Source organism: Enterobacter cloacae complex sp. FDA-CDC-AR_0132, from assembly GCF_003010695.1.
Taxonomy (GTDB): Bacteria; Pseudomonadota; Gammaproteobacteria; order Enterobacterales; family Enterobacteriaceae; genus Enterobacter; species Enterobacter ludwigii.
Genome location: NZ_CP027618.1, coordinates 749097 through 1207443, shown reverse-complemented (window position 1 = coordinate 1207443; position 458347 = coordinate 749097). Strand labels below are relative to the sequence as shown.

At 54.7% G+C, this 458347-nt stretch carries 460 protein-coding genes, 7 tRNA genes, 4 rRNA genes, 2 other RNA genes, 1 pseudogene and 1 riboswitch (2 of these 475 only partly in view); of the genes and pseudogenes, 279 read left to right on the top strand and 195 right to left on the bottom strand.

Annotated features, from left to right (window positions below):
- The 4 genes from kefG to slyD form a co-directional block, all read left to right on the top strand.
- Positions 1-54, top strand: partial view of a glutathione-regulated potassium-efflux system ancillary protein KefG gene (gene kefG, locus AM379_RS05950; RefSeq protein WP_020884601.1) — the 3' portion only. It extends 498 nt beyond the left edge of the window; the window shows 54 of its 552 coding nt (coding positions 499-552); its start codon lies off the left edge, out of view; its stop codon occupies positions 52-54.
- Positions 54-1859 (top strand): glutathione-regulated potassium-efflux system protein KefB, encoded by a 1806-nt coding sequence (kefB, locus tag AM379_RS05945; RefSeq protein ID WP_020884602.1) that lies wholly within the window; start codon positions 54-56, stop codon positions 1857-1859. Before kefG ends, kefB begins: the two co-directional genes overlap by 1 nt.
- Before the next feature lie 13 nt (positions 1860-1872).
- Positions 1873-2073: a YheV family putative zinc ribbon protein gene (locus AM379_RS05940; RefSeq protein WP_013099038.1), complete on the top strand. Its 201-nt coding sequence runs from the start codon at positions 1873-1875 to the stop codon at positions 2071-2073.
- Positions 2074-2167: 94 nt separating this feature from the next.
- Positions 2168-2758: a peptidylprolyl isomerase gene (slyD, locus tag AM379_RS05935; protein WP_014171912.1), complete on the top strand. Its 591-nt coding sequence runs from the start codon at positions 2168-2170 to the stop codon at positions 2756-2758.
- Positions 2759-2812: 54 nt separating this feature from the next.
- On the opposite strand, the gene AM379_RS05930 is transcribed toward slyD, so the two are convergent.
- Positions 2813-3031, bottom strand: coding sequence for a protein SlyX (locus AM379_RS05930; RefSeq protein ID WP_106503532.1), 219 nt, complete (start codon positions 3029-3031; stop codon positions 2813-2815).
- 237 nt (positions 3032-3268) lie between these two features.
- Here AM379_RS05930 and fkpA point away from each other — a divergent pair, with 237 nt between their 5' ends.
- From fkpA to bfr, 11 genes are all read left to right on the top strand, one after another.
- The gene (fkpA, locus tag AM379_RS05925; RefSeq protein ID WP_014171910.1) at positions 3269-4090 is read left to right on the top strand and encodes an FKBP-type peptidyl-prolyl cis-trans isomerase; all 822 of its coding nucleotides are present in this window, start codon (positions 3269-3271) and stop codon (positions 4088-4090) included.
- 166 nt (positions 4091-4256) lie between these two features.
- Positions 4257-4979: a helix-turn-helix transcriptional regulator gene (locus tag AM379_RS05920; protein WP_014171909.1), complete on the top strand. Its 723-nt coding sequence runs from the start codon at positions 4257-4259 to the stop codon at positions 4977-4979.
- Positions 4979-5365 (top strand): sulfurtransferase complex subunit TusD, encoded by a 387-nt coding sequence (gene tusD, locus AM379_RS05915; protein WP_014171908.1) that lies wholly within the window; start codon positions 4979-4981, stop codon positions 5363-5365. Before AM379_RS05920 ends, tusD begins: the two co-directional genes overlap by 1 nt.
- On the top strand, positions 5365-5724 hold the full coding sequence (tusC, locus tag AM379_RS05910) for a sulfurtransferase complex subunit TusC (RefSeq protein ID WP_014171907.1): 360 nt from the start codon (positions 5365-5367) through the stop codon (positions 5722-5724). Before tusD ends, tusC begins: the two co-directional genes overlap by 1 nt.
- Before the next feature lie 7 nt (positions 5725-5731).
- On the top strand, positions 5732-6019 hold the full coding sequence (gene tusB / locus AM379_RS05905) for a sulfurtransferase complex subunit TusB (RefSeq protein ID WP_014171906.1): 288 nt from the start codon (positions 5732-5734) through the stop codon (positions 6017-6019).
- Between the two features lie 124 nt (positions 6020-6143).
- Complete coding sequence (gene rpsL, locus AM379_RS05900) at positions 6144-6518, top strand: 30S ribosomal protein S12 (protein WP_000246815.1); 375 nt, start codon at positions 6144-6146, stop codon at positions 6516-6518.
- Positions 6519-6614: 96 nt separating this feature from the next.
- Complete coding sequence (rpsG, locus tag AM379_RS05895) at positions 6615-7085, top strand: 30S ribosomal protein S7 (RefSeq protein WP_003861706.1); 471 nt, start codon at positions 6615-6617, stop codon at positions 7083-7085.
- Between the two features lie 96 nt (positions 7086-7181).
- A complete protein-coding gene (gene fusA / locus AM379_RS05890) occupies positions 7182-9296 on the top strand; it encodes an elongation factor G (RefSeq protein WP_014171904.1) in 2115 nt (704 codons plus the stop codon).
- 69 nt (positions 9297-9365) lie between these two features.
- Positions 9366-10550, top strand: coding sequence for an elongation factor Tu (tuf, locus tag AM379_RS05885; protein WP_014171903.1), 1185 nt, complete (start codon positions 9366-9368; stop codon positions 10548-10550).
- 179 nt (positions 10551-10729) lie between these two features.
- On the top strand, positions 10730-10924 hold the full coding sequence (bfd, locus tag AM379_RS05880; protein WP_008503493.1) for a bacterioferritin-associated ferredoxin: 195 nt from the start codon (positions 10730-10732) through the stop codon (positions 10922-10924).
- A 72-nt stretch (positions 10925-10996) separates the two neighbouring features.
- Positions 10997-11473, top strand: a complete 477-nt coding sequence (bfr, locus tag AM379_RS05875; protein WP_014171902.1) for a bacterioferritin — start codon at positions 10997-10999, stop codon at positions 11471-11473.
- On the opposite strand, the gene AM379_RS05870 is transcribed toward bfr, so the two are convergent.
- Positions 11457-11930: a prepilin peptidase gene (locus tag AM379_RS05870; protein ID WP_073397828.1), complete on the bottom strand. Its 474-nt coding sequence runs from the start codon at positions 11928-11930 to the stop codon at positions 11457-11459. The genes bfr and AM379_RS05870 overlap by 17 nt on opposite strands.
- A gap of 379 nt (positions 11931-12309) precedes the next feature.
- On the opposite strand from AM379_RS05870, the gene rpsJ reads away from it, so the two are divergent.
- From rpsJ to AM379_RS05715, 31 genes are all read left to right on the top strand, one after another.
- Positions 12310-12621: a 30S ribosomal protein S10 gene (rpsJ, locus tag AM379_RS05865; protein WP_001181005.1), complete on the top strand. Its 312-nt coding sequence runs from the start codon at positions 12310-12312 to the stop codon at positions 12619-12621.
- A gap of 32 nt (positions 12622-12653) precedes the next feature.
- The gene (gene rplC / locus AM379_RS05860) at positions 12654-13283 is read left to right on the top strand and encodes a 50S ribosomal protein L3 (RefSeq protein ID WP_006178923.1); all 630 of its coding nucleotides are present in this window, start codon (positions 12654-12656) and stop codon (positions 13281-13283) included.
- Positions 13284-13293: 10 nt separating this feature from the next.
- Positions 13294-13899, top strand: coding sequence for a 50S ribosomal protein L4 (gene rplD, locus AM379_RS05855; protein WP_000424395.1), 606 nt, complete (start codon positions 13294-13296; stop codon positions 13897-13899).
- On the top strand, positions 13896-14198 hold the full coding sequence (gene rplW, locus AM379_RS05850; RefSeq protein WP_000617546.1) for a 50S ribosomal protein L23: 303 nt from the start codon (positions 13896-13898) through the stop codon (positions 14196-14198). Before rplD ends, rplW begins: the two co-directional genes overlap by 4 nt.
- A gap of 17 nt (positions 14199-14215) precedes the next feature.
- The gene (gene rplB, locus AM379_RS05845) at positions 14216-15037 is read left to right on the top strand and encodes a 50S ribosomal protein L2 (protein ID WP_000301859.1); all 822 of its coding nucleotides are present in this window, start codon (positions 14216-14218) and stop codon (positions 15035-15037) included.
- A 16-nt stretch (positions 15038-15053) separates the two neighbouring features.
- Entirely contained in the window at positions 15054-15332 is a 279-nt protein-coding gene (gene rpsS / locus AM379_RS05840) for a 30S ribosomal protein S19 (RefSeq protein WP_001138117.1), read from the top strand.
- Positions 15333-15346: 14 nt separating this feature from the next.
- A complete protein-coding gene (gene rplV / locus AM379_RS05835; protein WP_002919773.1) occupies positions 15347-15679 on the top strand; it encodes a 50S ribosomal protein L22 in 333 nt (110 codons plus the stop codon).
- Positions 15680-15696: 17 nt separating this feature from the next.
- Entirely contained in the window at positions 15697-16398 is a 702-nt protein-coding gene (gene rpsC / locus AM379_RS05830) for a 30S ribosomal protein S3 (protein ID WP_000529945.1), read from the top strand.
- Positions 16399-16410: 12 nt separating this feature from the next.
- On the top strand, positions 16411-16821 hold the full coding sequence (rplP, locus tag AM379_RS05825) for a 50S ribosomal protein L16 (RefSeq protein ID WP_002919759.1): 411 nt from the start codon (positions 16411-16413) through the stop codon (positions 16819-16821).
- A complete protein-coding gene (rpmC, locus tag AM379_RS05820) occupies positions 16821-17012 on the top strand; it encodes a 50S ribosomal protein L29 (protein WP_003863282.1) in 192 nt (63 codons plus the stop codon). Before rplP ends, rpmC begins: the two co-directional genes overlap by 1 nt.
- A complete protein-coding gene (gene rpsQ, locus AM379_RS05815) occupies positions 17012-17266 on the top strand; it encodes a 30S ribosomal protein S17 (protein WP_008503489.1) in 255 nt (84 codons plus the stop codon). The genes rpmC and rpsQ overlap by 1 nt, the downstream gene beginning before the upstream one ends.
- Before the next feature lie 166 nt (positions 17267-17432).
- Positions 17433-17804, top strand: a complete 372-nt coding sequence (rplN, locus tag AM379_RS05810; RefSeq protein WP_002919748.1) for a 50S ribosomal protein L14 — start codon at positions 17433-17435, stop codon at positions 17802-17804.
- Positions 17805-17814: 10 nt separating this feature from the next.
- Positions 17815-18129, top strand: a complete 315-nt coding sequence (gene rplX, locus AM379_RS05805; protein WP_000729185.1) for a 50S ribosomal protein L24 — start codon at positions 17815-17817, stop codon at positions 18127-18129.
- Positions 18130-18143: 14 nt separating this feature from the next.
- Entirely contained in the window at positions 18144-18683 is a 540-nt protein-coding gene (gene rplE, locus AM379_RS05800) for a 50S ribosomal protein L5 (RefSeq protein ID WP_001096206.1), read from the top strand.
- A 14-nt stretch (positions 18684-18697) separates the two neighbouring features.
- Complete coding sequence (rpsN, locus tag AM379_RS05795; protein WP_003863291.1) at positions 18698-19003, top strand: 30S ribosomal protein S14; 306 nt, start codon at positions 18698-18700, stop codon at positions 19001-19003.
- A 30-nt stretch (positions 19004-19033) separates the two neighbouring features.
- Complete coding sequence (rpsH, locus tag AM379_RS05790; protein WP_006178918.1) at positions 19034-19426, top strand: 30S ribosomal protein S8; 393 nt, start codon at positions 19034-19036, stop codon at positions 19424-19426.
- 12 nt (positions 19427-19438) lie between these two features.
- The gene (rplF, locus tag AM379_RS05785; RefSeq protein ID WP_003863296.1) at positions 19439-19972 is read left to right on the top strand and encodes a 50S ribosomal protein L6; all 534 of its coding nucleotides are present in this window, start codon (positions 19439-19441) and stop codon (positions 19970-19972) included.
- A 9-nt stretch (positions 19973-19981) separates the two neighbouring features.
- Positions 19982-20335, top strand: coding sequence for a 50S ribosomal protein L18 (gene rplR / locus AM379_RS05780; protein WP_013099023.1), 354 nt, complete (start codon positions 19982-19984; stop codon positions 20333-20335).
- A gap of 14 nt (positions 20336-20349) precedes the next feature.
- Positions 20350-20850, top strand: coding sequence for a 30S ribosomal protein S5 (gene rpsE, locus AM379_RS05775; RefSeq protein WP_003863299.1), 501 nt, complete (start codon positions 20350-20352; stop codon positions 20848-20850).
- Positions 20851-20856: 6 nt separating this feature from the next.
- Positions 20857-21036 (top strand): 50S ribosomal protein L30, encoded by a 180-nt coding sequence (rpmD, locus tag AM379_RS05770; RefSeq protein ID WP_003863301.1) that lies wholly within the window; start codon positions 20857-20859, stop codon positions 21034-21036.
- 3 nt (positions 21037-21039) lie between these two features.
- On the top strand, positions 21040-21474 hold the full coding sequence (gene rplO / locus AM379_RS05765) for a 50S ribosomal protein L15 (protein ID WP_003863304.1): 435 nt from the start codon (positions 21040-21042) through the stop codon (positions 21472-21474).
- Positions 21475-21481: 7 nt separating this feature from the next.
- Entirely contained in the window at positions 21482-22813 is a 1332-nt protein-coding gene (gene secY / locus AM379_RS05760) for a preprotein translocase subunit SecY (protein ID WP_014171896.1), read from the top strand.
- 31 nt (positions 22814-22844) lie between these two features.
- A complete protein-coding gene (gene rpmJ, locus AM379_RS05755) occupies positions 22845-22961 on the top strand; it encodes a 50S ribosomal protein L36 (protein ID WP_000868187.1) in 117 nt (38 codons plus the stop codon).
- Positions 22962-23107: 146 nt separating this feature from the next.
- On the top strand, positions 23108-23464 hold the full coding sequence (gene rpsM, locus AM379_RS05750; RefSeq protein ID WP_003863308.1) for a 30S ribosomal protein S13: 357 nt from the start codon (positions 23108-23110) through the stop codon (positions 23462-23464).
- 16 nt (positions 23465-23480) lie between these two features.
- A complete protein-coding gene (gene rpsK, locus AM379_RS05745; protein ID WP_003863312.1) occupies positions 23481-23870 on the top strand; it encodes a 30S ribosomal protein S11 in 390 nt (129 codons plus the stop codon).
- Positions 23871-23902: 32 nt separating this feature from the next.
- The gene (rpsD, locus tag AM379_RS05740) at positions 23903-24523 is read left to right on the top strand and encodes a 30S ribosomal protein S4 (RefSeq protein ID WP_004868345.1); all 621 of its coding nucleotides are present in this window, start codon (positions 23903-23905) and stop codon (positions 24521-24523) included.
- Between the two features lie 25 nt (positions 24524-24548).
- Entirely contained in the window at positions 24549-25538 is a 990-nt protein-coding gene (locus AM379_RS05735) for a DNA-directed RNA polymerase subunit alpha (RefSeq protein WP_002919219.1), read from the top strand.
- A gap of 40 nt (positions 25539-25578) precedes the next feature.
- Positions 25579-25965 carry a 50S ribosomal protein L17 gene (gene rplQ / locus AM379_RS05730; protein WP_001216372.1) on the top strand — a complete coding sequence of 129 codons (387 nt, stop codon included), beginning with the start codon at positions 25579-25581 and terminating at the stop codon, positions 25963-25965.
- A 107-nt stretch (positions 25966-26072) separates the two neighbouring features.
- Positions 26073-26441 (top strand): DUF1992 domain-containing protein, encoded by a 369-nt coding sequence (locus tag AM379_RS05725; protein ID WP_014171895.1) that lies wholly within the window; start codon positions 26073-26075, stop codon positions 26439-26441.
- A gap of 2 nt (positions 26442-26443) precedes the next feature.
- Positions 26444-26866: a Zn(2+)-responsive transcriptional regulator gene (zntR, locus tag AM379_RS05720; protein WP_014171894.1), complete on the top strand. Its 423-nt coding sequence runs from the start codon at positions 26444-26446 to the stop codon at positions 26864-26866.
- A gap of 57 nt (positions 26867-26923) precedes the next feature.
- Positions 26924-27139 (top strand): alternative ribosome-rescue factor A, encoded by a 216-nt coding sequence (locus AM379_RS05715; protein WP_032679088.1) that lies wholly within the window; start codon positions 26924-26926, stop codon positions 27137-27139.
- Here AM379_RS05715 and mscL read toward each other — a convergent pair whose 3' ends face one another.
- The 5 genes from mscL to def all read right to left on the bottom strand — a co-directional run bounded on the left by mscL (position 27140) and on the right by def (position 31920).
- A complete protein-coding gene (gene mscL, locus AM379_RS05710) occupies positions 27140-27553 on the bottom strand; it encodes a large-conductance mechanosensitive channel protein MscL (RefSeq protein ID WP_014171892.1) in 414 nt (137 codons plus the stop codon).
- 146 nt (positions 27554-27699) lie between these two features.
- Positions 27700-29076, bottom strand: coding sequence for a Trk system potassium transporter TrkA (gene trkA / locus AM379_RS05705; protein WP_014171891.1), 1377 nt, complete (start codon positions 29074-29076; stop codon positions 27700-27702).
- A 22-nt stretch (positions 29077-29098) separates the two neighbouring features.
- A complete protein-coding gene (rsmB, locus tag AM379_RS05700) occupies positions 29099-30385 on the bottom strand; it encodes a 16S rRNA (cytosine(967)-C(5))-methyltransferase RsmB (RefSeq protein ID WP_032679086.1) in 1287 nt (428 codons plus the stop codon).
- A gap of 52 nt (positions 30386-30437) precedes the next feature.
- Positions 30438-31385 carry a methionyl-tRNA formyltransferase gene (gene fmt, locus AM379_RS05695; protein ID WP_106503531.1) on the bottom strand — a complete coding sequence of 316 codons (948 nt, stop codon included), beginning with the start codon at positions 31383-31385 and terminating at the stop codon, positions 30438-30440.
- Positions 31386-31410: 25 nt separating this feature from the next.
- Positions 31411-31920, bottom strand: a complete 510-nt coding sequence (gene def / locus AM379_RS05690; RefSeq protein WP_008503479.1) for a peptide deformylase — start codon at positions 31918-31920, stop codon at positions 31411-31413.
- A 128-nt stretch (positions 31921-32048) separates the two neighbouring features.
- Here def and dprA point away from each other — a divergent pair, with 128 nt between their 5' ends.
- Genes dprA through AM379_RS05660 form a run of 6 tightly spaced genes read left to right on the top strand, consistent with a single transcriptional unit; the run spans position 32049 to position 35832 of the window.
- Positions 32049-33173 carry a DNA-protecting protein DprA gene (dprA, locus tag AM379_RS05685; RefSeq protein WP_106503530.1) on the top strand — a complete coding sequence of 375 codons (1125 nt, stop codon included), beginning with the start codon at positions 32049-32051 and terminating at the stop codon, positions 33171-33173.
- A complete protein-coding gene (gene smg, locus AM379_RS05680; protein WP_014171887.1) occupies positions 33145-33618 on the top strand; it encodes a DUF494 family protein Smg in 474 nt (157 codons plus the stop codon). Before dprA ends, smg begins: the two co-directional genes overlap by 29 nt.
- A gap of 26 nt (positions 33619-33644) precedes the next feature.
- Positions 33645-34202: a DNA topoisomerase family protein gene (locus AM379_RS05675; protein WP_014171886.1), complete on the top strand. Its 558-nt coding sequence runs from the start codon at positions 33645-33647 to the stop codon at positions 34200-34202.
- Positions 34192-34764 carry an L-threonylcarbamoyladenylate synthase type 1 TsaC gene (gene tsaC, locus AM379_RS05670; RefSeq protein WP_020882978.1) on the top strand — a complete coding sequence of 191 codons (573 nt, stop codon included), beginning with the start codon at positions 34192-34194 and terminating at the stop codon, positions 34762-34764. Before AM379_RS05675 ends, tsaC begins: the two co-directional genes overlap by 11 nt.
- A 4-nt stretch (positions 34765-34768) precedes the next feature.
- Positions 34769-35587, top strand: a complete 819-nt coding sequence (gene aroE / locus AM379_RS05665) for a shikimate dehydrogenase (protein ID WP_032679083.1) — start codon at positions 34769-34771, stop codon at positions 35585-35587.
- The gene (locus AM379_RS05660; protein ID WP_014171883.1) at positions 35584-35832 is read left to right on the top strand and encodes a DUF1488 domain-containing protein; all 249 of its coding nucleotides are present in this window, start codon (positions 35584-35586) and stop codon (positions 35830-35832) included. The genes aroE and AM379_RS05660 overlap by 4 nt, the downstream gene beginning before the upstream one ends.
- Here the strand turns inward: AM379_RS05660 and AM379_RS05655 are convergent.
- Positions 35808-36362, bottom strand: a complete 555-nt coding sequence (locus AM379_RS05655) for a gamma carbonic anhydrase family protein (protein ID WP_032679081.1) — start codon at positions 36360-36362, stop codon at positions 35808-35810. The genes AM379_RS05660 and AM379_RS05655 overlap by 25 nt on opposite strands.
- A 472-nt stretch (positions 36363-36834) precedes the next feature.
- Here AM379_RS05655 and AM379_RS05650 point away from each other — a divergent pair.
- The 6 genes from AM379_RS05650 to rrf (AM379_RS05625) all read left to right on the top strand — a co-directional run bounded on the left by AM379_RS05650 (position 36835) and on the right by rrf (AM379_RS05625) (position 42064).
- A 16S ribosomal RNA gene (locus AM379_RS05650) occupies positions 36835-38374 on the top strand.
- 85 nt (positions 38375-38459) lie between these two features.
- Positions 38460-38535 (top strand) — tRNA-Glu (locus tag AM379_RS05645).
- A 192-nt stretch (positions 38536-38727) separates the two neighbouring features.
- Positions 38728-41634 (top strand): 23S ribosomal RNA (locus AM379_RS05640).
- Positions 41635-41699: 65 nt separating this feature from the next.
- Positions 41700-41815 (top strand): 5S ribosomal RNA (gene rrf, locus AM379_RS05635).
- Between the two features lie 14 nt (positions 41816-41829).
- Positions 41830-41905, top strand: a tRNA-Thr gene (locus tag AM379_RS05630).
- A gap of 43 nt (positions 41906-41948) precedes the next feature.
- Positions 41949-42064 (top strand): 5S ribosomal RNA (gene rrf / locus AM379_RS05625).
- Together the 16S, 23S and 5S rRNA genes with 2 tRNA genes alongside form the textbook arrangement of a ribosomal RNA operon.
- Before the next feature lie 103 nt (positions 42065-42167).
- Here rrf (AM379_RS05625) and AM379_RS05620 read toward each other — a convergent pair.
- From AM379_RS05620 to AM379_RS05590, 7 genes are all read right to left on the bottom strand, one after another.
- A complete protein-coding gene (locus AM379_RS05620; RefSeq protein WP_014171880.1) occupies positions 42168-42926 on the bottom strand; it encodes an amino acid ABC transporter ATP-binding protein in 759 nt (252 codons plus the stop codon).
- A gap of 7 nt (positions 42927-42933) precedes the next feature.
- Positions 42934-44037 carry an amino acid ABC transporter permease gene (locus AM379_RS05615; protein ID WP_032679078.1) on the bottom strand — a complete coding sequence of 368 codons (1104 nt, stop codon included), beginning with the start codon at positions 44035-44037 and terminating at the stop codon, positions 42934-42936.
- 9 nt (positions 44038-44046) lie between these two features.
- Positions 44047-45228, bottom strand: a complete 1182-nt coding sequence (locus tag AM379_RS05610; RefSeq protein ID WP_032679077.1) for an amino acid ABC transporter permease — start codon at positions 45226-45228, stop codon at positions 44047-44049.
- A 67-nt stretch (positions 45229-45295) separates the two neighbouring features.
- A complete protein-coding gene (locus AM379_RS05605) occupies positions 45296-46321 on the bottom strand; it encodes an amino acid ABC transporter substrate-binding protein (RefSeq protein ID WP_014171877.1) in 1026 nt (341 codons plus the stop codon).
- A 487-nt stretch (positions 46322-46808) separates the two neighbouring features.
- Positions 46809-47030 (bottom strand): lipoprotein, encoded by a 222-nt coding sequence (locus AM379_RS05600; protein WP_008502867.1) that lies wholly within the window; start codon positions 47028-47030, stop codon positions 46809-46811.
- Positions 47031-47333: 303 nt separating this feature from the next.
- Positions 47334-50447, bottom strand: coding sequence for an efflux RND transporter permease subunit (locus tag AM379_RS05595; RefSeq protein WP_032679075.1), 3114 nt, complete (start codon positions 50445-50447; stop codon positions 47334-47336).
- 11 nt (positions 50448-50458) lie between these two features.
- The gene (locus AM379_RS05590) at positions 50459-51598 is read right to left on the bottom strand and encodes an efflux RND transporter periplasmic adaptor subunit (protein WP_032679074.1); all 1140 of its coding nucleotides are present in this window, start codon (positions 51596-51598) and stop codon (positions 50459-50461) included.
- A 383-nt stretch (positions 51599-51981) separates the two neighbouring features.
- Between AM379_RS05590 and envR the strand changes: the two genes are divergently transcribed.
- Entirely contained in the window at positions 51982-52674 is a 693-nt protein-coding gene (gene envR, locus AM379_RS05585) for an acrEF/envCD operon transcriptional regulator (RefSeq protein WP_072031459.1), read from the top strand.
- On the opposite strand, the gene AM379_RS05580 is transcribed toward envR, so the two are convergent.
- The 14 genes from AM379_RS05580 to acuI all read right to left on the bottom strand — a co-directional run bounded on the left by AM379_RS05580 (position 52605) and on the right by acuI (position 65547).
- On the bottom strand, positions 52605-54698 hold the full coding sequence (locus tag AM379_RS05580) for a putative bifunctional diguanylate cyclase/phosphodiesterase (RefSeq protein WP_106503529.1): 2094 nt from the start codon (positions 54696-54698) through the stop codon (positions 52605-52607). The two genes, envR and AM379_RS05580, sit on opposite strands and share 70 nt — an antisense overlap.
- A gap of 139 nt (positions 54699-54837) precedes the next feature.
- Positions 54838-55002 (bottom strand): DUF2556 family protein, encoded by a 165-nt coding sequence (locus tag AM379_RS05575; RefSeq protein ID WP_020883498.1) that lies wholly within the window; start codon positions 55000-55002, stop codon positions 54838-54840.
- Between the two features lie 180 nt (positions 55003-55182).
- The gene (gene fis, locus AM379_RS05570) at positions 55183-55479 is read right to left on the bottom strand and encodes a DNA-binding transcriptional regulator Fis (protein ID WP_000462905.1); all 297 of its coding nucleotides are present in this window, start codon (positions 55477-55479) and stop codon (positions 55183-55185) included.
- Positions 55480-55502: 23 nt separating this feature from the next.
- The gene (gene dusB / locus AM379_RS05565) at positions 55503-56468 is read right to left on the bottom strand and encodes a tRNA dihydrouridine synthase DusB (protein ID WP_014171871.1); all 966 of its coding nucleotides are present in this window, start codon (positions 56466-56468) and stop codon (positions 55503-55505) included.
- 330 nt (positions 56469-56798) lie between these two features.
- Positions 56799-57539: a carbonic anhydrase gene (locus AM379_RS05560; RefSeq protein WP_032679073.1), complete on the bottom strand. Its 741-nt coding sequence runs from the start codon at positions 57537-57539 to the stop codon at positions 56799-56801.
- Between the two features lie 137 nt (positions 57540-57676).
- The gene (prmA, locus tag AM379_RS05555; RefSeq protein ID WP_014171869.1) at positions 57677-58558 is read right to left on the bottom strand and encodes a 50S ribosomal protein L11 methyltransferase; all 882 of its coding nucleotides are present in this window, start codon (positions 58556-58558) and stop codon (positions 57677-57679) included.
- Between the two features lie 11 nt (positions 58559-58569).
- Positions 58570-60021, bottom strand: coding sequence for a sodium/pantothenate symporter (panF, locus tag AM379_RS05550; protein ID WP_020883501.1), 1452 nt, complete (start codon positions 60019-60021; stop codon positions 58570-58572).
- Complete coding sequence (locus AM379_RS05545; RefSeq protein ID WP_006178860.1) at positions 60011-60253, bottom strand: YhdT family protein; 243 nt, start codon at positions 60251-60253, stop codon at positions 60011-60013. Before AM379_RS05545 ends, panF begins: the two co-directional genes overlap by 11 nt.
- Positions 60254-60363: 110 nt before the next feature.
- A complete protein-coding gene (accC, locus tag AM379_RS05540; RefSeq protein WP_020883502.1) occupies positions 60364-61713 on the bottom strand; it encodes an acetyl-CoA carboxylase biotin carboxylase subunit in 1350 nt (449 codons plus the stop codon).
- 10 nt (positions 61714-61723) lie between these two features.
- Positions 61724-62185 (bottom strand): acetyl-CoA carboxylase biotin carboxyl carrier protein, encoded by a 462-nt coding sequence (gene accB, locus AM379_RS05535; RefSeq protein WP_014171866.1) that lies wholly within the window; start codon positions 62183-62185, stop codon positions 61724-61726.
- 21 nt (positions 62186-62206) lie between these two features.
- Positions 62207-62659, bottom strand: coding sequence for a type II 3-dehydroquinate dehydratase (gene aroQ / locus AM379_RS05525; RefSeq protein ID WP_014171865.1), 453 nt, complete (start codon positions 62657-62659; stop codon positions 62207-62209).
- Positions 62660-62893: 234 nt separating this feature from the next.
- Positions 62894-63493, bottom strand: coding sequence for a protein-methionine-sulfoxide reductase heme-binding subunit MsrQ (gene msrQ, locus AM379_RS05520; RefSeq protein WP_014171864.1), 600 nt, complete (start codon positions 63491-63493; stop codon positions 62894-62896).
- Positions 63494-64495, bottom strand: a complete 1002-nt coding sequence (gene msrP, locus AM379_RS05515) for a protein-methionine-sulfoxide reductase catalytic subunit MsrP (RefSeq protein WP_020883504.1) — start codon at positions 64493-64495, stop codon at positions 63494-63496.
- A gap of 77 nt (positions 64496-64572) precedes the next feature.
- The gene (acuI, locus tag AM379_RS05510; protein WP_020883505.1) at positions 64573-65547 is read right to left on the bottom strand and encodes an acrylyl-CoA reductase (NADPH); all 975 of its coding nucleotides are present in this window, start codon (positions 65545-65547) and stop codon (positions 64573-64575) included.
- Between the two features lie 182 nt (positions 65548-65729).
- Here acuI and csrD point away from each other — a divergent pair, with 182 nt between their 5' ends.
- The 8 genes from csrD to tldD all read left to right on the top strand — a co-directional run bounded on the left by csrD (position 65730) and on the right by tldD (position 77996).
- Positions 65730-67670 carry an RNase E specificity factor CsrD gene (csrD, locus tag AM379_RS05505; RefSeq protein WP_014171861.1) on the top strand — a complete coding sequence of 647 codons (1941 nt, stop codon included), beginning with the start codon at positions 65730-65732 and terminating at the stop codon, positions 67668-67670.
- Between the two features lie 281 nt (positions 67671-67951).
- Positions 67952-68995: a rod shape-determining protein MreB gene (gene mreB, locus AM379_RS05500; protein WP_000913396.1), complete on the top strand. Its 1044-nt coding sequence runs from the start codon at positions 67952-67954 to the stop codon at positions 68993-68995.
- Positions 68996-69056: 61 nt separating this feature from the next.
- Positions 69057-70073 carry a rod shape-determining protein MreC gene (mreC, locus tag AM379_RS05495; protein ID WP_014171860.1) on the top strand — a complete coding sequence of 339 codons (1017 nt, stop codon included), beginning with the start codon at positions 69057-69059 and terminating at the stop codon, positions 70071-70073.
- Positions 70073-70561 carry a rod shape-determining protein MreD gene (mreD, locus tag AM379_RS05490; protein ID WP_032679070.1) on the top strand — a complete coding sequence of 163 codons (489 nt, stop codon included), beginning with the start codon at positions 70073-70075 and terminating at the stop codon, positions 70559-70561. Before mreC ends, mreD begins: the two co-directional genes overlap by 1 nt.
- A gap of 9 nt (positions 70562-70570) precedes the next feature.
- The gene (locus tag AM379_RS05485) at positions 70571-71164 is read left to right on the top strand and encodes a Maf family protein (protein ID WP_014171859.1); all 594 of its coding nucleotides are present in this window, start codon (positions 70571-70573) and stop codon (positions 71162-71164) included.
- Positions 71154-72623: a ribonuclease G gene (gene rng, locus AM379_RS05480; protein ID WP_014885432.1), complete on the top strand. Its 1470-nt coding sequence runs from the start codon at positions 71154-71156 to the stop codon at positions 72621-72623. The genes AM379_RS05485 and rng overlap by 11 nt, the downstream gene beginning before the upstream one ends.
- A 42-nt stretch (positions 72624-72665) precedes the next feature.
- On the top strand, positions 72666-76466 hold the full coding sequence (yhdP, locus tag AM379_RS05475) for an AsmA2 domain-containing protein YhdP (protein ID WP_032679069.1): 3801 nt from the start codon (positions 72666-72668) through the stop codon (positions 76464-76466).
- 84 nt (positions 76467-76550) lie between these two features.
- Positions 76551-77996, top strand: coding sequence for a metalloprotease TldD (gene tldD / locus AM379_RS05470; RefSeq protein WP_014171856.1), 1446 nt, complete (start codon positions 76551-76553; stop codon positions 77994-77996).
- Between the two features lie 50 nt (positions 77997-78046).
- Here tldD and AM379_RS05465 read toward each other — a convergent pair whose 3' ends face one another.
- Positions 78047-78661, bottom strand: a complete 615-nt coding sequence (locus AM379_RS05465; protein WP_020883508.1) for a YagU family protein — start codon at positions 78659-78661, stop codon at positions 78047-78049.
- 218 nt (positions 78662-78879) lie between these two features.
- On the bottom strand, positions 78880-79806 hold the full coding sequence (gene aaeR / locus AM379_RS05460) for an HTH-type transcriptional activator AaeR (protein ID WP_014171854.1): 927 nt from the start codon (positions 79804-79806) through the stop codon (positions 78880-78882).
- A gap of 179 nt (positions 79807-79985) precedes the next feature.
- Here aaeR and aaeX point away from each other — a divergent pair, with 179 nt between their 5' ends.
- The 5 genes from aaeX (at position 79986) to AM379_RS05435 (ending at position 84964) form a co-directional block, all read left to right on the top strand.
- On the top strand, positions 79986-80189 hold the full coding sequence (gene aaeX, locus AM379_RS05455; RefSeq protein ID WP_003860416.1) for a p-hydroxybenzoic acid efflux pump operon protein AaeX: 204 nt from the start codon (positions 79986-79988) through the stop codon (positions 80187-80189).
- 7 nt (positions 80190-80196) lie between these two features.
- Positions 80197-81129, top strand: coding sequence for a p-hydroxybenzoic acid efflux pump subunit AaeA (gene aaeA / locus AM379_RS05450; RefSeq protein WP_020883509.1), 933 nt, complete (start codon positions 80197-80199; stop codon positions 81127-81129).
- A gap of 5 nt (positions 81130-81134) precedes the next feature.
- Positions 81135-83102, top strand: a complete 1968-nt coding sequence (gene aaeB, locus AM379_RS05445; RefSeq protein ID WP_014171852.1) for a p-hydroxybenzoic acid efflux pump subunit AaeB — start codon at positions 81135-81137, stop codon at positions 83100-83102.
- A gap of 89 nt (positions 83103-83191) precedes the next feature.
- Complete coding sequence (locus tag AM379_RS05440; protein ID WP_032679068.1) at positions 83192-84646, top strand: NAD-dependent succinate-semialdehyde dehydrogenase; 1455 nt, start codon at positions 83192-83194, stop codon at positions 84644-84646.
- A 45-nt stretch (positions 84647-84691) separates the two neighbouring features.
- Complete coding sequence (locus AM379_RS05435; RefSeq protein WP_014171850.1) at positions 84692-84964, top strand: barstar family protein; 273 nt, start codon at positions 84692-84694, stop codon at positions 84962-84964.
- 67 nt (positions 84965-85031) lie between these two features.
- Here the strand turns inward: AM379_RS05435 and yhcN (AM379_RS05430) are convergent, their stop codons facing one another.
- The 3 genes from yhcN (AM379_RS05430) to argR form a co-directional block, all read right to left on the bottom strand.
- On the bottom strand, positions 85032-85298 hold the full coding sequence (gene yhcN / locus AM379_RS05430; RefSeq protein WP_014171849.1) for a peroxide/acid stress response protein YhcN: 267 nt from the start codon (positions 85296-85298) through the stop codon (positions 85032-85034).
- A gap of 110 nt (positions 85299-85408) precedes the next feature.
- The gene (gene yhcN, locus AM379_RS05425) at positions 85409-85672 is read right to left on the bottom strand and encodes a peroxide/acid stress response protein YhcN (protein ID WP_014171848.1); all 264 of its coding nucleotides are present in this window, start codon (positions 85670-85672) and stop codon (positions 85409-85411) included.
- Positions 85673-86050: 378 nt separating this feature from the next.
- Positions 86051-86521, bottom strand: a complete 471-nt coding sequence (gene argR, locus AM379_RS05420; RefSeq protein WP_014171847.1) for a transcriptional regulator ArgR — start codon at positions 86519-86521, stop codon at positions 86051-86053.
- 397 nt (positions 86522-86918) lie between these two features.
- On the opposite strand from argR, the gene mdh reads away from it, so the two are divergent.
- Complete coding sequence (gene mdh / locus AM379_RS05415; protein ID WP_032679066.1) at positions 86919-87857, top strand: malate dehydrogenase; 939 nt, start codon at positions 86919-86921, stop codon at positions 87855-87857.
- 83 nt (positions 87858-87940) lie between these two features.
- On the opposite strand, the gene degS is transcribed toward mdh, so the two are convergent.
- From degS to zapG, 3 genes are all read right to left on the bottom strand, one after another.
- The gene (gene degS, locus AM379_RS05410) at positions 87941-89008 is read right to left on the bottom strand and encodes an outer membrane-stress sensor serine endopeptidase DegS (protein ID WP_020883511.1); all 1068 of its coding nucleotides are present in this window, start codon (positions 89006-89008) and stop codon (positions 87941-87943) included.
- Between the two features lie 92 nt (positions 89009-89100).
- Entirely contained in the window at positions 89101-90468 is a 1368-nt protein-coding gene (gene degQ, locus AM379_RS05405; RefSeq protein ID WP_106503528.1) for a serine endoprotease DegQ, read from the bottom strand.
- A gap of 169 nt (positions 90469-90637) precedes the next feature.
- The gene (gene zapG / locus AM379_RS05400) at positions 90638-91036 is read right to left on the bottom strand and encodes a Z-ring associated protein ZapG (RefSeq protein WP_014171843.1); all 399 of its coding nucleotides are present in this window, start codon (positions 91034-91036) and stop codon (positions 90638-90640) included.
- Positions 91037-91225: 189 nt separating this feature from the next.
- Here zapG and zapE point away from each other — a divergent pair, with 189 nt between their 5' ends.
- The 3 genes from zapE to rpsI all read left to right on the top strand — a co-directional run bounded on the left by zapE (position 91226) and on the right by rpsI (position 93476).
- Complete coding sequence (zapE, locus tag AM379_RS05395; protein ID WP_106503527.1) at positions 91226-92350, top strand: cell division protein ZapE; 1125 nt, start codon at positions 91226-91228, stop codon at positions 92348-92350.
- 289 nt (positions 92351-92639) lie between these two features.
- Positions 92640-93068, top strand: a complete 429-nt coding sequence (gene rplM / locus AM379_RS05390) for a 50S ribosomal protein L13 (RefSeq protein WP_003860434.1) — start codon at positions 92640-92642, stop codon at positions 93066-93068.
- A 15-nt stretch (positions 93069-93083) separates the two neighbouring features.
- Complete coding sequence (rpsI, locus tag AM379_RS05385) at positions 93084-93476, top strand: 30S ribosomal protein S9 (RefSeq protein ID WP_003860436.1); 393 nt, start codon at positions 93084-93086, stop codon at positions 93474-93476.
- Between the two features lie 11 nt (positions 93477-93487).
- On the opposite strand, the gene AM379_RS24080 is transcribed toward rpsI, so the two are convergent.
- Positions 93488-93790 (bottom strand): hypothetical protein, encoded by a 303-nt coding sequence (locus AM379_RS24080; protein WP_148296959.1) that lies wholly within the window; start codon positions 93788-93790, stop codon positions 93488-93490.
- Here AM379_RS24080 and sspA point away from each other — a divergent pair.
- The 6 genes from sspA (at position 93789) to AM379_RS05350 (ending at position 99799) form a co-directional block, all read left to right on the top strand.
- Entirely contained in the window at positions 93789-94427 is a 639-nt protein-coding gene (gene sspA / locus AM379_RS05375; protein WP_025202909.1) for a stringent starvation protein SspA, read from the top strand. The two genes, AM379_RS24080 and sspA, sit on opposite strands and share 2 nt — an antisense overlap.
- A gap of 5 nt (positions 94428-94432) precedes the next feature.
- On the top strand, positions 94433-94924 hold the full coding sequence (sspB, locus tag AM379_RS05370; protein WP_025202910.1) for a ClpXP protease specificity-enhancing factor: 492 nt from the start codon (positions 94433-94435) through the stop codon (positions 94922-94924).
- 379 nt (positions 94925-95303) lie between these two features.
- Entirely contained in the window at positions 95304-95987 is a 684-nt protein-coding gene (locus AM379_RS05365; protein WP_020883513.1) for a DUF1120 domain-containing protein, read from the top strand.
- Positions 95988-96107: 120 nt separating this feature from the next.
- Positions 96108-96812, top strand: coding sequence for a fimbria/pilus chaperone family protein (locus AM379_RS05360; protein WP_106503526.1), 705 nt, complete (start codon positions 96108-96110; stop codon positions 96810-96812).
- A 9-nt stretch (positions 96813-96821) separates the two neighbouring features.
- Entirely contained in the window at positions 96822-99242 is a 2421-nt protein-coding gene (locus AM379_RS05355; RefSeq protein ID WP_106503525.1) for a fimbrial biogenesis usher protein, read from the top strand.
- A complete protein-coding gene (locus AM379_RS05350; RefSeq protein WP_014171836.1) occupies positions 99239-99799 on the top strand; it encodes a membrane protein in 561 nt (186 codons plus the stop codon). Before AM379_RS05355 ends, AM379_RS05350 begins: the two co-directional genes overlap by 4 nt.
- A 105-nt stretch (positions 99800-99904) precedes the next feature.
- Here the strand turns inward: AM379_RS05350 and AM379_RS05345 are convergent, their stop codons facing one another.
- Together AM379_RS05345 and gltB are read right to left on the bottom strand one after the other, a co-directional pair.
- On the bottom strand, positions 99905-101323 hold the full coding sequence (locus tag AM379_RS05345) for a glutamate synthase small subunit (protein ID WP_014171835.1): 1419 nt from the start codon (positions 101321-101323) through the stop codon (positions 99905-99907).
- Between the two features lie 9 nt (positions 101324-101332).
- Entirely contained in the window at positions 101333-105793 is a 4461-nt protein-coding gene (gene gltB, locus AM379_RS05340; RefSeq protein WP_032679060.1) for a glutamate synthase large subunit, read from the bottom strand.
- Between the two features lie 682 nt (positions 105794-106475).
- On the opposite strand from gltB, the gene AM379_RS05335 reads away from it, so the two are divergent.
- Positions 106476-107417, top strand: a complete 942-nt coding sequence (locus AM379_RS05335) for a TIGR01212 family radical SAM protein (protein ID WP_106504349.1) — start codon at positions 106476-106478, stop codon at positions 107415-107417.
- Here AM379_RS05335 and AM379_RS05330 read toward each other — a convergent pair.
- Positions 107397-108899, bottom strand: a complete 1503-nt coding sequence (locus AM379_RS05330) for a helicase HerA-like C-terminal domain-containing protein (protein WP_032679058.1) — start codon at positions 108897-108899, stop codon at positions 107397-107399. The genes AM379_RS05335 and AM379_RS05330 overlap by 21 nt on opposite strands.
- A 137-nt stretch (positions 108900-109036) precedes the next feature.
- On the opposite strand from AM379_RS05330, the gene AM379_RS05325 reads away from it, so the two are divergent.
- On the top strand, positions 109037-110683 hold the full coding sequence (locus tag AM379_RS05325) for a glycerone kinase (protein WP_032679056.1): 1647 nt from the start codon (positions 109037-109039) through the stop codon (positions 110681-110683).
- Between the two features lie 81 nt (positions 110684-110764).
- Here AM379_RS05325 and ahr read toward each other — a convergent pair whose 3' ends face one another.
- The 5 genes from ahr to pepA all read right to left on the bottom strand — a co-directional run bounded on the left by ahr (position 110765) and on the right by pepA (position 117416).
- Entirely contained in the window at positions 110765-111784 is a 1020-nt protein-coding gene (gene ahr / locus AM379_RS05320; protein ID WP_020883520.1) for an NADPH-dependent aldehyde reductase Ahr, read from the bottom strand.
- Positions 111785-111867: 83 nt separating this feature from the next.
- Entirely contained in the window at positions 111868-112371 is a 504-nt protein-coding gene (locus AM379_RS05315; RefSeq protein ID WP_106503524.1) for a GNAT family N-acetyltransferase, read from the bottom strand.
- Between the two features lie 123 nt (positions 112372-112494).
- Positions 112495-115350, bottom strand: a complete 2856-nt coding sequence (locus tag AM379_RS05310; protein WP_032679054.1) for a valine--tRNA ligase — start codon at positions 115348-115350, stop codon at positions 112495-112497.
- The gene (holC, locus tag AM379_RS05305; RefSeq protein ID WP_008502815.1) at positions 115350-115793 is read right to left on the bottom strand and encodes a DNA polymerase III subunit chi; all 444 of its coding nucleotides are present in this window, start codon (positions 115791-115793) and stop codon (positions 115350-115352) included. The genes AM379_RS05310 and holC overlap by 1 nt, the downstream gene beginning before the upstream one ends.
- 111 nt (positions 115794-115904) lie before the next feature.
- A complete protein-coding gene (pepA, locus tag AM379_RS05300) occupies positions 115905-117416 on the bottom strand; it encodes a leucyl aminopeptidase (RefSeq protein WP_014171826.1) in 1512 nt (503 codons plus the stop codon).
- 266 nt (positions 117417-117682) lie between these two features.
- Between pepA and lptF the strand changes: the two genes are divergently transcribed.
- The 5 genes from lptF (at position 117683) to mtgA (ending at position 123940) form a co-directional block, all read left to right on the top strand.
- Entirely contained in the window at positions 117683-118783 is a 1101-nt protein-coding gene (gene lptF, locus AM379_RS05290) for an LPS export ABC transporter permease LptF (protein WP_014171825.1), read from the top strand.
- A complete protein-coding gene (lptG, locus tag AM379_RS05285) occupies positions 118783-119865 on the top strand; it encodes an LPS export ABC transporter permease LptG (RefSeq protein WP_020883523.1) in 1083 nt (360 codons plus the stop codon). Before lptF ends, lptG begins: the two co-directional genes overlap by 1 nt.
- 135 nt (positions 119866-120000) lie before the next feature.
- Positions 120001-122334, top strand: a complete 2334-nt coding sequence (arcB, locus tag AM379_RS05280; protein WP_032679053.1) for an aerobic respiration two-component sensor histidine kinase ArcB — start codon at positions 120001-120003, stop codon at positions 122332-122334.
- A 230-nt stretch (positions 122335-122564) separates the two neighbouring features.
- On the top strand, positions 122565-123218 hold the full coding sequence (elbB, locus tag AM379_RS05275) for an isoprenoid biosynthesis glyoxalase ElbB (protein WP_032679052.1): 654 nt from the start codon (positions 122565-122567) through the stop codon (positions 123216-123218).
- A complete protein-coding gene (gene mtgA, locus AM379_RS05270) occupies positions 123215-123940 on the top strand; it encodes a monofunctional biosynthetic peptidoglycan transglycosylase (protein WP_032679051.1) in 726 nt (241 codons plus the stop codon). The genes elbB and mtgA overlap by 4 nt, the downstream gene beginning before the upstream one ends.
- 38 nt (positions 123941-123978) lie before the next feature.
- Here the strand turns inward: mtgA and npr are convergent, their stop codons facing one another.
- From npr to AM379_RS05215, 11 genes are all read right to left on the bottom strand, one after another.
- Positions 123979-124251 (bottom strand): PTS phosphocarrier protein NPr, encoded by a 273-nt coding sequence (npr, locus tag AM379_RS05265; protein ID WP_003861872.1) that lies wholly within the window; start codon positions 124249-124251, stop codon positions 123979-123981.
- On the bottom strand, positions 124248-125102 hold the full coding sequence (rapZ, locus tag AM379_RS05260) for an RNase adapter RapZ (protein ID WP_014171820.1): 855 nt from the start codon (positions 125100-125102) through the stop codon (positions 124248-124250). The genes npr and rapZ overlap by 4 nt, the downstream gene beginning before the upstream one ends.
- 45 nt (positions 125103-125147) lie before the next feature.
- A complete protein-coding gene (gene ptsN / locus AM379_RS05255; protein ID WP_014171819.1) occupies positions 125148-125639 on the bottom strand; it encodes a PTS IIA-like nitrogen regulatory protein PtsN in 492 nt (163 codons plus the stop codon).
- 82 nt (positions 125640-125721) lie between these two features.
- Positions 125722-126009, bottom strand: coding sequence for a ribosome hibernation promoting factor (gene hpf, locus AM379_RS05250; protein WP_014171818.1), 288 nt, complete (start codon positions 126007-126009; stop codon positions 125722-125724).
- Positions 126010-126031: 22 nt separating this feature from the next.
- On the bottom strand, positions 126032-127465 hold the full coding sequence (gene rpoN, locus AM379_RS05245; protein ID WP_014171817.1) for an RNA polymerase factor sigma-54: 1434 nt from the start codon (positions 127463-127465) through the stop codon (positions 126032-126034).
- A 47-nt stretch (positions 127466-127512) separates the two neighbouring features.
- Positions 127513-128238 (bottom strand): LPS export ABC transporter ATP-binding protein, encoded by a 726-nt coding sequence (gene lptB, locus AM379_RS05240; protein ID WP_014171816.1) that lies wholly within the window; start codon positions 128236-128238, stop codon positions 127513-127515.
- Positions 128239-128244: 6 nt separating this feature from the next.
- Complete coding sequence (lptA, locus tag AM379_RS05235; RefSeq protein ID WP_020883526.1) at positions 128245-128799, bottom strand: lipopolysaccharide ABC transporter substrate-binding protein LptA; 555 nt, start codon at positions 128797-128799, stop codon at positions 128245-128247.
- Positions 128768-129343 carry an LPS export ABC transporter periplasmic protein LptC gene (gene lptC / locus AM379_RS05230; protein WP_014171814.1) on the bottom strand — a complete coding sequence of 192 codons (576 nt, stop codon included), beginning with the start codon at positions 129341-129343 and terminating at the stop codon, positions 128768-128770. The genes lptA and lptC overlap by 32 nt, the downstream gene beginning before the upstream one ends.
- Positions 129340-129906, bottom strand: coding sequence for a 3-deoxy-manno-octulosonate-8-phosphatase KdsC (kdsC, locus tag AM379_RS05225; protein WP_014171813.1), 567 nt, complete (start codon positions 129904-129906; stop codon positions 129340-129342). The genes lptC and kdsC overlap by 4 nt, the downstream gene beginning before the upstream one ends.
- 14 nt (positions 129907-129920) lie before the next feature.
- Positions 129921-130907: an arabinose-5-phosphate isomerase KdsD gene (kdsD, locus tag AM379_RS05220; RefSeq protein ID WP_020883527.1), complete on the bottom strand. Its 987-nt coding sequence runs from the start codon at positions 130905-130907 to the stop codon at positions 129921-129923.
- A 13-nt stretch (positions 130908-130920) separates the two neighbouring features.
- Entirely contained in the window at positions 130921-131898 is a 978-nt protein-coding gene (locus AM379_RS05215) for a calcium/sodium antiporter (RefSeq protein ID WP_020883528.1), read from the bottom strand.
- 231 nt (positions 131899-132129) lie between these two features.
- On the opposite strand from AM379_RS05215, the gene mlaF reads away from it, so the two are divergent.
- The 7 genes from mlaF (at position 132130) to murA (ending at position 136923) form a co-directional block, all read left to right on the top strand.
- A complete protein-coding gene (mlaF, locus tag AM379_RS05210; protein WP_014171809.1) occupies positions 132130-132942 on the top strand; it encodes a phospholipid ABC transporter ATP-binding protein MlaF in 813 nt (270 codons plus the stop codon).
- A gap of 7 nt (positions 132943-132949) precedes the next feature.
- Positions 132950-133732: a lipid asymmetry maintenance ABC transporter permease subunit MlaE gene (mlaE, locus tag AM379_RS05205; RefSeq protein ID WP_010436044.1), complete on the top strand. Its 783-nt coding sequence runs from the start codon at positions 132950-132952 to the stop codon at positions 133730-133732.
- Positions 133733-133736: 4 nt separating this feature from the next.
- Positions 133737-134285: an outer membrane lipid asymmetry maintenance protein MlaD gene (mlaD, locus tag AM379_RS05200; protein ID WP_106504348.1), complete on the top strand. Its 549-nt coding sequence runs from the start codon at positions 133737-133739 to the stop codon at positions 134283-134285.
- 18 nt (positions 134286-134303) lie between these two features.
- Complete coding sequence (gene mlaC, locus AM379_RS05195) at positions 134304-134939, top strand: phospholipid-binding protein MlaC (protein WP_014171807.1); 636 nt, start codon at positions 134304-134306, stop codon at positions 134937-134939.
- On the top strand, positions 134939-135232 hold the full coding sequence (mlaB, locus tag AM379_RS05190) for a lipid asymmetry maintenance protein MlaB (RefSeq protein ID WP_014171806.1): 294 nt from the start codon (positions 134939-134941) through the stop codon (positions 135230-135232). The genes mlaC and mlaB overlap by 1 nt, the downstream gene beginning before the upstream one ends.
- A gap of 126 nt (positions 135233-135358) precedes the next feature.
- The gene (ibaG, locus tag AM379_RS05185; RefSeq protein ID WP_008501458.1) at positions 135359-135613 is read left to right on the top strand and encodes a BolA family iron metabolism protein IbaG; all 255 of its coding nucleotides are present in this window, start codon (positions 135359-135361) and stop codon (positions 135611-135613) included.
- A gap of 50 nt (positions 135614-135663) precedes the next feature.
- Complete coding sequence (gene murA, locus AM379_RS05180) at positions 135664-136923, top strand: UDP-N-acetylglucosamine 1-carboxyvinyltransferase (RefSeq protein WP_020883531.1); 1260 nt, start codon at positions 135664-135666, stop codon at positions 136921-136923.
- A gap of 61 nt (positions 136924-136984) precedes the next feature.
- Here the strand turns inward: murA and sfsB are convergent, their stop codons facing one another.
- Together sfsB and ispB are read right to left on the bottom strand one after the other, a co-directional pair.
- Complete coding sequence (gene sfsB, locus AM379_RS05175) at positions 136985-137272, bottom strand: DNA-binding transcriptional regulator SfsB (protein WP_014171802.1); 288 nt, start codon at positions 137270-137272, stop codon at positions 136985-136987.
- 231 nt (positions 137273-137503) lie between these two features.
- Positions 137504-138475, bottom strand: coding sequence for an octaprenyl diphosphate synthase (ispB, locus tag AM379_RS05170; RefSeq protein WP_106503523.1), 972 nt, complete (start codon positions 138473-138475; stop codon positions 137504-137506).
- A gap of 256 nt (positions 138476-138731) precedes the next feature.
- Between ispB and rplU the strand changes: the two genes are divergently transcribed.
- From rplU to cgtA, 4 genes are all read left to right on the top strand, one after another.
- The gene (rplU, locus tag AM379_RS05165) at positions 138732-139043 is read left to right on the top strand and encodes a 50S ribosomal protein L21 (protein ID WP_003025032.1); all 312 of its coding nucleotides are present in this window, start codon (positions 138732-138734) and stop codon (positions 139041-139043) included.
- Between the two features lie 19 nt (positions 139044-139062).
- Positions 139063-139320, top strand: a complete 258-nt coding sequence (gene rpmA / locus AM379_RS05160; RefSeq protein WP_004385076.1) for a 50S ribosomal protein L27 — start codon at positions 139063-139065, stop codon at positions 139318-139320.
- 96 nt (positions 139321-139416) lie between these two features.
- Positions 139417-140382 (top strand): DMT family transporter, encoded by a 966-nt coding sequence (locus AM379_RS05155; protein ID WP_014171799.1) that lies wholly within the window; start codon positions 139417-139419, stop codon positions 140380-140382.
- Positions 140383-140397: 15 nt separating this feature from the next.
- A complete protein-coding gene (gene cgtA, locus AM379_RS05150; protein WP_106503522.1) occupies positions 140398-141564 on the top strand; it encodes an Obg family GTPase CgtA in 1167 nt (388 codons plus the stop codon).
- A 32-nt stretch (positions 141565-141596) separates the two neighbouring features.
- Here cgtA and pmrB read toward each other — a convergent pair whose 3' ends face one another.
- Genes pmrB through dacB form a run of 3 tightly spaced genes read right to left on the bottom strand, consistent with a single transcriptional unit; the run spans position 141597 to position 144735 of the window.
- Positions 141597-142640, bottom strand: a complete 1044-nt coding sequence (pmrB, locus tag AM379_RS05145; RefSeq protein ID WP_020883533.1) for a two-component system sensor histidine kinase PmrB — start codon at positions 142638-142640, stop codon at positions 141597-141599.
- Complete coding sequence (gene pmrA, locus AM379_RS05140) at positions 142637-143299, bottom strand: two-component system response regulator PmrA (RefSeq protein WP_014171795.1); 663 nt, start codon at positions 143297-143299, stop codon at positions 142637-142639. The genes pmrB and pmrA overlap by 4 nt, the downstream gene beginning before the upstream one ends.
- Before the next feature lie 2 nt (positions 143300-143301).
- Positions 143302-144735, bottom strand: coding sequence for a serine-type D-Ala-D-Ala carboxypeptidase (gene dacB, locus AM379_RS05135; RefSeq protein WP_025202924.1), 1434 nt, complete (start codon positions 144733-144735; stop codon positions 143302-143304).
- Between the two features lie 227 nt (positions 144736-144962).
- On the opposite strand from dacB, the gene greA reads away from it, so the two are divergent.
- On the top strand, positions 144963-145439 hold the full coding sequence (gene greA, locus AM379_RS05130) for a transcription elongation factor GreA (RefSeq protein WP_014171793.1): 477 nt from the start codon (positions 144963-144965) through the stop codon (positions 145437-145439).
- Positions 145440-145590: 151 nt separating this feature from the next.
- Here the strand turns inward: greA and yhbY are convergent, their stop codons facing one another.
- Positions 145591-145884 (bottom strand): ribosome assembly RNA-binding protein YhbY, encoded by a 294-nt coding sequence (gene yhbY, locus AM379_RS05125; RefSeq protein ID WP_003861814.1) that lies wholly within the window; start codon positions 145882-145884, stop codon positions 145591-145593.
- Between the two features lie 127 nt (positions 145885-146011).
- Between yhbY and rlmE the strand changes: the two genes are divergently transcribed.
- The 6 genes from rlmE to AM379_RS05095 all read left to right on the top strand — a co-directional run bounded on the left by rlmE (position 146012) and on the right by AM379_RS05095 (position 151604).
- Positions 146012-146638, top strand: a complete 627-nt coding sequence (rlmE, locus tag AM379_RS05120; protein WP_014171792.1) for a 23S rRNA (uridine(2552)-2'-O)-methyltransferase RlmE — start codon at positions 146012-146014, stop codon at positions 146636-146638.
- A gap of 102 nt (positions 146639-146740) precedes the next feature.
- A complete protein-coding gene (gene ftsH / locus AM379_RS05115) occupies positions 146741-148675 on the top strand; it encodes an ATP-dependent zinc metalloprotease FtsH (protein WP_025202925.1) in 1935 nt (644 codons plus the stop codon).
- 98 nt (positions 148676-148773) lie between these two features.
- Entirely contained in the window at positions 148774-149622 is an 849-nt protein-coding gene (gene folP / locus AM379_RS05110; RefSeq protein ID WP_063925620.1) for a dihydropteroate synthase, read from the top strand.
- Positions 149615-150952, top strand: a complete 1338-nt coding sequence (gene glmM / locus AM379_RS05105; protein WP_014171789.1) for a phosphoglucosamine mutase — start codon at positions 149615-149617, stop codon at positions 150950-150952. Before folP ends, glmM begins: the two co-directional genes overlap by 8 nt.
- Positions 150953-151175: 223 nt before the next feature.
- Complete coding sequence (secG, locus tag AM379_RS05100; protein WP_020883537.1) at positions 151176-151508, top strand: preprotein translocase subunit SecG; 333 nt, start codon at positions 151176-151178, stop codon at positions 151506-151508.
- A 9-nt stretch (positions 151509-151517) separates the two neighbouring features.
- Positions 151518-151604 (top strand) — tRNA-Leu (locus AM379_RS05095).
- A 165-nt stretch (positions 151605-151769) separates the two neighbouring features.
- Here the strand turns inward: AM379_RS05095 and argG are convergent.
- A complete protein-coding gene (gene argG, locus AM379_RS05090) occupies positions 151770-153116 on the bottom strand; it encodes an argininosuccinate synthase (protein WP_020883538.1) in 1347 nt (448 codons plus the stop codon).
- A 287-nt stretch (positions 153117-153403) separates the two neighbouring features.
- Here argG and AM379_RS05085 point away from each other — a divergent pair.
- The 12 genes from AM379_RS05085 (at position 153404) to mtr (ending at position 167097) form a co-directional block, all read left to right on the top strand.
- A tRNA-Met gene (locus AM379_RS05085) sits at positions 153404-153480 on the top strand.
- A gap of 207 nt (positions 153481-153687) precedes the next feature.
- On the top strand, positions 153688-154140 hold the full coding sequence (gene rimP / locus AM379_RS05080) for a ribosome maturation factor RimP (protein ID WP_014833432.1): 453 nt from the start codon (positions 153688-153690) through the stop codon (positions 154138-154140).
- Positions 154141-154168: 28 nt separating this feature from the next.
- Complete coding sequence (gene nusA / locus AM379_RS05075; RefSeq protein WP_014171785.1) at positions 154169-155671, top strand: transcription termination factor NusA; 1503 nt, start codon at positions 154169-154171, stop codon at positions 155669-155671.
- Positions 155672-155695: 24 nt separating this feature from the next.
- Positions 155696-158383 (top strand): translation initiation factor IF-2, encoded by a 2688-nt coding sequence (gene infB, locus AM379_RS05070; protein WP_014171784.1) that lies wholly within the window; start codon positions 155696-155698, stop codon positions 158381-158383.
- 88 nt (positions 158384-158471) lie between these two features.
- On the top strand, positions 158472-158876 hold the full coding sequence (rbfA, locus tag AM379_RS05065) for a 30S ribosome-binding factor RbfA (protein ID WP_014171783.1): 405 nt from the start codon (positions 158472-158474) through the stop codon (positions 158874-158876).
- On the top strand, positions 158876-159826 hold the full coding sequence (gene truB, locus AM379_RS05060; protein WP_014171782.1) for a tRNA pseudouridine(55) synthase TruB: 951 nt from the start codon (positions 158876-158878) through the stop codon (positions 159824-159826). The genes rbfA and truB overlap by 1 nt, the downstream gene beginning before the upstream one ends.
- A gap of 155 nt (positions 159827-159981) precedes the next feature.
- Entirely contained in the window at positions 159982-160251 is a 270-nt protein-coding gene (gene rpsO / locus AM379_RS05055) for a 30S ribosomal protein S15 (RefSeq protein ID WP_013098914.1), read from the top strand.
- Positions 160252-160493: 242 nt separating this feature from the next.
- On the top strand, positions 160494-162632 hold the full coding sequence (gene pnp / locus AM379_RS05050) for a polyribonucleotide nucleotidyltransferase (protein WP_014171780.1): 2139 nt from the start codon (positions 160494-160496) through the stop codon (positions 162630-162632).
- A gap of 108 nt (positions 162633-162740) precedes the next feature.
- A complete protein-coding gene (gene nlpI, locus AM379_RS05045) occupies positions 162741-163625 on the top strand; it encodes a lipoprotein NlpI (RefSeq protein WP_013098912.1) in 885 nt (294 codons plus the stop codon).
- Positions 163626-163732: 107 nt separating this feature from the next.
- Entirely contained in the window at positions 163733-163813 is an 81-nt protein-coding gene (yrbN, locus tag AM379_RS24600; RefSeq protein WP_100122156.1) for a protein YrbN, read from the top strand.
- A complete protein-coding gene (locus AM379_RS05035; RefSeq protein ID WP_020883539.1) occupies positions 163806-165710 on the top strand; it encodes a DEAD/DEAH family ATP-dependent RNA helicase in 1905 nt (634 codons plus the stop codon). The genes yrbN and AM379_RS05035 overlap by 8 nt, the downstream gene beginning before the upstream one ends.
- A gap of 142 nt (positions 165711-165852) precedes the next feature.
- Positions 165853-167097, top strand: a complete 1245-nt coding sequence (gene mtr, locus AM379_RS05030) for a tryptophan permease (RefSeq protein WP_025202927.1) — start codon at positions 165853-165855, stop codon at positions 167095-167097.
- A 45-nt stretch (positions 167098-167142) separates the two neighbouring features.
- Here mtr and AM379_RS05025 read toward each other — a convergent pair whose 3' ends face one another.
- The 3 genes from AM379_RS05025 to ubiU form a co-directional block, all read right to left on the bottom strand.
- The gene (locus tag AM379_RS05025) at positions 167143-168150 is read right to left on the bottom strand and encodes a luciferase-like monooxygenase (RefSeq protein WP_032679044.1); all 1008 of its coding nucleotides are present in this window, start codon (positions 168148-168150) and stop codon (positions 167143-167145) included.
- A gap of 89 nt (positions 168151-168239) precedes the next feature.
- Complete coding sequence (locus AM379_RS05020; protein WP_068795050.1) at positions 168240-169118, bottom strand: U32 family peptidase; 879 nt, start codon at positions 169116-169118, stop codon at positions 168240-168242.
- Positions 169119-169125: 7 nt separating this feature from the next.
- Positions 169126-170121 carry a ubiquinone anaerobic biosynthesis protein UbiU gene (gene ubiU, locus AM379_RS05015; protein WP_020883543.1) on the bottom strand — a complete coding sequence of 332 codons (996 nt, stop codon included), beginning with the start codon at positions 170119-170121 and terminating at the stop codon, positions 169126-169128.
- Between the two features lie 211 nt (positions 170122-170332).
- Here ubiU and ubiT point away from each other — a divergent pair, with 211 nt between their 5' ends.
- Positions 170333-170857 carry a ubiquinone anaerobic biosynthesis accessory factor UbiT gene (ubiT, locus tag AM379_RS05010; RefSeq protein ID WP_106503521.1) on the top strand — a complete coding sequence of 175 codons (525 nt, stop codon included), beginning with the start codon at positions 170333-170335 and terminating at the stop codon, positions 170855-170857.
- Positions 170851-171354 (top strand): GNAT family N-acetyltransferase, encoded by a 504-nt coding sequence (locus AM379_RS05005; RefSeq protein ID WP_020883545.1) that lies wholly within the window; start codon positions 170851-170853, stop codon positions 171352-171354. The genes ubiT and AM379_RS05005 overlap by 7 nt, the downstream gene beginning before the upstream one ends.
- Here AM379_RS05005 and AM379_RS05000 read toward each other — a convergent pair.
- On the bottom strand, positions 171341-171670 hold the full coding sequence (locus AM379_RS05000) for a GIY-YIG nuclease family protein (protein ID WP_014171769.1): 330 nt from the start codon (positions 171668-171670) through the stop codon (positions 171341-171343). The two genes, AM379_RS05005 and AM379_RS05000, sit on opposite strands and share 14 nt — an antisense overlap.
- 14 nt (positions 171671-171684) lie before the next feature.
- Here AM379_RS05000 and AM379_RS04995 point away from each other — a divergent pair, with 14 nt between their 5' ends.
- Positions 171685-172119 carry a YhbP family protein gene (locus tag AM379_RS04995; protein ID WP_020883546.1) on the top strand — a complete coding sequence of 145 codons (435 nt, stop codon included), beginning with the start codon at positions 171685-171687 and terminating at the stop codon, positions 172117-172119.
- Here AM379_RS04995 and AM379_RS04990 read toward each other — a convergent pair.
- A complete protein-coding gene (locus AM379_RS04990) occupies positions 172099-172617 on the bottom strand; it encodes a type 1 glutamine amidotransferase domain-containing protein (RefSeq protein ID WP_014171767.1) in 519 nt (172 codons plus the stop codon). The two genes, AM379_RS04995 and AM379_RS04990, sit on opposite strands and share 21 nt — an antisense overlap.
- 130 nt (positions 172618-172747) lie before the next feature.
- Here AM379_RS04990 and AM379_RS04985 point away from each other — a divergent pair, with 130 nt between their 5' ends.
- Together AM379_RS04985 and AM379_RS04980 are read left to right on the top strand one after the other, a co-directional pair.
- Positions 172748-173392, top strand: a complete 645-nt coding sequence (locus AM379_RS04985) for an NAD(P)H-binding protein (RefSeq protein ID WP_020883547.1) — start codon at positions 172748-172750, stop codon at positions 173390-173392.
- Between the two features lie 40 nt (positions 173393-173432).
- Positions 173433-174470, top strand: a complete 1038-nt coding sequence (locus AM379_RS04980; RefSeq protein ID WP_032680201.1) for a permease — start codon at positions 173433-173435, stop codon at positions 174468-174470.
- Positions 174471-174521: 51 nt separating this feature from the next.
- Here AM379_RS04980 and dolP read toward each other — a convergent pair whose 3' ends face one another.
- The 4 genes from dolP to AM379_RS04960 are packed head-to-tail and all read right to left on the bottom strand — an operon-like array spanning position 174522 to position 178303.
- A complete protein-coding gene (dolP, locus tag AM379_RS04975) occupies positions 174522-175097 on the bottom strand; it encodes a division/outer membrane stress-associated lipid-binding lipoprotein (protein WP_014171764.1) in 576 nt (191 codons plus the stop codon).
- A 9-nt stretch (positions 175098-175106) separates the two neighbouring features.
- The gene (diaA, locus tag AM379_RS04970) at positions 175107-175697 is read right to left on the bottom strand and encodes a DnaA initiator-associating protein DiaA (protein WP_003861754.1); all 591 of its coding nucleotides are present in this window, start codon (positions 175695-175697) and stop codon (positions 175107-175109) included.
- Between the two features lie 21 nt (positions 175698-175718).
- The gene (locus tag AM379_RS04965) at positions 175719-176114 is read right to left on the bottom strand and encodes a YraN family protein (protein WP_040018755.1); all 396 of its coding nucleotides are present in this window, start codon (positions 176112-176114) and stop codon (positions 175719-175721) included.
- A complete protein-coding gene (locus tag AM379_RS04960) occupies positions 176072-178303 on the bottom strand; it encodes a penicillin-binding protein activator (protein ID WP_063934257.1) in 2232 nt (743 codons plus the stop codon). Before AM379_RS04960 ends, AM379_RS04965 begins: the two co-directional genes overlap by 43 nt.
- A gap of 61 nt (positions 178304-178364) precedes the next feature.
- Between AM379_RS04960 and rsmI the strand changes: the two genes are divergently transcribed.
- Complete coding sequence (gene rsmI, locus AM379_RS04955; RefSeq protein WP_014171761.1) at positions 178365-179225, top strand: 16S rRNA (cytidine(1402)-2'-O)-methyltransferase; 861 nt, start codon at positions 178365-178367, stop codon at positions 179223-179225.
- A 36-nt stretch (positions 179226-179261) separates the two neighbouring features.
- On the opposite strand, the gene AM379_RS04950 is transcribed toward rsmI, so the two are convergent.
- From AM379_RS04950 to kbaZ, 11 genes are all read right to left on the bottom strand, one after another.
- Complete coding sequence (locus tag AM379_RS04950; RefSeq protein ID WP_106503520.1) at positions 179262-181151, bottom strand: enterotoxin; 1890 nt, start codon at positions 181149-181151, stop codon at positions 179262-179264.
- Between the two features lie 16 nt (positions 181152-181167).
- Positions 181168-182340: a MalY/PatB family protein gene (locus AM379_RS04945; protein WP_106503519.1), complete on the bottom strand. Its 1173-nt coding sequence runs from the start codon at positions 182338-182340 to the stop codon at positions 181168-181170.
- 12 nt (positions 182341-182352) lie between these two features.
- Complete coding sequence (malX, locus tag AM379_RS04940) at positions 182353-183924, bottom strand: maltose/glucose-specific PTS transporter subunit IIBC (protein WP_020883553.1); 1572 nt, start codon at positions 183922-183924, stop codon at positions 182353-182355.
- A 118-nt stretch (positions 183925-184042) separates the two neighbouring features.
- Positions 184043-184915, bottom strand: a complete 873-nt coding sequence (gene kbaY / locus AM379_RS04935; protein WP_106503518.1) for a tagatose-bisphosphate aldolase subunit KbaY — start codon at positions 184913-184915, stop codon at positions 184043-184045.
- Between the two features lie 12 nt (positions 184916-184927).
- Positions 184928-186076, bottom strand: a complete 1149-nt coding sequence (locus AM379_RS04930; protein WP_032680208.1) for an SIS domain-containing protein — start codon at positions 186074-186076, stop codon at positions 184928-184930.
- Positions 186077-186322: 246 nt separating this feature from the next.
- A complete protein-coding gene (gene nagA, locus AM379_RS04925) occupies positions 186323-187456 on the bottom strand; it encodes an N-acetylglucosamine-6-phosphate deacetylase (protein ID WP_106503517.1) in 1134 nt (377 codons plus the stop codon).
- Positions 187453-187887: a PTS galactosamine/N-acetylgalactosamine transporter subunit IIA gene (agaF, locus tag AM379_RS04920; protein ID WP_106503516.1), complete on the bottom strand. Its 435-nt coding sequence runs from the start codon at positions 187885-187887 to the stop codon at positions 187453-187455. Before agaF ends, nagA begins: the two co-directional genes overlap by 4 nt.
- A 15-nt stretch (positions 187888-187902) precedes the next feature.
- Positions 187903-188781: a PTS N-acetylgalactosamine transporter subunit IID gene (agaE, locus tag AM379_RS04915; protein WP_025202940.1), complete on the bottom strand. Its 879-nt coding sequence runs from the start codon at positions 188779-188781 to the stop codon at positions 187903-187905.
- Positions 188771-189550, bottom strand: a complete 780-nt coding sequence (agaW, locus tag AM379_RS04910; RefSeq protein WP_020883559.1) for a PTS N-acetylgalactosamine transporter subunit IIC — start codon at positions 189548-189550, stop codon at positions 188771-188773. Before agaW ends, agaE begins: the two co-directional genes overlap by 11 nt.
- A gap of 10 nt (positions 189551-189560) precedes the next feature.
- Positions 189561-190034 (bottom strand): PTS N-acetylgalactosamine transporter subunit IIB, encoded by a 474-nt coding sequence (gene agaV, locus AM379_RS04905; RefSeq protein WP_014171751.1) that lies wholly within the window; start codon positions 190032-190034, stop codon positions 189561-189563.
- 19 nt (positions 190035-190053) lie between these two features.
- Positions 190054-191349, bottom strand: coding sequence for a tagatose-bisphosphate aldolase subunit KbaZ (kbaZ, locus tag AM379_RS04900; RefSeq protein ID WP_020883560.1), 1296 nt, complete (start codon positions 191347-191349; stop codon positions 190054-190056).
- 251 nt (positions 191350-191600) lie between these two features.
- Here kbaZ and AM379_RS04890 point away from each other — a divergent pair, with 251 nt between their 5' ends.
- Positions 191601-192410, top strand: coding sequence for a DeoR family transcriptional regulator (locus tag AM379_RS04890; RefSeq protein ID WP_020883561.1), 810 nt, complete (start codon positions 191601-191603; stop codon positions 192408-192410).
- Positions 192411-192445: 35 nt separating this feature from the next.
- Here the strand turns inward: AM379_RS04890 and garD are convergent, their stop codons facing one another.
- On the bottom strand, positions 192446-194017 hold the full coding sequence (gene garD / locus AM379_RS04885) for a galactarate dehydratase (RefSeq protein WP_106503515.1): 1572 nt from the start codon (positions 194015-194017) through the stop codon (positions 192446-192448).
- A 407-nt stretch (positions 194018-194424) separates the two neighbouring features.
- Between garD and garL the strand changes: the two genes are divergently transcribed.
- From garL to AM379_RS04825, 12 genes are all read left to right on the top strand, one after another.
- Entirely contained in the window at positions 194425-195195 is a 771-nt protein-coding gene (gene garL, locus AM379_RS04880) for a 2-dehydro-3-deoxyglucarate aldolase (RefSeq protein WP_040018767.1), read from the top strand.
- Between the two features lie 21 nt (positions 195196-195216).
- The gene (gene garR, locus AM379_RS04875; protein WP_047355544.1) at positions 195217-196107 is read left to right on the top strand and encodes a 2-hydroxy-3-oxopropionate reductase; all 891 of its coding nucleotides are present in this window, start codon (positions 195217-195219) and stop codon (positions 196105-196107) included.
- 60 nt (positions 196108-196167) lie between these two features.
- On the top strand, positions 196168-197313 hold the full coding sequence (gene garK, locus AM379_RS04870) for a glycerate 2-kinase (RefSeq protein ID WP_106503514.1): 1146 nt from the start codon (positions 196168-196170) through the stop codon (positions 197311-197313).
- A gap of 32 nt (positions 197314-197345) precedes the next feature.
- Positions 197346-197724, top strand: an RNA gene (gene rnpB, locus AM379_RS04865) — RNase P RNA component class A.
- A gap of 1126 nt (positions 197725-198850) precedes the next feature.
- Positions 198851-199771: a transcriptional regulator TdcA gene (gene tdcA / locus AM379_RS04860; RefSeq protein ID WP_014171743.1), complete on the top strand. Its 921-nt coding sequence runs from the start codon at positions 198851-198853 to the stop codon at positions 199769-199771.
- Between the two features lie 116 nt (positions 199772-199887).
- Complete coding sequence (gene tdcB, locus AM379_RS04855) at positions 199888-200877, top strand: bifunctional threonine ammonia-lyase/L-serine ammonia-lyase TdcB (RefSeq protein ID WP_106504347.1); 990 nt, start codon at positions 199888-199890, stop codon at positions 200875-200877.
- A 10-nt stretch (positions 200878-200887) separates the two neighbouring features.
- Complete coding sequence (gene tdcC / locus AM379_RS04850) at positions 200888-202219, top strand: threonine/serine transporter TdcC (protein WP_014171741.1); 1332 nt, start codon at positions 200888-200890, stop codon at positions 202217-202219.
- Between the two features lie 30 nt (positions 202220-202249).
- Complete coding sequence (gene tdcD, locus AM379_RS04845) at positions 202250-203458, top strand: propionate kinase (RefSeq protein WP_106503513.1); 1209 nt, start codon at positions 202250-202252, stop codon at positions 203456-203458.
- Positions 203459-203473: 15 nt separating this feature from the next.
- A complete protein-coding gene (gene pflB, locus AM379_RS04840) occupies positions 203474-205768 on the top strand; it encodes a formate C-acetyltransferase (RefSeq protein WP_106503512.1) in 2295 nt (764 codons plus the stop codon).
- 151 nt (positions 205769-205919) lie between these two features.
- On the top strand, positions 205920-206330 hold the full coding sequence (locus AM379_RS04835; RefSeq protein ID WP_014171738.1) for a Spy/CpxP family protein refolding chaperone: 411 nt from the start codon (positions 205920-205922) through the stop codon (positions 206328-206330).
- A 262-nt stretch (positions 206331-206592) separates the two neighbouring features.
- A complete protein-coding gene (locus AM379_RS04830; RefSeq protein WP_025202948.1) occupies positions 206593-207924 on the top strand; it encodes an amino acid permease in 1332 nt (443 codons plus the stop codon).
- 20 nt (positions 207925-207944) lie between these two features.
- The gene (locus tag AM379_RS04825; RefSeq protein WP_106503511.1) at positions 207945-209246 is read left to right on the top strand and encodes an L-cysteine desulfidase family protein; all 1302 of its coding nucleotides are present in this window, start codon (positions 207945-207947) and stop codon (positions 209244-209246) included.
- 42 nt (positions 209247-209288) lie between these two features.
- Here AM379_RS04825 and AM379_RS04820 read toward each other — a convergent pair whose 3' ends face one another.
- Positions 209289-209990, bottom strand: a complete 702-nt coding sequence (locus tag AM379_RS04820) for a pirin family protein (RefSeq protein WP_014171735.1) — start codon at positions 209988-209990, stop codon at positions 209289-209291.
- A gap of 103 nt (positions 209991-210093) precedes the next feature.
- Here AM379_RS04820 and AM379_RS04815 point away from each other — a divergent pair, with 103 nt between their 5' ends.
- The gene (locus AM379_RS04815) at positions 210094-210996 is read left to right on the top strand and encodes a LysR family transcriptional regulator (RefSeq protein ID WP_014171734.1); all 903 of its coding nucleotides are present in this window, start codon (positions 210094-210096) and stop codon (positions 210994-210996) included.
- Between the two features lie 40 nt (positions 210997-211036).
- Here AM379_RS04815 and AM379_RS04810 read toward each other — a convergent pair whose 3' ends face one another.
- The 11 genes from AM379_RS04810 to AM379_RS04760 all read right to left on the bottom strand — a co-directional run bounded on the left by AM379_RS04810 (position 211037) and on the right by AM379_RS04760 (position 218294).
- On the bottom strand, positions 211037-211402 hold the full coding sequence (locus tag AM379_RS04810; protein WP_014171733.1) for a DUF805 domain-containing protein: 366 nt from the start codon (positions 211400-211402) through the stop codon (positions 211037-211039).
- Positions 211403-211508: 106 nt separating this feature from the next.
- Entirely contained in the window at positions 211509-212495 is a 987-nt protein-coding gene (locus AM379_RS04805) for a glutathione S-transferase family protein (RefSeq protein WP_020883573.1), read from the bottom strand.
- A 72-nt stretch (positions 212496-212567) separates the two neighbouring features.
- Complete coding sequence (locus tag AM379_RS04800; RefSeq protein WP_006178691.1) at positions 212568-212960, bottom strand: DoxX family protein; 393 nt, start codon at positions 212958-212960, stop codon at positions 212568-212570.
- A 208-nt stretch (positions 212961-213168) separates the two neighbouring features.
- Positions 213169-213465 (bottom strand): YqjK-like family protein, encoded by a 297-nt coding sequence (locus AM379_RS04795; RefSeq protein WP_020883574.1) that lies wholly within the window; start codon positions 213463-213465, stop codon positions 213169-213171.
- Entirely contained in the window at positions 213462-213860 is a 399-nt protein-coding gene (locus tag AM379_RS04790) for a phage holin family protein (RefSeq protein ID WP_013098867.1), read from the bottom strand. The genes AM379_RS04795 and AM379_RS04790 overlap by 4 nt, the downstream gene beginning before the upstream one ends.
- Before the next feature lies 1 nt (position 213861).
- Complete coding sequence (locus AM379_RS04785) at positions 213862-214167, bottom strand: DUF883 family protein (protein WP_003862645.1); 306 nt, start codon at positions 214165-214167, stop codon at positions 213862-213864.
- A gap of 29 nt (positions 214168-214196) precedes the next feature.
- Entirely contained in the window at positions 214197-214565 is a 369-nt protein-coding gene (locus AM379_RS04780) for a DUF1090 domain-containing protein (protein WP_014171729.1), read from the bottom strand.
- 143 nt (positions 214566-214708) lie between these two features.
- The gene (gene mzrA / locus AM379_RS04775) at positions 214709-215092 is read right to left on the bottom strand and encodes an EnvZ/OmpR regulon moderator MzrA (protein WP_020883575.1); all 384 of its coding nucleotides are present in this window, start codon (positions 215090-215092) and stop codon (positions 214709-214711) included.
- A 2-nt stretch (positions 215093-215094) separates the two neighbouring features.
- A complete protein-coding gene (gene yqjA, locus AM379_RS04770) occupies positions 215095-215757 on the bottom strand; it encodes a DedA family general envelope maintenance protein YqjA (protein ID WP_014171727.1) in 663 nt (220 codons plus the stop codon).
- Between the two features lie 344 nt (positions 215758-216101).
- A complete protein-coding gene (gene exuR, locus AM379_RS04765) occupies positions 216102-216878 on the bottom strand; it encodes a transcriptional regulator ExuR (RefSeq protein WP_014171726.1) in 777 nt (258 codons plus the stop codon).
- Positions 216879-216995: 117 nt separating this feature from the next.
- Entirely contained in the window at positions 216996-218294 is a 1299-nt protein-coding gene (locus AM379_RS04760; RefSeq protein ID WP_014171725.1) for an MFS transporter, read from the bottom strand.
- 473 nt (positions 218295-218767) lie between these two features.
- Between AM379_RS04760 and uxaC the strand changes: the two genes are divergently transcribed.
- On the top strand, positions 218768-220180 hold the full coding sequence (gene uxaC, locus AM379_RS04755; protein ID WP_014171724.1) for a glucuronate isomerase: 1413 nt from the start codon (positions 218768-218770) through the stop codon (positions 220178-220180).
- A gap of 17 nt (positions 220181-220197) precedes the next feature.
- Positions 220198-221685 carry a UxaA family hydrolase gene (locus AM379_RS04750; protein WP_032679020.1) on the top strand — a complete coding sequence of 496 codons (1488 nt, stop codon included), beginning with the start codon at positions 220198-220200 and terminating at the stop codon, positions 221683-221685.
- Between the two features lie 102 nt (positions 221686-221787).
- On the opposite strand, the gene sstT is transcribed toward AM379_RS04750, so the two are convergent.
- From sstT to AM379_RS04730, 4 genes are all read right to left on the bottom strand, one after another.
- Positions 221788-223029, bottom strand: a complete 1242-nt coding sequence (sstT, locus tag AM379_RS04745) for a serine/threonine transporter SstT (RefSeq protein WP_014171722.1) — start codon at positions 223027-223029, stop codon at positions 221788-221790.
- A 235-nt stretch (positions 223030-223264) separates the two neighbouring features.
- Entirely contained in the window at positions 223265-224233 is a 969-nt protein-coding gene (locus AM379_RS04740; RefSeq protein WP_025202952.1) for a TerC family protein, read from the bottom strand.
- Between the two features lie 263 nt (positions 224234-224496).
- On the bottom strand, positions 224497-225495 hold the full coding sequence (locus AM379_RS04735; RefSeq protein ID WP_014171720.1) for a Gfo/Idh/MocA family protein: 999 nt from the start codon (positions 225493-225495) through the stop codon (positions 224497-224499).
- A gap of 70 nt (positions 225496-225565) precedes the next feature.
- The gene (locus AM379_RS04730; protein WP_025202954.1) at positions 225566-226069 is read right to left on the bottom strand and encodes a YgjP-like metallopeptidase domain-containing protein; all 504 of its coding nucleotides are present in this window, start codon (positions 226067-226069) and stop codon (positions 225566-225568) included.
- An 85-nt stretch (positions 226070-226154) separates the two neighbouring features.
- On the opposite strand from AM379_RS04730, the gene rlmG reads away from it, so the two are divergent.
- Positions 226155-227291 (top strand): 23S rRNA (guanine(1835)-N(2))-methyltransferase RlmG, encoded by a 1137-nt coding sequence (gene rlmG, locus AM379_RS04725; RefSeq protein WP_014171718.1) that lies wholly within the window; start codon positions 226155-226157, stop codon positions 227289-227291.
- Between the two features lie 61 nt (positions 227292-227352).
- Here the strand turns inward: rlmG and AM379_RS04720 are convergent, their stop codons facing one another.
- From AM379_RS04720 to lsrR, 3 genes are all read right to left on the bottom strand, one after another.
- Complete coding sequence (locus AM379_RS04720; RefSeq protein WP_106503510.1) at positions 227353-229374, bottom strand: NADPH-dependent 2,4-dienoyl-CoA reductase; 2022 nt, start codon at positions 229372-229374, stop codon at positions 227353-227355.
- Positions 229375-229534: 160 nt separating this feature from the next.
- Entirely contained in the window at positions 229535-231115 is a 1581-nt protein-coding gene (gene lsrK, locus AM379_RS04715; protein ID WP_020883580.1) for an autoinducer-2 kinase, read from the bottom strand.
- Positions 231116-231148: 33 nt separating this feature from the next.
- Positions 231149-232120 (bottom strand): transcriptional regulator LsrR, encoded by a 972-nt coding sequence (gene lsrR / locus AM379_RS04710; RefSeq protein WP_020883581.1) that lies wholly within the window; start codon positions 232118-232120, stop codon positions 231149-231151.
- Between the two features lie 215 nt (positions 232121-232335).
- Here lsrR and lsrA point away from each other — a divergent pair, with 215 nt between their 5' ends.
- Genes lsrA through lsrG form a run of 6 tightly spaced genes read left to right on the top strand, consistent with a single transcriptional unit; the run spans position 232336 to position 238022 of the window.
- Positions 232336-233823, top strand: a complete 1488-nt coding sequence (gene lsrA, locus AM379_RS04705; RefSeq protein WP_020883582.1) for an autoinducer 2 ABC transporter ATP-binding protein LsrA — start codon at positions 232336-232338, stop codon at positions 233821-233823.
- Positions 233820-234851: an autoinducer 2 ABC transporter permease LsrC gene (gene lsrC / locus AM379_RS04700; protein WP_020883583.1), complete on the top strand. Its 1032-nt coding sequence runs from the start codon at positions 233820-233822 to the stop codon at positions 234849-234851. The genes lsrA and lsrC overlap by 4 nt, the downstream gene beginning before the upstream one ends.
- Positions 234852-235835: an autoinducer 2 ABC transporter permease LsrD gene (gene lsrD / locus AM379_RS04695; RefSeq protein WP_014171712.1), complete on the top strand. Its 984-nt coding sequence runs from the start codon at positions 234852-234854 to the stop codon at positions 235833-235835.
- Positions 235832-236833, top strand: a complete 1002-nt coding sequence (gene lsrB, locus AM379_RS04690) for an autoinducer 2 ABC transporter substrate-binding protein LsrB (protein ID WP_032679011.1) — start codon at positions 235832-235834, stop codon at positions 236831-236833. Before lsrD ends, lsrB begins: the two co-directional genes overlap by 4 nt.
- A gap of 11 nt (positions 236834-236844) precedes the next feature.
- On the top strand, positions 236845-237732 hold the full coding sequence (gene lsrF, locus AM379_RS04685) for a 3-hydroxy-5-phosphonooxypentane-2,4-dione thiolase (protein WP_014171710.1): 888 nt from the start codon (positions 236845-236847) through the stop codon (positions 237730-237732).
- Positions 237729-238022, top strand: a complete 294-nt coding sequence (gene lsrG / locus AM379_RS04680) for a (4S)-4-hydroxy-5-phosphonooxypentane-2,3-dione isomerase (RefSeq protein WP_063214104.1) — start codon at positions 237729-237731, stop codon at positions 238020-238022. The genes lsrF and lsrG overlap by 4 nt, the downstream gene beginning before the upstream one ends.
- 38 nt (positions 238023-238060) lie before the next feature.
- On the opposite strand, the gene AM379_RS04675 is transcribed toward lsrG, so the two are convergent.
- Both AM379_RS04675 and AM379_RS04670 read right to left on the bottom strand, forming a co-directional pair.
- Positions 238061-238909, bottom strand: a complete 849-nt coding sequence (locus AM379_RS04675; RefSeq protein ID WP_106503509.1) for a dihydrodipicolinate synthase family protein — start codon at positions 238907-238909, stop codon at positions 238061-238063.
- A 12-nt stretch (positions 238910-238921) separates the two neighbouring features.
- On the bottom strand, positions 238922-239608 hold the full coding sequence (locus AM379_RS04670) for a B3/B4 domain-containing protein (protein WP_106503508.1): 687 nt from the start codon (positions 239606-239608) through the stop codon (positions 238922-238924).
- Positions 239609-239650: 42 nt separating this feature from the next.
- Here AM379_RS04670 and AM379_RS04665 point away from each other — a divergent pair, with 42 nt between their 5' ends.
- Positions 239651-240253: a helix-turn-helix domain-containing protein gene (locus AM379_RS04665; protein ID WP_032679008.1), complete on the top strand. Its 603-nt coding sequence runs from the start codon at positions 239651-239653 to the stop codon at positions 240251-240253.
- A gap of 33 nt (positions 240254-240286) precedes the next feature.
- On the opposite strand, the gene ygjG is transcribed toward AM379_RS04665, so the two are convergent.
- On the bottom strand, positions 240287-241666 hold the full coding sequence (ygjG, locus tag AM379_RS04660) for a putrescine aminotransferase (RefSeq protein WP_020883590.1): 1380 nt from the start codon (positions 241664-241666) through the stop codon (positions 240287-240289).
- Between the two features lie 436 nt (positions 241667-242102).
- On the opposite strand from ygjG, the gene AM379_RS04655 reads away from it, so the two are divergent.
- Both AM379_RS04655 and AM379_RS04650 read left to right on the top strand, forming a co-directional pair.
- The gene (locus AM379_RS04655) at positions 242103-243623 is read left to right on the top strand and encodes a methyl-accepting chemotaxis protein (RefSeq protein ID WP_106503507.1); all 1521 of its coding nucleotides are present in this window, start codon (positions 242103-242105) and stop codon (positions 243621-243623) included.
- A 335-nt stretch (positions 243624-243958) separates the two neighbouring features.
- Complete coding sequence (locus tag AM379_RS04650; protein ID WP_106503506.1) at positions 243959-245518, top strand: methyl-accepting chemotaxis protein; 1560 nt, start codon at positions 243959-243961, stop codon at positions 245516-245518.
- Here the strand turns inward: AM379_RS04650 and AM379_RS04645 are convergent.
- Positions 245515-246009, bottom strand: coding sequence for a PadR family transcriptional regulator (locus AM379_RS04645; RefSeq protein ID WP_047956132.1), 495 nt, complete (start codon positions 246007-246009; stop codon positions 245515-245517). The two genes, AM379_RS04650 and AM379_RS04645, sit on opposite strands and share 4 nt — an antisense overlap.
- 146 nt (positions 246010-246155) lie before the next feature.
- Between AM379_RS04645 and AM379_RS04640 the strand changes: the two genes are divergently transcribed.
- Positions 246156-246920: a siderophore-interacting protein gene (locus tag AM379_RS04640; protein WP_106503505.1), complete on the top strand. Its 765-nt coding sequence runs from the start codon at positions 246156-246158 to the stop codon at positions 246918-246920.
- Here the strand turns inward: AM379_RS04640 and AM379_RS04635 are convergent, their stop codons facing one another.
- Both AM379_RS04635 and AM379_RS04630 read right to left on the bottom strand, forming a co-directional pair.
- Positions 246921-248090 carry a DNA repair protein gene (locus AM379_RS04635; protein WP_106503504.1) on the bottom strand — a complete coding sequence of 390 codons (1170 nt, stop codon included), beginning with the start codon at positions 248088-248090 and terminating at the stop codon, positions 246921-246923. It lies immediately after the preceding gene.
- Positions 248091-248361: 271 nt separating this feature from the next.
- Positions 248362-248937, bottom strand: a complete 576-nt coding sequence (locus tag AM379_RS04630; RefSeq protein ID WP_106503503.1) for a phage repressor protein CI — start codon at positions 248935-248937, stop codon at positions 248362-248364.
- Between the two features lie 287 nt (positions 248938-249224).
- Here AM379_RS04630 and AM379_RS04625 point away from each other — a divergent pair, with 287 nt between their 5' ends.
- The 25 genes from AM379_RS04625 (at position 249225) to AM379_RS04505 (ending at position 266834) form a co-directional block, all read left to right on the top strand.
- Complete coding sequence (locus AM379_RS04625; protein WP_032679002.1) at positions 249225-249563, top strand: DUF5347 domain-containing protein; 339 nt, start codon at positions 249225-249227, stop codon at positions 249561-249563.
- Positions 249564-249630: 67 nt separating this feature from the next.
- Complete coding sequence (locus AM379_RS04620) at positions 249631-249858, top strand: DUF2732 family protein (RefSeq protein WP_106503502.1); 228 nt, start codon at positions 249631-249633, stop codon at positions 249856-249858.
- On the top strand, positions 249858-250079 hold the full coding sequence (locus AM379_RS04615; protein WP_020883597.1) for a TraR/DksA family transcriptional regulator: 222 nt from the start codon (positions 249858-249860) through the stop codon (positions 250077-250079). The genes AM379_RS04620 and AM379_RS04615 overlap by 1 nt, the downstream gene beginning before the upstream one ends.
- Before the next feature lie 7 nt (positions 250080-250086).
- Positions 250087-252282, top strand: a complete 2196-nt coding sequence (locus AM379_RS04610) for a replication endonuclease (RefSeq protein WP_106503501.1) — start codon at positions 250087-250089, stop codon at positions 252280-252282.
- Between the two features lie 109 nt (positions 252283-252391).
- Complete coding sequence (locus AM379_RS04605; protein WP_020883599.1) at positions 252392-252832, top strand: DinI-like family protein; 441 nt, start codon at positions 252392-252394, stop codon at positions 252830-252832.
- 123 nt (positions 252833-252955) lie between these two features.
- Positions 252956-253159, top strand: a complete 204-nt coding sequence (locus tag AM379_RS04600) for a tail protein X (RefSeq protein WP_020883600.1) — start codon at positions 252956-252958, stop codon at positions 253157-253159.
- The gene (locus tag AM379_RS04595) at positions 253150-253371 is read left to right on the top strand and encodes an HP1 family phage holin (protein WP_014171693.1); all 222 of its coding nucleotides are present in this window, start codon (positions 253150-253152) and stop codon (positions 253369-253371) included. The genes AM379_RS04600 and AM379_RS04595 overlap by 10 nt, the downstream gene beginning before the upstream one ends.
- Positions 253355-253864 (top strand): lysozyme, encoded by a 510-nt coding sequence (locus AM379_RS04590; RefSeq protein WP_020883601.1) that lies wholly within the window; start codon positions 253355-253357, stop codon positions 253862-253864. Before AM379_RS04595 ends, AM379_RS04590 begins: the two co-directional genes overlap by 17 nt.
- Entirely contained in the window at positions 253861-254274 is a 414-nt protein-coding gene (lysB, locus tag AM379_RS24315; protein ID WP_181010277.1) for an Rz-like lysis system protein LysB, read from the top strand. The genes AM379_RS04590 and lysB overlap by 4 nt, the downstream gene beginning before the upstream one ends.
- On the top strand, positions 254174-254419 hold the full coding sequence (gene lysC, locus AM379_RS04580) for an Rz1-like lysis system protein LysC (RefSeq protein WP_072126476.1): 246 nt from the start codon (positions 254174-254176) through the stop codon (positions 254417-254419). Before lysB ends, lysC begins: the two co-directional genes overlap by 101 nt.
- Positions 254382-254849, top strand: a complete 468-nt coding sequence (locus tag AM379_RS04575) for a phage tail protein (RefSeq protein WP_063156869.1) — start codon at positions 254382-254384, stop codon at positions 254847-254849. Before lysC ends, AM379_RS04575 begins: the two co-directional genes overlap by 38 nt.
- A 109-nt stretch (positions 254850-254958) precedes the next feature.
- Entirely contained in the window at positions 254959-255600 is a 642-nt protein-coding gene (locus tag AM379_RS04570) for a phage baseplate assembly protein V (RefSeq protein ID WP_020883605.1), read from the top strand.
- Positions 255597-255947: a GPW/gp25 family protein gene (locus AM379_RS04565; protein ID WP_014171687.1), complete on the top strand. Its 351-nt coding sequence runs from the start codon at positions 255597-255599 to the stop codon at positions 255945-255947. Before AM379_RS04570 ends, AM379_RS04565 begins: the two co-directional genes overlap by 4 nt.
- Positions 255948-255952: 5 nt before the next feature.
- Positions 255953-256861 carry a baseplate assembly protein gene (locus AM379_RS04560; RefSeq protein ID WP_044866165.1) on the top strand — a complete coding sequence of 303 codons (909 nt, stop codon included), beginning with the start codon at positions 255953-255955 and terminating at the stop codon, positions 256859-256861.
- Positions 256854-257384 carry a phage tail protein I gene (locus AM379_RS04555; RefSeq protein ID WP_032678995.1) on the top strand — a complete coding sequence of 177 codons (531 nt, stop codon included), beginning with the start codon at positions 256854-256856 and terminating at the stop codon, positions 257382-257384. The genes AM379_RS04560 and AM379_RS04555 overlap by 8 nt, the downstream gene beginning before the upstream one ends.
- Before the next feature lie 11 nt (positions 257385-257395).
- The gene (locus AM379_RS04550) at positions 257396-259588 is read left to right on the top strand and encodes a phage tail-collar fiber domain-containing protein (protein WP_106503499.1); all 2193 of its coding nucleotides are present in this window, start codon (positions 257396-257398) and stop codon (positions 259586-259588) included.
- Positions 259589-259599: 11 nt separating this feature from the next.
- The gene (locus AM379_RS04545) at positions 259600-260118 is read left to right on the top strand and encodes a tail fiber assembly protein (protein ID WP_236900324.1); all 519 of its coding nucleotides are present in this window, start codon (positions 259600-259602) and stop codon (positions 260116-260118) included.
- A gap of 146 nt (positions 260119-260264) precedes the next feature.
- Positions 260265-261452 carry a phage tail sheath protein gene (locus tag AM379_RS04540; protein WP_032678994.1) on the top strand — a complete coding sequence of 396 codons (1188 nt, stop codon included), beginning with the start codon at positions 260265-260267 and terminating at the stop codon, positions 261450-261452.
- Positions 261453-261463: 11 nt separating this feature from the next.
- Positions 261464-261982, top strand: a complete 519-nt coding sequence (locus AM379_RS04535; RefSeq protein ID WP_014171681.1) for a phage major tail tube protein — start codon at positions 261464-261466, stop codon at positions 261980-261982.
- A gap of 56 nt (positions 261983-262038) precedes the next feature.
- The gene (locus tag AM379_RS04530) at positions 262039-262347 is read left to right on the top strand and encodes a phage tail assembly protein (protein ID WP_014171680.1); all 309 of its coding nucleotides are present in this window, start codon (positions 262039-262041) and stop codon (positions 262345-262347) included.
- A 32-nt stretch (positions 262348-262379) separates the two neighbouring features.
- Positions 262380-262499, top strand: a complete 120-nt coding sequence (locus tag AM379_RS04525; RefSeq protein WP_014171679.1) for a GpE family phage tail protein — start codon at positions 262380-262382, stop codon at positions 262497-262499.
- Positions 262492-264939: a phage tail tape measure protein gene (locus tag AM379_RS04520; RefSeq protein ID WP_106503497.1), complete on the top strand. Its 2448-nt coding sequence runs from the start codon at positions 262492-262494 to the stop codon at positions 264937-264939. Before AM379_RS04525 ends, AM379_RS04520 begins: the two co-directional genes overlap by 8 nt.
- 11 nt (positions 264940-264950) lie before the next feature.
- On the top strand, positions 264951-265415 hold the full coding sequence (locus AM379_RS04515; protein ID WP_014171677.1) for a phage tail protein: 465 nt from the start codon (positions 264951-264953) through the stop codon (positions 265413-265415).
- Complete coding sequence (locus AM379_RS04510) at positions 265412-266566, top strand: phage late control D family protein (protein WP_032678991.1); 1155 nt, start codon at positions 265412-265414, stop codon at positions 266564-266566. The genes AM379_RS04515 and AM379_RS04510 overlap by 4 nt, the downstream gene beginning before the upstream one ends.
- A 67-nt stretch (positions 266567-266633) precedes the next feature.
- Positions 266634-266834: an ogr/Delta-like zinc finger family protein gene (locus tag AM379_RS04505; protein ID WP_032678990.1), complete on the top strand. Its 201-nt coding sequence runs from the start codon at positions 266634-266636 to the stop codon at positions 266832-266834.
- Positions 266835-266916: 82 nt separating this feature from the next.
- Here AM379_RS04505 and AM379_RS04500 read toward each other — a convergent pair.
- A tRNA-Ile gene (locus tag AM379_RS04500) sits at positions 266917-266992 on the bottom strand.
- 124 nt (positions 266993-267116) lie between these two features.
- On the opposite strand from AM379_RS04500, the gene mug reads away from it, so the two are divergent.
- Complete coding sequence (gene mug, locus AM379_RS04495) at positions 267117-267623, top strand: G/U mismatch-specific DNA glycosylase (RefSeq protein ID WP_025202984.1); 507 nt, start codon at positions 267117-267119, stop codon at positions 267621-267623.
- An 83-nt stretch (positions 267624-267706) separates the two neighbouring features.
- Here the strand turns inward: mug and rpoD are convergent, their stop codons facing one another.
- The 3 genes from rpoD to rpsU form a co-directional block, all read right to left on the bottom strand.
- Positions 267707-269554, bottom strand: coding sequence for an RNA polymerase sigma factor RpoD (rpoD, locus tag AM379_RS04490; protein WP_020883616.1), 1848 nt, complete (start codon positions 269552-269554; stop codon positions 267707-267709).
- 150 nt (positions 269555-269704) lie between these two features.
- Positions 269705-271450: a DNA primase gene (gene dnaG / locus AM379_RS04480; RefSeq protein WP_025202985.1), complete on the bottom strand. Its 1746-nt coding sequence runs from the start codon at positions 271448-271450 to the stop codon at positions 269705-269707.
- Between the two features lie 114 nt (positions 271451-271564).
- Positions 271565-271780, bottom strand: coding sequence for a 30S ribosomal protein S21 (gene rpsU / locus AM379_RS04475; protein WP_001144069.1), 216 nt, complete (start codon positions 271778-271780; stop codon positions 271565-271567).
- Positions 271781-272016: 236 nt separating this feature from the next.
- Here rpsU and tsaD point away from each other — a divergent pair, with 236 nt between their 5' ends.
- On the top strand, positions 272017-273030 hold the full coding sequence (tsaD, locus tag AM379_RS04465; protein ID WP_020883618.1) for a tRNA (adenosine(37)-N6)-threonylcarbamoyltransferase complex transferase subunit TsaD: 1014 nt from the start codon (positions 272017-272019) through the stop codon (positions 273028-273030).
- A gap of 40 nt (positions 273031-273070) precedes the next feature.
- Here tsaD and ureG read toward each other — a convergent pair whose 3' ends face one another.
- The 10 genes from ureG to plsY all read right to left on the bottom strand — a co-directional run bounded on the left by ureG (position 273071) and on the right by plsY (position 280852).
- Positions 273071-273688 (bottom strand): urease accessory protein UreG, encoded by a 618-nt coding sequence (gene ureG, locus AM379_RS04460; RefSeq protein WP_014171666.1) that lies wholly within the window; start codon positions 273686-273688, stop codon positions 273071-273073.
- Between the two features lie 9 nt (positions 273689-273697).
- Positions 273698-274372, bottom strand: coding sequence for an urease accessory protein UreF (locus tag AM379_RS04455; protein ID WP_106503496.1), 675 nt, complete (start codon positions 274370-274372; stop codon positions 273698-273700).
- Positions 274372-274911, bottom strand: a complete 540-nt coding sequence (locus AM379_RS04450) for a HupE/UreJ family protein (protein WP_032680263.1) — start codon at positions 274909-274911, stop codon at positions 274372-274374. The genes AM379_RS04455 and AM379_RS04450 overlap by 1 nt, the downstream gene beginning before the upstream one ends.
- Positions 274912-274920: 9 nt before the next feature.
- Entirely contained in the window at positions 274921-275391 is a 471-nt protein-coding gene (ureE, locus tag AM379_RS04445) for an urease accessory protein UreE (RefSeq protein WP_050737305.1), read from the bottom strand.
- A 9-nt stretch (positions 275392-275400) separates the two neighbouring features.
- Positions 275401-277104, bottom strand: coding sequence for an urease subunit alpha (gene ureC / locus AM379_RS04440; protein WP_106503495.1), 1704 nt, complete (start codon positions 277102-277104; stop codon positions 275401-275403).
- Positions 277097-277411: an urease subunit beta gene (locus AM379_RS04435; RefSeq protein WP_040018813.1), complete on the bottom strand. Its 315-nt coding sequence runs from the start codon at positions 277409-277411 to the stop codon at positions 277097-277099. Before AM379_RS04435 ends, ureC begins: the two co-directional genes overlap by 8 nt.
- Positions 277412-277421: 10 nt before the next feature.
- Positions 277422-277724: an urease subunit gamma gene (locus AM379_RS04430; RefSeq protein ID WP_003862556.1), complete on the bottom strand. Its 303-nt coding sequence runs from the start codon at positions 277722-277724 to the stop codon at positions 277422-277424.
- A 10-nt stretch (positions 277725-277734) separates the two neighbouring features.
- Complete coding sequence (locus AM379_RS04425) at positions 277735-278562, bottom strand: urease accessory protein UreD (RefSeq protein ID WP_014171660.1); 828 nt, start codon at positions 278560-278562, stop codon at positions 277735-277737.
- A gap of 116 nt (positions 278563-278678) precedes the next feature.
- On the bottom strand, positions 278679-280145 hold the full coding sequence (locus tag AM379_RS04420) for an MFS transporter (protein ID WP_032678984.1): 1467 nt from the start codon (positions 280143-280145) through the stop codon (positions 278679-278681).
- Between the two features lie 92 nt (positions 280146-280237).
- Complete coding sequence (plsY, locus tag AM379_RS04415; RefSeq protein ID WP_020883628.1) at positions 280238-280852, bottom strand: glycerol-3-phosphate 1-O-acyltransferase PlsY; 615 nt, start codon at positions 280850-280852, stop codon at positions 280238-280240.
- Positions 280853-280959: 107 nt separating this feature from the next.
- Between plsY and folB the strand changes: the two genes are divergently transcribed.
- On the top strand, positions 280960-281328 hold the full coding sequence (gene folB, locus AM379_RS04410) for a bifunctional dihydroneopterin aldolase/7,8-dihydroneopterin epimerase (protein WP_020883629.1): 369 nt from the start codon (positions 280960-280962) through the stop codon (positions 281326-281328).
- Positions 281329-281435: 107 nt separating this feature from the next.
- The gene (bacA, locus tag AM379_RS04405; RefSeq protein ID WP_014171656.1) at positions 281436-282257 is read left to right on the top strand and encodes an undecaprenyl-diphosphate phosphatase; all 822 of its coding nucleotides are present in this window, start codon (positions 281436-281438) and stop codon (positions 282255-282257) included.
- A gap of 10 nt (positions 282258-282267) precedes the next feature.
- Here the strand turns inward: bacA and AM379_RS04400 are convergent, their stop codons facing one another.
- Both AM379_RS04400 and AM379_RS04395 read right to left on the bottom strand, forming a co-directional pair.
- On the bottom strand, positions 282268-283509 hold the full coding sequence (locus AM379_RS04400; protein WP_106503494.1) for a multifunctional CCA addition/repair protein: 1242 nt from the start codon (positions 283507-283509) through the stop codon (positions 282268-282270).
- A 61-nt stretch (positions 283510-283570) separates the two neighbouring features.
- On the bottom strand, positions 283571-284191 hold the full coding sequence (locus AM379_RS04395; RefSeq protein WP_025203004.1) for a TIGR04211 family SH3 domain-containing protein: 621 nt from the start codon (positions 284189-284191) through the stop codon (positions 283571-283573).
- Positions 284192-284420: 229 nt separating this feature from the next.
- On the opposite strand from AM379_RS04395, the gene AM379_RS04390 reads away from it, so the two are divergent.
- The 3 genes from AM379_RS04390 to hldE are packed head-to-tail and all read left to right on the top strand — an operon-like array spanning position 284421 to position 290069.
- Positions 284421-285722 (top strand): CYTH domain-containing protein, encoded by a 1302-nt coding sequence (locus AM379_RS04390; RefSeq protein WP_040018816.1) that lies wholly within the window; start codon positions 284421-284423, stop codon positions 285720-285722.
- A 17-nt stretch (positions 285723-285739) separates the two neighbouring features.
- Complete coding sequence (glnE, locus tag AM379_RS04385) at positions 285740-288598, top strand: bifunctional [glutamate--ammonia ligase]-adenylyl-L-tyrosine phosphorylase/[glutamate--ammonia-ligase] adenylyltransferase (RefSeq protein WP_088202977.1); 2859 nt, start codon at positions 285740-285742, stop codon at positions 288596-288598.
- Between the two features lie 40 nt (positions 288599-288638).
- Complete coding sequence (gene hldE / locus AM379_RS04380) at positions 288639-290069, top strand: bifunctional D-glycero-beta-D-manno-heptose-7-phosphate kinase/D-glycero-beta-D-manno-heptose 1-phosphate adenylyltransferase HldE (protein ID WP_020883633.1); 1431 nt, start codon at positions 288639-288641, stop codon at positions 290067-290069.
- Between the two features lie 95 nt (positions 290070-290164).
- On the opposite strand, the gene ubiK is transcribed toward hldE, so the two are convergent.
- The gene (ubiK, locus tag AM379_RS04375) at positions 290165-290461 is read right to left on the bottom strand and encodes a ubiquinone biosynthesis accessory factor UbiK (protein WP_020883634.1); all 297 of its coding nucleotides are present in this window, start codon (positions 290459-290461) and stop codon (positions 290165-290167) included.
- Between the two features lie 117 nt (positions 290462-290578).
- A riboswitch (FMN riboswitch) is annotated at positions 290579-290729 on the top strand.
- A gap of 105 nt (positions 290730-290834) precedes the next feature.
- Here ubiK and ribB point away from each other — a divergent pair.
- The gene (ribB, locus tag AM379_RS04370) at positions 290835-291488 is read left to right on the top strand and encodes a 3,4-dihydroxy-2-butanone-4-phosphate synthase (protein ID WP_014171649.1); all 654 of its coding nucleotides are present in this window, start codon (positions 290835-290837) and stop codon (positions 291486-291488) included.
- Between the two features lie 67 nt (positions 291489-291555).
- Here ribB and zupT read toward each other — a convergent pair whose 3' ends face one another.
- Complete coding sequence (gene zupT / locus AM379_RS04365) at positions 291556-292329, bottom strand: zinc transporter ZupT (RefSeq protein WP_020883635.1); 774 nt, start codon at positions 292327-292329, stop codon at positions 291556-291558.
- A gap of 196 nt (positions 292330-292525) precedes the next feature.
- On the opposite strand from zupT, the gene ygiD reads away from it, so the two are divergent.
- On the top strand, positions 292526-293314 hold the full coding sequence (gene ygiD / locus AM379_RS04360; protein WP_106503493.1) for a 4,5-DOPA dioxygenase extradiol: 789 nt from the start codon (positions 292526-292528) through the stop codon (positions 293312-293314).
- Between the two features lie 69 nt (positions 293315-293383).
- Here ygiD and AM379_RS04355 read toward each other — a convergent pair whose 3' ends face one another.
- From AM379_RS04355 to tolC, 3 genes are all read right to left on the bottom strand, one after another.
- Positions 293384-294544, bottom strand: a complete 1161-nt coding sequence (locus AM379_RS04355) for a glutathionylspermidine synthase family protein (protein WP_014171646.1) — start codon at positions 294542-294544, stop codon at positions 293384-293386.
- A gap of 2 nt (positions 294545-294546) precedes the next feature.
- A complete protein-coding gene (locus AM379_RS04350; RefSeq protein WP_014171645.1) occupies positions 294547-295212 on the bottom strand; it encodes a DUF1190 family protein in 666 nt (221 codons plus the stop codon).
- A gap of 190 nt (positions 295213-295402) precedes the next feature.
- Entirely contained in the window at positions 295403-296881 is a 1479-nt protein-coding gene (tolC, locus tag AM379_RS04345) for an outer membrane channel protein TolC (RefSeq protein ID WP_020883637.1), read from the bottom strand.
- A 204-nt stretch (positions 296882-297085) separates the two neighbouring features.
- Between tolC and nudF the strand changes: the two genes are divergently transcribed.
- Genes nudF through parE form a run of 5 tightly spaced genes read left to right on the top strand, consistent with a single transcriptional unit; the run spans position 297086 to position 301494 of the window.
- The gene (nudF, locus tag AM379_RS04340; protein ID WP_014171643.1) at positions 297086-297718 is read left to right on the top strand and encodes an ADP-ribose diphosphatase; all 633 of its coding nucleotides are present in this window, start codon (positions 297086-297088) and stop codon (positions 297716-297718) included.
- Positions 297715-298137 (top strand): DUF1249 family protein, encoded by a 423-nt coding sequence (locus tag AM379_RS04335; protein ID WP_014833293.1) that lies wholly within the window; start codon positions 297715-297717, stop codon positions 298135-298137. Before nudF ends, AM379_RS04335 begins: the two co-directional genes overlap by 4 nt.
- Positions 298138-298164: 27 nt before the next feature.
- Complete coding sequence (gene cpdA, locus AM379_RS04330) at positions 298165-298992, top strand: 3',5'-cyclic-AMP phosphodiesterase (protein ID WP_014171641.1); 828 nt, start codon at positions 298165-298167, stop codon at positions 298990-298992.
- A complete protein-coding gene (gene yqiA / locus AM379_RS04325; protein WP_106503492.1) occupies positions 298992-299573 on the top strand; it encodes an esterase YqiA in 582 nt (193 codons plus the stop codon). Before cpdA ends, yqiA begins: the two co-directional genes overlap by 1 nt.
- A 28-nt stretch (positions 299574-299601) precedes the next feature.
- On the top strand, positions 299602-301494 hold the full coding sequence (parE, locus tag AM379_RS04320; RefSeq protein WP_020883640.1) for a DNA topoisomerase IV subunit B: 1893 nt from the start codon (positions 299602-299604) through the stop codon (positions 301492-301494).
- 83 nt (positions 301495-301577) lie between these two features.
- Here parE and AM379_RS04315 read toward each other — a convergent pair whose 3' ends face one another.
- A complete protein-coding gene (locus AM379_RS04315) occupies positions 301578-303719 on the bottom strand; it encodes a TonB-dependent siderophore receptor (RefSeq protein ID WP_032678979.1) in 2142 nt (713 codons plus the stop codon).
- Positions 303720-304103: 384 nt separating this feature from the next.
- Here AM379_RS04315 and AM379_RS04310 point away from each other — a divergent pair, with 384 nt between their 5' ends.
- The 5 genes from AM379_RS04310 to AM379_RS04290 are packed head-to-tail and all read left to right on the top strand — an operon-like array spanning position 304104 to position 308777.
- Entirely contained in the window at positions 304104-304916 is an 813-nt protein-coding gene (locus tag AM379_RS04310; protein WP_014171637.1) for an ABC transporter ATP-binding protein, read from the top strand.
- The gene (locus tag AM379_RS04305; protein ID WP_032678978.1) at positions 304913-305896 is read left to right on the top strand and encodes a FecCD family ABC transporter permease; all 984 of its coding nucleotides are present in this window, start codon (positions 304913-304915) and stop codon (positions 305894-305896) included. The genes AM379_RS04310 and AM379_RS04305 overlap by 4 nt, the downstream gene beginning before the upstream one ends.
- A complete protein-coding gene (locus tag AM379_RS04300; RefSeq protein ID WP_032678977.1) occupies positions 305893-306933 on the top strand; it encodes a FecCD family ABC transporter permease in 1041 nt (346 codons plus the stop codon). The genes AM379_RS04305 and AM379_RS04300 overlap by 4 nt, the downstream gene beginning before the upstream one ends.
- A 9-nt stretch (positions 306934-306942) precedes the next feature.
- Positions 306943-307893, top strand: a complete 951-nt coding sequence (locus tag AM379_RS04295; protein ID WP_032679733.1) for an iron-siderophore ABC transporter substrate-binding protein — start codon at positions 306943-306945, stop codon at positions 307891-307893.
- Complete coding sequence (locus tag AM379_RS04290) at positions 307890-308777, top strand: MurR/RpiR family transcriptional regulator (RefSeq protein WP_014171632.1); 888 nt, start codon at positions 307890-307892, stop codon at positions 308775-308777. Before AM379_RS04295 ends, AM379_RS04290 begins: the two co-directional genes overlap by 4 nt.
- A gap of 5 nt (positions 308778-308782) precedes the next feature.
- On the opposite strand, the gene AM379_RS04285 is transcribed toward AM379_RS04290, so the two are convergent.
- Complete coding sequence (locus AM379_RS04285) at positions 308783-309622, bottom strand: AraC family transcriptional regulator (RefSeq protein WP_020883647.1); 840 nt, start codon at positions 309620-309622, stop codon at positions 308783-308785.
- A 166-nt stretch (positions 309623-309788) separates the two neighbouring features.
- On the opposite strand from AM379_RS04285, the gene AM379_RS04280 reads away from it, so the two are divergent.
- From AM379_RS04280 to AM379_RS04270, 3 genes are read left to right on the top strand one after another with little or no spacing between them, the layout of a single operon-like run.
- Positions 309789-311603, top strand: a complete 1815-nt coding sequence (locus tag AM379_RS04280; RefSeq protein ID WP_032678975.1) for a DUF2264 domain-containing protein — start codon at positions 309789-309791, stop codon at positions 311601-311603.
- Between the two features lie 32 nt (positions 311604-311635).
- A complete protein-coding gene (locus AM379_RS04275; protein WP_025203155.1) occupies positions 311636-312901 on the top strand; it encodes an oligosaccharide MFS transporter in 1266 nt (421 codons plus the stop codon).
- A 27-nt stretch (positions 312902-312928) separates the two neighbouring features.
- The gene (locus AM379_RS04270) at positions 312929-314116 is read left to right on the top strand and encodes a glycoside hydrolase family 88 protein (protein WP_032678974.1); all 1188 of its coding nucleotides are present in this window, start codon (positions 312929-312931) and stop codon (positions 314114-314116) included.
- A 58-nt stretch (positions 314117-314174) separates the two neighbouring features.
- Here AM379_RS04270 and AM379_RS04265 read toward each other — a convergent pair whose 3' ends face one another.
- The 4 genes from AM379_RS04265 to qseB all read right to left on the bottom strand — a co-directional run bounded on the left by AM379_RS04265 (position 314175) and on the right by qseB (position 317212).
- Positions 314175-314489, bottom strand: a complete 315-nt coding sequence (locus AM379_RS04265; protein ID WP_014171627.1) for a putative quinol monooxygenase — start codon at positions 314487-314489, stop codon at positions 314175-314177.
- 30 nt (positions 314490-314519) lie between these two features.
- Positions 314520-315101 (bottom strand): NAD(P)H-dependent oxidoreductase, encoded by a 582-nt coding sequence (locus AM379_RS04260; RefSeq protein ID WP_014171626.1) that lies wholly within the window; start codon positions 315099-315101, stop codon positions 314520-314522.
- A 105-nt stretch (positions 315102-315206) separates the two neighbouring features.
- Positions 315207-316556 carry a quorum sensing histidine kinase QseC gene (gene qseC, locus AM379_RS04255; RefSeq protein ID WP_106503491.1) on the bottom strand — a complete coding sequence of 450 codons (1350 nt, stop codon included), beginning with the start codon at positions 316554-316556 and terminating at the stop codon, positions 315207-315209.
- Positions 316553-317212 (bottom strand): quorum sensing response regulator transcription factor QseB, encoded by a 660-nt coding sequence (gene qseB, locus AM379_RS04250; RefSeq protein WP_106503490.1) that lies wholly within the window; start codon positions 317210-317212, stop codon positions 316553-316555. The genes qseC and qseB overlap by 4 nt, the downstream gene beginning before the upstream one ends.
- Before the next feature lie 138 nt (positions 317213-317350).
- Between qseB and AM379_RS04245 the strand changes: the two genes are divergently transcribed.
- From AM379_RS04245 to ftsP, 4 genes are all read left to right on the top strand, one after another.
- Positions 317351-317752, top strand: a complete 402-nt coding sequence (locus tag AM379_RS04245; protein ID WP_020883653.1) for a YgiW/YdeI family stress tolerance OB fold protein — start codon at positions 317351-317353, stop codon at positions 317750-317752.
- Between the two features lie 118 nt (positions 317753-317870).
- Entirely contained in the window at positions 317871-320129 is a 2259-nt protein-coding gene (gene parC / locus AM379_RS04240; protein WP_014171622.1) for a DNA topoisomerase IV subunit A, read from the top strand.
- A 164-nt stretch (positions 320130-320293) separates the two neighbouring features.
- Entirely contained in the window at positions 320294-321031 is a 738-nt protein-coding gene (gene plsC / locus AM379_RS04235) for a 1-acylglycerol-3-phosphate O-acyltransferase (protein WP_020883654.1), read from the top strand.
- 59 nt (positions 321032-321090) lie between these two features.
- The gene (ftsP, locus tag AM379_RS04230) at positions 321091-322503 is read left to right on the top strand and encodes a cell division protein FtsP (RefSeq protein ID WP_020883655.1); all 1413 of its coding nucleotides are present in this window, start codon (positions 321091-321093) and stop codon (positions 322501-322503) included.
- Positions 322504-322536: 33 nt separating this feature from the next.
- Here ftsP and AM379_RS04225 read toward each other — a convergent pair whose 3' ends face one another.
- Positions 322537-324012 carry a TrkH family potassium uptake protein gene (locus AM379_RS04225; protein ID WP_014171619.1) on the bottom strand — a complete coding sequence of 492 codons (1476 nt, stop codon included), beginning with the start codon at positions 324010-324012 and terminating at the stop codon, positions 322537-322539.
- Between the two features lie 200 nt (positions 324013-324212).
- On the opposite strand from AM379_RS04225, the gene AM379_RS04220 reads away from it, so the two are divergent.
- Positions 324213-326384 (top strand): YgiQ family radical SAM protein, encoded by a 2172-nt coding sequence (locus tag AM379_RS04220; RefSeq protein WP_020883656.1) that lies wholly within the window; start codon positions 324213-324215, stop codon positions 326382-326384.
- A 35-nt stretch (positions 326385-326419) separates the two neighbouring features.
- Here AM379_RS04220 and dkgA read toward each other — a convergent pair whose 3' ends face one another.
- Both dkgA and yqhD read right to left on the bottom strand, forming a co-directional pair.
- Positions 326420-327247, bottom strand: coding sequence for a 2,5-didehydrogluconate reductase DkgA (gene dkgA, locus AM379_RS04215; protein WP_020883657.1), 828 nt, complete (start codon positions 327245-327247; stop codon positions 326420-326422).
- 105 nt (positions 327248-327352) lie between these two features.
- The gene (gene yqhD, locus AM379_RS04210; RefSeq protein ID WP_044857771.1) at positions 327353-328516 is read right to left on the bottom strand and encodes an alcohol dehydrogenase; all 1164 of its coding nucleotides are present in this window, start codon (positions 328514-328516) and stop codon (positions 327353-327355) included.
- A 195-nt stretch (positions 328517-328711) separates the two neighbouring features.
- Here yqhD and AM379_RS04205 point away from each other — a divergent pair, with 195 nt between their 5' ends.
- Positions 328712-329611: an AraC family transcriptional regulator gene (locus AM379_RS04205; protein ID WP_014171614.1), complete on the top strand. Its 900-nt coding sequence runs from the start codon at positions 328712-328714 to the stop codon at positions 329609-329611.
- Positions 329612-329658: 47 nt separating this feature from the next.
- Here the strand turns inward: AM379_RS04205 and yghB are convergent, their stop codons facing one another.
- The gene (gene yghB / locus AM379_RS04200) at positions 329659-330318 is read right to left on the bottom strand and encodes a DedA family general envelope maintenance protein YghB (protein WP_014171613.1); all 660 of its coding nucleotides are present in this window, start codon (positions 330316-330318) and stop codon (positions 329659-329661) included.
- A 149-nt stretch (positions 330319-330467) separates the two neighbouring features.
- On the bottom strand, positions 330468-331655 hold the full coding sequence (gene metC, locus AM379_RS04195) for a cystathionine beta-lyase (protein WP_106503489.1): 1188 nt from the start codon (positions 331653-331655) through the stop codon (positions 330468-330470).
- A gap of 251 nt (positions 331656-331906) precedes the next feature.
- Between metC and exbB the strand changes: the two genes are divergently transcribed.
- Together exbB and exbD are read left to right on the top strand one after the other, a co-directional pair.
- Positions 331907-332638: a tol-pal system-associated acyl-CoA thioesterase gene (gene exbB / locus AM379_RS04185; RefSeq protein WP_106503488.1), complete on the top strand. Its 732-nt coding sequence runs from the start codon at positions 331907-331909 to the stop codon at positions 332636-332638.
- A 4-nt stretch (positions 332639-332642) separates the two neighbouring features.
- Positions 332643-333068 carry a TonB system transport protein ExbD gene (gene exbD / locus AM379_RS04180; protein ID WP_014171610.1) on the top strand — a complete coding sequence of 142 codons (426 nt, stop codon included), beginning with the start codon at positions 332643-332645 and terminating at the stop codon, positions 333066-333068.
- A gap of 45 nt (positions 333069-333113) precedes the next feature.
- Here exbD and AM379_RS04175 read toward each other — a convergent pair whose 3' ends face one another.
- On the bottom strand, positions 333114-333566 hold the full coding sequence (locus tag AM379_RS04175) for a hypothetical protein (RefSeq protein WP_014171609.1): 453 nt from the start codon (positions 333564-333566) through the stop codon (positions 333114-333116).
- A gap of 1 nt (position 333567) precedes the next feature.
- On the bottom strand, positions 333568-333972 hold the full coding sequence (locus AM379_RS04170; RefSeq protein WP_032680298.1) for a hypothetical protein: 405 nt from the start codon (positions 333970-333972) through the stop codon (positions 333568-333570).
- Between the two features lie 102 nt (positions 333973-334074).
- Between AM379_RS04170 and AM379_RS04165 the strand changes: the two genes are divergently transcribed.
- On the top strand, positions 334075-334578 hold the full coding sequence (locus tag AM379_RS04165; RefSeq protein WP_020883663.1) for an ESA_00282 family adhesion-associated protein: 504 nt from the start codon (positions 334075-334077) through the stop codon (positions 334576-334578).
- 81 nt (positions 334579-334659) lie between these two features.
- On the top strand, positions 334660-335148 hold the full coding sequence (locus tag AM379_RS04160) for a TIGR00645 family protein (RefSeq protein ID WP_014171606.1): 489 nt from the start codon (positions 334660-334662) through the stop codon (positions 335146-335148).
- A gap of 51 nt (positions 335149-335199) precedes the next feature.
- Here AM379_RS04160 and AM379_RS04155 read toward each other — a convergent pair whose 3' ends face one another.
- A complete protein-coding gene (locus tag AM379_RS04155) occupies positions 335200-336240 on the bottom strand; it encodes an aldo/keto reductase (RefSeq protein ID WP_050737294.1) in 1041 nt (346 codons plus the stop codon).
- A 148-nt stretch (positions 336241-336388) separates the two neighbouring features.
- The gene (locus AM379_RS04150; RefSeq protein WP_106503487.1) at positions 336389-338980 is read right to left on the bottom strand and encodes an autotransporter outer membrane beta-barrel domain-containing protein; all 2592 of its coding nucleotides are present in this window, start codon (positions 338978-338980) and stop codon (positions 336389-336391) included.
- Positions 338981-339488: 508 nt separating this feature from the next.
- Here AM379_RS04150 and AM379_RS04145 point away from each other — a divergent pair.
- A complete protein-coding gene (locus AM379_RS04145; RefSeq protein ID WP_032678967.1) occupies positions 339489-341036 on the top strand; it encodes a methyl-accepting chemotaxis protein in 1548 nt (515 codons plus the stop codon).
- A gap of 80 nt (positions 341037-341116) precedes the next feature.
- On the opposite strand, the gene AM379_RS04140 is transcribed toward AM379_RS04145, so the two are convergent.
- Complete coding sequence (locus AM379_RS04140) at positions 341117-341449, bottom strand: glycine zipper domain-containing protein (protein ID WP_020883667.1); 333 nt, start codon at positions 341447-341449, stop codon at positions 341117-341119.
- A 160-nt stretch (positions 341450-341609) separates the two neighbouring features.
- Positions 341610-342479: a glutathione-dependent disulfide-bond oxidoreductase gene (gene yghU / locus AM379_RS04135; RefSeq protein ID WP_020883668.1), complete on the bottom strand. Its 870-nt coding sequence runs from the start codon at positions 342477-342479 to the stop codon at positions 341610-341612.
- Positions 342480-342692: 213 nt separating this feature from the next.
- Between yghU and gss the strand changes: the two genes are divergently transcribed.
- Complete coding sequence (gene gss, locus AM379_RS04130) at positions 342693-344555, top strand: bifunctional glutathionylspermidine amidase/synthase (RefSeq protein ID WP_106503486.1); 1863 nt, start codon at positions 342693-342695, stop codon at positions 344553-344555.
- Positions 344556-344620: 65 nt separating this feature from the next.
- Here gss and pgaD read toward each other — a convergent pair whose 3' ends face one another.
- Genes pgaD through pgaA form a run of 4 tightly spaced genes read right to left on the bottom strand, consistent with a single transcriptional unit; the run spans position 344621 to position 350823 of the window.
- On the bottom strand, positions 344621-345052 hold the full coding sequence (gene pgaD, locus AM379_RS04125) for a poly-beta-1,6-N-acetyl-D-glucosamine biosynthesis protein PgaD (RefSeq protein ID WP_014171599.1): 432 nt from the start codon (positions 345050-345052) through the stop codon (positions 344621-344623).
- Entirely contained in the window at positions 345049-346380 is a 1332-nt protein-coding gene (gene pgaC / locus AM379_RS04120) for a poly-beta-1,6-N-acetyl-D-glucosamine synthase (RefSeq protein WP_106503485.1), read from the bottom strand. The genes pgaD and pgaC overlap by 4 nt, the downstream gene beginning before the upstream one ends.
- Positions 346373-348376 (bottom strand): poly-beta-1,6-N-acetyl-D-glucosamine N-deacetylase PgaB, encoded by a 2004-nt coding sequence (gene pgaB, locus AM379_RS04115; protein WP_040018839.1) that lies wholly within the window; start codon positions 348374-348376, stop codon positions 346373-346375. The genes pgaC and pgaB overlap by 8 nt, the downstream gene beginning before the upstream one ends.
- An 8-nt stretch (positions 348377-348384) precedes the next feature.
- A complete protein-coding gene (gene pgaA, locus AM379_RS04110) occupies positions 348385-350823 on the bottom strand; it encodes a poly-beta-1,6 N-acetyl-D-glucosamine export porin PgaA (protein ID WP_106503484.1) in 2439 nt (812 codons plus the stop codon).
- Between the two features lie 671 nt (positions 350824-351494).
- On the opposite strand from pgaA, the gene AM379_RS04105 reads away from it, so the two are divergent.
- Both AM379_RS04105 and AM379_RS04100 read left to right on the top strand, forming a co-directional pair.
- Positions 351495-352022: a helix-turn-helix transcriptional regulator gene (locus AM379_RS04105; RefSeq protein ID WP_044857798.1), complete on the top strand. Its 528-nt coding sequence runs from the start codon at positions 351495-351497 to the stop codon at positions 352020-352022.
- Positions 352023-352478: 456 nt separating this feature from the next.
- Positions 352479-352784: a DUF7716 domain-containing protein gene (locus AM379_RS04100; protein WP_106503483.1), complete on the top strand. Its 306-nt coding sequence runs from the start codon at positions 352479-352481 to the stop codon at positions 352782-352784.
- A 364-nt stretch (positions 352785-353148) separates the two neighbouring features.
- Here the strand turns inward: AM379_RS04100 and AM379_RS04095 are convergent.
- Positions 353149-353224, bottom strand: a tRNA-Phe gene (locus AM379_RS04095).
- Between the two features lie 95 nt (positions 353225-353319).
- On the bottom strand, positions 353320-354033 hold the full coding sequence (locus tag AM379_RS04090) for a DUF554 domain-containing protein (protein ID WP_014171594.1): 714 nt from the start codon (positions 354031-354033) through the stop codon (positions 353320-353322).
- Positions 354034-354288: 255 nt separating this feature from the next.
- Between AM379_RS04090 and AM379_RS04085 the strand changes: the two genes are divergently transcribed.
- Positions 354289-356424, top strand: a complete 2136-nt coding sequence (locus AM379_RS04085; protein WP_106503482.1) for an ornithine decarboxylase — start codon at positions 354289-354291, stop codon at positions 356422-356424.
- A 50-nt stretch (positions 356425-356474) separates the two neighbouring features.
- Here the strand turns inward: AM379_RS04085 and AM379_RS04080 are convergent, their stop codons facing one another.
- Together AM379_RS04080 and AM379_RS04075 are read right to left on the bottom strand one after the other, a co-directional pair.
- Entirely contained in the window at positions 356475-357167 is a 693-nt protein-coding gene (locus tag AM379_RS04080) for a response regulator (protein WP_014171591.1), read from the bottom strand.
- Complete coding sequence (locus tag AM379_RS04075; protein WP_025203246.1) at positions 357157-358782, bottom strand: ATP-binding protein; 1626 nt, start codon at positions 358780-358782, stop codon at positions 357157-357159. The genes AM379_RS04080 and AM379_RS04075 overlap by 11 nt, the downstream gene beginning before the upstream one ends.
- 345 nt (positions 358783-359127) lie before the next feature.
- Between AM379_RS04075 and AM379_RS04070 the strand changes: the two genes are divergently transcribed.
- From AM379_RS04070 to citG, 8 genes are read left to right on the top strand one after another with little or no spacing between them, the layout of a single operon-like run.
- On the top strand, positions 359128-360489 hold the full coding sequence (locus AM379_RS04070) for a 2-hydroxycarboxylate transporter family protein (protein ID WP_014171589.1): 1362 nt from the start codon (positions 359128-359130) through the stop codon (positions 360487-360489).
- A 17-nt stretch (positions 360490-360506) separates the two neighbouring features.
- A complete protein-coding gene (locus AM379_RS04065; RefSeq protein ID WP_014171588.1) occupies positions 360507-361370 on the top strand; it encodes a fumarylacetoacetate hydrolase family protein in 864 nt (287 codons plus the stop codon).
- A 10-nt stretch (positions 361371-361380) separates the two neighbouring features.
- Complete coding sequence (gene citC / locus AM379_RS04060; RefSeq protein ID WP_014171587.1) at positions 361381-362406, top strand: [citrate (pro-3S)-lyase] ligase; 1026 nt, start codon at positions 361381-361383, stop codon at positions 362404-362406.
- A gap of 16 nt (positions 362407-362422) precedes the next feature.
- Entirely contained in the window at positions 362423-362716 is a 294-nt protein-coding gene (gene citD, locus AM379_RS04055) for a citrate lyase acyl carrier protein (protein ID WP_020883681.1), read from the top strand.
- Positions 362713-363588, top strand: coding sequence for a citrate (pro-3S)-lyase subunit beta (gene citE, locus AM379_RS04050; RefSeq protein ID WP_014171585.1), 876 nt, complete (start codon positions 362713-362715; stop codon positions 363586-363588). Before citD ends, citE begins: the two co-directional genes overlap by 4 nt.
- 10 nt (positions 363589-363598) lie before the next feature.
- Complete coding sequence (gene citF / locus AM379_RS04045) at positions 363599-365116, top strand: citrate lyase subunit alpha (RefSeq protein ID WP_106503481.1); 1518 nt, start codon at positions 363599-363601, stop codon at positions 365114-365116.
- 2 nt (positions 365117-365118) lie between these two features.
- Positions 365119-365658: a citrate lyase holo-[acyl-carrier protein] synthase gene (citX, locus tag AM379_RS04040; RefSeq protein WP_025203251.1), complete on the top strand. Its 540-nt coding sequence runs from the start codon at positions 365119-365121 to the stop codon at positions 365656-365658.
- Complete coding sequence (gene citG, locus AM379_RS04035) at positions 365636-366445, top strand: triphosphoribosyl-dephospho-CoA synthase CitG (RefSeq protein ID WP_032678954.1); 810 nt, start codon at positions 365636-365638, stop codon at positions 366443-366445. Before citX ends, citG begins: the two co-directional genes overlap by 23 nt.
- A 17-nt stretch (positions 366446-366462) precedes the next feature.
- On the opposite strand, the gene AM379_RS04030 is transcribed toward citG, so the two are convergent.
- The 4 genes from AM379_RS04030 to mutY all read right to left on the bottom strand — a co-directional run bounded on the left by AM379_RS04030 (position 366463) and on the right by mutY (position 370443).
- Positions 366463-367719, bottom strand: coding sequence for a nucleoside permease (locus AM379_RS04030; RefSeq protein WP_020883685.1), 1257 nt, complete (start codon positions 367717-367719; stop codon positions 366463-366465).
- A gap of 239 nt (positions 367720-367958) precedes the next feature.
- A complete protein-coding gene (gene mltC / locus AM379_RS04025) occupies positions 367959-369035 on the bottom strand; it encodes a membrane-bound lytic murein transglycosylase MltC (protein WP_025203253.1) in 1077 nt (358 codons plus the stop codon).
- 56 nt (positions 369036-369091) lie between these two features.
- A complete protein-coding gene (locus AM379_RS04020; RefSeq protein WP_013098674.1) occupies positions 369092-369364 on the bottom strand; it encodes an oxidative damage protection protein in 273 nt (90 codons plus the stop codon).
- 26 nt (positions 369365-369390) lie between these two features.
- Entirely contained in the window at positions 369391-370443 is a 1053-nt protein-coding gene (gene mutY, locus AM379_RS04015; protein ID WP_168769596.1) for an A/G-specific adenine glycosylase, read from the bottom strand.
- Between the two features lie 144 nt (positions 370444-370587).
- Here mutY and trmB point away from each other — a divergent pair, with 144 nt between their 5' ends.
- From trmB to AM379_RS04000, 3 genes are read left to right on the top strand one after another with little or no spacing between them, the layout of a single operon-like run.
- Positions 370588-371307, top strand: a complete 720-nt coding sequence (gene trmB, locus AM379_RS04010) for a tRNA (guanosine(46)-N7)-methyltransferase TrmB (RefSeq protein WP_020883687.1) — start codon at positions 370588-370590, stop codon at positions 371305-371307.
- Positions 371307-371633 (top strand): YggL family protein, encoded by a 327-nt coding sequence (locus tag AM379_RS04005; protein WP_020883688.1) that lies wholly within the window; start codon positions 371307-371309, stop codon positions 371631-371633. Before trmB ends, AM379_RS04005 begins: the two co-directional genes overlap by 1 nt.
- A 56-nt stretch (positions 371634-371689) precedes the next feature.
- A complete protein-coding gene (locus AM379_RS04000; protein WP_020883689.1) occupies positions 371690-372406 on the top strand; it encodes a DUF2884 domain-containing protein in 717 nt (238 codons plus the stop codon).
- A gap of 61 nt (positions 372407-372467) precedes the next feature.
- On the opposite strand, the gene AM379_RS03995 is transcribed toward AM379_RS04000, so the two are convergent.
- From AM379_RS03995 to AM379_RS03970, 6 genes are all read right to left on the bottom strand, one after another.
- A complete protein-coding gene (locus AM379_RS03995; protein WP_106503480.1) occupies positions 372468-372830 on the bottom strand; it encodes an endonuclease domain-containing protein in 363 nt (120 codons plus the stop codon).
- Positions 372831-372893: 63 nt separating this feature from the next.
- The gene (gene hemW, locus AM379_RS03990; protein ID WP_106503479.1) at positions 372894-374036 is read right to left on the bottom strand and encodes a radical SAM family heme chaperone HemW; all 1143 of its coding nucleotides are present in this window, start codon (positions 374034-374036) and stop codon (positions 372894-372896) included.
- On the bottom strand, positions 374029-374622 hold the full coding sequence (locus AM379_RS03985; RefSeq protein ID WP_014171572.1) for an XTP/dITP diphosphatase: 594 nt from the start codon (positions 374620-374622) through the stop codon (positions 374029-374031). The genes hemW and AM379_RS03985 overlap by 8 nt, the downstream gene beginning before the upstream one ends.
- Before the next feature lie 3 nt (positions 374623-374625).
- A complete protein-coding gene (gene yggU, locus AM379_RS03980; protein WP_014885193.1) occupies positions 374626-374922 on the bottom strand; it encodes a DUF167 family protein YggU in 297 nt (98 codons plus the stop codon).
- A complete protein-coding gene (locus tag AM379_RS03975; protein WP_014171570.1) occupies positions 374919-375485 on the bottom strand; it encodes a YggT family protein in 567 nt (188 codons plus the stop codon). The genes yggU and AM379_RS03975 overlap by 4 nt, the downstream gene beginning before the upstream one ends.
- Positions 375486-375506: 21 nt before the next feature.
- Entirely contained in the window at positions 375507-376208 is a 702-nt protein-coding gene (locus AM379_RS03970; RefSeq protein WP_014171569.1) for a YggS family pyridoxal phosphate-dependent enzyme, read from the bottom strand.
- A gap of 17 nt (positions 376209-376225) precedes the next feature.
- On the opposite strand from AM379_RS03970, the gene AM379_RS03965 reads away from it, so the two are divergent.
- Entirely contained in the window at positions 376226-377251 is a 1026-nt protein-coding gene (locus tag AM379_RS03965; RefSeq protein WP_044865461.1) for a type IV pilus twitching motility protein PilT, read from the top strand.
- Here the strand turns inward: AM379_RS03965 and ruvX are convergent.
- The 9 genes from ruvX to AM379_RS24075 form a co-directional block, all read right to left on the bottom strand.
- Positions 377217-377633: a Holliday junction resolvase RuvX gene (ruvX, locus tag AM379_RS03960; RefSeq protein WP_014171567.1), complete on the bottom strand. Its 417-nt coding sequence runs from the start codon at positions 377631-377633 to the stop codon at positions 377217-377219. The genes AM379_RS03965 and ruvX overlap by 35 nt on opposite strands.
- Complete coding sequence (locus AM379_RS03955) at positions 377633-378193, bottom strand: YqgE/AlgH family protein (RefSeq protein WP_020883695.1); 561 nt, start codon at positions 378191-378193, stop codon at positions 377633-377635. The genes ruvX and AM379_RS03955 overlap by 1 nt, the downstream gene beginning before the upstream one ends.
- 86 nt (positions 378194-378279) lie before the next feature.
- Positions 378280-379227: a glutathione synthase gene (gshB, locus tag AM379_RS03950; RefSeq protein ID WP_020883696.1), complete on the bottom strand. Its 948-nt coding sequence runs from the start codon at positions 379225-379227 to the stop codon at positions 378280-378282.
- A gap of 39 nt (positions 379228-379266) precedes the next feature.
- Positions 379267-379998 carry a 16S rRNA (uracil(1498)-N(3))-methyltransferase gene (gene rsmE, locus AM379_RS03945; protein WP_020883697.1) on the bottom strand — a complete coding sequence of 244 codons (732 nt, stop codon included), beginning with the start codon at positions 379996-379998 and terminating at the stop codon, positions 379267-379269.
- A gap of 52 nt (positions 379999-380050) precedes the next feature.
- The gene (gene endA, locus AM379_RS03940; RefSeq protein WP_106503478.1) at positions 380051-380758 is read right to left on the bottom strand and encodes a deoxyribonuclease I; all 708 of its coding nucleotides are present in this window, start codon (positions 380756-380758) and stop codon (positions 380051-380053) included.
- Between the two features lie 94 nt (positions 380759-380852).
- Entirely contained in the window at positions 380853-381350 is a 498-nt protein-coding gene (locus tag AM379_RS03935; protein WP_032670169.1) for a SprT family zinc-dependent metalloprotease, read from the bottom strand.
- Positions 381351-381408: 58 nt separating this feature from the next.
- A complete protein-coding gene (gene galP / locus AM379_RS03930; protein WP_014171560.1) occupies positions 381409-382806 on the bottom strand; it encodes a galactose/proton symporter in 1398 nt (465 codons plus the stop codon).
- A 367-nt stretch (positions 382807-383173) separates the two neighbouring features.
- The gene (gene metK, locus AM379_RS03925) at positions 383174-384328 is read right to left on the bottom strand and encodes a methionine adenosyltransferase (RefSeq protein WP_014171559.1); all 1155 of its coding nucleotides are present in this window, start codon (positions 384326-384328) and stop codon (positions 383174-383176) included.
- A 147-nt stretch (positions 384329-384475) separates the two neighbouring features.
- Positions 384476-384658, bottom strand: coding sequence for a hypothetical protein (locus tag AM379_RS24075; protein WP_025203262.1), 183 nt, complete (start codon positions 384656-384658; stop codon positions 384476-384478).
- 94 nt (positions 384659-384752) lie between these two features.
- Here AM379_RS24075 and AM379_RS24595 point away from each other — a divergent pair, with 94 nt between their 5' ends.
- The 4 genes from AM379_RS24595 to speB all read left to right on the top strand — a co-directional run bounded on the left by AM379_RS24595 (position 384753) and on the right by speB (position 388237).
- Complete coding sequence (locus tag AM379_RS24595; RefSeq protein ID WP_419763464.1) at positions 384753-384896, top strand: hypothetical protein; 144 nt, start codon at positions 384753-384755, stop codon at positions 384894-384896.
- Positions 384897-384990: 94 nt separating this feature from the next.
- The gene (gene yqgB / locus AM379_RS03915) at positions 384991-385122 is read left to right on the top strand and encodes an acid stress response protein YqgB (protein WP_071605459.1); all 132 of its coding nucleotides are present in this window, start codon (positions 384991-384993) and stop codon (positions 385120-385122) included.
- Positions 385123-385130: 8 nt separating this feature from the next.
- Positions 385131-387107, top strand: a complete 1977-nt coding sequence (gene speA / locus AM379_RS03910) for a biosynthetic arginine decarboxylase (RefSeq protein WP_020883700.1) — start codon at positions 385131-385133, stop codon at positions 387105-387107.
- A 209-nt stretch (positions 387108-387316) separates the two neighbouring features.
- Positions 387317-388237, top strand: coding sequence for an agmatinase (gene speB, locus AM379_RS03905; RefSeq protein ID WP_014071686.1), 921 nt, complete (start codon positions 387317-387319; stop codon positions 388235-388237).
- 3 nt (positions 388238-388240) lie between these two features.
- Here the strand turns inward: speB and AM379_RS03900 are convergent, their stop codons facing one another.
- Positions 388241-389452 carry an MFS transporter gene (locus AM379_RS03900; protein WP_047743614.1) on the bottom strand — a complete coding sequence of 404 codons (1212 nt, stop codon included), beginning with the start codon at positions 389450-389452 and terminating at the stop codon, positions 388241-388243.
- A gap of 417 nt (positions 389453-389869) precedes the next feature.
- Between AM379_RS03900 and AM379_RS03895 the strand changes: the two genes are divergently transcribed.
- The 14 genes from AM379_RS03895 (at position 389870) to AM379_RS03830 (ending at position 402564) form a co-directional block, all read left to right on the top strand.
- Positions 389870-390193, top strand: coding sequence for a Rieske (2Fe-2S) protein (locus AM379_RS03895; protein WP_106503477.1), 324 nt, complete (start codon positions 389870-389872; stop codon positions 390191-390193).
- On the top strand, positions 390190-390498 hold the full coding sequence (locus tag AM379_RS03890) for a recombinase-like helix-turn-helix domain-containing protein (RefSeq protein ID WP_014171555.1): 309 nt from the start codon (positions 390190-390192) through the stop codon (positions 390496-390498). The genes AM379_RS03895 and AM379_RS03890 overlap by 4 nt, the downstream gene beginning before the upstream one ends.
- Positions 390499-390508: 10 nt before the next feature.
- Entirely contained in the window at positions 390509-391531 is a 1023-nt protein-coding gene (locus AM379_RS03885; protein ID WP_106503476.1) for an aromatic ring-hydroxylating oxygenase subunit alpha, read from the top strand.
- On the top strand, positions 391531-392280 hold the full coding sequence (locus AM379_RS03880; protein ID WP_032678944.1) for an SDR family oxidoreductase: 750 nt from the start codon (positions 391531-391533) through the stop codon (positions 392278-392280). The genes AM379_RS03885 and AM379_RS03880 overlap by 1 nt, the downstream gene beginning before the upstream one ends.
- Before the next feature lie 12 nt (positions 392281-392292).
- Entirely contained in the window at positions 392293-393081 is a 789-nt protein-coding gene (locus tag AM379_RS03875; protein ID WP_020883705.1) for an IclR family transcriptional regulator, read from the top strand.
- Between the two features lie 78 nt (positions 393082-393159).
- On the top strand, positions 393160-394086 hold the full coding sequence (locus AM379_RS03870) for a VOC family protein (protein WP_032678943.1): 927 nt from the start codon (positions 393160-393162) through the stop codon (positions 394084-394086).
- Positions 394083-395270, top strand: a complete 1188-nt coding sequence (locus AM379_RS03865; protein ID WP_032678942.1) for an NAD(P)/FAD-dependent oxidoreductase — start codon at positions 394083-394085, stop codon at positions 395268-395270. The genes AM379_RS03870 and AM379_RS03865 overlap by 4 nt, the downstream gene beginning before the upstream one ends.
- A gap of 25 nt (positions 395271-395295) precedes the next feature.
- On the top strand, positions 395296-396552 hold the full coding sequence (locus AM379_RS03860) for an MFS transporter (protein ID WP_032678941.1): 1257 nt from the start codon (positions 395296-395298) through the stop codon (positions 396550-396552).
- 10 nt (positions 396553-396562) lie between these two features.
- Complete coding sequence (locus tag AM379_RS03855; RefSeq protein ID WP_020883709.1) at positions 396563-397093, top strand: cupin domain-containing protein; 531 nt, start codon at positions 396563-396565, stop codon at positions 397091-397093.
- 9 nt (positions 397094-397102) lie between these two features.
- Entirely contained in the window at positions 397103-397873 is a 771-nt protein-coding gene (locus tag AM379_RS03850) for an alpha/beta fold hydrolase (RefSeq protein ID WP_025203266.1), read from the top strand.
- Positions 397857-398651: an SDR family oxidoreductase gene (locus AM379_RS03845; protein WP_106503475.1), complete on the top strand. Its 795-nt coding sequence runs from the start codon at positions 397857-397859 to the stop codon at positions 398649-398651. Before AM379_RS03850 ends, AM379_RS03845 begins: the two co-directional genes overlap by 17 nt.
- A gap of 9 nt (positions 398652-398660) precedes the next feature.
- A complete protein-coding gene (locus AM379_RS03840; protein ID WP_106503474.1) occupies positions 398661-399431 on the top strand; it encodes an aspartate dehydrogenase in 771 nt (256 codons plus the stop codon).
- Between the two features lie 9 nt (positions 399432-399440).
- Positions 399441-400910: an aldehyde dehydrogenase gene (locus tag AM379_RS03835; RefSeq protein ID WP_106503473.1), complete on the top strand. Its 1470-nt coding sequence runs from the start codon at positions 399441-399443 to the stop codon at positions 400908-400910.
- Between the two features lie 13 nt (positions 400911-400923).
- On the top strand, positions 400924-402564 hold the full coding sequence (locus tag AM379_RS03830) for a thiamine pyrophosphate-binding protein (RefSeq protein ID WP_014171541.1): 1641 nt from the start codon (positions 400924-400926) through the stop codon (positions 402562-402564).
- A gap of 59 nt (positions 402565-402623) precedes the next feature.
- Here AM379_RS03830 and AM379_RS03825 read toward each other — a convergent pair whose 3' ends face one another.
- Positions 402624-403892, bottom strand: coding sequence for an OprD family outer membrane porin (locus AM379_RS03825; RefSeq protein WP_025203270.1), 1269 nt, complete (start codon positions 403890-403892; stop codon positions 402624-402626).
- 220 nt (positions 403893-404112) lie between these two features.
- On the bottom strand, positions 404113-404871 hold the full coding sequence (locus AM379_RS03820) for a M48 family metallopeptidase (RefSeq protein WP_032678933.1): 759 nt from the start codon (positions 404869-404871) through the stop codon (positions 404113-404115).
- A 272-nt stretch (positions 404872-405143) separates the two neighbouring features.
- Here AM379_RS03820 and tkt point away from each other — a divergent pair, with 272 nt between their 5' ends.
- The 7 genes from tkt (at position 405144) to AM379_RS03785 (ending at position 413577) form a co-directional block, all read left to right on the top strand.
- Positions 405144-407135 (top strand): transketolase, encoded by a 1992-nt coding sequence (tkt, locus tag AM379_RS03815; protein WP_020883715.1) that lies wholly within the window; start codon positions 405144-405146, stop codon positions 407133-407135.
- 382 nt (positions 407136-407517) lie between these two features.
- Positions 407518-408537: an erythrose-4-phosphate dehydrogenase gene (gene epd, locus AM379_RS03810; RefSeq protein WP_014171537.1), complete on the top strand. Its 1020-nt coding sequence runs from the start codon at positions 407518-407520 to the stop codon at positions 408535-408537.
- Positions 408538-408586: 49 nt separating this feature from the next.
- Positions 408587-409750 (top strand): phosphoglycerate kinase, encoded by a 1164-nt coding sequence (gene pgk, locus AM379_RS03805; RefSeq protein WP_020883716.1) that lies wholly within the window; start codon positions 408587-408589, stop codon positions 409748-409750.
- Positions 409751-409841: 91 nt separating this feature from the next.
- Complete coding sequence (fbaA, locus tag AM379_RS03800; protein WP_014171535.1) at positions 409842-410921, top strand: class II fructose-bisphosphate aldolase; 1080 nt, start codon at positions 409842-409844, stop codon at positions 410919-410921.
- 187 nt (positions 410922-411108) lie between these two features.
- A complete protein-coding gene (gene mscS / locus AM379_RS03795; protein WP_014171534.1) occupies positions 411109-411963 on the top strand; it encodes a small-conductance mechanosensitive channel MscS in 855 nt (284 codons plus the stop codon).
- A gap of 146 nt (positions 411964-412109) precedes the next feature.
- Positions 412110-412745 carry an arginine exporter ArgO gene (gene argO / locus AM379_RS03790; protein WP_014171533.1) on the top strand — a complete coding sequence of 212 codons (636 nt, stop codon included), beginning with the start codon at positions 412110-412112 and terminating at the stop codon, positions 412743-412745.
- Positions 412746-412836: 91 nt separating this feature from the next.
- Positions 412837-413577, top strand: coding sequence for an oxidative stress defense protein (locus AM379_RS03785; protein WP_025203272.1), 741 nt, complete (start codon positions 412837-412839; stop codon positions 413575-413577).
- 47 nt (positions 413578-413624) lie between these two features.
- Here the strand turns inward: AM379_RS03785 and argP are convergent, their stop codons facing one another.
- Positions 413625-414518, bottom strand: a complete 894-nt coding sequence (gene argP / locus AM379_RS03780; protein ID WP_008499727.1) for a DNA-binding transcriptional regulator ArgP — start codon at positions 414516-414518, stop codon at positions 413625-413627.
- Positions 414519-414645: 127 nt separating this feature from the next.
- Here argP and rpiA point away from each other — a divergent pair, with 127 nt between their 5' ends.
- Together rpiA and serA are read left to right on the top strand one after the other, a co-directional pair.
- Positions 414646-415305, top strand: coding sequence for a ribose-5-phosphate isomerase RpiA (gene rpiA, locus AM379_RS03775; protein WP_106503472.1), 660 nt, complete (start codon positions 414646-414648; stop codon positions 415303-415305).
- 272 nt (positions 415306-415577) lie between these two features.
- Positions 415578-416810 (top strand): phosphoglycerate dehydrogenase, encoded by a 1233-nt coding sequence (serA, locus tag AM379_RS03765; RefSeq protein ID WP_014171529.1) that lies wholly within the window; start codon positions 415578-415580, stop codon positions 416808-416810.
- 45 nt (positions 416811-416855) lie between these two features.
- On the opposite strand, the gene AM379_RS03760 is transcribed toward serA, so the two are convergent.
- The 3 genes from AM379_RS03760 to zapA form a co-directional block, all read right to left on the bottom strand.
- The gene (locus tag AM379_RS03760) at positions 416856-417452 is read right to left on the bottom strand and encodes a 5-formyltetrahydrofolate cyclo-ligase (protein ID WP_047356720.1); all 597 of its coding nucleotides are present in this window, start codon (positions 417450-417452) and stop codon (positions 416856-416858) included.
- A gap of 25 nt (positions 417453-417477) precedes the next feature.
- A non-coding RNA gene (ssrS, locus tag AM379_RS03755) (6S RNA) lies at positions 417478-417661 on the bottom strand.
- A gap of 41 nt (positions 417662-417702) precedes the next feature.
- Complete coding sequence (zapA, locus tag AM379_RS03750) at positions 417703-418032, bottom strand: cell division protein ZapA (protein WP_006811891.1); 330 nt, start codon at positions 418030-418032, stop codon at positions 417703-417705.
- A 168-nt stretch (positions 418033-418200) separates the two neighbouring features.
- Between zapA and AM379_RS03740 the strand changes: the two genes are divergently transcribed.
- From AM379_RS03740 to AM379_RS03700, 8 genes are all read left to right on the top strand, one after another.
- Positions 418201-418779, top strand: a complete 579-nt coding sequence (locus AM379_RS03740) for a YecA/YgfB family protein (RefSeq protein ID WP_025203274.1) — start codon at positions 418201-418203, stop codon at positions 418777-418779.
- 31 nt (positions 418780-418810) lie between these two features.
- Complete coding sequence (gene pepP, locus AM379_RS03735) at positions 418811-420124, top strand: Xaa-Pro aminopeptidase (RefSeq protein ID WP_106504346.1); 1314 nt, start codon at positions 418811-418813, stop codon at positions 420122-420124.
- Entirely contained in the window at positions 420121-421299 is a 1179-nt protein-coding gene (ubiH, locus tag AM379_RS03730) for a 2-octaprenyl-6-methoxyphenyl hydroxylase (RefSeq protein WP_049023380.1), read from the top strand. Before pepP ends, ubiH begins: the two co-directional genes overlap by 4 nt.
- A 12-nt stretch (positions 421300-421311) precedes the next feature.
- Positions 421312-422514, top strand: coding sequence for an FAD-dependent 2-octaprenylphenol hydroxylase (gene ubiI, locus AM379_RS03725; RefSeq protein ID WP_049023379.1), 1203 nt, complete (start codon positions 421312-421314; stop codon positions 422512-422514).
- A 430-nt stretch (positions 422515-422944) separates the two neighbouring features.
- Positions 422945-424039 carry a glycine cleavage system aminomethyltransferase GcvT gene (gene gcvT / locus AM379_RS03715; RefSeq protein WP_020883724.1) on the top strand — a complete coding sequence of 365 codons (1095 nt, stop codon included), beginning with the start codon at positions 422945-422947 and terminating at the stop codon, positions 424037-424039.
- A gap of 23 nt (positions 424040-424062) precedes the next feature.
- Positions 424063-424452, top strand: coding sequence for a glycine cleavage system protein GcvH (gene gcvH, locus AM379_RS03710; protein ID WP_020883725.1), 390 nt, complete (start codon positions 424063-424065; stop codon positions 424450-424452).
- A 124-nt stretch (positions 424453-424576) separates the two neighbouring features.
- Positions 424577-427450, top strand: coding sequence for an aminomethyl-transferring glycine dehydrogenase (gcvP, locus tag AM379_RS03705; RefSeq protein WP_032678926.1), 2874 nt, complete (start codon positions 424577-424579; stop codon positions 427448-427450).
- A 74-nt stretch (positions 427451-427524) separates the two neighbouring features.
- The gene (locus tag AM379_RS03700) at positions 427525-428268 is read left to right on the top strand and encodes an SDR family oxidoreductase (protein WP_025203278.1); all 744 of its coding nucleotides are present in this window, start codon (positions 427525-427527) and stop codon (positions 428266-428268) included.
- Between the two features lie 36 nt (positions 428269-428304).
- Here AM379_RS03700 and bglA read toward each other — a convergent pair whose 3' ends face one another.
- Together bglA and AM379_RS03690 are read right to left on the bottom strand one after the other, a co-directional pair.
- On the bottom strand, positions 428305-429738 hold the full coding sequence (gene bglA, locus AM379_RS03695) for a 6-phospho-beta-glucosidase BglA (RefSeq protein WP_032678925.1): 1434 nt from the start codon (positions 429736-429738) through the stop codon (positions 428305-428307).
- Between the two features lie 116 nt (positions 429739-429854).
- Positions 429855-430586: a MurR/RpiR family transcriptional regulator gene (locus tag AM379_RS03690; protein ID WP_020883729.1), complete on the bottom strand. Its 732-nt coding sequence runs from the start codon at positions 430584-430586 to the stop codon at positions 429855-429857.
- A gap of 266 nt (positions 430587-430852) precedes the next feature.
- On the opposite strand from AM379_RS03690, the gene trhA reads away from it, so the two are divergent.
- Complete coding sequence (trhA, locus tag AM379_RS03685) at positions 430853-431512, top strand: PAQR family membrane homeostasis protein TrhA (RefSeq protein ID WP_014171517.1); 660 nt, start codon at positions 430853-430855, stop codon at positions 431510-431512.
- 110 nt (positions 431513-431622) lie between these two features.
- Here trhA and ygfZ read toward each other — a convergent pair whose 3' ends face one another.
- Entirely contained in the window at positions 431623-432603 is a 981-nt protein-coding gene (gene ygfZ, locus AM379_RS03680; RefSeq protein WP_032678924.1) for a tRNA-modifying protein YgfZ, read from the bottom strand.
- A gap of 294 nt (positions 432604-432897) precedes the next feature.
- Between ygfZ and sdhE the strand changes: the two genes are divergently transcribed.
- Together sdhE and AM379_RS03670 are read left to right on the top strand one after the other, a co-directional pair.
- Entirely contained in the window at positions 432898-433164 is a 267-nt protein-coding gene (sdhE, locus tag AM379_RS03675) for an FAD assembly factor SdhE (protein ID WP_003863437.1), read from the top strand.
- A complete protein-coding gene (locus AM379_RS03670) occupies positions 433145-433555 on the top strand; it encodes a protein YgfX (protein WP_014171514.1) in 411 nt (136 codons plus the stop codon). The genes sdhE and AM379_RS03670 overlap by 20 nt, the downstream gene beginning before the upstream one ends.
- A 6-nt stretch (positions 433556-433561) precedes the next feature.
- Here AM379_RS03670 and fldB read toward each other — a convergent pair whose 3' ends face one another.
- Positions 433562-434083 carry a flavodoxin FldB gene (fldB, locus tag AM379_RS03665; protein WP_014171513.1) on the bottom strand — a complete coding sequence of 174 codons (522 nt, stop codon included), beginning with the start codon at positions 434081-434083 and terminating at the stop codon, positions 433562-433564.
- 101 nt (positions 434084-434184) lie between these two features.
- On the opposite strand from fldB, the gene xerD reads away from it, so the two are divergent.
- From xerD to lysS, 5 genes are all read left to right on the top strand, one after another.
- Entirely contained in the window at positions 434185-435081 is an 897-nt protein-coding gene (gene xerD / locus AM379_RS03660; RefSeq protein ID WP_032678923.1) for a site-specific tyrosine recombinase XerD, read from the top strand.
- 23 nt (positions 435082-435104) lie between these two features.
- Positions 435105-435818 carry a bifunctional protein-disulfide isomerase/oxidoreductase DsbC gene (gene dsbC, locus AM379_RS03655; RefSeq protein WP_020883731.1) on the top strand — a complete coding sequence of 238 codons (714 nt, stop codon included), beginning with the start codon at positions 435105-435107 and terminating at the stop codon, positions 435816-435818.
- A gap of 5 nt (positions 435819-435823) precedes the next feature.
- Complete coding sequence (gene recJ / locus AM379_RS03650; RefSeq protein WP_032678922.1) at positions 435824-437557, top strand: single-stranded-DNA-specific exonuclease RecJ; 1734 nt, start codon at positions 435824-435826, stop codon at positions 437555-437557.
- A gap of 90 nt (positions 437558-437647) precedes the next feature.
- A protein-coding gene (gene prfB, locus AM379_RS03645; RefSeq protein ID WP_104440355.1) for a peptide chain release factor 2 occupies positions 437648-438746 on the top strand; the annotation gives its coding sequence in 2 pieces (ribosomal slippage) (positions 437648-437722 and positions 437724-438746; 1098 coding nt in all).
- Positions 438747-438755: 9 nt separating this feature from the next.
- A complete protein-coding gene (gene lysS, locus AM379_RS03640; protein WP_020883733.1) occupies positions 438756-440273 on the top strand; it encodes a lysine--tRNA ligase in 1518 nt (505 codons plus the stop codon).
- Positions 440274-440312: 39 nt separating this feature from the next.
- Here lysS and idi read toward each other — a convergent pair whose 3' ends face one another.
- Complete coding sequence (gene idi, locus AM379_RS03635) at positions 440313-440855, bottom strand: isopentenyl-diphosphate Delta-isomerase (RefSeq protein WP_020883734.1); 543 nt, start codon at positions 440853-440855, stop codon at positions 440313-440315.
- 162 nt (positions 440856-441017) lie between these two features.
- Here idi and actS point away from each other — a divergent pair, with 162 nt between their 5' ends.
- From actS to AM379_RS03620, 3 genes are all read left to right on the top strand, one after another.
- A complete protein-coding gene (gene actS, locus AM379_RS03630) occupies positions 441018-441758 on the top strand; it encodes an amidase activator ActS (RefSeq protein WP_020883735.1) in 741 nt (246 codons plus the stop codon).
- An 80-nt stretch (positions 441759-441838) separates the two neighbouring features.
- Positions 441839-441912: transfer RNA gene (locus AM379_RS03625), tRNA-Gly, on the top strand.
- A 564-nt stretch (positions 441913-442476) separates the two neighbouring features.
- Positions 442477-442791, top strand: coding sequence for a hypothetical protein (locus tag AM379_RS03620; RefSeq protein ID WP_032678921.1), 315 nt, complete (start codon positions 442477-442479; stop codon positions 442789-442791).
- Here AM379_RS03620 and AM379_RS03615 read toward each other — a convergent pair.
- Positions 442788-443594, bottom strand: coding sequence for a DUF4225 domain-containing protein (locus AM379_RS03615; protein ID WP_032678920.1), 807 nt, complete (start codon positions 443592-443594; stop codon positions 442788-442790). The genes AM379_RS03620 and AM379_RS03615 overlap by 4 nt on opposite strands.
- Positions 443595-444872: 1278 nt before the next feature.
- Here AM379_RS03615 and AM379_RS03610 point away from each other — a divergent pair.
- On the top strand, positions 444873-445106 hold the full coding sequence (locus AM379_RS03610) for a hypothetical protein (RefSeq protein ID WP_081308099.1): 234 nt from the start codon (positions 444873-444875) through the stop codon (positions 445104-445106).
- Between the two features lie 917 nt (positions 445107-446023).
- On the opposite strand, the pseudogene AM379_RS24590 reads toward AM379_RS03610, so the two are convergent.
- A pseudogene (locus AM379_RS24590) lies at positions 446024-446135 on the bottom strand (SOS response-associated peptidase); the annotation flags it as partial.
- 373 nt (positions 446136-446508) lie between these two features.
- Here AM379_RS24590 and AM379_RS24545 point away from each other — a divergent pair.
- Together AM379_RS24545 and AM379_RS03595 are read left to right on the top strand one after the other, a co-directional pair.
- Positions 446509-446937 carry a hypothetical protein gene (locus tag AM379_RS24545; protein ID WP_139108123.1) on the top strand — a complete coding sequence of 143 codons (429 nt, stop codon included), beginning with the start codon at positions 446509-446511 and terminating at the stop codon, positions 446935-446937.
- Positions 446938-446970: 33 nt separating this feature from the next.
- Positions 446971-447534 carry a hypothetical protein gene (locus AM379_RS03595; RefSeq protein ID WP_106503469.1) on the top strand — a complete coding sequence of 188 codons (564 nt, stop codon included), beginning with the start codon at positions 446971-446973 and terminating at the stop codon, positions 447532-447534.
- Positions 447535-448070: 536 nt separating this feature from the next.
- Here AM379_RS03595 and AM379_RS03590 read toward each other — a convergent pair.
- The 6 genes from AM379_RS03590 to AM379_RS03565 all read right to left on the bottom strand — a co-directional run bounded on the left by AM379_RS03590 (position 448071) and on the right by AM379_RS03565 (position 452317).
- Positions 448071-448283: a hypothetical protein gene (locus tag AM379_RS03590; RefSeq protein ID WP_080765218.1), complete on the bottom strand. Its 213-nt coding sequence runs from the start codon at positions 448281-448283 to the stop codon at positions 448071-448073.
- A 69-nt stretch (positions 448284-448352) separates the two neighbouring features.
- Positions 448353-449312 carry a LacI family DNA-binding transcriptional regulator gene (locus tag AM379_RS03585; RefSeq protein WP_025203317.1) on the bottom strand — a complete coding sequence of 320 codons (960 nt, stop codon included), beginning with the start codon at positions 449310-449312 and terminating at the stop codon, positions 448353-448355.
- A gap of 77 nt (positions 449313-449389) precedes the next feature.
- Entirely contained in the window at positions 449390-450295 is a 906-nt protein-coding gene (locus tag AM379_RS03580; RefSeq protein WP_106503468.1) for an ROK family protein, read from the bottom strand.
- A gap of 41 nt (positions 450296-450336) precedes the next feature.
- On the bottom strand, positions 450337-450666 hold the full coding sequence (locus tag AM379_RS03575; RefSeq protein WP_072126471.1) for a PTS lactose/cellobiose transporter subunit IIA: 330 nt from the start codon (positions 450664-450666) through the stop codon (positions 450337-450339).
- A gap of 2 nt (positions 450667-450668) precedes the next feature.
- A complete protein-coding gene (locus tag AM379_RS03570; protein ID WP_014171498.1) occupies positions 450669-451991 on the bottom strand; it encodes a PTS sugar transporter subunit IIC in 1323 nt (440 codons plus the stop codon).
- Between the two features lie 14 nt (positions 451992-452005).
- On the bottom strand, positions 452006-452317 hold the full coding sequence (locus tag AM379_RS03565) for a PTS sugar transporter subunit IIB (RefSeq protein ID WP_014171497.1): 312 nt from the start codon (positions 452315-452317) through the stop codon (positions 452006-452008).
- Positions 452318-452486: 169 nt separating this feature from the next.
- On the opposite strand from AM379_RS03565, the gene AM379_RS03560 reads away from it, so the two are divergent.
- The 4 genes from AM379_RS03560 to AM379_RS03545 form a co-directional block, all read left to right on the top strand.
- Positions 452487-453758, top strand: coding sequence for a PTS sugar transporter subunit IIC (locus AM379_RS03560; protein ID WP_020883745.1), 1272 nt, complete (start codon positions 452487-452489; stop codon positions 453756-453758).
- Between the two features lie 208 nt (positions 453759-453966).
- A complete protein-coding gene (locus AM379_RS03555; protein ID WP_106503467.1) occupies positions 453967-455304 on the top strand; it encodes a maltoporin in 1338 nt (445 codons plus the stop codon).
- Between the two features lie 11 nt (positions 455305-455315).
- Positions 455316-457511 (top strand): CBM35 domain-containing protein, encoded by a 2196-nt coding sequence (locus AM379_RS03550; RefSeq protein WP_106503466.1) that lies wholly within the window; start codon positions 455316-455318, stop codon positions 457509-457511.
- Positions 457512-457562: 51 nt separating this feature from the next.
- Positions 457563-458347 carry the 5' portion of a glycoside hydrolase family 1 protein gene (locus AM379_RS03545; protein ID WP_032678911.1) on the top strand. 634 nt of this gene lie beyond the right edge of the window, so 785 of the gene's 1419 nt are visible here — the first part of the coding sequence; it begins with the start codon at positions 457563-457565; the stop codon falls past the right edge of the window.

Here is a 458347-nt window from a genome sequence, read left to right as displayed (position 1 = left end):
GCCAGAGCGTATGGCGATTGGCTGGCATCACCGATATCGGCGGGAGGTCGCTAATGGAAGGATCGAATTTACTCCTGGCCGGCGTGCTGTTTTTATTTGCCGCAGTGGTGGCGGTTCCGCTGGCCGCCCGGCTGGGCATTGGCGCGGTGCTGGGCTACCTGCTGGCCGGGATCGCCATTGGCCCCTGGGGGCTGGGATTCATCAGCGATGTGGATGAAATTCTCCACTTCTCTGAACTGGGCGTGGTGTTCCTGATGTTCATCATTGGCCTCGAACTGAACCCGTCAAAACTGTGGCAGCTCCGGCGATCGATATTTGGCGTGGGGGCGGCGCAGGTCTTGTTCAGTGCCGCGATCCTGGCCGGGCTGTTAATGCTGACCAATTTCTCGTGGCAGGCGGCGGTGATCGGCGGAATAGGTCTTGCGATGTCGTCGACAGCGATGGCGCTGCAGTTAATGCGTGACAAAGGGATGAACCGCAACGAGGCAGGACAGCTGGGCTTTTCGGTACTGCTGTTCCAGGACCTGGCCGTGATCCCGGCGCTGGCACTGGTGCCGTTACTGGCAGGCTCTGGTGACGATCATTTTGACTGGGTCAAAATCTCCATGAAGGTGCTGGCCTTCGCCGGCATGCTGATTGGCGGACGTTTCCTGCTGCGGCCGGTGTTTCGTTTTATTGCCGCCTCTGGCGTGCGCGAGGTGTTTACTGCCGCGACGCTGCTGCTGGTGCTTGGCTCGGCATTGTTTATGGACGCGCTGGGGCTGTCGATGGCGCTCGGTACGTTTATCGCCGGGGTGCTCCTTGCTGAAAGCGAATATCGTCACGAACTGGAAACGGCTATCGATCCGTTTAAAGGGCTGCTGTTAGGGTTGTTCTTTATTTCGGTGGGAATGGCGCTCAACCTGGGCGTGCTCTATACCCATCTGCTGTGGGTGGTGATGAGCGTTGTTGTGCTGGTGGCGGTAAAAACGCTGGTGCTGTACGTCATGGCACGGATATACGGGCTGCGCAGTTCCGAGCGCATGCAGTTTGCCAGCGTCTTAAGTCAGGGCGGAGAGTTCGCGTTCGTGCTGTTCTCCACCGCCTCCTCCCAGAAGCTGTTTAAAGACGATCAGATGGCGCTGCTGCTGGTAACGGTCACGCTGTCGATGATGACCACCCCGCTGCTCATCAGGCTGGTGGATAAGCTGCTCTCACGGCGCTTAAATCCGACAGAGGATGAAGATGAGATGCCGTGGGTGGAGGATGATAAGCCGCAGGTGATTGTGGTGGGCTTTGGCCGCTTTGGGCAGGTGATTGGACGTCTGCTGATGGCAAACAAAATGCGCATCACGGTGCTGGAGCGCGATATCAGCGCGGTGAACCTGATGCGTAAATACGGTTACAAGGTTTACTACGGCGACGCGACCCAGCTCGAACTGTTGCGTTCAGCGGGAGCAGAAGCGGCAGAATCCATCGTGATTACCTGCAACGATCCGGAAGATACGATGAAGCTGGTGGAACTGTGCCAGCAGCATTTCCCGCATCTGCATATTCTGGCGCGTGCGCGTGGACGTGTTGAAGCGCACGAACTGCTGCAGGCAGGTGTGAAACACTTCTCCCGTGAGACATTTTCCAGTGCGCTGGAGTTGGGGCGTAAAGCACTGATTTCGCTGGGCATGCATCCCCATCAGGCTCAGCGGGCCCAGATGCATTTTCGCCGGCTGGACATGCGAATGCTGCGCGAATTAATGCCTGTACACTCTGATACGGCGCAGATCTCCCGCGTGCGGGAAGCGCGTCGCGAGCTGGAAGAAATTTTCCAGCGAGAGATGCAACAGGAACGACGCCAGCTCGATGGCTGGGATGAATTTGAATAAAGGGTAACGAAAGATGGCTGTACGTAAACGCTTTATTGCGGGCGCAAAATGCCCGAGCTGCCAGGCGCAAGATACGCTGGCGATGTGGCGGGAAAATAATATTGATGTCGTAGAGTGTGTTAAGTGCGGTCATCAGATGCGCGAGGCGGATAAAGAAGCCCGCGATCATGTTCGCAAAGAAGAGCAAGTTATCGGGATTTTTCATCCGGACTAGCGATATGCCCTGAGTTTTTTTAAGCTAAAGGGTACACGGGTGCAGATTTCCGCTACAATCTGCGCCAGCAATTTTCCCTTGCTCAGGAGATATCATGAAAGTAGCAAAAGACCTGGTGGTCAGCCTGGCCTATCAGGTACGTACAGAAGACGGTGTGTTGGTTGATGAGTCTCCGGTGAGTGCGCCGCTTGACTACCTGCATGGTCACGGTTCCCTGATTTCCGGCCTGGAAAACGCGCTGGAAGGTCACGACGTTGGCGACAAATTCGACGTTGCTGTTGGCGCGAACGACGCTTACGGTCAGTACGACGACAACCTGGTGCAGCGCGTTCCTAAAGACGTGTTCATGGGCGTTGACGAACTGCAGGTTGGCATGCGCTTCCTGGCTGAAACTGACCAGGGTCCGGTTCCTGTTGAAATCACTGAAGTGGAAGACGACCACGTTGTGGTTGACGGCAACCACATGCTGGCTGGCCAGAACCTGAAATTCAACGTAGAAGTTGTTGCGATCCGTGAAGCGACCGAAGAAGAGCTGGCTCATGGCCACGTTCACGGTGCGCACGGTCACGACCATGACCACGATCACGGCCACGACGGCTGCTGTGGTGGTCACGGCCACGATCACGACCATGGTCACGACCACGGTAAAGGTGGTTGCGGTAACGGCGGCTGCGGTTGCCACTAATTCCGTTATGCGGAAAATAAAAAAGCGGGATAATAATCCCGCTTTTTTTACGCCTCAATAATGAGGTGGTGGCGTCTCTTCTGACTGAGAGGCAATATGTGACGGCTGTGTGGCCTTCAGTTTGTCCGTCAGCAGGCGCATGAGATCCCGCAGTTTCGCCATTTCCAGTTCATGTGCGGTCACGGTCTGGTTTAGCTCTTCGATGGTGATGTCCTGAAAAGCCAGGCGGCTTTCCAGCTCAGCCATTCTCGCTACTAACATTGTGTCCTTCATCATTCACCTCGTTGTATCTCATTAACCACAATCGGCCAGCGGCGGCGAAGTTTAACTGAGTTTATCCTTAAGTTCAGTATCTATCCCCTTGGCAAGAAACTTATTTAAACAAAAATAGTCTGAAAAGTGGCGAGAATCGGGAGAGTCTGTCTGTAGATTTCTTCCGCAACGTTTTATAGTACGTAACTCATTTACGTTTAACGCTGGGGTGAGAGTCCCCAGGCCCTGGAGATATGGATGAAATCACTGTTTAAAGTAACGCTGCTGGCGACGACGATGGCTGTTGCGCTGAACGCGCCGCTGTCCTTCGCTGCTGATACTGCTGCGAAGCCTGCTGCAACTGCAGACAGCAAAGCGGCGTTCAAAAATGACGACCAGAAATCCGCCTACGCACTTGGCGCATCTCTGGGTCGTTACATGGAAAACTCTCTGAAAGAACAAGAGAAACTGGGCATTAAACTGGACAAAGCTCAGCTGATCGCGGGCGTTCAGGACGCATTTGCAGATAAGAGCAAACTGTCTGACCAGGAAATTGAACAGACTCTGCAGGCGTTCGAAGCACGTGTGAAAGGTGCCGCTCAGACTAAGATGGAAGCGGATGCAAAAGACAACGAAGCGAAAGGCAAAGCCTACCGCGATACCTTTGCTAAAGAGAAGGGCGTGAAAACCTCCTCTACGGGTCTGGTGTATAAAGTTGAGAAAGAAGGTACCGGTGATGCGCCTAAAGACAGCGATACTGTCGTGGTTAACTACAAAGGTACGCTGATCGACGGTAAAGAGTTCGATAACTCTTACACCCGTGGTGAGCCTCTCTCCTTCCGTCTGGATGGTGTGATCCCAGGCTGGACTGAAGGTCTGAAAAACATCAAGAAAGGTGGCAAGATCAAACTGGTTATTCCACCGGATCTGGCATATGGCAAAACCGGCGTTCCAGGTATCCCTGCTAACTCTACCCTGGTCTTTGACGTAGAGCTGCTGGACATCAAGCCAGCGCCGAAAGCTGATGCGAAACCAGAAGCGCAGGCAGAACAGAAAGCTGCGACAGACGCGAAGAAGTAATGGAATGAAAACCGCCGCCTTTAAGGCGGCGGTTTTTTTTATTGTGGGGCAGATATAATTAACACTGGAAAGCGTTATGCACGCTGTATTAATTTAGTTGTCCGTGTAGATAATGAGCCTGCCCTGAAAACCTAACGACAGGCTCCTGAAAAGGAGTGTTTTTTTCATGTCCAGGTCGCTTTTAACCAACGAAACCAGTGAACTTGATTTACTGGATCAACGTCCTTTCGACCAGACCGACTTCGATATTCTGAAATCCTACGAGGCGGTAGTGGACGGGTTAGCGATGCTCATTGGGTCCCACTGCGAAATCGTATTGCACTCCCTGCAAGATCTTAAGTGTTCCGCCATCCGCATTGCTAATGGTGAGCATACTGGCCGTAAAATTGGTTCGCCAATCACCGACCTTGCATTGCGTATGCTGCATGACATGACCGGCGCGGACAGCAGCGTCTCCAAATGTTATTTCACCCGCGCCAAAAGCGGCGTACTGATGAAATCAGAAACCATCGCGATTCGAAATCGCGAGCATCGCGTGATCGGTCTGTTGTGCATCAACATGAACCTTGATGTGCCGTTCTCGCAAATCATGAGCACTTTCATACCGCCTGAAACACCGGACGTTGGCTCCTCAGTTAACTTTGCCTCCTCGGTTGAAGATCTGGTGACGCAGACGCTTGAGTTCACTATCGAAGAGGTGAATGCCGATCGCAACGTATCGAACAACGCCAAGAATCGTCAGATCGTGCTGAATCTCTATGAGAAAGGGATTTTTGACATCAAAGACGCCATTAACCAGGTGGCCGATCGCCTGAACATTTCCAAGCATACGGTCTACCTGTACATCCGCCAGTTCAAAAGCGGTGATTTCCAGGGGCAAGACAAGTAATGCGTTTTTCGCTGATGGTGACAGGCCCGGCGTATGGTACTCAGCAGGCCAGCAGCGCGCTGCAGTTTGCGCATGCGTTACTGGCTGCCGGACATGAGCTGGTGAGCGTCTTCTTTTATCGGGAAGGGGTGTATAACGCCAACCAGTTTACCTCACCGGCCAGCGATGAATTTGATCTGGTGCGCGCCTGGCAGACGCTGAACGAGACAAGGGGAGTTGCGCTGCATATCTGCGTGGCGGCAGCCCTGCGTCGCGGCGTGACCGATGCCACCGAAGCTGAACGTCTTGGCTTGCCAGGGGCCAACCTGCAGCCGGGGTTTTCGTTGAGCGGTCTGGGCGCACTGGCACAGGCTGCGTTAACCTGCGACAGAGTGGTGCAATTCTGATGAAACGCGTGGCGTTTGTTTTTTCATCTGCTCCGCACGGTAGTGCGTCCGGCAGAGAAGGGCTGGATGCGTTGCTCGCAACATCAGCGCTGACCGAAGACATCGGTGTCTTCTTTTTAGGGGATGGCGTGTTTCAGCTTCTGGCAGGCCAGCAGCCGCAGGCTATTCTGGCGCGGGATTACATCGCGACCTTTAAAGTGCTGCCGCTTTACGACATTGAAACCTTTTTTGTCTGCGCTGATTCTCTGGCTGCGCGCGGTCTGAGCGATAAGACGTCTTTCGTGCTGGATGTAACACTCCTCCCGGCCGACGCGCTGCGCGACCAACTTTCCCATTACGACACTGTTCTGAATTTCTGAGGCTGACATGCTCCATACCCTGAGCCGTTCACCGTGGCATTGTGATATCGACGCATTACTGAGCATGCTGCGCGAAGGTGATGACCTGCTGCTGATTCAGGATGGCGTACTGGCTGCGCTTGAAGGGAGTCGTTTCGTTGAAATTCTCAGCAATGCCCCCATATCCGTCTCTGCGCTGAAAGACGATCTTGAGGCGCGAGGTCTTTCTGGTCAAATTTCAGCCAAAATTGACGTGGTTGGCTATACTGATTTCGTCAATCTTACTGTGACGCACGCCAGTCAAATGAACTGGTGATCCGAGATCGCTGTATATTTCTTGACACCTTTTCGACGTAGCCCTAAAATTTCGCGTCCTCATATTGTATGAGGTCGTTTTATTACGTGTTTACGAAGCAAAAGCTAAAACCAGGAGCTATTTAATGGCAACAGTTAACCAGCTGGTACGCAAACCACGTGCGCGCAAAGTTGCAAAAAGCAACGTGCCTGCACTGGAAGCCTGCCCGCAGAAACGTGGCGTATGTACTCGTGTATATACCACCACTCCTAAAAAACCAAACTCCGCACTGCGTAAAGTATGCCGTGTGCGTTTGACTAACGGTTTCGAAGTGACTTCCTACATCGGTGGTGAAGGTCACAACCTGCAGGAGCACTCCGTGATCCTGATCCGTGGCGGTCGTGTTAAAGACCTTCCGGGTGTTCGTTACCACACCGTTCGTGGTGCGCTGGACTGCTCAGGTGTTAAAGACCGTAAGCAGGCTCGCTCCAAGTACGGCGTGAAGCGTCCTAAGGCTTAATGGTTCTCCGTTAAGTAAGGCCAAACTGATTTATCTTAATGTCAAACTAAACTCGTAGAGTTTTGGACAATCCTGAATTAACAACGGAGTATTCCCATGCCACGTCGTCGCGTCATTGGTCAGCGTAAAATTCTTCCAGATCCGAAATTCGGATCAGAACTGCTGGCAAAATTTGTAAATATCCTGATGGTAGATGGTAAAAAATCTACTGCAGAAGCAATCGTATACAGCGCGCTGGAGACCCTGGCTCAGCGCTCTGGTAAAAATGAACTGGAAGCTTTCGAAGTCGCTCTCGACAACGTGCGCCCGACTGTAGAAGTTAAGTCTCGCCGCGTTGGTGGTTCTACTTATCAGGTTCCAGTTGAAGTTCGTCCGGTTCGTCGTAATGCTCTGGCAATGCGTTGGATCGTTGAAGCTGCTCGTAAACGCGGTGATAAATCCATGGCTCTGCGTCTGGCGAACGAACTTTCTGATGCTGCAGAAAACAAAGGTACTGCAGTTAAGAAACGTGAAGACGTTCACCGTATGGCAGAAGCCAACAAGGCGTTCGCACACTACCGTTGGTAATCCCTTCGGAGTATTAGTCACCAGGCGGGCGCTTCAGCGAAGCTGCCCGTCCTGGGTTACTTAACTGAACGCCTAAAGAAACAAACGAGGAATCAAATGGCTCGTACAACACCCATCGCACGTTACCGTAACATTGGTATCAGTGCGCACATCGACGCCGGTAAGACCACTACTACCGAACGTATTCTGTTCTACACCGGTGTAAACCATAAAATCGGTGAAGTTCATGACGGCGCAGCCACCATGGACTGGATGGAACAGGAGCAGGAGCGTGGTATTACTATCACCTCCGCAGCGACTACTGCATTCTGGTCAGGTATGGCTAAGCAGTACGAACCGCATCGCGTTAACATCATCGACACCCCAGGGCACGTTGACTTCACCATCGAAGTAGAACGTTCCATGCGTGTTCTTGACGGCGCGGTAATGGTTTATTGCGCAGTTGGTGGTGTTCAGCCACAGTCTGAGACCGTATGGCGTCAGGCGAACAAATATAAAGTTCCACGCATCGCGTTCGTTAACAAAATGGACCGTATGGGTGCTAACTTCCTGAAAGTTGTCGGTCAGATCAAATCCCGTCTGGGCGCGAACCCTGTTCCGCTGCAGCTGGCAATTGGTGCTGAAGAAGGCTTCACCGGCGTTATCGACCTGGTGAAAATGAAAGCCATCAACTGGAACGATGCAGACCAGGGCGTTACCTTCGAATACGAAGATATCCCAGCTGAGATGCAGGACCTGGCTGACGAATGGCACCAGAACCTGATCGAATCCGCTGCTGAAGCTTCTGAAGAGCTGATGGAGAAATACCTGGGTGGTGAAGAACTGACTGAAGAAGAGATCAAAAAAGCTCTGCGTCAGCGTGTTCTGAACAACGAAATCATCCTGGTAACCTGTGGTTCTGCATTCAAGAACAAAGGTGTTCAGGCGATGCTGGATGCGGTAATTGATTACCTGCCATCCCCGGTTGACGTTCCTGCGATCAACGGCATCCTGGACGACGGTAAAGATACTCCGGCTGAACGTCACGCAAGCGACGAAGAGCCGTTCTCTGCACTGGCGTTCAAAATTGCTACCGACCCATTCGTGGGTAACCTGACCTTCTTCCGCGTTTACTCTGGTGTGGTTAACTCCGGTGACACCATCCTGAACTCCGTGAAAACGGCGCGTGAACGTTTTGGCCGTATCGTACAGATGCACGCTAACAAACGTGAAGAGATCAAAGAAGTTCGTGCGGGCGACATCGCTGCAGCAATCGGTCTGAAAGACGTGACTACTGGTGACACCCTGTGTGACCCGGATCACCCGATCATTCTGGAGCGTATGGAATTCCCTGAGCCGGTAATCTCCATCGCGGTTGAACCAAAAACCAAAGCTGACCAGGAAAAAATGGGTCTGGCTCTGGGCCGTCTGGCGAAAGAAGACCCATCATTCCGCGTATGGACTGATGAAGAATCTAACCAGACCATCATCGCTGGTATGGGTGAACTGCACCTGGACATCATCGTTGACCGTATGAAGCGTGAATTCAACGTTGAAGCGAACGTGGGTAAACCTCAGGTTGCTTACCGCGAAGCGATTCGTGCGAAAGTTACCGATGTTGAAGGTAAACACGCTAAGCAGTCTGGTGGTCGCGGTCAGTACGGTCACGTTGTGATCGACATGTACCCACTGGAGCCGGGCTCTAACCCTAAAGGTTACGAGTTCATCAACGACATCAAAGGTGGTGTAATTCCTGGCGAATACATCCCAGCCGTTGATAAAGGTATCCAGGAACAGCTGAAAGCGGGCCCTCTGGCTGGCTATCCGGTTGTTGACATGGGTGTCCGTCTGCACTTCGGTTCTTACCACGACGTTGACTCCTCTGAACTGGCGTTTAAACTGGCTGCGTCTATTGCCTTTAAAGAAGGCTTTAAGAAAGCAAAACCAGTTCTGCTTGAGCCAATCATGAAGGTTGAAGTAGAGACTCCTGAAGAGAACACCGGTGACGTTATCGGTGACTTGAGCCGTCGTCGCGGTATGCTGCGCGGTCAGGAATCCGAAGTAACTGGCGTTAAGATCCATGCTGAAGTTCCGCTGTCTGAAATGTTCGGATATGCAACTCAGCTGCGTTCTCTGACCAAAGGTCGTGCATCATACACCATGGAATTCCTGAAGTATGATGATGCGCCTAACAACGTTGCTCAGGCCGTTATCGAAGCCCGTGGTAAGTAATCCACAGGATTAAAACCTAAGTCCCGTGCTCTCTCCGAAGGGGAGAGCACTATAGTAAGGAATATAGCCGTGTCTAAAGAAAAATTTGAACGTACAAAACCGCACGTCAACGTTGGTACTATCGGCCACGTTGACCATGGTAAAACTACCCTGACCGCTGCAATCACTACCGTTCTGGCTAAAACCTACGGCGGTGCTGCTCGTGCATTCGACCAGATCGATAACGCACCAGAAGAAAAAGCGCGTGGTATCACCATCAACACTTCTCACGTTGAATATGACACCCCGACTCGCCACTACGCACACGTAGACTGCCCAGGCCACGCCGACTATGTTAAAAACATGATCACCGGTGCTGCGCAGATGGACGGCGCGATCCTGGTTGTTGCTGCGACTGACGGCCCAATGCCTCAGACTCGTGAGCACATCCTGCTGGGTCGTCAGGTAGGCGTTCCTTACATCATCGTGTTCCTGAACAAATGTGACATGGTTGATGACGAAGAGCTGCTGGAACTGGTAGAGATGGAAGTTCGTGAACTGCTGTCTCAGTACGATTTCCCAGGCGACGACACTCCAATCGTTCGTGGTTCCGCGCTGAAAGCGCTGGAAGGCGAAGCAGAGTGGGAAGAGAAAATCATCGAACTGGCTGGCTTCCTGGATTCTTACATCCCAGAACCAGAGCGTGCGATTGACAAGCCGTTCCTGCTGCCAATCGAAGACGTATTCTCCATCTCCGGTCGTGGTACCGTTGTTACCGGTCGTGTTGAGCGCGGTATCATCAAAGTTGGCGAAGAAGTTGAAATCGTTGGTATCAAAGAGACTGCTAAGTCTACCTGTACTGGCGTTGAAATGTTCCGCAAACTGCTGGACGAAGGCCGTGCTGGTGAGAACGTAGGTGTTCTGCTGCGTGGTATCAAACGTGAAGAAATCGAACGTGGTCAGGTACTGGCTAAGCCAGGCTCAATCAAGCCACACACCAAGTTCGAATCTGAAGTGTATATCCTGTCCAAAGACGAAGGCGGCCGTCATACTCCGTTCTTCAAAGGCTACCGTCCACAGTTCTACTTCCGTACAACTGACGTGACCGGTACCATCGAACTGCCAGAAGGCGTTGAGATGGTAATGCCAGGCGACAACATCAAGATGGTTGTGACTCTGATCCACCCAATCGCGATGGACGACGGTCTGCGTTTCGCAATCCGTGAAGGCGGCCGTACCGTTGGCGCGGGCGTTGTTGCTAAAGTTCTGGGCTAATTACTTATCCCTGAATTAAAAAAGGACGCTTCGGCGTCCTTTTTTGTTTTCTGCCGTTATGTGTCTGTCACAAATTTTCGCATTTTTCGTCCTCTCCCGCCCCGTATACGGGTGTTTGTGCTATTGTAATCATAACCATTCTCACTTACACTTTGCGCATATTTTGAACGGGAGTCTTTATGTACGTTTGTTTATGTAATGGTGTAAGTGACAAAAAAATACGTCAGGCCGTTCGCCAGTTTCAGCCACAGTCCTTCCAGCAGCTTCGCAAATTTGTTCCAGTGGGAAATCAATGCGGTAAATGTGTACGTGCTGCACGTGAGATCATGCAGGACGAATTGATGCAGATCCCGGAATACAAAGAGATTGCGTAAGCGCCCATCTTTTTTTTGACATCCCTGTAGCCCGATCTACGCTTCAATGAGTGGAAGCGGAGGGACTATATAATGAAAGGTGATGTTAAAATCATAAGTTATCTCAATAAATTATTGGGAAATGAGCTTGTCGCGATCAATCAGTATTTTCTCCATGCGAGAATGTTCAAAAACTGGGGCCTGATGCGCCTCAACGATGTTGAATACCACGAATCCATCGATGAGATGAAACATGCCGATAAATACATCGAGCGTATTTTATTCCTTGAAGGCATTCCTAACCTGCAGGATCTCGGCAAACTCGGCATCGGTGAAGATGTTGAAGAGATGCTACGGTCCGACCTCAGGCTGGAGCTTGAAGGCGCAAAAGATCTCCGCGAAGCCATTGCCTATGCGGACAGTGTTCATGACTACGTCAGCCGCGATATGATGATCCAGATTCTGGCCGATGAAGAAGGGCACATTGACTGGCTTGAAACTGAGCTGGATCTCATCAGTAAAATTGGTCTGCAGAATTATCTTCAATCCCAGATTAAAGTGGCTGACTAAACAGCGTCTGCCAGCCAACGCTTAAACCCGCTGCCGCCAGAAATGGCCCAAAAGGCAGTGGGTTTTTTAATGCCTGTTTATCAGGAGCCGGTAAAGCGAGAATCAGCTGGTAAAGAAGCGCCAACAATGCGGCGGTTAACACCAGTGCGGGCAATATGTGCCAACCGTGCCACGCCCCCAGTGCCGAAAGATATTTCACATCGCCATAGCCCATCCCTTCACGTCCAGTCAGAAGCCGGTAGCCCCAGTAGATAATCGCAAAGCTCACATACCCTGCCATCGCGCCAGCCACTGCGTTCGAAAGAAAGTCAGGATGAAGGCAACGCTGGAAGAGCAGGCCGGTCCATAAGAGGGGACAGAGGTATTTATCCGGGAGAAGGCCGGCACGAATATCTTCACGTACCAGTAAACCGGAGAGTGCGAAGTAAACGAGCAGAAAGGGGAGGGGAATCAGCATACGCAAAGCCTCAAAGATGTTTGGTGCATACTCTTCTCATGATGCAAGGCCAGCAACGTCCGTACACAGGAATTGCGTGAGGGGTTCATAAGAAGAGATGAAAGCAGACAGGTTGCTGCAAATAATGGAATGCCCTACGCATCGCATGTCTTTGGCGCTTAATTTCTAAACGGCACTTGCGTCTTGCTCAGATTTACGTATAATGCGCGGGCTTGTCGTAGTTGACGGCGGGTTCAATCTGAACCGGAGTAGCTAATTTTGTTACTCAACAATGCTCCCAATCGGGGAGCTACGTAAGAACGGTTACACTCTCCCATCAATCGTAATGGGTTTGAGGAGTAATCATTTTCGTTTATAAAATAATTGGAGCTCTGGTCTCATGCAGAACCAAAGAATCCGTATCCGCCTTAAAGCGTTTGATCATCGTCTGATCGATCAATCAACCGCGGAAATCGTCGAGACTGCTAAGCGCACTGGTGCGCAAGTCCGTGGTCCGATCCCGCTGCCGACCCGCAAAGAGCGCTTTACCGTTCTGATCTCTCCGCACGTTAACAAAGATGCGCGTGATCAGTACGAAATCCGCACTCACAAGCGTCTGGTTGACATCGTTGAGCCAACTGAGAAAACCGTTGATGCTCTGATGCGTCTGGATCTGGCTGCCGGTGTAGACGTGCAGATCAGCCTGGGTTAATCAGGTCATCGAGCGATTGAGAGGTTGAAACAATGATTGGTTTAGTCGGTAAAAAAGTGGGAATGACCCGCATCTTCACTGAAGATGGCGTTTCTATCCCAGTAACCGTAATCGAAGTTGAAGCAAACCGCGTTACTCAGGTTAAAGATCTGGCTAACGATGGCTACCGCGCTGTTCAGGTTACCACCGGTGCTAAAAAAGCTAACCGTGTAACCAAACCAGAAGCGGGTCACTTCGCTAAAGCTGGCGTTGAAGCTGGCCGTGGTCTGTGGGAATTCCGTCTTGCTGAAGGCGAAGAGTTCACCGTAGGTCAAGACATTAGCGTTGAGCTGTTTGCTGACGTTAAAAAAGTTGACGTAACCGGTACCTCTAAAGGTAAAGGTTTTGCTGGTACCGTTAAGCGCTGGAACTTCCGTACCCAGGACGCTACTCACGGTAACTCCTTGTCTCACCGCGTTCCGGGTTCTATCGGTCAGAACCAGACTCCGGGCAAAGTGTTCAAAGGCAAGAAAATGGCAGGTCAGCTGGGTAACGAACGTGTAACCGTTCAGAGCCTGGACGTAGTACGTGTTGACGCTGAGCGCAACCTGCTGCTGGTTAAGGGTGCTGTTCCGGGTGCTACCGGTAGCGACCTGATCGTTAAACCAGCTGTGAAGGCGTAAGGGGATAGCAATGGAATTAGTATTGAAAGACGCGCAGAGCGCGCTGACTGTTTCCGAAACTACCTTCGGTCGTGATTTCAACGAAGCGCTGGTTCACCAGGTTGTTGTTGCTTATGCAGCTGGTGCTCGTCAGGGTACTCGTGCTCAGAAGACTCGTGCTGAAGTAACTGGTTCTGGCAAAAAGCCATGGCGCCAGAAAGGTACCGGCCGTGCGCGTTCAGGTTCTATCAAGAGCCCGATCTGGCGTTCAGGTGGCGTGACCTTCGCTGCGCGTCCACAGGACCACAGTCAAAAAGTTAACAAAAAGATGTACCGCGGCGCGCTGAAAAGCATTCTGTCCGAACTGGTACGTCAGGATCGTCTGATCGTTGTCGAGAAGTTCTCTGTAGAAGCGCCTAAAACTAAGCTGCTGGCACAGAAACTGAAAGACATGGCTCTGGAAGATGTGCTGATCATCACCGGTGAGCTGGACGAGAACCTGTTCCTGGCCGCACGTAACCTGCACAAGGTTGACGTACGCGATGCGACTGGTATCGACCCGGTTAGCCTGATCGCCTTCGACAAAGTCGTAATGACTGCTGATGCTGTTAAGCAAGTTGAGGAGATGCTGGCATGATTCGTGAAGAACGTCTGCTGAAGGTGCTTCGCGCACCGCACGTTTCTGAAAAAGCGTCTACTGCGATGGAAAAAACAAACACCATCGTTCTCAAAGTTGCTAAAGACGCGACCAAAGCAGAGATCAAAGCTGCTGTGCAGAAACTGTTTGAAGTCGAAGTCGAAGTCGTTAACACCCTGGTTGTTAAAGGGAAAGTTAAACGTCACGGACAGCGTATCGGTCGTCGTAGCGACTGGAAAAAAGCTTACGTCACCCTTAAAGAAGGCCAGAACCTGGACTTCGTTGGCGGCGCTGAGTAAGTCGGAGGAGTAATACAATGGCAGTTGTTAAATGTAAACCGACATCTCCGGGTCGTCGCCACGTAGTTAAAGTGGTTAACCCTGAGCTGCACAAGGGCAAACCTTTTGCTCCGTTGCTGGAAAAAAACAGCAAATCCGGTGGTCGTAACAACAATGGCCGTATCACCACTCGTCACATCGGTGGTGGCCACAAGCAGGCTTATCGTATTGTTGACTTCAAACGCAACAAAGACGGTATCCCAGCAGTTGTTGAACGTCTTGAGTACGATCCGAACCGCTCCGCGAACATCGCGCTGGTTCTGTACAAAGACGGTGAACGCCGTTACATCCTGGCCCCTAAAGGCCTGAAAGCTGGCGACCAGATTCAGTCTGGCGTTGATGCTGCAATCAAAGCAGGCAACACCCTGCCGATGCGCAATATCCCGGTTGGTTCTACCGTTCATAACGTAGAAATGAAACCAGGTAAAGGCGGTCAGCTGGCGCGTTCCGCGGGTACTTACGTTCAGATCGTTGCTCGTGACGGTGCTTATGTCACCCTGCGTCTGCGTTCTGGTGAAATGCGTAAAGTCGAAGCAGATTGCCGCGCTACTCTGGGCGAAGTTGGCAATGCTGAGCATATGCTGCGCGTTCTGGGTAAAGCTGGTGCTGCACGCTGGCGTGGTGTTCGTCCTACCGTTCGCGGTACTGCGATGAACCCAGTAGACCACCCACATGGTGGTGGTGAAGGTCGTAACTTTGGTAAGCACCCGGTAACTCCGTGGGGCGTTCAGACCAAAGGTAAGAAGACCCGCAGCAACAAGCGTACTGATAAATTTATCGTACGTCGCCGTAGCAAATAATTTTAGAGGATAAGCCATGCCACGTTCTCTCAAGAAAGGTCCTTTTATTGACCTGCACTTGCTGAAGAAGGTAGAGAAAGCGGTGGAAAGCGGAGACAAGAAGCCCCTGCGCACTTGGTCCCGTCGTTCAACGATCTTTCCTAACATGATCGGTTTGACCATCGCTGTCCATAATGGTCGTCAGCACGTTCCAGTCTTTGTTACCGACGAAATGGTTGGTCACAAACTGGGTGAATTCGCACCGACTCGTACTTATCGCGGCCACGCTGCTGATAAAAAAGCGAAGAAGAAATAAGGTAGGAGGAAGAGATGGAAACTTTAGCTCAACATCGCCATGCTCGTTCTTCTGCTCAGAAGGTTCGCCTTGTTGCTGACCTGATTCGCGGTAAGAAAGTGTCGCAGGCCCTGGACATCCTGACCTATACCAACAAGAAAGCTGCGGTATTGGTCAAGAAAGTACTGGAATCTGCCATTGCTAACGCTGAACACAACGATGGCGCTGACATCGACGATCTGAAAGTCGCGAAAATTTTCGTAGATGAAGGCCCAAGCATGAAGCGCATTATGCCGCGTGCGAAAGGTCGTGCAGATCGCATCCTGAAGCGCACCAGCCACATTACTGTGGTTGTGTCCGATCGCTGAGACTCTGGAGACTAGCAATGGGTCAGAAAGTACATCCTAATGGTATTCGCCTGGGTATTGTAAAACCATGGAACTCTACCTGGTTTGCGAACACCAAAGAATTCGCTGACAACCTGGACAGCGATTTTAAAGTACGTCAGTACCTGACTAAGGAACTGGCTAAAGCGTCTGTATCTCGTATCGTTATCGAGCGTCCAGCTAAGAGCATTCGTGTAACCATTCACACTGCTCGTCCTGGCATCGTTATCGGTAAGAAAGGCGAAGACGTAGAAAAACTGCGCAAGGTCGTAGCGGATATCGCTGGCGTTCCTGCACAGATCAATATCGCTGAAGTTCGTAAGCCTGAACTGGACGCTAAATTGGTTGCTGACAGCATCACTTCACAGCTGGAACGTCGTGTTATGTTCCGTCGTGCTATGAAGCGTGCTGTACAGAACGCAATGCGTCTGGGCGCTAAGGGTATCAAAGTTGAAGTTAGCGGCCGTCTGGGCGGCGCGGAAATCGCACGTACCGAATGGTACCGCGAAGGTCGCGTACCGCTGCACACTCTGCGTGCTGACATCGACTACAACACCTCTGAAGCGCACACCACTTACGGTGTAATCGGCGTTAAGGTATGGATCTTCAAAGGTGAGATCCTGGGTGGTATGGCTGCTGTTGAACAACCGGAAAAACCGGCTGCTCAACCTAAAAAGCAGCAGCGTAAAGGCCGTAAATAAGGAGCGTCGCTGATGTTACAACCAAAGCGTACAAAATTCCGTAAAGTGCACAAAGGCCGCAACCGTGGTCTGGCGCAGGGTACGGATGTTAGCTTCGGCACTTTCGGTCTGAAAGCTGTTGGCCGTGGTCGTCTGACTGCACGTCAGATCGAAGCAGCACGTCGTGCAATGACCCGTGCAGTTAAGCGTCAAGGTAAGATCTGGATCCGTGTATTCCCGGACAAACCGATCACCGAGAAGCCGCTGGAAGTTCGTATGGGTAAAGGTAAAGGTAACGTGGAGTACTGGGTTGCCTTGATCCAACCGGGCAAAGTCCTTTATGAAATGGACGGCGTTCCGGAAGAGCTGGCCCGTGAAGCCTTCGGCCTGGCAGCAGCGAAACTGCCTATCAAAACCACCTTTGTAACTAAGACGGTGATGTAATGAAAGCAAAAGAGCTGCGTGAAAAAAGCGTTGAAGAGCTGAACGCTGAGCTGCTGAACCTGCTGCGTGAGCAGTTCAACCTGCGTATGCAGGCTGCAAGTGGCCAGCTGCAACAGACTCACCTGCTGAAGCAAGTGCGTCGCAATGTTGCGCGCGTTAAGACTTTACTGACTCAGAAGGCGGGTGCGTAATGACCGATAAAATCCGTACTCTGCAAGGTCGTGTTGTTAGCGACAAAATGGAGAAATCCATCGTTGTAGCTATCGAACGTATTGTGAAACACCCGATCTACGGTAAATTCATCAAACGTACGACCAAACTGCACGTACATGACGAGAACAACGAATGTGGTATCGGCGACAAGGTTGAAATCCGTGAATGCCGTCCACTGTCCAAGACTAAGTCCTGGACGCTGGTTCGCGTTGTAGAGAAAGCGGTTCTGTAATAGAGTACGCATTCTCAATACGAATAAACGGCTCAGCGATGAGCCGTTTATTTTTTCTACCCATATTGTAGAAGCGGTGTTATAATGCCGCGCCCTCGATATGGGGCTTTTTAACGGCTCTGATTTTAGAGTCTCAGGTAGTAGTTGACATTAGCGGAGCACTAAAATGATCCAAGAACAGACTATGCTGAACGTCGCCGACAACTCCGGTGCACGTCGCGTAATGTGTATCAAGGTTCTGGGTGGCTCGCACCGTCGCTACGCAGGCGTAGGCGACATCATCAAGATCACCATCAAAGAAGCAATTCCACGTGGTAAGGTCAAAAAAGGTGATGTGCTGAAAGCGGTAGTGGTGCGCACCAAGAAGGGTGTTCGTCGCCCTGACGGTTCTGTCATTCGCTTCGATGGTAATGCATGCGTTATTTTGAACAATAACAGTGAGCAGCCAATCGGCACGCGTATCTTTGGGCCGGTAACTCGTGAACTTCGTACTGAAAAGTTCATGAAAATTATCTCTCTGGCACCAGAAGTACTCTAAGGAGCGAATCATGGCAGCGAAAATCCGTCGTGATGACGAAGTTATCGTGTTAACCGGTAAAGATAAAGGTAAACGCGGTAAAGTAAAAAATGTCCTGTCTTCCGGCAAGGTCATTGTTGAAGGTATCAACCTGGTTAAGAAACATCAGAAGCCGGTTCCGGCACTGAACCAACCAGGCGGCATCGTTGAAAAAGAAGCTGCTATTCAGGTTTCTAACGTTGCAATCTTCAATGCGGCAACCGGCAAGGCTGACCGTGTAGGCTTTAGATTCGAAGACGGGAAAAAAGTCCGTTTCTTCAAGTCTAACAGCGAAACTATCAAGTAATTTGGAGTAGTACGATGGCGAAACTGCATGATTACTACAAAGACGAAGTAGTTAACAAACTCATGACTGAGTTTAACTACAATTCTGTCATGCAAGTCCCTCGGGTCGAGAAGATCACCCTGAACATGGGTGTTGGTGAAGCGATCGCTGACAAGAAACTGCTGGATAACGCAGCAGCTGACCTGACAGCAATCTCCGGTCAAAAACCGCTGATCACCAAAGCACGCAAATCTGTTGCAGGCTTCAAAATCCGTCAGGGCTATCCGATCGGCTGTAAAGTAACTCTGCGTGGCGAACGCATGTGGGAGTTCTTTGAGCGCCTGATCACTATTGCTGTACCACGTATCCGTGACTTCCGTGGCTTGTCCGCTAAGTCTTTCGACGGTCGTGGTAACTACAGCATGGGTGTCCGTGAGCAGATCATCTTCCCAGAGATCGACTACGATAAAGTCGACCGCGTGCGTGGTTTGGATATTACCATTACCACTACTGCGAAATCTGATGAAGAAGGCCGTGCTCTGCTGGCTGCCTTTGACTTCCCGTTCCGCAAGTAAGGTAGGGTTACTGAATGGCTAAGCAATCAATGAAAGCACGCGAAGTAAAACGCGTAGCTTTAGCTGATAAATTCTTCGCTAAACGCGCTGAACTGAAAGCGATCATTTCTGATGTGAACGCTTCCGACGAAGATCGTTGGAATGCGGTTCTCAAGCTGCAGTCTCTGCCGCGTGATTCCAGCCCGTCTCGTCAGCGTAACCGCTGTCGTCAAACAGGTCGTCCACATGGTTATGTGGGCAAGTTTGGGTTGAGCCGTATCAAACTGCGTGAAGCCGCCATGCGCGGTGAAGTACCAGGCTTGAAAAAGGCTAGCTGGTAATTACCAATTGAATCACGGGAGTAAAGACAGATGAGCATGCAAGATCCGATCGCGGATATGCTGACCCGTATCCGTAACGGTCAGGCCGCGAACAAAGTTGCGGTCACCATGCCTTCCGCCAAGCTGAAAGTGGCAATTGCCAACGTGCTGAAGGAAGAAGGTTTTATCGAAGATTTTAAAGTTGAAGGCGACACCAAGCCGGAACTGGAACTTACTCTCAAGTATTTCCAGGGTAAAGCTGTTGTAGAAAGCATTCAGCGTGTCAGCCGCCCAGGTCTGCGCATCTATAAGAAAAAAGATGAGCTGCCTAAAGTTATGGCTGGTCTTGGTATCGCAGTTGTTTCTACCTCTAAAGGTGTTATGACTGATCGTGCAGCGCGCCAGGCTGGTCTTGGTGGCGAAATTATCTGCTACGTAGCCTAATCGGAGGAAAGAATGTCTCGTGTTGCTAAAGCACCGGTCGTTATTCCTGCCGGCGTTGATGTAAAAATCGACGGTCAGGTTATTACGATCAAAGGTAAAAACGGCGAGCTGACTCGTACCCTCAACAAAGCTGTTGAAGTTAAACATGCAGATAATGCTCTGACCTTCGGTCCACGTGATGGTTTCGTGGATGGATGGGCTCAGGCTGGTACCGCGCGTGCCCTGCTGAACTCAATGGTTGTTGGTGTTACCGAAGGCTTCACTAAAAAGCTTCAACTGGTTGGTGTAGGTTATCGTGCAGCTATCAAAGGGAATGCAGTAGGCCTGTCTCTGGGCTTCTCACACCCTGTTGAGCATCCGCTGCCGGCCGGTATCACTGCAGAATGTCCGACCCAGACTGAAATCGTGCTGAAAGGCGCTGATAAACAGCTGATCGGTCAGGTTGCAGCAGATCTGCGCGCCTACCGTCGTCCTGAGCCTTATAAAGGCAAGGGTGTTCGTTACGCCGACGAAGTCGTGCGTACCAAAGAGGCTAAGAAGAAGTAAGGTAACACTATGGATAAGAAATCTGCTCGTATCCGTCGTGCGACCCGCGCACGCCGCAAGCTCAAAGAGCTGGGTGCAACTCGCCTGGTGGTACATCGTACCCCGCGTCATATTTACGCACAGGTCATTGCACCAAACGGTTCTGAAGTTCTGGTAGCTGCTTCTACTGTAGAAAAAGCTATTGCAGAGCAATTGAAGTACACCGGTAACAAAGACGCCGCTGCAGCTGTAGGTAAAGCTGTTGCAGAACGCGCTCTGGAAAAAGGCATCAGCAATGTTTCCTTTGACCGTTCCGGGTTCCAATATCATGGTCGTGTCCAGGCACTGGCAGATGCTGCCCGTGAAGCTGGCCTTCAGTTCTAAGGTAGAGGTGTAAGATGGCTCACATCGAAAAACAGGCTGGCGAACTGCAGGAAAAGCTGATCGCGGTTAACCGCGTATCTAAAACCGTTAAAGGTGGTCGTATTTTCTCCTTCACAGCTCTGACTGTAGTTGGCGATGGTAACGGTCGCGTTGGTTTTGGTTACGGTAAAGCGCGTGAAGTTCCAGCAGCGATCCAGAAAGCGATGGAAAAAGCCCGTCGCAATATGATTAACGTCGCGCTGAACAACGGTACCCTGCAGCACCCAGTTAAAGGTGTTCATACGGGTTCTCGTGTATTCATGCAGCCAGCTTCAGAAGGTACCGGTATCATCGCCGGTGGTGCAATGCGCGCCGTTCTGGAAGTTGCTGGGGTTCATAACGTTCTGGCTAAAGCATACGGTTCCACCAACCCGATTAACGTGGTTCGTGCAACTATTGATGGCCTGGAAAATATGAATTCTCCAGAAATGGTCGCTGCCAAGCGTGGTAAATCCGTTGAAGAAATTCTGGGGTAATTGACCATGGCAAAGACTATTAAAATCACTCAAACCCGCAGTGCAATCGGTCGTCTGCCGAAACACAAGGCAACGCTGCTTGGCCTGGGTCTGCGTCGTATTGGTCATACCGTTGAGCGTGAGGATACTCCCGCTGTTCGTGGTATGGTCAACGCGGTTTACTTCATGGTTAAAGTTGAGGAGTAAGAGATGCGTTTAAATACTCTGTCTCCGGCCGAAGGCTCTAAAAAGGCGGGTAAACGCCTGGGTCGTGGTATCGGTTCTGGCCTCGGCAAAACCGGTGGTCGTGGTCACAAAGGTCAGAACTCTCGTTCTGGCGGTGGCGTACGTCGCGGTTTCGAGGGTGGCCAGATGCCACTGTACCGTCGTCTGCCGAAGTTCGGCTTCACTTCTCGCAAAGCAGCGATTACAGCGGAAATCCGTCTGTCTGACCTGGCGAAAGTTGAAGGCGGCGTTGTAGACCTGAACACGCTGAAAGCGGCAAACATTATCGGTATCCAGATCGAGTTCGCGAAAGTGATCCTGGCTGGTGAAGTTTCTACTCCGGTAACTGTTCGTGGCCTGCGTGTTACTAAAGGTGCTCGTGCTGCTATCGAAGCCGCTGGCGGTAAAATTGAGGAATAAGTAGCAGATGGCTAAGCAACCGGGATTAGATTTTCAAAGTGCCAAAGGTGGATTTGGCGAGCTGAAACGCAGACTGCTGTTTGTTATCGGCGCGCTGATTGTGTTCCGTGTTGGCTCTTTTATTCCGATCCCTGGTATCGATGCCGCTGTACTTGCCAAACTGCTTGAGCAACAGCGAGGCACCATCATTGAAATGTTTAACATGTTCTCTGGTGGTGCTCTCAGCCGTGCTTCTATCTTCGCTCTGGGTATCATGCCGTATATTTCGGCATCGATTATTATCCAGCTGCTGACGGTCGTTCATCCGGCCCTGGCAGAACTGAAGAAAGAAGGGGAGTCTGGACGTCGTAAGATAAGCCAGTACACCCGTTACGGCACTCTGGTGCTGGCAATATTCCAGTCGATCGGTATTGCTACCGGTCTGCCGAATATGCCTGGTATGCAGGGCCTGGTATTAAACCCAGGCTTTGCATTCTATTTCACCGCTGTTGTAAGTCTGGTCACAGGAACAATGTTCCTGATGTGGCTCGGCGAACAGATTACTGAGCGTGGTATCGGTAACGGTATCTCAATCATTATCTTCGCTGGTATCGTTGCGGGTCTCCCGCCAGCCATTGCCCACACTATCGAGCAAGCGCGTCAAGGCGACCTGCACTTCCTCCTGTTGCTGTTGGTTGCAGTATTAGTATTTGCAGTGACGTTCTTTGTTGTCTTCGTTGAACGTGGTCAACGCCGCATTGTGGTGAACTACGCTAAGCGTCAACAAGGTCGTCGTGTCTATGCTGCACAGAGCACACATTTACCGCTGAAAGTGAACATGGCGGGGGTTATCCCGGCTATCTTCGCTTCCAGTATTATTCTGTTCCCGGCAACCATCGCGTCATGGTTCGGGGGCGGTACTGGTTGGAACTGGCTGACAACAATTTCGCTGTATTTGCAGCCTGGGCAACCACTTTATGTGTTACTCTATGCGTCTGCGATCATCTTCTTCTGTTTCTTCTACACGGCGTTGGTTTTCAACCCGCGTGAAACAGCAGATAACCTGAAGAAGTCCGGTGCATTTGTACCAGGAATTCGTCCGGGAGAGCAAACGGCGAAGTATATCGATAAAGTAATGACTCGCCTGACTTTGGTTGGTGCGCTTTATATTACTTTTATCTGCCTGATCCCGGAGTTCATGCGTGATGCAATGAAGGTACCGTTCTACTTCGGTGGGACCTCACTGCTTATCGTTGTTGTCGTGATTATGGACTTTATGGCTCAAGTGCAAACTCTGATGATGTCCAGTCAGTATGAGTCTGCATTGAAGAAGGCGAACCTGAAAGGCTACGGCCGCTAAATGGTCGCCTGAGAAGTTACGGAGAGTAAAAATGAAAGTTCGTGCTTCCGTCAAGAAATTATGCCGTAACTGCAAAATCGTTAAGCGTGATGGTGTCATCCGTGTGATTTGCAGTGCCGAGCCGAAGCATAAACAGCGCCAAGGCTGATTATTTCGCATATTTTTCTTGCAAAGTTGGGTTGAGCTGGCTAGATTAGCCAGCCAATCTTTTGTATGTCTGTACGTTTCCATTTGAGTATCCTGAAAACGGGCTTTTCAGCATGGTGCGTACATATTAAATAGTAGGAGTGCATAGTGGCCCGTATAGCAGGCATTAACATTCCTGATCAGAAACATGCTGTGATCGCATTAACTTCGATCTATGGCGTCGGCAAGACCCGTTCCAAAGCCATTCTGGCTGCAGCGGGTATCGCTGAAGATGTTAAGATCAGTGAGCTGTCTGAAGAACAAATCGACACGCTGCGTGACGAAGTTGCCAAATTTGTCGTTGAAGGTGATCTGCGCCGTGAAATCAGCATGAGCATCAAGCGCCTGATGGATCTTGGTTGCTATCGCGGTTTGCGTCATCGTCGTGGTCTGCCAGTGCGCGGTCAGCGTACTAAGACCAACGCACGTACCCGTAAGGGTCCGCGCAAACCGATCAAGAAATAATCGGGGTGATTGAATAATGGCAAAGGCACCAGTTCGTGCACGTAAACGTGTAAGAAAACAAGTCTCTGACGGCGTGGCTCATATCCATGCTTCTTTCAACAACACCATCGTTACTATTACTGATCGTCAGGGTAACGCTTTGGGTTGGGCAACAGCCGGTGGTTCCGGTTTCCGTGGTTCTCGCAAATCCACTCCGTTTGCAGCTCAGGTTGCAGCAGAGCGTTGCGCAGAAGCCGTAAAAGAATACGGCATCAAGAATCTGGAAGTTATGGTTAAAGGTCCGGGTCCGGGTCGTGAATCTACTGTTCGCGCTCTGAACGCCGCTGGTTTCCGCATCACGAATATTACTGATGTGACTCCGATCCCTCATAACGGTTGTCGTCCGCCGAAAAAACGTCGCGTATAACGCTCGTTTTTTAGGTTAGTTGGAGATAGAAAATGGCAAGATATTTGGGTCCTAAGCTCAAGCTGAGCCGTCGTGAGGGCACCGACTTATTCCTTAAGTCTGGCGTTCGCGCGATCGATACCAAGTGTAAAATTGAACAAGCTCCTGGCCAGCACGGTGCGCGTAAACCGCGTCTGTCTGACTATGGTGTGCAGTTGCGTGAAAAGCAAAAAGTTCGCCGTATGTACGGTGTGCTGGAGCGTCAGTTCCGTAACTACTATAAAGAAGCAGCACGTCTGAAAGGCAACACAGGTGAAAACCTGCTGGCTCTGCTGGAAGGTCGTCTGGACAACGTTGTTTACCGTATGGGCTTCGGCGCGACTCGTGCTGAATCACGCCAGTTGGTTAGCCATAAAGCAATCATGGTAAACGGTCGTGTTGTTAACATCGCTTCTTATCAGGTTAAAGCGAATGACGTTGTTAGCATTCGTGAGAAAGCGAAAAAGCAATCTCGCGTGAAAGCCGCTCTGGAGCTGGCTGAGCAGCGTGAAAAGCCAACCTGGCTGGAAGTTGATGCTGGCAAGATGGAAGGTACGTTCAAGCGTCAGCCAGAACGTTCTGATCTGTCTGCGGACATTAACGAACACCTGATCGTCGAGCTTTACTCCAAGTAAAGCTTAGTACCAAAGAGAGGACACAATGCAGGGTTCTGTGACAGAGTTTCTAAAACCGCGCCTGGTAGATATCGAGCAAGTGAGTTCGACGCACGCCAAGGTGACCCTTGAGCCTTTAGAGCGTGGCTTTGGCCATACTCTGGGTAACGCACTGCGCCGTATTCTGCTCTCATCGATGCCGGGTTGCGCGGTGACCGAGGTTGAGATTGATGGTGTACTTCATGAGTACAGCACCAAAGAAGGCGTTCAGGAAGATATCCTTGAAATCCTGCTCAACCTGAAAGGGCTGGCGGTGAGAGTTCAGGGTAAAGATGAAGTTATTCTTACTCTGAATAAATCTGGCATTGGCCCTGTGACTGCAGCCGACATCACCCACGACGGTGATGTTGAAATCGTCAAGCCGCAGCACGTGATCTGCCACCTGACCGATGAGAACGCAGCGATTAGCATGCGTATCAAAGTTCAGCGCGGTCGTGGTTATGTGCCGGCTTCTGCCCGAATTCATTCGGAAGAAGATGAGCGCCCAATCGGCCGTCTGCTGGTCGACGCATGCTACAGCCCTGTAGAGCGTATTGCCTACAATGTTGAAGCAGCGCGTGTAGAACAGCGTACCGACCTGGACAAGCTGGTCATCGAAATGGAAACCAACGGCACAATCGATCCTGAAGAGGCGATTCGTCGTGCGGCAACCATCCTGGCAGAACAACTGGAAGCTTTCGTTGACTTACGTGATGTTCGTCAGCCGGAAGTGAAAGAAGAGAAACCAGAATTCGATCCGATCCTGCTGCGCCCTGTTGACGATCTCGAATTGACTGTCCGCTCTGCTAACTGCCTCAAGGCAGAAGCTATCCACTATATCGGTGATCTGGTACAGCGTACCGAGGTTGAGTTGCTGAAAACGCCGAACCTGGGTAAAAAATCTCTTACCGAGATTAAAGACGTGCTGGCTTCACGTGGTCTGTCTCTGGGCATGCGCCTGGAAAACTGGCCACCAGCAAGCATTGCTGACGAGTAACCGGATCACAGGTTAAGGTTTTACTGAGAAGGATAAGGTCATGCGCCATCGTAAGAGTGGTCGTCAACTGAACCGCAACAGCAGCCATCGCCAGGCTATGTTCCGCAACATGGCAGGTTCACTGGTTCGTCATGAAATCATCAAGACGACCCTGCCTAAAGCGAAAGAGCTGCGTCGCGTAGTTGAGCCGCTGATTACTCTTGCCAAGACTGACAGCGTTGCAAATCGTCGTCTGGCATTCGCCCGTACTCGTGATAACGAGATCGTGGCAAAACTGTTTAACGAACTGGGTCCGCGTTTCGCGAGCCGTGCCGGTGGTTACACTCGTATTCTGAAGTGTGGCTTCCGTGCAGGCGACAACGCTCCGATGGCTTACATCGAGCTGGTTGATCGTTCAGAATCTAAAGCAGAAGCTGCTGCAGAGTAATCTGTAGTAACGTAAAAAAACCCGCTTCGGCGGGTTTTTTTATATCCGCTGAATCCCCACTTCTCTACAATATCTGTATCTTTTCTGTTCATCCTCTGGAGTTATTCATGTGGTTGCTCGACCAGTGGGCAGAACGCCATATCAGCGATGCTCAGCGAAAAGGCGAATTTGATAACCTTGCGGGACGCGGTGAGCCGTTAGTGCTTGATGATGATTCGCATGTTGCCCCTGAATTACGGGCCGGATATCGCTTACTCAAAAATGCCGGTTGTTTACCACCGGAACTGGAGCAGCGTAAAGAGGCCATGCAACTGGCTGACCTGCTGAAAGGGATTCGCAAGGATGATCCCAGCCACCGTGAAATTAGCCGTCGACTGGCTCTCATCGAACTCAAAATGCGTCAGGCCGGAATGAGCACAGACTTTTTGCACGGTGAGTACAGTGACAGGCTAATGCAGAAAATCAATGAGGAATAACCATGTACCGTATCGGTGAACTTGCCAGGCTTGCTAACGTAACGCCGGACACTATCCGCTATTACGAAAAGCAGCAGATGATTGATCACGAGGTTCGTACTGAAGGTGGATTTCGACTCTATACCGATCATGACCTGCAGCGCTTACGGTTTATCCGCTACGCTCGCCAGCTTGGTTTCACGCTGGACTCGATCCGCGAGTTACTTTCGATCCGCATCGATCCTGAACACCATACTTGCCAGGAGTCGAAGAGCATCGTACAGGCAAGGCTTGATGAAGTTGAAGCGCGTATACAGGAACTGCAGACCATGCAGCGTTCTCTGCAACGGTTGAATGACGCCTGCTGCGGTACAGCTCATAGCAGTATTTATTGTTCAATTCTTGAAGCCCTTGAACAGGGGGCCAGTGGAACCCAGGGCTGTTGATTTTTACTTCATGCGGGACTAGACTCCCGTCGACATACACCATGCTCAGGAGAAATTATGAGCCGCTATCAGCATACGAAAGGGAAAATTCAGGACAATGCCATTGAGGCCCTGCTCCACGACCCGCTTTTCAGGCAGCGTATTGAGAAGAATAAAAAAGGAAAAGGGAGTTATTTACGAAAAGGGAAACATGCAAAACGGGGTAACTGGGAGGCCAGTGGCAAGCAAGCGAATCGCTTTTTTACCACTGGCCTTCCTTTTTTCAACGTCTGATTAAGAGCGGTTATTTTGCTCTTTCAACAGATCGCGAATTTCAGTCAATAACACTTCTTCTTTTGTCGGAGCAGGCGGCGCAGCCGGTTCTTCAGCCTTTTTACGGTTAAGCTTATTGATAAGCTTGATAGCCATAAAAATGGCGAACGCCACGATCACGAAATCAAATATGTTCTGAATGAAAACGCCATAATGCATAACAACGGCAGGGACATCCCCCTGTGCATCCCGAAGCGTCACGGCAAACTGTTTAAAATCAATGCCCCCGATTAACAGTCCGAGGGGAGGCATAATAATGTCGGCTACCAGTGATGAAACGATCTTACCGAACGCTGCACCGATAATGACACCCACTGCCAGATCCACCACATTCCCGCGCATCGCAAATTCGCGAAATTCTTTAACTAAACTCATTTTCTTCTCCTTGAGCCAACTGACGATTATAAGTTTAACAAATGATTAGTTAATTTCCATTGGGGATAATTAATCGTTATGAAAAATAAAAGGCATGGGAATAAGAGGGTTAATAATCAGGTGCCCTTTTATAAGCACCTGATTGATTACAGGAAGAATGGACTTGGCTGGAATAAACGTTCGACGTCGGTAATAAATTTTTTATCGGTAAGGAACATAATGACGTGGTCGCCTTGCTCGATACGTAAATTATCATTCGCAATCATCACGTCGTTTCCACGCACCACGGCACCAATAATTGTTCCCGGTGGCAGTTTAATTTCATCGATAGCGCGGCCCACAACGCGTGATGTGGTTTCATCACCATGAGCAACGGCTTCAATGGCTTCAGCCACACCGCGGCGAAGGGAGGATACGCCAACAATATCCGCTTTACGAACATGGCTCAGCAGGGCTGAAATGGTTGCTTGCTGTGGTGATATCGCGATATCAATAACGCTTCCCTGCACGAGGTCAACGTAGGCGCGGCGTTGAATAAGCACCATGACCTTTTTTGCCCCCATACGTTTGGCGAGCATGGCGGACATAATGTTCGCCTCGTCGTCGTTAGTAACGGCAATAAACAGATCAACTTGATCAATATGCTCTTCTGCCAGCAGCTCTTGATCTGAGGCATCACCATAAAACACGATGGTGTTTTGCAGCTTTTCAGCCAGCTCAGCCGCGCGCTGTTGATCGCGCTCGATCAGCTTCACGCTGTAGTCTTTTTCCAGCCGGTGCGCCAGTCCCGCGCCGATATTACCACCGCCAACGAGCATAATGCGTTTATACGGTTTTTCGAGACGCTGCAGTTCGCTCATTACCGCGCGAATATGCTGAGATGCCGCGATGAAGAAGACTTCATCACCTGCCTCGACTATGGTTGAACCCTGTGGGCGAATTGGTCTGTCATGGCGAAAAATGGCTGCAACGCGGGTATCAATATGCGGCATATGCTCACGCATGGTGGAGAGCGCATTACCGATCAATGGGCCGCCGTAATAGGCCTTAACGACCGCCAGGCTCACTTTACCTTCGGCGAAGTTCACCACCTGCAGCGCACCAGGATATTCGATCAGGCGGTAGATATTGTCGATAACCAGCTGTTCTGGAGCGATAAGATGGTCGATAGGGACCGCTTCGGAATTAAACAGCTTCTCTGCATCCCGGACATAGTCCGGGGAGCGGATGCGCGCGATCCGGTTCGGCGTGTTGAACAGCGAATAGGCCACCTGACATGCCACCATGTTGGTTTCGTCAGAACTGGTTACCGCAACCAGCATGTCAGCATCGTCGGCGCCCGCTTCACGCAGGACACGCGGGTGCGAGCCATGACCTTGCACGACGCGAAGGTCAAATTTGTCCTGTAAAACACGCAGCCGATCGCCATTGGTATCGACAATCGTGATGTCATTATTTTCGCCAACAAGGTTTTCAGCCAGCGTCCCACCAACCTGTCCGGCACCCAGAATGATTATCTTCATATCTCGTGACCTGTTCTCAACATCACTCTTTGATTAGCTTAGCGTAAAAGAAGCCATCACCTTCTTCAGCGGCCGGCAGATTCTGCAGGCCTGGGCGTTCAGGCGTGCCCGTGTTGTGTAGCACTGCATCCGGGGTACGTTTAAGGAAGGCTGCAATCTGCTGACTGTTTTCTTCCGGAAGGACCGAACAGGTCGCATAGACCAGCGTGCCTCCTGGCTTCAGGTGTGGCCAAATGGCATCAAGAATGTCGGATTGCAGTTGGGTCAGTTCCTTGATATCGCGATCGCGACGCAACCACTTGATATCCGGGTGGCGACGAATAACGCCGGTTGCCGAGCAGGGAGCATCCAGCAAGATGCGATCGAATTGCGTTTCACCACACCATTCTGCGGGTTTGCGGCCATCGCCTTGCTTAACCTGCGCTTTCATTCCCAGGCGCTTAAGGTTGTCATAGACGCGTGAAAGACGCTGCTCATCGACATCCACGGCCATGACGTTTGCCTGAGGGGCCACTTCCAGAATATGCGTCGTCTTACCGCCTGGCGCGGCACAGAGATCGAGGATGTGCTCGCCGTTTTTAGGTTCCAGCCAGGCCATGCAGCCCTGCGCGGAAGCATCTTGTACGGTCACCCAGCCTTCATCAAAACCAGGTAAAGCATGTACCGGCGCAGGAGAGGCTAAACGCACAGCGTCAGGATATGCTTCATGTGTGAAGCCGCTCATTCCAGCCTCTTCCAGTAAAGCCAGCCAGGCGTCGCGCGTATGGTGATTACGGTTGACGCGTAACCACATCGGCGGACGCTGATTATTCGCGTCGGCAATTGCCTGCCACTGCTCTGGCCAGGCTTTTTTAAGGCGATTCAGGAGCCAGTCAGGATGCAGATAACGTGCTTCACTTTGCCCGAACTCAGCCAGAAGCTCTTCCTGCTGTCGCTGGAACTGGCGCAGAACGCCATTAATCAACCCTTTCAGCATAGGACGTTTAATCACAACGGCACCTTCCACTGTCTCAGCCAGTGCGGCATGAGGCGGGATACGCGTGTGAAGAAGCTGATAGAAGCCAACCATAATCAAATAATGCACGGTGCGCTGCTTGCCGGTCATTGGACGTGACATCAGCTTATTAACCAGCCACTCGAGCTGAGAAAGCGTGCGCAGGACGCCAAAACAGAGCTCCTGAAGCAGGGCTTTGTCTTTGTCGGACACTTTTTGCTGCAAAGCTGGCAGGATATTGCTCAATGACTGGCCCTGCTCGACAACCTGCTCAACGGCCTGAGCCGCCATACTGCGTAAATTTTGTTTTTTCATAACCGTAAAAATAAAAATGCCCGGAAACACCGGGCGCTAAAATTAAATGAGGTCAGGCAAGGCGATTGCCCGGGATAAACCATTCGCGACGAGAATTTAACAAATCCTGTGCGCTCATCGCCTTCTTACCCGCAGGTTGTAGCGATTCCAGATTCAGGATCCCTTGTGCGGTAGCTACCTGAATACCGTTCTTGCTGGCGTCGATAATCGTACCGGGCTCAGCCGTTGTGTGACCGTCAATAAGGGAGGCTTTCCAGACTTTCACCGGCTGCTCGTCGATAACCATCCAGCTCATCGGCCATGGATTAAAGGCGCGAATGCAGAGTTCAAGTTGAGCCGCTGACAGAGACCAGTCAATCCGGGCTTCTTCTTTACTCAGTTTTTCAGCGTAAGTGACCAGCGCTTCATCCTGAACTTCAGGTTTCGCCGTATTATTCGCAATCTGCAGGAGGGTTTCAATCAGCCCTTGCGGGCCAAGCTCTGCCAGCTTGTCATACAGGGTGGCACTGGTATCCTCGGCCGTAATGGGGCAGGCCAGTTTATAAAGCATGTCACCGGTGTCTAAACCTACATCCATCTTCATGATTGTGACGCCCGTTTCAGCATCACCCGCCCATAAAGAGCGCTGAATAGGTGCTGCCCCACGCCAGCGTGGAAGCAAAGAACCATGCACGTTAATGCAACCCAGGCGAGGCATATCAAGCACAGCTTTTGGCAGAATTAAACCGTAAGCCACCACCACCATTACATCGGCATTCAGGTCAGCGACAAGCTGCTGGTTTTCCTGAGGGCGCAAGGATGCTGGCTGGAAAACAGGTAACCCATGCTCTTCTGCCAGCACCTTAACAGGACCTGGCATCAGTTTTTTACCACGGCCAGCCGGGCGATCCGGTTGGGTAAACACGCCAACAACCTGGTGGCCAGAAGATAACAGCGCGTCAAGATGACGCGCTGCAAAATCAGGGGTTCCCGCGAAGATAATACGTAGTGATTTAGACACGATGATCCTTGTATCCGGGGGGACGTTATGCGCGAGAACGCAAACGATCCAGTTTCTCTACTTTCTGACGAATTCGTTGCTGCTTCAGCGGCGAGAGATAATCGATAAACAGTTTACCGACCAGATGATCCATCTCATGCTGAATACAGATCGCCAGCAGGTCGTCAGCTTCCAGTTCGAACGGATTGCCGTCACGATCCAGGGCGCGAATTTTCACTTTTTCGGCACGCGGCACTAAAGCACGCTGTTCCGGAATAGACAGACAACCTTCCTCAATACCTGTTTCGCCACTCTTCTCGAGCAGCTCAGGATTGATTAACACCAGGCGGCCATCGCGATTTTCAGATACGTCGATCACGATGATACGCTTGTGAATGTCGACCTGAGTGGCCGCAAGACCAATACCTTCTTCGGCGTACATGGTATCGAACATATCATCAACGATACGCTGAATTTCTGCATTCACTTCTTTTACCGGTTCAGCGACGATGCGAAGGCGCTCGTCCGGAATATGTAACACTTGCAAAACTGCCATAAATTTCCAGAGTCGTGTTCAGGAGTTGATAAGAATATTATCTCCTATTCTAGACAAAACCCCCATCGATTGACAGCATCAGTGACCAATCGCAATGATTGCGGAGGCCGCTTATGGCAGGGGAAAGGATGACGTCGACTGAGTTATGGCTACGGTTAATACACACCGGTTCTCTTTATGGCGATGTGATGCTGGAAGCGGCAGCACGATTGTACAACCAGACAACCATTGATGGTCCCGTTGTCAGAGACGCCGGTCTGTCTGTCAAACAGGCTGCACGGTTCTTTGCGCTTAGAGAAAGTGAGCTGGAAAGTAGCCTGCTCTGGCTTGAGCAGCCGGGTAACTATCTGATCACGGCGGATCACCCTCTTTATCCTCCTTTACTCCGGACGATCCCGGATTATCCAGGCGCAGTCTTTGTTAAAGGCAACCCTGATGTACTGAATGCAGTTCAGCTGGCGGTTGTTGGCAGCCGTGCACCGTCATGGTACGGCGAGCGATGGGGAAAAATTCTCTGTGAACAGCTTTCTCAAAGTGGTTTAACGATCACCAGCGGGCTGGCCTGCGGAATTGACGGTGTCGCCCACAACGCTGCGCTATCGGCAAAAGGGCGTAGCGTTGCGGTGCTGGGTAACGGTCTCTTTAGTATTTATCCTCGTCGGCATCAGGCGCTGGCTGCGCGGCTTATCGATTCTGGTGGCGCGATAGTGTCTGAGTTTCCGCTGTCAGCGCAGCCCCGGCCGGGACACTTCCCCCGGCGTAATCGAATTATCAGCGGGCTAAGTCAGGGGGTGTTCGTGGTTGAAGCAGCGGTACGCAGCGGTTCGCTTGTGACCGCACGGTGCGCGCTTGAGCAGGGGCGAGACGTGTTTGCCTTACCCGGCCCAATTGGAAACCCGGGATGCGAAGGGCCGCACTGGTTGATAAAGCAGGGTGCAACACCGGTAACGGAAGTCAGGGACATTCTTGAAAATTTGCAATATGGATTGCAATGGCTGCAGGAAGATCCCGAAAAGCGACATTATTCATCAGATCAGGGAAAGGTGGCATTGCCATTTCCCAAGCTCCTGGCTAACGTAGGAGATGAGGTAACACCTGTTGACGTTGTCGCTGAACGTGCCGGCCAACCTGTGCCAGTTACGGTAGCACAGCTACTCGAACTGGAGTTAGCAGGATGGATCGCAGCTGTACCCGGCGGCTATGTCCGATTAAGGAGGGCAAGCCATGTTCGACGTACTGATGTATTTGTTTGAGACTTACATCCATAACGAAGCAGAAATGCGAGTGGATCAGGACAAATTGACACAGGATCTTACCGATGCGGGGTTTGAGCGGGAAGATATCTATAATGCGTTGATGTGGCTGGAAAAACTGGCTGATTATCAGGAAGGCCTCGCCGAACCGATGCAGTTAGCTTCTGACCCATTGTCTGTGCGCATCTACACAGCTGAAGAGTGTGAAAGGCTGGACGCGAGCTGCCGGGGATTCATTTTATTCCTTGAGCAGATTCAGGTGCTAAACCTCGAAACGAGAGAGATGGTGATAGAGCGCGTTATGGCGCTGGATACGGCAGACTTCGAACTGGAAGACCTCAAGTGGGTCATCCTGATGGTTCTGTTTAATATTCCAGGCTGTGAAAATGCCTATCAGCAAATGGAAGAATTACTCTTTGAAGTGAATGAAGGTATGCTGCATTAATTCAATGTGCAGCACCAAGAGTTGTTATGGCCAAATCAGCACTATTCACGGTGCATAAAAATGAGCCCTGCCCGCAGTGCGGGGCTGAACTTGTTATTCGGTCCGGGAAACACGGCCCGTTTCTCGGTTGTTCCCACTATCCGGAATGTGATTATGTCCGTCCCCTGAAAAGCCAGGCGGATGGACATATCGTCAAAATTCTGGAGGGACAGCTTTGCCCTCTTTGCGGCGGCGAGTTAGCGCTACGTCAGGGTCGTTTCGGCATGTTTATTGGCTGTAGCCACTATCCTGAATGTGAACATACAGAACAAATTGATAAACCTGATGAAACGGCTATTGCCTGTCCTCAATGCCAGCGTGGACAGCTCGTGCAGCGCCGTTCTCGTTTTGGTAAGACCTTTCATTCCTGCGATCGCTATCCTGAATGTCAGTTTGTTATCAATTTCAAACCGGTAGCGGGTGTCTGCTCTCATTGCAATTATCCGCTACTTATAGAGAAAAAAACGGCGCAAGGTTTGAAACGCTTCTGCGCCAGTAAACAATGTGGAAAGCCGGTTCCGGCGGATCAAAATAGTGAAGAATAACCTGCCATCAGGCTCCATTGCTCATGCGGTGGATGTCCTGAAAAATGAAGAAGTCATCGCCTATCCAACTGAAGCTGTTTTTGGGGTCGGTTGCGATCCTGACAGCGAAACGGCCGTTGGCCGACTGCTCACACTTAAACAGAGGCCAGTCGAAAAAGGGCTTATTTTAATCGCTGCTAACTATGAGCAGCTTAAGCCTTATATCGATGATTCCATGCTAACGCCGGAGCAGCGGGAGACTATTTTCTCAGCATGGCCCGGCCCCGTGACCTTTGTTTTCCCGGCGAAGCCGACAACGCCGCGCTGGTTGACTGGGCGCTTTGATTCCCTCGCCGTGCGCGTAACGGACCATCCGCTGGTGGTCGAGCTTTGCCTGGCCTTTGGGAAACCACTGGTCTCAACCAGCGCGAATCTGACCGGGCAGCCACCTTGCCGCACAACCGACGAAGTACGGGCGCAGTTTGGGAATGATTTCCCGGTTGCCGTTGGTGAGACGGGAGGGCGCCTCAATCCGTCTGAAATCCGCGACGCCTTGACCGGCGAACGTTTTCGCCAGGGGTAATCCAATGGAAACCTATGCTGTTTTTGGTAATCCGATAGCGCACAGCAAGTCACCGTTAATCCATCAACTGTTTGCCGAGCAACTGCAAATAAATCATCCCTATGGCCGCGTGCTGGCACCCGTTGATGCATTTATTCCTGCGCTGGAGGGTTTCTTCAACGCGGGTGGCAAAGGTGTGAATGTAACGGTACCGTTTAAAGAGGAAGCCTTCGAACGTGCGGATGAACTCACCGAGCGTGCTTCCCTTGCGGGTGCAGTGAATACCTTAAAACGGCTTGAGGATGGACGCCTGCTGGGAGACAACACTGACGGAATTGGATTACTGAGCGATCTGGAAAGGCTCTCGTTTATTAAGCCTGGTTTCAGGGTTCTGCTGATTGGTGCGGGCGGAGCGTCGCGGGGAGTATTGCTGCCTCTGCTGTCACTGGATTGCGCGGTGACCATTACAAACAGGACCTTCTCGCGGGCAGAAGCGCTGGCTACGTTGTTCGCACATACCGGCAGCGTGAGCGCGGTCGCCCTGGATGAACTTGCCGATCGTGAGTTTGATCTGATCATCAACGCCACCTCCAGCGGTATCGGTGGTGACGTGCCGGCGATCCCTGCTTCGCTGGTAAGTGCCCATATTTACTTCTACGACATGTTCTATCAGAAAGGGAAGACACCTTTTTTGAACTGGTGTGAACAGCACGGCGGAAAACACGTAGCCGATGGGCTGGGAATGCTGGTAGGGCAGGCGGCACACGCGGTGTTGCTCTGGCACGGTGTATTGCCTTCGGTCGAACCGGTCATTGAAAAGCTGAAAAGGGAGCTCAGGGCGTGAATCAGGCAATTCATTTTCCGGACAGGGAAAGCTGGGACGAGAGTAAACAGGCGGTCTGTTTCCCGGTGCTGGTGCATGGAATGCAACTTACCTGCGCCATTCGTGGGGAAACGCTGTTGCGTCGCTTTGGTGGTTCAGACCCGTTAGAGGTGTTTTGTGAAAATCGCTGGGATCTTGAAGAGGAAGCCAGCGATTTAATCCGCGATCAGCAGGAAGACGATCAGGGCTGGGTCTGGGTATCCTGACTCAGATAGTCATTCTTCCATTTAACGTAGTTATTCGCCGAGTATTTTAATCCTTCGATCTCTGCCTCCTTCAGGGGGCGGATCTGTTTTACCGGGCTTCCCAAATAGAGATAGCCGCTCTCCAGTCTTTTGTTCTGGGGAACAAGGCTGCCTGCGCCAATCATCACGTCATCTTCTACAATGACGCCATCCAGCAAAATCGACCCCATGCCAACGAGAACTCGATTACCAATAGTGCAGCCGTGAAGCATCACTTTATGGCCGACGGTGACATCTTCTCCAATGATGAGTGGATTGCCCTGGGGGTTATAGGAGGATTTGTGGGTTACGTGCAGAACGCTACCGTCCTGAATATTGGTGCGTGCACCAATGGCCACATAGTTTACATCCCCCCGAATGGCGACGAGCGGCCAGATACTGACGTCATCGGCCATTCGAACATCGCCGATGACCACGCTGCTGGCATCGATCATCACGCGATCGCCTTTTTGGGGGAGAAGATCTTTATAAGGACGTAACACTGCGGACATATCTACCTCGAACGATGAGCACTATATAGAAGACTTGATCATATTAATGGATCGAGGCAAGGCAAAAAGCGTCAATATTTAAGCATATTGGGTGGGATTTCAGCGAAAAGCGCGGAAAATCGACAGTTGGAAAAAAAGATCCAAAAAGTACTTGTGCTAAAAATTGGGATCCCTATAATGCGCCTCCATCGACACGGCGGATGTGAATCACTTCACAGTTAACCCGGTTGGTTGAAGAGAAAAAATCCTGAACTTCAGGGTTGACTCTGAAAGAGGAAAGCGTAATATACGCCACCTCGCGACGGTGAGCTGTAAGCCGCGTCGCAACTGCTCTTTAACAATTTATCAGACAATCTGTGTGGGCACTCAAAGTGACATGGATTCTTAATGTCTTCGGACAAAAAATGAATACCAAGTCTCTGAGTGAACATACGTAATTCATTACGAAGTTTAATTCACGAGCATCAAACTTAAATTGAAGAGTTTGATCATGGCTCAGATTGAACGCTGGCGGCAGGCCTAACACATGCAAGTCGAACGGTAGCACAGAGAGCTTGCTCTCGGGTGACGAGTGGCGGACGGGTGAGTAATGTCTGGGAAACTGCCTGATGGAGGGGGATAACTACTGGAAACGGTAGCTAATACCGCATAACGTCGCAAGACCAAAGAGGGGGACCTTCGGGCCTCTTGCCATCAGATGTGCCCAGATGGGATTAGCTAGTAGGTGGGGTAACGGCTCACCTAGGCGACGATCCCTAGCTGGTCTGAGAGGATGACCAGCCACACTGGAACTGAGACACGGTCCAGACTCCTACGGGAGGCAGCAGTGGGGAATATTGCACAATGGGCGCAAGCCTGATGCAGCCATGCCGCGTGTATGAAGAAGGCCTTCGGGTTGTAAAGTACTTTCAGCGGGGAGGAAGGTGTTGTGGTTAATAACCACAGCAATTGACGTTACCCGCAGAAGAAGCACCGGCTAACTCCGTGCCAGCAGCCGCGGTAATACGGAGGGTGCAAGCGTTAATCGGAATTACTGGGCGTAAAGCGCACGCAGGCGGTCTGTCAAGTCGGATGTGAAATCCCCGGGCTCAACCTGGGAACTGCATTCGAAACTGGCAGGCTAGAGTCTTGTAGAGGGGGGTAGAATTCCAGGTGTAGCGGTGAAATGCGTAGAGATCTGGAGGAATACCGGTGGCGAAGGCGGCCCCCTGGACAAAGACTGACGCTCAGGTGCGAAAGCGTGGGGAGCAAACAGGATTAGATACCCTGGTAGTCCACGCCGTAAACGATGTCGACTTGGAGGTTGTGCCCTTGAGGCGTGGCTTCCGGAGCTAACGCGTTAAGTCGACCGCCTGGGGAGTACGGCCGCAAGGTTAAAACTCAAATGAATTGACGGGGGCCCGCACAAGCGGTGGAGCATGTGGTTTAATTCGATGCAACGCGAAGAACCTTACCTACTCTTGACATCCAGAGAACTTAGCAGAGATGCTTTGGTGCCTTCGGGAACTCTGAGACAGGTGCTGCATGGCTGTCGTCAGCTCGTGTTGTGAAATGTTGGGTTAAGTCCCGCAACGAGCGCAACCCTTATCCTTTGTTGCCAGCGGTCCGGCCGGGAACTCAAAGGAGACTGCCAGTGATAAACTGGAGGAAGGTGGGGATGACGTCAAGTCATCATGGCCCTTACGAGTAGGGCTACACACGTGCTACAATGGCGCATACAAAGAGAAGCGAACTCGCGAGAGCAAGCGGACCTCATAAAGTGCGTCGTAGTCCGGATTGGAGTCTGCAACTCGACTCCATGAAGTCGGAATCGCTAGTAATCGTAGATCAGAATGCTACGGTGAATACGTTCCCGGGCCTTGTACACACCGCCCGTCACACCATGGGAGTGGGTTGCAAAAGAAGTAGGTAGCTTAACCTTCGGGAGGGCGCTTACCACTTTGTGATTCATGACTGGGGTGAAGTCGTAACAAGGTAACCGTAGGGGAACCTGCGGTTGGATCACCTCCTTACCTTAAAGAACCTGCCTTTGTAGTGCTCACACAGATTGTCTGATGAAAAGTAAATAGCAAGGCGTCTTGCGATTGAGACTTCAGTGTCCCCTTCGTCTAGAGGCCCAGGACACCGCCCTTTCACGGCGGTAACAGGGGTTCGAATCCCCTAGGGGACGCCACTTGCTGGTTCGTGAGTGAAAGTCACCTGCCGACATATCTCAAAACTCATCTTCGGGTGACGTTTGAGATATTTGCTCTTTAAAAATCTGGATCAAGCTGAAAATTGAAACGACACACATGTTATGTGTGTTCGAGTCTCTCAAATTTTCGCAAGTCGATGATGAATCGAAAGAAACATCTTCGGGTTGTGAGGTTAAGCGACTAAGCGTACACGGTGGATGCCCTGGCAGTCAGAGGCGATGAAGGACGTGCTAATCTGCGAAAAGCGCCGGCGAGGTGATATGAACCTTTGACCCGGCGATGTCCGAATGGGGAAACCCAGTGTGATCCGTCACACTATCGTTAACTGAATACATAGGTTAACGAGGCGAACCGGGGGAACTGAAACATCTAAGTACCCCGAGGAAAAGAAATCAACCGAGATTCCCCCAGTAGCGGCGAGCGAACGGGGAGCAGCCCAGAGTCTGAATCAGCTTGTGTGTTAGTGGAAGCGTCTGGAAAGTCGCACGGTACAGGGTGAAAGTCCCGTACACGAAAGCACACAGGCTGTGAACTCGAAGAGTAGGGCGGGACACGTGGTATCCTGTCTGAATATGGGGGGACCATCCTCCAAGGCTAAATACTCCTGACTGACCGATAGTGAACCAGTACCGTGAGGGAAAGGCGAAAAGAACCCCGGCGAGGGGAGTGAAAAAGAACCTGAAACCGTGTACGTACAAGCAGTGGGAGCCTCTTTTATGGGGTGACTGCGTACCTTTTGTATAATGGGTCAGCGACTTATATTCTGTAGCAAGGTTAACCGTATAGGGGAGCCGAAGGGAAACCGAGTCTTAACTGGGCGTTAAGTTGCAGGGTATAGACCCGAAACCCGGTGATCTAGCCATGGGCAGGTTGAAGGTTGGGTAACACTAACTGGAGGACCGAACCGACTAATGTTGAAAAATTAGCGGATGACTTGTGGCTGGGGGTGAAAGGCCAATCAAACCGGGAGATAGCTGGTTCTCCCCGAAAGCTATTTAGGTAGCGCCTCGTGAACTCATCTTCGGGGGTAGAGCACTGTTTCGGCTAGGGGGCCATCCCGGCTTACCAACCCGATGCAAACTACGAATACCGAAGAATGTTATCACGGGAGACACACGGCGGGTGCTAACGTCCGTCGTGAAGAGGGAAACAACCCAGACCGCCAGCTAAGGTCCCAAAGTCATGGTTAAGTGGGAAACGATGTGGGAAGGCACAGACAGCCAGGATGTTGGCTTAGAAGCAGCCATCATTTAAAGAAAGCGTAATAGCTCACTGGTCGAGTCGGCCTGCGCGGAAGATGTAACGGGGCTAAACCATGCACCGAAGCTGCGGCAGCGACGCTTATGCGTTGTTGGGTAGGGGAGCGTTCTGTAAGCCGTTGAAGGTGTCCTGTGAGGGGTGCTGGAGGTATCAGAAGTGCGAATGCTGACATAAGTAACGATAAAGCGGGTGAAAAGCCCGCTCGCCGGAAGACCAAGGGTTCCTGTCCAACGTTAATCGGGGCAGGGTGAGTCGACCCCTAAGGCGAGGCCGAAAGGCGTAGTCGATGGGAAACAGGTTAATATTCCTGTACTTGGTGTTACTGCGAAGGGGGGACGGAGAAGGCTATGTTAGCCGGGCGACGGTTGTCCCGGTTTAAGCATGTAGGCGGAACGATTAGGTAAATCCGGTCGTTTATTAACGCTGAGGTGTGATGACGAGGCACTACGGTGCTGAAGTAACAAATGCCCTGCTTCCAGGAAAAGCCTCTAAGCATCAGGTAACATCAAATCGTACCCCAAACCGACACAGGTGGTCAGGTAGAGAATACCAAGGCGCTTGAGAGAACTCGGGTGAAGGAACTAGGCAAAATGGTGCCGTAACTTCGGGAGAAGGCACGCTGATATGTAGGTGAAGCCCCTGCGGGTGGAGCTGAAATCAGTCGAAGATACCAGCTGGCTGCAACTGTTTATTAAAAACACAGCACTGTGCAAACACGAAAGTGGACGTATACGGTGTGACGCCTGCCCGGTGCCGGAAGGTTAATTGATGGGGTTAGCGGTAACGCGAAGCTCTTGATCGAAGCCCCGGTAAACGGCGGCCGTAACTATAACGGTCCTAAGGTAGCGAAATTCCTTGTCGGGTAAGTTCCGACCTGCACGAATGGCGTAATGATGGCCAGGCTGTCTCCACCCGAGACTCAGTGAAATTGAACTCGCTGTGAAGATGCAGTGTACCCGCGGCAAGACGGAAAGACCCCGTGAACCTTTACTATAGCTTGACACTGAACACTGGTCCTTGATGTGTAGGATAGGTGGGAGGCTTTGAAGCGTGGACGCCAGTCTGCGTGGAGCCAACCTTGAAATACCACCCTTTAATGGCTGGTGTTCTAACGTAGACCCGTGATCCGGGTTGCGGACAGTGTCTGGTGGGTAGTTTGACTGGGGCGGTCTCCTCCCAAAGAGTAACGGAGGAGCACGAAGGTTAGCTAATCCTGGTCGGACATCAGGAGGTTAGTGCAATGGCATAAGCTAGCTTGACTGCGAGAGTGACGGCTCGAGCAGGTGCGAAAGCAGGTCATAGTGATCCGGTGGTTCTGAATGGAAGGGCCATCGCTCAACGGATAAAAGGTACTCCGGGGATAACAGGCTGATACCGCCCAAGAGTTCATATCGACGGCGGTGTTTGGCACCTCGATGTCGGCTCATCACATCCTGGGGCTGAAGTAGGTCCCAAGGGTATGGCTGTTCGCCATTTAAAGTGGTACGCGAGCTGGGTTTAGAACGTCGTGAGACAGTTCGGTCCCTATCTGCCGTGGGCGCTGGAGAATTGAGGGGGGCTGCTCCTAGTACGAGAGGACCGGAGTGGACGCATCACTGGTGTTCGGGTTGTCATGCCAATGGCACTGCCCGGTAGCTAAATGCGGAAGAGATAAGTGCTGAAAGCATCTAAGCACGAAACTTGCCCCGAGATGAGTTCTCCCTGAGACTTTAAGTCTCCTGAAGGAACGTTGAAGACTACGACGTTGATAGGTCGGGTGTGTAAGCGCAGCGATGCGTTGAGCTAACCGATACTAATGAACCGTGAGGCTTAACCTTACAACGCCGAAGGTGTTTTGGCGTGAGAGAGACGATTTTCAGCTGATACAGATTAACAGAATTTGCCTGGCGGCTTTAGCGCGGTGGTCCCACCTGACCCCATGCCGAACTCAGAAGTGAAACGCCGTAGCGCCGATGGTAGTGTGGGGTCTCCCCATGCGAGAGTAGGGAACTGCCAGGCATCAAATTTAGCGTGCTGATATGGCTCAGTTGGTAGAGCGCACCCTTGGTAAGGGTGAGGTCCCCAGTTCGACTCTGGGTATCAGCACCACTTTATACTTAGGTTAAAGTTCGGCAAGAAGTAAAAGAATTTGTCTGGCGGCTTTAGCGCGGTGGTCCCACCTGACCCCATGCCGAACTCAGAAGTGAAACGCCGTAGCGCCGATGGTAGTGTGGGGTCTCCCCATGTGAGAGTAGGGAACTGCCAGACATCAAACAAGTGAAGAGGCCATCCGAAAGGATGGCCTTTTTGCGTTATTTTTCCCGGAAAAAGTCAGACCCGGTAAGCGAAGCGCCACCGGGCTAAGACACGCTTAATGGATCACTTGTGACAGGAAAGCCCGTGTACGTTCAGATTTAGGATGTGCGAAGAACTCATCCGGCGGTGCCTGCTCAACGATTTCCCCACGATCCATAAAGATCACCCGATCGGCCACGGTTCTGGCAAACCCCATTTCATGCGTCACACACAGCATGGTCATCCCGGACTGCGCCAGTCCAATCATGGTATCCAGTACCTCTTTCACCATTTCCGGATCCAGGGCGGATGTCGGTTCATCAAAAAGCATAATTTTCGGTTTCATACAGAGCGAACGGGCGATAGCCACACGCTGTTGCTGACCGCCTGATATCTGGCCGGGAAATTTATTGGCGTGCTCTGCGATACGTACCCGTTCCAGGTAGTGCATCGCCAGTGCTTCAGCCTCCTTTTTAGGCATCTTTCGTACCCAAATTGGCGCAAGCGTACAGTTCTGCAGAACGGTCAGATGGGGAAACAAGTTAAAGTGCTGAAACACCATTCCCACTTCCTGGCGCACCCGTTCGATGTTACGAATATCTTCATTCAACTCGATGCCATCAACAACAATGCGCCCCTGCTGATGTTCTTCAAGGTGGTTAATACAGCGAATGGTCGTGGATTTTCCGGACCCGGAAGGGCCACAAAGAACGATCCGTTCTCCCTGCTTAACCTTGAGGTTAATGTCTTTCAAAACATGAAACTGCCCGTACCATTTATTCACGTTTTCCAGCGTAATCATCGCGTCGGCAGGTGTCATAGTAATCTGGCTCATAATTTCCTCAGTGCGGTGTACGCCCGGTGTTAAAGCGCTTTTCCAGATGCTGGCTATAGCGCGACATGCTAAAACAAAAGATCCAGTAGATCAGAGCAGCGAAGACATATCCCTCGGTGGACATACCCAGCCAGGCAGGGTCAACGGTCGCCTGTTGCACGCTGCTAAAGAGATCGAACAGCCCGATGATGATCACCAGGCTGGTATCTTTGAAGAGGGCAATGATGGTATTGACCAGGCCCGGGATAACCAGCTTGAGTGCTTGTGGCAATATCACCAGTCCCTGCGTTTTCCAGTAGCCAAGCGCCAGTGATTCCGCCGCTTCGTACTGACCTTTAGGCAGAGCCTGCAGGCCCCCACGCACCACTTCCGCAACGTAAGCGGACTGGAAAAGGATGACCCCGACCAGGGCACGGATCAGTTTGTCTATCGTTGTCCCTTCTGCCATAAACAGCGGCAACATGACCGAAGACATAAACAGAACGGTGATAAGCGGTACGCCACGCCAGAATTCAATGAAAATAACGGAAAGCACACGTACGACAGGCATTTTTGAGCGCCGCCCAAGCGCGAGCAAAATACCCCATGGCAGTGCGCCGGCTATCCCAACGGACGCGATAATCAGCGTCAGCGTTAACCCACCCCACTGACGTGTTTCAACACGTTCCAGCCCCAGGAAGCCGCCATACAACAGCCCCCAAACAATAATGGGATACACCACTGCCCAACAGGCAATATAACGGCCCCGATGAGGCAGTTTTTTCCAGAACATTACGGCGATGGAGAGCAGCCCGATGGCCAGTGCCAGATTAATCCGCCAGCGCTGTTCATGCGGATACAATCCATACATGAACTGGCCAAAGCGCTCATGGATAAACACCCAGCAGGCCCCTGCTTTTGTGCAGTCTGCGCGAGTGGATCCCGACCAGTTAGCCTGTAAAAAAGCCCAGTTCAGCAGCGGTGGAATTAATTCCCACATAAGCCACAAACATACAATTGTCAGCAGGCTGTTACTCCAGCTGGAGAACAGATTCTTACGCGCCCAGAGAATTAAACGTCCGCCTGTCGAACCGGCAGGGCGCGAGGAGTGCGACAGTATCGCTTTTGTCATCATAGATCCTTAGCGCTCGACCAGTGCTATACGACGGTTATAGAGGTTCATCAGCAACGAAATCACCAGGCTGATGATCAGATAGACAGACATTGTGATGGCGATAGTTTCAATGGCTTGTCCGGTCTGGTTAAGCACGGTTCCGGCAAACAGCGACACCATATCGGGGTAGCCAATGGCGGCCGCCAGCGATGAGTTTTTGACAATATTGAGGTATTGACTGGTCAGCGGCGGAATGATGACCCGTAACGCTTGCGGAATAATGACCTGACGAAGCGTCACCGTATGGGGTAATCCCAGCGAGCGTGCCGCCTCGTGTTGTCCGTAAGGAACGGCCTGGATCCCCGCACGAATAATCTCGGCGATAAATGCAGAGGTATAAATCGAAAGCGCCAGCGTCAGTGCTGCCAGCTCAGGAATTAAAACCATTCCGCCCTGGAAGTTAAAGCCACGCAGCTGCGGAATATCCCAGTGAAGGGCGGCCCCAAACAGCCAGTGTGTCAGGAGTGGCAGGCCAATGATAAGGATGGCGGCGGTTGGCCAGGTTTTACGAAGCTGCCCGGTTTTGAACTGATGCTTGCGGTTATAGCGGAATATGGCAGCTGAGAGAGCAAGCGCTATTACAAGGGCGGCAATGAAGGCATACAACCCTTCACCCGGCTGCGGAGAAGGAATATACAACCCGCGATTACTCAGGAAAAACAGATCAAGAGCATCAATAGCCTGACGTGGCCCCGGCAGGTTGCGCAGCACGGCAAAATACCAGAAAAAGATCTGCAGCAGCGGCGGGATATTACGGAACGTCTCAATATAAAAAGTAGACAGTTTGCGTAGCAGCCAGTTTTCGGACAAACGTGCCAGACCAATAAAGAAGCCCAGTATGGAGGCAAAAACAATACAAAGTGCAGAGACCAGCAGCGTATTCAGTAAACCGACCACGAACACGCGTCCATACGTGTCGCCTTCCTGATAATCAATAAGGTGTTGAACAATGCCAAACCCCGCGCTGCGATCCAGAAAAGCAAAGCCTGAGGTAATACCGCGATTATTCAGGTTGGTTATAGTGTTATGGATGAGATACACGGCGATAAGAACAACCGCAATAATCGCAATAACCTGGAATAGCCAGGCGCGGACCGCGGGATGAGAAAAGGATAGCGATCCTTTTACGGCTGAGCGGCGATGGGACATAAAGAAACCTCGGTAACCATGACTCTGGGGCGGGCACTGCCTTAACAGTGCCCGTTACAGCAATGACTTAACGTACTGGTGGCGCGTACTGAATACCGCCGTTGTTCCAGAGATTGTTCTGGCCGCGTTTGATCTTCAGAGGGCTTTCCGATCCCACGTTGCGCTCAAAGATCTCAGCGTAGTTACCCACCTGTTTGATGATGTTGTAAGCCCACTTGTTATCCAGCTTCAGATCCTTCCCGAAATCGCCCTCTGTTCCCAGCAGATGAGCCATATCCGGCGTGGACGGTTTAGCGGCTTTCTCGTCGACGTTTTTCGAGTTGATGCCCATCTCTTCGGCATTCAGCATGGCAAACAGCGTCCAGCGAACAATGGAGAACCAGTCTTCATCGCCACGACGCACAACCGGTCCAAGAGGCTCCTTGGAGATCACTTCGGGCAGGACAATCCACTCCGCCGGGTTGCTCAGCTTAATACGCAAGGCGTACAGCTGTGACTGGTCAGAAGCCAGCGTGTCGCAACGACCGGATTCCAGCGCTTTGGCCGATTCATCGGAGCGATCGAATGTCACAGGGGTATATTTCATGTTATTTGCTTTGAAATAATCCGCGACGTTCAGCTCGGTATCGGTACCGGCCTGGATACAAACGGTCGCGCCATCCAGCTCTTTGGCGCTTTTCAGCCCCGCTTTATTGTGGGTCAGGAAACCGATACCGTCATAATAGGTCACGCCAGTAAATGCCATTCCCATGCCTGCATCACGGGAGGAGGTCCAGGTGGTATTACGGGAAAGCATGTCAACTTCGCCAGACTGTAATGCAGTAAAACGTTCTTTCGCCGTCAGCGGGGTATATTTTACTTTACTGTCGTCACCGAAAACGGCGGCGGCAACACCGCGGCAGACATCAACATCAATACCGGTAAATTTGCCGTTTGCATCGGCATAAGAGAAGCCAGGTAAACCGTCACTGATCCCACATTGAACAAACCCTTTCTTTTTAACGGCATCCAGTGTCGTACCCGCATGGGCCTGACCGGCTACAGCAAACAACATGCCCGCGGCGGCCAGGCTGGCTATCATCGTCTTTTTCATAATGCATCCTGTGTGGCGAAATTTATCGTTATAGAGGCGTTTTAAACGCTTTACCTGTCTGTGGCTTTGGCCAACGTTTATAAAGCAAACGTAATGCCAGGTTTTGCGCTCAACAAAATAGGTGACCAATGAACGCATAATGCTGAGTGTAGACAGGGTTAAATAAAGAGAGCGCCCCGAAACGGTGCGAAATTACAACCTGTGCCACAAATCGGAGCAAAACTTTCAGCGGCTATACCTTAAAAAGAAGAGATAGTTTCTGGGGTGAATATTGGCAGGGTATTAAATGTAATTAATATGTGAAAATCATCACGATAGAATATGTAATTTAACGCTGTGCATTAAAAATATGTGACTGTCCGCAGAATGAAATAAACAGTCTGGGTAAAGACGGGGCTATTTTTTTACTTATCTGAAAACGCTGCACTCTTTAAAAGCAAAAGCGCGGACAGAGCCGCGCTTTCTACACACATGATACGTTCTGATGTTACTTCGTCAGAGCAACGATACCCAGCGTCAAACCTGCCACTGCGGCAGCACCACCGGCGATAGCACCTGCTGTTTCCCAGTTGTCCTGAGTGGTGCCTTTCATACAGGTATTGGTATGAACCAGTCGGCCTTGATCGTCGTATACCGGTACACATGGAGAGTCGTGCGCGCATCCAGCAAGCAGCGCAGCGAGTAGTGCAACGGAAATGAATCTTTTCATGATGTTACCTCAGTATTATTTCTCATTCGCTATACAGCCAGGAGGGCTATTAACGAACTGGAGACTATTTTACCACCGGGATAAGGCAACGTTGCACGGGGAATAATCTCAAATTATGTTGTTTGTAAAAATCGTGGAGAAAAGTCGCTGTCAGGATGAATTAATGGAGAAAATATGAAGACGTAACGCGGCATTTTTACTTAATGCAAATGGTTAACTATTAATGCTGTGAGTATGACATATCTAATTCATTGTTTATGCTAAAAATAAAAAAGGCACCTGAGGTGCCTTTTTTGAGAAACATTACTCTTTATGTTTCGTAAACCGGCGCCGGACAACCACAAAGAAGACGGGCACGAAGAAAATTGCCAGAAGCGTTGCGGAAAGCATCCCTCCCATAACACCTGTCCCGACAGCATTTTGCGCGCCGCTCCCGGCTCCTCTGCTGATGACCAGTGGCATCACGCCAAGGATAAAGGCCAGCGACGTCATCAGGATCGGTCGAAGGCGCATTCTGGATGCTTCCAGTGTGGCTTCAATGATCCCTTTACCTTCTTTATCCATCAGATCCTTAGCAAACTCGACGATCAGAATGGCGTTTTTCGCCGACAGACCAATCGTTGTCAGCAGGCCGACCTGGAAATAGACATCATTATTTAACCCGCGAATCGATGCGGCGAGAAGCGCGCCCGTGACACCCAGCGGCACAACCAGCATGACCGAGAAGGGAATAGACCAGCTTTCATAAAGCGCAGCCAGGCACAGGAACACCACAATCAATGAAATGGCGTACAGGGCAGGTGCCTGGTTACCAGAAAGTCGTTCCTGATAAGACATTCCCGTCCAGTCATGGCCGATACCGGAAGGCAGTTTTGCGGCGAGGTTCTCCATCAAGGCCATCGCCTCACCGGTACTTTTACCCGGCGCGGACTCACCGAGGATCTCCATCGAAGGCATTCCGTTGTAGCGCTCCAGGCGAGGCGAGCCATACACCCAGTGCGAGCTGCTAAAGGAGGAGAACGGCACCATTTCACCATTCGCGCTGCGCACGTAGAGGTTGTTGATGTCCCCTGGCAACATACGGAAGTGAGCGTCGGCCTGGACGTACACTTTTTTCACGCGTCCATGATCGATAAAGTCGTTCACATAGGTTCCCCCCAATGCCGTCGAGATCGTCTGGTTGACGTCAGAGAGGCTGACGCCCAACGCCTGTGCCTTCTCCTGGTCGACATCCAGTTTGAACTGTGGGGTATCTTCCAGACCGTTAGGACGAACGCGAACCAGCAGATCGGGGTGCGCTTTCACCATGCCGAGCAGTTGATTACGCGCCTGGGTCAGTTGGGTATGCCCCAGGTTAGCTTGATCAATCAACTCAAAGTCAAAGCCCGTTGCGGTACCCAGCTCGATAATCGCTGGCAGGTTAAACGGGAACACGAGGCCATCTTTAATCTGACTGAAGGCCTTCGTCGCACGCCTTACGATCGCCTCAACGCTATTTTCTGCTCCGGGACGCGCTTCCCAGGGCTTTAGGCTAACGAACGCAATACCGGAGTTCTGACCCTGACCACTAAAGCTAAAGCCGTTCACGGTAAACACCGATTCAACGTTAGCCTTCTCGTTGTTGAGATAATAGTTTTGAACCTGGTCAAGCACCTGCTGGGTTCGCATCTGGGTGGCACCGGCGGGGAGCTGGACCATGGTCATAAATACCCCCTGATCCTCTTCGGGCAGGAAGGAGGTGGGTAAGCGCAGGAACAGTACGGCCATGCCCCCGACGATGATGACGTATACCACCAGATAGCGCCCGGTCTTACGCAAAATGCCGCTTACGCTATTGCTGTAATGCTCCACGCTCCGGTCAAAGAGCGCATTAAACCAGCCGAAGAAGCCACCTTTCTTTTCGTGGCTATCGCTGGAGACGGGCTTAAGCAAGGTGGCGCACAGTGCCGGTGTCAGAATCAGAGCGACCAGCACTGACAGCGCCATAGCCGAGACAATGGTCAGCGAGAACTGACGATAGATGGCTCCCGTTGAACCGCCAAAAAAGGCCATGGGGATAAAGACCGCCGAGAGCACCATGGCGATACCCACCAGTGCGCCCTGTATCTGCCCCATCGACTTCTGCGTCGCCTCTTTTGGCGGCAGCTTGTCCTCAACCATGACGCGTTCGACGTTCTCAACCACCACGATGGCGTCATCAACCAGCAGGCCAATCGCCAGCACCATACCGAACATGGTCAGGGTGTTGATGGAGAAACCGAACGCCGCCAGGATCGCAAACGTACCCAACAGCACGACCGGCACCGCAATTGTCGGGATAAGCGTCGCCCGCAGGTTTTGCAGGAAAAGATACATCACCAGGAAGACGAGAATGATCGCTTCGAACAGCGTTTTCACCACTTCGTGGATAGAGATCTTCACAAAAGGCGTGGTGTCATAGGGGTAGACTACTTTCAGCCCCTGCGGGAAGAACTGCTGGAGCTGGGCCAGTTTGCTCTTGATGGCGGCGGCCGTGTCCAGTGCGTTTGCACCGGTAGCCAGCTTAATCCCCAGGCCGGTTGCCGCTTGCCCGTTGATTTTGGTGACCATATTGTAGTTTTCGCCACCCAGCTCAATGCGGGCCACATCTTTCAGATGAACCATGGAGCCGTCCTGGTTCACCTTGAGCGTCACGCGGCCAAACTCTTCCGGAGATTTCAGACGCGTTTGTGCAATGATCGAGGCGTTCAACTGCTGCCCCGGTACTGACGGCGTTCCGCCTAACTGGCCGGCCGCTATCTGGTCGTTCTGCGTTTTCAGCTGATTAATCACATCCAGTGGCGTCAGCTGGTATTTGTTCATCGCGTTGCTGTCGAGCCAGATGCGCATCGCATACTGGGCACCAAACAGCTGCACATCACCAACTCCCGTGGTGCGGCTAATGGCATCTTTCACGTTAGACGCGACATAGTCAGAGATGTCATCCTGCGTGAGGTCTTTGTTATCGGAAACAAAGCCTGCGACCAGCAGGAAGCTGCTGCTGGACTTCTCAACACCGATCCCTTGCTGCTGGACCTCTTGTGGTAGCAGCGGCATGGCGAGCTGCAGTTTGTTCTGCACCTGTACCTGCGCAATGTCCGGGTCTGTTCCAGACTGGAAGGTCAGCGTGATGGTGACATTACCTGCGGAATCGCTGGTGGATGACATATACATCAGGTTATCGATACCGTTCATGTTCTGTTCGATAACCTGCGTTACGGTATCCTGCACCGTTTGCGCATCAGCACCCGGATACGTTGCGGTGATAGCCACGGCGGGAGGGGCAATGGTCGGATACTGCGCTATGGGCAGTTTGAGAATAGCCAGCCCGCCTGCAATCATCAAAATGATGGCAAGCACCCAAGCGAAAACCGGCCGTTGGATAAAGAAATTAGCCATGTCGTCGTCCCTTAACCGGCTGGAGTCGTGGTGGTATCAGGCGTCGCGACGACGGTAGCGCCCGGTCTGACTTTTTGTAAGCCGCTGATAATGACGCGGTCGCCATTTTTCAGCCCTTCCGTCACCAGCCAGCGATCGCCAATCGCCTGAGGGGCAACGACGGTACGTGACTCAACCTGGTTTTTATCGTTAACCACCAGAACGGATGCATCACCGCGCGGCGTGCGGGTCACGCCTTGTTGTGGGACCAGAATCGCATCAGGCTGTGTGCCTTCATCAATGCGGGCCCGGACAAACATGCCAGGCAACAGCAGGTGCTGTGGGTTTGGGAAAATCGCGCGCAAGGTGATAGAGCCGGTACTTTCGTCGACCGTGACATCCGAGAACTGCAGCGTACCTTTCAACGGGTAGGGCTGACCATTCTCCATCACCAGCTCAACGGTGCTGGTGGCCTCTCCTTTTTGCAGGCTCGTCTGCTTCAGACGCATAAAATCACTGCTGGACTGGGTGACGTCGACATACATCGGATCAAGCTGCTGAACCGTTGCCAGGGCTGCGGCTTGCCCGTTCGTCACCAGTGCGCCTTCGGTGACGCTGGATTTACCGATGCGACCCTCGACGGGAGACGTCACTTTGGTATAGGCAAGATTAATGCGCGCGCTTTCAACGCCTGCCTGTGCGGCAACGACGCTGGCATCTGCTTGCTGCGCTGTCGCCACGGCCTGGTCGTATTCCTGCTTGCTGACATACTGCGTGCCAACCAGCGTGAGATAACGTTTTACCGTCAGGTGCGCAATGTTAGCCGCCGCCTGGGCCTTCGCGAGTTCACCTTTCGCGTTGTCATACGCGGCCTGATAGGTGGCAGGATCGATCTGATAAAGTGACTCGCCGGCTTTTACATCACTTCCCTCTGTGAAGTTACGACGCAATATGATGCCGCTTACCTGAGGACGAACCTCCGCAACGCGAAAGGCATCTGTTCTGCCCGGGAGTTCGGTGGTGACAGCCAGAGGGGCGCTTTTCACTATATGCACGCTGACCTGAGGCGCCTGCGGATGCGGTGGTTGGTTTTCCTGACCATCGCATCCAGTGAGCAGTACCGCGCAGACAATAAAACCGGATAAGGGCAAACGTCTGAAATAATTCGTCATTACTGTTCCTTTAAATACCCATGAACCGATATTTGCCGTGAATCGGTAGCAGGGCAGAGGGATAAAAATAAAATGTAGGGCGTATAATAATGAGGGTAATTAATGTTTTTTAATTTATAAGTGCGAATGAACAGGCCTTAAGGCAAAAATCAGAATCAAACCTGGTGTTAGCGAGGATATACTTCTGGCTGGTTAATCAGATAAATGGCATTTAACGTGGTTCAATTATTCGTCTCATGAATTTAATTATATCTATGCATTTGTCTAAATTATTAATTAAGCGATTTGACTTTTTTTGTGCAAAATTAAAACGCAAAGTAGTGAATACTTTCGTGTACCTGATCCGTGTAAATATAAACCTTGTGAGTAACGAGTAGTCGTCTATGGCGCGTAAAAAGAAAGAAGAGGCTCAACAGACCCGTCAGCAGCTGATTGAAGCGGCTATCGGGCAGTTTGCGACGCGGGGCGTGGCGAACACGACGCTGACGGATATCGCGGATGCAGCAAATGTTACACGGGGTGCCATCTATTGGCATTTTACCAGTAAATCAGAAATATTTAATGCCATCTGGGAACAGCAATTACCGTTTCGTGACATCATTCGTGACAGACTTTCTCTTTCTGCGGGCAGCGATCCTTTGTTAATGCTTCGTGAGCAATTTATTGCTGCGTTGCAATATATTGCACATGAGCCTCGGCAATGCGCTCTTTTGCAAATTTTGTATCATAAGTGTGAATTTAATAGCGATATGATTTCAGAGTGTGAAATCAGAAAACGTATTGGTTTTAATTATGAGTCTTTACGTACCACGTTGCAGGACTGTATTTCTCTGAACCTCATTTCGTCACAGGTAAATGTTGATCTGACCCTGATTGTTTTCCACGGTTTTTTCAGCGGAATCATTAAAAACTGGTTAATGAATAACAGCAGCTTTAATCTTTATCAGCAGGCTCCTGCGCTGGTTGATAGCATTCTGGCGACACTCCCTGTCGTGCGGGTGTCGCCTCATGAGGATGATTTTAGCTCAGCGCCAGGTAACATTTCCCCTTGCGCGCAGAGCGTTTCGATGGTCTGAGCACTGACCGGTTTGCCCAACAGATAGCCCTGAAGCGTGTTGCAGCCCAGCGCCGTCAAAAAGGTTTGCTGTGCTTCGGTTTCCACCCCTTCCGCTACGACTTTCAGATTTAGCGTTTTTGCCAGGGCCACGATCGCTGAGACAATGGTGGCGTCTTCGCTTTCACCGCTTAACTCTTTCACGAACGCTCTGTCGATTTTCAATTCACAGGCCGGCAGGCGCTTGAGATAAAGCAGGCTGGAGTAGCCGGTACCAAAATCATCAATGGACGCTTTCACGCCCGCGTCCGTCAGCTCTGTCAGCACGCGCACACTCTCATCCGGGTTGCTCATCGCCGTGGTTTCCGTCACTTCAAGGATCAGCATCTCCGGCGGTACGTTGTGACGTGTCAGGCAGTCGAGCACCGTTTTAACCAGTGAAGGTTGCTCAAACTGCAGTGTCGACAGGTTCACCGCCATCGACCAGTTTTGATGCCCCTGAAGGTGCCACTCCCGCAACTGACGGCAGGCCTCATTAAGCACCCAGTTACCAATCGGGATGATCAGCCCCGTTTTTTCCGCCAGCGGCAGGAACAGGTCTGGCGTCAGCAATCCCTGCTTCGGGTGTTGCCAGCGCAATAGCGCCTCGAACCCAAGGACAGGACCCGCCGGTGCGTGGAATTTTGGCTGATAAAGCAGGCGCAGTTCATTACGATCGATAGCCAGCCACAGATCGTTCATCAACTGGAGATGGGTCTGCGCCAGGGTGTTCATGGAGGGCTGGAAAAAGTGATAACCGTTTCGGCCCATGTGCTTCGTGTGGTACATCGCCGCATCGGCGTTAAACATCAGCTCGCGCTCGGTTTTACCGTCGTGGGGATAGAGCGCGATACCAATGCTAAGGGTTACCACCAGTTCATAGGGATCCAGATTGAACGGGCTATCGATAGCGCGAACCAGCGAGTTGGCCAGCGAGGCCGCATCATTCGGACCTTCTCCTTCTGCCAGCAGAACAAACTCATCACCACCGATACGGGCAAGGGTGAACTGACCCTTCAGGGGCGTGAGCAGGCGCTGCGTCACGGCGACAAGCAGTCTGTCACCGACATCATGGCCGTACGCATCGTTGATGGTTTTAAACCCGTCGAGATCCATGAACATCAGTGCAAAATGGGTGCCTTCACGGTCAGCTTTGCTGATGGCCTGATCGAGTCGGTCCTCCAGCAAAACACGGTTTGGCAGACGCGTCAGCGTATCCTGCAAAGCCAGTTGAGCGAGTTCGCGGTTCGCTTCTGCAAGGGATGAGGCCAGAAGGGAGGTTCGTGCCTGAAGGCGGGCATCCAGCATCGAGACCAGCAGCGTGATCCCCAGTATGGAGAGTGCGACGACGCTGACCAGTACTGCCAGCCAGCTGCCGTTAATACCTTCATGGTGTGTCATGGTCGACATGGGAAACTGAGCGGCTTTCATCCCGGCATAGTGCATACCGGCAATGGCGATCCCCATCGTAACGGCGGCGGCAAAACGCATCAGCGACACCTGAGACGCTTCATGCCGCAAGCGGAACGTCAGCCATAATGCGGCGAGCGAAGCCGCAAGCGCAATGACAACCGAAATGGCCACCCATGTTTTGTCCCAGATAATACCGGGAGAGACTTCCAGCGCCGCCATGCCGGTGTAATGCATCGCCACAATGCCGCAGCCCATCACTAACGCACCGGGCAGCAGACGGCGCAAACGTAACTGCTCACAGCTAACGAGCCACAGCGCAAACAGTGACGAGCCCACGGCGATAACCATGGATAGCACCGTCAGGGTCGCGTTGTAGCGCATGCTCATGGAGAGGTCCATCGCCAGCATGCCGATAAAATGCATGGCCCACACGCCAATCCCCATGGCAATACCGCCGCCGGCCAGCCAGACGCGCGCAGCCACGCCCTGACTCCCGGCAACACGAGCAGCCATATTCAGCGCGGTATAGGCAGCAAGGATAGCAACAACAAAGGAGAGGACGACGAGGATATGGTTGTATTGGCTAACCAGCATGATCGGTTCTACTCGAGTGTGAGGTTACGCAGGCGCGGTTGAGAAGGGCGAGACATTATCATTGTAAGGTAACGGCTCAAAGGGATTTAAATCCCCGTTTTTAGTGGGTCATAACAGTGAGTTTAGCGACGTCAGGCGGTTAGTCGAGTTCTGAGCAGTTCACTAATTTTAGCGGATTTACGGAATTCATATTGCGACACTTATCGGCTTCAGTGCTCATCAGTTCAATCCACTGCATCAGGAGCGCGTCGAAGAGGAAAACCGAGACAGCAAATACAACCAGCCACCAGTATTTACGAATCATGCGTATCGTTCCGGGCGAAGAGGTTCAGTGAGGTGGTGGAAATATACACGAAAAGTCGCGGTTTAAAAGGGGGATAAACGAAGGTTTACACAGCCTTGACGGTGACAGGCGCGGGCAATAAAAAAGGCGCATCCCCATGCCAGGTAGCGCCTTTTTAAACAAGCATTTCGCTAACCGAAATTAGTTCATGCCGTATTTTTTCAGTTTCTTACGCAGTGTACCACGGTTGATACCCATCATCAGGGCAGCGCGGGTTTGGTTACCGCGGGTGTATTGCATCACCATGTCCAACAGTGGCTGTTCAACTTCAGCCAGTACCAGCTCATACAGGTCATTAACATCCTGACCGTTCAGTTGAGCAAAATAGTTCTTCAGTGCCTGTTTAACCGAGTCACGCAGGGGCTTTTGAGTCACCTGATCCTGAGAGTTAACGGTAGAAACGGTCAGTACGTCAGAATTTACGCGTTGTTCGAACATAGTTCTGTCAGCTCTTTATTTCATTACGCAAGATTTTCGAAGTATGCCTCCAACGCCTCCAGCTGTACGCTGGCATCCTCTATGGCGTTGAATGTGCGCCGAAACTGGTCATTTGGAGCGTGCTCCTGGAGATACCAGGATACGTGTTTACGCGCAATTCGGTACCCTTTTGCCTGACCATAAAAGTCATGCAATTCCCGAACATGCGAACAAAGCAAGCGCTTTACCTCTGCCAGTGGCAGTGGGGCAAGCAACTCCCCAGTGTCCAGATAATGCTGGATTTCCCGAAAGATCCAGGGTCTTCCCTGAGCGGCACGTCCTATCATCAGAGCATCAGCTCCCGTATAGTCGAGCACAGCTCTGGCTTTAAGCGGGTCAGTAATGTCACCATTCGCGATAACCGGAATGGAAACTTTCTGCTTAACTGCCCGAATGCTGTCGTATTCAGCTTCACCATTGAACAAACAGGCGCGAGTGCGTCCATGGATGGTCAGGGCCTGAATGCCACAGTCTTCGGCCAGTTGGGCAATCTCTACACAGTTACGGTGTTCCGGCGACCAACCCGTGCGAATCTTCAACGTAACAGGAACGTCCACTGCGCTGACAACCGCGGTCAGGATAGACTTCACCTGGTCGGGGTATTGCAGAAGGGCTGAACCTGCAAGCTTGCGATTCACTTTCTTGGCCGGGCAACCCATATTGATATCAATAATCTGGGCGCCACTTTCCACGTTAATCCGCGCGGCATCTGCCATCTCTTCAGGCACGCTTCCGGCAATTTGCACGGTGCGAATACCTGGTTCATCAACGTGCACCATCCGAAGGCGGGACTTATCGCTTTCCCACACTTGTGGGTTAGACGACATCATCTCGGAAACGGTTAAACCTGCCCCCATCTCATAGCACAGCGTCCTGAACGGCCGGTCGGTAATACCTGCCATTGGGGCTGCGATCAGGCGATTTCTGAGCTGGTAGTGTCCGATGCGCATGAGTTAAGAAATGACCATACTGTGACTGCAAGGCGGCGTATATTACGCATTTTTTGCACGAGATGAAAGGCCAAACTTTGAACAATCCACTGTTGTAGATCAAGGAATCGCCGCTCTGTCCTTCAGGTGAAAATTATAAACCTGTTAAATCATAAAGTTATGATGGAATGATTATTTTATAGCCGCTTACAATTTCCCGTAACTTCTCATCATTTCTGAATAAATGCATCACTTGAGCGGGATAATCTGCTGTTTTTAGCAGCAGATTATCCCGCTTGTTTGCGATCTGAGTCGCATTTTAGAACATGATCTGCATGCGAAAAATGCGCATTATTCGACGACTACGCGACCATGAAGGGGTTGTACCGGGCGGTTATTTTCGTGGTGCATCATGTGGGAGAATTTCTCAAGCTGCTCTGTAGAGACGGTCTGCGGGTGCTTCAGTACAATCCAGGTTACCCCCTCTGAGCACGGCGGTGTGGTCAACGAGCCGCTAAAGCGCCAGTACGTTTTATCTTTTGGAATCAGCTTGTTCAGATTGAGATCCTGCTTAATGGAGACGTTCTGTTCGGCCTGCTCAGGCATGACGCTCCACAGCTTATTCAGTTCCGGGTTCGCGGCCCCTTTATCGAACATGACCGCCACCACCGCCAGCTCACCGGCCGCGTTTTTGTGCACCAGATGCATTTCCATCGCAAATTTCTTGCCATGCACGGTGTTTTCGCTCGGCGCGTGGAAATGGAACTGTTGCAGGGTCCAGGTTTGCTTATCGAGGGTAAGGGTATCGCGGGTTTCCGGCTTTTCACTTGCCTGAATGGTGTGGCCGTTGTTCGTCAGCGTCACAGGGCCATCAATGTAATGTGTTTGCAGCGGGGAGAGGTGCGCGTTAGCAGTGGATTCAATGTTGATGGGGGACTGGTTCATCCCGCTTTGACAGGTTTTATAGGCCTCGTCCAGTTCGCCCCAGTGTTCCGGTGCGCCTTCGCCTTCGTAGCTCCAGTGTGATGCGCAGGCTGAAGCCGAGATAATGCTCAGCGCGAAGAGCGCTGCCTTGCCAGTAAAGTGGGTCATAGTATTCTTCCGGTGAATTATTGTGGTTCAAACCATTTTTATCAATATGTTTTGTGTGGGTATTTTACCGGAGAAGGGCACGGGAAGAGAGGATTATCGGAGTAAGAGAGGCGTGGTCAGATGACCACGCCAATGGCTTACTTTTTACGGCCCGTAATACGACACCACTCTTCTTTTTCGACCACCGGGTCGAGGGCGAAAAGATCGGCGTAGGCTTCGCATACGCTGTCAGCCTGGCTTGCCAGGATCCCGGAAAGCCCCAGCAGACCGCCGTCAACGGGCAGCACGCTGATTAACGGGGCCAGTTCGCGTAATGGGCCGGCCAGAATGTTCGCCACCACCACATCGGCTTTCATGGCTTCTGGCTGCGCATCCGGCAGATACAGTTCAAGGCGGTCAGAAACGCCGTTGCGCTCAGCGTTATCACGGCTGGCCTGAATAGCCTGTGGATCGATATCGATCCCAATGGCTTTGGCCGCGCCCAGTTTCAGCGCCGCGATAGCGAGGATCCCGGATCCGCATCCGAAGTCGATCACCGTCTTGCCGTCCAGATCCAGACTGTCCAGCCACTGCAGGCACAGAGAAGTCGTCGGGTGAGTACCGGTCCCAAATGCCAGGCCCGGATCCAGCATCACGTTTACCGCGTTTTCATCCGGAACGTCACGCCAGCTCGGGCAGATCCACAGACGTTTACCGAACTGCATTGGGTGGAAGTTATCCATCCACTCGCGTTCCCAGTCTTTGTCTTCCAGCTGTTCGATTTTGTGTGCAAAACCCGCACCCAGCAGCGGATGATTTTCCAGGATCGCGACAACCTCTTTCATGTCAGTTTCTGCATCAAACAGGCCAATAACGTCGGTATCACCCCACAGGCGGGTTTCGCCCGGCAGTGGCTCAAACACCGGCGTGTCATGCGTGTCCTGGAAGGTGATGGAGACCGAACCGGCTTCCATCAGCGCATCGCTTAGCTCTTCGGCGTTAGCGCCGGTTGTATTCAGTTTTAGTTGGATCCACGGCATGGCAAAACTCTTTATTTATCAGTAGAAATCGTAGCGGGCTGTGGGACAGGCTGACCGAAACGGTTCCCGACCACAAACGCCAGTAAACTTAACAGTAACGAAGGCACAATAGGATGGAAGCCCAGGTACTGAATTTTAAATGTAGCTAGCACGGCATACAGCACACCGCCGACAATCATGCCGCTCAGGGCGCCGGCAGCGTTGGCGCGCTCCCAGTAGAGGCCCAATACCAGCGGCCACAGGAAGACGGCTTCAAGCCCGCCAAACGCCAGCAGGTTCAGCCAGATGATCATCTCCGGCGGACGCCATGCGGCTAACAGCAGCAGCGCGCCTAAAACGAGCGTAATCACCGCCGACATACGCTTCAGGCGTCGTTCATTTTGAACCTGCTCAGGACGCAGGTTCAGATAGAGATCTTTAATGATCGTAGCGGAACTCTGCAGTAGCTGGGCGTTAATGGTCGACATTATGGCGGCCATTGGCGCGGCGAGGAATATCCCCGCGGCAAAAGGCGGAAGCACTTTGACCATCAGGGTCGGGATCACCAAATCGGGAACCGTAAGGTCGGGGATCACCGCACGTCCTAACGCACCCGCCAGATGCATGCCGAACATCAGGATTGCAACAACGACCGTCCCGATAATAATACCCCGGTGAACGGCTTTGCTGTCTTTATACGAGATACAACGCACGGCGGTATGCGGCAGGCCAATAACACCAAAGCACACCAGCACCCAGAACGACGTCATAAATGTTGGCGAAAGGATATCATCCGCACCCTGCGGGGAAATCAGTTTCGGGTCAATCGCTTCCAGAGTTTCAACGGCATGGCTCAGACCACCTGCGGCGTGAACAATTCCCACCAGCAGAACGATTGTGCCAACGAGCATCACCATCCCCTGCAGCGTATCGTTCAGCACGCTGGCGCGAAATCCGCCAAACGCGGTATACAGCGCAATGCTCACCCCAAAGATGATAAGGCCCGTCTCATAGGGGATCCCTGCAGCGGTTTCCAGCAGACGTGCCCCGCCGATGAACTGCACCGTCATTGCACCAATAAACGCGACCAGCAGGCTCAAGCTTGCCAGCCACACCAGCAGACGGCTCTGGTAGCGCGCAAACAGCATATCGTTGAGCGTCACGGCGTTATAACGGCGTGCCAGAATGGCAAACTTTTTACCCAGTATACCCAGCGAGAGCCAGACGGCAGGCAGCTGAATCATTGCCAGCAGCACCCAACCTAACCCGTATTTATAGGCTGCACCGGGGCCACCGATAAACGAGCTGGCGCTGATATAGGTGGCGGTAAGCGTCATGGCCAGCACGACACCGCCCATCGAGCGACTGCCGAGGAAATACTCATTCAGGAAAGTGCCGGTTGTCCTCTTACGCATTGCATAAACGGACAAACCAAACACGACCACCAGGTACGCGACCAGCGGCAGAATGACTTCAAGCTGCATCATCATCCTCCAGCGGGATATCCCGGTAGATAAATTTCACCATTGCCCAGCACAGCAGGATAAAGACCAGCGGCACCAGCAGGCAGGCCATTTCGAACCAGTGAGGCAGGCCGGTAATGCCAATAGCCGAGTCAGGTAAGTAAGCGGTCACCAACCATGCGGCAAGATAGAGAAGGGTCAGCCACAGCGCCCATCGCGCTTCTTTATGGGCCTGAACAAAACGCTTGTCCATTTTTTGTCCCTTGTGGATGAATAAAGCGGGGATTGTACATGATGGGGCTTTCCGATCCCCAGAAATAAAAAAAGGCCGGATTATCCGGCCTTTTTGGCGTGACTGCGCGATTACTTCTCTTGCAGACCGAGTTTTTTCTCCAGATAGTGGATGTTAGTCCCACCATTCTGGAAGTGCTCGTCGCTCATGATACGCATCTGCAGTTCAACGTTGGTTTTGATACCATCGATGATCAGCTCCTGCAGGGCGTTCTTCATGCGGGCAATTGCCACGTCACGGTTTTCGCCGTAGCAGATAAGCTTACCGATCATGGAGTCATAGTACGGCGGTACGGTGTAACCCGCGTAGATATGAGACTCCCAACGCACACCAAAGCCACCCGGCGCGTGGAAACGCGTGATTTTACCCGGGCTTGGCAGGAAGGTATTCGGGTCTTCGGCGTTGATACGGCATTCCACCGCATGGCCTTTGACCACAACTTCTTCCTGTTTGATGGACAGTGGCTGACCCGCAGCGATACGCAGCTGTTCTTTAATCAGGTCAACGCCGGTAATCATTTCGGTAACCGGGTGTTCTACCTGAATACGGGTGTTCATCTCAATGAAGTAGAACTCGCCGTTTTCGAACAGGAACTCGAAAGTACCCGCACCGCGATAGCCGATATCGACACAGGCTTTCGCACAACGCTCGCCGATGTAGCGACGCAGTTCCGGCGTAATGCCCGGTGCTGGCGCTTCTTCAACCACTTTCTGGTGACGACGCTGCATGGAGCAGTCACGTTCTGCCAGATAGATAGCGTTACCCTGACCGTCAGCCAGCACCTGAATTTCGATGTGGCGTGGGTTTTCAAGGTATTTTTCCATGTACACCATGTCATTGCTGAAAGCTGCTTTCGCTTCCGCTTTGGTCATGGAGATGGACTGAGCCAGTTCAGCATCGCTACGCACAACGCGCATACCGCGACCGCCGCCGCCGCCGGACGCCTTGATGATAACCGGATAGCCAATGCGTTTCGCATGAGCACGGTTAGCATCCATGTCGTCGGTCAGAGGACCGTCAGAGCCCGGTACGGTTGGAACACCGGCTTTTTTCATCGCGGTGATTGCGGACACTTTGTCGCCCATCAGGCGGATAGTGTCAGCTTTCGGGCCGATGAAGATAAAGCCAGAGCGCTCAACCTGCTCAGCAAAGTTGGCGTTCTCAGAGAGGAAGCCATAACCCGGATGAATTGCCACCGCGCCGGTGATTTCAGCGGCGCTGATGATAGCCGGGATGTTCAGATAGCTTTTTACGGACGGAGCCGGGCCAATACAGACCGTCTCATCCGCCAGCAATACGTGTTTTAAATCGCGATCCGCGCTTGAGTGCACAGCGACGGTCTTGATGCCCAGTTCTTTACAGGCACGAAGAATACGCAGTGCAATCTCGCCGCGGTTGGCGATAACAATTTTATCCAGCATGTTCGCCTCGTTACTCGATGACGACCAGCGGCTCGTCAAATTCAACCGGCTGACCACTTTCGACCAGAATCGCTTTCACAGTGCCTGATTTGTCTGCTTCGATCTGGTTCATCATTTTCATCGCTTCAACGATGCACAGGGTATCGCCTGCGTTGACTTTCTGACCCACTTCGATGAACGCTTTCGCATCCGGGCTCGGGGTGCGGTAGAAAGTACCAACCATTGGGGAACGTACGATGTGACCACTGATTTCTGCTGCAGCGGCAGGTGCGGCTTCAGCTGCTGGTGCAACGGCTGCGGAAAGCGCAGGCTGCTGCACTGGCGCAGCATAAGCCTGCTGCATTACCGGGAAGCTAGCGGCTGGGGCTGCACGGCTGATGCGTACAGACTCTTCGCCTTCAGAAATTTCCAGTTCGGAGATGCCTGATTCTTCAACCAGCTCGATCAGTTTTTTAATCTTACGAATATCCATGAGTGGGTTCCGTACTCTTGTTTAGTGTGATTGTGACAAGCGTTTTACCGCTGTCTGTAAAGCGTATGAATAGCCGTCAGCGCCCAGTCCGCAAATAACGCCAGCGGCGATATCTGATAGATAGGAATGGTGGCGGAACGGCTCTCGGGCGTGCACATTGCTCAGGTGGATCTCGATAAACGGGATACTCACTGCGAGCAGTGCGTCGCGAATAGCAACACTGGTGTGCGTAAACGCGGCCGGATTGATCAGGATATAGTCCACAGTGTCTTTAGCCTGATGAATACGGTCGATGATTGCGTACTCCGCGTTCGACTGAAAATGATCCAAATCCACATTCAGCGACGTTGCTTCCGTGCTCAGACGGTTAACAATTTCACTCAATGTTAGCGAGCCGTACTTCTCTGGCTCGCGGGTGCCGAGCATGTTCAGGTTCGGTCCGTTTAAAACTAAGATATGGAACTTATCAGCCATTGTGCCGCTATCTCCTGCGATTCTCCGGTAAAAAACAAAATATACCTTCGAAGCACGATTGTCACCTTTTCAGAGGCCTAAAACCGCTGTCGGGTAAACCAAAGTCGCACATTATAACGATTTCGTAGCATTTGGCAGCTAAATACTGGTCTTATCAGGGAAGATTATCAACCGCTATCCGAAAAAGATTCGCGGTTGACAGGGATTCTGCGGGAAAACGCACAGTTTCGCGAATTATCGCAACCACTGACGGAACTTCTTGTAACGCCATGCTAAAAGCGCCACAGCCAGCAGCGCGTAGAGTATGGGCTGCGGGGAGAGGATCTTCACCGACCACAGATAATGGATGGGTGCGAGGATCGCGACAAGATAGACGAAGTTGTGCAGCAGTTGCCAGCGCCTGCCCAATGTACGTTGTGCATATTGCGTTGATGTCAGTGCTAATGCCAGTAACACCAGCCAGCTCACGATACCTAACGTCAGGTACGGACGGGTGACCAGTTCGCGGCCCAGCAGTGCCAGGTTGTTAATGCCCAGTTCCAGCAAGGCGTAGCTGGTCAAATGGAGCGTCGCCCAGGCAAAACACCATAGCCCCAAAAGCCGGCGGGTGCGTATCAATAATGGCTGTTTAGCGTAGCGCGCTAACGGTGACACCAGCAAGGTCGCCAGTAAAAATTTCAGAGCCATCCGACCGGTAAAGTGCTGGATATCCTTTGCCGGATCAGCGCTAAAAAGCCCCTGGCTGGCGGCCCAGAATAACCAGATAAAAGGAAGCAACCCGGCTAAGTGCAACAGCACTTTCAGCCAGGTTATCTGTTTTGCCGTTAAACGCACTCAGAAGTTCTCCCGTAAATTAAGGCCACGGTAAAGCGACGCCACTTCATCAGCGTAGCCGTTAAATAACAGCGTTGGCTGACGCTTCACATCCAGCGCGCCGCCGGAACCGATAAATCGCTCGGTGGCCTGTGACCAGCGGGGATGATCGACGTGCGGGTTCACATTGGCAAAAAAGCCATATTCGTCGGGTGCCGCCAGGTTCCAGGTCGTGGGGGGACGTTCGCGGGTGAGCTTAATGCTGACGATAGATTTAATCCCTTTAAAACCGTACTTCCACGGCACCGTTAAGCGAACAGGCGCGCCGTTCTGCGGCGGGAGTGCTTTGCCGTAAACACCGACGGTCAGCAGCGTAAGAGGATGCATCGCTTCGTCGAGCCGTAACCCTTCGACATACGGATACGCAAGCCCACCGCCGATAAACCGATCTTTCTGGCCCGGCATCTCGTCCGGGGCGTAGCGCGTCTGGAAAGAGACATATTTTGCGTTGCTGGTGGGTTCAACCATCGCCAGCAGTTTATGCAGCGGGAAGCCTACCCAGGGCACGACCATCGACCAGGCTTCCACGCAGCGCATGCGGTAGATACGCTCTTCCAGTGGAAAGCGGGTAGTGAGATCGTGATGGTCCAGCGTCAGCGGTTTTGCCACTTCACCGTCGATTTTCAGCGTCCACGGATCGGTTTTCATACTCCCCGCGTTGGCCGCAGGATCGGCCTTATCGAGACCAAATTCGTAGAAATTGTTATAGCCGGTCACTTTGTCTTCCGGCGTGAGCGTCAGTGTGTTTTGCCACTGCGCGGGCTTCGTAAAGGTGAGCGGGGCGCCAGAAGGGGCTTTCGGGCGATCGTTACCTTTAAACCAGTCGAGCAGGTCGGCATGAGCCGCAGGGGAAAGCGTCAGTGCGGTGGCGCTGATGCCAAGCATTTTCAGGATCTGGCGGCGCTGTAACATAAAGACAGATTCCGACGTTACGTCGGCTTCCGTCAGTTTTCGGGTTTTCATGGCATCCTCCGTCATGCGTTTTTCTAAGCATGACGGAGGAGAGGGATTAGCGCGAATATGTCACGAAAATTTGAAGATTAGGCAATTTTCACCAGCGCGCGGCCGTGGAACTGGTTGTCCATGATCTTGCTGGCATATTCAGGCGCCTGGCTAAGCGTGATTTCGGTTGCGCTCTGAGTAAAGAACGTGTCCGGCAAATCGCGCTGCAGACGTTCCCAGGCCGCAATGCGGCGCGCCGCCGGGGTCATTACGGAATCAACACCCTGCAGGCGAACGTTACGCAGAATAAAGGGCATCACGGTGGTGGGCAGGGCAAAACCGCCCGCCAAACCACAGGCTGCCACGCAGCCGCCGTAGTTCATCTGCGCCAGCACTTTTGCCAGCACTTTGTCACCGACGGTATCTACCGCACCTGCCCAGAGCTGTTTTTCCAGTGGACGGGTTTCGGCAAACTCGTCGCGGCTCAGGATGCGATTAGCGCCGAGCTGACGCAGGTACGCGTGGGTGCTCTCGCGCCCGGAAACTGCCGCAACCTGGTAACCCAGTTTGTGCAGCAATGTCACCGCCGTGCTGCCCACACCACCGCTGGCACCGGTCACGACGATCTCACCCGATTCAGGGCGAATACCGGCATCTTCCAGCGCCATCACGCACAGCATGGCGGTAAAGCCTGCGGTACCGATGATCATCGCTTTACGACCATCCAGGCCTTGTGGCATCGGCACCAGCCAGTCGCCTTTCACGCGCGCCTGTGTCGCCAGCCCACCCCAGTGATTTTCACCCACGCCCCAGCCCGTGAGCAGCACCTGCTGGCCGGCATGGAAGCGTGGATCTTCGCTCGCATGAACCCGGCCCGCAAAATCGATACCTGGCACCATAGGGAAATTTCGGATGATTTTACCCTTCCCGGTAATAGCCAGCGCATCTTTATAATTTAAACTGGACCAGTCGATGTCGACGGTCACTTCGCCTGCCGGCAGTCGGCTCTCTTCAACGGCCTGCACCGAGGCAAGCGTTTTGCCGTCCTGTTGTTCTAAGATCAAAGCCTGCATACAGGGTCCTCACGACTCAGATGATTGGAAAATAGCTCCTGAAGACTATACTCCCTCAGGGAAAAGCAATGCCGATTTAACGCAATAAATTGCCAGATACGCCAAGTTTGATAGTATGCCGCATTTGAAATGCAAGTTAGCGCTTACTCGCTACCCCCTCAACCCACGGAGTTATCTCAAGGATGCGATTAACGACGAAGTTCTCGGCTTTTATCACCTTACTGACGGGGCTAACCATTTTTGTCACGCTCCTTGGCTGTTCTCTGAGCTTTTATAACGCCATTCAGGACAAGCTGGTTAATCGGGTGCAGTCTGTCGCGTCGGTGATTGATAATCGTCTCCTCACCACCCCGCTGCCGGCGCTGTCCCGCGAGCTGGATGAGTTGATGGTACCTGTCGATATTGTCCAAATCGACATTCTGCAGGGAAAGCATAATGTTTTAAGCCATGCCCGGCAGGACAGCTATCGGCCTGCGGGCGTGGTAAGCCAGTACCGGGAAGTGACGGTGCACTCCCTTAAAAACCCGGGCATGACCATAAACATGGTCTACCTCGATCCAATGGCCAGCTACTTCCGCTCGATGATGACCACCGCGCCGCTCACCGTCGCCGTCGCGTTTATTGTCCTGCTGATTTTTCTCGCGGTTCGCTGGCTGCGCCGTCAGCTCTCTGGTCAGGAACTGCTGGAGATGCGTTCCGTGCGAATACTGAACGGTGAACGTGGCCCGCAGGTGCGTGGCTCGATCCATGAATGGCCTGCGCGTGCCAGCAGTGCGCTGGATACGCTGCTCTCAGAAATTCAGTTCGCCAGCGACCAGCGCAGCCGTATGGACACGCTGATCCGCTCTTACGCTGCGCAGGATAATAAAACCGGGCTGAACAACCGTCTTTTCTTTGATAATCAACTGGCCACGTTGCTGGACGATCCGGAAAAAGTCGGGACGCACGGTGTTGTCATGATGATTCGCCTGCCCGATTTCGATCTGCTGCGCGACACCTGGGGACAGCGCGTGGCGGAAGAGAATCTCTTTACGCTGATCAACCTGCTCTCCACCTTTATTATGCGTTATCCGGGTGCGCTGCTGGCCCGTTATCACCGCAGCGACTTTGCCGTGCTGCTGCCTCACCGTACGCTGAAAGAGTCAGAAAGCATCGCCAGCCAGCTGCTGAAAGCGGTGGATGCGCTGCCGCAGAGCAAAATGCTCGACAGGGACGATATGGTTCATATGGGCATCTGTGCCTGGCGCGGCGGCCAGTCGACGGAACAGGTGATGGAACATGCTGAAGCGGCAACCCGCAACGCCGTGTTGCAGGGCGCTAACGGCTGGGCTGTGTATGACGATTCGTTACCGGAAAAAGGGCGCGGCAATGTGCGCTGGCGAACGTTGATAGAGCAAATGCTCAGCCGCGGCGGGCCGCGCATTTATCAAAAACCGGCGGTGATGAAAAACGGGAACGTTCATCACCGTGAGCTGATGTGCCGTATTTTTGACGGTACGGAAGAGGTCATCTCCGCGGAATATTTACCGATGGTGCTGCAGTTTGGGCTTTCTGAAGAGTATGACCGCCAGCAGATCACCCGACTCATGCCGTTTTTATCCTTCTGGCCCGAAGAAAACCTGGCGCTACAGGTTACCGTGGAGTCGTTAATTCGCCCGCGTTTTCAGCGCTGGTTGCGTGATACATTAATGCAATGCGAAAAATCGCAACGCAAACACATTATTTTTGAACTTGCTGAGGCGGATGTGGGTCAACACATCAGCCGGTTACGTCCGGTAGTACGGTTGATTAATGCGCTAGGTGCCCGTGTCGCGGTCACGCAGGCGGGTTTAACGCTGGTCAGTACTAACTGGATTAAGGAACTGGATGTGGAGTTATTAAAGCTGCATCCGGGGCTGGTAAGGAACATTGAAAAGCGCACGGAAAACCAGCTGCTGGTACAGAGTCTGGTGGAAGCGTGCAAGGGAACGCGAACACAAGTCTTTGCCACGGGCGTGCGCTCCAGAAGCGAATGGCAGATGTTGACAGAGCGCGGTGTGACGGGCGGTCAGGGGGATTTTTTTGCCTCCTCTCAGCCGCTTGACACCAATGTGAAAAAATATTTGCAAAGATACTCTGTTTGACCTGCCGTTTAATCCGTTTTCACGTAGAATATCGCGCCTGTAGCTTTGAGTATGACGAGCAAAAAGCCAGTGAACGACCTTTAGCGGGTTACAAATGTCAGTGAGGGACGCTACTGTGTACTCAGCCCTGAGGGAATCAGGGAAAGATTTGTAACATCAGGATACGTACTGCACAAATTTTCACCGCTGCAGATGATTTTTGCGCCTTGTCGCTGCTGCGTGTGGTTGGTAAAGTAAGCGGATTTTGTTTTCCGCCCCAGCTTTCAGGATTATCCCTTAGTATGTTGAAAAAATTTCGTGGCATGTTTTCCAATGACCTGTCCATTGACCTGGGTACCGCGAATACCCTTATTTACGTTAAAGGACAAGGCATCGTATTGAATGAGCCTTCCGTTGTGGCCATTCGTCAGGATCGTGCCGGCTCGCCGAAAAGCGTAGCCGCTGTGGGTCATGACGCGAAGCAGATGCTGGGACGTACCCCTGGCAACATCGCCGCAATCCGCCCAATGAAAGACGGCGTTATCGCTGACTTCTTCGTGACTGAAAAAATGCTTCAGCACTTCATCAAGCAGGTTCACAGCAACAGCTTCATGCGCCCAAGCCCGCGTGTTCTGGTGTGTGTGCCGGTTGGCGCCACCCAGGTTGAACGTCGCGCAATCCGTGAATCAGCCCAGGGTGCAGGCGCGCGTGAAGTGTTCCTGATTGAAGAGCCAATGGCGGCGGCAATCGGTGCGGGTCTGCCTGTTTCTGAAGCGACCGGTTCTATGGTGGTGGATATCGGTGGTGGTACCACTGAAGTGGCCGTTATCTCCCTGAATGGCGTGGTGTACTCCTCTTCCGTACGTATCGGTGGCGATCGTTTCGACGAAGCCATCATTAATTATGTGCGTCGTAACTACGGTTCCCTGATCGGCGAAGCGACCGCTGAGCGTATCAAGCATGAAATCGGTTCCGCTTACCCGGGCGATGAAGTGCGTGAAATCGAAGTTCGCGGCCGTAACCTGGCTGAAGGTGTTCCACGCGGCTTTACCCTGAACTCCAACGAAATTCTGGAAGCGCTGCAGGAACCTCTGACCGGTATCGTGAGCGCAGTGATGGTTGCCCTGGAACAGTGCCCACCAGAACTGGCGTCTGACATCTCCGAGCGCGGTATGGTTCTGACCGGTGGTGGTGCGCTGCTGCGTAACCTCGACCGCCTGTTAATGGAAGAGACAGGTATTCCTGTCGTAGTTGCAGAAGATCCACTGACTTGCGTCGCCCGTGGTGGTGGCAAGGCGCTGGAAATGATCGACATGCACGGCGGCGACTTGTTCAGCGAAGAGTAGTCATTGTGAAAGGGTAGCGTATCGCTACCCTTTCTCTCTGACACGAGAATACGCATAGCCTATGAAGCCAATTTTTAGCCGTGGCCCATCGCTACAGTTTCGCCTCATTCTGGCGGTCCTGGTTGCGCTTGGGGTCATTATTGCCGATAGCCGCCTCGGTACGTTCAGTCAGATCAGAACGTACATGGATACCGCCGTCAGTCCTTTCTACTTTATTTCAAATGGTCCCCGTGAGTTGCTCGACTCCGTTTCTCAAACGTTGTCTTCACGTGACCAACTCGAACTCGAAAACCGGGCATTACGTCAGGAACTGCTGTTGAAAAACAGCGAGCTGCTGATGCTGGGACAATATAAGCAGGAAAACGCGCGTCTGCGTGAGCTGCTTGGCTCGCCGCTGCGTCAGGATGAGCAGAAGATGGTGACGCAGGTGATCTCCACCGTCAACGATCCCTACAGCGATCAGGTTGTGATCGACAAAGGAAGCGTGAACGGTGTGTATGAAGGTCAGCCTGTTATCAGTGATAAAGGCGTTGTAGGCCAGGTTGTTGCTGTGGCCAAACTGACCAGCCGCGTTCTGCTGATCTGCGATGCCACGCATGCGTTGCCGATTCAGGTACTGCGTAATGACATTCGCGTCATCGCGGCCGGTAACGGGTGTACCGACGATCTCCAGCTGGAACATCTGCCGGCTAACACGGACATTCGTGTGGGCGACGTTCTGGTGACGTCGGGTCTGGGTGGACGTTTCCCTGAAGGGTATCCGGTTGCGGTTGTCTCTTCGGTGAAGCTTGATACGCAGCGTGCCTATACCGTGATTCAGGCGCGTCCAACCGCGGGTTTACAGCGTCTTCGCTACCTGCTGCTGCTGTGGGGCGCCGACCGCAATGGTGCTAACCCCATGACGCCTGAAGATGTTCATCGCGTCGCGAATGAACGCCTGATGCAAATGATGCCGCAGGTTCTGCCGGCACCGGATGCCATGGGACCCCCTGCGCCAGTACCGGCCCCTGCTACGGGGCTAACGCAGCCGCTGCCGGATGCACCGCCACCGCCTAAACTCTCCTCGGGAGGGCAGTAGTGGCAAGTTATCGTAGCCAGGGACGCTGGGTTATCTGGCTCTCATTTCTCATTGCGCTGTTACTGCAAATCATGCCCTGGCCGGACGACATTCTCGTTTTCCGGCCAAACTGGGTATTGCTCATTTTGCTCTACTGGATCCTTGCCCTGCCGCACCGCGTAAATGTCGGCACAGGTTTTGTGATGGGTGCCATACTGGATCTCATTAGTGGCTCTACGCTTGGCGTGCGCGCCTTGTCCATGAGTATTGTTGCGTACCTCGTCGCACTTAAATTCCAGCTCTTTCGTAACCTCGCGCTCTGGCAACAGGCGTTGGTGGTGATGTTGTTGTCGCTTGCTGCGGATATCGTTGTTTTCTGGGCAGAGTTTTTAGTGATCAACGTCTCTTTCCGACCGGAAGTGTTCTGGAGTAGTGTAGTAAACGGTGTGCTCTGGCCGTGGCTGTTCCTGCTGATGCGTAAGGTTCGCCAGCAGTTTGCTGTGCAATAAAAGGTTTCTATGACGTCTCTATATCTTGCTTCTGGTTCTCCGCGTCGTCAGGAGTTGCTCACTCAGCTGGGCGTCTCCTTTGAACGCATCGTTACGGGCATCGAAGAGAAACGCGCCGAAGGCGAAAGTGCCCAGCAGTACGTTTCTCGACTGGCGCGTGAGAAAGCGCAGGCAGGCGTGGCGCAAACGCCGCGTGACTTGCCGGTGCTGGGGGCAGATACCATCGTTATTCTTAACGGTGAAGTGCTCGAGAAACCGCACGACGCTGAACATGCGGCGCGCATGCTGCGCAAAATGTCTGGACAAACACATCAGGTAATGACCGCCGTCGCGCTGGCGGACAGCCAGCACGTGCTGGATTGCCTGGTGGTGACGGACGTGACATTCAGAGTGCTTACCGACGACGAGATCGCCGCTTATATCACCAGCGGTGAACCGATGGATAAGGCAGGTGCATACGGTATTCAGGGGCTGGGTGGCTGTTTTGTCAGGAAGATTAATGGCAGCTATCACGCCGTAGTCGGCTTACCGCTGGTGGAAACGTATGAGTTGCTGAGCAATTTTAACTCACTGCGTGAGGGAAGGGATAATTATGACGGCTGAATTGTTGGTAAACGTAACGCCATCGGAAACCCGTGTGGCCTATATTGATGGTGGCATTCTTCAGGAAATTCATATTGAGCGTGAAGCGCGGCGCGGAATAGTAGGCAATATCTACAAAGGTCGTGTCAGTCGTGTACTACCGGGTATGCAGGCGGCTTTTGTAGATATTGGACTGGATAAGGCGGCATTTTTACATGCCTCCGACATTATGCCGCATACCGAGTGCGTCGCGGGCGAAGAGCAAAAGCAGTTTGCCGTGCGCGATATCTCCGAACTGGTGCGTCAGGGCCAGGATCTGATGGTGCAGGTCGTCAAAGATCCGCTGGGCACGAAAGGCGCCCGTCTGACGACCGACATTACATTGCCTTCCCGCTATCTGGTCTTTATGCCTGGCGCGTCGCACGTGGGCGTTTCGCAGCGCATTGAGAGCGAAAGCGAGCGCGAGCGTCTTAAAAAAGTGGTCAGCGCTTACTGCGATGAACAGGGCGGGTTTATCATCCGTACCGCCGCAGAAGGGATCAGTGAAGACGATCTGGCGTCTGATGCGGCTTATCTCAAGCGCGTCTGGACCAAAGTCATGGAGCGTAAAAAACGCAACCAGACCCGCTACCAGCTTTACGGCGAACTGGCGCTGGCTCAGCGCGTCCTGCGTGATTTTGCCGATGCACAGCTCGACAGAATTCGCGTGGATTCCCGCCTGACCTATGAAGCGTTGCTGGAATTTACCGCCGAATACATTCCCGAAATGCCTGGTCTGCTGGAGCATTACACGGGGCGTCAGCCTATCTTCGATCTCTATGACGTCGAAAATGAGATCCAGCGAGCGCTGGAACGCAAGGTTGAACTGAAGTCCGGCGGCTATCTGATCATCGATCAGACCGAAGCGATGACGACGGTGGATATCAACACCGGCGCGTTTGTCGGTCATCGCAACCTGGATGACACCATCTTTAATACCAACATCGAAGCCACGCAGGCCATCGCCCGCCAGCTTCGCCTGCGCAATCTGGGTGGCATTATCATCATCGACTTTATCGATATGAGTAATGAAGACCATCGCCGTCGTGTGCTGCACTCGCTGGAGCAGGCGCTGAGTAAAGATCGCGTGAAAACCAGCATCAACGGCTTCTCACAGCTGGGGCTGGTGGAAATGACGCGTAAGCGTACCCGCGAAAGCGTGGAGCATGTGCTGTGCAATGAATGCCCAACCTGCCACGGACGTGGCACAGTAAAGACGGTTGAGACCGTCTGCTACGAGATCATGCGTGAAATCGTTCGCGTTCATCATGCCTACGACTCCGATCGTTTTCTGGTCTATGCTTCCCCTGCGGTGGCTGAAGCGCTGAAAGGCGAAGAGTCGCACGCGCTGGCGGAAGTGGAAATCTTTGTCGGCAAACAGGTAAAAGTTCAAATCGAACCGCTCTATAACCAGGAGCAGTTTGACGTCGTGATGATGTAAGACGCGGTACGCCGCGTGACCAAAGCTGACAAGGAGAGATGAGTGAGGCGATTGCCGGGGATTTTATTGCTTACAGGGGCAACGCTGGTCGTGATTGTCGCGTTGCTCGTGAGCGGGCTGCGCCTCGTTTTACCGCATCTGGACAGCTGGCGTCCGCAGCTGCTGGCAAAAATCGAATCCACCACCGGTGTCCCGGTGGACGTGAGCCAGATAAGCGCCAGCTGGCAGAATTTTGGTCCGACGCTTGATGTCCGGGATATCAATGCCAGCCTGAAAGATGGCGGCTATCTGAAAATCAAACGCGTCACCCTGGCGCTGGATGTCTGGCAAAGCCTGCTCCATTTTCGCTGGCAGTTCCGCGATCTCACCTTTTATCAGCTTCAGTTTCTGACCAATACCCCGCTGTCCGGCGGCGATAGCAATCAGAGCCTTGAAACCAACCGCTTCAGCGATCTCTTCCTGCGTCAGTTCGATCATTTCGATCTGCGCGACAGCGAAGTGAGCTTTATTACCCTCTCCGGGCAGCGCGCTGAACTGGCGATCCCACAGCTGACCTGGCTCAACGGCAAAGAACGCCATCGCGCGGAAGGACAGGTGAATCTCTCCAGCCTGAACGGCCAGCACGGCGTGATGCAGGTTCGTATGGATCTGCGCGACGACGACGGTTTGTTAAATAACGGCAAGGTATGGCTGCAGGCCGACGACGTGGATGTTAAGCCGTGGCTCGGCGACTGGTTACAGCAAAATATGCAGCTGGAAACCGCCCGTTTTAGCCTTGAAGGCTGGATGACCCTGACGAAAGGGGTATTTGCCAGCGGCGATATCTGGCTTAAGCAGGGGGGCGCAAGCTGGAAGGGCGAAAAACAGCAGCATCAACTTTCGGTCGATAACCTCACCGCGCACGTGACGAAAGAGAGAGAGGGCTGGCAGTTTGCCATTCCGGACACACGCATCACCATGGATAACAAACCCTGGCCGCGCGGTGCTCTGACGCTGGCCTGGATGCCGGAACAGGATGTCGGTGGGGCGACCAGCAAACGCAGTGACGAGCTGCGTATTCGCGCCAGCAACCTTGATCTGGCCGCAATAGAAGGTCTGCGCTCGATGGCCGCCAAGCTCTCTCCGGACCTGGGGGAGATCTGGCTGGCAACGCAGCCAAGCGGAAAGATAGATTCACTGGCGCTGGATATCCCGCTTCAGGCCACGGAAAAGACCCGTTTTCAGGCCGCATGGAAAGGTCTGGCCTGGAAGCAGTGGAAGATGTTACCGGGGGCGGAAAACTTCAGCGGTAAGCTGGAAGGGAGCGTTGAGAACGGCAGGTTAACGGTCGATATGCATGACGCCAGAATGCCTTACGAAACGGTCTTCCGTGCGCCGCTGGAAATTGAACAAGGCAATGCGGTGCTCAACTGGCTGCGTAACGATAAAGGCTTCCAGCTGGATGGGCGCCATATCGATGTGAAAGCCAAAGCGGTGCATGCGCGTGGCGATTTCCGCTATCTGCAGCCTGAAGGTGAAGAGCCATGGCTGGGTATTCTGGCCGGGATCAGCACTAACGACGGTTCTCAGGCCTGGCGCTACTTCCCCGAGAACCTGATGGGCAAAGCGCTGGTGGACTATCTGAGCGGCGCGATCCAGGGCGGCCAGGCGGATAATGCCACCCTGGTCTATGGCGGTAATCCGCATCTTTTCCCGTACAAGCACAATGAAGGTCAATTCCAGGTGCTGGTGCCGCTGCACAATGCCACCTTTGCCTTCCAGCCGGGCTGGCCTGCGCTGAAAAATCTCGACATTGAACTTAATTTTATCAATGACGGATTATGGATGAAGGCAGACAATGTGGCGCTGGGCGGCGTAACGGCCAGTAACCTGACGGCAAACATTCCGGATTACTCAAAAGAGAAGCTTTTGATCGATGCCGACATTAACGGCCCCGGGAAAGCGGTCGGCCCCTATTTTGAAGACACGCCGCTGAAAGAGTCACTGGCAGCCACCCTTCAGCAGCTGCAGCTGGATGGCGATGTGAGTGCTCGCTTACATCTTGATATCCCGCTCGACGGTGAAATGACCACCGCCAAAGGCGATGTCCGTCTCAATAACAACAGCCTGTATATTAAGCCGCTTGAAAGCACCCTGAAGAACCTCAGCGGGCAGTTTAGCTTTGAGAACGGTAATCTGAAGAGCGAGCCGCTCACGGCCAGCTGGTTTAATCAGCCTGTGAATATTGATTTCTCGACCACCGAGGGCGAGAAAGCTTATCAGGTAGCCGTCAACCTGGACGGCAACTGGCAGCCATCGCGCATGGATGTTCTGCCGAAGCCGATTGAGGAGTCCGTTAACGGTGCAGTCTCCTGGAATGGCAAGGTGGCAATTGAACTGCCTTATCACGCCGGTGCGCGCTATAAAGTTGATATCACCGGCGATCTGAAAAACATTCAGAGCCAGTTGCCTGCACCGCTGGATAAATCGTCCGGTCAACCGCTGCCAATAAAGGTTAACGTCGATGGCAATCTTAACAGCTTCGCGCTGACCGGCAGTGCGGGTGAGAAAAACCATTTCAACAGCCGCTGGCTGCTTAATCGTAAGCTCACGCTCGACAGAGCCATCTGGACGACGGACAGCCGCACCACGCCGCCGCTGCCCGATCACACCGGCATTGAGCTTAATCTGCCGCCAATGGACGGGGCCGAGTGGCTGGCCCTGTTCCAGAAGGGCGTCGGCCAAAACGTTGATGAGGCTGCCCAGTTCCCGCAGAGCATTACTGTTCGTACGCCGTCGCTGATGCTGGGTGGACAGCAGTGGAATAACCTGAGCATTGTTTCACAGCCGACGGCGAACGGGTCAAAAGTCGAAGCCCAGGGCCGCGAGATCAATGGCACGCTGACCATGCGCGACAACGCGCCGTGGCAGGCGGCGATTCGCTATCTTTACTACAACCCGGCCACCGCGAGCGGAAAAGATCATCCGTCAAATACGGCGCCGTTGAATAACCCAACCCGTATCGACTTCAGCGGCTGGCCCGATCTCCAGCTACGCTGTGCTGAGTGCTGGCTTTGGGGTCAAAAGTATGGCCGTATTGACGGCGATTTCGCCATTAAGGGGAATACGCTGAGCCTTGCGGGCGGACTTATCGACACCGGCTTTGGCCGTCTGAGGGCCGCCGGGGAGTGGGTTAATAACCCGGGCGAGCAGCGAACCTCTTTGAAGGGCGACATCAAGGGCAATAAACTGGATTCCGTGGCTAACTTCTTTGGCATCAGCACGCCGCTGCGGGGGTCATCATTTGACGTGAATTACGATCTCCACTGGCGTGCGGCACCGTGGACGCCGGATGAAGCCTCACTGAACGGCATTCTGAAAACCCGCTTTGGCAAGGGTGAGATTGCCGATGTGAGTACCGGGCATGCGGGCCAGATACTGCGTCTGTTGAGCTTTGATGCCCTGCTGCGTAAGCTGCGTTTCGACTTTAGCGATACCTTCAGCGAAGGTTTCTATTACGACTCCATCCGCAGTACGGCATGGATCAAAGACGGGGTGCTGCATACCGACGATACGCTGGTGGACGGCCTGGAAGCGGATATTGCGATGAAAGGCTCGGTCAACCTCGTGCGCCGCGAACTGGATATGGAAGCGGTGGTGGCACCTGAAATTTCTGCCACCGTCGGCGTGGCGGCGGCTTTTGTGGTGAACCCGATTGTCGGTGCGGCGGTGTTTGCCGCCAGTAAAGTGCTGGGGCCGCTGTGGAGCAAAGTCTCTATTCTGCGCTATCGCATCACCGGGCCGGTGGATAAACCGCAGATTAATGAAGTGCTGCGCCAGCCGCGCAAAGATGCACAGCAATGATTTGACGTGGGCAGGTAATTGCCTCACTCTCAATAAATACGATTTATATACCGCCACGGGCGGCAACGAACGAGTAGCAATACGATGAGTCTGAACCTGGTAAGTGAACATTTGCTCGCAGCGAACGGCCTGAGCCATCAGGACCTGTTCTCCATTCTTGGTCAACTGACCGAACGCCGTCTCGACTACGGCGATCTCTATTTCCAGTCGAGCTATCACGAATCCTGGGTTTTAGAAGACAGCATCATTAAAGATGGCTCTTATAACATTGACCAGGGTGTCGGTGTACGTGCCGTCAGCGGCGAGAAAACCGGTTTTGCTTATGCCGACCAGATTAGCCTGGCCGCACTAGAGCAGAGCGCGCTGGCTGCGCGGACTATCGTGCGCGAAACCGGTGACGGTCGCGTGAAGACGCTGGGTGAAGTGCAGCACTCTGCGCTCTATACCAGTATCGATCCCCTGCAGAGCATGAGCCGTGAAGAGAAACTGGATATCCTGCGTCGCGTGGATAAAGTCGCACGCGCTGCGGATAAACGCGTGCAGGAAGTTTCTGCCAGCCTGAGCGGTGTCTATGAACTGATCCTGGTCGCGGCGACAGACGGCACGCTGGCAGCGGATGTGCGTCCGCTGGTACGTCTTTCTGTCAGCGTGCAGGTTGAAGACGACGGTAAACGTGAGCGCGGTTCAAGCGGTGGCGGCGGTCGTTTTGGTTATGACTGGTTCCTGGGCGATGTTGACGGTGAAGCACGCGCTGACGCGTGGGCAAAAGAAGCCGTGCGCATGGCGCTGGTGAACCTGTCTGCCGTGGCGGCACCCGCCGGTACATTGCCGGTGGTACTTGGCGCAGGCTGGCCTGGTGTGCTGCTGCACGAAGCGGTGGGCCACGGTCTGGAAGGCGATTTTAACCGTCGCGGCACCTCCGTATTCAGCGGCCAGATGGGACAACGCGTCTCATCTGAACTCTGTACCGTGGTTGATGACGGCACGATGCAGGATCGCCGTGGCTCGATTTCAATCGACGATGAAGGTACGCCCGGGCAGTACAACGTGCTGATCGAAAATGGCGTACTGAAAGGCTACATGCAGGACAAACTCAACGCGCGTCTGATGGGCGTTGCGCCAACGGGCAACGGCCGTCGTGAATCCTACGCGCATCTGCCGATGCCGCGTATGACGAACACTTACATGTTGCCGGGTAAATCCACACCGCAGGAGATCATCGAGTCCGTTGATTACGGCATCTTCGCGCCAAACTTTGGTGGCGGTCAGGTAGATATCACCTCCGGTAAGTTCGTCTTCTCCACTTCAGAAGCGTATCTGATTGAGAAAGGCAAAGTGACCAAAGCGGTGAAGGGGGCGACCCTGATTGGCTCCGGTATTGAAGCCATGCAGCAGATCTCCATGGTCGGTAACGATCTGAAACTGGATAACGGCGTTGGTGTCTGCGGTAAAGAGGGCCAGAGCCTGCCGGTTGGCGTCGGTCAGCCAACGCTGAAAGTGGATAACCTGACGGTGGGCGGCACCGCCTGACCTGAACCAATCTGAAAAATGGCGCGACTGTAAAAGTCGCGCCATTTTTTTTAACGTGCGTTACCCAGCGGGATTTCCGGGTCGGGCTCGTGCGTGATGCGGTTACGTAGGTCACGACGAATTATTTCAATCGACCAGAACCAGATCAAATGCCCCACGATCTCTGAGACGTGTTCGTACCAGGGCAGTTCGAACAGCGGGGGTGTCAGCCCCATCAGCGGGAAGGAGATCATGTGAACAAAAAGCTGTGCTAACGCACCCGCCAGTAAACCTTGCCAGAGTTTAATTTTTGGGAAGACTTCAGCAACTACACAATACCCTACAGCAAAGACGATAGAGAAAATAATATGTGTTACGCCGACCGCGTTAAATATATGTCCGGCAAAGGTATAAACCGCGGCGTTAGGGTCAGCAATGCCCAGCCAGTCGCGTAAAAATACATAAGGAGGATTTAAAAAATTGCGGGAACAATCAATCTGACCTGCGGCTCTTATTAATTGCTCCGGTCCGCATGCGCTGGTGAATAAATCGGTAGGGCTTCGCGGCGGAAGCGGCACCTCTGCTCCCCATTTTACGAAGGCGGAGACAATCCCTGCAATCAAACCAATGAACGCGGCGAGTCCATAGCGCCTGCGTGAAGGCGGTGTTTGTTCAAATATATTCATTTCTTTTCCTTGTTTAACGTCATCCTGAGAAATACATTTTATTATTCATATCGGTAACAAATTAATAACAGCCTGACTGTCAGACTGTTTATAAGGTAAGGCGCAGATGGCGGCAGTGTCAATTCGCTATTCCTGGCAGGGGTGAAGGAATATTCCTGAATGACGGTCTGTATCATCCTGGAATATTCATCACAAATATACATTTCGGAAATTAAAGGTTATTCCTTTCGTCTTTCGCGCATTCCCTGAAACAACTCCGCCACGTCCACAAAATACTCGGTCAGATAGTTTATGCACACCTGAACCTTGAGCGGCAGTTTGTCTTTCTCGGTGTACAACGCGTACACCGGACGCGGATCGGACTGATAGCGCGGGAAGAGGATCTCCAGTACACCGCTGTTGATCTCGTTGATCACCCACATTAACGGCACATACGCGATCCCGGCGCCGGCCACCAGCCAGCGCGAGATGGTCATCGGATCGTTGGTGACGAACCGTCCTTCCGGCAGCAGTCTGGTGGAAATCCCTTCCGGGGCAATCAGCTCAAATTCATTGTCGGGGCGAACGCTGTACTCCAGCCAGGAGTGGTTGGTGAGATCGGCGGGTTTCTCCGGCACCCCGTACTGAGCCAGATAGCTTTTCGAGGCGCAGACCACCATTGGCATACTGCCCAGCCGCCGGGAGAAGAGGCTGGAGTCCTGCAATGCCCCCACGCGGATCACCACGTCCAGCCCGTCGGCAATCAAGTCCGGGGCGGGAATGCCCGTGACCAGATTGACGGTTAATCCCGGGTACTCTTTCAGCATGTCAGCGGTCATGGCGGCGAGAACATTTTGTGCCATAGTTGAAGAACAACCGATGCGCAGCGTACCGATAGGCGTGTTGTTGAAGGCGTAAAGTTGTTCGTGCACATCCTGCACTTCGAGCAGCATGCGGCGACAACCCTGATAGTAAATCTTACCCGCTTCCGTCAGCCCAATGCTGCGGGTGCTACGGTTGAGTAGCTTGACCTGCAGCTCATCTTCCAGTTTGGACACGGTCTGGCTGATGGAAGAGACGCTCATCTGAAGCTGACGTGCAGCGGCGGTAAAAGAGCCAAGTTCAACCACTTTGGCAAAGACCGACATCCGTTTTAGACGTTCCATTGTTAACTCTGACTTAAAAGTGATTTAGATCACATATTATAGATAACAGCATAACAGTTACGTTAATATATTATTAATTACATAACGGCTGCGCCATTCTCGCCCGGCGTTTCTTGCTCTCCTGCGGTGGCGTGCGCTAAAAAAGTCTGAAGCCTGCACTCTCTCTAATCAAGGTCAACATGAGTCTGTTTCCCGTTATCGTGGTGTTCGGTTTGTCGTTCCCACCGATATTTTTCGAGCTTCTTTTATCACTGGCGATTTTCTGGCTGGTGCGCAAGGTGCTGGTCCCCACCGGGATCTACGATTTTGTCTGGCATCCTGCATTGTTCAATACCGCGCTGTATTGCTGCCTGTTTTACCTGATATCGCGCATGTTTGTCTGAGGTTGATGTGAAAACGCTAACAAGAAAAATCTCCCGCACTGCCATCACCATGGCGCTCGTTATCCTCGCGTTCATCGCTATTTTCCGCGCCTGGGTCTATTACACTGAATCACCGTGGACGCGTGATGCGCGCTTTAGCGCCGATGTCGTGGCAATCGCCCCCGACGTGGCGGGTCTCATCACTGCGGTCAATGTCCACGATAACCAGCTGGTGAAAAAAGATCAGGTACTGTTCACCATCGACCAGCCGCGTTATCAGAAAGCGTTAGAAGAAGCCGAAGCGGATGTGGCCTATTATCAGGCGCTGGCTTCCGAGAAACGCCGTGAGGCAGGTCGCCGTAACCAACTGGGTGTTCAGGCGATGTCCCGCGAAGAGATTGACCAGTCCAATAACGTCCTGCAAACCGTGCTGCATCAGCTGGCCAAAGCGCAAGCGACACGCGATCTTGCCCGGCTCGATCTTGAGCGCACCGTGATCCGTGCACCAGCCGATGGCTGGATCACCAACCTGAATGTTTATGCCGGGGAGTTTATCACCCGCGGCTCAACCGCCGTGGCGCTGGTTAAACAGAACTCCTTCTACGTGCTCGCTTATATGGAAGAGACCAAACTGGAAGGCGTGCGTCCGGGGTTCCGGGCTGAAATTACGCCGCTTGGCAGCAATCGTGTGCTGAAAGGCACCGTCGACAGCGTAGCCGCGGGGGTCACTAACTCCAGCAGCTCTAACGATACTAAAGGGATGGCGACGGTGGATTCCAACCTGGAATGGGTACGTCTGGCCCAGCGTGTGCCGGTGCGTATCCACCTGGATGAACAGCAGGGCAATCTGTGGCCTGCCGGGACCACAGCGACGGTGGTGATCACCGGTGAAAAAGACCGTGACGCCAGCCAGGACTCCATCTTCCGTAAAATTGCCCATCGCCTGCGCGAGTTTGGTTAATCGTTATGGGTATCTTTTCCATCGCCAGCCAGCACATTCGCTTCGCCGTTAAGCTGGCGTGTGCCATTGTGCTGGCGCTGTTTGTCGGCTTCCACTTTCAGCTGGAAACCCCCCGCTGGGCCGTACTGACGGCAGCGATTGTCGCGGCAGGGCCTGCCTTTGCTGCGGGCGGGGAACCTTACTCCGGAGCGATCCGCTACCGTGGGATGCTGCGCATCATTGGGACATTTATCGGTTGTTTCGCCGCACTGACCATCATCATATTGATGATCCGCACGCCGCTGCTGATGCTGATGGTGTGCTGTATCTGGGCGGGCTTCTGCACCTGGCTCTCGTCACTGGTGAAGGTGGAGAACTCCTACGCCTGGGGGCTGGCCGGTTATACCGCGCTGATTATTATCATCACCATTCAAAGCGAACCGCTGCTTGCCCCACAGTTTGCCGTAGAGCGCTGCAGTGAGATTGTCATCGGTATTGTCAGTGCCATTGTCGCTGACCTGCTTTTCTCTCCTCGCTCCATTAAGCAGGAAGTGGATCGTGAACTGGATGCGCTGATTGTTGCCCAGTATCAGTTGATGCAGCTCTGTATTAAGCATGGTGACAGCGAAGAGGTAGATAAAGCCTGGAGCGCTCTGGTGCGCCGCACCACGGCGCTGGAAGGGATGCGCAGCAACCTGAACATGGAGTCTTCGCGCTGGGCCCGTGCCAACCGCCGCCTTAAAGCCATCAACACCGTCTCCTTAACGCTGATTACCCAGGCGTGTGAAACCTATCTGATCCAAAACACCCGCCCGGACGCGGTAACCGATACCTTCCGCGAGCTGTTTGCTGAGCCGGTGGAAACCGTGCAGGACGTACACAAACAGCTTAAACGCATGCGCCGGGTCATTGCCTGGACCGGGGATCGTGATACGCCAGTGACGATCTATACCTGGGTCGGGGCCGCGACGCGCTACCTGTTGCTGAAACGCGGTGTGATCAGTAACACCAAAATCAGCGCGGTAGAAGAAGAGGTGCTGCAGGGTGAAGTGGTGATCAAGGCAGAATCCGCCGAACGCCATCACGCAATGGTTAACTTCTGGCGTACAACGCTTGCCTGTATGCTCGGCACGCTGTTCTGGCTGTGGACCGGCTGGACCTCCGGCAGCGGCGCGATGGTGATGATCGCCGTCGTTACCGCGTTGGCGATGCGTCTTCCGAATCCGCGCATGGTGGCCATTGATTTCCTGTTCGGCACAATTGCTGCACTGCCGATTGGCGCGTTCTATTTTCTGGTGATCATTCCCTCGACCCAGCAGAGCATGTTACTGCTCTGTATTAGCCTTGCGGTGATGGCGTTCTTTATCGGAATCGAAGTACAAAAACGTCGGCTGGGTTCATTGGGTGCCCTGGCCAGTACGATTAACATCATTGTGCTGGATAACCCGATGACCTTCCATTTCAGCCAGTTCTTAGACAGCGCCTTAGGTCAGCTGGTGGGCTGTTTCCTGGCGATGATGGTCATTCTGCTGGTGCGGGATAACTCTCAGGCACGGACGGGCCGCGTGCTGTTGAATCAGTTTGTCTCGGCTGCCGTGTCGTCCATGACCACCAATACCGCGCGTCGCAAAGAGAACCACCTGCCGGCGCTCTATCAGCAGCTGTTTTTACTGCTGAACAAGTTCCCGGGTGACATCGCCAAGTTCCGTCTGGCCTTGACCATGATTATCGCGCACCAGCGTTTGCGTAATGCCCCCGTGCCCATCAATGACGATCTGTCGGCTTTCCACCGCCAGCTGCGTCGGACGGCCGACCACGTGCTTTCTGCCTCCAGCGATGACAAACGACGTCGTTACTTTAAGCAACTGCTTGAAGAGCTGGATATCTACCAGGAGAAGCTGAAAGTCTGGGAAGCACCGCCTCAGGTGACAGAGCCGGTAGGACGGCTGGTGTTTATGCTGCATCGCTATCAGAACGCCCTTACGGATAACTGACTGAAGTAAAAAAGCCGACGCCAAAAGCGTCGGTTTTTTTGTGGCTATACTTATTCCAGCATGCTCTTACATTCAGGAAGGGAGGACACATGACAACCCAGGCGCTTCAGGATAATCACCTTTTTCAGACCGGTTATCTGGTCAACGGCATATGGAAAACGCTGGATACGACGTTTGATGTGCTGAACCCGGCTACCGGTGAGGTTATCGCCAGAGTAGCCAAAGCCGGCAAAGCAGAAACCGAAGACGCCATTGCCGCGGCGGCCAAAGCTTTCCCTGCATGGCGCGCCAAAACCGCGAAAGAGCGTTCGGCAATTCTCTACCGCTGGTACGAACTGATCATTGAGAACAAAAGCTGGCTCGGGCGTTTAATGACCACCGAACAGGGCAAGCCCCTGAAAGAAGCGGAAGGCGAGGTGGAATACGCCGCGAGTTTTATCCAGTGGTTCGCCGAAGAGGCCAAGCGCGCGAACGGCGAAATTATTCCACCGATCAAACCGGGTTCCCGCATCCTGGCGACCCGCGAGCCCATCGGCGTGGTTGCGGCGATTACGCCATGGAACTTCCCGATGGCCATGCTCACCCGTAAATTAGGTCCGGCGCTGGCAGCAGGGTGTACCGGGGTAATCAAACCGGCAAATAACACACCTCTCAGCGCCTTCGCGCTGCTTACGCTGGCAAAACAGGCCGGCGTACCGGATGGGGTACTCAACGCCGTAGCCGGGAATACGCATGAGATCAGTGACGCGATTATGGCGAGCCATGAGGTGCGGAAAATCTCCTTTACCGGCTCGACTTCCGTCGGCAAAACACTGGTGCGTAACGCCGCAGAAACCATGAAGAAAGTGTCGATGGAGCTGGGAGGCAATGCGCCGTATATCGTCTTTGAAGATGCGGATATTGAGGCTGCCGTTAAAGGGGCTATCGCCAATAAATTCCGCAATGCCGGCCAGGTCTGCGTCAGCGTTAACCGTTTCTATATCCAGGAAACCGTCTACGACAAATTTGTGAATAAGCTTGCCGATGCGGTGAAGGCCCTGAAGGTCGGGAATGGTCTGGAAGAGGGCGTCATCGTGGGGCCGCTGATCGAATCCTCCGCCGTCGATAAGGTGCGTGAACACGTTGAAGATGCCGTGGCCCGGGGTGCGACCGTTGTGGCGGGCGGTAAACCCCATTCGCTTGGCGGCAATTTCTGGATGCCGACTGTCCTGGGCGATTGCCATGAAGGCATGAAACTGGCTGAAGAAGAGACGTTTGGCCCGGTTGCGGCCTGCTTCCGTTTTACCTCGGAAGATGAGGTTATCCAGCGTGCCAACAACACGCCATATGGCCTGGCGGCTTACTTCTATACCCAAAATCTGGCACGTGTCTTCCGCGTGTCGCAGGCCATCGAAAGCGGGATGATAGGAATTAACGAATGTGCCGTCTCCACAGAGCTGGGGCCGTTTGGTGGGGTAAAAGAGTCTGGCCTTGGGCGTGAAGGGTCCGTGCTCGGGCTGGAAGAGTATCTGGAAGTCAAAACCCTGCATATTGGGGGATTATAATAATCAGGGCGGCGCAGGCCGCTCGCCTGGACTGGGTGACTGGCAATGAAAACCTATACCTTTGATTTTGACGAGATCGACAGTCAGGATGACTTCTATCGTGAATTTATCCGGGTGTTTGATCTTGAACGGGAAAGCGTCACCAATCTGGACACGCTGTGGGACGTGGTGACCGGCAGCCTGCTGCCGTTACCGCTGGAAATTGAGTTTATCCATCTGCCTGAAAAGTTGCGCAGACGGTTTGGCGCACTCATTTTGCTGTTTGATGAAGCGGAAGAAGAGCTGGAAGGGCAGCTACGTTTCAACGCGCGCCATTGATCAAGCCATAAAAAAGCCCCTGACCAGAAGGCCAGGGGCAAGTCGTATGATGAGATACGACGAGGGTTTATTTATACAGTTGAGCCGTTGCATGCCAGTGGTCACCCTGGTTCAGCTCGGTGACGCGATAGCTGCTGGCGCCTGCTTTTTCAGCTTTAGCGGCCAGTGCCTGACGGATATCCATTGGAGAGCCGGTAACGGACGTCACAGACACACTCCCCATAGACTGCAGATTCTGCGCCTGGTCAGCATTCACTTGCTGTACGGCGGCACTTGCGCCGAAAGAGAGAACGGATGCCAGACCGAGGGTTGCGATGATGAATTTGGTTTTCATAGTTTTTGCTCCTGAATAGGGTTTTTGCTCAACGGCGAGAAGGGTTGAACTGCTATTTTTATGCCTGGTGCCGTTGAGTAGAGATTTTGGTCTTCAGTTATTACTAAAACTTATTTGTACAGCTCAGCGGTTGCGTGCCAGTGGTCACCTGAACGCGCTTCAATGATGCGATAAGATGACGCACCTTGTTCTTCCGCTTTTTTGTTCAGCATCTCATGCATGTCCATTGGAGACGTGCCGATTGCGCCGACGGAAACCGTACCGATTGCCTGGCGGGATTGTGCCTGCTCGGCATTGATAGCGTCAGCGGCGAAAGCACCGAATGACAGGACAGACAGGACGCTGAGCGCCGCTACAGTAGTTTTGATTTTCATGATTCTTTACCTCGTCGAATTTTTAGTGGGGTCTTTGTTTCGTGACCCTCATCACAAAATCAAGTATACACTAATAACGGTAAAAATTAATACCAGACTAATTGTTTCTGTTGTTATTACGTATTAACTAACCTGTTTTTTATAACCTAATGGCATAAAATTGTACGTTTATTGTTCAGTGGGGTGGCTGTATATCTAAGAAAATCATATGGATATCAGATTTTGATTTTTTGTGCGATTTTTTGATTTATCATTCACCAAATGAATGTTAATGGGCGGTAAAAAGCACTATTTGTTAAAGTAAAGGGCGGGATAAAACAGGGGTAAACGCGGCAGAAGCAGAATGATCCCCGCAGCAGGACGCCACGGGGAGGGTAATCAGAGTTCCTGCTCGAACAGGTCCAGAATCGCTTCGTAGAGATCTTTCACTGAGAAGCCATTGGCGGGGGTAGTGAAGATGGTATCGTCACCCGCAATCGTCCCAAGGATGCCTTTGGGCTTACCCAGCGAGTCCAGCATACGTGCAATCAACTGTGCAGCGCCCGGGCTGGTATGGATCACGACAACGGCATCGTTGTAATCGATATCGAGAACCAGATTCTTCAACGGGCTGGAGGTGGTTGGCACGCCAAGTTCTGCAGGCAGGCAGTAGACCATCTCCATTTTGGCGTTACGCGTACGTACCGCACCAAATTTGGTTAACATGCGGGAGACTTTCGACTGGTTGATGTTATCGAAGCCTTGTTCCTGTAAAGCCTGAACAATTTCTCCCTGAGAACTGAATATCTCTTCTTTGAGTAGCGCTTTAAACGCCTTCACTAAATCTTCTTGCTTAGACGAGCTTCGCATAAGTCACCCGGAATATGACGAAAGAAACAACATTATTATGCACGTGGATGAATTTTTATGCAAATTATCTGCCAGCGGTTAGGCTGAAATAATGTTATGAAAGGGAGTGATTTTATCAGATTTCGTTATCAGAAAACATGCCTGGGTCACGGCAAGCAAATAAGCTTAAAAGTAAATTAAATGTTATCAAAATGATGTTGTTTTGGTGGCGTGGCAGGGTGTATTGTAACCCCCTCTTAATTCGTTGTCGTCTGTCGTCAGATAGCCTTCTGGTGAGAGATAAAGTCGCGCGACCTCAAATTATTTAGTGACGAAAATTGTAATTAATTACCTGCTGAATTATGGTCGCCGCAACGGAGTTACAGATACTTAAGTTAACCATAATAAGGAGTTTAGGATGAAAGTCGCAGTCCTCGGCGCTGCTGGTGGTATCGGCCAGGCGCTTGCCCTACTACTGAAAACCCAACTGCCTTCAGGCTCAGAACTCTCCCTGTACGATATTGCTCCGGTAACCCCAGGTGTGGCGGTTGACCTGAGCCACATCCCGACAGCTGTGAAAATCAAAGGCTTCTCCGGTGAAGATGCTCGTCCTGCCCTGCAGGGCGCGGACGTGGTGCTGATCTCCGCTGGCGTGGCGCGTAAGCCAGGCATGGATCGTTCAGACCTGTTCAACGTCAACGCGGGTATTGTGAAAAACCTGGTGCAGCAGATTGCTGAAACCTGCCCGAAAGCGTGCATTGGTATCATCACTAACCCGGTGAACACCACGGTCGCTATCGCGGCAGAAGTGCTGAAAAAAGCCGGTGTTTACGATAAGAACAAACTGTTCGGCGTGACCACGCTGGACATCATCCGTTCCAACACCTTCGTGGCTGAACTGAAAGGTAAACAGCCTTCAGAAGTTGAAGTGCCGGTTATCGGCGGTCACTCTGGTGTCACCATTCTGCCTCTGCTGTCGCAGATCCCTGGTGTTAGCTTCACCGAGCAGGAAGTGGCTGACCTGACCAAACGCATCCAGAACGCGGGCACCGAAGTGGTGGAAGCGAAGGCGGGTGGCGGTTCTGCAACCCTGTCTATGGGCCAGGCGGCGGCACGTTTTGGTCTGTCACTGGTTCGTGCACTGCAGGGCGAGAAAGGCGTTGTTGAATGCGCGTATGTTGAAGGCGACGGCGAACACGCTCGTTTCTTCTCTCAGCCGTTGCTGCTGGGTAAAAACGGTATCGAAGAACATCAGCCGATTGGCAAGCTGAGCGCGTTTGAAAAGAACGCGATGGAAGGCATGCTGGATACGCTGAAGAAAGATATCACTCTGGGCGAAGAGTTCGTTAACAAGTAAAACGGATATCCCCACAGGCCGGGTAAGCCGTCATGCCGCCCGGCAAAAAAAACGGAGCAATGCGCTCCGTTTTTTTATGCCTGTCAGTTGGTGGCCGGGTATTCCTGAATCGTCACCTGCAGCGTCAGCTTCTTATCGTTACGCATGACTTCAACCGGGATGATAGAGCCAGGACGGATCTCCGCAACCTGATCCATGGTCTCCAGCGCCGATACCGCTGGTGTGCCGTTGACCGACACGATGACATCATTAACCTGAATTCCCGCGTTAGCCGCCGGGCCGCCAGGCGACACTTCGTTGACCACGATGCCCTGAATCTGATCGATACCGCCGCCCTGCGAATGCATAGGCGCAATTTCACGACCGCCAATACCAATATAACCGCGGATCACACGGCCATCGCGGATCAGCTTATCCATGATCTTGGTCGCCAGCTGGAATGGAATGGCGAACCCAATCCCTTCCGGCGTCTCACCGTCATTGCTCTTATCGAACGAGAGGGTATTGATACCCATCAGTTCGCCCAGCGAGTTGACCAGCGCACCGCCGGAGTTACCGTGGTTGATGGACGCATCGGTTTGCAGGAAGTTCTGCCGTCCCGACGGGTTGAGGCCAATGCGACCGGTGGCGCTGATAATCCCCTGCGTGATCGTCTGGCCCAGGTTATAAGGGTTACCGATAGCCAGCACGACGTCGCCAATATGAGGGGTTCGTTTACGGTTGATAGGAATAACCGGTAAACCGCCCGTGGCGTTGATCTTCAAAACAGCCAGGTCAGTCAGGCTATCCGAGCCCACCAGCAGGGCCTCAAACACGCGGCCATCCTGCAGGGCAACGATGATCTGGTCGGCATCGTTAATCACGTGTTTGTTGGTAATGATGTAGCCGCGCTCGTCCATAATTACCCCGGAGCCGAGAGTGCGGATCTCCAGCTGGTTATGGGCTGAGCTATTGAGGCCACGGTTATAAACGTTAACCACGGCAGGCGCGGCACGGCGAACGGCCTGGTTGTAGGTCGCAGGCGTTTCATCCGCACTGTCGAACTGAGGCGCCGACAGCTTATTGAACTGGCGTAAAGACGGCATGACGACCAGCAGCAGGCCGGCAACAATCAAACCGATGACAATTGAACGAAAGAGCTTTAAAAGCATGATGCGCGTGTCGTTAATAAAGGAACGATTTGCAGCATAACATGAGTTATCCGGACATCACACGCAGCGGTGATGTCCGGAATCGCAAATGCTTAGCGCAACAGAATATAGATAGACTCGTTGCCGCGCATAACCTGCAGGGCAATGACCGCCGGTTTGCTTTCCAGCACCTTGCGCAGTTCTGCGATGGATTGCACGCGATTGCGGTTCACGCCGATGATCACATCATCCTGATGCAGTCCGGCCTGCGCGGCAGGGCTGCTCTTCTCGACGGTATCGACACTAATCCCTTTCGTCCCGTCTTTCAGCTGTCCATCGCTCAGCGTTGCCCCTTGCAGCGCCGGGGCGATAAGCTCCGCGCTGGCAGAGGATGAGGTGCTCTTATCAAGCGTCACTTCGACATCCAGCGGCTTACCATCACGAATCAGGCCTAACTTCACTTTGGCACCCGGTTCGGTGGTGGCAATACGCGAGCGCAGTTCCGCAAAGCTGCTCAGCGGTTTATCGTTCAGGCTGACAATCACATCGCCCGACTTCACGCCAGCTTTTGCCGAGCCGGAGTTTGGCAGCACTTCACTGACAAACGCACCGCGCTGCACATTGATGTTGAACGCTTTCGCGATGTCAGCGCTCATCTCCATCCCTTTGATGCCCAACAGCCCGCGTTTGACCTCACCGAACTGAATGAGCTGCTGCGCCAGCGTTTTGGCCATATTGCTGGGGATAGCAAAACCGATGCCGATACTGCCGCCGCCCGGCGCCAGGATAGCGGTGTTAATCCCAATCAGCTCGCCGTTGAGATTGAGCAATGCCCCTCCGGAGTTCCCGCGGTTAATTGAGGCGTCGGTCTGGATAAAGTTTTCCAGGCCTTCCAGATTCAGACCGCTGCGACCCAGCGCCGAGATTATCCCGGAGGTAGCGGTTTGCCCTAAACCAAACGGATTCCCCACGGCGACGGCAAAATCACCAACACGCAGTTTATCGGAGTCCGCAATGGCAATTTGAGTCAGATTGCTCGGGTTTTGCACCTGCAGCAGTGCGATGTCGCTCTGGTCATCGCCGCCAATCAGTTTGGCCTCAAACTCACGCCCATCGTTGAGCTGTACGCTGATTTTATCTGCCTGACTGATAACATGATTGTTGGTCAGAATATAACCTTTGGCCGCATCAATAATGACGCCAGAACCCAGACCTTCAAAAGGCTGCGCCTGCTGGTCGGGCGACTCATCGCCAAAATATTTTTTCAGTTCTTCAGGTACGCGTTGATTTTGTAATGCCGTGCCTTCTACCTTCACGCTCACTACCGCAGGCAGAACTTTTTCCAGCATTGGCGCAAGGCTTGGAATTGCCGCCTGGCCGGGTACCTGGGAAGGCAGGGCGGCAGATGCAGGGAAGGACGCCGAGAGAGATAACCCGACACTTAACGCTATAGCGCTCAACAGCTGGTTTTTTTTCTTCATCGATGCTGACTCTCGTAACCTGGAATAAAGGAAAAACGGCCCTAAAACACGTTGATGTTATTGAATTTTAAACCGCTGAACAATGAAGTGCTTAATCAATAATAGCTGGGGTCATGAAGAAAGGACGGGCGCAGTTGCAGCGCCCGTAAAATAAATTCAGGTTGTGCGATTAATCGCGTTTTGCACCGCCGCGCAGCAGGCCAGACGCGCCATCGGAATAGTCGCGTGGCATCTGAACAGGGGCCTGATCGTTACCGGCTTCAGAGTCGGCCAGACGGTTACGGAATGGATTGGATTCCGCGGTCATTTCTGGCAGCAGGCTGCTGGAGCTTTTTGCCATATGTTGATAGAGCTGACGATAGTCGGTCGCCATGTTGTCCAGCAGCTCGGCGCTACGGGCAAAGTGGCTGACCAGCTCTTCACGATACTCTTCCAGTTCGGCTTTGTTCTTTTCCAGTTCGTACTGCAGTGACTGCTGCTGACGCAATTTGCGATTACCGAAACGCATGGCCACAGCACCAATGACGATGCCGACGACTAAACCGATTAGCGCATATTCCCAGGTCATGAACTTCTCCCGTTGTCTTGTTGTTCCGTAGGGTGTTGGCTCGGCTCCTGCCTGTGCCTGATATTGCCACTATAACCGCTATTTCCGCAGAAGTGGAATCCTGACGTATCATCGCGTAGTGTAGAACGGCCTTTTTTTCATCAGTCACGTCTGCTGGTGAGTATTATTTGAAGGAATAACAATACGTTTATGCAAAACCTGTCCCCTGCATCGCGATACCAACTTGCCCTAAATGAGGGTACACATCAGCCGGATGACGTTCAGCGTGAAGCGGTGAATCGTCTGGATACGATTTATCAGGAGCTCACGGCAAAACCTGCAGAGGGTGAACAGACCGGTGGGTTGAAGGCGGCTCTGGGGCGGTTGCTCGGAAAAAAAGAGCCACAGACTCATGCGCCGGTGCGCGGTTTGTATATGTGGGGCGGCGTCGGGCGCGGGAAAACCTGGCTGATGGACCTCTTTTATCTGAGCCTGCCGGGTACCCGTAAGCAGCGTCTGCATTTCCACCGCTTTATGCTGCGGGTTCATGAAGAGCTGACGGCACTGCAGGGCAAAAGCGATCCGCTGGAGATTGTGGCCGACAGGTTCAAGGCGGAAACGGACATACTCTGTTTTGACGAGTTTTTTGTCTCCGATATTACCGACGCCATGCTGCTGGGTGGCCTGATGAAAGCGCTGTTCGCGCGCGGGATAACGCTGGTGGCGACCTCGAATATCCCGCCGGATGAGCTTTACCGCAATGGCCTGCAGCGCGCGCGTTTCCTGCCCGCTATTGATGCCATCAAACAGCACTGCGACATCATGAATGTTGATGCCGGGGTGGATTACCGCCTGCGTACCTTAACTCAGGCGCATCTGTGGCTCTCTCCCTTAAACGATGAGACCACGCAGCAGATGGATAAACTGTGGCTGGCGCTGGCGGGGGCAAAACGGGCTCATGCCCCTGAGCTCGAGATTAACCATCGCCCGCTGCAAACCCTGGGTGTCGAAAATCAAACCCTGGCCGTCTCCTTTGCAACGCTCTGTGTGGATGCCCGCAGCCAGCATGACTACATCGCGCTCTCGCGTTTGTTCCATACCGTGATGCTGCTCAACGTGCCGGTCATGACGCCGCTGATGGAAAGCGAAGCGCGCCGCTTCATTGCGCTGGTCGATGAGTTCTATGAGCGTCACGTGAAGCTTGTGGTCAGCGCCGAGGTACCTTTATATGAGGTGTATAAAGGCGAGCGGCTGAAGTTTGAGTTCCAGCGCTGTCTGTCGCGCCTGCAGGAGATGCAAAGCGAGGAGTATCTTAAGCTTCAGCATATGCCATAAATGCGACCTTCTCCCTGTGGAAGAGGGGCTGGGGGTGAGGGCGGCAGACCGCAAAAACCTTACCCCCGAAAAACCCGCCTCGAATCACATTTAAGGGTCGATCTTTGACCTCAACTTCTCTATAATCTTGCGACCCCACGTTACGAGAAGGTTTTTTTCCCGAAACTTTCTATGTGTCGGCATTAGCTATTCGAAGGGGTAGGTTTGCCGGACTTTGTCGTGTGAACCTCAACTGACTAAACGTTTGGGTGTTCACCAACGTGTAACTTATTATTTGGGTAAGCTTTTAATGAAAACTTTTACAGCTAAACCAGAAACCGTTCAGCGCGACTGGTATGTTGTTGACGCGACCGGTAAAACTCTGGGCCGTCTGGCTACTGAACTGGCTCGTCGCCTGCGCGGTAAGCATAAAGCGGAATACACTCCGCACGTTGATACGGGTGATTACATCATCGTTCTGAACGCAGATAAAGTTGCTGTAACCGGCAACAAGCGTACAGACAAAATGTACTACCATCACACTGGCCACATCGGTGGTATCAAAGAAGCGACCTTTGAAGAGATGATTGCTCGCCGTCCTGAGCGTGTGATTGAAATCGCGGTTAAAGGCATGCTGCCAAAAGGCCCGCTGGGTCGTGCTATGTTCCGTAAACTGAAAGTTTACGCAGGTAACGAGCACAACCACGCGGCACAGCAACCGCAAGTTCTTGACATCTAATCGGGATTATAGGCAATGGCTGAAAATCAATACTACGGCACTGGTCGCCGCAAAAGTTCCGCAGCTCGCGTGTTCATCAAACCGGGCAGTGGTAAAATCGTAATCAACCAACGTTCTCTGGAACAGTACTTCGGTCGTGAAACTGCCCGCATGGTAGTTCGCCAGCCGCTGGAACTGGTTGATATGGTAGAAAAACTGGATCTGTACATCACCGTTAAAGGTGGTGGTATCTCCGGTCAGGCAGGTGCGATCCGTCACGGTATCACCCGCGCTCTGATGGAGTACGACGAATCCCTGCGTTCTGAACTGCGTAAAGCTGGCTTCGTTACTCGTGACGCTCGTCAGGTTGAACGTAAGAAAGTGGGTCTGCGTAAAGCACGTCGTCGTCCACAGTTCTCCAAACGTTAATCCTTTTCTGCTTACGCAGAAACGATTGGCGAAAAACCCGCTTCGGCGGGTTTTTTTTTATGGATAATGTGCAGGTTATCCACAGCATCACTGCATATATCTTCTCTTTTTCCACATTTCCAGAATCCCCTCACCACAAAGCCATCAAAATCTGGTAAACTATCATCCAATTTTCTGCCCAAATATCGGTGAATACTCGTTTTTTGTTCGATTCTTGAACAATGTGTTTTCCCTGGGATGGGCGATACAACATCTGGCTGGCCCTGTTTGGGCTGGTAGCAGTAAAAATTCTGAATATACCTGGAGGTTTTCATGGCTGTCGCTGCCAACAAACGTTCGGTAATGACGCTGTTTTCTGGTCCTACTGACATTTATAGCCATCAGGTTCGTATCGTGCTGGCCGAGAAAGGTGTCAGTTTTGAGATCGAGCATGTGGAAAAGGATAACCCGCCTCAGGATCTGATCGATCTCAACCCGAGCCAAAGCGTACCGACGCTGGTGGATCGCGAGCTGACCCTGTGGGAATCCCGTATCATTATGGAATATCTGGATGAGCGTTTCCCGCATCCACCACTGATGCCTGTTTACCCTGTTGCACGTGGTGAAAGCCGCCTGTACATGCAGCGTATCGAAAAAGACTGGTACACGCTGATGAACGTTATCGTCAACGGTTCCTCTGCTGAAGCAGACGCTGCACGTAAGCAACTGCGTGAAGAGCTGCTGGCGATTGCTCCTGTGTTTGGTCAGAAACCATTCTTCCTGAGCGATGAGTTCAGCCTGGTAGATTGCTACCTGGCGCCGTTGCTGTGGCGTCTGCCAACCCTGGGCGTAGAGTTCAGCGGTCCGGGCGCGAAAGAGCTGAAGGGCTACATGACTCGCGTATTTGAACGCGATTCTTTCCTGGCATCTTTAACTGAACCGGAACGTGAAATGCGTCTCGGCCGAGGCTAATGACTGTGGAAATGTCACAACTTACCCCACGCCGTCCGTATCTGCTGCGCGCCTTCTATGAATGGCTGCTGGATAACCAGCTCACGCCGCACCTGGTTGTGGATGTGACGTTGCCGGGCGTGCAGGTTCCTATGGAATATGCACGTGACGGGCAGATCGTACTGAACATCGCGCCGCGCGCGGTGGGTAACCTTGAACTGGCCAACGACGAAGTGCGCTTTAACGCGCGTTTCGGCGGTGTGCCGCGTCAGGTTTCTGTACCGCTGGCTGCGGTGCTGGCGATTTATGCGCGTGAAAACGGTGCAGGCACCATGTTTGAGCCGGAAGCGGCTTATGACGAGGATGTTGTCGGCCTGAATGACGAAAACGGCGCTTCGGAAAACGAAAGCGAAACGCTGATGTCGGTCATTGAGGGTGACAAGCCCGATCACAATGACGATCCTGATGACGATCCGCCGCCGCGCGGAGGCCGTCCGGCACTGCGCGTTGTGAAGTAGTAAAAGCATTTTTATCGACTATCCAGTTAGTTATTCAGACTAGCTGGATTTTTTTATGTCTTTTTATGTCAAAACGTTTAATAAAGTAAATTATATACATCCCTTCTTTTTTGCTTGCCCCCACCGTTCGGATAATTTCAAGCTATATCTCCGCTGAATATAATATGTCGTTTTAAAGCTATATACACTCTTATAAATAAATATCACTTATTGATAACGTTATTCTAAATCCATAAATTAATTTTTCTAAATTGCTTGTATTTATAAAGATTATATTATCTACGCATGCTCTCAAGCATGACGATAAACAGTATGGGGTAAATTTATTTATCCCTGCTGTATTTAATATTGCAATTACTCATATGTTAAGGAATAACAAGTGAAAAAGGTTTTACTCGCTACTGCGCTCTCTCTGTGTGTGACATCCGCTTTTGCGGCTAACCCGACTGCCGTTCTGAAAGTCAAAGGTACGCTGACTAATTCAGCCTGTACGCCTCAGTTAAGCAACGGCGGAACGGTTGACTACGGCACAGTTAGTTTGGGTGGTTTAAGCTCAACGGCAGTTAACCAGCTGGGCCAGAAAGACATCGATCTGACTATTACCTGCACCGCAGCAACAAAAGTGTCCTGGAATATGATTGACGATCGCGCTGATTCTAACGCGAAACTCACCGTTGAGAATGGCATGTTTGGTGGTGGTTCTAATTCGTCTGAAAGCCAGACTTACGGTGTAGGTAAAACAACAGGTACAACACCAGTGAACATCGGAACATACTCGCTGTTCGTTAAAACTGACAGCGTAATGGCTGACGGCGCTAAAGTTGACCCAATTTACCAGCAGAATGCTACCGGTAACTGGTCAAAGAGCACCAACGGTACAACTCAGGGCGATAACTATCGTGATTTCACCGTTGCAACTGTTGGCACCCTGGCTCCACTGGCGTTCCAGACCGCAACCTTCCCACTGGTGACCTCTCTGGCGATCCAGGATACCACCACGCTGGCGATCACTGATGACACCCAGCTTGATGGTCAGGTGACTATCAGCCTGCGTTATCTGTAAGACTTTTAATCGAGTAAACGTAATTTAATTAACCGGAGAGTAAATGCGCTGCATTTACTCTCTTTTTAACGGCGCGATAAACATGGACTGTTCTGTTGTTGCTTTCAAGGAGATATTATTATGCATTGTTTAAAATCTACTTTATTTAACACGCTGATTACTGCCGCGTTATTATCTGCCAGTGTTGCTGTACATGCAGAAGGCATGGTGCCTGAAACCAGTCTGTTAATCATTGATGAAGCGACGCACAGTGGAACGATTAACGTCAAGAATACCGATTCGCATCCTTCACTTTTATATACAAATGTCGTTGACCTGCCGGACGATATCGGTCTTAAGCTTATTGCAACGCAGCCGGTGGTACGTCTTGAGCCAGGTCAGACGCAGCAGCTGCGCTTTATTCTTCAGAACAAACAGCCATTGGATGTAGAGCATTATAAACGCGTCACATTCGACGGTATTCCGCCTAAAAACGATGATAAAAAAATAAAGATTGGCATTAACATTCGCCAGGATATCCCCGTGCTTATTCGTCCGGCATCCCTGGGAGTGGTCACTGATGCCTGGAAGTTCCTGAAGTGGTCCTCAAACGGCACGTCCGTCACCGTGAACAATCCCAGCAAATATGTGGTCCGTCTTGGGCAGAACGTGATGCTGATGCCTTCAGGTGTGAGTGCCTCTCTGTCCAAAACCTACATTCTTCCTGGCGAAACGCTAACGGCTGATATGAGTAAGAAAGTCAGCGGTGACAGCAGCGTTAAGTTTTTCCCGGCCAGCCGCTATGGCGTTGAGGTACCGAGCTTTACGTCGGAATTAAATAAATAAAATAGGGATATGACGGTGAGTAAACAAAGCCGCCTTGCACTTTGTGTCCGCGCCATTCTTTGCGGCACATTACCTCTGGTGTTACTTGATTCAACATCCGTTCTGGCGAGGGAGGTCACCTTCGACACGGGGATAATGCAAACGCTGGGGTTGAATAAAGATCTCAACCATTACTTCGCAGAAGCACCACGCTTTTTACCCGGAACCCACTCCGTTTCGGTGAAGGTAAACGGGAAAGAGCGAGGAATGGCTGCAGTTCGTTTCAACAACGATGGCATGCTTTGCTTTGATAACGATCTCATGGAGTTTGCTGGGCTGATGCCTGTGTCAATAAAGTCCGGTGAGGAGTGTCATGATATTCGGGATAACTATCCTAAAGCCGTCATCAACGCCTTGCCTAACCAGGAGGCCGTTGAACTCTATCTGCCAGCTGAAGCGGTGAACAGTCTGTCGTCGGATATCAAAAACTTCCAGCATGGCGGAACGGCGGCGCTGCTGAACTATTCATTGTTCAGCACCCATAACGACTATGGTGACAATGACAGCAGCCGCTACTCTCAGGCCAGCCTGGAAGCCGGATTCAACACGATGGACTGGGCGCTGCGCAGCCGTTATATCCTGACGGATGACGACGGTAGCCGGAATGCCGAAAGCATTTACACCTATGCAGAGCATGTCTTTACCGCGCAAAAAATGACGATGCAGGTGGGTGAAATCAACGCCATGTCCAACGTGTTGAGCGGGGTGCCGATTACCGGCGTTCAGTTTATGCCGACCAGCGGTCTGGCGAGAGCAAGCTCTGGCGTGAGCGTTTCCGGTATTGCCCAGTCTTCCCAGGCACGTGTCGAAATCCGCCAGAACGGTCAACTGGTCTTCAGTACCCTTGTGCCAGCCGGCCCCTTCACGCTGGATGACGTGCCCGTGGTTCGCAACAATGTGGATCTGGACGTCTCGGTGGTGGAATCCGACGGCGCAACTAACCGTTTCATCGTCCCGGCGTCTCAGGTAAGGGCACGCAACCTTTCACGCCCGCAGGGTCTAACCCTTTCTGTAGGTCAGGTGCGCAGCATTGACAGCGATTATAACGATCCGCTGGTGATGAACATCTCTGACGGCTGGCGTGTCTCTCCGTGGATGAATCTCCTGGCTTCAGGTGCCGCTGCGGAAAACTATCAGGCGGCAGGCGGCAGGACAGAGTTCCTGGTAAGCGATGACTGGACCCTTTCAACGGGCGCGGCAGTCAGCAATGCGAGCTTTGGTGACAGCAGCAGCGGGGTAAAAACCGAGCTGCAAAGTGATTACATTCTGAACGAGTACGTCGGTCTTTCAGGCAGTGCGACGCATTACAGCGGAGAGTATCGCGAACTGGCTGATGCGATGGACGATGATTATCAGGGATATGACAACACCTATTCCGGCAACGTTCGTTTCTCCTCCCCTCTGGCGGGGGTGTTTAGCGCAGGGTTCAACTACAACCAGACCAGCGGTGACGGTGAAGATTCACGTTACCTCTTGCTGTCATGGGGCAAGACCTTTACGTACGCGTCAGTATCCATGAACTGGCAAAGTGCGGTCGGTAATGTCGATGACGATCAGGACAATGAGATGTTCTACGTCAACGTGAGCATCCCGCTCGGCGGCAGTCAGTCCATCAGTACCTATATGCGTAAACAGGGTGATAGCACCTCCTATGGCGCGTCTAACAGCGGCTCGCTGGGAGACAATACGAACTATTACATCTCAGCCGATCGCGATCAGGATTCGAAAGACAACAGCTTCAACGGCAACATCAACACTAACCTGCGCTATACGCAACTGAGCGTGGGGGGCGGAACCAGTGGGGATAATCAGCGGAACTACAATGCGACATTGTCGGGTGGCGTGGCCATGCATAAAGAGGGTGTGACTTTCTCGCCGTATACGATTCAGGACACCTTCGCGATTGCCAGACTGAGCGAGAAGAAGAGCGGCGTTGAAATCTCCACTCCGCAAGGTACCGTCTGGACCGATCCATGGGGCCAGGCCGTGGTACCTTCACTCAACGAATGGCATAACTCCCGCATAGAAATTGATGCTAATAAGCTGCCGCAGAGTATGACGCTGGCTAACGGCACGAAATATATTGCCGCAGGCCATGCCTCGGTCAGCGAGATTGATTTCAAAGTACTCAACAGCCGCCGCGTCATGCTAAGTGTTAAGCAGGCTGACGGTCAGCCCCTGAGTAAAGGGATCTCGATTGTTGATGAGAAAGGTAACTATATCGTGACCACGGTTGATGATGGCCACGTCTTTATTAACGATGCCGATCAGCTGAGTGCGCTCTACGCGCTAGACGGTGACAATAACCGACTGTGTAAGATTGATTACACCCTGGCTGATAAGCGTGACGAAAATGCCTTCTATGAAGAAGTGAACGGAGTCTGCCGATGAACAGTCGACACTTATCGGGCTTAGTGGCCTTGCTGATGCTCGGTGTGACAGGAATAACCCATGCTGAAGATTGCCAGCTCAGTCTCTCACAGCCGGTGGTGGATTATCATGAGATGCGCCGGGATACGATCGAAACGACGCAGCAGGACTGGCATAAAATGGCCGATCGTGACATCACGGTAAATGTTTTTTGCCCTCAGTCTCAGCAGATGGCGGTGATACTGCGCGGTACAGCGGGAGATAAGGGGCGGTTTCTTTTTGGACAGTCCGGCGGTGTCGCAGTCAAAATTGACAACATGACCGTCGATGGCAAAAGTTACACCGTGGGCAAAACGGTCGATCAGCTGAATTTTACGCCGGAAAACGGTACGCCGACGCCGTTCTATCTGCGTAATAACGAGGCGGTGATTGCGCTTGAGAATAACCAGGTCCCTTCCGGCCAGCAGATGAGTTTCAACGTAACGCTCTCTCCGGTACTCAACGAAAGCGCGTTCAGCCATCTGACAGATCAAACTACGCTGGAAAGTGATTTGACCTGGAGCTTATTGACGAAGTAACCCTTCTTTTTGCGGCACCACAGAAAAGCGGAGCTGCAGGGGGAAAATCAAAGGCGGTTAACCGCATAAAAAAAGCCGGATGGTATTTGCCATCCGGCTTATTTCTTACACTTCCAGGTAGTTCAGAATACCGTCAGCGGCTTTACGGCCTTCGGCAATCGCGGTAACGACCAGGTCGGAACCGCGAACGATATCACCGCCAGCAAAGATTTTCGGGTTGCTGGTCTGGAACGCGTTTTCGTTGCCTTCCGGCGCAATAACACGACCCTGAGAGTCCAGCTCTACGCTGTGCTTCGCCAGCCACTCCATGCTGTGAGGACGGAAACCGAACGCCATTACTACGGCATCGGCCGGGATCACATGCTCGGAACCTGCCACGATCTCTGCGCGACGACGACCTTTCGCATCCGGCGCACCCATCTCAGTGCGCGCCATTTTCACGCCGCTCACTTTGCCGTTGGCATTCACTTCAATACCCAGAGGCTGGATGTTGAACTGGAATTCCACGCCCTCTTCACGCGCGTTTTTCACTTCGCGTTTAGAGCCCGGCATGTTCTCTTCGTCACGACGATAGGCGCAGATCACGTGTGCCGCATTCTGGCGAATGGAGGTACGCACGCAGTCCATCGCGGTATCACCCCCGCCCAGCACCACCACGCGTTTGCCTTCCATGCTGACATACGGCTCATCGGCGGTTTCGCCATAGCCCATGATCTGTTTGGTATTGGCAATCAGGAACGGCAGTGCGTCGAATACGCCCGGCGCATCTTCGTTTTCCAGACCACCGCGCATGGACTGATAGGTTCCCACGCCCAGGAAGACGGCGTCGTAATCCTTCAGCAGGTCGTCGAGCTGCACGTCGCGACCGACTTCCACGTTCAGTTTGAACTCAATACCCATACCGGTGAAGATTTCACGGCGGCGGGTCATGACCTCTTTTTCCAGCTTGAAGGCCGGAATACCGAAGGTCAGCAGACCGCCGATTTCCGGATGGCGGTCAAAGACCACCGCCTTCACGCCGTTACGGGTCAGAACGTCCGCACAGGCCAGGCCCGCCGGGCCCGCACCGATGATCGCCACACGCTTGTCGGTTTGCTTAACGCCGGTCATATCCGGACGCCAGCCCATTTCGAAGGCTTTATCGTTGATATAGCGTTCGATATTACCGATGGTCACCGCGCCAAATTCGTCGTTCAGCGTACAGGAACCTTCACACAGACGGTCCTGAGGACACACGCGGCCGCAGACTTCCGGCAGGGTGTTTGTCTGGTGAGACAGCTCGGCAGCTTCAAAAATACGTCCTTCGTTGGCCAGTTTCAGCCAGTTCGGGATGTAGTTATGGACCGGACATTTCCATTCGCAGTAAGGGTTACCGCAGGACAGGCAGCGGTCTGCCTGTGCTTTGGCCTGGCCTTCTGAAAACGGCTCATAGATTTCTACAAATTCAATTTTACGGATCTTCAGCGGTTTCTTTGGCGGATCAACACGCTGCAGGTCGATAAACTGGTATACGTTCTGGCTCATCTGAATTCCTTACTGCGCCTGCACACGCAGCTCTGCTGCGCTACGACTACGGTGACCCAACAGGGCTTTAACATCGCTGGACTTCGGTTTAACCAGCGCGAATTTCGCAGAGAACGCCGGCCAGTTGGCCAGGATCTCTTCGCCGCGCGAAGAACCGGTATGCTGCACGTGTTCGGTAATCAAACCGCGCAGGTGTTCTTCGTGGATAGCCAGCGTTTCAACGTCCAGCACTTCCACCAGTTCAGGGTTCACGCGTTTGCGGAACTCACCGTCTTCATCCAGGACGTAAGCAAAACCGCCCGTCATGCCTGCGCCAAAGTTCACGCCGGTTTTACCCAGGACGCACACAATCCCGCCCGTCATGTATTCACAACCGTTATCACCGATACCTTCAACCACGGTGATGGCACCGGAGTTACGTACGGCGAAACGTTCACCTGCACGACCCGCTGCAAACAGACGACCACCGGTCGCGCCGTACAGACAGGTGTTACCGATGATGCTGGCATCGCAGCTACGGAAGGCAGAACCGACCGGCGGACGCACCGCCAGCAGACCACCCGCCATGCCTTTACCGACGTAGTCGTTGGCATCACCGGTCAGATACAGTTCAACGCCGCCGGCGTTCCACACGCCGAAGCTCTGACCCGCGGTACCGCTGAAGTGTGCGGTAATCGGGTCGGCCGCCAGGCCCTGGTCACCGTGCGTTTGCGCGATGTAACCGGAAAGCGATGCACCGACAGAACGGTCAGTGTTGCGAATATCAAACCAGAACGTTTTGCTCTGCTTGTCATCCACATACGGCTTCGCTTGCTGCAGCAGCTGCGCGTTCAGCACGCCATTGTCGAACGGCGGGTTATTCTCGGTGCAGTAGACCGCTTTGCCAGGATGTGGCTCGGCAGTTTCCAGCAACTTAGACAGCTCAAGCTTCTGCTGTTTGGCTGTGAAACCTTCCAGCTCTTTGAGCAGGTCGGTACGGCCAATCAGATCCACCAGGCGTTTCACGCCCAGCTGTGCCATCAGCTCACGGGTTTCGCGGGCGATGAAATCAAAGTAGTTCGTCACTTTGAACGGCAGGCCGTGGTAATGGTTCTTACGCAGCTTCTCGTCCTGGGTTGCAACACCGGTTGCACAGTTGTTCAGGTGGCAAATACGCAGGTATTTACAGCCGAGCGCGACCATAGGGCCCGTGCCGAAACCAAAGCTTTCCGCACCCAGAATCGCCGCCTTGATGATGTCGAGGCCGGTTTTCAGGCCGCCATCCACCTGCAGACGGATCTTATGACGCAGACCGTTAGCCACCAGCGCCTGCTGGGTTTCCACCAGGCCAAGCTCCCACGGACAGCCCGCGTATTTTACGGAGGAGAGTGGGCTTGCCCCGGTACCACCGTCATAACCGGCGATGGTGATCAGGTCCGCATAGGCTTTTGCCACACCGGTCGCGATGGTGCCAACGCCCGGTTCGGAAACCAGCTTCACGGAGATCATCGCTTTCGGGTTGACCTGTTTCAGGTCGAAAATCAGCTGCGCCAGATCCTCGATAGAATAAATATCGTGATGCGGTGGCGGAGAAATCAGCGTCACACCCGGTACGGAGTAGCGTAATTTGGCGATATACGGCGTGACTTTATCACCCGGTAACTGGCCGCCTTCGCCCGGTTTTGCACCCTGAGCGACTTTAATCTGAATCACGTCGGCGTTAACCAGATACGCTGGCGTGACGCCAAAGCGACCGGATGCAACCTGCTTGATACGTGAGACTTTGTTGGTGCCATAACGGGCAGGGTCTTCACCACCTTCACCGGAGTTTGAATTGCCGCCGATGCTGTTCATCGCTTCAGCCAGCGCTTCGTGAGCTTCCGGGCTGAGCGCACCGATGGACATTGCCGCGGTGTCAAAGCGTTTAAACAGTTCAGTGGCAGGCTCAACGTCGTCAATGCTGACGGCTTCATCACCCGGGTTCAGCGCCAGCAGGTCGCGCAGCGTCGCCGCCGGACGGCTGTTCACCAGTTCAGCATACTGCTGGTAATCGCTGTACTCGCCGCTCTGAACGGCCTGTTGCAGCGTACGCACCACGTCCGGGTTATAAGCGTGATATTCACCGCCGTGGACATACTTCAGCAGACCACCTTGATCCAGCGGCTTACGTGCCAGCCAGGCGCGTTTCGACAGGTTCATCAGATCCTGCTGGAAGTCAGCGAATCCGGCACCGCCGATACGGCTGATAACACCCTGGAAGCAAAGTGTCGCCACGTCGTCATGCAGACCGACCGCTTCAAACAGCTTCGAGCAGCGGTAGGAGGCGATGGTCGAGATGCCCATTTTGGACATGATTTTGTACAGGCCTTTGTTGATGCCGTTACGGTAGTTCAGCATCACCGTGCGGTAATCTTTGTCGATAGCACGGGTATCCACGAGACGCGCCAGCGTTTCGTAGGCCAGGTACGGGTAAATAGCCGTCGCACCAAAGCCTAACAGCACGGCAAAGTGGTGCGGATCGCGGGCGCTGGCGGTTTCAACAATGATGTTGGCGTCGCAGCGCAGGCTCTTATCGACCAGACGCGTCTGGATAGCACCTACCGCCATTGGGGCCGGTACCGGCAGACGGTTTTTCGCAATATTGCGGTCAGAGAGCACCAGCAGAACGGTACCGTTACGCACCATCTGTTCCGCTTTGTCACACAGCGCATTCACCGTCTCTTCGAGGGTCGCTTCGGTCACGTCGAAAGTGATATCGAGCGTGTCGGCGCGGTAGTGATCCTCTTTCAGGGTGGTGAGCTGTTTGAAATCAGAGTACAGCAGGATCGGCGATTTAAAGGTCAGGCGGTGCGCCTGGCCTTCAGCTTCGCAGAAGACGTTCATCTCGCGACCGATGCTGGTGGCCAGTGACATCACGTGTGCTTCACGCAGCGGATCGATTGGCGGGTTGGTCACCTGCGCAAACTGCTGACGGAAGTAATCATAAATGATGCGTGGCTGGCTGGAGAGCACGGCAAACGGGGTATCGTCACCCATGGAGCCGACCGCTTCCTGGCCATTTTCACCGAGTACGCGGATCACGGAATCCAGCTCTTCGGCGCTGTAGTTAAACTGTTTCTGGAAGCTGGCGAGCGTATCGTCGTCCAGCTCACGACTGCCCACTTCTTCATCCGGCAGATCTTCGAATGGCACCAGGCGACGAACGTTTTTCTCCATCCACTCTTTGTACGGATGGCGGCTCTTCAGATCGTTATCGGTTTCAGCAGAGTGCAGAATGCGCCCACCGCGGGTGTCGATAACCATCAGCTCGCCCGGGCCAACGCGGCCTTTCTCAACCACTTCGTCAGGCTGGTAATCCCAGATACCGACTTCAGAGGCGCAGGTGATGAGCTTATCTTTGGTGATGACGTAGCGTGCCGGACGCAGACCGTTACGGTCCAGGTTACAGGCAGCAAAGCGACCGTCGGACATAACGATGCCCGCCGGGCCATCCCACGGCTCCATGTGCATGGAGTTAAAGTCGAAGAACGCGCGCAGCTCTGGATCCATATCAGGGTTGTTCTGCCATGCCGGTGGCACGAGCAGACGCATGGCGCGCACGATATCCATACCGCCTGCCAGCAGCAGCTCCAGCATGTTATCCATGGAGCTGGAGTCAGAGCCGGTTTCGTTAACGAACGGCGCGGCATCGTGCAGGTCAGGGATCAGTGGCGTCTGGAACTTATAGGTACGAGCACGCGCCCACTGGCGGTTACCGGTAATGGTATTGATCTCGCCGTTGTGCGCCAGGTAGCGGAACGGCTGTGCCAGCGGCCAGCGAGGGACGGTGTTGGTGGAGAAGCGCTGGTGGAAGAGGCAGATGGCCGATTCCAGACGCAGGTCCGCCAGGTCCAGGTAGAAGCGCGGCAGGTCAGCCGGCATACACAGACCTTTATAGATGTTCACCAGGTTAGAGAGGCTACAGACGTAGAACTCTTTGTCGTCCTGGAGACGTTTTTCAATGCGACGACGGGCGATAAACAGACGGCGTTCCATATCACGCGGACGCCAGCCCGCAGGGGCATTAACAAAAATCTGTTCAATTCGAGGCAGCGAGGAGAGGGCGATTTCACCGAGTACCCCTTCGTTGGTTGGCACATCGCGCCAGCCAACAATAGACAGGGTTTCACGTTGAAGTTCTTCTTCGACGATGCGGCGTGAGGCGGCAGCTTTTTCAGGATCCTGATTCAGGAACAGCATACCGACAGCGTAGTTTTTGGCTAAACGCCAGCCGCGCTCTTCCGCAACGATACGGAAGAAACGATCCGGTTTTTGCAGCAGCAGACCGCAACCGTCGCCGGTTTTACCATCAGCAAGGATGGCACCACGGTGCTGCATGCGGGCCAGTGCGTGAATAGCAGTACGCACTACCTTGTGGCTAGGTTCGCCTTCTATGTGGGCGATCAGGCCGAAACCACAGTTATCCTTCTCAAGGGATTTATCGTACAACATATCAGTGAACCTCCCCAGGCTCGTCGGGCTTCCCACTGAACCGTGGCGCACAGGCACAGAAAGAGCATGGCGACGGGGTTTGCGTTTCATACGCGTACCTCGCATTCGCCCTCTTTTTCATCCTTTCGCGCAGGTAAACAAGTTTGAGGACTTGCTTCAGAGGGAATCTCAATTACTGCATAAATATGATGAGCAGGCTGCTCATCCAGAAAGCTTCCAGCGGATTTCCAACTTATCGGGAATTGGTACACAGGTCAAATGGCAATCTTATTTATACAAAAATGTGCTAAAGAGCTATTAACTATTTGTATATAAAAGAAATTCAACTCTATTTACAACGTTTGTAAGCTGTGGTGAGACGCAGCGGAGTGTGATCTGACTCACTATATGAAAGCGGTATTATCGATGTAGCGTGCTGAATAGCCGTTTTTTAGCAGAATAATTCTCTATGATGAAATGCAAACCCGCATAAAGTCACTGTTTTTCAGTGCTGGCGCTATAAGTGAAAAAAACAATCAGAACATAAGGAAAAGTAATCATAATCGGCATGAATGAAATTGCAGTAATCCTGAGTATTTATTCATAGAGATAAAGGCCGTCCAGGGCGATTGATCCAGGTCATCGCCGACAGAGGCTAAAAATGGCAGGCTTGTCCCCTTTCTTTGGGACGGTCTATCAGATTATGCAGTTACAGAAATTAGTCAACATGTTTGGTGGGGATCTTTTGCAGCGTTATGGGCAAAAGGTTCACAAGCTGACGCTGCATGGCGGTTTTAGCTGCCCGAACCGTGACGGGACGATCGGGCGCGGGGGCTGTACTTTCTGTAATGTGGCGTCTTTTGCTGACGAAGCGCAGCAGCATCGTTCCATCGTCGAACAGCTGTCCCATCAGGCGAGTCTGGTCAACCGTGCGAAACAGTATCTGGCCTATTTCCAGGCCTACACCAGCACATGGGCGGAAGTACAGGTCTTGCGCTCCATGTATCAGCAGGCGGTAAGTCAGGCCAGTATCGTAGGGCTGTGTGTGGGCACCCGCCCGGACTGCGTGCCGGAAGCGGTACTGGACCTGCTCAGCGAGTACAAGGAGCAGGGGTATGAGATCTGGCTGGAGCTGGGCCTGCAAAGTGCGCACGACAAAACTCTGCACCGCATCAACCGTGGACATGATTTCGCCTGTTACCAGCGCACCACACGTCTCGCGCGTGAGCGTGGGCTAAAGGTGTGCTCGCACCTGATTGTCGGCCTGCCAGGCGAAGGGCAGCAGCACGGTCTTGAGACGCTGGAAAAGGTGGTCGAGACCGGTGTAGACGGAATTAAGCTGCATCCACTGCACATCGTAAAGGGCAGTATCATGGCCAAAGCCTGGGAAGCCGGGCGCTTAACCGGTATTGAGCTTGACGCGTATACGATGACGGCGGGGGAGATGATTCGGCACACCCCGCCGGAGATTGTCTACCACCGCATCTCCGCCAGCGCCCGCCGTCCAACGCTTCTTGCACCGCTCTGGTGTGAGAACCGCTGGACGGGGATGGTGGAAATCGACCGTTATCTGCAAGAGCACGGCGTACAGGGATCGGCGCTTGGTCGCCCCTGGGTTCCCCGCTTACCGGCGGCGACCGCCTAACAGGCTCCCCAGCATGCCGCGTACAATCTGATTCGTGACCTGACGCGCTGCACTTTTCGCCATGGTCTGCACGACGCCATCGCGTTTGCCGCCGCGTGGTCCGGTTGTACCAAACAGGATATCCTTAAGCCCGCCCAGGATGCCGTCGTCCACGGCAACAGACTGGCCTTTGGCGGTAGGCGCGTCCTGGGATTCGGTGGTGGCCTGTACCCCTTTTTGCAGCATCTCGAATGCCGACTCGCGATCCACGTCGTCCTCATACTTACCATACAGCGGGGAGCGGTTAATCAGGCCGTTGCGTTCATCGTCCGTCACGGGTCCCATCCGGGAGCAAGGGGCAATCACCATTGCGCGTTCCACAACGGACGGGCTGCCTTTTGCATCCAGGAAAGAGATAAGCGCTTCACCGGTGCCCAACGCCTGGATGGCCGCTTCGGTATCAAATGCCGGGTTCGCTCGCATGGTTTGTGCGGCGGCTTTGACGGCCTTCTGATCTTTCGGTGTAAAGGCGCGCAGGGCATGCTGTACGCGGTTGCCGAGCTGTCCCAGCACGTTGTCAGGAATATCGGACGGGTTTTGCGAAACAAACCAGACGCCGACGCCTTTAGAGCGGATCAGGCGGATCACCTGTTCAATCTTATCCAGCAGAACCTGTGGCGCATCGTTAAACAGCAGGTGCGCCTCGTCGAAGAAGAAGACCAGCTTGGGTTTGTCGAGATCGCCGGCTTCAGGTAACTGCTCGTACAGTTCAGAGAGCATCCACAGCAGGCTGGCGGCGTAGAGCTTCGGCATCTGGTAGAGCTTCTCTGAGCTCAGAATATTGATGATGCCTTTCCCGTTGCTGTCGGTGCGCATCCAGTCCTTGATATCCAGCATCGGCTCGCCAAAGAAATGTTCGGCACCCTGTTGCTCCAGGGTCAGTAACCCGCGCTGGATGGCCCCGACTGAGGCGCTGCTGATATTACCGTACTGGTTCTGGAACGATTTGGCGTTATCACCGATGTACTGGGTAATGGCCCGCAGATCTTTGAAATCAAGCAGCAGCAGACCCTGGTCGTCGGCAATACGGAAGATGATGTTCAGCACACCGGACTGCACATCGTTGAGGTTGAGCAGACGAGCCAGCAGCAGCGGACCGAGATCGGAGACGGTTGCACGTACAGGGTGACCTTTCTCACCAAAAATATCCCATAACACGACCGGATTGTTGTGCGGTGTCCAGTCCGTGATGCCGATATTTTTGAGTCGGTCGAGCAGTTTTTCGGACGGAGTGCCTTCCTGAGCCACACCGGTTAAATCGCCTTTTACATCGGCCATAAAGACCGGTACGCCGATCTCTGAAAGCGACTCTGCCAGCTTCTGCAGGGTCACGGTTTTCCCCGTCCCGGTGGCCCCGGTGATGAGACCGTGGCGGTTGGCCATCGCGGACAGTAAAAACAGCTCTTTGTCCAGCGTGCGGGCAATTAACAATGGTGTACTCATAATGCGCTTCCTCTCTTAGTCCTCGGTCGAGTATAGGCAACCTGACGGCAAAATGGCTGAGTAAATTGCTGACTTTGCGGCGCATTATCCAGCGCGGACTATGCTTTTGCATACGGTTCACAAAATTTTGGAAAACTATGTCCAGATTCTTCTTTAACGATCGCAAACAGCTGGTCAACGACGCCATCGAAGGCATACTGATTTCGGCACCACACGCTAATCTCGTCAAACTTGATATCGATCCGGCCATTCGGGTGGTGGCGCGCAGCGACTGGGATAAAAGCCGGGTGGCGGTTATTTCAGGCGGTGGCTCTGGTCATGAACCTGCACACGCCGGGTTTGTCGGCAAAGGGATGCTCACAGCAGCGGTGTGCGGGGATCTTTTTGCTTCGCCGAGCGTTGATGCGGTGCTGAACGCCATTGTGGCGGTAACGGGCGATCGGGGTTGTCTGCTGATCGTGAAAAATTACACCGGCGACCGGCTTAATTTCGGCCTGGCGGCAGAAAAAGCCAAGCGCTATGGCCTGAAGGTCGAGATGGTCATTGTCGCCGATGATATTGCCCTGCCGGATAACAAGCAGCCGCGCGGTATCGCCGGTACGGCACTGGTTCATAAAATCGCGGGCTATGCGGCAGAGCACGGCAAATCACTGACCGAGGTGCGCGATATCGCGCAGCAGGCTTGCGATAATCTCTGGAGCCTGGGCGTGGCAATGCAAACCTGTAACCTGCCGGGCAGTGATGAAGAAGAGGGGCGGATCAAGCAGGGGCACGTGGAGCTGGGGCTTGGGATCCACGGGGAGCCTGGTGCCTCGGTTGTCGATACGCAAAACAGCAAAGCCATCATCGACACGCTGGTCGAGCCGCTCAAAGCGCAGGCCGGTAACGGGCGTTTTGCGGTGCTTATCAATAACCTCGGCGGCGTGTCGGCGCTGGAGATGGCGTTGCTCACCAAAGAGCTGGCCCACTCGGCGCTGAAAGAGAATATCGCTTATCTGATTGGTCCGGCACCGCTGGTGAGTGCCCTGGATATGAAAGGCTTTTCGCTGACGTTGCTGAAGCTTAACGATCTGTTCGAAAAAGCTCTCCATGAAGAGGTGGAGACGTTGGGCTGGCAGAAGCCGGTGGCGTTTGCGCCGCTGCGCGTGCAGGAACATAGCGCGATCCATGACCGCGTGGAATATACCGCCTCGGACAATCCACGGGTCGCAGAGATCGTCTCCACGGTCACGCAGACGCTGATCCAGCTGGAAAACCGCCTCAATGCGCTGGATGCCAAAGTGGGTGATGGCGATACGGGCTCTACCTTTGCGCAAGGGGCGCGGGATATTGCGCAGCGTCTGGAGAAGAAACAGCTTCCGCTAAATGATGTGTCGACGCTGTTGCTGCTGGTTGGCGAGCGACTGGCAACGGTTATGGGGGGCTCAAGCGGTGTGCTGATGTCGATCTTCTTTACCGCTGCCGGGCAGACGTTGCACGACGGTCAGCCGTTGCCGGAAGCGCTCTTAAGCGGGCTGGCGCAGATGAAGCAGTATGGTGGGGCAGATCTTGGCGATCGCACCTTGATCGATGCCCTGCAACCGGCGCTGGAGGCATTGCAGAAAGGCGACCTTCAGGCTGCTGCGCAGGCTGCGAACGCGGGCGCTGAGGCGACAGCGAATATGGTGAAAGCGGGTGCCGGACGTTCGTCGTATGTCAACAAAGAGAACCTGGAGGGGGTGACCGACCCGGGGGCCGTGGCGGTGGCAGAGGTGTTCAAGGCAATGACCGCAGCAAAACGGTAGCGTTTTGAGTATTCCACCCTCTCCCGACGGGAGAGGGTGGCGATGCGTGCAATCAGGCCGCACGCATCCCGCGCGTTCACATCAAAAATCCGCTTTCAACACCACGCGATAACGAGCTTTACCGTCACGCACATGCTGGATAGCTTCGTTGATCTTAGACATCGGATACAGTTCGGTGGTGGGCGCCACTTTAGTGCGCCCGGCAAACTTCATCAGTTTGCGCAATTCGAACGGCGTACCGGTTGCGGAACCGGAGACGCTGCGATCCCCCCCGATCAGCGTAAACGCAGGCACCGGCAGCGGCTTCATCACCGCACCGACGGTGTGGAAGTTACCGCCGTGGGCCAGCGCTTCAAAGTACGGTTGCCAGTCGAGATCGACGTTAACGGTATTGATGATCAGATCAAACTGACCTGCCAGCGATTTGAGCGCTTGCGGATCGCGGCTGTTGACTACCTTATCCGCACCCATCGCCAGCACTTCTTTCTCTTTGGCCGGGTTCGAGCTAAACGCCGTGACTTCACAGCCCATCGCATGCAGCAGTTTAATTGCGATATGGCCCAGACCACCAATCCCGATGACACCCACACGGCTGGTGGCGGTGACATGATGCATCAGCAGCGGTTTGAATACGGTGATACCGCCGCACAGAAGCGGACCGGCAGATTCGATATCAATGCTGTCCGGCAGGGGAATAACCCATTGCCAGTCGGCACGCAGTTTATCGGCGAAACCGCCTTTGTTCAGAATGGTAGGGACTGCGCCTTCGAGGCAGTTGATTTGGTTACCGCTGATACAGGCATCGCAGTGACCACAGCTGCGCGCCGTCCAGCCAATACCCACGCGCTGGCCGACCTTAAGACCTTTGTCCTGTGCGGCGCTACCGAGCGCCACAACGCGGCCAATGACTTCGTGGCCGGCAATCAGTGGATACTGTGAGAAGCCCCATTCATTGTCGATCATGGAGAGATCGGAGTGGCAGATCCCGCAGTAATCAACCTGCACTTCGACGTCTTCTGCTTTTAGGTCGCCCGCATCGTATTCGTACAGCTCAAGTTCTGCACCCGCCTGCGGTGCGGCGTAGCTTTTTATCTTCGACATCGTGTTTCCCCCGTTATGGTGTGAACTGAGAGTGTAGAGCATTCAGTTTACAGTCGCTTAACAGAAGAGGGCAGGAATGCCCTTTACAGAGTTTTCAGCATCCTGACTTCGCAATCGACGTGGCCGGTACAGCCCAGCGGCGCATCAATATGCGTAAAGCCCAGATGTTCATACAGGCCAATGGCCTCTTTGAGGAAGGCGGTTGTTTCCAGGTAACAGCGTTTAAAGCCCTGAGTACGCGCATGTTCAAGGGCGATAAGCGCCAGCTTTTTCGCCAGCCCTTGCCCGCGTACTGATGGCAGGAAATACATTTTTTGCAGTTCGCAGATATCCGGCTCGCTGCAGCTTAAAGGCGCCACGCCACCGCCGCCCACGACCTTGCCGTTCTGCTCAATAACCCAATAGGCGTAGCCCGGCTGGCTGTACAGCTGAAACAGCTCATCCAGATTCGAGTCGGCAACGGTATAACCTTTGTCGGCGGTCAGGCCATACTCAGCGGAAACCGTTCGGATAACGGCGGCAATAGCCGGGTTATCCTGCTCAGTGATCCGACGCATCGTCGTCGCGACGGGGGTAATCACGCTCATAGTCTTACTCATTACAAAAATTGACACACAACTGCTGTTAATAGCACCGCAGTAAAGGGAGCGCAAGCGAGGAGTTTTCAGGAAGGATACCCCTTACGCCCTGAAGCGTAAGGGGTAAAAGCATTACAGGGCTGCAATAACCGCCTGCTGCTCGATCAGTTTGGTCTTAGCATCGGCGAAGGCAACCAGACGCTCACGTTCTTTCGCGATAACCGCTTCCGGCGCGCGGGCAACAAAGCCTTCATTCGCCAGTTTGCTTTCGATTTTGCCAATTTCCACATCGACCTTAGCCACTTCTTTTGCCAGGCGAGCCAGCTCAGCGTCTTTGTCGATAAGACCTGCCATCGGGATCAGCAGCTCGGCGCCGTCGATGATTTTGGTCACGGATACCGGACCTTTGTCATCCGCAGGCAGCACGGTGATGCTTTCCAGACGCGCCATGGTTTTCAGGAAGGTGTTGTTCTCGGTGACACGGCGAACAGCAGCCTCACTGCAACCGCGCAGCAGCAGCTCCAGAGGTTTACCCGGGGCGATGTTCATTTCGGCACGGATATTACGTACCGCCACGATCGCCTGTTTCAGCCATTCGGTATCGGCTGACGCCGCTTCATCGGCCTTCGCTGCATCGAATTCCGGGAACGGCTGCAGCATGATGGTGTCGGCGTTGATGCCGGCAATCACTTTCACACGCTGCCAGATGGTTTCGGTGATGAATGGAATAATCGGGTGCGCCAGACGCAGCAGACCTTCCAGAACGGTAATCAGCGTGTTGCGCGTACCGCGCAGTTCCGCTTCAGAACCGCCGTTCATTACCGGTTTTGCCAGCTCAAGGTACCAGTCACAGAACTGGTTCCAGGTGAATTCATACAGAATGCCCGCCGCGATATCGAAGCGGTAGCTGTCCAGCGCTTCGCGGAAGGCTTTCACCGTCTGGTTGAACTCTGCCAGGATCCAGCGATCGGCCAGAGACAGGGTCATCTCGCCGCCGTTGAAGCCGCAATCCTGATCTTCGGTGTTCATCAGCACGAAGCGGCTGGCGTTCCACAGCTTGTTACAGAAGTTACGGTAACCTTCCAGGCGCTTCATGTCCCAGTTGATGTCACGACCGGTTGAAGCCAGTGCCGCCAGAGTGAAACGCAGGGCATCAGTACCGTGAGGTTCGATCCCATTCGGGAACTGTTTCTCAGTACGCTTGCGGATCTTCTCCGCCAGCTGCGGTTGCATCATGTTGCCGGTACGTTTTTCCAGCAGCTCTTCGAGGGAGATACCGTCAACCATGTCCAGCGGGTCGATAACGTTACCCTTGGACTTGGACATCTTCTGGCCTTCGTCGTCACGAATCAGACCGGTCATGTAGACGGTATGGAACGGAACCTGTGGCTTGCCGTTTTCATCTTTGATGAAGTGCATGGTCATCATGATCATGCGGGCGATCCAGAAGAAGATGATGTCGAAGCCGGACACCATCACGCTGGTTGGGTGGAACTGACGCAGCGCGTCGGTGTTCTCCGGCCAGCCCAGCGTGGAGAAGGTCCACAGTGCGGAGGAGAACCAGGTGTCCAGTACGTCTTCGTCCTGACGCAGGGCGACATCGGCACTCAGGTTGTTTTCCTGACGAACTTCATCTTCGCTGCGGCCAACATAGACGTTGCCTTCACTGTCGTACCAGGCCGGGATACGGTGGCCCCACCACAGCTGACGGGAGATACACCAGTCCTGAATATCACGCATCCAGGAGAAGTACATGTTTTCATACTGCTTCGGCACGAACTGGATGTCGCCGTTCTCGACCGCTTCAACAGCCGGTTTCGCCAGCACGTCGGCGCGCACGTACCACTGGTCGGTCAGCATTGGCTCGATAACAACACCACCACGGTCGCCGTACGGCACGGTCAGATCGTGAGGTTTGATCTCTTCCAGCAGGCCGAGTGCATCCACTGCAGCGACAATCGCTTTACGCGCGGCAAAACGTTCCATTTTCTGGAATTCAGCCGGAATGTCGCTGGAGTAAACGTCGGATTCGTTACCTTTGGTGTCATACACTTCCGCGCTTTCACGGATATCACCGTCGAACGTCAGAATGTTGATCATTGGCAGGGCGTGACGACGGCCCACTTCGTAGTCGTTGAAGTCGTGTGCCGGGGTGATTTTCACACAGCCGGTGCCTTTTTCCATGTCGGCGTGTTCATCGCCCACAACGGGAATGCGGCGGTTAACCAGCGGCAGCACCACGAATTTGCCAATCAGATCTTTATAACGCGGATCTTCCGGGTTAACGGCCACGCCGGTATCGCCCAGCAGGGTTTCCGGACGGGTGGTCGCTACCACCAGGTAATCTTTACCGTCTGCCGTTTTAGCACCGTCGGCCAGCGGATAGCGGATATGCCACATGGAGCCTTTAGACTCACGGTTTTCCACTTCCAGGTCGGAGATAGCGGTGCGCAGTTTAGGGTCCCAGTTTACCAGGCGCTTGCCACGGTAAATCAGGTCTTCTTTGTACAGACGGACAAACACTTCTTTAACGGCGTTGGAAAGGCCTTCGTCCATGGTGAAGCGCTCGCGCTCCCAGTCCACGGAGTTGCCAAGACGGCGCATCTGACGGGTGATGGTACCGCCGGACTCTGCTTTCCACTGCCAGATTTTATCGATGAACGCGTCGCGACCGTAGTCGTGGCGGGTTTTACCTTCTTCAGCGGCAATTTTACGCTCAACCACCATCTGGGTCGCGATACCCGCGTGGTCAGTCCCCGCCTGCCACAGGGTGTTTTTGCCCTGCATGCGCTGGTAGCGGATCATGGTATCCATGATGGTCTGCTGGAAGGCATGACCCATATGCAAACTGCCGGTGACGTTCGGCGGTGGGATCATGATGCAGAAGGACTCTTTGCTTTCATCGCCGTTAGGCTTGAAATAGCCCTGCTGTTCCCAGTGCTCGTAAAGCGGCTGTTCGATATCGCGTGGGTTATATGTCTTTTCCATTATTTCCAGGTTGCCGTATTCAGGTTAAAACCAGCCAGGCGGTACGCTTTATAGCGTTCGCGCGCCAGTTGTTTCAAAGATTCTTCGTAAGGGACAAAGTCTACCACTTCTGTGAAAGCGGTGGCAAAATCTGCAAAATCTATCCGCAGGCTAATCAGAATATCGCGCGCGCTGCTGTTGCGCTTTTGCGGCCAGGCAATCTCTACCGGTGCGCCGCCACGAGGGCCTTCGCCAGACAGATTATGCGGAACAAAACTCTCCGGCGGGCGTGCCCAGAGTGCTTCGTCAAGGCGGATGGCCTGCTGCTCATCTTCGCAGGCAATCAGAACGCGTTTACCTGCGCGCCAACGTTCTGCGGCAATTTCACACACCAGCTGTTCAACTGCGCTGAGGCCGTCCTGATGGGTGTCGTTGTCCAGAAGGTAGAACGTTGCATTCTTCATATATGGGGCTTCTTGTTGTGGATTTAAATGCAAGGCCGGGCTGACCCGGCCTACAAACGGCATCTTTCCGTAGGCCCGGTAAGCGTAGCGCTACCGGGCATCTGACGGCAATTACTCTTCGCCGTTAAAACCCGCACGATTGAGCAGGAACTGCGACAGTAACGCGACCGGACGACCGGTTGCGCCTTTGGCCTTACCGGAACGCCAGGCGGTACCTGCGATATCCAGATGCGCCCAGTTGTACTTACGGGTAAAGCGCGCCAGGAAGCAGCCCGCAGTAATTGCCCCGCCAGGACGACCGCCGATGTTCGCCATATCGGCGAAATTAGACTCCAGCTGTTCCTGGTACTCGTCACCCAGCGGCAGACGCCATGCGCGGTCACCGGCCTGTTCGGACGCGCCAATCAGCTCGTGCGCCAGAGGATTGTGGTTCGACATCAGCCCGGTGATGTGATGGCCCAGCGCAATCACACAGGCACCGGTCAGCGTGGCCACGTCGATGACCGCTTCAGGCTCGAAGCGCTCAACGTAGGTCAGCACGTCGCACAGCACCAGACGGCCTTCGGCGTCGGTGTTCAGCACTTCAACGGTCTGGCCGGACATGGTCGTCAGAACGTCACCCGGACGGTACGCACGACCGCCAGGCATGTTTTCACAGCCCGCCAGCACGCCAATGACGTTTATCGGCAGCTGAAGTTCCGCCACCATACGCATCACGCCATACACTGCTGCTGCACCACACATGTCGTACTTCATCTCGTCCATGCCTTCGGCAGGCTTGATGGAGATACCGCCGGAATCGAAGGTCAGACCCTTACCAACCAGCACAATCGGACGCGCATCTTCAGACGGGTTACCTTTGTATTCGATAACCGACATCAGCGACTCATTCTGGGAGCCGTTGCCGACTGCCAGATAGGAGTGCATTCCCAGCTCTTTCATCTGCTGTTCGCCGATGACGCGGGTGATGACATTCTTACTGTAGGCGTCAGCCAGCTGACGTGCCTGAGAGGCCAGATAGGCTGCGTTACAGATGTTAGGCGGCATATTGCCCAGATCTTTTGCGGCTTTAATCCCGGCAGCAATCGCCAGACCGTGCTGGATAGCGCGTTCACCGCTGGTCAGCTCGCGACGGGTCGGTACGTTAAAGACCATCTTACGCAGCGGGCGACGCGGCTCGCTTTTGTTGGTTTTAAGCTGATCGAAGCTGTACAGGCTCTCTTTTGCCGTTTCGACCGCCTGACGCACTTTCCAGTAGGTGTTACGGCCTTTGACGTGCAGTTCGGTCAGGAAGCAAACGGCTTCCATTGAGCCGGTATCATTCAGCGTATTAATCGTTTTCTGAATAACCTGCTTATACTGACGTTCATCCAGCTCGCGCTCTTTACCGCAGCCAATCAGCAGAATACGTTCGGACAGTACGTTTGGAACATGGTGCAGTAACAGCGTCTGCCCAGGTTTGCCTTCCAGTTCGCCACGGCGCAGCAGGGCGCTGATGTAGCCATCACTGATCTTATCGAGTTGCTCGGCGATCGGGGAGAGTCGGCGTGGTTCAAAGACGCCCACAACGATGCAGGCACTCCGCTGTTTCTCCGGGCTACCGCTTTTTACACTGAACTCCATGCACTACGCTCCTGAATCTTAAAGACAACAGCGGCTGCTACAGATAGAATTGAAACCTTTCGTAACTCATGTCCGCTGTTGTGGTGACTTCGTGTTAATCTTACGTTACTACGGTTTCGACACGTCAGAAAAAGTCCTGAAGCGTGAATCCGCCGGATGTTTTAATCTTAGCGATGATTTCGACGACTCAAGAGAATAAATGACGTTTAAGCCATGAAACAAGCGATTTTCCAGCAAAGAGACGGGTTTTTACGGGCGTATTTAAAGTGATAATCATAAGATATCTGGTGCGGGAGACGCTCAAAAGCCAGCTGGCGATCCTCTTCATCCTGCTGCTGATTTTTTTCTGTCAGAAGCTGGTCAGGATCCTCGGTGCGGCCGTTGACGGCGAAATTCCTACGAATCTGGTGCTTTCCCTGCTTGGTTTAGGGATCCCGGAAATGGCGCAGCTTATCCTGCCGCTAAGTCTTTTCCTCGGTCTGCTCATGACGCTCGGCAAGCTTTATACCGAGAGTGAAATCACCGTGATGCACGCCTGCGGCTTGAGTAAAGCCGTACTGGTGAAAGCCGCTATGGTTCTGGCGCTTTTCACAGGTATCGTTGCGGCGGTGAATGTGATGTGGGCGGGCCCAACGTCTTCCCGTCACCAGGATGAAGTGCTGGCAGAAGCCAAAGCAAACCCGGGTATGGCCGCACTGGCGCAGGGCCAGTTCCAGCAGGCGACGGACGGGAATTCTGTTCTCTTTATCGAAAGCGTGGATGGTAGCCGCTTTAACGATGTGTTCCTTGCTCAGCTCCGCACCAAAGGGAATGCCCGTCCTTCCGTCGTGGTGGCCGATTCGGGTCAACTGTCACAGCGTAAAGATGGCTCTCAGGTAGTGACGCTGAATAAAGGCACGCGCTTCGAAGGCACTGCGATGCTGCGCGATTTCCGCATCACCGATTTCCAGAACTACCAGGCCATTATTGGTCACCAGACCGTGGCGCTCGATCCAAGTGATACCGAGCAAATGGATATGCGTACCCTGTTCAATACGGACAACAACCGTGCGCGTGCCGAACTGCACTGGCGTATCACGCTAGTATTCGCCGTATTTATGATGGCTCTGATGGTCGTTCCGCTGAGTGTGGTTAACCCACGTCAGGGACGCGTGCTGTCAATGTTGCCAGCCATGCTGCTGTACCTGGTGTTCTTCCTGTTGCAGACCTCAATTAAGTCTAACGGTGGTAAGGGTAAAATTGACCCGTTCGTCTGGACCTGGGTGGTCAATGGTCTGTATCTGCTGCTGGCGGTGGGACTCAACCTGTGGGATACGGTGCCTGTGCGCCGCATTCGTGCCCGCTTCTCGCGTAAAGGAGCCCTCTAATGCAGGCGTTTGGCGTTCTTGACCGCTATATCGGTAAAACTATTTTTTCCACCATCATGATGACGTTGTTCATGCTGGTGTCGCTCTCCGGCATTATCAAATTTGTCGATCAGTTGAAAAAAGCCGGGCAGGGGAGCTATGACGCGCTGGGTGCGGGCATGTATACCCTGCTCAGCGTGCCAAAAGATGTGCAGATCTTCTTCCCGATGGCAGCCCTGCTGGGTGCGCTGTTGGGCTTAGGGATGCTGGCACAGCGCAGTGAACTGGTTGTTATGCAGGCTTCGGGCTTCACCCGTATGCAGGTTGCACTGTCGGTGATGAAAACCGCGATCCCGCTGGTGCTGTTGACCATGGCAATTGGCGAGTGGGTGGCACCGCAGGGTGAGCAGATGGCGCGTAACTATCGTGCGCAGGCGATGTACGGTGGCTCATTGCTCTCAACGCAGCAAGGGTTGTGGGCAAAAGATGGTGACAGCTTCGTCTATATCGAGCGTGTGAAGGGCGATGACGAACTGGGAGGCGTGAGTATTTACACCTTCAATGACGATCGTCGTTTGCTCTCCGTGCGTCACGCCTCTTCGGCCAAGTTTGACGCCGAGCATAAGCAGTGGCGGTTGTCGCAGGTGGATGAGTCAGACCTGACCGATCCAAAACAGATCTCCGGCTCTCAGACGGTGTCGGGCATGTGGAAAACCAAACTCACGCCGGACAAACTCGGCGTGGTGGCGCTGGATCCTGACGCTCTCTCCATCAGTGGTTTGCACAACTACGTGAAATACCTGAAGTCGAGCGGACAGGACGCCGGACGTTATCAGCTCAACATGTGGAGCAAAATCTTCCAGCCGTTGTCCGTGGCGGTGATGATGCTGATGGCACTGTCGTTTATCTTTGGCCCGTTGCGTAGCGTGCCGATGGGCGTGCGCGTGGTGACCGGGATCAGCTTCGGCTTTGTATTCTACGTTCTCGATCAGATCTTCGGCCCGCTGACGCTGGTTTATGGCATTCCGCCTGTTATCGGCGCGCTGCTGCCGAGCGCCAGCTTCTTCCTGATCAGCCTCTGGCTGATGCTGAAACGCTCCTGACAGACCTCTCCTCGCTTCCGGCGAACCGGAAGCGAGGCTAATCTCCTGTTTCACCCCGCACTTTTTCTCACAACCTTCAACGCCCCGCCGCGAATTTGAGTATTATTGAGCGATAAAGTCGTGAAGGGATCCTCTATGAAGCAAATTCGAATGCTGGCCCAGTACTACGTCGATCTGATGATGAAGCTTGGGCTGGTGCGTTTCTCCATGCTGCTGGCACTGGCGCTGGTCGTTCTGGCCATTGTCGTACAGATGGCCGTAACCATGGTTCTGCACGGTCAGGTCGAGAGTATCGACGTGATCCGCTCCATCTTCTTTGGCTTGCTGATTACACCCTGGGCGGTCTATTTCCTCTCTGTGGTAGTTGAACAACTGGAGGAGTCCCGTCAGCGCCTGTCAAAACTGGTCGATAAACTGGAAGAGATGCGCGATCGCGATCTGAAGCTCAACGTTCAGCTAAAGGATAATATCGCCCAACTGAACCAGGAGATTTCGGATCGTGAGAAGGCGGAGGCTGAACGCCAGGCGACGCTGGAGCAGCTGAAAATCGAAATGAAAGAGCGCGAGGTGACGCAGATCCAGCTTGAGCAGCAATCCTCTTTCCTGCGCTCGTTCCTTGATGCATCACCGGATCTGGTTTTCTACCGTAATGAAGATAAAGAGTTTTCCGGCTGTAACCGGGCGATGGAACTGCTGACCGGGAAGAGTGAGAAGCAGCTGATTCACCTGAAGCCGCAGGACGTATACTCCGAAGAGGCGGCCGCCAAAGTGATGGAGACGGACGAAAAAGTGTTCCGTCATAACGTTTCGCTGACCTATGAACAGTGGCTGGATTACCCCGACGGGCGCAAAGCCTGCTTTGAGATCCGTAAGGTGCCGTACTACGACCGCGTGGGGAAACGCCACGGTCTGATGGGGTTTGGCCGCGATATCACCGAGCGTAAGCGCTATCAGGATGCCCTTGAACGTGCCAGCCGCGATAAAACCACCTTCATCTCCACCATCAGCCATGAACTGCGTACGCCACTTAACGGAATTGTCGGCCTGAGCCGCATTCTGCTGGACACCGATCTCACCGCAGAACAGGAAAAATACCTTAAAACCATCCATGTCTCAGCGGTCACGCTGGGGAATATCTTCAACGATATTATCGATATGGATAAGATGGAACGCCGCAAAGTGCAGCTTGATAACCAGCCGGTTGATTTCACCGGTTTCCTTGCCGATCTGGAAAACCTGTCGGGTTTGCAGGCGCAACAGAAGGGGCTGAGCTTTGTCATGGATCCCACGCTGCCGCTGCCGCACAAGGTGGTTACCGACGGCACGCGTCTGCGCCAGATCCTGTGGAACCTTATCAGCAATGCGGTCAAATTTACCCAGAAAGGGCAGGTCTCGGTACGTATTCGCTATGACCAGGGCGACATGCTGCACTTTGAGGTGGAAGACTCCGGCATTGGGATTCCGCAGGAAGAGCAGGACAAAATCTTTGCGATGTACTATCAGGTGAAGGACAGCAACGGCGGCAAGCCCGCTACCGGCACGGGAATTGGTCTGGCGGTGTCTAAACGTCTTGCGAAGAGCATGGGCGGTGATATTACCGTCGCCAGCCATCCGGGCAAAGGCTCAACCTTCACGCTGACGGTGCACGCGCCGGCGGTGGCGGAAGAGGTGGAAGATACCTTCGAAAACGACGATATGCCGCTGCCCGCGCTGCATGTCCTTCTGGTGGAAGATATTGAGCTTAACGTGATTGTCGCACGCTCTGTCCTGGAAAAACTGGGCAACAGTGTGGATGTGGCGATGACCGGTAAAGCCGCGCTGGAGATGTTTAAGCCGGGTGAATATGATCTCGTTCTGCTGGATATTCAGTTGCCGGACATGACCGGGCTGGATATTTCCCGTGAACTGACGAGCCAGTACGCTGCCGACGAACTGCCGCCGCTGGTGGCGTTGACGGCGAACGTGCTGAAAGATAAAAAAGAGTACCTCGATGCCGGTATGGATGATGTACTTAGCAAGCCGCTGGCGGTGCCTGCCCTGACCGCCATGATCAAGAAGTTCTGGGATACCCATGATGAAGAGGAGAACACCATGACGTCTGTGGATAGCGCGAAAGCCCAAACGATACTCGATACCGCGATGCTGGAGCAGTACATCGATCTGGTTGGTCCAAAACTGATTACCGACGGTCTGGCGGTATTTGAAAAAATGATGCCGGGCTATCTGAGCGTGCTGGAGTCAAATCTGACAGCGCGGGATCAGAAAGGCATTGTGGAAGAAGGGCATAAAATCAAAGGTGCGGCCGGCTCGGTCGGCTTACGTCACCTGCAACAGCTGGGACAACAGATTCAGTCACCTGATTTACCTGCCTGGGAAGATAACGTAGGTGATTGGGTTGAAGAGATGAAACAAGAGTGGCAGAACGATGTGGCGGTGCTTAAAGCCTGGGTGGACGCCAGAAAAAAATGACCCCGGCTTAACCGGGGTGCGCGAATACTGCGCCAACACCAGGGAAATTGTGGCTGCGCCTGTTTTTTGTGTTGTTTTCGTATGGACGCCGCCTGAAAATTTAGGCCGCACGCAAATAAGATAGCAAATCTTAAATGGTTTGTTACAGGAATCAGTGAAATGTGTGAAGCATAGCGTTTTAATCAAAATTAATTATGTGCTTCAGCGAGTTGCAGAGAAGGATCGTCATGATGAAAAAGATTGGTGTCGTACTGAGCGGATGTGGCGTTTACGATGGTTCTGAGATACACGAAGCCGTCATCACATTGCTGGCCCTGGCAAGAGAGGGGGCTGAAGTCATTTGCTTCGCGCCAGACAAAAATCAGGCTGATGTCATTAATCATCTGACCGGGGAGCCGATGGCGGAAACCCGTAACGTCCTGATTGAAGCCGCGCGTATTGCGCGTGGCGAAATTCATCCTCTGGTTCAGGCGGACGCGGCAGAGCTTGATGCGTTAATTGTGCCGGGCGGGTTTGGGGCGGCTAAAAACCTCAGCACGTTTGCCACGCAAGGCGCCGGGTGTCAGGTTGATCCGCATTTAAAAGCATTATCACAGGCCATGCATGCGGCGGGTAAACCGCAGGGCTTTATCTGTATCGCTCCGGCCATGCTTCCGACAATTTTTGATTTCCCGCTGCGCCTGACCATCGGGACCGATATTGATACAGCGGAAATCATCGAGGAGATGGGAGGCGAGCACATCCCTTGTCCGGTGGATGACATTGTGGTGGATGAAGACAATAAAATCGTCACCACACCTGCGTATATGCTGGCGCAGACTATCGCGGAAGCCGCTTCAGGCATTGAAAAGCTGGTGGCCAGAGTGCTGGTGCTGACTGAATGAGGCGTCAATTCGCCGCAGGCGCCTGGGTAAAACGTATTCTTTGGCGTACCGTGCTGGTGCTGGCGGTGTTCTGGGGCGGCGGACTGGCATTATTCAGCATTCTGCCGGTTCCGTTTTCTGCCGTGATGGTTGAGCGTCAGCTGAGCGCGTGGTTCACCGGTGACTTCAGCTATGTTGCCCACTCTGACTGGGTGAGCACAGATGAAATCTCCCCGTGGATGGGGCTGGCGGTGATAGCGGCGGAGGATCAGAAATTCCCGGAGCACTGGGGGTTTGACGTGGCGGCAATCGAGAAAGCGCTTGCCCATAACGAACGCCATGAAAACCGCGTGCGCGGCGCATCGACGCTGTCACAACAGACGGCCAAAAACCTGTTTTTGTGGGATGGCCGTAGCTGGGTGCGAAAAGGGCTGGAAGCCGGATTGACCCTGGGGATGGAAACGGTCTGGAGCAAGAAACGTATTCTGACGGTCTATCTGAACATTGCCGAGTTTGGTGATGGCGTGTTTGGTGTCGAAGCCGCGTCGCAGCGATATTTCAATAAACCTGCCAGCCGGCTGAGCCTTTCTGAAGCTGCGCTGTTGGCCGCGGTCTTGCCTAACCCAATTCGCTTTAAAGCCGATGCACCCTCAGGCTATGTGCGAAACCGACAGGCGTGGATCATGCGCCAGATGCGGCAGCTGGGAGGGGAAGGGTTTATGGCGAGAAATAAATTGATGTAAGGCGGGTAAGCGTAGCGCTACCCGCCATGAAAGAGGCGTTAGTCTTCGTCAAACCCGGCGTTAAACAGCGCAATCACCGCCGCCAGCGCTTCCTCTTCCTGTGGACCGGTAGCTTCTACTTCAATCTGGCGGCCTTTGGCGGAGTCCAGCATTAGCAGCGCAATCACGCTGTTCGCTTCCGCCTCGGTACCTTCATCGTTACGCAGCAGAACTTCTGCATCGAAACCCTGCATCAGCTCAAACAGTTTCATCGCCGGACGTGCATGCATGCCCAGCTTATTGGTGATCTCAACGGTTTGTTTTACGGTCATGTTTTACGTTTTTCCAGCGTGCGATGACGGGACTGAACGTTCTTTCCGCGTGAGCGGAAATAGTCGGCCAGCTGTTCGGCGATATAGACCGAACGATGTTTACCGCCGGTACAGCCAATCGCCACGGTCAGGTAGCTACGATTGTTTGTCTCCAGCATAGGTAACCATAGCTCAAGGTAGCTTCGCGTCTGGTAGATAAAATTGTGAACTTCTGTGTGTCTGTCGAGGAAGGCCGCGACGGGCTTATCGAGACCGGTCATTGGACGCAGCTTCGGATCCCAGTGCGGGTTCGGCAGGAAGCGCACGTCGAAAACATAATCCGCATCGATAGGAATACCGTGCTTAAAGCCGAATGACTCGAACACCATCGTCAGTTCACGCTCGCGTTTGCCCAGTAAACGGGTACGCAGCATTTCCGCCAGTTCATGCACGGACATTTCGGACGTATCGACAATCAGGTCAGCACGGGAACGCAGCGGTTCCAGCAGATCGCTCTCTTCGTCGATAGCACTTTCCAGCGAGAGGTTCTTGCTGGAAAGCGGATGCAAACGACGGGTATCGCTGTAGCGACGGATCAGAGTATTGCGGTCTGCATCGAGGAACAGCAACTGAGGCGAGAATGAATCAGGCAGGTTGCTCATTGCCTGTTCAAAAATTTCTGGCGATTCAGGCATGTTACGAACGTCGATACTGACGGCGGCAGAGATTTGCCTCTCCGCAAGCGTGCGTGCCAGGTCGGGCAACAGCACGACCGGCAGGTTATCTACGCAGTAAAACCCCATGTCTTCCAGCGCGCGCAGGGCCACGGATTTCCCGGACCCTGAACGGCCACTGACAATCATCAGCACCATGTTCCGTTTCTCCTCAGGACAACAGATGTGAAGGCCATCTCCTGGTTATGCATCATCCTGATTGCCTTCTGCTTCAGTGATAATTTGATATAGCTCTTCATCACTTTGGGCTGCGCGCAGTCGACGGCAAATGGTTTTATCGGCCAGGCGTTTTGCGACCAGCGAAAGCGTATGCAAATGGGTTTTCGTCTGGTCGGCAGGCACCAGCAGCGCGAAGAGGAGATCGACGGGCTGATTATCGATGGCATCGAAGGCGATAGGCGTCTCCAGCTGCACAAACACACCGACGGCACGCAGGGTGTCCTCTTCCAGTTTGCCGTGCGGGATCGCGATGCCGTTGCCGATGCCGGTACTGCCCATTTTTTCACGGGTCAGGATCGCCTCGAACACGACCTGCGGCGGCAGGCCCAGCTGTTTTGCGGCCAGTTCACTGATGATCTCCAGCGCACGTTTTTTGCTCTGGCAGTGAACAGCACTGCGCGTACATTCCTGGTTAAGGACATTGCTCAGTTGAAGAGCGGAATCGTTGTTCATCATAATTTCACCTAAGCGCTAACTGTACAAACGGCCTGTTGTGTTTCACAACAGGCCTTCCTGCACCCGTTAACTGCCCGGACAATTAGTGTTGTTTCAGTTTGTCTTTATGTTTATTGAGCTGTCGTGCAAGCTTATCAATCAAGCCGTCGATAGCAGCGTACATGTCTTGCCCTTCCGCACTGGCATGGAGCTCACCCCCGTTGACATGCAGGGTCGCATCCGAGATATGAGTCACTTTCTCCACTTTCAATACAACATAGACCTGGTTGATCCTTTCGAAATACTGCTCGAGTTTCGCGAATTTAGCATTCACAAAATCACGTAAAGCCTCAGTAATCTCGACGTTATGTCCTGTGATATTGAGCTGCATAGTGTCTTCCTTATCGGTTGTGTCAGACCAGCTGTTTACGCTGGTTAGACGGCGGAATGGATAAAGACTCTCGATACTTCGCAACAGTTCGGCGTGCCACCATAATACCCTGGTCGGACAGTATGGTGGTTAACTTACTGTCGCTCAGTGGCTTCGCGGGGTTCTCCGCGGCGATCAACTTCTTCACCAGGGCGCGAATGGCCGTTGACGACGCTTCACCGCCGCCCTCGGTATTCACATGGCTGGAGAAGAAATACTTAAGCTCAAAAATACCGCGTGGACTGTGCAGATACTTCTGCGTGGTCACGCGGGAAATGGTTGATTCATGCATCTCGACGGCCTGGGCGATATCCGCCAGCACCATCGGTTTCATATACTCTTCGCCCTGCTCAAAGAACGCCTGCTGCTGTTCGACAATACAGCGGCTTACGCGGAGCAGCGTATCATTTCGGCTCTCCAGACTTTTGATCAACCATCGCGCTTCCTGCAAATTGCTACGAATGTATTGATTATCGGAGTCGTTACGCACGCTGGTGCACATGGAGGCATACTGCTGGTTGATTTGCAGGCGAGGGATGCTGTCTGAGTTCAGTTCAACGACCCAGCGGTCATTGTGTTTTCTGACCAGCACATCCGGGATGACGTACTCGGGTTCGCTGGTCTGAATGGACTGACCGGGGCGCGGATCGAGGGACTGAATCAGATTGACCGCCTCTTTCAGCACCTCTTCTTTCAGGCGCGTGACGCGCATCAGGCTGCGGAAATCGTGATTGGCCAGAAGATCCAGATGGTCGCTGATGATTAAGCGGGCTTCATCAAGCCATGGCGTCTCTTTGCTGAACTGAGAAAGTTGGATAAGCAGGCAGTCGCGCAGATCTTTTGCGGCCACCCCAACCGGATCGAAACGCTGAATGCGCTTCAGAACGGCTTCTATCTCCTCGAGTTCAATCTCTTCGTCACCCATGCTTTCCAGAATTTCGTCCAGCGTGACGGTCAGATAACCGGTGTCATCCACGGCATCGACAATGGATGTCGCTATCGCGCGGTCGGTATCGGAGAAGGGGGTAAGTTCCACCTGCCACATCAGGTAATCCTGCAGTGACTGGGTAGTTTCACCCTGATAAACCGGTAGCTCATCGTCCTGGTAGTCTGCACGCGTACCGGAAGGGGTTCCGGCGGTGTAGATTTCATCCCAGCTGGCATCCAGCGGAAGCTCGTCCGGCATCTCTTTTTGTTCGAGCGCATCGGCGGTGTCGAGTGCTTCAGTATCCTGCGACTGCTGGGTATCTACCTCTTCATGAAGATCGGCTTGCTCCAGCAACGGATTACTATCCAGCGCTTGCTGGAGCTCCTGCTGGAGTTCTAAGGTGGACAGTTGCAACAGGCGAATCGCCTGCTGTAGCTGCGGCGTCATCGCCAGTTGTTGGCTGAGCCGTAATTGCAAACCTTGCTTCATGTTCAGAGCATTTTTCTCCGGTTCGGCGTTACATTACCTCTACCCTATCAGAGTCTGAAGTCTTCCCCAAGGTAGACACGCTTAACATGATCATCTTCGAGGATCTGCTGCGGCGTACCGTGGGCGATCAGATTGCCCTGGCTCACGATGTATGCGCGTTCGCACACGGCCAGCGTTTCACGGACGTTATGGTCAGTGATCAGTACGCCAAGCCCGCTGTCGCGCAGATGCTCAATGATACGTTTAATGTCGATAACGGAGATGGGGTCAACGCCTGCAAACGGTTCATCCAGAAGGATAAATTTCGGGTTTGCAGCCAGCGCACGCGCAATCTCAACGCGACGGCGTTCACCGCCGGACAGCGCCTGACCGAGGCTGTCGCGCAGATGTTCGATATGGAACTCTTCCATCAGCTCGTTAGCCCGGTCCTGACGCTGTTCGCTGGTCAGATCGTCACGAATTTGCAGGACGGCCATCAGGTTATCAAAGACGCTCAGGCGGCGGAAAATGGAGGCTTCCTGCGGCAGATAGCCGATACCGCGACGCGCACGCGCATGCAGCGGCAGAAGACTGATATCTTCATCATCAATGACGATGTTGCCCGCATCGCGCGACACAATGCCAACGACCATGTAGAAGGTTGTGGTCTTGCCCGCACCGTTAGGGCCAAGCAGGCCTACAATTTCGCCGGAGTTGACGGTCAGACTGACATCTTCTACGACACGGCGGCCCTTATAGGCCTTCGCGAGATTTTTTGCAGTTAATGTTGCCATAACGAATTAGTTACTCTTCTTCTGTGCCGGGGCCTGACCCTTACCTTTGTCCTGCAGCTGCGACGGAACCAGCACGGTGGTTACGCGTTTGCCTTTCTCGCTGGAGGCCTGCATTTTTTGCTCTTTCACCAGATAGGTGATCTGGTCGCCGGTGATGTTGCTGTCCAGCTGTTCCAGATAAGCGTTACCGGTCAGGATGACCAGGTCCTTCGCCAGCTCATAGTGCATATGCGTGGCGCGACCTTTCACGGGTTTGCCGTTATCCTGCATCTGGTAGAAGGTTGCCGGGTTGCCATAGCCATCAATGATCTCTTTGCCTTGCTCGCCACCGGGACGGGTAACGACCACTTTATCGGCGTTGATTTTGATGGTGCCCTGGGTCATGACGACGTTACCGGTAAAGGTAACGACATTGCCTTGCATATCAAGCGACTGCGTGTCGGACTCGATATGGATAGGCTGGTCAGTATCGCCCGTTACAGCAAGCGCGGGAAGACTGGTCGCCAGCATCGCACTGGCGATAATTACTTTAAGGCTGAGTTTGTTTGTTTTGAATTTCATAGGAGGTTCTAACCTTTTCAATCAGCTCGGCGTTTTTGCTGCGTAAGTTCCCGCGCATTCTTAAACCGCTGGAATTAAATGTTGTGCCATACAGTGTGACCAGATCCTGCGACGTCACGTCCTGGGTCACGAGGTTGATCTGTGCATTATCCGTCGTGATTTTGCGCAGTTGTGAGTCAGCGGTCAGGGCGTTGACTTCAACGTGGCCATACAGATAAAGCATACGGTCATTCGTCAGTTTTGCCCGGTCAGATTTAATCGACCACGTCGGCACTTTGTCTTTATCAAACGTGGTCATGACGGGCTGGGTAAACCACGAAATACCGTCATCTGAAAAATATTCAACATGCTGGGCAATCAGGCGATAGTTCAGCGCACCTTCCGGGCTGTAGACCACGGTGTCACTGTGATCGCTTTTATAGGTTGGCTCGCTCGTATTGACCACTTCCGTCTGCGTATCGTCGCGATCGGCAAGGTTCACGCCAATCAATACCAGTGCGACAAGCGAAAGCAGAATGATAACCCAACGTCTGGTTTTACTCATATCGATTGCCCTTTGGCCTCATCAAGCTTGCCCTGCGCCAGCAAAAGCAGATCGCAGACTTCACGTACGGCACCACGGCCACCGTTGATATGGGTGACATAGTCAGCGCGCGGGATCAGCAGCGGATGCGCATCGGCCACGGCGATACTCAGACCGACTTCAGCCATCACCGGCCAGTCAATCAGATCGTCCCCGACATAGGCCACGTTTTCCGGCGCGACGGCCAGTTTACCCAGTAAATCGTTGAACGCCGCCATCTTATCGGACTGACCCTGATACAGATGGGTAATGCCTAACGTTTCACAACGGTCTTCAACCAGTTTAGCTTTCCGACCGGTGATGATGGCAACGTCGATGCCTGATGTGAGCGCACAACGAATACCGTAGCCATCGCGAACGTTAAACGCTTTCAGCTCTTCACCATTATTGCCCATGTAAATCAGGCCATCAGAGAGTACCCCATCCACATCCAGGATGAGCAGGCGAATATTTTCCGCCTTTGCCATCATATGGGTACTGACCGGACCATAACAGGTTGCAAGGGATGCACCCGCATTACTCATTGTCTTATCCTTCATTACACTACGCCTGCGCGCAGCAGATCATGCATATGTACCACACCCAGCAACTGGTCGCCATCGGCAACCATCACTGAGGTGATATGACGGGACTGCATCAGGTTCAGCACATCCACCGCCAGCGTGCCAGGACGAACACGGATACCGCCGGACGTCATCACATCAGCGATGCCCAGCGTGCGAACATCAACACCCATGTCGAACACGCGGCGCAGGTCGCCATCGGTGAAGATCCCCTGGATCTTCATCAGGTCGTCGCACACAACCGTCATACCCAGATTCTTGCGGGTGATCTCCAGCAGCGCATCGCGCAGGGAGGCCTCTTTACTGACGTGAGGGATCTCATCGCCAGTGTGCATAATATCGTTAACCCGAAGCAGAAGCTTACGCCCGAGCGCGCCACCTGGGTGGGAAAGCGCGAAATCTTCCGGGGTAAAACCGCGGGCTTCCAGCAACGCAACGGCAAGCGCATCGCCCATGACCAGCGCAGCGGTCGTGCTGGACGTTGGAGCAAGACCCAGCGGACAGGCTTCTTTAGGCACTTTCACGCACAGGTGAATATCCGCCGCGCGCGCCATGCTACTTTCCGGGCGGCTGGTCATGCAAATAAGCGGAACCCGCAGCCGCTTCAGCACGGGGATCAGCGCCAGGATCTCATTAGACTCACCGGAGTTCGACAGCGCGATGACGATATCCTGCGGCGTTACCATGCCCAGATCGCCGTGCGCGGCTTCCCCCGGGTGTACAAAGAAGGAAGAGGTTCCGGTGCTGGCAAACGTTGCCGCCATTTTGCGCCCAATGTGACCGGACTTGCCCATGCCCATCACCACGACTTTACCGGCACAGTAGAACATCTTCTCACATGCCAGACTAAAATCCTGATTAATGTACTGATCTAACTGCGCCAGACCTTCACGTTCAATCTCCAGAACCTCTTTGCCTGCTTTCTGAAAGTCAAAACCCGGCTGCAATTCTATTTGCGACATAATGCGTTTCCGTTTACCCAGAGAGAAGAGGCGAAAGCCAGTACAGCATCGCCATCCATACGATAAATCCACCCGTCAGCAGCGCCCCTGCGCCTTTGCCGATCTGTCGTTGCCGCCGCCAGCAGAGCAGGGCAAAAATGACGCTGACCAGCAACATCACCCCGTAATCGCGTGAGAATGCCAGGGGGTTAAAAGGCCCGGGCGTTATCAGGGCCGGCAGGCCCATCACGATGGCGATATTAAAAATGTTTGAACCGATAATATTGCCTATGGCAATGTCATCTTCACCTTTACGTGCCCCTGCGATAGCGGTGGCAAGTTCTGGCAGACTGGTGCCAATGGCAATGACCGTCAGGCCAATGGTGAGCTCACTCATGGCGAAATAGTTCGCCAGCACCGTGGCGTTATCGACGACCATGCGCGTGGCCATCGGCATGATGATCAGCGCGACGCCGAGCCACAGCAGCGCCACAGGCAGCGTGCCTTCACGCGGGAGTTCGGCGACCTGCTCTCGCGTCAGGCTGTCCTGGCCCTGTTTTTCTGCCAGACGGGCGATTTTAACACTATACAATAGCCAGATAACGGCCAGCGCCAGCAAGAAAATGCCGTCACCGTAGCTCAGTACGCCATCATAAAATACGCACCCTGCCAGCAGGCTTACGATTAACATTAGCGGCAATTCACGGCGCAGAACATCAGAATGCACGCGAAATGGATGGAGCAGGGCCGCCAGGCCAAGGATCAGTAAGATATTGACGATGTTGGAACCAATCGCGGTGCCGACGGCAAGGTCTAACTGACCATGCAGTGATGCCGTGACAGAGACGATGATTTCAGGAAGCGAGGTGCCGACACTGACCACGGTCATCCCGATGACGACAGGCGGTACGCCAGTCAGGCGGCACAGGATAGATGCAGCAAATACCAAACGGTCAGCACTGTAGACCACCAAAAGTAAACCAATTATTAACAGTGCTGTTGCTAAAAGCATCAAAAGTCCTTTCTTCAGGTATACTCGTCGGTCCATCGCGCAGGAATGGAATGGCAGGACTGCATACAGTCTGAGGCGTAACGAATTCCTAATTTTGACTTTATGCGCCGGAAAAGTAAAACAAATGCCAGCTTTCGCTAACCTCAACGGCTAATATTCTGTAAAAATGCTGAGTTTAGGGCTGATTCAGTCTGCATGCTTAACGTGAGCAGGGTAAGAAAGGAACCATAAATGAGCCAAACTATGGCGAATTTAGTTGATGTCCGGGGTGTGAGTTTTTCTCGCGCCAACAGATTGATATTCGATGATATTTCGTTGACCGTACCGCGTGGCAAGATCACTGCCATCATGGGGCCGTCCGGGATCGGTAAAACGACCCTGCTGCGCCTTATTGGTGGCCAGATCCCACCCGATAGCGGTGAAATCCTCTTTGACGGCGAAAACATCCCCGAGATGTCACGATCGCGCCTGTATACTGTTCGTAAACGCATGAGTATGCTTTTCCAGTCGGGAGCGTTGTTCACGGACATGAACGTCTTTGATAACGTGGCCTATCCGCTGCGCGAACACACCCGTCTGCCGCCAGAGCTGCTGAAAAGTACGGTGATGATGAAGCTTGAAGCCGTGGGACTGCGAGGGGCTGCAAAACTGATGCCCTCAGAGCTGTCCGGCGGTATGGCACGTCGTGCCGCGCTGGCACGCGCCATCGCCTTAGAACCCGATTTAATCATGTTCGACGAACCGTTCGTCGGGCAGGACCCTATCACGATGGGCGTGCTGGTGAAGCTCATCTCTGAACTGAACAGCGCGCTCGGCGTAACCTGCATTGTGGTTTCTCACGATGTACCGGAAGTGTTGAGCATCGCCGACTATGCCTACATTGTGGCAGACAAAAGGATCGTTGCGCATGGCAGCGCTCAGGCGTTGCAGGAAAACTGCGATCCGCGTGTACGGCAGTTCCTCGACGGCATTGCGGATGGGCCTGTGCCGTTCCGCTACCCGGCGGGCGACTATCGTGACGATTTACTGGGAATAGGGAGTTAAGCCACTGATGCTGTTAAATGCATTGGCCGCTCTTGGACACCGTGGCATAAAAACCATCAGGACGTTCGGGCGTGCCGGATTGATGTTGTTCAACGCGCTGGTCGGCAAGCCGGAATTTCGTAAGCATGCACCGCTACTGGTGCGGCAGCTCTATAATGTCGGCGTGCTGTCGATGCTCATCATCATTGTCTCCGGTCTGTTTATCGGCATGGTGCTGGGGCTGCAGGGCTACCTGGTTCTGACGACCTACAGCGCCGAAACCAGCCTCGGCATGCTGGTGGCGCTGTCGCTGCTGCGTGAACTGGGGCCGGTGGTGGCGGCGCTGTTGTTCGCCGGGCGTGCAGGGTCAGCATTGACCGCTGAAATTGGCCTGATGCGTGCGACCGAGCAGCTTTCCAGCATGGAGATGATGGCGGTCGACCCGCTGCGTCGCGTGATCTCGCCACGCTTCTGGGCGGGGGTGATTTCCTTACCGCTCCTGACGATCCTCTTTGTCGCCGTGGGTATCTGGGGCGGTTCGCTGGTTGGCGTTCACTGGAAGGGCATCGATGCTGGCTTCTTCTGGTCGGCCATGCAGGACGCCATCGATCTGCGAATGGATCTGGTTAACTGTCTGATTAAAAGCGTGGTATTTGCCATTACGGTCACCTGGATCGCCTTGTTCAATGGCTATGATGCGATCCCGACCTCGGCGGGCATCAGCCGTGCAACTACACGTACTGTCGTACATTCGTCGCTGGCCGTACTGGGTCTGGATTTTGTGCTCACCGCACTGATGTTTGGGAATTGAGTTCATGCAAACGAGAAAAAATGAAATTTGGGTCGGCGTGTTCCTGTTACTGGCGTTGCTGGCCGCGCTGTTTATCTGCCTGAGAGCGGCGGATATCACGTCTGTGCGCACCGAGCCGACTTATCGCATTTATGCGACCTTTGATAACATCGGCGGGCTGAAGGCGCGCTCGCCGGTACGTATAGGCGGGGTGGTCATCGGGCGCGTCTCTGACATTACGCTTGATGAGAAAACCTATCTGCCGCGCGTGTCGATGGATATTGAAGAGCGTTACAACCATATCCCGGACACCAGCTCGCTTTCTATCCGCACGTCCGGCCTCCTGGGTGAGCAATATCTGGCGCTTAACGTCGGTTTTGAAGACCCGGAGCTGGGAACGACTATCCTTAAAGACGGTAGCGTAATCCAGGATACGAAGTCCGCGATGGTACTGGAGGATATGATTGGTCAGTTCCTTTATAACAGTAAAGGAGATGATAAGAAGTCCAACGCTGCCCCTGCGCAGAGCGAAGATCCTGCCAGTGTCGCACCGACACCAGGCACGACGAATTAATTTCAGGAGAAGTCATTCATGTTTAAACGACTGTTAATGGTTGCCATGCTGGTCATTGCCCCTCTCACCGCGGCGCATGCTGCGGATCAGAGTAACCCGTACAAACTGATGGATGAGGCTGCGAAGAAGACCTTCGACCGGCTTAAAAACGAACAGCCGAAAATTCGTTCCAATCCTGATTATCTGCGCGACGTGGTTGATCAAGAGCTTCTGCCGTACGTGCAGATCAAATATGCGGGTGCGCTGGTTCTGGGCCGTTATTACAAAGACGCGACCCCGGCGCAGCGCGACGCCTATTTTGCCGCGTTCCGTGAATACCTGAAACAGGCTTACGGTCAGGCACTGGCGATGTATCACGGTCAGACCTATCAGATTGCGCCAGAGCAGCCGCTGGGCGACGCGACTATCATTCCTATCCGCGTCACGATTATCGATCCTAATGGCCGTCCGCCAGTACGCCTGGACTTCCAGTGGCGTAAAAACAGCCAGACCGGTCACTGGCAGGCCTATGACATGATTGCGGAAGGGGTGAGCATGATCACCACTAAACAGAACGAGTGGAGTGACCTGCTGCGCACCAAAGGCATTGATGGCCTGACCGCACAGCTGCAGTCTATCTCGCGTCAGAAAATCTCTCTGGACGAGAAGAAGTAATGTCGGATCAACTGAGCTGGTCGCGTGAGGGTGAGACGTTGAAGCTGACGGGTGAACTCGACCAGGATCTGCTGAACCCGCTCTGGGACAAACGTTTTGAAGCGATGCAGGGCGTGACGGTTATCGATCTGAGCGGCATTTCACGGGTGGACACGGCAGGCGTCGCGCTGCTGGCCCATCTTGTTGCCGTGGGGAAAAAGCAGGGGACAAGCGTTACGCTGCACGCGGCGAGCGATAATGTGGTCACCCTGGCCCAGCTCTATAATCTCCCTCAGGACGTACTGCCTCGTTAATATTTTCAGTGCGTTACTTCTGAAAGCCCTGACAGATTCATCGTCGGGGCTTTTTGCTTGTTTAAGACGACGCCACTTTGCTCTAAGATGTTGGGCTTGTTTTCACTATCAGATGATTAAGAACCCATGGAAAATCATGAAATCCAGACAGTGCTGATGAATGCACTCTCCCTTCAGGAAGCCCACGTCACTGGCGATGGCAGTCACTTCCAGGTTATTGCTGTGGGTGAGATGTTCGACGGTATGAGCCGTGTGAAGAAACAGCAGGCTGTATACGCGCCGCTGATGGAATACATTGCGGATAACCGCATCCACGCCCTGTCGATTAAAGCGTTCACCCCTCAAGAGTGGGCACGCGATCGCAAACTAAACGGTTTTTGAGTTGTGGGCGACACGCCCGCAGCACGGTTGAATTTATAAGAGAGCACACAATGGATAAATTTCGTGTACAGGGGCCAACGCGTCTCCAGGGCGAAGTCACAATTTCTGGCGCAAAAAATGCCGCGCTGCCCATCCTCTTTGCTGCGCTGCTCGCGGAAGAGCCGGTAGAAATTCAGAACGTACCGAAGCTGAAAGATATCGACACCACCATGAAGTTGCTCAGCCAACTGGGCACTAAAGTTGAGCGTAACGGTTCCGTCTGGATCGACGCCAGCAACGTAAACAACTTCTCTGCACCTTACGATCTGGTGAAAACCATGCGTGCATCCATCTGGGCGCTTGGCCCGCTGGTGGCACGTTTTGGTCAGGGTCAGGTTTCCCTGCCGGGTGGCTGCGCAATCGGTGCACGTCCGGTTGACCTGCACATCTTTGGCCTGGAGAAACTGGGCGCCGAGATCAAACTCGAAGAAGGTTATGTTAAAGCGTCTGTGAATGGCCGCCTGAAAGGTGCGCACATTGTCATGGACAAAGTTAGCGTTGGTGCCACCGTCACCATCATGTCTGCGGCAACGCTGGCAGAAGGTACTACCATCATCGAAAACGCCGCGCGTGAACCGGAGATTGTGGATACCGCGAACTTCCTCGTGGCGCTGGGTGCGAAGATTACTGGCCAGGGCACCGACCGTATCACCATCGAAGGCGTTGAGCGTCTGGGCGGCGGTGTGTACCGCGTCCTGCCAGACCGTATCGAAACCGGGACGTTCCTGGTTGCTGCCGCGATTTCAGGCGGGAAAATTACCTGCCGCAACGCGCAGCCAGATACCCTGGATGCGGTGCTGGCGAAACTGCGTGACGCAGGCGCTGATATCGAAATCGGTGAAGACTGGATCAGCCTGGACATGCACGGCAATCGTCCAAAAGCGGTAAACGTGCGTACAGCTCCGCATCCTGCTTTCCCGACCGATATGCAGGCGCAGTTCACCCTGTTAAACCTGGTGGCGGAAGGGACGGGGTTCATTACCGAGACCATCTTTGAAAACCGCTTTATGCACGTACCGGAACTGATCCGTATGGGCGCACATGCTGAGATCGAGAGTAATACCGTGATTTGCCATGGCGTTGAGAAACTGTCTGGTGCTCAGGTGATGGCAACCGATCTGCGTGCATCTGCAAGCCTGGTGCTGGCGGGGTGTATTGCGGAAGGGACGACGGTCGTTGATCGTATTTATCACATCGATCGTGGCTATGAACGTATCGAAGATAAACTGCGCGCGCTGGGTGCGAATATCGAGCGTGTGAAGGGCGAGTAATCGTTCCGGCAGCCCCCTGCCAGAAATGACCGGGGGGTTGCTGTTCCTGTCAAGAAAACCGCTATTCCTGCGGGTCTTTCTTCACTTTCCTCTGGCGGATCATGCGCGATCTGTCGATAAATTCATGGGTAATGGGATCGTGGTAACGCGAAGGCCAGATCACCCACGGATGCGTATCCAGCGCCGTCGCAATGATCAATTCTCCCTTCGGCCAGGGGCGCGTCAGGGCATTTGCCAGGGTTGAAGAACTCAGGCCATGGCGGCGAGATTCCGCAGCCAGTGATGTGCCTTTTTTGCGCAGTGCCGCAATGATATCTGCTGTGTGCCAGTCGATAAATTTCGTATCCATAACGCTGTCCTTAAGTTCGGATTCACTTACGCCATTTCGTCTGAAACGACAGGCCTTACTATACCCATTTCAATTTCTTGTTCTAAAAAGTTCGCGTTACTGGTAGGGATATTCAGAATAAGGCATGGCTTTATTCATGCGGTCTGTAAACCGGTGCGTTTACGTGAAAGAGGAATATACAGGTGTGTACTGGAATCTCCCCGCGAGGGCCGCGGGGAGGGGAGAGCAGGATTAACGGTCGCGCTGAACGGCGATATGGGCAAGGCCAATGAGCGCATCGCGCCATGGGCTGTCCGGGATGACCTGAAGTGCGGCGATGGCTTTATCCGCCTCTTCTTCGGCACGTTGACGTGTCCAGTCCAGCGATCCGCAAATGGCCATTGTTTCCAGCACAGGTTCCAGAAGATGACGACCATTTCCCTGCTCGATCGCTTCACGGATCATTTTCGCCTGGTCGGCTGACCCGTTGCGCATCGCGTGGAGTAGCGGCAGCGTCGGTTTGCCTTCGTTCAGGTCATCGCCCACGTTTTTGCCGAGCGTTTCGCCGTCTGCACTGTAATCCAGCAAATCATCAATCAGCTGGAATGCGGTACCCAGATAACGGCCATAGTCCTGCAGCCCTTTTTCCTGGGCTTCGCTACAGCCAGCCAGAATGCCGGAACACTGTGCAGCCGCTTCAAACAGGCGCGCGGTTTTACTGTAAATTACGCGCATGTAGTTTTCTTCGGTGATGTCAGGGTCGTTGACGTTCATCAGCTGAAGCACTTCGCCTTCAGCAATCACGTTAACGGCTTCAGACATGACCTCCAGCACTTTCAGCGAACCCAGGCTGGTCATCATCTGGAAGGCACGGGTATAGATAAAATCCCCCACCAGGACGCTGGCAGCATTGCCAAAGGCGGCGTTGGCGGTGGCTTTACCCCGGCGCATGTCTGATTCATCCACAACATCATCATGAAGAAGCGTCGCAGTGTGAATAAATTCGATCAGTGCCGCGATCGCGACGTGAGCATTTCCCTGATAGCCGACGGCTCGGGCAGCCAGGATGGCAATCATCGGGCGAATGCGTTTACCGCCGCCGCTGACGATGTAATAGCCCAACTGATTGATCAGCTGAACGTCAGAATTGAGTTGCTCCAGGATTGCTGCATTCACACCCGCCATATCTTGCGCGGTTAACTCGTTGATTTTTTCTAAATTCATCGCAAAAGCCGGGCTTTTTATCCTGTTTATCCCATCTTCAATGGGGTAACGAAGGGTTAGGTTTATCAATAGTAGTGCTGATTGTACTGAAAAAACGGCTCAGATAAACGTTACCTTACGCGTTGTGTTTTTTTTCTTCATGTATTGATGGTAGCACTTGTCAAAGGCTCGCGTTTTGCGTAATATTCGCGCCCTATTGTGAATATTTATAGCGCACTCTGATTCATACGAGGATGTGCGCGGAAGCGGAGTTTATATGTACGCGGTTTTCCAAAGTGGTGGTAAACAACACCGAGTAAGCGAAGGTCAGACCGTTCGCCTGGAAAAGCTGGACATCGCAACTGGCGAATCTGTTGAGTTCGCAGAAGTTCTGATGATCGCAAACGGTGAAGAAGTCAAAATCGGCGTTCCTTTCGTTGATGGCGGCGTTATCAAAGCTGAAGTTGTTGCTCACGGTCGTGGCGAGAAAGTTAAAATCGTTAAGTTTCGTCGTCGTAAACACTACCGTAAGCAGCAGGGCCACCGTCAGTGGTTCACTGATGTGAAAATTACTGGCATCAGCGCCTAAGACCTGAGGAGAGATTTAAATGGCACATAAAAAGGCTGGCGGCTCCACACGTAACGGTCGCGATTCAGAAGCTAAACGCCTGGGCGTTAAGCGTTTCGGTGGCGAATCCGTTCTGGCGGGTAGCATCATTGTTCGTCAACGTGGCACCAAATTCCACGCTGGCAACAACGTAGGTTGCGGTCGTGACCACACTCTGTTTGCTAAAGCAGACGGTAAAGTGAAATTTGAAGTTAAAGGCCCGAACAACCGTAAATACATCAGCATCGTTGCTGAGTAAGGTTTTCTCGGTCCGGTAACGGATTAAAGCCCCGCAACCTGTTGCGGGGCTTTTTACATTGGAAACCCGGTAATTTTTTCTGTAGGGAAAACGGGCATGAAGCAGCAGGCCGGCATTGGTATTCTTTTGGCGCTCACGACCGCAATGTGCTGGGGTGCGCTGCCAATTGCAATGAAGCAGGTACTGGAAGTGATGGAGCCGCCAACGGTGGTGTTTTATCGCTTTCTGATGGCAAGTATCGGCCTTGGGGCCATCCTCGCGATCAAAGGTAAGCTTCCGCCGTTGCGTATCTTCCGTAAACCGCGCTGGCTGGTGTTGCTGGCTATCGCGACGGGTGGCCTGTTCGGTAACTTCATACTGTTCAGTTCTTCCCTGCAGTATCTTAGCCCCACGGCGTCGCAGGTGATTGGTCAGCTTTCACCGGTCGGCATGATGGTCGCCAGCGTCTTTATCCTCAAGGAGAAGATGCGTGGCACGCAAATTATCGGGGCGAGCATGTTGCTCTGTGGTCTGGTGATGTTCTTCAACACCAGTCTGATAGAGATTTTTACCCGACTGACGGATTACACCTGGGGTGTGATCTTCGGAGTGGGAGCAGCAACGGTTTGGGTGAGTTATGGCGTCGCGCAAAAGGTGTTATTGCGTCGTTTGGCCTCACAGCAGATCCTCTTTTTGCTGTACACTTTGTGTACAATAGCATTATTGCCGTTAGCAAAACCGGGTGTGATTACCCAGCTTAGCGACTGGCAACTGGCGTGCCTCATTTTTTGTGGGCTGAACACGCTGGTCGGTTATGGCGCGCTGGCCGAAGCGATGGCGCGCTGGCAGGCAGCACAGGTGAGCGCACTCATTACGCTTACCCCGCTGTTTACGCTGTTATTTTCAGATTTGTTATCAATGGCCTGGCCCGATGTCTTCGTCAGACCGATGCTCAACATGTTGGGCTATCTCGGTGCGTTTGTCGTGGTTGCGGGCGCGATGTATTCCGCCATTGGTCATCGTCTTTGGGGGCGTTGGCGCAAAAATGAAGCGGTCGTAGTAGTCCCCCGCTCAGGCGAATGAGTTACGGAGAGTAAAATGAAGTTTGTTGATGAAGCGACAATCCTGGTCGTGGCAGGTGATGGCGGCAATGGTTGCGTGAGCTTCCGCCGTGAGAAATATATTCCACGTGGCGGTCCTGACGGCGGTGACGGTGGGGACGGCGGTGACGTGTGGCTGGAGGCGGATGAGAACCTCAACACGCTGATCGACTACCGTTTCGAAAAATCCTTCCGCGCTGAGCGTGGTCAGAACGGTCAAAGCCGTGACTGTACGGGCAAACGCGGTAAAGACGTGACCATTAAGGTTCCGGTCGGTACGCGTGTGATTGACCAGGGGACGGGCGAAACCATGGGCGATATGACCAAACACGGTCAGCGTCTGATGGTGGCGAAAGGCGGCTGGCACGGTCTGGGTAACAGCCGTTTCAAATCGTCCGTTAACCGTACCCCGCGTCAGAAAACGATGGGTACGCCGGGCGACAAGCGCGATCTGCAGCTGGAGCTGATGCTTCTGGCCGATGTCGGGATGCTGGGTATGCCAAACGCCGGTAAATCGACGTTTATTCGCGCGGTCTCTGCAGCCAAGCCAAAAGTGGCGGATTATCCGTTTACCACGCTGGTACCAAGCCTGGGCGTTGTCCGTATGGATAACGAGAAGAGCTTTGTGGTTGCTGATATCCCGGGTCTGATTGAAGGTGCTGCAGAAGGTGCCGGTCTGGGTATCCGCTTCCTGAAACACCTTGAGCGCTGCCGCGTACTGCTGCATCTCATCGATATCGATCCAATCGACGGTTCCGATCCGGTAGAAAATGCCCGCATCATTATCGGCGAGCTGGAAAAATACAGCGAAAAACTGGCGAACAAGCCGCGCTGGCTGGTCTTTAACAAGATCGATCTGATGGATAAAGCGGAAGAGAAAGCGAAAGCCATTGCTGAAGCGATGGGCTGGGAAGATAAATACTACCTGATCTCCGCGGCAAGCCAGGTTGGCGTGAAAGATCTGTGCTGGGATGTGATGACCTTTATCATCGAGAACCCGGTTGTTCAGGCTGAAGAAGCGAAACAGCCAGAAAAAGTCGAATTCATGTGGGATGACTACCACCGCCAACAGCTCGAAGAGCTGGAAGTGGAAGAGGAAGAAGACTGGGACGACGACTGGGATGAAGACGACGAAGAAGGTGTCGAGTTCATCTACAAGCACTAATCGCAGTTTAAAGCCCCCGGAAGGGGGCTTTTTTATTGCAGGCTGGACGGCAACCAGCAGCTGGCGATTAAGCCGCCCTCAGCACCATTCTCCAGCGTCAGCTTGCCGTGGTGGAGCTGCACGATACGTTGCACAATGCTCAGCCCCAGGCCGCTGCCACCGTAGCGCTGGTCAAGACGACGGAACGGTTCAGTAATCAACTGGCGGTGCGCTTCATCTATCCCCGGCCCCTGATCGATAACGCTGACCTGTGTCCCCCCGTCAACGTCGGCCAGAGTCACGCGAATCGTTGTGCCTGACGGACTGTAGCGCCCGGCGTTCTCAAGCAGATTGCGCAGCATCAAACGCAGAAGCACCGCATCACCCTGCACCGTGAGCGGGCTTTTGTCCGGCCATATCACCGTATGCTCTTTGGCTTCATGTCCAAGACCGAGCGGCATGATGATATCGTCTGTCCAGTTGACGGTTTCATAGTGACCGCTCGCCATCGCCTGTCCGGCACGGGACAACATCAGCAGTTGCTCAACCGTGTGCATCAGCTGATCGATACGGGTAATTAACGTCGTGGCCTGTGGAGAGCCAGACTGTGCCATCAGTTCCAGATGCAGTCTGATCCCCGCAAGCGGCGTTCGCAGCTCGTGAGCGGCGTCCGCGGTGAAGAGACGTTCCTGTTGAATGGTGTGATCCAAACGGGCGAGGAGCTGGTTGAGCGAGGTTGTGACGGCACCAATTTCTTCCATGTCGGAATAGACAGGGAGCGGGGTTAAGTTATCCGCCGAGCGGTTCGCCAGGCTGACGCGCAGTTGATTCAGCGGCCGGGTTATCCAGGTGACCGCCCAAAATGAGAAGCACAGCGTAAAACCGACCATCACCAGGGAGGGGACCAGCAGCGAGGCAATCGCTTCACGGATCTCTTTCTCGACATGATTATTGCGCGATTTCGCTGAGAGCGTTTCGTTGACCAGAAAACCAATCTGTTCACGGCTTTCATGCCAGAGCCAGATCACGCTTATCAGCTGGAAAAATAACAGAATGACCGCCAGCAGAACCATCAATCGCCGACGCATGCTGTTCATTTCTGGCTCTCCAGACGATAGCCTACGCCACGGACAGTTTTAATCCGGTCTTTACCCAGCTTGCGACGCAGATTGTGAATATGCACTTCGAGGGTATTTGAGCCGGGATCGTCCTGCCAGGAATAAATATCCTGCTGCAGGGTTTCGCGGTGTACCGTTTGTCCGCTGCGCATAATCAGGCGCGTCAGCAGCGCGAACTCTTTAGGGGTTACTTCAACTGGCAGGGACTGGCACAGCACCTGCTGGGTTTGCAGATTCAGCGTAATATCGCCGTCGGTCAGTAAGTTATCGCTGTGTCCCTGATAACGACGAATCAACGCCCGTACCCGCGCCTGAAGCTCCGCAAGGGCAAACGGTTTCACCAGGTAATCATCAGCGCCAGAATCGAGGCCATTGATACGATCTTCAATGGCATCCCGTGCCGTCAGGATCAATACTGGATTGGCGATACCCCGGCGGCGCCACTGGCTTAGCTGCGTAGCGCCGTCTTTATCCGGTAAGCCTAAATCGAGGATCACCAGACTGTACTCGCCGCTCTGGATCAGGGCATCCGCCTCAGCCGCCGTGGCGGCGCAGTCGAGGGCATATCCTTCATTGGCCAGCGCCAGAGCCAGCCCTTCCTGCAATAACAGATCGTCTTCAACTATGAGTAGTTTCATCGCTAGTTATTCTGGTAGATGTCCTTATAAAGCCTGCTTTCGAAGCGAACCAGTGGAATACGACGATTACGCTGGTCGGTCGGTTCGACGGCATAGCCGGAAAGATACTGCACGAATGCCATGCGTTGCCCGCTGGCGGTAGTGATGAAGCCTGCAAGGTTATAAACCCCCTGCAGTGAACCTGTCTTGGCTGAAACTTTTCCGTCCACCCCGGCCGCATGAAGGCCGGCACGGTACTGAAGCGAACCGTCATGCCCGGCAAGTGGCAGCATCGAAATAAAGTTTAGCTCAGTGTCATGTTGTGCAATGTACTGAAGTACTTGCATCATCGTTGCCGGGGAGATCAAATTATGCCGCGATAACCCGGATCCATCGACGGCAATGGTGTTGCCAAGATCGATCCCCGCCTGTTGGCGCAGGATCTGACGCACGGCGTCGGAACCCGCACGCCAGGTTCCTGGCACGCCGAAACGCGCGTGACCAATCATGCGGAATACCGTGTCAGCAATCATGTTGTCAGACTTTTTCAGCATAATCCGTAGTAAATCGTGCAGCGGCGCAGATTGTTTGCTGGCGATGACCGTACCGGGTTGATTAACCTGCGTCTGGCGCAGCAGGGTACCGGAATAGGTTATTCCCGCCTGCTTCAGTTCATCCTTGAGAATGGCACCCGCATAGCTTGCGCCATCCTGTATCGCAAAGGCCAGCGGCAATGGGTCGGCGCGCTGTGTCAGGCACCCGGTCAGCGTGAAGCGGTTAAGATCGCCTGGTACCACGTCCAGCTCGCAATACTGCGCATCCGGGGAGCCTTTTGCGAGGGTACGAACCTGGCTGAACATCGTCACCGGGTAGTAAGACGCCACGCGAATAAACGCTAAGTCATCCGGTTTTGGCGCGCTGTAAAGTGAAATGGAGAAGCAGTTACGATCCACAATCGCGGCGGCTGGCGGAGCGCTAAAGCACTGCGTCATGTCATTCCACGGCCATCCTGGCGCTTTATCGTGGCTGGCAAAAATAGAGGTGTCGATTAACACGTTGCCATCAATCTTCTGCACGCCAGATTTTTTCAGCGACGCGACCATGTTGCGGATATCCTGGCGTTTAAACGTAGGATCTCCCCCGAAACGAGCGATAAGATCGCCTTTCAGTTCGCCACCCTCGATGTTGCCTTTGGTCTCGAGCGTGGTGGTAAAACGGAAGTCAGGTCCAAGCTGAAGCAGGGCGGCGAGTGCGGTGATCACCTTCTGGGTACTGGCAGGCAGCGCCATCTGTTGACTGTGATAGTCAATCTCTGGCGACTGCGCCCCGACCTTCTGCACCATCAAGGCAAGGTTGGCACCTGCGGGTAGCTGATTAATGTACTCATCAACATTCGCGGCCTGAACGCTGAACGCTATACTGGTAGTCAATCCGATGATAAATCTGGAAAATCGCATAATCTCGCGCTAACAACCCGAAAACAAACCGTCATACTACGGTGCATAGCACTGCAAAGTAAACGATGACCCATAGTGAACTTCGCGGTAAAATGCGTATCAAATTGAAAATTGTTGCTGACCTGGGGCTTCGCTCCCGGGTCGGTTTTCTTTTTGCTTCTGGCCCGCTCATGGGGGCCGGGGCAGGGAACACTGCTCCCAACAGGAATGTTTAAGAGGTATAACAAATGCAAGCTATTCCGATGACCTTACGTGGTGCCGAAAAACTGCGCGAAGAGCTGGATTTTCTGAAATCCGTTCGTCGCCCTGAAATCATCGCCGCTATCGCGGATGCGCGTGAGCATGGCGACCTGAAAGAGAATGCTGAATACCACGCGGCGCGTGAGCAGCAGGGCTTCTGTGAAGGGCGTATTAAAGATATCGAAGCAAAACTGTCCAATGCGCAGGTTATCGATATCACCAAAATGCCTAACAATGGCCGCGTCATTTTTGGTTCAACGGTTACCGTGCTGAACCTGGACAATGACGAAGAGCAGACTTATCGCATCGTGGGTGATGATGAAGCGGACTTTAAACAGAATCTGATTTCGGTGAACTCCCCGATTGCTCGCGGCCTGATTGGCAAAGAGCAGGATGATGTTGTCACTATCCGCACCCCGGGTGGTGAAGTGGAATACGAAATTATTAAGGTTGAATACCTGTAATTCGCATCTCGACTAAGATGTTGATACATTGTAAAGAAAAGAAAAAGGCCGCATAGCGGCCTTTTATCAACTCAAGGAGCGTGGCATTTTGCTCACCTGCTGACAGAAATCCCTCGTTTTACACAGAAAATGTGTTCGATTCAGGATATCCTTAGCGTGGCAGCGAGATTTTACGCTCTTTAGATGGGCGATAGAGCACCAGCGTTTTACCGATGACCTGTACATTACAGGCACCCGTTTCACGCACGATGGCTTCCACGATCAGGTTTTTAGTGTCTCGGTCTTCAGAGGCGATTTTCACCTTGATCAGCTCGTGGTGTTCCAGCGCTTGTTCAATCTCGGCAAGCACCCCTTCGGTCAAACCATTGTTGCCAAGCATGACTACAGGCTTGAGCGGATGTGCCAGACCTTTAAGGTGCTGTTTTTGTTTAGTACTCAGATTCATCGTATATTTTTGCTTACGTTGGGATTGAAAACGGTTCATTCTACCGCCATCTCCCTTATATCGCCAAATAGCTGCGTAGAAATTTACGTCACAGGCAAGTAACGATGAACCAGGACGGAAATGTTAAATGACAGGTAAAAAGCGTTCTGCCAGCTCCAGTCGCTGGCTTCAGGAACACTTTAGCGATAAATATGTTCAACAGGCACAGAAAAAGGGGTTGCGTTCCCGTGCCTGGTTTAAACTTGATGAAATACAGCAAAGTGACAAACTTTTTAAGCCGGGAATGACGGTTGTCGATCTCGGTGCAGCACCTGGCGGATGGTCCCAGTATGCGGTTACGCAGATCGGCGGAACGGGCCGAATCATCGCATGCGACCTTTTACCAATGGATCCCATCGTCGGTGTCGACTTCCTTCAGGGCGACTTTCGTGATGAATTAGTGCTGAAAGCGCTACTTGAGCGTGTAGGTGATAGTAAGGTCCAGGTTGTCATGTCAGATATGGCACCAAATATGTGTGGAACACCGGCGGTGGATATCCCCCGCGCCATGTATTTGGTGGAGCTAGCGTTAGAAATGTGTCGTGATGTACTAGCGCCTGGTGGTAGTTTTGTTGTGAAGGTGTTTCAGGGCGAAGGTTTCGAGGAGTATCTTAAGGAAATTCGCTCCCTGTTTGCGAAGGTTAAAGTTCGTAAGCCGGACTCTTCCCGGGCCCGTTCCCGAGAAGTGTATATTGTAGCGACCGGGCGAAAATGATAACCCGCGTCTTTCAGACGAAAGTTTGAATGACACGGGATATAGAGTATCCTGACGCTGTTTTTAACACAGTTGTAATATGAGGTTAATCCCTTGAGTGACATGGCGAAAAACCTAATACTCTGGCTGGTCATTGCCGTTGTGCTGATGTCAGTATTCCAGAGCTTTGGGCCCAGCGAGTCGAATGGCCGCAAGGTGGATTATTCTACCTTCCTGCAGGAGGTCAATCAGGACCAGGTTCGCGAAGCGCGTATCAACGGACGTGAGATCAACGTTACCAAGAAAGATAGTAACCGTTACACGACTTACATCCCGGTGAACGATCCTAAGCTGCTTGATAACCTTCTGACCAAAAACGTCAAGGTGGTAGGTGAGCCGCCAGAAGAACCAAGCCTGCTGGCTTCTATCTTCATCTCCTGGTTCCCGATGCTGCTTCTTATTGGCGTCTGGATCTTCTTTATGCGCCAGATGCAGGGCGGCGGTGGCAAAGGTGCCATGTCGTTCGGTAAGAGCAAGGCGCGTATGCTAACGGAAGATCAGATCAAGACCACGTTTGCCGACGTTGCAGGTTGCGACGAAGCAAAAGAAGAAGTGGGCGAACTGGTTGAATACCTGCGCGAACCGAGCCGTTTCCAGAAACTGGGCGGTAAGATCCCGAAAGGCGTTCTGATGGTAGGGCCTCCGGGTACCGGTAAAACCCTGCTGGCGAAAGCCATCGCGGGTGAAGCGAAGGTGCCGTTCTTTACTATTTCAGGTTCTGACTTCGTTGAAATGTTTGTGGGTGTTGGTGCATCTCGTGTGCGTGACATGTTCGAGCAGGCCAAGAAGGCAGCACCGTGCATTATCTTCATCGATGAAATCGACGCCGTAGGCCGCCAGCGTGGCGCAGGCCTGGGCGGTGGTCACGATGAACGTGAACAGACGCTGAACCAGATGCTGGTTGAGATGGATGGCTTCGAAGGTAACGAAGGTATTATCGTTATCGCGGCGACTAACCGTCCGGACGTTCTTGACCCTGCGCTGCTGCGTCCAGGCCGTTTCGACCGTCAGGTTGTGGTTGGTCTGCCGGATGTACGTGGTCGTGAACAGATTCTGAAAGTTCACATGCGTCGCGTACCGCTGGCACCTGATGTCGACGCGGCAATCATCGCGCGTGGTACGCCGGGCTTCTCCGGTGCTGACCTGGCAAACCTGGTCAACGAAGCTGCACTGTTCGCTGCTCGCGGTAACAAACGCGTTGTGTCGATGGTGGAGTTCGAAAAAGCGAAAGACAAAATCATGATGGGTGCGGAACGTCGCTCCATGGTGATGACGGAAGCGCAAAAAGAGTCCACGGCTTACCACGAAGCCGGTCACGCGATTATCGGTCGCCTGGTGCCGGAACACGATCCGGTGCATAAAGTGACGATTATTCCGCGTGGTCGTGCGCTGGGTGTGACATTCTTCCTGCCGGAAGGCGATGCCATCAGCGCCAGTCGTCAGAAGCTGGAAAGTCAGATTTCAACCCTTTACGGCGGTCGTCTGGCTGAAGAGATTATTTACGGTGCGGAACATGTTTCGACCGGTGCGTCCAACGACATTAAAGTCGCGACCAACCTGGCACGTAACATGGTGACCCAATGGGGCTTCTCCGAGAAGCTGGGTCCCCTGCTGTATGCGGAAGAAGAAGGCGAAGTGTTCCTGGGCCGCTCCGTGGCGAAAGCGAAACACATGTCCGATGAAACCGCACGTATCATTGACCAGGAAGTGAAGCTGCTGATCGAGCGTAACTACAATCGCGCCCGTCAGATCCTGAACGATAACCTGGACATTCTGCATTCGATGAAAGATGCGCTCATGAAATATGAGACCATCGATGCTCCACAGATTGACGACTTGATGGCTCGCCGCGAAGTGCGTCCGCCAGCGGGTTGGGAAGACCCAGGCGCTTCCAACAATTCTGACAACAATGGCACACCGCGTGCGCCGCGTCCGGTCGATGAACCGCGTACGCCGAACCCGGGCAACACCATGTCAGAACAGTTGGGCGACAAGTAAGTCACTGCTGTTGAAGTCTATGTTTGCACCTCAAACCCTGGAGCTTGCTCCGGGGTTTTTCTTTTCTGTAAAACCATATTGATACCAGGGATTTGACCATGAAACTATTCGCCCAGGACTCGCATCTCGATCTCTCACATCCGCATGTGATGGGTATCCTGAATGTCACGCCTGACTCCTTCTCTGACGGCGGCACGCATAACACGCTTATCGAGGCTGTGAAGCACGCAAATTTGATGATTAACGCGGGCGCCACCATCATTGACGTAGGCGGGGAATCGACGCGCCCTGGGGCGGCAGACGTTTCGGTGGAAGAAGAACTGGCGCGCGTGGTGCCTGTGGTTGAAGCTATCGCACAGCGGTTCGAGGTGTGGATCTCCGTCGATACGTCTAAACCTGAAGTGATCCGTGAAGTCGCGAGAGTGGGTGCTCACATCATCAATGATATTCGCTCGCTGACGGAGCCTGGCGCACTGGAGGCAGCCGCGGATACCGGGCTACCGGTTTGCCTGATGCACATGCAAGGACAGCCGAAAACCATGCAGGAAGCGCCAAAGTATGACGATGTTTATGCCGACGTAAATCGCTTCTTTATTGAGCATATTGCACGTTGTGAACGTGCGGGTATCGCAAAAGAGAAATTGCTGCTCGACCCGGGGTTCGGTTTCGGTAAAAATCTCTCTCACAATTATGAGCTGCTTGCGCGCTTATCGGAATTCCATCATTTCGACCTGCCATTGCTGGTTGGTATGTCGAGAAAGTCGATGATTGGTCAGTTACTGAATGTAGGGCCGAGCGAACGTCTGAGCGGAAGTCTGGCCTGCGCTGTAATTGCGGCGATGCAGGGCGCGCACATTATTCGTGTCCATGACGTTAAAGAAACAGTAGAAGCCATGCGTGTAGTGGAAGCTACACTGGCAGCGAAGGAAAACAAACGCTATGAGTAATCGTAAATATTTTGGTACCGATGGTATTCGTGGGCGCGTGGGTGATGCGCCAATCACCCCTGATTTTGTACTGAAACTGGGCTGGGCGGCGGGTAAAGTCCTTGCACGTCATGGCTCTCGTAAAATCATCATTGGTAAAGATACCCGTATCTCCGGGTATATGCTGGAGTCAGCGCTGGAGGCCGGTCTGGCTGCCGCGGGGCTTTCCGCTTCCTTCACTGGCCCAATGCCAACGCCTGCTGTGGCATATCTGACGCGTACTTTCCGTGCTGAAGCAGGGATTGTAATTTCGGCCTCGCATAACCCGTTTTATGACAACGGCATTAAATTCTTCTCCATCGACGGCACTAAGCTGCCGGATGAAGTGGAAGAGGCGATCGAAGCGGAGATGGAAAAAGAGATTACCTGTGTCGACTCCGCCGAGCTGGGTAAAGCGAATCGCATTGTCGATGCTGCGGGTCGTTACATCGAATTCTGCAAAGGTACTTTCCCGAACGAACTGAGCCTGGCCCATCTTAAAATTGTGGTGGACTGCGCCAACGGTGCGACCTATCACATTGCGCCGAATGTTTTCCGCGAACTGGGTGCGAACGTGATTACCATCGGCTGTGAGCCTGATGGCCTGAATATTAACGAACAGGTGGGGGCGACTGACGTTCGTGCTCTGCAGGCGCGCGTTCTGGCGGAAAAAGCCGATCTGGGCATCGCACTGGATGGCGACGGCGATCGCGTGATCATGGTCGATCACGAAGGTAATAAGGTCGACGGCGACCAGATCCTCTATATCATTGCGCGTGAAGGTCTGCGTCAGGGCCAGCTGCGCGGCGGTGCAGTAGGCACGCTGATGAGCAACATGGGTCTGGAGCTGGCGCTGAAACAGCTGGGTATTCCGTTTGTCCGTGCAAAAGTGGGCGACCGCTATGTGCTGGAAAAACTGCAGGAAAAAGGCTGGCGCATCGGGGCTGAAAACTCAGGCCACGTGATCCTGCTGGATAAAACCACCACCGGAGACGGTATCGTCGCTGCGCTGCAGGTTGTTGCCGCCATGGCGCGCAACCATATGAGCCTGCACGATCTCTGCAGCGGCATGAAAATGTTCCCGCAGATCCTGGTGAATGTGCGTTTCACCGCCGGCAAAGGCGATCCGCTGGAAAATGAAAATGTGAAAGCGGTGATGGCTGACGTTGAAGCCGCCCTGGGCAACCGTGGGCGTGTTCTGCTGCGTAAATCTGGAACCGAACCGCTGATCCGCGTAATGGTGGAAGGCGAAGACGAGGCGCAGGTGAATGAATTTGCACACCGTATTGCGGATGCCGTAAAAGCTGCATAGTTTTTCACGTTAAGTGATTAAAAAGGCGGCGCTTGCCGCCTTTGTTTTGAGCAATTGATGGCTTTTTGCTGTTTTTTTCCGCAGTTGATACAATGCGTCAAAATTGCCCTTGCGAAGCACATTCGCTTTGGTTAGTATTCACACCCGCTTCAGTGGGAAACAAAAATCCTGCTAATTGGTCGAAGCATTGGTATGCGGCAAATCCGCAAGGAACAGGTTGATTATGTACGAAGCTCTTTTAGTTATTTTCCTTATTGTAGCCATCGCTCTCGTAGCGCTGATCATGCTGCAGCAAGGTAAAGGCGCTGATATGGGAGCCTCCTTCGGAGCAGGCGCTTCCGGTACGCTGTTCGGTTCAAGTGGTTCTGCGAACTTCATGACCCGCACAACGGCGATTCTGGCTACGCTGTTCTTCATCATCAGTCTGGCGCTTGGCAATATCAACAGCAACAAGACCAGCAAAGGAAGCGAGTGGGAAAATCTGAGCGCGCCAGCGAAAACTGAGCAGACTCAGCCAGCTGCACCGGCTAAGCCGACCAGCGATATCCCGCACTAAGTATTCAGTACCGAGGTGGTGGAATTGGTAGACACGCTACCTTGAGGTGGTAGTGCCCTAACGGGCTTGTGGGTTCGAGTCCCATCCTCGGTACCAATATTCCAGAAGAAAGACGTCGAAAGACGTCTTTTTTTTCGTCTGTAGATTTCGTCTGTAGAAGGAGCGTTTTCGTCGGCAGGTACGTTCGTGCCAGCGGGACCGGTTCTGCAGCGATCGTAAAAAAGGCGCCCACTGGGCGCCTTTTGCATTTCTGCGTAAGCCTTACTTCTTAACGCTGTGCTCCAGGTTTTCAACCTGCGGCAGGCCATTACCGGCGCTTGCGGAGAGCAGGCCATTCTCAACGTAGTTGAACAGCTTCTCACGGGTATCGGTGATGTCCAGGTTACGCATGGTCAGCTGGCCAATACGATCGTCCGGAGAGAACACGGATTCACCTTTCTCCATGGTCAGACGTTCTGCTTTATAAGTCAGGTTGTCGGACACGGTGTTCAGAATCGAGTAGTCATTCCCGCGACGCAGCTCCAGCGTCACTTCGCCGGTGATCGCGCTTGCCACCCAACGTTGCAGTGCATCGCGCAGCATCAGGGCCTGTGGGTCGAACCAACGGCCCTGGTACAGCAGTTTACCGAGCTGACGACCATGAGAGTGATACTGCTCGATGGTGTCTTCGTTGTGAATACCGGTCAGCAGACGCTCATAAGCGATGTGCAGCAGCGCCATCCCAGGGGCTTCATAGATGCCACGGCTTTTTGCTTCAATAATACGGTTCTCAATTTGATCGCTCATGCCCAGACCGTGACGGCCACCGATACGGTTAGCTTCCAGCATCAGTTCCACATCGTCAGAGAAGGTCTTGCCGTTCAGGGCAACCGGGTGGCCGCGCTCGAAACGAACGGTGACTTCTTCCGCCTGGATTTTGACGTTTTCGTCCCAGAACTTCACACCCATGATCGGGTTAACGATCTTCACGCTGGAGTTCAGGAATTCCAGGTCCTTCGCTTCGTGCGTCGCACCCAGCATATTGGAATCGGTAGAGTAGGCTTTCTCAACGGACATCTTATAGTCAAAGCCACAGGCGATCATAAACTCGGACATTTCATGACGGCCGCCCAGCTCGTCGATAAAGTCGGTATCGAGCCACGGTTTATAAATCTGCAGCTCGGCGTTGGTCAGCAGGCCATAACGATAGAAACGTTCGATATCGTTTCCTTTATACGTACTGCCATCACCCCAGATGTTTACGCCATCTTCTTTCATGGCGGCAACCAGCATGGTACCGGTCACTGCACGGCCCAGCGGGGTGGTATTGAAATAGGTCAGGCCGCCGGTAGTATTATGGAAAGCACCACACTGAATAGCAGCAATACCTTCAGCGACCAGTTGCTTACGGCAGTCAATCAGGCGCGCGTTCTCTGCGCCATACTCTTTAGCGCGACGAGGGATTGCATCATAATCGTCCTCATCCGGCTGACCCAGGTTCGCAGTATATGCATACGGAACCGCTCCCTTCTGGCGCATCCACAGCAGTGCAGCGCTGGTATCCAGGCCGCCTGAAAAAGCGATGCCAATACGTTGTCCTACCGGAAGATGCTTGAGAATCGTCGTCATAAAATAAAACCCTGCTTGATTGACTGATTAAGAGACCGCTTTCGCTCTCGATGCATGTTTATGCAAAATAAGTGAGTATTCATTTAATCATCTTTTGTCGATGACCGGAAGAGACTCGTGCGTTTTTTGTAAAATTTTCCCTTTGTTTGACCTGGCGGAAACTGGCTTGACAGGTGGGGTTCACTATCAATATACTAAACGCCGATTTTACGTCCCGTCTTCGGTACCAAATCCCAGCATTATTTGCAAATTCTCTCCAAAACGCGTAGAATTTGCCACGTTTCAGGCGCGGGGTGGAGCAGCCTGGTAGCTCGTCGGGCTCATAACCCGAAGGTCGTCGGTTCAAATCCGGCCCCCGCAACCACTTTCCCATAAAGTTCTTTTTCAAATATACTGTGAAGACTTAGAGCCTTCGTAGCTGGATTTGAAAAAATTCTTTCGGAGAGTGCTCCAGGCCGCAGTTGCGGCTATAGGGTTCAGTTATCTAAAGCCCCGATTTATCGGGGTTTTTTGTTATCTGACTACAGAATAACTGGGCTTTACGCCCTTTTTTTATGTCTTGGGGGTGGGCTTGTCCACATTAGAGCAAAAATTAACAGAGATGATTACTGCACCGGTCGAAGCACTGGGCTACGAACTGGTCGGCATCGAATTCGTTCGCGGCCGCACATCGACGCTGCGCATCTATATTGATAGTGAAGATGGCATCAATGTTGATGATTGTGCTGATGTTAGCCACCAGGTGAGTGCGGTTCTTGATGTTGAAGACCCGATTACCGTTGCGTACAACCTGGAAGTTTCCTCACCCGGCCTCGATCGCCCGATGTTCACGGCCGAGCACTATGTGCGCTTTACCGGTGAAGAAGTGGCTCTCGTTCTGCGTATGGCCGTACAGAACCGCCGTAAATGGCAGGGAATTATCAAAGCCGTTGATGGTGAAATGATCACGGTTACAGTCGAAGGCAAAGATGAAGTGTTCGCGCTGAGTAATATCCAGAAGGCGAACCTGGTTCCCCACTTTTAACAGTCTGGATTGAGGTGAAAAGCCCGCGATGAACAAAGAAATTTTGGCTGTTGTTGAAGCCGTCTCCAACGAGAAATCACTGCCGCGTGAGAAGATTTTCGAAGCGCTGGAAAGTGCACTGGCTACAGCAACCAAGAAAAAATACGAACAAGAGATCGATGTTCGCGTAGAAATCGATCGTAAAAGCGGTGACTTCGATACATTCCGTCGTTGGGTAATCGTTGAAGAGGTGACCCAGCCGACGAAAGAGATCACCCTGGAAGCGGCGCGTTTTGAAGACGAAAGCCTGAACGTGGGTGACTATGTTGAAGATCAGATTGAATCTGTCACCTTCGACCGTATCACCACGCAAACCGCAAAACAGGTTATCGTCCAGAAAGTCCGTGAAGCTGAGCGCGCGCTGGTTGTCGATCAGTTCCGCGATCAGGAAGGTGAGATCATTACCGGCGTGGTGAAGAAAGTAAACCGCGACAACATTTCTCTGGAAATCAAATCTGAAGGGCTGCCAGGTAACGCTGAAGCCGTTATCCTGCGTGAAGACATGCTGCCGCGTGAAAACTTCCGCCCGGGTGACCGTATTCGTGGCGTTCTGTATGCCGTACGCCCTGAAGCGCGTGGTGCACAGCTGTTTGTGACCCGTTCCAAGCCAGAGATGCTGATTGAACTGTTCCGTATCGAAGTACCGGAAATCGGCGAAGAAGTTATCGAGATTAAAGCGGCTGCCCGCGATCCGGGTTCACGCGCGAAAATTGCAGTGAAAACCAACGACAAGCGTATCGACCCGGTCGGTGCTTGCGTAGGTATGCGCGGTGCGCGTGTTCAGGCGGTTTCTACCGAACTGGGCGGCGAGCGTATCGATATCGTCCTGTGGGACGACAACCCGGCGCAATTCGTGATTAACGCAATGGCTCCGGCGGATGTGGCGTCTATCGTTGTTGACGAAGACAAACACACCATGGATATCGCTGTTGAAGCGGGCAACCTGGCGCAGGCAATCGGCCGTAACGGTCAGAACGTACGCCTGGCGTCACAGCTGAGCGGCTGGGAACTCAACGTAATGACCGTTGATGACCTGCAGGCTAAGCATCAGGCTGAAGCCCATGCGGCGATCGATACCTTCACGAAATACCTGGATATTGACGAAGATTTCGCCACTGTTCTGGTTGAAGAAGGTTTCTCTACCCTTGAAGAACTGGCCTATGTGCCAATGAAAGAGCTGCTGGAAATCGACGGTCTTGATGAAGCCACCGTTGAAGCCCTGCGTGAACGCGCTAAAAACGCACTGACCACCCTGGCACTGGCTCAGGAAGAAAGCCTTGGCGATAAGAAGCCGGCTGATGACCTGCTGAATCTGGAAGGTCTTGATCGTGCGATTGCGTTCAAGCTGGCTGCCCGTGGTGTTTGTACGCTGGAAGATCTCGCTGAGCAAGGCGTTGATGACCTGGCCGATATCGAAGGTTTAACCGACGAGAAAGCCGGCGAACTCATCATGGCCGCACGTAATATTTGCTGGTTCGGCGACGAAGCGTAATAAACTGTAGCAGGAAGGAACAGCATGACTGATGTAACTGTAAAATCGCTGGCTGCCGAGATTCAGACCTCCGTGGACCGCCTGGTACAGCAATTTGCTGATGCAGGGATCCCGAAGTCCGCTGATGACTCGGTGAACGCGCAAGAAAAACAAACCTTGTTAGCGCACCTGAACCGTGAACACGGTTCGACGCCTGACAAGCTGACGCTGCAGCGCAAAACGCGTAGCACGTTGAATATCCCTGGTACCGGTGGTAAAAGCAAATCGGTACAAATTGAAGTCCGCAAGACACGCACCTTTGTAAAACGTGATCCGCAAGAGGCAGAACGCCTTGCTGCGGAAGAGCAGGCACAGCGTGAAGCGGAAGAACAAGCTCAGCGTGAGGCAGAAGCGACTGCCAAACGTGAAGCAGAATTAAAAGCTGAACGTGAGGCCGCAGAAAAAGCGAAGCGCGACGCAAGTGATAAAGTGAAGCGTGAAGCTGCGGAAAAAGACAAAGTGAGCAATCAACAGACCGACGAAATGACAAAAACCGCCCAGGCTGAAAAAGCCCGCCGTGAAAATGAAGCTGCCGAGCTGAAGCGTAAAGCGGAAGAAGAAGCCCGCCGCAAGCTTGAAGAAGAAGCTCGCCGTGTAGCTGAAGAAGCGCGCCGTATGGCTGAAGAAAACGAGAAGAACGGTGTGAACCCTGCTGAAGCGTCTGAAGACACCAGCGATTATCACGTCACCACTTCTCAGCATGCGCGCCAGGCAGAAGACGATAACGACCGTGAAGTTGAAGGTGGTCGTGGCCGTACTCGCAGCACCAAAGCTGCTCGCCCAGCTAAAAAAGGCAACAAGCACGCTGAATCTAAAGCTGACCGTGAAGAAGCACGTGCAGCGATCCGCGGTGGTAAAGGCGGCAAGCGTAAAGGTTCCGCACTGCAGCAGGGCTTCCAGAAGCCAGCTCAGGCTGTTAACCGTGACGTAGTGATTGGTGAAACCATCACCGTTGGCGATCTGGCCAACAAAATGGCGGTTAAAGGCTCTCAGGTCATCAAAGCGATGATGAAACTGGGCGCAATGGCCACCATCAACCAGGTTATCGACCAGGAAACTGCGCAACTGGTAGCCGAAGAGATGGGCCACAAAGTTATCCTGCGTCGTGAAAACGAGCTGGAAGAAGCAGTAATGAGCGACCGTGACACCGGCGCAGCGGCAGAACCGCGCGCGCCTGTAGTGACCATTATGGGTCACGTTGACCACGGTAAAACCTCTCTGCTCGACTACATTCGTTCGACGAAAGTGGCCTCCGGTGAAGCGGGTGGTATTACCCAGCACATCGGTGCGTACCACGTAGAAACCGACAACGGCATGATCACCTTCCTGGATACCCCGGGTCACGCAGCGTTTACCTCTATGCGTGCTCGTGGTGCTCAGGCAACGGATATCGTTGTACTGGTTGTTGCTGCAGATGACGGCGTGATGCCGCAGACCATTGAAGCTATCCAGCACGCGAAAGCGGCGCAGGTGCCTCTGGTGGTTGCAGTGAACAAGATCGATAAGCCAGAAGCTGACATGGATCGCGTTAAAAACGAACTCTCCCAGTACGGTGTTATGCCGGAAGAGTGGGGCGGTGAAGCGCAGTTCATCCCAGTATCTGCGAAAGCCGGTACCGGTATCGACGACCTGCTGAACGCTATCCTGCTGCAGGCTGAAGTTCTGGAGCTGAAAGCGGTTCGTAAAGGTATGGCGAGCGGCGCGGTTATCGAATCCTTCCTGGATAAAGGTCGGGGTCCGGTTGCAACCGTTCTGGTTCGTGAAGGTACGCTGCATAAAGGCGATATCGTTCTGTGTGGTTTCGAATACGGTCGTGTTCGTGCGATGCGTAACGAACTGGGCCAGGAAGTTCTGGAAGCAGGTCCGTCCATTCCAGTGGAAATTCTGGGCCTGTCCGGTGTGCCGGCTGCGGGCGATGAAGTGACCGTCGTACGTGACGAGAAGAAAGCGCGTGAAGTTGCACTGTATCGTCAGGGCAAATTCCGTGAAGTTAAACTGGCTCGTCAGCAGAAATCTAAACTCGAGAACATGTTTGCGAACATGACCGAAGGCGAAGTTCACGAAGTGAACATCGTTCTGAAAGCCGACGTTCAGGGTTCTGTGGAAGCGATCTCCGACTCCTTGCTGAAACTGTCTACTGACGAAGTTAAAGTGAAGATCATCGGTTCTGGCGTAGGGGGTATCACCGAAACCGACGCCACCCTGGCTGCTGCATCCAATGCAATCCTGGTCGGCTTCAACGTACGTGCTGACGCGTCTGCACGTAAAGTGATTGATGCTGAAAGTCTGGATCTGCGTTACTACTCCGTCATCTATAACCTGATCGACGAAGTGAAAGCTGCGATGAGCGGCATGCTGTCTCCAGAGCTGAAACAGCAGATCATCGGTCTGGCTGAAGTGCGTGACGTGTTCAAATCACCGAAATTTGGTGCGATCGCGGGCTGTATGGTTACCGAAGGTATCATCAAACGTCACAACCCAATCCGCGTACTGCGTGACAACGTGGTTATCTACGAAGGCGAGCTGGAATCCCTGCGCCGCTTCAAAGATGACGTTAACGAAGTCCGTAACGGCATGGAATGTGGTATCGGCGTGAAGAACTACAACGACGTTCGCGTTGGCGACATGATCGAAGTGTTCGAGATCATCGAAATTCAGCGTACGATTGCTTAATCATCGATGCAGGCCGGGTAAGCAAAGCGCCACCCGGTAATAATTTTAAAAGGGGCTTTTTGCCCCTTTTTTGTCTGGAGAATTTATTATGGCGAAAGAATTTGGTCGCCCGCAGCGCGTAGCGCAAGAAATGCAGAAAGAGATCGCCCTCATCCTGCAACGTGAAATTAAAGATCCTCGCGTGGGTGTCATGACCACCGTGTCCGGCGTGGAAATGTCCCGCGACCTGGCGTATGCCAAAGTGTTCGTGACCTTCCTGAACGATCAGGACGAAGCCGCGGTAAAAAACGGCATTAAAGCGCTGCAGGAAGCCTCTGGCTACATCCGCTCTCTGCTCGGCAAAGCGATGCGTCTGCGTATCGTGCCTGAGCTGACCTTCTTCTACGACAACTCTCTGGTCGAAGGTATGCGCATGTCTAACCTGGTGACCAGCGTGGTGAAACATGACGACGAACGTCGTGTTAACCCAACGGACGACAGCAAGGAGGACTAATGAGTCGTCCTCGTCGTCGCGGTCGCGACGTGCATGGTGTGCTGCTGCTGGATAAACCCCAGGGCGCTTCCAGCAACGACGTGCTGCAAAAAGTTAAGCGTATTTTTAACGCCAACCGTGCGGGCCACACGGGCGCGCTCGATCCGCTGGCGACCGGCATGCTGCCGATCTGCCTGGGGGAAGCGACAAAGTTTTCCCAGTACCTGCTGGACTCCGATAAGCGCTATCGGGTCATCGCCCGACTAGGCCAGCGCACGGACACCTCCGATGCCGATGGTCAGGTGGTAGAAGAGCGTCCGGTGACCTTCAGCGCGGAGCAACTTGATGCTGCGCTGGAAAGTTTCCGTGGCGACACGCTGCAGGTACCGTCAATGTATTCGGCGCTGAAGTACCAGGGTAAAAAACTGTACGAATATGCGCGCCAGGGCATTGACGTTCCTCGCGAACCCCGTCCGATTACCGTGTACGAACTGCTCTTTATTCGTCACGAAGGCGATGAGCTGGAGCTGGAAGTTCACTGTTCGAAAGGCACCTATATTCGTACCATCATTGACGACCTGGGTGAAAAGCTGGGTTGCGGTGCGCACGTGATTTACCTGCGTCGCCTGGCTGTCAGCACGTACCCGGTTGAGCGAATGGTGACCCTTGAACATCTGCGCGAGTTGGTTGAGCAGGCGGAAGCGCAGGAGATTGCGCCGGCCGATTTGCTCGATCCGCTGCTGATGCCAATGGACAGCCCGGCGGCCGATTTCCCGGTTGTTAATCTTCCTTTAACATCCTCCGTTTACTTTAAGAACGGAAACCCGGTTCGTACCACCAGTGCTCCTTCTGAAGGTCTGGTGCGCGTGACCGAGGGGGATGAAGGTAAGTTTATCGGCATGGGTGAAATGGATGGCGAAGGGCGCGTCGCGCCGCGTCGCCTGGTCGTTGAGTATCCGGTTGAAGCCTGATAGCGATAACGGCTCGCCTTGCGATAAGCAGGGGAGACGAGTAGAATATCGCGGCTTAACGTTCGGCAAATTGTTTAACATATTGCGGGACGTATACTGGGATTGCTGAATTAGAGATCGGCATCCTTACATTCTTTATATTCTGGAGTTTGAAAATGTCTCTAAGCGTTGAAGCTAAAGCTAAAATCGTTTCTGAGTTTGGTCGTGGTACTAACGACAGCGGTTCTACCGAAGTTCAGGTTGCACTGCTGACTGCACAGATTAACCACCTGCAGGGTCACTTTGCAGAGCACAAAAAAGATCACCACAGCCGTCGTGGTCTGCTGCGTATGGTTTCTCAGCGTCGTAAACTGCTCGACTACCTGAAACGTAAAGATGTTGCACGTTACTCCGCGCTGATCGAGCGTCTGGGTCTGCGTCGCTAAGTCTTGCGAGTTTCAGAAAAGGGGGCCTGATGGCCCCTTTTTTCAACCAGACGGCAGCAATTCACTGGAAACTATTGTATTGTTGCTATAAATGATCTTCATTGCAGAGGTTCGCGCGGCTAATGAGAGGCTTCACCCATGGGGGTGTTGGTTGTCATTAGTCGCGAGGATGCGAAGAAGGTCGGGTTAAATCGTCAGCACACCGGTGGTGTGCTGTCATACATTTAAGAAAGGACAGAACTTTGCTGAATCCGATCGTTCGTAAATTCCAGTATGGTCAACACACCGTCACGCTGGAAACCGGCATGATGGCACGTCAGGCTACTGCTGCCGTTATGGTAAGCATGGATGACACTGCGGTATTCGTAACCGTAGTTGGCCAGAAAAAAGCAAAACCAGGTCAGGACTTCTTCCCACTGACCGTTAACTACCAGGAGCGTACCTACGCTGCCGGTAAAATTCCGGGTGGCTTCTTCCGTCGTGAAGGCCGTCCAAGCGAAGGCGAAACCCTGATTGCGCGTCTGATTGACCGCCCGGTTCGTCCGCTGTTCCCGGAAGGCTTCGTGAACGAAGTGCAGGTTATCGCGACCGTTGTTTCCGTTAACCCACAGGTTAACCCGGATATCGTTGCGATGATCGGTGCTTCCGCGGCCCTGTCACTGTCTGGTATTCCATTCAATGGCCCAATCGGTGCTGCACGCGTTGGTTACATCAACGACCAGTACGTGCTGAACCCAACGCAGGAAGAGCTGAAAGAAAGTAAGCTGGACCTGGTTGTTGCTGGTACTGAAGCGGCTGTGCTGATGGTTGAATCCGAAGCGGAACTGCTGAGCGAAGACCAGATGCTGGGCGCGGTGGTCTTTGGCCACGATCAGCAGCAGATCGTTATTCAGAACATCAACGATCTGGTTAAAGAAGCGGGCAAACCACGTTGGGACTGGCAGCCTGAAGCCGTCAACGACGCGCTGAATGCACGCGTTGCTGCGCTGGCTGAATCTCGTCTGAGCGATGCTTATCGCATCACCGACAAACAGGAGCGTTATGCTCAGGTTGACGTGATCAAAGACGAAACTATCGCAACGCTGATTGCTGAAGACGAAACGCTGGATGCTAACGAGCTGAGCGAAATTCTGCACGCTATCGAGAAAAACGTGGTTCGTAGCCGCGTCCTGGCGGGTGAGCCGCGTATCGATGGCCGCGAAAAAGACATGATCCGTGGTCTGGACGTGCGTACTGGCGTTCTGCCACGTACTCACGGTTCTGCACTGTTCACCCGTGGCGAAACGCAGGCGCTGGTTACCGCGACCCTGGGGACAGCACGTGACGCGCAGAACATCGACGAACTGATGGGCGAGCGTACTGACAGCTTCCTGTTCCACTACAATTTCCCTCCATACTCCGTAGGTGAAACCGGTATGGTGGGTTCGCCTAAGCGTCGTGAAATTGGTCACGGTCGTCTGGCGAAGCGTGGTGTGCTGGCAGTGATGCCGGATGCTGACAAATTCCCGTACACCGTTCGTGTGGTTTCTGAAATCACCGAATCTAACGGTTCTTCTTCCATGGCTTCCGTGTGTGGCGCATCTCTGGCGCTGATGGATGCAGGCGTGCCAATCAAAGCCGCCGTTGCGGGTATCGCAATGGGCCTGGTGAAAGAAGGCGAGAACTTTGTTGTTCTGTCTGACATTCTGGGCGACGAAGACCACCTGGGCGATATGGACTTCAAAGTTGCGGGTTCCCGCGACGGTATCTCTGCGCTGCAGATGGATATCAAAATTGAAGGTATCACCAAAGAGATCATGCAGGTTGCGCTGAACCAGGCTAAAGGTGCTCGTCTGCACATCCTGGGTGTGATGGAACAGGCGATCAACGCGCCACGCGGCGACATTTCTCAGTTCGCTCCGCGTATCCACACCATCAAGATCAATCCAGACAAGATCAAAGATGTTATCGGTAAGGGCGGTTCCGTTATCCGTGCTCTGACCGAAGAGACTGGCACCACTATCGAAATCGAAGATGACGGTACGGTGAAAATTGCAGCGACCGACGGCGAGAAAGCGAAATTCGCTATTCGTCGCATCGAAGAAATTACTGCAGAAATCGAAGTGGGCCGTATCTACAATGGTAAAGTGACCCGTATCGTTGACTTTGGCGCGTTCGTTGCCATCGGTGGCGGTAAAGAAGGTCTGGTTCACATCTCTCAAATCGCTGACAAGCGCGTTGAGAAAGTGACCGATTACCTGCAGATGGGTCAGGAAGTCCCGGTTAAAGTTCTGGAAGTTGACCGCCAGGGCCGTATCCGTCTGAGCATTAAAGAAGCAACCGAGCAGTCTCAGCCGGCTGCTGCGCCAGAAGCATCGGCAGCAGAACAGCAAGGCGAGTAAGTTGCATTTGCCCTCCGCTTCGGCGGAGGGCCTATTATCAGGCAGGACGCCTTGTTAAGCCGCCGGGGGACAGGACGTTCATCCAATAGTTGTCTTCGGGAGTGGGAAATGAAGCCTTTTTTGCGCTGGTGTTTCGTTGCGACAGCTTTAACGCTGGCAGGATGCAGCAACTCTGCCTGGCGTAAGAGCGAAGTCCTCGCAGTGCCATTGCAACCGACTTTGCAGCAGGAAGTGATTCTGGCACGCATGGAACAAATTCTTGCCAGTCGGGCTTTAACCGATGACGAACGCGCACAGCTTTTATATGAGCGCGGAGTGTTGTATGATAGTCTCGGTCTGAGGGCATTAGCGCGGAATGATTTCTCACAAGCGCTGGCAATCCGACCTGATATGCCTGAAGTATTCAATTACTTAGGCATTTATTTAACGCAGGCAGGCAATTTTGATGCTGCCTATGAAGCGTTTGATTCTGTACTTGAGCTTGATCCAACTTACAACTACGCGCACTTGAATCGCGGTATCGCCCTGTATTACGGCGGTCGTGATAAGTTAGCGCAAGATGATCTGCTGGCGTTTTATCAAGACGATCCTAATGATCCTTTCCGCAGTCTGTGGTTATACATCGTTGAGCAGAAGCTCGATGAGAAGCAGGCAAAAGAAGCACTGAAACAGCGCTTCGATAAATCGGACAAGGAACAGTGGGGATGGAACATTGTCGAGTTCTACCTGGGCAACATTAGCGAAGCAACGCTGATGGAACGCCTCAAGGCGGACGCAACGGATAACACCTCGCTCGCTGAGCATCTCAGTGAAACCAACTTCTATTTAGGTAAGTACTACCTAAGTCTGGGGGATAAGGACAGCGCTACGGCACTGTTCAAATTAGCGGTTGCTAACAACGTACACAACTTCGTTGAGCACCGTTATGCATTGTTGGAATTATCGCTCTTGGGCCAGGAGCAAGACGACCTGGCAGAATCGGACCAGCAATAGCTGACGACATAAACATCAGCCCGTAATCTTTTGATTGCCATCACCTTAACTGGTGAGGGCGTTGTTGTTCGTCAATACATCTACTTTGAGCCGGTTCACACTTTTCAATGAAAATTGCTAATCATTTTCACGATGAGCTAAGTAGACTGGCCGCCATTGACATTGAGGCACTCGTACTACATGGCTGAATTCGAAACCACTTTTGCAGATCTGGGCCTGAAGGCTCCTATCCTTGAAGCCCTTACCGATCTGGGTTACGAAAAACCATCTCCGATCCAGGCAGAATGTATCCCACATCTGTTGTCTGGTCGTGACGTGCTGGGCATGGCCCAGACTGGTAGCGGCAAAACCGCAGCGTTCTCGCTGCCGCTGCTGCACAACATCGATCCGGAACTGCGTGCACCGCAGATCCTCGTCCTGGCTCCAACCCGTGAACTGGCTGTTCAGGTTGCAGAAGCTATGACTGATTTCTCTAAACATATGCGCGGCGTAAACGTGGTGGCCCTTTACGGTGGTCAGCGTTATGACGTGCAGTTACGTGCCCTGCGCCAGGGTCCACAGATTGTTGTCGGTACGCCGGGCCGTCTGCTGGATCACCTGAAGCGCGGTACTCTTGACCTCTCTAAACTGAGCGGTCTGGTACTGGATGAAGCAGATGAAATGCTGCGTATGGGCTTCATCGAAGACGTAGAAACGATTATGGCGCAGATCCCGGAAGGTCATCAGACCGCTCTGTTCTCTGCAACCATGCCAGAAGCGATTCGTCGCATTACCCGCCGCTTCATGAAAGAGCCGCAGGAAGTGCGCATTCAGTCCAGCGTGACCACTCGCCCGGACATCAGCCAGAGCTACTGGTCTGTATACGGTATGCGTAAAAACGAAGCGCTGGTTCGTTTCCTGGAAGCGGAAGATTTTGATGCGGCGATTATCTTCGTTCGTACCAAAAACGCGACCCTGGAAGTGGCTGAAGCGCTGGAGCGTAGCGGCTACAACAGCGCAGCGCTGAACGGTGACATGAACCAGGCTCTGCGTGAGCAGACGCTGGAGCGCCTGAAAGATGGTCGTCTGGATATCCTGATTGCAACCGACGTGGCAGCACGTGGTCTGGACGTTGAGCGTATCAGCCTGGTTGTGAACTACGATATTCCAATGGACTCCGAGTCCTACGTTCACCGTATCGGTCGTACCGGTCGTGCGGGTCGTGCAGGTCGTGCGCTGCTGTTCGTTGAGAACCGCGAGCGTCGTCTGCTGCGTAACATTGAACGCACCATGAAGCTGACCATTCCAGAAGCGGAACTGCCAAATGCAGAACTGCTGGGCAAACGCCGTCTGGAAAAATTCGCCGCGAAAGTACAGCAGCAGCTGGAAAGCAGCGACCTGGACCAGTATCGTGCGCTGCTGGCACAGATTCAGCCTACCGCTGAAGGCGAAGAGCTGGATATGGAAACACTGGCCGCAGCACTGCTGAAAATGGCACAGGGCGAACGTACCCTGATCGTGCCACCAGATGCACCGATGCGTCCTAAGCGTGAGTTCCGTGACCGTGATGAGCGTTTCGAACGTCGTGGCGACCGTAACGATCGTGGTCCACGTGCTGACCGTCCAGAGCGCAGTGGCGAAGAGCGTCCACGTCGTGAGCGTCGTGACGCTGGCGAAATGGAACTGTACCGCATTGAAGTGGGCCGTGATGATGGTGTTGAAGTACGTCATATCGTTGGCGCGATCGCTAACGAAGGCGACATCAGCAGCCGTTACATCGGTAACATCAAGCTGTTCGCATCTCACTCTACCATCGAGCTGCCAAAAGGCATGCCGGGCGAAGTACTGCAGCACTTTACTCGCACCCGCATCCTGAACAAGCCGATGAACATGCAGCTGATGGGCGATGCCCAGCCACGTACTGACCGTGGTGGCGAACGTCGTGGCGGTGGTCGTGGTTTCGGTGGCGAACGTCGTGAAGGCGGTCGTAGCGAAGGCAACCGCGCTGGCGCAGGCGAAGGTCGTCGTTTCTCTGGCGAGCGTCGCGAAAGCCGTGGCCCACGTCGTGAAGAAGGTACCGCTCGTCGTCGTTTCGGTGACGCGTAAGCCTTTCGTTTCTGACGTAAAGTAATCTATACAGCCCCGATAAACACTGTCGGGGCTTTTTTTATTCCTTTTGTACTCTTGTACTGGTACAGTGCTGCACATTAACATGCATAACCGCATTATTGACTGGAGAAAAGGCTGTATGGCGACACTTACCACCACCCAAACGTCACCTTCGCTGCTTGGCGGCGTGGTGATCATCGGCGGAACCATCATTGGTGCCGGGATGTTCTCCCTGCCTGTGGTTATGTCCGGTGCGTGGTTCTTCTGGTCGCTGGCGGCACTGGTGTTTACCTGGTTCTGTATGCTTCATTCCGGGCTGATGATCCTCGAAGCCAACCTGAACTACCGCATTGGCTCCAGCTTCGACACCATCACTAAAGACCTGTTAGGCAAAGGCTGGAACCTGATAAACGGCCTCTCCATTGCCTTTGTGCTCTACATCCTGACTTACGCGTACATCTCAGCGAGCGGCTCCATTCTGCATCACACATTCTCGGAGTTGTCGCTGAACGTGCCGGCAAGAGTGGCGGGCTTGTGCTTCGCGCTGGGCGTCGCGTTTATCGTCTGGATGAGCACCAAAGCGGTGAGTCGCATGACGGCGATTGTGCTGGGCGCGAAGGTGATCACCTTCTTCCTGACCTTCGGCAGCCTGCTTGGGCACGTTACGCCGGCCACGCTGTTCAACGTGGCGGAGACGAATACCGCTTACACGCCGTACCTGCTGATGACCCTGCCGTTCTGTCTGGCATCATTTGGTTACCACGGTAATGTGCCGAGCCTGATGAAGTATTACGGTAAAGATCCACGCACGATTGTGAAGTGCCTGATCTACGGCACGCTGCTGGCACTGGCGCTGTACGTGATTTGGCTGCTGGGGACGATGGGCAATATCCCGCGTCCTGAATTTATCGGCATTGCGCAGAAGGGCGGTAACATTGATGTGCTGGTACAGGCGTTGAGCGGCGTACTGAACAGCCGCAGTCTGGATCTGTTGCTGGTGGTGTTCTCTAACTTTGCCGTCGCGAGCTCTTTCCTCGGCGTGACGCTGGGCCTGTTTGACTACCTGGCCGATCTGTTTGGTTTTGATGATTCTGCTATGGGGCGCTTTAAAACCGCGCTGCTGACTTTCCTGCCACCGATTGTTGGCGGTCTGCTGTGGCCGAATGGTTTCCTCTATGCCATCGGCTATGCCGGGCTGGCGGCGACCATCTGGGCGGCGATTGTGCCTGCGCTGCTGGCACGCAAATCACGTAAACGCTTCGGCAGCCCGAAATTCCGCGTCTGGGGCGGAAAGCCGATGATTGCGCTGATTCTGGTGTTCGGTATTGGCAACGCGCTGGTGCATGTCCTGTCGAGTTTTAACCTGCTGCCGGTGTATCAGTAACATCACCTGTTACCCTCTCCCGACGGAAGAGGGTAACAAACCGCGCTAACCTGACACTTCCTCTTTCACCTGCATCGCCAGGTCAAACGAATGCAAGCGTGCCTGATGATCGAAAATCTGGCCGTTAACCATAATTTCATCCGCCTGTGTCTCACGCAGCACCGCCTCCAGCCCGTGACGCACTTTTGCCTTATCCCCCACCAGCGACATGCTCAGCGCCTGCTGAACGCCATACTGTTCGGATGCCGACCACAGCTGATGCATATTCTCCACCGGCGGCGGCAGCTGGCCGGTCTCACCGCGACGCAGCTTCACAAAAGCCTGTTGCATGGAGGTGAACAGGAATTCCGCATCGCGATTGCTGTCGGCGGCAACGATGTTGATGCACACCATCGCATACGGTTTTTCCAGACGCTCTGAAGGTTTGAAGTTTGTGCGATAGAGGTGAAGCGCCTGGTGGAGCATATCTGGCGCGAAGTGTGAGGCAAAGGCGAACGGCAGCCCCAGCTGCGCGGCAAGCTGCGCGCTGTATAGGCTGGAGCCCAGCAGCCACACCGGTATCTTCTCACCGTAGCCTGGCACCGGGCGCACGTGCGGGTTAGGGTCACGCGCGTCAAACCAGTCCACCAGTTCAGCCACATCGCGCGGGAAGTTATCGATGTCGCCGCTCATATGGCGACGCAGGGCGCGCATGGTCGGCTGGTCGCTGCCCGGCGCACGGCCAAGACCCAGGTCGATACGGCCAGGATAGAGGGTATTCAGCGTACCAAACTGCTCGGCAATCACCAGCGGGGCATGGTTCGGCAACATCACGCCACCGGAGCCAAGATGCAGCGTGGTGGTGTTCGCCGCCAGGTAACCAATCAGCACGGAGGTCGCGGCACTGGCGATACCAACCATATTGTGGTGCTCAGCCAGCCAGTAACGGTGATAACCGCGTTTTTCTGCCAGGCGAGCGAGATCGAGAGAGTGGGTAAAGGCTTCTCGTGCTGAGGACCCTTGAGGGATCGGCGCCAGATCCAGCACCGAAAACGGAATGGTTTTATCAGTCATAACAGCTCACTTTGTCGACGGTGAATCTTTTAATAGTGCATTAAAATTTAATAACCGTTGTTAACAAAGTGAGCTTTTACATTTCTTCTTCAGCCCTGTAGCACCAGCCCGGGGAGGCGTTTCCAGTAGCCGTTACAGTCGCTGTTAGCGGTTAACGGCAGCGGAGCGTCACCGTTTTCATTGGCGCGGAAGGCATCCAGCATGGCGAATACGCCCGTATCCATCGGTGACAGGCGCACCATGTCGACCAGACCGTTCATCGACGCCAGTTCATTGCCGAGGTTATACACATAGCCGCTCATGGTCTGGATACCGTTCAGGACGAACACCTGCTGATTTTCCTGCGACAGCATGCTGCGCCCGTTCGGGTACTTGATGCAGCAGGTTTCACACTCGTCTTTCGGACGGTCTTCAGAGCGGGCGGTGAAGCAGCGGGCAGAATAGGCCAGCGGCAGATGACCATAGCTCAGTACTTCCACCTCAAACTGATTGCGAATGCCCAGCGTTTCGCACTGGTTGAGCAGGTTAGCCAGCCAGTCGCGCGAGAGTTCGACCGGCATGCACCAGCGCGTCATCCCCTGTTTAAGCAGCAGGCGCAGCGTCACGGCGTTATAGCAGTTCAGCGCATGGCCTGCGACAAACGGCAGCCTGCGTTCGGCGCACATGTTCACTACGCCCAGATCGCTGGCTTCCAGCAGGAATTCACCGTTCTCTACGTAGCGTTTGAGTTCACCCAGTTCGGAGGAGGCCTGGACGAGGGCGAGCGTTGAGAGCACCACCTGTTTACCGCTTCCGGCGAGGCTTTTCGCCATATCCAGCCAGTCGCCCGCTTTGGTGGCGCGGCGCTTGCTGCATACCGCTTCACCGAGGTAAATCACATCTGCGCTGCTGGTTGCGGCCTGGTGGTAAAAATCTTCCAGCGTCTCTTTTGGCCAGTAGTAGAGCACCGGCCCTAATGAATATTTCATGATTATCTCACTGCCATTTACGGTGATACGCGCCAAGCGTGGTTTGTGTACCCTCGGACATCGCACCGAGTGTCTCCATCCACGCCGGTTGCGGTGCGTAGTTCTGCGGGTCTGCCATGCAGCGATCGATAGCCTGGCGCCAGACTTTCGCCACCTGGCTTACGTACGCCGGGCTGCGCTGGCGGCCCTCAATTTTCACCGAGGCGATATTGGCGGCCAGCAGTTCTGGCAGCAGTTCCAGCGTATTAAGGCTGGTTGGCTCTTCCAGCGCGTGGTAACGCTCGCCGTCTACCAGATAGCGGCCTTTGCACAGCGTCGGGTAACCGGCATTTTCGCCATCCTGATAGCGGTCAATCAGCACGTCGTTCAGGCGCGATTCCAGCCCCTGCGGCGTTTGTTGCCAGCGAACAAAGCGGGCGGGCGAGCAGGCCCCAACGGTATTGGGGGATTCGCCGGTTAAATAGGAAGAGAGATAGCAACGGCCTTCGGCCATGATACACAGGCTGCCAAAGGCAAAAACTTCCAGTGGTACTGGCGTGACGCGCGCGAGTTGCTTAACCTGATGAATAGAGAGCACGCGTGGCAGCACCACGCGGGCAACATCAAAGTGACGATGATAAAAACGCACCGCCTCTTCGTTAGTGGCAGATGCCTGAACGGAGACGTGACGCTCAATATGGGGATAGCGTTCTGCCGCATACTCAAGCATAGCGAGGTCGGCGAGGATCAGCGCATCGGCGCCCAGCTGTGCTGCCATATCCACCGCGCGTTGCCAACGGGCGTAGCCATCAGGATGGGCGAAGGTATTGATGGCGATATGCAGTTTGCGGCGGTGCTGGTGGACGAAGGTAACGGCTTCCTGAAGCTTTTTCTCCGTAAAGTTGAGGCCAGCAAAATGGCGGGCGTTGGTATCATCTTTCAGCCCGATATAGACCGCATCGGCCCCATTTTCGATGGCCGCCTTAAGCGCCGGAAGATTTCCGGCTGGGCAGAGCAGCTCCATAATTTATCCTGAAGTAGTCGATCGCAAATTTGTTAACGAGCTGGGATTTTAATTAACCCATACGCGACAATTTTTGATTTAAGGCAGCTAATGGCGTATTGATGGCACCAATAATGAGGTACACCTGACGACAGTTTGTTGATTTACGCCGCTATGTTGTGCTTCGGATATGGCAAAATAGCAGGACTATAGCTATCAGGGAGTAAAGCTCGTGCTGGATAAACTGCGTTCACGTCTCGTACAATTTGGTCCATCAATGCTGAGCGTGCCGGTAAAACTGACCCCGTTCGCGCTTAAACGCCAGGTGCTGGAGCAGGTGCTGAGCTGGCAATTCCGCCAGGCACTGCAGGACGGTGAGCTGGCGTTCCTGGAAGGGCGCTGGTTAAGCATTGACGTCCACGATATCGGGCTGCGCTGGTTTACCTCTGTTGAGAATGACCAACTGATCGTCCGTGAGTCCGCCGAGGCGGATGTGAGCTTTAGCGCCAGCGCCAGCGATCTGCTGATGATCGCCGCGCGTAAGCAGGATCCGGACACACTCTTCTTCCAGCGCCGACTGGTTATCGAAGGCGATACGGAACTTGGTCTGTACGTAAAGAATTTAATGGATGCCATTGAGCTGGAGCAGATGCCGAAAGCGCTGCGTGTGATGTTGATGCAAATGGCAGATTTCGTTGAGGCGGGGCTGAAAACCCCGCCGGAAAGTAAACACACTTCAGTAGGTGAGCCATGCTGATTCGAGTCGAAATTGGGATTGATGCACCGGGAATCGATGCGTTGTTACGCCGCTCTTTTGCGCGGGATGACGAAGCGCAACTGGTCCACGATCTCCGCGAAGACGGCCTGATTACGCTGGGGCTGGTTGCCACCGATGACGAAGGTCAGGTGGTGGGCTACGTTGCCTTCAGCCCGGTTACCGTTCAGGGCGAAGAGCTACAGTGGGTAGGAATGGCACCGCTGGCGGTTGATGAGCACTACCGCGGCCAGGGGCTGGCGCGCCAGCTGGTTTACGAAGGGCTGGACTCGCTCAACGAATTTGGCTATGCCGCCGTGGTGACGTTGGGGGATGCTACGTTCTATGGCCGTTTAGGCTTTGAACCGGCAGCGCATTACGATCTCCGCTGCCGCTGGCCGGGAACGGAATCCGCCTTCCAGGTGCACCGTCTGGCGGATGACGCGCTTAATGGCGTGAACGGTCTGGTTGAGTACCACGACCATTTCAATCGCTTTTAATCAGGCTCTCGCGAAGCGCCTCAAAGGAGCCGTCTCCGGTGACGAGGCGCTCTTTCTGACGCTTCGTCAGTTGCTTAATGCGGTATTCCATTCTGAGCGCCAGCGATCTGTCGCCAACGGGCGCTGAAAAGGCGAGCTGTAATTCCCCTTTCCCCCGCAGCGCTTTGGCACCTTTCCCCGTTTGATGTTGCAGAAAACGCCGCGCCACATCGGTAGTGATCCCGGTGTACAGGGCGTTATCGGCGGTACGAACAAGATAGAGAAACCAGCACACGGTAAACAGATTCAGTATGTTAAGGTGAACGCACCTTAGCATGAGAGAGAGCGAAAATGGAAACTCTGACCACCATTAACCGCTGGCTGGCAAAACAGCATGTCGTCACCTGGTGCGTGTATGACGAAGGTGAAATGTGGTGTGCAAACGCGTTTTATTACTACGATCCAGAGCGCGTCGCCTTTTATGTTCTGAGCGAGGATAAAACCCGTCATGCGCAAATGTCGGGTCCGCAGGCGAAGGTGGCGGGCACGGTGAACGGCCAGCCTAAAACGGTCGCGCTGATTCGTGGCCTGCAGTTTAAAGGGGAGATCCGCCGCCTGGACGGAGAAGAGAGCGACGCGCAGCGAAAACGCTACACGCGCCGCTTTCCGGTTGCCATTGCGCTAAAAGCTCCGGTGTGGGAAATCCGCCTTGATGAGCTGAAATTTACCGACAACACCCTGGGCTTTGGCACAAAGCTTCACTGGCTACGCGCCGAGCAGGCGTAGCGCTTCACGGTTAAACGCGGGCAGATCGTCCGGGGTCCTGCTGGTGATCAGCTGGTCTTTGTCGTTCACAACCTCCTGATCGTAAAACTCAGCCCCCGCATTTTTCAGATCGATAACGATCGGTTTCACGGCCGTGAGTTTACGCCCGCGCACGACATCTGCGCTGATGAGCAGCTGCGGACCGTGGCAGATGGCAAAGACCGGTTTGCCCGTCGAGACAAAGTCTCGCGTGAAGGTCACGAACCGTTCATCCCCACGCAGGGAATCCGGTGAATGACCGCCGGGTAACAGCAGGGCATCGAAATCTGACGGGCTGACGTTATCGATGGTTTCATCGATGGTCACGCTGGCTTCGCCCTTATGGCCTTTCACCGTTTTACCCGCCTCTTTCTCAATGGTGATGACCTCATGTCCTGCCTTGCGAAATGCCTCGGCTGGCGAGGTGAATTCTGAATCTTCAAACTCGTCGGTGATCAAGACTGCGATTTTCTTGCCCATGCTTCCTCCGTTGTTTTGGCTTCAGACAGATTTTTCTCCGCTTGTGGTAAATACTTACCTGTAACAGACTTCTAAGTGTGGTCGACGACGCTGAGTTCGCAAACGGACAATTCTGTAAAGGGGAGATGAGATGAGTCAGGTACTGATTACCGGCGCGACCGGGCTGGTGGGCGGACATCTGCTGCGGCTGCTGCTTCAGGAGCACCGGGTTAACTATATTGCCGCCCCGACGCGTCGGCCTCTCGCGGATATCTCCGGCGTCTTTAACCCCCACGACCCGCAGCTTACCGACGCACTGGCGCAGGTACAGGATCCTGTTGATATCGCCTTTTGCTGCCTCGGTACAACGCTGCGTGAAGCGGGCAGTAAAGAGGCGTTTGTGCATGCGGACTACACGCTGGTGGTCGATACGGCGCTGACGGCTAAAAAGCTGGGGGCCACACATTTTGTGGTGATCAGTTCGCTCGGTGCCAATGCCGGGTCACCTTTTTTCTACAACAAGGTGAAGGGCAAAATGGAAGAGGCGCTGATTGCCCAGAAGTGGGAGCAACTGACCATTGTTCGCCCCTCCATGCTGCTCGGGCATCGGGATGAACGCCGTTTTAACGAATCGTTTTTCGCGCCTCTGTTCCGCATCCTGCCGGGTAACTGGAAATCCATTGAGGCAGCAGACGTGGCGCGGGCGATGCTAAAAGAAGGGCTCTCGCCATCGCAGGAGGGCGTGAATATCATCCCATCGGCAAAACTGCGTGAAATCGCACAGGGCGAGGCGTAAACTCCCCCGGCTAATAACCTACTACTCTCCGGGGAATGCTATGACTGGTCAGTCTTCATCTCAGGCGGCTTCACCTGTTCAATGGTGGAAGCCCGCGCTCTTCTTTCTCGTGGTCATCATCGGCCTCTGGTATGTGAAATGGCAGCCGTACTACGGTAAAGCCTTCACGGCCGCCGAAACGCACAGTATCGGAAAATCTATTCTCGCTCAGGCTGATTCCAGCCCGCTTCAGGCGGCGTGGGATTACGCCATGGTCTATTTCCTTGCCGTCTGGAAAGCCGCGGTACTGGGCGTCCTGCTGGGCTCGCTGATTCAGGTGCTTATCCCGCGTCACTGGCTGGTGAAAACCCTCGGTCAGCCCCGCTTTCAGGGTACGCTGCTGGGGACGATTTTCTCCCTGCCGGGCATGATGTGCTCGTGCTGTGCGGCGCCTGTGGCCGCCGGGATGCGTCGTCAGCGCGTCTCAATGGGCGGTGCGCTTGCTTTCTGGATGGGGAACCCGTTGTTAAACCCGGCGACGCTGGTGTTTATGGGCTTTGTGCTGGGCTGGCATTTCGCCTTTATTCGTCTGGTGGCCGGGCTGCTGACGGTGCTGGTCGTGGCGACCCTGGTGCAACATCTGGTGAAAGACAAAACCGTAGCACCTGCGTCAGTTGATGTGGATATCAGTGAACCACAGGGCGGCTTCTTCGCGCGCTGGGGCAGGGCGCTGTGGCAACTTTTCTGGAGCACCATCCCGGTCTATATCCTGGCGGTTCTGGTGCTGGGCGCGGCGCGCGTCTGGCTGTTCCCGCATGCGGACGGGGCTATCGACAACACGCTGCTGTGGGTCGTTGCAATGGCCGTTGCCGGTTGCCTGTTCGTGATCCCAACGGCCGCTGAAATTCCCATTGTTCAGACCATGATGCTGGCCGGGATGGGCACCGCGCCTGCACTGGCGCTGCTGATTACCCTGCCTGCAATCAGCCTGCCGTCGCTTGTCATGTTGCGTAAGTCATTCCCGGCGAAAGCGCTGTGGCTGACCGCGGGGCTGGTGGCGCTGAGCGGGGTGATGGTAGGAAGTATTGCACTGGTATAAAAAAAGCCCGGTAGCGTTACCGCTTACCGGGCTTTCTGTCAGACGTTCTGGTTACTTGATGTAGGTGAAGGCGGTGGTGACGTGTTTCACGCCGCTCACTCGGCTGGCGATATCGGCCGCCGCTTTCCCTTCACGGTCGGTGACCAGACCCAGCAGGAACACTTCGCCGTTTTCCGTTGTCACTTTTACGTTTGAGGATTTCACCTGGTCCGAGCCCAGCAGCTGGGAGCGTACTTTGGTGGTGATCCAGGTATCAGACGACGCGGTACCCAGGCTGATTGGCTGCCCCTGACGGATTTCATTGAAGACTTCCGTGGTGCCCTCAACGCCCATTGCGATCTGTTTTGCGCGGCTGGAGAGTTCGGTATTCGGCGACTGGCCCGTCAGCAACACTTTGCCCTGATAGGCCGTGACGTTGATACGCGCTTCTTTCTTGATTTGTTCGTCTTTCGACAGCGCACTGTTGACGCGCAGCTCCAGCGTACCGTCATCGACCTGTGTCCCTACGGAACGCGGGTCGGTTGCCGCTTTAGTACCAACCGCGGCGGTACCCACGACAGCCGCAGCGATACATCCCTGAAGCAGTAATGCAGACATAAGGACTGCGAGGGTCGATAAAGCCTTCATAAGAACTCCTTAATCATCCTGGTGAGGGAAAAGCGTGTTATCGATCAAATCGCATAAGCAGTTCACCGTGAGCATATGCATCTCCTGAATGCGCGCGCTACGGTGAGAGGGAATGCGGATTTCCACATCCTGCGGCCCAAGCAAACCCGCCAGCTCACCACCGTCATAGCCTGTTAAGGCAACGATAGTCATGTCGCGGGTGACGGCGGCTTCAACGGCTTTGACAATGTCCCGGCTGTTGCCGCGCGTGGAGATTGCCAGCAGAACATCTCCGGCATGACCCAGGGCTCGCACCTGCTTTGCGTAAATCTCATCATGCAGACGATCGTTAGCAATCGCTGTTAAGACCACATTATCGGTATTAAGTGCAATGGCGGGTAAACTCGGTCGTTCTGTTTCAAAACGATTGATCATGCTGGCAGCAAAATGCTGTGCGTTGGCGGCTGAAGTGCCATTGCCACAACAGAGGATTTTGTTGCCGTTGAGCAGGGATTGCACCAGCGTCATGGCGGCACGAGAGATAGCGTCCGGAAGGGCTTCCGCCGCTGCAATCTGAGTCTGGATGCTTTCAGTGAAGCACACTTTAATTCTTTCGAGCACGTTATCCCTTTTAAATCTTAATTATGCGTCTTCGCCAAAAGCGTTTTTCAGCCATTCGATCGCATTGCCGGTGAAGGCTACCACATCGAACCGGCAATCCACAGTATCAAAACTCCCATTATGGCGGGCAAGCCACAAGTGGGCAGTCTGTAATAATTTATGTTGTTTGGCGAGCGTCACGCTGGCGGCAGCGCCGCCAAAACGGGAAGACTGTCGGTAGCGAACTTCTACAAACACGATGACCTCACCGTCTTTCATGATGAGGTCGATTTCGCCGCCACGTCCGCGAACGTTAGCGGCGATAAAGTGCAGTCCTTTGCCTTCAAGCCAGCGACGCGCTTTTAATTCCCACGCGTCACCGGTCTCTTTACGGCTTAACTGGCCGGGACGATTTGCCCCTGCTGGTATTTGAGCCATGATAACTTCCTGTTAATCACACAATCCTGAGTGGCCGTCAGATCGCCGGTATTGCCGTTAAGCTCAAAGCCCGGCACCTGACGCATCTGGGTAAAGTGGTTCGCCAGCGCCCAGGCATCGACACCCATGGCATACAGACGTGCCAGAGAGTAGTCGTTGCGGACGGTGCTCAGCGCCTGCTGCATCAGTGCCGGGTTGCTGCCTGCGAGCATGGGAATTTCGCTGTACTGCAGGCCGTCCATCTCCAGACGGAAATCCGGGCCGGCGGTACCTTGCGCGCTGCGTGAACTGGCGTACAGCGTTGCGCCGCTCTGGCTGCCGTTACGCATTGCAATCATCGGTTTGATGAAGGCGATTTCCTGCGGGGTGGCAACGATATACGCTGCATCCACTTTACCGCCACCGCTGATCTGCGCGTCAGTGGGTGGCGCAGGGATCGACAGACCGCCAATGGTCACACTCTGCTGCTGCGGCAGGCTTGCGCTGACCGGGCTGCCGTTGAGGGCAATGCCCGCTCCACCATTGACGCCCGCGCGCAGTTCAGACGCGGAGCCGAATTTCTGCTGCAGCACAATGCCGCCGCCCAACTTCTGCCACTCATCGGCAAAAGCATTAGCAACGCGATCCCCCAGCGTACTGCGTGGGATGAGCAACAGCGGAGCCTGTTTACCCTGCTCGTGAATATGACGCGCCGCATCGCGGGCTTCATCTTCCGGCGACAGCGCGAAGTAGCAAATATTGGCACGGTTCTGAACCTGCTCTGGCTGGTTGAGTGCCAGCACGTTCAGCGTGGTATTGCTCTTCATCAACTCTTCGACATTGTTTTTCAGCAGCGGGCCGACAACGATGCTCGCACCATCCTGTTGAACCTGCGCCAGTACCTGGTCAAGCGGCTTCGAACTGGTGTCGTAGATTTTCAGCTCAGCCCCCGGGTTCGCGCTGGTGGTGGCCACCGACGGTGTTTGCGCGACAGGTTGTGCCGTTTGTTCTGCGGGCTGGGCAGGCTGAACGTTCTGTGGTTGAGGTTGTTCAGACGCGGTGTCAGCCGCCGGGGCTGCTTGAGTCTCAGCCGGCGTGGCGGGCGGTGCAGGCTGAACGTTCTGCGGTTGAGGTTGTTCAGAAGCGGTGTCAGTCGCCGGAGCTGCTTGCGTTTCAGCCGGCGCTGGCGTTGCCGTCGTAGGGGCCGTTACCGGGTTCTGCATCGTCCCCTGTGCTGGCGTCTGCGCGGTGGTCAGGTCACTGGTTTCAGCGGCGGAAGGGCTAACCACGTCATTCACGTTTGCCGCCTGTGCCGCCTGGGTCGGCACTGCGCTGCCCGTCACTGGCGTCGTGCCGTTTTTCGCGGCTTCAAAACCTTGTTGAATAGTGCGACCGAATACCGCCGCCTGACCGTTTAAGGGCAGAAGGAGTGCAATCTTGCTGGTCGAGGCCGGCTTAAAGTTCTGCACGTTTACCAGCTGCGTCGGCAGCATTTTCGCGCCCGGATTCTGCGGGTAGCGGGTCTGCCAGTCAGTGATACCGGCTTTCAGCATCTTCGGATCGTTGCGGTTGTTAAACCACATCTGCTGCAGATCCAGCCAGCCCTGCAGGACGTTTTCATCTGCATTGATCACCAGTGCACGCGCCTGTTCCTGCGTCATAGAGGCCAGCGCCTGCCACGTGGCATCGATATTTTTCTGCTTATCAGCTCCGCCGAGCAGAGGCTCCTGGGCGATCAGCGCACGGAGCAGCGTCAGGGAAGGGCGGCCCTGTTCAGCGGTAATGCCCGCCTGCCAGAAGCGAGCCTGCTGATTTTTGTCCAGTGCGCTCACGTCGATATCCCCGAGGATCTTTTTCGCGGCATCGTAATCTTTCAGCGCGACTTTCAGCTCGGCAGAGAGCAGGCTCTGCTCACGACGCTGAACATCATTCAGATCTTTTGGCAACTGGTTGAACAATTCGGCAGCCTGCTGGGTTTTACCCTCTTTCAGCAGTGCACGAATGGCGAGTAATTGCCAGTTGGTCTTGGTATCATTTGAGCTCTGCGACATTTGTTGCAGATAAAAGCCAGAGTCAGCCTGAGCAGAACCCTGCAAATGGGCGGTGCTCTGGTCGGGTGCCTGGGTGCCACAGCCTGCAAAGATCAGGGCTGCCAGCAGGAGCGGCACGCTGCGCGTGGCTTTTTTTCGAAGAAACGTTAACGGTACCATACTGTATCCAGTGATTTTTTTACGCAATGCTCAATATTAAATCGGCAATACGGACGAAACAATGAAACAACACGAAACGGCAGATAATTCTCAAGGCCAGCTCTATATTGTACCTACTCCTATCGGGAATTTATCTGATATTACCCAACGTGCGCTTACCGTATTGCAGGCTGTTGATTTAATTGCCGCTGAAGATACCCGACACACAGGATTACTGCTCCAGCACTTCGCCATTAGCGCGCGTTTGTTCGCGTTACACGATCACAATGAGCAACAAAAAGCCGAAACGCTGGTGGCGAAGCTGAAAGAGGGGCAGAACATTGCCCTGGTCTCCGATGCGGGTACGCCGCTGATTAACGACCCCGGCTACCATCTGGTGCGTACCTGCCGTGAAGCCGGGATCCGCGTGGTGCCGCTGCCTGGCCCATGTGCGGCTATCGCGGCGCTGAGCGCTGCGGGTCTGCCTTCCGACCGCTTCTGCTATGAAGGTTTCCTGCCTGCCAAATCCAAAGGCCGCCGCGACGTGTTAAAAGCGCTGGAAGCTGAACCGCGCACCCTGATTTTCTACGAATCTACGCATCGCCTGCTGGAAAGCCTGGAAGATATGGTGACCGTCTGGGGGGAAGCCCGCTACGTGGTGCTGGCACGCGAGCTGACCAAAACCTGGGAAACCATTCACGGCGCACCGGTAGGAGAACTGCTGGCGTGGGTGAAGGAAGACGAAAACCGCCGCAAGGGCGAGATGGTGCTGATTGTCGAAGGACATAAGGCGCAGGAGGACGCATTGCCTGCCGATGCGCTTCGTACACTTGCGCTGCTGCAGGCTGAACTGCCGCTCAAGAAAGCGGCTGCGCTGGCGGCAGAGATCCACGGCGTGAAGAAAAACGCACTGTATAAATATGCGCTGGAGCAGCAGGGGTAATATATCGGCCCGGCAATCACGCCGGGCCAGTTAATTTTACTTCGCGGGAATGGCCTCGTACACCAGCGTTTCCAGCGGCTGCAGCGTAATCACCACGGCCTTTTGATACTCTCCTGGTACGGTTGTGTTACTGCCGTACACGGCGTTCAGACTGAACTGCGCCATGTCCCCTGTCGGGATTTCAAAGTCTTTTGCCAAATCCAGATAATAGCTTTGCGGTTTATCCGACGGGTTTCGCAAGCCCAGAATGGCTTTGTCTTTGCTCCAGGAGGCCCACCCGTAAACCTCAAGCGCCGTCGGGTCGCCACCGATCCAATGCGTATCCACCAGCACGCTGGCGTTATTTCGCGCCCATTTTGCTGCCTGCGCCAGGGTGTCCCATTTCGTCTTATTCAGCATTGATGGCGTGATATATAACTCCTGCAGTTGCGTCCCTGTGGCGAAGTAGCTCCAGACCTGATCGGCAAAATCGCTGTCCGTTTGCACCTTCTCCAGTCCGTAATAGGCATTTTCCGCGCTGACTATCCCGTGGTACATCAGCGAGTTCAGCGGGAACAGTGGGCCTTTACGCACAATAGAGCGGTATGTTTCAGCATCGCGGTAGGTCATCCACTGCTGTACCGGCGTGCCGGGGCCGTAAAGGTTGATGTCATCCCCCTGACGCCAGATGGAGTCGGCATAGAACAGCCAGGACGGGCTGGCGTCGGTACCGGTTGTCAGGTTGATAAACAGATTGGGGTTTGCGCTGCGCATGTTATGCAGCAGGGCGATAGACGCATCAAAATCGGACGCGAACTGGCTGCCAGTAATATGCGAGTTGGCATTGCCCATCCCGTCGAGCTTAAACGAGGTGATATGTTCGTTTTTAATCAGCTTGATGATCTGCTCATTGAAGTTTTTGAAGTAGCGCGGTCCCGAGAGAGCCAGCTTCCCGTCTACCGTTTCGAAGCCGTACTCTTTGGCGTGGGAGACGCGAATATCGCGCGGCTTATTATAACCTCCCCACGGTGAGAGCCACAGCCCGACGGAGCTGTGCAGACTGTCCGCTTTTTCCCTGACCTTACCAAAGCCGTGGCTGAAGGCCGGGCCAAACAGCCAGCGTCCGGTACGATCGTCCCAGCCATCGTCCAGCAGGAACGCATCCAGCGCCACGCCGCGTCCGGTGATAAATTCTTTATTCCACTCATCCATCCGCCCCAGCACATCCTGTTCGGTGTAGGGGTTAAAGAAGCCGATATCCATCCAGCTGTTGTAGTGCAGATAGGGTTTGTACGCCCGTGGGCGCACGGCGTCGATAAACTGGTTTACGCTACGGCGCAGCTGGCTGGTTTCCGGGAACGTGCCAAAGTAGGTGGTAAAGCTGACCGGTGCGTCAGGCTGAACCGGCGTTTTCAGCTCCACGTTCAGATTGGTCGTCGCTTCATAGGCATACGTATTAACGATTGGCTTATCCGGCAGGATAAAGAACGAATCAGCAATAATGGGCGAGCTGTTGATGGCGCCATCAACGTACGGTGCCTGAGACTGTTTTTTCGTCGGGAAGAAGGTGATTTTCGCCACCTCTCGCGGCTGGCCGACGGCCGCAATGGTGTAATCAATACTGGCATATTTTCCCTTCACCAGATTCAGCTTCACCGTCACGTTAAAATCCGGACGGGTGAAATCAATGACAATCGCGTTGTCCTGTTTTTCTACATGCTTAATTGTAAAATCTGCGGTGTGAATTTTGGTCTCATCCGGCAGGGTCAGAAAGAACAGCTCCTGCGGCGTGAGCGGATGGTTAGCCGTTTTGTCTTTCACTACCACCGTTGAACTGGCGTCATCAAACGAGAGGGCAATGGAGTCGTTATCAAGCGCGTATTGCGCTGCCGCCGCGCCATGAGAAACACACAAGGCAAGCATCGAGAGTGTGAGCACTTTTTTCATCAGGGTAAGATCCTTATTAGTAATGCTTCAGCATTCGGGTGATGGACTGCTCCAGCCAGTAGCGCTGGGTGCCGAAATTAATGCGCAGGTAGTGTTCGCCGTTTTGGACGTAGTGGCTGCCATCTTCGAGGACGACGCCAGCCTGATGGGCGAAATGTCGGGTCAATTCAGTGGCGCTACGTTCATCTGCGCTGACGTCAACCCAGGCCAGATACGATGATTCCGGGTTCATCATTTTCCAGGCCGGGAAGTGGGTATGGATGGCCTCTGCCAGATAGCAAGCGTTACGGCGCAGATAGCCGTTCAGCGCGTCGAGCCACGGCAAACCATGCTGGTAGGCAAGAATAATTCCCCATATCCCGAATATATTGGGTGAGGTGATGGCGTTCTTCTCAAGCTGGTGGCGAAAGCGCTGGCGCAGGGTGGCATCCGGAATGATGGCGTAGGAGGTTTTCAGCCCGCCAAGGTTGAACGCTTTATTCGGGGAGGTCAGCAGGATCAGATTGTCCTGCGCCGCGCAGCCGGATGCCAGACAGCTGACGAAATGACCGTCCAGAATATGTTCGGCGTGGACCTCATCAACCACCAGAAGGGTGCCGTAGCGTTGACAGAGGTCTGACACCTGGCGTATCTCATCGGCGTGCCAGATCCTGCCGGAAGGGTTATGCGGCGAGCAGAAGAACCACAGTTTTGGACGGTGCGTTCTGAGCTGTTCTTCCACCAGATTAAAATCAAGCTGGTAGCGATTTTCCCTCACGCACAGTGGGTTTGCCAGTATCGCTACCCCCTGACGCTGGGCGGCCATGGCAAACGGATCGTACACCGGTGTGTTCATCATCACCGTGTCGCCAGGTTTACAAAACGCCTGAACCGTATAATGCAGCGTGGAGACAGTACCGTACGTCAGCGTGATCCACGATTTATCGACGTCAACCTGATGACGTTCGCGCTGGAAGGCGATAACCGCATCGTAAAATTCGTCAAAGCACCAGGTGTAGCCGAAGGTGCCATGCTCCACGATGCGCTGGAAACCTTCTGTCACGGCAGGTGGGGAGGTGAAATCCATATCGGCAATCCACAGCGGGATAAAACCTTCAGGCACATCACCAAAGCGCGAGCGGACAAAGGCGTGATCCCATTTTCGACACCGGTCGCTTTTACGCTCAATGATTTCGTCAAAATTAAACACCACAACCCCCTGTTAAATTAAGGCTTCAATGCCGGTTTTTACGCTTTGCACCTGCGGGCCGATGATCACCTGGACGCTGTGGGCATCCAGCACCACAACCGACAATGCACCGGCCTCTTTTAACGCCTGCTGGTCGATCAGACTCATGTCTTTCACCACCAGACGCAGCCGGGTAATGCAATTATCAAGCGACTCGATGTTCTCTTTACCGCCGAGCGCACGCAGGATAAGCCCATGATCGTATTTCGATTTTCCGCGTGCCCGGGTATTGGCCTCGACGGCCTGCTGTGCACCCTGGGTGTCCACTTCACGGCCCGGCGTTTTAATATCGTGTTTGAGGATGTACCAGCGGAAGACGAAGAAGTAGAGGGCAAACCAGGCAATGCCTACCGGGAATACCAGATACCATTTGGTCGACATCCCTTGCATGACCCCGAAGATAAGCAGGTCCAGAATGCCGCCGTCGGTGTTGCCGATGGTCACCCCCAGCAGAGCCATGACCATCAGCGCCAGGCCCGACATCACAATATGGAAGGCGTAAAGGGCAGGGGCGATAAACAAGAACAGGAATTCAATTGGCTCGGAGATCCCGGTGACGACGGAGACCAGCACGCCGGAGAGCAGCAGGCCTTTAATCACCGGGCGGTTTTCCGGGCGGGCCGTGCGATAGATGGCGTATGCCACTGCCGGTAAGCCGAAGATAAAGGTCGGCATAAAGCCCTGCGACAGGAACGCGGTAACGTGCGGGCTGAACGGCAGACCCGCTTTCAGTTCGGCGTAGAAAATGTTCAGCGCCCCGGCGACTTCATGACCATTGACCATCTCAATACCGCCCGCGGGCGTGAAGCGCACCATCGCCAGCAAAATATGGTGCAGGCCAAAGGGTTTGAGCAGTAGTACCCCTACGCCGTAGAGGAACGGACCGAACACGCTGGTGCTCTGGATAATATGGCCAATCCCGGTAATGCCCAGCGCAACATACTCCCACAGCAGGGGAATAAACAGCCCCACCAGTGAGAGGGTGAGGGCGGTGATAATCGGCACAAAACGAATGCCGCTAAAGAAGGCGAACGCGTCGTGTAAAACGGTGTCCTGAAAACGTTCGTGCAGGAAAAAGGTTATGACCCCAACCACGATACCGCCCAGCACACCCATCTCCAGGGTTTGAATGCCCAGCACCATCGATTGCCCGACTTGTCTCATGGAGGCGGCATCGGCAAGCTGGTGGGTCGCAATCAGGTAATAATTGATGCTCATGTTCATCAGCATATAGCCAACAAACCCGGCAAAAGCGCCCACTGCTTTGTTGCGTCTGGCCAGCCCCATTGGGATCGCCATGGCAAACATGAGGGGAAGATAGGTAAAGGCGAAGCCGCCAACCATGGCAATAAAGCCAAAGGTGAGCTGAGTTAATTCGCCGCCCAGAAAGGGGAAACTTTTGAGGGTGGAGGGGCTGGTAACAGAACTACCGATACCCAGCAATAACCCCATAAAGGCCAGAAGGGAGACCGGGAACATAAAGGTCTTTCCCAGGCTCTGAAAAAACTCCCACGCTTTCGATTTAAACGACTTTTCCTGTGTCATGTAGGGACTCCTCGGAATTATTTATCGTAATGGAAGGCGCTGTCTGGCTTAAGGACGCGCCTTCATATTTGCGAGGCTTATAGTTATTTTTGAGTTATTGATGTTCTATGCGATGAGATCAGGCTTCCGCCGGGAGCAGCAATCGGTTCGCCGAGCCGCACACGGTGATTTTGCTTCTGACCACGTCTTTCATGGCATCCATGCCAACCCGCATGTAGAAACGCGGATCGTTGCCCTGCGGGTTCTCGGCAAACCAGGCCTTAACGGCACCAGAGAACGCAATTTTTAGCTCGGTTGCCACGTTCACTTTGCAAACGCCCAGCTCTATGGTGCGGCGAACATCGTCATCCGGCACATCACTCGCCCCGTGCAGCACCAGCGGTACGCTCACCACGTCGCGGATTTCAGCCAGCCGCCGGAAGTCGATTTTTGGACGTTTGGTATAAAGACCGTGAACGGTTCCGATGGCCACGGCCAGGCTGTCGACGCCGGTCAGCGCAACGAAGCGTTTCGCTTCCTGCGGGTCGGTCAGAAACGCGCTTTCAGCGTCCACGCTCATGTCATCCTCCACGCCGCCCAGGCGGCCCAGTTCGGCTTCAACGCTGCAATCGTTGAGGTGGCAGAAGTCGACCACTGCTTTCACCAGCTTTACGTTTTGCTCAAACGGATAGTGGCTGCCGTCGATCATCGCGCTGCGCACACCCGCGTTAACTTTGCGACGAATGTCGTCGAGCGATTCGTGATGATCGAGGTGCAGCGCCAGCGGCATGTCGTAAGTGGTGGAGTACGCGCTGCACAGGGCGTAGATCTCTTCCAGTGCAATGTGCTTAAAGGTGCCCGGCGTGCCCGCGAGGATCACCGGCGATCGCATTTCACTACACACTTCGAGGATCGCCTGGATCGTCTCCGCGTTATGGATGTTGAACGCCGGTACGGCGTAGCCTTTCGCCTGGGCGTCCAGCAGAAGATATTTTGTCGAAATAATACTCATGATCGGATCCTCTTAAGCCTGCCACGGATGAATAACGACGCCCTGCACGACACGGTTAACCGTGCCGCTGGCGGACGGCGTATCCGGGGTATTGCCCACACGAAGTGACTGAGACAGGGCAAAGACCTGGGCGTACATCAGGAAGCAGAAGGCCTGCTCCATATCGATAAACGTGCGAGCAGGGGGCAGCAGGATATGCGGGCCTGCCTCAATGACCGGATCGGTTTCGGCGGCAATGGCCACCACGCGCATGGCCTGACGATCGCGGCGCAGCTCAGCAAGCAGATCCAGATCGTACTGCCGCGTATAGGGGTGGCTGGAGACAAACACCACCACCAGCGTTTCGCGATCCACCAGCGATTTAGGGCCATGACGGAAACCGGTTGGGGAATCGTAGAACGCCGCCAGCTTGCCTGCCGTCAGCTCCAGCACCTTCAGCGCCGATTCACGAGCGGCTCCCTGCAGCCCCCCGCTTCCCAGATAGACGATCCTTTTCCACGGATCGTTGCCAAAGACGCTCTGGCTGAAATCGCCCAGTGACGTGAGGATCGTCTGGCAGCGATCGGCCACATCGCGGAAGGTATGGCTGTTGATCGTCTCCGGGGCGAAGACTGCCAGGCAGCTTGCCATCATGGTGGTAATGCTGCTGGTCATCGCGAACCCGCGATCGTGTGTTTCGGCAGGCATCAGCAGCGCATACGCGTTATCGCTGTTTACCGCAGTCTGATAAAGGCTTCCCGCCTCATTACAGGTGATCGACAGGTGGTAGCACTCCGGCACACACTGGTTTGCCAGTTCAACGGCGGCTACGCTTTCCGGACTATTGCCGGAACGGGCAAACGACACCAGCAGCAGCGGGTGTGCGGCGCTCAGGTAGTCCATCGGATTCGTGACCAGATCGGTCGTCGGTACGGCGGTAATGTTTTTCCCGGTGTGGCTGGCGAGCCAGGGCGAAATGATGTCGCCGATAAAGGCCGAGGTGCCTGCCCCCGTCAACACGATCCGCAGCTCGCGCTTGCGCAGCAGCGGCGTCAGGAAGTTATCGATCGACGCGCGCAGGTTATCGATATTGTTGAGTGAGCGGATCCAGCTGGCGGGTTGCTGGCGGATCTCTTCTTCGGTCCATGTGCCGGTGGTGGCGGTAGTGTTGGTTTCTGACATAACTCAGTCCTTAGTCGTGTGAATTCCACATCAGACGCTGGCAAACGTGTCGCTATCTTTCGTTTCGTTTCACTTGTTCACTTAAGCAGTTAAATAAAATCTATAGAAAAGAAATCGAAAGTTCAATGAAAGAAAAGAAATAAAACGAAAATTGTGATCGGCAAAGAAAAGGCAATGATTAAGGAAAGGAAAAGAAAGACCTTGCGATCGCTTGCCGCAAGGCCCAATAACGAGATAATGAAAGGTCTAAAGGGGGAGAGCCAAACCCTGGATCCAGATCTGCTGAAGGTGGAAACCTTCATCCAGCGCAATCATATTGGCACGCTTGCCCGGTTTTAAGGAACCGAGCTGGCGATCAATACCCAGCAAGCGGGCAGGGTGCAGCGAGGCCATATGGATCGCATCCGCTGGCGTTATTCCCGCCTGCGCCACCATATTGCGCACGGCGGCATCGAGAGACAGCGTACTGCCTGCAAGCCCACCGGAAGCGGTGCGTACCACCCCACCGTGCATGTTGACCTCGTCGCCACACAGCCTGTAACGTCCGTCGGGCATCCCTGCGGCCTGCATGGCATCGGTAATCAGAACGATCCGCTCTTTGGCGCAGCAGGCGCACAGCCGCAAAGCGCCCGGGTGAACGTGATGCCCGTCGGCAATCAGTTCCAGCCATGCCCGCGTGTCCGTCAAGCCTGCACCGACCATACCGGGTTCACGATGATGGAGCCCGGTCATGCCGTTATAACAGTGCACCAGCCCATCAGCGCCCGCCTCAAAAGCGGCAAGCGTTTGATCGTACGTCGCGGCGCTGTGGCCGAGCATGACCCGTATCCCACGCTGCTTAAGGTGGCGGATGGCCTGCAACGCACCGGGTTTCTCCGGTGCCAGAGCGACAACCCTGAGAGTGTGTTGCGATACTTCAATCAGCGAGTCCAGTTCGCTGACATCCAGCTCACGAAACAGCGCAGGCGGATGTGCCCCTTTGTTCTGTGGCGTAAAGTAGGGTCCTTCAAGATAGCTGCCCAGTATCTGTGCGCCAGGACCCCCGGACATGCAGCGCCGGGCGATGCGTGCGAGCGCCCGGTGGACAGTCTCCAGCGGTGCGGTGACGGTCGTCGGTAAAAAAGCCCCTGTGCCTTCACGCGCTTTATGCATCGCCAGCGTGTCCAGCACCTCTGGGGCATCATCCATCACGTCCACACCCGCGCCACCGTGAACGTGGGTATCGATATACGCCGGGCAAAGCTGGTCGGCATCCCGGGCATGCACGCCAGCTGGGATCGGCTCGATGGCGGTGATAATTCCGCTCTCCATGCGTAGCTGGTGATCCTCCAGCCAGCCCTGCTCGGTCAGCAGACGACGCGCGCGCAGCACCTGACTCATATCCCTTCCTCAGCGGGGGCTTCCTCACGACAGCGCCCCAGCTCATCCACCAGGCTGGTCAGGCCGCGATGCCCGCATTCCAGGGCCTGCAGACGAAAGGCTTCGCTGCTTAACCCGTCGCGCTCCAGTACCATCTCAAGCAACAGTTGCAGGTTTGTACCGGTAATCACTTCGCTGCCGGGTCTTTTCATGGCGAGTGTTGATGCCACCCGGAACGGCGTCCCCCCGAGCAGATCGGTGAGAAACACAATATCGTGCTGCTCGTCCAGTTCACTGACTGCCTGTTCAAGCTGCGCGGTCAGCCGCGCGGTGGTGGAGCTTTCAGGAAAATCGATGGCGATAAACTGCGGCTGCTCGCCGAGGATTTGCTTCATCGCCTGTTCAAGCCCGCTGGCAAACCCGCCGTGACCCGTCAAAATAATGCCTAACATTGCGACCTCTTTGCTTTACAGGAAGTGACAGAACTTACCGACAACCCCCAGCACCACGGTGATACCGATCAGGCGCAGTGGGGTCCAGCCGCGACGAACCAGCCAGAACATGGTCAGGGTATAGACCAGCGGCAGGAAAGCGGGCATCAGTTTGTCGATAACATCGGCTTGCAGCTTGACCACCGCATCCCCGGCCTTGATTTCAAGCGTGGTGTTGAGACGTACGTAGGTTGCCACCAGCGCGCCAATGACCGTCATCCCCACGATGGAAGCCGCGTGGCCGACCTTTTTGGTATTGGCTTTAATCAGCGGGATGGCTGCCACACCCATCCGGTAGGCGTAATGTGCCAGGCCAAAACGCAGGCCAAGATGCACTACGTTAAACAGCACAATAAAGACCACCGCACCCAGTATGGAGCCTTGCAGGGCAAGGCTTGCGCCGATCCCGCCGCAAATTGGCAATAGCGTAAGCCAGAACATGGCATCGCCAATGCCGCCAAGCGGTGCCCCCACGGCGATCTTGGTGCTCTGGATACTGTTGACATCCTGCTTGGAGCGCTCCATCGCCAGGATGATGCCAATGACAAATGTCACCAGAAACGGATGCGTATTGAAGAAGCCCATATGGCCTTTCATGGCGCGGGCCAGATCCCGCTTGTTGGTATGGATCTTTTTCAGCGCGGGCAGCAAGCCATACAGCCAGCCGGAAGCCTGCATACGTTCATAGTTAAACGAGGCCTGCAGCAGCATCGAACGCCAGGCGACACGGTTAATATCCTTTTTCGTCAGCTCGGCACCAATATGTTGATCTTCATAGACGTTTTCATTCACGCCCGTGAGCAGCGTCTCTTCGTGGTCAGAAACGCCAGGCAGCGTAGTTTGATTAGATGCCATCTTCGAATTCCTCTTTCTGGGCTGCAGGTGTCGCCGGTTCAGGCGATTTACGCATCAGGTCAATCAGCGCCATTGCCAGCGCGGCCGCGGCAATCGCCAGCACCGGCAGTTTCAACCAGGCTGCGGCAACAAAGCCGATGATAAAGTAAGGGATATAGACGTTTTTCATCATGATTTTCAGCAATACGGCGAAGCCAATTGCGGGCATGATGCCGCCGGCGACGCCGAGGCCGTCAATCAGACGTTCCGGCAGCACATCAATGGCGGTTTTCGCGTGTTCAGCGCCAAAGTAGATCGGCAGGAAGGCACACAGAAAATAGAAGATACCGAGCGCCAGCAGTGCCAGATAGTTGACCCTTTCGATGCCGTTCGTGTCCGCATTGGCTGCCATGCGGTCACAGCGGGACATCACTCCGGACATGACGGAGAACAGGAAAGTGATCCCCATCTGTACCGCAACCGCAAACGGGACTGCGACCCCAACGGCGACATCCGGCTTCACACCGGTGCTGATCGCAAACGTGGTGCCGACAATCGTGCCGATAATGACGTTTGGCGGTTGCGCGCCGGCCAGCGGAGCCAGCCCCATCCAGACCAGCTCCAGCGTACCGCCCGTTAAAATACCGGTGTGCAGATCGCCCAGAATGAGGCCAACCAGCGGCCCGAGCACCACCGGGCGGTGCATGTGTGTTAACCCGTTAAACATATCCAGGCCCGCGATAAAGGCGAGAATGCCCAGCGCGAATGCCTGCAAGAGACTAATTTCCATTGTGAATCCCTCAGAGCAGTTTAAAGAGATCCAAAGCAGTCTCAGTCGGAACACCCTGAACGAAGCATTCCACTCCGGCGGCTTTCAGGCCGTTAAATGCGGCGATATCGTTCGCATCGACAGAGACCGTTTTGGCAATTTGTTTTTTGCCACTGGCGTAATGCAGGTTTCCTACGTTGATACGGGTGATGGGCACGCCGCCTTCGACCAGCGTCAGAAAATCCGCGGGTGATTTGCAGACCAGCAGAATTTTCTGGCGCTCGGCAGCGCGATGAATGTTGTCGATCACTTTTTGCAGCGACCAGAAACGCACGGCGATCCCTTCTGCGAGCACCATCTCCATCAGGTTTTGTTGAACCGGATCCTCAGCGACTTCATCATTAGCGACCAGCACCAGGTTGGCCCCCGCAAACCCAACCCATTGCACACCTACCTGACCGTGGATCAGGCGTTCATCGATGCGGCATAAGACAATGTTTGGCATAGCGCTTTCCTCTTTTTAATTATGCGTTTTGAGTCGTTACGCCTTCGCAGGCGGCATGGTACTGCTGGAGTATGTCCTGAATGTGGTCGAGGATGAGGTCCCGTGGTGTCGACTTGAGAGCACCCTCGCGAACTTTGCTGTACTGCAACGGCAGGTACTGGCTGATCAGCGGCAGCGGGATCGGTTCGTCTGCCAGGTTGCGTACCAGTCGCGCAAAGGCTTCGTCAATCTGGCTGTCCGGCCAGTAATAGCGCACCCGATCGGAGTAGCTATACCCGCGTGCCAGGCGTCGCGCATTGCCATCACCGTGATAATGGCTTTGCCAGTATTCGGGGCGATCGAGCATCACGTTTTCCAGGACATGACGCAGGCCCGAACAGGCTTTTGCAGGCAGCAACTCTTCTTCAATGGCGGCCAGCGAGAACAACGCTTCACGCAGGGCAAAGGTCAGTGCCGGGCCAACTTTGAGGATGGCGAAGTGATCTTTCACCAGCTGGCGCAGCGCCTGCGGTGTCTGGTAGTCGGTAGAGTGCGCTTCAAATATCAGCGTGTCGTAAGCTTCAACCATATGACTCAGGGCGACGGCGTTTTGCGGTTGATAGTCACACACGTGTGCGTGGTCAAACTCAACGCCAGGCTGAACCACCAGGCCAATAATGCGTGGCCAGATGTCGCTTAACCCTTCTTTCTCGAACGCGTGGCGGTGAGCTTCAAGGGTGGCACGCGCGGCTTCTGGGGTCGTGACGGCAAGCTCGGTGAGCGTTTCATGCGCGCCGCCCGGAACCGGCACTTCCGTACCGATGACATAGACCAGGTCAGCGACATCAGCGTGCGCCAGGCTGGTTTTCTCCGCAATTTTCGCCAGGCGTGCCGCGCGTTCGGCAACGATGGCGTCGGTTAACGGAACCGGATCGTCTTCACAGGACATGCTGCAGTCGAGGTGGATCTTTTTAAACCCGGCAGCGACATAGCTTCTGATCAGATCTTCGGCATTCGCCATCGCCTGCCGGGCAGGCAGGTTTTGCCAGCGGTTTGGCCCTAAATGATCGCCGCCGAGGATCAGTTGCGATGTCGGGAAACCAAGGGATTCCGCGAGCTTACAGACGAACCCGTGAAAATCGGCGGGCGTCATACCGGTGTAACCGCCAAATTGATCCACCTGATTAGAGGTGGCTTCAATCAGCAGCGGCGTGTGATGCAGTTGGGCGTAACGAATTGCGGCTTCAAGTACCAGTGGATGTGCGGAACAAACGGCATAAATCCCGTTCGCATTCCCCCGTTTATGTTGTTCCACCATTTCTGTCAGATGTTTCACTTTCCTCTCCATTTCGGATGGTGATGGTTTTCATCTTTCGTTTTGTTTCATTTAATCCTGCATCATGGTGGTATAAAAATAAAACGAAAGATAATAGTTTTCCGATCTGTTTCACAAAAGAAACATAATGAAAGGTTTCAGCGACGAGAGAGTGCGCTGACTGGAAGCAGGCAGGGCTTGCATTCCCATAAAAGAAAGGCGTTAATAGACAAAACGAAATGAAACGAAAGACCATTTATTAAGGAGCTCGCATGAGCAGCACCGATTCATCCGCGGAGAAGCGCGTCACCGGCACCAGTGAAAGGCGAGAGCAGATCATTCAGCGGTTGCGGGCACAGGGAAGCGTGCAGGTTAACGATCTTTCTCATTTATATGGCGTTTCCACGGTGACGATCCGTAACGACCTGGCGTTTCTTGAGAAGCAGGGCATTGCCGTTCGTGCTTATGGCGGAGCGCTGATTTGTGAAGGCAATGCGCCTGGTACTGAACCCTCCGTGGAGGACAAAAGTTCGCTCAATACTGCAGTTAAGCGCAGTATCGCGCAGGCGGCCGCCGCGCTGGTGAAGCCGGGTCATCGCATTATTCTGGATTCCGGAACCACGACGTTTGAAATCGCCCGTATGCTGCGTCAGCACACGGATGTGATTGCCATGACCAACGGAATGAACGTGGCGAATGCATTACTGGAAGCGGAAGGGGTGGAGCTGCTGATGACCGGTGGGCACTTGCGCCGCCAGTCGCAATCCTTTTACGGCGACCAGGCAGAGCAGTCCTTACAGAATTACCACTTTGATCTGCTTTTTCTGGGGGTCGATGCCATCGACCTCGATCGCGGCGTCAGTACCCACAATGAAGATGAAGCCCGACTGAACCGGCGGATGTGCGAGGTGGCAGAGCGTATTATCGTGGTCACTGACTCCAGCAAATTCAACCGTTCGAGCCTGCATAAAATCATCGATACCCAGAGAATCGACATGATTATCGTCGATGAAGGGATTCCGCCTGAGAGCCTGGAAGGGTTGCGTAAGAGCGGGATAGATGTGGTGTTGGTGAAGGGATAAGTTGCCCCCCTCTCTTTGGGAGAGGGGGAAAACGATCACGTCACCGGTGCCGGGTTAAACACCGCCAGCTGGTTATGTAACCCCCATTGATCGGAGAACGTCTTCTTACGGCCGCTTGCCACGTCCAGAATGAAGTGGAACAGCTTCCAGCCGACATCCTCAATACTCTCTTCGCCAGTGGCAATGGTGCCTGCGTTGATGTCCATTAGGTCATACCAGCGGTTTGCCAGCTCGGTACGGGTGGCCATTTTAATCACCGGTACCGCCATCAGCCCGTACGGCGTGCCGCGCCCGGTGGTAAAGACCTGCACCGTAATGCCGGATGCCACCTGCTGTGTGCCACAGACGAAGTCGCTGGCAGGGGTCGCGGCGTAAATCAGGCCGCGTCTGGTGGGGCGCTGGCCCGGGGAGAGCACTTCAACAATGGCGCTCTGGCCGGATTTGGCAATCGAGCCGAGGGCTTTTTCCACCACGTTCGCCAGACCGCCTTTTTTATTGCCCGGAGAGGGGTTGGCGCTGCGATCGGTTTGTCCCATGTCGAGATAGTTATCGTACCAGGCCATCTCCTCAAGCAGGCGTTTGCCCACCTCTTCATTGATGACGCGTGGGGTGAGCAGATGGATGGCATCACGCACTTCGGTCACTTCGGAGAACATCACCGTGGCGCCACAACGGACAAACAGATCCGAGGCATAGCCCACCGCCGGGTTCGCCGTGACGCCTGAAAACGCATCGCTGCCGCCGCACTGAGTGCCTATCACCAGCTCTGATGCCGGGCAGGTCTCGCGCTGGCGCTGGTTCAGTTTTTCCAGATGGCGCTCCGCCACCTGAAGGATATCGTCAACCATTGAACGGAATCCGACGTGATGCGCATCCTGCAAACGAACAATGCTGGCCTCGTCGACCGGAATGGCATTCACATCTTCGGTGCCCTGCAGCAGACGCTCTGGCTGCAGCTTTTCGCAACCGAGACCAATGACCATCACTTCGCCACCGAAATTCGGGTTCAGCGCGATGTTATGGATGGTACGAATCGGTACCACGGCCGCCGGAGCATTGATGGCCACACCGCAGCCGTACAGATGGTTCAGACCTACCACGCCGTCGACATTCGGGTATTTCGGCAGCAGGTCGCGCTCAATGATTTTCACCACGTAATCCACCACGCCTGCCACGCAGTGCACGCTGGTGGTGATACCGAGCAGATTCTTGGTGCCTACGCTGCCGTCCGCATTCCTGTACCCTTCGAATGTGTACCCTTCCAGCGGGGGCAGTGGCTCAGGAACTCGGGTGGCCAGGGGGAGCGTGTTCAGCGGCGGCGCTTCGGGTAGCTCAACCAGCGACTCCTCAATCCAGCTCCCCTGAGGAATAGCGCGAACCGCATACCCGATAACTTCGCCATACCGCACGATTTCACCGTGGGCCGGGATATCCACCAGAGCGACTTTATGCCCCTGCGGAATATGTTCAGTCAGCTCCAGCCCATCCGGGAAACGGGTGCCCGCTTTTAGACCGTTGTCGTTAACAATTATCGCCACATTATCCGTGTCGTGAACTTTGATATAGAACGCCGTCGGCGACGCTTGTCGAATTTCAATGTCGGCCATTGTTCAATATTCTCCAGCAAAATGTCTGATAGTAAATGCAGCCAGGGGATGTTTATTTTCTTATCGCAGAAATAAAGATGCGGCTTGAGTCAATAAAGAATGTCAGGAGACGAGATATCAAAATGTGATCCCGATCGCTCCTTAAACCCGGCGCAGATGCCACCCGGCCAGCAATGCCTGATTCTGTGCATCAGCGCCCATCACGTTGTGCATATGCTCAAAATATTATCAAAACACGCCGCAATGCTTGAGCATTAAAACAATGTGCTGTCATGACGTGAGGATTATACTGAATGACGATTTTATAACGCCTAAATTAAGTCAGGAAATAAATATAACGCTGACGCTGCGTCTGAAAATATAAATATGAACCTGAATAAGACTGCGGAATTAAAAAGGTAAACGTGATGAATAATGATATCTTCCCGAATAAGTTTAAAGCGGCCCTCGCGGCGCACCAGATCCAGATTGGTTGCTGGTCCGCGCTGGCAAGCCCCATCAGCACCGAAGTACTGGGCCTGGCCGGTTTCGACTGGCTGGTGCTGGACGGCGAACATGCGCCGAACGATATCAGCACCTTTATTCCGCAGTTAATGGCGCTCAAAGGGAGCCATAGCGCGCCGGTGGTTCGCGTCCCGACCAACGAGCCGGTAATCATCAAACGTCTGCTGGATATTGGGTTCTACAACTTCCTGATCCCGTTTGTGGAAACGGAAGAGCAGGCGGTGCAGGCCGTGGCGTCAACACGTTATCCGCCGGAAGGTATCCGCGGGGTCTCCGTTTCCCATCGTGCCAACATGTTTGGCACCGTCCCGGACTACTTCACACAGTCCAACAGCAACATCACCATCCTGGTACAGATTGAGAGCCAGCAGGGGGTCGATAACGTCGACGCTATCGCTGCCACCGACGGTGTGGATGGCATCTTCGTTGGCCCAAGCGATCTTGCTGCGGCATTCGGCCATCTGGGCAATGCGGGTCATCCGGAGGTGCAGCGCGCTATTCAGCACATCTTTGCCCGTGCCAACGCGCACGGCAAACCGTGCGGCATTCTGGCGCCGGTTGAGGCTGATGCCCGTCGCTATCTGGAGTGGGGAGCGACCTTCGTTGCCGTCGGTAGCGACCTCGGCGTATTCCGCTCGGCCACGCAGAAGTTAGCGGACGCCTTTAAAAAATAACCATCATTGAGGAAACGAATTATGACGCTGAAAGTGGGTTTTATTGGCCTTGGGATCATGGGTAAACCCATGAGTAAAAACCTCATCAAAGCAGGTTACTCCCTGGTGGTTGCAGACCATAATCCGCAAGCCGTGGCCGAGGTGATTGCCGCAGGCGCAGAAACCGCAGCACACGCCAAAGCGATTGCTGAGCAGTGCGATGTCATTATCACCATGCTGCCAAACTCCCCGCATGTGAAAGAGGTGGCCCTGGGGGAGAACGGCATCATTGACGGAGCCAAACCCGGCCTGGTGGTGATTGACATGAGTTCTATCGCGCCGCTGGCAAGCCGTGAAATCAGTGAGGCGCTAAACGCGCAGGGCGTCGATATGCTGGATGCCCCGGTCAGCGGCGGAGAGCCCAAAGCCATCGACGGCACCCTGTCGGTGATGGTTGGCGGCGACAAAGCTGTTTTCGACAAATACTACGACCTGATGAAAGCCATGGCGGGATCCGTGGTGCATACCGGCGATATCGGGGCGGGTAACGTCACTAAGCTGGCAAACCAGGTGATTGTGGCGCTGAACATTGCTGCAATGTCGGAAGCGCTGACGCTGGCCACCAAAGCGGGCGTTAACCCTGATCTGGTGTATCAGGCGATCCGTGGCGGCCTGGCGGGCAGCACCGTGCTGGATGCCAAAGCGCCCATGGTGATGGATCGTAACTTCAAGCCCGGTTTTAGAATCGACCTGCACATTAAAGATCTGGCGAATGCCCTGGATACCTCCCACGGCGTGGGCGCGCAGCTGCCGCTGACCGCCGCCGTCATGGAGATGATGCAGGCCCTGCGCGCGGATGGTCTGGGCACTGCCGACCACAGCGCGATTGCGTGCTACTACGAAAAACTGGCGAAGGTGGAAGTCTCTCGCTAATAAAAACGGACGCGGGAACGCGTCCGCTATTTTTGCCGAGTGCGGTAACAGGCGACAACTATGAAAATCGTAATCGCGCCAGATTCCTGGAAAGAAAGCCTTTCTGCCTCCGGGGTTGCTCAGGCGATTGAAAAAGGATTTCGGGAAATTTTCCCCGATGCACTTTATGTTTCGGTGCCGGTTGCTGACGGCGGGGAAGGTACGGTTGACGCGATGATCGCCGCCACCCAGGGCACAGAACAGCATGCCAGGGTCACGGGCCCGTTGGGTGAACAGGTTAACGCCTGCTGGGGCATGTCCGGCGATGGCAGCACGGCATTTATTGAGATGGCCGCCGCCAGCGGCCTGGCACTGGTCCCGGCCACCCAACGTAACCCGCTCGTCACCACGTCCCGGGGTACCGGGGAGCTTATTCTCAGCGCGCTGGATAAAGGTGCTCGACATATCATTATCGGCATTGGCGGCAGTGCCACCAACGACGGCGGCGCCGGAATGATGCAGGCGCTGGGGGCCACGCTCCGCGATGCCAACGGTACTGAAATGGGTTATGGCGGCGGCAGCCTGATGGCGCTCAACAGCGTCGATCTCTCCGGCCTCGACGCCAGGCTAAAAGATTGCACAATCCACGTCGCGTGCGACGTCACGAATCCGCTGGTTGGCGAGAGAGGCGCTTCCCGTATCTTTGGCCCGCAAAAAGGGGCGACAGAGGAGATGATCCTCACTCTCGACGCTAATCTCAGCCACTATGCCGATGTGATAAAAAAATCTCTGCGAATTGACGTGAAGCAGGTTCCCGGTGCGGGTGCCGCGGGAGGCATGGGGGCGGCCCTGATGGCCTTCCTCGGCGCGGAACTGAAGAGCGGTATTGAGATTGTCACCCAGGCACTTAACCTCGAAGAACATATTCACGACTGCACGCTGGTACTGACGGGCGAAGGGCGCATTGACAGCCAGAGCATTCAGGGCAAAGTGCCCGTCGGTATCGCCCGTATCGCCAAAAAATACCATAAGCCGGTGATCGGCATTGCCGGCAGTCTGACCCGGGATGTGGGGGTTGTGCATCAGTATGGCATCGACGCGGTATTCAGCGTGCTGAGCCGCGTCGAGTCGCTGGAAGAGGCTTACCGTGGGGCGTTTGACAATATTTACCGCGCCTCGCGCAATATCGCCGCCACTTTGCAGATAGGGATGCACGCCCAAGGGTGACAGCGGGGCACAAACCCTCTATACTGCGCGCCGAAGCTGACCAGACAGTCGCCGCTTCGTCGTCGTCCCCTTTCGGGGGGAGACGGGCGGAGGGGAGGAAAGTCCGGGCTCCATAGGGCAGGGTGCCAGGTAACGCCTGGGGGGGAAACCCACGACCAGTGCAACAGAGAGCAAACCGCCGATGGCCCGCGCAAGCGGGATCAGGTAAGGGTGAAAGGGTGCGGTAAGAGCGCACCGCGCGGCTGGCAACAGTCCGTGGCACGGTAAACTCCACCCGGAGCAAGGCCAAATAGGGGTTCACATGGTACGGCCCGTACTGAACCCGGGTAGGCTGCTTGAGCCAGTGAGCGATTGCTGGCCTAGATGAATGACTGTCCACGACAGAACCCGGCTTATCGGTCAGCTTCAACTTTTTACACAACCCCGCTACGGCGGGGTTTTTGCTATCTGCATTAAATGAGATGAATGACTGTCCACTCCGCTTTCTAAGAAAGAACGCGGCTTATCGGTCAGCTTCAACTTTTTACAAAACCCCGCTTCGGCGGGGTTTTTGCTGTCTGCGCTAAACGAGATGAATGACTGCCCACTCCGCTTTCTATGAAAGAACGCGGCTTATCGGTCAGCTTCAACTTTTTACAAAACCCCGCTTCGGCGGGGTTTTTGCTATCTGCACTAAATGAGATGAATGACTGTCCACTCCGCTTTCTATGAAAGAACGCGGCTTATCGGTCAGCTTCAACTTTTTACAAAACCCCGCTTCGGCGGGGTTTTTGCTATCTGCGCTAAACGAGATGAATGACTGTCCACTCCGCTTTCTATGAAAGAACGCGGCTTATCGGCCAGCTTCAACTTTTTACACAACCCCGCTTCGGCGGGTTTTTTCTTTTATCGGCCTTAGAAATTGCAAGCAAGTGCCACCTGATGCATCGCTCACACGACATCAATTATCATATTTGCGACATTAAGCACATTTCACTGCTTTTACCCCTTCAGTCTCTTTTTCGCATCTGTTGGCGATCGTAATCACAAAATTTCGCGCTAAATAATCCTGATTCTGCAGTATTGTTAATTTGTTATGAATGTTGCTTTTATGATCGTGAATGTTTTCTTATTTGATATATGTATATTGAATTCAAAAACATTTAGCTCATGAATGTGTGATGCATTCCACTGTTTCCCGAAAGTCAGCAAAATCACCCCAGACAAATTTGATAAATTGAAAGAATGTTTTAAAAGAATTACGGTTATTTATTAATCTTTAATTGCCTGAAAGATAGTCTTTATCGATTTTTTTAACGCCGAAAAATTTACCTGTGTTATCGCCATAAAATAAATTTATTACTGCTCTTTTTGTTGATCAATATCAGCGTTATGGTGTATTTATTTTAATATAAGTTATTGATAATAAAATGTTTTAATGGATTATCGTTATGCTGATTAAGGGTGTGAAAAAGCAAATTGTGAGTTACAGCACATACCCCCGTCAGCCATATTGAGTAGAATCCACCCCGTCATAGGGAAATAAGCGCAGAATATTATGAACACTATTATTCTACCGAAAACACAGCACCTCGTGGTATTTCAGGAAGTCATTAAAAGTGGCTCCATTGGTTCTGCTGCAAGACAACTGGGCCTGACGCAACCTGCCGTCAGCAAAATTATCAGCGATATCGAATCTTACTTTGGCGTTGAAGTCATGGTGCGCAAAAACACCGGCGTTAAACTGACTGCGGCAGGCCAGGTATTACTCTCGTATTCTGAGTCGATCACCCGTGAGATGAAAAACATGGTGAGCGAGATTAACAGCCTCAGTTTCAGTACCGTCATGGATGTCTCCTTTGGTTACCCGTCGCTCATTGGCTTCACCTTCCTGTCCGAAATGATCAAAAAATTCAAGGAAGTGTTCCCGAAAGCGCGCGTCTCGATGTACGAAGCTCAGCTGTCCTCTTTCCTGCCGGCCATTCGCGACGGTCGGCTGGATTTTGCCATCGGCACATTAAGTGATGAAATGCTGCTGCAGGATCTTCATGTCGAGCCGCTGTTTGAGTCTGAGTTTGTCCTGGTGGCCAACAAATCACGAACGTGCACCGGCTCGACTACCCTGGCATCACTCACGGATGAACAGTGGGTGATGCCGCAAACCGATATGGGCTACTACAAAGAACTTCTGACCACCCTGCAAGACAATCACATCAGCATTGAAAACATCGTCCAGACCGATTCCGTCGTGACCATTTACAACCTTGTCCTGAATGCCGATTACCTGACGGTTATTCCCCGCGACATGATTGCGCCATTCGGTTCCGACCAGTTTATTGTACTGCCGGTGGAAGATGAATTACCCATAGCGCGTTATGCCGCCGTGTGGTCAAAAAATTACAGAATTAAGAAATCGGCGTCAGTATTAGTCGAACTGGCAAAACAATACGCGTCACTGACCAGTGAAAGACGACGATGATTAAATAACCCTCTGATAACACGTTAACCTTTTTAAAAACACCCAGAGCTTATTTTATCCGTGCTCTGATACCCTGACTTTGCCTGAAGAAAATGAATTATTATAACGAGGATATTATGCATATTACCTACGATCTCCCGGTGACCATTGAAGATATTCAGGACGCCAGAAAACGACTGGCAGGCAAAATATATAAAACCGGCATGCCGCGCTCAAATTATCTCAGCGAACGCTGTAAAGGTGAGATATTCCTGAAGTTTGAAAATATGCAGCGTACTGGCTCCTTCAAGATCCGCGGTGCGTTTAATAAATTAAGTTCGCTGACCGAAGCTGAAAAACGTAAAGGCGTGGTCGCCTGTTCTGCAGGCAACCACGCGCAGGGCGTGTCGCTCTCCTGTGCAATGCTCGGTATCGACGGCAAAGTGGTCATGCCGATGGGCGCGCCGAAATCTAAAGTCGCCGCCACCCGTGACTACTCGGCTGAAGTGGTGCTGCACGGCGAAAACTTCAACGACACCATCGCCAAAGTCAGCGAAATCGTGGAGCTGGAAGGGCGCATTTTTATCCCGCCGTATGACGATCCGAAAGTGATTGCCGGCCAGGGCACCATTGGTCTGGAAATTCTCGAAGATTTGTATGATGTGGATAACGTGATTGTACCCATCGGCGGTGGCGGTTTAATTGCCGGAATTGCAACGGCCATTAAATCCATTAACCCGACCATTAATATTATCGGCGTGCAGTCTGAAAACGTACATGGAATGGCCGCATCGTATCAGGCAGGAGAAATCATTAACCACCGCGTTACCGGGACATTAGCCGACGGATGTGATGTGTCTCGCCCGGGTAAATTAACCTTCGACATTGTTCGTGAATTAGTCGATGACATTGTGCTGGTCAGCGAAGACGAAATTCGTAACAGCATGATTGCCCTCATTCAGCGAAATAAAGTGGTTACAGAAGGTGCTGGCGCACTGGCCTGTGCGGCGTTATTAAGCGGCAAGCTTGATCACTATATTCAGGGGCGTAAAACCGTTTGCATTATTTCCGGTGGCAATATCGATCTCTCCCGCGTATCCCAAATTACCGGCTTCGTTGACGCATAAAGGATGACCTATGAGCAACACAGAAAGCATTATCGTTGGCCAGACAAAAACGTCCTCCTGGCGTAAGTCTGATACCACCTGGACGCTTGGCCTGTTTGGAACCGCCATTGGCGCAGGTGTGCTGTTCTTCCCGATTCGCGCAGGCTTCGGCGGCTTGATTCCTATCCTGCTGATGCTGGTTCTCGCTTTCCCGATTGCGTTTTATTGCCACCGGGCGCTGGCACGCCTGTGTCTGTCCGGCAGTAACGTGTCTGGCAACATCACCGAAACGGTGGAAGAGCATTTTGGTAAGACCGGTGGGGTGGTGATTACGTTCCTCTACTTCTTCGCCATTTGCCCGCTGCTGTGGATTTACGGCGTCACCATTACGAACACCTTTATGACCTTCTGGGAAAACCAGCTCCAGCTGCCCGCGCTTAACCGCGGCGTGGTGGCGCTGTTCCTGCTGCTGCTGATGGCCTTTGTTATCTGGTTTGGTAAAGACCTGATGGTGAAGGTGATGAGCTTCCTGGTGTTCCCGTTTATCGCCAGCCTGGTGCTGATTTCCCTGTCGCTGATCCCTTACTGGAACTCGTCGGTGATTGACCAGGTCAATCTGAGTGATATTGCGTTTACCGGGCATGACGGCATTCTGGTGACGGTCTGGCTGGGGATCTCCATCATGGTCTTCTCCTTCAACTTCTCGCCCATCGTCTCCTCGTTTGTGGTCTCGAAACGTGAAGAGTATGAACCCGAGTTCGGTAAAGCGTTTACCGAGCAGAAATGTTCCAAAATCATCGGTCGCGCCAGCTTGCTGATGGTCGCGGTGGTGATGTTCTTCGCCTTTAGCTGCCTGTTCACGCTCTCGCCGCAGAACATGGCCGATGCCAAAGCGCAGAATATTCCCGTGCTCTCTTACCTGGCGAACCACTTTGCGACCATGTCAGGCACTAAATCAACGTTTGCCACGGTGCTGGAATACGGTGCCTCCATCATTGCTCTGGTCGCTATCTTCAAATCCTTCTTCGGCCACTATCTGGGCACGCTGGAAGGGCTGAACGGCCTGATCCTGAAGTTCGGTTATAAGGGCGATAAGAAGAAAGTCTCCGTAGGCAAACTGAACACCATCAGCATGGTATTCATCATGGGGTCGACCTGGGTCGTTGCCTATGCCAACCCGAACATTCTCGACCTTATCGAAGCCATGGGGGCGCCAATCATCGCCTCTCTGCTGTGCCTGTTGCCGATGTATGCCATTCGTAAAGCGCCGGCAATGGCGAAATATAAGGGCAGACCCGAAAACATCTTCGTCACGGTTGTGGGCCTGCTGACCATCCTGAACATCGTCTACAAACTGTTCTAAACCCTGGCTCAGGAAGAGCGGAGTAACACCATGATTGAGTTTCCGGTTGTATTGGTTATTAACTGCGGATCGTCCTCTGTTAAGTTTTCAGTACTCGATGCCAGCAGCTGTGATGCCCTGATGACGGGCATTGCAGACGGGATTAACACTGAAAAAGCCTTTATTTCTGTGAACGGGGGTGAGCCAGCCAGACTGGCTCACCATGACTACGAAGGGGCGCTGGCAGCCATCGCCCTGGAGCTGGAGAAGCGTGACCTGATGAGCAGCGTGGCCCTGATTGGCCATCGTATTGCGCACGGCGGCGACCTCTTCAGCGAGTCGACCCTTATCACGGAACAGGTTATTGAGCAGATCCGTCAGGTTTCCTCGCTGGCACCGCTGCATAACTACGCCAACTTAAGCGGCGTCGAGGCAGCCGAACGCCTGTTTCCGGGCATACAGCAGGTGGCGGTGTTTGACACCAGCTTCCACCAGACGCTAGCCCCGCAGGCCTATCTGTACGGGCTGCCGTACCGCTATTTTGAAGAGCTTGGCGTGCGGCGCTATGGCTTTCACGGGACGTCCCACCGCTACGTTGCCGGGCAGGCGCATGCCTTGCTCGGGATTTCGCCTGAGGACAGCGGGCTGGTGATTGCCCATCTCGGCAACGGGGCATCCATCTGCGCGGTACGCAATGGTGAGAGCGTGGATACCTCCATGGGCATGACGCCGCTGGAAGGGCTGATCATGGGGACCCGCTGTGGCGACGTTGATTTCGGCGCCATGGCCTGGATAGCCCAACAGACCGGACAGTCATTTGAGGATCTGGAACGCGTCGTCAATAAAGAGTCCGGTCTGCTGGGGATCTCGGGAATATCCTCCGATCTGCGAGCCCTCGAAAAGGCCTGGCATGAGGGACATCAGCGGGCACAGCTGGCGATCCAGACCTTTGTTCACCGTATCGCACGGCATATTGCCGGGCACGCGGCATCGTTACACCGCCTGGACGGTGTGGTGTTCACCGGCGGGATTGGTGAGAACTCCAGACTGATCCGCACGCTGGTGGCGGAACACCTGGCCGTCTTTGGCATCACCCTCGATGAAGCCAAAAATGCCCTGCCGGGCAGCGCAGGTGAGCGTGTGATCACCACCGATTCGTCCCGCGTGGCCTGCGCGGTGATCCCAACCAACGAAGAAAAAATGATCGCGCTGGATGCCCTCCGTCTTGGGGAGGTCACTCCGGCTGCGGCTTATGCCTGACAGAGCGAGAAATTCATGAAAGTAGCAATCGATACGCGCGTTGCCCCTTACAGCGACGCATGGGCCGGGTTTCGCGGTGAAGAATGGAAAGACACCGTCAACGTGCGCGATTTTATTCAGCATAACTATACCCCTTATGAAGGCGACGAAACTTTCCTCGCGCAGGCGACGCCAGCAACGACGGCGCTCTGGGAGAAGGTAATGGTGGGCATTCGTCAGGAGAATGCCACCCATGCGCCGGTGGATTTTGACACCAACATTGCCACCACCATCACGGCCCACGGACCGGGCTATATTGACCAGCAGCTGGAGACGATCGTCGGCCTGCAAACCGATAAGCCGCTCAAACGCGCGCTGCATCCGTACGGCGGGATCAATATGATCCGCAGTTCATTCGAAGCCTATGATCGTGAGATGGATCCGCAGTTCGAATATCTCTTTACCGAACTGCGCAAAACCCATAATCAGGGTGTCTTTGACGTTTACTCCCCCGAGATGATGCGCTGTCGTAAATCAGGCGTGCTGACCGGGCTACCGGACGGCTACGGACGCGGGCGCATCATCGGCGATTACCGCCGCGTGGCGCTGTACGGCATCCGCTATCTGGTGCACGAGCGTGAGCGCCAGTTCGCGGATCTGCAGGGCAAACTCGAACGGGGTGAAGATCTGGAGGCGACGATCCGCCTGCGTGAAGAGCTGGCGGAACACAAACGCGCACTGCTGCAGATCCAGCAGATGGCAGCGAACTATGGCTTCGATATTTCTCGCCCGGCGATGAATGCGCAGGAAGCGGTACAGTGGGTTTACTTTGCCTATCTGGCCGCGGTGAAATCCCAGAACGGCGGGGCGATGTCGCTGGGACGCACGGCCTCGTTCCTGGATATTTATATCGAACGCGATATGCAGGCGGGTCGCCTGAGTGAGATCCAGGCTCAGGAACTGATCGATCATTTCATCATGAAGATCCGCATGGTGCGCTTCCTGCGTACTCCGGAGTTCGACACGCTCTTCTCCGGCGATCCTGTCTGGGCCACCGAAGTGATTGGCGGAATGGGGCTGGATGGTCGCACGCTGGTCACCAAAAACAGCTTCCGTTACCTGCATACCCTGCACACGATGGGACCTGCACCGGAGCCAAACCTGACGATCCTGTGGTCCGAACAACTGCCCGTCGCATTCAAGAAGTACGCTGCACAGATGTCGATCGACACCTCGTCGCTGCAGTATGAGAACGACGACCTGATGCGCGTGGATTTCAACAGCGACGACTACGCCATTGCCTGCTGCGTCAGCCCGATGGTGATCGGCAAGCAAATGCAGTTCTTTGGCGCCCGCGCTAACCTGGCGAAAACGCTGCTGTATGCGATCAACGGCGGGGTGGATGAGAAGCTGAAGATCCAGGTCGGGCCGAAAACCGCGCCGCTGCTGGATGAGGTGCTGGATTACGACACCGTGATGGCGAGTCTGGATCACTTTATGGACTGGCTGGCGGTGCAGTACATTAGCGCGCTGAATCTCATTCATTACATGCACGATAAGTACAGCTACGAAGCCTCACTGATGGCGCTGCACGACCGGGACGTTTACCGCACCATGGCCTGCGGTATCGCCGGGTTGTCGGTGGCGGCGGACTCGCTGTCCGCCATCAAATACGCCACGGTAAAACCCGTACGCGACCATACCGGCCTGGCGGTCGATTTTGTGATTGAAGGGGACTACCCGCAGTACGGTAACAATGATGACCGCGTGGACTGCATTGCCTGTGACCTGGTGGAACGCTTTATGAAGAAAATTCAGGCGCTGCCGACCTACCGCAACGCGGTGCCGACCCAGTCGATCCTGACCATTACGTCGAATGTGGTCTACGGCCAGAAGACCGGCAATACGCCGGACGGACGCCGCGGCGGTACGCCATTCGCACCGGGCGCGAACCCGATGCATGGACGAGACAGGAAAGGGGCGGTGGCCTCGTTAACCTCTGTCGCTAAGCTGCCGTTCACCTATGCGAAAGACGGGATCTCTTACACCTTCTCCATCGTGCCTCAGGCGCTGGGCAAGGATGAGAGAGTGCGCAAAACCAACCTTGTCGGGCTGCTGGACGGGTATTTCCACCACGAAGCGGCCATCGAGGGGGGACAGCACCTCAACGTTAACGTCATGAACCGGGAGATGCTGATGGAGGCGATTGAGCACCCGGAGAACTATCCCAACCTGACCATTCGTGTCTCAGGGTATGCGGTGCGCTTTAATGCGCTGACGCGCGAGCAGCAGCAGGACGTGATCTCAAGGACGTTTACCCAGGCACTGTGATCGTCGTCTGAAACAGGCCCCCTTTGGATAAGGGGGCTTTTTTGTCCGCGGAACATACAAAAATGTTTATATAATTACTCACACATCTTCATCCGCTTCTGAAAAACAATGCGCCTGCTTTTCCCCTGAAACAGTATGTAAGGACAGTAAGATGATGAAAATGACCCGTATCACCCTGGTTGCTGCCTCGCTGGTGGCGTGCAGTTTTGCCGCACAGGCCGCTGACGTTGAAGCTGCCCCCTCTCCGGCGCAGGATCCGCTGGTGCAACACCTCAAGCTGAGCAACGATCAGATTAAGAAGATCGACGCGCTGCATCAGACGCTGGAACAAAATGTCAGCAAGATCCCGATGACCGGCGTGAAAGACGGTGCGCTGATCGAGATGTTCCAGACCGGGAAATGGGATGAAAGCACGGTGAAAAACCAGCTTGCCGCATTCAGTAAAATTGAAGAGCAGACCCGCTATTACCGCGTCAAATACTACTTTGATGTCAGCCAGGTTCTGACAGCGGAGCAGCGTAAACAGGTGAAAACCGATATGGCGAATGCGCTGGCTAACTGATGACACACCCGCGCATGTCGCGGGTTTTTTATTTCTTGATCGGCGTCACTTTTAGAAAATCACCTCCATTATTCCTCATCTAAGAGTGTTTTTTTCTCTCGCTTGCGAAAAGCCTTATAAATATTGTGACTTTTTTCTCCCGCTCTCCACGTATGATTTGTCCATTCCAATAACACACACCTGCAGCAGTCTGGCTCATTATCGCTGGTGGTCAGAATCCCATAAAAACAACTGGTTACCCTACAAAATAAGCGAGTGCCTTATGGATACGGCAACAAACAGCAGTGTGATTGTGAACGATTCACCCGCGGCAAAGCGGGCAGGGATGAGTGAAAGCGAGTGGCAGGAGGCCATTAAATTCGACAGCACCGATACGGGCTGGGTCATCATGAGTATCGGAATGGCCATCGGCGCGGGGATTGTTTTTCTCCCGGTACAGGTGGGGCTGATGGGACTGTGGGTGTTTCTGCTTTCGTCAGTGATTGGCTATCCGGCCATGTACCTGTTTCAGCGGCTGTTTATTAACACGCTGGCAGAATCGCCGGAGTGCAAAGATTATCCAAGCGTCATCAGCGGCTACCTCGGTAAGAACTGGGGCATCTTATTGGGTGCGCTCTATTTCGTGATGCTGGTTATCTGGATGTTCGTCTACTCCACCGCCATCACCAACGACAGCGCTTCCTATTTACACACCTTCGGCGTGACGGAGGGGCTGCTCTCTGAAAATCCGTTCTACGGTCTGTTCCTGATCTGCATCCTGGTGGCGATCTCCTCCCGTGGCGAGAAACTGCTGTTTAAAGTCTCCAGCCTGATGGTGCTGACCAAGTTATTTGTGGTGGCGGCGCTCGGGTTGTCGATGATTGGCCTCTGGCATTTAGCCAACGTGGGCATGCTGCCACCCGTGGGGCTACTCATTAAAAACGCGATTATCACGTTGCCGTTTACCTTAACGTCGATTCTGTTTATTCAGACATTAAGCCCGATGGTGATCTCCTATCGTTCACGCGAAAAATCGGTTGAAGTGGCGCGCCATAAAGCGCTGCGGGCGATGAACATCGCCTTCGCGATCCTCTTCGTGACGGTCTTTTTCTACGCGGTCTCGTTCACCCTGGCAATGGGGCATGATGAGGCGGTCAAAGCCTACGAACAGAATATTTCCGCACTGGCAATTGCCGCGCAGTTTATCAGTGGCGACGGTGCCGGCTGGGTCAAAATTGTCAGCGTTATCCTGAATATTTTTGCCGTCATGACCGCGTTCTTCGGCGTGTACCTGGGCTTTCGTGAAGCGACGCAGGGCATTGTGATGAACATTCTGCGCCGCAAAATGCCGGCAGAGAAAATCAACGAAAACACCGTACAGCGCGGCATCATGCTGTTTGCCATTCTGCTGGCATGGAGCGCGATTGTGTTAAACGCGCCGGTACTGAGCTTCACCTCTATTTGCAGCCCCATCTTCGGCATGGTGGGGTGTTTGATTCCGGCGTGGCTGGTCTACAAAGTGCCGGCGCTGCACAAATATAAAGGCGTGTCGCTGGTGATCATTATCATCACCGGTCTGCTGCTGTGTGTTTCTCCTTTCCTCGCGTTTTCTTAAGGGCAAACAAGGTCGTAACGATGTCAGAGCAAACTCAATCTTTATGGAATCAATTTATTCGGGCGGTGCAGGAGGAAGTTAAACCTGCACTGGGGTGTACCGAGCCGATCTCTCTTGCGCTGGCTTGTGCGATGGCCGCGGAGCTTCTGCCGGGTGACGTCACACAGATTGAGGCGTGGGTTTCACCGAATCTGATGAAAAATGGCCTTGGCGTGACGGTACCTGGCACCGGGATGGTCGGGTTGCCGATTGCGGCGGCACTGGGGGCCATTGGCGGCAACGCGCACGCCGGGCTGGAGGTACTGAAAGATGCCACTGCCGATGCGCTGGTGCGTGCCAAAGCGCTGCTGGACGCTGACCAGGTGCAGGTCAAGCTGCAGGAGCCGTGCGATGACATCCTCTACTCCCGCGCCTGCGTTCACGCCGGACAGGCCTCGGCGATGGTGACCATCGCCGGTGGGCATACGCGGGTGGTGGAGATTGTCTGTCAGGGCGAAACCCGCTTTACGCTTGATTCTCAACCCGACGAGAGGAATGACGATCCACTGGCGGTACTTTCAAACGCCACGCTATCGCAGATCCTTGAGTTTGTGGAGCAGGTGCCGTTTGACGCGATCCGCTTTATCCTGGCTGCCGGACAATTAAATGATGCGCTCTCCCGTGAAGGTTTAAGCGGAAAATGGGGGCTGCACATTGGCGCGACGCTCAATAAGCAGCGCGCTCGCGGATGGATAGCGCAGGACCTGGGCTCGGATATTGTCATTCGCACCAGCGCGGCCTCGGACGCCCGAATGGGCGGGGCGACGCTGCCGGCGATGAGCAATTCCGGATCGGGCAACCAGGGGATCACGGCCACCATGCCGGTTGTGGTGGTGGCGGAACATGTCCAGGCGGATGATGAACGTCTTGCCCGGGCGCTGATGCTTTCACACCTTTCGGCTATTTATATCCACGCCCAGCTTCCGCGCCTGTCGGCGCTGTGTGCGGCTACCACGGCGGCGATGGGGGCGGCGGCAGGCATGGCCTGGCTGATGGGCGGAAGCTATCAGACGCTCTCAATGGCAATCAGCAGCATGATTGGCGATGTCAGCGGGATGATCTGCGATGGCGCGTCCAACAGTTGTGCCATGAAGGTCTCAACCAGCGTCGGCAGTGCCTGGAAAGCGGTGATGATGGCGCTGGATGATTCGGCTGTAACGGGCAATGAAGGGATTGTGGCGCACGATGTGGAGCAGTCGATCGCGAACCTGTGTTCGCTGGCGTGCCGCGCCATGCAGGCGACGGACCGGCAGATTATTGAGATTATGGCACGTAAAGTGTAACGGTTTCCTCTCTCCCCGCCGGGGAGAGAGGATTATCGGGTGTTAAACCGGTAAATCAATTAACAGCGCGCGCAGCGGCGAATCAGCAACCAGCGTGATATTCGCTTCGTCGCGAATAAACGCCCCGTCACCGCAGGTGAGCGCTTCTTTCTCTTCCGTATGCGTCACCGCATGCACCGTACCGTGAATCGATTGCAGATAGGCGCGCGGACCATGAAGCTGGAAGCTCGCCTGTTCCCCTTTCTTCAGTTCGATATGGTGCAGCCACACCTGCTGGCGCAACTGCAGGCTGCCTTGACTGCCGTCCGGGGAGGCTATCAGCTGCTGCCTGTCGCCCGTCAAATCTAACTTCTGTACCAGCGGGTTTTCCCGCTCAGGGCAGGCATCCAGCCACAGCTGCATACGGGTCAGCGTTTTATCTTTGCTGAGGTTATGCTCGCTGTAACTGATGCCCGGCTGCGTGGAGATTAATAATGCTTCGCCGGCCTTCGCCTGGACATGATTGCCCTCGCTGTCGCGGTATTCTGCTTCGCCTTCCAGGATCAGGTTCAGGATATCGACTTTCGGGTACGTACGCGGCTGGAAGGACGCGCCTGGGGCGAGCACTTCCTGATTCAATACGCGCAGTGAAGCGTAACCGAGCAGTTTAGGGTCAAAGTAGTGTCCAAAGGAAAAGGTGTAGCGGGCCTGCAGCCAACCGAAATCGGCTTGTCCGCACTGTTTAGCTGTTCTTGTCGTAATCATAAACTTGACCTCTCTTTACACTAAACAATGGTAAAGGTATGGACGCTTCATTGTTAGCCAGATATTCTGCCCGGTATGTTCAAATTTCCTGAATGAGAACGAGATGGCTAAAGAGAGAGCATTGACGCTTGAGGCGCTTCGCGTCATGGACGCAATTGACCGGCGTGGCAGTTTTGCCGCGGCGGCAGATGAACTGGGGCGCGTTCCGTCTGCGCTCAGCTATACCATGCAGAAGCTGGAGGAAGAGCTGGACGTGGTGCTCTTTGACCGCTCCGGTCATCGAACAAAATTCACTAACGTCGGACGGATGCTGCTTGAGCGTGGTCGCGTCCTGCTGGAAGCGGCGGACAAGCTGACGACGGACGCCGAAGCGCTGGCGCGCGGCTGGGAAACCCATCTGACGCTGGTGACGGAAGCGCTGGTGCCCACCGAGGCGCTGTTCCCGCTGGTGAACCGGCTGGCCGACAAAGCAAACACCCAGTTATCGATCATCACCGAGGTGCTGGCCGGGGCCTGGGAGCGACTGGAGACGGGCAGGGCGGATATCGTCATTGCCCCGGATATGCACTTCCGTTCCTCATCTGAAATCAACTCCCGCAAGCTCTACAGCGTGATGAACGTCTATGTCGCCGCACCGGATCATCCGATTCACCAGGAGCCGGAGCCGCTCTCGGAAGTGACGCGGGTGAAATACCGCGGGGTTGCGGTCGCAGATACCGCACGCGAGCGTCCGGTGTTAACGGTGCAGTTGCTGGATAAACAACCGCGTCTGACCGTCACGTCGCTTGAAGACAAACGCCAGGCGTTGCTGGCAGGCCTGGGCGTGGCAACGATGCCGTATCCGTTTGTCGAAAAAGATATTGCAGAAGGGCGGCTACGCGTGGTCAGCCCGGAGTACACCAGCGAAGTGGACATCATTATGGCGTGGCGGCGCGACAGCATGGGTGAGGCCAAATCGTGGTGCCTGCGCGAAATACCCAAGCTCTTTGCCCATCACAACAAATAAAAAATCGAGCCCGGTACGCGAAACGCCACCGGGCTTTGTTTTATGCGTTGAGTTTTGGATCGGGCCCGAAGCGGTTTTCGCCCGGCGTGCCGGCCTGACAGTTGAAGACCAGAATGACCAGCCAGCCCACAATCGGGATCAGCAGCAGCAGTAACCACCAGGCTGAACGATCGGTATCGTGTAGCCGTCGGAACAGCACGGCCCATGAGGGAAGCAGGACCAGCAGGCCGTAAATCGTGGTGAGAACACCTTCACCGCCGGCTCGTTCCCAGCCAAGAATTTTATCGATAATGCCCAGCACCATGATGAGGATGAAGTTCACCAGAACGAACATCCAATACTCTTTACGGCGAGCGCGGCCACCAAATCCAATGTAGTTGCGCAGTACTTTTAAATACCAGTCCATTTTCCTTGCCTCATTAGTCAGTCAATCACTTGTTTTTTAAGCGATCGAGGTAAGGATAGATGGAGATTGTGAATTAAAAAAGGGCATCAATTGATGCCCTTGATATTTATCCGAAACGCACGTCGCGACCATGCGGTTCATCCAGGTCCTGCCACGGACCCACAGAGATAATACCCGTCGGGTTGATGGTCTTATGGCTGCGGAAATAGTGGGTGCGGATATGGTTGAAATCGACCGTTTCAGCAATGCCCGGCATCTGATAAATATCGCGCAGGAAACCGTACAGGTTCAGGTAATCGCTGATGCGGTGTTTATCACACTTGAAGTGGGTAACATACACTGGATCAAAGCGAACCAGCGTTGTCCACAGACGAATGTCTGCTTCCGTCAGGCGGTCGCCCGTCAGGTAGCGATGCTGGCCGAGGATCTGCTCAAGACGCTCCAGCGATTCAAATACTTTTCCCACTGCGTCGTCATACGCTTCCTGGCTGGTGGCAAAGCCTGCCTTGTAGACACCGTTATTCACGTTGTCGTAAATCCAGCTGTTCAGCTCATCAATCTTATCGCGCAGCTCAACCGGATAGTAATCCCCGGCGCGGGCCCCGTGGGCATCAAACGCGGTGTTGAACATGCGGATGATCTCTGCGGACTCATTGCTGACAATGGTCTGGTTTTTCTTGTCCCACAGCACGGGTACGGTCACGCGTCCGGTGTAGTGCGGATCGGCGCGCAGATAGAGCTGATAGAGAAAATCGTGGTGGTAGAGGTCATCACCGGTGGCGGCCGGGAAATCACTGTCAAACGTCCAGCCGTTTTCCAGCATCAGGGGGTTGACCACCGAAACCGGAATTAAGGATTCGAGTCCTTTCAGCTTGCGCACAATTAGCGTGCGGTGCGCCCACGGGCAGGCCAGAGAAACATAGAGATGATAACGGTCTTTCTCAGCCGCAAAGCCGCCTTCGCCGCTTGGGCCCGGTGCGCCATCGGCGGTTAGCCAGTTACGGAAGGCCGAAACAGAGCGCTTGAAGCGTCCCCCGGTGGATTTGGTGTCATACCAGACATCCTGCCAGACGCCGTCTACGAGTTGTCCCATTTTTTACTCCTCCGTCAATAAGCAAAAGCGAGGAGATATCTCCTCGCTTTGTGTTCATTCAGTATAGCGTGCTTACCACTTCTTATTCAGAACGCGGTCGATGCTGTATGCGCCTGGGCCAGTGATGGCCAGCAGCAGGAAGCCACCCGCGATGGTCAGGTTTTTCATGAACATCAGAGAGTTCACGCCTTCCGCAAAGTTACTGTGGAAGATGAACGCCGTCAGCAGGGTGAAGCCTGCGGTAAACAGTGCCGTGGTGCGGGTCAGGAAGCCGAACAGAACCGCCAGGCCGCCGCCGAACTCAAGGAGAATAGTCAGTGGCAGCAGGAACCCGGGAACACCCATGGCTTCCATGTATTGCTGCGTGCCCGCATAACCGGTGATTTTGCCCCAGCCTGCGGTGATAAACAGAACCGGCATCAGAATACGCGCTACCAGAACACCAACATCTTCTAATTTTTTCATTTTACTCTCCAGGAAACCACATCAGCGGCTGAACTTTATTTGTGTGCAAATTCGGGTAGATACCGCGTCTTTGCTGTCGATGGAGAGGAGTGTAAACGGGGCAGATGGGAATTGTTAGCAAGGAAAACTGTCAATCTTCTTCAAAGATATTGAGTAACGGGGGAGGGGGAAGTGTGCCGGGTAAGCGAAACGCTACCCGGCATAAGAACTAACGCAGCTGTTGTTGACGAATCGTCGCTTTCACCAGACGCCAGGCGCTCCAGGCACCAAAGCCGCGGCGGGCCCAGCGGATCAGCATATTTGGATGACGAACCGTCCAGATAGCCATCACGCTGCTTCCGACCAGCGCCCATGATCGCAGGCTCAGGAAGGTATTCCAGCCCCGGTCAAAACGACGCGTCGCGTCAACCCAGTCGCGACGACTGGCAGACAAATCCAGCCGTTGCTGCTGGATCTGACTGAGCAGGAATGCTTTTCGCTTCTGACGTTCGGCTTTATCGCTCACGGCTTGTCATCCTCCAGCAGGGCGCGATCGTTGGCCAGTTCCTGGCGCGTATGGCGCAGGAAAGTGGATTTGCGTGCTTTACGCATCGTCCATATGCCGCCAATCAATGCCGCAACCAGCAGAACAACGGTGGTGGCAATCATCGCGTTGAGTCGATATTGCGGGTCAATGGCCCAGATGATTAACACCATCAGGCTCATCAGACCAAACGCGGCGAAGAGCATGGTAAGCCCGAGCATCAGCAGCATCTGGAAAAGGTTCGCTTTCTCCTCTTCCAGTTCAACCACTGCCAGCCGGACGCGCGTTTCGGCAATCCCGACCAGCGTCGTCAGAATACGCTGGCCGATGCCGAGGACGTTATTAGCAGGCCCTTGTGCGTGACGAGGATCTTCCATATTAACGACGCGTCAGAAGGACACCCAGTACCACACCTACCGCGGCACCAATCCCTACACCCGTCCACGGATTATCGCGAACATATTCGTCCGCGCGAGCTGCCGCTTCGCGGGTCTGTTTCGCCAGTGCATCACCGGTTTCACCCAGGCGATAACGGCTCTCTTTCAGCGCCTGCTCAGCTTTGCTGCGCAGTTTGCTGACCTCTTCTTTTGACTTATCTGCAGAGGAGTTCAGCACCTCTTCCAGGGTATCGGCCAGGGATTTCAGTTCAGCGCGCAGATTTTCAGACGTCGTATCTTTTGACATGATTCTCTCCTGTTGAGATTTCCGTTAACTCAATAATCGCGAGCTTCCAGCGCTTTCAGGTCGTCCTGCGCTTCTTTCAACTTCTTCTCGCGCTTAGCAATTTTTTCCGCATCCCCTTTCTCTTTCGCTTCCTGCAGGTCGTGACGGCGCTCGGCTATCTCGTCCTTCTGTTCAGCGATTTTTTTCTGGTGATCGGCACGTAGCTTGCTGTCAGAACAGTTCGCTTTCACTTCGCTCAGCGCTTTTTTGAGACCCTCAACACGATGCTGATTGTTATGCTTTTCGGCATAACTGATCTCACGCTGAATATCCTGTTCTTTCTCCTGACAGAGAGAGTTGGCGAAGGACGCTGTGCTTAAAGAAAAAAGGGCCAGAGCCAGAGTAATGCGGAATTTCATTATCGAAACCTTCCATTGTGTTGCGGCGTGAGCCGCTATCCAGAGTCAAGCGGAGTACATACATGGGGTGCTCCGCGTACTTAAGCATAGTAAGTAAACGGGGGATTCACCAAAGTGAGTGAAAAGATTCGGAATCCTGGTAATTATCCAAATCTATGCGACGAATCGCGAATCAGTGACAGCCAGGCTGCAGGCTGGTTGTCATCTTCCTGCTGGGCAATGATATAACCGTGCGGCAGCGTACGGTCGAGCACCACTTTCGCGGCGGCACTCTGCGCGCGGGAATCAAACTTAATCAGTAAAACATCGTCCTGCGGGGTGATGCTCTTAAAGCGGATGCCGTTGGCATCAAGATGATGCCACACCGAAAAACCGTCAGGCACGCTGACACCCTGACTCACCGGGCGAATGGCCAGCGTCGATTCCTGATGCGAAAGCGTCGTCCAGGCCAGGAACATGAGGCTGAGCAACCCCAGGGCAATCATGGCCACGGCAAAACGGCGCACGGCAAGCGGTGAGATAACCATCGTTAACCTCTGGCCCCGTATTTCTTCTTCCACAGCACCACCAGCGAACCGACCAGACCAAAGACCAGCAGAACCACCGGTAACAGCATCAGGCAGGACATGAGCTGATCTTCATATTTCATGAAGACCGGCGTTTTGCCCAGCGCATAGCCCAGCGTGGTCAGGATCAGAACCCACAGCAGGCCGCTCATCCAGTTGAAGAACTGGAAGCGGGTGCTGCTTAATCCGGAAAGACCCGCAATGGTAGGCAGCAGGGTGCGTACAAAGGCGATGAAGCGGCCAATCAGGAGCGCGGAAAGCCCGTGCTTATGGAAAAGATGGTGCGCCCGCTGGTGATAATGCGCAGGAAGGTGGGAGAGCCAGTTCTGCACCAGACGCGTATTGCCCAGCCATCGTCCCTGGATATAGCTCACCCAGCAGCCAAGGCTGGCGGCGATGGTCAGTAATAAAATGGTTTGCGGAAAGGCCATTGCCCCTTTGGCACACAGCACGCCGACGAGCACCAGTAAGCTGTCGCCAGGTAAAAAGGCGGCAGGCAGTAAACCGTTCTCAAGGAACAGAATCATAAATAAGACGAAGTAGAGCATGCCAATCATGGAAGGGTTGGCCAGCGTTTCAAAATCCTGCGCCCAGAGGGCATGCAGTAGTTGGGTCAAAAGTTCCATTCAGTGTTCCTGGAAATCGGTTAACGTCACGCCTGTTATCCGGGACAAACAGCACGGCGACATTGTTGTGATTTCATTATGGTCGCTCGCGGACACATTGAGGTGTGGCCAACACTGTTCCCTGTTAATTGGCTGGTTAGCAAGCACTAACTTACAAAATAACGAATTGAATCCAATTGTAACAAAGCCCAAGGTTCTGCGTCACAGAATTTGCAGGGGTGAGATGATTTTGGCGTAAGCCATGGAGGGGAGCGAGGGGATTTACAAAGGCTGACACTATATATGTTTTGCTTACCCACCTCTGCCAGAAGGCGCAGCGAAGCGCCTGCCAGCGAAAAGGTAAACTATTTTGCCGCACTGGCTGCCGTATCGAGATGAACGACAGGATTATCGGCAAAAAGATAGCGGTCAGCGTTAAATTCGAAGTCATCGCTGGTTTCATTGAACAGCATCTGCTTGGTGTTTTCCAGGTGCTGCCACATGGCCAGTTTTGCCGCATGGGGATCTTTGCGAATCAGCGCTTTAAGGATCTGATCGTGATCGTCGCACCAGTTATCCACGGTGCGGGAATCGATGTGATCGTGCAGTTTTTTCCAGTACGGGTTGTGAACGCGCTGAGTCCACATTTTTTCCACGATTGCCGCCAGCGCCGTGTTTTGCGTTGCCAGCGCGACCTGAACGTGGAACTGCAGGTCCCACTCTGAATCACGGAAACATTTTTCCTTGCGCGCGTTTTCCTGGATTTCCATCAGCTTCATGATGTCCTGCTTGGTCACCTGAGTCGCTGCAAATTCCGCAATATTGCTTTCGATAAGCTGGCGCGCCTGGAGCAGTTCAAACGGACCGTAGCTGGCGAATTCGAGACTTTCGTCGGCGACCGGGGAGTGTTTCGGCTGATTAGAAATCACGTGAATGCCGGAGCCTTTGCGAACTTCAACGTAGCCTTCCACTTCCAGCATGATAATCGCTTCACGCACCACGGTGCGGCTTACACTTTTTTCATCAGCGATAAAGCGCTCAGCGGGGAGTTTATCACCGACAAGGTAGACACCTTGCTCGATGCGATCTTTCAGCTCGGCAGCAAGTTGTTGATATAAACGACGTGGTTCGGTGATTTCCATATGCGCTCCAGGCAGGGTACGGCGGATTATTTGTTATACCACTTTTGCGTGCCAGTCTCCAGATTTTGCCATGAAAAAAGCCGCCCGGAGGCGGCTTCTGTGACATCAGGAGGGGCGCTAACTTTGCGTTGCCGGTCCCCCCAGGGACTCTTTTAGTACCTCTTCTGCCGACTTACTTTTCAGCACCGTCCAGATAACCACTGCACCCATCAGGTCGAAGATAGCCAGTACGGCAAACAGCGGGCTGAAGCCAATGGTGTCCGCCAGCGCACCCACCACCAGAGCAAACAGGGTGCTCGCCGTCCAGGCAGCCATACCGGTCAGGCCGTTAGCGGTAGCCACTTCGTTACGCCCGAAGACGTCAGAAGAGAGTGTAATCAGCGCACCGGACAGTGACTGGTGAGCAAAACCACCGACGCACAGCAGGGCGATTGCCACATACGGGCTGGTGAAGAGGCCGATCATGCCCGGGCCAATCATCAGCACTGCGCCCATCGTCACGACCATTTTACGGGAAACGATCAGGTTCACGCCAAACCAGCGCTGGAACAGCGGTGGCAGATAACCGCCCACGATACAGCCCAGATCGGCAAACAGCATTGGCATCCACGCGAACATCGCAATCTCTTTCAGGTTAAAGCCATAGACCTTAAACATGAACAGCGGGATCCAGGCGTTGAAGGTCCCCCAGGCGGGTTCGGCGAGGAAGCGCGGCAGGGCGATACCCCAGAACTGACGGGTACCCAGAATCTGCCAGACCGTCATTTTTTTGCCGTTGTTGGTCTGATGCTGAGCTTCCTGACCCCCAATGATGTATTCGCGTTCGTCTTCAGACAGTTTTTTCTGATCGCGCGGGTGTTTATAGAAAATCAGCCACGCCATGGCCCACGCAAAGCTCAGTACACCAGAGATAATGAACGCCATCTGCCAGCTGTGCATCACGATAGCCCACACCACCAGCGGTGGTGCAATCATCGCACCGATGGAAGAACCGACGTTGAAATAGCCGACGGCAATAGAACGCTCTTTCGCCGGGAACCACTCAGAGCTGGCTTTCAGCCCGGCCGGGATCATTGCCGCTTCCGCTGCACCTACCGCACCACGTGCCAGCGCCAGACCGCCCCAGCTGCCCGCCAGCGCCGTGGCGCCGCAGAAAATAGCCCAGGCGATGGCGAAGAAGGCGTAGCCGATTTTGGTCCCGAGAATATCCAGAACATAGCCTGCAACAGGCTGCATGATGGTGTAAGCCGCGGAATAAGCAGCAATGATGTAGGAATATTGCTGAGTGGAGATATGCAGCTCTTCCATCAACGTCGGGGCTGCGGCTGCCACGGTGTTACGTGTCAGGTAGCCCAGCACGGTGCCTAACGTCACCAGTGCGATCATATACCAACGTAACCCTTTAATTTTACGCATCTAAAACCTCATCGTTATGTTAATTCCGTGCCTTGCACGGCAACCTCTCGACCGTGTCCGGGAGCGGTTGTGTAACGGGAGGGGCTTAACCGGGAGATGTCCCGGAACGGCCCGAACCTTGCCATAAGTAAGCGTGCATAAGTCGGTATCCGTACCGTTAAAACCGGTGTTTTCACACCGGGAATGCATTCCGTCGGCTTAGTGTTTGCGACGGCGAAAAGATAACTTGTCATACAACTTTAAAAGGTGAGTGACATCACAAATGCATGATTATTTGTAGGGACATTATGTGTTACGGATAAAGCCAGTTCTGGCGCGGCCTGGCGAAGGGTTTACCTCATTTGAGGTAATTAATTTGTCTGCGTTTATTGATCTAACTCACGAAAAAATGTTCTGTCTCTGGAAATTGGTGTGATAACTTTGCAGCATCTGAGCATAAGCTTTCTGACGCTCTCGTTACGAGGAAGACGATAATGACACCGTTTATGACCGAAGATTTTCTGTTAGATACCGAATTTGCTCGCCGCCTGTACCATGACTACGCCAAAGACCAGCCAATTTTCGACTACCACTGCCATTTACCGCCGCAGCAGGTTGCCGAAAATTACCGTTTCAAAAACCTGTATGACATCTGGCTGAAAGGTGACCACTACAAATGGCGTGCGATGCGCACCAACGGCGTGGCGGAGCGCCTGTGTACCGGTGATGCAAGCGACCGCGAGAAGTTTGACGCCTGGGCGGCGACCGTTCCGCACACCATCGGCAACCCGTTATATCACTGGACGCACCTTGAGTTGCGCCGTCCGTTCGGCATCACCGGAAAGCTGCTCTCCCCGGCTACCGCCGATGAAATCTGGGATCGGTGCAATGAATTACTGGCGCAGGATACCTTCTCCGCCCGCGGCATCATGAAGCAGATGAACGTGAAGATGGTGGGGACCACTGACGATCCGATTGACTCCCTGGAACATCACGCGGTGGTCGCCCGCGATACCTCGTTTGATATTAAAGTGCTGCCAAGCTGGCGTCCGGATAAAGCCTTTAATATCGAACAGGCAACGTTCAATGATTACATGGCGAAGCTGGCGGAAGTGTCTGACACCGACATTCGTCGTTTTGCAGACCTGCAGAGCGCGCTGATCAAACGTCTGGACCACTTCGCGGCACACGGCTGTAAAGTCTCTGACCACGCGCTGGATGTGGTGATGTTTGCGGAATCGAATGAAGCCGAGCTTGATAGCATTCTGGCACGTCGCCTGTCCGGTGAATCCCTGAGCGAGCACGAAGTGGCACAGTTCAAAACGGCGGTGCTGGTCTTCCTCGGTGCGGAATATGCTCGTCGCGGTTGGGTGCAGCAATACCACATTGGTGCCCTGCGCAATAACAACCAGCGTCAGTTTAAACTGCTGGGCGCGGACGTGGGCTTCGACTCCATCAACGATCGCCCGCTTGCGGAAGAACTTTCTAAGCTGCTGAGCAAACAGAACGAGCAAAATCTGCTGCCAAAAACCATCCTCTACTGCCTGAACCCGCGCGATAACGAAGTGCTGGGTACCATGATCGGTAACTTCCAGGGTGAAGGTATGCCAGGCAAGATGCAGTTCGGTTCCGGCTGGTGGTTCAATGACCAGAAAGACGGGATGGAGCGTCAAATGACGCAGCTGGCACAGTTGGGTCTGTTAAGCCGCTTTGTGGGCATGCTGACCGACAGCCGTAGCTTCCTTTCTTACACGCGCCACGAATATTTCCGCCGCATTCTGTGCCAGATGATTGGCCGCTGGGTGACCGCGGGTGAGGCCCCTGCCGATATTCAGCTGCTGGGCGAAATGGTGAGAAACATCTGCTTTAACAATGCGCGCGACTACTTCGCCATTGAACTGAACTAAGGCCGTTTGAGGTTGATATGCAATACATCAAAATCCATTCGCTGGATAACGTTGCCGTCGCGCTGGCGGATCTGGCCGAAGGTGAAGTTGTCACCGTTGATAACCAGACGGTAACCCTGCGTCAGGCGGTGACTCGCGGGCATAAGTTTGCCGTGAAGCCGATCGCCCAAGGAGACAACGTTGTTAAATACGGTCTCCCGATTGGTCATGCGCTGGCGGATATTGCGCCGGGTGAGCATATTCATTCCCACAACACCCGCACCAATCTGAGCGATCTGGACGAGTACAGCTATCAACCTGATTTAGCGGCAGAAGAAGCGCAGGCGGCGGATCGCGAGGTACAGATCTACCGCCGGGCGAACGGTGAGGTGGGGATCCGCAACGAGCTGTGGATCCTTCCCACCGTCGGCTGCGTGAATGGGATCGCGCGTCAAATCCAGACACGTTTCCTGAAAGAGACCCACGACGCCGAAGGTACGGACGGTGTGCACCTGTTCAGCCACACCTACGGCTGTTCTCAGCTTGGCGACGACCACATCAACACCCGCACCATGCTGCAAAACATGGTCCGCCACCCGAACGCGGGCGCGGTGCTGGTGATTGGCCTGGGCTGCGAGAACAATCAGGTGGATGCGTTTCGCGACACGCTGGGTGAGTTTGACCCCGAGCGCGTGCACTTTATGGTGTGTCAGCACCAGGATGATGAAGTGGAAGCGGGCATTGAGCACCTTCACCAGCTGTATGAGGTGATGCGTCACGACAGGCGTGAGCCGGGCAAGCTGAGTGAGCTGAAGTTCGGCCTGGAGTGCGGCGGGTCTGATGGCCTGTCCGGGATCACCGCGAACCCGATGCTGGGCCGCTTCTCAGATTATGTGATCGCCAACGGCGGTACGACGGTGCTGACAGAAGTGCCGGAAATGTTCGGTGCTGAACGTATTCTGATGAGCCACTGTCGCGACGAAGAGACGTTTGAGAAGACCGTCACCATGGTGAACGACTTCAAACAGTACTTTATCGCCCACAACCAGCCGATTTATGAAAACCCGTCTCCGGGTAACAAAGCGGGCGGGATCACCACGCTTGAAGAGAAGTCTCTCGGCTGCACGCAAAAAGCGGGTGCCAGCCCGGTGGTTGATGTTCTGCGCTACGGTGAACGTCTGAAAACGCACGGTCTGAATTTGCTCAGCGCACCGGGTAACGATGCGGTTGCGACCAGCGCGCTGGCCGGCGCCGGCTGCCACATGGTGCTGTTCAGCACCGGGCGCGGGACACCGTACGGTGGCTTTGTGCCGACGGTCAAAATCGCGACCAACAGCGAGCTGGCAGTGAAGAAAAAACACTGGATCGACTTTGATGCAGGCCAGTTAATCCACGGCAAAGGGATGCCGCAGTTGCTGACGGAATTCGTGGATACCATTGTGGAGTTTGCCAACGGCAGACAGACCTGTAACGAGAAGAATGACTTCCGCGAACTGGCGATCTTCAAGAGTGGCGTGACGCTGTAAGTGTGGTGCGGGTGATGCCCTCACCCCTGTGGAGAGGGTCAAATACTAAAACGGCAACCTTCGGTTGCCGTTTTGCTTTACGTTTTGTCACCGGGCTTTTGTTTACCCGCGTAACGCGTTCTTCGCTAAACGCGCGTCTTCCGCCTGGCATGCCGCTGCGGTGAACAGCACGTCCGTTGAGGAGTTCAGCGCGGTTTCGCAGGAGTCCTGCAATACACCGATGATAAAGCCGACGGCCACTACCTGCATGGCAATCTCATTCGGGATACCGAACATATTGCACGCCAGTGGGATCAGCAGCAGCGAACCACCCGCCACACCCGATGCACCACACGCACACAGCGACGCCACCACGCTCAGCAACAGCGCCGTGGGCAGATCGACCGGAATGCCCAGCGTATGCACAGCCGCCAGCGTCAGCACGGTAATGGTAATTGCCGCACCCGCCATATTCACGGTCGCACCCAGCGGGATGGAAACCGAGTAGGTGTCGCGATCCAGATTCAGCTTCTCCGCCAGCGCCATGTTAACCGGAATGTTTGCCGCAGAACTGCGGGTGAAGAACGCATACACACCGCTCTCGCGCAGGCAGGTTAACACCAGCGGATACGGGTTACGGCGGATCTGCCAGAACACCAGCAGCGGGTTAATTACCAGCGCAACCAGCAGCATGCAACCAATCAGTACCACCAGCAACTGCGCATAGCCCAGCAGTGCGCCAAAGCCGGTGGTCGCCAGTGTGGAAGAGACCAGACCGAAGATGCCGATTGGCGCAAAGCGAATCACGATTTTGACCATAAAGGTCACGGCGTTCGACACGTCGTTGACCAGGTTTTTCGTTGTTTCGTTGCCGTGACGCAGGGCAAAACCAAGACCGATCGCCCAGACCAGGATGCCGATGTAGTTAGCGTTCATCAGTGCCGTAATCGGGTTAGAGACCATGCTCATCAGCAGGCCGCGCAGCACTTCCACAATACCGGATGGCGGGGTGATATCACCCGCAGCGCTGGTCAGGTGCAGCGAGGACGGGAACAGGAAGCTGAAAACGACGGCTGTTAAGGCTGCAGAGAAGGTGCCCAGCAGATACAGGAACAAGATAGGGCGAATGTTGGTTTTTTGTCCGTGTTGATGATTGGCAATTGACGCCATGACCAGCATCAGCACCAGCACCGGTGCGACGGCTTTCAGTGCGCCAACGAAAATGGTGCCAAGCAGCCCCGTCGCTTCCGCAGCCGGTTTTGACACCATTGCCAGCAGAATCCCCAGTACCAGCCCTACCAGAATTTGTTTAACGAGACTGCCTTGCGCCAGGCGCGCAAAGAGACCAGTTGATTGTGTGCTCATAAAAATTCCTAAGTGAAATTGCGTTCCATCCTTTATGTGCTCTAAGTCACATTTATGTCCGGATGTAAGAAAATGTTTGCCTGGTTGAGTATAGGGAAACCGGATGCGGAGGGAAGCGTAAAATGCTGCATTTTACGTGTTGCGTCATAGTTTTTAACTATTCATTTACAAAAGTGTGCTGGCCCTCTCCCTGGGGGGAAGAGGGCCAGCGTAAAGGCAGCAGGAAGGACCGTAATTACTCCACCTGTTGCTTCTTATCGTGCTGACGATTAACCCAGGTATTGATAAGCAACGTCACGATCAGAATGCCAAACACCACACCGAGCGAGATAGCGATAGGGATGTGGTAGAAATCGACAATCAGCATCTTGATACCGATAAACACCAGGATCACCGACAGACCATATTTCAGCATTGAGAAGCGCTCAGCCGCGCCTGCCAGCAGGAAGTACATGGCACGCAGACCGAGGATGGCGAACAGGTTAGATGTCAGCACAATGAACGGGTCAGTGGTGACCGCGAAGATAGCCGGAATGCTGTCTACCGCGAAAATCACATCGCTCAGCTCAACCAAAATCAGCACCAGCAGCAGCGGCGTGGCAAAAAGCAGGCCGTTCTTACGCACGAAGAAGTGCTCGCTCTCGATCTTGTCGGTCATGCGCAGATGACCACGGATCCACTTCACCAGCGGACGGTCGCCAATGGCGGAGCCATCTTCTTTTGCCAGCGCCATTTTGATCCCGGTGAACAGCAGGAATGCGCCGAAGACATACAGCAGCCATTCGAACTGCGTAATCAGCCAGCTTCCGGCGAAGATCATAATCGTACGCAGGATAATCGCACCCAGCACGCCGTACACCAGCACGCGACGCTGCAGGGCCGCAGGCACGGCAAAGTAGCTAAACAGCATCAGCCAGACGAAGACGTTATCGACCGCCAGGGCTTTTTCAATCAGATAGCCGGTGAGGAACGCGAGCGCCTGAGGATCGGCAACCGCGCGGCCTTCCGTTGAGGCCAGGTACCACCAGAAGGCAGCACAGAAGAGCAGGGAGAGGGTGACCCACACCAGTGACCAGGCCGCAGCCTGTTTCATGGTCATGCCATGTGCGCCGCGACGCCCCTGCAAAAAGAGGTCGATCGCCAGCATGATGAGCACGACAACCGCGAATCCGCCCCACAACATGGGAGTGCCGACAGAATGCATACTATTTTCCTTACACATAAAAAACAAAAACGGCCATGGTCAGAAGACGATAGCCGTTAGCTTTTTATGCATAGACCTCGCCTTCCGGCAAGGTCTCACTTACAACCAAAAAGACGGGCTTTTTGATTGCCCGGCGACCGGATGCGGTTTTGCACGCATCGTAATGACGATCCACCGGCAAGGAAGTTACTCCCCTTTGCAGGTAACAAAATATGTCAGACCAGTGATTTCGTCAATGGTCTGCACCGTTTCATTACACAGCTTTACGCGATAGCTTCTGCGCCCACGCCATCTGCAGGGAAGACCACGCCGGTTTGACGGCGGATCTCGGTTTGCAGTTTCGCCGTGGTGCGGCTGACCGCCAGCCCAGGGTGATTCACTTCGTTGTCTTCCACCAGACGGGCGAAGACCTCTGCCTCATAGAGCATAGTGTTAATATGCTGAGGCTGCGTCAGCTCCTGCGCTTTGCCGCCACGTGGGACAATGCTCAGCTTCTGACACTCGGAAATCTTCTCGATAACCAGTGAGCCCGCTTCGCCCTGAATTTCGCTGGGCAGAACGGAATCGCTCACCTTGGAGTGCTGCAGCGTAACGCTGAAATCACCGTAATCCAGCACCACAATACCGTGCGCATCCACACCGCTTTCCAGCAGGCTGGCCGTGGCGGTGACGCCGTGCGGCTCGCCCCACAGCGCCACGGCAGAGGCCAGACAGTAAAAACCGATGTCCATAATCGAGCCGTTAGAGAAGGCCGGGTTAAAGGTGTTCGGGTTTTCACCGTCCAGATAACGCTGATAGCGCGACGAGTACTGGCAGTAATTAATAAACGCTTTACGCACTTTGCCAATCTTCGGCAGAGACTGCTGTAACAGCAGGAAGTTTGGCAGGCTGGCGGTTTTGAACGCTTCGAACAGCACCACCTGATTGTCGCGGGCAAGCTGAATCGCGGCTTCCACTTCCTGAATATTCGAGGCCAGCGGCTTCTCGCAAATCACATGTTTTTTATGGCTGAGAAACAGCGACGTTTGCGGAAAGTGCAGGGAGTTTGGGCTGGCGATGTAGACCGCGTCAATGGCGTCACTTTGCGCCATCTCATCGAGCGACGTGAACAGATGTTCAACCAGATAGTCGTTCGCAAAACTCTGCGCCTGCTCCAGGCTGCGGGAATAGACTGCGGTGAGCTTAAATTTGCCGGTTTCATGGGCGGCGTCGACGAACTGGCGGGTGATCCAGTTCGTGCCAATAACTGCGAAACGTATCATAAACGTTTACGTACTCCGTAGCAGGGAACCTTTAGCCACTGTAGCACGTGATTATTGCAAAACCAGTGCGCTACTGCGCATTACTCTTTAACGATAAATGCGTAAGCCATAAACGGGTATCGAACTCCAGCTGGTGGTACTGCGGCTCCATATGGCAGCACAGGGAGTAGAAGGCCTTGTCGTGCTCTTTTTCCTTCAGGTGTGCCAGCTCATGCACCACGATCATCCGCAAGAACGCTTCCGGCGCGTGACGAAACACGGTGGCAACGCGGATCTCCGCTTTCGCTTTGAGCTTGCCGCCCTGAACACGGGAAACGGCAGTGTGCAGGCCGAGCGCGTTTTTCAACACATGGATCTTGTTGTCGTACATCACCTTATTGATGGGTGGCGCGCTCTTCAGATAGGTGTTTTTCAGATCCTGGGTATACTGCCAGAGCGCCTTATCGGTCGCGAAGTCATGCGTCCCCGGATAGCGTTTTTCCAGCACCGCGCCCAGCTTTTGCTCGGCAATTAAGCTGCGAACCTGAGAAAGTAAGTTCTCCGGGTAGCCCTGGAGATAAGTTAGTTGGTTCATCAACGCCCCAATTTGACAATAAAACGGGTATACTCACGCACCCTTTTCAGGGATAACGCCGAAATTTTACCATTCAGGAGGGCCGATGAGCCACTTAGACAACGGTTTCCGTTCACTCAACCTTAAACGTTTCCCGGAAACGGACGACGTTAACCCGCTTCAGGCGTGGGAAGCGGCGGATGAATATCTGCTGCAACAGTTGGATGACACTGAAATCAGCGGCCCGGTTTTGATCCTGAATGACGCGTTTGGCGCGCTGGGCTGTGCTCTGGCAGAACACACGCCTTACAGCATCGGTGATTCCTACCTGAGCGAGCTGGCGACGCGGGAAAACCTGCGCCACAACGACATCGACGAATCCAGCGTTAAGTTCCTCGACAGTACCGCGGACTACCCGCAGGCGCCGGGCGTGGTGCTGATCAAAGTGCCAAAAACAATGGCGCTGCTGGAACAACAATTGCGCGCACTGCGCAACGTCGTAACCCCACAAACGCGTATTATCGCGGGGGCCAAGGCGCGTGATATCCATACCTCAACGCTGGAACTGTTCGAGAAAGTGCTCGGCCCAACCACCACGACGCTGGCCTGGAAAAAAGCGCGTCTCATTAACTGTACTTTCAGTGCCCCCGAACTGGCCGACGCGCCAGAAACTCTGAGCTGGACGCTGGAAGGCACTGACTGGACAATCCACAACCACGCGAACGTCTTCTCCCGCACCGGCCTTGATATCGGGGCGCGTTTCTTTATTGAAAATCTGCCGGATAACCTGGAAGGCGAAATCGTCGATCTGGGCTGTGGTAACGGTGTGATTGGCCTGACGCTGCTGGCGAAGAACCCTGACGCGAGCGTTGTATTTAGTGATGAGTCGCCGATGGCGGTGGCCTCCAGTCGTCTGAACGTTGAAACCAACATGCCGGACGCGCTGGATCGCTGCGAGTTTATGATTAATAACGCGCTGTCGGGCGTTGAGCCGTTCCGCTTTAATGCCGTGTTCTGTAATCCCCCGTTCCACCAGAAACACGCCCTGACGGATAACGTCGCCTGGGAGATGTTCCACCATGCACGCCGCTGCCTGAAAATTAACGGCGAGCTGTATATCGTGGCGAACCGTCACCTGGACTACTTCCACAAGCTGAAGAAGATCTTCGGTAACTGCACCACGGTTGCCACCAACAACAAGTTCGTGGTGCTGAAATCCGTCAAGCTGGGTCGCCGCCGTTAACGCGGGGCGCTGAGTTTACACCGGCCTGCCTCGCGTGCAGGCCCGGTGAGCGTTGCGTCACTCAGAGACTCAAGGCCAGCGTTGTGCCCTGCGCAATGGCGCGTCGCGCATCCAGCTCCATCGCCACGTCGCATCCGCCGATCTGGTGTACCGTTTTTCCCGCCTCACGCAGCGGATCCACCAGATCGCGCTTCGGCTCCTGACCCGCACACAAAATCACATGATCCACCTGCAGCAGCTGCGGCTCACCGCCGATCAGCACGTGCAGCCCCGCATCATCGATCTTCTGATAGCTCACCGACGGTATCATCTTCACCCCGCGAGAGAGCAGGGTTGCGCGATGGATCCAGCCCGTGGTTTTGCCCAGGCCTTCACCGGGTTTGCTGGCTTTACGCTGCAGCATGACGATCTGACGCGGGCTTTTCGGCAGCTGGGGTCCTTCCGGTCGCAAGCCGCCGGACTGGTTAAGGCTGGTGTCGATACCCCATTCCACGCAGAAGTCGGCAATGTTCTGGCTGGTGGGTTCGCCGGGCTGACTTAAGTACATCGCGGTATCGAACCCGATCCCGCCGCAGCCGATGATCGCCACTTTTGCCCCCACCGGCGCTTTGTCACGCAAAACGTCCAGATAGCTCAGGACTTTCGGATGATCGATGCCCTCGATCGCAGGCCTGCGTGGTGCGATCCCGCTCGCCAGGATCACCTCATCGTACTCCATTACATCCGCCGGATTTACAAACTGGTTGAGGCGCAGATCCACGCCCGTCAGGTCGATCATTCGGCGGTAATAGCGCAGGGTTTCGTAAAATTCTTCTTTGCCCGGGATCTGTTTGGCGATATTGAACTGCCCGCCGATCTCAGCGGCGGCATCGAATAACGTCACGCTGTGACCGCGCGAGGCGGCATTCACCGCAAACGCCAGACCCGCCGGGCCGGCACCGACCACGGCCAGGCGTTTTTTATACACCGCCGGGAAAATCGGCATTTTGGTTTCGTGGCAGGCGCGGGGGTTGACCAGACACGAAGTGACCTTGCCAACAAAAATCTGATCCAGACAGGCCTGATTACAGCCGATGCAGGTGTTAATCTCATCTGCACGCCCGCTCTGCGCTTTGGAAAGCAGCTCGGCATCTGCAAGGAACGGACGCGCCATGGAGACCATGTCGGCATCCCCGGCGGCGATCACATTTTCCGCCACCTGCGGGTCGTTAATGCGGTTAGTGGTCACCAGCGGGACAGACACTTTCCCTTTCAGCTTGCGCGTGACCCAGCTGAACGCCGCGCGTGGTACCGGTGTGGCGATGGTCGGAATACGCGCCTCGTGCCAGCCGATGCCGGTATTGATGATGGTCGCGCCGGCGGCTTCAATCGCCTGCGCCAGCTGTACGGTTTCGTCGAACGTCCCGCCGCCCTCCACCAGGTCGAGCATCGACAGGCGGTAGATAATAATAAAATCCGCCCCGGTACGTTCACGCACGGCGCGCACCACTTCCACTGCAAAGCGCATGCGGCGCGCGTAATCGCCACCCCACTCATCGTCGCGCTGGTTTGTGCGGGCCGCGAGGAATTCGTTGATCAGGTAGCCTTCCGAGCCCATCACCTCAACACCGTCATAGCCCGCTTCACGCGCCAGCGCTGCACAGCGGGCGAAGTCGTCAATCAGCGTCAGGATCTCATCGTGGCTGAGGGCATGGGGCGTAAAGCGGTTAATCGGGGCCTGAATGGCCGACGGTGCGACCAGATTCGGTTGATAGCTGTAACGCCCGGTGTGCAGGATCTGCAGGGCAATTTTCCCCCCCTCCCGGTGAACGGCGTCAGTGACCACGCGATGATGCGGCAGCTGGCTGGCGTCGTTCAGCACCGCACCGCCTTCCATCCCCACGCCAGAAGGCGCAGGGGCCACCCCGCCGGTAACAATCAGCGCCACCCCGTGACGTGCACGCTCGGCATAGAAGGCCGCCAGACGTTCGGCCCCGTCCGGATGTTCTTCAAGCCCGGTATGCATTGAGCCCATCAGCACGCGGTTTTTAAGGGTGGTGAACCCCAGATCGAGGGGGGCAAATAACGACGGGTAGTGGCTCATAGTCTCTTCCAGTGTAAAATTATTGTTATGTGGTCGGATGAGTTACTAATTTAGCCAGCGATGAGTAAAAGGGAAAAGGGGAATGCGGCGATTGTGATGGGATTCAAATATTGGTGTGGTCTGATGCCCTCTCCCTGAGGGAGAGGGGGCGTTATAGCTCTCAGGGAGAGGGGGCACGCACTAAACCCGGTGCCTGCCACATCGATGTCGTCAGTCCGCTGTCCACCAGCCCAAGCTGGTCGGCATAAACGGCCTGCCACTTCTGCATCATACCGTCATACAGCTCCCGGTGCGCCGGGTTCGGCGTGAACTCGCGGCTCCATTTCACCAGCCGTTCGCCTGTCGCCGCCATATCCGAAAACAGCCCGGCTCCCGTTCCGGCAGCAATCGCACAGCCCAGCGCTGTCGCCTCTTTCACTTGCGGGACGCGCACCGGCAGACCGGTCACGTCGCTTAAAATCTGGCTCCACAACGCACCTTTCGAGCCACCGCCTGCAAACACCAGACCGTCGAACGTTACCCCTGAGAACCGTGAGATCTGCGTCAGGTTACACGCCGAGACAATCGCCGCGTTCTCTTCCAGCGCACGGAACAGCGTGGCTTTGTTGCATTTTTCCGGGTCGATGGAGAGGTTAATAAACGACGGCGCGGCGTGATACCACTGCTTGAAGTGCATAGCATCTGAGAAGATCGGCATCACACCGTGTGAACCGGCAGGCACGCGGCTGGCCATCTCCTCAAGCAGGGAGTAAGTGTCCATTCCCATCCGCTCCGCGATGAGTTTCTCTTCCGCGCAGAAGGCGTCACGGAACCAGCGCATGGTCAGGCCGGTAAAGAAGCTGATCGACTCCGCCTGCGCCATGCCGGGGATCACATGCGGATTCACGCGGATGTTCATCTCCGGGTCGGTGCGTACCTGCGGCAGGTTGACCACCTGCTGCCAGAAGGTACCACCCAGCACGGCCGTTTGCCCGGCCCGCACGACGCCTAACCCAAGACAGCCAAGCTGCACGTCGCCACCGCCCATCACCACCGGCGTGCCTTCGCGCAGGCCGCTCTGCTGTGCGGCATCTTTGGTGATCGCACCGAGCACGGTGCCGGTCTCCTTCACCGGAGAGAGGATATCGGCACGCAGCCCGGCCATGTCGAGCAGCGCCGGACGCCAGTCGCGGGAGAAGAGATCCAGCATACCGGTAGTCCCGGCATTGGACGGGTCAACGGCCAGCTCGCCGGACAGTTTTGCCGCCAGCCAGTCGCTTATCATGGTGATCGTGGCGGCTTTGCGGTAGATGTCCGGACGATGGTGCGCCAGCCACAGCAGGCGCGGCATAGCGCTCAGGGCCAGGGTCTGGCCGGAGACGTCATACACTTCGGATTCAAAACGGTAGTCGTGGATCTCTTTGAGTTCGGCTACCTCGCGGCTGGCGCGGGCATCGACGTTGGCGCACGCCCAGATGGCGTCGCCGTTGCGGTCATACAGCACGATCCCCTCGCGCATTGAGCAGCAGGCCACGGACTGGATATCCGCTGCGCTCAGGCGGGCGCGCTCCAGCGCCTGATGAATACACTGGCAGGTGAGCCGCCAGTTAATGTCGAGATCAAACTCCATCGAGCCCGGCACATTCTCCACGCTCAGGTGTTTCCACTCGGCCTGGCCGACGGCAACCTGGTTGCCCTGCAAATCGAAAATTACGGCGCGAACGCTGCCTGTCCCTGCATCTAACGCTAAAAGGTAACTCATGAGCATGCCTCGTGTCAGGCGCAGGACAGGCTCTTAACTCGCCAGAGCCAGCACCGCGCGGGCTGTCGTCTCCTCCGTCACCAGGCCATTAATACGGCGGCCTTTGAGTGCGGCATAAATCGCATCGGCTTTCTCTTCACCTCCGGCCACGCCAACGATGGTGGGCAACTGCGCCAGTTCATCGAGCGTGACGCCCAGTAATTCCCGGTGGATCTCCAGCTCGTGCACGCATTCCCCTTCGGCGTTCAGGAAATAGCCGAGGATATCGCCCACCGCCCCTTTACGGGCGTACATCAGCTGTTCACCTTCGCTGATATAGCCGGAGCGCAATATGGTGGCGTCCCGGCGCTGGTTCACCGAACCAATGCCTACCACCGCCACATCGGCCGCGGCGGCGGCGAGGATCACGTCCCGCACGCTGGATTCGCGTTTTAGGATCCCGGCCACTTCGGCGGAGGAAACGCGAAGCGGGGCGGGGATCATGCTGACGCTGCAGGCGGCATCAAGCTGACCGATGCCCGTCATATACGGCCCAACGCCGCCGGAGAGCGTCACCAGGCGGATCTGCTGCGAGCTGATAAAACCGCTTAAGTGCTGCAGGCTGCTCATGGTGGTTTCACCAAATCCCACCGCCAGCAGCTGGCCGGGCTCCAGCACGCCCATCAGCGATTGTGCCGCACCAATGCCCAGCCGGACATTCATGGGCGGGGTATTCAGGGCCGGCAACACGCGAACCAGCTTGAGCCCGAAGCGTTGCTGCAGCTCGGTTTCCAGCGCCAGACACCCCTCATAACGGGAGTTGATCTGCACGCGGATCACCCCGGACTGGCGTCCTTTCTCCAGCAGACGCGAGATCTTCAGGCGCGGCAGTCCGAGCCGCTCGCCGATGTCATTCTGGGTTAATCCGTCGTGGTAGTAGCACCAGGCGACGCGGGCAACCAGCTCTTCTTCCGCCAGTGCCAGCCCGGCAAAACGACCTTCTTCCGCAGTGCGTTTATCGCTCATAATTGAACTCTTATAAAAATTTAGATCATATGTTCGTGATCGCGCAGAAAGAAAGTGTGAACCACGCGACAAAACAGATCTTTTAGATTGATTTGTGTCTGTGTGGATCTTAATCGATAAATTTGTGATCCCTGCACGGTTCTAAATATAGTTCACCGTCTACGCTTTTGAACATTATTAAATCTAAAAATCATTTGTTCAATAGCGGAGCGATAATGACGCCACTTATCGAAGCACGTGATATCAGCAAGCAGTTCTCCGGCGTACCGGTCCTGAAAGGTATTCATTTCACGCTGCTTGCGGGTCAGGTGCATGCGCTGATGGGCGGTAACGGCGCGGGAAAATCAACGCTGATGAAAATCATCGCCGGGGTGGAAACGCCGGACAGCGGTGAACTTTCGGTTGACGGCCACGCGTTTGCGCGGCTTTCGCCCGCGCAGGCCCACAGGCTGGGGATTTATCTGGTGCCCCAGGAACCCCTGCTTTTCCCCAACCTGACGGTGCGGGAAAACATCCTTTTCCGCCTGCCGCGTGAGGCCGGTATGGGGGAACGGCTGGCGGAGAAACTCCAGCAGCTGCAGTGTCAGCTCAATCTTGATGCCACCGCCAGCACCCTGGAAGTGGCGGATCAACAGATGGTGGAGATCCTGCGCGGCCTGATGCGTAACGCGAAGATCCTGATCCTTGATGAACCCACGGCGTCGCTCACCCCGGGGGAAACCGAACGGCTGTTCCGCCAGATCCGCGCGTTGCAGGCGCTGGGCGTCGGCATTGTTTTTATCTCACACAAATTACCGGAGATCCGCCAGCTGGCGAGCCACGTCTCGGTAATGCGCGACGGCGCGATTGTGCTCAGCGGTGAAACTGCACAGTTCGACGATAACGCCCTGATTGCGGCCATGACGCCGGTGAGCCGCGAAAAAGGATTAAGTGATGCACAAAAACTGTGGCTGGCGCTGCCGGGCAATCGCCGCACGCAGCCGCAGGATTTCCCGGTGCTGCGGGTGGAAGAGCTTACCGGTGAGGGGTTTATCGATCTCAGCATGGAAATCTATGCCGGGGAAATAGTTGGCCTCGCCGGGCTGGTCGGCTCCGGGCGTACCGAGTTTGCGGAAACGCTGTATGGGCTGCGCCCGGTGCGCGGTGGGCGAGTCTGGCTGGAAAATCAGGAGATAACCGGCGAACCCGTGGCGGCACGGCTGGAGAAAGGGCTGGTCTACCTGCCAGAGGACCGACAGGTTTCCGGCTTGTTTCTGGATGCGCCGATTCGCTGGAACACCGTGGCGCTGAATGAGCCCTCGGTCTGGCAGCAGCGCAAACGGGAGTCGGCGGTGGTGGAGCGCTATCACCGGGCGCTGGGGATCAAGCTTAACCATGCGGATCAAACCGTGCGCACGCTCTCCGGCGGCAACCAGCAGAAGGTGTTGCTGGCGCGCTGTCTGGAGGCGAATCCGCTGCTGTTGATCGTCGATGAACCGACACGCGGAGTGGATGTGTCGGCGCGGGCCGATATCTATCAGCTCATCAAAAGCGTGGCGGCGCAGAACGTGGCGGTGCTGATGATCTCAAGCGATCTGGATGAGTTCCCCGGGCTTGCCGATCGCGTGCTGGTGATGCACCAGGGCGTGCTCAGCGGCGAGTTGTCCCGGCACGCGGTCAGTCTCGACAGAATGATGGCGCTGGCATTCGGAGGGCAGTCATGAAGACCTTACTGAAAAATCGCGAACTGAGCGCGTTCATCGCCATTCTGGCGTTGTTCGCGGTGCTGGTGGGGCTCAATCCGGCCTATTTCAGCCTGCAAACGCTGGGGATGATCTTCGCCAGTTCGCAAATCCTGATCCTGCTGGCGCTCGGCGCCGCGCTGGTGATGTTGACCCGCAATATTGATGTTTCCGTCGGCTCTACCGTCGGGCTGTCTGCCATTGCCGTGGGGGTGGCCCTGAACAGCGGCTACACCCTGCCGGTATCGATCCTCTTTGCGCTGTCGATTGGCGCACTGGCGGGAGCATTTAACGGTTTTCTGGTGGTGGGGCTGCGTATTCCGGCAATCGTGGCCACCCTCGGCACGCTGGGTCTCTATCGCGGGGCGATGCTGCTGTGGACGGGAGGAAAGTGGATTGAAGGGCTACCGCCGAGCCTGAAATCGCTCTCTGAACCTGCCGCTATGGGGATTTCACCGCTCGGAATGGGCGTGGTGTTTTTAGCCGCGGTCGGCGCATGGACGTTGTCGCGCACCGCCTTCGGACGCGATTTCTACGCCGTGGGCGACAACCTTGCCGCCGCACGCCAGTTGGGCGTGGCGGTGAACCGGACGCGAATGATCGCTTTTACGCTGAACGGCATGCTGGCCGCGTGTGCGGGGATTGTCTTCGCTTCGCAGATTGGCTTTGTACCAAACCAGACCGGCAGCGGGCTGGAGATGAAAGCCATTGCCGCCTGCGTACTCGGGGGGATCTCTCTGCTGGGCGGTACCGGGACGCTTATTGGCGCCTTACTGGGGGCTTTTTTCCTGACTCAAATCGACACCGTGCTGGTGCTGTTCAGGCTGCCCGCGTGGTGGAATGATTTTATCGCCGGGCTGGTGTTGCTCGGTGTGCTGGTGCTCGACGGGCGCTTGCGCCAGGCGCTGGCCCGGCATCAACGGGCACTTAAGTACAGCCGCTTCCAGCCCGGTAACAAAGGGGGGAAGCATGTCACCCCGTTTACGAAACACAAAAAAGAGGTGGCGTAAATGAAGCTTAACTGGGAAAGCGCGCTGCTGATATTACTGGTGCTGGAAATCCTGCTCTTTGGGGCCATCAATCCGCGCATGCTCGATATCAACATGCTGCTGTTCAGCACCAGTGATTTTATCTGCATTGGCATTGTGGCGCTGCCGCTCACCCTGGTGATCATCAGCGGCGGCATTGATATTTCTCTCGGTTCGACCATCGGCCTGTGTGCCATCGCGCTGGGGGTGATGATGCAGGCGGGCTGGCCGATGGCGCTGGCGATACCGTTGACGCTGCTGCTCGGCCTGCTGTGCGGTCTGGTCAACGCTGCGCTGATCCACTACACCGGCATCAGCCCACTGGTTATCACCCTCGGCACGCTCTATCTCTACGGCGGTGGCGCACTGCTGCTCTCCGGCATGGCGGGGGCGACCGGTTACGAAGGCATCGGTGGCTTCCCCGACAGCTTTACCGCGTTCGCTAACCTCACATTCCTGGGGTTGCCAATCCCGCTGGTGCTGTTCGCCGTGATTACCGTCTTCTTCTGGCTGATTACCCATCGCGGACGCTTTGGCCGCCATCTGTTTTTGATTGGGCAGAACCCGCGCGCGGCGCGCTATGCGGCGCTCTCGGTCAACGGGATGCCCTACGCCCTGTATGGCTTGGTGGGCGTTGCTTCGGCCATTGCTGCGCTGGTGATGGTCTCCTATTTCGGTTCGGCGCGTTCGGATTTGGGACGCGATTTACTGATGCCTGCACTGACCGCAGCGGTCCTCGGCGGCGCCAATATCTATGGCGGTTCGGGGTCGGTAATCGGTACGGCCCTGGCGGCGTTGCTGGTGGGGTATCTGCAGCAGGGTTTACAGATGGTCGGCATCCCCAACCAGGTGTCGAGCGCGCTGTCAGGGGCGCTGTTGGTTGTGGTGGTGATGGGACGTTCACTGAGTTTGCACCGTGAATGGGTGCGCTCTCTCCTCACAAAACATACCCGGAGCGTAAGATGAAAACAAAACTGATAGTCCTGGCGATGGCACTCAGCTTCGCGTCGGCACAGGCCGCGGACCGCATCGCCTTTATCCCCAAGCTGGTGGGCGTTGGCTTCTTTACCAGCGGCGGCAATGGCGCGAAAGAGGCGGGTAAAGATCTCGGCGTGGACGTCACCTACGACGGCCCGACCGAGCCCAGCGTCTCAGGCCAGGTGCAGCTTATCAACAACTTCGTTAACCAGGGCTATAACGCCATTATCGTTTCGGCGGTGTCGCCGGATGGCCTCTGCCCGGCGCTGAAGCGCGCGATGCAGCGTGGCGTCAAAGTACTGACCTGGGACTCCGACACCAAACCGGAATGCCGCAGCATCTACATCAACCAGGGCACCCCGGCGCAGCTCGGCGGCCTGCTGGTCGACATGGCCGGTAAACAGGTCACCAAACCGAATGCCAAAGTGGCGTTCTTTTACTCCAGCCCGACCGTTACCGACCAGAACCAGTGGGTGAAAGAGGCGAAGGCCAAAATCGAGAAAGATCATCCGCAGTGGCAGGTCGTGACCACGCAGTTTGGCTATAACGATGCCACCAAATCGCTACAAACCGCCGAGGGGATCTTAAAAGCGTATCCGGATCTGGATGCGATCATCGCCCCGGATGCCAACGCCCTGCCGGCGGCGGCGCAGGCGGCGGAAAACCTGAAGCGAGAAGGGGTGGCGATTGTCGGCTTCAGCACGCCTAACGTGATGCGTCCGTACGTAGAGCGCGGCACGGTGAAAGCCTTCGGCCTGTGGGATGTGGTGCAACAGGGCAAAATTGCGGTCAATGTCGCCGATCGGTTGTTGAAAAAAGGCGATCTTAACGTTGGCGACAGCGTGGAGGTGAAAGATATCGGTACGCTGAAGGTCGAGCCGAACAGCGTGCAGGGCTACCAGTATGAAGCGAAGGGCAACGGCATTGTGCTGCTGCCGGAGCGGGTGGTGTTTACCAAAGAGAACATCAACAAATACGATTTCTGACGGGGGAGCAAATGGCTGATTTAGACGACATCAAAGACGGCAAAGATTTTGGCATCGGCACACCGCAGCAGAACGTGCCGTTTACCCTGAAGGGATGCGGCTCGCTGGACTGGGGAATGCAGTCCAGGCTGGCGCGCATCTTCAACCCAAAAAGCAACCGCACGGTGATGCTGGCCTTTGATCACGGCTATTTCCAGGGACCGACGACCGGCCTTGAGCGTATCGATCTCTCTATCGCCCCGCTGTTTGGGGAAACCGACGTGCTGATGTGCACCCGCGGTATTTTGCGCAGCCAGGTGCCTGTCGCCACCAATAAACCCGTCGTGTTGCGCGCCTCCGGCGGCAATTCGATTTTAGGGGAACTTTCCAACGAGTGCGTGGCGGTGGCGATGGAAGATGCGCTGCGCCTGAACGTCTGCGCGGTGGCGGCGCAGGTGTACATCGGCAGTGAGTTTGAACATCAGTCGATCAACAACATCATCAAACTGGTGGATGCCGGTGCGCGCTATGGCATGCCGACCCTGGCGGTAACGGGCGTTGGCAAAGAGATGGCGCGCGACGCGCGGTATTTCTCGCTTGCCAGCCGTATCGCGGCCGAGATGGGGGCGCAGTTCGTCAAAACCTATTATGTCGACGAAGGGTTTGAAAAAGTAACCGCCAGCTGCCCGGTGCCGATCGTGATTGCCGGAGGCAAAAAGCTGCCGGAGCACGACGCGCTGGAGATGTGCTGGCGGGCGATTGACCAGGGGGCGTCCGGCGTGGACATGGGCCGCAATATCTTCCAGTCCAGCGCCCCGCTGGCCATGCTGAAAGCGGTGAAAAAAGTGGTACATGAGAACATGAGCGCGCGGGACGCGTTCCAGTTCTGGCAGGAAGAGAAACAGGGAGAAGCAAAATGAACGTGACATTAGTGGAAATCAACATCAAACCCGAGCGGGTCGATGAGTTTCTGGAGGTGTTTCGCGCTAACCACGAAGGGGCGATTCAGGAGCCGGGCAATCTGCGCTTTGATGTTTTACAGGATCCGCGCGTGAAAACCCGGTTCTTTATCTACGAGGCCTACAAGGATGAAGAGGCGGTGCTGGCGCACAAGAAAACCCCGCACTATCTGGCCTGCGTGGATAAGCTTGAGGACCTGATGTCAGAGCCGCGCAAAAAACGCAGTTTTGTCGGGTTGTTGCCGGAGTAACAGACCGCCGGGTAGCGCTTACGCTAGCCCGGCGATGCTCAGGCGAGGGCCAGTTCCGCCAGGATCGCCGCCAGCGTTTCGCGCGGTTTCCCGCTCAGCGACGCAAGCGGGAACGGCAGTGCAGGCGCGGCCACTTTCCCTGACATTTCTGCTGCTGCGGCCATCACCCGCAAACTGCCGTACTGGCGGAACAGCGCCCACAGCGGTGCCAGCCGGTCAGAGGGGGCGGTGTCTTTGGCTCGTGCAATCGCCAGTGCCGTCTGCGGATACAGCCCTGCGATAACCGAATACCAGACATCAAATCCGGCCTGCAGGGCTGACGCCGCCCGCCAGTCGCCGCTGATGCCCAGGGTGACGTTTTCAGGAAGACGGGCACGCATGTGGGCGATATCGTCCGGTATGCGCCCGAGCTTGACGGATTTGACGTTCGGTAGCGCCGCCACGGCATACAGCAAATCGTCGTTAAACTCGAACCCGGTGGTGGCCGGGTTGTCGTAAATGCACAGCGGAACAGAGATCCGGTGGGTCACCGTCTCATACAGGGTAAACACTTCCTCTGCCGTCAGGCGCTGGTACGACACGGGGGCCAGTAACACCCCGCGGGCGCCGGCGCTTTGCGCCTCATCCGCCAGACGGAGAATATCGTCGAGGCGAAGCGCGCCAATACTTACGCTCACCGGAATGTTGTCGGCATGCGCCACGGCACTACGGGTGATATGCGTGCGCTCTTCAGGCGTCAGATACGCGTAACTGCCCGTCGAACCGAGGATCCCCAGCGAATCGACACCGGCATCCACCAGCGGGCGCAGCAACTGCACAAACGCCTGCTCATCAAATTTCCCCTCTCGCAATGGCGTCAGAGGGAATGCGCTTAACCCGTGAAACATCCGCTTATCCTTTTAGAGTTCAATCAGTTGAAGGTGAGCAGTGGAGCCCGGCATCAGCCGCTGCAGGTTGCAGACTAACTCATCGCCAGCCTCCTGCAACGCCGATAACGGCATCGACGGCAGACTTTCGAGAATAAACCACATGTGTTGCGCCTGGCTATCGAGACGTGTACGCACGCCCTGGCGCCAGTTCCAGCGACGGCAGGTGACGCCGACATCATCGCGCCAGATAACTTCGCCCGCATCCGGGTATTCGATAACCGGCTGGCCCTCTTTCAGGGTATCAAACGGTTCATTACCTTCGGCAAGCGTCAGACGCGGAGCGCCTGCATAAGCGGCAAGGTTCTCCCCCCCGACGGGAATGGCGTAACGAATGCTGATGGCATTGTAAATATTGACCACTGGATCGAGCGGGGGCAGTGCGCCCTCTTTCAGCACTCGCTTACGCAGGGCCGATGCCGAGCAGGGCGTGCGTTTCGGTTTCGCACCAAATGCCCTGAACACGTCATCCCAGGCGCTGAGGTGCGCTTCCGCCCAGGCGACATCATCAGTGAGGACCTGCTGGCACGCCTGTGCCAGCGCGGCAGAGGCCACGTCCGGCTGGGTTATCGGGGCGGCTTCAACCAGAATGCTCAGCGCCCGAAAGCCGGGGGCAATCCCGGTAAGACGCGGGTCTATTGACGGCGTAACGAGAGACATAAATAATCCTGTATTGACTGTTTTATACTATGGTAGTGACCAATGACTGATAAAGTCAATATAATGACCGATTCGGGTGCCGATATCGCCCAGGTAAGCCTGGCCGTCGCCACCCGCATTCGCAACTGGCGCAAAGAGAAAAAACTGTCGCTGGATGAGCTTTCACGCCGCGCCAGCGTCAGCAAAGGCATGCTGGTGGAGATTGAAAAAGGGGCGGCGAATCCCAGCATTGCCATTCTCTGCAAGCTGGCTGCCGCGCTGGGCGTTTCGGTGGCGGATATCGTAAACGTCTCCAGCGAGCCGCGGGTGCACGTCATAGAAGCAGCGGCGATCCCGGTTCTGTGGCAGGGCCCACAGGGCGGATATGCCCGGCTGCTCGCGGGCACGTCTGGCCCGGATATGATTGAACTCTGGCAGTGGGTGATGCATCCGGGGGAGCGTTTTACCTCGCCGGGGCATCCGGCGGGAACGTTTGAGCTGCTGCATGTCACTGAGGGAGGATTGACCCTGACGGTGGAAGAGACGGTGACGCAGGTGGCGGCAGGCGCTTCGGCGGTGGCGAAAACGGAAGCGGCACACGGCTACGCGAATGAGGGCGAAAATGTGTTGCGGTTTACCATGACGGTGGCGGAGTTTCACCGCTAAAAACGCCCCCTCCGTCAGGAGGGGGAGGGGATATCACGCTTCTTCCACGCTTACCCGCAGGGCTGCCAGCGCTTTACGCGCCGCTTTCAGCACCTGCTCACACTGTTCAACCGTCAGCGTCAGCGGCGGTTCAATGCGAATGGTCTTCGAGTTGTTGAGCGTTCCGGCAACCAGGACCCGCTGGCGGAACATCTCGCTCGCGAAGCTGTAGCCGATTTCGTTGTCGACAAACTCAATGGCCATCAGCAACCCTTTACCCCGCGCATCCTGCACCAGATCCGGATATTCCCGGCCCAGCTGGCGGAAACCGTCCAGCAGCATATCGCCTTTCTGTTCCGCCTGTGCAGGCAGGTTTTGATCCAGCAGCACGTTAATGGTCGCCAGCGCGGCCGCGCAGGCCAGCGGGTTACCGCCAAACGTAGTGGTGTGCAGGAACGGGTTGTCGAACAGCACCGAGAAGACCTCTTCGGTCGCCACCGTCGCGCCAATCGGCATCACGCCGCCGCCCAGCGCTTTTGCCAGACAGAGAATGTCCGGCTGGACGTTCTCATGCTCGCAGGCAAACATCTTGCCCGTACGCCCCATCCCGGTTTGGACTTCGTCGAGGATCAGCAGTGCGCCAAACTCATCGCACAACTGACGCACGGCAGGCAGATAGCCCTGCGGGGGCAGGATCACGCCGCCCTCACCCTGAATAGGCTCCAGGATCACCGCTGCCACATCGTCGCCGGTTTTACGGCATTCGCTCAGCATGGTGCGCATAGCGCTAATGTCACCAAACGGCACGTGGCGGAAGCCCGGCAGCAGCGGCATAAACGGTTTGCGGAAGGTGGATTTGGCGGTAGCCGACAGTGCGCCCAGGGATTTTCCGTGGAACGCGCCGCTGGTGGCGATAAACGTGAATTTGCCGCGCGGCGACTGGTACGCTTTGGCGAGTTTAATCGCCGCTTCGACCGATTCCGTGCCGCTGTTGCTAAAGAAGCTGTACTTCAGTTTGCCGGGCGTTAAGGCCGCGAGCGTTTTCGCGAGCATAGCGCGAAGTGGATCGAGCAGTTCCTGGCTATGGAGAGGTTGTTTCGCAAGTTGATTCTGTACGGCGGAAACCACAACTGGATTACGGTGCCCCACGTTGAAAATTCCAAAACCACCCAGGCAATCTATAAACTCCTGTCCCTGGGTGTCGACAAGCGTATTAAGACTTCCCGCTTGCCACTCTACGGCTCCGTAATCCCCGCCGGCGGTAACAGATTTGCGATACTCCAAAAACCCTGGATTGACATGCTCTTTAAAGTAATCGATGACCTCTCGGTTAAGTTGTTTCATCTCCTCATGATCAAGCGTTCGCTTCTCAATGAGATTCAGTGCGTGCGCGGTACAGGCAAGAGCCGAGGCGCTGGAAGGTAACCTGTTCAAAATGTGCTCCCGGGGATCGCGTATCACATGATACTGGATTAAGTATTGCAGGGATTACGCCACTTCAGATGCCTTAACGAAAATCAGGATAAACACCAGGTTAACATTATGTTGCGCAAAATTTAATCATGCCGATATAACCGATACGGGATTTAGCGGTACGGCGGAAAAGGCCTGGGGAGGTGCGAACAAGAGGCCATTGCACTTATAGAGTGCAGACGCTGCGACTTAAGTGGGCGTTAACGCGTCATACTCTGCAGGTAATTTCTCTACGAAAGTATTTGAAATCAATGAATTATAAAATCTCACAAAAAGTGCGGTTTAAGTGAAATCTGCGATCTCTATCAACTTTAACAACTAAAGATAAATTCTTTACCGCCGAAAAAACATTAATCCACAAAATTAACATTCAAATAACCTGCAAGGGATGCTCACGATGTCCGCTCCAACCTTTGTCACCCAGAATGAATATCCTCTGGACGATGACACCACCTTAATGTCGACCACCGATATCCACAGTTACCTGACCCACGCCAACGACACCTTTGTGCAGGTGAGTGGCTATCAGCTTGATGAGCTGATGGGCCAGCCGCACAATCTGGTACGCCACCCCGATATGCCAAAAGCGGCGTTTGCCGATATGTGGTACACCCTGCAAAAGGGCGAGCCGTGGAGCGGCATTGTCAAAAACCGACGTAAAAATGGCGACCACTACTGGGTGCGCGCCAATGCGGTGCCGATGGTGCGTCACGGGCAGGTGACGGGCTATATGTCGATTCGTACCAAAGCCACGGCAGAAGAGATTGCTGGCGTGGAGCCGCTCTATCGGGATCTGAATGACGGGCGCTGCAAGAAACGTATTCATAAAGGACTGGTGGTAAGGAAAGGCTGGCTGGGGAAACTTCCGGCAATGCCGCTGCGCTGGCGCGTGCGCAGCGTGATGGCGGGGCTGTTTGCGGTGCTGGCTGCCACGCTGGTGGCCACCTCAGCGGGTGCGTACCCGCTGGCTGCCGCCGCGGTAGTCATGCTGCTGGGCACGCTGCTGTTTGAGCAGCAGATTGTTCGTCCGATCGAAAACGTGGCGCGTCAGGCGCTGAAAGTCGCCACCGGCGAGCGCAACAGCGTGCAGCACCTGAACCGCAGCGACGAGCTGGGGTTGACCCTGCGTGCGGTAGGGCAGCTGGGGCTGATGTGCCGCTGGTTGATTAACGATGTGTCAAGCCAGGTGGTGAGCGTGCGTGATGGCAGCGACAGGCTGGCAAAGGGGAATGAAGATCTGAACGATCGGACGCGTCAGACCGTGGCCAATGTGCAGCAGACCGTGGCGACAATGAATCAGATGGCCGCCTCCGTGCAGAGTAATTCAGAAACCGCCGCCGAAGTGGACAAGCTGTCAGTGGCCGCCAGCAGCGCGGCGACCAAAGGCGGAAACGCGATGCAGACGGTGGTGAAAACCATGGATGACATCGCGGATAGCACGCAGCGGATTGGCTCGATTACCTCCCTTATTAACGACATCGCGTTTCAGACCAATATTCTGGCGCTGAATGCGGCGGTGGAGGCGGCAAGAGCCGGTGAGCAGGGGAAAGGCTTTGCGGTTGTCGCCGGCGAAGTGCGCCATCTCGCCAGCCGTAGCGCCAGTGCAGCCAACGATATTCGCAAGCTGATTGATGCCAGCGCCAGCAAGGTGCAGTCCGGCTCTGATCAGGTTCATGCCGCCGGTCGTACAATGGATGATATCGTCGAGCAGGTGAAAAACGTGACGCAGCTTATCGCGCAGATCAGCCATTCGACCTCTGAACAGGCTACCGGCTTGTCAGAGCTCACCCGTGCGGTGGCCGAGCTGGACAGCATCACGCAGAAAAATGCCGATCTGGTTGAGGAAAGTGCCCACATATCCGCAATGGTGAAGCATCGCGCCGGGCGTCTTAAGGATGCGGTCACCGTGCTCCATTGAGCCAGTAAGGTTCCAGAAAGCCGTTTATTTCATCAGGAATAAGCGGCTTTATTTTTTCTGAATGTAATTATTAATGTCTTTTATTGTTAACTTTATATTAAGTAACTAAAGAAAGCACATCAGATATTTACCCCAGCCTAAGTCCGTTTTCCCCGATGCTATTTTGAAAATGCCTCATCAGAGGGTGACGTAACGATCGATTTTCGGATATTAATAGCCTACACCTATCCATTGTCGTGGTTATGAAATAAAAAAACGATCAAAGTCATAAAGTTAGCGGTTTCGTTACCGATAACGGTGATCGTCTGAGAAATAATCACATCGATGGAGAAAATATGTTCTTACATGACGTAAAGATCGGCACGAAATTATTTCTGGCGTTTGGATTCTTTATTGTCCTGATGGTGGTCAGTGCGAGTTTATCCTTGCTAAGCCTGAACCGGGCGAACAACGGAATGCAATCCATCATTACCCGTGATTATCCGACCACGGTAAAAGCGAACCAGTTAATCGACAACTTCCAGGAATTTATTGGCACTCAGCAGCTGATGTTACTGGATGAACAGGGAACGTATACAGCGCAGTCACAGCAGCGTCTTAAAGCGATCAGCGAACAGATTACGGTGATCCTCGGCGAGCTGAATACTGCGCTGCAGGATCCTGAATCACAGCGGGTTCTTGCTGAGATACGCGGCGTGCGTCAGCAGTATCTGGACTCGCGTTATCGCATTTTGCAGGCGGTGCAGAATAACGATCGGGCGGGCGCTATTCAGGAGATGATGACCAACACCCTGAAGCTACAGCAGGCCTATAAAGCCAACGTGCAGGCGCTGATCGCGATTCAGAACCAGGAAATGCAAAGCGCAGGAGTGCAGGTCGAGGGCGATTTCAAATCGAACCGCCTGCTGCTGATCCTGATCACGCTCTTTAGCGTCGCGACCGGCAGCCTGATTGGCTGGTTTATCGTGCGCTCAATCACGCGTCCGCTGGGCGAGGCGGTGGATTTTGCAAAAGCCATTGCTGAAGGCGATCTGACCGGCAGCATCACGCCGCACGGTAAAGACGAAACCGGCCTGCTGCTGCATGCGCTGATGGAGATGAAAACGCGTCTGCTGGACATTGTGCAGCAGGTCCAGACCGGTTCGGAGAATATCTCGAGTGCCGCCGCGCAGATTGTCGCTGGGAACCAGGATCTTGCCGCGCGCACCGAAGAGCAGGCCAGCTCTGTTGAACAGACCGCTGCCTCGATGGAGCAGATCACGGCGACGGTAAAAAACACCGCCTCACACACCGGAGAAGCAACTCACCTCTCGGCGGACGCCGCCATGGTGGTCAAAAACAACGGCGAGATGATGAAGCAGGTCACCAGCAAAATGCGCCTGATTAACGAGACCTCTAACCGGATGTCCGACATCATCGACCTGATCGACGCCATCGCTTTCCAGACCAACATTCTGGCGCTGAACGCGGCGGTGGAAGCAGCACGTGCAGGCGAGCACGGTCGTGGTTTTGCGGTGGTGGCAGGCGAAGTGCGTCAGCTTGCGCAGAAGAGTGCGTCATCCGCCAGTGAAATTCGTCAGCTGATCGAAAGTTCTACCAGCCAGACGCGGGACGGGATGAACCTGGTCGAGAAAGCGAGCGAGTTGATTAACGGTATGGTCGGCAACGTGGAAGAGATGGACGTCATTCTGCGTGAGATCCGCCAGGCCAGCCATGAGCAGACGGAAGGGATCTCGCAGATTAACAGCGCGATTGGCCTGATTGATGCCACCACGCAGCAGAACTCCGCCCTGGTGGAGGAGTCTGTCGCGGCAGCAGCGTCCCTGAACGAACAGGCGATGCACCTGAAAGACCTTGTCCGCGTCTTCCGCGTGAGCGATCGCGTACTGGCTTAATCCAGCTGGGAGATCTCCAGCGCTGCGCGGTCGATCACGCCGATGATCTGCTTAAGCTGCGCATCGCTGAGTTCGCCCTGGTTCACCTTCAGGTCTAGCACCGCTTTGAAGTTATCCAGAGCCCGCTTCATTTGCGGGTTTTTTCTCAGCTGGAAGCCGACGGAGCGCGCTTTGATACGCGCCTGAATTTGCGCCAGCTGCTCCTGATTTTCATCCAGCCACTGCTGGCCGGCCGCGGTAATCGCAATTCTCTTGCGGCCATTCTCTTCTTCGGTGATGGTGATATAGGTCTGATCCTGAAGGTAATCGAGGGTCGGGTAGATAACGCCAGGGCTTGGGGTGTAATTCCCCTGCGTCATGTTCTCGATCGCCTTGATCAACTCGTAGCCATGGCTCGCGTTGTGGGTCAGGATATCCAGTATCACCAGACGCAGATCGCCGTGACCAAAAAAGCGTGGTCGGCGTCCGCCGCCGTCGTGTTCGTTTCGCATACTCACCCCTTCAAATTGATATATCTAAACTATATCTTAGATATATTCAGATGCAATCTAAAAGATCTTGCATTCTTTCTGATTAGCAATCATTATCATTTAAAATTGATTTAGATATATCGTATTCACCTGAGAAGGGTCTCACCATGACATCCACCCGTTACCCACAACGTGTTCGTAATGATCTCCGTTTTCGCAAGCTGGACGTGCTTCGCGTTGAGCGTGTCAGCGCAGGTTTCCAGCGCATTGTTTTAGGCGGCGAGGCGCTGGAGGGCTTTAGCTCTCGCGGTTTCGACGACCACACAAAAGTGTTTTTCCCGGCCCCGGGGGCGACCTTTGTACCACCGGTTGTTACCGATGAAGGTATCGACTGGGGCGACGGTGTGCGTCCGCAGGCGCGAGACTATACGCCCCTGTACGATGCCGCACGGCATGAGCTGGTACTCGATTTCTTCATACACGATGGCGGCGTTGCCAGCCACTGGGCGACAGAGGCAAAAGTGGGTGACACGCTCACGATTGGCGGCCCGCGCGGTTCGCTGGTTGTGCCGGAAGATTATGCCTGGCAACTGTACGTGTGCGATGAATCCGGCATGCCCGCGCTGCGCCGTCGCCTGGAAAGCATCGCAACACTGCCGGTTCGCCCGGACATTCATGCGGTGGTGACGGTTGGTGATGCGTCGTATCAGGACTATCTGGCCCATCTGAGCGCGTTCAACATCACCTGGGTTGTCGGCCACAGCGAACAGGCGGTGGCCGAGCGTCTGGCGGCGTTGACGGTGCCTGCGGAAGATTATTTTATCTGGCTGACCGGGGAAGGGAAGGTAGTGAAAAACCTGAGCCGTCAGTTTGAAACCGACGCAATCGACCAGCAACTGGTGCGTGCCAGTGCATACTGGCACGCTAAATAATCAGGCTGCGGACTCCAGCTGCGCTTCGCTCACCTGATGTTCGAGCGAGGCGCGAACGTCGTGCAGCGCCTTCTCCTGCTGGGCAAAGTAGGCTTCCATATTGCTCAGCGACGAGACCAGCAGCCAGGACTCCTCTTTCTCCAGCTCCGCCAGCTCGTTCACTAACGTGTCAATCTGCTCGCGAACCTGCGCCATTTTTTTGCGGATACGTTCCAGATCGTTCAGCCTGTCGCTGGCCATCAGCGGCTCAAAGCCCTGCTGCAGACGTGCCACCAGCGAACGAATGGCTTTAACGTCACCACGCTGTTTGGCCTGGTTGAGTTGCACCATCATCGCGTTGGCTTCTTCTTTCAGATCGTCAGCGACCAGGTCCGGATGGCAGAGCTTGCTCGCCTGACGCCAGAGACGCTTCAGTTCGTTCTGATCTTCCTCGGAGAGGTTCTTGCCTTTACGCAGACGCATTTCGGCATCGTGATGCTGCTCGCGGTATTTCTCGTACTCTTCATTGGCCTCGTCGCGCGCCTGACGTGCAGGCTCTTCTTCGCGCGTTAAGCCACTCTCCAGCTCCAGCGCTTCGGCCAGCAGGTTAGCAATCAGATTGCTTTGCTGCTGCAGTTGCTTACGCGCCTCGGCGGCCTGTACGGAATCCGCAGGCAGATCGCGCCAGCGCTGGGTCAGCATCGCCAGCACCTCCACCGCCTGCGCCATATAGCGCTGGCAGCGACGGTAGTCTTCCTCACGTCGACGCGCCTCCGCCTGCTGACGTCGCAGGTTCAGCTCCGCCAGCGTTTTACGCAGGGCGAGGATCTGCTGCATCAGCGGTCCGAGGCGGGAGAAATAGAGATCGTTGAATTCATCGAGCTGTTGCACGCGGGCATTGCGACGGTCAATCAAATCCCTCAGGCGCTCTTCCAGCGCTTTCAGCTCCATCTTGCTGGCCGCCACCTGCGGGTCACGCCATTGCGTCATGGCGCGCTGGCCCTGTAGCCAGACAGCGATCGCCGCCATGGCAACGGTATAGTTTTTCTGCTCAAGCGCCGCGACGATTGCCTGTAGCTCATCGTCAAACGCTTCATTTTTCAGCCGTGTCAGCTGGCTCTGGATGATGTCGTCGTCTTCCAGTTCAATCGCATTTTTTATGATTTCTAGCCGTTTGATCGGTGTGCTCATGATGCCTTTCGCTTTGGCGCTTAAGTATTTGAGTTAAGGTTAATTGTTGTAAACGCTACAGGAAATAATACACACGGATGATGATCGGCGCGATGGGGGATTTCTTTAGTTTTTAGGGTTTGTGAAGAAGAGTGGCACGAACAGGAAGCCGAAAGGCTGGCGGGGGAGCGTTGGCCCCGGTTCTTGTTCTGCCAGTCCTGAAGGAATACCTAAGGCTGAATGCCCTGCATAGCGAAATCGAATGATGCCATACGTACCATACGACCCGCCATCAGTTCACCTCGCTGTAGATGCCCACCACACGGCCCACTGTTTTTATCTCATCGATACCGCATTCAAAGGGGACTTTGCCGCCCGCGACGTGGAGTTTTTTCCCCGGCAGCAGGGTTAAATCACGAAGACTGACAGTGCCTTCAATCTCAACCAGCCATAGCCCGTCGGTTAATGACGCCCCTTTTTCAACAAAGTGGAGCTTTGCCTCAGACCGGACTGCGATACCGCGAGTGAGCGGTTTGCTAAAGAGATGTGAATCGATACTCAAAGTGGAATTTTCTTCCAGCTGACCATCACTCAGAGTGAATGTGACAACAGCAACGGGATCGCCAGGCGCAGGGTTACCTTCAAACTGGGCACCCTGTCCGGTCATCAACCAGCGCAGGCTGGCCCCTGTGTCCAGTGCACATTGTACCGCGAAGTCGTAGGAGATGGTGCCGCGCGCGTAGCGGTTTTGAAGGGAACTGGCGGCAATATTGAAGTGCCGGGCCAGCTGGATTTTTTGGGTAAAACCATATACCTGACAGATTCTATCGAGTAACTCTTCATTATTCACTTGAGAATCTAAAATCAAAATATATTCCTTTGGGTATTTACTAATGCTCAATTGGGTATTAGTATCAATGCGAATTCGGGCAATCAGCGGCAGACGTTGGCAAACAGAGGCTAATGATTGCAGACATTATCAAAATGGGAATCATGCAACATGGCTTCTGAAATCGCAATCATCAAAGTGCCAGCCCTGTCGTTAGGCTGACGCAGTTCGCTGCGCTGGAAAGCGGCGTAACGCGTAGGCCAATCCCGTTTTCAGCCCGTTACGGGTGAGTAATTCACACAGTGTGAATCAACGCGAGGGACGTTATGGCAATAGAAGCGACACGTGCAACGGTCCCACTCAAGGTGGGGGCACGTCTTTCCGGGCTTAATCACGTGGCCGAACTGCGTGCCAGGCACTGGGGCGATAACGAGAAAGCGCTGGCGCGGTTTTTGGCCGAGATGCGTGATAAGCGCGATCCCTGTTTTGAAGAGAATAACAGGGCGCTGGCCGCCATCTTTTTCCTGGCTAAATTACCCGCCGCCCGTCACGAATGCGGTATCAATGAGCTGACGACTGAGGAGAAAAGAGCACTTATCGGAGCCATGAATCATTTCCGTGCAGTCGTGAGTTTATTTCCTGAACGGCTGACCATGCCGCTTTAATCCACCCCAAAACGTAATGGCGTAAACCCGCCGGGCATTTTATTGCCTGAATTAAGGAGAATGAGTGATGCGAAATAGCGAAAACCGCACTTTTCTGAACGGGCGAGAGGAACTCCAGCGCCTGCTGGTGCAGGCGAAGATGGAGGAGCGCAGGGCACTCGCACTCGCCGTCTCCCTGCGGCTGGAGGCATTAGCCAGTCACATCTATAAGACCGGAATGTGTGGCGAAGACGCAGCGGAACTGCTGTGTCACGAGGCTGCCCGTTACGAACGCGAATCCCAGGAGCTGCACTGATGGCCGATTTTATCGATCTGGCGCAGGAGCGTGAGCTTGAAGATCGCGAACGTCATATTAATAGCGCCCGCCAGCGATGCGCATCGCCCTCGCGTTTTACCTGCGAGGAGTGCGACATCCCCATCCCCGAGGCGCGGCGAAAGGCGTTACCTGGAGTGGCCTTATGCGTCACCTGCCAGGAGATAACGGAGCTGAAAAACAAACATTTCCGGGGAGGATAAGTTGGTGATGTCATTTGCTTATCCGTGGAATGAACCACGGTCGGCTATTGCCAGCCCCTACCTGACTCACCCCCAATTACAGCGTCGCGACCGTCTGTTCTCGGCGCTGCAGCAAGCCAGAAAAGCGCTCGCTCTGCAGCCTGACTGCGTGCGTTTTGACGTCTGGCGCACGGTTGATGCTCTTGAACTTCATCAGGGCAGCCTGCGAGCCAATGCCTTTTTGATTCGGTTCTGCAACAGGGTATTACCGCGTCTGCAGCAGGTCTCGGCACGGTATGCCTGTTCAGGTGTTGACCGTAACGTCTCCACCGCCGTTTTTGGTGGACACTTCGACACGCCGCTTTCGCAATATCTTGCATCGCGGATGGTTACGCTGATTGCCCGCTTCAACCGTCTCCCGGATATGTCCCGCGCCGATATTGATTTGCTGGCCGCTGACATCGCTGGCTTTATTCGTTCCGAGCTGGCGAATATCAATGACGCTGGCCTCGGCGAATTTCAAACCCTTCATGTCTGGTATCAGCGCGCTGGATTAATCACCCGCCAGTTCAATGTACTGCCTCCTCACTGGGAGCGCGTGTCGAAGATACTCTTTAACAAAGAGGACATTGCGCCAGCGGTGATCCGCATGTTTTCCGAAGAATGGTGGCGTGGACGACTGCGTCGCATTGCGGCCGCCTGGCGTGAACATGTGCAGATTGCACTTGGAAACGTCAGCAAAAAGAAGTCTGCCTATGCGAGTAAACGCTGCATCACTGACTGGCGTGAACAGAAGCGGCGCACGCGTGAATTTCTTAAAGGTCTGGAACTGGAGGATGAAGAGGGCAACCGTATAAGCCTGATTGCCAGGCACGATGGCTCGGTGGCCAATCCCGCGATACGTCGCTGCGAACTGATGACCCGCATCCGCGGGTTTGAAAATATCTGCCATGAGCTTGGCTACGTGGGCGAGTTCTATACCTTAACCGCGCCGTCGAAATATCACGCCACCCTGAACACCGGCTATCGTAACGGCAAATGGAACGGGGCGAGCCCTGCGGATACACAAAGCTACCTGACAAAACTGTGGGCGCGGATCCGGGCAAAACTGCACCGGCTGGCGATTCGTCTGTTTGGCATCCGCGTTGCTGAACCCCACCATGACGGTACGCCTCACTGGCACATGCTGATGTTCATGCTGCCCGAAAACGTTGAGCGCGTTCGCCGCATTATGGAGGAATACACACAGGAGGAAGACGCTTTTGAACTGCAAAGCGATAACGCCAGAAAAGCTCGCTTTCACGCTGAAGCTATAGATCCGCAAAAGGGCAGCGCCACCGGTTATATCGCTAAATACATCTCCAAGAATATCGACGGCTATGCCCTTGATGGCGAGACTGATAACGAAAGCGGCGAGTTGCTTAAAGTGACCGCATCTGCTGTTTCGGCCTGGGCGGCGCGCTGGCATATCCGTCAGTTTCAGTTTATCGGTGGTGCACCGGTGACCGTCTACCGTGAGCTGCGCCGTTTGACTGATACGCAGGCCGCGCACGGTCTGAGCGTAGAATTTGCGGCAGCGCGTGACGCCGCGGACGCCGGAGACTGGGCAGGATACGTCAATGCACAGGGAGGACCGTTTGTCCGTCGGGACGCGTTGCAGGTGCGCACGCTGTATGAGCCCCGTGCCGAATACAATCAGTACGGCGAAGAACGTGTCTGTATTCGCGGCGTCTACGACGCCGCACTCGGCCCGGGCTCGCCGATTTTGACCCGCCTCACGCAGTGGAAAATTGTGCCGAAGCGTGCCGTTGATTTGGCCGTTGACCTTAACGGCACCGCTGCGCGTTCTTGGAGTTCTGTCAATAACTGTACGGTGAGCGACGTCTCTCAACCCCTCAGCCGGCGTGCGAGACGCGCGTTAGCCGCACGCATAACCCTCCCCAGACCGGTTGCAAAGACTCCCTTTGTCTATGAAAAGGATCCGCAGAACGGAGTGGCAGAGAGAGTGATTGATGAGATACGGCTCGCCACCGGAATATCGATCAGCCGGGGGGAAGCCCTGCATCTTATGGCGGGGGGCATTAGCCGTTTTAACGACAAATGGTGCCGGGGATCTGCAGACGGATCGCTATTTCCTGCGGCACCGTCTTATCAGCAAAAGGCCCGGAAAATCCTTGAACGTATAAGGTATTTAACGCATCTGATAAGCAAAGGGATTCGCTAATCTTCATCGATATCATGTACATACCTCGCATGGTTCTGATTTTTTGCTTCACTCTTTTTATGAATACATGCTACTGTATGTTTATACAGTATCTCGTGGTGGAGGTTGTGTGGACAGAGAGTTGAACGAGCAAGTCATGATTGAACGCGTCGAGATGATTGCGCGGCTGACGACAGAAGGAACGTGTCAGGAAAGAGATCGTGAAATTGCCCTGAATTTGATCGCTGAGATTGCGAGAGGAAATTTAATCAGGAACAACGCGTTTACCGTGGTTTTCTCGGCATCACCCGTTCCGGACAGAATCAAAAAAGAGGCCAGCGTGCGGGTGAACATTACCCTGGATAAGGATCAGCTTATTGGTCCGTCCGTCGTGGAGGCGTTTCAGGACGAATTAACCCGCAGGATAAGATCCGTGTTTCCGTCAACGCTGGTTACCGTCAAAAAAGGATCCATGACCGGCGTGGAGTTGCAGGGGATTGAAAGAGAGGCCGATCGCGAAGCGCTGGACAATATCCTCCGGGAAGTCTGGGAAGACGAGAGCTGGCGCTAGGCCCTCTGCCATCTCGCGGGCAGTCTGTTGTGTCCGCGATTGTCCATCCTGCAGTGATAGCAAAAAGGACGCCAGCGCTGGAAACTCAACGGTACCTGGAAATCCGGATGTTGGGAGCGTCTGATGAAAATCTATGCAATGCAGGGGGACACGCTTGATGCCATCTGTGCCCGTTATTATGGGCGCACGGCAGGGGTGGTTGAAACCGTTCTGAACGCCAATTCTGGCCTCGCGGAGTTGGGGGTCATCTTACCTCATGGCACGCCGATAGACATGCCAGAGGTTGATAGCGCACCGACTAAAGAATCAGTGAACCTATGGGACTGAGTCTTGAGAAAATCACCACGTTTATCGCCTACTGGCTGGCCGTAGCGCTGGCCTGGTTCGGGGCGATGTCTCCTGAAAAAGTCGCGCTATACGTGGGAAGCCTCTGCGCCATTTTTACCGCGCTGACGAATTACTGGTTTAAGCGGAAAACCTATCGCTATCTGACCTCTCTTGGACTCGATAAGAAGAGTATTCGTGAACTCAATCATTAAGCGTTGCAGCGCCGCGGGCGTACTGGCCCTGGCGGTGCTGATGCCTGACTTCCGGTTACTGAACACCTCACCGGAGGGGTTGGCGCTCATTGCTGATCTCGAAGGGTGTCGCCTGTCGCCTTATCGTTGCAGTGCGGGCGTATGGACATCAGGCATTGGCCATACGTCAGGCGTCGTGCCGGGACGGGAAATTACAGAGCGTGAGGCGGCAGCGAACCTTGTTGCCGACGTGATGAACGTTGAAAGACGGCTGGCGGTATGCGCACCGGTGGAGATGCCGCCCCGTGTCTATGATGCGCTGGTGAGTTTTGCCTTTAACGTTGGAACAGGGGCTGCCTGCCGTTCCACGCTGGTGTCATTCATTAAGCGTAAACAGTGGCCGCAGGCGTGCAATCAGCTTACCCGCTGGGTGTACGTCAATGGGGTCAAAAATGCCGGACTGGAAAACCGTCGAGCTCGTGAGAAGGCCTGGTGCCTGAAGGGGATGCCATGAAACCTCTTCTGCTGGTACTGGCCGTTCTGCTGGCCATCACGCTGTGGTTTCGTCATGACAACGTGAACCTGTCCTGCTCTCTTGCTAAAGCCAACCAGATCGCCCGCGATCAAAAAAACACAATCAACACGCTGCTTCAGCAGTTATCCGAAGCACAGCGGATTGCCAGGTCGAACGAAGATGCGCAAGTCAGGCTCCGCGAGGATCTTGCTGCCGTCGGCGAGGAGATGGCACGACGCGAAGCGGCTATCGGGAAATGGGTAAATGAAAATGAAGAGTTACGCCGCTGGTATAACGCTCAGCTGCCTGATGCTGTGCGCAGGTTGCACACCCGCGCCGCCTGCGCCTCCGCAGCACATTGTTTACAACGCCTGCCCGAAGGTGAGCGCCTGTCCGATGCCGGGAAGTGAGCCCATCACCAACGGCGATCTCAGTGCTGATATTCGTCGGCTTGAGCATGCCCTTATCGCCTGCGCGCTGCAGGTCGAAACCATAAAAGACTGTCAGGATAAACTCGATGCACAAACTCAACAGCCTGCGTCAGGCATTAATTGACGCCGTTCCCCAACTGAACGATCACCCTGATCATCTGCAGATGTCGGTGGGGAGCGGAAATATTGACGCCCGCCTCGCGTCCTCGCTCTCCTTTGAAAAAAAGTATGAACTGAAAGCGAATATCAGTAGCTTCGCCGGCGACAGCGAGGGGGTCTTCGTCCCGGTACTGGCCTGGCTGCGTGAAAACCAGCCAGATATTTTTACCCTCGATGACGGGCGAAAAAACGGGTTTCTCTTTGGCGTCACTTTCAACGACGATGGTACGGTGAATATCAGCTTTAGCCTGCAGCTCACCGAGCGCATTCTTGTTTCGCAGGAGCAGGGAACGTTGCATGCCACCTATTCCCCGGAGCCGCCGTTGCCAGAGCCCGTCACACGTCCGCTGGAGCTGTATATCAACGGTGAACTGGTCAGTCAGTGGAAAGCGTAAGTTCACCACGCTGATGGCTGTCCAGCCATCAGCGTGAACGATTGTTGTTTCATCCCGCATAAAACTCCGTCTCGTTGCTGCCGATCCCCCTGAAGGGCATTCTCTTCTCATGAATACACTCACTTCCATGCACGGTATCGCTCGCGCGATCCGTAACCTGATTCGTATCGGTGTTGTCACCGATGTTGACCTCAACAGAGGGCTCTGCCGCGTCCAGTCCGGAGGGATGAAAACCACCTGGCTGAACTGGCTGACCTGTCGCGCCGGCCGTTCGCGCGTGTGGTGGGCGCCGTCCGAGGGAGAACAAGTGCTGCTGCTGGCCATCGGCGGTGAGCTTGATACCGCCTTCGTGCTGCCAGGTATCTTTTCCGATGACCACCCGGCGCCGTCAGGTTCCCCTGACGCACTCCACGTCTCGTTCCCTGATGGGGCGGTTATCGAGTACGAGCCCGGGAGCGGAGCACTCACGGCCACAGGCATTAAAACGGCTGACATCACAGCCTCTGAATCACTCACCGCCACCGTACCGGTGGTCCTGGTGAAGTCTGAGACGCGCATCACCCTGGATACACCTGAGGTGGTGTGTACCAACAAGCTAATTACCGCCTCTCTTGAAGTGCAGAAGGGCGGGGTAATGGCCGGCAATATTGAGCATTCCGGCGGTAAATTCACCTCCAATGGGGTGCAGGTGGACAACCATGCTCACGGCAGTGTGCAAAGCGGCGGAAGCTGGACTAAGGGGACGCAATGACGGTGCGCTACAGGGGAATGAACAGTCAGACCGGGCTCAGCATTTCAGAGGCTGAACATATCAGACAAAGCGTGCGGGACATTCTGGTCACGCCGATTGGCTCGCGGGTGATGCGCCGCGAGTACGGTTCACTGCTGGCGGCAATGATCGACAGGCCGCAGAGTCCGGCGCTGCGCCTGCAAATCATGGCCGCATGTTACTCCGCTATCCAGAAATGGGAGCCGCGGATCAGCCTGACGGCTATCACTTTCGAACGTTCGGAGAATGACGGGACGCTGTATGTCGATCTCACCGGCACCCGCCAGACCTCCGGACATTCCTTTTCTATCACTATTTCATTGAGTTAAACGCTATGGCTATTGTTGATCTGAGCCAGCTCGCCGCGCCGGATGTCGTGGAGGAGGTGGATTACGAAACGTTGCTGGCAGAACGAAAGGCCACTTTTGTCTCGCTCTATCCTGAAGAAGAGCAGGAGGCAATTGCACGAACGCTGACGCTTGAGTCAGAACCGATTGTGAAACTGCTGCAGGAGAATGCGTATCGGGAAGTTATCTGGCGCCAGCGCGTTAACGAGGCCGCGCGTGCGGTCATGCTGGCCTACGCCACCGGTAGCGATCTCGACCAGCTTGGAGCTAACGCTAACCTTGCGCGTCTGGTGATAACGCCTGCCGACGACACGACGTTTCCGCCCACGCCGGCAGTGATGGAGTCTGACACCGACTTTCGTTTGCGCATCCAGCAAGCCCCGGAAGGGCTGAGCGTGGCGGGATCGACGGGGGCTTATCAGTTCCATGGCCGCAGCGCGGATGGCCGGGTGGCGGACATCTCTGTCATCAGTCCTCAGCCTGCGAACGTTACCGTCTCCGTGCTGTCTCGGGAGAATAACGGCGTGGCGTCTGAAGAGCTGCTGGCCATTGTGCGCAACGCGCTGAACGATGAGGACGTCAGGCCCGTTGCCGATCGTGTGACCGTTCAGTCCGCCAGCATTGTCGACTACCGCATTGCGGCTTCTCTTTTCCTCTTCCCAGGTCCCGAAAGCGAGCCAGTGCTCAACGCGGCAAGGGCCCGGCTGCAGGCCTATATAACGGCACAGCACCGGCTCGGGCGGGATATTCGTAAGTCCGCCATTTACGCTGCACTGCATGTTGAGGGTGTACAACGCGTCGAACTGACCGCGCCTGCGGCCGATATTGTGCTTGATGAAACCCAGGCCTCATGGTGCAGCCAGTACAGCGTAACCGTTGGGGGAAACGATGAGTAATACCCGATTGTTACCGGTGGGGTCGTCGCCGCTTGAGGTCGCGGCGGCGCGCGCCTGTGCCGACATTGAGAATACCCCCGTCCCGCTTCGTCACCTCTGGAATGCCGACACCTGCCCGGCAAATCTGTTGCCCTGGCTGGCGTGGGCGTTTTCGGTTGACCGCTGGGATGAAAACTGGCCGGAAGCCACCAAGCGCGATGTTATCCGCAATGCATGGTTTATCCATGCACACAAAGGAACGATCGGCGCAGTACGCCGCGTGGTGGAGCCACTTGGCTATCTGATCAACGTGACGGAGTGGTGGCAAACCAACGACCCGGCAGGCACGTTTCGCCTGGACATTGGCGTGCTGGAAACCGGCATCACCGAAGAAATGTATTACGAAATGGAGCGGCTTATTGCTGATGCAAAGCCTGCCAGCCGACATCTTATCGGCCTCAATATCATTCAGGACGTTCCGGGCTATCTCTATACCGGTGCCCTGAGCTATGACGGCGACATCATCACGGTTTACCCCGGATAAGTGAGAGCACAATGACAGTGAAGTATAAAACGGTTATCACCAAAGCCGGCGCCGAAAAACTGGCTGCCGCAACCGTCCCGAACGGGAAGAAAGTGAATTTTACGGCGATGGCGGTGGGTGATGGCGGCGGGCAACTCCCGACGCCAAATGCCAGCCAGACGAAACTCATCAATGAGGTCTGGCGTCATGCGCTGAACAAAATCAGCCAGGACAAAAAGAATAAAAATTATGTCGTGGCGGAGCTGCTGATCCCTCCTGAGATCGGCGGGTTCTGGATGCGTGAAATGGGGCTCTATGATGATACCGGGACGCTGATTGCTGTCGGCAATATGGCTGAAAGTTACAAACCTGCACTCGCTGAAGGATCGGGACGTGCGCAGACTGTGCGTATGGTCATCATGGTGAGTGATATCGCTTCGGTTGAACTCTCTATTGATTCTTCAACGATTATGGCAACGCAGGAATATGTTAACGAGAAGCTGACGGAGCATGAGTTATCACGCCGACATCCGGATGCCTCTCTGACGGCAAAAGGATTTACTCAGCTCAGCAGTGCAATTGACAGTATGTCTGAGATACTTGCGGCTACGCCGAAAGCGGTAAAGGTAGCCTACGATCTGGCGAACGCGAAGTATACAGCAGCTGATGCAACTACGGTGCGAAAGGGGATAGTCCAACTAAGTAGCATGACTGATAGTGTCTCTGAGGCGTTAGCGGCGACGCCGAAGGCAGTAAAGAGCGTCAGCGATGAAATAGTTAAACTTAAAGAAAGCCTCGGTACCGCATCAAAAGCAAATGTTGTTACATCCCTGATTGATTCTACATCAGGTCGCCTCCCTGTTGTTGGTTGGATGGGACTGGGAGGGATTAGAGATACCAGGGTCTCAGAAGAGAATTTTTCATCATTCTGGCGTGATACCACTATCGGAAAATCAGGCATCACTATTCCCTATGATGGTACTCCAACGATTTCTTATCTTGCGGTAGATGCTGCTAATCAACACGCCTACGTGGGGCGTAGAAAAGGAAATGAGGCTATTTCTTGGGTAAAACTATATAGCGAATTTAATAAACCAATGTCTCAGGATGTATTCGGGACGGCAATGGGAATAGGTGGAGGAGCAGACCTTAACGCTTACACCGCGCCGGGGCTTTATTACCAGCCAGCAAATGTTCAGGCACAAAGCGGTAAAAACTATCCTGAGACTGTCGCAGGTTCACTTCAGATATACAAACATGCTGGTATCACTCAGATTTACCGTGTTTATAGTAATTCTCGGTCTTATATACGCACCTTATATAATGGAGTCTGGTCAGCCTGGACAAAACAGTACGATGCTGCAAATAAACCGTCTGCAGATGATGTTGATGCAGTATCTGCCGTAAACGGTGGAACATTCAGGAAATTAGTTAGCTTCAATGAAGGTCTGGAGGTTAGAAGTCGCACAGGAATTGTTAGCGGTAATGATGCCGCCAGTTTTGATAGTGCCAATATGATTTTGAAATCATGGTATGGCATTGGTTTTTATTCAACGCTGTTAGATTCTGTTGGAAAAGAAACTGGAATGACAGGGTATATCAATACTCGTAATGGCCTTTTGCAAATGAAAGGCCAGATTATTCCGGGGGATTATGGTAATTTTGATACTCGATTTATTAGGCTGGCTGGGAGTCAAAATATATCGGGAATTCTGCGTAGTTCTTCCGAATATCAATCAACGTCAGCTAATAGTTACCGTTCTGTTTACGGAAACTATGGCACTTTCTGGCGAAATGATGGTGCCAATTTATATTTGATGGTTACTAATGCAGGTGATCAATACGGTGCATATAATGATCTTCGACCACTCGCGATAAATCTGGCTTCGGGTTATCCAACAATGAGCAGATTGGCACTTAGCGACTACACCAACTTTGATGCTCGTTATTACACTAAAAGTCAGTCAGACGCAGGCTATATGCCAAAAGTTTCCGCTTATACAAAAGCTGAAAGCGACGCTCGTTATCAGACAAAAGGAAACTATATAACTGGAGTGCGTTTTGGGGCATCTGCTGAATATAATGAGCGCGGAAACACTGAGCGTATGACTGGTGGTGTGATGACATCTTTTGCTGATCGGGGAAGCTCAAATTACTGGATTCGTCTTCGTCCGTTGCAGTATCAGATTAATGGCGGCGCATGGGTTACTGCGGCCTACGCATAAGGATAATTAATATGATGTTAATGAAAAACTTCACTGGAACAACAAAACAACTCGATGGCGTTTCCATTATGGTATTTATCGATGAGGATGGAAATGATTGGTATAAATCACAGGGTGAGTTTTCGACTACAACTCTGAAATTTATGTTTGACGAGAAAGGTAATGTTGTTGCTGCATCATGGGATGCTTCCATGCTAGCCCCAGAGAATTTGTCGGTTTCGGAAATCGAAAAAAAAAGCGTGCCGGTTAATTTTTTCGAGCCGGGAAAACGCTGGGTATATGATGGTGAAAAAATCACCCCGTTTGTTTATTCGCAGGAAGAACTGCATCAACAGGCCAAAGACCAACTCGATCGCTTACTCAGCGACGCAAGGGAAAAAATAATTATCCCTCAGACCAAATTAATGGCGGGTAGAACACTGACTGATTCACAGTTAAAGGAGTTAAACACCTGGCTCGATTATATTGACGAACTAGAAGCATGTGATATCACCGTAAGACCTGTAAATTTTCCTGAAACCCCGCAGTAATTAGCTTGTAAACCCGGAATGACCCCAAACCCTCCATCCGGAGGGTTTTTCGTTTGTTGTGTAATCCTTTCTCCAACCCCAATACGTCGCATCAATCGTGCGCTCCACAGACAATAGCCTCACCACTAAACGAAGGAGTTAAACGGATGGGCGACTATCATCACGGCGTGGAAGTCATCGAAATCAACGATGGCACCCGCACCATTTCCACCGTCTCGACGGCAATCATCGGCATGGTCTGTACGGCCAGCGATGCGGACGACAAGACATTTCCTTTAAACGAGCCTGTGCTCATTACCAACGTGCAAACCGCGATTGCGAAAGCCGGGAAAATGGGGACGTTGTCCGCTTCCCTGCAGGCGATTGCCGATCAGTGTAAACCGGTTGTTGTTGTCGTGCGTGTCGCTGAAGGCACCGCTGATACCGCTGAGGAAGCGCAGAAAGAGACTATCTCTAACATCATCGGTACAACCGATGAAAACGGTAAATATACCGGTCTGAAAGCGCTCCTTACCGCGAAAACGGTCACTGGCGTTAAGCCACGTATTCTCGGTGTTCCGGGGCTGGATTCTCAGGAAGTGGCGACCGCGCTGGCCGCCATGTGCCAGAGCCTGCGCGCGTTTGGCTATGTCAGTGCATGGGGTTGTAAAACCATTTCAGCCGCTATCGATTACCGCAAAAACTTCAGTCAGCGCGAGTTGATGGTGATTCACCCTGATTTTCTGGCGTGGGATACCACCACCAACACGACGACCCACGCCTGGGCTACTGCACGTGCTCTCGGCCTGCGCGCCAAAATCGACCAGTCGATTGGCTGGCACAAAACCCTGTCCAACATCGGCGTTAACGGTGTCACAGGTGTAAGCGCCTCCGTGTCCTGGGATCTTCAGGAACAAGCGACCGATGCGAACCTGCTTAACCAGGCCGGCGTCACCACGCTTATTCGTAACGACGGCTTCAAATTCTGGGGCAACCGTACCTGTTCAGACGATCCGCTCTTCGTCTTTGAAAACTACACCCGTACCGCGCAGGTGTTGGCCGATACCATGGCCGAAGCACACGCATGGGCAATGGATAAACCCATTACGCCAACGCTCATCCGCGACATCGTTTCCGGTATCAATGCCAAATTCCGTGAGCTGAAAACCAACGGCTATATCGTTGATGGCACTTGCTGGTATGACCCGGAATCAAATGATGCATCGACCCTGAAAGCGGGGAAATTGTACATCGATTACGACTACACCCCTGTCCCGCCGCTGGAGAACCTGACCCTGCGCCAGCGCATCACCGATACCTATCTGGCAGACCTGTCCGATTCGGTTAACAGCTAAGGAGCTGAAGCATGGCGTTACCACGCAAACTTAAATATCTGAACATGTTCAACGATGGCCTGAGTTATATGGGCGTTGTTGAGTCTGTCACCTTACCGAAGCTCACCCGCAAACTGGAGAAGTATCGCGGCGGCGGTATGCCGGGCTCGGTCTCTGTCGACCTCGGTTTGGACGATGATGCCCTGGCGCTTGAGTGGACCATTGGCGGTCTGCCGGACGTCGCGCTGTGGGCACAGTATGCCTCTCCGGGCGCGGACAGCGTGCCCCTGCGTTTTACCGGCTCCTTCCAGCGTGACGACACGGGCGAAATCTCCGCCGTCGAAATCGTCATGCGAGGCCGTCATAAAGAGTTTGATGGTGGTGAAAACAAGCAGGGCGAGAGCGGCACCACCAAGATGTCCACCGAGTGCGCTTACTACCAGCTGACCATCGATGGCAAAGAGATCATCGAAATTGACATCATCAACATGGTGCTGAAAGTCGACGGCGTCGATCGTCTGGCGGAACACCGTAAGGCGATTGGCCTGTAAACCTTTAACCGGCCGGGACTGCCGGCCGGTAAGTTAACTTTCTGAAGAGTAACGAAATGGAAAATATCAACGAGACCGTCATTAACGAAAGCGAAAACCCGAACACCATTACGCTCGACACCCCCGTTCTGCGCGGCGAGCAAAAAATCGAAAAGGTGACCGTCGCAAAACCCAACGCGGGGACCCTGCGTGGGGTATCGCTGGCGTCGCTGGCACAATCTGACGTCGATGCGCTGATTAAAGTGCTGCCGCGAATGACCTCGCCGGCCCTGACCGAGCATGAGATTGCGCGTCTGGATGCTTCCGATCTGCTCTCTTTTGCGGGCAAGGTGATCGGTTTTTTGTCACCGGCTTCGGCTCGCTAACATTTCCCGAAAACCTGTCGGTCGATGATCTGATGGCGGATATCGCGGTGATCTTTCACTGGCCGCCGTCAGAGCTGTACTCGCTGAGCATGACCGAACTCCTTATATGGCGCGAAAAGGCGCTGCAGCGAAGCGGAAACTACCATGAGTAATAATGTCAGACTTCAGGAGTTGCTTAAGGCAGTCGACCGGGCAAGCCGACCGCTTAACGCTATCCAGAACGCCAGTCTCTCTCTCGCGGCCAGTATCCGCGATTCTGAGGCGGCGTTGCGCGCGCTTGATGAACAGGCGGGCCGCATTAACGGCTTCAGAAAAGCCAACGAACAGCTCGCCGTGACGGGGCAATCTCTTGCCCGGGCGAAACAGCAGACCGCGGAGCTGGCGCTCCAGCTCAAAAACACCCAGAACCCAACCCGTGACCAGGCGGATGCGCTGGCGGCAGCTCGCCAATCAGCCGCCGCGCTTAAGCTTGAGTACAACAGTTTACGCCAGTCAGTGCAGCGCCAGCGCGGTGAGTTGGCGCAGGCAGGGATTAATACGCGCACGCTGTCGTCAGATGAGCGTCGTTTAAGACAGGGTATCAGCGAAAAAACCCTACAACTAAATCGACATAAAGAGGCGCTTGCCAGGGTCAATCAGCAACAGGAGCGGCTTAATACCGTCCAGAACCGCTACGAGTCTGGCAAACGTGTTGCCGCGGGTGTGCAGCAGTTTGCTAATGCGAGCGCAGGAATGGCAAAGGCGGGCTTTAATCAGACGTCCCGCTTTATTGCCCCAGGCATCCGTTTTGAAAAGCAGATGTCTGCCATACAGGCAAGCCTGGGTCTGCAGAAGGGGGATACCAGGCTGGAGGCCATTCGCCAGCAGGCACGGCATGTCAGCGTCAGTACAGGAACCTCTACAGATGTTGTTACCCGGGCGCAGGGCGAGCTGGCCCGGTCAGGCTATGACGCCGACGGGGTGGTGGCCGCCACAGTGCCGACGGTCAACCTCAGCCTCGCTGGGAATATTGATGCCGCCAAAGCGGTCGACATCATCCGCAGCACGCAGGCCTCGTTCAACCTGGCGAATACGGATGTTGAACGCGTTGCAGATGTCCTTACCCGCGGTTTCACTGCGTCAAATACCAGTCTCACCGAACTGAGTACCGCCGTTGCATCCGCCGCACCTGCCGCCGGAGAAGCCGGCGCCAGCCTTGAGGAGACCACCGCGCTGCTTGGTATTCTGATGGAAAAGGGAATGAAAGGGGCAGATGCCGGCGCAGAGGTTAGCGCCATGTTGAGCCGCCTGCAGACGCCGGATGGGCAGCGTTCTGCAGCGCTGAATGAACTGAAGGTGCAAACACGGGATGGTGAGGGTAATCCACTGCCGACCGAGAATATCCTCAAGGCGATCTCTGCCTCATTCGAAAACAGCAAAATCGGTGCGGCTCAACAAACTGAATACCTGAAGGCCATTTTCGGTGCGGATGCGATGCAAGGCGCAGGCGTACTGGTTTCAGCGGCTGGGAATGGAACACTGGATAACAAGCGCCAGACACTCCAGGGCGCGAGGGGGAGCACCGCGCTGACAGCCTCGGTTCAGGGCGATAACCTCGAGGGTGATATCAGCAAGTTCCAGGCTGCATTAAACGGCCTGAAGATTGATGTCTTTGATAAGGCCGATGGTGCCCTGCGCACGCTGATCTCAACCGCGACCGGATGGCTTAGTACGCTCTCTCTCTGGGTCAACGCTAACCCTGCACTGACGCAAGCCCTGGTCAGCGTGGTTATGGGCGCACAAGCCTTTGCCGGTGTCCTGGGCACGCTAGGTATGGTGGTCTCCCCCATTGTGTCAGGCCTGAATCTGGTGATAACCGCTGCCGGGATGCTGGGCACGGTATTCAGCGTAGTGGGGGGGAGCATCATGACGGTGCTGGGCACCCTGAGCTGGCCCGTTATTGCTCTCGGAGCGGCAATTGCCGCCGGCGCTTTACTGATTCTTAAATACTGGGAGCCCATTAGCGCCTTCTTTGGTGGGGTGATTGAGGGGCTTTCTGCGGCCTTCGCGCCGCTGGGCGAGCTGTTCTCTCCGCTGTTACAGGCCTTTGGTTTCATTTCAGAAAAACTGGGCGGGATCTGGCAGTGGTTCATCGATCTGATTGCGCCGATTAAGGCGACGCAGGAAACGCTCGACAGCTGCAAAAATGTCGGCGTGGCGTTCGGTCAGGCGCTGGGAGATGCGCTAATGGCGCCGCTAAATCTCTTTAACAGCCTGCGCGGCAAGGCCAGCTGGCTGCTGGAGAAACTCGGCGTCATAAAAAAAGAGTCGGGCAATATCGACTCGGCTGTACCGAAAGAAGGCACCTCCTCTGCTGACGCCGGCAGTGCCTGGGACCCGGCGTCACCTGTTTACAGCGGCTTCATGGGATACCAGCCGATGGCAGCAGCGGGAGGACGTTCTTACATCGATCAGAGTAAAAGTGAATACAACTTCACGCTGCAGGGGAGCGCAGCCTCCGGAACGGATCTGACTCGTCAAATCCGGGAGGCTATAGAGAGCAGTGAGCAGGAAAAAGCGAGACGGCAGCAATCCAGCTTTATGTATGGTTAAGGAGAGAGAAAATGTTAATGGTGCTGGGTCTGTTTGTCTTTGAACGACGAACCTTACCGTATCAGTCAATGGTATTTACAAAAGACTACCGCTGGGCATCCAATGAACGCATCGGGAAACCCAAAGCCTGGCAGTACCTTGGCGAAGGTGAGACATCCTTTAACCTTTCCGGATTACTTTACCCGGAGCTCACGGGAGGGCGGCTTTCTCTCAAGGCAGTTGAGCTGATGGCGAATGAAGGGCGGGCATGGCCGTTGATAGACGGTACCGGCATCATTCACGGCATGTTTATCATTGAGAAAGTCACGCATACGCATTCGGATTTTTACAGCGATGGCACTGCCCGGAAAATTGATTTTACCCTGGTACTGAAACGCGTGGACGAATCGCTGATGACGACGTTTGGCGACCTGAGAACGCAGGCCTCAGAGCTGGTGGAAAGCGCACGTAATAGCATTGGAGGGCTGGTGGGATGATCACCGAAATGAATATCCGGGCGGGTGGGAAAATCGCCCCTGATTTCATGCTTAAGCTTGACGAGCGCGATATCACGCAAAATTTCAGCCATCGTCTGATCAGTTTGACCATGACCGACAAACGTGGGCTGGAAGCCGATCAGCTGGATATTCTACTGGATGATTCCGACGGGGTGTTAGACCTGCCTGCCCGGGGGGCAAGACTGTCCTTATGGCTGGGATGGGAGGGAACACCGCTCCAGCCTAAAGGGGAGTTTACGATAGATGCGATTGAATTCCGGGGCACGCCGGACACGCTGACCATCCGGGGATGCAGCGCAGATTTTCGTGGGAAGCTCAACGTGCGGCGCGAACAGTCGTGGCATGACACGACGATCGGCGCGATAGTCAACACCATTGCTCAGCGTAACCAGTTTACCGCCAGCGTCGGGGCGGGACTTGCATCCATCGCCATTTCTCATATCGATCAGTCACAGGAGACTGACGCGGCGTTTCTCTCCCGCCTGGCCGAACGTAATGGTGCATTTGTTTCAATCAAAGCCGGGAAGGTTATTTTTATGAAAGCGGGCCATGCCGTGACGGCCAGTGGCACACCGCTTCCCTTAATGATGATTGAACGTGGGGATGGCGATCGGCACCTTTTTTCCGTCGCTGACCGTGAAAATTATTCCGGCGTGACGGCCAAATGGCTGCAAACGCGTGACCCAAAACAACAAAATGCTCAATTGAGTATTGCTCGTCAGCCCGGGGGGCAGCCGACAGAAGGACTACAGCACCCGGATGCCGCTACACCGGTAGCGGGAGCAGGAGGCAAGGCAGAGAAGCCGCAAGAGAGGCTGGTGGGGTCGGCGGAAAACGTTTTTGAGCTCACCACGGTTTATGCCTCTGAAGAGCAGGCGCTCAGGGCTGCGGAGGCGAAGTGGCGCGCGCTTCAGCGGGGTACCGTGAATTTTTCTATCCAGCTGGCGCTGGGACGTGCCGATCTGTATCCCGAAACGCCGGTGCTGGTCAACGGCTTTAAACGGGTCATTGACGAGCAGGCGTGGATTATCAACGAGGTGGTTCATACTCTCAGCGAGAGTGGATTTACCACGCAACTTAAGCTTGAGCTGAACGTCGCGGATGAAAAATTTTCTATCAAAAGTGAGTAATATATTTGCTATTTCGTTCTTTTTGGGTATTATCAATTCACAAATTGTGAATTACGTGGAGGGGTACATGTTTCATTGTCCTAAGTGCAAGCATTCCGCGCATGCGCGTACCAGTCGCTATTTAAGTGAAAATACCAAAGAGCGCTATCACCAGTGCACCAATGTGGACTGCAGCTGTACGTTCGTGACGATGGAGTCCGTGGAGCGTCTGATTGCGACACCTGGCGCCGCTGAACGTATCCGAACGGCTTCGCAGACCCACGGTTAGCGACTGCGCCACCGGCTCAAAAAAAACCAATAAAAAAGCCACTCAATCGAGTGGCTTAATCATTTGATTCTACAGCTAAATTTGGTGGCCCCTGCTGGACTTGAACCAGCGACCAAGCGATTATGAGTCGCCTGCTCTAACCACTGAGCTAAGGGGCCGTGGCGGTGAATTATAGAGGAACTCCCTTCAGCAATCCAGCCATTCACACCTGCCTGCTGTTTTTATAAACAATGCATAATCAATCCTTTATACTTCCATAAGGATGTATCAATGGGAGTAGAGATGATCAACGATATTCTGGCCCCGGGCTTGCGGGTGGTGTTTTGCGGGATTAACCCGGGGAAGTCCTCGGCGCACACCGGTTTTCACTTTGCCCATCCGGGGAATCGCTTCTGGAAGGTTATCTATCAGGCCGGGTTTACCGACAGGCTACTGAAGCCTGAAGAGGAGCAGCACCTGCTGGATACGCGCTGCGGGATTACCATGCTGGTTGAGCGGCCCACGGTACAGGCGAGTGAGGTGAACCTGCATGAACTGCGCAGCGGTGGGCGGGAGCTGATTAAGAAGATTGAAGATTATCAGCCGGCAGCGCTGGCAATCCTGGGTAAGCAGGCTTACGAACAGGCGTTCAGTCAGCGCGGTGCGCAGTGGGGCAAACAGGCCATCACCATTGGCGTCACGCAGGTGTGGGTGCTGCCAAACCCGAGCGGGCTTAACAGGGCAACGCTGGATAAGCTGGTGGAGGCGTATCGGGAGCTGGATGAGGCCCTGGTTGTGCGTGGGCTGTAGGGCGGTGTTTCCTTGTTCCTGAGGGGCGGAGAAAATGCAAAAAAAAAGCTCCCTTTGGGGAGCTTTTTCACTGACAGGATCGATTAATCGTCCAGGAAGCTACGCAGTACTTCAGAGCGGCTTGGATGGCGCAGTTTACGCAGCGCCTTCGCTTCGATCTGACGGATACGTTCGCGGGTAACGTCGAACTGTTTACCCACTTCTTCCAGCGTGTGGTCGGTGTTCATATCGATACCGAAACGCATACGCAGCACTTTTGCTTCACGGGCGGTCAGGCCAGCCAGAACGTCGTGCGTTGCAGCACGCAGGCTCTCGGTCGTTGCAGAGTCCAGCGGCAGCTCGAGGGTGGTATCCTCGATGAAATCACCCAGATGCGAATCTTCATCATCACCGATTGGTGTTTCCATGGAGATTGGCTCTTTGGCGATCTTCAGCACTTTACGGATCTTGTCTTCCGGCATCAGCATGCGCTCAGCCAGCTCTTCCGGCGTTGGCTCGCGGCCCATCTCTTGCAGCATCTGGCGGGAGATACGGTTGAGCTTGTTGATGGTCTCAATCATATGCACCGGAATACGGATGGTGCGCGCCTGATCCGCGATAGAGCGGGTGATAGCCTGACGGATCCACCAGGTAGCATAGGTGGAGAACTTATAACCACGACGGTATTCAAACTTATCAACCGCTTTCATCAGACCGATGTTGCCTTCCTGAATCAGATCCAGGAACTGCAGGCCACGGTTGGTGTACTTCTTGGCGATAGAGATAACCAGACGCAGGTTCGCTTCAACCATCTCTTTCTTCGCACGGCGGGCTTTCGCTTCACCGATGGACATACGACGGTTGATGTCTTTAACCTGCTCAATGGTCAGGCCGGTCTCTTCTTCAATCTGATGCAGTTTCTGCAGGCCGCGGAACACGTCTTCTTTCACGTCATGCAGTTTTTCAGACCACGGCTTGTTCATCGCGATAGCCGCGTTGAACCAGGTTTCGCTGGTTTCGTTGCCGGTGAAGAGGGTGATGAAGTTCTTCTTCGGCATTTTGCACTGCTCAACGCACAGTTTCATGATGATGCGTTCCTGGGTACGTACGCGATCCATCATCACGCGCATGCTGTTAACCAGGTAGTCGAACTGTTTAGGCACCAGACGGAACTGTTTGAAGACTTCAGACAGTTTCAGGATCTCTTCCTGTGCGGCTGCGTGGCTGCGACCTTTTGCTTTGATGGTATCACGCGTGACTTCGTACTGGGTACGCAGCTCGGCAAACTTCTCGCGCGCCAGTTCCGGGTCGATGCTGTTGTCATCATCGGCGGTGTCGTCGTCGGCATCTTCCTCATCTTCGTCTTCGTCATCATCCATCTCTTCCTGAGACAGTTCAGAACCCACGTGAGTGGCGGTCGGTGCCATATCTTCTTCAGCGTTCGGGTCGACAAAACCGGTGATCAGGTCAGACAGGCGCGCTTCTTCCGCTTCAACACGATCGTACTGCTCCAGCAGATAGGTGATCGCTTCCGGGTATTCGGCAACAGAGCACTGAACCTGGTTGATACCGTCTTCGATGCGTTTCGCGATGTCAATTTCGCCTTCGCGGGTCAACAGTTCAACGGTACCCATTTCGCGCATGTACATGCGGACCGGGTCAGTGGTACGCCCGATTTCAGATTCCACGCTGGACAGGACCTGTGCAGCAGCTTCTTCCGCATCTTCGTCAGTGTTGTTGGAGGTTTCAGCCAGCAACAGATCATCGGCATCAGGTGCTTCTTCCATCACCTGAATACCCATGTCATTGATCATTTGGATGATGTCTTCGATTTGATCTGAATCGACGATATCTTCCGGCAGATGGTCATTGACCTCGGCATAGGTCAGATAGCCTTGCTCCTTACCGCGTTGGACAAGAAGTTTCAGCTGTGACTGCGGGTTTTGCTCCATAAGACGGTATCCACACTTAATTCGTTTGATTGGTGTCGGCGATGGGGCTGCCAACCTTTAAAGCGAGGGCGTACTTATATTTGTGCCGCTGCCTCTCAGTGCGGCTGCCGGGGGCTTCCCGATCGATATTCGGCACTTAAGCCGTTGAATTCATTTTTTTGCCAGCTCCTGGTTCAGCATCCAGAGTTCCCGGCGTTCTTCGCTGCTTAAGCCGTGTGTGCGCTCGCGAGCTATCAACTCTTCCTGGCGCAGCTCAAGCATCGAATCAAACATATGGTTGAGTGAGTCGGTGAACGTTTTTTCTGCAATGTCCTTATCTGCTATATCGTCCCACATCGACAGTTTTTCAAGGGTAGCAGCCTCTTTTGTGCCGCGATAATGTTCTAAAAGTTGTCCGGTGGTCAGACCTGGCTGAGACAAACAAGTGTTGACCAATTCTGAAAATAAGCCAAGCCCGGGCAATTTTTCGTGGTTCAAACCCGCCAGTGATGGCACTTGCGGAGCAAGTTCGGGGTTTTGAACCAGTAACCCTATCAGTATACGCATGGTTGTGCGTTTTAGCTGAGGCGCGGGACGAACCGCACCGTTTTCAGACTGTTTAGGCATTAAACGTTCAAGCTGACTGTCATCCAGAATGCCGAGCTTGTTGCCTAGCTCCTGACGCAGATAGATGCGCAGCGTTTCGCCGGGCACCTGACTGATTAACGGCAGCGCCAGCGTGCTGAGCTGCGCGCGCCCGTCAGGGGTACTCAAATCGACCTGCGGCATCAGGCTGTTAAACAAAAACGTGGAGAGCGGCTGAGCCTGCTCCATCCGCGCTTCAAACGCCGCTTTGCCCTCTTTACGCACCAGCGTATCCGGGTCTTCACCGTCGGGCAGGAACATAAAGCGTAACTGACGCCCGTCGGTCATATAAGGCAGTGCGGTTTCCAGCGCACGCCAGGCGGCGTCGCGCCCTGCACGGTCACCGTCGTAACAGCAGATGACATTGTTAGTCACCCTGTACAGCAGCTGAATGTGATCGGCTGTGGTCGAGGTGCCCAGAGATGCAACCGCATAGTTGATGTCGTACTGCGCCAGCGCAACGACATCCATATAGCCTTCGACGACCAGAAGGCGCGGAGGTTCCGCGTTATCCTTCAGCGCCTCATAAAGACCGTAAAGCTGGCGGCCTTTATGAAAAATATCGGTCTCCGGGGAGTTGAGGTACTTCGGCAGGGCATCACCCAGCACGCGACCACCAAAACCAATCACCCGGCCACGCTTGTCGCGGATCGGGAACATCACCCGTTCGCGGAAGCGGTCGTAGCTTCGTCCCTGGTCATTGGTGACCAGCATGCCGGCATCGATAAGAGACTTACGATCTTCGCTATTGCCGCCAAAACGCTTTAACACGTTGTCCCAGCCGGGCGGGGCGTAACCAATAGCGAAACGCGCAATCACATCGTCACTCAGTCCGCGCGCTGTCAGGTACTGACGCGCAGGCTCAGCAGCAGCGTGCTTAAGAGACTGTTGATAAAACGAGTTCAGACCATCCATCAGTTGGTACAGCGTTTGCCGTTGATGGCGCTCGATCTGGCTTGGCCCACTGCCTGCTTCATACGGCACTTCAAGGTTGTGCATCGCCGCCAGCTCTTCGACGGTTTCAACGAACTCGAGCTTGTCGTAGTTCATTAAAAAATCGACAGCATTACCGTGAGCACCACAGCCGAAGCAATGGTAAAACTGCTTTTCACCGTTTACGGTGAAGGAGGGGGTTTTTTCGTTATGGAAAGGACAGCACGCATGGTAGTTCTTGCCCTGCTTTTTCAGCTTTACCCGCGCGTCGATGAGATCGACGATGTCGGTTCTGGCTAGCAGGTCATTGATGAATACGCGTGGGATTCGTCCGGCCATATGCCCCAAAAATTTTAGTAACTCATAAACGAAAACAAGCCGCGCATTCCTTCCGGAAGCACGGCCTTACGACTACAACTCTGTCTGTCATTGAGGGCTGAGGCCCTCAATTGATTAGTACAGACGAGTACGGCGTGCGTTTTCGCGAGCCAGTTTCTTCGCGTGACGTTTCACAGCAGAAGCTTTAGCGCGCTTACGTTCGGTCGTTGGTTTTTCATAGAACTCACGACGACGAACTTCAGCCAGAACACCTGCTTTCTCGCATGAACGTTTGAAGCGACGCAGTGCAACGTCGAACGGCTCGTTTTCACGTACTTTAATTACCGGCATGTAACTCTCACCTTTGATAAATTCGGTTTGCCGCTGGCATCAACGCCAGCTTATTTCAAAATGGTGCGGAATTTTACTGCAAATGCTGCTGCTTTGTAAAGCACCGACGCGTTTTTGAAAGGGACTTTAATAAGGGTGAGGAGTATACACGAGGCTTCTTCCTGGGGCGAACAAAGTTTTACATCAATCCGCATTGGCCCTACACTGCGCGGTATTGAAACGAGGTAAAACAAGTCATGCGTGTACTGGGTATTGAAACATCCTGCGATGAGACCGGCATCGCCATTTACGACGACGAAAAAGGGCTTCTTGCCAACCAACTGTATAGTCAGGTGAAATTACACGCTGACTACGGCGGCGTCGTGCCTGAACTGGCTTCTCGTGACCACGTGCGTAAAACGGTTCCCCTGATTCAGGCGGCGCTGAAAGAAGCCGGGTTGAGCTCTACTGATATTGATGCTGTAGCGTATACCGCAGGCCCGGGCCTGGTGGGTGCGCTGCTGGTCGGCGCAACGGTGGGCCGTTCGCTGGCATTCGCGTGGGATGTGCCGGCCATTCCGGTTCACCATATGGAAGGGCATCTTCTGGCGCCGATGCTGGAAGATAATCCGCCTGCGTTTCCTTTTGTGGCGCTGCTGGTTTCAGGTGGCCATACCCAGCTGATTAGCGTAACGGGGATTGGCAAGTATGAGCTGCTCGGCGAGTCCATTGACGACGCAGCCGGTGAGGCCTTCGACAAAACGGCCAAACTGCTGGGTCTGGATTATCCTGGCGGTCCGATGCTCTCGAAAATGGCCTCGCAGGGCACGGAAGGGCGTTTCGTCTTCCCGCGTCCGATGACTGACCGTCCAGGGCTGGATTTCAGCTTTTCCGGTCTGAAAACCTTCGCGGCCAATACCATTCGCAATAACGACGATAGCGAGCAGACCCGTGCTGATATCGCCCGTGCGTTCGAAGACGCGGTGGTCGATACCCTGATGATCAAATGCAAACGCGCACTGGAAAAGACCGGCTTTAAGCGTCTGGTGATGGCCGGGGGCGTCAGCGCCAACCGCACGCTGCGTGCAAAACTCGCGCAGATGATGCAAAAGCGTGGTGGGGAAGTATTTTATGCCCGTCCAGAATTCTGTACCGATAACGGGGCGATGATCGCCTACGCGGGTATGGTACGTCTGAACGCTGGCGCGACCGCCGATCTGAGCGTCTCTGTACGTCCACGCTGGCCGCTGGCGGAGTTGCCGGAGGCGTAATGCCTGACCCTCTCCCGCCAGGGAGAGGGGATTTAAACGGTTACACCCGCAACATCCCTTTCTCTTCCAGAAATGTCACGATCGTCGCCAGTCCGTCGCCCGCCTTCAGATTGGTGAAGGTCCACGGGCGCTCGCCGCGCATGCGGTTGGTGTCACGCTCCATCACCTCCAGTGAGGCCCCCACATAGGGTGCCAGGTCGGTTTTGTTGATCACCAGAAAATCGGATTTGGTTATCCCTGGGCCGCCCTTACGCGGGATCTTCTCCCCTTCAGCGACGTCAATCACATAGATTGTCAGGTCAGCCAGCTCCGGGCTGAAGGTGGCGCTCAGGTTGTCACCGCCGCTTTCAACGAAGATCAGGTCCAGATTGCCGAACTTTTCGCTTAACGCTTCCACTGCCGCCAGGTTCATTGAGGCATCTTCCCGGATTGCGGTATGCGGGCAGCCGCCCGTCTCCACGCCCACGATGCGCTCTGGCTCAAGGGCGCCCGCTTCGGTGAGAATGCGCTGATCCTCTTTGGTGTAGATATCGTTAGTCACCACTGCCAGGTGATAGGTGTCGCGCATTGCTTTGCAGAGTGCTTCCAGTAACGCGGTTTTGCCCGACCCCACCGGGCCGCCCACGCCCACGCGCAGGGGATGTTTGTAATCAGCCATGTTGTCTCCTCAGGAACGGAATAATCGTGAATATTGTGTTTCGTGGCGCGCAGAGGCGATGGCCGACAGCGGCGTTGCCGCACCCAGCGCGTCGTCGCCACGCAAAAAAGCCGGTTCAAGCCCGGCGGCAAAGTGGTCGCTCAGGTCGATAATCAGCTGCTGCGCCGCCTGTTGCCCGAACGGCACCAGCTTGACGCCCGCCATGACCGCGCTCTCAATCCAGCTGTAGCCCAGGCTCAGGGCCAGCTCATGGGCGCTAATGCCCCAGCGTACTCCGAGCCACGCCATGCCGCTGAGCTGGCTTTGCATAAACAGCGTCCGCCACTCTGCCGGACAGTCCGGCTCCCAGCTTTTGAGCAGGCGCGTAAAGGCCGCCCCGCGGTTGCGTTCCTCTTCACGCAGTTCACGCGTTTCCCGGCAGGCGAGAAGGTAGGCCGTCCAGCGTGTTGCCGTCGCCAAATCGTTTTGCTCGCACGCCTGATAAAATCGGGAAAACAGCGGCAGATCGACACAGAAAAAGCTCTGCTCCATCTGCAGGATCTGCCAGTTTTTGAACGCCTCAGCATCGGGGACCCAGCCTGCTTCTACGGCCCACTCCAGCCCCTGCGACCAGGTGAATGACCCGACCGGAAGGCTGCTGCTGGAGAGCTGCATCAGGCGCAGCCGCTGGCGGACGTGCTCCATCAGCCCATCAGCGCCAGCAGCGCAGAGACAATCAGCCCGCCACCAAAGGTTTTACGTAACCCGTCGTGACGGCGCAGCAGCAACCCGGCGGCGAAGCTGGCGCACAGCACCGTGGCACTGGCAAACATAAAGCCGCTGGTGAAGAGCCAGAAGTTGTGGCCAGACATCTCTACCCCGTGCGCCCAGCCGTGGAACATTGCCAGCGCCGGCACGGCCAACAGCAGGCGATTTTCGGTTTTAAACATCATTGCGCCGCAGACCGCCAGCGAGGCGATAATCAGCATTTCCATGCCGCTAAAGCCGCCAAGCAGGCTGCCTGCAACGGCCCCGGCCAGCATCATGCCGAGAGTGGCAAGAGGCAGCAGCAGCTTGCGCCCGCTCAGGGCCGAAAGTACGCCCGCACCGGTTAGCATCAGCAGATGATCAAGACCCGTCAGCGGATGGAAAAAACCGGCCTGAAAGCTGTCTGTGCCGTGTCCGGGATGCGCCAGGGCAGGAAGAGAAAAGGCCAGCAGTAACAGAGGTAAAAACGTACGCATGATGAATCCTTAATGTGAATGAGCGTGAGAGTGACTATGGCTATGGCTGTGGGCATCGCTGGTATATGCCCCTGCTTCCGGTTCAAACGGGAGGGTGGCAAATGTCACCTCGAGCCCGAACTGGCGCAGCATGTCATCGAGCACATGATCGTGGTGGTAGCGCAGCTCGCCAGGCATGATCTGCAGCGGCACGTGGCGGTTGCCGAGGTGGTAGCAGGCGCGGGCGAGCAGGAACGGATCGTCGCAGCGCACCACGGAGACCGATTCCGGCGCGGCGATCACCTCGATCACCTCGCTGCCGTCGTCAGTGGTCAGCAGATCTCCCCCGCGCAGCAGCAGGCCGCGCGGCAGCATCAGCCCGGCTTCGCGGCCGTCATTCAGCGCCACGCGGGCACGGCTTTTCACCCGGACATCAATCGGCAGCGTGACGCTGGCGGTTATCGGATGGGCATGGTCAAGGCGTTGGGTCAGGTAGATCATCGTCACTCCTTAAAACAGGAAATAGCGTTGGGCCATCGGCAGAACGTCTGCCGGCTCGCTGGTAATGAGCTCGCCATCAACGCGAACCTCGTAAGTTTGTGCGTCAACGGTGATGTTGGGCTGCAGGCTGTTGTGGATCATGTCGGCCTTTTTCACCGTGCGGCAGCCTTTGACGACGGCTATGCCGCTCTGCAGGCTGAGCTGGTGCGAAATGCCCTTCGCATCGGCAGCCTGGGAAACAAACGTCAGCCGCGTCGCATGGCGTGCGGCACCCAGCGAGCCAAACATCGGACGGTAATGGACCGGTTGCGGCGTTGGGATAGAGGCGTTGATATCCCCCATCGGCGCGCAGGCGATCATCCCGCCTTTCACAATGGTGGCGGGTTTGACGCCAAAGAACGCGGGGGACCAGACCACTAAATCCGCCAGTTTCCCGGCCTCAATCGAGCCCACTTCATGAGCAATCCCGTGGGTCAGCGCCGGGTTAATGGTGTATTTGGCGATATAGCGTTTCACGCGGTAGTTATCGTTGTTCCCGGTCTCTTCCGGCAGTGCGCCGCGCTGAACCTTCATACGGTGCGCCACCTGCCAGGTACGAATAATCACTTCGCCGACGCGACCCATTGCCTGGGAATCGGACGAGGTCAGCGAGAAGGCGCCGATATCGTGAAGGACATCTTCCGCGGCGATGGTCTCCCGGCGAATGCGTGATTCAGCAAAGGCCACGTCCTCGGCGATATCCGGGTCGAGGTGGTGACACACCATCAGCATGTCGAGATGCTCGTCGATGGTATTCACCGTGTAGGGCAGCGTCGGGTTAGTGGAGGAGGGCAGAATATTCGGGTGCGCGCAGGCGGTAATAATATCCGGTGCATGTCCGCCGCCTGCCCCTTCCGTATGGAAGGTGTGAATGGTCCGCCCGCCGATAGCCGCCAGCGTGTCCTCAACAAACCCGGATTCGTTCAGCGTGTCGCTGTGCAGCGCCACCTGAATATCCATCTCCTCCGCCACCGCCAGTGAACAGTTGATGGCTGCAGGCGTCGCGCCCCAGTCTTCGTGGATCTTCAGCCCGATGGCACCCGCTGCGATCTGCTCGCGTAGGGCATCAGGGTTGGAACCGTTACCTTTGCCAAGCAGGCCGATATTCACCGGTAGTGTATCGGCCGCCTGCAACATCCGCGCGATATGCCAGGGCCCTGGCGTACAGGTCGTGGCGTTGGTGCCTGCCGCTGGGCCCGTGCCCCCACCAATCATGGTGGTGACGCCAGAGACCAGCGCCTCTTCCGCCTGCTGCGGGCAGATCCAGTGGATGTGCGTGTCGATCCCGCCGGCGGTGACAATTTTCCCTTCGGCGGCGATCACTTCTGTCGCTGCGCCAATCGGGATCGTGACCCCGGGCTGTATATCCGGGTTACCGGCTTTACCCACGGCAAAGATCCGCCCGTTTTTTACGCCAATATCGGCTTTAACGATCCCCCAGTGATCGATAATCAGCGCGTTGGTCAGCACCAGATCCACGCAGCCGTCGGATGTCATCTGCCCCTGGCCCATACCGTCGCGGATCACCTTCCCGCCACCGAATTTGACCTCTTCGCCGTAGACCGTGAGATCGTTTTCCACTTCTATCCACAGCTCGCTGTCGGCCAGACGCACTTTATCGCCAGTGGTGGGGCCGAACATATCGGCGTAGGCCTGACGTGAAATTTCAGCCATTTTTCACCTCTCCCATCACCTCGCCGCGAAAGCCGAAAATACGCTGCGCGCCGCTGACCTGAACCAGCGTCACCTCGCGCTTCTGTCCGGGTTCGAAACGCACGGCGGTGCCTGCCGGAATATTCAGCCGATAGCCTTTGGTGGCTTCCCGGTCGAATTTCAGCGCCGGGTTAATCTCATAAAAGTGGTAGTGCGATCCCACCTGGATCGGTCTGTCGCCATGGTTTTCGACGATCACGTTTTGCGTGTCTCGCCCAACGTTGATCGTAATGTTTCCGGATTGGATCTGGTATTCGCCTGGGATCATCACGCGCTCCTTATACGATCGGGTTATGGACGGTGACGAGCTTTGATCCGTCCGGGAACGTCGCTTCCACCTGAATGTCGGGGATCATCTCCGGTACGCCTTCCATCACCTGGTCGCGCGTCAGGACGTGACGGCCCGCTTCCATCAGTGAGGCGACGGTTTCGCCATCGCGGGCGCCTTCCATAATAAACGCGCTGATCAGCGCGACTGATTCCGGGTAATTCAGTTTTACCCCGCGCGCAAGGCGGCGTTCGGCAACCAGCGCAGCGGTAAACAGCAACAGCTTGTCTTTTTCTCTGGGGGTCAGTTCCATAACGTTTCTCTTATGTCTGCCAGATACGCGGCGAACAGGCGGTTTTGGGGGTTAAAAGCGGGCGAAGCGACTGCCAGATATCGCGCATCACCCGCTGGCAAATCAGGTTGTCGTGGGAGAGAAAACGCACCGACAGCAGATCGTCTGTGAGCGTTGCCCCGGCAAAGTGGCTCAGCGGCGTCAGCAGCTCGCGCACCGTTTCGAGGTGCGCTTCCCTGGCCGGAAAGAACAGCAGCGTGCCGACCCACGGGAGACCTGCAACGGGCGTGAGATCGCCATTGCTGAGGTGCTGACGTTCAATCAGCCGTGGCTCATCGTCGACCCAGATCTCAAGGCGGCTTTCCAGCGTGCCGTGGCTGAAGGTTTCGCCGATCACCGGGCGACCCAGACAGTACAGCTCCCACGCCAGCAGCGTACTGGAAGCCTTCAGATGAAAAACGGAACGCAGGGCGGCATTCGCACCGGGAAAGATAATGGTGTCCTGCGGCAGCCACTCCAGCGTAGCCTCATCGTCGAGCCAGAAGTGCTGATTGAGACAGGCCTGCGGGCCGCTGCTGCGATAGAACTTGCTCGCGCCGGGCATGGTGATCAGCGCATGGCTTTTCGCATCCAGATGCACCGAAATATCCAGCGTATCGCCGCCGACTATCCCGCCTGGCGGGTGCAGTAAATACAGGTGGCAGGTGTCGCCTTCGGGATAAAAAGGCCGCTGTACGGTGAGGGGCCCGATGTGATGAGCAGCGTGCAGGAGGGTTTTCTCAGGGGTGTAACAAAACTGCAGGGCAAGCGATGCCTGCCAGCCTTTGTAAGAATTATCAGTGACCTGAGCTGCTAACATGCTGCATCCATCTGCTCATCATCGGGAGACGTTTCAGTATGCCCTGGCAGAAATGAAGGCTGTCATATGAGTCGCTTATGGATAAAAAAACCGGCTCAAGGAGCCGGTTGAGAAGGTTATCGATAATCCTCTGCATCCACATCATAGCCGGACGGCTCCCAGCGGATCGCCAGCAGCGAAGCCAGCCCGATAAACGGTGCCAGGGCGATCACCCAGAACACGGCGGTATCAAGAGAGGCCACCAGCAGCGGGAACAGAAACAGCGAGAGCGTAGAACTGCTGCGCATCAGCGTCTGGTTAAGGCCCACGCCCACGCCGCGCAGAGAGGTGGGATAGCTCAGGGACGCAAACGTCATGGTATGGGCACCGGGCCCAAAGCCCTGACCGAACAGGAACAGCGCCAGCATCGCGACGGCGATAACGCCTTCCGATACGCCTTCCGGACGACCAATCAGCGCCAGCCCCAGCAGAGCAACAAGCTGACAGGCGTAGCCCGCCAGTGACATCCGCCACGCGCCGAAGCGCGGAACATAGCGCACCGCCAGCAATCCGCCGACGAAGGCAAACAGCAGGTTTAGCACCAGTGAGATCAGAATAGTGGTCAGCATCGACTGCACAAAGAAGCTGGAGATAATGACCGGCAGACCAAATGCGACGGCGTTATAGGCGAAAGACGATACCACCGAGAGCAGGGTAGCGAGCGTGGTACGTCGCAGATAGACGCCACGGAACAGGTGCAGATAGTTTGCCCACTTCGCCTTGTTGACCACCGGTGCCGGTTGGTTAAGCGCATCCTGCGGCACGTGGGCGTTGATGTTATACGATTGCCGCAAGATAGCGGCCGCCTCTTTCAGGTTGCCCTGATTCGCCGCCCAGACCGGGGACTCGCTCATGTAGCGGCTACGAATGGCGATAATCACCAGCGCAGGCACCGCGCCAAACCCCAGGATTAAGCGCCACAGCCAGTCGCTGTGACTTTCTGGCAGTACGGCGTAGAAGAATAACACCAACAGGTAAGAGATGCTGATTGCGGCATACCAGGTTGGGCACCACATTGCCACGCTGGAGGCCTTGTTTCCGGGGCCTTTGAGCCTGGCGAACTCGCTAAGAAACGCCATCGCCACCGGCAGATCGATCCCCACGCCGAGGCCCATCACAAAGCGTGCGCCCGCCAGCGCATATTCGTTCGGTGCCAGTGCACAGGCGATGGCCGCTACCACGAAGAACAGCATATCGGCCATAAAGACGCGGTAGCGTCCGATCTTGTCCGTGAGATAGCCACCCAGCAGCGCCCCGACAATCGCGCCAAAGGTAATGGCCGAGGCCACCATGCCGGTACCGGCGGGGGTGAGATTAAATTCGCGGGTGATGTCTTTGATGCCGAACGCCAGCGCACCAAGGTCGTACGCATCGAGGAAAATACCGCCCAGCGCGATACCGACTACGATGCGGGCGTTGGCCCGACCCTGAGAACCGTCGTTGACCAGACGTGAAACGTCAGAGGCGTTACGTACCCACTTGATGTCGCCATCAGGCGAATGTCCTGCCGTTGAAAGGGGAGTTGTGTCTGTAATGTCTGCCATTTTCTTTTTGTGTGGTTGTGTTGTGTCATTAACAGTTACCACAGGCAGAGGGTGACCAAAATCACATTTGGTTATAAGGCATAACTAACCCCTTACGGGGCGTCTTTTTTCTTTCTCTTGAGCTTCGACCAGATTTTGGTCTCCTGGCGACGCCACAGGCGCTGAATATTATCGTGATGACGCAGCAGGATGAGGCAGGAGAGCATTGACACCGGGAAGGTGAACTGCGGTTTGAACCACCAGACATAGAATGGCGCGATCAGCGCGCTGACGATGGCGCCCAGTGACGAGTAACCGCTCAGAAGAATGGTCAGTAGCCAGGTGCCGGCCATCACGCCGGTTAAGTCCCAGCCGATTGGGGCAATAGCACCAAAGGCGGTGGCGACGCCTTTACCGCCTTTAAAACCAAAGAATACAGGCCAGATATGGCCGACACAGGCGGCGATAGCAATGAGCCCCAGCCAGAACGGCGTAACGCCCAGCGCATACGCTCCCCAGACGGGTAACATTCCTTTCAGAACATCAAAAATCAATACCGCTACGGCTGCTCCCTTGCCGCCAATTCGTAGTACATTGGTCGCCCCCGGATTCCCGGAACCACTTTCGCGCGGGTCAGGTAACCCGGCAATGCGGCAGACCAGAATGGCGCTGGAGATTGAGCCGCAAAGGTAGGCGAGGAGGATCATTCCAGGCGCGATTGCACTCATAACGCTGTTCCGTTTTGAAAATGTATCTGTATTCTCAGCATCTGTGGATAATACGCATAATTCGCCGGAAGTGGTATCCGGTTTAGCCAAAAAGCAGGCAGGTCGTGATGGATATTGTATTTATAGAGCAACTTTCGGTAATCACCACTATTGGTGTTTACGACTGGGAACAGACCATTGAGCAGAAACTCGTGTTCGATATCGAAATGGGCTGGGATAACCGCAAGTCAGCAAAAAGCGATGACGTGAATGACTGTCTGAGCTACGCCGATATCAGTGAAACGGTCGTGGGCCACGTCGAAGGGCAACGTTTTGCGCTGGTGGAGCGTGTGGCAGAAGAGGTGGCCGAGCTGCTGCTGAGCAAGTTCAACGCACCGTGGGTACGCATCAAGTTGAGCAAACCGGGTGCCGTGGCGCGTGCCGCTAACGTCGGCGTGATCATTGAGCGTGGCACAAATCTGAAAGGGAAGATTTAACGTCATAATAGCTAAACCATTTTAGGTTATACCGGTCTTAAAGCTGTATCTTTCACGGTTGTCCGCGTGGGACACCGTTTTTTTTATATCTTTTTAGGGGTTTATAGATGAGCGATATGCACTCGCTGCTGGTGGCGGCAATACTGGGTGTGGTCGAAGGATTGACGGAGTTTTTGCCGGTTTCCAGTACGGGCCATATGATTATCGTTGGCCATCTGCTGGGCTTTGAAGGCGATACCGCAAAGACGTTTGAAGTTGTCATTCAGTTGGGGTCTATTCTGGCGGTCGTTGTGATGTTCTGGCGTCGTCTGTTCGGGCTTATCGGTATCCACTTTGGCCGTCTTCCTCAGCGCGAGGGTGAAAGCAAAGGTCGCCTGACGCTTATCCATATCCTGCTTGGCATGGTTCCGGCAGTGGTTCTGGGCCTGGTTTTCCACGACACCATTAAATCGCTGTTTAACCCGATTAACGTCATGTATGCGCTGGTCGTCGGCGGTTTCCTGCTGATCGCGGCAGAACTGCTGAAGCCGAAAACGCCACGCGCGGAAGGTCTGGATGACATGACCTACCGTCAGGCGTTTATCATCGGTTGTTTCCAGTGTCTGGCGCTGTGGCCGGGCTTTTCACGCTCAGGCGCGACCATCTCTGGCGGGATGCTGATGGGCGTTAGCCGTTATGCTGCGTCGGAGTTCTCGTTCCTGCTGGCAGTGCCGATGATGATGGGCGCGACCGCACTCGACGTCTATAAAAGCATTGGCTTCCTCACCACGGGTGACATTCCGATGTTCGCCGTGGGCTTTGTCACCGCCTTTATTGTGGCGCTGATCGCCATCAAAACCTTCCTGCAGTTGATTAAACGTATTTCGTTTATTCCGTTCGCGATCTATCGCTTTATCGTGGCGGCTGCGGTTTACGTGGTCTTCTTCTGACCGACGGCCCTCAGTCTTTAGGCTGAGGGCAATGCTTTTCCTTCCAGTCCGACACCGCCTGAATTCGACGTTTCGTCAGCTCTTCCCGGATTTCCGGTCCCTTGAAGCCCGCCTCGACAACCGCTTTAGTCGGTACCGCTTTTGCCACGTCCCACGCTGCGCGTAACAGCCGCCCCTGCGGATAATCGCTGGCTTCAAAACCGGTGCGGCCACGTACGTCGGCTTCGCTGGTCAACGCGATCTGCTCGACGCGCTGGGGTTTGCGCCATGCGTCGATGTTATCAAACAGCTTAACGATGGTGGCCGGTTTGAGGATCGGGAAGGTGTGGATCAGGTCGTGAAATTCCGCCACCAGTCTGGCGAGATCGCGGATCTCGTTGGGTACCCGCAGGCGCTGGCAAAGCCCTTCGACCAGCTTCACCCCGGCAGGACCGTGGCCATGGTGGCGCGGCCACATGGCTTTTGGCGTTAATCCTTTGCCGAGATCGTGGCACAGCGTTGAAAAACGCACATCCACCTCGGGGCTGAGCATGGCAGCCATACTCAGGGTCATCAGGGTATGCACGCCGGTATCGATTTCCGGGTGCCATTTCGCCGGGGCGGGCACGCCGAACAGCGCGTCAATTTCCGGGAACAGCACTTTCAGTGCGCCACAGTCACGCAGCACCTGGAAAAAGACCTGCGGGTTGCGGGTAGTAAGGGCGTTTTCCGTCTCTTTCCAGACGCGCTCTGGCGTGAGGTGGGCCAGTTCGCCCGCCTCGGTCATGGCGGTCATCAGTGCCAGGGTCTCATCGGCAATGCGGAAGCTCAGATGCGCGTAACGCGCCGCAAAGCGCGCCACGCGCAGCACGCGGAGCGGATCTTCAGAAAACGCCGGGGAGACGTGACGCAGCAGTCGATTACGCAGATCGTCCTGACCGCCATACGCGTCAATGATCTGGCCGTCTTCGTCCTGCGCCAGCGCGTTGATGGTGAGATCGCGACGCAGGAGATCTTGCTCCAGCGTGACGTCCGGTGCGGCATAGCAGGTGAAGCCGGTATAACCCGAACCGGATTTCCGTTCGGTACGCGCCAGGGCGTACTCCTCACGGCTTTGCGGGTGCAGAAACACGGGAAAATCGCGGCCTACCTGCTGGTAGCCCGCGTTAAGCATCTCATCAGGTGTGGCTCCCACCACCACCCAGTCTTTATCTTTGACCGGCAGACCTAACAACGCATCACGTACCGCACCACCGACCAGATAACTCTTCACGCCCTGTACTCCCGTTTTCTCTTTTCGCAAGATAATACGTAAGTCTGGCAGAGAAGACGAATTAGTTCATCCAGCGGTCTTTACGCTTACGGCTAGGGATCAGGTGAGGAAGCACCAGACCCAGCACCAGGCCAACGCCCAGCACACCGCCACCGTACATAAACCACTGCATGATGATGGTACGTTGTTTGTCATCAAGTTGCAGATTGGCGGCGTTCACCTTCTTCTGCGCGACAATCAGCTCGTTTTTCAGTTTCTGATTTTCGTCTTTCAGACCGTTAATCACGCTGTCGCTCTGGGCCACTTTCTGCTGCATTTCCGCGGTACGCTGGTTCCAGGTACCGTCGATATTGTTCAGCTTGTCGGTCAGCGTTTTCACCTGATTTTCCAGATCCGGCACGCGGGTGCGCAGGCTTGGCACCGCACTCAGCTCTTTCAGTGGGATCCAGGACGTGCGGCCGGTACTGTCGCGAACCTGACCATAATTGGTCTCCGCGTTGGTCTGTAACAGCGTCACTTCCTCGCCGGCATTGACCGTACCCACGAGGCGATAATTATCTCCAGGGCCACTGCGTACCCAGGTGTTCAGTTCGTCAGAAACGTAACGCTTCTCTTCAGCGTGCACGGCGGTTGCGGCGCTAAAAGCGAGGAAAGTAAGTCCAATCAGGCGTAATTTAAGCATCATTAGTCGTTATTTTCATAAATAGTGGAACGATAGTAGTGGCAACAGTGTCTCTACGCAAAGCATTCGTCAGCAATCAGAATCATCTGTGTCACGACCCTAAACATTTACGCCCGTCAAATTGCTCATTGCGTGGCAATTTGGCGCAAAATACTATGTACTGACAAACAAATGGCGAGGAAGTTCGCCCTCATTGACGCGTCTGTGACGCCTGCAAAAGTACAAGGCTATGGCTCAAGAAATCGAATTAAAATTTATCGTCGAAAAAGACAGCGTTGACGCACTCCGTCAGCATCTGCAGACCCTTTCCGGCGAACACCATGAACCGGTACAACTGCTTAATATCTATTACGAAACGCCAGACAACTGGCTGCGCCGCCATGATATGGGGTTGCGCATCCGTGGCGCGAACGGGCGCTACGAGATGACGATGAAAATCGCTGGCCGCGTGGTCGGCGGTTTGCATCAGCGCCCGGAATACAATATCGACATCAATCAGCCAGAACTTGAGCTGGATCGTTTCCCGGCAGAAGTCTGGCCGAACGGCGTGCTGCCAGAAACCTTATCCGCCGAGGTGAAACCGCTGTTTAGCACCGATTTCTGGCGTGAAAAATGGCTGGTAACGGAAGGGAAAAGCCGCATTGAAATCGCCCTCGATCAGGGTGAGGTAAAAGCGGGCGAACTTCAGGAGCCGATTTGCGAGCTGGAGCTCGAACTGCTGGAAGGTGAAGTCCAGGACGTACTGAAGCTGGCGCGTAAGCTGGTAAGCCAGCCGGGCCTGCGTCAGGGCAGCCTGAGCAAAGCGGCGCGGGGGTATCATCTGGCCGCCGGGAATGCGCCACGCCTGCTGAAAGAGACGACTATTTTACACGTGCCACCGAAAGCCAGCGTTGAGCAGGGCATGGAGGCGGCGCTGGAACTGGCGCTCTCACAGTGGCTTTATCATGAAGAGCTGTGGGTGCGTAATGTGAAAAACGCTAAAGCGCACGTGTTAGCGGCGATGAGCCTTGTGCGTCATACCCTGGCGCTGTTCGGCGGCATCGTACCTCGCAAAGCGAGCGCTCACTTACGTGACCTGCTGACCCAGACCGAAGCGCTGCTGCTCTCTGACGTATCCGCGCAAACGGCGCTCTACAGCCCGCAAAACGCCGCCGCCAGGCTGGCGCTGACCGAGTTTCTGGTGACGCGCAGCTGGCGTGCCTTCCTGGATGCAAAAGCGCAGGCCAAAATTGAAGATAACTTCAAACGTTTCGCGGATATCCATCTTTCACGCCACGCGGCGGAGCTTAAAACCACCTTTGCGTATCCGCTGGGAGACCAGTATGGCGATCAGCTGATCCGCCTGTCGCGCAATATCGACAGCATGCTGCTGCTGTCGGGTGCCTATGACGGCCCTAAAGCGCAGGCCTGGCTGGAGAACTGGCAGGGGCTGAAACATGCTATCGAAACCCGTCAGCACATTGAGATTGAGCATTTCCGTAATGAAGCCATTTCGCAGGAGCCGTTCTGGCTGCACAGCGGAAAACGTTAACTCTGGCAAGGAACCCTATAATGCCGCTTTCTTCGCAGTTACAGCAGCAGTGGCAGACCGTTTGCGAACGTCTGCCTGAGTCATTACCGGCGTCATCGTTAAGCGAGCAGGCCAGGAGCGTGCTCACCTTCAGTGATTTTGTGCAGGAAAGTATCACCGCTTACCCGGACTGGCTGGAGGCGCTTGAGAGCACCCCGCCGCAGGCAGACGAGTGGCGGCATTATGCGGGCTGGTTGCAAACCGCACTTGAAGAGGTCGCGGATGAAGCAACACTGATGCGCGTCCTGCGCCAGTTCCGCCGCCGGGTGATGGTGCGTATTGCCTGGGCTCAGGCGCTGGAACTGGTCAGCGAAGAAAGTACCCTGCAGCAGCTGAGCGAGCTGGCACAGACGCTGATTGTTGCCGCACGGGACTGGCTCTATGCCGCCTGCTGTAAAGAGTGGGGCACGCCGTGCAATGAGGATGGGGTTCCTCAGCCACTCTTGATTCTGGGCATGGGCAAGCTCGGGGGCTGCGAACTGAATTTCTCCTCGGATATCGACCTGATTTTTGCCTGGCCGGAGAACGGCTCCACACGCGGGGGCCGCCGTGAACTGGACAATGCGCAGTTCTTTACCCGTCTCGGGCAACGTCTGATTAAAGCGCTGGATCAACCTACCCAGGATGGTTTTGTCTATCGCGTGGATATGCGTCTGCGCCCGTTTGGCGACAGCGGTCCGCTGGTGCTGAGCTTTGCGGCACTGGAAGATTATTACCAGGAGCAGGGGCGCGACTGGGAGCGTTACGCGATGGTCAAAGCGCGGATCATGGGAGACAGCGACGATGCCTACGCCAACGAGCTGCGCGCCATGCTGCGCCCGTTCGTGTTCCGTCGCTATATCGACTTCAGCGTTATTCAGTCGCTGCGCAACATGAAAGGAATGATCGCCCGTGAAGTGCGTCGCCGGGGTCTGAAGGACAACATCAAGCTCGGCGCGGGCGGCATTCGCGAAATCGAATTTATCGTTCAGGTCTTCCAGCTGATCCGCGGCGGACGTGAGCCTTCACTGCAATCCCGTTCGCTGCTGCCGACGCTGTCAGCCATAGAGCAACTGCATCTGCTGCCGGAAGGCGACGCGCAGATCCTGCGTGAGGCCTATCTGTTCCTGCGCCGCCTGGAAAACCTGCTGCAAAGCATCAATGACGAGCAGACCCAGACTTTACCAGGCGATGACCTGAACCGGGCGCGGCTGGCCTGGGGGATGCACGTCGACGACTGGTCAACGTTGACCGGGCAACTGGACGCGCATATGGCCGGCGTGCGCCGTGTCTTTAACGCGCTGATTGGTGACGATGAAAGTGAATCGCAGGACGATACGCTCTCTGAACACTGGCGCGAATTGTGGCAGGACGCGCTGCAGGAGGATGACACCACGCCGGTGCTGGCGCACCTGAGCGACGACGATCGCCATCGTGTGGTGGCGTTAATTGCTGATTTCCGTCTCGAACTGAATAAACGGGCCATTGGTCCGCGCGGTCGTCAGGTGCTGGATCATCTGATGCCGCACCTGCTGAGCAACGTCTGCTCGCGTGCGGATGCGCCGGTCCCGCTGTCGCGCATGATGCCGCTGCTGAGCGGGATCATCACCCGTACGACCTATCTTGAGTTGCTGAGCGAGTTCCCGGGCGCGCTCAAGCATCTGATTACGCTTTGCGCCGCCTCGCCGATGGTGGCCAACAAGCTGGCGCGGTATCCGCTGCTGCTGGATGAGCTGCTCGATCCCAATACGCTCTACCAGCCGACGGCAACGGACGCCTACCGTGACGAGCTGCGTCAGTATCTGCTGCGCGTACCGGAAGAGGACGAAGAGCAACAGCTGGAGGCGCTGCGTCAGTTCAAGCAGGCGCAAATGCTGCGCGTGGCGGCGGCAGATATCGCCGGAACGCTGCCAGTGATGAAAGTGAGCGATCACTTAACCTGGCTTGCAGAAGCGATCATTGATGCGGTGGTGCATCAGGCATGGATTCAGATGGTGGCGCGCTACGGCCAGCCGAAACACCTTGCTGACCGCGAAGGCCGCGGTTTTGCCGTTGTGGGTTACGGTAAGCTCGGCGGATGGGAACTGGGGTACAGCTCGGATCTCGATTTAATCTTCCTGCATGACTGCCCGGCAGACGTCATGACCGACGGCGAGCGTGAAATCGACGGGCGTCAGTTCTACCTGCGTCTGGCCCAGCGTATTATGCATCTGTTCAGCACCCGCACGTCATCCGGCATTTTATATGAAGTGGATGCGCGTCTGCGTCCTTCCGGCGCGGCCGGCATGCTGGTGACCTCAACGGAGTCCTTCGCTGAGTACCAGAAGAATGAAGCCTGGACGTGGGAACATCAGGCGCTGGTGCGAGCCCGCGTGGTGTACGGCGATCCGTCGCTGAAAACGCAGTTTGATGCCATTCGTCGGGAGATTATGACAACCCCGCGTGACGGCAGCACGCTGCAGACCGAGGTGCGTGAGATGCGCGAGAAAATGCGCGCGCACCTGGGCAATAAGCATCGCGATCGCTTTGATATTAAAGCGGATGAGGGCGGCATTACCGATATTGAATTTATTACGCAATATCTGGTGCTACGCCATGCGCACGCTAAACCGAAGCTGACCCGCTGGTCTGATAATGTGCGTATTCTGGAACTGCTGGCGCAAAACGACATTATGGATGAGCAGGAGGCGCAGGCCTTAACGCGCGCCTATACCACGCTGCGCGACGAGCTGCACCACCTGGCCTTACAGGAGCAGCCTGGCCACGTCGCGCTGGACTGTTTCGCCACTGAACGCGCGCAGGTCACCGCCAGCTGGCAGAAGTGGCTGGTGGAACCGTGCGTAACAAAACAAGTGTGATATTATCGCGCGCAAATTGTGAATCTTTCTGGAGTCAGGAATGAAAGTAACACTGCCAGAGTTTGAACGTGCTGGAGTTATGGTTGTCGGGGATGTCATGCTGGATCGCTACTGGTACGGGCCGACCAGCCGCATCTCTCCGGAAGCACCGGTACCGGTAGTTAAGGTCGACACCATTGAAGAGCGTCCTGGCGGCGCGGCAAACGTGGCGATGAACATTGCCTCTTTGGGCGCGCAGTCGCGTCTGGTTGGCTTAACCGGCATTGACGATGCGGCGCGTGCGCTGAGCAAGTCGCTGGCGGACGTGAACGTGAAGTGCGACTTCGTTTCGGTTCCGACACACCCGACGATCACCAAACTGCGCGTTCTGTCGCGTAACCAGCAGCTGATCCGCCTCGACTTTGAGGAAGGCTTTGAGGGCGTTGATCCTGAGCCGCTGCACGAGCGCATTAACCAGGCGCTGAGCACTATCGGCGCGCTGGTGCTGTCCGACTACGCCAAAGGTGCGCTGGCAAGCGTACAGCAGATGATTCAGCTCGCGCGTAAAGCCAATGTGCCCGTGCTGATCGACCCGAAAGGTACTGACTTTGAGCGCTATCGTGGCGCAACGCTGCTGACGCCAAACCTCTCTGAGTTTGAAGCGGTGGCGGGCAAATGTAAGACGGAAGAAGAGCTCGTTGAGCGCGGCATGAAGATCATTGCTGACTTCGAACTCTCCGCGCTGCTGGTGACCCGCTCCGAGCAGGGGATGACGCTGCTGCAGCCTGGCAAAGCGCCGCTGCATATGCCGACCCAGGCGCAGGAAGTGTATGACGTGACCGGTGCCGGCGACACGGTCATTGGCGTTCTGGCGGCGACGCTGGCGGCAGGGAACTCTCTGGAAGAAGCGTGCTACTTCGCTAATGCGGCAGCAGGCGTGGTCGTTGGCAAGCTGGGGACTTCCACCGTTTCGCCGATCGAACTGGAAAACGCGGTGCGTGGTCGTGCCGATACCGGTTTTGGCGTGATGAGCGAAGATGAGCTGAAAGTGGCCGTTGCCGCCGCCCGTAAACGCGGTGAAAAAGTGGTGATGACCAACGGCGTGTTCGACATCCTGCATGCCGGTCATGTCTCTTATCTGGCCAATGCGCGTAAGCTGGGCGACCGTCTGATTGTGGCGGTGAACAGCGATGCGTCGACGAAACGTCTTAAAGGTGAAACGCGTCCGGTGAACCCGCTGGAGCAGCGCATGATCGTGCTGGGTGCGCTGGAAGCGGTGGACTGGGTGGTGTCGTTTGAAGAAGATACCCCGCAGCGCCTGATTGCCGGTATTTTGCCGGATCTGCTGGTGAAAGGCGGCGATTACAAACCGGATCAAATCGCGGGCAGCGAAGAGGTCTGGGCTAATGGCGGTGAAGTGATGGTGCTCAACTTTGAGGACGGGTGCTCAACCACCAACATCATCAAGAAGATCCAGAAAGACAGCAAATAAAGTCAGCAAATAAAAAACGGGCCATCTGGCCCGTTTTTTTCACCCTCTCTTTGCAGGAGGGGGTATCTTCGCAAACAGCCCGTTATACGCGGCTGTTATTCTGCTTCATCAACCGGTGGAATGGCCGGAGCCGGTTTTACTTCCGCTGGCGTATTGCGGTTTTCCAGCTCGTTCAGACGCTGCTCCAGCAGGGCCAGCTTCTCGCGGGTACGCAGCAGAACCTGCGTCTGCACGTCAAACTCTTCGCGGCTGACTAAATCAAGGCGAACCAACTGCGCCTGCAGCGTCTGGCGGATTTTCTTCTCTACGTCATCCCCAAACTCACGAATACCTTTTGGCATAGACTCATGAACCTGACGCGCAATTTGCTCAATTTTCTTCGGGTCAATCATTGTGGCTTCCCTTGATAAGACGGTGTTAATGAACATTGTAGCGCGTCATGCCCCAGGATAAAGGAGATTTTATGTCTGCGCATTGCCCAGGGTAATCAATCGCGTTATAGTTATCTCGCTTATTCTCAGGGCGGGGCGAAATTCCCCACCGGCGGTAAATCAGCGTAACGCTGAAAGCCCGCGAGCGCTTTGGGTCACTACTCAAAGGACAGCAGATCCGGTGTAATTCCGGGGCCGACGGTTAGAGTCCGGATGGGAGAGAGTAACGATCAAGTCGGGCCTGGCCCGCTCACGTTATCTTTTTGCCGCTTATACGGCGCTCCTAAGACTGCCCTGATTCTGGTAACCATAATGTTAATGAGGTTTTTTTACCATGAATCAGACGCTACTTTCCTCTTTTGGCACTTCTATTGAACGTGTTGAACATGCACTGGATGCACTGCGCGAAGGCCGCGGCGTGATGGTGCTTGACGATGAAAACCGTGAAAATGAAGGCGACATGATTTTCGCCGCCGAAAACATGACCGTTGAGCAGATGGCGCTGACCATCCGTCACGGTAGCGGCATCGTGTGCCTGTGTATCAACGAAGACCGTCGTAAGCAGCTCGACCTGCCCATGATGGTTGAAAACAACACCAGCGCCTTTGGAACCGGTTTTACCGTGACCATCGAAGCGGCACATGGCGTGACCACCGGCGTGTCGGCGGCTGACCGTCTGACCACCGTGCGTGCCGCGATTGCCGATGATGCGAAGCCATCAGACCTGCATCGTCCAGGGCACGTCTTCCCGTTGCGTGCGCAGGCTGGCGGTGTATTGACCCGTGGCGGTCACACCGAAGCGACCATTGACCTCGTGACCCTGGCAGGCTTTAAACCTGCGGGCGTACTGTGTGAACTCACCAACGACGATGGCACCATGGCACGTGCGCCGGAGTGCATCACCTTTGCCCGTCTGCATAATATGCCCGTGGTGACGATTGAAGATCTGGTGGAGTATCGCCAGGCGCACGCGCGCAAAGCCAGCTGAAAGGGCCGATGTGAAAAAGCCGGGGAAACCCGGCTTTTTTGTTGTGAGACGTTAATGCGCTATTGTCTTAGCCGATCCCTGCCGTTTGCAGCAGCACCAGGCTCAAGCCCATCACCGACATGCCGCACAGCACGCCATAGCTCGGGTTATTATTCGGATCGATCTCTTTCGCCAGCGGCATCAGCTCATCCACGGAGAGCGCCACCATTATCCCGGCCACGGCGGCCATGATAGCGGCCATCACCACAGGCGAGACCAGACTGCCCAGAATCAACCACGCCAGCACGCCGCCGAGAATTTCGGCCATCCCCGAGATCCCCGCCCAGAAGACCGCGGTCCGTTTCGAGCCCGTGGCGGCATAAACCGGCCCGGCCACCGCCAGTCCTTCAGGAATATTGTGCAAAGCTACCGCCAGGGCGATACCAAAGCCCATCTCCAGATTGCTGCTGGCGGTGACATAGGTTGCCACGCCTTCCGGGAAGTTGTGCAGGCTTATGCCGAGCGTTAACAGAATGGCCGTGCGCTTAATATTGCGCGGTATCGGGGTCACGCTTTTTTGCATTAAATCCTGCGGATGCGCGTGCGGCAGCATGCGGTCGAGGGCAAAGTAACCAAGCAGGCCGAATACAAACATGCCATATCCCAGCACCGGAGACATGCCTTCGGTGCCCAGTGCGGCAGGGAGCATCTCCATCAGAGAGATGAGCAGCATGATCCCGGCAGCAAAGCCCAATGAGAAGGCCAGCACGCGGTTAGACGGCTTTTGACCAAGCACACCGAGAATGGCACCGATGAACGTTGCGGCACCCGCCAGTATAGTCAGGATCAAGGGGACTGACATGCATTGCTCCTTATGATAATGATTATCATTAATATTAATGGTTCATTTCGGTCAAAGCGAGAGGTGAAACCCTGCTTTACACATTCCTTACATTCAAATTTCCTGATGATGATCTTCACGCTTATCAGCGTTCATCCGGGCGAGATTGCGCGTAATGTAGAACCATTAAATTGACACCTTCTGTAAGGATATCACCATGACTTCTTCCCGTATGCCAGCACTGTTTTTAGGCCACGGTAGCCCAATGAACGTTCTGGAAGACAACGTCTATACCCGAGTATGGCGTCATCTGGGCGAGACGCTACCGCGTCCGAAAGCGATTGTGGTGGTGTCTGCGCACTGGTTTACCCGGGGCACGGGCGTGACCGCAATGGAAACGCCAAAAACCATTCATGATTTCGGCGGCTTCCCGCAGGCGTTGTACGACACGCACTATCCGGCACCCGGCTCGCCAGCGCTGGCCCGACAGCTGGTGGAATTACTCGCGCCTGTGCCTGTGGCGCTGGATAACGAAGCCTGGGGCTTTGACCATGGCTCGTGGGGCGTACTGATAAAGATGTATCCCGAGGCGGACATCCCAATGGTGCAGTTGAGTATCGACAGCACTAAACCGGCGGCCTGGCACCTGGAGATAGGGCGAAAACTGGCGACCTTACGCGACGAGGGCATCATGCTGATCGCAAGCGGCAACGTGGTACACAACCTGCGGACAGCGCGCTGGCACGGTGAGAACACGCCATATCCGTGGGCAACATCTTTTAACGATTACGTGAAAGCGAATCTGACCTGGCAAGGGCCGGTTGAGGAGCATCCGCTGGTGAACTATCTGGATCACGAAGGCGGTTCACTCTCTAACCCGACGCCGGAACACTTCCTGCCGTTGCTGTATGTACTGGGCGCATGGGATGGTCAGGAGCCGATCAGCATACCGGTCGATGGCATTGAGATGGGAAGCTTAAGTATGTTGTCGGTGCAGATTGGATAACGTATGCGTGCCTTTCCCAAAGAGAAAGGGCCGGGGTGAGGGCTTCCGCTCGCACCCCGGCACACCCGATCACTCGACGAAAATGTGCGGATAGAACCGTGATAGATCCTGCGTGATCAGCGCGCGATCTTCGCGGATGCCAATCCCAGCTGGCTGATCGTTGATGAGCCAGCTGCCAATCAGGGTATAGCTGTCACCAAACTTCGGCAGTTGATAAAACGCCTGGACGATCATTCCTTCCTCGCCGTAAGGCCCTTCAACGGCTTCCAGCGTTTTGCCATTTTCAATAATCGACACGTTCGCCCCTTCACGGGAGAAGATCGGTTTAACGACGTATTTCTCCATCGGCGGGTGATCGTCTTCCGCAAAGTAAGCCGGCAGCAGGTTCGGATGGTTCGGGAACATCTCCCAGAGCATCGGCAGCAGGGCTTTGTTGGAGATAATGCTCTTCCATGCCGGCTCCAGCCAGCGCACGCCGGCGTCTTCCAGCTTGGTGGAGAACATTTCACGCAGCATGTATTCCCACGGGTAGAGCTTGAACAGGTTGCTTATCACCTGATCCTGCAGGTCAGTAAACTGACCTTTCTCACCCAGGCCGATATCTTCGATATAGAGAAACTCGGTCGCCACTTCAGCTTCAGCCGCGCAGTCCTGCAGATATTGCACCGTGCCACGGTCTTCTTCCGTGTCACGGCAGCAGGCAAGGTGCAGCAGATTAAAACCATGCTGTTCGCGCAGTTCGGCGAAACGCTCAATCAGCTTTTCCTGCAGGCTGTTGAACTGGTCGCTGCCTTGCGGCAGGTTGCCGGCATTGGCCTGGTCTTCCAGCCAGATCCACTGGAAGAACGCCGCTTCGTACAGCGAGGTTGGCGTATCAGCATTGTTTTCCAGAAGCTTAGGATCGCCCACGCCGTCCCACGCCAGATCCAGACGTGAGTAAAGCGAAGGCTGGTGGGTTTTCCACGACTGGCGGACGAAACTCCAGGTGTGCTTCGGAATGCGGAACTTCGCCATCAGCGCGTCGCTGTCGATGACTTTATCCACCACTTTCAGGCACATCTGGTGCAGCTCGGCGGTCACCTCTTCCAGTTTCTCAACCTGGGCAAGCGTGAGCTTGTAGTAAGCGTCTTCACACCAGTATGGCTCGCCGTACATGGTGTGGAAGTTAAAACCGTATTCGGTCGCTTTTTCGCGCCAGTCCGGGCGCTCGGTGATACTGACTCGTTCCATGATCAGCCGCCCATTGAGCGAGTGGACGTGCCTGACGCGCTACGCTGCATGCTGGTCTGTTTCGCCACAGACTCACCGAACCCGCCACGGGTAATGGTGCTGGTGGTCGCGGGTTTCGGAGCCATCGCCGTTTTCGGTACGGTTACGGAGCGGCCAGGGGTGGCTGCGCCATAGCCTTTGCCGCTGGCATCGGTATATTGACCATAAGCCGGGCTGGCCGGGTTTTTCGAGCTAAACAGCGGCTGCTGCTGGTAACCCGCACCGCCACTCATCAGGCGGCCCATCATGTAACCTGCCATCAGCGGCATCCAGAAACTGCCGCTGGACTGGGCCTGTGCCTGGTTTTCAGGGGCCGTGCCTGCCTGAGCCGGTGCCTGCTGGCACTGACCTTCACCGAACTCTGCCACGCAGTCTTCACGTGAAGCATATTTCGGAGCAGTACGTTCCGCCTCTTTCAGGGCGTTGGTATATGCCGTTTTACACTCTGCGGCGTTGCCGGTTGCAGCAGAACAGTCGTCCGCGTTTTGATAAAGCGAAACTGTTTCATCGCTTTTCTCACAGCCTGCCAGCATAAAGACAGCCGTGACGGCCAGCGCAACAGGGGTGAGATGACGCGCATTCCAGCTTTTGCGGAACGAAGCGTGATTGATAGATTTTGTCCGTTTCATCGTTGTCTTCCTGGACCCAGTGGTAATAACGCTCAGGATAGAGGATGAGTGGTTGAAAATGAAGCGATGATGGCCGGAATGAGGGGGATCTTTACGTTGGCTTACGTTCAGGTGTGATTTACGTACGCCCTCTCCCGAAAGGAGAGGGGTATGGCGAGGGCATCAGGCCGCAGTGGGCCCGATGACATGCTTAATTGCGGAACGGATTGTTACCGCTGCTGGCGGGTGCAGTCGTACGTGCGGCAGCTGGCTGCGCGGCAGGTGCAGCACCGTTACCGTTGAAGTTATCAACGGCGGCAACCTGCTCAGGGTTCTCTGGCGCAACATTTTCCGGAGAAGTAGAGACAGGTTTACCCAGGGTGCTGTTCAGCATCTGCAGATCCTGCTCGTTCAACGTACCCAGCGCCTGTTTGATGTTCAGCTGGTTGATCAGGTACTGATAACGTGCGCTGGAGAGCTGCTGTTTCGCGTTGTACAGCGTGGTCGTTGCGTCCAGAACGTCAACGATGGTACGCGTACCCACGGAGTAACCCGCTTCCATGGCATCAAGAGAGCTCTGCGCAGACACAACGGCCTGTTTATAGGCGTTGATACTGCTGATAGAGGCATTCACGTTGTTGAAGGACGAACGGACGGTCTGTACCACGTTGCGGTGGGCACTTTCCAGCTGTTCGCTCGCGCCAACAAAGTTGTACTGCGCCTGTTTCACCTGAGAGGTCACCTGGCCGCCCTGGTACAGTGGCAGCGAGAAGTTCAGACCCACTTTGTTCTGACCCATATTGCTGTCGTCGTACTGGGAGGTGTTCGTTTTAGAACCACTGTAAGTGGTATCAGACACGCCGGTAGACGCGCTCAGGCTCAGGGTCGGCAGGTGGCCGTCCTGTGCCTGACGGATTTGCTCGCGGGCCAAATCCTGGCTCAGACGCGCCTGCAGTAACGTCAGGTTGCGGTTTTCCGCTTCTTTCAGCAGGGCGTTAACGGCCTGCGGTTTATCCGTTTTGAAGCTGTCGACGTTCAGCGACGCCAGCTCAGGGTAGTAATTCCCGGTAACCTGACGCAGGGATTCCAGCGCGTTATCGAGGTTGTTACGTGCAGTCACTTCGTTGGCCAGGACGCTATCGTATTGTGAACGGGCGTTCTGAACGTCAGTGATTGCCACCAGACCCACATTGAAACGCTGGGTGGTTTGATCTAACTGGCGGTAAATCGCCTGTTTCTGCGCTTCGGTGTAGGAGAGCGAGTCAATTGCGCTCAGCACGTTGAAGTATGCGGTGGCGGTGTTCAGGATCAGCGTCTGCTGATCGGTCTGATACGTCACATCCTGGATGCCCGCGCTCTTTTCCTGCAGGGTCAGGGCGCGCCATTTGGACATATCAAACAGCGTCTGTGTTAATTGCAGTGAGGCGCTGGTAGCATTGGAGTTAACGCCATTGGCGTCGCGGAAACCGTTGCTGTAGGTATAATCTGCACCTAAACCTAACTGTGGCAGCAATGGGCTACGCGCTTCGTTAATCTTTTCAAACGCAGCATCACGATCGGCCGCTGATTTACGTAAATCAGGGTTGCCCAGACGTGCCTGCTGGTAGACCTGTAACAGGTTTTCCGCCTGGCTCATTGCACTGAAGCCCGTCAGGCTCAGGCCGATAAGGATGGGGAGCAATTTCTTCATTTGCATTCCTTGTTGTGAAGCAGTATTAGCGCTGATCTAATTAAAAAATAATTGCCGATTCTAACAGAATCTTCCATACCAAAAGGTTGGCGTTACGTGCCATCTGGCGGTAATTTGCACCAATCTACCATATAGCCTTACAAACGGCAGCCAAACAGCCTTGAAATTCATAATTTCATCACCATTGCTACCAGGACTCGACTCATGCAAAAACCAGAAAACTTGCCCGTGACATTCGCGAAAAACGATGTAGAAATTATTGCACGAGAAACGCTTTATAGCGGTTTTTTTTCAATGGAACTTTACCGTTTCAGGCATCGCCTGTTTAACGGCGAAATGAGCGGTGAAATCAGACGCGAAATTTTTGAGCGCGGGCATGCGGCAGTCTTGCTACCCTTTGACCCAGTGCGTGATGAAGTCGTGCTGGTGGAGCAGATCCGCATTGCCGCGTATGACGTCAGCGCCAGCCCCTGGCTGCTGGAGATGGTGGCCGGCATGATTGAAGAGGGCGAATCGGTCGAAGACGTTGCCCGCCGCGAGGCGCTGGAAGAGGCGGGGCTGGTGGTTGGCCGGACAAAACCGGTGCTGAGTTATCTGGCAAGCCCAGGCGGCACCAGCGAGCGCTTGTCCATTATGGTGGGCGAAGTGGACGCCACGACGGCGGAAGGGATCCACGGTCTGGCAGATGAAAACGAAGATATTCGGGTTCATGTGGTGAGTCGGGAGCAGGCTTATCAGTGGGTAGAAGAGGGGAAAATCGACAACGCAGCGTCTGTCATCGCTCTGCAATGGCTGCAACTGCATTATCAGACTTTACGAAACGAGTGGAAAAAATGAAGCGTTATACACCTGACTTCCCAGAAATGATGCGCCTGTGCGAAACCAATTTCGCACAATTGCGCCGCCTGCTGCCGAAAAACGACGCACCCGGCGAAACGGTGAGCTATCAGGTGAGCAACGCGCAGTATCGATTAACGATAACAGAATCAACGCGCTACACTACGCTTGTCGAAATTGAACAAACGGCGCCCAGCATTAGCTACTGGAGCCTGCCGTCGATGACGGTGCGCCTTTACCATGACGCGATGGTCGCTGAAGTGTGTTCAAGCCAGCAGATCTTTCGCTTCAAAGCGCGGTATGATTATCCGAATAAAAAGTTGCATCAACGCGACGAAAAGCATCAAATTAACCAGTTTTTAGCCGACTGGCTAAGATATTGTTTAGCACATGGAGCAATGGCGATTCCGGTTTGTTAGCGTCATAAACCTACCTAAGGACACCATTTGGAAAGCCTGTTGAACCTGACTGTTGCTGGTGGGGCACCAGTCAGGATATTACAAATCACCGATACCCACCTTTTTGCCGAAAAGCATGAAACTCTGCTTGGGGTGAATACCTGGGAGAGCTATCAGGCGGTACTTAGCGCCATTCACGCTGAAAATCGCCCATGCGATCTGATTGTCGCGACGGGCGATCTGGCGCAGGACCAATCCTCCGCGGCCTACCAGCATTTCGCTGAAGGCATCGCGAGTTTTAGCGTGCCTTGCGTCTGGCTACCGGGAAACCACGATTTCCAGCCTGCCATGTACAGCTCGCTGCAGGATGCGGGGATCTCTCCGGCAAAATGTGTTTTTGTGGGTGACCACTGGCAGATCCTGCTGCTGGACAGCCAGGTCTTTGGCGTCCCACACGGTGAGTTAAGCGACTTTCAACTCGACTGGCTTGAAACCAAACTGTCTGCCGAACCTGAACGTCATACGCTGCTGTTGCTGCATCATCATCCTTTGCCGGCGGGCTGTAGCTGGCTTGATCAACACAGCCTGCGCAACTCTGCCGCGCTGGACAGAGTGCTGGCGAAATTCCCGCGGGTGCAGAATCTCCTGTGCGGACACATTCATCAGGAACAGGATCTCGACTGGAATGGCCGCCGACTGCTGGCCACGCCCTCGACCTGCGTTCAGTTCAAGCCGCATTGCGCAAACTTTACCCTGGACACCATCGCACCGGGCTGGCGCTGGCTCGAACTGCATCCCGATGGCCTGCTCACCACGGAAGTCTGCCGTTTAACCGGCGCAAAATTCCGCCCGGACACCGCTTCAGAAGGCTATTGATGTCTACGCTCCTCTATCTGCACGGATTCAACAGTTCGCCGCGCTCCGCGAAAGCGACGCAGTTTCGCCAGTGGCTGAGCGAACATCACCCGCACGTTGAGATGATTATCCCTCAACTGCCGCCTTACCCGGCGGAAGCCGCAGAAATGCTGGAATCGGTTGTGATGGAACACGGCGGCGAATCGTTCGGCGTGGTCGGTTCTTCGCTGGGCGGATATTACGCCACCTGGCTCTCGCAATGTTTTATGCTGCCTGCGGTGGTGGTTAACCCGGCGGTTCGGCCATTTGAGCTGCTGCGGGACTTTCTCGGGCAAAACGAGAACCCCTACACCGGCCAACAATATGTGCTAGAGTCACGCCATATTTACGATCTCAAAGTTATGCAGGTAGACCCGCTTGAAGCGCCCGATCTTATCTGGTTGCTGCAACAGACGGGTGATGAAGTGCTGGATTACCGCCAGGCAGTGGCGTATTACGCATCCTGCCGCCAGACTAAAGAAGAAGGCGGAAACCATGCTTTCACGGGCTTTGAGAATCATTTCACCCAGATTGTCGATTTTCTTGGACTGCACAGCCACTGACAATCAATGCGAACTGCTAGTTTAAATCATGACGCAAACCTATAACGCTGATGCCATTGAGGTACTCACCGGGCTTGAGCCGGTTCGCCGCCGCCCTGGGATGTACACCGATACGACACGCCCAAACCATCTGGGCCAGGAAGTTATTGATAACAGTGTGGATGAAGCGCTGGCTGGCCATGCCAAACGCGTTGACGTCATCCTCCATGCCGATCAGTCGCTGGAGGTCATCGACGACGGACGCGGCATGCCGGTGGATATCCACCCGGAAGAGGGTGTGCCAGCCGTTGAGCTGATCCTCTGTCGTCTTCATGCGGGCGGTAAGTTCTCCAACAAAAACTACCAGTTCTCGGGTGGTTTGCACGGCGTGGGGATCTCCGTGGTTAACGCCCTGTCCAGACGCGTGGAAGTCAACGTCCGCCGCGACGGTCAGGTGTATAACATCGCCTTTGAAAACGGCGAGAAGGTGCAGGATCTGCAGGTCGTCGGCACGTGCGGCAAGCGCAATACCGGAACCAGCGTCCACTTCTGGCCTGACGAAAGCTTCTTCGACAGCCCTCGTTTCTCTGTTTCACGCCTGACGCACCTGCTGAAAGCCAAAGCGGTACTGTGCCCTGGCGTAGAAATTACCTTTAAAGATAACGTCAACAACACCGAACAGACCTGGCGCTATGAAGACGGTCTAAACGACTATCTGTGCGAAGCCGTTAACGGCCTGCCAACCCTGCCGGAAAAACCGTTTGTCGGTAATTTCACCGGTGATACGGAAGCGGTGGACTGGGCGCTGTTGTGGCTGCCGGAAGGCGGCGAGCTGCTGACCGAAAGCTACGTCAACCTGATCCCGACCATGCTTGGCGGTACGCACGTCAACGGTCTGCGTCAGGGGCTGCTGGATGCAATGCGCGAGTTCTGCGAATACCGCAACATTCTGCCCCGCGGCGTGAAGCTGTCGGCGGAAGATATCTGGGATCGCTGCGCCTACGTTCTGTCGGTGAAGATGCAGGATCCACAGTTCGCCGGTCAGACCAAAGAACGTTTGTCCTCACGTCAGTGTGCGGCGTTCGTCTCCGGCGTGGTCAAAGATGCTTTCACCCTGTGGCTGAACCAGAACGTGCAGGCCGCCGAGATGCTGGCAGAAATGGCCATTTCCAGCGCCCAGCGTCGTCTGCGTGCCGCCAAGAAGGTGGTGCGTAAAAAACTGACCAGTGGCCCGGCGCTTCCGGGCAAGCTGGCGGACTGTACCGCGCAGGATCTGAACCGCACCGAGCTGTTCCTCGTGGAAGGGGACTCGGCAGGGGGCTCTGCCAAGCAGGCGCGCGATCGTGAATATCAGGCGATCATGCCGCTCAAGGGTAAGATCCTGAACACCTGGGAAGTGTCGTCGGATGAAGTGCTGGCCTCGCAGGAAGTGCATGATATCTCCGTTGCGATCGGCATCGATCCGGACAGCGACGATCTGAGCCAGCTGCGCTACGGTAAGATCTGTATCCTCGCGGATGCGGACTCCGATGGTCTGCACATCGCTACGCTTCTGTGCGCGCTGTTTGTGAAGCACTTCAGGACGCTGGTGAAAAACGGTCACGTCCACGTGGCGCTGCCGCCGCTCTACCGTATCGACCTCGGCAAAGAGGTCTACTACGCGCTGACGGAAGAGGAAAAAGCGGGCGTACTGGAACAGCTCAAGCGTAAGAAGGGCAAACCGAACGTGCAGCGCTTTAAAGGGCTGGGCGAGATGAACCCGATGCAGTTGCGCGAAACCACGCTGGATCCAAACACCCGCCGCCTGGTGCAATTGACCATCAGCGACGAAGACGAACAGCAAACCAACGCCATGATGGATATGCTGCTTGCCAAGAAGCGTTCGGAAGACCGACGCAACTGGCTGCAGGAAAAAGGCGATATGGCGGATATTGAGGCCTGATGCCCTCTCTTTACCCCTCTCCCACCGGGAGAGGGGATGGAACGAAGGCCCGGTAGGCGCTAGCGCCACCGGGCTTTTTTACATCAAAATTCCATCTTCACCGTAAACTGCACTTCACGCGGATCGCCTGGCTGGTTGCCGAGGTTATTGGTCGCAATCGACGAGGTGTAGTAGGTCTTATCAAACAGGTTCTTCACGTTGACCTGAAGCGTCACCGGATACTGTAGCTTCATTTTATAGGCCGCAAAGGCATCAGCAACAACGTACCCTGGCAAATAATAATCCGCACCGTTGGTCGCGGAGCGACGGCTCACGCCGTGTCCACCGCCGCCAATTGTCAGGGTATTCCCGCCGATGACATTGTGAATATCGTACGTCAGGAACAGCGAACCGGTATGGCGCGGCACGTTTGGCAGCGGTTTGCCGGCGTAATCCGGGTCTTCCAGCACTTTCGCATCGGTGTAGCCATAGCTGGCAATAATATTGGTGTTCTCGGTCAGAGAGCCTGCCAGATCCACTTCCACGCCCTGTGAGTGCACGCGGCCAGCGGTTTTAGCAATGTTTTCACCCGCCACGCTTTCGGTGTACAGCACGTTGCGCTTGTGGATATCAAACAGCGCGATGTTGGCGGTAATACCGTTGAACAGGTCAAATTTAGCGCCGACTTCGTAGGCATTGGACGTTTCTGGTGGCAGGTCGCCAATGTAGCTCGCGATGGACGATTGCGGCATAAACGTCTGGGCGTAGTTAGCAAACAGCGAGACGGATGGCGTGAGCTTATAGACCAGCCCCAGCTTCGGCGTCCACTGCTCGTCGCGGCTGTCGGTATTGACGTTGAATGGTCTGCCCTTGCCCGCGTACTGGGTGTAATACTGATAACGCAGCCCGGCGACGGCAATCCATTTATCCGTCAGGTACAGGGCGTCCTGAGCGTAAGCGGAGTAACTCTCCTGTTTGAGCGTCTGATCGCTGTCCGCGGTGGAAACGGTCGTACACTTGCTCAGATTGCCGTAAGACGGATGGTAAATATTGAAATCTTTTACATTCTTACAGCGAATCATATCCGTGCGCAGCAGGTCGTAATTCTCATACGACACGCCGGTCAGGATCTCATTGTAAAAGCCCGCGATATCCACGTTCCCCTGCAGGTCTGCACGGGTGGAATGCATGCGCTGCGTTGAGCCTTGCGTCGCATCCACACGACGGGTCAGGTTGCCGGTTTTCGCGTCATAGGCCATCACCCGCGCCTGGTTATCGCTGTATTTATCCTGGCTGTAGCTGTAATCGAACTTCGCTGTCCACTGGCTGTTAAGGCGGTATTCCGCGTTGAGCTGCGCCAGATCGGACTGGCCATCGGTAATGTTGAACGGCTCGTCAAATCGGGTTTTACGGTCAACATTCACCGGCTGTTTGGTCGTGAGATCGAAGATCGTGCCGCGATCGAACGGCGTCTTATAATCACGATGTGAATAGAGCACGGTCACGGTGGCGTCATCACCAAACCAGGTCAGCGAGGGCGCGATAAAGGTGCTGCGCGCCTTGCCGAAACTTCGCCAGTAATCTTCGTCCTGGTACTCGCCCGTCAGGCGGTAAGCCAGGCGCGTTCCTTCAATGGGACCTGTGACATCGAGCTGGCCGGTACCGCCGCCAAAACTTGAGGAGGTGCCCGAGATCGAACCGCCAAACTGTTTTTCCGGACGTCGGGTGACCACATTGATAAGCCCTCCCGGATCGAGGATGCCGTACAGCGTTGAGGCCGGTCCCTTGAGGACTTCCACACGCTCGGTGGCCGCGTTAAAGCTGCGCGGCAGCACGGTGCGCAGGCCGTTGGTCATGATTGAACCGTCGCGGTTCGCGCCAAATCCACGGCGTACAAACGCATCCTGCGTGCCGCCCAGCGTGTTGGTCTGCACCACGTTACTGACGTTATAGAGGGCTTCATCCAGCGTGGTAGCGTGCTGATCTTCCAGCACTTTATCGCTGACAGTATTTACCACCTGCGGGATATCCAGCATCGGCATGTTGGTCAGCGTGGCGGTGGAGGTGTTCAGCGGCTGATAGCCGTTGGTGGCATCGACCACGGCATTAGGATCGGCGGTGACGGTAAGCGTTTCGCCGTCCTGAGCCGCGGTGTTGTCTGCTGCCTGCACCAGCGGCGCCATAAACAGCAGTGAAAAGAGCGCGCGCCCTTTTACCCCAGAGAGTGAAGGAGTGAACGTAGCCATTACATCTGTTTTCCCGAAATATCCCGCGAATGAAGCGTCACGGAAGAATGTGTGAGTCATTGCCCTTTACGGTCTGCTCGTTAGCCATCGCTGGCATCGAACATGTAATTGAGAATCATTCAATCATGCGCTGATGTAGTAGTAAATGGAAAAAAGCAAAAATCGACTACAGCAGCATGTCCCCTCTGATACTTAGCGTGGTAAGTAATTAACTTGTTGAAAATAAACTAATTAATGCGTTTAGCGGTTTTCCCATTTCTGCACGATAACCCTGGGGTTTTAAGGGTGTTTCTTCTCTTGACTACTACATGGCGCAGCGGCAAACTCTCAAAAGAGAATGAGTTTTATTTTTATTTGTTAGTTTTTTATTAAGTTGGCGTTCACGTGGCTCACAACACGAATAAGTCAGGACTGGTTCTTGAGAACCTCTCTGCTGGCTATCAGAAAAAAATCATCGTCGATGAGATCTCGCTTGCGATCCCCCCACAGAAAATAACCGTTCTGGTGGGCGCGAACGGCTGTGGAAAATCCACGCTACTGAGCACGATCGCACGTCTGCTGCAACCGCTCGGGGGAGCTGCGCTGCTGGATGGCAAAGCCATTCATCAACAGCCAACCAAAGCGGTCGCCCGTCAGCTGGGCATTCTGCCGCAGTCACCGCTGTTGCCGGAAGGGTTAACCGTGTTTGAGCTGGTTTCGCGCGGGCGTTTCCCCTGGCAAAATTTTATGCGCCAGTGGAGTGACGAAGACGAGCAGGCCGTGGAAGAGGCACTGCGCCTGACCGGTACGGCGGAGTTTGCCCATTTGCCGGTGGAAAGCCTTTCCGGCGGCCAGCGTCAGCGCTGCTGGATTGCGATGGCGCTGGCGCAGCAAACGCCCTATATCCTGCTCGACGAGCCGACAACGTTTCTTGACCTCCGCTATCAGGTGGAAATCCTTGAACTGCTGCATACGCTGACCCGCCAGCACGGGCGCACCGTCGTGGTGGTGCTGCACGATCTTAACTTTGCGGTGAACTACGGTGATTCCCTGGTCTTTTTACGCCAGGGGAAAGTCGAGGGCGTGCTTCACGAGGGCGATACCTGTACGCCGGAACTGATCAAAGCGGTGTTTGAGGTTGACGTACATATGTCAGTTAATCCGCTCACCGGCAAACCGTTCTTCATGCCGTTTCGCCAGGTCGCAGAAAAATCATGATGCGAACGTCACTGGCTTTTCTGCTCTTTGCGCTGCTGCTGGTGATGGGCGCAATTGCACACCTGGGCACGGGCGCGCGCGTTATTTCTCCCCTGACGGTCGTGCAGGCTTTTGTCGATTTCGACCCGCGCAATTTCGACCATAACATCATTATCAGGCTGCGCCTGTTACGCCTCCTTGCGGCCATGCTGACCGGCGCTGCACTTGGCGTGGCAGGCGTCTTGCTGCAGTCCGTTATCCGTAACCCGCTGGGCGAGCCGCATATTCTGGGGCTGAATGCCGGCGCCGCGCTGGCTGTCGTGCTGACAAGCGCACTCGGGTTCACCCTGCCGTTTGGTCGCCCGCTGATTGCCGCCACCGGCGCCGCCGGGCTGTTTCTGCTGGTACTGATGCTCTCCTCTTCGGGACGCACCGGGTTGACGCCGATGAAAGTCACCTTGTGCGGGGTGGCGATGTCGGCGTTCGCCTCCTCGATTACCGCCACGGTCCTGATCCTTGATGAGCAGACGCTTCTCGCCTTACGCACCTGGCTGGCGGGGGATTTGGCGGGGATAACAGAAGGGACGCTTCGCAGCGCTTCGTGGGCCGCTGGCGCGGGTTTCGCCCTTGCGCTCTGGCTGTCGCGGTCACTCAATATGCTGGCACTGGGGGACCGGATGGCCCAGGGGCTTGGCGTATCGCTTCTCAGGACGCGCCTGTTCGCGCTGCTTTCAATTGCGCTGCTGTGCGGCGCGGCAGTCTCCGTTGCCGGGCCGATTGGTTTTATTGGCCTCGTGGTGCCACAGCTGATACGGCGTCTGGTGACGGTGGATCTGCGCGTGATGGTGCCGCTTTCAGCCCTGTGTGGAGGGTTGGTTTTGCTGCTGGCGGATCTCGCCGCCCGCACGCTGTTTACCCCTTATGAACTGGCGACCGGCATTATGACCGCGCTGGTCGGTGCTCCCGTCTTTATCTTTATGGCCTCGAGGGCGTTCAAATGAGCCGGGCCGGACTGCGCGCGTTGCGTATTGGCACCTTTTCTACGCTGGTACGCCCGAGGGCGCTGGCCTGCCTTGCGCTGATTTCGCTCGCGGCCTTTATCCTGCTCGGGTTTGGCCTGACGCACGGCTCGCTGCCGATCCCGACGTCGGTCATCGGACGGGCGCTGCTGTATCCGCAAAGTCTGGAGGCGGATACGCGCTACATCGTGATGGATATCCGTCTGCCGCGTCTGCTGATGGCGGTGTTATGCGGTGCCATGCTTGGCATGGCGGGGGCAGCGATGCAGTCTGTCACCCGTAATGGCCTTGCCGACCCGGGGCTTATCGGCGTGAAAGAGGGATGTAGCGCGGCGGTGCTGGTGCTGATTTTTCAGTTCCCGGCGCTCAGCCTGGCCTGGCGACCGCTGGCGGGAATGGCGGGGGGCATACTCACCGCGCTGCTGGTGGTGGCGCTGGCGCGCGATATTTCGCGGCCGCGATTTATCCTGACGGGGATCGGCGTTTCCTGGGCGTTTGCCGCGGCAATGGGGGTCTTTATGACCACCGCCGACGTGCGTGACGTGCAGACGGCGATGCTGTGGCTGGCGGGAAGCCTGCATGCAGCAAACTGGACGCTGGTAGGCATTGCGGCAGCCTGGACGCTGCCGGCATTTGTGCTATTGCTGTTGACCGCGCGCGCCGCAGACGTGGCCCTGATGGGCAACCCCACCGCAACGGGGCTTGGCGTACACACCTCGCGTCTGGCGCTGCTGCGCGTGCTTGCCCCGGTGGTGCTGACTGCGGCCTGCGTCTCCTGCGTGGGCAGTATCGGTTTTGTGGGACTGATTGCGCCACATATGGCACGCCTGCTGCTGCGCGGCGGACAAACCGCGCTGCTGACGGGAAGTGCCGTGCTGGGTGCGCTGCTGGTTCTGCTGGCAGATAACGTCGGACGTCTGGCTTTCCTGCCGCTGCAGCTGCCGGCAGGCGTAGTCATTTCATTGATTGGCGGACCGTTTTTCCTGCTGCTGCTCTGGCAGCGACGGGACAGATTTTAGGGGATGGTGATGCGTATACTTTTTTCGATGTTGTTGCTGGTGGGGTTTACCGTGAGTGCGGCGGAGCCGACGCAGACGTTTACCGACGATCTGAACCGCAAGGTGACTGTGCCCCTTCACCCAAAGCGAATTGTCTCGCTGCACGATCTGGATATCACCATTCCGCTGATTGAGCTCGGCGTGCCGCCAGTGGCGAGCCACGGGCGCACGCGGCCGGACGGTAGCCATTTTCTGCGCGCCAGCGGCATGCTGACGGGCGTTGATTTTGATAACGCCGACATCAAATTTATCGGCTCCGCGGATATTGACATCGAGGCCATCGCCGCTGCAAAGCCGGATCTGATCATCACCGAACCGACCCGTAACACGCCGGTTGAACAGCTGGAGAAAATTGCCCCGACGGTGAGTATCGATCATCTCGATGGCGGCGCGCCGGAGATCTACCGCAAGCTGGCACAGCTCACGGGCACGGAAGCCCGGTTGAAGATCCTTGAACGTCGCTATCTGGAGCAGATTAACGCCCTGAAAGCGACCATCGACACCCGCAACATCACCGTGTCGGTGATACAGGCCAACCAGGGCAAAATCAACGCCATGCACAGCTACCACTCGCTGGGGCGCGTGCTGCGCGACGCAGGATTCACATTCCCGCCGCTGATTGAGTCCATCCCTGACGGCGGTCGAATTGACGTCAGCGCCGAGCGTCTGCCCGAGCTGGATGCAGATTTTGTCTTTGCCACCTGGCGCGGGGATACCGGCGGCAAACCGCAGGATGAGCTGGCAGCGATGGATGCCGTGATGCCTGGCTGGTGTCAGTTCCTCAATGCCTGTCGCACCGGCCACTACGTACTGATCTCCCGTGAAGAGGCCATCTCGAACTCCTTTGCCTCCTTAGGCCTGATGGCCGCCCAGGTGCAGTCGCAGATTGCCGGTCGACCGCTGCCGGAGGCGTCACAGTGATCAGAAAAGACAAAGCCCGGGTTGATGTCTATGGCGACCGCTTTCGCTCGCGGGGGCACCAGCTCACGCCGCGCCTGCTGCAGGTTGCGCGTTACATCAATGAAAACCGCGAAGCGGTGATGGAGCAGACGGCGATGGAGATTGCCGCGTTGCTGAAAACCTCGGACGCTACGGTGGTTCGCGCCATTCAGGCTCTTGGCTTTGCCGGGCTGCGTGACCTGAAGCAGACTCTGGAGCAGTGGTTTGGGCCGGTGGTCTCCTCCAGCGAAAAAATGTCCACCACGGTGAATACGCTCACCAGCGACGTGAACGCGAGCATCGATTTTGTGCTGGAAGGGCATCAGCATACCTGTGACGTGCTATCCGAGCCGCACAACCGCTACGCAATGGCGCAGGCGGTGTCGTTGCTGGCGCAGGCACGTCAGGTCGCGATCTTTGGGATTGGGGCTTCCGGCATTCTGGCCGAGTACACTTCCCGGCTGTTCAGCCGTATCGGCCTGCCCGCTATTGCGCTCAACCGCACCGGCATTGGTCTGGCAGAGCAACTGATAGCCTTACAGCGCGGCGACGTGCTGGTGATGATGGCGCAAAAATCGGCCCACCGGGAAGGACAAACCACGCTGCGTGAAGCGAAACGGCTGGGTATTCCCACGATATTGCTGACCAATGCTACGGACTCGCGCTTCAGCAAAGAGGCCAGCGTGGTGATCCACGTTCCGCGCGGCGGTGAAAAGGGCAAAATTCCGCTCCACGGCACGGTACTGCTGTGTCTGGAGATGATTATTTTATCTGTAGCGTCAACGGAGCCCCAGCGCACCATCAGGTCGATGAAGCGCATTAACGAATTTCATCGCGGGTTAAAACCGGGCAAGAAGAGCGGGTGAGGGGATCACGCCGCGCCATGATTTTTCCGGTACTGCAGCGGCGTCTCGCCAATCCCTTTTTTAAAGGCGCTGATAAACCACGTCACATCTGAAAATCCCACCCGCGCGGCAATCTCACGCACGCTGGCATCACTGTGCAGCAAGTACTCGCAGGCTTTTCGCAGCCGCAGCGTATTCAGATAGTCGTGGATCTTCTCGCCTGTTTCCGCATGGAATTTTCGCGATACATAGCTGCGTGATTTTCCCAGCTCAGCCGCCAGCGCATCCAGGCGAAATTTCTCCCGATAGTGCTCATCCAGCCAAAACATTACCTGACTTGCCACCCCCTGACTGCTCCCCGGGGCACCGTCGTTATCATCCGGCAGCATGGCAAACAGGCTAATCAACAGCCCGGCAATGTTTTCGCTGTTCAGCGGCGGCTGATAACAGCCAAGAAGATAATCGATATGCTTCTGGCAATGCGCCAGGTCAGCGACCCAGGCCTCGCCACCACGACGAGACAGCTTCTGCAGACGCTGCTGAGCCTGCGGAAAATCACGCAGGGTTTTCAGTACGGCATGCTGGTCGAGATGAATAATGGTGCGCCTGTAAAGGGCCTCTGCCTTCTCGTCCACCATCACCTTATGCAGGGTAAACGGTGGGAAGAAAAACAGCCGCCCGGGGCGCATGGTGTAGTGACGGTTATCGACAATCGCCACGCCAAAGCCTTCTTCCACATAGAGAATTTCCAGACACTGATGCCAGTGGTGATAGCGCACCGTATTGGCGAACAGGCGGCTAAACGACACCACGGTGTCATTTAAGGTAATCAGCTCCAGATGATCGGATGTTGGCGTGTCGCGCATAGTGCAATAAAACTCAACTTTTTCCCGTCAGAATCTCTTTATAAACCACCTTTTTAAATTTTCTTAACTGTGGGTTTATTCATCGCTCTTAGCTGTGACATGGCTAACATTTCTGCCCCGTGTGGATTCACTATGCTTTGCCGCAGTTGATTACGAGGGTGAGCGTATGTGGGCGGCAAATAAAGAAAAATCAAATCCGTTGTCTTCACGCCAGGATATCGTGGCGTCACTGAATACTCTGTTGAGTGCGCTGGATAAAGCGTTTGCGCCGGGCAGTTCACGATTTTCGCTGGGTGAAACCTGTGCGCATTACAGCACGGATATCGCGCAGATGGAGGGACTCTCACGTGCGCTATGGGGGCTGTTTCCGCTGCTGGCATCCGGCGATGCCAGCCCCTTTTGCGAAAAATACCTTACCGCGATCAAACTCGGCACCGATCCGCACAGTGACGGTTACTGGGGCGAAACCGGCCCCTACGATCAGCGTCTGGTCGAGATGGCGGCCTACGGTCTGGGGCTTGCCCTGCTGGGGGATAAACTCACCGCGCACTTCACCGGGCGCGAGGTCATAAACCTGCACGCATGGCTCAACCAGATCGCCCATGCGCAAATGCCGGACAGCAACTGGAACTACTTTGCCATTATGGTGCAGCTCGGTTTTAAGCGCGCTGGCCTGCCGTATGACCAGACGGCGATTGACCGACGGTTTGCAATGATGGAGGCCTATTATCTGGGCGATGGCTGGTATTCCGACGGGCCGGGGCGGCCGAAAGATTATTACATCTCGATGGCATTTCATTTCTACGGCCTGATTTATGCCACCCTGAACGGTGACGAGGAGAGGTCGCAGGTGCTGCGAGCGCGTTCGCGCCTGTTCGCCGAAGATTTTATCTACTGGTCAGCCGCCGACGGTGCCTCGGTACCGTTTGGTCGCAGTCTGACCTATCGCTTTGCAATGGTCGCCTTCTGGAGTGCCGTCGCCTTTTCCGGTCTGGAGGTGTTCACGCCGGGGATTGTGAAGGGCATCGTGCTGCGCCATCTGCGCTGGTGGCAGCAACAGCCCATCACCGATCGGGACGGTATTCTGACCCTCGGTTTTGCTTATCCGAACCTGGCGATGTGTGAGGACTATAACGCCCCCGGCTCGCCATACTGGGCGTTGAAAACTTACCTGATTCTGGCGATGCCGGAGGACCATCCGTTCTGGCAGGCTGAAGAGCAGCCACTGCCCGCGCTTGCGGAAAAACGCGTCATCCCGCATGCACTGCAGATCCTGATGCATGCCGGTCAGTCGCAGCACGTCACCCTGCTTACCGCCGGGCAGCTTGAGCTGAATAACTACGTGAATACGGAAGCCAAATACACCAAATTTGCCTACTCCAGCCGCTTTGGTTTCACGATTGAGCGCGGACGGTTTGGCCTGAAACATGCCGCCTGCGACTCCATGCTGCTGCTGGCAGACGGGGATAACTATTTCCGCGGGCGCCGCGAATGTGAAGCGGTGCGGATCACTGAAGATTATCTCTACTCACGCTGGTCTCCGTGGCATGACGTCCATATCGAAACCTGGCAAGTGCCGTTTGGTGAGTGGCACCTGCGCCTGCACCGTATCAACAGCGCCCGTCGACTGAATACGGCGGAGGGCGGATTTGCGGTGATGAACACCGAACCGCAGATCCGTGAGAACGGATGCTGGCTTGTCGCCGGTAATGGCACCAGCGTGCTGGTCGATCTCTCTCCGGTGATTAACCGTGAACCGGACAGCATCGTCACACCGCCGAACAGCAGCATCATGTTCCCGGAATGCGCTGCCATTCCGCTGTTGAAAACCACGCTTGCGCAGGGGGAGAGCTGGCTCTGTTGTGCCGCCGTCGCCGGCGAAAGCCAGCCGGTTATGGCAGTCCCACAACTGAATATCAGCGAGAACCGGGTTGTTATCCGCGAGCCCGGCAGTGAGCGACAGCTGTCGTTCTCATTATAAAAACTCTGACCCTACACGTCGGCGAGGATGATATGAAAAAGACCGCTACAACAAACAGAACTGAATATTACAAAATCAGCAGTTTTATATTTCTCTATTTCTTTACCTGGTCTGCCAGTATTGGCCTGCTGGCTATCTGGTTAGGCCAGAAAGCGAACCTCAGTGGTTCGGTGATTGGTACGGTATTTGCGGTGAACGGTATTTTCTCCGTCATTCTGAAGCCCATTTATGGCTATATTCTCGATAAGATCGGCATGAGCAAATACCTGCTCTATTTTGTGGTGGCAATGTCTGCCCTGATGGCGCCGTTCTTTATTTATGTCTATCAGCCGCTGTTAATGTCCAACACGCTGCTGGGGATTATTATTGGCGCACTCTATTTAAGCTTTGCCTGGTATGCGGGCGTGGCGGCGTGCGAATCCTATTCTGACCGTTTTAGCCGTTTAAACGGCATGGAGTTTGGTCAGATCCGGATGTGGGGCTCCCTTGGCTGGGCAGTGGCGTCCTCCTTCTCCGGCCTGCTGTTTAATCTCTCCCCAGCGTATAACTTTATTATGGGCAGCGTGGCATCGGTGGTGATGCTGATTGTCCTGTTGAGCCTGAAAGTGAACACTAACTCCGCACATGCCGGCGAAGTGCTGACGAAAGAGAAAATTGCCCCGTCAGACGTTTACGCGCTGCTGCGTAACCGTAAATTCTGGGCCTTCTGTCTGTACGTGGCCGGTGTGGCGTGGATGATGTTTATCGCCGAGCAGCAGTTTTCGCGCTATTTCGTGACCTTCTTTGATGATATTCACCAGGGCAATGCGGTGTTTGGTTATCTGGGGACCGTGCAGTCGGGAATGGAGTTTGTCATGTATATGGTGATCCCGCTGCTGGTGAACGCTATTGGCGCCAAACGAGGGCTGTTAATTGTCGGGCTGGTGGTCGGTGCGCGTCTGATTATTTCCGGTCTGTGTGATTCACATCTGTTAATTTCCATTCTTAAGCCGCTGTACGGTCTGGAAATTTGTCTGCTGCTGGTCTCCGTCTTTAAATATATTGCCGAACATTTCGATAAGCGCGTTAACGCCACCATGTATTTGCTGGGATATCAGGCGATGCTGTACGTCGGCAATGTCGTGGTCTCGTCGCCTGCCGGCTATATGTATGACCGCATCGGTTTCGAGAACACCTATATCATCATGGGCGCCACGGCGCTGATCTTCACGTTTATTTCTGCCTTTACGTTATCTGCCTGCCAGAGTAAATGGCGCGGCCCCCGCGCGCTGAACGTAGCAGAACCCTCATCACGATAATTAAGCCGTCAAAGAAGGAACCGAAATATGTTAAGTCGTATCGCAGAGGAACGCCTGCCCGCTATCCCCGAGCCCGTTGATTCGCGCGTATTCCGCGATGAACTGAGTTCAGCGCGCGACCATGTCCTCGCGCTGATTAGCCGCCATTTAACGGCGTTTGGTGAGCAGTTCCCGGCGGAAACCTGCCAGCAGGGTTTTTATCCGCTGACCGACAACGTGGAGTGGACCACCAGCTTCTGGACCGGGCAGCTGTGGCTGGCGTGGGAGATGAGCGGCGAAGCGAAATTCCGCGCGATGGCGGAAAAACATGTGCGCTCGTTTGGCCTGCGTATCGCCGGGCGCCACGACACTAACACCCACGATCTGGGATTTTTGTATACGCTCTCCTGCGTGGCGGCCTGGCGACTGACCGGTAACCGTGAGGCGCGTGGCTTCTCGCTGCTGGCGGCGGAGGCGCTGCTGGAGCGCTTCCACGAGAAGGCAAAGATTATTCAGGCGTGGGGCGATCTGGCTGACCCGGAACAGGCCGGGCGGATGATTATCGACTGCAATATGAACCTGCCGCTGCTCTACTGGGCGAGCGAACAGACGGGCGATCCGCGCTTTGCCGATGCCGCCAAAGCACACGTGATGCAGGCAGCGAGGTACCTTATCCGTGAAGATGCCTCAACGTTCCACACCTACTATATGGATGTGCACACCGGCGCGCCGCGCTACGGCAATACTCAGCAAGGCTATGCCGATGACTCCTGCTGGTCGCGCGGGCAGGCGTGGGGAATTTACGGCTTCCTGTTGAGCTATATCTATACCGGTGATGCGACGATGATTGCCCTGTCGAAACGGCTGGCGAACTACTTCCTCAACCGTCTGCCGGAAGATTACGTCTGCCACTGGGACCTGGCGCTGGTCGGCACGGATGCGCTACGCGACGCGTCCTCGGCGGCGATTGCGGTATGTGGCCTGCTGGAGCTGGTGAAGCATCTGCCGGTGACCGACCCGGATCGCGAGCGGTATTCTGAATGGGCAAAAGGAATGATGTCGTCACTGACGAAACACTACCTGATGGGCAAAGATGAGAAGGGAACTGGGCTGCTGAAGCACTCCGTTTATCATCTGGCAAGCAATAAAGGCGTGGACGAGTGCGCGAGCTGGGGGGACTACTTCTACGTGGAGGCGCTGGTCAGGTTTACCCAAAGCTGGAAGTTGTACTGGTAATATGCCTCCCTGACCCTCTCCCGAAAGGGGGAGGGCAGGAATCAGGAACTGGGTAAACTTACACCCCTTGCTCCAGAATGCGGATATGCGTTTCCAGCACATCGCCCTTCACCGCGTCGCTCCACGCTTTCATGTGCGCGGTCTGCAGGTGGGCTTCAAGATGGGCCACGGTTTCCCACTGCTCAATCATAATGATCGAGTCTGGGGCAGTAGCCTGGAAGCTGGCGGTGGTGGTGGCGTCGACCATCGGCGCGTAGCCGTGGCAGCCTTCTTCCTTCAGTACGGTGGGGATAATTTTCACGAACTCATCCAGCACCGCCTGGCGGTGATGTTGGCCTGGACGAGTACGGATTTCAGCAATAACAGTAAGCATGGTTAACTCCTTCTAATTCCAGGTTACCAGTTAAGCAAAAATTTCCGCGAGATGCTTGCGATATTCTGCGATATAGCGCGGGACGTCAGGCATTTTGATGACGTCGTTAACGATAAAGGTTGGCAGCGGCGTCATTCCGAGGAACTGGTTAGCTTTGTGGAACGGCAGATATGCGCCGTCAACGCCCACCCCTTCGAAGAACTGATCTTTCTCGGTGAACGCTTCCAGCGGTGCGTTCCAGGTCAGGGACAGCATATATTTTTTGCCCTGAATCAGGCCGCCAGAACCGTATTTTTTGGATGCGTCGGAGCGGGTGCGACCGTCGCTGGCGTACAGTGCGCCATGGCCTTCGGTGAAGACATCATCCATGTATTTTTTCACGGTCCAGGGGGCACCCATCCACCAGCCAGGCATCTGCCAGATAATCACGTCAGCCCACAGGAAGTTCTGCACTTCCGCGTTGACATCGTAATCGCTGTCCGCGCGCACGACCTTAACATCATGCCCGGCGTCGCGCAGAAAACCGTCCGCGACCTCGGTCAGGGTGTCATTCAGCTGGCCTTTAGAGTGCGCAAATTCTTTTGCACCGTTGATAATCAGAATGTTGCTCATGAGGTGTCCTCGAAGATGAAAGTATGGCGAGGATTTTACGCGCGCGAGCGATGCGGTTAAATGAGCAAAATGTGCAAAGTCTTTTGCATTAAACGCAATAATCCCTTACCAGCTGACCTTCACTTCGAAGCCACCTTCTGCCGCATTGCCCAGCGCGACGCGCATACCATGCAGGGCGGCAATGCGCCTGACGATAGATAACCCCAGGCCGCTACCCGTTGCATCCTGTCCCGGTGGGCGATAAAAACGCTCGCCAATACGCGCCAGCGCATCGGTGGAAACGCCGGGGCCGGTGTCACGCACGGTAAAACGCCGGGTGTCCAGCGTGACGTCCACCACGCTGCCCTGCGGGCTATAACGCACGGCGTTGTCCAGCAGGTTACGCACCAGCAGGCTCAGCAGCAGCGGCTGGCCCTGACGTGTGACCTGTGGGGCATGAATGTTCAGACGAATATCAATCCCGGCCTGCTGTGCCGGATGCCAGATATCCAGCACCGCCGACTGCAGGAGATCGGCCATCACGATCGGTTCGATATCGTCGAGGTTATCCAGCGAGTCCAGACGCGACAGCGTAAGGAGCTGATCCACCAGCCGGGATGCGCGATCGATACCCGCATGCAGCTGCGCCAGCGCTTTTTGCTGCGCCTGCGGATCGTCCTGATACAGTTGCGCCACGTCGGTTTGCACCTTCAGGGCCGCGAGAGGGCTGCGTAGCTCGTGCGCGGCATCTGAGGTAAAACGACGCTCGTGGGTCATCATCTCCTGAGTTCGCGTGAACAGATGGTTCAGCGAGTCGAGCAGCGGGCGCACCTCAGTGGGAACCCCCTGAGTCGGAAGCGCGTCGGTGGCATCCGGTGAGCGGGAGCGCAGGGTCTGCGCCAGTTTTTTTAACGGTTTCAGCTCCCGGCTCAGCAGAACAATAAGCAACAACAGCATCAGGGGCAGCGCGACCAGCCACGGGGTCAACTGGGAGCTGACCACATCTACCGCCATCTCCTGGCGATACTCCCACTCCTGGCCGACCACCACGCGGTACTTCCCGTCGGGTGAGGTGAGCCATAAAAAACGCCACTCGTCGTTGTCGCCCTGTAGCCGTCCATTATCAAACCCGTCACGGCGATAGTGGTACGGAATGTCCCGCCCGTTTTCGCCGTCATTTAACATCATCTTGCCGTCGGTGGCGTAGATGGCGAAGGCCAGCGCGTCGTCATCCAGACGACCGTGCTTCGCTTTTTTGGGGATCTCACGCATCCGTTCGGGGGCCCGAATCTCATCCAGATCCATGGTCAACAGCCGTTTGGCAAACAGCATCTGCTGCGTATCGAACAGCTTATCCAGTGTGTGGGTGGTCTGCTGCCAGGCGACCAGGCTTGCGGCAAACCACGCCGTCAGCGACAGCACTAAAAAGAGGAGCGTCAGGCGCAGCTTCAGGCTCAGGCGTTGAGTCAGTTTCATGCGTCACCCAGGGTATAGCCGATACCGTGCACGGTGCGGATAAATTCGCTGCCCAGTTTACGACGAAGATGGTGGACGTGGACTTCAACGGCGTTGCTGGAGACGTCGTCGTCCCAGGTGTAGAGCTTTTCCTCGATCAGCTTGCGCGGCAGCACGCGGCCCGCGTTACGCATCAGCAGCTCCAGCAGGGCGAACTCTTTCGGCTTGAGCGTCAGCGTTTCGCCGTTCAGCGTGGCCACGAGACTGGTGGGATCGAGCGTGACCTTTCCGTGGTGCAATTCGCTGCGGGTCTGGCCGTGGCTTCGGCGCACCAGCGCCTCAAGGCGGGCAGCCACTTCGATCAGTGCAAAGGGCTTGCACAGGTAATCATCCGCCCCCAGACGCAGCCCTTCGACACGCTGGTTCAACGCATCCCGCGCCGTCAGAATCAATACCGGCTCGCGGCGTCCGCTTTCGCGCCAGGCGCGCAGAATCTCCAGTCCGTCGATTTCCGGCAGCGTCAGATCCAGCACTACGGCATCATACGGTGCAGAATGAAGCGCGGTCTGGCCGGTTTTTCCGTCGGTGAACCAGTCCACGCTAAAGCCCATTTTGCTTAACCCCGCCTTGATGCCATCGCCGATCAACTTGTCGTCTTCAACCAGTAAAATGCGCATGTTCCCTCCTTGATAACGTCAGTAAACCCTCTGCATCAGCCTGCTGTACAGTAATAATAAATAAATTTTTCCCTTAAGAAGTTGTTAAGGTTTACCCTGTTAAATGGACTGCGAAACCACATTAAAGGGAGAGTTAATATGAAAAAATTCGCTGCGATTGCCGCCATCATGATGATGACCACTGCCCCTGTTTTTGCTGCACAGGGCGGATTTAACGGCCCCTCTGCCGCACAAACCCAGGCCCAGACGCAGGCGGGCGGTTTTGTCGATAATGACGCGAACCTCACCACCGCGGTGAAAGTGAAGGACATGAAGGACGACAGCTGGGTGAAGCTGCGCGGGAACATCACTCAGCGCCTGTCTGATGACCGCTACACCTTCCGCGATGAGACCGGTACGGTTAACGTGGAGATTGACCACAAGCGCTGGAACGGCGTGACCGTAACCCCGCAGGATAAGGTGGAAATCCAGGGTAAAGTCGATAAAGAGTGGAACGATTTTGAAATCGACGTGAAGCAGGTTATCAAACTGAACAAATAACCCCGAAAGGGCCGCGGATGCGGCCCTTTTTCTTTGTGACTCAACACGCCAGATAAGGTAGTATCTGCGGCAATATTGCCTGAAACCTTTCGGTTTCTGAGTTGAGGAATCACACATAATGAGCGATATGGCAGAGCGCCTCGCGCTACATGAATTCACGGAAAACGCCTACCTGAACTACTCCATGTACGTCATCATGGACAGGGCGTTGCCGTTTATCGGGGATGGCCTGAAGCCCGTTCAGCGCCGCATCGTCTATGCGATGTCCGAGCTGGGGCTGAATGCGACCGCCAAGTTCAAAAAATCCGCCCGTACCGTCGGTGACGTACTGGGTAAATACCATCCGCACGGCGACAGCGCCTGTTATGAAGCGATGGTGCTGATGGCACAGCCGTTTTCTTACCGTTATCCGCTGGTGGATGGTCAGGGGAACTGGGGGGCGCCGGACGATCCGAAATCCTTCGCAGCGATGCGTTATACCGAATCCCGTCTCTCCCGCTACGCTGAAGTGCTGCTGGGCGAGCTGGGTCAGGGAACCGTGGACTGGGTGCCAAACTTCGACGGTACGATGCAGGAGCCGAAAATGCTGCCTGCGCGTCTGCCGAACATCCTGCTGAACGGCACTACCGGTATCGCGGTGGGTATGGCGACGGACATTCCGCCGCACAACCTGCGTGAAGTGGCGAAAGCCGCCATCACCCTGATTGAACAGCCGAAAACCACGCTGGACGATCTGCTGGATATCGTGCAGGGGCCGGACTACCCGACCGAGGCCGAAATCATCACCTCGCGCGCGGAAATCCGCAAAATCTACCAGAACGGCCGCGGCTCCGTGCGCATGCGTGCGGTGTGGACCAAAGAGGACGGCGCAGTGGTCATCACCGCGCTGCCGCACCAGGTCTCCGGCGCGAAAGTGCTGGAACAGATTGCCTCCCAGATGCGCAATAAAAAGCTGCCGATGGTGGATGACCTGCGCGACGAATCCGACCACGAAAACCCGACGCGTCTGGTGATCGTGCCGCGTTCCAACCGCGTGGACATGGAGCAGGTGATGAACCACCTGTTTGCCACCACCGATCTGGAAAAAAGCTACCGCATCAACCTGAATATGATCGGCCTCGACGGTCGTCCGGCAGTGAAAAACCTGCTGGAGATCCTGAGCGAATGGCTGACGTTCCGCCGCGATACCGTTCGCCGCCGTCTGAACTATCGACTGGAAAAAGTGCTTAAACGCCTGCACATCCTTGAAGGTTTGCTGGTGGCGTTCCTCAATATCGACGAAGTTATTGAGATAATCCGTTCCGAGGACGAGCCGAAGCCGGCGCTGATGTCGCGCTTTGGCATCAGTGAAACCCAGGCCGAAGCAATCCTTGAGCTGAAACTGCGTCATCTCGCCAAACTCGAAGAGATGAAGATCCGCGGTGAGCAGAACGAACTGGAAAAAGAGCGCGATCAGCTGCAGGCGATCCTCGCGTCCGAACGCAAGATGAACAACCTGCTCAAGAAAGAGCTGCAGGCTGACGCCGATGCATTCGGTGACGACCGTCGTTCTCCGCTGCATGAGCGCGAAGAAGCGAAGGCGATGAATGAGCACGACATGCAGCCATCAGAACCAGTCACCATTGTGCTGTCTCAGAGCGGCTGGGTGCGCAGTGCTAAAGGTCACGATATCGACGCGCCAGGGTTGAGCTACAAGGCGGGCGATAGCTTTAAAGCGGCCGTGAAAGGTAAGAGCAACCAGCCGGTCGCCTTTATCGACTCGACGGGGCGCAGCTACGCCATCGACCCGATCACGCTGCCATCTGCCCGCGGACAGGGCGAACCGCTTACCGGTAAGCTGACGCTGCCGCCGGGTGCGACGGTTGACCATATGCTGATGGAAGCCGATGACCAGAAACTGCTGCTGGCGTCTGACGCGGGGTACGGCTTTATCTGTACCTTTAACGATCTTGTTTCCCGCAACCGTGCCGGTAAGGCGCTGATCAGCCTGCCTGACAACGCGCATGTGATGCCGCCGCTGGTGGTGGAAAACGATAGCGATATGCTGCTGGCGATCACTGCCGCCGGACGTATGCTGATGTTCCCGGTCAGCGACCTGCCGGAATTGTCAAAAGGCAAGGGCAACAAGATCATCAGCATCCCGTCAGCGGAAGCGGCGAAAGGGGTAGATGGTCTGGCGCACCTCTTTATTCTGCCGCCGCAGAGCACGCTGACCATTCATGTCGGCAAACGTAAAATCAAGCTTCGTCCGGAAGAGTTGCAGAAAGTGGTGGGCGAGCGCGGTCGACGCGGCTCGCTGATGCGCGGCCTGCAGCGTATTGACCGCGTGGAGATTGACTCTCCCGCGCGCAGTACCGCGGGCGACAGCGAAGAGTAACGCCGTTATCTCCCCCTCTGTTCCGGAGGGGGAATTTCAATAAAATTTCCCGTAAAATCGTTGTTAATTCGTGCGTTGCGATTAACAATACGCGCTCGTAATAAAGTCCTTACCTGGCCACAGGTGAAGTATAATTGTCAGCTGTCAGGGCTTCAGAGGTCGCTATGCTATTCATTGTTCGTTTAATTCTTACCATTATTTACTGCATTCTGGTCTGTATTTTCGGCTCTATTTATTGCCTGTTCAGTCCGCGCAATCCGAAACATGTCGCCACCTTCGGCCATATGTTCGGCCGCCTTGCGCCGCTGTTTGGCCTGAAGGTTGAAAAACGCCTGCCGGAAGGGGCTGAGAACTTCGGTAACGCCATCTTTATCGCTAATCATCAGAACAACTACGATATGGTGACGGCCTCCAACATTGTTCTGCCACCGACCGTGACCGTGGGCAAAAAGAGCCTGCTGTGGATCCCTTTTTTCGGCCAGCTGTACTGGCTGACTGGTAACCTGCTGATTGACCGTAACAACCGCGCGAAAGCGCACAGCACTATTGCTGAAGTGGTTAATCACTTCAAAAAGCGCAGGATCTCAATCTGGATGTTCCCGGAAGGGACGCGCAGCCGTGGCCGTGGCCTGCTGCCGTTCAAAACCGGTGCGTTTCATGCTGCAATTGCGGCAGGTGTTCCAATTATTCCTGTGTGTGTTTCCAATACTTCTAATAAGATTAATCTTAACCGCCTGAATAACGGGCTGGTGATTGTCGAAATGCTGCCGCCGGTGGATACCAGCAAATACGGTAAAGATCAGGTTCGCGAGCTGGCAGCACACTGCCGTGAACTGATGGCTCAGCATATTGCGCTGCTCGACAAAGAAGTCGCAGAGAGAGAAGCCGCCGGTAAGAAGTAAGCCGGCGTTAAAAGGGAAAACGAATTCCCGCGTTGTTAGTCGTTTCAGATGGAGCTTATATGTCATTCAGTCGGCGTCAGTTTATTCAGGCTTCCGGGATCGCCCTTTGTGCGGGTGCGCTGCCGCTGACAGCCAACGCCGCCGGGCAGCAACAGCCGCTGCCCATTCCGCCGTTAATAGAATCCCGTCGCGGGCAGCCGCTTTTCCTGACGCTACAGCGCAGCCACTGGTCCTTTACCCAGGGCACGCGTGCGCCGGTGTGGGGCATTAACGGGCGTTACCTTGGGCCGACCATACGCGTGTGGAATGGCGATGACGTTAAGCTGATCTACAGTAACCGTACGACGGAAAATGTCGCCATGACCATCAGTGGTTTACAGGTGCCTGGCCCGCTGCTTGGCGGCGCGGCACGCATGATGTCGCCTAACGCTGACTGGGCGCCCGTTCTGCCGATTCGTCAGAGCGCGGCGACGCTCTGGTATCATGCCAATACCCCTAACCGCACGGCCCAGCAGGTGTATAACGGCCTGGCCGGCATGTGGCTGGTGGAAGATGAAATCAGTAAATCCCTGCCAATCCCGAACCACTATGGCGTGGATGATTTTCCGGTCATTATTCAGGACAAACGGCTGGATAATTTCGGCACGCCGGAATACAGCGAGCCGGGCAGCGGTGGCTTCGTTGGCGATACGCTGCTGGTTAACGGCGCGCAAAGTCCGTATGTCGAAGTGTCGCGCGGATGGGTACGTCTGCGTCTGCTGAATGCCTCTAACTCGCGCCGCTACCAGCTGCAAATGAGCGATGGCCGCGCGCTACACGTCATCTCCGGCGACCAAGGCTTTTTACCGGCGCCGGTTTCCGTGAAGCAGCTGGCGCTGTCGCCAGGCGAACGCCGCGAAATCCTTATTGATATGACCAACGGTGATGAGGTGTCGATCACCTGTGGCGAAGCGGCCAGCATTGTGGACCGCATTCGCGGTTTCTTTGAGCCGTCGAGTATCCTGGTCTCCACCCTGGTGCTGACCCTGCGTCCTACCGGCCTGCTGCCGTTGGTGACCGACAGCCTGCCGATGCGCCTGCTACCGCAGGAGATCATGAGCGGTTCGCCGGTGCGCAGCCGCGATATCAGCCTGGGCGACGATCCGGGGATCAACGGTACGCTGTGGGACGTTAATCGTATCGATATTACCGCGCAGCAGGGTACCTGGGAGCGCTGGACGGTTCGCTCGGACATGCCGCAGTCGTTCCATATCGAAGGGGTGAGTTTCCTGATCCGCAACGTCAATGGCGCGATGCCGTTCCCCGAAGACAGGGGCTGGAAGGATACCGTCTGGGTGGATGGGCAGGTTGAACTGCTGGTCTACTACGGACAGCCTTCGTGGCCGCACTTCCCGTTCCTGTTCCACAGCCAGACGCTGGAGATGATGGACAGGGGATCCGTCGGCCAGATGCTGGTCAACCCGGCACCCTAAACCACGATACGATTCCCGGTTCGCCGGGAATGTTTATGCCCGCCAGAAAAAGCGTGAGCACAGGATCAGTACCGGATAAATTTCCAGACGCCCCATAATCATCGCCGCACACATCAACAGCTTGGCCTCGTCTTTTAGCGTTCCGAAGGTTGACGCCGTTTCGCCGAACCCCAGCCCCATATTGTTAATACAGGCCGCAACGGTGGCAAATGACGTGAACAGATCGTATCCCAGCAGGTTCAGCGCCCAGACGAAAAAGCCCGTTATCATCACGTAGAGAAAAAAGAAGCTCCACACCGAGCGCAGAACGCGCTCATTCACGACGCTTTTGCCGACCTTAATGCTCAGCAGCGCGCGCGGATGCGCGAGTTGATTCATCTCCTGAATACACTGCTTAAACATGATGAGAAAACGCAGCGCTTTGATCCCGCCGCAGGTAGAGCCGACGCAGCCGCCAAAAAAACTGGCGCTCAGCAGCAGGAAAATGGTGTGGGGAGGCCAGTGAGCGTAATCGGCCGTCGAAAGACCGTTGTCGGTCATCATGGAGCTGGCCAGAAAGAAGGCATGTACCAGGCTGTCGGTACCGTTGTACATCCCCGCGTGCCACACCTGCCAGGCGGTAATGGCGATAATGACGGTGGCGGCACCGAGAAAGAATTTCACCTCCGGGCTGCGCCGAATCGGTTTCAGCGTGCGGCGCGCGATGACGACATACCAGAGGGTAAAGTTAAACGCGGAAAGCAGTGAAAAAGCCCCGGCGACAAGCTCAATCGCGTGGCTGTCGTAAAACCCGATGCTCTCACTTCGGGTTGAAAACCCACCCAATGAGACGGTGGAAAGCCCGTGACAGACGGCGTCAAAAAAGGGCATGCCCGCCAGCCAGTACGCCAGCGTGCAGACCAGTCCCAGCGCCAGATAGGTTACCCACAGCGTACGCGCGGTATCGGCGAGTCGGGGCGTCAGGCGCTCCTCCTTGAACGGCCCAGGCATTTCCGACTGATACAGCTTCATGCCACCGATACCGAGCAGCGGCAGGACCGCGACGGCCAGTACGATGACCCCTAATCCGCCAATGAAATTGAGCTGAGCGCGGTAATAAAGGTACGACTTCGGCAGGGCACTGACGTCCCCAATCACCGTCGCCCCGGTGGTGGTGATCCCTGAGACCCCTTCAAAGAGCGCATCGGAAAAGGAGAGTTGCAGACCGTCATCCATCCATAACGGCATGGCGCTAATCAATGAAAACAGCAGCCAGAACAGAACGATAATCACGAAACCGTCACGGGTGCGCAGCTGTATACCGGAATGACGTGTTGCCCGCCAGGTGAGTCCGCCAAGGGTGAAAAAGGTCAAAAAGGTGGTTAAAAAAGCAAAGTAGGTTCGCTCTTTATTCAGCAGGGCGATAACCATCGGCGGCAGCATGGACAGGCTGTACAGAAGAACCAGAAAACCGCAGAGGTGAAGCACAACCCGCAGCTGGGACACATGTAACGAATCGTTGAACTTCACAAAGAAACTCCGTGCCAGAATGCATCCCGGTAACTGATTACCGCAAGATATAGTGGATATTATGATCCAAAATTAACAGTGCGCTGTATTTTAACGGCTTCCAGGATTTTCTGTTTACTTCTTGCATCCTTTTCTTCAAATCCGGCGGACTAACAGCGTATAATCCCGCTCCTTTTGTCTATTTTTTCTTCGGAAGCACTATGAGCGCAATTTCCCTGATCCAGCCGGATCGTGACCTCTTCTCCTGGCCCCAGTACTGGGCGGCCTGCTTTGGACCGGCACCGTTCCTGCCGATGTCCCGGGAAGAGATGGACCAACTGGGCTGGGACAGCTGCGATATCATTCTGGTGACGGGCGATGCCTATGTCGACCACCCGAGCTTTGGCATGGCTATCTGTGGCCGTATGCTTGAAGCGCAGGGCTTCCGGGTAGGGATCATTGCCCAGCCTGACTGGAACAGCAAAGACGACTTTATGCGTCTGGGGAAACCCAACCTGTTCTTCGGCGTGACCGCAGGCAACATGGACTCGATGATCAACCGCTATACCGCCGACCGTAAGCTGCGTCATGACGATGCCTACACGCCGGATAACGTCGCGGGTAAACGTCCTGACCGCGCGACGCTGGTCTACACCCAACGCTGCAAAGAAGCCTGGAAAGACGTGCCGGTTATCCTGGGCGGCATCGAGGCGAGTTTGCGCCGTACCGCGCACTACGACTACTGGTCAGACACCGTGCGCCGTTCGGTGCTGGTGGATTCCAAAGCCGATATGCTGATTTACGGTAACGGTGAACGTCCGCTGGTGGAAGTGGCGCACCGTCTCTCACAGGGTGAGCCGGTGAGCAGCATCCGCGACGTGCGCAACACCGCGATCATGGTGAAAGAGGCGCTGCCGGGCTGGAGCGGGGTGGATTCCCGTATCATTGATATGCCGGGTAAAATCGACCCGATCCCGCACCCGTACGGCGACGATCTGCCGTGTGCGGATAACAAGCCGGTAGAGCCAAAGAAAGCCGAAACGAAAGCTATCGTTGTTCAGCCGCCGCGCCCGAAACCGTGGGAAAAAACCTACGTGCTGCTGCCTTCCTTTGAGAAGGTCAAAGCCGATAAAGTGCTCTACGCGCATGCGTCCCGTATTCTGCACCACGAAACCAACCCGGGCTGCGCGCGTGCGCTGATGCAAAAGCACGGTGAGCGCTTTATCTGGATCAACCCGCCGGCCATCCCGCTTTCCACCGAAGAGATGGACAGCGTCTTCGCGCTGCCGTACAAACGCGTGCCGCATCCGGCATACGGCGAGAGCCGAATCCCGGCGTATGAGATGATCCGTTTCTCAATAAACATCATGCGCGGCTGCTTCGGCGGCTGCTCCTTCTGCTCCATTACCGAGCACGAAGGGCGCATTATTCAGAGTCGCTCCGAAGATTCGATCATCAATGAGATCGAAGCCATTCGCGATACCGTGCCTGGCTTCACCGGGGTGATCTCCGATCTGGGCGGTCCGACTGCCAACATGTACATGCTGCGCTGTAAGTCACCGCGCGCGGAACAGACCTGCCGTCGTCTGTCGTGCGTGTACCCGGATATCTGTCAGCACATGGATACCAACCATGAACCGACGATCAACCTTTATCGTCGTGCGCGTGACCTGAAAGGGATCAAGAAGATCCTGATCGCTTCCGGGGTGCGTTACGATATCGCCGTGGAAGATCCGCGCTACATCAAAGAGCTGGCGACGCATCACGTGGGTGGCTACCTGAAGATTGCCCCTGAGCATACCGAAGAAGGCCCGCTGTCCAAGATGATGAAGCCGGGTATGGGCAGCTACGATCGCTTTAAAGAGCTGTTTGACACCTACTCGAAGCAGGCGGGTAAAGAGCAGTATCTGATCCCATACTTCATCTCCGCGCACCCTGGCACGCGCGATGAGGACATGGTGAACCTGGCGCTGTGGCTGAAACAGCGTCGCTTCCGTCTGGATCAGGTGCAGAACTTCTATCCATCACCGCTCGCGAACTCAACGACCATGTATTACACCGGCAAGAACCCGCTGGGTAAAATTGGCTATAAGAGTGAAGATGTGGTGGTGCCGAAAGGGGATAAACAGCGCCGTCTGCATAAAGCACTGCTGCGCTACCACGATCCGGCTAACTGGCCGCTGATCCGTCAGGCGCTGGAAGATATGGGTAAAAAGCATCTGATCGGCTCGCGCCGCGACTGCCTGGTGCCTGCGCCTACGCTTGACGAGATGCGTGAAGCGCGCCGCCAGAACCGCCATACGCGCCCGGCATTGACCAAGCACACGCCGATTGTGCATCAGCGTTCAAACGGTAACGCCAGTGCGAAGAAACCCGTGAAACGTAAAGCGTAAAAAATAAAAACCCCGGCGAGCCGGGGTTTTTTTATTCATCCGCCAAACTGATCGGGATCCGGGCCTAAACGCTTGCCCTTGTCCAGCTTCGCAATTTCACTCAGTTCATCTTTATCCAGGCGGAAATCCCAGACGTCGAAGTTCTCAGCGATACGCGATGGCGTGACCGATTTCGGGATCACCACTAGGCCGTTGTCCAGATGCCAGCGAATAACGATTTGCGCCGGCGTCTTGCCGTATTTATCCGCGAGATCGCGAATAATTTTCTGGTCGAACACCCCTTCACCGCCCTGTGCCAGCGGGCTCCAGGACTCGGTCTGGATCTTGTGCGTGGCGTTCCAGGCGTGAAGCTGACGCTGCTGCATCAGCGGGTGCAGCTCAATCTGGTTGATAACCGGCGCGACACCCGTCTCGTCAATCAGGCGCTGCAGGTGGTGAACCTGGAAATTACACACGCCGATGCTTTTCACCAGCCCTGCCTGCTGTAGCTCAATCATCCCTTTCCAGGCGTCAACATAGTGATCGATAGCCGGGACTGGCCAGTGCATCAGATAGAGATCGACGAAATCGAGCTGGAGTTTGTCCAGACTCTCCTGCAAGGCTTCGCGGGGGCGTTTTTGATCGTCGTTCCACAGTTTGGTGGTAATGAAAAGGTCGTCGCGGGGCATGCCAGCGCTGGCCAGTGCCTTACCCACGCCGTCCTCATTTTTGTACGCGGCGGCGGTATCAATCGACCGATAGCCGACTTCCAGTGCTTTATGAATGGCGGAGACGACCTCGTCGTTACCGGCTTTCCATACACCTAGCCCCAGTTGGGGCATCACGTTGCCATCCTGCAGCTTGATTACGGTTTGGTTTGCCATTTTTCCTCCTTCAGGTGCTCATCGTCGGAGGGAACCCCCGACGATGTGATGTGCATTAAGTCTGGACGAAATGTCAAAAAACGAAAGGCGGGATGTCAAAAACGCTTAGCGTGCCGCTTCGTAGATACGACGGCTCACTTCCAGCGTAATGTCGCCGTGCTCACCCAACTGGGTCATACCGTGTTCTTCAAGTTTCGCCAGCAGGGCAGGGATGGAGCTGCCATCCAGGCCATAGCCGGACAGACGCGTTGGCACGCCCAGACCTTCAAAGAAGCTGCGGGTTGCTTCGATAGCCGCGTCGATACGCGCATCGTCAGAACCTTCGGTGATGTTCCACACGCGCTCAGCGTACTGCAGCAGTTTGGCGCGTTTGGTATCACGTTTTTCGTTCCACAGTGCAGGCAGAACGACGGCCAGCGTTTGCGCGTGATCCAGACCGTGCATGGCCGTCAGTTCGTGGCCCAGCATATGGGTTGCCCAGTCCTGCGGCACGCCGGCACCGATCAGACCGTTCAGCGCCTGGGTTGCCGCCCACATCACGTTGGCGCGCACATCGTAGTTTTCCGGCTCTTTCAGCGCTTTCGGACCGTCTTCAATCAGCGTCAGCAGAATGCCTTCCGCGAAGCGATCCTGAATTTTGGCATCTACCGGGTAGGTAACGTACTGCTCAACGGTGTGCACAAACGCATCGACCACACCGTTCGCGACCTGACGTGCAGGCAGGGTGTAGGTGTAAACCGGATCGAGGATGGCGAATACAGGCTGAACGTGATCGTTCATAAAGGCCTGCTTATCACCCGTGGTTTTACGGGAGATAACGGCACCTTTGTTGGATTCAGAACCGGTCGCAGGCAGGGTCAGCACGGAACCCATTGGGATCGCGCTTTTGATATCGCTGCCGCGGGTTTCCAGAATGTGCCACGGGTCAATACCGTCCGCGTAGTGCGCCGCAGCGGCGATGAATTTGGTGCCGTCCAGAACGGAGCCGCCGCCGACTGCCAGCAGGAAGGTGACTTTTTCATCACGGGCGATCTTGACCGCGTTCATCAGTGTTTCATAAGACGGGTTAGGCTCGATACCGCCGAACTCACGCACGTCCAGACCTTCCAGCGCGCTGTAAACCTGATCCAGTACCCCGGTTTTTTTCACGCTGCCGCCACCGTAGGTGATCAGTACGCGGGCGTCAGCGGGGATCTGTGCGCGCAGGTCGGCGATAGCGCCTTTACCAAACAGAATGCGGGTTGGGGTGTGGAGATTAAAATTATTCATTGCTCGTTCCCTTATGTGGGTGAAAAACCGTGGTGGCGCTGAAGGCGACCTGATGCTGCACATTGTGGCCGTCCGGGGCTATCCTCTCAATGCACATTCCTGCCGATGTCTTGCCCATTTCTACAGAGCGCTGGAGAAAACACGGTAAACTGCGCACACTGTCAACGTCGGAAACCGTAGCCGGAGTAACGTAAAATGAACCGTGAAGCGATCTGCCTCCAGCTTACTGCGCAGATTAAAAGACTGATTGATAAAGAAAATGGCGTCGGTGAAATGCTGCCTGACATTCGTCTTCTGTATGGGACGCAGCCAGGGACACGCACACCGGTCATGTACCAGCCGGGCATCGTTTTTCTCTTTTCAGGCCATAAAATTGGCTATATCAATGAGCGCGTGTTCCGGTATGACACCAATGAATATCTGCTGCTCACAGTACCTTTACCCTTCGAATGTGAAACTTTCGCGACAGAAGCGGTACCGCTGGCGGGCATTCGTTTAAATGTCGATATCCTTCAGCTGCAGGAGCTGCTGATGGAGATTGGCGAGGACGCATTGTTCCGGCCGTCGATGCCCGCGAGCGGGATTAACTCCGCGACGTTATCCGAGGAGATCCTCTGCGCCATTGAGCGTCTGCTCGACGTTATGGAACGGCCGCTGGATGCACGCATCCTGGGCAAACAGATTATCCGCGAAATTCTTTACCATGTGCTGCTGGGGCCGGGCGGTGGGGCATTACTCGCGCTGGTCAGCCGCCAGACGCACTTCAGCCTGATTAGCCGCGTGCTCAAGCGTATCGAAAGCCAGTACACGGAAAACCTGAGCGTTGACCAGCTGGCGGCGGAAGCAAACATGAGCGTCTCGGCGTTTCATCATAATTTTAAGTCGGTGACCAGCACCTCGCCGTTGCAGTATCTCAAAACCTATCGGCTGCATAAGGCTCGTATGCTGATGATCCACGACGGCATGAAGGCCAGCGCGGCGGCGATGCGGGTGGGCTATGAAAGTGCGTCGCAGTTTAGTCGGGAGTTTAAGCGTTACTTCGGCGTCACGCCGGGGGAAGATGCGTCGCGCATCAGAATGATGCAGGGGACCTGAGGGGAGAGTCCAGCCGGGTAAGCGTAACGTCACCCGGCTTTTTTATATCACGCGCTGCAGTATTTCTTCTTAATCACGACCGCAATCGTCCCGAGCAGTCCCGCGACCAGCAGGAAAAGCGGGAGAATCATCAGGAAGGTCATTACCTGGTCTTCGTGGTGTTTCACAAAGGGGATCATATTCAGCGCGTAGCCAAGCGTGGTCACCACGCCTACCCACAGCAGGGCGCTCAACCAGTTGAAGAACTGGAAGCGGCGGTTTGACAGCCCGGAAATGCCTGCCATGGTCGGCAGCAGCGTGCGAACAAACGCCAGAAAACGCCCGGCCAGCAGCGCCAGCAGACCGTGGCGGTCAAACATGCAGGTCGCACGTTGATGATATTTATGCGGTAACTGCGCCAGCCAGCCTTTCACGACGCGCGTATTGCCGAGCCAGCGGCCCTGCAGATAGCTCAGCCAGCAACCGAGGCTGGCAGCGGAGGTAAGTATGACCATCGTCGGCGTGAAGTCCATGACGCCTTTACCGATTAACGCCCCGGCCAGTAAAAGCAGGCTGTCACCGGGTAAAAATGAGGCTGGCAGTAATCCATTTTCCAGAAACAGGGTTGCGAACATCACGAAATAGACGATACCTACAACGTGAGGGTCCGCCAGCGCGGCAAAATCGTGTTGCCAGAGCGCCGCAATAATATCTTGAATAACAGCCATGGACTTTCCTGTGGAACAGCAGATGCAGATATAGCGCTATTGTACTCCCTAATTCGCCCGTGGGGTTTGATCGCGGGCGCAACTAATGCAGACTTTTCTGGTGGCAGTGTTCACAAAAGCGTCCAGGGAGTACATTTTCAGCATGCACTCTACACGATACGTTCAAACCCTGCCGCTAAATCCGCAATTAAATCGTCAACATCTTCTAAACCAATATGCAGTCGGATCAGCGTGCCGCTGAAATCCACTTCTCCACCGGGGCGCAGGGCCGCAATTTGCTCCGGCTGGTTAGGCAGGATCAGGGATTCAAACCCGCCCCAGGAGTAAGCCATGCTGAAAAGGGTAAAATGATCCAGGTAGTTCGCCAGTTCGTCGTTACTGAGCCGTTTTTTAAGAACAAATGAGAACAACCCGCTACTGCCCGTAAAGTCACGTTGCCAGAATTCATGGCCTTTGCTGCCCGGAAGCGCCGGATGATTAACGCGCTCGACCTGCGGCTGCCGGGCCAGCCATTCGGCCACCTTCAGACTGCTTTCATGGTGCTGACGCAGGCGCACCCCCAGCGTACGGATACCGCGGCTGGTCATGTAGGCCGTATCCGCATCCACCATCTGGCCCATCAGGTAGGCATTCTCCCGAAGTTGATCCCAGCAGCGCGCGTTGGATACCGCAGTACCGATCATGCCATCAGAGTGGCCAATCAGATATTTGGTCGCGGCCTGAATAGAGATATCAATGTCGAATTCCAGCGCCCTGAACAGCACGCCCGCCGCCCAGGTGTTGTCGATCATGATGATTGCCTCGGGGGCTTTGCTGCGCACTGTTTTCACAATAGCCGGGACGTCGTGCACTTCCATGGTGATAGAGCCTGGGGATTCCAGAAACACAATGCGCGTGTTCGGCTGGATAAGTTCAGCGATACCTACGCCAATCAGCGGATCGAACCAGCCGGTGGTCACGCCGAGCTTGCTGAGGATTTTGGTGCAAAAATCCTGGCTTGGTTCATAAGCGGTATTGGTCATCAGGATATGGTCGCCCTGTTCCACAAACGCCAGAATGGTATTGGCGACTGCCGCCGCACCACAGGGGAACAGGGCGCAGCCCACGCCGCCTTCCAGTTCGCACATGGCTTCCTGAAGTGAAAAATGGGTTAGCGTGCCACGACGGCCATAGAACAGCCCGCCTTTGGCGCGGTTGCGCGTGGCGATTTTTTTATCCTCGACGGTATCAAATACCAGTGAGGAGGCGCGTTGAATCACGCTGTTGACCGATCCCTGAGTGTATTTTTTGCTGCGTCCTGCCTGTACCAGCGTGGTATCAAGATGCTTCTTTGTCATGTTCGCTAACCCTGTTTTTATACGTCTGGACGTCCAGACTACCACGATTGTAAAAATCTGCACCCGGGGGCTTATCGAATAAGCAGAAAATATTAGCAAAAATACGCATAAGAAATTTTTACTGCGTAAGCGCAAGGAAAGTGAACGAAAATTACGGCAGTATGTAAATACTAATGAGAACTACTATCAATTCGACGACGTTTTGATATTATTACGGTCAGATTTTGTGATTTGCGTCCTGGAGATACAGAGTGGGTAATAATTTGATGCAGACGGATCTCTCCGTCTGGGGCATGTATCATCATGCTGACATCGTGGTTAAGATTGTGATGATCGGCCTGGTTCTGGCGTCCGTGATCACCTGGGCTATCTTCTTCAGTAAGAGCGTCGAACTGCTGTCGCAGAAGCGTCGCCTCAAGCGGGAGCAACAGCAACTGGCTGAAGCCCGCTCCCTGGATCAGGCCTTAGACATGACCTCATCCTTCCATGGAAAAAGCCTGACCACCCTGTTAGTCAACGAAGCACAGAACGAGCTGGAACTCTCCGCAGGCAGTGAAGATAACGAAGGCATTAAAGAACGTACCGGCTTCCGCCTGGAGCGTCGCGTTGCTGCCGTTGGCCGCCATATGGGCCGCGGTAACGGTTATCTGGCCACTATCGGGGCGATCTCACCGTTCATCGGTCTGTTCGGTACGGTCTGGGGCATCATGAACAGCTTTATCGGCATTGCGCAGACGCAGACCACCAACCTGGCGGTGGTTGCGCCAGGGATTGCCGAAGCGCTGCTGGCGACCGCAATCGGTCTGGTCGCGGCCATTCCTGCGGTCGTCATCTATAACATCTTCGCGCGTATGATTGGCAACTATAAAGCCGCGCTCGGTGACGTCGCCGCGCAGGTGCTGCTGCTGCAAAGCCGCGATCTTGACCTCAATGCCAGCTCCGTTAAACCGGTGCATGCGGCGTCTAAACTGCGCGTAGGTTGATTGTATGGCGATGCGTCTTAACGAAAATCTGGACGATAACGGCGAAATGCATGAAATCAACGTGACGCCGTTTATCGACGTCATGCTGGTTCTGCTGATTATCTTCATGGTGGCTGCGCCGCTGGCGACGGTCGACGTGAAGGTGAATCTGCCAGCCTCTTCCAGCCAGCCGCAGCCGCGTCCTGAGAAACCTGTCTATTTGTCGGTGAAAGCGGATAAATCGATGTTCCTCGGCAACGACCCGGTGACGGATCAGTCTGTTATCCCGGCGCTGGATCAGCTCACCGGCGGCAAGAAAGACACCACGGTCTTCTTCCGTGCGGATAAAACCGTCGATTACGAAACCATGATGAAGGTAATGGACACGCTGCATCAGGCGGGTTATCTCAAGATTGGGCTGGTCGGCGAAGAGAAAGCGGCCGCGAAATAACAAAGAAGCTGGCGAAAGCCGGCTTTTTTTATGCGTGTCGGGCGATCAGTTTTTTGTCTCAGTGGGCGCAGGCGCAGGCGCGTGGGACGCCAGCGCGTCTTCATCAAGCGCAACGCAGGTGACGTTTGACGTGCGGTACTCGCCGTCGGACAGTTTGCGCGTCAGGCGCAGGGTGGCCACTTCTCTGGCGAGCAGATACTGATAATTGGCCTCCAGACGCCCGAGAAGCTTCTCTTTCAGCTCTGGCCGCTGTTCGATGAGGGTATTCATCACCGCGCCGTATATCTCTTCCTTCACCTGCAGAGGATAAATCTCGCGGCGATTATGCCATTTCAGGCGTACCAGCGTCGCCGGGATCGATACCAGGTCCTGAGTTATTCGCGTCATCTCGGCATTTTTTGTGTTTCGCAGTGCATCGAGATTTTGCTTTAAGATAAATTCATCACTTTTTTTGTTATCTAAAGCCAAATAAACGTCGTTATCTTTAATTTCTTTCACGTTACTCTTCCCCCAGCTTATAAAAAATAGGGTTGTTCGTTTCACGCGTAATTAGATTAAGCCAAATTTCATTGCCGGCTTCGTTTATTTCTTTGGTTTTTTCCGCGATTATTTGACTTAGTTTCTGAGCATCTATTTCACCTTCGGCCTGCAGGTCATTCAGCAGGTGGACAAAGGCTTCTATTTTAACGGCGCGAAATAACCGGTCCTTTATATGACGGTCGTGCTCTTCCAGTAACATATTACGGGATTTACCGGTGCGAGAAACGCCTATTAATATGTCAGACTCGTAATCAGAGAGCTTTCTTTTCCCCTGAGTGAAATTAGCCTCTTTTTCTGCTTCCGTCGTTTGCTGTTCCACAGGCGCAATGTGGTACTTAGCCGGGACGAGGTAGTCGGGCAGCATTTTAATTTCCTTTAATTACAGCAGGGTGGGGTTGGTAAAGGCGTGAGATTCGTTGACAATATCATGAGGCAATTTTAAAATCAAAAAAAATGGAGCCTACCCATGAACAGCATTTTTTTTACGGTCATCACATTACTATTACTGACCGCTGGTGTTCTTTTATTGATGCAGGAGTTCAATAAAACGCAAGTGTCGAAAGACGCCAGTGAACCTCCGCTACCTGAACTGATGACAAAAGAGGAAGGCGAAGACCATTTCTCCGTATTGATGAACTCGGTTACACCGGTTTGGTACTGGCGGGTGAACCATGAATATATCGACTTTTTGCACGCGACAATTAAGCGAATGAAAATGTCGGAAATTAATGACACGCCTGGGTTGTTTGAAGCGCAGCGCCGCTGCAGCGACCTGAATTCCGCGGTGTATAAATATTATGACAATATCAAAAAGCGTTGCCTTAACGGTGAGAAGGTCTCCTGTTCCGATCTGGACGTATTAAACCTGCGCCAGTGTTTTCGTGAGTTCAGCCTGGAGGCGTATCCGGAACTGGTGGTGCTGGTCTGGCCGGAGTACGCGCGCCCGGACGTTAATCCTGACAATGTCTGAACGTACAATGAGTGAGTTGTTGCAAACAGTCAGCGCCGTTGAGATATACTGGGCGCTGGTTTCGTTTGCAGACAGGACTTTATGGAACGCTTCTTTGAAAACGCGATGTACGCCTCTCGCTGGATACTGGCACCCGTCTATTTTGGCCTTTCGCTGGCGCTGATTGCGCTGACGATTAAGTTTTTCCAGGAAATCTTGCATGTTCTGCCGAACATCTTTTCCATTGCCGAAGCAGATTTGATTCTGGTTTTGCTCTCGCTGGTGGATATGACGCTGGTGGGCGGATTACTGGTGATGGTGATGTTCTCCGGCTATGAGAACTTTGTCTCTCAGCTCGATATCGACGAGCGCAAAGAGAAGCTCAACTGGCTGGGCAAAATGGATGCCTCGTCGCTGAAGAATAAAGTGGCCGCGTCGATTGTGGCGATCTCATCTATCCACCTGTTACGCGTATTCATGGACGCCAAGAATGTCCCGGACAACAAACTGATGTGGTATGTGATTATCCATTTGACGTTTGTGCTGTCTGCGTTCGTGATGGGGTATCTGGATAAGATCAGTAAGAAGTAATTTCCCCCCCTCTTCCCAGGGGAGAGGGGGGCGTGAGCGCGACAGACCGCGCTATTTATCCGACGATGCCTGCCACAAATTCAATTCCCCATCCGCAACATGCTGGTCAATCCTTTTCAGCTCATCGTCGCTAAAGTGCAGGTTATTCAGGGCCTGCACGTTCTCTTCGATCTGCTCCGGACGGCTCGCACCAATCAGTACGGATGTCACGCGTTCATCCTTCAGCAGCCAGCTCAGTGCCATTTGCGCCATCGTCTGACCACGGGCCTGTGCCATCTCATTCAGTAAACGCAGGCTGTTCAGGTTGGCTTCAGTCAGCATGTTTTCCGTCAGACCGCGCACCTTCTTGCCTTCACGCTGCATACGAGAATCTTCAGGAATACCGTTCAGGTATTTTCCAGTCAGCAGACCCTGCGCCAGCGGCGTAAACGCAATGCAACCCGCCCCGTTTTTCTCAAGCGTATCCAGCAGGCCGGTGTGATCGACCCAGCGGTTGAGCAGGTTGTAAGATGGCTGGTGGATAAGCAGCGGGATCTTCCACTCACGTAACAGGTCCGCCATTTTCTGGGTGCGCTCCGTGGAGTAGGAAGAGATACCGACATACAGCGCTTTACCGCTCTGCACGGCCTGGGCCAGCGCAGCGGCGGTCTCTTCCATCGGCGTATTTTCGTCTACGCGGTGAGAATAGAAAATATCCACATACTCCAGCCCCATGCGCTTGAGGCTCTGATCGAGGCTGGCGAGCAGGTATTTGCGCGACCCGCCCGACCCATACGGCCCCGGCCACATGTCATAGCCTGCTTTGGTTGAGATGATCAGTTCATCGCGATACGCGGCAAAATCTTCCCGCAGCAGACGACCCATGTTTTCTTCCGCGCTTCCCGCCGGCGGGCCGTAGTTGTTGGCAAGATCGAAATGGGTAATGCCGAGGTCGAAGGCTTTATGCAACAGCACCCGCTGAGAGTCGAGAGGCTGTACATGGCCGAAACTATGCCACAGACCAAGCGACAGCGCCGGCAGGCGCAGGCCGCTTTTTCCGCAGTAGCGGTACTGCATATTTTCGTAGCGGGCGGGGTAAGGGTGCCAGGACATGATGTCTCCTTTCTTGTCGATGAATTTTCGAAACAACGTTTTCATTCTGTGCTTATCAAATCACAAATCCTGTTGATAAGCGATGACATGCCTGATCACCCTGAATGATTAAAGCCCGGCAGCATCAGACTGACCGGGCGTTCACTCGTCAGAAGCTGTAGCTCATCCCCGCCTGCACGCTGGCATCGTTGTCCACGTCACCGGTGCCGACATACACCCCGGTATTGAGCGTGAAGTTATGCGCGATGGTTGCATTGATGCCTGCTCCGAAGATCCCCATCGTGTTGTTATGGCCGGAGGTGGTGTGGTAATCCGCCGCCTGAATATCAGTATCGTCGCTGAACTCTTTCTGGAAGCGTGCGTCGATCCACGGCATCATCTGCACGTTCTTGTTCAGATCGCGAAGCGTTGTGGTGAGTCTCAACCCGACCCCACTGTTCCAGGAAGAGACCTGACTGTCGGCGAAGGTCACTTCACTGTCGGAGAAGCCGTTTGCTTTGGTTTGATCCCAGCCTAAGGTGGCGTAAGGTTGCAGCAGGGTTTCACCTGGCAGCAACACGTTCACACCGGTACGCGCCTGCGCCATATACAGGGTGCCATCCGTCGAACCGTGCAGTGCTTCGGTCATGCCGCTGGTATTCCCCGTCACGTTATTCGCAGACAGGGTGTACCGCATATCGCCATAGCTGAAGCTACCGTCGGCAAACATACCCCATGTTCTGCCGTTAAGCGCCTGCTGCCAGCCACCGTACAGGCTGTAGTAATTACCGTAGACGCTGTCATTAAAGCTATCAGCGCCGTCATGGGTATCCTGCACGCGGCTGCGTGTCCATGCCAGTGCAATACCGCCAGTGACGCTATCACCATTGTCCAGATGCGCCGTCCAGTCCACGCCACCCTGAGCGCCCTGGGTGATGCTCTTATAGTCAACATCATTGCTGAAATTGCCATTCTGATAGAGGAAATCACCCCAGACCTGCGCACCTTCCTCCTGCTTGCCGAGCAGGTTAGCCAGATGCACCTGATTCATATGGTTGCTGATATCATCAGCCACCTGATGTCCGGCCTGCTCGGCAGCGTCCAGACCGGCAACAAGGCCCTGAACGTCGCTCGCGAGGCTGCCCTTCTGGCTGTTAAATTCGATATTCCACGACTGCGTATTATCGGCGGTAAGGCGTGTCTGCGGCGCGGTATCTGCGGCCACAATATTCAGACTGTTGTCATAGTTATAAGCGCCGCTACGGTTTTCAACATTCTGTTGGCCATTTGTGAAGGTGGCCGCCGCATAATTTTGCGGGGTGCTGGTGCCTGAAGTGGTGAACGTACCCAGAATCACGTTCTGCTGATTTTGTGCCGAGGGAGTAATGCTGTTGACGACAACGGCGTTATTAACCCCGGTGATATTGCCGAAATCAACAAAGCTGTCGGTGCTCATATTTACCATCGCATTACTGCCGGTGGTAGTAGCGACAAGCGTTGAGCCATTTTGCAAACTCCAGCTGGTGGCATCGTTAATTTTATCAATGGCGATGCTGTTATTGCTGGTCGTGTTCACCGTCTCGAACTGACTAATTTCACCAGAAACAGAACTGCCGGCATCCATCGACAGCGTGTCGCTACCGTCACCGCCATCAACATTGCCGTTAACATGAGAATTATTGGTCAGCACGACCGTATCATCGCCCGCACCGGTTGTAATATCACCATTTACGGTGGCATTGTTTTGCAGCGTGATGGTGGTATTGCCGCTGTTTTGACCGGTATTTACCGCACCATTAATGGTGCTGTTATCCACCAGAACAGAATTCGCTGAACTGCCGTTCAGGGTAATATTGCCATTCACGACGCTCTTATTAGTAAACGTAAGTGATGTCGACCCCTTTTCATTAATAACGCCAATATCGCCAGTGACGGTACTGTTATTCAGGGCCAGGGAATCGGCCTGGGTGCCGTACATAGCGATGGCAAGATCGCCCACGCCATCCAGGTTGATGTCACTGAACGGCTTATACGCGCTGAGTGTTTCGGCCAAATGATCCATGTTCTGCGCGATTTCACTCTGCGAGGCATCGACGGTGGCTCCGGTCAGCGTAATGCGGGTATTTGATTGATCGCTTCCTGCATAAATACCGCCCTTATCCATTGTACTGTTGCTGAGGGTAATATCCTGTTCGCCAGCACCGGCGCTTACAATGCTGCCGTGCAGCGCGCTCCCGTTCTCAATATTGACGGTGTGGTAGCCTTTATCCAGTGGATCGAGATAAATCGCTGAGCCCATCATATAGGTTTTATCACGCTGGTAATTGCCTGTGCTGTTTTCACCGTTCAGCGTCGCGCCATCAACCGTCACGGTGGTATTGGTGGTCGCGCCTCCGCTACCGACTTCAATCATATCGGCCGTAGCGCCGTTATTCAGGGTGATATTCGCGGTATCGCCGTTGCTTCCCTGGATATAGTGGCCTGACATATCCGTTCCGGATACCGTTAATGACTGCGTGTCGCCATCACCTCGATGACCATCCATGAAAATATTATTCGCCGTGGCGTCGGCCATAACCGCATTTGTCACACCGGGATTTTGATAAAAGCTGTCATCGGTATATTTCGTTAATCCACAGGTTTGCGTCGTCACGCCATCCTCACACGGTGTCGCTGCCGTCATTGCTGCCTGGGTACCGAAAGAGGTTAAAGCCATTAAGACACACTGCGAAAGCAATGTGCGGTTCATAAATTTACGCATCTGAAACTCCGTTAATAAAAAATCGTCGACATCCTTGTAAAGGAATTTATTTAATTTAAGGAATTTCTCATAAGTAAAGGATGTAATGAAATTTAAAAAATGGGGAGGTAATTTATTGGGGTGTTTAAATCAGGAAATCTGATAATTAGGTGTTAATATATTTGTGTGATAAATAAAACTGAATAGTTACCCTGCAAATTAAGCGGCTTTTCGCGAAAGGGGAGCGCTATTGATTGACGCTACCTGTTGATGATGTACTCCTCAGGAGGTATGGCCGTTAATTTAATGCGCTGCAGTTTTACATTTATTTATCCACTGACAAAGTAAAACACATTCTTAGCAGGGTAATTTTCCCCTTCGAAAATGTCTCTTTTTTCTGAATGAATGCAGGGGCAGTAAAAATTTTAATAAAAATAATGCGTGAAAGGTGATGAATTTGCTCATTCCTGCCGATAACGAGGGTAAGACTCGCCTCTGGGCGAATTCACCCTCACGGCAAGGAAGACTTATGAATATGTTGCGTAATTTCACGATCCGTTTCGTCATGCTGACGATTCTCGGGATCTTTTGTTTAATGTGGGCGGGCGTGGGGCTTTACAGCACCTGGTCTCTGTCACGGGTATCAGAGGGCAATGAGGTGGATCGCCAGCTGGTCAAACAGATGACCATACTCAGTCAGGGTAACGATCAGTATTTTCGCTTTGTAACCCGGTTGAGTCGCGCGATGGAAGTGAAAGCCGCGGGCGGCACACCGGACCTGGCCCCTGCCCAGCAGGCGCTGGACAATATGGGGAAGAAACTGGCTGAGATGAAGGCAATCTCACCAGGACCGATGGATGAGCAAGTTTCAGCTCAGGTGATCGGTAGCTGGCAGGCTTTGCTTGAGCAGGGCGTAACGCCGCAAATGCAGCAGGCGAAGCAGTCCTCTCTGGAGGGCTACCGTCAGCAGGCGAATAACATCACCCCTCCACTGAGTCGTGCGTTTGGTGCTGCTGCGGAGAACTTTAACAACGCGGCCGCCCGGGCACTCGACAGCACCCGAGTGGTCGTGGACAGCCTGACTAGCATGACCCGCACGGTGATTATCACCGCCACGATTATTGGCCTGTTAATACTGCTCTTCACCGACCGTTACCTGGTGGCGATGCTGGTAAAACCGCTGGCTCGCATTCGCCAGCAGTTCCGCCAGATTGCCCAGGGCGATCTCAGTCAACCGATTGAACCGTTCGGTCGCAACTGCGTGGGTCAACTGGTTCCTCTGCTGAGCGCGATGCAGGATAGCCTGCGAGAAGCGGTGAGCTCTATTCGCTCCGGCAGCGAGAATATCTGGCGCGGCGCGACGGAGATCTCCAGCGGTAATAACGATCTCTCGTCCCGTACCGAAGAGCAGGCCGCCGCACTGGAAGAGACGGCGGCCAGCATGGAACAGCTGACCGCCACCGTGAAGCTGAACGCGGAAAGTGCGCGTCAGGCCAGCCAGCTGGCGGATGTGGCGTCAACAACGGCCAGCCGCGGCGGCTCGCTGGTGGAAGAGGTGGTGACCACCATGAGCGGTATTTCTGAGAGCTCGAAGAAGATTGCTGAAATCACCAATGTGATCAACAGCATTGCCTTCCAGACCAATATCCTGGCGCTCAACGCTGCCGTGGAAGCGGCGCGCGCGGGCGAGCAGGGACGTGGGTTTGCCGTCGTGGCCGGCGAGGTGCGTAACCTGGCAAGCCGCAGCGCCAACGCGGCAAAAGAAATTGAGGGATTGATTACCGATTCCGTTTCCCGCGTAGAGCAGGGCGCAAAGCTGGTGGGCGACACGGGCACCACCATGGATGCCATTTTGCGTGATGTGACGGAAGTGACGACCATCATGAAGCAAATCGCGTCTGCCTCTGAGGAGCAAAGTAAGGGGATTTCGCAGGTGGGTATTGCTATCACGCAAATGGATGGCGTGACACAGCAAAACGCCTCGCTTGTGGAAGAGGTCTCGGCAGCGGCCTCCGCGCTTGAACGTCAGACCGAAGAGCTCCAGCGGTCGGTGCAGAAATTCCGCCTCTCGGCATAAACACTGCTAAAAGGCCGCCGTGTGCGGCCTTTTTTTCGATTAAATGCAGGCGAGCCAAACGGAGCGCCGCCCGCCGCTTATCAGTGGGTGGCTTCACCAATCAGTGCGCCAGAGCCGGCACCGACGGCGGCCCCTTTCAGTACGCTGTTGCCTGTTACCGCTGCAGCACCTGCGCCCACCACGGCGCCCACCGCGCCGCCTTTACGCGCAGCTTTACCTTTGTCGCCGTTTTTGAACATCGCACCGGTACCCGCGCCAACGACCGCACCGCCTACCGTGGATTTCAAATCTTTGCCCGTGGCTGCGCCAATTGCTGCACCGGCCACTGCACCGGCGGCGGTTTTATCTATCGCCATACCAGAAGTGGAAAAGATCAGGGTGCTGATAATCAGCGCTGTTTTCATCAATTTCATAACAAATCCTTTGTGACTGCTGTCGGTTGAGTCCGCTTTTCTCGTCATCTGACCTGAGAAAAACGTCCGCATAGTGCCAGTAATACCGGCTCAACCCTTAAGCAAATCATGCCCCTGGCAGGGATCCCTGTTGCCGGGCGGTGGTCCGCCCGGCAGAGAATTACGCCTGACGCTTGTCTTCCGTATTGGTCTCGAAGTCGCTCGCCGCGTGGCGTTCGTGGAGCTGCTCGTTGAGCTCGCCGCTGGTGCGGTTAACGATACGCCCGCGCTTCACGGCAGGGCGGTGTGCCACATCTTTCGCCCAGCGCTGAACGTTGGTGTACTTCTCAGCGTCGAGGAACTCGGCGGCGTTATACACGCTACCCAGCGCCACGCAGCCGAACCACGGCCAGACCGCCATATCGGCGATGGTGTACTCTTCACCGGCCACGTAGCGGCTACGCGCCAGCTGTTTATCCAGCACGTCGAACAGGCGTTTGGCTTCCATCGTGAAGCGGTCAATCGCGTACTCAATCTTCACCGGTGCGTAGTTATAGAAGTGGCCGAAACCGCCGCCGAGGAACGGGGCCGCGCCCTGCAGCCAGAACAGCCAGTTCAGGGTTTCCGTACGTCCCGCCGGATCTTTTGGCAGGAAATGGCCGAACTTCTCTGCCAGATAGAGCAGGATGCTGCCGGATTCAAATACGCGCGTGGGCGGTGTCGTGGAGTGGTCACGCAGCGCCGGAATTTTCGAGTTCGGGTTCACTTCAACAAAGCCGCTGGAGAACTGGTCGCCTTCACCAATGCGAATCAACCATGCATCGTACTCGGCACCCGTCACGCCAAGCGCCAGAAGCTCTTCCAGCATGATGGTCACTTTCTGCCCGTTTGGTGTGCCCAGAGAATAGAGCTGCAGCGGATGCGAACCCACGGGTAACTCTTTCTCATGCGTCGCACCGGAGATCGGACGGTTAATATTGGCGAACGCGCCGCCGCCGTTCTTTTTCCATTCCCACACTTTGGGTGGCTGATAGGTATTTTCGTCTGACATGTTGGCCTGCCTTTTTTGTGATGTGTTGAGGGAGTGTAGCAGGAGTTCATGGGAGGGTTTAGCGAACTGAGCGCAATACATTTCCCCTTCGCGCCACACTACACAGACAGCGGAACGGGTGTATGATAAATCCCACCTCTGTCAGGTTAATTACAACGTGCAGACGACGACAACCCTTTCAACATTGCCGCCTGCCCGTCTTAGGTTGGATACATGCGTAAAGGAAAGTTAAGCAGTGACGCGCCATTCGGGACGTTATTAGGTTATGCGCCGGGTGGCGTGGCGATTTACTCTTCAAACTACGGCAGTCTCGATCCGCGTCGTTATCCGGAAGACGCGGATTTTCGCAGCTATATTGGCAATGAATACATGGGCCACAAGTGGCAGTGTGTTGAGTTCGCCCGCCGTTTTCTGTTCCTCAATTATGGATGTGTTTTCACCGACGTCGGTATGGCGTGGGAGATCTTCTCTCTGCGCTTTTTGCGCCAGGTCGTGAACGATAACATCCTGCCGCTTCAGGCCTTTGCCAATGGGTCGAAACGCGCGCCGCAGGCCGGGGCGTTGCTTATCTGGCAAAAGGGCGGGGAGTTTCATGAGACCGGCCACGTTGCCGTGATCGCGCAACTGTTAGACGATAAGGTGCGCATTGCCGAGCAGAACGTTATTCACTCCCCGCTCCCGCTCGGGCAGCAGTGGACGCGCGAGCTGCGAATGACCGTTGAGAACGGTACTTACACGCTACATGACACCTTTAACGATACCGAAATTCTCGGCTGGATGATCCAGACGAACGACACGGAGCACAGCATCCCGCAGCCGGAACTCGACGGTGAACTGCTGAAAATCAGCGGTGCGCGGCTGAAGAATAAACGTCAGTTTGACGGGAAATGGCTCAACGAAAACGATGCCCTGCAGCAGGCGTATGTCCGCGCAAACGGCCACTTTATCAATAAAGATCCCTGCCAGTATTTTACCATTACCGAAAGTGCCGAGCAGGAGCTGATCAAAGCGACCAATGAACTGCACCTGATGTACCTGCACGCGACCGACAAAGTGCTGAAGGACGATAACTTACTGGCGCTTTTTGACATCCCTAAAATCCTCTGGCCGCGTCTGCGCCTCTCATGGCAGTGGCGTCGTCACCATATGATCACCGGTCGTATGGATTTCTGTATGGATGAGCGTGGCATCAAGGTTTATGAGTACAACGCCGATTCCGCCTCCTGCCACACGGAAGGGGGATTAATCCTCGAAGAGTGGGTGAAGAACGGTTACCGCGGTAACGGCCACAATCCGGCGGAAGGTTTGCTGGAAGAACTTACCGGCGCGTGGAAGCACAGCCATGCGCGTCCGTTCGTGCACATCATGCAGGACAATGACGTCGAAGAGGATTATCACGCGCTCTTTATTCAGCGCTCTCTGCTGCAGGCCGGGTTTGAAACCAAAATTCTGCATGGGCTTAACGCTCTCAGCTGGGATGCAGCCGGGCAACTGATTGACGATGAAGGCCGTCACGTTAACTGCGTGTGGAAAACCTGGGCGTGGGAGACGGCGATAGAGCAGATCCGCGAGGTGAGCGAAACCGAATACGCCGCCGTGCCGATCCGCACCGGGCATCCGGCAGGTGACGTACGGCTGATTGACGTCCTGCTGCGTCCGGAAGTGTTGGTGTTCGAACCGCTGTGGACGGTTATTCCCGGCAACAAGGCGATCCTCCCGGTGCTCTGGCAGCTGTTCCCGAATCACCGTTATCTGCTCGATACCGATTTCGAGGTTAACGACCTGCTGAAACAGACCGGTTACGCCATCAAACCGATTGCCGGACGCTGCGGCAGCAATATCGATCTGATTAGCGCCGGGGATGAAGTGCTGGACAAGTCGAGCGGCAAGTTTGTCGATCGCAAAAATATCTACCAGCAGCTGTGGTGCCTGCCGAAGGTGGATGGCAAGCATATCCAGGTCTGTACGTTTACCGTGGGCGGTAACTACGGCGGCACCTGCCTGCGCGGGGATGATTCGCTGGTGGTGAAGAAAGAGAGCGACATCGAACCGTTGATTGTGGTGAAAGACAAGTAAGCTGTTCCGGCTGTCAACAAACACCCGCAAGTGTTCCTTGCGGGTGTTTTTCGTTTTCTGGCGGCTCAGGGATGCTCGTCGTGCTGCTGACTTATCTTCAGGTCAATGATGCGGCCGATCTGGTCATGATAGACCGTCAGCAAATTGTACTGACTCATCTCTGAAATGATTTGTGGGGGAACGTTAAAGCTTCTCGCCAGCTCATCGTGACGCCAGGCATCGGGACGCCGCCGCCTTACCTGAGCGCGACGGCGATTGTACTGATACCACAGAATGAGCAACCAGCCGTTAAGCGCGGCGATCAGCAAATAGATCAGCACCGTATTAAACGAGGCAATAATAATGCCCCAGCGGTAGTTGCTCTCCTCGGTTACCTGCATCCACAGATTGGCATAGAGGAAAAACAGAAAACCTCCCCATGCCAGCAGCGTCAGCACCGCATCAAAAAGACGGGGCAATAGCCGATGTTCAGTCAGAATTAGCGTATTTTCGTTCATTGAATGCTTCCTTTTCCCCGGTCCGGACTGATCCAGCGCGCACGTGCACGCTGGCGTTTAAGCATGACTTTTGGAAAGGCGACGAGGGTGGTGAACAGACCAATCATCCAGTACACCATCGGGAACCAGATCACCCAGAAAAGCGAACTCGCCACGTTTCTTTCATAGCGTCGCTCGATATACAAACTGACGAGGAATTGCATCAGACACATGACCCCCAGAAGCAACCCGGTAAATTCAGGAGGAAACAGACTCTCGACGGTCAGGTTTGTGGGTAACGTAATGATATGGCTGACAATGAACAGCAACACGGTCACCGCATAGGCGAATGCCCACAGCGTTGACAGCGCGTACTCTAAAAACAGCGGCCACATGCGATGATGTTCCCAGCACACGATCTTGCGAAGGTTAACCAGAAAGACCTCTGCACCGCCCTGCGCCCAGCGTAAACGCTGTTTCCACAGACCTTTTAACGTCTCTGGCATCAGGATCCAGCACAGCGCCCGCGGCTCAAAAAAGATATCCCAGTGTCGAAGCTGAAGCTTCCAGCTGATGTCGATATCTTCGGTGATCATATCCGGGCTCCAGTACCCCACATCTGCCAGCGCCTGTCGGCGAAAGGCCGCAATAACCCCGGAGACGGTAAAGACCCTGCCGTAGATCCGCTGCGTCCGTTTGATGAGACCAATAATCGATGAGAACTCGCCTACCTGAATACGGCCAATCAGCGTTGATCGTGTGCGAATACGCGGATTCCCGGTGACGGCCCCGACGTGGGGATACTTAATCAGCGGCTCTACCAGATAGGCTGCGGTATCACGATCGAGCAGGGCGTCGCCATCAATACAGACCAGCAGATCGCCGCGCGCCGCCGCCGCACCAGCCTTAAGCGCCACCGCCTTCCCCTGGTTTTCTGCGAGGTGAATGACGCGCAGGCGCGGCTGTTCCTGCGCCAGCTGCTGCAGCACCTCTGCGGTGTTGTCAGAAGAACCATCGTTGATCGCGATAACTTCGATATTGGGGTAGCGCTGATCCAGCGCGGCGCTAATGGTCTCCCGGGCATTTCTTTCCTCGTTGAAACACGGGATCAGGATTGAAATTAACGGATCGCCGTCTAACGTCGGAGCAGGCGTCTGCTTATCCCATGACCAGTGCCGTTCAAGCTGAAACCAGAAATAGAGCCCCCCGGTTATCCAGAGCACGGACATGAACAGTGGCCAGAAGAAGACAAAATCCAGAATCAGTTCTCCGGTAAAGAGGGCAGCCACGCCCAGAGGCAACCCGAATACCAGGCATAAAATAGAGAATGCGATAATGCGATCAGTCATTGTCAGGGTACCAGTACGAAGAAAATTCAGGCCTGATGCGTGAAATATCAGGTTGGTTGTTGATGAAATCGTCGGGGTAGTAACCATAATTTTTGATGCCGTTCAGCTGGAGTACGCGCATCCACTGCGCCAGACGTGTGTCGGGCACGGCACGTTGAGGTTTCTGCTCCCAGTCCCGGGCCTGTAGCTCGAAAATGGTTTTATTGAGCGCACCGGGCCGTGCGGCAACGGCGGCGATCAACCGCGTGAGCCAGGCATCGCTTTCCTCGGCCGGAACGGATTCCATCAGCGGCATAGCCATCGGAACCGTCCAGTCGTAGGTCATCAGAAAATCATCCAGATTTTGTGCAAACCACGCCTCGCTCTCGGGCTGCAGGATGGGCAGGGCGAACATATTCCGCGCGGTTTTAATCTGCGGGCCGCGTATGTTTTTCACCGCCTGGCTAAGGCTGCGGGTAAAGCCGATGAGCGTCTGACTTTTAAAGCGACTCCAGGCATGAAGGGCGGCCGGATCGTGTTGCATCGCGGCGATGCTGCGGTTATTCCAGGCGCGTAGGGCATCCGGGCCGGCATCTTCAAAGTCTGTCAGCACCGCATCGTCGTGAAATAAGATCCCATTGAAGCTGGCGTAGCGGGCAAGATCTTCATAGATTTCCGTGACCTGCTGACGAACCTCGGGGTTCCACGGGGAGAGGCGGATGTAGGGGTCGGTAGCCTCGTGCAATTGGCCCGTTTGACGATCCCAGCGCTGTACCCGCGGGAGTGCGGGTGAGAGATCGAAAGAGAGCACCGGCATCCACGCATAGACTTTTACGCCTGCGCGGGTTTGCAGCTGCCAGGCGACAAAATTAAACAGATCGGCGCGCACCGGAAGCCGGCTGTTAGGGAAGTAGAGCGCTTTGATCGTGCCATCGCCCAGCGGATCGGAAAACGCCTGCAGGAAAACATGACTGATTTTCATGTCGTAAACCCGCTGGACAAGTTTGTTGATGTTGTTGGTTTGCTGGGCCGGATCGGGATCGTAGACATAATCGAGATCGACGTGCATGACGCGCACGGGATCGGCCTCCTGAATCTGGCTGACCGTGCTGGCAAAGGATTTGAGCGAGGGATTTCCGGAAATCAAAAGACGCGGAATATTGCCGAGATCGCGCACATCCGCCAGCCCATCCTCAAGGGTAAAGGCCAGTTGATAACCCTGCTTTCTGGCGATGGCGAGCGATGTGCCGTTCGCGGCGCCATAGGGCCAGACCCAGGCGCGGGGCGCTTTTCCTGTCACCCGGGTAATTTTGTCGGTAACTTTGCGCACGTCATCAGCGATCCGCTGGTTGAACTGCCGATCGGTTTCATAACGCCCCGTCGCTTTATCGTAAAAGCGGTTGGCGATGGCGGGTTCACGGCTTCCCTGTGGGTTAGCCGGTATGCCGTAATGCGAAGCCCAGGTATGCGAGCCAATCTCAACCAGCGGAGACTGGCTTAGCTCCCGCACCATATCCCAGGTTGCAAAGCGCTCGCGGGGCGTCATCAGTCCGCCGAAATTGACCTGCTGATTCGCTGGCGTATCTACCCAACTGCCCACCGGTGCCCACAGCGCAGGGACGTTCCAGGCCTGAAGGAGTGGCCAGACGCGGGTGTAGAAACTGCTGTAGCCATCATCAAAACTGAGTAAATAGGCTCTGGGCGGCAGCGTTTTTTTGCCCTCATGCGCATCCAGAATATCCTGCACGCTAATGGCGTGATAACCGTGATGCACAAGCCAGCCGATCTGCTCGTTTAGGGCGCTGGTACGAACGGACAGGTAGCGCTGATCGGCTGCATCATCTTCAACGTCATGGTAGGCCAGCACCAGAAAATGGTTTTTTGGCCAGGGTTTGCTTGCCTCAGGCTGTGGCCGTTCCTGGGGGGACATAAACGAGAGGGCCTGAGCGCAGACGCTCGCGCTGAGGCATAACCAGCCGATAATTATCAGGCTCACAGAAAAACGTTTGTTCAGCATATTCATCCTTAAAAGCGTAAATTCGCATCAAACGTGACGGAGAGATTGCTTTCTCGTTTACCGTCGAAAGGGCGCTTGTCCCAGTTCAGCATCACGCCGCTATCAATGACGTTGTTCCATTGAATGCGCTGCCCGTAACCCAGCAGGGCGATGGCACCAGCAGGCTGATTTTTCTGCCAGTATTCCCCACCTCCGAACACGATCTGCTGGCTCCAGAGCGTGTCGTAATGGCGGTACATCTGATGATCGACGGACAGGGCCGCCGTTACGGAGAGGTCCCGCTCCGGGTTGTAATAGAGCGTGTCCCGCAGGGTGTTGGTACTCGCTGATATACCCGGTTCGAGATCCAGCGTCAGGGTGGGTGTCTGCCACAGCCGCTCTTTACCCGTAAGGGCGAACTCCTGGCGGCGGTTATGGTCGGAAAAGTGGCTGGCAGAGGCGTTAAACTGGTACTCACGGCGTTCGTTTTGATACCAGCGAACCCAGCCTTCTCCCCGGTTTGCGCTGACGCCATTACGCAGTGCCCGTAAAGGCGTCGTGCGTGAAAGACGTTCAAGGTTTCCACCCACCTGCCAGCTATCGCTCAGGCTGTACGCCGCCGAGAGGCGAGCACCGGGCTTGTTTGCACCGTGATAATGGTTGCCGGAGAGTTCTGCTTCGACCAGAAGGTCGCGAGGCCGCCATTCGACGCCGGCAAACAGGTGGCGGCTGATGCCTTTGCCTTCGTCGAAATTGCCCTGCGCAAATCGGGTTCCACCAAACAGCCGCCAGTTATCCGCGACGGGCGGACCGTAGAGCGTGGCATCCCAGCTCAGATCGTGTGTGCCGCTGACGGGGTTATCAGAGTGCAGTCCTTTGCCCGCGTTCAGACGCAGTTCGGACAGATGATGGACGTTTCTGAGCCTGTCCAGACGTCGGGCGCTCCCGTCGACAGGCGCGCGGGCGATAACGTCATCGGCCAGTAAATCCATCTGTCGCCACTCCTGCAGATCCATTGCGACGTAGGCCTGCTGCCGTTCGAGCTCGATATTGGATGGCTCCAGCGTCTCGGCCATTTTGAGCTTTTGCTCCGCCGCCCGCGGCAGACCCCGCGCCTGAAGTAAGGTGGCGTAGTCAATCTGTAATCCCTGATTTCCCGGCGCTGACGCAGCCAGACGTTGCGCCAGCTTTTCGGCTTGCGGAAGGGCATTGGTCATCAGCAAATAGTTAAAGGTGAGCGACTGCCCGATGAGCCATTGATCGTTGGGTTGCGGGGTTGGCGAACCGAAATCGTAGCGGGTCCAGGGCGTGTTACGGGTTATCTTCTCAACATACTGGCGAGCGGCCTGATACTGCCCGGTATCCAGCCAGGCGTAGAAAAGCGCATGATCGTCGTCCTGCGGATCCGGCGCATAGTCTGGATAACGTTTGAGAAGCGAGAGGGCGGCATCGGCATTTTTCTCCTCCAGATACGCGGAGATAACCCAGCCAATTGCCCAGGTCGGCACGGGATGCTGAGCCGACGTTAACGCCTGATATTCCCTGATGACCTGTGGATAATCACCGTGGGCGTGAAGCGCGCCAAGCCGATCGACACGGGCCCGGATAACGTCCTCCGCAGCCTGAGGTTCGTTTTGCCAGCGGGACAGCAGTTCGTCATAGCGGTTCAGCGCCGCTTGCGCGAGCTGCAAACGCTCTGTTTCGGAACGGGCAGGCACATCGGCAAGGCGTACCATTTCGGCGGCGGCGTTGAGTGCCAGGCGGCGACGTTGCGCGGGGGGCAGCGTCACCGTTTGTGAAAGCCGCAGGGCAGGCGTGTCGGCCCGGTTGTCTGTTAACGCATCAATCAACTCAGTACGAAGGGCGTCATCCGCTGGCGCACTATTCAACGCGCGGATGTCTGCCAAAAGCCGCTCCTGGTTTTTCCCCTGGCGTGAATAGACATAAGAGAGCGTCTGGAGGTGAGCCAGAGAGGGCTTTTCCGCCACCCGTTGCCGGGCTTCCTGCAGAGCCAGTGTATCCATGCGGGCGTCGGCGAGGGTTTTGATGTAGCCGATGCGATAATCGTCGTTATCCGGTGCAAGGTTACACGCCTCCTTCCAGAGCATTAACGCAGGTTGCCACGCCTTTTGGTTTCGCCTTGCCTGAGCAGCAGCAGCCACGCCACGGGCAGGAAGAGCCATATAGACCTTATAACGCAGCCAGACCTGAATAACGTCGTCATCACGACCCGCCCAGGACGCCACCTGCAACCAGTCCGCAACCTGCTCAGGCGTCAGGGCATGTTGCTGCTGATAACGCTGAAGATATTGCAGAAAAGGTGCGTAATTACCGTTACGCGCCTGCTGAATCTGTTGTTCATATACTGATTCTGCTGCCTGAACCAGAAAGGGGAAAAGTAATAACAGAAACAATAAAGCGGGAGTGCGGTAAAAGAATAACGTATTGAAGCGAAGTGATCTTTCCATATCTATTTGCCATTTGTTTATCATAAATCCATTGCATAACACGGCCGCCTTTAAGCACGGGGTTAAAGGCCATAAATGAGAACGTTTAATCTGAATGCAGTTACGTTATGGGGTACTTACTTAAAGGTAATTATGGGTCCTTATGGTCAGGGCTAAGTGGCTGGTAATGTACACCCGATATGTTGGCAGATAAATATGTTGAAAAGCAGGGTGGTTGTTTTGAGATAATTCTGTAATGAGCTGTCCTGAGCGATTATTTTGAAATGAGTTTATATTTGTAAAATTATGATTTTATTGATTTTTATTTATATTGTGACAAATTTGTTTATATTTTTAATGTGCCTTATTGGTGTGAATTAAAGTACTTTCCGGTGCATGTTTGGGAAGTTTCATGACAAAAATTCTTAATATCCATAAAAGTGACTTTTCTGAGATTGTTTTTTACTTATAATTAATGGCAGCCATTGAATGATAGTCTATGGGAAGACGTATCAATGAATGTGCGAATTGAGGGTCAATCAAAGCCAGAATACATTTATCGTTAATATAAAAGCGCTATAAAACGAAGGCGGACTTCTTTCCGAAGGGTCGTTCTTGCTTTAATCTAAAAGGGATGGTTAGTGGCAACTTCAATAGTGTTAGTGACACAGGATCGCTACCTTGTCAGGGGGATGAGGATATTTTTTCCGGATATAATCCTGCTGGACTCCATTGACAGAAAGATATTTGATAACGGCGCAGATGAATATTCTGTATTGATTGATAGCCGTGCACCGCTGCGTTTATATGATTACCTGATACGCCATCCGGCCAGAACGAAAAAAACAATCTGCTGCGTTATGCTCGATATGCGGCATCGCGAGGAGAATCTGCTCAGCATGAAGTTGTTTATGAACACGTCGCTCACGGCACCCGATATGGCGTCGTTATTCAACCTGGTGCTCAACATGAAGGGCAAACGTCTGACAACAAAGTGGCTGCTGAACTTACGGCTGAGCACGCATGAAGCCATTATGCTGCGGTTGCTCAGGGCTGGCATGGCGATGGAAGAGGTGGCACAGGAACTGAATACGTCGATTAAAAGCCTCTACCGTAAACGGACCGCGCTCTCAGAACGGCTGGGGGCAGAGAACTTCAACGAGGCTTGTTTGTTTATCTTTAAAAATAAACTGCTGGATTCGGATGGGAACGATCCCTAGCTTTGCTTTACCCCAAAAGCAAAAACCCGCCACGAGGGTGCGCTACATTATAACTTGTTCCGTTAGTTTGAACCGGAGGTGGGGGCGTTCCATCTCGCAGAATTCAATTAGGTCACGTGGAAGGTTGAACCAGGCTTAAGGTGTACTATGTGTTCCATGAACATACTTTGGACTCTTCAGAGCATACAAGCATTTGAAAGTGGACTCTGATTTTGAACGAGTGTGACAAGGCAAAGACCCCGGTGTAGCGGAGCAAGTTCGATCGCTAAGATATCGTAAATTCAAATGGTTATCGCCTAAAGGGAGGGCGTGGCATCATGGTGACACCCCTCGGCACTTTAGTAAGCAAATTTTAATGATCATAAAAGCTACCATAAAATTTACCATCCTGATGGAACTGGTGGTCGTAATAAATGGGGTGGCGGGACGTCCTGCAGAAAATAGTGGAGGTTTAAAATGATTGTCATTAATGGTTTTAATGAATTGCTACAAATGAAAGATGGTTTGCCTGATGTAGGTTGGCTGTATGTTTCGCCATCGTTCAGCCTTTCTTCAGAAGAAGATATAGTCAATGGTCGTTATTATATTGCTGAAAACGAAGACGAAGAAATGGATTTTGAAGATAACTACGGCACTTTCCTTGAAGCGCCAATTTTTAAGGCGATCATTGACAATAAGCTAGAGCATAATCCTGCCTCAGGGAGTGGTGAGCTTCTCTACGCGGTTCGTTATTACCTGGAAAACGATGATTTTCAGGACTGAAAACTGAAAACCTCTTTAATCGTATAAAGACTTCTATGCAGGCTTGCTAAGCCCGTCGTAGCACCCCGTGTGGATTCTATCTATGCAGGGAGTGCTCGTCATAGAAATCACACGTTGCTGACGCTGTTCCCTCGGCTGATGCTGGCACGGTACCTTGTACCGATTCTTACCTTCCCCTGAGGAACTGCTTGGCGGATATACTAAGCGGCGCCGTTTCGGTATTTGGTGGGTTTTATCATAACGCCCATTTTGTACCACCGGGAAGTGGAGTTGGGGGAGAGGTAAGGGTGTTTACTTCTGGTGAACCAACAAGTTGTTGGCTCAGAAAGCAAAAACCCCCGCCGAAGCGAGGGTTATAAATGAGTGGTGCCCGGACTCGGAATCGAACCAAGGACACGGGGATTTTCAATCCCCTGCTCTACCGACTGAGCTATCCGGGCAACGGGGCGCATTAAACCTGATATGCCCTCTGCCGTCAACGAAATTTGTTGTTTTCGTAACGGACTGCACACTCTCTCACCAGTTCGTCGTAAACTTAAGCAAAAAAGTGCGTCCAGAGCGCGGATAGCGGCATTGCAATCAACAACGCGGGCAGCATATTCACCACCGCAAACATCTTTATTCCGCATATCCGCAGCCCTGTCGCCAGCAGCAGCAGGCCACCGACGGCGGTGAAGTCGGCCATCATCGCCGGCGTGGTGAGAGGAAGGATCAGCGTGGCGCAGGTGGCGAGGGCCAGCTGGATAAGCAGCATGGGCACGCAAATCGCGGCGACGGCGATGCCGAGGGTCGTGGCGAAAATGGTGGCCGTGAAGAAATCAAGAAACGCCTTCGCAATCAATATGCTGGGGTCGCCAGTCATGCCTTCCTGCATTGAACCGAAAATGCCTGTGCCGCTGGCGCAAAAAAGAATAATTATCGCGACGTAGTTCTGAATAAACGACTCGTGAGTGCCGTTTTTCGCCTTGCCCGGGTGGGCAATCAGGTTTTTGGCTTTGCTGACCGCACTGTTAATACCCTTTTCCAGATAGCAGAACTCGCCAATGAGCGCGCCGAGCAGGGTAGCAAGCACCATCACCGGCAGGTTGGCGCACTTGATCACCAGCAAAATGCCGATACCTAACGAGGCCAGGCCGAATATTGAGGGCATGGAAGAGCGAATACGCTCCGGCAACCGCTGACTTAATACGGCGCCAAGTACGCCGCCCAGCAATACGGCACCGGCATTGATAAAGGGTCCGATAACCACCGTGAACTCCTGTTAGTTAATCATGGGTATTGCAGGATTATGACACGCCAGGGGCCTGTTAAGCTTAGGTTTAGGCGGGTTAACACATACTGATTGCTTCTTGCACCTCAAAATAAAAGGTGACATGATTGCGCGAAATTTCTCCTTCCTGTGTACGGAGCCGCCAATGATGATGTTGTCTGTCGCTGCGCGAACGCTCACCCGTATCGATATTATCTACTCCTGTCTCACCGTTCGGTGAGGGTAACTGCACTTATGAAAACCATGAAAATCGCCGTCAGCCGCGAGCTGGTCTCTACTGTGTCTACGCACCGCGAAAAGGTGACGCTGGATAACACTGATTTTACGGATGTGGCGGCAGTCGTCATTACCCCCGCGGAAAGTTGCAGCGGCATTCTGGCATTGCTTAAACGCACGGGGTTTCAGCTTCCGGTGTTTATTTACTCGCAAGAGCCGTCAGAGGTTCCTGATGGCGCAACGGCAGTGATATCAGGTAAAGCTCAGGAGTTTCTGGAACTGGAGACGGCGGCCAGCCGGTATGAAGAGAATCTGTTGCCGCCATTTTTTGACACCCTGAGCCAGTACGTGGCGATGGGCAACAGTACGTTTGCCTGTCCGGGACACCAGCACGGTGCATTTTTTAAAAAACACCCTGCGGGACGGCAGTTCTATGAATTCTTCGGTGAGAACGTATTTCGCGCCGATATGTGCAATGCCGATGTGAAACTGGGCGATCTGCTGATCCACGAAGGCTCCGCCAAGCATGCCCAGAAGTTCGCAGCAAAAGTCTTTAATGCTGATAAAACCTACTTTGTGCTGAACGGCACCTCCGCTGCAAATAAGGTGGTCACCAATGCGCTGCTGACCCGCGGCGACCTGGTGCTGTTCGATCGCAACAACCATAAGTCCAACCACCACGGTGCGCTGATCCAGGCGGGTGCCACGCCGGTTTATCTCGAAGCGGCGCGTAACCCGTTTGGTTTTATTGGCGGGATTGACGCGCAGTGCTTTGACGACGCGTACCTGCGAAATCAGATCCGTGAAGTTGCGCCGGAAAAGGCCATGGAGAAACGCCCGTTTCGTCTGGCGATCATTCAGCTTGGCACCTACGATGGCACGATCTACAACGCCCGTCAGGTGATCGACAAGATCGGCCATCTTTGTGACTACATCCTGTTTGATTCGGCCTGGGTGGGCTACGAGCAGTTTATTCCGATGATGGCGGAAACCTCTCCGCTGTTACTGGATCTGAACGAGAACGATCCGGGCATTTTCGTGACGCAGTCGGTGCATAAACAGCAGGCCGGGTTCTCGCAGACTTCGCAGATCCATAAAAAGGATAATCACATTCGCGGCCAGGCGCGTTTCTGTCCGCACAAGCGCCTCAACAATGCGTTCATGCTCCATGCCTCGACCAGTCCGTTCTATCCGCTGTTCGCAGCTCTCGATGTGAACGCGAAAATCCATGAAGGGGAGAGCGGGCGCCGGCTTTGGGCGGAGTGTGTTGAGCTGGGCATTGAGGCCCGTAAGGCGATCATTGCCAACTGCCATATGATCAAACCGTTTATTCCGCCGATGGTGGCCGGGCGTCCGTGGCAGGATCATCCCACACACGCCATCGCCAGCGAGCGCCGCTTCTTCAGCTTTGAGCCGGGGGCTAAATGGCACGGGTTTGAAGGCTATGCCAGCGAGCAGTATTTCGTCGATCCATGCAAGCTGCTGCTGACCACGCCGGGTATTGATGCGGAAACCGGGGAATATACCGAGTTCGGCATTCCGGCGACCATTCTTGCGCACTACCTGCGTGAAAACGGCATTGTGCCGGAGAAGTGCGATCTCAACTCGATCCTCTTCCTGCTGACGCCTGCCGAAAGCAGTGAGAAGCTGGCGCAGCTGGTGGCGATGCTGGGTCAGTTTGAACAGCATATTGAAGACGATACGCCGCTTGCTGACGTCCTGCCGACCATCTACCAGAAATACCCGGTACGTTATCGCGATTACACCCTTCGCCAGCTCTGCCAGGAGATGCACGATCTCTACGTGAGCTTTGACGTGAAAGATCTGCAGAAGGCAATGTTCCGTAAAGAGAGTCTGCCAGAACGGGCGATGAATCCGCAGGATGCGAATCAGGCGTATATTCGCGGAAAGGTGGAGTTGGTGCGCATCCGTGATGCCGGCGGACGCATTGCCGCCGAGGGCGCGCTGCCGTATCCCCCTGGCGTACTGTGCGTGGTGCCGGGTGAAATCTGGGGTGGGGCGGTACAGCGTTACTTCCTGGCGCTGGAGGAGGGCATCAACCTGCTGCCAGGTTTCTCGCCGGAACTGCAGGGCGTTTACAGCGAAAAGGATCCCGACGGGATTAAGCGACTGTACGGGTATGTATTGTCATAGTCGCCGTCATCCGTAATACTGGCCCTCTCCCCTAAAGAGAGGGTCAGGGCTCACACCGCACTTCTCTTATACATCCTCCGCGGATGCCCAATCTTCCCGTACAACATCTCTACGCTCAGAAACCCCGCCTCCACGCAGTGCTCCAGATAGCGTCGGGTGGTGGTTTTACTTAATCCTGTCTCCTGCACGACCTCGTCGACGGAAAAACAGTGTGTCGCCTTGTCGTTAAACAACGCCTGCACCCGTGCCAGCGTATTCTCCTCAATGCCTTTGCTGCCGTTATCCAGACGGTAGTTTTTCGCCTGCAGCTGGTAGAGCGAGTCGACGTTCTGCTGGTCGACAATCTTCCAGACCCGCTGTTGTTCGGCAAACTGCACAAAGCGTTCAAGCGACTGGCTGAGGCGTTTCCAGGAGACCGGCTTCAGGATGTAATCAAAGGCGCCATTTCGGATGGCCTGGCTGCAGGTGTCCATGTCGCTGGCAGCAGTAATGAAAATTACCGAACAGTTGGCGCGGGTGAGCATGGGGTCATTGATCAGTGTGATCCCTTTACCGTCCGGCAGATAGTTATCCAGCAGCATAAGCTGCGGCTGTTTGCTTTCAAGCTGAACCTGGGCGGCAGCGAGAGACGAGGCGATCCCTACCAGCCTCAGGCGCGGATGTTTACCGATAAGTTCCGCGTGCAGTTGCGCCAGTTCGTTCTCGTCTTCAACAATCAATACGTCGATAAGTTCATGTTGCATAGTCGGTATCTTCCAGTTGCTGGGCGGGACGCCGGGCGGGAATAAACAGTGAGAAAATGGCGCCGCGCGGGGTGTTATCGGCAATTTCTATCGCGCCGCCAGCCTGCGTAACATAGCTTTCGATCAGATACAGGCCAATCCCGTGATCGCCGCGTGTTTTGGTGGTGATGCCGCGTTCAAATATCCTGTCACGGATCTCCGGTTTGATGCCAACGCCCTGGTCGGCCACTTCGATAATCAGCTCCTGCTCGCTCAGTTTGATCAACACTTCGACCGGTGCATGGGGGAGCGGTGAGCGCTGCGTCGCTTCGATGGCGTTATCCAGCAGGTTGCCGATGATTGAGATCAGCTCTTCTTCAGCCAGCGACGGGAACGGCCTGTCCAGCCGGCAGGCCGGGTCAAAACTGAGCTCGACCCCTTTCTCCCGCGCGCGGGCGGCTTTACCCAGCAGCAGGCCACACAGGGTCGGGGAGCTGAAGCGGGAAGAGATAAAGTCCAGCAGCTCCTGAGCGTGTTCCGACTGCGCCTGAATATAGCCAATCGCCTCTTCATAGCGGCCCATGTGCAGCAGGCCGGACAGAGTGGTCATGCGGTTCAACTGCTCATGACGCATGATGCGCAGGTTATCGACATAGCGTTTAACCTGGCTGAGCTGGGCGCTAAGCGAGTCAATTTCATTCCGATCGCGGAAGGTGATCACCCAGCCCTGCAGCGAATCCTCAAGCATGATGCGCACCCGGCTGGCAATCACCGTGAGGGTGTTAAAACGGCAAATTTCATCATGGGTATCTTTTGCCAGCATCGTCTGCGTCGAGAAGAACGGGACAGGGTCGATAACCTGGCTAATCAGCTGCCCGCGCAGTTCACGGGCTGGCTGGCTCAGGCCAAGCAGCTTGCGCGCCGCCTGGTTGATCACCTCGATGCGCAGCTCATCATCAATGGCGATCACCCCTTCATAGATAGACTCCATCATCGCCTTTTGCTGGCGCACCAGCAGGCCGATTTCCCGTGGCTCCAGGGAGAAGATCTGCTTCTTGATACTGCGGGTAAAGAACCAGGAGAAGATAAAGAGTGCGATCAGCAGCAGCACGGCGGCCAGCAGGATATTGACCACTTTGCTGACGGTAATGGTATCAAGGTAGCTGGTGAGATAACCCACCGAGACAATCCCCACCACTTGCCCCGCATCGTTGAAGATGGGCGCTTTGCTGCGCAGCGAAATACCCAACCCCCCTTTGCGGATGGTGGTGGTGCTTTTTCCCTGCAGGACCTCCTCATTGTCTCCACCGATAAGCGTCTTGCCCACTCTGTCGGCAAAAACCGAATGAAAAAGATGCAGACCTTTATTATCCCCAATCACAATAAAGCTGGCATCACTGTGAGCGGCAATTTTCTGCATAAAATCATGGATGGCTTTGATATCTTTTTGTTCAACCTCATCACGTAATGAGGGAATAAGTGCGATCTCTTCCGCCTGTATTTTGGCACGTGCGCTCATTTCCTGATAAAGCTGCTTGCCGACATCGACGTAATAATATCCGCCCAGTAACGCAAAAAGTACTGAGAAAAAGGCGACCAGCGAAATAAACAGCTTAATCTGAAACGATACTTTCATAACTATCACGCGAGGTAGCAGCAAAGATTGCCAATATATCATCTTTTTTCGCGCGGATACCCGGTTTGCCGAAAACTTGTGATCCCTTGCACAGCAGGCCCTGTAAAAGAATTTTCCGAATAGCCTATGCGCCTGAAGCCGTCTGGAGAAATGTTATTTGATTGTTCGTTTTAGAAAAGAAACCATAAAAACCACGGCAATAAATAAGGCGTGAATCACATTAAATAAAAGAAACCATTAAAACCATAGCTGCCATAAAAACTTCGCTTTTAATATGCCATCCCTCACATAAAGTAAGCCTTTGTGACTCTAAGCTGAACGCACAAAATAACTAAGGGGCTTATTATGAGCACAACTGACGATTCTTTCTCTGTTACCCACGACCCGATTGATATTCAGCGACCATCACTCAAAGAGCGCTGGTGGCATATTATGGATACGTGGAAAATCGGAATTATCCCTCTGCCACTGTTTGTCCTGGCCGGCGCGCTGATTGCCATTGATTGCCTCGGCGGCAAACTGCCCAGTGATATCGTGGTGATGGTCGCCACGCTCGCGTTCTTCGGCTTTGCCTGCGGTGAGTTTGGCAAGCGCCTGCCGATTGTCGGTAAACTCGGCGCGGCGGCGATTTGTGCCACCTTTATTCCTTCGGCACTGGTCTATTACGGTCTGCTGCCGGATGTGGTGGTGGAGTCCACCACGAAGTTCTACAAATCCACCAACATTCTGTATCTCTACATCTGCTGCATCATTGTCGGCAGCATCATGAGCATGAACCGCACCGTGCTGATTCAGGGCTTCCTGCGCATCTTCTTCCCGATGCTGTGCGGCGAAATTGTCGGCATGATTGTTGGCATGGGCGTAGGGATAGCGCTGGGCCTTGAGCCATTCCAGATCTTCTTCTTTATCATTCTGCCGATCATGGCGGGCGGTGTTGGGGAAGGGGCGATCCCACTCTCCATCGGCTATGCCACCCTGCTGCATATGGACCAGGGCGTGGCGCTCGGTCGCGTTCTGCCTATGGTTATGCTCGGCGGCCTGACGGCAATCATCATCTCCGGCTGCCTCAATCAGCTCGGTAAACGTTACCCGCACCTGACCGGCGAAGGCCAGCTGATGCCTAACCGTGCGAATACAGATGAAACCACCGCACAGCCTGCGTTCTCCGGTAAAGCAGACGTCACCACGATCGCTTCTGGCGCACTACTGGCCGTTCTGCTCTACATGCTGGGGATGCTCGGCCACAAGCTGATTGGCCTGCCCGCGCCGGTTGGCATGCTGTTTATGGCGGTGCTGGTCAAGCTTTGCAATGGTGCTTCTCCGCGTCTGCTGGAAGGCTCTCAGGTGGTGTATAAATTCTTCCAGACGTCAGTAACCTACCCCATTCTCTTCGCCGTGGGCGTGGCCATTACCCCCTGGCATGAACTGGTCGCCGCATTCACGCTGACCAACCTGCTGGTGATTGTCAGCACCGTCTCCGCGCTGGTGGCGACCGGTTTCTTCGTGGGCAAAAAGATTGGCATGCACCCGATTGATGTCGCCATCGTCTCCTGCTGCCAGAGCGGCCAGGGCGGTACCGGTGACGTGGCGATTCTGACCGCAGGCAACCGTATGAGCCTGATGCCCTTCGCCCAGATTGCTACCCGTATTGGCGGCGCGATTAACGTCTCCATCTCTCTGCTGATACTGGGCAACTTCCTCGTTTAAGTTTTCAGGAAAGAACAATGAAACTCGCAAGCTTTTTATACCAGGGAACACGCAGCTACGGCATCGTTCAGGCCGAAGGTGTGATTGATTTAGGTCGCCGTCTCGGCGACCGCTACAGCGACCTCAAAGCGCTGCTGCAGGGCAACGGGCTGGCCGAGGCCACCCGTTATCTCAACGACGCCGTGGATGTCCCTCTGAATGCCATCACCTTCTTACCGGTGATTGAGCAGCCGGAAAAAATCCTCTGCGTGGGTATGAACTACGCCGACAAACGCAAAGAGTTTGACCAGCACAACCCGGCGCCGACGCTGTTTGTCCGCTTCCCGGATTCGCAGACCGGCCACAACGAACCGGTGCTGAAGCCGCGTCACTCCAGTGAATTCGACTACGAAGGAGAGCTGGCGGTCATCATCGGCAAAGCCGGAGAGAACATCAGCCGTGATGAGGCGTTGCGCCATGTGGCGGGTTACAGCTGCTATATGGACGGCTCCGCCCGCGACTGGCAGCACACCTGGTTTACGGCGGGCAAGAACTGGCGTCAGACCGGAGCGTTTGGCCCGTGGATGGCGACGGCTGATGAGATCCCGGACCCGCACCAGCTGGCGATCCGCACCTGGCTTAACGGCCGTATGGTGCAGGAAGACAACACCAGCAGCATGATCCACAAGGTCGCGGAGCTTATCGAATACATCAGCACCTTTACCCGCCTCAGCCCGGGCGATGTGATCATCACCGGCTCCCCTGGCGGCGTGGGCAAAAAGCGCAACCCGCCGCTGTTCATGAAAGAGGGCGATCGCATTGAGGTGGAGATCGAGCATATCGGTCATCTGAGCAATGTGATCATGGAAGCGCCCGCCACCGGGCTTGCGGCAGCACACTGAGTAAAACGGCATGAACAGTCAACCCACTATTGATTTTCGCCACACCCTTGTGGCGAAACACCCGGAACGCTTAAGCCAGATCCGTTACCTGCTGGCAGACAGCGGCCTTGGCCTGGACAACGACATCACGCTGTTTGTCGAAGCCTGGTCCGGCACGCAGCTGGTGGGTTGTGCCGGGCTTGCCGCTAACGTCATCAAGTGCGTGGCGGTAAACGAGCAGCTTCGTGGGGAGAACCTCAGCGCACGGTTGCTGGCAGAGGTGGAAAATGCGGCGCTGGAGCGCGGCCATTTTCACCTCTTCCTCTGCACCCGTCCGTGCAACAAGGAGCGCTTTGGCCGCAGCGGCTTCTGGCCGATTGCCCAGAGCGGGAACAACGCGGTGCTGATGGAGAACACCCCGCAGGGGATCCAGCGCTACTGCCGCGCGCTCAAGTGTCAGCGCAAGGCCGGGAAGAAGATTGGCGCGATCGTGATGAATGCGAATCCGTTTACCCTCGGCCACCGGCATCTGGTCGAGCAGGCCGCGGGGCAGTGCGATGCGCTGCATCTGTTTGTGGTGCGCGAGGATGCCTCGTTCTTCCCGTTCAGCGCCCGGCTAGAGATGGTACGGGCGGGCGTGGCGCATCTGCCGAACGTGATTGTGCATGAAGGATCGCAGTACATCATCTCCCGCGCCACGTTCCCGGCCTACTTCCTGAAAGAGACCGGCAAAGTGCAGCAGGCGTGGAGCGAAATCGATGTGCTGATCTTTCGGGACTTCATCGCCCCGGCGCTGGGTATTACGCATCGCTTTATCGGTTCGGAGCCGTTTTGCGATATCACCCGTCAGTACAACCAGACCCTGCACGACCTGCTGGCCTCACAGATTGACGTGGTGGAAATGCCGCGCATCAAGGTCACCGGCAACGCTATTTCCGCGTCGGAAGTCCGCCGCTTGCTCAAGACACAGCAGTTTTCCCGGATCCGGGAGATTGTCCCGGACTCCACCTTCGCGCACCTCGAAACGCATTACCGTGCGAGTGCGGAAGTCGCATAACTATCAGGAATTTATCATGAAAATTGTAAGGGAGGCGCTGGCCGGTACGCAGGAGTCCAGCGACCTGATGGTAAAAATTGCCCCCGCTCAGGGTGAGCTGGAAATTATCATCCACAGTGAAGTGATTAAGCAGTTTGGCGAACATATTCGCCAGGTCGTTAACGACACATTGCGCGCCATGAACGTGCACCAGGGATTAATTATTGTTGAAGACAAAGGGGCGCTGGACTGTGTGATCCGCGCCCGCCTGCAAAGCGCGCTCCTGCGCGCAGCCGATGAGCCGACACTCAACTGGGGGGCGCTGAAATGAGCAAACTCCGCCGCAGTATGCTGTTCCTGCCGGGCGCAAACGCCGCCATGCTCTCTACGGCATTTATCTACCGCCCGGACTCCATCATGTTTGACCTTGAAGACGCCGTCGCCCTGCGCGAGAAGGATACCGCGCGCATGCTGGTGTTTCATGCCCTGCAGCACCCGATGTATCAGGATATCGAAACCGTGGTGCGCATTAACCCGCTGAGCACGCCGTTTGGCTTGCTGGATCTGGAAGCCGCCGTGCGGGCAGGGGTGGACGTGATTCGATTGCCGAAAACCGACACCCCAGAGGATATCGATGAGCTGGAAGGGCATCTGGCACGTATCGAGCGTGAATGCGGGCGCGAGCCGGGCTCGACCCGCGTCATGGCGGCTATTGAATCGGCGATTGGGGTGATTAACGCCGTGGCCATTGCCCGCAGTTCTCCGCGCTTAATCGGGATCGCGCTGGCTGCCTTTGATTATGTGATGGACATGCAGACGGAACGCGGGGATGGCACTGAGCTGTTTTATGCCCGCTGTGCCGTGCTGCACGCCGCCCGCGCCGCGGGTATCGACGCTTTCGACGTGGTGTGGTCGGACGTTAACGATGAAGCCGGCTTCCTGCGTGAGGTCGATTTGATCCGCAAGATGGGCTTTAACGGTAAATCGCTGATTAACCCACGTCAGATTGACCTGTTACATAACGCCTATGCCCCAACCCAGCAGGAAGTGGATCACGCGAAACGGGTGATTGAAGCTGCAGAAGAGGGGGAGCGTAACGGCCTGGGCGTCGTGTCGCTCAACGGCAAAATGGTCGATGCCCCTATTATTAACCACGCGCAGATGGTGCTGGAACGCGCGGCGGCCTCCGGCGTGCGTCGTTAAGGATTACACAATGAATCAGACAGAACTTCTCCATGTGAATTTCCCCCATCTGCGGGACTTAAAACCGTTTGATACCGCCCACAGCGCAACGCCATGGCTGAACAGCCCTGACGAAAAACACACCCGTAAGCTCTGTGCTTCGGTCGAAGAGGCGGTGTTACGCAGCGGGTTACAGGACGGGATGACCGTCTCCTTCCACCATGCGTTTCGCGAAGGCGACCGGGTGATCAATACCGTCGTGGCGCTGCTTGCGCGTATGGGCTTTAAAAACCTGACGCTGGCTTCCAGCTCGCTGATGACCTGTAACGACGCGCTGATCGAACACATCGAAAGCGGCGTTATCACCCGGATTTACACCTCCGGTATGCGGGGCAAGCTGGCGGACGCTATCTCACACGGGTTGATGGCCGAGCCGGTACAAATTCACTCCCACGGCGGGCGCGTGAAGCTGTTGCAGGACGGCGAGCTGAATATCGACGTGGCGTTTCTTGGCGTGCCGTGCAGCGATGAATTTGGCAACGCCAACGGCACGCACGGGAAATCGTGCTGCGGCTCGCTTGGCTATGCAATGGTGGACGCGCATTTCGCCCGCAAGGTGGTGCTGCTGACCGAAGAACTGGTGCCGTTCCCGAATATGCCTGCCAGCCTGGTGCAGGATCAGGTGGATTACATTGTGCAGGTGGAGAGCGTGGGTGACCCGGCGAAAATCAGCGTCGGTGCAGCTCGCGTGACCAGTAATCCGCGTGAGCTGATGATTGCCCGCTACGCGGCGGATGTGATTGAACATTCAGGCTATTTCAAACCCGGTTTTTCCATGCAGACCGGCTCCGGTGCGGCGGCTACCGCCTGTACCCGCTTTATGGAGGAGAAAATGGAGCGCAGCGGCGTGAAGGCGCGCTTCGCGCTCGGGGGCATTACCGGCAGCCTGGTGGATCTGCACGAGAAAGGCCTGATCGAAAAGCTGCTCGATACCCAGTGTTTCGACGGCCAGGCCGCGGCCTCGCTGGTACGAAATCCGAATCATGTGGAGATCTCCACCAACGTTTATGCCAACCCCGGCAGCAAGGCAGCAAGCTGCGACCAGCTTGATGTGGTGATCCTCAGCGCCCTGGAAATTGACGTCGATTTTAACGTCAATGTTATTACCGGCTCTGACGGCGTAATGCGTGGGGCATCCGGCGGACATTGTGATGTGGCCGCGGCGGCGAACCTGACCATCGTGGTCGCCCCCCTGCTGCGTAGCCGTATTCCAACCGTCGTGAAGCGGGTGACCACCCGGCTGACGCCCGGGGAGAGCATCGACGTGCTGGTTACCGATCACGGCATCGCGGTTAACCCGGCACGCCCGGAAATCCGCGAACGACTGCTTGCCGCAGGTCTCAACGTTGTCGATATCAACGCGCTTTTCGAGCGGGCGATATCACTGACCGGCGTACCAAAACCCATTGAGTTTACCGACAAAATCGTCGGTGTGATCCGCTACCGCGACGGCAGCGTCATCGACACCGTTCGACAGGTGAAGGAGTAATGATGACTGTAGCGACACCCGTGCGGGCGGGTGTCAGCCTGGAGGAGCTGCTGGCGGCGAAAGAGCGCCGTGCAGCACGCCAGACTGACTGGCTCACGCACTATCAACAACCGGTGATTTCTCTCACGCTCGTTACCCCCGGGGAGATCAAAGACAGCCTGCGCTATCGCAATACGATGGGCGTGGCATTGCAGATGTGCGACCAGCTGCTGTGGGAAAACCGCTGGCAGGTGCTGGACCGCCAGGTGCTGTGGCTGCCCACCGGGCCAGAAGCAATCTGGTGCGTGGCGCATCCGGCGGCGGAAATCAAAGCGCACTGTACGGATCTGGAGCAGACTCACCCGCTCGGCAGGCTGTGGGATTTGGATGTGATCTGCCCGGTACAGGGGCATGTGGGGCGCCAGTCTTTAGGGGCACACCTCCGGCGCTGTCTGGTATGTGATGAGCCTGCCCACGCCTGTTCCCGTTCGCGTAAGCATCCTGTAGAGCAGGTGGTGGCTCGCGTGGAGAAGATGATCGATGACTGGTTTGCTCGCGACTAACCCGCAGCCATGCGATGTGCCAGGGCTCGCCGAAGAGGCGTTATGGCAGGAGCTGGCGTTGACGCCAAAGCCGGGTCTGGTGGATAAGCTCAACAACGGTGCACACCGCGATATGGACCATGCGCTGTTTGCCCGCAGTATTGCGGCTATCACCCCGTGGTTTGCGCGCTTTGCAGAGCTGGGTCATACCCATGCGGATAAACCCGTGGCGGAACAAATACGGATCATTCGCCCGATGGGCATTGCCTGTGAACAGGCAATGTACGCTGCAACATGCGGGGTGAACACGCATAAAGGCGGCATTTTTGCCCTCGGTTTGCTGTGCTTTGCCGCCGGACGTGTGAAACACGCCACGGCTGAGAGCCTCTGTAGTGAGGTGAGTCACCTCTGTCGCGGGCTGGTGGCGCGTGAGCTGGCAGCGCGCAGTGGACAGGCGACGGCAGGGGAGCGGCAGTTTCAGCAGTATGGGTTAACCGGCGCGCGGGGCGAAGCGGAAAGCGGTTTTGCTACGGTGCGTGCAGCGCTGGCGCAATGGAACGGGCACGCGCTTCATGACCTGCTGCTGCGCCTGATGGCGATGAATCAGGACAGTAACCTGGTGTCGCGCGGCGGTATGGAAGGGCTGCGCTATGTGCAGGGTTATGCGCGGGCATTACTGACGCGTGGCTGGGATCGTGATGCATTAATACAGATGGACAATGCGCTCATTGAACGGAATTTAAGCCCGGGGGGCAGTGCGGATTTATTGTCGGTAGGATGGGTGCTGGCGAAATTACCCCTCTCCTGAAAGGAGAGGGGTAATCATTAATGCGCGATAGGCTGCGCAGCGTGCGGTTCGCGTACGTGCTTGTACTTGAACAGTGCGATAAACGCGAAGAACAGTACCAATGAGTACGCGGCGAAGATAAGCCACACGGGCTGCCAGTTGGTGATGCCGTTAGTGGTGTACATCTCAACCACTTTACCGCTCACCACACCGCCCAGAATACAGCCGAAGCCGTTGGTCATCATCAGGAACATACCCTGAGCACTGGCGCGAATTTCAGGTTTCACCTCTTTTTCCACAAACACCGAACCAGAGATGTTGAAGAAGTCGAAGGCGCAGCCGTAAACAATCATCGACAGAACCAGCAGCACGGTACCGAACGGGCTTGGGTCGCCGTAGGCAAACAGACCGAAGCGCAACATCCATGCAGCGATACTGATCAGCATGACGTTCTTGATGCCGTAGCGGCTCAGGAAGAACGGGATGGTCAGGATGAACAGCGTCTCAGAGATCTGAGAGATGGACATCATCACTGACGCATGTTCAACGATAAAGCTGCCAGAGAACAGCGGGTTATTGTCGAAGCTGTGCAGGAAGGTGTTGCCGAACATGTTGGTGATCTGCAGTTCCGCACCCAGCAGCATGGAGAAGATAAAGAAGATCGCCATGCGTTTGTTTTTAAACAGCGCAAAGGCGTCCAGACCGAGCATGGTGCTCCAGCTCTGGTTTTTCTGCTGGTTAGACACCGGAATATGCGGCAGGGTCAGGGTGAACAGCGCCAGCACCACGGAGAGTGCCGCCCCGATGTAGAGCTGCATATGGCTCAGTTCGAAGCCTGCGAAGCTCACGCCCCACATTGCCATGATAAAGCCGATGGTGCCCCAGATACGGATTGGTGGGAAATCGGTGACGATTTCCATACCGGCAGATTTCAGGCGGTAGTAGGAGATGGTGTTGATCAGGCCAAGCGTTGGCATATAGGCCAGCGAGTTAAACAGGATCACCATGAACATCGCCCCCGGCGTGGTGACCTGGGCTGCCATAAACAGCGTCCCCGCACCCACCAGATGGCAAAGCATGTACAGCCATTTCGCACTTAACCATTTATCCGCCACGATCCCCAGCAGCGTTGGCATAAAGACAGCCGCAATGCCGAGCGAGCTGTAGACGGCACCGATAGACGCACCATCGAACTTGAGCGTCACAAACATATAGGAGCCGAGTGTAGTCAGCCAGCTACCCCACAGGCAGAACTGCAGAAACGACAATATTTTAAGCTGCAGCTTAAGGTTCATGTTACTTTCCTCACAAGTGAGCGGGAGATATGTTGTTATAGGAACATTCAGGGTTGTTATTTGATGCAATTCTATCAGCAGGCGAGGTTATGTTTTGTTACCTCCCGCAAAAAAATGCAATCCACATTAATTTGCAGTTTGGATTGTGATGCAAATAACATTTTCGTATGGGTGGGAGCGGGGAGGGAGCGGTCTGATGCCCTCACCCTCTCCCACAGGAAGAGGGCAGGGTAAAGGGTTTAGCGTCGACGGTAGTTTTTTTGCGCCGTGTTCACTTTATACAGATAACGACGCGATTCCGCAGACGGGTGTCGGGTGGTGAGCGTGGAATAGACATCCCCCGGCGCCATACTGTTGATGATATTCGCCGCCTGCACTTTGTCACTCGAGAAGACGCGCAGGACGCTGCCCGCCCCGCCGTTATACGCGGTGATCACCGCATAGCGACGTGATGTCGGGTTATCAATTCCCCCCAGGTAGACATTGTTGAGCATCGCCAGGTAGGCGGTGCCGGTATCAATGTTGCTTTGCGGATCGAACAGATAACTGCGGCTCGGCGTACCGGATTTCCCCTGAGCGCGGAAGACGTCTTTACCTGCGCTGTGTTGCACGACCTGCATCAGTCCCAGCGCGTCGGAACGGCTTACCGCGTACGGGTTAAACGACGATTCGGTCTGCATGATCGCCAGGATCAGCGACTCATCCACGCCGTACTTACGCGAGGCCTGACGCACCATGCCAATGTACTTATGCGCACGTTTATCGAGGTGGTTCGGCACGAGGTTAATGGTGACGCTGTAGATGATCTTCAGGCCGTTAGAGCGGCTTTTCAGGCGCGTCTGCAGCAGATAATCGGCAAATTTTGTGGCACGCCCTTCCCAGCGAATGGCCTGTCCGGTCTGATCGACAACCTGGCCGTACAGGAACGGTTCTTTGGAGATGGTGATGTCATCGGCGTCGGAGTAGAGATCGATTGAGCCTGGATCGTCACCCATCAGCAAGGTTTTCACGATCGCCTGACGTAACCGTGCGGCAGGTTCGGTGCCTGCGATGGTTTCAACCGTGATAGTCCCCTCATCAAAGTTGATGTGGCTACGGGTCTGATAGGCGTCGGTGTACTTAACGTAGTCCTTAGGTCCGGCAATAAGAACTTCGTTAAATCCCCATATATTTTCGATGTTATGGGCAAACTGCCCCATCAAAATGTCAAAACCGTTGGTGTCCTTTATCCAGGCTTCGTTGTAATCATCGCCTTTTTTGGAAGAACAAGAGACAAGCAACGGCGCAACAAGGGCTAGCGCTAAAAATTTTTTCATCATTCCGGGAGTGCGTGTTGTGTTTGCTTGTACGGCGGAGTTGCCCCCGCACGCTGTTATTTTTCCGGCGGCGTATAGCCTTCGATGTGGACGTCTTTGCCTTCGAACAGGAAGTTCACCATCTCCTGCTCAAGCAGCTTGCGGTGCTCCGGGTTCATCATGCTGAGTTTCTTCTCGTTGATCAGCATGGTCTGTTTTTTCTGCCACTGTCCCCAGGCTTCTTTGGAAATTTCGTTATAGATGCGCTTACCCAATTCGCCCGGATAAAGCTGGAAATCCTGGCCTTCAGCGTCACGCTGCAGGAAAGTACAAAAAATAGTTCTGGCCATACTCATTCCTCTGTTGGTGGCTGATGCTAAACCATTGCACCGGCACGTAATTGCTGTAACAGGCGCTCCACGGGAGCCGCCAGCCCGACTGATGGCGGTTGCGCTAAGTTATACCAGAGAGCCGCTCCTTCATCCATGCAGGCGGTGATTGAGGACACGGGAAGCCACATCGGTACAATATCCAGATGGAAATGGCTAAAGGTATGACGAAACGCGGTCAGCTGCGTCAGGTTATCGGCAGCGATGCCGCGCTGTTTAAGCCATTCCCGTAACAATTCTTCATCTTCAAACTGTGGGAAGCAGTATAGACCACCCCACAGGCCGCTCGGCGGCCGCTGCGCCAGAAAGACGCCATCGCCATGCTGCATCAACAGCATGTAGCCGGTGCGCTCTGGCAGCGTCTGCTTTGGCTTTTTGCCCGGATACTGCGCCCATGCGTGGTTTGCATAAGCCACGCAGAGATTATTGACCGGGCAAAGTTCGCATTTCGGTTTTGATCGCGTGCAGACCATGGCCCCCAGGTCCATCATCGCCTGGTTAAAGCGCTCCACGCCTTTTGCCGGGGTAACCGCTTCGCTGATCTCCCACAGCCGTTTTTCCACCTCTTTTTTTCCCGGCCAGCCGTCAACGGCATAGCATCGTGCGAGGACGCGCTTCACGTTGCCGTCGAGGATCGGGAAATGCTTGCCCAAAGACAGGGAGAGGATCGCGCCTGCGGTTGAACGTCCGACGCCGGGCAAATCGGCCACTTCATCGAAGGTTTCCGGAAATGTGCCGTGGTGTCGGGTCGCCACCTGCTGCGCGGCTTTATGCAAATTGCGCGCACGGGCGTAGTAACCGAGACCGGTCCACAGGTGCAGCACCTCGTCTAATGGCGCATTGGCCAAGTCGGTCACCGTTGGGAAACGTGCCATAAAGCGCTCGAAGTAAGGAATCACCGTGGCGACCTGCGTTTGTTGCAACATCACTTCGGAGAGCCATACTTTGTAAGGCGTTTTTTCAATTTGCCAGGGCAGGGTTTTACGCCCGTATTTGTCGTACCAGTCCAGCACCTGGGCTGAAAATTGAGAGGCTTGCATGGTCATCGATTCGCATAATCAGGGACGCCGATTGCAGCACAGCGTCAATCTGCTGTAAACCGGATCTTTCCCATGCTTGCATAGAAGCCTTAACTTTGGATAATGCCCGTTTCCCGAACATTCTCACAAGCAGACAACTCTTTTATGAAAAACGACGTCATTTCACCGGAATTTGATGAAAACGGTCGCCCGCTGCGCCGTATTCGCAGCTTTGTCCGCCGTCAGGGTCGCCTGACCAAAGGGCAGCAACATGCGCTGGACAACTACTGGCCGGTGATGGGCGTTGAGTTCAGCGAGCAGCCTCTGGACTTTACCGAGCTGTTTGGTCGCGACGCGCCGGTAACACTGGAGATTGGCTTCGGTATGGGGTCTTCACTGGTTACCATGGCCCACGCGCGCCCGGAGCAAAATTTCCTCGGCATTGAGGTGCACTCACCAGGCGTAGGCGCATGTCTGGCAACGGCTCATGAAGAGGGCGTTGAGAACCTGCGCGTTATGTGTCACGACGCGGTTGAAGTGCTGCACAAAATGATTCCTGACAATTCTTTGACCATGGTTCAGCTCTTTTTCCCTGACCCGTGGCACAAAGCACGGCATAATAAACGCCGTATCGTTCAGGCGCCGTTTGCTGAGCTGGTAAAAAGTAAGCTGAAACTGGGCGGTGTCTTCCATATGGCGACCGACTGGGAACCTTATGCGGAACATATGCTGGAAGTCATGTCGTCTCTGGACGGGTATAAAAACCAGTCTGCAAGCAACGACTATGTACCGCGTCCGGATTCACGTCCGGTGACAAAATTTGAACAGCGTGGCCATCGTCTTGGTCACGGCGTATGGGACTTAATGTTCGAGAGGGTGAAATAATGGCAAAGAATCGTAGCCGTCGTCTGCGTAAAAAAATGCACATCGAAGAATTCCAGGAAGTGGGCTTCTCCGTTGCGTGGCGTTTCCCGGAAGGCACCAGCGTAGACCAGATCGATCAGGACGTAGATGCGTTCATTAATGAAGTGATCGAGCCAAACAAGCTGGCCTTTGATGGTAGCGGTTATCTGGCATGGGAAGGTCTGATCTGCACCCAGGAAGTCGGTAAATGCACCGAAGAACATCAGGCGCTTGTACGCAAATGGCTTGAAGACCACAAACTGGAAGATGTCCGCGTCAGCGAACTTTTTGACGTTTGGTGGGACTAATTAAGCAGTAAGGGGCCAGCATTAGCTGGCCCATTTTGTCTGAGGGAGTGTTTAAGATGCGCAAAACGTTGCTGGCTGTTGCCTTAATGGCAACCGGATTCACCGCTCATGCGGAGTATAAATGTAGCGTCACCCCGCGTGATGACGTGGTGTTAAGCCCGCAAACCGTGCAGGTCAAAGGCGAGAACGGTCATCTGGTGATTACGCCGGACGGGAACGTCACATTTAACGGTAAACAGTACAACCTGACCCCCGCTCAGCGTGAGCAGGCGAAAGACTACCAGGCCGATTTGCGTACCGCGCTGCCGTGGATTGATGAAGGTGCCCTGACGCGCGTAGAGAAGAGCCGCGTCGCGCTGGATAAGATCATCACCAAAGAGGTGGGAGAGAGCAGTAACATGCGCACCCGCCTGACGAAGCTCGACAAACAGCTGAAAGAGCAGATGAACCGCATTATTGAGCATCGCTCCGACGGCCTGACGTTCCATTACAAGGCAATAGATCAGGTTCGTGCCGACGGTCAGCAGCTGGTGAACCAGGCAATGGGTGGCATTCTGCAGGACAGTATTAACGAGATGGGGGCTAAAGCGGTGCTGAAAGGCGGCGGTAACCCACTGCAGGGCGTGCTCGGTAGCCTGGGCGGTCTGCAGACCTCGATTCAGAACGAGTGGAAGAACCAGGAAGACGATTTCCAGCAGTTCGGCAAAGACGTCTGTAAACGCGTAGTGTCGCTGGAGGATAGCCGCAAGGCGCTGGTGGGGACGCTGAAGTAATTTCCCCTCACCCTAACCCTCTCCCCAAAGGGGCGAGGGGATGGTTTGCTCCCTCTCCCTTTCAGAGAGAGGGCCGGGGTGAGGGTTGCAGCATTTGCAGTGTTTCAAGGATCTTTTCTAACACCGCCTCTTCGTTATTCCAGAGTTCGTTGTTCCAAAATCGAATGACATACCAGCCTTTCTCGTTAAGCCAGCACGTTCTTTGACGATCGTATTCCTGCTTTTCATCATGTTGCTCGCCATCCAGTTCAATAGCCAGATGAGCCGCACAGCAGGCGAAATCCAGAATGTAGTGATCTACAGGATGTTGTCGACGAAATTTATAATTTTCGAAACGGCGGCTGCGCAGTAGATACCAAAGCCGTCTTTCTTCTTTTGTCAGCTCCCGTCTGAGCTGTTTTGCATAAGTTCGAGTAATATCCATCCCCACACTTTGCCAGCCTTTCCCTCAGCCGGCAGAATGGGGTGCAAAATCCTGAATCAGCCTTCAGGAATCTTCTGCGAGGAACAACTCAAGGAGGGAGTTTAAAAACAGTTTGCCGTGCTCGGTGATCTGCCAGTAATCCTCACACTCGGTGAGATATCCCTGCGCCAGCGCCTCGTCAATCTGCGGACGAATCGTGGTTTCCGGCAATCCGGTATAACGCGCAAACTCCGCACGTGGTGCGGGTTCCAGCAAGCGGAAGCGGTTCATAAAGAATTCAAACGGTTTATCCGCCGCCTCAACATCATGCTGACGTTCAAGGTAGCGGCCTTCCATGTAACCACGCGGATGACGCGTTTTGGCGGTACGCAGGATGCGCCCGTCAGGGAAGGTCACTTTACCGTGTGCGCCACAGCCAATCCCCAGATAATCACCAAAGCGCCAGTAGTTCAGGTTGTGCTGACACTGGTAACCCGGCTTCGCGTATGCGGAGGTTTCGTATTGCTGATACCCTGCCGCGGTCAAAAGCTGATGACCTTGCTCAAAGATATCCCACAGGGCGTCATCATCCGGCAGCACCGGCGGACGGGAACCAAACAGCGTGTTTGGCTCAATAGTCAGCTGATACCAAGAGAGATGCGGTGGGTTAAGCGCGATCGCCTGACGCAGATCGTCCAGCGCTTCCTCCAGCGACTGATCCGGCAGGCCGTGCATCAAATCCAGGTTAAAGCTGCGCAGGCCTAAGCCAGTGGCCAGGTTTGCCGCGCGCTTTGCCTCTTCCGGGCCGTGAATGCGTCCAAGACGTTTCAGCTTCGGCTCGCTAAAGCTCTGGACACCGATCGAGATGCGGTTCACGCCTGCACGTTGATAATCGACAAAACGGTCGGCTTCAACGGTGCCGGGGTTGGCTTCCATTGTTATTTCAGCATCCGCGGCCAGGTTCAGGCGCGCACGCACGCCGTCCAGCAGCGTTTGCATCGCCGGGCCAGAAAGCAGGCTCGGCGTACCGCCACCAATGAAAATGGTCTTAACTTCACGTCCCTGTGCGTAAGGTACATCGGCATCGAGGTCGGCCAGCAGATGCGCAACGTAGTCATCATGCGGCACTTCACCTTTCAGCGCGTGCGAGTTGAAATCGCAGTACGGGCATTTCTGCACGCACCACGGGATGTGAATATAAAGACTCAGAGGTGGCAAATTAGCCATTACGCAGTGCTTCCAGTAACAGTTTCAGGGCGCGTCCACGGTGGGAAATCGCGCTTTTCTCTTCGCGGGACAGTTCCGCAGCGGTTTTGCCCTCAGACGGGACAAAGAAAATCGGGTCGTAGCCAAAGCCACCACTGCCTGCCGCTTCACGGGTAATCACACCCGGCCAGCTGCCGTGGCAGACGACTGGCGTAGGGTCTTCGGCATGACGCAGATAGACCAGTACGCAGTGGAACTGAGCCTGGCGTTTATCATCTGGCACGTCTTTAAGCGCGACAAGCAGCTTTTCCAGATTCTGCTGGTCGGTGGCATCGACGCCAGAATAGCGTGCGGAGTAGATACCCGGCGCACCGCCAAGGGCATCTACCGCCAGACCGGAGTCGTCGGCAATCGCGGGCAAACCGGTAATCTGTGCGGCATGGCGCGCTTTCAGGATCGCGTTTTCGATAAACGTCAGCCCTGTCTCTTCGGCGGAATCCACACCCAGTTCGGTCTGTGCAACGACATCCAGTCCAAAATCATTTAATAGCGAGGCCAGCTCGCGCACTTTACCGGCGTTACCGGTAGCGAGAACAACTTTCTGCATGGTTTAATCCTGCTCTGTCAGCGCCGCGACTTCCGTCGGGATAGATTGCGGGTTAAGAATTTTTACCTGTTTATGCCGCCCAAGTTCACCTTTCTCGATGATCACCTGGCTTTTGGCGACACGAAACTGTTTTGCCAGATATTTGGTCAGATGCGCATTCGCCTGGCCATCAACCGGTGGGGCAGTGATGGCGACTTTTAGCTCGTCGCCATGCAGTCCAACAATACTGTCACGGCTGGCTTTCGGCTGAATATACAGCCGTAAAACCAGCCCGTCAGCGCAGGTGCTCACTGCACTCATAGCGCCATCCACAGCCCCGGCAGCAGCATATCGCCCGTGGACTGTAACAGCTCAGCGATCCCCATATTCACGACGTACAGCAGCAGAACCAGGATCATCGGAGAGAAATCGATGCCGCCCATAGACGGAAGCAGGTTACGGATTGGACGCAGCAGCGGCTCAGCCAGCTGAATTAACGCGTACTCCACCGGACTACGGCCCTGGCTTACCCAGCTCATGATCGCCATGACCAGCAGCACCCAGAAGATCAGCAGACCGACGGTTTTTATCAGAATCAGTACGGCGGCAATCCAGATTATCGGCTGGAAGGTGATAACCATAAACAGCACAATCGCTTTGATAACGCTCAGAATAAACGCGACCAGCAGAGAAGCACTGTCAATGGGGCCCATCGCCGGAATGACGCGACGCAGCGGTCCTACGATAGGTTGCGTGATTTTCACGACAAACTGCGAGAACGGATTGTAAAAATCACAGCGGGCCCACTGCATCCAGACGCGCAGTAACAGCGCCATCGTATACAGCTCAATGACCGTTGAAAGCAGGAAAGTCAACGTCTTCATGGCGTTCCTCAGGTTTCCTTATTATTGGGTGTAATCGCGCGCACCGAAAATTGCCGTGCCGATGCGCACCATAGTGCTGCCTGCCGCGATGGCGGCTTCCATATCATCCGACATGCCCAGAGAAAGCGTGTCTACCGTTTCATAGCGCGCTTTAAGCGCCTCAAATGCTACAGCCATTTGCTGTGCCACGGCAAACTGCCTTTCATAACTTGACTCCGGTGCCGGGATGGCCATTAACCCGCGCAGAGTTAAGCGCGGCAGTGCCGCGACATCTGCTGCCAGCGCATCCAGTTCTTCCAGTGCAATACCGGACTTGCTGTTTTCGTCACTGATGTTGACCTGAATCAGCACATTTAGCGGCGGTAACGCTTCAGGGCGCTGGTCGTTCAGGCGCGAAGCAATACGCAAACGGTCAATGGTATGGCACCAGTCGAAATGTTCAGCGACCAGACGGCTTTTGTTCGACTGCAAGGGGCCAATAAAGTGCCATTGCAGATCCGTCTTCCCCTGTTCCTGGAAGAAGCGAATTTTATCCACGCCCTCCTGCACGTAGTTTTCACCAAACGCATGCTGACCCGCCTCAATCGCATCTGCGATGGCGCTCGCAGGCTTGGTTTTACTCACTGCAAGTAACGTAATTTCTTCTGAAGCACGGCCGCAACGTGTTGCTGCAGCTGAGATTTTGTCCCGGACCTGTGCCAGGTTGTGCGCAATGTCGTTCATTTTCCGAGGAGTATTGTATGGATGTGGAAGAAATTGTGGCCCTTAGTGTAAAGCATAATGTCTCCGATCTACACCTGTGCAGTGATTCGCCACCGCGCTGGCGCAGATCAGGTCGTCTTGAACCCGCGCCGTTTCCGCCGCCCGAAGTCGATACGCTATTAAAAGCGTGGCTCAACGATGAACAGCAGGGAACGTGGTGGGCGAACGGGCAGGTGGATTTTGCCGTTACCCTGGCGGGCAATCAGCGCCTGCGCGGAAGCGCGTTTAAACAGACAAGCGGCGTCTCAATGACGCTGCGGCTGTTGCCCGGGGTCTGCCCGCAACTCTCCGTGTTGGGGGTGCCCCGGGTTGTTCCTGAGCTGTTATCCAGTGACAACGGGCTAATTCTGGTCACCGGGGCAACCGGCAGCGGTAAGTCCACTACGCTGGCAGCGATGGTGGATTTTCTTAATCACCATACTGACGGGCATATTCTGACGCTCGAAGACCCGGTGGAGTTTCTGTACCAGAGCGAACGGTGCCTGATCCAGCAGCGCGAGATTGGCCAACACAGCCCGTCATTTGCCGACGCGCTGCGCGGGGCGTTACGCCAGGATCCTGATGTCATACTGCTGGGTGAGCTGCGCGACAGTGAAACAATCCGCCTCGCGCTGACGGCGGCAGAAACCGGACATCTGGTGCTCGCGACACTGCATACCCGCGGGGCAGCGCAGGCGATTGAGCGGCTGGTCGATACGTTTCCGGCGCAGGAGAAAGATCCGGTGCGCAATCAGCTGGCCGGCAGCCTGCGGGCGGTGCTGGCGCAAAAGCTCCTCCCCGATGCGCAGGGCGGGCGCGTGGCGCTTTATGAGCTGCTGGTGAATACTCCGGCGGCGGCGAATCTCATTCGCGAAGGAAAAACGTGGCAATTGCCCGGTATTATTCAAACCGGCCAGCAGGCGGGGATGCAGAACTTTGACCAGAGCCTGGCTGAAAGACGGGCGCAGGGGCAACTCCAGGCCCCGGCGCTCAATAACCCTGTTCGAAATAGCTTTCGAGAATGATGACAGCAGACGCGGAGTCAACGCTGCCTTTGTTGAGAGCCCTGAAGCCGCCGTGTTCAAAAAGACCTGCACGTGCTTCAACGGTGCTCAGACGCTCGTCGTGGAGCTTCACGGAGACGCCAAAGCGGCCATGGATTTTATTGGCGAACTTACGCGCTCGGGCGGTAAGCGGTTGTTCAGTGCCATCCATGTTCAGCGGTAACCCAACGATGACGTCATCCGGCTGCCACTCTTTTAGCAGGCGCTCGATGAGGTTCCAGTCCGGTGTGCCGTCACTGGCCTTCAGGGCCGTGAGTGGACGTGCGGTACCCGTGATTCGCTGACCCACGGCGACGCCTATGCTTTTGGTGCCAAAATCGAAGGCCAGAAGTGTTCCGCTCATCAGGCATGCCCCGCTACGCCAGGCATAGTCAGGATATCAATGCCGATCAGTTTTGCGGCGTCACGCCAGCGATCGGCAATAGGGGTTTTAAACAGAATGTTCATGTCCGCAGGCGCGGTCAGCCAGGCGTTATCGAGGATCTCTTGCTCAAGCTGGCCTTTCTCCCAGGAGGAGTAGCCCAGCGCCACCAGCACTTCCGACGGCTGCTCAGCGGTACCCAGCGTTTCGAGTACGTCGCGAGAGGTCGTAATGACGGTGTTGTCAGAGATGCGAATACTGGAAGAGAAGACCGGCGGCGTATGCAGGATAAAACCGCGATCCTCTGCGAGTGGCCCGCCCAGCATCACCGGTTTATCAAGCCTGATTTCCGGCAGACGCTCTTCAGCCGAAATTTTCAGCTTGTCCAGAATCCCTTCAACCTGCAGGTTTTCCAGCGGTTTGTTGATGATAATGCCCATCGCGCCGTCTTCATTGTATTCACAAATATAAACCACGGCGCGGCGAAAAATCGGATCCTGGAGAGCAGGCATGGCAATAAGAAAGTGATGCTGTAAATTCATTGTCAGAGGTACTGTTTCCTGGTTTAAAAAGCGACAGCCCCAGTATGCGGACAAACCGGGGTGCTGTCACTAATAGTATTGAAAGGTTATTTCTGTAAACGTTTCTCGATGGCGTCCATCAGCATTCCGGTGATCGAAATCGGGAATTCCGCTTCGATTTCACGAATACAGGTTGGGCTGGTCACGTTCACTTCGGTCAGACGATCGCCGATGATATCCAGGCCGACAAAAATCAGGCCCTTGGCTTTCAGTGTCGGGCCAACGCGGCGGGCAATTTCCCAGTCGCTTTCACTTAACGGGCGCGGCTCACCGCGGCCACCGGCCGCCAGGTTACCGCGGGTTTCGCCGCCCTGCGGGATACGCGCGAGGCAATACGGCACCGGTTCACCATCCACCACCAGAACGCGTTTATCGCCATCTTTAATGGCCGGGAGGTAGTTTTGTGCCATGCAGTAACGCGTGCCCAGCTCGGTCAGCGTTTCGGCAATCACCCCAATATTCGGGTCGCTCTCCTTCACGCGGAAAATAGATGCGCCACCCATGCCGTCCAGCGGTTTCATGATGATGTCGCCGTGTTTCTGCCAGAACGCTTTCAGCTGTGCCTTGTTGCGGGTCACCAGCGTTTCAGGCGTCAGGTCAGAGAACCATGCAGTGTAGAGCTTCTCGTTACAGTCGCGCAGGCTCTGCGGTTTGTTGACGATCAGCGTTCCTTTCTCTTCCGCGCGCTCAAGGATATAGGTGCAGTAGATGTATTCGGTGTCGAACGGAGGATCTTTACGCATCAGAATGACATTGAGGTCGGCAAGGGCAATATCCTGCTCGGTGCCGAATTCATACCATTTGTCGTAATTCTGCTCGACGTTAACGATGCGGGTGCGTGCGCGGGCTTCACCGTTGATCAGGTAAAGATCGTTCATCTCCATGTAGTGGAGTTCATAGCCGCGACGCTGCGCTTCCAGCAGCATCGCGAAGCTGGAATCTTTCTTGATGTTAATGTTTGCGATGGGATCCATCACGATGCCGAGCTTGATCATTTTCATCTCCGTTAAAAGCCTGAGGGCTCAGGCTTAGCGTTAACCCAGATCGCCAAAACGCACCTGTAGCGCGGTAATGGCTGTGAGTGCCGTTGTCTCAGTACGCAGAACGCGAGGTCCCAACAGAATATCAGTAAACTGGTAACGCGCCGTCATGGCAATTTCGTCAGCGGACAAGCCGCCTTCCGGACCAATCAGCAGGCGAACACGTTCAACGGGTAGCGGCAGCGTATTGATGCTGGCGCTGGCGCGTGGATGGAGATTGAGCTTCAGCCCGCTTTCCTCTTCAGCACACCAGTCCTCCAGATCCATCGCCGGGCGGATCTCCGGAATACGGTTGCGGCCACTCTGTTCACAGGCAGCAATGGCAATTTTCTGCCACTGCTGGATCTTTTTATTCAGACGTTCCGCATCCAGTTTAACGCCACAGCGCTCAGAAAAAAGTGGCGTAATGAGGCTTACACCCAGTTCAATGGATTTCTGGATGGTGAATTCCATCTTTTCTCCGCGCGACATCACCTGTCCCAGGTGTATGTGCAGCGGAGATTCACGGTCATCCACTTCGCCGCGCAATATCGTTACATGCACGCTTTTTTTATCAGCACGCGTAATTTCCGCGTCGAAAACCTGATTAGAACCATCAAACAGCTGAATAGCTTGTCCTGCTCCCATGCGCAGTACGCGACCAACATGGTTGGCGGCATCGTCAGAGAGGGCAATTTCGCGGCCGACGGTAATCAGCTCAGGGTGGTAGATGCGAGGAATGCGCATAGTCAGAAATTCCATATGTCATGCGGTGTAAGCGAATTGCCGCTAGTGTAGGTTAGCTCTTTTGCGCCTGGCAAGCCCGCTGGACGTAAGGGTTGTGATTACCCTGAACTTTCGCGATGCGCGCGTCACGCTGGCATTCCCATTCCGTCACCGGATATTGCTTGTCCCACGCGTTGAACAGCTGCGTCTGCTGGCGGGAAAGGTTGAGGTCGTAACGGTCACGCATATAGAAATAGGTGCGGGCGATACTGCCGCGCGCGCGGGCCGGGGGCTCAGCGACTTTCTCTTTAAAATCAACCTTCATGCCGCACTGGCCGTACTGACCCTCTCCGCCGTTCCACTGGCTGTACATAAAGTTGCCGCGATCGCCATTCACCTCGCCAACCGCGGGTTGCAGGTTGTGCATATCGCTTTCCATCTGGCGATAGACCGGATCTTTGGCGCAATTTTTACGACCGCCATCCTGCCAGCACTGACGCTGGTGGCCAAACTGCCATGCCGGCACCACGTGTTCCCACTCGATGCGGCTGGCGCGGTTTTCATTCTTACGCACTTTATAGCCGCAGGATTCGAGATCAACGATCCCTTTTTTACCCTGCCAGTTAATCTTACAGCCGCAATAAAAATCACCGGGAACATCCGCGTTGACCTTTACGCCTGCCGCTTTTGCCTGGGAGAAACTGTTAATACCGTCGGCCAGAACCTGGCCGGAGAGTGCTGTCGCCAGAAAAGCGACCGCGAGAGAAAAATTACGGGACATCTTACACTCCGTGTCAAAACGAGCCCGCAACGTAACGAATGTTGTTCCTGTATGCAATCAGTCAGATCAGGAAAGTTCCTGAAAGTTCAGTTGGTTATTCCGCGACCAGCGGTTCACCACATTTGACGCAACGGTAGGTGGCCTCGCCGCGCACCACGCGATTATGACGGCGAACGGTAAGCTGATGCTGCTGACACTGGCAGCGGTAGGGGAAGGTATTGCGGCGTACCGACTCAAGTTCAAACTGATGGGTTCTGCGTGCCGGAACGCCCAGCACGGCTTCCATCATCCACTTCCACTCTTTGCCGTGGGGTGCCACGCGGCCAAAGTGTTTCCATACCAGCAGGTGCGCCAGCTCGTGCGGCACCACTTCCTCAATAAACGCCTGCTGATTTTCCAGCATCAGCACCGGGTTCAGACGGATCTCATAGGATTCGAGCCACGCCGTACCCGCCGCCGTGCCACGCTGTTGGTAGACGAGTTTCGGCTCAGGGTAATTCCGGCCGAGTTTCAGGTTGGCCTGGGCGAGTTTTTCCCGCAGGCTGCGCATAACGGCTTGCTGAAGGGCGATGGGGAGACGGGGTGCTTTCATAGGGGCAGAGCATAAAGCGCGAAGCGGGGAGGTGCAAGAGGCACCTCCCGCCAGAGAATTAGTCGTGTGCGCCAATCTCGCGCAGTGGACGACCTTTCATCAGGTTACGTTCAATATGTTCCAGTGACACGTGTTTGGTTTCAGGAACCAGCCACAGCGTCAGAACAATAAAGAAGATGTTCAGGCCGGAGTAGACCCAGAAGGTGTTCGCGTTGCCCAGCGTATTGAGCATGGTCAGGAACGTCGCACCGACAATCATGTTGGCAATCCAGTTGGTCGCGGTGGAGCAGGTGATACCGAAATCACGCCCTTTCAGCGGCTGGATTTCAGAGCACAGCACCCAAATCAGCGGACCGGCGCTCATCGCAAACCCGACGATAAACATCAGCAGCATGCCCACCGCGAAATACTGGGCGGTTGGAGAGTGAATCCCCACGTGCATCATCGTGCCGAGAACCCCCATACCGGCGGCCATCACCAGGAAGCCCAGCGTCAGGGTTGGCTTACGGCCCCAGCGGTCCACCAGACCGATAGCGATAAAGGTCGCCAGAACGTTGGTCAGCCCAACGATGACGGTCCCCCACATCTGCTCGGTGGTATTGGTATACCCCGCCAGTTCAAAGATTTTTGGTGCGTAGTACATGATGACGTTCATCCCGGTGAACTGCTGCATCACCTGCAGGAGCACGCCCAGGAATACCGCACGACGGAAGTTGCTGTTCTCTTTAAACAGCGCCCAGCCTGACTGTTTTACCTTCAGGCTCTCGCGGATCTCTTCCAGTTCGTTTTTCGCTTCCGCGCTGGTATCGCGCAGTCGCAGCAGCACGCGCTCGGCATCGACGAAACGACGCTTCGCTGCAAACCAGCGTGGGCTGTCCGGCAGGAAGAAAACGCCAATCAGCAGCAGAATGGCAGGGATAATGATCACGCCAAGCATCCAGCGCCATGCGCCGCTGTAGCTGAACGCGGTATCGGAAAGGTAAGCTCCGAGGATGCCGATGGTGATCATCAGCTGGTACATCGAAATCATACTGCCACGGATTTTCTCGGGTGCGATTTCAGAGAGATAGAGTGGGGCGGTATACGACGCCACACCCACGGCCAGACCAAGCAGCACACGGGAAAGCAGCAATACCTCAACGTTTGGAGCCGCTGCTGAGAAGAGCGAACCTGCAACAAACAGAATTGCACCGATCATCAGGCTCTTTTTGCGGCCCAGCCTGAAAGAGAGCCAGCCGCTGCCCACGGCACCCACGGCCGCACCAAACATCATGGAACTTACTACCCACTCCTGGGTGTGAGCGCTTATCTGGAACTCTTCAGTGATAAAGGGTAGCGCACCGGCAATCACGCCAATGTCCAGGCCAAAAAGTAATCCTGCCAGGGCGGCGAGGAAGCAGACGAAAAATGTCATCGCCTTATTGGACGTACGCCCCTGTTTTTTATTGTCAGGCATTATGCCCTCCAGTTGGGTTATCAGTTTTATCGATGTTAAGGGTAAGTGAGCAACCCGTATAAATATGTGAGATAAATCACATTGGTGTAATCGGTTACACTAGTGTGCAACCGTAAATAAAATTAAAGCTTTGAAAATATAGAGGTAAATTAGTTGATGCGCATCGCGTTTGAATGAATTTCAGACTTAACTGAAAGGAAATGTAACAGCATAAGACATGCGATCATGCAAAGAGATTATTCTGAAAGCGAGGTATATCGGGTGGGGTGTAATCGGTTTCACGCAAAGCGCAATGTCAGGCTCTCTGGCTGACAAAAGCAAAAGGCCAGCACGGGGCTGGCCTTTTTTAACATTCGCTGTCAGTTGATTATTTCAGACCGGCAGCTTCACGCAGCAGAGCGGCTTTGTCGGTTTTTTCCCATGGGAAATGTTCACGACCAAAGTGACCGTATGCAGCGGTTTCTTTGTAGATTGGGTGCAGCAGATCCAGCATCTGAATCAGACCGTATGGGCGCAGGTCGAAGAACTCGCGCACCAGCAGCGTCAGTTGCTCGGATGGCACTTTCTCGGTACCAAAGGTTTCAACCATGATGGAGGTCGGTTCAGCCACGCCGATAGCGTAGGAAACCTGAATCTCACAGCGGTCAGCCAGGCCAGCAGCAACGATGTTTTTCGCAACATAACGCGCAGCGTACGCAGCAGAACGGTCAACTTTAGACGGGTCTTTACCGGAGAAGGCACCGCCACCGTGACGCGCCATGCCGCCGTAGGTATCAACGATGATTTTACGGCCGGTCAGACCGCAGTCACCCATTGGGCCGCCGATTACAAAGCGTCCGGTTGGGTTGATGAAGTATTTGGTTGCGGAGCTCAGCCATTCAGTTGGCAGAACCGGCTTGATGATCTCTTCCATCACTGCTTCCTGCAGGGATTTCTGGTCGATCTCTTCGGAATGCTGAGTAGACAGAACGACCGCGTCAATACCGACGATTTTGCCGTCGTCGTACTGGAAGGTCACCTGGCTTTTCGCATCAGGACGCAGCCATGGCAGGGTGCCATTCTTGCGCACTTCAGCCTGACGCTGCACCAGACGGTGTGCGTAGGTCACTGGCGCTGGCATCAGCACGTCAGTTTCGTTGGTTGCATAACCAAACATCAGGCCCTGGTCGCCCGCGCCCTGTTCCAGCGGATCGGCACGGTCAACGCCCTGGTTGATGTCCGGAGACTGTTTGCCAATTGCGCTCAGTACCGCGCAAGAGTTGGCATCAAAGCCCATATCAGAATGGACATAACCGATCTCACGAACCGTGTTACGGGTGATCTCTTCGATATCCACCCATGCGCTGGTGGTGATCTCACCGCCAACCAGAACCATGCCGGTTTTGACGTAGGTTTCACACGCGACGCGCGCTTTTGGATCCTGCGTCAGGATCGCATCAAGCACCGCATCGGAGATTTGGTCAGCAATTTTATCTGGATGTCCTTCTGATACGGACTCGGACGTAAACAGGTGTTTTGCCATGTTTTATTTCACCTAAAAGGAATTTGTTTAGCTCAAGCTGCTGTGTGGAATAGCCAAAGGAGATAATTCTACCAAGGCCTGCAGGTTAATGACACTGGCAGTCTGAGTGTTAATCAGTATGGATGGATTAACATCTGGATGGCTATTTTAGGTCAGTTCTTCGCCCGATTTCCAGTTTTTTTTGACTAACCTCTCACTGAGTTGAATTCGCTGCTGGAAATTTTTCCTGACGGCGCTGGCAACCCGCGCATTTATCTTTTGCAATTTACCCCTGTTCTCGGTATAAAACGCGGCGCGCGGCTCATACCAATAAGCGCTCGATGAACTCATCGTGTCGCCACTTCCAGCCGGGTTAAGCAGTGAACTTTTAGCTTTGGCTTGTGGTCCGTTTCAGCAGGAGCGGCCGTGGAGGTGATACGAGATAATGAACCAGTGTTTTCCGCTAATTCAGCGCAGCCGTTCTGGCGCGTATTTGATTCCCGCAACCCGCATTTCTAATCTGCAAACCTGCCGATGTTATACCCATCTCGGGGCTTCTCAGGATTCCAGGGCCGGTCACGCTTTGTGAAAACTGAACAAGGGCGCTCTTGTTAAGACAAGAGTTTTCTCGTGGTTTCGCCGAACGTTGTCATAATTAAGTTTGGACACGTGTTTACAATGATATGAATATGAAACCGGTCGCACGGTCTGGTTTTCAGCATAGTCTGCTGGGAAATGGATCCGTTTATGGGTTGTTATCGCCGTATAACGCTGCGATAGTAGTCAACTGTTTTACACTTAATACAAAGAGTTGAGGTTCGCTATGTCTGACGACATGTCTTCGCTTTCGCCTTCGTCAGCGGGCGAACAGGGTGTACTACGTTCCATGCAGGAGGTTGCGATGAGCTCCCAGGAAGCCAGCAAGATGCTGCGCACTTACAATATTGCCTGGTGGGGCAATAACTACTACGACGTCAACGAACTGGGCCATATCAGCGTTTGCCCGGATCCTGACGTTCCTGAAGCGCGCGTGGATCTCGCCAAACTGGTGAAAGCACGCGAGGCGCAGGGCCAGCGTTTGCCTGCACTGTTCTGCTTCCCGCAGATCCTGCAACATCGTCTGCGTTCCATTAATGCCGCGTTTAAACGCGCGCGTGAATCTTACGGCTATAAAGGCGATTACTTCCTGGTTTACCCTATCAAGGTGAACCAGCACCGCCGCGTGATTGAATCATTGATCCACTCCGGTGAACCGCTGGGCCTGGAAGCGGGTTCCAAAGCGGAGCTGATGGCCGTGCTGGCACATGCTGGCATGACCCGTTCGGTGATCGTCTGCAACGGTTATAAAGACCGTGAATACATTCGTCTGGCGCTGATTGGCGAAAAGATGGGCCACAAGGTCTATCTGGTTATCGAGAAGATGACAGAGATCGCTATCGTGCTGGAAGAGGCGGAGCGTCTGAACGTTATCCCGCGTCTGGGCGTGCGTGCGCGTCTGGCGTCGCAGGGCTCCGGTAAATGGCAGTCCTCAGGCGGCGAAAAATCCAAATTTGGTCTCGCGGCGACCCAGGTTCTGCAGCTGGTTGAGATTCTGCGTGAGCGTGGTCGTCTGGACAGCATTCAGCTGTTGCACTTCCACCTCGGCTCGCAGATGGCCAACATTCGCGACATCGCCACCGGCGTACGCGAATCAGCACGTTTTTACGTTGAGCTGCACAAGCTTGGCGTAAACATTCAGTGCTTCGACGTGGGCGGTGGTCTGGGCGTGGATTATGAAGGTACCCGCTCGCAGTCCGACTGCTCCGTGAACTACGGCCTGAACGAATATGCCAATAACATCATCTGGGCGATTGGCGATGCCTGTGAAGAGCACGGCCTGCCGCACCCAACGGTGATCACCGAGTCTGGTCGCGCGGTTACTGCCCACCACACCGTGCTGGTATCGAACATTATCGGCGTTGAACGCAGTGAAATTTCCGAGGTAACCCCACCGGCTGAGGACGCGCCTCGTGCGCTGCAAAGCATGTGGGAAACCTGGCAGGAGATGCACGAGCCGGGTACCCGCCGTTCGCTGCGCGAGTGGCTGCACGACAGCCAGATGGATCTGCATGATATTCATGTGGGGTATTCATCGGGCACGTTCAGCCTGCAGGAACGCGCATGGGCAGAACAGCTTTATCTGAACATGTGCCACGACGTACAGCAGCAGCTGGACCCGAGCAACCGTGCTCACCGTCCGATTATTGACGAACTGCAGGAGCGCATGGCGGACAAAATGTACGTCAACTTCTCGCTGTTCCAGTCGATGCCGGATGCCTGGGGTATCGATCAGCTGTTCCCGGTTCTGCCGCTGGAAGGGCTGAACCACGCCCCGGAACGTCGTGCGGTGCTGCTGGACATCACCTGCGACTCCGACGGTGCTATCGATCACTACGTCGACGGCGACGGTATCGCGACCACGATGCCTATGCCAGAGTACGATCCTGAGAACCCGCCGATGCTGGGCTTCTTCATGGTCGGTGCTTATCAGGAGATCCTCGGCAACATGCATAACCTGTTCGGTGATACCGAAGCGGTTGACGTGTTTGTCTTCCCTGACGGCAGCGTGGAAGTTGAGCTGTCCGACGAAGGGGACACCGTGGCGGATATGCTCGAATACGTTCAGCTGGATCCGAAAAAGCTGCTGACCCAGTTCCGTGACCAGGTGAAGAATACCGGTCTGGACGACGCGCTGCAGCAGCAGTTCCTGGAAGAGTTTGAAGCGGGTCTTTACGGATACACCTATCTGGAAGACGAGTAAGTAAACCTGCCTCTCTCTGTTGGAGAGGGGCGGCGTGAGGGCAAGGGGCAATACCCTCGCCTATACTCACTTGAACCCGTATGAATTAGCGGCGATAATTCGCCCCAATAAGCGATTTACGAATCAATCCCTTCCTCGTCGGGTTTAACGACGCGGAGGGGATTTTTTTTCATCTGTTTTTAATGTATCGACTTTAAAGAGGTCAGGACATGAGCACTTTAGGCCATCAGTACGATAACTCTCTGGTATCTAACGCGTTTGGTTTTTTACGTCTCCCGATGAACTTCCAGCCGTACGACAGTGACGCTGACTGGGTGATCACCGGCGTGCCGTTTGATATGGCCACGTCAGGCCGTGCTGGTGGCCGTCATGGTCCGGCAGCTATTCGTCAGGTCTCCACTAACCTGGCCTGGGAGCACAACCGCTTCCCGTGGAACTTCGACATGCGCGAGCGCCTGAACGTGGTTGACTGCGGTGACCTGGTGTACGCCTTTGGCGACGCGCGCGAGATGAGTGAAAAACTGCAGGCCCATGCCGAAAAACTGCTGGCTGCCGGTAAACGCATGCTCTCCTTCGGGGGTGACCACTTCGTCACGCTGCCGCTGCTGCGTGCTCACGCGAAGCACTTCGGTAAGATGGCGCTGGTGCATTTTGATGCCCATACCGACACCTACGCGAACGGCTGTGAATTCGACCATGGCACCATGTTCTTCACCGCGCCAAACGAAGGTCTGATCGATCCAAACCACTCTGTGCAGATTGGTATTCGTACCGAGTTTGATAAAGATAATGGCTTCACCGTGCTGGATGCCGGCCAGGTGAACGATCGCGGCGTGGATGACATCATCGCTCAGGTAAAACAGATTGTCGGCGATATGCCGGTTTACCTGACCTTCGATATCGACTGCCTGGATCCGGCGTTTGCCCCGGGCACCGGCACGCCGGTGATCGGCGGCCTGACCTCTGACCGCGCCATCAAACTGGTGCGCGGCCTGAAGGATCTGAACATCGTGGGTATGGACGTGGTGGAAGTGGCTCCGGCTTACGACCAGTCAGAGATCACTGCTCTGGCAGCGGCCACCCTCGCGCTGGAAATGCTCTACATCCAGGCCGCGAAAAAAGGCGAATAAGCCTTACGCCCGGATTGCTGCTGCGCGACGCATGCGCAGCAGCAACATGCCTCCTGCAAGCAGGGTGATAACCTGCGAGACGACCAGCACCGAAAACCCTGAGCTGACTGAACCCACCGATTTCATCACCATCCCCATCAGCAGCGGAATAAACGCCGCGCAAATATTCCCAATCCCGTTGATGATCCCGTAGGCACTGCCAACGGCTTCCCGCGCCGCATGATGCTGGATAACCGCCGGAATGGCGGCCCCCTGAAGTCCCCAGAAAATATTGGCAGAGAGCATAAACAGCGCCAGCCAGCCGGGCTGGTGGCTCAGCATCAGCATGACGACGGAACTCGCCGTTAAGATCCCGCCCACCACAAACAGCAGCGGTGCCTGGTCCGGGCGCATTTTGTCGAGCAGCACACCGCCCAGAAACTTTGAGCCAAGACTCAGCAGGAAGGGGATAGCCGCGAGAAAGCCGGTCGCGTGCAGGGAGAAGTGGTGTTCATCGCGCAGCCAGGCCGGAAGCCAGGCGCTGCTGCCCCAGAGATAACTCAGCGTGGCGATTTCAACCAGCAGGATCCAGCCCAGAAGCGGCGTCTGCCAGGCAAGCGTAAAGGTCTGCACAAACCCGGACGTTCTGCGCTTTTCCGTATGTTGAGGGGCCGGCAGGAAACGCCAGATTAACCCTCCACCCAGCGCCAGATTGATCGCCGCGAGGGCATAAAATGAGCCCGCCCAGCCAAGGTGTGCCATCAGCCAGGTGATCAGCGGAAAGCCTACCGCCAGCCCCAGTGAAACGCCCAGCGCGGTAACGGCGTTGGGCTTACCAATTTCCCCGGCGCTAAAGTTATCGCTGATAAAGCGTGTTTTCAGTGAAAAGAGTGGGCCTTCGGCAATGCCCAAAATCAGTCGGGCGATGAGCATGCCCATCAACGACCCCAGCAGTGGCGAGATGGCGCAGACCACGGCCCATATCGCAATGCTGGTTAACAATCCCTGTCGGTAATGTAATTTGCTTTCGATAACTGGAGTCAATAGTAAAGCGGAAAAACCATAACCCAGCAAAAAGCAGGTCATGAGCATTCCTTGTAACATTCTGTTTTCATTTAGCTGAAAATGTTCGGCAAATTCAGGGTTTAAAATCATCACCGAGATATTTACGCGGTCAACGTAGGAAATAATAATGAGCACCAGAAGTGCCAACGTGCCTTGCCATCTTGCCGTCATTTAATCCGCCTTAATCGTGCTGTCTGTTTATATTTTTTATGAACGTTATTGTCACGTAACTAAAATGATTCACCTGTGAAACTCTTTGTTTTAATGGGATAAATTAAATTAAAGTTTCACAGGTGAAACACCAGAGGTATGCGCGTATATAATTTTTAAGGAATAAAAAGAAAAGAAGTCAATCTCTATTTTAAAAAATAAAAGATCATCAAAAAAATGTATTCATTCACGCCTGAATAATGAAAATTTCATATCGCTGCATTTTTTCGTGATCGCTTGCACACTTAGCTAATTAAACCTCGACTGATTAACAAATTCGTCACATTCGCGCTTGACGAAACATTCATCGCTTTTATATTGACCGTATTAAATAAGAAACAGAGTTTCATATATGAAACAAAAGCCTGGAGGATCGTGATGAGCTGGATAGGCGTATGTGACGCAGAACAAGTACAGGAAGATTTCCCTTTTAGCGGTAACATCGAGGGGAAAGAGATCGGCGTTTATTTGATTGATGGCGATTATTACGCGCTGGAAGACGTATGCCCGCACGCTTACGCGCTGCTGAGTCAGGGTTTCGTCGAGGACGGTAAAGTGGAATGTCCGCTGCATGAGGCGGTTTTCGATGTCAAAACCGGCCAGTGCCTGCACGGCCCCGGCGGACGTAACCTCAATCGTTACCCGGTTCGGGTATTTGAAAACCAGATCCAGATTACCTTCGTCGAGGAGACAGTGGCATGAGCGAAAGTCTGAACTTCAACCCGGCGCTGCCGGAAAGCCGTCAGTTTACCCCTCCGGCTGAGGGCGGTAACGGCGCCATCCATAAGCCCGGTGATTACCAGAACCTGATCTGGCAGACCCGCAGCCGCGTACCGGAAAACTGGGAAATCACGCTTATCTCCACGCTGGAAGACCTTTTCGAACAGGGCGCGGAAACCGTGCCGGAACTGGTCAACGGACTGAACGCGGTACGTATGCACGATCAGCAGGGCGAGCCATGGAGCGATGCCAGCTTCCAGGCTTTCTTACAGGTTAACGGCTACTGAGGGCAATGCGATGACGACTACCGTACAAAACTATCTTGATAAAGGTCTGCGCGGCCTCTGGTACCCGGTGCTGGCCAGTTGGGAAGTTCAGTCTGCGCCCGTGGGGATCACCCGTCTGGGTGAACAGATTGTGGTCTGGCGCAACAAAGATGGCCAGGTGCAGGCGCTGGAAGATCGCTGTCCGCACCGTGGCGCGCGTCTGTCGATGGGCTGGAATCTGGGCGATCGTATCGCCTGCTGGTATCACGGCGTGGAAGTGGCGGGTAACGGCGAAGTGAAGGATGTGCCTGCGGTGGATAAATGTCCGCTGGTCGGCCAGCAGTGTGTGCGCAGCTACAACGTGCAGGAAGTACACGGGGCCATCTTCCTCTGGTTTGGCGTTACCGCCGATCAGCAACCCGACGAACTGAGCTTCCCGGACGAACTGGCTGACACCGACGCCTACAGCAATTTTCTCTGCACCGCCGCGTGGAAATGCAATTACCAGTACGCACTGGAAAACGTGATGGACCCGATGCACGGCACCTATCTGCACTCTTCGTCGCACTCCATGGCGGAAGGGGATCGCAAAGCGGATATGGTTCTGCAGCCGACGAAAACCGGGTTTATCTTCGAGAAAAAAGGCCAGAGCGGCGTCAACTTCGACTGGGTTGAACTGGGCAACAGCGGCACCTACTGGATGCGTTTGTCCATTCCTTATAAGAAGCGTTTCGGGCCGGGCGGTCACTTCTTCATTGTTGGCATGGTGGTGCCGGAAGATAACGATAACTGCCGCGTCTTCTTCTGGCGTATCCGCCGCGTGCAGGGCTGGCAGCGCGATATGTGGCGTTTCATGTACCGTAACCGTCTGGAAAAACTGCACTGGGAAGTCCTTGAGCAGGACCGCGTGGTGCTGGAGAGCATGGCGTCAGATGCACGGGAACACGAATACCTTTACCAGCATGATGTGGGCCTCTCGCGCCTGCGCCGCATGATGCAAAAAGCGGCGAAAGAGCAGCTGGCGGCGCGTGAAGCTCAGCAGGGAGCCGCCTGATGAATGGGCTGCTGAACGGGAAACGCATCGTGGTGACCGGTGCCGCGCGTGGGCTGGGCTTTCATTTCGCGAAAGCCTGCGCAGAGCAGGGCGCGGCGGTGGTGATGTGCGACATCCTTCAGGGCGAGCTGGCTGAAAGCGCGCATGGCTTAAGTGAGAAGGGCTATGCGATTGAATCACACGTTATCGATTTGGCCGATCCGCTCTCCATTTCGCGGGTGTTCAGCACCATTGGTAAACAGGGACCGATCGACGGTCTGGTCAATAACGCGGCGATGGCTACCGGGGTCGGCGGCAAGGACATGCTTGATTACGATCCGGATCTGTGGGACCGGGTGATGAGCGTTAACGTTAAAGGCACCTGGCTGGTTACCCGGGATGCGGTACCTCTGCTGCGCGAAGGGGCAGCCATTGTCAATGTGGCTTCCGATACCGCGCTGTGGGGCGCGCCGCGTCTGATGGCCTACGTGGCCAGCAAGGGCGCCGTGATTGCCATGACCCGTTCAATGGCGCGCGAGCTGGGTGAAAAACGCATTCGTATTAACGCCATCGCCCCGGGCTTAACCCGCGTCGAAGCGACGGAATATGTTCCTGCAGAGCGGCATCAGCTTTACGAAAACGGCCGGGCGCTCACCGGGGCGCAGCAGCCGGAAGACGTCACCGGCAGCGTGGTCTGGCTGTTAAGCGATCTGTCGCGGTTTATCACCGGACAGCTGATTCCGGTCAACGGCGGTTTTGTCTTTAACTGAGGTAAAGCAAATATGGCAAGCGATCACGAAGTGAAGTACCTGGTGCCGGGGCTGGAGCGAGGCTTACAGCTGCTGCTGGCCTTTGGCGAGCAGCACCGTGAACTGACCTTTGCCGAGCTGCACAGGCTGGTCGATATGCCGAAAGCCACCGCCTACCGCGTGGTACAAACGCTGGAATACATGGGTTTTCTGGAGCGCAACACGCGAACCAATACCTTCTCGCTTGGCATGAACGTCCTGCGTCTGGGCTTTGAATACATCGCCTCACTGGATGTGGCGCAGGTCGGTCAGCCGGTCATCGAGCAGCTGCGTGACGTCAGCCAGTGCAGCAGTCATCTGGCGATCCGCGACGGGCGCGACATCATCTATATCGCCCGCGTCAGCGCCGCCGGTTCTCGCATCAATCAGGTGAGCATTGGTACCCGTTTGCCGGTGCACTGTACGTCGCTGGGACGCATGCTGCTGACCGATATTTCGCGAGCCGATTTCGAACAGCTGTTCCCGCACGAGCGTCTGCCGGGCAACACGCCGGGCCAGATCCACGACCGTGAAGCGTTGTGGCAGATGGTGCAGCAGGACAAAGCACGCGGCTATGTGATCGGCGAATCCTTCTTCCGTCATGGCATCTCCTCCATCGTTTATCCGGTGTATGACCGCAGCGGAAGGGTGGCAGCCGTGGTGAGCATTCTGGTGCCTTCGGAGGAGATCCCGCAGACCGATCGCGAGCGCCTGCAAAACGATGTCCGCATGGCGGCGGATAAAATTTCTGGCTTCTTAGGGTATTTGTCACAGGCCAGTTAAATCATCAGGTTAACGCCAGGCGCTTCATTGCGTCGGGCATGTTTTACGCCCAATCTGGGCCAGACGAGGCAACGAACGATGTGTATAACCGGAATTGAAAAGCTGGAATTTGGCGTCGAGAACCTGACGCACTGCGCCAAATTTATGCGTGATTTTGGCCTGACGGGCGATGCCAGCGGCCAGCGTTTTACTACCCTGAGCGGCGCGCGCGTGGAGCTAAATCCTGTCGACAGCCCTGACCTGCCACCAGCGTTTGAAGCAGGAAATACGTTGCGCCGGATGACCTGGGCAGTCGCCACCCGGGACGATCTGGAGGCGCTGCGCCCGAAGCTTGAGAAGCAGTCCGGTTTCCGTGAGGTGGGCGACGCGCTGGAGTGCCGCGATCCGAACGGCATGACCCTGCGCGTACAGGTCAGCCATCAGGTGCCGGTGGAGCTGAACGTCGAGCCGATTAACCAGTGGGGCGATGCCCGCCGTATCGACACGCCAAGCCCGGTCTACGATCGCGCCCAGCCTATTAACGTGGGCCACGTGGTGTTCTTCGTGGAGGAGCTGGCGGCGGTGGAGACGTTCTACCGTGAGGTGCTTGGGTTCCAGGTGTCTGACCGCTACATCAACCGTGCGGTGTTCCTGCGCTGTGGCGTGCGCGGCGGGCATCACAACTTGTTCCTTCTTCAGCTGCCTAACCGTAAGCGGGGTTTGAACCACGTGGCCTTTACCGTACGCGACATTCACGAGGTGATCGGTGGTGGGATAGCGATGAACAAAAACGCCTGGAGCACCTTTATTGGCCCGGGGCGTCATCCGGTCTCCTCGGCCTATTTCTGGTACGTCAACAGCCCAACTGGCGGGGCGTTTGAATACTACACCAACGATGATTACCTCACCGAAAACTGGCAGCCGCGCGAGCTGGAACATTCGCTGGTGTCGTTCACCGAGTGGGCGGTTGAGGGTGGGATTGACCACGACACTCGCCGTCAGCAGAAAAAGCCGGAGGCGGTATGACCTCGCGCATTGTCATTATTGGCGGCGGTCAGGCAGGTGGCTGGGCGGCGAAAACCCTGCGTGACGAAGGCTTCGACGGCGAGATTTGCGTCGTGGCGGAAGAGGCGTGGGATTTCTACGAACGCCCGCCGCTGTCCAAGGCTGCGTTACTGGAGCCGGACGCGCCGCTACCGCGTCTCTTTCCTGAAGCGGCGCAACAGGCATTGAACCTGACATGGTGCCGGCCGGTGCGCGCGGAATCTCTCGATCGTCACGCGAAAACGGTGCGCTTAAGCAACGGTGAATACCTTAGTTACAACATTCTTTTAATCGCTACCGGTGGTCGGGCGCGTCTGCCGGGCGATGCATGGGCGGCCCACCCGCAGGTCTATACCCTGCGCCACTGGCAGGACGCACAGCGGCTGAAGGCGCGCCTGGCAGAGAGTCAAAACCTGGCGATTATCGGCGGAGGCTGGATTGGCCTGGAGATTGCGGCCTCCGCGCGTAAATGTGGCGTCGCCGTGACGCTGTTTGAGCAGCAGCCCGCGCTGTGCATGCGTTCGGTGAGCGCCGAGGTATCGCAGCAGCTGGAAACACTTCACCGCGAACAGGGCGTGGATATCCGCACCGGCTGCGGAGCGCTGGAGCTGGAAGATAACAATGGTCTGCCGGTCATTCACTGTGACGGCCAGCGTGAAACCTTTGATGCCGTGGTCGTCGGGATCGGTGTTGATCTCAATCTCGAGCTTGCACGTGATGCGGGTCTGCAGACTGAACGCGGGATCGTGGTGGACGCTCAGGGGCGAACGTCGGATCCGTTTATTTATGCTGCCGGTGATGTGGCCCAGCACCATCACTATGGGCTGTGCATTCAGTCGTGGGCCTTTGCCCAGAATCAGGCGGTTGCCACGGCAAAGGCGATGCTCAATCCCGATGCCCCCGGCTATGACGACGCGCCGTGGCTGTGGTCGGATCAATACCAGCACAACATTCAGATCCTCGGTATTCCGCAGGCCGACTGCACAACCCTTGCCCGGGATAATACGCTGTTTTTCTCACTGGATGAAAACGGACGGCTGACCCAGCTGGTGGCGTTCAACGATGCGCGTACCGTCAAGCTGGCGAAACGCTGGATGGCTGCCGGAAGGGATCTGTCCGATGTGCCGCTGGCTGACCCGACTTTTTCACTGATGTCATTGCGATAGCTAACCCGCACCCGTAGGGGGAGACATGACCACATTTGAGACTAACACCGCGCCGGTTGAGGCAAGCGGTGAGGGCACCCGCACGCCCGAAAAAGCGGTGCGCTGGGCCATCCCGCTGTCTTTGCTGGCCTGCGTGCTGCTGGCATTTTTCGACAAAATCAGCATTGCGGCGCTCTTTTCCGACAGCCATTTCCAGCAGGCGATGGGCATAGATTTTGACACCACGCGCCTCGGCATTCTGATGAGCGCCTTCCTGCTGAGCTATGGCTTCTCATCGGTCTTTTTAAGCGGACTGGGGGACAAGATTGCACCGCTTCGCCTGCTCACCGGCATGATGGTGGTGTGGTGCGTGCTGATGGTAGCCATGGGGTTTACCCATAACTACACGATCATGATCGTCCTGCGCATTTTGCTGGGCGTGGCAGAAGGGCCGCTGTTTCCGCTGGCGTTTGCCATTGTGCGGCATAACTTCCCGCAGCATCTGCAGGCGCGAGCCACCATGTTGTGGCTGCTGGGTACCCCGGTAGGCGCGGCGATTGGTTTCCCTCTCTCTATCTGGCTGCTGAATGCCTTCGGCTGGCAGAGCACCTTCTTTGTGATGGCGATGCTCACCGTGCCGGTGCTGGTGTTCGTGCGCATCGGTCTGCGCGGGATCCGTCTGGGTGCCAAACCGGCTGCGGATCGCGAATCACAAGATGAACGACGTGCCGCGCGGCGCGAGCTGTTTGTCAGCCCGCACTTCTGGATTATCTGCATCTTTAACATCGCGTTTCTCACCTACCTGTGGGGAATCAATGGCTGGCTGCCGGGTTACCTGATTAAAGGGAAAGGCATTCATCTTGAACACGCGGGCTGGCTGTCGTCGATGCCGTTTATTGCCATGCTGGCGGGTGAGGTGATTGGCGCATGGCTTTCTGACCGGGTCGATAAACGCGCGGTGGCCTGCTTTATCTCGATGGCTGGCGCGGGATTAGGCCTGACGGCGGTCATGCATCTTGATACCCCGCTGGCCGTTATCGCGGCGATGAGCTTTAGCACCTTTATGTGGGGCACCGGTGCGCCGAACATTTTCGCACTGCTGGCGAAGGCGACCCATCCCCGGGTGAGCGCGACGGCGGGCGGTATTTTCAACGGACTGGGAAACTTTGCGGGCGCGCTGTCGCCGGCGGTGATGGGCGCGTTGATCGCCTTCACCCACAGCATGGATTCCGGGCTGATTTTTCTGGCGGTGATGGCGGCGGTGGGCTGCGTCCTGTTACTGCCGCTGCTGAGACGTTACTGAGGAGAGTGTCATGACTGATTCAACCGTAACTGCAAAACCAGGCATTAAACCTGACCATCTGACCATGGAAGAGTGGATCGAGTCGCGCATTGCGCGCTTTGAAGGGCGTAAATATGACTGGAATGCGCTGAAGTTCCAGGCCGATTTCGATCCTAAATACCGCCGTGCGCAGATGCGCTACATCGGTACCGGGGCGACGGGCGTGGCAAGCGATACCAATACCGTGCCGGCTGAGCACTTTACCTTCTCCACCATGGTGCTGCCGTCGAAGTGCGAGGGACCATTGCATCTGCATGACGATGTGGAAGAGGTGTTCTTCATGCTTAAAGGGCAGATCACGCTGATGATCCAGGACGGCGATCACTACACCGAAACCGTGCTGCGCGAACGCGATCTGATCTCCGTTCCGCCGGGCATCTATCGCGGTCTGTTCAATCATGGTGAAGAAGAGGCGCTGATGTGCGTGATGCTCGGCACCAACAAGCCGGAAATCCCGACCTATCCGGCCGATCACCCGCTGTCGAAAGTGAAGCGGAACTAAGGGGGCGCGATGACGGGCTTTCGTGAACAGGGAAGCGGCATCCCGCTGATGCTGCTCCACGGCATCAGCTCCGGTGCTGCCTCCTGGCATAAACAGATGGCGCTGAACGGTTTTCGCGTGCTGGCGTGGGACATGCCCGGTTATGGCGAAAGCCCGATGCTGGCGGTTGAGCGCGCCAACGCGGGGGATTACGCCGACGCGCTGGCGGCCATGCTGGATCGCGCGGGCGTCTGGCAGGTCGTTCTGGTCGGGCATTCGCTTGGGGCGCTGGTGGCAAGCGCCTTTGCGGCGAAGTATCCCGAACGCGTGCTGCATCTGGTGCTGGCCGATGCCGCGCAGGGTTACGGCCAGGCCGAGCCGGCGCAGCGCGAGCAGGTCTGGCGTAACCGGGAGCAGCAGATGGCGCTTGGGGGCGAGATCCTGGCGCAAACCCGGGCCGCTAAATTATTACGCCCGGGCGCGCGTGAGGACGATATTGCCACCGTTGCGGCGGGCATGCGCAAACTGCGCCCGGAAGGCTACCTCGCTGCCGCATGGATGCTGGCACATGACGATATTCACGGCTGGCTGAAGCGTTACGCCGGTGACTTTGAAGTCTGGTGCGGCGAGCAGGACGCCATTACCCAGCCTGAGCTGGTTCAGGGGCTGGCGCTACGTTACGGCATGCCGTTTACCGCGATTCCCCTGGCCGGGCACGCCAGCTATCTCGATAACGACGCGTTTTTTAATCAACAGCTTTTACGTATCAACGAAGAGGTGCGCGATGAATGCACAAATTGACGGGCGCGTAGCGGTAGTCACCGGCGGTTCTTCTGGCATTGGTTTTGAAACACTGCGCTTGCTGCTGGGCGAGGGGGCAAAAGTGGCGTTCTGTGGCCGCGACCCGGACCGGCTTGCCAGCGCGCATGCGTCGCTGCAAAACGAATTCCCTGATGGCGAGATTTTCTCTCACCGCTGCGACGTGCTGGATGCAGACCAGGTTCAGACCTTTGCCCAGGCCGTTAAGTCCCGCTTTGGCGGGACAGACTTGCTGATTAATAACGCCGGACAGGGGTATGTGGCGCACTTCAATGACACCCCGCGCGAGGCCTGGCTGCATGAAGCCGAACTGAAACTGTTTGGGGTGATTAACCCCGTACAGGCTTTTCAGCTGCAGCTGGAGCAATCGGATATTGCCTCCATTACCTGCGTGAACTCGCTGCTGGCGCTGCAGCCAGAGGAACACATGATTGCCACCTCCGCAGCACGTGCCGCGCTGCTCAATATGACGCTCACGCTCTCGAAAGAGCTGGTGAGTAAGGGCATCCGCGTGAATTCCATTTTGCTTGGCATGGTGGAATCCGGCCAGTGGCGGCGTCGCTTTGAGAACCGGGCGGATAAAAGTCAGAGTTGGCCGCAGTGGATGGCGGATATTGCCCGCAAACGCGGCATTCCGATGGCGCGTCTCGGTAAGCCGCAGGAGCCTGCGCAGGCTCTGCTGTTCCTCGCTTCGCCGCTGGCTTCGTTTACCACCGGTGCGGCGCTGGACGTTTCCGGCGGCTTCTGCCGTCATCTGTAAGGACACATCATGAAAAAAATCATGTTAATCGGCTACGGTGCCATGGCGCAGGCGGTCATTGAGCGTCTGCCCGAGCAGGTTGCCATCGGCTGGATCGTGGTGCGCGAGACGCATCATGCTGCTATCCGCCAGCAGTTTGGCGATGCGGTGGTGGCACTGACCTCGCCCGCATTATGTACGGATACTCCCGATCTGGTGCTGGAATGTGCCAGCCAGCAGGCGGTGGCGCAGTACGGGGAAGCGATTTTACGCCGTGGATGGCATCTGGCGGTGATCTCCACCGGCGCGCTGGCAGACAGCGGGCTGGAACAGCGTCTGCTTAACGCAGGCGGAAAGCTGACGTTGCTCTCCGGGGCGGTGGCGGGCATTGATGGCCTGGCAGCGGCAAAAGAGGGCGGGCTTGAGAAGGTGACCTACCAGTCGCGTAAAAGCCCGGCCAGCTGGCGCGGCAGCTATGCCGAGCAGCTTATCGATCTTAACGCCGTGTCCGAGGCGCAGATCTTCTTTGAAGGCAGCGCACGTGAAGCGGCACGACTGTTTCCGGCCAACGCCAACGTGGCGGCGACCGTGGCACTTGGCGGCGTGGGGATGGATGATACCCGTGTGCAACTGATGGTTGACCCGGCCACTCAACGCAATACCCACACGCTGCACGTCGAAGGGATGTTTGGCGAGTTCCATCTGGAGCTGAGCGGGCTACCGCTTGCCAGCAACCCCAAAACCTCCACCCTGGCGGCACTCAGCGCGGTTCGCGCCTGCCGTGAACTGACGCAGCGCTGAGGAGCGACGATGGACGATCTTAACATTTTCATTGGCGGCAACTGGCGGCGTGGCGGCGGTAACCTGATGCAGAGTCATTTCCCGGCAGACGGTGCGGTGAACGCCACGCTCCACGCGGCAAGCCTGGAGGATCTGCAGGAGGCTATCGACGCCGGAGAGCGCGCGTGGCGCGATCCTGCCTGGCGTAACAGCCTGCCGCATGCGCGTGCGAAGATCCTGCATAAGGTGGCGGATCTGATCGAATCCCGCGTCGATGAACTGGCCCGCATGCAGAGTCGCGACAACGGTAAACCGCTGGCGGAAGCGCGGGGGCTGGTGATGAGCGCGGCAGGCACGGCGCGTTATTTTGCCGCCGCCTGCGAGCTGCTGGAAGGTGAACTGCCGACCCCACGCCAGCCTGATGTGCTTACCCTCAGCCGATATGAACCGCTCGGCGTGGTGGCGGCTATCACGCCCTGGAATTCCCCCATTGCCAGCGAAATGCAGAAAGTGGCGCCGGCCATTGCTGCCGGTAACGCGGTGGTTCTCAAACCAGCCGAAGCCACCCCGCTGATGGCGCTGGAGCTGGCGCGTATTTTTGAGCAGGCAGGCTTACCCGCCGGGCTGCTGAGCGTGCTGCCGGGCAAAGGCTCGGTGATTGGCGATGCGCTGGCGCGTCACCCGAAAGTGCGAAAAATCTCCTTTACCGGTGGCACCACCACGGGCCGTCATCTGGCGCACGTGGCGGCGGAAAAATTGATCCCGGCCTCGCTGGAACTGGGCGGTAAATCCCCGACCATCGTGCTGGAAGATGCCGACGTTGAGCTGGCTGCGCGCGGGATCTGCTACGGTATTTTCAGCTCTGCAGGTCAGGCCTGTATTGCCGGTTCGCGACTCTTTATCCATGAGCGCCTTTACGCCCCACTGATGGCGAGGCTGCTCGAATTAACGCGCGGCCTGCGGGTCGGGCATCCCTTTACCGACGGCACCCATGTGGGACCGCTGATTAACGACGCGCACCGCCAGAGCGTGCAGGCTTACGTTGAACTGGCAAAGCGTGAAGGGGGCCGCGTGCTGTGTGGCGGGGAGATCCCTGCCGATCCACTGCTGGCAAACGGCAGTTACTTCCAGCCCACCATCATCGAAGGCCTGACCAACAGCGCGCGCGCCTGTCAGGAGGAGATCTTCGGCCCGGTGCTGGTGGCGATGCCCTTTAGCGATGAAGCCGCGTTGATCCGTGAGGCGAATGACTCCGTTTATGGCCTTGCCGCCGGGATCTGGACGCGGGATACCGGGCGCGCCCTGCGCCTGAGCGAGCAGCTTGAAGCGGGCACGGTGTGGATAAATACCTACAAAGTGTTTGCAATTTCGACCCCGTTCGGGGGCTTTAAAGAGAGCGGTCTGGGCCGCGAAAAGGGCATTCAGGGGCTGAAAGCCTGGATGCAGCAAAAGAGCATTTATCTGGCGACGGGTAACAGCGTCAACCACTGGTGCGACTGAGAAAGGGTGAGTAATGAGCGAAATGATAACCGTCGGCGACGCCATCGCCAGAACGCTGGAGCAGTATCAGGTTGAGGCCATCTACGGCGTCATCTCCATCCACAATTTACCCATCGCCGATGCGGTAGGGCAGCGCGGGAATATTCGCTTTGTGCCCGCACGTGGCGAAGCGGGGTCGGTCACCATGGCCGATGCCCACGGCCGTTTTTCCGGGCTCGGCGTGGCGCTGACCAGTACCGGTGCCGGGGCAGGTAACGCCGTCGGCGCGCTGGTGGAAGCCATGAATGCCTGCACGCCGCTGCTGCATATCACCGGCCAGGTGGAAAAAGCCTGGCTGGATGCCGACACCGGCTTTATCCACGAAACCCGCGACCAGCTGACCTTCCTGAAGGCCAGCTCAAAACGGGCATACCGCATCAGCAACGCAAACCAGGCGATAGCGATCCTTCACAAGGCCATTCAGGAGGCGCAAACTCCGCCGTGCGGGCCGGTCTCCGTGGAGATCCCGATTGATATTCAGGGGGCGAAAATCCCCGTGTCGCTGATCACCGCTCCGGTGAAACCGACGTCGGTTTCTGCGGTTGATACGGCAGTGGTCGACACGCTGTGGGCGCAGCTTAAACAGGCCAGACAGCCGCTGCTGTGGCTGGGGGGCGGAGCGCTCGGTAGCGCTGATGCGGTAAAAAAACTGGCGGATGCGGGAGTGACGGTTATCTCCAGCACCCACGCGCGCGGCGTGCTGCCGGACAGCCATCGCGCCAGCCTGCGGGCGTTTCATAACTCGCCGTCAGTTGAGGCGTTGATCGCCCAGTGCGACTTTACGCTGGTCGCCGGCTCACGCCTGCGCAGCAACGAAACCCGCTCGTGGACGCTTGAATTACCGCATCCCCGCGTCCAGATCGATATCGACCCCGCGGCGGCGAGCCGCAACTATCTGATGGACACAACCCTTGTGGCGGACTGCGCAGCGCTGTTAACCGCGCTGGCGGCTAAAGCGCAGGGGCGTGAATGGGGCGATGCACAGTGGGATACACAGGTGCAGCAGGCGCTGGCGAAAGCCGTTGCGGGACTGCGTGAGCAGTGCGGTGCTTATGCGAAGCTCAACGACGCCATCGAGAACGCGCTGCCGCAAGATGGCCTGCTGGTCCGTGATATCACCGTATCCGGAAGCCTGTGGGGCAGCCGTTTGTTCCGCGCCAACGGACCGCTGATGAACATTCACTCGCTGGCAGGCGCCATCGGCATGGGGCTACCGATGGCGATTGGCACGGCGATTGCCAACCCGCAACGCAAAGTGGTGGGGCTGGTGGGCGATGGTGGCGTAAGCCTGAATCTGGGCGAGATGGCAACGCTGGCGCAGGAGAAGGCCAACGTGACGCTGCTGGTGATGAACGACGGCGGTTACGGCGTCATGCGCGGCATTCAGGATAAGTATTTCGGCGGGCGTCAGTATTATAACGAGCTGCATACCCCGGACTTTACGCAGCTGGCGCATGCGATGGGGTTACAGGCGTGGAGCGTCGAACGGGCTGAGGATTTTGACGCGGTGATGACCGAAGCGCTTGCCATGCCAGGACCGTCGGTAGTGGAAGTGCGGATGGGACAGATTGGCGCGCTGAAGTTTGCCGGGCCGCCGCAGAAGACGTTGTACTAAGCGTGTTTACCCTCACTCCAGCCCTCTCCCTTAGGGAGAAGGGCGGGTGAGGGGTTTAATCAGAACACGTTAAACGGGTATTCCACGTACGCGCGGATCTCATCCCCGCCCACGTTATAGTCGCTGGCGTTGCTGGACACGCGCAGGACGGAGTAACGGAGTTTCAGTTTCAGATCTTTAGCCGGGCCGTCCTGCACCTGATACTGGATCTGGTTAAACCACTCATGCTCTTTACCGTTGCTGGTTTCAGAGGTCTTGATGTTGTCGCCACGCACGTAAGCTGTGGTCCAGCTCAGGCCTGGTAAGCCCAGACCGCCGAAGTCCAGCGCGTAAGAAGCCTGCCAGGAGCGCTCGTCTTCGCCGTTGAAATCAGACCAGTAGGAGTTCGCCAGCCAGATGGTATTGCCGCCGTCACCTACGCCACCCTGATCGCGATAGCTGCCATAGTGATAGCCGGTGCTGCCGCTGCTCTGCTGATACGCCACCTTGAAGGTATGAATATCCCAGATGTAGCTTGCCGCCAGGCTCCAGATGCTATTGCTGCGTCCGGTATCAAGGCTGTCTGCGTAGCGCTGATCCAGGCGTGAGTTATAGCCGTTGAAATCGAGCACCAGCTGTTGCCCGGTGCTGAACGGCTGTTTGAAGTTCATTCCCAGGTACTGCTTGTTCATCACCTCTTCCACATGAGAGGCATACAGCGCACCGCTGAACTGGTCGTTGAACTGGTAGCTCGCACCGCCGAAGGAGAGGCTCTTCAGGCCGCTGTCGTGGCGGTCGTCACTTTTGCGCTGCTCATCGGTGAAGTAACCGGCGTTCACTTCCAGGCCCGCGATCTCTTTTGAGGTCAGCATGGTGCCGGTAAAGCTTTCAAACAGCAGACGGGAATTGTCGGCATTCACAATCGGTAATTCCGGACGCTGGTTACCGTAGCTCAGCACGGTATTGGAAATACGCATTTTTGCTGTGGCGCCAAATTTCGCCAGATCGGATTTAGCCCGGCCATCGTCTTCCTGTTTAAAGAAGTCAATGCCGCCCGCGCCGCTCTTTCCACGACCGCCGTCCAGACGCACGCCATACTGGGCAATGCCGTCCACACCAAAGCCAACCAGCCCTTCGGTATAGCCGGATTCGAACGTGGCAACGATACCCTGACCCCATTCGGCTTTGTCCTGCTGGCCCTGATGATAATCACGACTGATATACGCATTGCGTAAAAACAGATCTAAATGGCTGTCGTCAACAAACCCTTTGCTGTCGGATTGCTGGCTTGCAACGGCGGGTAATGCGGCGAATAAACTTAACGCAATTAATGAAAATTCTTTTTTCACGGAGGGAACGTCTCTGTCTTAATATTGTAAATTGAATTACTGCGAGCTCGATAATTACCCGAATGGTATATGATTGCAATAATTATGTGACGAGACGTTTCAGGGCAATAAGCCAGTGTTTGCGCGGCTTAGAAAGGTACTCAAGCGCTATTACCGATATGTGCGGTTAAATTAACAATTCATGCGAAATAAAAAGGAGGCAAATATGCCTCCTTTCGAATTATTTAATTCCGTCTGCGGCCATACGGTCGCGAATATGCTGTGCGCGCTCTTCTGACGCCGGGTGGTCATCAAACATAGAGCTCTGGCGACCGACTTCCAGTTTGGCCAGTTTTTCGAAGCTGGTGGCTAAACCTGATGGATTAATGCCGCGTTTGCGCAACAGATCGTAGGAGTAGTCATCCGCTTCGGATTCCTGACGCTGCGAGAACTGAGAGTTAACCAGTTTTTCACCCACATCGCCAAGCTGCGACTGTGACAGGCTGCCGACGATACCGCCCGTAGACGCCGCCGCGGCGCGGATGGCGTTAGTGCCTAACGCAACCTGCATGCCTTTCTTCACGTGGCCAAGTGCAACGTGGCCCATTTCATGGCCGATAACCGCTTCAACTTCGTTGTCGGTCATCATATCCATCAGCCCGCTGTAAACGCGGATGCAGCCGTTCGCCATCGCGAAGGCGTTTACATCTTTGGCCATGTACACCTTATAGTTCACCGGCTGGCCGTTAATGTTATCACCCAGCGCGGAGGCTATCTTATTCAGACGCTGCGTGTAGGTACTATTGGCCGGGGCAAGCGTGGCTTTTCCGTCCATATCTTTACAGGCCTGGTCGCTCAGCGCTTTAACCTGTGCGTCGCTCAGGGAGTAGGCCTGAAAGGCCTCTGCGCCTGAGGACATCAGGCCGTTAGAATCCATATTCTGACAGCCGCTCAGCAGGAGCGTTGTACCCAGGGCCAGCACTATTGCACGCATTTTCATGATGTCGCTTCCGTACTCGTTAATCTGAATAAAATCTGAAAAGTGCACCGGCAACGAAGCCGGGGTCGGGCTAAGTATAAGGAATATCTACGGGGCCGGGCGAGCAGATTGCGCAACATGCGAGCATGATCCAGAGATTTCTTAAGCTGCAAAAGAATGCTCCATGTACATGACATGCCGCTTGGGTTACATTGTTGGCACTTTTTTCCGGCGTAGCCCAAAACGCGCTGTCGTCAAGGGCATGGCCTTTAACAGTCCGATCTGGAGTTAAAATGTCCTCACGTAAAGAGCTTGCTAATGCTATTCGTGCGCTGAGCATGGACGCAGTACAGAAAGCCAAATCCGGCCACCCGGGCGCCCCTATGGGGATGGCTGATATCGCCGAAGTCCTGTGGCGCGATTTCCTGAACCACAACCCGCAGAACCCTTCCTGGGCTGACCGCGACCGTTTCGTGCTGTCTAATGGCCACGGCTCAATGCTGATCTATAGCCTGCTGCACCTCACTGGCTACGATCTGCCAATTGAAGAGCTGAAAAACTTCCGCCAGCTGCACTCCAAAACGCCAGGTCACCCGGAAGTGGGTTACACCGCAGGTGTAGAAACCACCACCGGCCCGCTGGGTCAGGGTATTGCTAACGCGGTGGGTATGGCGATTGCCGAGAAAACCCTGGCCGCGCAGTTCAACCGTCCAGGTCATGACATTGTTGACCACTTCACCTACGCATTCATGGGCGACGGCTGCATGATGGAAGGCATTTCTCACGAAGTGTGCTCCCTGGCAGGTACCCTGAAGCTGGGCAAACTGGTTGCGTTCTATGACGACAACGGCATCTCCATCGACGGTCACGTTGAAGGCTGGTTCACTGACGACACCGCGAAGCGTTTCGAAGCTTACGGCTGGCACGTTGTGCGTGGCGTTGACGGTCACGATGCTGACTCGATTAAACGTGCAGTAGAAGAAGCGCGCGCAGTGACGGACAAGCCGTCACTGCTGATGTGCAAAACCATCATTGGTTTCGGTTCTCCAAACAAAGCGGGTACCCACGATTCCCACGGTGCGCCACTGGGCGACGCGGAAATCGCACTGACGCGCGAAGCGCTGGGCTGGAAATATCCTGCTTTCGAAATCCCATCTGAAATTTACGCGCAGTGGGATGCTAAAGAAGTGGGTCAGGCGAAAGAATCCGCATGGAACGAGAAGTTCGCTGCCTATGCGAAAGCCTTCCCACAGGAAGCGGCTGAATTTACCCGTCGTATGAAGGGTGACATGCCGTCTGACTTCGACGCCAAAGCGAACGAGTTCATTGCTAAACTGCAGGCGAACCCATCCAAAATCGCCAGCCGTAAAGCCTCTCAGAATGCGATTGAAGCGTTCGGTCCGCTGCTGCCAGAATTCCTGGGCGGCTCCGCTGACCTGGCGCCATCTAACCTGACAATCTGGTCTGGTTCTAAAGCAATCAACGAAGACACTGCCGGTAACTACATCCACTACGGTGTGCGTGAATTCGGTATGACTGCGATTGCGAACGGTATCTCCCTGCACGGTGGTTTCCTGCCGTACACCTCTACCTTCCTGATGTTTGTCGAGTACGCGCGTAACGCCGTGCGTATGGCTGCGCTGATGAAACAGCGTCAGGTGATGGTCTACACCCACGACTCCATCGGTCTGGGCGAAGATGGTCCAACTCACCAGCCGGTAGAGCAGGTGGCTTCCCTGCGCGTGACGCCAAACATGAGCACATGGCGTCCATGTGACCAGGTTGAGTCCGCCGTGGCGTGGAAATACGGTGTTGAGCGTCAGGACGGCCCAACCGCACTGATCCTCTCCCGTCAGAACCTGGCACAGCAGGAGCGTACTCCAGAGCAGCTGGCGAACATCGCCCGTGGTGGTTACGTGCTGAAAGATTGCGCGGGTCAGCCAGAGCTGATCTTCATCGCGACCGGTTCTGAAGTTGAGCTGGCTGTTGCCGCATGGGAAAAACTGTCTGCCGAAGGCGTTAAAGCGCGCGTGGTTTCCATGCCGTCTACCGATGCGTTCGACAAGCAGGATGCCGCCTACCGCGAATCCGTACTGCCTAAAGCCGTTACCGCGCGCGTGGCAGTAGAAGCAGGTATCGCTGACTACTGGTTCAAATATGTGGGCCTGAACGGCGCCATCGTCGGCATGACCACCTTCGGTGAATCTGCTCCGGCAGAGCTGCTGTTCGAAGAGTTCGGCTTCACCGTTGAAAACGTTGTCGCGAAAGCAAAAGAACTGCTGTAATTGTTTGTAGGGGAGGGGCGCGAGCCCCTGTCCATGCTCTCACTGAGAAGAGGGCGCAAACACCCTAAACGGTAACCTTTGGGTTACCGTTTTGTTTTTTTCACGCTATCCGCCTTATATGTCCACTATTCCTCAAACATGTAACGTTCCTGTGAATTATTCCATCCAAAATGTGACGCAAGTCATATAGCGCGCTTATTGCTCTGGACAGACATTCCTTTTATTCCCTGATTCGCTTATTCTAGCTGAAGCGTTTCAGTCGATTAAATGTTCGACAATTGACCAATCAATCGCAGTTTGTGACAGCAAGGATTCCCCTTCGGGCGTAGCTGGATTACTCTTTCAGCCACCTCAAACTCAGGGATAGCTTTGCAGGAGATCTATGACCGTACGCGTAGCGATTAATGGCTTCGGTCGCATCGGGCGTAACGTGGTTCGTGCTTTATATGAATCCGGGCGTCGGGCGGAAATAACCGTGGTGGCTATCAACGAACTGGCGGATGCTGCGGGCATGGCGCATTTGTTGAAATATGACACCAGCCACGGACGCTTTGCCTGGGATGTTCGCCAGGAAAGAGATCAGCTGTTTGTCGGCGACGATGCCATCCGCGTGCTGCATGAGAGCAGTATTGCCGGGCTACCGTGGCGTGAACTGGGTGTGGATATCGTACTTGACTGTACTGGCGTATACGGTAACCGCGAGCATGGCGAAGCGCATCTGACAGCAGGTGCGAAAAAAGTCCTGTTTTCCCATCCTGGCAGCAACGACCTCGACGCGACCGTCGTATTTGGCGTGAATCAGCATGAGCTGCAAGCCGAACACCGCATTGTTTCCAACGCCTCCTGTACCACCAACTGCATTATTCCGGTCATCAAACTGTTAGACGATGCGTATGGCATTGAATCCGGCACCGTAACCACGATTCATTCAGCGATGCACGATCAGCAGGTGATTGACGCCTATCATCCGGACTTACGACGCACGCGAGCCGCGAGCCAGTCAATCATTCCGGTGGACACAAAACTGGCGGCAGGTATCACCCGTTTTTTCCCGCAGTTTAACGATCGTTTTGAAGCAATTGCCGTACGTGTACCGACGATTAACGTCACCGCAATTGACCTGAGCGTGACGGTGAAAAAACCGGTAAAAGCCTGTGAAGTCAACCTGTTGCTGCAAAAAGCGGCACAGGGGGCATTTCATGGTATAGTTGACTATACGGAATTACCGTTGGTCTCAGTAGATTTTAACCACGACCCGCACAGCGCCATTGTCGATGGCACTCAAACGCGCGTCAGTGGCGCACACCTTATCAAGACGCTGGTCTGGTGTGATAACGAATGGGGCTTTGCTAACCGAATGCTCGACACCACGTTAGCAATGGCCGCTCAAGGTTTCAGGTAAGACGCATCGTGCGTCTGCAAAACTTTAAGAATCAACGAGAGGATTCACCATGTCTGTAATTAAGATGACCGATCTGGATCTGGCTGGTAAACGCGTTTTCATCCGTGCTGATCTGAACGTACCGGTTAAAGATGGCAAAGTGACCAGCGACGCGCGTATCCGTGCATCTCTGCCAACCATCGAACTGGCTCTGAAGCAGGGCGCTAAAGTGATGGTGACCTCCCACCTGGGTCGTCCAACTGAAGGCGAGTACAATGAAGAGTTCTCTCTGCTGCCAGTTGTTAATTACCTGAAAGACAAACTGTCCAACCCGGTTCGCCTGGTAAAAGATTACCTGGACGGCGTAGACATCGCTGCCGGTGAACTGGTTGTTCTGGAAAACGTTCGCTTCAACAAAGGCGAAAAGAAAGACGACGAAGCGCTGTCCAAAAAATACGCTGCACTGTGTGACGTATTCGTGATGGACGCCTTCGGTACTGCTCACCGTGCGCAGGCTTCAACCCACGGTATCGGTAAATTCGCAGACGTCGCGTGTGCCGGTCCTCTGCTGGCTGCTGAGCTGGACGCACTGGGTAAAGCGCTGAAAGAACCTGCTCGTCCAATGGTTGCAATCGTTGGTGGTTCTAAAGTTTCTACCAAACTGACCGTACTGGATTCGCTGTCTAAAATCGCTGACCAGCTGATCGTTGGTGGTGGTATCGCGAACACCTTCGTGGCGGCACAAGGCCATAACGTCGGTAAATCCCTGTACGAAGCGGATCTGGTTGACGAAGCAAAACGTCTGCTGACCACCTGCGATATCCCGGTTCCAACGGATGTTCGCGTCGCGACTGAGTTCTCTGAAACAGCGGCTGCGACCCTGAAATCTGTTAACGACATCAAAGATGATGAGCAGATTTTGGACCTGGGCGACGTTTCTGCACAGAAACTGGCTGAAATCCTGAAAAACGCAAAAACTATCCTGTGGAATGGTCCTGTTGGCGTGTTCGAATTCCCGAACTTCCGCAAAGGTACTGAAATCGTTGCTAACGCTATCGCAGACAGCGAAGCGTTCTCTATCGCAGGCGGCGGTGATACGCTGGCAGCAATCGACCTGTTCGGTATTTCTGACAAGATCTCCTACATCTCCACTGGTGGCGGCGCATTCCTCGAGTTCGTGGAAGGCAAAGTACTGCCAGCAGTAGCAATGCTCGAAGAGCGCGCTAAGAAGTAAGCCATTCAAGGGCAGGGAAACCTGCCCAATTTTCAGCGCGCTTTAAGAGCTCGCACCTTTTCTAACGGCCGAAGATACAGGACTAAGCAACATGTCTAAAATTTTTGATTTCGTAAAACCTGGCGTGATCACTGGTGATGACGTTCAGAAAGTGTTCCAGGTAGCTAAAGAAAACAACTTCGCTCTGCCAGCAGTTAACTGCGTTGGTACCGACTCCATTAACGCCGTACTGGAAGCTGCTGCAAAAGTTAAAGCACCGGTTATCGTTCAGTTCTCTAACGGTGGCGCAGCATTCATCGCTGGTAAAGGCGTGAAAACTGACGTTCCTCAGGGCGCGGCAATCCTGGGCGCAATCTCTGGTGCGCACCATGTACACCAGATGGCTGAACACTACGGTGTTCCGGTTATCCTGCACACTGACCACTGCGCGAAGAAACTGCTGCCGTGGATCGACGGTCTGCTGGACGCGGGTGAAAAACACTTCGCAGCGACCGGTAAGCCACTGTTCTCTTCTCACATGATCGACCTGTCTGAAGAGTCCCTGCACGAAAACATCGAAATCTGCTCTAAGTACCTGGCGCGCATGGCCAAAATGGACATGACCCTGGAAATCGAACTGGGTTGCACCGGTGGTGAAGAAGACGGCGTGGACAACAGCCACATGGACGCTTCTGCACTGTACACCCAGCCAGAAGACGTTGATTACGCTTACACCGAGCTGAGCAAAATCAGCCCACGCTTCACCATCGCAGCGTCCTTCGGTAACGTACACGGCGTTTACAAACCAGGTAACGTGGTTCTGACCCCAACTATCCTGCGTGATTCTCAGGAATACGTTTCTAAGAAACACAACCTGCCGCACAACAGCCTGAACTTCGTCTTCCACGGCGGTTCCGGTTCTTCTGCTCAGGAAATCAAAGACTCCGTAAGCTACGGCGTAGTGAAAATGAACATCGATACCGACACCCAGTGGGCAACATGGGACGGTATCCTGCAATACTACAAAACGAACGAAGCTTACCTGCAGGGCCAGCTGGGCAACCCGAAAGGCGAAGACCAGCCGAACAAGAAATACTACGATCCACGTGTATGGCTGCGTGCTGCGCAGACTTCCATGGTGGCACGTCTGGAGCAGGCTTTCAAAGAACTGAACGCGGTTGACGTTCTGTAATTTAAGCTGCTCATAGCATCAGAAGGCCCGCGAATGCGGGCCTTTTTTTATGCTTTTTCAATGGTCTGCCCGGTCCGTTTATGTGATCTGTTTGGCAAAACCGGTCCTTTTTGTTTACCCTTTACTGACCTGCCTGTCTCCATGGGGGATGGATTTTGTGTTTTTGGGATAACAAAAGGAAGACTAAATGGAACAACTCGATGTTGTAGACAGCATCAATAATGCCGGTAACTGGCTGGTGCGCAACCAGGCGCTGCTGCTGAGCTATGCCGTTAACATCGTCGCGGCGATTGCCATCATCATTGTCGGGATGATCGTGGCGCGTATCGTATCAAACGCCGTAAACCGCGTGATGCTGGCGCGTCACATTGACGCTACTGTGGCTGACTTCCTCTCTGCACTGGTGCGCTACGGTATTATTGCCTTTACGCTGATTGCTGCACTGGGGCGTGTTGGCGTACAGACTGCCTCGGTGATTGCTGTTCTCGGTGCCGCCGGTCTGGCCATTGGTCTGGCACTGCAGGGGTCGCTCTCGAACCTGGCTGCGGGTGTGTTGCTGGTAACCTTCCGTCCGTTCCGCTCTGGCGAGTACGTTGACCTGGGCGGTATTGCCGGTACCGTACTGCAGGTGCAGATTTTCTCAACCACTCTGCGAACTGTTGATGGCCGTATCGTGGTGGTACCGAACGGGAAAATTATCGCGGGCAACATCATTAACTTCTCCCGCGAGCCGGTGCGTCGTAACGAGCTGATTATCAGCGTGGCGTATGACTCTGATATCGATCAGGTGAAATCGCTGATCGCCAATATCATTGCCTCCGACGATCGTATTCTGAAAGATAAAGAGCAGACCGTTCGCCTGAACGAGTTGGGGGCATCCTCCATCAACTTTGTCGTGCGCATCTGGAGCAAAAGCAGCGATCTGCAAAACGTTTACTGGGATGTTCTGGAACGTATCAAACGTGATTTTGATGCCAACGGGATCAGCTTCCCGTATCCACAGATGGACGTGAACCTTAAACGCGAGAAAGAAGCCGAGTAATCCTCTTCCTCAGGAGGCCCGGTGAGCGGCAACGCCACCGGGCCTTTTTATTAGCAATACTAATCACCAATTAATATTATCAATTTCCTCTAATAAGGTTCTCGCAGTATAGTCAGCTCCCAGGACAACTTGCTGAGAATTTATTCATGTTATCTTATTATTTTCAAGGCCTTGCATTAGGCGCGGCCATGATCCTTCCCCTTGGCCCGCAAAACGCGTTCGTGATGAACCAGGGCATTCGCCGTCAGTATCATCTCATGATTGCTCTGCTGTGCGCGGTGAGTGATTTGCTGCTGATCTGCGCCGGAATCTTTGGCGGCAGTGCACTGCTGATGCAGTCTCCCTGGCTTCTGGCGCTGGTGACCTGGGGTGGGGTAGCGTTCCTGCTGTGGTATGGGTTTGGGGCGCTGAAAACGGCAATGAGCAGCAATCTCGAACTGGCGAGCGCCGAGGTCATGAAGCAGGGCCGCTGGAAGATTATCGTCACCATGCTGGCGGTCACCTGGCTCAACCCGCACGTTTATCTGGATACCTTTGTGGTGCTGGGCAGCCTGGGTGGGCAGCTCGACGTTGAGCCAAAACGCTGGTTTGCCCTGGGTACCGTCAGCGCCTCATTCCTGTGGTTCTTCGGTCTCGCGATTCTGGCGGCATGGCTGGCCCCGCGTCTGCGTACCGCTAAAGCCCAGCGGATCATCAACACGCTGGTGGGCGTGGTGATGTGGTTTATCGCCTTTCAGCTGGCAAAAGAGGGGATTCATCATGTTCAGGAATTGCTCAACTAAGCGTTGTCTTATGGACAACTGAGCGAGAGCCGCTAAGCTTGCTGGCATGCGCCCTGTTGTTGGGCACTCTTCGCAACATGGAGGAATGACAGTGAAGTTTAAAGTGATGGCCCTGGCGGCATTAGTGAGTTTAGGTGCGGTGTCGGTGCAGGCAAGTGAATTGCCTGATGGCCCGCACATCGTCACTTCAGGCACCGCAAGCGTGGATGCGGTACCCGATGTTGCAACGCTGGCAATTGAAGTGAACGTGGCCGCGAAAGATGCCGCTTCTGCCAAGAAGCAGGCTGACGATCGTGTTGCGCAATATCTCTCTTTCCTGGAGCAGAACGGTGTCGCTAAAAAAGACATCAGCTCTGCCAACCTGCGTACCCAGCCTGATTACGACTACCAGAACGGTAAAAGCATCCTGAAAGGCTACCGTGCCGTGCGCACCGTTGAAGTGACCGTGCGTCAGCTCGATAAACTGAACTCGCTGCTGGATGGCGCGCTGAAAGCGGGTCTGAACGAAATTCGTTCCGTCTCACTGGGCGTTGCGCAACCGGAAAAATACAAAGACCAGGCGCGTAAAGCCGCCATTGATGATGCAATCCATCAGGCGCAACAGCTGGCGTCCGGGTTCAACAGTAAGCTCGGTCCGGTATACAGTGTGCGTTACCACGTCTCAAATTATCAGCCAAGCCCGATGGTACGGATGATGAAGGCCGACGCGGCGCCGGTGTCTGCTCAGGAAACTTATGAGCAGCCGACGATTCAGTTCGACGATCAGGTTGATGTGGTGTTCCAGCTGCAGCCGACCCAAAGTCAGCAGACTGAGCCGGCAAAAGCGCAGTAATCTGTCTTCACAATTCCCCTCTCCCGTCAGGAGAGGGGAATTGTTCCTTAATCCTGTCTCAACACCTTATGCCCATACGCCAGCAGCGCGTCGGTGACGTTGCGCATCATGCGGCTTTCTGGCGCAAAACGGTGCCAGTAGAGCATCCGGCGCTGATACAGCCCCGGCGTTAAGTCAATCAGCTCACCGCTTTTCAACTCTTTCTCTATCTGCAGGTGCGGGATCATACAGCATGTCGTGCCCTGACGTGCGAGCTGCACAAACGCTTCAGACGAGTTCACGATATGACATGGCACGCTGCCCGGCGGCAGATCGAAGTTTTGCTGCAGGAAGGCCTGATGCATATCGTCCAGATGGTCGAACGCCACCGCAGGGGCTTTCAGCAGCGCGGCGCGGGTGACGCCGTTCGGGAAGTAGCGCTCGGCAAACGCTTTTGAGCCGACAAACAGGTAGTCCAGTGCGCCCAACTGATCGACAAGACAGCTCGGCAGCGCCTGAGGCTGGATACTGACCGCCCCAACCACTTCACCGCGACGCAGGCGCTCCTGCGTACGGGTTTCATCTTCAACCTGCAGATTCAGGCGAATCGGGGAGTCCGCTAACACCGGCGCAAGGGCCGGCAACAGCCAGGTTGCCAGACTGTCGGCGTTCACCGCCAGCGAGAGCAGCAGCGGCGTTGAGCCGGTCTGTTCGTCGCCCAGCCACTCATCTTCGAGCAGTTCAACCTGGCGCAGCAGGGCGAGGAGCTTTTGTCCTTGCTCCGTTGGACGCGGTGGAACAGTACGTACCAGCAGAGGCTGCCCGAACATGTTCTCCAGCTGCTTGATGCGTTGTGATACGGCGGACTGAGTGATACAAAGCTTTTGCGCTGCGCGCTCAAAACCGCGTTCACGAATAACTGCATCAAGTGCCTGTAGTGTTCTGTAGTCCGGACGTTTCATTGCTCTGGCTGACTCCTTAATTTTGCTTAATCTGCACTATGACACAATTTTCCCTTCGTGGCAGACGAAATCCACCCGACGTGTTCTATAATGCGGCCTACGTTTTCACACCACAGGCTAAACGATCATGACGCAGGATGAACTGAAAAAAGCAGTAGGATGGGCCGCTCTCCAGTATGTGCAACCGGGTACCATTGTCGGTGTTGGTACGGGCTCGACGGCGGCACACTTTATCGATGCGCTGGGCACGATGAAAGGGCAGATCGAGGGCGCAGTTTCCAGCTCCGACGCTTCCACGGAAAAGCTGAAAAGCCTTGGCATCACCGTTTTCGATCTGAATGAAGTTGACCGTCTTGGCATCTACGTTGATGGCGCGGATGAAATCAACGGCCATATGCAGATGATCAAAGGCGGTGGTGCGGCGCTGACGCGTGAAAAAATCATCGCCTCCGTGGCGGATAAATTCATCTGTATCGCCGATGCGTCAAAGCAGGTTGATATCCTGGGTAAATTCCCGCTGCCGGTAGAAGTGATCCCAATGGCGCGTAGCGCTGTGGCGCGTGAACTGGTGAAACTGGGTGGACGCCCGGAATATCGTCAGGGCGTCATCACTGACAACGGCAACGTGATCCTCGACGTTCACGGTCTGGAAATTCTCGACGCCATTGCGCTGGAAAATGCCATTAACGGTATTCCAGGCGTAGTGACTGTAGGGTTATTCGCCAACCGTGGCGCGGATGTCGCGCTGATCGGCACGGCAGATGGCGTGCAAACCATCGTAAAATGATCTGATGGGGGGAGCCCTCCCCCCGCTAAAAAAATTTTGAAAAGCTAAATTCGGTGACTTGTGTCACGCTTTTTACCTCTCGTTTGCCGATCCTGCCGCATTCGCAAATTTCTACAGCATTTTCCTCTGTCATTTTGCTCTGTATGACTTTTCTTCAGAGTGCCGACGCAAACGTTCATATTGCTGCAATAGTTTTTTTTGATATGTTGGCTACAGCGGATTTTAATCCAGCACAACATCAGTTCAGACAAAAACAGGGTCGGGTAAGGTAAATGGCAAAGGTATCACTGGAGAAAGACAAGATTAAATTCCTGCTGGTTGAGGGCGTGCATCAGAAAGCGCTTGATAGCCTTCGTGCAGCAGGTTACACCAACATCGAATTTCACAAAGGCGCGCTGGACACCGAAGAGCTGAAAGCGTCCATCCGTGATGCCCATTTCATTGGCCTGCGATCCCGTACCCAACTGACTGAAGACGTGATTGCCGCGGCGGAAAAGTTGGTTGCCATCGGCTGTTTCTGCATCGGTACCAACCAGGTTGATCTGAATGCCGCCGCAAAACGCGGTGTGCCTGTCTTTAACGCCCCGTTCTCCAACACCCGTTCCGTGGCGGAGTTAGTGATTGGCGAGTTGCTGCTGTTGCTGCGTGGTATTCCGGAAGCTAACGCCAAAGCGCACCGCGGCGTGTGGAACAAACTGGCTGCGGGTTCATACGAAGCCCGTGGTAAAAAACTCGGTATCATCGGCTATGGTCACATCGGTACTCAGCTGGGGATCCTGGCTGAATCCCTGGGGATGCATGTCTATTTTTATGATATCGAAAGCAAACTGCCGCTGGGCAACGCCACTCAGGTTCAACACCTCTCTGACCTGCTGAACATGAGCGACGTGGTCAGCCTGCACGTGCCGGAAAATGCGTCGACGAAGAACATGATGGGTGCTGAGGAACTGGCGCTGATGAAGCCGGGGTCACTGCTGATCAACGCCGCGCGCGGTACGGTTGTCGATATTCCGGCGCTGTGCGATGCGCTGAAGCGTAAGCATCTGGCGGGGGCGGCAATCGACGTCTTCCCGACTGAGCCTGCTACCAACAGCGATCCGTTCACCTCTCCGCTGTGCGAATTCGACAACGTGATCCTGACGCCGCACATCGGCGGCTCGACGCAGGAAGCGCAGGAAAATATCGGTCTGGAAGTCGCGGGCAAGCTGAGCAAATACTCCGACAACGGTTCTACGCTCTCTGCTGTGAACTTCCCGGAAGTGTCTCTGCCGTTGCACGGTGGCCGTCGTCTGCTGCACATCCATGAAAACCGTCCGGGCGTGCTGACTGCAATCAACCAGATCTTTGCCGAGCAGAGCGTCAACATTGCCGCGCAGTATCTGCAAACGAACTCTCAGATGGGTTACGTGGTAATTGATATTGAAGCGGACGAAGATGTAGCGGAAAAAGCGCTGCAGAGCATGAAGGCCATTCCGGGTACCATTCGCGCCCGTCTGCTGTACTGATTCTGTTTCTGTGAGCATAAAGCCGGGTCGCTACCCGGCTTTATTTTACCAGCGCCAGGTTTTGCCCGGCGTCACTACCGCAGGCAGCGGAATATCCCACTTCTCTATCGGCAAGGCTTCCACGCCCTGACAGTCATGTGCGTACCCCACAGGCTGTAAATGATACTGCTGCCAGTTTTGCAGCGTCCTGTCATAAAAACCGCCCCCCATCCCTAAGCGCTGACCCTGCTCATCAAACGCCACCAGCGGCGTGATCAGTACATCCAGTTCTGAGAGGGGGAGGACGTCGCGGACGTCGAGTTTTGGTTCGGTGATTTTCAGACGATTCACCACCAGTTCGCTGTGCGGATGGTAGTGTAAAAACAGCAGATTTCCCTGGCTAAACGGATGCAGCACCGGCAGGTACACTCTCTTCCCGGCGCGCCACAGCTGTTCGATCAGCGGTTGAGTATCCAGCTCGCCATCAAACGAGAGGAACAGGGCGACGGTACGCGCCATCACAACAGGGGGATAGGCCATCATACGGGCTGCGCCTTGCTGGGCAAACTGTGCTTGCTGTTCGGGAGTTAACGCACGACGGCGTTGACGCATGAGCTGACGGATGTCCTGGCGTGAGGAAGAGACTTCAGGGAGTTGGGTCATGGTAGTCGGTAGAAGAAAAAGAGAGGGAATCTCCGAGATGCCGCCGCAGGCTGTAACCCTTGAACCCTTGGTTCAAGGTGAATGTGTCGTCATAGTTTTAAGGCTTCTCGGACGAACCGAGCATGCTCACCAACCATGGAGCGCCACATTCTTGTGGTATGAAATATCGGCTCAGGGGACTGGCCCGCTTGCGAACATCTCAGAGAAATTTTGTCTTCACAGTTACTCTACCATAGTCAACTGAGAAGTGTTATTCAAACTTTGGTCCCGGTCTTTCGGGATTGCGACCTTGATCAAGCAATGCCTGTTCTATGGTCTGCTGGAGCATTTTAATGCGCTGCTCCATGCTTGCCGCGTAATCGCGGGTCTTCGCTTTTTCCTGAGTCAGTTCATAACTGATGTTCAACGCGGCGATGAAAACCAGCTGCTCAGTATTTGTGACTCTAGTGCGTTCTTTGAGATCTTGCAACCGCTGATTCAAATCGTCCGCAGCCTGATTCAAGGCATCCCTTTGTTCAGGCGGACAATTCACTCGCAGTGAACGGCCAAAAATCTGGAGATCGACGGGTTGTGCAGACATGCCACCTTCCTGCTGATTGACTGCGCTGCCTTCGCTTACTGCCCCGGGGGCTGCGAAGGGGCGACACTATAGCTACCCTGATGTGAAGATACAAGCCCTTTTCTGGTATCACCAGGGTCCAAAGTGGTAGCATATCATGAATATTCCTCCCAACGATGACGAATGCGCATGTCTATACAGAACGAAATGCCTGGTTACAAGGATTTAAACCAGTTACTGAACCAGCAGGGAGTCGGTTTAACCTCTGCGGAAATGCACGGTCTGATCAGTGGCATGCTGTGCGGCGGAAACAGCGACAGCTCATGGCAGCCGCTGATCCACGACCTGACGAACGAAGGGCTGGCGTTTGGTCACGAGCTGGCGGAAGCCGTGCGTAAAATGCACTCCGCGATCAGCGATTCGCTGGAAGACGATGGCTTCCTTTTTCAGCTTTATCTGCCTGAAGGTGATGACGTCAGCGTCTTCGATCGTGCCGATGCGCTCGCAGGTTGGGTCAACCACTACCTGTTGGGGCTGGGCGTCACGCAGCCGAAACTCGATAAAGTGACCGGCGAAGCGGGTGAGGCGATCGACGATCTGCGTAACATTGCGCAGTTGGGCTACGATGAAGACGAAGACCAGGAAGAGCTGGAAATGTCTCTCGAAGAGATCATCGAATACGTTCGCGTTGCTGCTTTGCTGTGCCACGACCACTTTACGCGTTCGCAGCCGACCGCGCCGGAAGTCCGCAAGCCAACCTTACATTAAGAAAAATAACGCACAGGAGGGTGTCATGGTTATCTCAAATCAAGAGTATTCGCGCCGTCGTCAGGCGCTGCTGGCCAATATGCAGCCGGGCAGCGCCGCGCTGATTTTTGCTGCGCCAGAAGTGACGCGCAGCGCCGACAGCGAATACCCCTATCGCCAGAGCAGCGATTTCTGGTACTTCACCGGCTTCAACGAGCCGGAAGCGGTACTGGTGCTGATTAAGAGTAATGACACCCACAACCACAGCGTGATTTTTAACCGCGTACGCGATCTCACTGCGGAAATCTGGTTTGGCCGTCGCTTAGGGCAAGAGGCTGCGCCAGAGAAGCTGGGGGTGGATCGGGCGCTGGCATTCAGTGAAATCAACCAGCAGCTCTATCAACTGCTGAATGGCCTGGATGTGCTTTACCACGCGCAGGGCGAGTATGCGTATGCCGATGAGATTGTCTTTACCGCTCTGGATAAACTGCGCAAAGGTTCGAGGCAGAATCTGTCCGCCCCGGCCACCCTGACGGACTGGCGTCCGGTGGTGCATGAGATGCGTCTGTTCAAATCGCCGGCAGAGCTGGACGTGATGCGCCGCGCGGGTGAAATCAGCGCGCTGGCGCACACCCGCGCCATGGAGAAATGCCGCCCGGGAATGTTTGAATACCAGCTGGAAGGGGAAATTCATCACGAATTTAACCGCCACGGCGCGCGTTATCCTTCTTACAACACCATTGTCGGTGGCGGTGAAAACGGCTGCATTCTGCACTACACCGAAAACGAAAGTGCGCTGCGCGATGGCGATCTGGTGTTGATTGACGCCGGATGCGAATTCCAGGGGTATGCGGGCGATATTACCCGTACGTTCCCGGTGAACGGTAAATTCACCCCCGCACAGCGCGCGGTGTATGACATCGTCCTCGAATCGCTCGAGACGGCGCTCAGGCTGTACCGTCCGGGCACGTCTATTCAGGAAGTGACCGGCGAAGTGGTGCGCATCATGATCACCGGTCTGGTGAAGCTCGGTATCCTGAAAGGCGACGTGGATACCCTGATTACCGAGAACGCGCATCGTCCGTACTTTATGCACGGCCTGAGCCACTGGCTGGGGCTGGATGTGCATGACGTGGGAGCATACGGTGCCGATCGTTCCCGCGTGCTTGAGCCAGGCATGGTATTAACCGTTGAGCCGGGGCTGTATATCGCGCCGGATGCCGACGTGCCGGAAGCATACCGTGGGATTGGCATTCGTATCGAAGACGATATCGTCATTACCGAAACCGGCAACGAAAACCTGACCGCCAGCGTCGTGAAAAATGCTGACGATATCGAGGCGCTGATGGCAGCGGCACGCGTATGAGCGTGATTATCGTTGGCGGCGGGATGACCGGAGCCACGCTGGCACTGGCCATCTCGCATTTTACGCAGGGAAAACTGCCGGTGCATCTGGTGGAGGCCGTTGCGCCAGAGGCCTCTGATCACCCCGGTTTTGATGCCCGCGCCATTGCACTGGCGCAGGGTACCTGTCAGCAACTCTCACGCATTGGCATCTGGCAGGCGATAGCCGACTGCGCGACGGCGATTAACACCGTTCACGTCAGCGATCGCGGTCATGCCGGTTTCGTTACCCTGGATGCGCATGATTACCGTATAGATGCGCTGGGCCGGGTCGTGGAGCTGCACGACGTCGGGTTACGCCTGTTCCGCCTGCTTAAGGATGCGCCAGGCGTGACCCTGCATTGCCCGGCGCGTGTGGCCAGCTTTAGCCGCAGTGACGCGTCGGTCAACGTGGTGCTGGAAAACGGTACCGTCCTTGAAGGCCAGCTTCTGGTAGCGGCAAACGGTTCGCGCTCTTCGCTCGGCACGCAGTGCGGCGTGGAGTGGCGACAACAGCCCTACGGGCAGGTGGCCGTCATTGCTAACGTTTCGACAGCGGGCGCTCACAACGGCCGCGCTTTTGAGCGTTTCACCCAGCATGGCCCGCTGGCGATGCTGCCCATGTCCCACGATCGCAGTTCGTTGGTGTGGTGCCATCCGCAGGACAACGCGGCTGAGATACAAACCTGGTCTGACGAACGTTTTTGTACCGAGCTGCAAAAAGCCTTTGGCTGGCGGCTGGGACGTATTACCCACGCGGGAAAGCGGAGCGTATACCCGTTGTCGCTGACCACCGCCTCGCAGTCTATCTCCCATCGCATGGCGCTGGTCGGCAATGCCGCGCAGACATTGCATCCCATCGCCGGGCAGGGGTTTAACCTCGGGCTTCGCGACGTGATGAGCCTGGCAGAAACGCTTTCACAGGCGTGGAGCGAGCAAAAAGACTGTGGTGCCTGGTCGGTGCTCAGCCATTACCAGAAGCGACGCCGGGCAGATAAAGAGGCGACGATTGGTGTGACGGATGGTCTGGTGCACCTGTTTGCCAATCGCTGGGCACCCCTGGTTGCAGGCCGCAATCTTGGGCTAATGGCGATGGAATTATTCATTCCGGCACGTGACGTGCTGGCGCAGCGGACTCTTGGTTGGGTCGCGCGTTAAGGAGTTATCACCGTGCAAAATGTTGATGTCGCCATCGTTGGCGGCGGAATGGTAGGACTGGCGCTGGCCTGTGGTTTACAGGGCAGCGGCCTGCGCGTTGCGGTACTGGAGCAAAACGTGCCTCAGCCTGTCGCGCAGGACGCGCCGCCAGGACTGCGCGTCTCGGCAATCAATGCGGCCAGTGAAAAATTGCTGACGCACCTTGGCGTCTGGTCAGATATCGTGGCGCAGCGTGCCAGTTGTTATCACGGCATGGAAGTGTGGGACAAAGACAGCTTTGGTCATATCGCGTTTGATGATGAAAGCATGGGCTACAGCCATCTGGGACACATCATCGAAAATGCCGTTATTCACCATGCGTTGTGGCAAAAAGCGCAGTCCTGCAGCGATGTCACGCTGCTGGCACCGGCGCAAATCCAGCAGGTCGCCTGGGGAGAAAACGACGCGTTTATCACCCTGCAAAGCGGTGACATGCTGACCGCGCGACTGGTTGTGGGCGCTGACGGTGCCAACTCCTGGCTGCGTAACAAGGCGGATATTCCGCTGACGTTCTGGGACTATCGCCATCATGCTCTGGTGGCAACGATTCGCACTGAAGAGCCGCACGGTGGGGTGGCGCGCCAAATCTTCCACAATGACGGCATTCTGGCATTCCTGCCGTTGAGCGATCCGCACCTATGTTCGATTGTCTGGTCTCTGGTTCCTGATAAAGCGCAACAGATGCAGGAAGCGACTCCCGAGGCATTCAACCAGGCGCTGTGCGTCGCGTTTGATAACCGTCTTGGGCTATGCACCCTTGAGAGCGAGCGGCTGGTGTTCCCGTTAACCGGACGCTATGCGCGTCAGTTTGCGGCGCACCGTCTGGCGCTGGTGGGTGACGCGGCGCATACGATCCACCCGCTGGCCGGGCAGGGCGTGAACCTTGGCTTTATGGACGCGGCAGAGCTGGTAGAAGAGTTGCGTCGCCTGCATCGCGAAGGCAAAGATATCGGCCAGCATCTCTATCTGCGTCGCTACGAACGCAGCCGTAAGCACAGTGCAGCGGTGATGCTGGCAGGCATGCAGGGTTTCCGTGAGCTGTTTGCCGGCGCGAATCCAGCGAAAAAACTGCTGCGCGACCTCGGCCTTAAACTTGCCGATACCCTTCCGGGCGTAAAACCTCAACTCCTTCGCCAGGCGATGGGTCTTAACGACCTGCCGGACTGGCTGCGCTAATATAGACCCCCGTCACACTTTGTTTTCCCGGCCTCTGCGCCGGGGAAATTCACTCGTTTGAAATAATCTAATTTCACCGCATTTTTCGCATTAGAAAATCTAATCTTACTGTTTTTATGTTACGGAAATTCCGCCCGTTTTTCCGCATGAAATATCACCATCTGCTAAATCCTGTTAGAGCAATGTTAATTTTATGCGGGTTTAATCGCAGTTTGCCAGTGAATAACTCTGTAAGCTTTTTCGTGTTTTTAGGTCATAAGCTAATGTGATGACCCGTTTTACCTTATGGTTAATCGCCGGTTTCGGTGGTAAGTTCAGGTAAAAGAGAACGTTTGCGTCGGGGTCCAGAAAGCGATCGCGGCGCCGGGTTTCGTGGCACTGTTCAGGTGTGCGAAACGCAAGACAGCCCTGCTTATTCAACGAGGAAAAGATGGCTCAACAGACTCCTTTGTACGAACAACACGTGTTATGCGGCGCACGCATGGTGGACTTCCATGGCTGGATGATGCCGCTGCACTACGGCTCGCAGATTGATGAGCACCACGCGGTGCGCACCGATGCCGGTATGTTCGACGTGTCACACATGACGATTGTCGACCTGCATGGCAGCCGCACCCGGGAGTTTTTACGTTATCTGCTGGCAAACGACGTCGCCAAACTGAAGACGCCAGGCAAAGCGCTCTACACCGGCATGCTGAATGCCTCCGGCGGCGTAATTGATGACCTCATCGTCTATTACTTCTCTGAAGATTTCTTCCGCCTCGTTGTAAACTCCGCCACCCGCGAAAAAGACCTCTCCTGGATTACCCAACACGCTGAACCTTACGCCATCGACATCACCGTCCGCGATGATCTGTCGCTGATCGCCGTACAGGGGCCGAACGCGCAGTCTAAAGCCGCCTCTCTGTTCAGCGATGAGCAGCGTAAAGCCACCGACGGCATGAAGCCGTTCTTCGGCGTACAGGCGGGCGATCTGTTTATCGCGACCACCGGCTACACCGGTGAAGCGGGCTATGAAATTGCCATGCCGAATGAGAAAGCCGCCGATTTCTGGCGTGCGCTGGTGGAAGCTGGCGTTAAGCCGGCAGGTCTGGGCGCGCGCGATACGCTGCGTCTGGAAGCCGGTATGAACCTCTACGGGCAAGAGATGGATGAAGGCGTGTCACCGCTGGCGGCCAACATGGGCTGGACCATCGCCTGGGAACCGGCTGACCGTGAGTTTATTGGCCGTGAAGCGCTGGAAATGCAGCGTGAAAAGGGCACTGAACAGCTGGTAGGCCTGGTGATGACCGAGAAAGGCGTGCTGCGCGGCGAGCTGCCGGTGCGTTTTACAGATGCTGACGGCAACCCGCGTGAAGGCGTGATCACCAGCGGTACCTTCTCCCCGACGCTGGGCTACAGTATTGCACTGGCGCGTGTTCCGGCGGGCATTGGCGAAACGGCAGTGGTGCAAATCCGCAACCGTGAAATGCCGGTCAACGTGACCAAACCGATTTTTGTTCGCGCCGGTAAGCCGGTCGCCTAATCATTTTTATCAGGAGAACTTCAATGAGCAATGTGCCAGCAGAACTGAAATACAGCAAAGAACATGAGTGGCTGCGCAAAGAGGCGGACGGCACTTACACCGTAGGGATCACCGAGCATGCGCAGGAGCTGCTGGGCGACATGGTGTTTGTCGACCTGCCTGAAGTCGGCGCATCCGTGGAAGCAGGCGATGACTGCGCCGTGGCCGAGTCCGTTAAAGCGGCTTCTGATATCTACGCCCCGGTAAGCGGTGAAATTGTTGCCGTGAACGACGCCCTGAGCGACTCCCCGGAGCTGGTGAACAGCGAGCCTTATGAAGGCGGCTGGATCTTCAAGATCAAAGCCAGCGACGAATCGCAGGTCACCGCGCTGCTGGATGCCACCGCGTACGAAGCGCTGTTAGAAAACGAGTAAGCCTTAACCCTCTCCCCTTTGGGGGAGGGTAGGGTGAGGGGAACAGACGACACCCTCACCCCAGCCCTTTCCCTCAGGGAGAGGGAGAAAACACATTCACTGCACGTTTCAGGAACCATCGCTCATGACACAGACTTTAAGCCAGCTTGAAAACCGTGGCGCCTTCATTGAACGTCACATTGGGCCGGATGCTCAGCAACAGCAGGAGATGCTGAAGACAGTTGGCGCGGATTCATTAAATGCACTGATCGGCCAGATTGTGCCAAAAGACATCCAGCTTGCCACGCCGCCTCAGGTGGGTGAAGCCACCACTGAATTCGCCGCTCTGGCGGAGCTGAAGGCGATTGCCGGCCTGAACAAGCGCTATAAGTCTTACATTGGCATGGGCTACACCAACGTGCAGTTACCTCCGGTTATTCTGCGTAATATGCTGGAAAACCCGGGCTGGTACACCGCCTACACCCCGTATCAGCCAGAAGTTTCTCAGGGCCGTCTGGAAGCGCTGCTGAACTTCCAGCAGGTTACGCTGGATTTGACCGGCCTGGATATCGCGTCCGCTTCACTGCTGGATGAAGCCACCGCCGCCGCCGAAGCAATGGCAATGGCGAAGCGCGTGAGCAAACTGAAAAATGCCAACCGCTTCTTCGTGGCAGCGGACGTGCATCCGCAAACGCTTGATGTGGTTCGTACCCGTGCCGAAACCTTTGGTTTTGACGTGATTGTCGACGACGCCGACAAAGTCCTCGATCATCAGGATGTGTTTGGCGTGCTGCTGCAACAGGTCGGCACCACCGGCGACGTTCACGACTACAGCGCACTGATTGCTGAGCTGAAAGCCCGCAAAGTGGTTGTCAGCGTCGCGGCTGATTTTATGGCGCTGGTCCTGCTGACGGCTCCAGGTAAACAGGGCGCGGACATTGTTTTCGGTTCTGCACAACGCTTTGGTGTCCCGATGGGCTACGGTGGCCCACATGCGGCGTTCTTTGCCGCAAAAGATGAATTCAAACGTTCTATGCCTGGCCGTATCATCGGCGTTTCAAAAGATGCCGCCGGTAACACCGCGCTGCGCATGGCAATGCAGACTCGCGAGCAGCATATTCGTCGCGAGAAAGCGAACTCCAACATCTGTACCTCGCAGGTCCTGCTGGCCAATATCGCCAGCCTGTACGCTGTCTTCCACGGTCCGGTTGGCCTGAAACGCATTGCCAGCCGTATTCACCGTCTGGCGGATATTCTGGCCTGCGGTCTGCAGCAGAAAGGCCTGAAACTGCGCCACGCCCATTACTTTGACACGCTGTGCGTTGAAGTGGCTGACAAAGCCGCGGTGCTGGCTCGTGCTGACGCGGCAGAGATCAACCTGCGTAGCGACATCCATAACGCGGTAGGCATTACCCTGGATGAAAGCACTACCCGCGAAGATATCGTAAACCTGTTTAACGTCTTGCTGGGCGATGTGCACGGCCTGGATATTGATACGCTCGATAAAGATGTCGCGCTCGACAGCCGCTCTATCCAGGAAAGCATGCTGCGTGATGATGCGATCCTGACTCACCCTGTGTTCAATCGCTACCACAGCGAAACCGAGATGATGCGCTATATGCACTCTCTGGAGCGCAAAGACCTGGCGCTGAACCAGGCGATGATCCCGCTGGGCTCCTGCACCATGAAGCTGAACGCTGCGGCAGAGATGATCCCAATCACCTGGCCTGAATTTTCCGAACTGCACCCGTTCTGCCCACCAGAGCAGGCGGAAGGTTACCATCTGATGATCAACCAGCTCTCCGACTGGCTGGTGAAGCTGACCGGTTACGATGCACTCTGCATGCAGCCAAACTCCGGGGCGCAGGGGGAATACGCGGGCCTGCTGGCAATTCGTCACTATCACGAAAGCCGCAATGAAGGGCATCGCGATATCTGCCTGATCCCAAGTTCTGCGCACGGCACCAACCCGGCGTCTGCCCAGATGGCGGGTATGGAAGTGGTGGTGGTGGCCTGCGACAAGAATGGCAACATTGACCTGGCCGATCTGCGTGCGAAAGCCGAGCAGGCGGGCGAAAAACTCTCCTGCATCATGGTGACCTACCCGTCCACCCACGGTGTGTACGAAGAGACCATCCGTGAAGTATGTGAAGTGGTCCATCAGTTCGGCGGTCAGGTTTATCTCGACGGTGCGAACATGAACGCACAGGTTGGCATTACCTCTCCGGGCTTTATCGGCGCGGATGTGTCGCACCTGAACCTGCACAAAACCTTCTGCATTCCGCACGGCGGTGGTGGTCCGGGTATGGGCCCAATCGGTGTGAAAGCACACCTGGCGCCGTTTGTCCCAGGCCACAGCGTAGTGCAGATTGAAGGCATGTTGACCCGTCAGGGCGCGGTCTCTGCGGCACCGTTCGGTAGCGCCTCAATCCTGCCCATCAGCTGGATGTATATCCGCATGATGGGCGCGGAAGGGCTGAAGCAGGCAAGCCAGGTGGCTATCCTCAATGCTAACTACATCGCAACGCGTCTGAAAGAAGCGTATCCGGTGCTCTACACGGGCCGTGATGGTCGCGTGGCGCACGAGTGCATCCTCGATATCCGTCCTTTGAAAGAAGAGACAGGTATCAGCGAACTGGATATTGCTAAGCGTCTGATTGACTACGGATTCCATGCGCCAACCATGTCGTTCCCGGTGGCGGGTACGCTGATGGTTGAACCCACCGAGTCTGAAAGCAAAGTTGAGCTGGACCGCTTTATTGACGCGATGCTGGCTATCCGCGCTGAAATCGACCGCGTGAAAGCCGGTGAGTGGACGCTGGCTGATAACCCGCTGGTTAACGCACCGCACACCCAGAATGAGCTGGTCTCCGGGTGGGAGCACGATTATACCCGTGAGCAGGCGGTGTTCCCGGCTGGCATAGCAAACAAATACTGGCCGACCGTGAAACGTCTCGATGACGTCTACGGTGACCGTAATCTGTTCTGCTCTTGTGTGCCAATGAGCGAATACCAGTAATCGTTCCACGGTTATAATGTGTACAGGCCGGGTCAGCGTTAACGCTACCCGGCTTTTTTTATAAGGAGACATAGATGGCAATTGCACTGGTCACCGGCGCCAGCCGCGGTATTGGTAAAGCCACCGCGCTGCAGCTGGCGCGCGAAGGCTACACCGTGGCGGTGAACTATCACCACAACATTAAAGCCGCGACGGACGTGATCACGATGATTACCGACGCGGGGGGGACTGCGTTTGCCGTGCGCGCAGATATCAGTGATGAAGCTCAGGTGCTGGCAATGTTCGACAGTATCGATCGTGAAGCCGGACCGCTTACCGCACTGGTGAACAACGCCGGGATCCTGTTTGAACAATCCACGATTGAACACCTCTCCGCTGAACGGATCAACCGCGTGTTAGCCACGAACGTGACCGGTTATTTCCTCTGCTGCCGCGAAGCGGTAAAACGCATGTCGTTCAGACATGGTGGCAAAGGCGGCGCGATCGTGAACGTGTCATCCGCGGCATCGCGCCTCGGTGCTCCGGGTGAATATGTGGATTACGCCGCGTCCAAAGGTGCTGTTGATTCGTTGACGACGGGATTGTCGCTGGAAGTGGCAGCGCAAGGGATCCGCGTAAACTGCGTACGTCCCGGGCTGATTTACACCGAGATTCATGCATCTGGCGGTGAGCCGGGCCGGGTGGATAGGGTCAAATCCATGCTGCCTATGCAGCGTGGCGGTCAGCCAGAAGAGGTGGCGCAGGCGATTGTCTGGCTGCTGAGCGAGAAAGCCTCGTATGTGACGGGAAGTTTTATTGAACTGGCGGGTGGGAAATAAACATCTCCTCTCCCCGTCGGGGAGAGGAGAAAAGCGTTAAAGCGTCTCGCCGTTGCTGGCAATCACGTCTTTGTACCAGTTAAAGCTCTTTTTCCGCGAGCGTGACATATCGCCGGTACCGTCGTCGTGCTTGTTCACATAAATAAAGCCGTAGCGCTTGCTGTACTGGCCGGTAGTGAACGACACGCAGTCGATGCAGCCCCACGGGGTATAACCCATCAGATCCACGCCATCATACGTGACGGCTTTCATCATCTCTTCCACGTGCGCACGCAGGTAGTCGATGCGGTAGTCATCGTTGATGCTGCCGTCTTCTTCTACTTTGTCGTAGGCGCCAAAGCCGTTTTCCACGATAAACAGCGGTTTCTGATAACGCTCGTACAGTTCGCACAGGGAATAGCGCAGACCCACCGGGTCAATCTGCCAGCCCCAGTCAGAGGCTTTCACATGCGGGTTCGGTACGCTGCCTTCAAAGCCTGAGATAGCATCGCCAGTACCGCCTTCCGCTTTCACGGCGTTGGTCATGTAATAGCTGAAGCCCAGATAGTCACAGGTGCCTTCACGCAGGATCTGCTCGTCACCCGCTTCCATATGGATGGTGAAGCCACGGCGTTCCCATTCATTAAGCACATAGGATGGGTAGTAACCGCGCAGCTGGACATCGGTAAAGACATAGCGTTCACGCATGGATTCCTGTGCAAACATCACGTCCTCTGGTTTACAGGAGAACGGATAGAGCGCCACCATTGCCAGCATACAACCGACTTTCATTTCCGGGTTAATACGACGCGCCGCTTTCACCGCCAGCGCGCTGGCAACGAACTGGTGGTGCAGCACCTGGTACATGGTCTCTTCCGGATTGTCATGCTCGGTATAAACCACGCCTGAGCAGCAGTAGCCAAACAGCGGCGCACGCCAGTTACGCTGGTTGTTGATCTCGTTAAAGGTCATCCAGTATTTGACCTTATTTTTGTAACGCTCAAACACCACTTCCGCGAAGCGCACAAAGAAATCCACCACTTTACGGTTGGTCCAGCCGCCGTACTCCTGCACCAGGTGGAGCGGCATTTCGAAGTGGGAGAGGGTGATGACCGGTTCAATATTGTATTTCAGCAGCTCATCGAACATGTCGTCGTAGAACTTCAGGCCTTCTTCATTCGGCTGTGTTTCATCTCCTTTCGGGAAGATGCGCGTCCAGGCGATAGAGGTGCGGAAACATTTGAAGCCCATCTCAGCAAACAGCTTGATGTCTTCTTTGTAATGGCCATGGAAGTCGATAGCTTCGTGGTTCGGATAGTATTTCCCCGGCACGACTTCCTGCGTGATTTCGCGCGGCACGCCGTGCGCACCGCCCGTTAAGACATCGCAGATGCTCGGCCCTTTACCGCCTTTGTTCCAGCCGCCTTCAACCTGGTGAGCGGCCACTGCACCGCCCCATAAAAAGTCTTTTGGTAGGGTAAGTTTTTTCATCGCTGCTATTCTCAGTAAATGACATATTGCGTTCGAGTCTAGCAAAGCGGAATTAAATGTCACGATATAACAATTCGCTGAAAATGTAATTTGTCACATCGAAAAAACAGGGTGTTTTATTCTGTCAGTTTCTTCGCCAGTTTCCGGCCAAGCGATTCGAGAATATAGATGACGGGTATTTGTGTGGTGATATCGTACACGCCGCCTATCCGCATCTGAGGGACATGCCAGGAGAGGTTAAAGTCCGCGAGCTTTGCCAGGCGCGAGTGCTCGTGGCTGGTAATGGAGAGCACTTTGCAGCGATGCAGGCTAAACTGGCTGGCAAAGCGCAGGATCTCTTCGGTTTCACCGGATACCGACAGCACAATCGCCAGCGCGTTTTTAGCCATATCATTGGTGACCGGGAAATAAGGATCGTCGATGTGGTTGCTGAATTTACCGATATTCGAAAAGAAGCGTGCGCCATATTTTGCCAGCGAGCCAGACGTGCCCGCGCCGACAAATATAATACGTTCGGAAGATAAAATAATATCGACCGCCTCATCTAATAAAGCATCGAACTCTTCGTTATTAACGCCTTTAAAGAAGCTGATAATTTCGCTGGCACCAAAATTTGCCTGCTGGGGTTCGTTCTGCTCTAAATAGAGCTTAAAGCGCACGCGGAATTCAGAGTAGCCTTCGCAGTTGAGTTTGCGGCAAAAGCGCAGGATAGTGGTCGTTGAGACGCCAGCCGCATCCGCCAGCTCGCGGATGGTCATGTACATGACTTTGTCACGATTTTTAATGACATAGTTGTAGACCATCATTTCCAGATTATTGAGACTGGCAATGGCGGCGTGGGTGAACATACTCACAATGGCGAAACTCTCATTCAGACATCATTTATCCATCATAACATGCAGCAAGTCGGCAGGATCCAATTTTATGCCCTTGATTCTTAATGATTAAATTTTAATGTGAACAAATGTTAGGTGAATAATTTGTTTATGTTCATGATTTATAGATAAAAATTATGTTTGTGAAATTATTTTAGCTAACAGGTGTTCACTGGAATCATTCTCAGTTAGCATAGACAGGTGATGAATATTCATCGTTAGTTTTCCCGGAGTTTTGTATGGTGAGCAGACCATTAATTGCACAGGGATATTCGCTGGCTGAGGAAATAGCCAACAGTATTAGCCACGGTATTGGCCTGGTTTTTGGGATTGTCGGTTTAGTGTTATTGCTGGTGCAGGCGGTGGATACGAATGCCAGCGCAATGGCCATCACCAGCTACAGTCTGTATGGCGGGAGTATGATCCTGCTGTTCCTGGCGTCGACACTGTACCACGCTATCCCGCATCAACGGGCCAAGATCTGGCTCAAGAAATTCGACCACTGCGCTATCTATCTTCTTATTGCAGGGACCTACACGCCTTTCCTGCTGGTGGGTCTTAACTCGCCGCTGTCGCGTGGCCTGATGATTGTTATCTGGAGCCTGGCGCTGCTGGGGATCCTGTTTAAGCTGACCATTGCGCACCGGTTTAAGGTGCTGTCGCTGGTGACCTATCTCACGATGGGCTGGCTTTCGCTGATTGTGGTTTATCAACTGGCGATCAAGCTGGCGGTAGGGGGCGTGACGCTTCTGGCCGTTGGGGGCATCGTCTACTCGCTGGGCGTCATTTTCTATGTCTGCAAGCGTATCCCGTACAATCATGCTATCTGGCATGGGTTTGTGCTGGGCGGTAGCGTGTGCCACTTTTTAGCGATTTATCTCTATGTGGGGCAGGTTTAATTTCAGAACGTTGATCTTCTTGCCTCCGCCCTCTCTTCGTGAGAGTAAGCAAAAAAAAACGGTAACCGTCAGGTTACCGTTTTTTTATCTCGTCGCCGGGCAATGACGCCTTACTCTTCCAGCGAATACGGCAGTGGCTCAATGCTCAGTGTATTGGCATCGTCACGCACGCGGAACACGCTGTCGGCTTCCATATCGTTGTTCATGACGGCCTGAACCAGAAGGCGGCCATCATCCAGTTGAACTGCGGCTAACACCGTGCCGGTACGGCGCCAGTTCTCGCCCATCTTCAGCTCTAAATCTTCACCAGCGTCAGGCACGCGGCTGGCGTGGCCCGCCAGGGTCCACAGTGCGCGTTTGTTGGCTCCGCGGAATTTGGCGCGTGCCACCATCTCCTGGCCGGTATAGCACCCTTTCTTAAAGCTAATGCCACCCAGCGCCTGCAGGTTGGTGGCCTGAGGAATGAACTGCCCGCTGTTTGCGGCGTCAATCACCGGCAGACCGGCTTCAATGTTCAGCGCCAGCCACTGTTGGCTGTTATTAAACTGGGCTTCACCGCGCAGCGCCTCGGTGACGCGTTCGGCGGTCGCGGTATCCGTGACTAACAGAAAGCGTTCCGCCGGGTGTTCAAACCACAGGATAGACGTTGCGCCTTCGCTGACGACCTGTTTCTGGGCATCCGGGAGCTCACTGAACAGATTTTTCAGCGCCGCACGGGCCTGGAAGCCTGCCACGCCCAGCAGAACGTGTTCATCATCCGCGGCGATAGTGACTTTTGAGAAGACCGCGTATTTTTTCAGCTCGGTGAGCTGCGCGTCGCGCAGGTTGCGGCGCTCAATAAAGGCAAAACCCTCCTGACGACGGAAAAGGCGCAGGTTGCTCCACATCTTCCCTTTTGGATCGCAGTGTGCGACCAGCAGATGCTGGTGTTCGTCCATCTGGCTGACGTCGGCGGTTACCTGGCCCTGCAGGTATTTTTCGCTGTCTGCACCGGTGAGTGTCGCCAGCGCCCAGTCATCAAGAGTAATAAGCGTCAGCGGCAGACGCGCAGAGGCGGCGGGCTGGCGAGGAGAAAATGGTGTAAAGGCCATAACGATATCCTGAATTGCTTAACGCTTTGATAATGCCTAATGGTAAAAGAGCCTGCTGGCATTGCAAGCGCTTTCAACAGGCCATTTGTGCCATAACCCGGTTATGCGTAGCGCCACGCAAAATAGTGTAATCCGCTGTTTTTATAGGGTTTATTGTGGAAGCGCGCTCGTGGTTCGCAATATTCCAGTAAAGAAACGGTCAAAAACACGTTACACTAGCTGGTGTCCCCGCAGAGAAATCAAGAACACTGGACGGGGTGCCGACTGTGCCAAACGTAATGCAGGAAACAGAACATGGATATTAACAACAAGGCCCGTATTCACTGGGCGTGCCGTCGCGGCATGCGTGAACTTGATATTTCCATCATGCCTTTCTTCGAATATGAGTATGACAGCTTAAGCGATGATGATAAGCGTCTGTTTGTTCGCCTGCTTGAGTCTGACGATCCTGATTTATTTAACTGGCTGATGAATCACGGCAAACCCGCCGACACCGAGTTGCAACGGATGGTGCAATTAATTCAAACACGGAATCAGGAACGTGGTCCTGTGGCAATCTGACCTTCGCGTCTCGTGGCGCTCGCAGTGGATGTCGTTGTTGCTCCACGGCCTGGTCGCGGCCTTTGTGTTACTGATGCCGTGGCCGCTTAGCTATACGCCTCTGTGGCTGCTGTTGCTGTCGTTTGTGGTGTTTGACAGCGTGCGCAGCCAGCGCCGCATTCATGCCCGTCAGGGGGAGATCAAATTACTGATGGATTCCCGCCTGCGCTGGCAGGGAAAAGAGTGGGAAATTCTCGGTATGCCCTGGATGATCGCTTCCGGCATGATGCTGCGGCTACGTAGCGTGGACAGCGGGCGTCGCCAGCATCTGTGGCTGGCTGCGGACAGTATGGATAGCGCTGAGTGGCGGGACCTGCGTCGGATGTTATTACAGCAGCTGACGCAGGAGTAATTCGCGTTAGCTAAACTGTTCTGCCATTTCGCCCAGAATCTGCTCACACCAGCTTTGCAGGCGCTCATCGCTGAGATCGTACTGGTTGGTTTCATCCAGTGCCAGCCCGACAAACAGCTGCCCATCGGCAATAATCGGTTTCTTACTGGTGAACTCGTACCCTTCGGTTGGCCAGTAACCGATAAACGTGACGCCCTTCGGTGCCAGTTTGTCGTGCAGCATGCCAAGTGCGTCCAGGAACCACTCACCGTAACCCAGCTGATCTCCCATGCCGTACATGGCAATGATTTTGCCGTCGAGGTTAAGCGTATCAAGCTGGTCCCAGATGGCTTCCCAGTCTTCCTGTATTTCGCCGAAATCCCAGGTCGGGATGCCGAGGATCAGCACGTCGTACTGCTCCATCAGCGTAAGCGCGTCATCTTTCAGGTTATGCAACGTCACCAGTTCCGGGCCAATGATGTCCCGAATTTTCTCTGCCGCCATTTCGGTGTAGCAGGTGCTGGAACCATAGAACAGACCAATATTCATCGCGTGACTATCTCAATTCTTGCTTTGACTTTGTGCGTAGTGTACCAGAAACCGGTAGCAATCAGGCATAATGGCCTGACTGCAGAATCAAAGGGGCTGATGTGGAAAAGGATCTCGCACTCATCGAACAGTTTCTCGATGCACTGTGGCTGGAGAAGAACCTGGCCGAGAATACGCTCAGTGCCTACCGGCGCGATCTCACCATGCTGGTGGAGTGGCTGGCGCACCGTGGGCTGTCGCTGGCGAACGCCCAAAGCGACGACCTGCAGGCGCTGCTGGGCGAGCGGATGGAAGGGGGCTACAAGGCCACCAGTTCCGCACGTTTGCTCAGCGCAATGCGTCGGCTGTTCCAGCATCTCAACCGTGAAAAAATTCGCGAAGACGATCCCAGTGCGCTCCTGGCCTCCCCGAAACTCCCGCAGCGGCTGCCGAAAGATCTCAGCGAAGCACAAGTTGAGAGATTATTACAGTCACCCGCAGTTGACCTGCCGCTGGAGTTACGCGATAAAGCCATGCTTGAGCTATTGTATGCTACCGGTTTGCGTGTTTCTGAACTGGTCGGCCTGACGATGAGCGACATTAGCCTTCGTCAGGGCGTGGTTCGCGTAATCGGTAAAGGAAACAAGGAAAGGCTGGTGCCGCTGGGTGAAGAGGCGGTGTACTGGCTGGAAACGTATCTGGATCACGGTCGTCCATGGTTGCTTAATGGCGCTTCAATCGACGTCTTGTTCCCCAGCCAGCGCGCACAACAGATGACGCGGCAAACGTTCTGGCATCGCATCAAACATTACGCCACACTGGCGGGTATCGACAGTGAAAAGCTTTCGCCACACGTTTTGCGTCATGCCTTTGCGACGCATCTGCTGAACCATGGCGCCGACCTGCGCGTGGTGCAGATGCTGCTGGGACACAGCGATCTTTCCACGACCCAAATTTATACCCATGTCGCGACGGAACGGCTGCGGCAGCTACACCAACAGCACCACCCACGAGCGTGAGTGCCGACGAATTAGGATCTTATATGAAAAAGTCTTTCGCGCTGTTCACCCTGCTGGCAGCCTCATTTACCGGTTTTGCCCATGCGGATGACGCCGCTATCAAACAGTCTCTGGCGAAGCTTGGCGTCACCAGCAGTGATATCCAGTCTGCACCGGTTGCCGGCATGAAAACGGTTCTGACGAACAGCGGCGTGCTGTACGTGACCGAAGACGGAAAACACATTATTCAGGGGCCAATGTACGACGTGAGCGGTGCACAGCCGGTCAACGTAACCAACCAGCTGTTGATGAAAAACCTGAACGCGCTCGAAAAAGAGATGATCGTTTATAAAGCGGCGCAGGAAAAACACGTCATTACCGTCTTCACCGACATCACCTGTGGCTACTGCCATAAGCTGCATGAAGAGATGAAAGATTACAACGCGCTGGGGATCACCGTGCGTTATCTGGCCTTCCCGCGCGCGGGCGTTGAGAGCAAGCCAGAGCAGGATATGAAAGCTATCTGGTGTGCGAAAGACCGCAACAAAGCCTTTGATGACGCGATGAATGGCAAAGGCGTGCAGCCTGCATCCTGCGACATTGATATCGCTAACCACTACGCGCTGGGTGTGCAGTTTGGCGTGAACGGTACGCCAGCGATTGTCCTGAGCAATGGCTATGTTGTTCCGGGTTATCAGGGACCTAAAGAGATGAAAGAGTTCCTCGACGCGCACCAGAAACAGTTTGGTGGTAAATAATTCGCGTGAAAGCCCCAATAAAACTGCGCCGCCGCGAGGCGGTTGAACATGCTGATTTGCCTGACGACCTCCCGCCGCTGTTAAAGCGGCTTTACGCCAGCCGTGGCGTGCGTACCGCTGCCGACCTTGAGCGCAGCGTTAAAGGGATGTTGCCATGGCAGCAGTTAAACGGCATCGAAAAAGCCACAGAAATTCTCTACAACGCGCTGTGTGAAGGTACGCGCATTGTGGTGGTGGGGGATTTTGATGCTGATGGCGCAACCAGTACCGCGCTGAGCGTGCTGAGCCTGCGCGCGCTGGGCTGCGACAACGTGACATATCTGGTGCCGAACCGGTTTGAAGATGGTTACGGCCTCAGCCCGGAAGTGGTCGATCAGGCCCATGCCCGCGGCGCACAGCTTATCCTGACCGTAGACAACGGGATCTCTTCCCATGCGGGCGTCGATCATGCGCATCAGCTGGGGATCCCGGTGCTGGTTACCGATCACCACCTGCCGGGTGAAACGCTGCCTGCCGCGGAAGCGATCATCAACCCGAACCTGCGCGACTGCGATTTCCCGTCGAAATCACTCGCAGGCGTCGGCGTGGCATTTTATCTGATGCTGGCGTTACGCACGCTGCTGCGTGATAAGGGCTGGTTCGACGCCCGCGGTATTGCCGTGCCGAACCTGGCCGAGTATCTCGACCTGGTCGCACTGGGGACCGTCGCAGACGTGGTGCCGCTCGATACCAATAACCGTATTCTGACCTGGCAGGGCTTAAGCCGCATCCGGGCGGGCAAATGCCGTCCCGGTATCAAAGCGCTGCTTGAGATTGCTAACCGCGATCCGCTCAAGCTGGCGGCAAGCGATCTGGGCTTCGCCCTGGGGCCTCGCCTGAACGCGGCCGGCAGACTGGACGACATGTCCGTTGGCGTCGCGTTGCTGCTGTGCGACAACATTGGTGAAGCGCGCGTGCTGGCTAATGAGCTGGACGCCCTGAACCAGACCCGTAAAGAGATTGAACAGGGAATGCAGGTTGAAGCGCTGACCCTGTGCGAAAAACTGGAACGCAGCGGCGATACGCTGCCGGGCGGCCTGGCGATGTATCACCCTGAGTGGCATCAGGGCGTGGTGGGCATTCTGGCTTCGCGTATTAAAGAGCGTTTCCACCGCCCGGTCATTGCGTTTGCACCGGCTGGTGATGGCACCCTCAAAGGCTCCGGGCGTTCGATTCAGGGGCTGCACATGCGCGATGCGCTGGAGCGTCTGGATACCCTCTACCCGGGTCTGATGCTCAAGTTCGGCGGCCATGCCATGGCGGCAGGTTTGTCGCTGGAAGAGGCGAAGTTCGACGAGTTCCAGCGTCTGTTCGGCGAGCTGGTCACCGACTGGATTGACCCGGCCCTGCTGCAGGGCGAAGTGGTTTCCGATGGCGAACTCACGGCGGTTGAGATGACGATGGAAGTGGCACAGATGCTCCGGGATGCAGGGCCGTGGGGGCAGATGTTCCCGGAACCCCTGTTCGATGGCCGCTTCCGTCTGCTGCAACAGCGCATTGTTGGTGAGCGCCATCTTAAAGTGATGGTCGAGCCTGTAGGCGGTGGCCCGCTGCTGGACGGTATTGCCTTTAACGTCGATACCGCTGTCTGGCCGGACAACGGCGTGCGCGAAGTTGAGCTGGCTTACAAACTGGATATAAACGAGTTCCGCGGTAACCGCACCCTTCAGATCATCATCGACAATATCTGGCCAATTTAGCGGCAGTAATCTCTATAAAAAAGGGCGTGGATTCGGTACAATCCCGCTCTTATCACCGCATTTTGACAAGTCCATAAAAGAAAACAGACCATGTTTGAAATTAATCCGGTAAAAAACCGTATTCAGGACCTCACGGAGCGCTCTGACGTTCTTAGGGGGTATCTTTGACTACGATGCCAAGAAAGAGCGTCTTGAAGAAGTAAACGCCGAGCTGGAACAGCCGGACGTCTGGAACGAACCTGAACGCGCGCAGGCGCTGGGTAAAGAGCGTTCCTCTCTCGAAGCTATCGTAGATACGCTGGATCAAATGGCTCAGGGGCTGGAAGATGTTTCCGGTTTACTGGAGCTGGCCGTCGAAGCTGACGACGAAGAAACCTTTAACGAAGCCGTGGCTGAACTCGACGTGCTCGAAGAGAAGCTGGCACAGCTTGAATTCCGTCGCATGTTCTCCGGTGAATACGATAACGCTGACTGCTATCTCGATATTCAGGCAGGTTCTGGCGGTACCGAAGCCCAGGACTGGGCCAGCATGCTGATGCGCATGTATCTGCGCTGGGCGGAAGCCCGCGGCTTCAAAACCGAAATCATCGAAGAGTCTGAAGGTGAAGTGGCCGGTATTAAATCTGTCACCATCAAGATTATTGGCGATTACGCCTACGGCTGGCTGCGTACCGAGACGGGGGTTCACCGCCTGGTGCGTAAGAGCCCGTTCGACTCCGGCGGCCGTCGTCACACCTCCTTCAGCTCCGCGTTTGTCTATCCGGAAGTTGACGAAGATATCGATATCGACATCAACCCGGCGGATCTGCGTATCGACGTTTACCGCGCATCCGGCGCGGGTGGTCAGCACGTTAACCGTACGGAATCTGCGGTGCGTATCACCCACATTCCAACCGGGCTGGTGACGCAATGCCAGAACGACCGTTCCCAGCATAAGAACAAAGACCAGGCCATGAAGCAGATGAAAGCGAAGCTTTATGAGCTGGAGATGCAGAAGAAAAATGCTGAGAAACAGGCGATGGAAGATAACAAATCTGACATCGGTTGGGGCAGCCAGATCCGTTCTTACGTCCTTGATGACTCCCGCATCAAAGACCTGCGTACCGGGGTTGAAACCCGTAACACGCAGGCGGTGCTGGACGGCAGCCTGGACCAATTTATCGAAGCAAGTTTGAAAGCAGGGTTATGAGGAACCAACATGTCTGAACAACAAGCACAGGGCGCTGACGCGGTAGTCGATCTTAATAACGAACTGAAAACCCGCCGCGAGAAGCTGGCAGCACTGCGCGAGCAGGGCGTGCCGTTCCCGAACGATTTTCGTCGTGACCATACCTCAGACCAACTGCACGCTGACTTCGACGGTAAAGAGAACGAAGAGCTGGAAGCGCTGAACATCGAAGTGGCCGTTGCTGGCCGCATGATGACCCGTCGTATCATGGGTAAAGCCTCCTTCGTGACGCTGCAGGACGTTGGCGGCCGTATTCAGCTGTACGTCTCCCGTGACGACCTGCCGGAAGGCATCTACAACGAGCAGTTCAAGAAGTGGGACCTGGGCGATATCCTGGGGGCGAAAGGTAAGCTGTTCAAAACCAAGACCGGTGAGCTGTCTATCCATTGCACCGAACTGCGTCTGCTGACCAAAGCCCTGCGCCCGCTGCCGGACAAATTCCATGGCCTGCAGGATCAGGAAGCGCGCTACCGTCAGCGTTACCTGGATCTCATCTCCAACGATGAATCCCGTAAGACCTTCAAGATTCGCTCTCAGATCATGGCCGGTATCCGTCAGTTCATGGTTAACCGCGACTTTATGGAAGTGGAAACCCCAATGATGCAGGTGATCCCAGGCGGTGCGTCTGCACGTCCGTTCATCACCCATCACAACGCCCTCGATCTGGACATGTACCTGCGTATCGCGCCGGAACTGTACCTGAAGCGTCTGGTCGTCGGTGGTTTTGACCGCGTGTTCGAAATCAACCGTAACTTCCGTAACGAAGGCATCTCCGTGCGTCATAACCCAGAGTTCACCATGATGGAACTCTATATGGCGTATGCGGATTATAAAGATCTGATCGAGCTGACCGAATCACTGTTCCGTACCCTGGCGCAGGACATTCTGGGCACCACTAAAGTGCCTTACGGTGAAGAAGTCTTCGACTTCGGCAAGCCGTTTGAAAAACTGACCATGCGCGAAGCGATCATGAAATACCGTCCAGAAACCAACATGGCCGATCTGGATAACTTCGACTCTGCGAAAGCGATCGCGGAAAGCATCGGTATCAACGTTGAGAAGAGCTGGGGTCTGGGCCGTATCGTGACCGAGATCTTCGAAGAAGTGGCCGAAGCGCACCTGATTCAGCCGACCTTCATCACCGAATACCCGGCAGAAGTTTCTCCGCTGGCGCGTCGTAATGATATGAACCCGGAAATCACTGACCGCTTTGAGTTCTTCATCGGTGGCCGCGAAATCGGCAACGGCTTTAGCGAGCTGAACGATGCAGAAGATCAGGCTCAGCGCTTCCAGGATCAGGTTAACGCGAAAGCGGCGGGCGATGACGAAGCGATGTTCTTCGACGAAGACTATGTGACTGCACTGGAGCACGGTCTGCCACCAACCGCAGGTCTGGGGATTGGTATCGACCGTATGGTTATGCTGTTCACTAACAGCCACACCATCCGTGATGTGATCCTGTTCCCGGCGATGCGCCCGGTGAAATAAGCCGTTAAGACAGTAAAAAAAGCCCCGAAAGGGGCTTTTTTATTGCGCCGCGAAGGCCCTGAGCGCATCGCGGGCGACCGTCGCTTCCTGCACCATCCACGGGCTAAAGCTCCAGGGGGCAGCGTCCAGTGCGCGGAACAACGCTTCCAGCTCGACCCATTCATACTCCATCACTTCATCGTGATTAATATGCAGTTCGCTGGTGACGCGTGCTGCGAATACCGGGCAAATCTCGTTCTCCACGATCCCCGAAGGATCGGCTTCACGATAACGGAACTCAGAGGCGATGGGAGTGATATTGGCGATCTCCGCGCCAACCTCAAAGCGGCAACGGCGGATGATAGCCTGTTCCGTCTTTTCACCAGACTGAGGATGTCCACAAACGGAGTTGGTCCAGACGCCTGGCCAGGCTTTTTTGCTTAAGGCGCGTCGGGTAACCAGACACTCACCTCTGGCGTTAAAAAGCCACGATGAGAAAGCCAGGTGCAGCGGGGTGTGGGCGGTGTGCGCGGCGTACTTTTCCTGAGTGCCAATCACCATTCCCTGGTCATTTACCAAAATAACGTGTTCTTGAATACTCATTGATGCTCCAGTGCCAACGATGCGGATGGCTCTGCACCATCAGCAGCTGCATTATACTGCATTCCTCCATGCGCCGTTTGCTCTCAAGAGCGGAAAAGGGCTGACCCATATCAGTCTGGGCTGGTATCATAGTGCGCCATTCACGCTGACCGAGGATCTGTTTTGTTTGCAGGAAGCCTGACGAGAAATCCCATTACCGCCGTTTTTTGTCTGACGCTGACGCTATTACTGGCAGGCTGTTCAGGAAGCAAGTCGTCGGATATGGGCAGCTATTCCGGTGCGGTTTATACCGTTAAGCGCGGGGATACGCTGTATCGGATTTCGCGCGCAACGGGGACCAGCGTGAAGGACCTGGCGCGTCTGAATAACATCTCTCCACCCTACACCATTGAGGTGGGGCAGAAACTGAAGGTTAACGGTGGCGCGTCTTCAACGAAGAAACCCTCAAAAGGCAAAACAGCTAAAGTGACGCCGTCTTACGCGGTGCCGCAGTCCTCATGGCCTCCGGTCGGCCAGCGTTGCTGGGTCTGGCCTGCCAGCGGCAAGGTCGTGTTGCCTTACTCCTTGTCTGAGGGGGGCAATAAAGGCATTGATATCGCTGCTGCGCGCGGCACGCCAGTCTATGCATCAGGGGCAGGGAAGGTGGTCTACGTCGGCAACCAGCTGCGCGGTTACGGTAACCTGATCATGATTAAGCATGGGGAAGATTACATCACTGCCTATGCCCACAACGATACGATGCTGGTGAACAACGGGCAGAATGTGAAGGCTGGGCAGAAGATTGCCACCATGGGCAGTACCGGTACGGACTCGGTGAAGTTACACTTCCAGATCCGCTATCGCGCCACAGCCATCGATCCGCAGCGTTATCTTCCGGCGCCAGGCAGTAAGCCAAAGTGCTAAGTGATTATATAATCGCCATTTAGTTGCAAAGAGGCTTGTATGAAGAGGCGTAAGGTCTATAATGCCTTACGCACCTCAAAGCGGGCGTAGTTCAATGGTAGAACGAGAGCTTCCCAAGCTCTATACGAGGGTTCGATTCCCTTCGCCCGCTCCAATCTCCTGATAAATCAACAAGTTATGATTTATCAGTTAGTTACGTTGCCCCGCTTTAGCAGGTACAACTTAAACTACCCATTGTTCTACGCCCGCACCTGTCGCGTGATTGGTCTGTGGTACAAGGGAGCATATTATCACGCTGGCGGTGGTTCCAAGTTCTTACCGCGACAGTACAACAACGAACAAAAAGCTACATACCTGGCATAACTCCCGAACAGATTGAACACACGCATTTAAGCCCGATGTGTGGCCCTATAAGCCACGTAAACAGGTGAATAGTGGTAATGCCCCGGTAGCTACAGATCCGGCTCTGCCAGCGCTTCGCTCACGCTCCGAAAGGTACACGAGCACCCTGATAAGGTGTTATCTCTCTGAACATTGATGTAGTCGCCTAACGGCTCCGCTTGTTGCTTGTACCACTAACGGGGCTTTATGGCTTCTATTGTCTGAAATCTGATACATTGCACAAACATCATGTGGATTGCTGTAAAGTTCATCAGTATGATTGCTTGCACAATCAGCGATTGGGAAAGCACTTCTGGAAGATAAGGGACGAGACAATATGAAAGTGACTGATGAGGCGTTGTTACGTTCAGGATTTACACCATCGGATTTGCAGAAAATAAAAAACAACGTTGAAAGCTATGGTGGAACGTTGGGGGAAGCGATTCAGGATCTGGCTAATCGATTCAGGGTTGTTTTATGGATAACATCGGCATGTCTGATGGTTTTTATCCTTTTAGTGTTGTTTACTGCGAAAGAAACCGTCGTGGGTGGTGGGATATCAATTCTGATCGCAATAGTCATCGTTGCATTTATTCAGCCGCCAGTCCTTTCTTACAAATCCTGGCGGTTCTGGAGAAAATTCAGAGGCTAATGGCTCGCTGTGTCAGTAGAAAGCAGGTCAAAAATTACTTTGGCCTTAAGTCCATAACCTACTATTTTCATTGTTAATTTGGGACGGCTCATCGTGTCGACCTTGCGATAAAAATCACGGGGCATCCATTTAAATAGCCTCCATGCTTCGGGTCTTCTGGCTAATCCAAAGATGCTATATACACTTGCAGTTAACGTAATAGCGTTATAAATCGCAAGTCCTGTTTCAGGCTTGAAACCCATAAACTGGGCCGCTTCCATAGCACCATCAGCCACAAATCCCTCTGTGTGATATTGTTTTCCATATATAGCAGGGATGATTTCTTTTGACAGACCGTTAATGCCATCTGTTACAAGGATGGCCCCTGCCAGCATACCTAAAGGTGTCATCGTAGCGACCATCAACGCACCGCCAGCAATTGCTATTCCAGAAACCACAATGTGAATAGCTGAAATCATGTAGCCGACGATTTTATTATTTTCCTTAACAAACTCGACCTTCGCGTAAAGCTGTGCGGACTTGGTTCTTAACAGACGTTCTTGTTCTTGTAGATTATCTGTTTCAGCACGCAGATTTTTGATGCATACAATGCATTCTTCATCGGTTTTAGCTCGTCGTGCTGTTTCAAATTCTTTCTCTACAACCTGTTTTATCTCTTCAACAAACTTGATACGAGTTATCCCATCTTGCAAATAGAATGCTGACAGCCGGTTTGCTGTTTCGACGAGTTTCCGGGCTTCAAGATTCACCATGGTATCTGACCATGTTCTGTTCCAGCCCCTGTTGAGCAGTGCGATATCCATAAAGACTCCTTCCCAAAATGTGTCTGGTCATTTTACGTGCAATAAGGTCGAAGACAACAGGAAATACTTTCACAACCCCCCCCCGTGTGTGTCCTGTACCTTTATCCTCCCATTTTACATTCTCCTGCTGAAAATATTCCCGGCTCTGTTGGACCGCTGCTAGACGTGACAGGCCAGCAGTCAATACTTCCTTGTCTTCTTGCTGAAATATCGGACATCCCAGCCACATCTGTTCAGATAGATAATTTGTTAAAAAATGGGTCTATTTAACATAATGTACGTTATACGACTAACCGGATCGGCACTCATTGTCTAATCAGGCTGTATGCCTTATTTAGGAAGGTTTTCTCGTGAAAAGGCGATCAAAGTGAGTGCATAAACACTGCATAAAAGAGGGGTGTTTTTGCATAGCCTTTTTACAGAGTCTGATGCTTGTTTTCTGATGTTTTCCCACAATAAAGGGTTGTATAGGCTCAGTATTATTTCATGCGTGTGCAGAGCGGCCTGCGGCACAATAACAGATACATTCAACCGGTTTCACTACCAGACAACCCACCAACAGGCGAAATTCTCCCGCCCTAGCAGGTCACCGATGCGTACCTTTTCCACACAATTGTGAACTGCTCAACCAATAGCCCCATATGCTCCACCAGAATCCCGTAACGGCGATTTCTAGCATCAGATGTAAATAAACTGCGTACCGATAATCCACGACGTCCCACAGCGCACTACAGGCGGCTCAATGCATCCAAAAATAGACGGATTTTCAGAAGGTTGTGAAAAAAATTTATTTTTTCGATATGGGAGGGCGGATCGGTGATGGTGTTTAGCTACAATATGGCTGGCAGATCTGCCGAGGCCCTGCCACTACTGGCTTCGTTATGTATCCGATACCATAACGATCACCATTCCCCACAGGCGAGCCAGTGACAACAGACAGGATTTTCTATCAATTAACCGCAATTTATGGGTATTTAAATCCTATTATTTCCCGCCGAAAATCCAACCTATGACTGCACCGATCACCGCAGAGCGGGTCTCACCTGCTGCACTTTTGAGGACGTTAATAATGGTATCACCTGAAGTCGGGGCTTTCTGAGTAAGGACGCTTACACCAAGTGGGGTTAACTTGGCAGCGTAGTCCATATCTGTTGAGGTGGCCAAATTCAGTAAACCACTACAGACAGATATACGAGCACACCTGATAAGGTGTGACCCTCAGACAATCTGATGAAGTCGCTACGCTCCGCTCGTTACTTGTACCACTAACGGGGCTTTATGGCTTCTATTGTCCAAAATCTGTTAGTTGCGCATTTTATGCACCCTGGATACCCTGAGATTAATCCTATTAACTCAAGGGTGAGCATGGCTATCGGGAAGAGACAGAATCAAAAAGAATTACCTGAAGAAGAGTTGGATCGCTTGCTGGATGATCTTGAACTCACACAGGAGCAACGAGAGTTTATAGAATCCATGCGGCAAAATAACGAGAATAAAAACAACGAGGAGTAGTGTTTATGGCGGGGATCTGTGAAGGGGGCAGCCGTAGCTGCTAATCTTCATCTTTCTAAACAAAATGGGCTAAACTCTTTATTTGAGCTTTTTTCAAATACGCATCAGGCCTATTATAGAGTAAATTCTCCGCATCCTTATTTATCCAATGCTCATTCTATTAATCCTATAAGCAGAAATTTTTTAACCTAGATCGTTAAGCATTTTGGAAGAGGCGAGAGTAAGCAGAATTAAAAAACCTCTCGAAAAGAAAAATGGGTGATAAATTATGTTATCTGAGAACATAAAGTTATTGAGTCAATCTCGATGTTGGTAGTGTTATGATATAATTCAAGGGTATAGTGATGCTTTTCTTTCTATATGAGTCGACCTTTCTTCTGATTTTTCTCAATTTTATTTGCACATCAAGAACGGCTCTACTTTTTATAGCAGAAGTCAATAAATTTATCAGGTCAGTTGGTTTGTTATAAATTCCTCTTGCCAACTTAATCTTAAAAGACCTCATTAAATATTAAAAATATCGAAAGAATATATCCCTATGGATGGATTACAAAGTGAGAGTGGGTGTTTTTTATAACAAACTAATTATTTTATTGAGTGTTTTTTGATATTAATTAATGAATGATAATGCGCCGAAAATATTAATTCTCCAGATTTCTTAAATCTATATATTCATATATATTTCATTAAATACGTTCCTACTCCTTTGCCAGAAAAATTATCGCCGGTGAGCTGTGGATGTCAGAGTGTAACCGGGAAGTGTACTTCATTCTCGTCAGCAGGGGATTGCCTGTATGAATCAGCAAGGTGAACGGCGTTTGCCGCGCAACAGAACGAAAACTAACATTCATTACAATTTGAGTTATCTACTGCAGCCTTATATAAATCAGGCTCGATGACTAAATCTTCACATTCCTGACCACTCCGTCAATAACTATCTCTTCTGGCTCTTTACCGGGCCATTCATTGCCGCACAAATTCAGGGATCAGGACAACCGGATGCCGGTCATGTATATCTACCAGACCTTGAGCTGGGCCTCCGTACGCGTAAAATCGTCACCACGGCGCATGGCATCACCGAAACGCGCTTCCTGTGGCGGGGCTACCGCCTGTTGCAGGAGGAGCAGGAAACCAGGGGTTCAGCACTTATGTTTATGACCCGAATGAATCCTGTAGCCCGCCGGCTGGGATGATCATCTGCGTGACCAGAGCAGCGGTGAGATTTACTGGTTCAGTACCGATTTGAATGGTGCGCAACTGGAGGTGACCGATGCGCGTGGCGAGGTACACTGGAGCGGCCAGTATTGCAGTTTTGGCGAAGTCCGCTATCAGACTGCAAGGGCTACAAAGCTTGTTCAGCGCACGGTGATGCCGCATCAGCCGTTTCGCTACGCTGGGCAGTATGCTGACGGTGAAACGGCTGCTCTATGTTCTGCTACTACCCTTTGCGCGCAGTCGGGCGACAGCAATAAGCCGAGCATGGGGAGAAGAAAAAGAACTGGTTGCGGCTGGAGGAGGAAGCCGGGACTGGACGGCCGCTGAACGCGAAGTAATACTAAGTACAAAAAATAATCGCCAATTATCGTCGGTTATGTCCGAAATGGGCTATACAGGCCATCATATCAATAGTGTGAAAGGGAACGGTGTTTTAGGAGGAAAATGGCAAGGCGATCCAAGGAATATTGTATTTCTCCAGAATGCTAATCATCCAAGCGGCTATGATGAACATTTACATGGTTTGCAAGGTCACCGAGGAAGTTATGACACTCCAGGTAAAGGACGATTGATAGACCGTAACCTGACCCGTAAGAATTTAAAGAGCTGTCAATAATATCAGTGAATGTGATAAATATGAGGTGTTATTATGAGTGAAATTGAAGAGTCATTAAAAAAATTTGTTGCTATTTGCAATAAATATTCACTGTCCGGGAGTTTCAATATCGTTAATGACATTGACAACGTATTCCCCTCCAACTTACCTCGCTCGGCAGAGTTGGATTATTTATATGGAAAAAATAATCCTGAGAAGTTAAAAATAGAAACAGGTTTTACGCCAATTAAATTTTATTCAGTCAGCGAACTTGCGAAAGCTCAAAGTGGTTATGAATACTTACCAGATAATTATCTTGTAATTGGCGATGATTTAGGTGGTGGTAAGCCTATAATTGCTGTTGTAGATGAAGGTAATACCTCTATTTATGCGTCTTATGACGTAGTTGAACCGTTTAAAATAGCTGACAATCTCTCTGGCTTTTTACTTTCTCTAACAGAACTCATTGATTTGGTATATGGTTATTACGATATTTTTGATATAGCAGATGATAATGATGAAGTAAAAAAAGATTTTATGGATGAGTTAAAGGTAAGGGTTGTTCCATTTATCGGAGATGAAAATTTCAATGCATTTTATGATTATTTTTATGGGTGAATCTCTGTGTTTCCTTTGATGGGGGATGTGGGAGTATAATTATACGGGCCGTCTTGTAGGTGGTCCGCCTGATTATTTTTGATCTATAATACGATGCTTGATATTATTTTCTTGGAGAAATTATATTATTCCACGTCAGATGAAAGGTCATGAGCTAGTCAGCAAGTTACAGTTGAGTTGATAAGAAAATTTGACCCAGCCTGCGTGTGAATAACTGCACCCACTTTGCCTTCATCCCCATCTCCAGCGCTAATCGGGAGTTAGCCAATTCTACTACATCAATATCCGATTAGTCTCGCTTGATATCTACTGTAAGGACATTTCCCTTCGTAAATGCAAGCCTCATGCCGGTGCTAATTATTACTGGTACCTTTTCCGTATAGCTGCGATCGGTATATTGGGGGTAATATTCACTTTAAGAGCAAAAGACCGGTTCATTAATGAAGATGTAAATGTTTGCCGGTCAAATGACTTAGAAAGTTAAATAGGAACGGTATTTTGCTCCGCCCCCCAAAAAAACAGCATCCTATCTGCAATCAGGACTGTTTTGCCGCTTTACTCTGTGGGCAATCGTTGCCGCCCTGCATCACAACTTTTTCACTGCGCGAAGCATCGCCATACACGCATAACGTACCTTCATCGGTATGAATTTGCTCTTTCAGCGGCAGGGACGTTTCCTGGGCGATGGCATAGCAGGAGAGCGCCGGGAAAAGGGTGAGGGCACTTATGAACAGAAAGGTTTTCATCATCTCGCTCCAGAACAGGGATAACGTTTACTGTGTTATCACACCCTTAAGCCGGCAATCGCTGCGTACCCGCTAGCTTTTTTCCATCACCGACTGGCGAGGTGTGAGTTTACCAATCACGGGGGAGAGCTCTGACGTGCGAACAGGTCGGCCATCCACCAGGCTTTTAATGCGCTCAACGCACTGAGTGAGCAACTGATCCATTGGCCACGAGATACAGGTCAGCTGTGGATAGAGCTGGGTTGCCAGAGGCGAATCTTCCAGACTCAGCAGCGATACTTCCTGCGGAACGGAAATGCCAAATTCCCGGAACAGACGCATCGCTTCAGCGGCATAGGCATCACGTTTAACCACAATGGCGGAAAACTTGCTCAGGCTGTTGATAAGCGTCAGCAGCGCCTGTTCAACATCTTCATTCGCCGTTAACACCAGCTGGCGATTAAACGGCAAAGAGTAGTTTTGCAGGACGTTGCGATAGCCTTCCACCATCTTTTTACTGTTGTCATCGTGTTCGCTGTCAATCACCAGTGCGATATTGCGATGGCCCTTGCCCGTCATGTAACGACAGGCGCTTTCCGTCGCAAAGGCAAAGTCATATCCCTGAGGTTTCGCATCCACCACGGGACGATCGAAGGAGATAACATTCTCTGCGCTACCGGCCGCAACCGGCCCAAAGACTACGACAGCAACGCACTGGCGCTGAAGATCATCAACGGTGACAGCCTGCTCAACAGGGTCGTTTACGTACTCTACGATGAGCGTTTTATTCAACGCTTTCATGGCGCGGGAGAGCGCAGGCAGCAAACGTGCTCCGCTGCTTTCATCCTTCGCAGAGAGAACCAGACCAACGTAGCTTGATGACTGACTTGCCAGGTTTTGCGCGGCAAAGCTTGGGCGATAATTAAGCTCTTCTACGGCGCGCAGCACGGCTTCACGGCTCTCTTCGCGCACGCCGCGCGTCCCCGTCAACACGCGTGAGACGGTTGCTCGTGAGACATTGGCTAATCGTGATACATCGTCAATCGTTGGCATAGCATTTTCTGCGTGGTGGGTTTTGGTTATCTTAACATAACCCACCTTAAGAATCTTAGCGCCCCCCACAGGCGGTTTCACGTCTGCGCGGCGTGCAAACCCGGTAGCCACGCCGCGCCACGCACGCCACTGGCGTCGCCGTAACGGGCCGGGACGATACGGGTACGGCAGCTTTCCGAGAAGATGTAGGGCCTGATGGCGGCCGGAAGTTCGTCGTACAGCTGGCTGACATTTGATAACCCACCGCCCAACACAATAACCTGCGGATCAAGAATATTGATCACCGAGGCCAGACTGCGGGCAAAAGCGTCGATAAAGTGTCGCCAATGGGCCCGCGCGGTCAGGTCTCCCTGGGCCGCCGCTTCAATGATGGCCTGCGCGCTCAGTTCGCTGGGATAACGGCGGGCAAAGCCGGTGCCAGAGATAAAGGTTTCGATACAGTTATGTTTCCCGCAATAGCAGGACTGCGCCGGACCATCCGTCTCGGGGGCATAGCCAGGCAACGGGTTATGTCCCCATTCGCCAGCGATGGCGTTTGGCCCCTGAAGCAGACGCTTATGTACCGCCACGCCACCGCCGCATCCGGTACCGACAATTACGCCAAAGACGGTTTCTGCTTCTGCGCCTGCGCCATCAACCGCTTCAGACAGCGTGAAGCAGTCCGCGTCATTGGCTATCCACACGGGCTGATTGAGCTGCTTTGCTAAATCATGCTTCAGGTCGTGACCGTTGAGCACCAGGCAGTTGCAGTTTTTAATCAGCCCGCTTTGTGGGTCGATGGCCCCCGGCAGGCCAATACCGATACTGAATGGCACTTCACTTACCGCGCGCGCTTCGCCGATAAACGCCAGCAGATGGTGCATAAAGGCGTCATAACTCTCTTTTTGCGTCGGACGACGCTCACGCCAAAGGCATTCGCCCTGAGGCGAAAGCAGGACGGCTTCCATTTTTGTGCCGCCAATATCGAGTCCAAGATAGTGCATACGTTCCTCGAAAAGGAGAGGCCAGCGCCTCTCCTGAATGGTTATGCCTGACGAGTGCGGTACAGTTCGATCAGCTCCGTCACCAGTTCTTTCGCCAGAATCGAGGTCATCAAATGATCCTGAGCGTGCACCATCACCAGCGTCATTTTGGTTTTGCCTTCCCCTTCGTCAGCTTCGATCAGTTGGGTTTGCACCAGATGCGCTTCACGGCCGAAGTGCGCCGCCTCTTTCATCCGCGCGTCGGCTGAGGCAAAGTCACCTTTTTTTGCGAAGCCAAGCGCTTCGTAGCAGAGACTGCGTGACTGACCGGCATTGATAATAATGCCCATGACCTGTTCTTCTAATTCCATCAGTAACCTCTGTGTTTTCACTATCAGGCGGACTGTGCCGCTTCTTCAGATTGTTCAACCGCATTTTCATGCTCTTGTTCCAGCAGCTGCTTCTCGTACGCTTTGAGGAACGGGAAGTACATGGCCGCTGAGGTAACCATGCACAGCAGGCAGAGGATCACCGGGCTAAAGCTCCAGTTGGCCGCCCAGGATGCGCCGATAGGGGCAGGCGTTGTCCACGGTGTCATCGAGACCACGCGACTGACCAGATCGAAATCAAGGGCAAAGTAGGCGAGGGTGGCGTTGACCATCGGAACCAGCACGAACGGCAGGAAAAAGAGCGGATTCATGATGATAGGGGCACCGAATAAAATTGGTTCGTTGATATTAAACATCCCCGGCACCACACCCATACGCCCAATGGTACGCAGATGCACCGCTTTGCTGCGCAGCAGCAGTAACGCCAGCGGCAGCGTGGAGCCGACCCCGCCAATCAGCAGGTAGTGATCCCAGAATCCCTGAACATAAATGTGCGGGATCGCCTGACCGGCAGCCATTGCTGCCTGGTTAACCGACAAGTTCGCCATCCAGAACGGGTTCATAATTCCGGTGACAATCAGCGCGCCGTGGATGCCCGCAAACCACAGAACCTGGCACACCAGCACCGAGAGCAGAATGGCAGGCAGCGTATCGGAGGCGGCAACCAGCGGTTTCACCAGCGACATAATCGCTTCCGGAATAATCATGCCGAGCTGAGCCTCAATGAAGAGGTTGAGCGGATGCAGAGTGACAACAATTGCCAGCACCGGGATCAGAATTTCGAACGAACGCGCAACGCCCGTAGGCACTTCTGGCGGCAGGCGGATGGTAATATTGTGACGCTTCAGGAAGGCATACAGCTCGGTAGAGTAGATAGCCACCAGAATGGCCGTGAAGATCCCTTGCCCGGAGAAATAGGCGGTAGAAATTTGCCCGTCTTTTAACGGCGCAGCCACCAGCAGAAATGCCATTAGCGACAGCATGCCAGCGGTAAGGGCATCCAGATCGTGATGTTTGGCCAGGCTCGCGGCGATCCCGACTGAAATGAAGATCGTCATGATCCCCATGCTGAAATTGAACGGCAGCATCAAAGCTTCACGGTGATCCAACGAGAATTGCAGCCATGCCCGGGCGAAACCCCAGGACGTGTCGGGTGAGAAGGGCGGGAAAATAAACACCAGCATAAAGGAACCGACGATCATGAACGGCAGGGCGGTGATAAAGCCGTCACGAATCGAGGTCACATACTTCTGCTGCCCGACGGCGCCTGCCATCGGGGTAATTTTCTGTTCAATGACCTGGATAAGTTTCGCGTACAGAGAGCTCATGGGTTTTCCCTTCGTTATTTGTTATCTATCAGGGAGAGGGCGAAATCGAGAACGGCGCCCCCTTTTTGCATGCCGTAATCCATCATGTTGATAGGCTCAACACGGATCCCGTATTTATCAGCTTGTTTCTGAAGATCGCTTTGCATGTACTTCACCTGCGGTCCAAGCAGCACCACCTGATAGTGACCGACCTGCTCGGCGAATTCGGCCACGCCAAACGCTTTGATCTCCGCTTCCAGGCCACGCTTTTGCGCTTCGTCGACCATTTTTTTCACCAGCAGGCTGGTGGACATCCCGGCAGAACAACACAACATGATTTTTTTCATAACGTCTCCTTTGAACTTATGGCTGGAATATAGTCATCATGGAACAAAACGGAAAGCGCTTTCCGTTGGTGGATAAGGTAATTGTGACCGCGATCACCTGAGGGAATCTTTCACTTTGTCCGGATGTGCGAGATCATCGCGGCTATTCACGAACTATTAAGGTCGAGTTATGAACATTCATTTGATGAATGTTGCTGTGGATTTGATTGAGCAACGTCTCACACCAGCAGCCAATATAATCACCAGAAATCAACATATTACCGCGATGAGGGACGGCTTTTCCCTCGCCATGCCTTTTGTGATTGTGGGAAGCCTGATGGTGCCGCTGCTGTTTCCACCGTTCGCCATTTCAAGTGCATCGCGCCTCGGACACGTCTATCTGCTGCTGCGTCCGATGCTGTTGCCAACCTTTGAGCTGACGCTCGGACTGGTGGCGCTGATTGTCGCGTTTGGTGCCAGCGCCAGTCTGGCCAAGCAGTATCAACTGCCGGAACGGCTGTGTGGACTCACCGGCTGCCTCTCCTTTTTGCTGTTCATTGGCTTTCGGGATAACGGTGCAACGAATATTTTTCTGGGCGGGATGGGGCTTTTTACTGCGCTCATTTCAAGCGCTTACTCTATTGAAATAATAAGGTTTTTCTACAAAAGAGGGTGGTGCATTCGTCTGCCGGAGGAGGTACCGGTGATGACGCGAAATGGTTTCCAGCTGCTGATGCCGCTGCTGGTGATCATGCTCTCCATTAGCGTAATGAATGCCGTGATGCTGCAGACGACCGGACAAATTTTGCCGCAGCTGATTGGCGAGGCGTTACGCCCGCTTATCGTGGCATCTGATACCCTTACGGCGGTGCTTATCTCCTTGTTTCTGTGTAATCTTTTATGGTTCGTCGGTATTCATGGCGCCCTGATCATTACGGGCATCATGAACCCGTTCTGGCTCACCTATCTGTTTGAAAACCAGCGGGCCCTGGCCGCCGGGGAAGCCGTGCTGCCCCATATTTATCTGCAGGGATTCTGGGATTTTTATCTGCTGATTGGCGGTATCGGCTCTACGCTGCCGCTGGTCTTTATGGCGATGCGAAGCCGATCCCGGCAGTTGAAGAGCGTCGGGAAAATTGGCCTTCTGCCGTCGCTGTTCAACATTAACGAGCCGATATTGTTTGGTTTTCCCGTCATCATGAACCCGGTTTTTTTACTGCCCTTTGTGTTTGTACCACTGATAAATGCCTGTATAGCCTGGTATTTAACCCAGCTTGGCGTGCTCGACAGAGCCGTCGCCATGCTGCCCTGGTCTATGCCTTCACCGCTGGGCGCAGCCTGGTCGGCGAACGGCAGCTGGAAAAATATGTGCATGTGCCTGTTCGCCTTTTTCAATGCATGGATGCTCTATCGCCCCTTCTTCAAGGTTCATGAACGCCAGTTGATGCAGCTGGAAAAATAATCCCCGCCTCCCTGCTTCTGCCCATTTCTGATGGGTAGAAGATTATTTCGTGACATTCTTCACAAAAATTTTCTCTTTGATCTTAAATTTGTGATTCAATCCGGCAAACATGGAAAGCGCTTTCCGTTTGTGGATGTACATTTCCAGATTTGATCCTTACATTTCCCCTGCAAGTTTAACCGTGAAAATAAAAATTCAAAGGGAACCTATGCAAACGTTAATGAAATCAATACCTCTGTCCTTGATTGCTCTTACTGTCATCAGCGGTTATGCCAGCGCCGATGAGAAATATGATTTCGCCCTCCACGGCTATTTACGCTCGGGTATTCTTGCCAATAGCGATGGCAACCGGGTCGATTCGGTGGGGCTGATGCCTGACGGGAAATGGCGTCTGGGTAACGAAGAAGATACCAAAATTGAGCTGATCCCGACGGTGACGCTGAAGTCGGATTCAGGTGCAGTCGCACGTATTCAGGCCAACCTGACGCACCAGACCAAATGTACTGCCGACTGGAACTGTACTGACGATGACGGCAAAGAGACCCAGTTCCGCGAAGGGTTTGCTGAATTAACGAATCTCGATTTTGCCCCGGACATGACCTTCTGGGCCGGTAAACGCTATAGCAGCTCCAACCTTTCCAGCCACCAGTTCGACTGGGAGTACATTCAGTACAACGGAACCGGGGGCGGGTTCGATAACCTGGACTTAGGCTTTGCGCGCTTTGATGCGGGTGTGTATGCCTTCTCGACCACCGACGAAGCCAAAGCTTATCCGCTAGATCTGGGGGATCAGGGCTATCCGGACGACTATTCGCTTAACCTGTGGTTTAAAAAGATCGGCGGCACCGGGCTCGACGTCGAACTTATCGGCCACCACATGAACCGCAATGAAAACCATCCTACCTCGGCTGAGAAGGGGTACGGCGTGACGGCGCTGTACAACTTTGACAGCTTCTACGGCCTGACCAACGGATACTCCCGCATCGCTTTCCAGTATGGCAAAGGCCTGGCCGCTGCGGATTCGCTGGGTAAAAACGGCTGGGGCTGGGCAAACCTTGAGGATACGCAATCCTGGCGCGTCGTGCTGGACAGCATGGCCAACCTGGGTGACGTGGAGGTATCGACCTTTGCGTTTTATCAGAAAGACAAAAACTACCGCTGGTGGACCAACGACGATGACGGCTGGGGACGCTCCATGTGGGTCGCGGGTATCCGTCCGTATCATCAGATAACCAAAAACTTCGCCATGCAATATGAGGTGGGCTACGAATATCTGGATGATAAAAACTACATGGGCGTAAACGGTAAAGGGAAAGGTGGCCTGACCAAGGTGACCATTGCGCCGACCCTGACCTTTGATTCAGGTTTCTGGAGCCGTCCGCAGCTGCGCTTCTTTGCCACCTACGCAAAATGGGATAAAGGCGTCTCGGATGCGATGGACAGAAATTACGACTGGAGCACTGGCACCCTGAGTCCGGGGGGATATTCACGTAGCGGCGATACCGATACGCTGAATTTTGGTGTGCAGGCTGAAGTCTGGTTCTGAGGAGAAAAGAGATGGCTTTCCCGATTCGAAAACTGCTTCTCGTCTCCTTACTCTCCGCGCTGGGAAGCGCGGGGGCTCTGGCGGCTGAGCAATCCCATTTTGAACACTTTATTACTCGCGATGGCGCAGCGTTAAAAGATGGCGATCGCGTCTTTCGCTTCGCCGGGATCCACGCCCCGGAGCTGCATCGTATAGAAGATGACGCGCGCGGAACCTGTAAGGCCGATCCGCGCGGCTGGGGGCAATACTTTAGATGGCCGACTGCTGAAGAGCAGGAGAACTGGATCAAAGCGCTGGTGCAAACCGGTGCTAAAGCACAGCGCGTATATGTGCTTTCCGTGCAGCAGGAAAATGATGCCGCCTGCGGACGTGAGACACATATTCTGGCACCGGCAACGCCGGACGGCATGCCGCGGCTGAATGAAACGGCCATGAAAGTGTATGACAACATGATTGCCGAGGCGGATAAGCAGGGGCTGCGCCTGATTCTGCCGTTTATTGACCACTGGTGGTGGTGGGGAGGACGCGAACAGCTGGCCGCGTTTTATCATGAAAAGCCGGAAGATTTTTATCGAACTGACAGTAAAACCTACCGTGCTTATCAGGATGTGATCCGTCAGGTGATTACCCGTACCAACACCATTACGGGACGCCATTACTACGATGAAAAGGCGATCATGGCCTGGGAAACGGGTAATGAGCTGGAAAACACCAACGCTGATTTCCTGCAGAAAACGTCGGCCTGGATCCGCAAGTGGGCGCCCCATCAGCTTGTCGTCGATGGTACCTATAAAAAGGTGAATGATTTCGCGCTCAACGATCCGAACGTCGACATCATCAGTAACCACTATTACACCAACGCCGAGAACAACCACCCCGAGCAGGTTCGTAAAGATCTGGAGGCGATTGGCGGCAAAAAGGTCTATCTGGTTGGCGAATTTGGTCTGCTCGATCAAAAAGACCTTAACACTATCATGCAGGCCATTGTGCATACCGAGGTCAATGGCGCGCAGGCAGCGGGGGGCTTTATCTGGGGCTTCCGTGGTCATCGCCATGATGGTGGTTTTTACTGGCACAAAGAGTTTACCGGGCACTACAGCTACCATCTGCCTGGCTTCCCGGTCGAGGGCAAAGCAAACCAGGAGATGGAGGTCGTCAATCTGGTGCGAACCGCCTCGGCGCAAATGGCGGGGCTGAGCCAGGCGCCAGCCCTGCCGGTCCCGGAAGCACCTAAGCTGCGCGAGAGTAACTCACCGTTTGCCATTAACTGGATGGGATCCCCCGTCGGGCGTTATTACGATGTGGAGAGAGCGACTCAGCCACACGGCCCGTGGACCCGCGTTGGTCAGGATATCTCTGACGGCAAAAATGAGTGGGATCCGGCAAAAATGGATCTCTTCCGTGATGACTATCGCAGCCTGACGCTGGGCCAGACTTACTACTACCGGGTGATCGCAAAGAACGAAAGCGGTCAGTCTGCGCCTTCAAACGTGATTCGCCTTGAGCATACGCAGAAAAACCTGCCGCCGGTCATCACTCTGCAGGATGCGCTCTCTACCACCGTGGATAAAGGCGTTCAGCTCACCGCGGCCTGGCAGGATGACAATCTGCCGGAGCCGAAGGTCAGCGTGGCATGGCATCACGAAGGCAAGGATAACGTCCACTTTTGTGACAGCACCAAAGCGGAAACCCGTGCCTGGTTCTCGGCTCCCGGTGACTATGCGTTGACCTTTACCGCTGACGATGGACTGCTGAAAAGCAGCAAGACGGTAAACGTTAGCGTGAAGGCCGCGGCGGGACCCGTGCCGGCGGACTACTGTCATTTTGGCGGCGGAACGCTGGACGTCAGCAAGGGGAAACTGAACATTACCAAGAGCGATAAAGATACGTTAGCGATTGGTGAAGACGGTTTCCTTGGTCCTTTTGCCAATGACGGAGACAGCGTGACCTGGCAGGTTAACGCCCCCTGGGACGGTAAGTTTGCCCTGCACGTGAAATTTAACGGCAAATGGGGGAGTAAGAAAAACTCGTTCATTGTGAACGGCGGAACGCCGGTGAGCATTGAATTCCCGCAAACGGATGAGAAAGGCCAGACGATGATCGTACCGGTCACGCTCAGGGCAGGGGACAACACCATTAGCTTTGGCAAGTTCTCTGGCGACTGGGGATATATGTTCATCAAATCAATTGAAGTCACTGCAGAGTAGTTATTTGGCTGCCCTGTTCGGGGCAGCCCTTTTTTTCATTCAGGAGGCGTTATGAACCGGTATCAATTCCCGGAAGGTTTTTTTTGGGGCGCAGCGGCATCAGGTCCGCAGACGGAAGGCATAGCCAATAAGCCGCACCGTTCTGTCTGGGACAGCTGGTTTGCCGAACAACCGGAGCGTTTTTTTCAGCAGATTGGTCCGCAGCACGTTTGTGAAACCTACAGTAAATATAAAGAAGACGTTGCCCTGATGAAGCAAACGGGGTTTAACTCGTTTCGAACCTCTATTCAGTGGTCGCGTCTGATCGATGATTTCAAAACCGGACAGCCAAACCGCGACGCCGTCCGCTTCTATAACGATTACTTCGATGAAATGATTGCCAACGGCATCGAGCCCATCATCAATCTTTACCATTTTGATATGCCCGAGGCGCTGCAAAAAGCATATGGCGGATTTGAGTCATCCTACGTAACCGAGCTTTTTGCCCGCTTCGCCCGCACCGCGTTCGAGCTGTTTGGCCATAAGGTGAAATACTGGATAACCTTTAATGAGCCGATCGTGCCGGTGGAAGGCGGTTATTTATATGACTTCCATTATCCGTGTAAAAAAGATGGCAAACTGGCGGCTCAGGTCGCCTTTAATATTATGCTGGCGCACGCCAGGGCGGTGAATGTCTACCGTGAAATGGGCTTGCCGGGTGAGATTGGTGTCGTGCTCAACCTCACGCCTTCTTATACCCGCAGCGACAGCGAGGCCGATAAAAAAGCGGCCTGGTATGCCGACCTGCTGTTTAACCGCAGCTTCCTCGACCCGCTGGTTAAACATGAATTCCCCAA

Bases quoted from the DNA above. Each gene is read 5' to 3' on its own strand.
- AM379_RS04525 (WP_014171679.1), top strand. From the start codon at position 262,380: ATGGCGGATATCGCGGTGATCTTTCACTGGCCGCCGTCAGAGCTGTAC.
- aaeX (WP_003860416.1), top strand. From the start codon at position 79,986: ATGAGTCTGTTTCCCGTTATCGTGGTGTTCGGTTTGTCGTTCCCACCG.
- AM379_RS05620 (WP_014171880.1), bottom strand. From the start codon at position 42,926: ATGAGCCAGATTACTATGACACCTGCCGACGCGATGATTACGCTGGAA.
- AM379_RS03820 (WP_032678933.1), bottom strand. From the start codon at position 404,871: ATGAAAATGCGTGCAATAGTGCTGGCCCTGGGTACAACGCTCCTGCTG.
- holC (WP_008502815.1), bottom strand. From the start codon at position 115,793: ATGAAGAATGCAACGTTCTACCTTCTGGACAACGACACCCATCAGGAC.
- sfsB (WP_014171802.1), bottom strand. From the start codon at position 137,272: ATGGATACGAAATTTATCGACTGGCACACAGCAGATATCATTGCGGCA.
- AM379_RS05715 (WP_032679088.1), top strand. From the start codon at position 26,924: ATGAGCCGCTATCAGCATACGAAAGGGAAAATTCAGGACAATGCCATT.
- endA (WP_106503478.1), bottom strand. From the start codon at position 380,758: ATGTCCCGTAATTTTTCTCTCGCGGTCGCTTTTCTGGCGACAGCACTC.
- AM379_RS04065 (WP_014171588.1), top strand. From the start codon at position 360,507: ATGAAACTCGCAAGCTTTTTATACCAGGGAACACGCAGCTACGGCATC.
- AM379_RS03955 (WP_020883695.1), bottom strand. From the start codon at position 378,193: ATGAATTTACAGCATCACTTTCTTATTGCCATGCCTGCTCTCCAGGAT.
- yhcN (WP_014171848.1), bottom strand. From the start codon at position 85,672: ATGAAAATCAAAACTACTGTAGCGGCGCTCAGCGTCCTGTCTGTCCTG.
- rplU (WP_003025032.1), top strand. From the start codon at position 138,732: ATGTACGCGGTTTTCCAAAGTGGTGGTAAACAACACCGAGTAAGCGAA.
- rpsU (WP_001144069.1), bottom strand. From the start codon at position 271,780: ATGCCGGTAATTAAAGTACGTGAAAACGAGCCGTTCGACGTTGCACTG.
- AM379_RS04425 (WP_014171660.1), bottom strand. From the start codon at position 278,562: ATGTTAGCAGCTCAGGTCACTGATAATTCTTACAAAGGCTGGCAGGCA.
- mlaC (WP_014171807.1), top strand. From the start codon at position 134,304: ATGTTTAAACGACTGTTAATGGTTGCCATGCTGGTCATTGCCCCTCTC.
- AM379_RS05485 (WP_014171859.1), top strand. From the start codon at position 70,571: ATGACGTCTCTATATCTTGCTTCTGGTTCTCCGCGTCGTCAGGAGTTG.
- ubiU (WP_020883543.1), bottom strand. From the start codon at position 170,121: ATGGAGCTGCTCTGCCCAGCCGGAAATCTTCCGGCGCTTAAGGCGGCC.
- rpsS (WP_001138117.1), top strand. From the start codon at position 15,054: ATGCCACGTTCTCTCAAGAAAGGTCCTTTTATTGACCTGCACTTGCTG.
- AM379_RS05655 (WP_032679081.1), bottom strand. From the start codon at position 36,362: ATGTCCGCAGTGTTACGTCCTTATAAAGATCTTCTCCCCCAAAAAGGC.
- AM379_RS05465 (WP_020883508.1), bottom strand. From the start codon at position 78,661: ATGAATATATTTGAACAAACACCGCCTTCACGCAGGCGCTATGGACTC.
- trmB (WP_020883687.1), top strand. From the start codon at position 370,588: ATGAAAAACGACGTCATTTCACCGGAATTTGATGAAAACGGTCGCCCG.
- AM379_RS04305 (WP_032678978.1), top strand. From the start codon at position 304,913: ATGATGCGAACGTCACTGGCTTTTCTGCTCTTTGCGCTGCTGCTGGTG.
- mlaB (WP_014171806.1), top strand. From the start codon at position 134,939: ATGTCGGATCAACTGAGCTGGTCGCGTGAGGGTGAGACGTTGAAGCTG.
- AM379_RS04635 (WP_106503504.1), bottom strand. From the start codon at position 248,090: ATGAGCACACCGATCAAACGGCTAGAAATCATAAAAAATGCGATTGAA.
- epd (WP_014171537.1), top strand. From the start codon at position 407,518: ATGACCGTACGCGTAGCGATTAATGGCTTCGGTCGCATCGGGCGTAAC.
- AM379_RS04670 (WP_106503508.1), bottom strand. From the start codon at position 239,608: ATGTCTCTCGTTACGCCGTCAATAGACCCGCGTCTTACCGGGATTGCC.
- AM379_RS05335 (WP_106504349.1), top strand. From the start codon at position 106,476: ATGCAGTTACAGAAATTAGTCAACATGTTTGGTGGGGATCTTTTGCAG.
- AM379_RS03875 (WP_020883705.1), top strand. From the start codon at position 392,293: ATGGCAAGCGATCACGAAGTGAAGTACCTGGTGCCGGGGCTGGAGCGA.
- yrbN (WP_100122156.1), top strand. From the start codon at position 163,733: ATGAAAATTGCTAATCATTTTCACGATGAGCTAAGTAGACTGGCCGCC.
- AM379_RS03560 (WP_020883745.1), top strand. From the start codon at position 452,487: ATGAACATTCATTTGATGAATGTTGCTGTGGATTTGATTGAGCAACGT.
- AM379_RS03570 (WP_014171498.1), bottom strand. From the start codon at position 451,991: ATGAGCTCTCTGTACGCGAAACTTATCCAGGTCATTGAACAGAAAATT.
- tdcD (WP_106503513.1), top strand. From the start codon at position 202,250: ATGATTGAGTTTCCGGTTGTATTGGTTATTAACTGCGGATCGTCCTCT.
- AM379_RS04805 (WP_020883573.1), bottom strand. From the start codon at position 212,495: ATGGGACAACTCGTAGACGGCGTCTGGCAGGATGTCTGGTATGACACC.
- lptA (WP_020883526.1), bottom strand. From the start codon at position 128,799: ATGAAATTCAAAACAAACAAACTCAGCCTTAAAGTAATTATCGCCAGT.
- AM379_RS04930 (WP_032680208.1), bottom strand. From the start codon at position 186,076: ATGTCAGAAACCAACACTACCGCCACCACCGGCACATGGACCGAAGAA.
- ubiH (WP_049023380.1), top strand. From the start codon at position 420,121: ATGAGCGTGATTATCGTTGGCGGCGGGATGACCGGAGCCACGCTGGCA.
- yhcN (WP_014171849.1), bottom strand. From the start codon at position 85,298: ATGAAAACCAAATTCATCATCGCAACCCTCGGTCTGGCATCCGTTCTC.
- secG (WP_020883537.1), top strand. From the start codon at position 151,176: ATGTACGAAGCTCTTTTAGTTATTTTCCTTATTGTAGCCATCGCTCTC.
- accB (WP_014171866.1), bottom strand. From the start codon at position 62,185: ATGGATATTCGTAAGATTAAAAAACTGATCGAGCTGGTTGAAGAATCA.
- rsmI (WP_014171761.1), top strand. From the start codon at position 178,365: ATGAAACAACACGAAACGGCAGATAATTCTCAAGGCCAGCTCTATATT.
- malX (WP_020883553.1), bottom strand. From the start codon at position 183,924: ATGACACAGGAAAAGTCGTTTAAATCGAAAGCGTGGGAGTTTTTTCAG.
- rplF (WP_003863296.1), top strand. From the start codon at position 19,439: ATGTCTCGTGTTGCTAAAGCACCGGTCGTTATTCCTGCCGGCGTTGAT.
- AM379_RS04335 (WP_014833293.1), top strand. From the start codon at position 297,715: ATGAAGCGTTATACACCTGACTTCCCAGAAATGATGCGCCTGTGCGAA.
- rplN (WP_002919748.1), top strand. From the start codon at position 17,433: ATGATCCAAGAACAGACTATGCTGAACGTCGCCGACAACTCCGGTGCA.
- AM379_RS05000 (WP_014171769.1), bottom strand. From the start codon at position 171,670: ATGCTAAGGTGCGTTCACCTTAACATACTGAATCTGTTTACCGTGTGC.
- infB (WP_014171784.1), top strand. From the start codon at position 155,696: ATGACTGATGTAACTGTAAAATCGCTGGCTGCCGAGATTCAGACCTCC.
- mscL (WP_014171892.1), bottom strand. From the start codon at position 27,553: ATGAGTTTAGTTAAAGAATTTCGCGAATTTGCGATGCGCGGGAATGTG.
- AM379_RS03860 (WP_032678941.1), top strand. From the start codon at position 395,296: ATGACCACATTTGAGACTAACACCGCGCCGGTTGAGGCAAGCGGTGAG.
- lsrC (WP_020883583.1), top strand. From the start codon at position 233,820: ATGAAGACCTTACTGAAAAATCGCGAACTGAGCGCGTTCATCGCCATT.
- ahr (WP_020883520.1), bottom strand. From the start codon at position 111,784: ATGTCGAAGATAAAAAGCTACGCCGCACCGCAGGCGGGTGCAGAACTT.
- AM379_RS03690 (WP_020883729.1), bottom strand. From the start codon at position 430,586: ATGTTCACCCACGCCGCCATTGCCAGTCTCAATAATCTGGAAATGATG.
- agaE (WP_025202940.1), bottom strand. From the start codon at position 188,781: ATGGCATCTAATCAAACTACGCTGCCTGGCGTTTCTGACCACGAAGAG.
- yqhD (WP_044857771.1), bottom strand. From the start codon at position 328,516: ATGAATAATTTTAATCTCCACACCCCAACCCGCATTCTGTTTGGTAAA.
- ibaG (WP_008501458.1), top strand. From the start codon at position 135,359: ATGGAAAATCATGAAATCCAGACAGTGCTGATGAATGCACTCTCCCTT.
- envR (WP_072031459.1), top strand. From the start codon at position 51,982: ATGGCGCGTAAAAAGAAAGAAGAGGCTCAACAGACCCGTCAGCAGCTG.
- AM379_RS04625 (WP_032679002.1), top strand. From the start codon at position 249,225: ATGGCAATAGAAGCGACACGTGCAACGGTCCCACTCAAGGTGGGGGCA.
- ureC (WP_106503495.1), bottom strand. From the start codon at position 277,104: ATGGCTGAAATTTCACGTCAGGCCTACGCCGATATGTTCGGCCCCACC.
- AM379_RS04890 (WP_020883561.1), top strand. From the start codon at position 191,601: ATGAGCAGCACCGATTCATCCGCGGAGAAGCGCGTCACCGGCACCAGT.
- trhA (WP_014171517.1), top strand. From the start codon at position 430,853: ATGGTGAGCAGACCATTAATTGCACAGGGATATTCGCTGGCTGAGGAA.
- rpsI (WP_003860436.1), top strand. From the start codon at position 93,084: ATGGCTGAAAATCAATACTACGGCACTGGTCGCCGCAAAAGTTCCGCA.
- rplV (WP_002919773.1), top strand. From the start codon at position 15,347: ATGGAAACTTTAGCTCAACATCGCCATGCTCGTTCTTCTGCTCAGAAG.
- AM379_RS03880 (WP_032678944.1), top strand. From the start codon at position 391,531: ATGAATGGGCTGCTGAACGGGAAACGCATCGTGGTGACCGGTGCCGCG.
- AM379_RS03965 (WP_044865461.1), top strand. From the start codon at position 376,226: ATGGATGTGGAAGAAATTGTGGCCCTTAGTGTAAAGCATAATGTCTCC.
- tkt (WP_020883715.1), top strand. From the start codon at position 405,144: ATGTCCTCACGTAAAGAGCTTGCTAATGCTATTCGTGCGCTGAGCATG.
- pgaB (WP_040018839.1), bottom strand. From the start codon at position 348,376: ATGCTGAACAAACGTTTTTCTGTGAGCCTGATAATTATCGGCTGGTTA.
- tldD (WP_014171856.1), top strand. From the start codon at position 76,551: ATGAGTCTGAACCTGGTAAGTGAACATTTGCTCGCAGCGAACGGCCTG.
- AM379_RS05215 (WP_020883528.1), bottom strand. From the start codon at position 131,898: ATGCTTTTAGCAACAGCACTGTTAATAATTGGTTTACTTTTGGTGGTC.
- AM379_RS04960 (WP_063934257.1), bottom strand. From the start codon at position 178,303: ATGGTACCGTTAACGTTTCTTCGAAAAAAAGCCACGCGCAGCGTGCCG.
- AM379_RS05005 (WP_020883545.1), top strand. From the start codon at position 170,851: ATGCTGATTCGAGTCGAAATTGGGATTGATGCACCGGGAATCGATGCG.
- AM379_RS03610 (WP_081308099.1), top strand. From the start codon at position 444,873: ATGGCTTCTATTGTCCAAAATCTGTTAGTTGCGCATTTTATGCACCCT.
- agaF (WP_106503516.1), bottom strand. From the start codon at position 187,887: ATGTTAGGCATTATTTTGACGGGTCACGGCGGGTTTGCCAGCGGGCTT.
- secY (WP_014171896.1), top strand. From the start codon at position 21,482: ATGGCTAAGCAACCGGGATTAGATTTTCAAAGTGCCAAAGGTGGATTT.
- AM379_RS04435 (WP_040018813.1), bottom strand. From the start codon at position 277,411: ATGATCCCAGGCGAATACCAGATCCAATCCGGAAACATTACGATCAAC.
- pflB (WP_106503512.1), top strand. From the start codon at position 203,474: ATGAAAGTAGCAATCGATACGCGCGTTGCCCCTTACAGCGACGCATGG.
- yhbY (WP_003861814.1), bottom strand. From the start codon at position 145,884: ATGAATCTGAGTACTAAACAAAAACAGCACCTTAAAGGTCTGGCACAT.
- citC (WP_014171587.1), top strand. From the start codon at position 361,381: ATGAACAGTCAACCCACTATTGATTTTCGCCACACCCTTGTGGCGAAA.
- dusB (WP_014171871.1), bottom strand. From the start codon at position 56,468: ATGCGCATCGGACACTACCAGCTCAGAAATCGCCTGATCGCAGCCCCA.
- lsrD (WP_014171712.1), top strand. From the start codon at position 234,852: ATGAAGCTTAACTGGGAAAGCGCGCTGCTGATATTACTGGTGCTGGAA.
- AM379_RS05930 (WP_106503532.1), bottom strand. From the start codon at position 3,031: ATGAAGGACACAATGTTAGTAGCGAGAATGGCTGAGCTGGAAAGCCGC.
- rpmC (WP_003863282.1), top strand. From the start codon at position 16,821: ATGAAAGCAAAAGAGCTGCGTGAAAAAAGCGTTGAAGAGCTGAACGCT.
- aaeB (WP_014171852.1), top strand. From the start codon at position 81,135: ATGGGTATCTTTTCCATCGCCAGCCAGCACATTCGCTTCGCCGTTAAG.
- yqjA (WP_014171727.1), bottom strand. From the start codon at position 215,757: ATGGAACTTTTGACCCAACTACTGCATGCCCTCTGGGCGCAGGATTTT.
- zapE (WP_106503527.1), top strand. From the start codon at position 91,226: ATGCAAAACCTGTCCCCTGCATCGCGATACCAACTTGCCCTAAATGAG.
- AM379_RS04965 (WP_040018755.1), bottom strand. From the start codon at position 176,114: ATGGCTCAAATACCAGCAGGGGCAAATCGTCCCGGCCAGTTAAGCCGT.
- murA (WP_020883531.1), top strand. From the start codon at position 135,664: ATGGATAAATTTCGTGTACAGGGGCCAACGCGTCTCCAGGGCGAAGTC.
- aroE (WP_032679083.1), top strand. From the start codon at position 34,769: ATGGAAACCTATGCTGTTTTTGGTAATCCGATAGCGCACAGCAAGTCA.
- AM379_RS03995 (WP_106503480.1), bottom strand. From the start codon at position 372,830: ATGGATATTACTCGAACTTATGCAAAACAGCTCAGACGGGAGCTGACA.
- AM379_RS04535 (WP_014171681.1), top strand. From the start codon at position 261,464: ATGGCGTTACCACGCAAACTTAAATATCTGAACATGTTCAACGATGGC.
- AM379_RS05035 (WP_020883539.1), top strand. From the start codon at position 163,806: ATGGCTGAATTCGAAACCACTTTTGCAGATCTGGGCCTGAAGGCTCCT.
- lsrB (WP_032679011.1), top strand. From the start codon at position 235,832: ATGAAAACAAAACTGATAGTCCTGGCGATGGCACTCAGCTTCGCGTCG.
- AM379_RS04650 (WP_106503506.1), top strand. From the start codon at position 243,959: ATGTTCTTACATGACGTAAAGATCGGCACGAAATTATTTCTGGCGTTT.
- ygfZ (WP_032678924.1), bottom strand. From the start codon at position 432,603: ATGGCCTTTACACCATTTTCTCCTCGCCAGCCCGCCGCCTCTGCGCGT.
- rlmE (WP_014171792.1), top strand. From the start codon at position 146,012: ATGACAGGTAAAAAGCGTTCTGCCAGCTCCAGTCGCTGGCTTCAGGAA.
- pgk (WP_020883716.1), top strand. From the start codon at position 408,587: ATGTCTGTAATTAAGATGACCGATCTGGATCTGGCTGGTAAACGCGTT.
- AM379_RS04205 (WP_014171614.1), top strand. From the start codon at position 328,712: ATGAACCGTGAAGCGATCTGCCTCCAGCTTACTGCGCAGATTAAAAGA.
- AM379_RS05020 (WP_068795050.1), bottom strand. From the start codon at position 169,118: ATGAAATATTCATTAGGGCCGGTGCTCTACTACTGGCCAAAAGAGACG.
- gss (WP_106503486.1), top strand. From the start codon at position 342,693: ATGCGTAAAGGAAAGTTAAGCAGTGACGCGCCATTCGGGACGTTATTA.
- gshB (WP_020883696.1), bottom strand. From the start codon at position 379,227: ATGATCAAGCTCGGCATCGTGATGGATCCCATCGCAAACATTAACATC.
- rplM (WP_003860434.1), top strand. From the start codon at position 92,640: ATGAAAACTTTTACAGCTAAACCAGAAACCGTTCAGCGCGACTGGTAT.
- AM379_RS03550 (WP_106503466.1), top strand. From the start codon at position 455,316: ATGGCTTTCCCGATTCGAAAACTGCTTCTCGTCTCCTTACTCTCCGCG.
- AM379_RS04355 (WP_014171646.1), bottom strand. From the start codon at position 294,544: ATGGAACGAGTCAGTATCACCGAGCGCCCGGACTGGCGCGAAAAAGCG.
- gcvH (WP_020883725.1), top strand. From the start codon at position 424,063: ATGAGCAATGTGCCAGCAGAACTGAAATACAGCAAAGAACATGAGTGG.
- AM379_RS05590 (WP_032679074.1), bottom strand. From the start codon at position 51,598: ATGACGAATTATTTCAGACGTTTGCCCTTATCCGGTTTTATTGTCTGC.
- exuR (WP_014171726.1), bottom strand. From the start codon at position 216,878: ATGGAAATCACCGAACCACGTCGTTTATATCAACAACTTGCTGCCGAG.
- mutY (WP_168769596.1), bottom strand. From the start codon at position 370,443: ATGCAAGCCTCTCAATTTTCAGCCCAGGTGCTGGACTGGTACGACAAA.
- AM379_RS05355 (WP_106503525.1), top strand. From the start codon at position 96,822: ATGACGGTGAGTAAACAAAGCCGCCTTGCACTTTGTGTCCGCGCCATT.
- AM379_RS04505 (WP_032678990.1), top strand. From the start codon at position 266,634: ATGTTTCATTGTCCTAAGTGCAAGCATTCCGCGCATGCGCGTACCAGT.
- dprA (WP_106503530.1), top strand. From the start codon at position 32,049: ATGACGTCGACTGAGTTATGGCTACGGTTAATACACACCGGTTCTCTT.
- AM379_RS05940 (WP_013099038.1), top strand. From the start codon at position 1,873: ATGGCTGTACGTAAACGCTTTATTGCGGGCGCAAAATGCCCGAGCTGC.
- dkgA (WP_020883657.1), bottom strand. From the start codon at position 327,247: ATGGCAAACCAAACCGTAATCAAGCTGCAGGATGGCAACGTGATGCCC.
- AM379_RS05545 (WP_006178860.1), bottom strand. From the start codon at position 60,253: ATGGACAAGCGTTTTGTTCAGGCCCATAAAGAAGCGCGATGGGCGCTG.
- ftsP (WP_020883655.1), top strand. From the start codon at position 321,091: ATGTCATTCAGTCGGCGTCAGTTTATTCAGGCTTCCGGGATCGCCCTT.
- rplE (WP_001096206.1), top strand. From the start codon at position 18,144: ATGGCGAAACTGCATGATTACTACAAAGACGAAGTAGTTAACAAACTC.
- qseC (WP_106503491.1), bottom strand. From the start codon at position 316,556: ATGAAACTGACTCAACGCCTGAGCCTGAAGCTGCGCCTGACGCTCCTC.
- plsY (WP_020883628.1), bottom strand. From the start codon at position 280,852: ATGAGTGCAATCGCGCCTGGAATGATCCTCCTCGCCTACCTTTGCGGC.
- agaV (WP_014171751.1), bottom strand. From the start codon at position 190,034: ATGCCAAACATTGTCTTATGCCGCATCGATGAACGCCTGATCCACGGT.
- rplW (WP_000617546.1), top strand. From the start codon at position 13,896: ATGATTCGTGAAGAACGTCTGCTGAAGGTGCTTCGCGCACCGCACGTT.
- gcvP (WP_032678926.1), top strand. From the start codon at position 424,577: ATGACACAGACTTTAAGCCAGCTTGAAAACCGTGGCGCCTTCATTGAA.
- tdcA (WP_014171743.1), top strand. From the start codon at position 198,851: ATGAACACTATTATTCTACCGAAAACACAGCACCTCGTGGTATTTCAG.
- AM379_RS04610 (WP_106503501.1), top strand. From the start codon at position 250,087: ATGTCATTTGCTTATCCGTGGAATGAACCACGGTCGGCTATTGCCAGC.
- AM379_RS04430 (WP_003862556.1), bottom strand. From the start codon at position 277,724: ATGGAACTGACCCCCAGAGAAAAAGACAAGCTGTTGCTGTTTACCGCT.
- citF (WP_106503481.1), top strand. From the start codon at position 363,599: ATGAATCAGACAGAACTTCTCCATGTGAATTTCCCCCATCTGCGGGAC.
- AM379_RS05345 (WP_014171835.1), bottom strand. From the start codon at position 101,323: ATGAGCCAGAACGTATACCAGTTTATCGACCTGCAGCGTGTTGATCCG.
- rpsC (WP_000529945.1), top strand. From the start codon at position 15,697: ATGGGTCAGAAAGTACATCCTAATGGTATTCGCCTGGGTATTGTAAAA.
- AM379_RS03615 (WP_032678920.1), bottom strand. From the start codon at position 443,594: ATGGATATCGCACTGCTCAACAGGGGCTGGAACAGAACATGGTCAGAT.
- AM379_RS03890 (WP_014171555.1), top strand. From the start codon at position 390,190: ATGAGCGAAAGTCTGAACTTCAACCCGGCGCTGCCGGAAAGCCGTCAG.
- ruvX (WP_014171567.1), bottom strand. From the start codon at position 377,633: ATGAGCGGAACACTTCTGGCCTTCGATTTTGGCACCAAAAGCATAGGC.
- AM379_RS04665 (WP_032679008.1), top strand. From the start codon at position 239,651: ATGACTGATAAAGTCAATATAATGACCGATTCGGGTGCCGATATCGCC.
- AM379_RS03555 (WP_106503467.1), top strand. From the start codon at position 453,967: ATGCAAACGTTAATGAAATCAATACCTCTGTCCTTGATTGCTCTTACT.
- AM379_RS04420 (WP_032678984.1), bottom strand. From the start codon at position 280,145: ATGGCAGACATTACAGACACAACTCCCCTTTCAACGGCAGGACATTCG.
- folP (WP_063925620.1), top strand. From the start codon at position 148,774: ATGAAACTATTCGCCCAGGACTCGCATCTCGATCTCTCACATCCGCAT.
- mreB (WP_000913396.1), top strand. From the start codon at position 67,952: ATGTTGAAAAAATTTCGTGGCATGTTTTCCAATGACCTGTCCATTGAC.
- rpmD (WP_003863301.1), top strand. From the start codon at position 20,857: ATGGCAAAGACTATTAAAATCACTCAAACCCGCAGTGCAATCGGTCGT.
- AM379_RS03700 (WP_025203278.1), top strand. From the start codon at position 427,525: ATGGCAATTGCACTGGTCACCGGCGCCAGCCGCGGTATTGGTAAAGCC.
- AM379_RS04315 (WP_032678979.1), bottom strand. From the start codon at position 303,719: ATGGCTACGTTCACTCCTTCACTCTCTGGGGTAAAAGGGCGCGCGCTC.
- rpoN (WP_014171817.1), bottom strand. From the start codon at position 127,465: ATGAAGCAAGGTTTGCAATTACGGCTCAGCCAACAACTGGCGATGACG.
- AM379_RS04160 (WP_014171606.1), top strand. From the start codon at position 334,660: ATGGAACGCTTCTTTGAAAACGCGATGTACGCCTCTCGCTGGATACTG.
- AM379_RS03970 (WP_014171569.1), bottom strand. From the start codon at position 376,208: ATGAACGACATTGCGCACAACCTGGCACAGGTCCGGGACAAAATCTCA.
- lptB (WP_014171816.1), bottom strand. From the start codon at position 128,238: ATGGCAACATTAACTGCAAAAAATCTCGCGAAGGCCTATAAGGGCCGC.
- hpf (WP_014171818.1), bottom strand. From the start codon at position 126,009: ATGCAGCTCAATATCACAGGACATAACGTCGAGATTACTGAGGCTTTA.
- AM379_RS04995 (WP_020883546.1), top strand. From the start codon at position 171,685: ATGGAAACTCTGACCACCATTAACCGCTGGCTGGCAAAACAGCATGTC.
- AM379_RS04105 (WP_044857798.1), top strand. From the start codon at position 351,495: ATGAGGATATTTTTTCCGGATATAATCCTGCTGGACTCCATTGACAGA.
- rpsQ (WP_008503489.1), top strand. From the start codon at position 17,012: ATGACCGATAAAATCCGTACTCTGCAAGGTCGTGTTGTTAGCGACAAA.
- AM379_RS04655 (WP_106503507.1), top strand. From the start codon at position 242,103: ATGTCCGCTCCAACCTTTGTCACCCAGAATGAATATCCTCTGGACGAT.
- AM379_RS04100 (WP_106503483.1), top strand. From the start codon at position 352,479: ATGATTGTCATTAATGGTTTTAATGAATTGCTACAAATGAAAGATGGT.
- aroQ (WP_014171865.1), bottom strand. From the start codon at position 62,659: ATGGCTGATAAGTTCCATATCTTAGTTTTAAACGGACCGAACCTGAAC.
- AM379_RS05920 (WP_014171909.1), top strand. From the start codon at position 4,257: ATGTCCAGGTCGCTTTTAACCAACGAAACCAGTGAACTTGATTTACTG.
- nagA (WP_106503517.1), bottom strand. From the start codon at position 187,456: ATGAGTCAGGTGCTGCGCGCGCGTCGTCTGCTGACCGAGCAGGGCTGG.
- zapA (WP_006811891.1), bottom strand. From the start codon at position 418,032: ATGTCTGCACAACCCGTCGATCTCCAGATTTTTGGCCGTTCACTGCGA.
- exbD (WP_014171610.1), top strand. From the start codon at position 332,643: ATGGCGATGCGTCTTAACGAAAATCTGGACGATAACGGCGAAATGCAT.
- acuI (WP_020883505.1), bottom strand. From the start codon at position 65,547: ATGCAGGCTTTGATCTTAGAACAACAGGACGGCAAAACGCTTGCCTCG.
- AM379_RS04390 (WP_040018816.1), top strand. From the start codon at position 284,421: ATGGCTCAAGAAATCGAATTAAAATTTATCGTCGAAAAAGACAGCGTT.
- AM379_RS04080 (WP_014171591.1), bottom strand. From the start codon at position 357,167: ATGCAACATGAACTTATCGACGTATTGATTGTTGAAGACGAGAACGAA.
- AM379_RS04730 (WP_025202954.1), bottom strand. From the start codon at position 226,069: ATGAACCAACTAACTTATCTCCAGGGCTACCCGGAGAACTTACTTTCT.
- AM379_RS04550 (WP_106503499.1), top strand. From the start codon at position 257,396: ATGACAGTGAAGTATAAAACGGTTATCACCAAAGCCGGCGCCGAAAAA.
- ftsH (WP_025202925.1), top strand. From the start codon at position 146,741: ATGGCGAAAAACCTAATACTCTGGCTGGTCATTGCCGTTGTGCTGATG.
- argR (WP_014171847.1), bottom strand. From the start codon at position 86,521: ATGCGAAGCTCGTCTAAGCAAGAAGATTTAGTGAAGGCGTTTAAAGCG.
- ubiK (WP_020883634.1), bottom strand. From the start codon at position 290,461: ATGATTGACCCGAAGAAAATTGAGCAAATTGCGCGTCAGGTTCATGAG.
- AM379_RS04450 (WP_032680263.1), bottom strand. From the start codon at position 274,911: ATGCGTACGTTTTTACCTCTGTTACTGCTGGCCTTTTCTCTTCCTGCC.
- AM379_RS04830 (WP_025202948.1), top strand. From the start codon at position 206,593: ATGGATACGGCAACAAACAGCAGTGTGATTGTGAACGATTCACCCGCG.
- AM379_RS05610 (WP_032679077.1), bottom strand. From the start codon at position 45,228: ATGTCCCATCGCCGCTCAGCCGTAAAAGGATCGCTATCCTTTTCTCAT.
- kdsC (WP_014171813.1), bottom strand. From the start codon at position 129,906: ATGAGTAATGCGGGTGCATCCCTTGCAACCTGTTATGGTCCGGTCAGT.
- AM379_RS04515 (WP_014171677.1), top strand. From the start codon at position 264,951: ATGTTAATGGTGCTGGGTCTGTTTGTCTTTGAACGACGAACCTTACCG.
- greA (WP_014171793.1), top strand. From the start codon at position 144,963: ATGCAAGCTATTCCGATGACCTTACGTGGTGCCGAAAAACTGCGCGAA.
- elbB (WP_032679052.1), top strand. From the start codon at position 122,565: ATGAAAAAGATTGGTGTCGTACTGAGCGGATGTGGCGTTTACGATGGT.
- bacA (WP_014171656.1), top strand. From the start codon at position 281,436: ATGAGCGATATGCACTCGCTGCTGGTGGCGGCAATACTGGGTGTGGTC.
- AM379_RS04020 (WP_013098674.1), bottom strand. From the start codon at position 369,364: ATGGCCAGAACTATTTTTTGTACTTTCCTGCAGCGTGACGCTGAAGGC.
- bfd (WP_008503493.1), top strand. From the start codon at position 10,730: ATGTACGTTTGTTTATGTAATGGTGTAAGTGACAAAAAAATACGTCAG.
- AM379_RS04455 (WP_106503496.1), bottom strand. From the start codon at position 274,372: ATGGAGCACGTCCGCCAGCGGCTGCGCCTGATGCAGCTCTCCAGCAGC.
- AM379_RS04030 (WP_020883685.1), bottom strand. From the start codon at position 367,719: ATGAACCTTAAGCTGCAGCTTAAAATATTGTCGTTTCTGCAGTTCTGC.
- citD (WP_020883681.1), top strand. From the start codon at position 362,423: ATGAAAATTGTAAGGGAGGCGCTGGCCGGTACGCAGGAGTCCAGCGAC.
- kefB (WP_020884602.1), top strand. From the start codon at position 54: ATGGAAGGATCGAATTTACTCCTGGCCGGCGTGCTGTTTTTATTTGCC.
- AM379_RS04140 (WP_020883667.1), bottom strand. From the start codon at position 341,449: ATGAAATTGATGAAAACAGCGCTGATTATCAGCACCCTGATCTTTTCC.
- ureG (WP_014171666.1), bottom strand. From the start codon at position 273,688: ATGGCTGATTACAAACATCCCCTGCGCGTGGGCGTGGGCGGCCCGGTG.
- AM379_RS03865 (WP_032678942.1), top strand. From the start codon at position 394,083: ATGACCTCGCGCATTGTCATTATTGGCGGCGGTCAGGCAGGTGGCTGG.
- bglA (WP_032678925.1), bottom strand. From the start codon at position 429,738: ATGAAAAAACTTACCCTACCAAAAGACTTTTTATGGGGCGGTGCAGTG.
- dacB (WP_025202924.1), bottom strand. From the start codon at position 144,735: ATGCGATTTTCCAGATTTATCATCGGATTGACTACCAGTATAGCGTTC.
- nudF (WP_014171643.1), top strand. From the start codon at position 297,086: ATGCAAAAACCAGAAAACTTGCCCGTGACATTCGCGAAAAACGATGTA.
- ureE (WP_050737305.1), bottom strand. From the start codon at position 275,391: ATGATCTACCTGACCCAACGCCTTGACCATGCCCATCCGATAACCGCC.
- mug (WP_025202984.1), top strand. From the start codon at position 267,117: ATGATCAACGATATTCTGGCCCCGGGCTTGCGGGTGGTGTTTTGCGGG.
- zntR (WP_014171894.1), top strand. From the start codon at position 26,444: ATGTACCGTATCGGTGAACTTGCCAGGCTTGCTAACGTAACGCCGGAC.
- ptsN (WP_014171819.1), bottom strand. From the start codon at position 125,639: ATGATGAACAACGATTCCGCTCTTCAACTGAGCAATGTCCTTAACCAG.
- AM379_RS04780 (WP_014171729.1), bottom strand. From the start codon at position 214,565: ATGAAATTCCGCATTACTCTGGCTCTGGCCCTTTTTTCTTTAAGCACA.
- AM379_RS04595 (WP_014171693.1), top strand. From the start codon at position 253,150: ATGGGACTGAGTCTTGAGAAAATCACCACGTTTATCGCCTACTGGCTG.
- AM379_RS03840 (WP_106503474.1), top strand. From the start codon at position 398,661: ATGAAAAAAATCATGTTAATCGGCTACGGTGCCATGGCGCAGGCGGTC.
- lptG (WP_020883523.1), top strand. From the start codon at position 118,783: ATGCAGGCGTTTGGCGTTCTTGACCGCTATATCGGTAAAACTATTTTT.
- AM379_RS05440 (WP_032679068.1), top strand. From the start codon at position 83,192: ATGACAACCCAGGCGCTTCAGGATAATCACCTTTTTCAGACCGGTTAT.
- AM379_RS04245 (WP_020883653.1), top strand. From the start codon at position 317,351: ATGAAAAAATTCGCTGCGATTGCCGCCATCATGATGATGACCACTGCC.
- cgtA (WP_106503522.1), top strand. From the start codon at position 140,398: ATGAAGTTTGTTGATGAAGCGACAATCCTGGTCGTGGCAGGTGATGGC.
- fusA (WP_014171904.1), top strand. From the start codon at position 7,182: ATGGCTCGTACAACACCCATCGCACGTTACCGTAACATTGGTATCAGT.
- AM379_RS04620 (WP_106503502.1), top strand. From the start codon at position 249,631: ATGCGAAATAGCGAAAACCGCACTTTTCTGAACGGGCGAGAGGAACTC.
- AM379_RS04260 (WP_014171626.1), bottom strand. From the start codon at position 315,101: ATGAGCAACATTCTGATTATCAACGGTGCAAAAGAATTTGCGCACTCT.
- AM379_RS03620 (WP_032678921.1), top strand. From the start codon at position 442,477: ATGAAAGTGACTGATGAGGCGTTGTTACGTTCAGGATTTACACCATCG.
- sspA (WP_025202909.1), top strand. From the start codon at position 93,789: ATGGCTGTCGCTGCCAACAAACGTTCGGTAATGACGCTGTTTTCTGGT.
- aaeR (WP_014171854.1), bottom strand. From the start codon at position 79,806: ATGGAACGTCTAAAACGGATGTCGGTCTTTGCCAAAGTGGTTGAACTT.
- rsmB (WP_032679086.1), bottom strand. From the start codon at position 30,385: ATGAAAAAACAAAATTTACGCAGTATGGCGGCTCAGGCCGTTGAGCAG.
- lysB (WP_181010277.1), top strand. From the start codon at position 253,861: ATGAAACCTCTTCTGCTGGTACTGGCCGTTCTGCTGGCCATCACGCTG.
- smg (WP_014171887.1), top strand. From the start codon at position 33,145: ATGTTCGACGTACTGATGTATTTGTTTGAGACTTACATCCATAACGAA.
- speB (WP_014071686.1), top strand. From the start codon at position 387,317: ATGAGCACTTTAGGCCATCAGTACGATAACTCTCTGGTATCTAACGCG.
- idi (WP_020883734.1), bottom strand. From the start codon at position 440,855: ATGAGTATTCAAGAACACGTTATTTTGGTAAATGACCAGGGAATGGTG.
- pgaC (WP_106503485.1), bottom strand. From the start codon at position 346,380: ATGACTGATCGCATTATCGCATTCTCTATTTTATGCCTGGTATTCGGG.
- kbaY (WP_106503518.1), bottom strand. From the start codon at position 184,915: ATGAGTATTATTTCGACAAAATATCTTCTGCTGGACGCCCAGGCGAAA.
- agaW (WP_020883559.1), bottom strand. From the start codon at position 189,550: ATGGAAATTAGTCTCTTGCAGGCATTCGCGCTGGGCATTCTCGCCTTT.
- truB (WP_014171782.1), top strand. From the start codon at position 158,876: ATGAGTCGTCCTCGTCGTCGCGGTCGCGACGTGCATGGTGTGCTGCTG.
- rpsE (WP_003863299.1), top strand. From the start codon at position 20,350: ATGGCTCACATCGAAAAACAGGCTGGCGAACTGCAGGAAAAGCTGATC.
- mtr (WP_025202927.1), top strand. From the start codon at position 165,853: ATGGCGACACTTACCACCACCCAAACGTCACCTTCGCTGCTTGGCGGC.
- AM379_RS04600 (WP_020883600.1), top strand. From the start codon at position 252,956: ATGAAAATCTATGCAATGCAGGGGGACACGCTTGATGCCATCTGTGCC.
- AM379_RS04645 (WP_047956132.1), bottom strand. From the start codon at position 246,009: ATGCGAAACGAACACGACGGCGGCGGACGCCGACCACGCTTTTTTGGT.
- AM379_RS05605 (WP_014171877.1), bottom strand. From the start codon at position 46,321: ATGAAAAAGACGATGATAGCCAGCCTGGCCGCCGCGGGCATGTTGTTT.
- arcB (WP_032679053.1), top strand. From the start codon at position 120,001: ATGAAGCAAATTCGAATGCTGGCCCAGTACTACGTCGATCTGATGATG.
- AM379_RS03580 (WP_106503468.1), bottom strand. From the start codon at position 450,295: ATGCACTATCTTGGACTCGATATTGGCGGCACAAAAATGGAAGCCGTC.
- nlpI (WP_013098912.1), top strand. From the start codon at position 162,741: ATGAAGCCTTTTTTGCGCTGGTGTTTCGTTGCGACAGCTTTAACGCTG.
- argO (WP_014171533.1), top strand. From the start codon at position 412,110: ATGTTATCTTATTATTTTCAAGGCCTTGCATTAGGCGCGGCCATGATC.
- npr (WP_003861872.1), bottom strand. From the start codon at position 124,251: ATGACCGTAAAACAAACCGTTGAGATCACCAATAAGCTGGGCATGCAT.
- AM379_RS05580 (WP_106503529.1), bottom strand. From the start codon at position 54,698: ATGCTGGTTAGCCAATACAACCATATCCTCGTCGTCCTCTCCTTTGTT.
- tusC (WP_014171907.1), top strand. From the start codon at position 5,365: ATGAAACGCGTGGCGTTTGTTTTTTCATCTGCTCCGCACGGTAGTGCG.
- gcvT (WP_020883724.1), top strand. From the start codon at position 422,945: ATGGCTCAACAGACTCCTTTGTACGAACAACACGTGTTATGCGGCGCA.
- zapG (WP_014171843.1), bottom strand. From the start codon at position 91,036: ATGACCTGGGAATATGCGCTAATCGGTTTAGTCGTCGGCATCGTCATT.
- AM379_RS03590 (WP_080765218.1), bottom strand. From the start codon at position 448,283: ATGATGAAAACCTTTCTGTTCATAAGTGCCCTCACCCTTTTCCCGGCG.
- panF (WP_020883501.1), bottom strand. From the start codon at position 60,021: ATGCAGCTTGAAGTCATTCTGCCGCTGGTCGCGTACCTGGTGGTCGTG.
- rapZ (WP_014171820.1), bottom strand. From the start codon at position 125,102: ATGGTGCTGATGATTGTCAGTGGCCGTTCAGGGTCCGGGAAATCCGTG.
- AM379_RS04220 (WP_020883656.1), top strand. From the start codon at position 324,213: ATGAGCGCAATTTCCCTGATCCAGCCGGATCGTGACCTCTTCTCCTGG.
- pgaD (WP_014171599.1), bottom strand. From the start codon at position 345,052: ATGAACGAAAATACGCTAATTCTGACTGAACATCGGCTATTGCCCCGT.
- galP (WP_014171560.1), bottom strand. From the start codon at position 382,806: ATGCCTGACAATAAAAAACAGGGGCGTACGTCCAATAAGGCGATGACA.
- mlaE (WP_010436044.1), top strand. From the start codon at position 132,950: ATGCTGTTAAATGCATTGGCCGCTCTTGGACACCGTGGCATAAAAACC.
- citG (WP_032678954.1), top strand. From the start codon at position 365,636: ATGACTGGTTTGCTCGCGACTAACCCGCAGCCATGCGATGTGCCAGGG.
- AM379_RS24595 (WP_419763464.1), top strand. From the start codon at position 384,753: ATGAACCAGTGTTTTCCGCTAATTCAGCGCAGCCGTTCTGGCGCGTAT.
- AM379_RS04575 (WP_063156869.1), top strand. From the start codon at position 254,382: ATGCACAAACTCAACAGCCTGCGTCAGGCATTAATTGACGCCGTTCCC.
- yggU (WP_014885193.1), bottom strand. From the start codon at position 374,922: ATGAGTGCAGTGAGCACCTGCGCTGACGGGCTGGTTTTACGGCTGTAT.
- AM379_RS04395 (WP_025203004.1), bottom strand. From the start codon at position 284,191: ATGCTTAAATTACGCCTGATTGGACTTACTTTCCTCGCTTTTAGCGCC.
- AM379_RS05870 (WP_073397828.1), bottom strand. From the start codon at position 11,930: ATGCTGATTCCCCTCCCCTTTCTGCTCGTTTACTTCGCACTCTCCGGT.
- AM379_RS04560 (WP_044866165.1), top strand. From the start codon at position 255,953: ATGGCTATTGTTGATCTGAGCCAGCTCGCCGCGCCGGATGTCGTGGAG.
- csrD (WP_014171861.1), top strand. From the start codon at position 65,730: ATGCGATTAACGACGAAGTTCTCGGCTTTTATCACCTTACTGACGGGG.
- rplC (WP_006178923.1), top strand. From the start codon at position 12,654: ATGATTGGTTTAGTCGGTAAAAAAGTGGGAATGACCCGCATCTTCACT.
- AM379_RS03855 (WP_020883709.1), top strand. From the start codon at position 396,563: ATGACTGATTCAACCGTAACTGCAAAACCAGGCATTAAACCTGACCAT.
- AM379_RS03975 (WP_014171570.1), bottom strand. From the start codon at position 375,485: ATGAAGACGTTGACTTTCCTGCTTTCAACGGTCATTGAGCTGTATACG.
- AM379_RS04950 (WP_106503520.1), bottom strand. From the start codon at position 181,151: ATGAAAAAAGTGCTCACACTCTCGATGCTTGCCTTGTGTGTTTCTCAT.
- AM379_RS04835 (WP_014171738.1), top strand. From the start codon at position 205,920: ATGATGAAAATGACCCGTATCACCCTGGTTGCTGCCTCGCTGGTGGCG.
- lysS (WP_020883733.1), top strand. From the start codon at position 438,756: ATGTCTGAACAACAAGCACAGGGCGCTGACGCGGTAGTCGATCTTAAT.
- serA (WP_014171529.1), top strand. From the start codon at position 415,578: ATGGCAAAGGTATCACTGGAGAAAGACAAGATTAAATTCCTGCTGGTT.
- rng (WP_014885432.1), top strand. From the start codon at position 71,154: ATGACGGCTGAATTGTTGGTAAACGTAACGCCATCGGAAACCCGTGTG.
- mlaF (WP_014171809.1), top strand. From the start codon at position 132,130: ATGAGCCAAACTATGGCGAATTTAGTTGATGTCCGGGGTGTGAGTTTT.
- AM379_RS04640 (WP_106503505.1), top strand. From the start codon at position 246,156: ATGACATCCACCCGTTACCCACAACGTGTTCGTAATGATCTCCGTTTT.
- AM379_RS04150 (WP_106503487.1), bottom strand. From the start codon at position 338,980: ATGCGTAAATTTATGAACCGCACATTGCTTTCGCAGTGTGTCTTAATG.
- trkA (WP_014171891.1), bottom strand. From the start codon at position 29,076: ATGAAGATAATCATTCTGGGTGCCGGACAGGTTGGTGGGACGCTGGCT.
- yqiA (WP_106503492.1), top strand. From the start codon at position 298,992: ATGTCTACGCTCCTCTATCTGCACGGATTCAACAGTTCGCCGCGCTCC.
- AM379_RS04785 (WP_003862645.1), bottom strand. From the start codon at position 214,167: ATGTCAAAAGATACGACGTCTGAAAATCTGCGCGCTGAACTGAAATCC.
- AM379_RS04555 (WP_032678995.1), top strand. From the start codon at position 256,854: ATGAGTAATACCCGATTGTTACCGGTGGGGTCGTCGCCGCTTGAGGTC.
- AM379_RS04510 (WP_032678991.1), top strand. From the start codon at position 265,412: ATGATCACCGAAATGAATATCCGGGCGGGTGGGAAAATCGCCCCTGAT.
- AM379_RS04545 (WP_236900324.1), top strand. From the start codon at position 259,600: ATGATGTTAATGAAAAACTTCACTGGAACAACAAAACAACTCGATGGC.
- AM379_RS05310 (WP_032679054.1), bottom strand. From the start codon at position 115,350: ATGGAAAAGACATATAACCCACGCGATATCGAACAGCCGCTTTACGAG.
- pgaA (WP_106503484.1), bottom strand. From the start codon at position 350,823: ATGGAAAGATCACTTCGCTTCAATACGTTATTCTTTTACCGCACTCCC.
- AM379_RS04675 (WP_106503509.1), bottom strand. From the start codon at position 238,909: ATGTTTCACGGGTTAAGCGCATTCCCTCTGACGCCATTGCGAGAGGGG.
- rlmG (WP_014171718.1), top strand. From the start codon at position 226,155: ATGAGCCACTTAGACAACGGTTTCCGTTCACTCAACCTTAAACGTTTC.
- parC (WP_014171622.1), top strand. From the start codon at position 317,871: ATGAGCGATATGGCAGAGCGCCTCGCGCTACATGAATTCACGGAAAAC.
- hldE (WP_020883633.1), top strand. From the start codon at position 288,639: ATGAAAGTAACACTGCCAGAGTTTGAACGTGCTGGAGTTATGGTTGTC.
- mreC (WP_014171860.1), top strand. From the start codon at position 69,057: ATGAAGCCAATTTTTAGCCGTGGCCCATCGCTACAGTTTCGCCTCATT.
- AM379_RS05725 (WP_014171895.1), top strand. From the start codon at position 26,073: ATGTGGTTGCTCGACCAGTGGGCAGAACGCCATATCAGCGATGCTCAG.
- rplP (WP_002919759.1), top strand. From the start codon at position 16,411: ATGTTACAACCAAAGCGTACAAAATTCCGTAAAGTGCACAAAGGCCGC.
- AM379_RS05615 (WP_032679078.1), bottom strand. From the start codon at position 44,037: ATGACAAAAGCGATACTGTCGCACTCCTCGCGCCCTGCCGGTTCGACA.
- citX (WP_025203251.1), top strand. From the start codon at position 365,119: ATGACTGTAGCGACACCCGTGCGGGCGGGTGTCAGCCTGGAGGAGCTG.
- rplB (WP_000301859.1), top strand. From the start codon at position 14,216: ATGGCAGTTGTTAAATGTAAACCGACATCTCCGGGTCGTCGCCACGTA.
- AM379_RS04270 (WP_032678974.1), top strand. From the start codon at position 312,929: ATGTTAAGTCGTATCGCAGAGGAACGCCTGCCCGCTATCCCCGAGCCC.
- tusD (WP_014171908.1), top strand. From the start codon at position 4,979: ATGCGTTTTTCGCTGATGGTGACAGGCCCGGCGTATGGTACTCAGCAG.
- AM379_RS03585 (WP_025203317.1), bottom strand. From the start codon at position 449,312: ATGCCAACGATTGACGATGTATCACGATTAGCCAATGTCTCACGAGCA.
- rpsL (WP_000246815.1), top strand. From the start codon at position 6,144: ATGGCAACAGTTAACCAGCTGGTACGCAAACCACGTGCGCGCAAAGTT.
- AM379_RS04760 (WP_014171725.1), bottom strand. From the start codon at position 218,294: ATGCGTAAAATTAAAGGGTTACGTTGGTATATGATCGCACTGGTGACG.
- mdh (WP_032679066.1), top strand. From the start codon at position 86,919: ATGAAAGTCGCAGTCCTCGGCGCTGCTGGTGGTATCGGCCAGGCGCTT.
- AM379_RS05025 (WP_032679044.1), bottom strand. From the start codon at position 168,150: ATGACTGATAAAACCATTCCGTTTTCGGTGCTGGATCTGGCGCCGATC.
- lsrG (WP_063214104.1), top strand. From the start codon at position 237,729: ATGAACGTGACATTAGTGGAAATCAACATCAAACCCGAGCGGGTCGAT.
- AM379_RS03565 (WP_014171497.1), bottom strand. From the start codon at position 452,317: ATGAAAAAAATCATGTTGTGTTGTTCTGCCGGGATGTCCACCAGCCTG.
- rpmJ (WP_000868187.1), top strand. From the start codon at position 22,845: ATGAAAGTTCGTGCTTCCGTCAAGAAATTATGCCGTAACTGCAAAATC.
- AM379_RS03845 (WP_106503475.1), top strand. From the start codon at position 397,857: ATGAATGCACAAATTGACGGGCGCGTAGCGGTAGTCACCGGCGGTTCT.
- msrP (WP_020883504.1), bottom strand. From the start codon at position 64,495: ATGAAAACCCGAAAACTGACGGAAGCCGACGTAACGTCGGAATCTGTC.
- AM379_RS04070 (WP_014171589.1), top strand. From the start codon at position 359,128: ATGAGCACAACTGACGATTCTTTCTCTGTTACCCACGACCCGATTGAT.
- AM379_RS05325 (WP_032679056.1), top strand. From the start codon at position 109,037: ATGTCCAGATTCTTCTTTAACGATCGCAAACAGCTGGTCAACGACGCC.
- lsrF (WP_014171710.1), top strand. From the start codon at position 236,845: ATGGCTGATTTAGACGACATCAAAGACGGCAAAGATTTTGGCATCGGC.
- AM379_RS05360 (WP_106503526.1), top strand. From the start codon at position 96,108: ATGCATTGTTTAAAATCTACTTTATTTAACACGCTGATTACTGCCGCG.
- AM379_RS03885 (WP_106503476.1), top strand. From the start codon at position 390,509: ATGACGACTACCGTACAAAACTATCTTGATAAAGGTCTGCGCGGCCTC.
- rplO (WP_003863304.1), top strand. From the start codon at position 21,040: ATGCGTTTAAATACTCTGTCTCCGGCCGAAGGCTCTAAAAAGGCGGGT.
- rplX (WP_000729185.1), top strand. From the start codon at position 17,815: ATGGCAGCGAAAATCCGTCGTGATGACGAAGTTATCGTGTTAACCGGT.
- hemW (WP_106503479.1), bottom strand. From the start codon at position 374,036: ATGGCTAATTTGCCACCTCTGAGTCTTTATATTCACATCCCGTGGTGC.
- rpsN (WP_003863291.1), top strand. From the start codon at position 18,698: ATGGCTAAGCAATCAATGAAAGCACGCGAAGTAAAACGCGTAGCTTTA.
- AM379_RS03830 (WP_014171541.1), top strand. From the start codon at position 400,924: ATGAGCGAAATGATAACCGTCGGCGACGCCATCGCCAGAACGCTGGAG.
- AM379_RS05315 (WP_106503524.1), bottom strand. From the start codon at position 112,371: ATGAGCGTGATTACCCCCGTCGCGACGACGATGCGTCGGATCACTGAG.
- AM379_RS04155 (WP_050737294.1), bottom strand. From the start codon at position 336,240: ATGTCCTGGCACCCTTACCCCGCCCGCTACGAAAATATGCAGTACCGC.
- AM379_RS05675 (WP_014171886.1), top strand. From the start codon at position 33,645: ATGGCCAAATCAGCACTATTCACGGTGCATAAAAATGAGCCCTGCCCG.
- glmM (WP_014171789.1), top strand. From the start codon at position 149,615: ATGAGTAATCGTAAATATTTTGGTACCGATGGTATTCGTGGGCGCGTG.
- rpsD (WP_004868345.1), top strand. From the start codon at position 23,903: ATGGCAAGATATTTGGGTCCTAAGCTCAAGCTGAGCCGTCGTGAGGGC.
- garK (WP_106503514.1), top strand. From the start codon at position 196,168: ATGAAAATCGTAATCGCGCCAGATTCCTGGAAAGAAAGCCTTTCTGCC.
- dnaG (WP_025202985.1), bottom strand. From the start codon at position 271,450: ATGGCCGGACGAATCCCACGCGTATTCATCAATGACCTGCTAGCCAGA.
- AM379_RS04790 (WP_013098867.1), bottom strand. From the start codon at position 213,860: ATGGAAGATCCTCGTCACGCACAAGGGCCTGCTAATAACGTCCTCGGC.
- yqgB (WP_071605459.1), top strand. From the start codon at position 384,991: ATGAATATGAAACCGGTCGCACGGTCTGGTTTTCAGCATAGTCTGCTG.
- lsrR (WP_020883581.1), bottom strand. From the start codon at position 232,120: ATGAGCGATAAACGCACTGCGGAAGAAGGTCGTTTTGCCGGGCTGGCA.
- AM379_RS04300 (WP_032678977.1), top strand. From the start codon at position 305,893: ATGAGCCGGGCCGGACTGCGCGCGTTGCGTATTGGCACCTTTTCTACG.
- rpsJ (WP_001181005.1), top strand. From the start codon at position 12,310: ATGCAGAACCAAAGAATCCGTATCCGCCTTAAAGCGTTTGATCATCGT.
- rpmA (WP_004385076.1), top strand. From the start codon at position 139,063: ATGGCACATAAAAAGGCTGGCGGCTCCACACGTAACGGTCGCGATTCA.
- rpsO (WP_013098914.1), top strand. From the start codon at position 159,982: ATGTCTCTAAGCGTTGAAGCTAAAGCTAAAATCGTTTCTGAGTTTGGT.
- garD (WP_106503515.1), bottom strand. From the start codon at position 194,017: ATGGCCGACATTGAAATTCGACAAGCGTCGCCGACGGCGTTCTATATC.
- tdcB (WP_106504347.1), top strand. From the start codon at position 199,888: ATGCATATTACCTACGATCTCCCGGTGACCATTGAAGATATTCAGGAC.
- garR (WP_047355544.1), top strand. From the start codon at position 195,217: ATGACGCTGAAAGTGGGTTTTATTGGCCTTGGGATCATGGGTAAACCC.
- AM379_RS05735 (WP_002919219.1), top strand. From the start codon at position 24,549: ATGCAGGGTTCTGTGACAGAGTTTCTAAAACCGCGCCTGGTAGATATC.
- AM379_RS03850 (WP_025203266.1), top strand. From the start codon at position 397,103: ATGACGGGCTTTCGTGAACAGGGAAGCGGCATCCCGCTGATGCTGCTC.
- sdhE (WP_003863437.1), top strand. From the start codon at position 432,898: ATGGATATTAACAACAAGGCCCGTATTCACTGGGCGTGCCGTCGCGGC.
- AM379_RS05575 (WP_020883498.1), bottom strand. From the start codon at position 55,002: ATGATTCGTAAATACTGGTGGCTGGTTGTATTTGCTGTCTCGGTTTTC.
- AM379_RS03740 (WP_025203274.1), top strand. From the start codon at position 418,201: ATGTCTATACAGAACGAAATGCCTGGTTACAAGGATTTAAACCAGTTA.
- AM379_RS04735 (WP_014171720.1), bottom strand. From the start codon at position 225,495: ATGATACGTTTCGCAGTTATTGGCACGAACTGGATCACCCGCCAGTTC.
- accC (WP_020883502.1), bottom strand. From the start codon at position 61,713: ATGCTGGATAAAATTGTTATCGCCAACCGCGGCGAGATTGCACTGCGT.
- AM379_RS04075 (WP_025203246.1), bottom strand. From the start codon at position 358,782: ATGAAAGTATCGTTTCAGATTAAGCTGTTTATTTCGCTGGTCGCCTTT.
- mtgA (WP_032679051.1), top strand. From the start codon at position 123,215: ATGAGGCGTCAATTCGCCGCAGGCGCCTGGGTAAAACGTATTCTTTGG.
- rbfA (WP_014171783.1), top strand. From the start codon at position 158,472: ATGGCGAAAGAATTTGGTCGCCCGCAGCGCGTAGCGCAAGAAATGCAG.
- plsC (WP_020883654.1), top strand. From the start codon at position 320,294: ATGCTATTCATTGTTCGTTTAATTCTTACCATTATTTACTGCATTCTG.
- argG (WP_020883538.1), bottom strand. From the start codon at position 153,116: ATGACGACGATTCTCAAGCATCTTCCGGTAGGACAACGTATTGGCATC.
- rpsH (WP_006178918.1), top strand. From the start codon at position 19,034: ATGAGCATGCAAGATCCGATCGCGGATATGCTGACCCGTATCCGTAAC.
- def (WP_008503479.1), bottom strand. From the start codon at position 31,920: ATGGCAGTTTTGCAAGTGTTACATATTCCGGACGAGCGCCTTCGCATC.
- AM379_RS04170 (WP_032680298.1), bottom strand. From the start codon at position 333,972: ATGCTGCCCGACTACCTCGTCCCGGCTAAGTACCACATTGCGCCTGTG.
- AM379_RS04820 (WP_014171735.1), bottom strand. From the start codon at position 209,990: ATGATTACGACAAGAACAGCTAAACAGTGCGGACAAGCCGATTTCGGT.
- AM379_RS24080 (WP_148296959.1), bottom strand. From the start codon at position 93,790: ATGAAAACCTCCAGGTATATTCAGAATTTTTACTGCTACCAGCCCAAA.
- AM379_RS04530 (WP_014171680.1), top strand. From the start codon at position 262,039: ATGGAAAATATCAACGAGACCGTCATTAACGAAAGCGAAAACCCGAAC.
- tolC (WP_020883637.1), bottom strand. From the start codon at position 296,881: ATGAAGAAATTGCTCCCCATCCTTATCGGCCTGAGCCTGACGGGCTTC.
- ribB (WP_014171649.1), top strand. From the start codon at position 290,835: ATGAATCAGACGCTACTTTCCTCTTTTGGCACTTCTATTGAACGTGTT.
- qseB (WP_106503490.1), bottom strand. From the start codon at position 317,212: ATGCGCATTTTACTGGTTGAAGACGACAAGTTGATCGGCGATGGCATC.
- rpsK (WP_003863312.1), top strand. From the start codon at position 23,481: ATGGCAAAGGCACCAGTTCGTGCACGTAAACGTGTAAGAAAACAAGTC.
- uxaC (WP_014171724.1), top strand. From the start codon at position 218,768: ATGACACCGTTTATGACCGAAGATTTTCTGTTAGATACCGAATTTGCT.
- rpoD (WP_020883616.1), bottom strand. From the start codon at position 269,554: ATGGAGCAAAACCCGCAGTCACAGCTGAAACTTCTTGTCCAACGCGGT.
- AM379_RS03760 (WP_047356720.1), bottom strand. From the start codon at position 417,452: ATGACCCAACTCCCTGAAGTCTCTTCCTCACGCCAGGACATCCGTCAG.
- AM379_RS24545 (WP_139108123.1), top strand. From the start codon at position 446,509: ATGCTGACGGTGAAACGGCTGCTCTATGTTCTGCTACTACCCTTTGCG.
- rplR (WP_013099023.1), top strand. From the start codon at position 19,982: ATGGATAAGAAATCTGCTCGTATCCGTCGTGCGACCCGCGCACGCCGC.
- AM379_RS04570 (WP_020883605.1), top strand. From the start codon at position 254,959: ATGAATACACTCACTTCCATGCACGGTATCGCTCGCGCGATCCGTAAC.
- AM379_RS03900 (WP_047743614.1), bottom strand. From the start codon at position 389,452: ATGACGGCAAGATGGCAAGGCACGTTGGCACTTCTGGTGCTCATTATT.
- AM379_RS04740 (WP_025202952.1), bottom strand. From the start codon at position 224,233: ATGCATTCTGTCGGCACTCCCATGTTGTGGGGCGGATTCGCGGTTGTC.
- tusB (WP_014171906.1), top strand. From the start codon at position 5,732: ATGCTCCATACCCTGAGCCGTTCACCGTGGCATTGTGATATCGACGCA.
- lptC (WP_014171814.1), bottom strand. From the start codon at position 129,343: ATGAGTAAAACCAGACGTTGGGTTATCATTCTGCTTTCGCTTGTCGCA.
- ygiD (WP_106503493.1), top strand. From the start codon at position 292,526: ATGACTTCTTCCCGTATGCCAGCACTGTTTTTAGGCCACGGTAGCCCA.
- degQ (WP_106503528.1), bottom strand. From the start codon at position 90,468: ATGAAGAAAAAAAACCAGCTGTTGAGCGCTATAGCGTTAAGTGTCGGG.
- garL (WP_040018767.1), top strand. From the start codon at position 194,425: ATGAATAATGATATCTTCCCGAATAAGTTTAAAGCGGCCCTCGCGGCG.
- AM379_RS04520 (WP_106503497.1), top strand. From the start codon at position 262,492: ATGAGTAATAATGTCAGACTTCAGGAGTTGCTTAAGGCAGTCGACCGG.
- AM379_RS05155 (WP_014171799.1), top strand. From the start codon at position 139,417: ATGAAGCAGCAGGCCGGCATTGGTATTCTTTTGGCGCTCACGACCGCA.
- sstT (WP_014171722.1), bottom strand. From the start codon at position 223,029: ATGAGCACACAATCAACTGGTCTCTTTGCGCGCCTGGCGCAAGGCAGT.
- dolP (WP_014171764.1), bottom strand. From the start codon at position 175,097: ATGAAGGCTTTATCGACCCTCGCAGTCCTTATGTCTGCATTACTGCTT.
- argP (WP_008499727.1), bottom strand. From the start codon at position 414,518: ATGAAACGTCCGGACTACAGAACACTACAGGCACTTGATGCAGTTATT.
- AM379_RS04985 (WP_020883547.1), top strand. From the start codon at position 172,748: ATGAGTCAGGTACTGATTACCGGCGCGACCGGGCTGGTGGGCGGACAT.
- pmrA (WP_014171795.1), bottom strand. From the start codon at position 143,299: ATGAAACTACTCATAGTTGAAGACGATCTGTTATTGCAGGAAGGGCTG.
- yghU (WP_020883668.1), bottom strand. From the start codon at position 342,479: ATGTCAGACGAAAATACCTATCAGCCACCCAAAGTGTGGGAATGGAAA.
- ispB (WP_106503523.1), bottom strand. From the start codon at position 138,475: ATGAATTTAGAAAAAATCAACGAGTTAACCGCGCAAGATATGGCGGGT.
- AM379_RS03870 (WP_032678943.1), top strand. From the start codon at position 393,160: ATGTGTATAACCGGAATTGAAAAGCTGGAATTTGGCGTCGAGAACCTG.
- rpsG (WP_003861706.1), top strand. From the start codon at position 6,615: ATGCCACGTCGTCGCGTCATTGGTCAGCGTAAAATTCTTCCAGATCCG.
- bfr (WP_014171902.1), top strand. From the start codon at position 10,997: ATGAAAGGTGATGTTAAAATCATAAGTTATCTCAATAAATTATTGGGA.
- AM379_RS04085 (WP_106503482.1), top strand. From the start codon at position 354,289: ATGAAAACCATGAAAATCGCCGTCAGCCGCGAGCTGGTCTCTACTGTG.
- AM379_RS04285 (WP_020883647.1), bottom strand. From the start codon at position 309,622: ATGCGCGACACGCCAACATCCGATCATCTGGAGCTGATTACCTTAAAT.
- prmA (WP_014171869.1), bottom strand. From the start codon at position 58,558: ATGCCGTGGATCCAACTAAAACTGAATACAACCGGCGCTAACGCCGAA.
- mscS (WP_014171534.1), top strand. From the start codon at position 411,109: ATGGAACAACTCGATGTTGTAGACAGCATCAATAATGCCGGTAACTGG.
- AM379_RS04615 (WP_020883597.1), top strand. From the start codon at position 249,858: ATGGCCGATTTTATCGATCTGGCGCAGGAGCGTGAGCTTGAAGATCGC.
- lsrA (WP_020883582.1), top strand. From the start codon at position 232,336: ATGACGCCACTTATCGAAGCACGTGATATCAGCAAGCAGTTCTCCGGC.
- metK (WP_014171559.1), bottom strand. From the start codon at position 384,328: ATGGCAAAACACCTGTTTACGTCCGAGTCCGTATCAGAAGGACATCCA.
- degS (WP_020883511.1), bottom strand. From the start codon at position 89,008: ATGCTTTTAAAGCTCTTTCGTTCAATTGTCATCGGTTTGATTGTTGCC.
- AM379_RS04265 (WP_014171627.1), bottom strand. From the start codon at position 314,489: ATGCTTACTGTTATTGCTGAAATCCGTACTCGTCCAGGCCAACATCAC.
- AM379_RS04165 (WP_020883663.1), top strand. From the start codon at position 334,075: ATGAACAGCATTTTTTTTACGGTCATCACATTACTATTACTGACCGCT.
- AM379_RS04825 (WP_106503511.1), top strand. From the start codon at position 207,945: ATGTCAGAGCAAACTCAATCTTTATGGAATCAATTTATTCGGGCGGTG.
- AM379_RS03835 (WP_106503473.1), top strand. From the start codon at position 399,441: ATGGACGATCTTAACATTTTCATTGGCGGCAACTGGCGGCGTGGCGGC.
- AM379_RS24075 (WP_025203262.1), bottom strand. From the start codon at position 384,658: ATGAGTTCATCGAGCGCTTATTGGTATGAGCCGCGCGCCGCGTTTTAT.
- zupT (WP_020883635.1), bottom strand. From the start codon at position 292,329: ATGTCAGTCCCCTTGATCCTGACTATACTGGCGGGTGCCGCAACGTTC.
- AM379_RS04145 (WP_032678967.1), top strand. From the start codon at position 339,489: ATGAATATGTTGCGTAATTTCACGATCCGTTTCGTCATGCTGACGATT.
- AM379_RS05595 (WP_032679075.1), bottom strand. From the start codon at position 50,447: ATGGCTAATTTCTTTATCCAACGGCCGGTTTTCGCTTGGGTGCTTGCC.
- fbaA (WP_014171535.1), top strand. From the start codon at position 409,842: ATGTCTAAAATTTTTGATTTCGTAAAACCTGGCGTGATCACTGGTGAT.
- AM379_RS04565 (WP_014171687.1), top strand. From the start codon at position 255,597: ATGACGGTGCGCTACAGGGGAATGAACAGTCAGACCGGGCTCAGCATT.
- mzrA (WP_020883575.1), bottom strand. From the start codon at position 215,092: ATGGTTATCTCACCGCTTGCCGTGCGCCGTTTTGCCGTGGCCATGATT.
- AM379_RS04980 (WP_032680201.1), top strand. From the start codon at position 173,433: ATGACTGGTCAGTCTTCATCTCAGGCGGCTTCACCTGTTCAATGGTGG.
- AM379_RS03935 (WP_032670169.1), bottom strand. From the start codon at position 381,350: ATGAAAGCACCCCGTCTCCCCATCGCCCTTCAGCAAGCCGTTATGCGC.
- citE (WP_014171585.1), top strand. From the start codon at position 362,713: ATGAGCAAACTCCGCCGCAGTATGCTGTTCCTGCCGGGCGCAAACGCC.
- slyD (WP_014171912.1), top strand. From the start codon at position 2,168: ATGAAAGTAGCAAAAGACCTGGTGGTCAGCCTGGCCTATCAGGTACGT.
- mltC (WP_025203253.1), bottom strand. From the start codon at position 369,035: ATGAAAAAATTTTTAGCGCTAGCCCTTGTTGCGCCGTTGCTTGTCTCT.
- tdcC (WP_014171741.1), top strand. From the start codon at position 200,888: ATGAGCAACACAGAAAGCATTATCGTTGGCCAGACAAAAACGTCCTCC.
- AM379_RS04350 (WP_014171645.1), bottom strand. From the start codon at position 295,212: ATGAAACGGACAAAATCTATCAATCACGCTTCGTTCCGCAAAAGCTGG.
- tsaD (WP_020883618.1), top strand. From the start codon at position 272,017: ATGCGTGTACTGGGTATTGAAACATCCTGCGATGAGACCGGCATCGCC.
- nusA (WP_014171785.1), top strand. From the start codon at position 154,169: ATGAACAAAGAAATTTTGGCTGTTGTTGAAGCCGTCTCCAACGAGAAA.
- AM379_RS04280 (WP_032678975.1), top strand. From the start codon at position 309,789: ATGTGGGCGGCAAATAAAGAAAAATCAAATCCGTTGTCTTCACGCCAG.
- AM379_RS05435 (WP_014171850.1), top strand. From the start codon at position 84,692: ATGAAAACCTATACCTTTGATTTTGACGAGATCGACAGTCAGGATGAC.
- pmrB (WP_020883533.1), bottom strand. From the start codon at position 142,640: ATGAACAGCATGCGTCGGCGATTGATGGTTCTGCTGGCGGTCATTCTG.
- AM379_RS04295 (WP_032679733.1), top strand. From the start codon at position 306,943: ATGCGTATACTTTTTTCGATGTTGTTGCTGGTGGGGTTTACCGTGAGT.
- AM379_RS04540 (WP_032678994.1), top strand. From the start codon at position 260,265: ATGGGCGACTATCATCACGGCGTGGAAGTCATCGAAATCAACGATGGC.
- lysC (WP_072126476.1), top strand. From the start codon at position 254,174: ATGCTGTGCGCAGGTTGCACACCCGCGCCGCCTGCGCCTCCGCAGCAC.
- parE (WP_020883640.1), top strand. From the start codon at position 299,602: ATGACGCAAACCTATAACGCTGATGCCATTGAGGTACTCACCGGGCTT.
- AM379_RS05330 (WP_032679058.1), bottom strand. From the start codon at position 108,899: ATGAGTACACCATTGTTAATTGCCCGCACGCTGGACAAAGAGCTGTTT.
- AM379_RS03985 (WP_014171572.1), bottom strand. From the start codon at position 374,622: ATGCAGAAAGTTGTTCTCGCTACCGGTAACGCCGGTAAAGTGCGCGAG.
- AM379_RS04990 (WP_014171767.1), bottom strand. From the start codon at position 172,617: ATGGGCAAGAAAATCGCAGTCTTGATCACCGACGAGTTTGAAGATTCA.
- AM379_RS03595 (WP_106503469.1), top strand. From the start codon at position 446,971: ATGAGTGAAATTGAAGAGTCATTAAAAAAATTTGTTGCTATTTGCAAT.
- AM379_RS04800 (WP_006178691.1), bottom strand. From the start codon at position 212,960: ATGAAAAAATTAGAAGATGTTGGTGTTCTGGTAGCGCGTATTCTGATG.
- yghB (WP_014171613.1), bottom strand. From the start codon at position 330,318: ATGGCTGTTATTCAAGATATTATTGCGGCGCTCTGGCAACACGATTTT.
- AM379_RS04810 (WP_014171733.1), bottom strand. From the start codon at position 211,402: ATGGACTGGTATTTAAAAGTACTGCGCAACTACATTGGATTTGGTGGC.
- speA (WP_020883700.1), top strand. From the start codon at position 385,131: ATGTCTGACGACATGTCTTCGCTTTCGCCTTCGTCAGCGGGCGAACAG.
- AM379_RS04750 (WP_032679020.1), top strand. From the start codon at position 220,198: ATGCAATACATCAAAATCCATTCGCTGGATAACGTTGCCGTCGCGCTG.
- rpiA (WP_106503472.1), top strand. From the start codon at position 414,646: ATGACGCAGGATGAACTGAAAAAAGCAGTAGGATGGGCCGCTCTCCAG.
- AM379_RS05560 (WP_032679073.1), bottom strand. From the start codon at position 57,539: ATGACCCACTTTACTGGCAAGGCAGCGCTCTTCGCGCTGAGCATTATC.
- rplQ (WP_001216372.1), top strand. From the start codon at position 25,579: ATGCGCCATCGTAAGAGTGGTCGTCAACTGAACCGCAACAGCAGCCAT.
- AM379_RS05350 (WP_014171836.1), top strand. From the start codon at position 99,239: ATGAACAGTCGACACTTATCGGGCTTAGTGGCCTTGCTGATGCTCGGT.
- kdsD (WP_020883527.1), bottom strand. From the start codon at position 130,907: ATGTCGCAAATAGAATTGCAGCCGGGTTTTGACTTTCAGAAAGCAGGC.
- lsrK (WP_020883580.1), bottom strand. From the start codon at position 231,115: ATGAGTTACCTTTTAGCGTTAGATGCAGGGACAGGCAGCGTTCGCGCC.
- AM379_RS04005 (WP_020883688.1), top strand. From the start codon at position 371,307: ATGGCAAAGAATCGTAGCCGTCGTCTGCGTAAAAAAATGCACATCGAA.
- fis (WP_000462905.1), bottom strand. From the start codon at position 55,479: ATGTTCGAACAACGCGTAAATTCTGACGTACTGACCGTTTCTACCGTT.
- dsbC (WP_020883731.1), top strand. From the start codon at position 435,105: ATGAAAAAGTCTTTCGCGCTGTTCACCCTGCTGGCAGCCTCATTTACC.
- fkpA (WP_014171910.1), top strand. From the start codon at position 3,269: ATGAAATCACTGTTTAAAGTAACGCTGCTGGCGACGACGATGGCTGTT.
- AM379_RS03895 (WP_106503477.1), top strand. From the start codon at position 389,870: ATGAGCTGGATAGGCGTATGTGACGCAGAACAAGTACAGGAAGATTTC.
- AM379_RS04720 (WP_106503510.1), bottom strand. From the start codon at position 229,374: ATGAGCCACTACCCGTCGTTATTTGCCCCCCTCGATCTGGGGTTCACC.
- mlaD (WP_106504348.1), top strand. From the start codon at position 133,737: ATGCAAACGAGAAAAAATGAAATTTGGGTCGGCGTGTTCCTGTTACTG.
- folB (WP_020883629.1), top strand. From the start codon at position 280,960: ATGGATATTGTATTTATAGAGCAACTTTCGGTAATCACCACTATTGGT.
- AM379_RS04000 (WP_020883689.1), top strand. From the start codon at position 371,690: ATGCGCAAAACGTTGCTGGCTGTTGCCTTAATGGCAACCGGATTCACC.
- AM379_RS04275 (WP_025203155.1), top strand. From the start codon at position 311,636: ATGAAAAAGACCGCTACAACAAACAGAACTGAATATTACAAAATCAGC.
- pepA (WP_014171826.1), bottom strand. From the start codon at position 117,416: ATGGAGTTCAGTGTAAAAAGCGGTAGCCCGGAGAAACAGCGGAGTGCC.
- AM379_RS05600 (WP_008502867.1), bottom strand. From the start codon at position 47,030: ATGAAAAGATTCATTTCCGTTGCACTACTCGCTGCGCTGCTTGCTGGA.
- metC (WP_106503489.1), bottom strand. From the start codon at position 331,655: ATGACAAAGAAGCATCTTGATACCACGCTGGTACAGGCAGGACGCAGC.
- gltB (WP_032679060.1), bottom strand. From the start codon at position 105,793: ATGTTGTACGATAAATCCCTTGAGAAGGATAACTGTGGTTTCGGCCTG.
- rplD (WP_000424395.1), top strand. From the start codon at position 13,294: ATGGAATTAGTATTGAAAGACGCGCAGAGCGCGCTGACTGTTTCCGAA.
- AM379_RS04815 (WP_014171734.1), top strand. From the start codon at position 210,094: ATGGCTAAAGAGAGAGCATTGACGCTTGAGGCGCTTCGCGTCATGGAC.
- rsmE (WP_020883697.1), bottom strand. From the start codon at position 379,998: ATGCGCATTCCTCGCATCTACCACCCTGAGCTGATTACCGTCGGCCGC.
- fldB (WP_014171513.1), bottom strand. From the start codon at position 434,083: ATGAATATTGGTCTGTTCTATGGTTCCAGCACCTGCTACACCGAAATG.